General features: G+C 59.8%; 317 protein-coding genes, 3 tRNA genes and 2 riboswitches. Of the genes, 169 read left to right on the plus strand and 151 right to left on the minus strand.

Annotated features, from left to right (window positions below):
- Nucleotides 1–26: 26 nt before the first annotated feature.
- From D1224_RS01260 to D1224_RS01285, 7 genes are all read right to left on the minus strand, one after another.
- Nucleotides 27–1,207 (minus strand): IS3 family transposase gene (locus D1224_RS01260; RefSeq protein ID WP_119377970.1). Its coding sequence is split into 2 segments (ribosomal slippage): nt 27–958 and nt 958–1,207, totalling 1,182 coding nucleotides; the frame shifts between segments, so codons are not numbered across the junction.
- Nucleotides 1,208–1,267: 60 nt separating this feature from the next.
- Nucleotides 1,268–1,855 carry a hypothetical protein gene (locus tag D1224_RS16305; protein WP_147372299.1) on the minus strand — a complete coding sequence of 196 codons (588 nt, stop codon included), beginning with the start codon at nt 1,853–1,855 and terminating at the stop codon, nt 1,268–1,270.
- Between the two features lie 859 nt (nt 1,856–2,714).
- On the minus strand, nt 2,715–4,754 hold the full coding sequence (locus D1224_RS01265) for a DUF7408 domain-containing protein (RefSeq protein ID WP_119378132.1): 2,040 nt from the start codon (nt 4,752–4,754) through the stop codon (nt 2,715–2,717).
- The gene (locus tag D1224_RS01270) at nt 4,751–7,675 is read right to left on the minus strand and encodes a DUF4159 domain-containing protein (RefSeq protein WP_119378133.1); all 2,925 of its coding nucleotides are present in this window, start codon (nt 7,673–7,675) and stop codon (nt 4,751–4,753) included. Before D1224_RS01270 ends, D1224_RS01265 begins: the two co-directional genes overlap by 4 nt.
- Nucleotides 7,672–8,535 carry a DUF58 domain-containing protein gene (locus D1224_RS01275; RefSeq protein WP_119378134.1) on the minus strand — a complete coding sequence of 288 codons (864 nt, stop codon included), beginning with the start codon at nt 8,533–8,535 and terminating at the stop codon, nt 7,672–7,674. The genes D1224_RS01270 and D1224_RS01275 overlap by 4 nt, the downstream gene beginning before the upstream one ends.
- On the minus strand, nt 8,525–8,989 hold the full coding sequence (locus D1224_RS01280; protein ID WP_119378135.1) for a hypothetical protein: 465 nt from the start codon (nt 8,987–8,989) through the stop codon (nt 8,525–8,527). Before D1224_RS01280 ends, D1224_RS01275 begins: the two co-directional genes overlap by 11 nt.
- Before the next feature lies 1 nt (nt 8,990).
- Nucleotides 8,991–9,980 (minus strand): AAA family ATPase, encoded by a 990-nt coding sequence (locus tag D1224_RS01285; RefSeq protein ID WP_119378136.1) that lies wholly within the window; start codon nt 9,978–9,980, stop codon nt 8,991–8,993.
- 67 nt (nt 9,981–10,047) lie between these two features.
- Between D1224_RS01285 and D1224_RS01290 the strand changes: the two genes are divergently transcribed.
- From D1224_RS01290 to D1224_RS01305, 4 genes are read left to right on the plus strand one after another with little or no spacing between them, the layout of a single operon-like run.
- Complete coding sequence (locus D1224_RS01290) at nt 10,048–10,635, plus strand: DUF1285 domain-containing protein (protein WP_233350342.1); 588 nt, start codon at nt 10,048–10,050, stop codon at nt 10,633–10,635.
- Nucleotides 10,636–10,642: 7 nt separating this feature from the next.
- Entirely contained in the window at nt 10,643–11,278 is a 636-nt protein-coding gene (locus D1224_RS01295; protein ID WP_119378138.1) for a CoA pyrophosphatase, read from the plus strand.
- An 11-nt stretch (nt 11,279–11,289) separates the two neighbouring features.
- On the plus strand, nt 11,290–11,703 hold the full coding sequence (locus D1224_RS01300; protein ID WP_119378139.1) for a hypothetical protein: 414 nt from the start codon (nt 11,290–11,292) through the stop codon (nt 11,701–11,703).
- Nucleotides 11,700–12,890 carry a CCA tRNA nucleotidyltransferase gene (locus D1224_RS01305; RefSeq protein ID WP_119378140.1) on the plus strand — a complete coding sequence of 397 codons (1,191 nt, stop codon included), beginning with the start codon at nt 11,700–11,702 and terminating at the stop codon, nt 12,888–12,890. The genes D1224_RS01300 and D1224_RS01305 overlap by 4 nt, the downstream gene beginning before the upstream one ends.
- Here D1224_RS01305 and D1224_RS01310 read toward each other — a convergent pair.
- Nucleotides 12,887–13,375, minus strand: a complete 489-nt coding sequence (locus tag D1224_RS01310; RefSeq protein WP_119378141.1) for a TspO/MBR family protein — start codon at nt 13,373–13,375, stop codon at nt 12,887–12,889. The two genes, D1224_RS01305 and D1224_RS01310, sit on opposite strands and share 4 nt — an antisense overlap.
- 31 nt (nt 13,376–13,406) lie before the next feature.
- Complete coding sequence (gene hemF / locus D1224_RS01315) at nt 13,407–14,291, minus strand: oxygen-dependent coproporphyrinogen oxidase (protein WP_119378415.1); 885 nt, start codon at nt 14,289–14,291, stop codon at nt 13,407–13,409.
- A 276-nt stretch (nt 14,292–14,567) separates the two neighbouring features.
- On the opposite strand from hemF, the gene petA reads away from it, so the two are divergent.
- Genes petA through D1224_RS01330 form a run of 3 tightly spaced genes read left to right on the plus strand, consistent with a single transcriptional unit; the run spans nt 14,568 to nt 17,682 of the window.
- A complete protein-coding gene (petA, locus tag D1224_RS01320; RefSeq protein WP_119378142.1) occupies nt 14,568–15,137 on the plus strand; it encodes a ubiquinol-cytochrome c reductase iron-sulfur subunit in 570 nt (189 codons plus the stop codon).
- A gap of 21 nt (nt 15,138–15,158) precedes the next feature.
- Nucleotides 15,159–16,613 (plus strand): cytochrome b, encoded by a 1,455-nt coding sequence (locus D1224_RS01325; protein WP_119378143.1) that lies wholly within the window; start codon nt 15,159–15,161, stop codon nt 16,611–16,613.
- Between the two features lie 13 nt (nt 16,614–16,626).
- Nucleotides 16,627–17,682: a cytochrome c1 gene (locus D1224_RS01330; RefSeq protein WP_233350343.1), complete on the plus strand. Its 1,056-nt coding sequence runs from the start codon at nt 16,627–16,629 to the stop codon at nt 17,680–17,682.
- Between the two features lie 96 nt (nt 17,683–17,778).
- Here D1224_RS01330 and D1224_RS01335 read toward each other — a convergent pair whose 3' ends face one another.
- Nucleotides 17,779–18,579: a DUF1206 domain-containing protein gene (locus tag D1224_RS01335; RefSeq protein ID WP_119378145.1), complete on the minus strand. Its 801-nt coding sequence runs from the start codon at nt 18,577–18,579 to the stop codon at nt 17,779–17,781.
- 111 nt (nt 18,580–18,690) lie between these two features.
- Here D1224_RS01335 and D1224_RS01340 point away from each other — a divergent pair, with 111 nt between their 5' ends.
- From D1224_RS01340 to D1224_RS01365, 6 genes are all read left to right on the plus strand, one after another.
- Complete coding sequence (locus D1224_RS01340; RefSeq protein ID WP_119378146.1) at nt 18,691–19,569, plus strand: S-methyl-5'-thioadenosine phosphorylase; 879 nt, start codon at nt 18,691–18,693, stop codon at nt 19,567–19,569.
- 7 nt (nt 19,570–19,576) lie between these two features.
- Nucleotides 19,577–20,335, plus strand: coding sequence for a dienelactone hydrolase family protein (locus tag D1224_RS01345; protein WP_119378147.1), 759 nt, complete (start codon nt 19,577–19,579; stop codon nt 20,333–20,335).
- 147 nt (nt 20,336–20,482) lie between these two features.
- On the plus strand, nt 20,483–21,394 hold the full coding sequence (locus tag D1224_RS01350; protein WP_119378148.1) for a hypothetical protein: 912 nt from the start codon (nt 20,483–20,485) through the stop codon (nt 21,392–21,394).
- 44 nt (nt 21,395–21,438) lie between these two features.
- On the plus strand, nt 21,439–21,966 hold the full coding sequence (locus D1224_RS01355; RefSeq protein ID WP_119378149.1) for an adenine phosphoribosyltransferase: 528 nt from the start codon (nt 21,439–21,441) through the stop codon (nt 21,964–21,966).
- A 28-nt stretch (nt 21,967–21,994) separates the two neighbouring features.
- Nucleotides 21,995–23,965: a hypothetical protein gene (locus D1224_RS01360; RefSeq protein WP_119378150.1), complete on the plus strand. Its 1,971-nt coding sequence runs from the start codon at nt 21,995–21,997 to the stop codon at nt 23,963–23,965.
- Nucleotides 23,966–24,037: 72 nt separating this feature from the next.
- On the plus strand, nt 24,038–24,628 hold the full coding sequence (locus D1224_RS01365) for an ATP-dependent Clp protease proteolytic subunit (protein ID WP_119378151.1): 591 nt from the start codon (nt 24,038–24,040) through the stop codon (nt 24,626–24,628).
- Here D1224_RS01365 and D1224_RS01370 read toward each other — a convergent pair whose 3' ends face one another.
- A complete protein-coding gene (locus tag D1224_RS01370; RefSeq protein WP_182482120.1) occupies nt 24,629–25,465 on the minus strand; it encodes an alpha/beta fold hydrolase in 837 nt (278 codons plus the stop codon).
- A gap of 345 nt (nt 25,466–25,810) precedes the next feature.
- Here D1224_RS01370 and D1224_RS01375 point away from each other — a divergent pair, with 345 nt between their 5' ends.
- From D1224_RS01375 to D1224_RS01400, 6 genes are all read left to right on the plus strand, one after another.
- Nucleotides 25,811–27,934 (plus strand): TonB-dependent siderophore receptor, encoded by a 2,124-nt coding sequence (locus D1224_RS01375; RefSeq protein WP_233350344.1) that lies wholly within the window; start codon nt 25,811–25,813, stop codon nt 27,932–27,934.
- Between the two features lie 26 nt (nt 27,935–27,960).
- The gene (locus tag D1224_RS01380) at nt 27,961–28,548 is read left to right on the plus strand and encodes a hypothetical protein (protein ID WP_119378153.1); all 588 of its coding nucleotides are present in this window, start codon (nt 27,961–27,963) and stop codon (nt 28,546–28,548) included.
- A 14-nt stretch (nt 28,549–28,562) separates the two neighbouring features.
- Nucleotides 28,563–30,047: a PepSY-associated TM helix domain-containing protein gene (locus D1224_RS01385; protein ID WP_119378154.1), complete on the plus strand. Its 1,485-nt coding sequence runs from the start codon at nt 28,563–28,565 to the stop codon at nt 30,045–30,047.
- Between the two features lie 162 nt (nt 30,048–30,209).
- On the plus strand, nt 30,210–30,884 hold the full coding sequence (gene gntA / locus D1224_RS01390; protein ID WP_119378155.1) for a guanitoxin biosynthesis heme-dependent pre-guanitoxin N-hydroxylase GntA: 675 nt from the start codon (nt 30,210–30,212) through the stop codon (nt 30,882–30,884).
- On the plus strand, nt 30,881–31,483 hold the full coding sequence (locus D1224_RS01395; RefSeq protein ID WP_119378156.1) for a DUF1989 domain-containing protein: 603 nt from the start codon (nt 30,881–30,883) through the stop codon (nt 31,481–31,483). Before gntA ends, D1224_RS01395 begins: the two co-directional genes overlap by 4 nt.
- The gene (locus D1224_RS01400) at nt 31,476–31,751 is read left to right on the plus strand and encodes a hypothetical protein (RefSeq protein WP_119378157.1); all 276 of its coding nucleotides are present in this window, start codon (nt 31,476–31,478) and stop codon (nt 31,749–31,751) included. Before D1224_RS01395 ends, D1224_RS01400 begins: the two co-directional genes overlap by 8 nt.
- Nucleotides 31,752–31,840: 89 nt before the next feature.
- Here the strand turns inward: D1224_RS01400 and D1224_RS01405 are convergent.
- The 11 genes from D1224_RS01405 to D1224_RS01455 form a co-directional block, all read right to left on the minus strand.
- Nucleotides 31,841–31,917, minus strand: a tRNA-Met gene (locus D1224_RS01405).
- Between the two features lie 88 nt (nt 31,918–32,005).
- Nucleotides 32,006–33,112, minus strand: a complete 1,107-nt coding sequence (locus D1224_RS01410; RefSeq protein ID WP_119378158.1) for an NAD(P)/FAD-dependent oxidoreductase — start codon at nt 33,110–33,112, stop codon at nt 32,006–32,008.
- A 7-nt stretch (nt 33,113–33,119) separates the two neighbouring features.
- On the minus strand, nt 33,120–34,259 hold the full coding sequence (locus D1224_RS01415; protein WP_119378159.1) for a serine hydrolase domain-containing protein: 1,140 nt from the start codon (nt 34,257–34,259) through the stop codon (nt 33,120–33,122).
- Nucleotides 34,260–34,407: 148 nt separating this feature from the next.
- Entirely contained in the window at nt 34,408–35,376 is a 969-nt protein-coding gene (gene trxB / locus D1224_RS01420) for a thioredoxin-disulfide reductase (protein WP_119378160.1), read from the minus strand.
- A 93-nt stretch (nt 35,377–35,469) separates the two neighbouring features.
- Nucleotides 35,470–36,387 carry a cation diffusion facilitator family transporter gene (locus tag D1224_RS01425; protein WP_119378161.1) on the minus strand — a complete coding sequence of 306 codons (918 nt, stop codon included), beginning with the start codon at nt 36,385–36,387 and terminating at the stop codon, nt 35,470–35,472.
- 77 nt (nt 36,388–36,464) lie between these two features.
- A complete protein-coding gene (locus tag D1224_RS01430; protein ID WP_119378162.1) occupies nt 36,465–37,559 on the minus strand; it encodes a mitochondrial fission ELM1 family protein in 1,095 nt (364 codons plus the stop codon).
- Between the two features lie 145 nt (nt 37,560–37,704).
- Nucleotides 37,705–38,178 (minus strand): transcription elongation factor GreA, encoded by a 474-nt coding sequence (gene greA / locus D1224_RS01435; RefSeq protein WP_119378163.1) that lies wholly within the window; start codon nt 38,176–38,178, stop codon nt 37,705–37,707.
- A gap of 69 nt (nt 38,179–38,247) precedes the next feature.
- A complete protein-coding gene (gene carB, locus D1224_RS01440) occupies nt 38,248–41,526 on the minus strand; it encodes a carbamoyl-phosphate synthase large subunit (RefSeq protein WP_119378164.1) in 3,279 nt (1,092 codons plus the stop codon).
- Nucleotides 41,527–41,762: 236 nt separating this feature from the next.
- Nucleotides 41,763–42,101 (minus strand): glycine zipper domain-containing protein, encoded by a 339-nt coding sequence (locus D1224_RS01445; protein WP_119378165.1) that lies wholly within the window; start codon nt 42,099–42,101, stop codon nt 41,763–41,765.
- 139 nt (nt 42,102–42,240) lie between these two features.
- Complete coding sequence (locus tag D1224_RS01450; protein ID WP_119378166.1) at nt 42,241–43,743, minus strand: hypothetical protein; 1,503 nt, start codon at nt 43,741–43,743, stop codon at nt 42,241–42,243.
- A gap of 148 nt (nt 43,744–43,891) precedes the next feature.
- A complete protein-coding gene (locus D1224_RS01455; protein ID WP_233350345.1) occupies nt 43,892–45,130 on the minus strand; it encodes an acyl-CoA dehydrogenase family protein in 1,239 nt (412 codons plus the stop codon).
- 39 nt (nt 45,131–45,169) lie between these two features.
- On the opposite strand from D1224_RS01455, the gene D1224_RS01460 reads away from it, so the two are divergent.
- Nucleotides 45,170–45,658, plus strand: a complete 489-nt coding sequence (locus D1224_RS01460; protein ID WP_119378167.1) for a Gmad2 immunoglobulin-like domain-containing protein — start codon at nt 45,170–45,172, stop codon at nt 45,656–45,658.
- On the opposite strand, the gene D1224_RS01465 is transcribed toward D1224_RS01460, so the two are convergent.
- A complete protein-coding gene (locus D1224_RS01465) occupies nt 45,659–46,396 on the minus strand; it encodes an MBL fold metallo-hydrolase (RefSeq protein WP_119378168.1) in 738 nt (245 codons plus the stop codon).
- Between the two features lie 105 nt (nt 46,397–46,501).
- Between D1224_RS01465 and D1224_RS01470 the strand changes: the two genes are divergently transcribed.
- Nucleotides 46,502–47,080: a hypothetical protein gene (locus D1224_RS01470; RefSeq protein ID WP_119378169.1), complete on the plus strand. Its 579-nt coding sequence runs from the start codon at nt 46,502–46,504 to the stop codon at nt 47,078–47,080.
- Here D1224_RS01470 and D1224_RS01475 read toward each other — a convergent pair.
- Entirely contained in the window at nt 47,077–47,589 is a 513-nt protein-coding gene (locus D1224_RS01475; RefSeq protein ID WP_119378170.1) for a paraquat-inducible protein A, read from the minus strand. The genes D1224_RS01470 and D1224_RS01475 overlap by 4 nt on opposite strands.
- Nucleotides 47,590–47,717: 128 nt before the next feature.
- On the opposite strand from D1224_RS01475, the gene D1224_RS01480 reads away from it, so the two are divergent.
- On the plus strand, nt 47,718–48,623 hold the full coding sequence (locus tag D1224_RS01480) for a M48 family metallopeptidase (protein ID WP_119378171.1): 906 nt from the start codon (nt 47,718–47,720) through the stop codon (nt 48,621–48,623).
- On the opposite strand, the gene D1224_RS01485 is transcribed toward D1224_RS01480, so the two are convergent.
- Nucleotides 48,620–49,087: a GFA family protein gene (locus tag D1224_RS01485; protein ID WP_119378172.1), complete on the minus strand. Its 468-nt coding sequence runs from the start codon at nt 49,085–49,087 to the stop codon at nt 48,620–48,622. The genes D1224_RS01480 and D1224_RS01485 overlap by 4 nt on opposite strands.
- A 191-nt stretch (nt 49,088–49,278) precedes the next feature.
- On the opposite strand from D1224_RS01485, the gene D1224_RS01490 reads away from it, so the two are divergent.
- Together D1224_RS01490 and D1224_RS16380 are read left to right on the plus strand one after the other, a co-directional pair.
- Nucleotides 49,279–51,225 carry a S9 family peptidase gene (locus D1224_RS01490; protein WP_119378173.1) on the plus strand — a complete coding sequence of 649 codons (1,947 nt, stop codon included), beginning with the start codon at nt 49,279–49,281 and terminating at the stop codon, nt 51,223–51,225.
- A gap of 175 nt (nt 51,226–51,400) precedes the next feature.
- Entirely contained in the window at nt 51,401–51,823 is a 423-nt protein-coding gene (locus tag D1224_RS16380) for a DUF2141 domain-containing protein (protein WP_182482121.1), read from the plus strand.
- Nucleotides 51,824–51,877: 54 nt separating this feature from the next.
- Here D1224_RS16380 and D1224_RS01500 read toward each other — a convergent pair whose 3' ends face one another.
- Together D1224_RS01500 and carA are read right to left on the minus strand one after the other, a co-directional pair.
- The gene (locus D1224_RS01500) at nt 51,878–52,231 is read right to left on the minus strand and encodes a 2OG-Fe(II) oxygenase (protein ID WP_119378175.1); all 354 of its coding nucleotides are present in this window, start codon (nt 52,229–52,231) and stop codon (nt 51,878–51,880) included.
- 320 nt (nt 52,232–52,551) lie between these two features.
- A complete protein-coding gene (gene carA / locus D1224_RS01505) occupies nt 52,552–53,727 on the minus strand; it encodes a glutamine-hydrolyzing carbamoyl-phosphate synthase small subunit (RefSeq protein ID WP_119378176.1) in 1,176 nt (391 codons plus the stop codon).
- Between the two features lie 134 nt (nt 53,728–53,861).
- On the opposite strand from carA, the gene D1224_RS01510 reads away from it, so the two are divergent.
- Nucleotides 53,862–54,350 (plus strand): GatB/YqeY domain-containing protein, encoded by a 489-nt coding sequence (locus tag D1224_RS01510; protein WP_119378177.1) that lies wholly within the window; start codon nt 53,862–53,864, stop codon nt 54,348–54,350.
- 20 nt (nt 54,351–54,370) lie between these two features.
- Here D1224_RS01510 and D1224_RS01515 read toward each other — a convergent pair whose 3' ends face one another.
- Nucleotides 54,371–55,018, minus strand: a complete 648-nt coding sequence (locus D1224_RS01515) for a TetR/AcrR family transcriptional regulator (RefSeq protein ID WP_119378178.1) — start codon at nt 55,016–55,018, stop codon at nt 54,371–54,373.
- Between the two features lie 134 nt (nt 55,019–55,152).
- On the opposite strand from D1224_RS01515, the gene D1224_RS01520 reads away from it, so the two are divergent.
- The 7 genes from D1224_RS01520 to D1224_RS01550 all read left to right on the plus strand — a co-directional run bounded on the left by D1224_RS01520 (nt 55,153) and on the right by D1224_RS01550 (nt 62,614).
- On the plus strand, nt 55,153–55,917 hold the full coding sequence (locus D1224_RS01520; RefSeq protein WP_119378179.1) for a CPBP family intramembrane glutamic endopeptidase: 765 nt from the start codon (nt 55,153–55,155) through the stop codon (nt 55,915–55,917).
- An 83-nt stretch (nt 55,918–56,000) separates the two neighbouring features.
- Nucleotides 56,001–57,818, plus strand: a complete 1,818-nt coding sequence (dnaG, locus tag D1224_RS01525) for a DNA primase (protein ID WP_119378180.1) — start codon at nt 56,001–56,003, stop codon at nt 57,816–57,818.
- A gap of 59 nt (nt 57,819–57,877) precedes the next feature.
- Nucleotides 57,878–59,845 (plus strand): RNA polymerase sigma factor RpoD, encoded by a 1,968-nt coding sequence (gene rpoD, locus D1224_RS01530; protein ID WP_119378181.1) that lies wholly within the window; start codon nt 57,878–57,880, stop codon nt 59,843–59,845.
- A 39-nt stretch (nt 59,846–59,884) separates the two neighbouring features.
- On the plus strand, nt 59,885–61,210 hold the full coding sequence (locus tag D1224_RS01535; protein WP_119378182.1) for a hypothetical protein: 1,326 nt from the start codon (nt 59,885–59,887) through the stop codon (nt 61,208–61,210).
- Nucleotides 61,211–61,262: 52 nt separating this feature from the next.
- The gene (locus D1224_RS01540; protein ID WP_119378183.1) at nt 61,263–61,505 is read left to right on the plus strand and encodes a type II toxin-antitoxin system ParD family antitoxin; all 243 of its coding nucleotides are present in this window, start codon (nt 61,263–61,265) and stop codon (nt 61,503–61,505) included.
- Nucleotides 61,502–61,786, plus strand: a complete 285-nt coding sequence (locus tag D1224_RS01545) for a type II toxin-antitoxin system RelE/ParE family toxin (protein WP_119378184.1) — start codon at nt 61,502–61,504, stop codon at nt 61,784–61,786. Before D1224_RS01540 ends, D1224_RS01545 begins: the two co-directional genes overlap by 4 nt.
- A 78-nt stretch (nt 61,787–61,864) precedes the next feature.
- Nucleotides 61,865–62,614 carry a DUF72 domain-containing protein gene (locus D1224_RS01550; RefSeq protein ID WP_119378185.1) on the plus strand — a complete coding sequence of 250 codons (750 nt, stop codon included), beginning with the start codon at nt 61,865–61,867 and terminating at the stop codon, nt 62,612–62,614.
- Nucleotides 62,615–62,695: 81 nt separating this feature from the next.
- Here the strand turns inward: D1224_RS01550 and D1224_RS01555 are convergent, their stop codons facing one another.
- Nucleotides 62,696–63,982, minus strand: a complete 1,287-nt coding sequence (locus D1224_RS01555) for an O-acetylhomoserine aminocarboxypropyltransferase/cysteine synthase family protein (RefSeq protein WP_119378186.1) — start codon at nt 63,980–63,982, stop codon at nt 62,696–62,698.
- A gap of 306 nt (nt 63,983–64,288) precedes the next feature.
- Between D1224_RS01555 and D1224_RS01560 the strand changes: the two genes are divergently transcribed.
- The 4 genes from D1224_RS01560 (at nt 64,289) to D1224_RS01575 (ending at nt 67,048) form a co-directional block, all read left to right on the plus strand.
- Nucleotides 64,289–65,086, plus strand: coding sequence for a transglutaminase-like domain-containing protein (locus tag D1224_RS01560; protein ID WP_119378187.1), 798 nt, complete (start codon nt 64,289–64,291; stop codon nt 65,084–65,086).
- A 61-nt stretch (nt 65,087–65,147) separates the two neighbouring features.
- Entirely contained in the window at nt 65,148–65,567 is a 420-nt protein-coding gene (locus D1224_RS01565) for a secondary thiamine-phosphate synthase enzyme YjbQ (RefSeq protein ID WP_119378188.1), read from the plus strand.
- A 5-nt stretch (nt 65,568–65,572) separates the two neighbouring features.
- On the plus strand, nt 65,573–65,959 hold the full coding sequence (locus D1224_RS01570) for a VOC family protein (RefSeq protein WP_119378189.1): 387 nt from the start codon (nt 65,573–65,575) through the stop codon (nt 65,957–65,959).
- Nucleotides 65,960–66,040: 81 nt separating this feature from the next.
- Nucleotides 66,041–67,048 (plus strand): zinc-dependent alcohol dehydrogenase family protein, encoded by a 1,008-nt coding sequence (locus D1224_RS01575; RefSeq protein ID WP_119378190.1) that lies wholly within the window; start codon nt 66,041–66,043, stop codon nt 67,046–67,048.
- A gap of 18 nt (nt 67,049–67,066) precedes the next feature.
- Here D1224_RS01575 and D1224_RS01580 read toward each other — a convergent pair whose 3' ends face one another.
- Nucleotides 67,067–68,833, minus strand: a complete 1,767-nt coding sequence (locus D1224_RS01580; protein WP_182482122.1) for an SLC13 family permease — start codon at nt 68,831–68,833, stop codon at nt 67,067–67,069.
- A gap of 258 nt (nt 68,834–69,091) precedes the next feature.
- Between D1224_RS01580 and panD the strand changes: the two genes are divergently transcribed.
- Entirely contained in the window at nt 69,092–69,457 is a 366-nt protein-coding gene (gene panD, locus D1224_RS01585) for an aspartate 1-decarboxylase (RefSeq protein ID WP_119378192.1), read from the plus strand.
- A gap of 90 nt (nt 69,458–69,547) precedes the next feature.
- Here panD and D1224_RS01590 read toward each other — a convergent pair whose 3' ends face one another.
- Nucleotides 69,548–70,330: an SIMPL domain-containing protein gene (locus D1224_RS01590; RefSeq protein ID WP_233350346.1), complete on the minus strand. Its 783-nt coding sequence runs from the start codon at nt 70,328–70,330 to the stop codon at nt 69,548–69,550.
- 117 nt (nt 70,331–70,447) lie between these two features.
- Between D1224_RS01590 and D1224_RS01595 the strand changes: the two genes are divergently transcribed.
- Nucleotides 70,448–70,524: transfer RNA gene (locus D1224_RS01595), tRNA-Ile, on the plus strand.
- Between the two features lie 43 nt (nt 70,525–70,567).
- Here D1224_RS01595 and D1224_RS01600 read toward each other — a convergent pair.
- Entirely contained in the window at nt 70,568–71,149 is a 582-nt protein-coding gene (locus D1224_RS01600; protein WP_325051430.1) for a Crp/Fnr family transcriptional regulator, read from the minus strand.
- Here D1224_RS01600 and D1224_RS16385 point away from each other — a divergent pair.
- Entirely contained in the window at nt 71,093–71,254 is a 162-nt protein-coding gene (locus tag D1224_RS16385; protein ID WP_182482123.1) for a hypothetical protein, read from the plus strand. The genes D1224_RS01600 and D1224_RS16385 overlap by 57 nt on opposite strands.
- 193 nt (nt 71,255–71,447) lie before the next feature.
- On the opposite strand, the gene D1224_RS01605 is transcribed toward D1224_RS16385, so the two are convergent.
- From D1224_RS01605 to D1224_RS01630, 6 genes are all read right to left on the minus strand, one after another.
- Nucleotides 71,448–72,395, minus strand: coding sequence for an RDD family protein (locus D1224_RS01605; RefSeq protein ID WP_119378194.1), 948 nt, complete (start codon nt 72,393–72,395; stop codon nt 71,448–71,450).
- On the minus strand, nt 72,395–73,378 hold the full coding sequence (locus D1224_RS01610; protein ID WP_233350347.1) for a stage II sporulation protein M: 984 nt from the start codon (nt 73,376–73,378) through the stop codon (nt 72,395–72,397). The genes D1224_RS01605 and D1224_RS01610 overlap by 1 nt, the downstream gene beginning before the upstream one ends.
- Before the next feature lie 11 nt (nt 73,379–73,389).
- The gene (locus tag D1224_RS01615) at nt 73,390–74,703 is read right to left on the minus strand and encodes a DUF58 domain-containing protein (protein WP_119378196.1); all 1,314 of its coding nucleotides are present in this window, start codon (nt 74,701–74,703) and stop codon (nt 73,390–73,392) included.
- A 151-nt stretch (nt 74,704–74,854) separates the two neighbouring features.
- Nucleotides 74,855–75,811, minus strand: coding sequence for an AAA family ATPase (locus D1224_RS01620; RefSeq protein ID WP_119378197.1), 957 nt, complete (start codon nt 75,809–75,811; stop codon nt 74,855–74,857).
- A complete protein-coding gene (locus D1224_RS01625) occupies nt 75,801–77,009 on the minus strand; it encodes a hypothetical protein (RefSeq protein ID WP_119378198.1) in 1,209 nt (402 codons plus the stop codon). Before D1224_RS01625 ends, D1224_RS01620 begins: the two co-directional genes overlap by 11 nt.
- Nucleotides 77,006–77,737: a DUF4129 domain-containing protein gene (locus D1224_RS01630; RefSeq protein ID WP_119378199.1), complete on the minus strand. Its 732-nt coding sequence runs from the start codon at nt 77,735–77,737 to the stop codon at nt 77,006–77,008. The genes D1224_RS01625 and D1224_RS01630 overlap by 4 nt, the downstream gene beginning before the upstream one ends.
- A 147-nt stretch (nt 77,738–77,884) precedes the next feature.
- Between D1224_RS01630 and D1224_RS01635 the strand changes: the two genes are divergently transcribed.
- Nucleotides 77,885–78,352 (plus strand): GAF domain-containing protein, encoded by a 468-nt coding sequence (locus D1224_RS01635; RefSeq protein ID WP_119378419.1) that lies wholly within the window; start codon nt 77,885–77,887, stop codon nt 78,350–78,352.
- Nucleotides 78,353–78,511: 159 nt separating this feature from the next.
- Here the strand turns inward: D1224_RS01635 and D1224_RS01640 are convergent, their stop codons facing one another.
- From D1224_RS01640 to D1224_RS01670, 7 genes are all read right to left on the minus strand, one after another.
- Nucleotides 78,512–79,501, minus strand: a complete 990-nt coding sequence (locus tag D1224_RS01640) for a glutathione S-transferase family protein (RefSeq protein ID WP_119378200.1) — start codon at nt 79,499–79,501, stop codon at nt 78,512–78,514.
- Complete coding sequence (locus D1224_RS01645; RefSeq protein WP_119378201.1) at nt 79,501–80,232, minus strand: HAD family acid phosphatase; 732 nt, start codon at nt 80,230–80,232, stop codon at nt 79,501–79,503. The genes D1224_RS01640 and D1224_RS01645 overlap by 1 nt, the downstream gene beginning before the upstream one ends.
- Before the next feature lie 31 nt (nt 80,233–80,263).
- A complete protein-coding gene (locus D1224_RS01650; RefSeq protein ID WP_119378202.1) occupies nt 80,264–80,677 on the minus strand; it encodes a DUF1330 domain-containing protein in 414 nt (137 codons plus the stop codon).
- Between the two features lie 42 nt (nt 80,678–80,719).
- The gene (locus D1224_RS01655; RefSeq protein ID WP_119378203.1) at nt 80,720–82,489 is read right to left on the minus strand and encodes a glycoside hydrolase family 15 protein; all 1,770 of its coding nucleotides are present in this window, start codon (nt 82,487–82,489) and stop codon (nt 80,720–80,722) included.
- On the minus strand, nt 82,486–83,214 hold the full coding sequence (gene otsB, locus D1224_RS01660; protein WP_119378204.1) for a trehalose-phosphatase: 729 nt from the start codon (nt 83,212–83,214) through the stop codon (nt 82,486–82,488). The genes D1224_RS01655 and otsB overlap by 4 nt, the downstream gene beginning before the upstream one ends.
- On the minus strand, nt 83,214–84,584 hold the full coding sequence (locus D1224_RS01665; protein ID WP_119378205.1) for an alpha,alpha-trehalose-phosphate synthase (UDP-forming): 1,371 nt from the start codon (nt 84,582–84,584) through the stop codon (nt 83,214–83,216). Before D1224_RS01665 ends, otsB begins: the two co-directional genes overlap by 1 nt.
- Nucleotides 84,585–84,696: 112 nt before the next feature.
- A complete protein-coding gene (locus D1224_RS01670) occupies nt 84,697–86,943 on the minus strand; it encodes a S9 family peptidase (RefSeq protein WP_233350349.1) in 2,247 nt (748 codons plus the stop codon).
- A gap of 177 nt (nt 86,944–87,120) precedes the next feature.
- Between D1224_RS01670 and ettA the strand changes: the two genes are divergently transcribed.
- The 3 genes from ettA to D1224_RS01685 all read left to right on the plus strand — a co-directional run bounded on the left by ettA (nt 87,121) and on the right by D1224_RS01685 (nt 91,015).
- Nucleotides 87,121–88,788 carry an energy-dependent translational throttle protein EttA gene (gene ettA / locus D1224_RS01675; protein ID WP_119378206.1) on the plus strand — a complete coding sequence of 556 codons (1,668 nt, stop codon included), beginning with the start codon at nt 87,121–87,123 and terminating at the stop codon, nt 88,786–88,788.
- A gap of 92 nt (nt 88,789–88,880) precedes the next feature.
- Nucleotides 88,881–89,651 (plus strand): phosphatase PAP2 family protein, encoded by a 771-nt coding sequence (locus D1224_RS01680; protein WP_119378207.1) that lies wholly within the window; start codon nt 88,881–88,883, stop codon nt 89,649–89,651.
- A 110-nt stretch (nt 89,652–89,761) separates the two neighbouring features.
- On the plus strand, nt 89,762–91,015 hold the full coding sequence (locus D1224_RS01685; protein ID WP_182482124.1) for a sensor domain-containing diguanylate cyclase: 1,254 nt from the start codon (nt 89,762–89,764) through the stop codon (nt 91,013–91,015).
- Here D1224_RS01685 and D1224_RS01690 read toward each other — a convergent pair.
- The 4 genes from D1224_RS01690 to D1224_RS01705 all read right to left on the minus strand — a co-directional run bounded on the left by D1224_RS01690 (nt 91,012) and on the right by D1224_RS01705 (nt 93,566).
- Nucleotides 91,012–91,383 (minus strand): hypothetical protein, encoded by a 372-nt coding sequence (locus D1224_RS01690; protein WP_119378209.1) that lies wholly within the window; start codon nt 91,381–91,383, stop codon nt 91,012–91,014. The genes D1224_RS01685 and D1224_RS01690 overlap by 4 nt on opposite strands.
- Before the next feature lie 38 nt (nt 91,384–91,421).
- On the minus strand, nt 91,422–92,177 hold the full coding sequence (locus tag D1224_RS01695) for a VOC family protein (RefSeq protein ID WP_119378210.1): 756 nt from the start codon (nt 92,175–92,177) through the stop codon (nt 91,422–91,424).
- A gap of 42 nt (nt 92,178–92,219) precedes the next feature.
- A complete protein-coding gene (locus D1224_RS01700; RefSeq protein ID WP_182482125.1) occupies nt 92,220–92,882 on the minus strand; it encodes a hypothetical protein in 663 nt (220 codons plus the stop codon).
- 66 nt (nt 92,883–92,948) lie between these two features.
- A complete protein-coding gene (locus D1224_RS01705; protein WP_119378212.1) occupies nt 92,949–93,566 on the minus strand; it encodes a hypothetical protein in 618 nt (205 codons plus the stop codon).
- 79 nt (nt 93,567–93,645) lie between these two features.
- Here D1224_RS01705 and D1224_RS01710 point away from each other — a divergent pair, with 79 nt between their 5' ends.
- Nucleotides 93,646–94,140, plus strand: a complete 495-nt coding sequence (locus D1224_RS01710) for a c-type cytochrome (RefSeq protein WP_119378213.1) — start codon at nt 93,646–93,648, stop codon at nt 94,138–94,140.
- Nucleotides 94,141–94,191: 51 nt separating this feature from the next.
- Here D1224_RS01710 and D1224_RS16715 read toward each other — a convergent pair whose 3' ends face one another.
- From D1224_RS16715 to polA, 3 genes are all read right to left on the minus strand, one after another.
- Nucleotides 94,192–94,317 (minus strand): hypothetical protein, encoded by a 126-nt coding sequence (locus D1224_RS16715; protein WP_267897069.1) that lies wholly within the window; start codon nt 94,315–94,317, stop codon nt 94,192–94,194.
- 204 nt (nt 94,318–94,521) lie between these two features.
- Nucleotides 94,522–95,292, minus strand: a complete 771-nt coding sequence (locus D1224_RS01715) for a GDSL-type esterase/lipase family protein (protein ID WP_182482126.1) — start codon at nt 95,290–95,292, stop codon at nt 94,522–94,524.
- A 684-nt stretch (nt 95,293–95,976) separates the two neighbouring features.
- Nucleotides 95,977–98,769, minus strand: coding sequence for a DNA polymerase I (gene polA / locus D1224_RS01720; protein ID WP_119378215.1), 2,793 nt, complete (start codon nt 98,767–98,769; stop codon nt 95,977–95,979).
- Nucleotides 98,770–98,940: 171 nt separating this feature from the next.
- On the opposite strand from polA, the gene D1224_RS01725 reads away from it, so the two are divergent.
- Nucleotides 98,941–100,083, plus strand: coding sequence for a histidine kinase dimerization/phosphoacceptor domain -containing protein (locus tag D1224_RS01725; RefSeq protein WP_119378421.1), 1,143 nt, complete (start codon nt 98,941–98,943; stop codon nt 100,081–100,083).
- Here the strand turns inward: D1224_RS01725 and D1224_RS01730 are convergent.
- Nucleotides 100,073–100,675 (minus strand): EF-hand domain-containing protein, encoded by a 603-nt coding sequence (locus tag D1224_RS01730; RefSeq protein ID WP_119378216.1) that lies wholly within the window; start codon nt 100,673–100,675, stop codon nt 100,073–100,075. The genes D1224_RS01725 and D1224_RS01730 overlap by 11 nt on opposite strands.
- A 151-nt stretch (nt 100,676–100,826) precedes the next feature.
- Here D1224_RS01730 and ahcY point away from each other — a divergent pair, with 151 nt between their 5' ends.
- The 10 genes from ahcY to D1224_RS01780 all read left to right on the plus strand — a co-directional run bounded on the left by ahcY (nt 100,827) and on the right by D1224_RS01780 (nt 112,265).
- Nucleotides 100,827–102,221, plus strand: coding sequence for an adenosylhomocysteinase (gene ahcY, locus D1224_RS01735; protein ID WP_233350350.1), 1,395 nt, complete (start codon nt 100,827–100,829; stop codon nt 102,219–102,221).
- Between the two features lie 127 nt (nt 102,222–102,348).
- Nucleotides 102,349–103,620, plus strand: a complete 1,272-nt coding sequence (locus D1224_RS01740; protein WP_119378218.1) for a parallel beta-helix domain-containing protein — start codon at nt 102,349–102,351, stop codon at nt 103,618–103,620.
- Nucleotides 103,617–104,669, plus strand: a complete 1,053-nt coding sequence (locus tag D1224_RS01745; RefSeq protein WP_119378219.1) for an SO2930 family diheme c-type cytochrome — start codon at nt 103,617–103,619, stop codon at nt 104,667–104,669. The genes D1224_RS01740 and D1224_RS01745 overlap by 4 nt, the downstream gene beginning before the upstream one ends.
- Nucleotides 104,670–104,750: 81 nt before the next feature.
- Nucleotides 104,751–105,017, plus strand: coding sequence for a DksA/TraR family C4-type zinc finger protein (locus D1224_RS01750; RefSeq protein WP_119378220.1), 267 nt, complete (start codon nt 104,751–104,753; stop codon nt 105,015–105,017).
- A 92-nt stretch (nt 105,018–105,109) separates the two neighbouring features.
- Nucleotides 105,110–106,957: a DUF2785 domain-containing protein gene (locus D1224_RS01755; RefSeq protein ID WP_182482127.1), complete on the plus strand. Its 1,848-nt coding sequence runs from the start codon at nt 105,110–105,112 to the stop codon at nt 106,955–106,957.
- Nucleotides 106,958–107,055: 98 nt separating this feature from the next.
- Nucleotides 107,056–109,500, plus strand: a complete 2,445-nt coding sequence (locus D1224_RS01760) for a sensor histidine kinase (RefSeq protein WP_119378222.1) — start codon at nt 107,056–107,058, stop codon at nt 109,498–109,500.
- 135 nt (nt 109,501–109,635) lie between these two features.
- Nucleotides 109,636–110,649, plus strand: coding sequence for a biotin synthase BioB (gene bioB / locus D1224_RS01765; RefSeq protein WP_119378223.1), 1,014 nt, complete (start codon nt 109,636–109,638; stop codon nt 110,647–110,649).
- 70 nt (nt 110,650–110,719) lie between these two features.
- Complete coding sequence (locus D1224_RS01770; protein WP_119378224.1) at nt 110,720–111,373, plus strand: HAD-IA family hydrolase; 654 nt, start codon at nt 110,720–110,722, stop codon at nt 111,371–111,373.
- The gene (locus D1224_RS01775; RefSeq protein ID WP_119378225.1) at nt 111,355–111,969 is read left to right on the plus strand and encodes a hypothetical protein; all 615 of its coding nucleotides are present in this window, start codon (nt 111,355–111,357) and stop codon (nt 111,967–111,969) included. The genes D1224_RS01770 and D1224_RS01775 overlap by 19 nt, the downstream gene beginning before the upstream one ends.
- Nucleotides 111,970–111,971: 2 nt before the next feature.
- Nucleotides 111,972–112,265 carry a 4a-hydroxytetrahydrobiopterin dehydratase gene (locus D1224_RS01780; RefSeq protein ID WP_119378226.1) on the plus strand — a complete coding sequence of 98 codons (294 nt, stop codon included), beginning with the start codon at nt 111,972–111,974 and terminating at the stop codon, nt 112,263–112,265.
- Here D1224_RS01780 and D1224_RS01785 read toward each other — a convergent pair.
- The gene (locus D1224_RS01785; protein ID WP_119378227.1) at nt 112,262–113,932 is read right to left on the minus strand and encodes a response regulator; all 1,671 of its coding nucleotides are present in this window, start codon (nt 113,930–113,932) and stop codon (nt 112,262–112,264) included. The genes D1224_RS01780 and D1224_RS01785 overlap by 4 nt on opposite strands.
- A gap of 172 nt (nt 113,933–114,104) precedes the next feature.
- On the opposite strand from D1224_RS01785, the gene D1224_RS01790 reads away from it, so the two are divergent.
- Both D1224_RS01790 and D1224_RS01795 read left to right on the plus strand, forming a co-directional pair.
- Nucleotides 114,105–114,878 (plus strand): SDR family oxidoreductase, encoded by a 774-nt coding sequence (locus D1224_RS01790; RefSeq protein WP_119378228.1) that lies wholly within the window; start codon nt 114,105–114,107, stop codon nt 114,876–114,878.
- An 89-nt stretch (nt 114,879–114,967) separates the two neighbouring features.
- Complete coding sequence (locus D1224_RS01795) at nt 114,968–115,342, plus strand: VOC family protein (protein WP_119378229.1); 375 nt, start codon at nt 114,968–114,970, stop codon at nt 115,340–115,342.
- Between the two features lie 57 nt (nt 115,343–115,399).
- Here D1224_RS01795 and D1224_RS01800 read toward each other — a convergent pair whose 3' ends face one another.
- Together D1224_RS01800 and D1224_RS01805 are read right to left on the minus strand one after the other, a co-directional pair.
- Entirely contained in the window at nt 115,400–115,939 is a 540-nt protein-coding gene (locus D1224_RS01800) for a hypothetical protein (protein WP_119378230.1), read from the minus strand.
- A 72-nt stretch (nt 115,940–116,011) separates the two neighbouring features.
- A complete protein-coding gene (locus tag D1224_RS01805; protein ID WP_233350351.1) occupies nt 116,012–117,232 on the minus strand; it encodes an MFS transporter in 1,221 nt (406 codons plus the stop codon).
- Between D1224_RS01805 and D1224_RS01810 the strand changes: the two genes are divergently transcribed.
- The 5 genes from D1224_RS01810 (at nt 117,224) to D1224_RS01830 (ending at nt 119,415) form a co-directional block, all read left to right on the plus strand.
- On the plus strand, nt 117,224–117,709 hold the full coding sequence (locus D1224_RS01810) for a YggT family protein (protein WP_119378422.1): 486 nt from the start codon (nt 117,224–117,226) through the stop codon (nt 117,707–117,709). The two genes, D1224_RS01805 and D1224_RS01810, sit on opposite strands and share 9 nt — an antisense overlap.
- Complete coding sequence (locus tag D1224_RS01815) at nt 117,709–118,053, plus strand: DUF167 family protein (protein WP_119378232.1); 345 nt, start codon at nt 117,709–117,711, stop codon at nt 118,051–118,053. Before D1224_RS01810 ends, D1224_RS01815 begins: the two co-directional genes overlap by 1 nt.
- Nucleotides 117,987–118,871 carry a bifunctional methylenetetrahydrofolate dehydrogenase/methenyltetrahydrofolate cyclohydrolase FolD gene (gene folD, locus D1224_RS01820; protein WP_119378233.1) on the plus strand — a complete coding sequence of 295 codons (885 nt, stop codon included), beginning with the start codon at nt 117,987–117,989 and terminating at the stop codon, nt 118,869–118,871. The genes D1224_RS01815 and folD overlap by 67 nt, the downstream gene beginning before the upstream one ends.
- Before the next feature lie 90 nt (nt 118,872–118,961).
- The gene (locus tag D1224_RS01825; protein ID WP_119378234.1) at nt 118,962–119,144 is read left to right on the plus strand and encodes a hypothetical protein; all 183 of its coding nucleotides are present in this window, start codon (nt 118,962–118,964) and stop codon (nt 119,142–119,144) included.
- Nucleotides 119,137–119,415, plus strand: a complete 279-nt coding sequence (locus D1224_RS01830; protein WP_119378235.1) for an HNH endonuclease — start codon at nt 119,137–119,139, stop codon at nt 119,413–119,415. Before D1224_RS01825 ends, D1224_RS01830 begins: the two co-directional genes overlap by 8 nt.
- Here D1224_RS01830 and D1224_RS01835 read toward each other — a convergent pair.
- On the minus strand, nt 119,379–119,741 hold the full coding sequence (locus D1224_RS01835; protein ID WP_119378236.1) for a YbaN family protein: 363 nt from the start codon (nt 119,739–119,741) through the stop codon (nt 119,379–119,381). The genes D1224_RS01830 and D1224_RS01835 overlap by 37 nt on opposite strands.
- Before the next feature lie 65 nt (nt 119,742–119,806).
- Between D1224_RS01835 and D1224_RS16390 the strand changes: the two genes are divergently transcribed.
- Together D1224_RS16390 and D1224_RS01840 are read left to right on the plus strand one after the other, a co-directional pair.
- Nucleotides 119,807–119,947 carry a hypothetical protein gene (locus D1224_RS16390; protein WP_182482128.1) on the plus strand — a complete coding sequence of 47 codons (141 nt, stop codon included), beginning with the start codon at nt 119,807–119,809 and terminating at the stop codon, nt 119,945–119,947.
- Nucleotides 119,948–120,000: 53 nt separating this feature from the next.
- Nucleotides 120,001–120,837 carry an SGNH/GDSL hydrolase family protein gene (locus D1224_RS01840; RefSeq protein WP_119378237.1) on the plus strand — a complete coding sequence of 279 codons (837 nt, stop codon included), beginning with the start codon at nt 120,001–120,003 and terminating at the stop codon, nt 120,835–120,837.
- A gap of 1 nt (nt 120,838) precedes the next feature.
- Here D1224_RS01840 and D1224_RS01845 read toward each other — a convergent pair whose 3' ends face one another.
- A complete protein-coding gene (locus D1224_RS01845) occupies nt 120,839–122,005 on the minus strand; it encodes a BaiN/RdsA family NAD(P)/FAD-dependent oxidoreductase (RefSeq protein ID WP_233350352.1) in 1,167 nt (388 codons plus the stop codon).
- Nucleotides 122,006–122,125: 120 nt separating this feature from the next.
- On the opposite strand from D1224_RS01845, the gene D1224_RS01850 reads away from it, so the two are divergent.
- Both D1224_RS01850 and pbpC read left to right on the plus strand, forming a co-directional pair.
- Nucleotides 122,126–127,084 carry an alpha-2-macroglobulin family protein gene (locus D1224_RS01850; protein ID WP_119378423.1) on the plus strand — a complete coding sequence of 1,653 codons (4,959 nt, stop codon included), beginning with the start codon at nt 122,126–122,128 and terminating at the stop codon, nt 127,082–127,084.
- The gene (pbpC, locus tag D1224_RS01855) at nt 127,081–129,144 is read left to right on the plus strand and encodes a penicillin-binding protein 1C (RefSeq protein ID WP_119378239.1); all 2,064 of its coding nucleotides are present in this window, start codon (nt 127,081–127,083) and stop codon (nt 129,142–129,144) included. Before D1224_RS01850 ends, pbpC begins: the two co-directional genes overlap by 4 nt.
- 6 nt (nt 129,145–129,150) lie before the next feature.
- Here the strand turns inward: pbpC and D1224_RS01860 are convergent, their stop codons facing one another.
- Nucleotides 129,151–130,305, minus strand: a complete 1,155-nt coding sequence (locus D1224_RS01860) for a hypothetical protein (protein WP_182482129.1) — start codon at nt 130,303–130,305, stop codon at nt 129,151–129,153.
- 201 nt (nt 130,306–130,506) lie between these two features.
- Between D1224_RS01860 and D1224_RS01865 the strand changes: the two genes are divergently transcribed.
- Complete coding sequence (locus tag D1224_RS01865) at nt 130,507–131,301, plus strand: sterol desaturase family protein (protein WP_233350353.1); 795 nt, start codon at nt 130,507–130,509, stop codon at nt 131,299–131,301.
- A 129-nt stretch (nt 131,302–131,430) separates the two neighbouring features.
- Here the strand turns inward: D1224_RS01865 and D1224_RS01870 are convergent, their stop codons facing one another.
- Together D1224_RS01870 and D1224_RS01875 are read right to left on the minus strand one after the other, a co-directional pair.
- Nucleotides 131,431–131,751, minus strand: coding sequence for a hypothetical protein (locus tag D1224_RS01870; RefSeq protein WP_119378242.1), 321 nt, complete (start codon nt 131,749–131,751; stop codon nt 131,431–131,433).
- 48 nt (nt 131,752–131,799) lie between these two features.
- Complete coding sequence (locus tag D1224_RS01875) at nt 131,800–133,008, minus strand: acetyl-CoA C-acyltransferase (protein WP_119378243.1); 1,209 nt, start codon at nt 133,006–133,008, stop codon at nt 131,800–131,802.
- Between the two features lie 172 nt (nt 133,009–133,180).
- On the opposite strand from D1224_RS01875, the gene D1224_RS01880 reads away from it, so the two are divergent.
- The 3 genes from D1224_RS01880 (at nt 133,181) to D1224_RS01890 (ending at nt 134,564) form a co-directional block, all read left to right on the plus strand.
- Nucleotides 133,181–133,555, plus strand: coding sequence for a DUF4112 domain-containing protein (locus tag D1224_RS01880; protein WP_119378424.1), 375 nt, complete (start codon nt 133,181–133,183; stop codon nt 133,553–133,555).
- Nucleotides 133,556–133,597: 42 nt separating this feature from the next.
- Nucleotides 133,598–134,104 (plus strand): DinB family protein, encoded by a 507-nt coding sequence (locus D1224_RS01885; RefSeq protein WP_119378244.1) that lies wholly within the window; start codon nt 133,598–133,600, stop codon nt 134,102–134,104.
- A gap of 64 nt (nt 134,105–134,168) precedes the next feature.
- A complete protein-coding gene (locus D1224_RS01890) occupies nt 134,169–134,564 on the plus strand; it encodes a VOC family protein (RefSeq protein WP_119378425.1) in 396 nt (131 codons plus the stop codon).
- 84 nt (nt 134,565–134,648) lie between these two features.
- Here D1224_RS01890 and D1224_RS01895 read toward each other — a convergent pair whose 3' ends face one another.
- Nucleotides 134,649–134,951 carry a CC_3452 family protein gene (locus tag D1224_RS01895; RefSeq protein ID WP_119378245.1) on the minus strand — a complete coding sequence of 101 codons (303 nt, stop codon included), beginning with the start codon at nt 134,949–134,951 and terminating at the stop codon, nt 134,649–134,651.
- 261 nt (nt 134,952–135,212) lie between these two features.
- On the opposite strand from D1224_RS01895, the gene D1224_RS01900 reads away from it, so the two are divergent.
- The 6 genes from D1224_RS01900 to gcvPB all read left to right on the plus strand — a co-directional run bounded on the left by D1224_RS01900 (nt 135,213) and on the right by gcvPB (nt 141,721).
- Complete coding sequence (locus D1224_RS01900) at nt 135,213–136,523, plus strand: acyl-CoA dehydrogenase family protein (protein ID WP_119378426.1); 1,311 nt, start codon at nt 135,213–135,215, stop codon at nt 136,521–136,523.
- Between the two features lie 117 nt (nt 136,524–136,640).
- A riboswitch (glycine riboswitch) is annotated at nt 136,641–136,732 on the plus strand.
- 3 nt (nt 136,733–136,735) lie between these two features.
- A riboswitch (glycine riboswitch) is annotated at nt 136,736–136,883 on the plus strand.
- Between the two features lie 61 nt (nt 136,884–136,944).
- On the plus strand, nt 136,945–138,099 hold the full coding sequence (gene gcvT, locus D1224_RS01905; protein WP_233350354.1) for a glycine cleavage system aminomethyltransferase GcvT: 1,155 nt from the start codon (nt 136,945–136,947) through the stop codon (nt 138,097–138,099).
- Nucleotides 138,100–138,112: 13 nt separating this feature from the next.
- Complete coding sequence (gcvH, locus tag D1224_RS01910; protein WP_119378247.1) at nt 138,113–138,502, plus strand: glycine cleavage system protein GcvH; 390 nt, start codon at nt 138,113–138,115, stop codon at nt 138,500–138,502.
- Between the two features lie 2 nt (nt 138,503–138,504).
- Nucleotides 138,505–139,851, plus strand: a complete 1,347-nt coding sequence (gcvPA, locus tag D1224_RS01915; RefSeq protein ID WP_119378248.1) for an aminomethyl-transferring glycine dehydrogenase subunit GcvPA — start codon at nt 138,505–138,507, stop codon at nt 139,849–139,851.
- Nucleotides 139,848–140,159 carry a hypothetical protein gene (locus D1224_RS01920; RefSeq protein WP_119378249.1) on the plus strand — a complete coding sequence of 104 codons (312 nt, stop codon included), beginning with the start codon at nt 139,848–139,850 and terminating at the stop codon, nt 140,157–140,159. Before gcvPA ends, D1224_RS01920 begins: the two co-directional genes overlap by 4 nt.
- Nucleotides 140,156–141,721, plus strand: coding sequence for an aminomethyl-transferring glycine dehydrogenase subunit GcvPB (gcvPB, locus tag D1224_RS01925; RefSeq protein ID WP_119378250.1), 1,566 nt, complete (start codon nt 140,156–140,158; stop codon nt 141,719–141,721). The genes D1224_RS01920 and gcvPB overlap by 4 nt, the downstream gene beginning before the upstream one ends.
- 36 nt (nt 141,722–141,757) lie before the next feature.
- Here the strand turns inward: gcvPB and D1224_RS01930 are convergent, their stop codons facing one another.
- On the minus strand, nt 141,758–142,951 hold the full coding sequence (locus D1224_RS01930; RefSeq protein ID WP_119378251.1) for an acyltransferase family protein: 1,194 nt from the start codon (nt 142,949–142,951) through the stop codon (nt 141,758–141,760).
- 182 nt (nt 142,952–143,133) lie between these two features.
- Here D1224_RS01930 and D1224_RS01935 point away from each other — a divergent pair, with 182 nt between their 5' ends.
- Nucleotides 143,134–143,484 (plus strand): hypothetical protein, encoded by a 351-nt coding sequence (locus D1224_RS01935; RefSeq protein WP_233350355.1) that lies wholly within the window; start codon nt 143,134–143,136, stop codon nt 143,482–143,484.
- A gap of 85 nt (nt 143,485–143,569) precedes the next feature.
- Here D1224_RS01935 and D1224_RS01940 read toward each other — a convergent pair whose 3' ends face one another.
- The 8 genes from D1224_RS01940 to D1224_RS01975 form a co-directional block, all read right to left on the minus strand.
- Nucleotides 143,570–144,166, minus strand: coding sequence for a F0F1 ATP synthase subunit B family protein (locus tag D1224_RS01940; protein WP_182482130.1), 597 nt, complete (start codon nt 144,164–144,166; stop codon nt 143,570–143,572).
- 12 nt (nt 144,167–144,178) lie between these two features.
- Nucleotides 144,179–144,727, minus strand: coding sequence for a F0F1 ATP synthase subunit B family protein (locus tag D1224_RS01945; protein ID WP_119378253.1), 549 nt, complete (start codon nt 144,725–144,727; stop codon nt 144,179–144,181).
- A gap of 91 nt (nt 144,728–144,818) precedes the next feature.
- The gene (locus D1224_RS01950) at nt 144,819–145,055 is read right to left on the minus strand and encodes a F0F1 ATP synthase subunit C (protein WP_018146608.1); all 237 of its coding nucleotides are present in this window, start codon (nt 145,053–145,055) and stop codon (nt 144,819–144,821) included.
- A 112-nt stretch (nt 145,056–145,167) separates the two neighbouring features.
- Nucleotides 145,168–145,947 carry a F0F1 ATP synthase subunit A gene (locus D1224_RS01955; protein ID WP_233350356.1) on the minus strand — a complete coding sequence of 260 codons (780 nt, stop codon included), beginning with the start codon at nt 145,945–145,947 and terminating at the stop codon, nt 145,168–145,170.
- Nucleotides 145,947–146,306, minus strand: a complete 360-nt coding sequence (locus D1224_RS01960; RefSeq protein ID WP_119378254.1) for an AtpZ/AtpI family protein — start codon at nt 146,304–146,306, stop codon at nt 145,947–145,949. The genes D1224_RS01955 and D1224_RS01960 overlap by 1 nt, the downstream gene beginning before the upstream one ends.
- A 161-nt stretch (nt 146,307–146,467) precedes the next feature.
- Nucleotides 146,468–149,929 carry an AAA family ATPase gene (locus D1224_RS01965; protein WP_119378255.1) on the minus strand — a complete coding sequence of 1,154 codons (3,462 nt, stop codon included), beginning with the start codon at nt 149,927–149,929 and terminating at the stop codon, nt 146,468–146,470.
- 27 nt (nt 149,930–149,956) lie between these two features.
- Nucleotides 149,957–150,754, minus strand: a complete 798-nt coding sequence (locus D1224_RS01970) for a DsbA family protein (RefSeq protein WP_119378256.1) — start codon at nt 150,752–150,754, stop codon at nt 149,957–149,959.
- A 37-nt stretch (nt 150,755–150,791) separates the two neighbouring features.
- Entirely contained in the window at nt 150,792–151,379 is a 588-nt protein-coding gene (locus tag D1224_RS01975) for a DciA family protein (RefSeq protein WP_119378257.1), read from the minus strand.
- On the opposite strand from D1224_RS01975, the gene D1224_RS01980 reads away from it, so the two are divergent.
- Nucleotides 151,378–152,439 carry an A/G-specific adenine glycosylase gene (locus D1224_RS01980; protein WP_119378258.1) on the plus strand — a complete coding sequence of 354 codons (1,062 nt, stop codon included), beginning with the start codon at nt 151,378–151,380 and terminating at the stop codon, nt 152,437–152,439. The genes D1224_RS01975 and D1224_RS01980 overlap by 2 nt on opposite strands.
- Here D1224_RS01980 and D1224_RS01985 read toward each other — a convergent pair.
- The 6 genes from D1224_RS01985 to D1224_RS02010 all read right to left on the minus strand — a co-directional run bounded on the left by D1224_RS01985 (nt 152,434) and on the right by D1224_RS02010 (nt 158,454).
- Nucleotides 152,434–154,176, minus strand: coding sequence for a cation:proton antiporter domain-containing protein (locus D1224_RS01985; RefSeq protein WP_119378259.1), 1,743 nt, complete (start codon nt 154,174–154,176; stop codon nt 152,434–152,436). The genes D1224_RS01980 and D1224_RS01985 overlap by 6 nt on opposite strands.
- Nucleotides 154,177–154,253: 77 nt before the next feature.
- Nucleotides 154,254–155,336 carry a site-specific DNA-methyltransferase gene (locus tag D1224_RS01990; RefSeq protein WP_119378260.1) on the minus strand — a complete coding sequence of 361 codons (1,083 nt, stop codon included), beginning with the start codon at nt 155,334–155,336 and terminating at the stop codon, nt 154,254–154,256.
- A gap of 98 nt (nt 155,337–155,434) precedes the next feature.
- Nucleotides 155,435–156,568, minus strand: a complete 1,134-nt coding sequence (locus D1224_RS01995) for a PA0069 family radical SAM protein (protein ID WP_119378428.1) — start codon at nt 156,566–156,568, stop codon at nt 155,435–155,437.
- 89 nt (nt 156,569–156,657) lie between these two features.
- Nucleotides 156,658–157,071 (minus strand): BLUF domain-containing protein, encoded by a 414-nt coding sequence (locus tag D1224_RS02000; protein ID WP_119378261.1) that lies wholly within the window; start codon nt 157,069–157,071, stop codon nt 156,658–156,660.
- 87 nt (nt 157,072–157,158) lie between these two features.
- Complete coding sequence (locus D1224_RS16820; RefSeq protein WP_119378262.1) at nt 157,159–157,758, minus strand: TIGR04282 family arsenosugar biosynthesis glycosyltransferase; 600 nt, start codon at nt 157,756–157,758, stop codon at nt 157,159–157,161.
- A gap of 12 nt (nt 157,759–157,770) precedes the next feature.
- Nucleotides 157,771–158,454, minus strand: coding sequence for a TIGR04283 family arsenosugar biosynthesis glycosyltransferase (locus D1224_RS02010; RefSeq protein WP_119378263.1), 684 nt, complete (start codon nt 158,452–158,454; stop codon nt 157,771–157,773).
- Between the two features lie 115 nt (nt 158,455–158,569).
- On the opposite strand from D1224_RS02010, the gene D1224_RS02015 reads away from it, so the two are divergent.
- Complete coding sequence (locus tag D1224_RS02015) at nt 158,570–159,046, plus strand: hemerythrin domain-containing protein (protein ID WP_119378264.1); 477 nt, start codon at nt 158,570–158,572, stop codon at nt 159,044–159,046.
- 187 nt (nt 159,047–159,233) lie between these two features.
- Here the strand turns inward: D1224_RS02015 and D1224_RS02020 are convergent, their stop codons facing one another.
- Together D1224_RS02020 and D1224_RS02025 are read right to left on the minus strand one after the other, a co-directional pair.
- Complete coding sequence (locus D1224_RS02020; protein ID WP_119378265.1) at nt 159,234–159,596, minus strand: VOC family protein; 363 nt, start codon at nt 159,594–159,596, stop codon at nt 159,234–159,236.
- Between the two features lie 3 nt (nt 159,597–159,599).
- Nucleotides 159,600–160,400, minus strand: a complete 801-nt coding sequence (locus D1224_RS02025; RefSeq protein ID WP_119378266.1) for a uracil-DNA glycosylase — start codon at nt 160,398–160,400, stop codon at nt 159,600–159,602.
- 98 nt (nt 160,401–160,498) lie between these two features.
- Here D1224_RS02025 and D1224_RS02030 point away from each other — a divergent pair, with 98 nt between their 5' ends.
- On the plus strand, nt 160,499–162,187 hold the full coding sequence (locus D1224_RS02030; protein ID WP_119378267.1) for an electron transfer flavoprotein-ubiquinone oxidoreductase: 1,689 nt from the start codon (nt 160,499–160,501) through the stop codon (nt 162,185–162,187).
- 527 nt (nt 162,188–162,714) lie between these two features.
- Here D1224_RS02030 and D1224_RS02035 read toward each other — a convergent pair.
- The 5 genes from D1224_RS02035 to D1224_RS02055 form a co-directional block, all read right to left on the minus strand.
- The gene (locus tag D1224_RS02035; protein WP_119378268.1) at nt 162,715–163,773 is read right to left on the minus strand and encodes a glycosyltransferase family 4 protein; all 1,059 of its coding nucleotides are present in this window, start codon (nt 163,771–163,773) and stop codon (nt 162,715–162,717) included.
- 9 nt (nt 163,774–163,782) lie between these two features.
- Nucleotides 163,783–164,643, minus strand: coding sequence for a 4-(cytidine 5'-diphospho)-2-C-methyl-D-erythritol kinase (locus tag D1224_RS02040; protein WP_119378269.1), 861 nt, complete (start codon nt 164,641–164,643; stop codon nt 163,783–163,785).
- A complete protein-coding gene (locus tag D1224_RS02045) occupies nt 164,643–166,412 on the minus strand; it encodes a tetratricopeptide repeat protein (protein ID WP_119378270.1) in 1,770 nt (589 codons plus the stop codon). The genes D1224_RS02040 and D1224_RS02045 overlap by 1 nt, the downstream gene beginning before the upstream one ends.
- A gap of 102 nt (nt 166,413–166,514) precedes the next feature.
- Nucleotides 166,515–168,476 (minus strand): tetratricopeptide repeat protein, encoded by a 1,962-nt coding sequence (locus D1224_RS02050; RefSeq protein WP_119378271.1) that lies wholly within the window; start codon nt 168,474–168,476, stop codon nt 166,515–166,517.
- A gap of 142 nt (nt 168,477–168,618) precedes the next feature.
- Nucleotides 168,619–169,566 carry a polyprenyl synthetase family protein gene (locus D1224_RS02055; protein ID WP_407647427.1) on the minus strand — a complete coding sequence of 316 codons (948 nt, stop codon included), beginning with the start codon at nt 169,564–169,566 and terminating at the stop codon, nt 168,619–168,621.
- 151 nt (nt 169,567–169,717) lie between these two features.
- Here D1224_RS02055 and D1224_RS02060 point away from each other — a divergent pair, with 151 nt between their 5' ends.
- The 10 genes from D1224_RS02060 to D1224_RS02105 all read left to right on the plus strand — a co-directional run bounded on the left by D1224_RS02060 (nt 169,718) and on the right by D1224_RS02105 (nt 180,277).
- A complete protein-coding gene (locus tag D1224_RS02060) occupies nt 169,718–169,942 on the plus strand; it encodes a putative signal transducing protein (RefSeq protein ID WP_233350357.1) in 225 nt (74 codons plus the stop codon).
- Nucleotides 169,935–170,678 (plus strand): tRNA1(Val) (adenine(37)-N6)-methyltransferase, encoded by a 744-nt coding sequence (locus D1224_RS02065; RefSeq protein WP_119378274.1) that lies wholly within the window; start codon nt 169,935–169,937, stop codon nt 170,676–170,678. Before D1224_RS02060 ends, D1224_RS02065 begins: the two co-directional genes overlap by 8 nt.
- A 151-nt stretch (nt 170,679–170,829) precedes the next feature.
- Entirely contained in the window at nt 170,830–171,729 is a 900-nt protein-coding gene (locus tag D1224_RS02070; RefSeq protein WP_119378275.1) for a glycine--tRNA ligase subunit alpha, read from the plus strand.
- Nucleotides 171,726–172,241 (plus strand): hypothetical protein, encoded by a 516-nt coding sequence (locus D1224_RS02075; RefSeq protein ID WP_119378276.1) that lies wholly within the window; start codon nt 171,726–171,728, stop codon nt 172,239–172,241. The genes D1224_RS02070 and D1224_RS02075 overlap by 4 nt, the downstream gene beginning before the upstream one ends.
- A 96-nt stretch (nt 172,242–172,337) precedes the next feature.
- A complete protein-coding gene (locus tag D1224_RS02080; RefSeq protein ID WP_119378277.1) occupies nt 172,338–172,880 on the plus strand; it encodes a hypothetical protein in 543 nt (180 codons plus the stop codon).
- A 47-nt stretch (nt 172,881–172,927) separates the two neighbouring features.
- On the plus strand, nt 172,928–175,132 hold the full coding sequence (gene glyS, locus D1224_RS02085) for a glycine--tRNA ligase subunit beta (RefSeq protein ID WP_119378278.1): 2,205 nt from the start codon (nt 172,928–172,930) through the stop codon (nt 175,130–175,132).
- Nucleotides 175,133–175,162: 30 nt separating this feature from the next.
- Nucleotides 175,163–175,555: a hypothetical protein gene (locus tag D1224_RS02090; RefSeq protein ID WP_119378279.1), complete on the plus strand. Its 393-nt coding sequence runs from the start codon at nt 175,163–175,165 to the stop codon at nt 175,553–175,555.
- 5 nt (nt 175,556–175,560) lie between these two features.
- Nucleotides 175,561–178,245: a pyruvate, phosphate dikinase gene (ppdK, locus tag D1224_RS02095; RefSeq protein WP_119378429.1), complete on the plus strand. Its 2,685-nt coding sequence runs from the start codon at nt 175,561–175,563 to the stop codon at nt 178,243–178,245.
- Nucleotides 178,246–178,612: 367 nt separating this feature from the next.
- Nucleotides 178,613–179,608, plus strand: a complete 996-nt coding sequence (locus D1224_RS02100) for a cell wall hydrolase (RefSeq protein WP_119378280.1) — start codon at nt 178,613–178,615, stop codon at nt 179,606–179,608.
- Nucleotides 179,609–179,617: 9 nt separating this feature from the next.
- Nucleotides 179,618–180,277: an O-methyltransferase gene (locus D1224_RS02105; RefSeq protein ID WP_119378281.1), complete on the plus strand. Its 660-nt coding sequence runs from the start codon at nt 179,618–179,620 to the stop codon at nt 180,275–180,277.
- 9 nt (nt 180,278–180,286) lie between these two features.
- On the opposite strand, the gene D1224_RS02110 is transcribed toward D1224_RS02105, so the two are convergent.
- From D1224_RS02110 to D1224_RS02140, 7 genes are all read right to left on the minus strand, one after another.
- Nucleotides 180,287–181,096 (minus strand): SDR family oxidoreductase, encoded by an 810-nt coding sequence (locus D1224_RS02110; RefSeq protein WP_119378282.1) that lies wholly within the window; start codon nt 181,094–181,096, stop codon nt 180,287–180,289.
- A gap of 61 nt (nt 181,097–181,157) precedes the next feature.
- The gene (gene nadC / locus D1224_RS02115) at nt 181,158–182,009 is read right to left on the minus strand and encodes a carboxylating nicotinate-nucleotide diphosphorylase (RefSeq protein ID WP_119378283.1); all 852 of its coding nucleotides are present in this window, start codon (nt 182,007–182,009) and stop codon (nt 181,158–181,160) included.
- Nucleotides 182,009–183,553 (minus strand): L-aspartate oxidase, encoded by a 1,545-nt coding sequence (locus D1224_RS02120; RefSeq protein WP_119378284.1) that lies wholly within the window; start codon nt 183,551–183,553, stop codon nt 182,009–182,011. The genes nadC and D1224_RS02120 overlap by 1 nt, the downstream gene beginning before the upstream one ends.
- A 20-nt stretch (nt 183,554–183,573) precedes the next feature.
- Entirely contained in the window at nt 183,574–184,032 is a 459-nt protein-coding gene (locus D1224_RS02125; protein ID WP_119378285.1) for a hypothetical protein, read from the minus strand.
- Nucleotides 184,029–184,493 carry a hypothetical protein gene (locus D1224_RS02130; protein ID WP_119378286.1) on the minus strand — a complete coding sequence of 155 codons (465 nt, stop codon included), beginning with the start codon at nt 184,491–184,493 and terminating at the stop codon, nt 184,029–184,031. Before D1224_RS02130 ends, D1224_RS02125 begins: the two co-directional genes overlap by 4 nt.
- Nucleotides 184,494–184,552: 59 nt before the next feature.
- Nucleotides 184,553–185,701 (minus strand): quinolinate synthase NadA, encoded by a 1,149-nt coding sequence (gene nadA, locus D1224_RS02135; RefSeq protein ID WP_119378287.1) that lies wholly within the window; start codon nt 185,699–185,701, stop codon nt 184,553–184,555.
- A gap of 231 nt (nt 185,702–185,932) precedes the next feature.
- On the minus strand, nt 185,933–187,771 hold the full coding sequence (locus D1224_RS02140) for a DUF885 domain-containing protein (RefSeq protein ID WP_182482131.1): 1,839 nt from the start codon (nt 187,769–187,771) through the stop codon (nt 185,933–185,935).
- Nucleotides 187,772–187,918: 147 nt separating this feature from the next.
- Between D1224_RS02140 and D1224_RS02145 the strand changes: the two genes are divergently transcribed.
- The 3 genes from D1224_RS02145 (at nt 187,919) to D1224_RS02155 (ending at nt 191,762) form a co-directional block, all read left to right on the plus strand.
- Complete coding sequence (locus D1224_RS02145; protein WP_233350358.1) at nt 187,919–188,743, plus strand: SapC family protein; 825 nt, start codon at nt 187,919–187,921, stop codon at nt 188,741–188,743.
- Nucleotides 188,744–188,925: 182 nt separating this feature from the next.
- Nucleotides 188,926–191,112, plus strand: a complete 2,187-nt coding sequence (locus D1224_RS02150; RefSeq protein ID WP_119378290.1) for a protein-disulfide reductase DsbD family protein — start codon at nt 188,926–188,928, stop codon at nt 191,110–191,112.
- Nucleotides 191,109–191,762 carry a redoxin domain-containing protein gene (locus D1224_RS02155; RefSeq protein ID WP_119378291.1) on the plus strand — a complete coding sequence of 218 codons (654 nt, stop codon included), beginning with the start codon at nt 191,109–191,111 and terminating at the stop codon, nt 191,760–191,762. The genes D1224_RS02150 and D1224_RS02155 overlap by 4 nt, the downstream gene beginning before the upstream one ends.
- A 74-nt stretch (nt 191,763–191,836) precedes the next feature.
- On the opposite strand, the gene D1224_RS02160 is transcribed toward D1224_RS02155, so the two are convergent.
- Nucleotides 191,837–192,358, minus strand: coding sequence for a hypothetical protein (locus D1224_RS02160; protein WP_119378292.1), 522 nt, complete (start codon nt 192,356–192,358; stop codon nt 191,837–191,839).
- A 92-nt stretch (nt 192,359–192,450) separates the two neighbouring features.
- On the opposite strand from D1224_RS02160, the gene D1224_RS02165 reads away from it, so the two are divergent.
- The 4 genes from D1224_RS02165 (at nt 192,451) to D1224_RS02180 (ending at nt 199,293) form a co-directional block, all read left to right on the plus strand.
- Nucleotides 192,451–194,130, plus strand: coding sequence for a peptide ABC transporter substrate-binding protein (locus D1224_RS02165; protein ID WP_119378293.1), 1,680 nt, complete (start codon nt 192,451–192,453; stop codon nt 194,128–194,130).
- A gap of 26 nt (nt 194,131–194,156) precedes the next feature.
- Nucleotides 194,157–195,212: a DUF3667 domain-containing protein gene (locus tag D1224_RS02170; protein WP_119378294.1), complete on the plus strand. Its 1,056-nt coding sequence runs from the start codon at nt 194,157–194,159 to the stop codon at nt 195,210–195,212.
- Nucleotides 195,213–195,412: 200 nt separating this feature from the next.
- Nucleotides 195,413–198,436 (plus strand): TonB-dependent receptor domain-containing protein, encoded by a 3,024-nt coding sequence (locus tag D1224_RS02175; RefSeq protein WP_119378295.1) that lies wholly within the window; start codon nt 195,413–195,415, stop codon nt 198,434–198,436.
- Nucleotides 198,437–198,555: 119 nt separating this feature from the next.
- Nucleotides 198,556–199,293, plus strand: coding sequence for an RluA family pseudouridine synthase (locus D1224_RS02180; RefSeq protein WP_119378296.1), 738 nt, complete (start codon nt 198,556–198,558; stop codon nt 199,291–199,293).
- Nucleotides 199,294–199,327: 34 nt separating this feature from the next.
- Here D1224_RS02180 and D1224_RS02185 read toward each other — a convergent pair whose 3' ends face one another.
- The 4 genes from D1224_RS02185 to D1224_RS02200 all read right to left on the minus strand — a co-directional run bounded on the left by D1224_RS02185 (nt 199,328) and on the right by D1224_RS02200 (nt 203,283).
- Nucleotides 199,328–200,536 (minus strand): PQQ-dependent sugar dehydrogenase, encoded by a 1,209-nt coding sequence (locus D1224_RS02185; protein ID WP_119378297.1) that lies wholly within the window; start codon nt 200,534–200,536, stop codon nt 199,328–199,330.
- Nucleotides 200,537–200,619: 83 nt separating this feature from the next.
- Complete coding sequence (locus D1224_RS02190) at nt 200,620–201,690, minus strand: phosphotransferase (protein ID WP_182482132.1); 1,071 nt, start codon at nt 201,688–201,690, stop codon at nt 200,620–200,622.
- The gene (locus D1224_RS02195) at nt 201,683–202,048 is read right to left on the minus strand and encodes a YybH family protein (protein ID WP_119378299.1); all 366 of its coding nucleotides are present in this window, start codon (nt 202,046–202,048) and stop codon (nt 201,683–201,685) included. The genes D1224_RS02190 and D1224_RS02195 overlap by 8 nt, the downstream gene beginning before the upstream one ends.
- Before the next feature lie 5 nt (nt 202,049–202,053).
- Entirely contained in the window at nt 202,054–203,283 is a 1,230-nt protein-coding gene (locus D1224_RS02200; RefSeq protein ID WP_119378300.1) for an FAD-dependent oxidoreductase, read from the minus strand.
- Between the two features lie 143 nt (nt 203,284–203,426).
- Between D1224_RS02200 and D1224_RS02205 the strand changes: the two genes are divergently transcribed.
- The 8 genes from D1224_RS02205 to D1224_RS02235 all read left to right on the plus strand — a co-directional run bounded on the left by D1224_RS02205 (nt 203,427) and on the right by D1224_RS02235 (nt 209,630).
- Complete coding sequence (locus D1224_RS02205) at nt 203,427–203,816, plus strand: fluoride efflux transporter FluC (protein WP_119378430.1); 390 nt, start codon at nt 203,427–203,429, stop codon at nt 203,814–203,816.
- Nucleotides 203,813–204,808: an RluA family pseudouridine synthase gene (locus D1224_RS02210; protein ID WP_119378301.1), complete on the plus strand. Its 996-nt coding sequence runs from the start codon at nt 203,813–203,815 to the stop codon at nt 204,806–204,808. The genes D1224_RS02205 and D1224_RS02210 overlap by 4 nt, the downstream gene beginning before the upstream one ends.
- Before the next feature lie 69 nt (nt 204,809–204,877).
- Complete coding sequence (locus D1224_RS02215; protein ID WP_119378302.1) at nt 204,878–205,555, plus strand: HAD-IA family hydrolase; 678 nt, start codon at nt 204,878–204,880, stop codon at nt 205,553–205,555.
- 62 nt (nt 205,556–205,617) lie between these two features.
- Nucleotides 205,618–205,782 (plus strand): hypothetical protein, encoded by a 165-nt coding sequence (locus D1224_RS16395; protein WP_182482133.1) that lies wholly within the window; start codon nt 205,618–205,620, stop codon nt 205,780–205,782.
- A gap of 169 nt (nt 205,783–205,951) precedes the next feature.
- The gene (locus D1224_RS02220) at nt 205,952–206,395 is read left to right on the plus strand and encodes a hypothetical protein (protein ID WP_147372303.1); all 444 of its coding nucleotides are present in this window, start codon (nt 205,952–205,954) and stop codon (nt 206,393–206,395) included.
- 49 nt (nt 206,396–206,444) lie between these two features.
- The gene (locus D1224_RS02225) at nt 206,445–207,173 is read left to right on the plus strand and encodes an ATP12 family chaperone protein (protein ID WP_119378304.1); all 729 of its coding nucleotides are present in this window, start codon (nt 206,445–206,447) and stop codon (nt 207,171–207,173) included.
- Between the two features lie 129 nt (nt 207,174–207,302).
- Nucleotides 207,303–207,941, plus strand: coding sequence for a hypothetical protein (locus D1224_RS02230; RefSeq protein ID WP_119378305.1), 639 nt, complete (start codon nt 207,303–207,305; stop codon nt 207,939–207,941).
- Nucleotides 207,942–208,097: 156 nt separating this feature from the next.
- Entirely contained in the window at nt 208,098–209,630 is a 1,533-nt protein-coding gene (locus tag D1224_RS02235; RefSeq protein WP_119378306.1) for an acyl-CoA carboxylase subunit beta, read from the plus strand.
- 5 nt (nt 209,631–209,635) lie between these two features.
- Here the strand turns inward: D1224_RS02235 and D1224_RS02240 are convergent, their stop codons facing one another.
- Complete coding sequence (locus D1224_RS02240; RefSeq protein WP_119378307.1) at nt 209,636–210,637, minus strand: hypothetical protein; 1,002 nt, start codon at nt 210,635–210,637, stop codon at nt 209,636–209,638.
- A 221-nt stretch (nt 210,638–210,858) separates the two neighbouring features.
- On the opposite strand from D1224_RS02240, the gene D1224_RS02245 reads away from it, so the two are divergent.
- Together D1224_RS02245 and D1224_RS02250 are read left to right on the plus strand one after the other, a co-directional pair.
- Nucleotides 210,859–211,551: a hypothetical protein gene (locus D1224_RS02245; RefSeq protein WP_119378308.1), complete on the plus strand. Its 693-nt coding sequence runs from the start codon at nt 210,859–210,861 to the stop codon at nt 211,549–211,551.
- Nucleotides 211,552–211,667: 116 nt separating this feature from the next.
- Complete coding sequence (locus D1224_RS02250) at nt 211,668–212,042, plus strand: hypothetical protein (RefSeq protein WP_119378309.1); 375 nt, start codon at nt 211,668–211,670, stop codon at nt 212,040–212,042.
- Nucleotides 212,043–212,117: 75 nt separating this feature from the next.
- Here D1224_RS02250 and D1224_RS02255 read toward each other — a convergent pair whose 3' ends face one another.
- The 4 genes from D1224_RS02255 to D1224_RS02270 form a co-directional block, all read right to left on the minus strand.
- Nucleotides 212,118–212,828: a hypothetical protein gene (locus tag D1224_RS02255; protein WP_119378310.1), complete on the minus strand. Its 711-nt coding sequence runs from the start codon at nt 212,826–212,828 to the stop codon at nt 212,118–212,120.
- A gap of 24 nt (nt 212,829–212,852) precedes the next feature.
- Nucleotides 212,853–214,259, minus strand: coding sequence for a peptidoglycan-binding protein (locus D1224_RS02260; protein WP_119378311.1), 1,407 nt, complete (start codon nt 214,257–214,259; stop codon nt 212,853–212,855).
- Complete coding sequence (locus D1224_RS02265; protein ID WP_119378312.1) at nt 214,256–214,729, minus strand: hypothetical protein; 474 nt, start codon at nt 214,727–214,729, stop codon at nt 214,256–214,258. The genes D1224_RS02260 and D1224_RS02265 overlap by 4 nt, the downstream gene beginning before the upstream one ends.
- A 353-nt stretch (nt 214,730–215,082) precedes the next feature.
- A complete protein-coding gene (locus D1224_RS02270) occupies nt 215,083–215,292 on the minus strand; it encodes a cold-shock protein (protein ID WP_119378313.1) in 210 nt (69 codons plus the stop codon).
- 249 nt (nt 215,293–215,541) lie between these two features.
- Here D1224_RS02270 and D1224_RS02275 point away from each other — a divergent pair, with 249 nt between their 5' ends.
- Nucleotides 215,542–216,024 carry a DUF411 domain-containing protein gene (locus tag D1224_RS02275; RefSeq protein WP_119378314.1) on the plus strand — a complete coding sequence of 161 codons (483 nt, stop codon included), beginning with the start codon at nt 215,542–215,544 and terminating at the stop codon, nt 216,022–216,024.
- Here D1224_RS02275 and D1224_RS02280 read toward each other — a convergent pair.
- On the minus strand, nt 216,021–216,386 hold the full coding sequence (locus D1224_RS02280; RefSeq protein WP_119378315.1) for a DoxX family protein: 366 nt from the start codon (nt 216,384–216,386) through the stop codon (nt 216,021–216,023). The two genes, D1224_RS02275 and D1224_RS02280, sit on opposite strands and share 4 nt — an antisense overlap.
- Before the next feature lie 164 nt (nt 216,387–216,550).
- On the opposite strand from D1224_RS02280, the gene D1224_RS02285 reads away from it, so the two are divergent.
- Nucleotides 216,551–218,782: a M3 family metallopeptidase gene (locus tag D1224_RS02285; RefSeq protein WP_407647428.1), complete on the plus strand. Its 2,232-nt coding sequence runs from the start codon at nt 216,551–216,553 to the stop codon at nt 218,780–218,782.
- Nucleotides 218,783–218,898: 116 nt separating this feature from the next.
- On the opposite strand, the gene D1224_RS02290 is transcribed toward D1224_RS02285, so the two are convergent.
- A complete protein-coding gene (locus tag D1224_RS02290) occupies nt 218,899–219,570 on the minus strand; it encodes an MlaC/ttg2D family ABC transporter substrate-binding protein (RefSeq protein ID WP_182482134.1) in 672 nt (223 codons plus the stop codon).
- A gap of 179 nt (nt 219,571–219,749) precedes the next feature.
- Here D1224_RS02290 and D1224_RS02295 point away from each other — a divergent pair, with 179 nt between their 5' ends.
- Nucleotides 219,750–220,745, plus strand: a complete 996-nt coding sequence (locus tag D1224_RS02295) for an SDR family NAD(P)-dependent oxidoreductase (RefSeq protein WP_233350361.1) — start codon at nt 219,750–219,752, stop codon at nt 220,743–220,745.
- A gap of 15 nt (nt 220,746–220,760) precedes the next feature.
- Here D1224_RS02295 and D1224_RS02300 read toward each other — a convergent pair whose 3' ends face one another.
- The gene (locus D1224_RS02300; RefSeq protein WP_119378318.1) at nt 220,761–221,291 is read right to left on the minus strand and encodes a VOC family protein; all 531 of its coding nucleotides are present in this window, start codon (nt 221,289–221,291) and stop codon (nt 220,761–220,763) included.
- Between the two features lie 2 nt (nt 221,292–221,293).
- Nucleotides 221,294–221,944 carry a carboxymuconolactone decarboxylase family protein gene (locus D1224_RS02305; RefSeq protein WP_119378319.1) on the minus strand — a complete coding sequence of 217 codons (651 nt, stop codon included), beginning with the start codon at nt 221,942–221,944 and terminating at the stop codon, nt 221,294–221,296.
- Between the two features lie 316 nt (nt 221,945–222,260).
- Between D1224_RS02305 and D1224_RS02310 the strand changes: the two genes are divergently transcribed.
- The 5 genes from D1224_RS02310 (at nt 222,261) to D1224_RS02330 (ending at nt 227,346) form a co-directional block, all read left to right on the plus strand.
- Nucleotides 222,261–222,671: a BLUF domain-containing protein gene (locus tag D1224_RS02310; protein WP_119378320.1), complete on the plus strand. Its 411-nt coding sequence runs from the start codon at nt 222,261–222,263 to the stop codon at nt 222,669–222,671.
- Between the two features lie 95 nt (nt 222,672–222,766).
- Nucleotides 222,767–223,741, plus strand: a complete 975-nt coding sequence (locus tag D1224_RS02315; RefSeq protein ID WP_119378321.1) for a hypothetical protein — start codon at nt 222,767–222,769, stop codon at nt 223,739–223,741.
- Between the two features lie 157 nt (nt 223,742–223,898).
- Nucleotides 223,899–225,896, plus strand: coding sequence for an acetyl-CoA carboxylase biotin carboxylase subunit (locus D1224_RS02320; RefSeq protein ID WP_119378322.1), 1,998 nt, complete (start codon nt 223,899–223,901; stop codon nt 225,894–225,896).
- Nucleotides 225,897–225,933: 37 nt separating this feature from the next.
- Entirely contained in the window at nt 225,934–226,473 is a 540-nt protein-coding gene (locus D1224_RS02325) for a DUF805 domain-containing protein (protein WP_182482135.1), read from the plus strand.
- A 78-nt stretch (nt 226,474–226,551) separates the two neighbouring features.
- The gene (locus D1224_RS02330) at nt 226,552–227,346 is read left to right on the plus strand and encodes a DUF805 domain-containing protein (RefSeq protein WP_119378324.1); all 795 of its coding nucleotides are present in this window, start codon (nt 226,552–226,554) and stop codon (nt 227,344–227,346) included.
- Here D1224_RS02330 and lipB read toward each other — a convergent pair.
- A complete protein-coding gene (gene lipB / locus D1224_RS02335; RefSeq protein ID WP_119378432.1) occupies nt 227,334–228,035 on the minus strand; it encodes a lipoyl(octanoyl) transferase LipB in 702 nt (233 codons plus the stop codon). The genes D1224_RS02330 and lipB overlap by 13 nt on opposite strands.
- 83 nt (nt 228,036–228,118) lie before the next feature.
- Here lipB and D1224_RS02340 point away from each other — a divergent pair.
- The 4 genes from D1224_RS02340 (at nt 228,119) to D1224_RS02355 (ending at nt 232,518) form a co-directional block, all read left to right on the plus strand.
- Nucleotides 228,119–228,203, plus strand: a tRNA-Leu gene (locus D1224_RS02340).
- 58 nt (nt 228,204–228,261) lie between these two features.
- Nucleotides 228,262–229,653 (plus strand): magnesium transporter, encoded by a 1,392-nt coding sequence (gene mgtE, locus D1224_RS02345; RefSeq protein WP_119378325.1) that lies wholly within the window; start codon nt 228,262–228,264, stop codon nt 229,651–229,653.
- A gap of 72 nt (nt 229,654–229,725) precedes the next feature.
- Nucleotides 229,726–231,285 (plus strand): lysozyme, encoded by a 1,560-nt coding sequence (locus D1224_RS02350; RefSeq protein WP_147372304.1) that lies wholly within the window; start codon nt 229,726–229,728, stop codon nt 231,283–231,285.
- Between the two features lie 60 nt (nt 231,286–231,345).
- Nucleotides 231,346–232,518, plus strand: a complete 1,173-nt coding sequence (locus tag D1224_RS02355) for an isovaleryl-CoA dehydrogenase (RefSeq protein WP_119378327.1) — start codon at nt 231,346–231,348, stop codon at nt 232,516–232,518.
- A gap of 16 nt (nt 232,519–232,534) precedes the next feature.
- On the opposite strand, the gene D1224_RS02360 is transcribed toward D1224_RS02355, so the two are convergent.
- Entirely contained in the window at nt 232,535–234,493 is a 1,959-nt protein-coding gene (locus tag D1224_RS02360; protein WP_119378328.1) for a PAS domain-containing hybrid sensor histidine kinase/response regulator, read from the minus strand.
- A 224-nt stretch (nt 234,494–234,717) separates the two neighbouring features.
- Between D1224_RS02360 and egtB the strand changes: the two genes are divergently transcribed.
- The 4 genes from egtB to D1224_RS02380 all read left to right on the plus strand — a co-directional run bounded on the left by egtB (nt 234,718) and on the right by D1224_RS02380 (nt 238,228).
- Nucleotides 234,718–235,986, plus strand: a complete 1,269-nt coding sequence (gene egtB, locus D1224_RS02365; RefSeq protein WP_119378329.1) for an ergothioneine biosynthesis protein EgtB — start codon at nt 234,718–234,720, stop codon at nt 235,984–235,986.
- Entirely contained in the window at nt 235,986–236,924 is a 939-nt protein-coding gene (egtD, locus tag D1224_RS02370) for an L-histidine N(alpha)-methyltransferase (protein WP_119378330.1), read from the plus strand. The genes egtB and egtD overlap by 1 nt, the downstream gene beginning before the upstream one ends.
- 28 nt (nt 236,925–236,952) lie before the next feature.
- On the plus strand, nt 236,953–237,318 hold the full coding sequence (locus D1224_RS02375; RefSeq protein ID WP_119378331.1) for an MmcQ/YjbR family DNA-binding protein: 366 nt from the start codon (nt 236,953–236,955) through the stop codon (nt 237,316–237,318).
- A 76-nt stretch (nt 237,319–237,394) separates the two neighbouring features.
- A complete protein-coding gene (locus tag D1224_RS02380; protein ID WP_119378332.1) occupies nt 237,395–238,228 on the plus strand; it encodes an aldo/keto reductase in 834 nt (277 codons plus the stop codon).
- A 13-nt stretch (nt 238,229–238,241) separates the two neighbouring features.
- Here the strand turns inward: D1224_RS02380 and D1224_RS02385 are convergent, their stop codons facing one another.
- Nucleotides 238,242–240,068, minus strand: coding sequence for a patatin-like phospholipase family protein (locus tag D1224_RS02385; protein WP_119378333.1), 1,827 nt, complete (start codon nt 240,066–240,068; stop codon nt 238,242–238,244).
- A 152-nt stretch (nt 240,069–240,220) separates the two neighbouring features.
- Between D1224_RS02385 and D1224_RS02390 the strand changes: the two genes are divergently transcribed.
- From D1224_RS02390 to D1224_RS02420, 7 genes are all read left to right on the plus strand, one after another.
- Entirely contained in the window at nt 240,221–241,828 is a 1,608-nt protein-coding gene (locus D1224_RS02390) for a carboxyl transferase domain-containing protein (RefSeq protein WP_119378334.1), read from the plus strand.
- A 171-nt stretch (nt 241,829–241,999) separates the two neighbouring features.
- Nucleotides 242,000–242,323, plus strand: coding sequence for an EF-hand domain-containing protein (locus D1224_RS02395; protein ID WP_119378335.1), 324 nt, complete (start codon nt 242,000–242,002; stop codon nt 242,321–242,323).
- 109 nt (nt 242,324–242,432) lie between these two features.
- Entirely contained in the window at nt 242,433–243,491 is a 1,059-nt protein-coding gene (locus D1224_RS02400; protein WP_233350362.1) for an acyltransferase family protein, read from the plus strand.
- 60 nt (nt 243,492–243,551) lie between these two features.
- A complete protein-coding gene (locus D1224_RS02405; RefSeq protein ID WP_119378336.1) occupies nt 243,552–244,343 on the plus strand; it encodes an enoyl-CoA hydratase-related protein in 792 nt (263 codons plus the stop codon).
- 99 nt (nt 244,344–244,442) lie between these two features.
- A complete protein-coding gene (locus tag D1224_RS02410; protein WP_119378337.1) occupies nt 244,443–245,324 on the plus strand; it encodes a DUF817 domain-containing protein in 882 nt (293 codons plus the stop codon).
- A complete protein-coding gene (locus D1224_RS02415) occupies nt 245,290–247,227 on the plus strand; it encodes an acetyl/propionyl/methylcrotonyl-CoA carboxylase subunit alpha (RefSeq protein ID WP_119378338.1) in 1,938 nt (645 codons plus the stop codon). Before D1224_RS02410 ends, D1224_RS02415 begins: the two co-directional genes overlap by 35 nt.
- A gap of 102 nt (nt 247,228–247,329) precedes the next feature.
- The gene (locus D1224_RS02420) at nt 247,330–247,734 is read left to right on the plus strand and encodes a DUF1489 family protein (protein WP_233350364.1); all 405 of its coding nucleotides are present in this window, start codon (nt 247,330–247,332) and stop codon (nt 247,732–247,734) included.
- 97 nt (nt 247,735–247,831) lie between these two features.
- Here the strand turns inward: D1224_RS02420 and clpA are convergent, their stop codons facing one another.
- The 4 genes from clpA to D1224_RS02440 all read right to left on the minus strand — a co-directional run bounded on the left by clpA (nt 247,832) and on the right by D1224_RS02440 (nt 251,547).
- Nucleotides 247,832–250,153: an ATP-dependent Clp protease ATP-binding subunit ClpA gene (gene clpA, locus D1224_RS02425; protein ID WP_119378340.1), complete on the minus strand. Its 2,322-nt coding sequence runs from the start codon at nt 250,151–250,153 to the stop codon at nt 247,832–247,834.
- A gap of 6 nt (nt 250,154–250,159) precedes the next feature.
- Nucleotides 250,160–250,531, minus strand: a complete 372-nt coding sequence (gene clpS / locus D1224_RS02430) for an ATP-dependent Clp protease adapter ClpS (protein ID WP_119378434.1) — start codon at nt 250,529–250,531, stop codon at nt 250,160–250,162.
- Nucleotides 250,532–250,589: 58 nt separating this feature from the next.
- Entirely contained in the window at nt 250,590–251,006 is a 417-nt protein-coding gene (locus D1224_RS02435; protein WP_119378341.1) for a DUF1499 domain-containing protein, read from the minus strand.
- A 127-nt stretch (nt 251,007–251,133) separates the two neighbouring features.
- Complete coding sequence (locus D1224_RS02440; RefSeq protein WP_119378342.1) at nt 251,134–251,547, minus strand: phasin family protein; 414 nt, start codon at nt 251,545–251,547, stop codon at nt 251,134–251,136.
- A gap of 206 nt (nt 251,548–251,753) precedes the next feature.
- Between D1224_RS02440 and D1224_RS02445 the strand changes: the two genes are divergently transcribed.
- Entirely contained in the window at nt 251,754–252,734 is a 981-nt protein-coding gene (locus D1224_RS02445; protein WP_119378343.1) for a D-alanyl-D-alanine carboxypeptidase family protein, read from the plus strand.
- Between the two features lie 89 nt (nt 252,735–252,823).
- Here the strand turns inward: D1224_RS02445 and D1224_RS02450 are convergent, their stop codons facing one another.
- Nucleotides 252,824–253,720 (minus strand): division plane positioning ATPase MipZ, encoded by an 897-nt coding sequence (locus D1224_RS02450; protein ID WP_119378344.1) that lies wholly within the window; start codon nt 253,718–253,720, stop codon nt 252,824–252,826.
- A 53-nt stretch (nt 253,721–253,773) separates the two neighbouring features.
- Nucleotides 253,774–254,187, minus strand: a complete 414-nt coding sequence (locus tag D1224_RS02455) for a hypothetical protein (protein ID WP_119378345.1) — start codon at nt 254,185–254,187, stop codon at nt 253,774–253,776.
- Between the two features lie 88 nt (nt 254,188–254,275).
- Between D1224_RS02455 and panC the strand changes: the two genes are divergently transcribed.
- Nucleotides 254,276–255,133, plus strand: a complete 858-nt coding sequence (gene panC, locus D1224_RS02460) for a pantoate--beta-alanine ligase (RefSeq protein WP_119378346.1) — start codon at nt 254,276–254,278, stop codon at nt 255,131–255,133.
- Here panC and D1224_RS02465 read toward each other — a convergent pair.
- The 8 genes from D1224_RS02465 to cysG form a co-directional block, all read right to left on the minus strand.
- Entirely contained in the window at nt 255,101–255,730 is a 630-nt protein-coding gene (locus D1224_RS02465; RefSeq protein WP_119378347.1) for a murein L,D-transpeptidase catalytic domain family protein, read from the minus strand. The two genes, panC and D1224_RS02465, sit on opposite strands and share 33 nt — an antisense overlap.
- Before the next feature lie 93 nt (nt 255,731–255,823).
- Nucleotides 255,824–256,495, minus strand: coding sequence for a GOLPH3/VPS74 family protein (locus tag D1224_RS02470; protein WP_119378348.1), 672 nt, complete (start codon nt 256,493–256,495; stop codon nt 255,824–255,826).
- 78 nt (nt 256,496–256,573) lie between these two features.
- Nucleotides 256,574–257,317 (minus strand): phosphoadenylyl-sulfate reductase, encoded by a 744-nt coding sequence (locus tag D1224_RS02475; RefSeq protein WP_119378349.1) that lies wholly within the window; start codon nt 257,315–257,317, stop codon nt 256,574–256,576.
- A gap of 10 nt (nt 257,318–257,327) precedes the next feature.
- Complete coding sequence (locus D1224_RS02480; protein ID WP_119378350.1) at nt 257,328–257,819, minus strand: DUF934 domain-containing protein; 492 nt, start codon at nt 257,817–257,819, stop codon at nt 257,328–257,330.
- A gap of 21 nt (nt 257,820–257,840) precedes the next feature.
- Nucleotides 257,841–259,499: a nitrite/sulfite reductase gene (locus D1224_RS02485; protein ID WP_119378351.1), complete on the minus strand. Its 1,659-nt coding sequence runs from the start codon at nt 259,497–259,499 to the stop codon at nt 257,841–257,843.
- Nucleotides 259,486–260,103, minus strand: a complete 618-nt coding sequence (locus D1224_RS02490) for a glutathione S-transferase family protein (RefSeq protein WP_119378352.1) — start codon at nt 260,101–260,103, stop codon at nt 259,486–259,488. Before D1224_RS02490 ends, D1224_RS02485 begins: the two co-directional genes overlap by 14 nt.
- Entirely contained in the window at nt 260,100–260,414 is a 315-nt protein-coding gene (locus D1224_RS02495) for a DUF2849 domain-containing protein (protein ID WP_119378353.1), read from the minus strand. Before D1224_RS02495 ends, D1224_RS02490 begins: the two co-directional genes overlap by 4 nt.
- Entirely contained in the window at nt 260,411–261,811 is a 1,401-nt protein-coding gene (cysG, locus tag D1224_RS02500) for a siroheme synthase CysG (protein ID WP_119378354.1), read from the minus strand. The genes D1224_RS02495 and cysG overlap by 4 nt, the downstream gene beginning before the upstream one ends.
- A gap of 117 nt (nt 261,812–261,928) precedes the next feature.
- On the opposite strand from cysG, the gene gcvA reads away from it, so the two are divergent.
- On the plus strand, nt 261,929–262,864 hold the full coding sequence (gene gcvA / locus D1224_RS02505; protein ID WP_119378355.1) for a transcriptional regulator GcvA: 936 nt from the start codon (nt 261,929–261,931) through the stop codon (nt 262,862–262,864).
- Nucleotides 262,865–262,943: 79 nt separating this feature from the next.
- Here gcvA and D1224_RS02510 read toward each other — a convergent pair whose 3' ends face one another.
- The gene (locus tag D1224_RS02510) at nt 262,944–264,545 is read right to left on the minus strand and encodes an AbgT family transporter (RefSeq protein ID WP_119378356.1); all 1,602 of its coding nucleotides are present in this window, start codon (nt 264,543–264,545) and stop codon (nt 262,944–262,946) included.
- A gap of 154 nt (nt 264,546–264,699) precedes the next feature.
- Between D1224_RS02510 and D1224_RS02515 the strand changes: the two genes are divergently transcribed.
- Nucleotides 264,700–266,301, plus strand: a complete 1,602-nt coding sequence (locus D1224_RS02515; RefSeq protein WP_119378435.1) for a peptide chain release factor 3 — start codon at nt 264,700–264,702, stop codon at nt 266,299–266,301.
- 14 nt (nt 266,302–266,315) lie between these two features.
- Here D1224_RS02515 and D1224_RS02520 read toward each other — a convergent pair whose 3' ends face one another.
- The 7 genes from D1224_RS02520 to D1224_RS02550 form a co-directional block, all read right to left on the minus strand.
- Complete coding sequence (locus tag D1224_RS02520; RefSeq protein WP_182482136.1) at nt 266,316–268,862, minus strand: DUF3772 domain-containing protein; 2,547 nt, start codon at nt 268,860–268,862, stop codon at nt 266,316–266,318.
- 58 nt (nt 268,863–268,920) lie between these two features.
- Complete coding sequence (locus D1224_RS02525) at nt 268,921–269,247, minus strand: DUF6665 family protein (RefSeq protein WP_119378358.1); 327 nt, start codon at nt 269,245–269,247, stop codon at nt 268,921–268,923.
- Between the two features lie 5 nt (nt 269,248–269,252).
- A complete protein-coding gene (locus D1224_RS02530) occupies nt 269,253–271,202 on the minus strand; it encodes a hypothetical protein (protein ID WP_119378359.1) in 1,950 nt (649 codons plus the stop codon).
- Nucleotides 271,203–271,322: 120 nt separating this feature from the next.
- Entirely contained in the window at nt 271,323–271,991 is a 669-nt protein-coding gene (locus tag D1224_RS02535; protein WP_119378360.1) for a GNAT family N-acetyltransferase, read from the minus strand.
- A 131-nt stretch (nt 271,992–272,122) separates the two neighbouring features.
- Nucleotides 272,123–272,284, minus strand: coding sequence for a hypothetical protein (locus D1224_RS16400; RefSeq protein ID WP_182482137.1), 162 nt, complete (start codon nt 272,282–272,284; stop codon nt 272,123–272,125).
- Nucleotides 272,285–272,367: 83 nt separating this feature from the next.
- A complete protein-coding gene (locus tag D1224_RS02545; protein WP_119378362.1) occupies nt 272,368–272,670 on the minus strand; it encodes a hypothetical protein in 303 nt (100 codons plus the stop codon).
- 219 nt (nt 272,671–272,889) lie between these two features.
- Nucleotides 272,890–273,414: a hypothetical protein gene (locus D1224_RS02550; RefSeq protein WP_147372305.1), complete on the minus strand. Its 525-nt coding sequence runs from the start codon at nt 273,412–273,414 to the stop codon at nt 272,890–272,892.
- 491 nt (nt 273,415–273,905) lie between these two features.
- Here D1224_RS02550 and D1224_RS02555 point away from each other — a divergent pair, with 491 nt between their 5' ends.
- Complete coding sequence (locus D1224_RS02555; RefSeq protein ID WP_147372306.1) at nt 273,906–274,373, plus strand: thermonuclease family protein; 468 nt, start codon at nt 273,906–273,908, stop codon at nt 274,371–274,373.
- A 68-nt stretch (nt 274,374–274,441) separates the two neighbouring features.
- On the opposite strand, the gene D1224_RS02560 is transcribed toward D1224_RS02555, so the two are convergent.
- From D1224_RS02560 to D1224_RS02575, 4 genes are all read right to left on the minus strand, one after another.
- Nucleotides 274,442–275,206, minus strand: a complete 765-nt coding sequence (locus tag D1224_RS02560; protein WP_147372307.1) for a hypothetical protein — start codon at nt 275,204–275,206, stop codon at nt 274,442–274,444.
- A gap of 11 nt (nt 275,207–275,217) precedes the next feature.
- Nucleotides 275,218–276,975: an AAA family ATPase gene (locus tag D1224_RS02565; protein ID WP_119378366.1), complete on the minus strand. Its 1,758-nt coding sequence runs from the start codon at nt 276,973–276,975 to the stop codon at nt 275,218–275,220.
- Between the two features lie 302 nt (nt 276,976–277,277).
- Nucleotides 277,278–279,482, minus strand: coding sequence for an excinuclease ABC subunit UvrB (gene uvrB, locus D1224_RS02570; RefSeq protein WP_119378367.1), 2,205 nt, complete (start codon nt 279,480–279,482; stop codon nt 277,278–277,280).
- A 153-nt stretch (nt 279,483–279,635) separates the two neighbouring features.
- Nucleotides 279,636–281,804, minus strand: coding sequence for a TonB-dependent hemoglobin/transferrin/lactoferrin family receptor (locus D1224_RS02575; protein ID WP_119378368.1), 2,169 nt, complete (start codon nt 281,802–281,804; stop codon nt 279,636–279,638).
- A 140-nt stretch (nt 281,805–281,944) separates the two neighbouring features.
- Between D1224_RS02575 and D1224_RS02580 the strand changes: the two genes are divergently transcribed.
- The 3 genes from D1224_RS02580 (at nt 281,945) to D1224_RS02590 (ending at nt 285,508) form a co-directional block, all read left to right on the plus strand.
- Complete coding sequence (locus D1224_RS02580) at nt 281,945–282,997, plus strand: DUF6607 family protein (RefSeq protein WP_119378369.1); 1,053 nt, start codon at nt 281,945–281,947, stop codon at nt 282,995–282,997.
- Nucleotides 282,994–283,794 carry a DUF4198 domain-containing protein gene (locus D1224_RS02585; protein WP_119378370.1) on the plus strand — a complete coding sequence of 267 codons (801 nt, stop codon included), beginning with the start codon at nt 282,994–282,996 and terminating at the stop codon, nt 283,792–283,794. The genes D1224_RS02580 and D1224_RS02585 overlap by 4 nt, the downstream gene beginning before the upstream one ends.
- Before the next feature lie 205 nt (nt 283,795–283,999).
- Nucleotides 284,000–285,508, plus strand: coding sequence for an MFS transporter (locus D1224_RS02590; RefSeq protein WP_119378371.1), 1,509 nt, complete (start codon nt 284,000–284,002; stop codon nt 285,506–285,508).
- Between the two features lie 14 nt (nt 285,509–285,522).
- On the opposite strand, the gene D1224_RS02595 is transcribed toward D1224_RS02590, so the two are convergent.
- Nucleotides 285,523–286,971 carry an AMP-binding protein gene (locus D1224_RS02595; protein WP_119378372.1) on the minus strand — a complete coding sequence of 483 codons (1,449 nt, stop codon included), beginning with the start codon at nt 286,969–286,971 and terminating at the stop codon, nt 285,523–285,525.
- A 107-nt stretch (nt 286,972–287,078) separates the two neighbouring features.
- Nucleotides 287,079–287,483, minus strand: coding sequence for a MerR family transcriptional regulator (locus D1224_RS02600; RefSeq protein WP_119378373.1), 405 nt, complete (start codon nt 287,481–287,483; stop codon nt 287,079–287,081).
- Nucleotides 287,484–287,572: 89 nt separating this feature from the next.
- On the opposite strand from D1224_RS02600, the gene D1224_RS02605 reads away from it, so the two are divergent.
- Nucleotides 287,573–288,202 (plus strand): cation transporter, encoded by a 630-nt coding sequence (locus D1224_RS02605; protein WP_119378374.1) that lies wholly within the window; start codon nt 287,573–287,575, stop codon nt 288,200–288,202.
- A gap of 147 nt (nt 288,203–288,349) precedes the next feature.
- Nucleotides 288,350–290,353, plus strand: a complete 2,004-nt coding sequence (locus D1224_RS02610; RefSeq protein WP_182482140.1) for a TonB-dependent receptor plug domain-containing protein — start codon at nt 288,350–288,352, stop codon at nt 290,351–290,353.
- Between the two features lie 55 nt (nt 290,354–290,408).
- On the opposite strand, the gene D1224_RS02615 is transcribed toward D1224_RS02610, so the two are convergent.
- Entirely contained in the window at nt 290,409–292,796 is a 2,388-nt protein-coding gene (locus D1224_RS02615; RefSeq protein WP_119378376.1) for a transketolase, read from the minus strand.
- A 218-nt stretch (nt 292,797–293,014) separates the two neighbouring features.
- Here D1224_RS02615 and D1224_RS02620 point away from each other — a divergent pair, with 218 nt between their 5' ends.
- From D1224_RS02620 to D1224_RS02630, 3 genes are all read left to right on the plus strand, one after another.
- Entirely contained in the window at nt 293,015–295,666 is a 2,652-nt protein-coding gene (locus tag D1224_RS02620) for a M14 family metallopeptidase (RefSeq protein WP_119378436.1), read from the plus strand.
- A gap of 63 nt (nt 295,667–295,729) precedes the next feature.
- Complete coding sequence (locus tag D1224_RS02625; protein ID WP_119378377.1) at nt 295,730–296,062, plus strand: hypothetical protein; 333 nt, start codon at nt 295,730–295,732, stop codon at nt 296,060–296,062.
- A 137-nt stretch (nt 296,063–296,199) separates the two neighbouring features.
- Nucleotides 296,200–298,008, plus strand: coding sequence for a DUF885 domain-containing protein (locus D1224_RS02630; RefSeq protein ID WP_119378378.1), 1,809 nt, complete (start codon nt 296,200–296,202; stop codon nt 298,006–298,008).
- 663 nt (nt 298,009–298,671) lie between these two features.
- Here D1224_RS02630 and D1224_RS02640 read toward each other — a convergent pair.
- The 3 genes from D1224_RS02640 to D1224_RS02650 are packed head-to-tail and all read right to left on the minus strand — an operon-like array spanning nt 298,672 to nt 301,586.
- Nucleotides 298,672–300,039, minus strand: coding sequence for an NAD(P)(+) transhydrogenase (Re/Si-specific) subunit beta (locus D1224_RS02640; protein WP_233350369.1), 1,368 nt, complete (start codon nt 300,037–300,039; stop codon nt 298,672–298,674).
- Nucleotides 300,040–300,093: 54 nt separating this feature from the next.
- Nucleotides 300,094–300,465, minus strand: a complete 372-nt coding sequence (locus D1224_RS02645; protein ID WP_407647430.1) for a proton-translocating transhydrogenase family protein — start codon at nt 300,463–300,465, stop codon at nt 300,094–300,096.
- Nucleotides 300,459–301,586: a Re/Si-specific NAD(P)(+) transhydrogenase subunit alpha gene (locus D1224_RS02650; protein WP_119378437.1), complete on the minus strand. Its 1,128-nt coding sequence runs from the start codon at nt 301,584–301,586 to the stop codon at nt 300,459–300,461. The genes D1224_RS02645 and D1224_RS02650 overlap by 7 nt, the downstream gene beginning before the upstream one ends.
- 57 nt (nt 301,587–301,643) lie before the next feature.
- Here D1224_RS02650 and D1224_RS02655 point away from each other — a divergent pair, with 57 nt between their 5' ends.
- The 5 genes from D1224_RS02655 (at nt 301,644) to D1224_RS02675 (ending at nt 305,898) form a co-directional block, all read left to right on the plus strand.
- Complete coding sequence (locus D1224_RS02655) at nt 301,644–302,411, plus strand: SDR family NAD(P)-dependent oxidoreductase (protein ID WP_119378381.1); 768 nt, start codon at nt 301,644–301,646, stop codon at nt 302,409–302,411.
- A 173-nt stretch (nt 302,412–302,584) separates the two neighbouring features.
- Nucleotides 302,585–302,881, plus strand: coding sequence for a hypothetical protein (locus tag D1224_RS02660; RefSeq protein WP_147372308.1), 297 nt, complete (start codon nt 302,585–302,587; stop codon nt 302,879–302,881).
- A gap of 68 nt (nt 302,882–302,949) precedes the next feature.
- The gene (gene galU, locus D1224_RS02665; RefSeq protein WP_119378383.1) at nt 302,950–303,822 is read left to right on the plus strand and encodes a UTP--glucose-1-phosphate uridylyltransferase GalU; all 873 of its coding nucleotides are present in this window, start codon (nt 302,950–302,952) and stop codon (nt 303,820–303,822) included.
- 80 nt (nt 303,823–303,902) lie between these two features.
- Complete coding sequence (locus D1224_RS02670; protein ID WP_119378384.1) at nt 303,903–304,907, plus strand: NAD-dependent epimerase/dehydratase family protein; 1,005 nt, start codon at nt 303,903–303,905, stop codon at nt 304,905–304,907.
- Nucleotides 304,908–304,911: 4 nt separating this feature from the next.
- Nucleotides 304,912–305,898: a threonine ammonia-lyase gene (locus D1224_RS02675; RefSeq protein ID WP_119378385.1), complete on the plus strand. Its 987-nt coding sequence runs from the start codon at nt 304,912–304,914 to the stop codon at nt 305,896–305,898.
- An 81-nt stretch (nt 305,899–305,979) separates the two neighbouring features.
- Here the strand turns inward: D1224_RS02675 and smpB are convergent, their stop codons facing one another.
- Nucleotides 305,980–306,459 (minus strand): SsrA-binding protein SmpB, encoded by a 480-nt coding sequence (gene smpB, locus D1224_RS02680; RefSeq protein ID WP_119378386.1) that lies wholly within the window; start codon nt 306,457–306,459, stop codon nt 305,980–305,982.
- A 6-nt stretch (nt 306,460–306,465) separates the two neighbouring features.
- Nucleotides 306,466–307,341, minus strand: a complete 876-nt coding sequence (gene dapA / locus D1224_RS02685; RefSeq protein WP_119378387.1) for a 4-hydroxy-tetrahydrodipicolinate synthase — start codon at nt 307,339–307,341, stop codon at nt 306,466–306,468.
- A gap of 218 nt (nt 307,342–307,559) precedes the next feature.
- On the opposite strand from dapA, the gene D1224_RS02690 reads away from it, so the two are divergent.
- On the plus strand, nt 307,560–309,470 hold the full coding sequence (locus D1224_RS02690) for a lytic transglycosylase domain-containing protein (RefSeq protein ID WP_182482138.1): 1,911 nt from the start codon (nt 307,560–307,562) through the stop codon (nt 309,468–309,470).
- A 334-nt stretch (nt 309,471–309,804) separates the two neighbouring features.
- On the opposite strand, the gene D1224_RS02695 is transcribed toward D1224_RS02690, so the two are convergent.
- Nucleotides 309,805–310,365 (minus strand): RcnB family protein, encoded by a 561-nt coding sequence (locus D1224_RS02695; protein ID WP_119378389.1) that lies wholly within the window; start codon nt 310,363–310,365, stop codon nt 309,805–309,807.
- Nucleotides 310,366–310,488: 123 nt separating this feature from the next.
- On the opposite strand from D1224_RS02695, the gene arfB reads away from it, so the two are divergent.
- Nucleotides 310,489–310,917: an alternative ribosome rescue aminoacyl-tRNA hydrolase ArfB gene (gene arfB / locus D1224_RS02700; RefSeq protein ID WP_119378390.1), complete on the plus strand. Its 429-nt coding sequence runs from the start codon at nt 310,489–310,491 to the stop codon at nt 310,915–310,917.
- A 79-nt stretch (nt 310,918–310,996) separates the two neighbouring features.
- Here arfB and D1224_RS02705 read toward each other — a convergent pair whose 3' ends face one another.
- Nucleotides 310,997–311,617: a superoxide dismutase family protein gene (locus D1224_RS02705; RefSeq protein WP_119378391.1), complete on the minus strand. Its 621-nt coding sequence runs from the start codon at nt 311,615–311,617 to the stop codon at nt 310,997–310,999.
- A 39-nt stretch (nt 311,618–311,656) separates the two neighbouring features.
- On the minus strand, nt 311,657–312,406 hold the full coding sequence (locus D1224_RS02710; protein WP_119378392.1) for an SDR family oxidoreductase: 750 nt from the start codon (nt 312,404–312,406) through the stop codon (nt 311,657–311,659).
- An 84-nt stretch (nt 312,407–312,490) separates the two neighbouring features.
- Here D1224_RS02710 and D1224_RS02715 point away from each other — a divergent pair, with 84 nt between their 5' ends.
- Entirely contained in the window at nt 312,491–313,222 is a 732-nt protein-coding gene (locus D1224_RS02715) for a TlyA family RNA methyltransferase (RefSeq protein WP_119378393.1), read from the plus strand.
- Here the strand turns inward: D1224_RS02715 and D1224_RS02720 are convergent.
- Nucleotides 313,219–314,085 carry an AAA family ATPase gene (locus D1224_RS02720; RefSeq protein WP_119378394.1) on the minus strand — a complete coding sequence of 289 codons (867 nt, stop codon included), beginning with the start codon at nt 314,083–314,085 and terminating at the stop codon, nt 313,219–313,221. The two genes, D1224_RS02715 and D1224_RS02720, sit on opposite strands and share 4 nt — an antisense overlap.
- 188 nt (nt 314,086–314,273) lie before the next feature.
- On the opposite strand from D1224_RS02720, the gene D1224_RS02725 reads away from it, so the two are divergent.
- The 3 genes from D1224_RS02725 to D1224_RS02735 are packed head-to-tail and all read left to right on the plus strand — an operon-like array spanning nt 314,274 to nt 315,628.
- The gene (locus tag D1224_RS02725; RefSeq protein WP_119378395.1) at nt 314,274–314,666 is read left to right on the plus strand and encodes a flagellar biosynthesis repressor FlbT; all 393 of its coding nucleotides are present in this window, start codon (nt 314,274–314,276) and stop codon (nt 314,664–314,666) included.
- Nucleotides 314,659–314,967: a hypothetical protein gene (locus D1224_RS02730; RefSeq protein WP_119378396.1), complete on the plus strand. Its 309-nt coding sequence runs from the start codon at nt 314,659–314,661 to the stop codon at nt 314,965–314,967. The genes D1224_RS02725 and D1224_RS02730 overlap by 8 nt, the downstream gene beginning before the upstream one ends.
- A 19-nt stretch (nt 314,968–314,986) precedes the next feature.
- Entirely contained in the window at nt 314,987–315,628 is a 642-nt protein-coding gene (locus D1224_RS02735; protein WP_119378397.1) for a MarC family protein, read from the plus strand.
- Between the two features lie 27 nt (nt 315,629–315,655).
- Here the strand turns inward: D1224_RS02735 and D1224_RS02740 are convergent, their stop codons facing one another.
- Complete coding sequence (locus D1224_RS02740) at nt 315,656–316,951, minus strand: hypothetical protein (RefSeq protein WP_119378398.1); 1,296 nt, start codon at nt 316,949–316,951, stop codon at nt 315,656–315,658.
- Between the two features lie 238 nt (nt 316,952–317,189).
- On the opposite strand from D1224_RS02740, the gene dksA reads away from it, so the two are divergent.
- Nucleotides 317,190–317,606 (plus strand): RNA polymerase-binding protein DksA, encoded by a 417-nt coding sequence (gene dksA, locus D1224_RS02745; protein WP_119378399.1) that lies wholly within the window; start codon nt 317,190–317,192, stop codon nt 317,604–317,606.
- Nucleotides 317,607–317,926: 320 nt separating this feature from the next.
- Entirely contained in the window at nt 317,927–318,946 is a 1,020-nt protein-coding gene (locus tag D1224_RS02750) for a flagellar motor switch protein FliM (protein WP_119378400.1), read from the plus strand.
- A gap of 31 nt (nt 318,947–318,977) precedes the next feature.
- Here the strand turns inward: D1224_RS02750 and D1224_RS02755 are convergent, their stop codons facing one another.
- Nucleotides 318,978–319,859: a D-Ala-D-Ala carboxypeptidase family metallohydrolase gene (locus D1224_RS02755; RefSeq protein WP_119378401.1), complete on the minus strand. Its 882-nt coding sequence runs from the start codon at nt 319,857–319,859 to the stop codon at nt 318,978–318,980.
- A gap of 5 nt (nt 319,860–319,864) precedes the next feature.
- Nucleotides 319,865–321,703 (minus strand): L,D-transpeptidase family protein, encoded by a 1,839-nt coding sequence (locus D1224_RS02760; protein WP_119378402.1) that lies wholly within the window; start codon nt 321,701–321,703, stop codon nt 319,865–319,867.
- A gap of 297 nt (nt 321,704–322,000) precedes the next feature.
- Here D1224_RS02760 and D1224_RS02765 point away from each other — a divergent pair, with 297 nt between their 5' ends.
- Nucleotides 322,001–324,592, plus strand: coding sequence for a response regulator (locus D1224_RS02765; protein WP_119378403.1), 2,592 nt, complete (start codon nt 322,001–322,003; stop codon nt 324,590–324,592).
- A 3-nt stretch (nt 324,593–324,595) separates the two neighbouring features.
- On the opposite strand, the gene D1224_RS02770 is transcribed toward D1224_RS02765, so the two are convergent.
- The gene (locus D1224_RS02770) at nt 324,596–325,483 is read right to left on the minus strand and encodes a class I SAM-dependent methyltransferase (RefSeq protein ID WP_119378404.1); all 888 of its coding nucleotides are present in this window, start codon (nt 325,481–325,483) and stop codon (nt 324,596–324,598) included.
- Entirely contained in the window at nt 325,480–326,412 is a 933-nt protein-coding gene (locus tag D1224_RS02775; RefSeq protein ID WP_233350365.1) for a TrmH family RNA methyltransferase, read from the minus strand. The genes D1224_RS02770 and D1224_RS02775 overlap by 4 nt, the downstream gene beginning before the upstream one ends.
- A 67-nt stretch (nt 326,413–326,479) precedes the next feature.
- Between D1224_RS02775 and D1224_RS02780 the strand changes: the two genes are divergently transcribed.
- The 12 genes from D1224_RS02780 to tuf all read left to right on the plus strand — a co-directional run bounded on the left by D1224_RS02780 (nt 326,480) and on the right by tuf (nt 344,579).
- Nucleotides 326,480–327,757 (plus strand): hypothetical protein, encoded by a 1,278-nt coding sequence (locus tag D1224_RS02780; protein ID WP_119378405.1) that lies wholly within the window; start codon nt 326,480–326,482, stop codon nt 327,755–327,757.
- Nucleotides 327,758–327,836: 79 nt separating this feature from the next.
- A complete protein-coding gene (locus tag D1224_RS02785; protein WP_119378406.1) occupies nt 327,837–328,652 on the plus strand; it encodes a M48 family metallopeptidase in 816 nt (271 codons plus the stop codon).
- A 207-nt stretch (nt 328,653–328,859) separates the two neighbouring features.
- Nucleotides 328,860–329,303: a 50S ribosomal protein L11 gene (rplK, locus tag D1224_RS02790; RefSeq protein ID WP_119378407.1), complete on the plus strand. Its 444-nt coding sequence runs from the start codon at nt 328,860–328,862 to the stop codon at nt 329,301–329,303.
- 4 nt (nt 329,304–329,307) lie between these two features.
- Nucleotides 329,308–330,009 carry a 50S ribosomal protein L1 gene (rplA, locus tag D1224_RS02795; protein WP_119378408.1) on the plus strand — a complete coding sequence of 234 codons (702 nt, stop codon included), beginning with the start codon at nt 329,308–329,310 and terminating at the stop codon, nt 330,007–330,009.
- 412 nt (nt 330,010–330,421) lie between these two features.
- Nucleotides 330,422–330,937, plus strand: coding sequence for a 50S ribosomal protein L10 (gene rplJ, locus D1224_RS02800; RefSeq protein ID WP_119378409.1), 516 nt, complete (start codon nt 330,422–330,424; stop codon nt 330,935–330,937).
- Between the two features lie 64 nt (nt 330,938–331,001).
- Nucleotides 331,002–331,379 (plus strand): 50S ribosomal protein L7/L12, encoded by a 378-nt coding sequence (gene rplL, locus D1224_RS02805; protein ID WP_119378410.1) that lies wholly within the window; start codon nt 331,002–331,004, stop codon nt 331,377–331,379.
- A gap of 175 nt (nt 331,380–331,554) precedes the next feature.
- Nucleotides 331,555–335,682, plus strand: a complete 4,128-nt coding sequence (gene rpoB, locus D1224_RS02810; RefSeq protein ID WP_119378411.1) for a DNA-directed RNA polymerase subunit beta — start codon at nt 331,555–331,557, stop codon at nt 335,680–335,682.
- Between the two features lie 92 nt (nt 335,683–335,774).
- Nucleotides 335,775–340,004, plus strand: a complete 4,230-nt coding sequence (rpoC, locus tag D1224_RS02815) for a DNA-directed RNA polymerase subunit beta' (protein ID WP_119378412.1) — start codon at nt 335,775–335,777, stop codon at nt 340,002–340,004.
- A 251-nt stretch (nt 340,005–340,255) separates the two neighbouring features.
- On the plus strand, nt 340,256–340,627 hold the full coding sequence (gene rpsL / locus D1224_RS02820) for a 30S ribosomal protein S12 (protein WP_018146782.1): 372 nt from the start codon (nt 340,256–340,258) through the stop codon (nt 340,625–340,627).
- A 12-nt stretch (nt 340,628–340,639) separates the two neighbouring features.
- On the plus strand, nt 340,640–341,110 hold the full coding sequence (gene rpsG / locus D1224_RS02825) for a 30S ribosomal protein S7 (RefSeq protein WP_119378413.1): 471 nt from the start codon (nt 340,640–340,642) through the stop codon (nt 341,108–341,110).
- Between the two features lie 45 nt (nt 341,111–341,155).
- On the plus strand, nt 341,156–343,300 hold the full coding sequence (gene fusA / locus D1224_RS02830; protein ID WP_119378414.1) for an elongation factor G: 2,145 nt from the start codon (nt 341,156–341,158) through the stop codon (nt 343,298–343,300).
- Between the two features lie 88 nt (nt 343,301–343,388).
- Nucleotides 343,389–344,579: an elongation factor Tu gene (gene tuf / locus D1224_RS02835; RefSeq protein ID WP_119377896.1), complete on the plus strand. Its 1,191-nt coding sequence runs from the start codon at nt 343,389–343,391 to the stop codon at nt 344,577–344,579.
- The last annotated feature ends 70 nt before the right edge of the window (nt 344,580–344,649 follow it).

Consider the following 344,649-nt stretch of genomic DNA (forward strand, 5'->3'; position numbering starts at 1 on the left):
TGACCCAGCCCCGTGATCCGGGCCGTTCATTCGGAGAGTCTGTTCGCCTTTCTTTCTGTTGGTTGGTTTGAGGTCAAGGCCCGGCGAGCGGAGCCACCGCGACGCTCAAGCGAGCCGGGCCGGTGTCTGCGGTGCTGAGCGGCATAGGTCAACGGAGCAAGTCCGCCGAGTGCGGTGTGCGGCCGTGTCGTGTTGTAATCGATCCGCCAGGCTTCGATGATGCGCCGGGCGTCACCGAGACTGTCGAAGAGATGCTCGTTCAGGCACTCGTCGCGCAGCCGGCCGTTGAAGCTTTCGACGAAGGCATTCTGTGTCGGCTTTCCCGGCGCGATGTAATGCCACTCGATGCCGACCTCGCGGACCCATTTCAGGATCGCATGACTGGTGAGCTCAGTGCCATTGTCGGAGACGATCATCTTCGGAGCGCCCCGCTGGGCGATGAGGCGGGACAGCTCCCTCGCGACCCGCACGCCGGACAAGGAGACATCGACGACCACAGCCAGGGCTTCCCGGGAGAAGTCGTCGACAACACAGAGCGTGCGGAACCGGCGGCCATCGCTGAGGGCATCCGACACGAAGTCCAGGCTCCATCGCTCATTCGCCTGTTCCGGCAGGAGCATGGGCGAACGCGTGCCTGTCGCCCGCTTTCGCCCGCGTCGTCGTTTCACGGCCAACCCCTCCTCGGCATAGATGCGGTAGATCTTCTTGTGATTGGCACTGAGGCCCTCGCGGTCCAGCAGGATGCCGAGCCTGCGATAGCCGAACCGGCGGCGTTCACCAGCCAGCTCCCGTAGCCTCTGGCGCAGCTTCTCGTCACCGCCATCGCGTTTCTCATACTGGAAGGTGGACCGATCGAGATCGGCCAGCAGGCAGGCCCGACGCTCCGACAGGCCATGCGTTTCCATCACGTGGTGCACGGCCTTCCGCTTCGCATCGGGCGTCAGAAGTTTTTTGTCGCCAGGTCCTTCAGGGCGGCATTGTCCAGCATGGCATCGGCCAGGAGGCGCTTCAGCTTCGAGTTCTCCTCCTCCAGCGTCTTCAACCGCCGGGCGTCCGACACCGTCATGCCGCCGAACTTCGCCTTGTACTTGTAGAAGGTCGCATCCGAGATGCCGTACTTGCGGCAGATATCGGCCGTCTTCACACCAGCTTCGTGCTCCCGGATCATCCCAATGATCTGTTCTTCGGAAAATCGTGATTTGCGCATCTGTCATCCTCTTCGTGTCGAGGACTCTGCAAATTCATGGCCGGAAATTACGGGGCTGGGTCAAAACCAAGCCGCTCTACTGGAAATCTTGTTCGTAATCTCGGCGTTGGAAGAGTAGTCGCTGTGCATGAAAATTATCTCCATGCATGTGCCGAGATCTATAAGTTTTTCCTCACTCGAGTGACGCCTTCTGCTCAATCTAATCTTTTCAATTGCCAGACTCATGTCTAATTTAGATTTACTAAGTCTTGAATATATATGTGAGACTTTATCAGGGTCTATTACGCATTCCCTAGGAAAATCTCTTTGGTATATGTCACCAGAACTGCTGCCAATATCCGATGAAACCCAGCCGGGGCTTAAAACTTTTGCGTAAGACACACGAATTCTTGCCCTATTTATAGAAGATAAGCTTATGGATTCGATTATGTTTTCCCGAGTTTTTGTAAATTTCTGAAGTGTCTCACCTTCGGAAATGGTCTTAGTTCCGGGACGTTTATAATCGGGAGGGGGTCCAATTTTTGGATCAACTACACCACTAAGAACAATTGCGACTTCTGGAGGGTCGTGGCTAACTAAATATGATGGTGTCGGTCCAAGTACAGTTTCCAGTACAATATCTCTCTCCAGATCGGTTGTACGTTTCAATTCCACATTTTCGGCAAGCGCGAAGCTGTCTTCAAGCTTAACACCATCTAATAGTGTAATCTGCTCGCACTTGACCAGGCCACCTCTACAAATGCGTATCAAGTCATCGATTATTAGGGAGGTAGGGAATTGTAAGCCGCGATCTATCAGAGAAGCAGCCACGTTCTCTAGTTTAATGGCGCTGCCTTCGCCCAACACAGTATAAAACTGGTTATCAAGTTTTGCGGTATCAGCGTTGCGCTGCAGAGATCGTTCAAAATCTTCAGAGATATTTCGAGAGACCTTGTACCAAGGCGTGCTGGGACGCCAACCTCTCGACAAAGAGTCTCGGTGAAGTCTAACGCAAGCGTCAAATTCCTATAAAAGCTCGTCTCTGGTCATGCTGTTAATCTCGCGCGATTGAATATTGCTTCGAAGGCATAGTCGGTTTGAGATCGTGCTGAAACTTGTCAATTAAAACGAAGCGATTCCCCTTCTACGCTGGGTCTCGGATAACGCCTGTCGGCTTTTGCGAGATGACGGGGTTGGGTTTTGTGGTGGTTCGTTGCGGGCGGTGATCTCCCCTCTCCTGGAGGCGGGCGTGGTTCGACTTCGTTCACCATGCGGGGCGGGGATGAGGGCTCTGAAGCTCAAGGCGGTTTAGGCGTTTCACCTAGCTTATACGTTGCTGCCCTCACCCCTCACCCCTGACCCCTCTCCCGAAAACCGGGAGAGGGGAAGGAATTGGGGCTTCGGCAGCGTGCTTGGCTCGCGTGGTGGCCGCTTACCCGGTGCATCGCTGAGACGCTGAACTTCGTTGCAAGCTTAGCTCCCCCTCACCCCTGCCCCCCTCTCCCAAGGGAGAGGGGAATTGGTTGGGTTATTGCCCCTCACGTCTCCAAGCCAAAATCAGAAACACCAGAATGAGCGCCACGGCCAGAAGCCCTGGCAGGAGCGGCAGGCTGGTGGAGCTGCGGACGGCGTAGGCGCCGCGTTCCTTGAGGCCCAGCCAGTTGCCGCCAGCGGCGTTGGCGTTCTGGCTAACGCGGCGGATGTCCGGCAGGCTGGCGCCGGGGCGGGTCAGTTCATAGACGCCGCCGCCTGTCGCCGCCGAGAGTGGGGCGAGCACGTCGCCAGTTGCCTCGAGGGAGGCGTATTCCTTTGGATTGGCGGGGCCGTTCAAGGCCACCGCTTCGAGGCCGCCAGCCTCTGCGCGGAAGAGGCCGAGCTGGTCTATGGCGAGCTCTGCGGTGAATTCGCCGGGGCCGGTTCGGGTCCAGCGGGGATTGAGGGTTTCGCCGTCCGGGGTTTCGACGCTCAGGGTTGGGGCGGTGTCTGACAGGGTGCGCAGGCGCGCGCGCATCGTGTCGCCCTGCGCTTCGAGGAGGAGCTGGCGCTCTTCAAGCTCTGGCTCTTTCATCAGCCAGTGGACGGTGCGGCGGATCAGCTCTGCGAAGGGGCCGCCGCCATCATAGCCGCGCGCCCAGAGGAAGATCTGGCCGGAGAGGATCTGCGCGACGCGGCCTTCGCCGACCCGGTCGACCACCAGAAGCGGGTCGCCATTGCGGGCCGTCATCAGGACATCGCCGACTTCGGGCACGGCCTCGATATAGCGCACCCAGTCGCCCCATGACTGGCCGGTGAGGGTCTCTGTGATGGTGTGGCGCGCGCCGGTTTCAGAGATTTGCGGGTTGAACTTTCCGACCTGGATGGTGCCGGTGGGCAGGGCCGGGAGGACGGCAGAGAGCGGCGTGTTGGCGAGGGAGGCGGGGCCTGCGAAATCCTCGCCCGCCGCGATCAGGAGGGCGCCACCATCGGCTACATAGCGGGACATGTTGGCGAGGTATGACATGGTGATGACGGTGCGCCGCTCATACTGATCGAAGATGATGAGGTCGAACTCATTCAGCTTGCCCTCGAACAGCTCTTCCGTCGGGAAGGCGATGAGGGCCATTTCCTCGAGCGGGGTCACGTCCTGCTTGTAGGGCGGGCGCAGGATGGTGAAGTGGACAAGGTCAACCGAGGGGTCTGATTTCAGGAGGTCGCGCCAGACGCGGCCTGCGGCGTTCGGCTTGCCGGTGATGAGAAGGACGCGGAGGCGATCACGCACGCCGGACAGGGTGGCGGCGGTACGGTTATTGGCGAGGGTCAGCTCCTGCTCGCCAGCCGGGGTTTCGACAACGAGAATATTGTCGCCGCGCCGCTCAATCTCCACCGGGAGGGGGGTATCGGTGCCGGTCTGGACGGTGATCTCTTCGGGCTCTCCGCCATTCATGGAATAGGTGACGGTGGCCTGCGCGCTGACAGGGTCATCGACGCGCACGACGAAGGCGGCGTCCTCGCCCACAATGCCGAAGTCGGGCGCGCGAACGAGCGAAATGCGCCGGTCGCCGCTGTCCGGGTCGCCCGTGATGAGGCTGTGAATGGGGCCGAGCGCTTCGAGGCGGGCGGCGTCTTCGGGCACGTCATGGACCTGCCCGTCGGTGACGAGGACGGTGCCGGCAATCCGGTCGCGCGGGACGTCTGCCATCAGGCCTTCGAGGGAGGCGATCAGGTTGGTGCCGTCGGCGTCAGAGCCTGTCTCAACGAAGCGGACCTCCAGCGAGGTGTCGGCGTCCATGTCGGCGCGCAGCTTTTCGAGGGCGGCGTCGGCAATGGCTTCGCGGTCACCGAAGCTCATACTCTCTGAGCGGTCGACGACGATGGCGGCGACGGAGGGGAGGGGGTCTCGTTCCTCGCGGACATAGGCGGGGTTGGCGAGGGCGGCGGCAAGCGCGGTGAGCACGGCTGCGCGCATCAGCCAGGCGCGGCCACGCCAGCGGATATAGGCGCCATAGGCAAGCAGGCAGAGCGCAAGCAGCGTCCAGAGCAGCGGCCAGCCGAGAAGCGGGTCTAGCGAGATGCGGCCAGCTTCGGTCATTCAGGCGTGCTTTCCTGCTGGCGGCGGATCAATTCCTCAATGTCGGGCATGTCCGGCTGGTCGGTGCTGCCGGGAAGGCGGGGCGGGGGTTCGCGCATCGGGCCTGCGGGGGCGGGCGTGCTGCCGTCTTCACCTTCGCCGAGGCGTTCAAGCAGGGCCGGGATGTGGACCTGATCTTCCTTATAATTGCCGGTCAGCACGTACATCATCAGGTTCACGCCAAAGCGGCGGGCCATTTCACGCTCCCGGTCGCCGCCATCGACGCTGAGCAGGGGACGGCCGCTCTCATCGATGGCCCAGGCGGCGAGATAGTCGGCGTCCCCGATGATGAGGCCGGAGACGCCGTCGCCGCGCCGGGCCGAAGGGTTTGCCGCGCCTGCCGAGGATTCGATCCAGAGCTGGCGGCCTTGATAGCGCCCGGCAAACCCGTCGATCAGGTAGAAGCTGCGCGTCATCACATGCTCCTGGCTGACGGGCTGGAGCGGGGGGGTGTCGAGGCCGGGCAGGACGCGGTCGAGGTCGCTGAAGCTGTTCGTGCTCGCGACATTGCCGCCCCGGCGGGTGTCGATGAAGAGCGCGCCGCCATTGCGCAGATAGGCGTTGAGACGCTCCACCGCGCGGGAGCTGAGCGGGGTGGCATTGTCCGGCAGGGCGAGCACGATCATCGGGTAGACGTCGAGCTCATCGGTTTCAGGATCGACAGTGTGCGGCTCTGCCGGCTCAACCGAGGTGCGGCGGAAGAGGGTAAGGGAGAGGCCGCGAAGGCCCGCGCGGGTGACGCGGTCAACTTCGCTGTCGCCGGTCTCGATATAGGCGAGGCGCATTTCGAGCAGCGCTTCCATCGCCTTGTCGATCTCGCCGGACTGCTCGATCTCCGTGCCGCGATAGCCGGGCGAGATGGCGTAGCTGTAGGGGTTGGGGCCGATATCGTCGAACTGCGCATGGGCTGGCGGCTGGGCGAGGGGGGCGAGCGTCGCCGCGCCTGCAATAAGGATGGCTGCGTGGGCGCCGCGCCGGAGGGACGGGAAGCGTCCGGCGAGCGCCAGCGCGACAAGAAGGTCGATCGCGATGAGTAGGCCTGCGAGACCCAGAAGGAGGCCACCAAGGCGGATTGTCTGGGCTTCGGCGTCGCCGAGCAGCGTGGCGCTGGTCGGCCAGTTGGTCACGAGGGCGGGGACGCCAGCGGCGGCAGTATTGATGGCGCGCGTGCCGCCGGGGCCGCGATAGAGGCCGGGCGGGTGAGCTTCGGACGGGATGGCGCCCGCGAGGTCAGCCGCCGCGATGGGCGAGGCATTCGGGCCTGGGCTGGTGAGGCGGCCATAGCCGTTCACCGTCACGTCCGGCGTATAGGTGCCTTCCTCATCCTGCATGGTTTCGCCGCGGCCAGCGGCAATGGCGCGTCTCAGCATCTCGACAAAAGTGCCTGAATAGGGAAGGTCGGACCAATCAGGGCCCGCAGTGACATGGAAGAGGACAAGCGTGCCCTGTCCGCGGCTGGCACCTGTGACGAGCGGTGAGCCGTCCTGCAGGCGCGCCCAGGTGCGGCTGGCAAGCTCCGGGTCAGGGCGGGCGAGGACCTGCTGGCGGATCTTGATGTCGGCAGGGGAGGCAAGCCCCGCAAAGGGCGAGGTTTCAGGGTAGCTACCGATGCTCTGCGGGTCTTCCCAGGTGAGCGCCCCGCCAATGGCGCGCGACGAGCGGCGCAGCGGCGTCGGCACCAGGCTGTCTGACTGCGCGGCAAGACGCGGGCCTGCAAAACGGATCAGCGCGCCGCCTCCTTCGACCCATTCGGCCATGCGCTGTTCAAGCTCAGGCGCAAGTTGGCCGATATCGGTCATGATGATGGCGTCAGGGTCAGCAGCGATCAGCTCTTCGATGGAGCCGTCCGTGATGTGAGCGAAGGGTTCGAGCGCCTGACGGACATAGTGCATGTCGGAGAGCAGCGGCTGGGCGGTCGAGTCGCCGGAGACTAGGCCGACCCGGCGGGAGCGGTCAGCCGAATCCCAGAGCCAGACGCTGCCTGCGCCCTGCACGCCGGTAATGGCGAAGCGTTCGACGCGGGCGAGGGCAGCAGCCGGCACATCGAAGCGGGCGACGGCTTCTGCCTCGCCTGCGGCGAAGTCAGCCTCCGCCGTGGCGAGCGCTGCGCCATCGAGGGTGAGGGCCGAAACATAGGTCTGCGCGCTGTTGGAGGTGTCCACTCGCTGGATTGTAACCGCTGCGCCATCGGCGGCGGAAGCGAGGCTGGTAATAGCGAAGGGGCCACGCGGGGCAGCGGCGTAGATGCTGAGCGGGGCGATTTCGCCGAGGGCATCTGCGAAGGCGCGGGCGTTGTCACCGCCTAGCCCGTCACTGGCCCAGAGAATGCGGGCTGGCTGGATGCCGGAGGCTTCGAGACGCTCCAGCGCATCTTCGCGGTCCGTGCCCCACGAGACCGGGTCGAGCGACCCAATGCGGGCCGATAGGTCGGTCCGCGTCAGGCGGTCGGCCGGGTCAGCATTGAGTGTGCGGGGGGCGGTCAGAAGGAGGTGGCCTGCCGTATCTCTGCTCGCGCCATCGAGGGCGCTGGAAGCAGCAGACTGAAGCTCACCCCAGCGCGGCGTGCTGGTCCAGCCATTGTCCATAACGATCAGAACAGGGCTGGCGTCCTCGCTACCGAGCTGCGCGCCCGGTGCATAGATAGGGTTCGAGAGACCAAGGATGGCAGCGGCAGCAGCCAGAAGGCGCAGGAGGAGAATCCACCATGGCGTGCGGGCCGGGGTTTCGTCTTCGGGCTCGACATCGTCCAGAAGACGAAGCGACGGAAGTGCCGCTTCCTGCGGGGCGGGTGGTGTGGCGCGCAGGATATACCAGATGACAGGCAAGGCAATGAGGCCGAGAAGTGCCAGCGGTGCGCCGAAGAGAAATGGACCGAGGTTCATAGGCGCGCCCCGAAGGTTTCAAACGCCTGCTTCAGGTCTGCGGCACCAAACGTAATGTCGTCGCCAGTCGAATGGCGGACATATTGCCAGCCAAAACTCGCCGCGAGGTTTTCGATAGCGGTGGCATGGGCCGCGAACCGCTCAAGATATTTCTCGCGGATTGTCTCGGCGCGGCCGAAGAGGCGAAAGAGCTGCGTGCCCGGGCGGCTGAACCGGACGCGGCCCTGCCATGGAAAGGTTTCCTCGATAGGGTCGCTAAGCGCGATCAGGATGCCCTCCTTCGAGGCACGGGCGAGCGGCGCGAGCCTTTCGCGCCAGACATCGATGGGGTCATAGAAATCGCTGGCGAGCGCAAAGATGGCGCGCGAGCGGGGCGGGGGTGGAAACTGATTGTTGCCAGAGGCGAGCAGGTCCTCGCCGAGCTTGTCGGCGGCGGCCTTGCCAAAGCTTGCCTTGCGCGCGCTGCCGAGAACGCCAATGCGCTCACCCGCCCTGGACAGCATGAGCCCATTAGCCAGCATCAGAATACGGGCCGTGTCTGCCTTTGTGCGGCGCTCCGGCGTGCCGCTCCAGTCGAAGCCTTCCTGGGGGTCACACCAGAAGAAAATGGTGCGGGCAGTCTCGAGCTCTGTTTCGCGGACATAGACGTCGTCACCGCGCGCCGACCGACGCCAGTCGATTCGCTGGGCGGTGTCTTCCTGGGTGTAGTGGCGGTATTGCCAGAACTGCTCACCTGTACCTGCGCGCTTTCGGCCCGCCGCGCCAAGATGGGCCGCATCAGCAGCGCGTGCCTTAAGATTGAGGCCCGGCAGGGCGCGCATGACCGCCTCCGCTTCTGCTCTGAGGGCCTCAGGCTTCATTCGCGGAAACCTCATCAGTGCAGTCGAGCGCCGCTTCGAACTTGCGGCGCCACTGCGCAGGTTGGCTGGCAGCGTCGGTCCGCTCGCTGAGGCGGTCCTGATCGCTGAGGCCAGCTTCGGCTTTGACGCCGACCAGAAAGCTTTCGGCTTCTGCCGTTTCGTCTTCGATGGCGCCAACCGACAGGCCGACCCCTTCGCGGGCTGACCAGGCATGCAGAACGCGCACACGGGCAGTATCCAGTTCAGCACGCACAAGCCGGCGGTCCGACGCGGACAGGCCGGTTCCGTTTATATTGAGAGCCAGTTCGGCCCGTTCGATCATGCGATAGCATTCAGCCAGCGCATCCCCCGAAGGTATGGGCATGCCGGGATCGCGCTCACACGCCGCGAGCGCGGCCGCGCCGAATGCAAGACCCGCGGCCAGTCGCACCAGCTGTCGTGTTGCAGCTTTCATGTCAGCCCGACGATCTGGCGAGGTCACCGATCAGGTCACGCATGCTTGGAGCCTGACCGGTTGGGTCGTAGCGCATCGCCATACGGTGGCCGAGGCATGGCTCTGCGAGCGCTTCGACGTCTTCGAGTGATGGTGCGAGGCGGCCGCGCAGCAGCGCGCGGGCACGGCAGGCCAGCATGAGCGCCTGACCCGCACGGGGAGACGGGCCCCAGTCGACAAAGCGGCGCACGCGGTCGTCCGAGCTTTGCTCAGGGCGCGCTTCACGAACGGTCGCGAGGATGGCGGTCAGAACTTTTTCGCCCACAGGCATCTGGCGGACGAGGCGCTGGAGTGCCATGAGCTGCTCGCCGTCGATGGCAGGCTGAACGGTCGCGTCCGAAAGGCCGGTTGTTTCAACGAGGATCTGACGCTCGGTATCAATGTCGGGATAGCTGACGTCGATCTTGAGCAGGAAACGGTCAAGCTGGGCTTCGGGCAGCGGGTAGGTGCCTTCCTGCTCGATCGGGTTCTGGGTGGCCAGAACATGGAATGGCGCTGGCAGGTCATGTCGCACACCCGCGATTGTCACATGGCGTTCCTGCATGGATTGCAGGAGGGCAGACTGAGTGCGCGGGGAGGCGCGGTTGATCTCGTCCGCCATCAGGAGCTGGGTGAAGATCGGTCCCTTGATGAAGCGGAAGCTGCGCTCACCGCCTGCCGTTTCGTCGAGCACTTCGGAGCCGAGAATGTCGGACGGCATGAGGTCTGGCGTGAACTGGATGCGCTGTGAATTGATGCCAAGCGCGGTGCCCATGGCTTCGACGAGGCGGGTCTTGGCAAGGCCGGGGGCACCAATGAGCAGGGCGTGGCCGCCTGCGAGGATTGCAGATAGCGCCAGCTCGATCACACGGTCCTGACCGAAGACGGCTTTGGCGATCTCGGCTTTGACCTTCTCCAGCGTTTCGCCAGCGGCTTCTGCCTCTTGTACAACCGCGTCATTATCGTCTGCCATGAGGTCTCCGTCTTTGCTCCGGCCCAGTTCAGACCTACGTCTAGGCAAAATGATGGCGGAGCGCGACGTGAAATCCAATGAAAACACTGCAATCAGCTTGAACGACCTGCTTAAAGTGATCGCCCCTGACCCGAGCGGGCGCAAACTGCCGCCCGTCGAGCAGTGGTCACCGGAGCGGTCGGCCGATATCGACATGGAAATCCGTGCCGATGGCAGCTGGTGGCACGAAGGCGGGCGAATCAATCGCCAAAAGCTGGTGAAGCTGTTTTCGACCATATTGCGCCGGGATGAGGATGGCTCATTCTGGTTGGTTACGCCCTATGAGAAAGTCGTCGTCCATGTCGAGGACGCTCCTTTCATCGCAACGCGGGTGGACCGGGCTGGTAAGGCAGGGGAAGACCAGACCCTGGCTTTCGTGACCAATGTCGGCGATGTGGTGATCGCCGGCGCAGACAACCCGCTGCGGATTGAGACCGACCCGGAAACGCTGGAGCCGTCGCCCTATTTATTGGTGCGTGGGCGGCTTGAAGCCAAGCTGGCGCGACCTGTCTTCTATGAGCTTGCCGGGATGGCCGTGACCTCCCCCGAGGATGAAGGACGACTTGGTGTCTGGTCTGACGGGATGTTCTTTGACATCGGACCGGCCGGAGACTGATCAGCAAATGGCCTTCGTCGACCTGGATGATTTTCTGGCGCGCGCGCGCCTGCGCCTTGACCCGGTTGAGGGCGAGGAGCGCTTATCTGAAGGCGGCGACATTGAATTCCTGGACGCCGACGGCATTGCGAACATTCGCCGGGCGGCTGTGCTGGTGCCCATCATTCCAAGGGAGAGCGGGCCAACCACGCTGCTGACGCATCGGCCAATGACGATGAAGGCCCATCCGGGGCAGGTCGCCTTTCCTGGCGGCAAGGTCGACCCGGTCGATGCCGACGAGATCGAGGCGGCGCTGCGCGAATCCGAAGAAGAAGTCGGCGTTAATCCGGATGAGGTGAAGCTGATTGCGCGGGGCGCGCCTTACATCACGGGAACAGGTTTTCGCATCGTGCCGGTGCTTGGCGTGCTGCCGGAAGGTTTCGTCGCGCGGCCAGACCCGATCGAAGTGGACAGTGTATTCGAGACGCCGCTCTCCTTTCTGATGAAGGCGGCGAACCATCAACGTCAGAAGACCAGCTGGAAGGGGCAAATGCGCCACTATTACGAGATGCCCTATGAGGGCCACCGCATCTGGGGCGTGACGGCAGGGATCATACGCGCTTTATATGAACGGCTGTACGAACCCGGGGAGGAAGTGGTTTGACTTACAGGATCATGTTTCAGCTTGTGCTGTTCCTGCTGCCATTCCTTGCCTATGGCATCTGGCGGCTGGCACGGCAGGAAGCCATTGAAGAAGGCCGCAAACCATGGCCGGTCACCATTCTGTTCGCGACCGGTGCTGGGCTGGCCGTTCTTGCCTGGATTGTCCTGATCTTCGTGGACCGGGGCGGCCGCGACATGTGCATCCAGCGTTCCTATACGGACCCGGAGACGGGGCGCATCGTGGCGGCAAGAGAAGTGCCTTGCGAAAAGCGACGGGATGAACTCGGTCTGCCAGCGAGTCGCGATCCTGGCGGCCGCGCGTCTGGCCTCGGCGGCACTGATCCTGCCGGACCGAATGAACCGCCCGGCCCGCTGGACCCCGAAGCGCGCGATGACGCGGAAGACAGGATGACTGCCCCGCAATGACTGAACTTGCCAAGACTGACTGGATCGACGCGCCCACAACGCGCGCCGTGATCGACGCCTTGCACGCTATGCGCGCCGACTGCGCGCGCTTTGTCGGCGGCTGCGTGCGCAATTCCATCATGGGCCGCGAGGTGGACGATATCGACATCGCCACCCAGCTGGAGCCGCAGGCCGTGGTCGAGGCTCTGGAAGCGGCTGGCATACGCGCCATTCCGACAGGGATCGAGCATGGCACGGTCACGGCCGTCATAGAGAGCAAGCCTTTCGAGATTACGAGCCTTCGCCGCGACGTTGAGACAGATGGTCGCCGCGCCGTCGTCGCCTTTACCGAGGACTGGGCAGAGGATGCCGGGCGGCGGGACTTCAGGCTGAATGCGCTCTATGCGGATGCAGATGGCCGTCTCTATGATCCGATTGGCGGCGGGATTGAAGACGCCAAGGCGGGCCGCGTCATCTTTATCGGGGAGGCCGATGAGCGCCTGCGCGAGGACTATTTGCGGATCCTGCGCTTTTATCGCTTCAATGCATGGTATGGCGCGGGGATTGACGCCGACGGCCAGGCCGCCTGCGAACGCCAGAAGGAAGGGCTTCGCCAGATCGCGGTGGAGCGTATCTGGAAGGAACTGCGCAAGCTGCTCGCGGCGCCGGACCCGACGCAGGCTGTGATGGCGATGGAAGAGAGCGGCGTGCTCGCGCTGCTGCTGCCGGAATGTCAGACGCTGGATGGGCTTCATGATCTTCGCGTGAGTGAGACGCTGGCCGGTGTGGCGGCAGACCCGATGCTGCGGCTGATGGCGCTGATAGATCGTAGCGCGCCGTCAGTCATGGCGGTGACCAAAAGGCTGCGTCTCTCAAATGCAGAGGCTGATCGGCTGACCATGTGGGCGGCGGACAATTTGCCAAAGATCCCCGGCATGAACGGGGTCGAACTGCGCCGTACGCTGTATTGGCATGGCAAGCAGGCCGTTGTGGACCGGGCGCTGACCTCTGGCGAGAATGTTCGCGACCACCTCTATGCGATCCGCGCCTGGAAGCGGCCGGAATTCCCGATCGGCGGCGACGATGCGCTGGCGGCGGGCCTCGAAGGCCCACAGATCGGCGAGGCACTGCGCGCGCTAGAGGAATGGTGGATGGGAGAGGACTTCCAGCCAGAGCGCGAAGTGCTGCTGGCGCGGCTGAAAGCCTAGTTCGCGTAGACGATGAAGCCGTTGAGATAGGCGGCAAAGCAGGCCCAGGCGAGATATGGGACCTGCAGGATACCTGCGATAATCGAGTGGCGATTGAAGGCCCGGATCATCAGGACGATCAGGACGAGCAGGATTGCGATGATAATAAACGCGATTAGCGGGGCCTGAAAGCCGAAGAAGATCCAGCTCCATGAGAGGTTTACGGCGAGCTGGGTGAAGAAGATGCCGAAAGCGGCGCTGGCGGCGGCGAATGATTTTGCTTTCAGCCGCACGATGATCGCGCCGAGCGCCATGAGCGTATAGAGGATTGGCCAGACGATGGCGAAGGCCCGGTCAGGCGGATTGTATGGCGCCTTGTCAAGGGCAGCATACCAAGGATTCTGGCTGCCGCTCGACACCAGACCGCCAAGCGCTGCGACGGCTGCCGTCAGCGCGATGATGGTGATGATGATCCGCCAGGGACTGTTCTTTCTCGTCTCGCTCATTCCGCAGTCATATCAGGGGACTGGCGGCGGGTCACGGCCATTTTACGACAGGGGGCATGGACGACAGGATCGAGTTGACATTGCCGCCAGTCTTGAGCCCGAACGTGGTGCCGCGGTCATAGAGCAGGTTGAACTCCACATAGCGCCCGCGCCGGATGAGCTGTTCCTCGCGCTCATCGCTGGTCCAGCTTTCGTTCATGCGGCGACGCACAAGGGTGGGGTAGATGTCGCGGAAGGCGCGGCCGACATCCTGTGTGAAGGCAAAGTCCGCGTCCCAGTCGCCGGTATTGTGGCGATCATAGAAGATGCCGCCTGTGCCGCGTGGCTCATTGCGGTGGGCGAGGTGGAAGTACTCGTCGCACTGTTGCTTCATACGCGGATAGAAGCTTTCGTCGTGACGGTCGCAGGCCTCTTTCATGGCGGCGTGGAAGTCGACCGTATCGGGATAGTCAGGCTCGCGCTGATAGGTGAGCAGAGGTGTGAGGTCTGCCCCGCCGCCAAACCAGCTCTCACTGGTCACGAGCATGCGGGTATTCATATGGACCGCCGGTACACGCGGATTGCGGAGATGGGCGATCAGCGAGATGCCGGATGCCCAGAAGCGGCCGCCTGACTTATCGGCGCCGGGGATCTGAGCGCGGAACGCTTCGGAGAAGTCTCCATAGACGCATGAGACGTGCACGCCGACCTTTTCGAAGACCTTGCCCTTCATGATGGCCATGGTGCCACCGCCGAGGTCTTGAGTGCCATCGCCGCGCGTCCACGGCGTGCGCACAAAAGTGCCGGCGGGGCCAGTATAATGCGGCGGTTCGGCTTCGGCTTCGATGGCCTCGAAGCTGTCGATGATTTCGCCCTGAAGGGTCTCAAACCAGGTTCGAGCGAGGGTCTTTTGTGATTCGAGGTCTTTTTCGGTCATGCTCACCTTCTTTGCCAGCAGGCCATAGTACACGTGCGCCAGTCAGCAAACCGCCATTTGCCCGGCTTCATTGACACACTACAGTTTTGACGGCCCACCCGCGCCGCTGCGTCGCACGCGATGACGCACATGCGCGCCTTGCAAACCCTGCGCGCTCGCGCTAACCGCAGCGCAGATATATGCGGGGAGGTGCATTTCGCGGCGTTGCGCCGCAATGATTTTCCCCACTTATGATGTATTTCTCTCGGAGAAATCCTTGGTCAGAGGACTGGAAGAGTGAGCGACGCGCAAACCAAACCACACGAGACGGTCGATGAAGATCGTCGCGATTTTATCCACATTGCTACGGCAGCGACAGCGGTCGCAGGCGCAGGTGCGCTGGCATATGTGTTCGTCGACCAGATGAATGCGGCCAGTGACACGAAAGCGGCATCGAGCCTCGATGTTGACGTTTCGAAAGTGCCGGTCGGCGGTGAAATCCGGGTCCTGATTGGCGGCCAGCCTTTCTTTATCCGTCACCGCACCTCAGCAGAGATCCGCTCAGCTCAGAATGTCGAGCTTTCGGCCCTGCCGGACCCGCAGAGCGATGAAGAGCGCCTCGTTCCGATGCAGAGCGGCGAATACAACCGGGCAATCCTGGTGACCTCGGGCAGCTGTACGCACCTTGGTTGCGTGCCGGTTGGTCCAGCCCAGGGCAATACGGGTGACTTCGGTGGCTGGTACTGCCCCTGCCACGGCTCGCACTATGACACCTCCGGCCGTATCCGCCGCGGGCCCGCTCCGTCGAACCTTCCGGTTCCGGACTATAACTGGGTCAGCCCGGCCGTGATTAACATTTCGCTTTAAGGAAGAGGACGTAACACAGCCATGAGCGGACATGCCTCTACATACGAGCCGAAGACCGGCTTCACGAAATGGCTCGATTCGCGCCTGCCGGTTGTCCGGCTGGCCTATGACAGCTTCGTCGACTTCCCGACGCCAAAGAACCTGAACTACTGGTACACATTCGGTGGCATCCTTGCCGTCTGCCTGATGACGCAGATTCTGACCGGTGTGGTTCTGGCCATGCACTATACCGCAACCGTCGACGGCGCCTTTGCGTCGGTTGAGCGGATCATGCGCGACGTGCCCTATGGCTGGCTGATCCGCTACATTCACTCGAATGGCGCCTCGATGTTCTTCCTCGCGGTTTACATTCACATGTTCCGCGGCCTCTATTACGGGTCCTACAAGGCCCCGCGCGAGGTCCTCTGGATCCTCGGCGTTGTGATCTTCCTGCTCATGATGGGCACGGCGTTCCTCGGTTATGTGCTGCCATGGGGCCAGATGTCCTATCACGGTGCAAACGTGATCACCGGTCTCATTGGTGCCGTCCCGGTCGTCGGCGACAGCATCAAGGCCTGGCTGATGGGCGGGCCGTCGATCGGTAACCAGACGCTGCAGCGCTTCTTCTCGCTGCACTACCTGCTGCCATTCATGATCGCCGGTGTTGTGATCCTTCACATCTGGGCCCTGCACGTGCCGGGCAACAACAACCCGACCGGTGTTGAAGCCCGCAAGGACAAGGAAGGCCTGAAGCAGGACACTGTCCCGTTCCACCCTTACTACACGGTGAAAGACGGTTTCGCGATCGTGGTCTTCCTGATCATCTTCGCCGCCTTCGTCTTCTACATGCCGAACGTTCTCGGCCACGCCGACAACTATATCGAAGCCGACCCCCTGGTGACGCCAGCACACATCGTGCCTGAATGGTATCTGCTGCCATTCTACGCCATCCTGCGCGCTATCACCTTCAATATCGGCCCGATCGATGCCAAGCTTCTCGGTGTCATCGCGATGTTCGGTGCGATTGCAGTGCTCTTCTTCCTGCCATGGCTCGACACGTCGAAAGTGAAGTCGATGCGCTACCGTCCGGTTGCCCGTCAGTTCTTCTTCGGCTTCGTTGTTGCAAGCCTTCTGCTTGGCTGGTGCGGTGCTGCGAACCCGGATGATCCGATCATTCCGATGGGCTCTGACAAGCTGGTGGTCAGCTACACCGACGCGAACGGCAATGAAGCGACGCAGACCTATGAAGAGTATGCCGCTGCTTCGACCTTCCGCGATCAGAAGATGAGCGAAGGCGTCGAGGCGAGTATCGCCGTCGAGAAAGCCGCAGCGTTCCGCTTCGTGCACCTCGCACAGCTGCTGACGCTGTACTATTTCGCCTACTTCCTGGTGATCCTCCCGCTTCTCGGCCTGCGCGAGAATCCAAAGGATGAGCCTGCTTCAATCCACAAGGCAGTTCTCGGTCATGACCGCGCTGCCCCGGCCCCTGCCGAATAAGAGGTCAAAGCACATGAAATTCCTGCGTTTTATCTCTGCTGGTCTCGGTGCGGCTGCGATCGCTGCGACGGCCCAAGCCGCTGGTGGTTCGCTGCACGCACACGAGCCTGAAGGTGGCTGGGCATTCGAAGGCCCGGTCGGTGAACTTGACATGGCCAGCGTTCAGCGCGGCTATCAGGTCTACCGCGAAGTCTGCGCGGCTTGCCATTCGATGCGCCTGCTCAGCTACCGTAACCTTGGTGAGCCAGGCGGCCCGTTCTACGATCCGGAATATCCGAACGCGAACAACAACCCGCTGGTGAAGTCGTTCGCAGCCCAGGACGAGATCCTGAGCACCGAGCCGAATGATGTCGGTGACTATGACTTCCGCCCGGCGCGTACCTCTGACCCGTTCAAGTCGCCCTATCCGAATGATGCGGCGGCGCGCGCGGCCAATGGCGGCGCACTTCCGCCTGACCTTTCGGTAATCACGAAAGCCCGTCATGGCGGCGCCAGCTATATCTACAGCCTGATTTCCGGTTATCCGTCTGAAGACGTCTTCTCGACGCGCGAAATTCCCGCGGAAGAAACGCCAGCTGCGGAGTCCGAGGCCGAAGCAGAAGGCGAAGGCGCTGAAGCTGTTGATGGCGGCGAAATGGAATCGGCAGAGGCTGCCGCACCTGCCGGCCCGACGAGCGAAACGGTTCTGAAAGTTTCCGAAATCGACTCCTCGCACTACGACTTCAGCAAGTACAAGGGTGAGCTCGTTCAGCCTGTTGGCCAGTACTATAATCCGTACATGGCAGGCGACGTGTCTGCACAATGGCGCGGTGACCCACGCAAGACGCCTCCGGGCGGTTTCCTTGCGATGCCACCCCAGCTTTCCGACGGCCGTGTGTCCTATCTGGACGGTACCGAGGCGACCGTTGAGCAGATGTCGATCGACATTGCGAATTTCCTTCAGTGGGCAGGCGAGCCCAAGCAGAGCCAGCGCAAGTCCACCGGTCTTGCTGTGATGATCTACCTCCTGATCTTCGCTGTGCTGCTTTGGTTCTCGTTCCACCGCATCTGGCGGAACGTGAAGCACTAGGTTTCAGCCAGTTTAAAAACTGAATAGATACAAGAATGCCGCCCAGAAATCTGGGCGGCATTTTTCTTTGTGACGGTTGGATAAGCCGTAAAGCGATCAGTCGCCCGGAAAGCGGTGCCGCATCGACTGTACGCCTGAATAGATACCGTAGGCGCCGATAGCGACGCTTGCTACGATGAAAAGGGTAAGGCCGAAGGGCTGTGTGCGGATCCAGCCAAGCGTCCCGGCGAGGCCCTTAACGTCCGATGAGTCTGCATTGTAGGCGCCGACGATCAGGAAAAGTCCGATCAGACCAAAAAGGACGCCACGTCCGGCTATACCGAACTCAATCACTGGCTTGGCGCGTTGAGGCCAGCCTGACAGGTCCAGGCTTTTTTTCCATTGATCTGACTGCGTGCGCCAGACCTGCGCGATGCCGATACCAATCAACGCGAGACCAGAAAGGCCGACGAACCACGGACCAAAGGGCTGTTCCATGAGCCATTTGGCGGTCTCCTCCGTCTTGCCGCCGCCGCCGCCATCATCCGCATCGAATGCCACAGCGCCAGCAGCAAAGCCGACGAGAGCGTAGCTCGTTCCCGAAGAAAACATGCCAAGCCGGGCCAGCAAGCCCTTTGCGTCATTGCCTTGATCGTCGGTGTCGAGGGCGGCCTGCTGGTAGCGCCAGAGGGCATATAGAAAAAGTCCCCCTGCGAGGGCGACCAGAAGAATGCGGCCGCCTGTCGTCGCCTCAATCATCCGAAAGGCCTCCCCCGGCGTGGCACCGTCATCCGCTTCACTTGTGAAGGCGGCCCTGAGAAGCAGGAAGCAGACGGCGAAATAGACGATGGCACGTGCGCCAAGGCCGATCCGGGCGAGGGTGCCCGAAACGGGGCGGGAGGTGTCCATGTCGCTCATGCTGCAATGACGCACGGGGGGGTGAGGCGTTCCCCGCCATCAGGGCGGCAAGGCTTGATTTAAGCTGGAGGGGCTGCTTTCAGCCATGGAGAAAGTCAGGAGTAAAAGACGATGAGTAAATGGGTAATCGGCGTTATCGGCGGTTCGGGTCTCTACGATGTGGACGGTTTCGAAGACGTCGACACCATGCGTATCGAAACGCCGTGGGGTGACCCATCCGATGAGCTGACTACCGGCCGCATCGGTGATGTTCACTTCGTCTTCCTGCCGCGCCATGGCCGTGGACACAGGCTGACGCCGACGCATGTACCTTACCGTGCCAATATCGACGCGCTGAAAAGAGCAGGCTGCACCGATGTGCTGTCGATCTCTGCATGCGGCTCACTGCGGGAGCGGTACGCGCCCGGTGATTTTGTTATGGTGGACCAGTTTATCGACCGCACAATTTCGCGCGAGAAAAGCTTCTTCGGCCCGGGTATGGTGGCGCATGTCTCCATGGCCGACCCTGTCTGCGAACGCCTCTCCCAGCTGGCCGGCGATGCTGCGGAGAAGGCTGGCGTGACGGTCCATCGCAGCGGGACATACCTCGCCATGGAGGGACCGCAATTCTCCTCGCGCGCCGAAAGTTTCCTCTATCGCCAGTGGGAGTGCGACGTGATCGGCATGACGAACATGCCTGAAGCGAAGCTCGCCCGCGAGGCAGAGCTGCCCTATGCGACCATGGCAATGGTCACCGACTATGACTGCTGGCGCGATGCGACCGAGGCAGTGTCGGTCGCCAATGTGCTTGAGATCATGCAATCGAATACGGCAGCGGCCAAGAAGGCGCTTACGGAGCTTGCAAAGCTTCTCTCCGGTGTACCGCGCACCAACTCGCCTCAGGCCATCGAGACCTGCCTCGACTATGCATTAATCACCGCGCCGGATGCACGCGACGCGAACCTGCTCGCCAGGCTCGATGCCGTGGCGGGCCGTGTATTGAAGACGTAAGCTGCAGATGCCGGCCAGGTTCAGCATCCTCGTCGCTCTAATGTTGTTGGCGTCATGTGGAACGGGACCGACCCCCGCACCCTCGCCGCAGGACTTTGTCTTTGAGCACTTTGAAGCCGCCGGCCTCGCTGAGAGTGTTGTCGTGCTCGCGCCGGGATGCGGGGGTGTCTCAGATCGTGCGCATACGCAGCCGATGCGGCCATTGGCGCGGCGGCTTGCTGAAAGTGGCCAGCACGTTGTGATCGCGGATTATGAGAGCGCCTTCGGTATGCGTAACACCTGCAATGGGGGCGCGCGTCTGGAAGATGTGGCCGAGGCCATCCGGCTGGCCGCTATCCAGGGTACGAACCGGGCAAGCCGCGGCGATCGTCTGCCTGTATCGCTTGTCGGCTGGTCACTTGGAGGCTCTGGTGTCTTCATTGCTGGCGACCGGACCGGTGCTGACCGTGTTGTTGCGCTTTACCCCGATTGCAGTCCATTCGCTTCGCTATCGCAAAATATTGCGTACCTGGTCCTCACTGGGGAGGAGGATCGGCTGACGCCCTTGTCGGAATGCGCCGACATCCGCAGGCGTAGCGAGGCATCTGGTGCGCAATGGGTAACCTATCCGGGCGTCTATCACGGCTTCGATTACAAGGCGTTCCGGGGTGGTCAGAGCGTTCAGGCGAGCGCGTTCTCAGACGGTTTCGTCGCTGTCCAGTACGATGAAGATGCTTCTGTCGATGCGCATGACAGGATTATCGGGTTTCTGGACCGCCAGCCCTGATCGCGGCGAGAGGGCTGTGCACAGAGCGCAGTCCCCAGCTTTAAAATGCCCGTGCAAGGCAAGCGGAATTCACTTGAGACGCGAACATGTTCGACCCCGTCTTTCAACTGGGTTAACCTTGCCCGACCGGGGCAGGGGTTGAGTAGAATGACGGAAGAAAATCTTGAAGTATTGATGGTCATTGGCGGTGGCATTGCAGCCATCATCTTGCTGATGATCGTGTGGTTTGTCTGGAAGAACAGCCGGGCCAACGGACAAGCGCTGAAGTTGGCGCTGGACGGGGTGGGGCATGAATTCCGCTTCAACCTGCAGCGGGTCCTGTCAGAACTTCGAGAACTGAATACGAATGGTGATGTCCGCGAAGACCTGGCGGTTCAGCTTGCCCGGCCACAACTCGCTAGCCTGCTTACCCAGCCTGCGATCAAGGACAGACGCTCATTGGAGCGCCTCGATGCAACGTATCAGACCCTTGAAGCAGGGCGCAGTGCCGTCCGACAGGGCCAGACCGACGATACGATCGGCGCGTACAGACGCCGTGCAGTCGAAGCGCTCGCCATCCTTTATCTCTGGGAACACAATAAGGGCGGCCTGCCGGAGAAGGCGCCATCGACGAGCCGCTCTGCCGTGCGTAACTGGGTGAAATCCCTCGGTTTCACGAAGGCGCTTATACCAGGCATGGCGCTGCGTGATGAGGTTTTCAAGGACGTGCGCCGCTTGCGCACGCCGCTGCGGCCCAGCGAGCCGGGTATGACGGCTGAGGCCTATTACGGCACGCCAGAAAGCGGCCAAGGGGAAGCTCAGGGCGAGCTTGCAGCAAGTGTCCCTGAAGAGGTCGAATCTGCCCCTTCAGCCGACGAACCGGTCCAGATGGCTGCTGAGCCAGAGATTGAAGAAGCGCCCGCGGAGAATGATTTTCCAGAGCCCGAAGGCGAACAGCGCGCTGCGGAAGCCTCGGTTGAGCATGAACCTTTAGTGGATAATGCAGTCGTGGAGCCAACTCCTGCGCCGATCACAGGCGATCTGGCACAACCTAGCCGTCGTCGGCGCCGTCGGCGCTAGTAAAAAGGCGTTCCGCCGATCATTAAAACGGGTAGAGTGGCGGGATGGACTTCAAATCAACCATCCGCACTGTGCCCGATTACCCCCGAACCGGGATCATGTTTCGGGACGTGTCGACATTGATGGCAGATGCGAAGGCATTTTCTGCGGCCGTCGAAAAGCTGTCGGCCCCCTTCGAGAAGTTCGAGATTTCCAAGGTCGCCGGCATTGATGCGCGCGGTTTTATTCTCGGCGGTGCCATCGCCGTGCGGCTGAATGCAGGCTTTCTGCCGCTCCGCAAGCCGGGAAAACTGCCATACCGCACGTTCAGCGAGTCCTATGAGCTCGAATATGGCTCCGATGCGCTTCACATGCACGTGGATGGGGTTAAGCCCGGTGAGCGGGTTTTGCTGGTTGATGACCTGATCGCGACCGGCGGAACGGCTGAGGCCGGCGTGAAACTGCTTCGTCGGGGGCGCGCCGATATTGTATCGGCTGTTTTCCTTGTTGACCTGCCTGACCTTGGCGGAGCGCGCCGGGTGCGTAATATGGGTGTTGAAGTCAAAGCGCTGGTCTCTTTCGACGGAGACTGACAGGACCGTTTCCAGGGGACACAACATCATGAAACGCATTTCACTCGGGACGACGCTCGTCCTGTCGACATATCTGACGGCTTGTGACAATCCTCCTCGCGTTCCTGAACTTCGACAAAGCGGTGGGCCGTCGGGTTCTGCAACGACTGAAAGCGCGCCAGCGACTGTCGAGGCCGTTAGCTGGAGCGAGAAGCTGGCTTCGTTCGAAGCGTTCGATGCCGAGGTCTATGCGGACCCGGAAAGCGGTGAGGCAGACCTCTCAGATATTCAGGGCCTGCTGCCTGAGTTCGTCAGTGTAAGTTGGGACGAACAGTCATTCGATGAAATGACGGGCGCCACGGCGTTCGAGAATTTGCGGGTCACGATCAATACAGAGCCAGCTTTTGGCGTCGCCATGGATGAGGCGCGCGTCTGGGGTTTTGAGGATGATCTGCTGATCGCGCGCCTGAATGGTGAGCGCCTTGATGAAACCGGTACGGTTTTCGATCGGCTGGAAGCCGATGGTTATTCACTGTTCGGCGCGGCAGGCGCCATGGAAGCGGTTTTCGATGTGATGGAAGCGCAGATCGGCGAAGAGGCGTCGAGCGAGGTCGATTTCGGTATCGATCAGTTCGACATGACGGTTGAGAGAACGGTGACCGGCGCGCTTACCCTGCGGCCTTTTCAATTCACGCCAATGAGCGAGGAGCAATTTGCACAGCTGACCGATATGCTTGAGATCGAGTCTGGCGAGCTGGAAGAAGAAGGTTTTGACGGGCTTCAGGCCCTGCGTCTTGCGCAGCAGGTGATCGCTGTTGGCCGCTCTGTCGAGATTGAGCGCGGATCCGCCCGCAATATGGACATGACGCTTCAGATCGACAGTGCAGAGGTCAGCCAGAGCGTGTCCTACACGCTCGACTTCTATGGCTATGAGGGGCTCTCCGGCTACGACATTGGCGGGATCTACTATTCCGGTATGCGCCAGCAGCAGGGCATGTCTTTCGATGGCGACGCGCTGGAGGCCGAAGAGGTCTATCCGGATGGACTGAATATCGACCAGCTGCAGACAACTGATTTCATGTCCTATGAGGATATTCGCCTCGACAGGCTGGCGGGCTTTCTTGCGCGCAGCGAGTTTCCAGGTTTCGACGAGCGTGACCTGATCAGCCTGGGCCGGAGTGCAGTCAGCAACTACTCCTACCAGATAGACGGCTCGGAAGTGTTTCGTGTCGACGAAATGAGGGTGACGGCGGACGAGTTCGAATGGCTGCTGCCGGAAGCCATCATGGTGGATATGGAAGGTCTGGCTGTCTATCCGGGCGAGATTGGGGGAACTGTTCTGTCGTTCCTGCCATCCGGAGATGATGAAGAGATGCAGGCCGTTCGCGACGACATCGAAGCGGGCATCGACCTTCTCGATGAGCATGGCTTCAGCGAAATCCCCGCAGACATCCAGGCAGCTATGACCTGGAGTAAGGACACAGGCGCTACGGAATGGTCATTCAAGGCGCAATCTGACGAATTTGGTGAGCGCATTGCCAGGCTTGGCATAAATCTGCCGCCTTATGATCCGATCGCTGCCGCCGCTGATGGAGGCGAACTGGACTCAGCGTTTGAAGACCTGTTCGAGACACATTTCACCTTCAATGGCGCGCGCCTCTATGAGTCCGATGATGGTGGTTATGACAAGCTGTTTGGTTACCTCCATGCCCTGGGCCAGCAACATGAGAGCGAAGGGTGGGGCGCGACGCTGGCGGGTATGCCGCCCGAAGACTTGCGCGAGTTCATTGCCGTTATGACCCGTTCGGCGAAGGGCAGTGTGCAGGACGAGTTCCCGCAGGCGGTCGACTGGATAGAGGCAGTGGCATCTTACTTCGAGACGTCTGGGGGCAGTCTCGACATCCGCGTAGAACCGCCTGAACCACTATCACCGGATCGCATCGAGGAGCTCGCTCGCGCGGATGATACTGCGGCATTGGTCGAACAGTTCGGGGTCAGCGTCACCCATACGCCAGAATAGGTGAGTGAGGTGCTTGACCATAGCGTTGGCGCGCCTCACCTATGGCATCTGACTGAATGCACGGGAGACGTCATGTATCGCCTCGACGATGAGACCGAACAGAAACCTCAATCTGAGCCAAACGCCTTTCTCGAAGAGGCGCTGTTCAAGGCCAGAACCATCATGCTTACGGGCGGTGTGGACGATAAACTTGCGCGACGGATTTGTGAGCGCCTTCTCGCGCTTGATTCCGAAAGCGACAAGCCGATCCTTCTCGTGGTCTCCTCGCCAGGCGGCCATGTTGAATCCGGCGACATGATCCATGACATGATCAAGTTCGTGAATGCGGACGTGAAAATCCTTGGTTCTGGCTGGGTCGCCTCTGCAGGTGCGCTGATCTATTCGGCCGCCAAGAAAGAGAACCGTTACGCTCTGCCGAATACCCGCTTCCTGCTTCATGAACCGCGTGGCGGCTTTGGCGGCCAGGCCTCTGACATCGATATCCAGGTGCGTGAGATCGTGCGTATGCGTGAGCGTCTGAACGAGATCTTTGCTGAAGCGACGGGTCAGCCGCTCGAGAAGATCAAGGCTGATACCGATCGCGACCACTGGATGAGCGCAGAAGAAGCGGTTTCCTATGGCCTCGTTGGCAGCATCATCACGAGCCGCAAGGACCTTGCCTAGTTAGTGCAAGGCGTTGCTTTTGACAGCAGCGGGCATCGTTTCAACGACAGAAGTCCGGCCCAGGAAGGGCCGGATTTTTTGTGCCGTCTGATCTGGTTTCAGGAACGGGAAGAGATGGCCGCCATCATCAATCCATTCCTGACGAGACCCTGGAATGAAGGTAGACAGCTGAACCGCATTGGACGGCGCGATGATGCTGTCTCGCGTGCCAGCGAGGATTAGCGTCGGGGATGCCAGGAATGGCAGGAAGGCAAGGCTGGACCAGCCTGTGAAGCCGAGAAGCTGGCGCGACATGACATCCGGCAACGCAAAGGTCGCGGCGTTGGTGGCCTGGTGCAGCTTGCCGAGATCGTGCTCAAGCTCGTTCCATAGCTTCAGGAACGGGAAGGCTGACGAAAACAGGCCAACTTCGCGCCAGTCATGCGTCAGCATGGTGAAGCCGCTGCATGTGCCGGCGAGAATGAGCTTTGCGACTTCCTTGCGGTACTGGAGCGCCACTTGCTGGGCGAGCACGCCGCCAAGCGAGAAGCCCATCAGGTCAAATCGCTCTGCACCCAGCGCGGCGCAGGCCTGTACGACAAGGCGGGCAAGGAAGATGGGCGAACAGACAATGTCGGTTTCCGGCGTCTGACCGCTGCCCGGCATTTCGATCGCGATGAGCCGAGTATCCCCGAATTGCGCGGCGAAGGGCGGAATAAGTTCCAGCGGAGAACCGATGCCATTCAGGAAAACAAGGGGCCGACCGGGCGCGTCATCGTTCCATATGTGAATGCGCAGCCGCGTCGTCCCCGCATGATGCCAGACTTCGAGGGGCGCAGTACGAGAAGGCTGAGGCAAATGGGATACCAGATGTTGATGCAGGGTGTTGCCAGTCGGCGAAGCAATAGTCGCAGACGGCTGGAGAGACGTCAAAGCATGGCTGTCGCCAGACAACGAAAAAGGGAGACCAAATAGGTCTCCCTGATCCACTCTACGCGGTATACTCTACCAAGCGCCTCTATAGACTACTTGCATTCAAGAATCCAGTGGCGAAACGCTTCGTACGCAGGTGCCGTTGCCGCTTCCGGGGCAGGCTGCGCAATTCCTCAAAAAAATGTCTGCAAATGCGATTGACTCGCAAAAGTGGGCTCGCTAGTGCGCGTGGAATTGAAAATCATTCGCATTCTCGAAAGTTGAGGGATCATGGGGTATCGAACACTCGCAGCAGTGCTGGTTATGTCAGTGAGCACGAGCGCACTCGCAGTCGCGCAGCAGGCCGCGACCGCTGAAGACGCTGACAGTCGTCAGGAAACCATCATCGTAACGGGAACGACCGCATTCGGTGCGACCAAATCCGACACCCCAATCGTCGAGACCGCGCGGACCCTGTCTGTCGAAACCGCCGAGATGTTCATCGACAAGGGCGCGCTGAACCTCGCCTCTGCCCTGACCTATGTCGCGGGCGTGACCGCAGAGCCTTATGGCCTTTCAACGCGTGGAGATTTCCCGCAGTCACGCGGACTGGTGCTGCCGCGCTATCGCGACTCCATCCAGGAGCTCTTCGGCAGCTATAACTCTACCCGGGCGGACCTCTACACCGTTGAGCAGATCGAAGTCCTGAAAGGGCCAGCTTCGGTGCTTTACGGGCAGGGCTCACCGGGCGGCATCGTCAACTATGTGTCGAAAACGCCGCGCGATACATTTGGCGGCGAGCTGCGCGCGGAGGTCGGCAATTTCGATCGCTATGAAGTGGCAGGCGACGTTACCGGCCCAATCGGCGGCGAGGACAACCCGTTTTCTTTCCGGCTCGTTGGTCTCTATCGTGACACCGGAACGCAGGTTGATCAGGTCGACGAGGAGACGAAAGTCTTCATGCCGTCGCTGGCCTGGCAGGCAACGCCTGACACGCGCTTCACACTCATCGGCCTTGTGCAGGACACTGACAGCGACACGGCGGCACAGTTCCTTCCGATCAAAGGCACACTCGAACCACTTGACGATGGAAGCTATCTCGACTGGCAGGTCTATGCTGGCGAGGAAGGTTTCAACCGCTACAATACCAGTTCTGAGCAGGTCACCCTTCTGGGTGAGCACCGCATCAACGACAATCTGATGATTGAAGGCACGGCGCTCTGGCGTTCGGGCGAGGCGGACTATCACCAGGCCTGGCCAGCCTTCATTGGCGGTACCCGCTACATCAATGACGTGCTCGGCGTGAATCTCTTCACCGACACGACTGTTGCCCGCACTTTCTATCAAGGCGACAACACGTTCGATCAGCTGGCCGGCGATATCCGCCTGCGGGCTGATTTCACGACCGGCGCGCTTGAGCATGAGCTGCTGGCGGGCGTCCAGCATCAGGATGTCGAGACTGACAGCAACACATCCTACTATTTTGCAGGCGGTGCGCTGGCCGGTGATTTCCGCTACGTGCTGGACCTGAAGAACCCCGTTTACACAGGCGCTCCCGATCAGTCGGTATTCGACGCGATCTATAATAATGCGCCAACACAGACGACTAAGGATACGGGCGTCTACCTGTCCGACCAAATGGCCTATGATAAATGGCGGTTCACAGCAGGCATCCGCTTTGACAGCGTTGAAAATGAGGGTGGCGCGGTCAGCCAGGAAGACGACGCCGTCTCTACGAGCTTTGGTGTCCTCTACCGCTTCGACAATGGCTTCTCGCCTTATGTCAGCTATGCCGAAAGCTTCGAGGCGGTCGTTGGAACCGACAGCAATGGCAAGCAGCTGGAGCCGGAAGAGGCGCGCCAGTACGAGGTCGGTTTCAAGTATGAGCCGCGCGGTATCCCGGGCATCATCACGGCATCGTACTACGATATCGAGATATCGAACCTGCCGAACCCGAACTCTCTGCCTGGGAACGCTGCGCAGCAACAGGGCACCTCGACGTTGAAAGGGTTCGAGGCCGAAGCCCGCCTGCAATTCGACGAGATCTATTTCCAGGCGGCTGCCTCCACCATTGATGCCGAAGACCCGAATGGCTTCCAGCTCTCGGCAATCCCGGAAACGCAAGCTTCGGTCTGGACGACCTGGCGGCCGGACGGGGCATGGAAAGGCTTCAAGGCGGGCGCTGGCATCCGTTATGTCGGCGAGACCGTGTCCGAGAATGCGGCCCTTTCCTACACGACGCCGGACTATACGCTGGGCGACCTAATGGTCGGCTATGAGTGGGACCAGTGGGACTTTGCCATCAATGCGCGCAACATCACCGATGAAGACTATCTCACCGGCTGTCTGACGCGCGGCGACTGCTTCCCGGGCCTGCGCCGCACCGTAGTCGCCAGCCTCAGCTACGACTTCTAGCCAACCAGTAGGGGAGACCGCCCGTCATGAGCACGTTTGAATGGAGCCTGTTCCTTCTGGCCGCTGCTGCGGGGCTCGGCGGTCTCTACATCCTTTATACTGCGTGGAAGCGGCCCGGTCGGCCCTTCCACGTAGCGGGCGGTTGGGCGCTGCTTCTTGCAGCGGTTGTGGCCGGGTTTGTCGCCAATGGAGATCGCGGACTGGCACAGATCAGCGTCATCGTGATGGTGGCTGCCTGCATCTACCTCGCCATTCCGATGATGAGAGGTGTGGCGCTTCCTGTCGCAGGCGTTCGCCAGCGGGCGGGGGTCGGTGACACGCCTGTCCTTTCTTCCAATCGCGTGCTGAGCGGGCTTGCAGGTGTCTGGACTTTCCTGCTCACCGGCCCAATCGCTGGCGGCATCGCCTTGTTCTGCGCTGCGGGCCTGTTCAAACTCATGCGCGCTGCATCTGTCAGCGTCGCGACAGCGGGTGCGACCACCATCATCGCGTCTGTTGTCATCTGGGCTGTCGTATCCGTGCTGCTTCTCATGGAGCCGCGGGCAGGGCGACGTTCTGCTTACGCTGGTGGTGCGCTTATCTTCAGTCTCATCGCCGCCTTCGCGCCGCTCTAGAAAGGAATTTTTCCATGGCGACTTCCATCTGGCCAAAGTCCAGCAAGGCGCGCGTCGACAGGTCCCTGTCGGCGCATTCGGTTATGGGGCTGGTGATCAGTGCGCTCATGTTCATCGTCTGCCTGTCGGGCACGGTGGCAATGTTCGAGGATGAGATCGGCTGGTGGGAGAACCCTGTCCAGGCGCCGGTGGAGACCGTCTCGCCAGATGTCGCGCAAGCGGCTGCCAACAATGTCTTCGAGACGCAACCCGACACAACCCATCTCTATCTCTACCTACCTCGCGACAACTGGCAGCGTTTCGTTGTCGGCGGCGATGACGGGCTGGAAACGGCGAATGCGCAGGGCGCCATGACAGGCGGTTATGACACGGCATGGAACGACTTCCTTGTTCATCTTCATTACTATCTTAGCCTGCCAACCAGTTTCGGTATGATCGTGGTCGCCATACTGGGTGTCATGCTGGTGGCGATGGCGGTGTCTGGCCTGCTGGCGCACCCACGCATATTCCGTGATGCGTTCCGTCTTCGCACAAAGGGCCAGGCACGTCTGGTGCAGGCAGACCTGCACAACCGGCTCAGCGTCTGGACCGCGCCTTTCACGATCGCGATCGCATTGACCGGTGCAATGATCGGTCTGTTCGTTGTGGTGGCGATGGTGCTCGCGCAGACGAGCTTTGACGGCAATCCTCGCGCTCTGACCGAGTCCATATTCGGCGCTGAGGGCGAAATTGATGAGAGCCCGGCGCCGCTTGCCGATGTCCGTGCAGCGATGATCATGCTGGAAGAGATGGCGCCTGAAGCCAATCCTTTCCTTGCGATCGTCCACGACCCCGGCACGGCAAGCCAGCACACCACGATCTATGGCGAGCACACGGACCGGCTGGTCTATGGCGAGATGTACGAGTTTGACGCAGACGGTACCTATACTGGCAAGGCTGACTACACGGACGGGGAAGCAGGCAAGCAGATCGCCATGTCGACCTATCGGCTCCACTTTGGCGACTTTGGCGGGCTTGCCATGAAAGCGGCCTATTTCCTCATGGGGGTTGGTCTCTGCATCGTCGTGGCGGCAGGGCTGAATATCTACTTCCTGAAACGGGCCGAGGCCGGGCGCGGCATGCCGCGTCTCGAGGCGGCATGGGCTGCGCTCGTCTGGGGCAGCCCGGCCCTGCTGGCGGCAACGCTGACGGTTAGCCTGCTCGGAATCAGCATGGTCACCCTGACTGGACTGTTCTGGCTGGGAGCGGTTGCGCTTTGCGGGCTCGGGCTGGTGCTGCGCGATCAGGTGAAGACGTCGCGCTGGATGCGATTTGGCCTGGGGGTTTCACTCTTTGCCGCTGTTGGTGTGCACGCGGTGCGCTTCACTGGAAGCTATCAGTGGGCACATGTGTGGTCCGTCAGCCTCTGCTTCATGATTGCAGGCATGCTGCTCATGGTATGGCCCATTCTGTCAGAACGGACTTCGACGCCTGCTTCTGTGGTCGCCGCCCGGCCCTAGAACGAAATGCGGAACTGTTTCCGGCTGATTTGCCCGACAAGCTACGCATTCGAATAACCTCGGATAAGTTGTGGTGCCATGAATCGCCTCAATGCGAGGTGGTATCGGAACCATGAAAGTTCGGCCGGAGTTTATGATGCGCTCGTCTAATGGAGACATCATATGACAAACGGCCAAGAACCGGTTGTAGAACGCTTCGAAGATTTCATTTCTTCGGACAATTTCCCTTGCGTTGGTGCCAAGTCGGCACTGGTTCGCCAAGGGCTCGAAACCCGTTGCTACCGGTCCATCTTGCGCACCTCTGACGATTTCGAGCTTCAGCGAGAGCTGACGAAATTTCTCGGCGCCATCGATGTAAACAGCCCGGTCGTTCAATCCTTCGCTGCTATCTTTCCCGATGAAATACCGCCGACGGAAACTGACTTCGAGCGCGCGCTGTGGGACCGGCTCCAGTCGCTCCACAATCTCGACGTCGCTGCCGGGCGGTCCTGGGCGGATAATGTGTCAGAAGACCCTCAGTCCAGCCATTTCTCAATGAGCCTCGGCGGCCATCCCTTCTTCGTGGTTGGGCTGCATCCTGCCGCATCCCGACCGGCGCGCCGGTTCGAATACCCGGTGCTGGTTTTCAATTCGCATGATCAGTTTGAACGGCTTCGGGAAGACCGGCGGTATGAGAAGCTGCAGAGCGTCATTCGCGAGCGGGACAAGGAGCTGTCCGGTTCGATCAATCCGATGCTGGCCGATCACGGTTTTGGCGCGGCCGCTGCGCAGTATAGCGGTCGAGAGGTCAATTCCGATTGGGTCTGTCCATTCGAGAAAAAGGAGTTGGCAAGTTGACGGTGAGAATCCCTCCAAGGTCCGGTAAGGGCTTCACTTTGAAAAAGGGCGAAATCCTCAAGGTCACTGACCCGCAGGGCGAACAGGTTTCGGACATGGTCGCCTTCAGCGCGGCCGATACGAAGGAGTATCTCTCGTCCGGCCGCTCCATCGACTATGCGAGCAGGATGTTTCTCACAACGGGTGACATTCTCTACTCCAATCGGAGCAACCCGATGTTCGAGATCATCGCCGACGACGTAAAGCGGCATGACTTCACCTTGACGCCCTGCTCGCGTGAGATGTTTCGCAAGCTCTATGATGAGACCGATCCACCGCCAGGCTGTCAGGGCAATCTGGAGATGGCGCTGGAGCCTTACGGAATTGAATCAGACCGGGTGCCGATCGCCTTCAACATCTTCATGCATGTGGCGGTGGATAGCGAGACCGGGGAAATTGAGGTCAGACCCCCACTGAGCAAGGCGGGAGATTCGATCCAGCTGCGCGCTGAAATGGATATGATCGTAGCGCTGACCGCCTGTTCTGCCGGCCAGTCCAATAATCATACCTACAAGCCGATCGACTTCGAACTCCTGTCGAAGGAGCGCGAAGATGGTTGATATCCTCACATGGTTTGCTTCGCTCTCGTGTATCGTCGCAGCGCTGCTGGTCTCGTTGAACGCCGGCGCGAAATGGTCAGGCCTCGGCTTCCTGATTTTTTCTCTCTCCTCAGCCGCATGGGTCTGGGCCTCCACGATGCAGGAAGAGGCGCCACTCGCGCTGCAGAATATCGTACTGCTCGGGATCAATCTGTTCGGGGTCTACCGATACCTCTGGCAGCCTGCCAGGAGCCAGAAGTCGAAGCGTATGCGTGAAGCGACCAGCTAGCAGGGCGCGCGACACATTCGCGAAAGCCTAAGCTGCAGCAGCGAGCCTACGTCGTCTGACTAGTGTTGCGAAACAAGCCGGAAATAGAGTGGTGGTTCGGGGGAGACTTGAACTCCCGACCTCACGATTATGAGTCGTGCGCTCTAACCAGCTGAGCTACCGAACCGATAGGGCCCATGGGGCGTTTCGCAGCCTGCCTCATAAGGGGCTGCGAAGCGGGCTGAATACACATTGCCGTTGGCTCGTGCAACCGCCTAATCCAGCAGGCCTGCGACATGGTCTGCGATGGCGAGTGAAGAGGTCAGGCCGGGGCTCTCTATGCCAATGAGATGAATGAGGTGTTCGCTTTCCTTGCGGATCATGAAGTCGCCAGAGGGCGCGCCTTTCTCAACGATCTTGGGCCGCACGCCCGCATAGTCCGGCGTCAGCGCACCTTCCGGGAGGCCGGGCCAGTAACGGCGGGCAGATTCGTAGAAGAGCGGCGCGCGTGCGGGATCGACCTGATAATCGAAGGGCGGTCTGGCATCGTCCGGTAACCATTCAGCGTCGGGGCCAAGCTTGCCGCGGCCTGCGAGATCCACAGTAAGGTGCAGGCCGAGACTGGCTCTGCCCGGCATCGGGTAGATAAGCCGCGAGAATGGCGTCTTGCCGAGTATGCTGAAGTAGCTGCCCTTCACATAGTGGGGTTCTGGCAGGTCGATGTCTGCGTCTATGAGGCGGGCAAGCTCTATCGAACGATGGCCGGCGCAATTGATGACGGTGCGGGCGGTGATCTTTGAAGGGGTTGCGCCGCCTGTGATGAGTTCCACGCCGCCTGGCGTGCGGCTGCCTTCGGTTACGGGTGTGCCAAAGGCGATCATGCCGCCTGCGTCCTCGAGCTCTCCCTGAAGTGCGAGAAAGTAGCCATGGCTGTCGAAGATGCCCGAGACCGGCGAATGAATAGCCGCAGCGATGTCTCCGCTAAGGGCTGGCTCCAGCCGCCGGGCTTTGACGCCGGATATGATCTTGAGGTCCTCAACATCGTTATCACGGGCGCGGGCGAGGATATCCGAGAGCTGGTTCTCTTCATCTGGATGAGCGACGACGAGCTTGCCGCAATTCTTGTGCTCGACACCATGATCATCGAGATAGGCGTACAGCTTGCGCCGGCCTTCGACGCAGAAGCGCGCCTTCAGCGACCCCTTGGGGTAATAGAGCCCGGCATGGATGACTTCCGAATTGCGCGAGGAGGTATGGCTCGCGATCAGGTCTTCGGCTTCAAGCACGATGACATCGCGCCGCTTTTGGGCGCAGGCGCGGGCCACCGCGAGCCCGATGACGCCGGCGCCGATGACGACAAGATCTGCCTCAAGCGTTTCCATGGTACTCCTAGGTCGCGGCGAGGGCCTGCCAGGTGGCTGCGGCAAGTTCGATAGCGCGCATGTCGCCGGTGGTCGTGCCTTCCATGCGGTTCATGGCGTAAGCGATTGTCGTGCGGGCGGCCATGTCGATGAGGACAATAGAGCCGCCATACCCCCCCCAGAACATCGCCTCTTCATGGAGAGCAGGCGACATCGCACCGGACAGGCCAAAGCCCATCCCGAAGCGCACAGGCATGTCTAGAACAAGGTCTGTTCCCTCAACCTGACACTCCAGCGCCTTGCGGCAACCGGCCTCTGACAGGAACCGCTTGCCGCCTGACGCACCGCCATTGGCGAGGACGGTATGGATTTGGGCGACCGAGCGCGCATTGCCGGTCCCGCCCGCTGCCGGGATCTCGGCGCCGCGCCAGTCACGCGTGCGCGTTTCCATCACGTCGATGGCCGGGTTGGAGAAAGCCGCCTTCTTGATGTCGGACGTAAAGCTCATCCCGCCAGCCGGCACAGGGGGCGGCTGTAGGTCAGCGACACGGGCATCTTCCGAGGCAGGCAGGCCGATATGGAAGTCTGCGTCCAGCGGGCCTGCGATATCTTCGCGGAAGACAGTGCCAACTGTGCGGCCAGAGGCGCGGCGTATGACTTCGCCGACGAGATAGCCTTGCGACAGTGCATGATAGCCGGGGGCTGTTCCCGGCTCCCACATAGGGGCCTGGGCGGCGAGCAAGCTGGTCGCAAGGTCCCAGTCGTAAAGCATGTCCTTGTCGGTGGGTTCGGTCCAGCCAGGAAGGCCCGCCGAGTGGCTCATCAGGTGCGAGACCTTGACGTTCTTTTTGCCGTTGGCGGCAAATTCCGGCCAGTACTCGGCGACCGGCGCATCGAAATCGATGAGGCCCTTGTCGGCGAGATAGAGGGCAGTGAGCGCCGTCATCGTCTTGGTCGTCGAATAAACGTTGACGATGGTGTCTTTTTCCCAAGGGCGTGTCTTTTCCGGGTCGGCATGCCCGCCCCAGAGATCGATGATCGTCTCGCCATCCTTGGTGACGCAGAACGACGCGCCGATATCGGCCCCGCTCGACAGGTTTTTCTCAAATTGTTCGCGCACAGCTGCGAATTTCTCGTCAGCCTTTCCGTGCACCGTGCCGTCTGCCATGGCGCTTTACCTCCCCATCTTTCTCATTTTGTCGAGAAAGACTAGGAGCATGGTGTCCGCCCGGCAATGGGCGTGTGATCAGAACATAGCTGAAGGGTGGCAGGCCATGACTCCGCCGCGGTAAAGAAGAATTTGTTCGCCGCCCTGACTACTCGGCGGCGACGGCCTCATTGATGGCGACCTGTTCTTCCAGCCAGTGCTCGGCCTCGAGCGCGGCCATGCAGCCCATACCAGCGGCTGTAACCGCCTGGCGATAGGTCTCATCGGTCACGTCGCCAGCGGCATAGACGCCTGGAATATTCGTTTTGGTCGTACCCGCCTCGGTAATGATGTAGCCATTGGCCTTCATATCGAGCTTGCCTTTAAAGAGCTCGGTCTGCGGCGCGTGGCCGATCGCGATGAAGACGCCGTGCACGTCACGCGTTTCCTCTTCGCCGGATTTCACGTTCTTCAGGCGTGCGCCCGTTACGCCGGGAGGGTTGTCCTCACCGATGACTTCTTCGAGCACAGTATCCCAGAGCACTTCGACCTTCGGATGCTTGAAGAGGCGGTCCTGCAAGATTTTCTCAGCGCGGAAGCTGTCGCGGCGGTGCACAACGGTGACCTTCGAGGCAAAATTGGTCAGGAAGAGCGCTTCTTCGACAGCCGTGTTGCCGCCGCCAACGACGATGACTTCCTTGCCGCGATAGAAGAAGCCGTCACAGGTCGCGCAGGCTGAGACGCCAAAGCCCTGATACTTTTCTTCAGATGGCAGGCCGAGCCATTTCGCCTGTGCGCCCGTACAGATGATGACAGCGTCGCCCGTGTAGATGGTGCCGCTTTCGCCCGTGGCGCGGAAGGGGCGGCTTTCGAAATCAACCTCGGCGATGTGATCTTCGGAGACCTTGGTACCCATCTTCTCAGCATGTTCGCGCATCTTCTCCATCAGCTCGGGGCCCTGGATTTCAGCGAAGCCTGGATAGTTTTCCACTTCGGTAGTGATGGTCAGCTGGCCGCCCGGCTGAAGGCCCGCGACAACGCGTGTGTCGCGCAGGGCGCGGGCACCGTAGATCGCGGCTGTCCAGCCTGCCGGACCGGATCCGATGATCAGGATTTCAGAATGGATTGTCTCGCTCATCGCCCGCTCCGGTCTTTGTGTTCTGGGCTACAGGTATGGGGATTCTTTGCCGGTGAATAAAGCCCCCGAGGTGCGTAGCAGCCGTGCAAACTGTCAGGGCAGGTTGGGCGCCTTGTGGACCTCGACCGTCGCATGATCGACGCCAAACTGCTGCTGCAACCGTGTTTTGACGGCGCGCCGCACTGTATCGAGACAGGCGCCATCGCGAGCAACCACTTCGAGCGTGACGAGAGGTTTCTGTTCTGTCAGGGCCCAGGCGTGGATGTGGGTAACACGGGCAGCGTTCTCGAGATTAGTCTCAAGGTCTTTCTTGATGTCGTCCGGACTGACGCCAGGTGGCACGCCTTCGATCAGGATATGCGCGCTTTCACGGGTCACACGCCAGCCGCCCACGGCGATGATCAGCGCAACAACGACCGAAAGGATCGGGTCGATAGGTGTCCAGCCTGTCGCAAGGATGAGGATGGCGGCCACAATTGCGGCGACGGAACCAAGGAGATCACCTGCGACATGCCAGATCGCGCCGCGCATATTGAGATCATCATGGTCGCCGCCATGCAGGATGAAGAAGGCGATGATATTCACGATGAGGCCCGCGATCGCTACGCCTAGCAGGATGCCGCCAAGAATGGGCTGTGGCTCAAGAAGGCGATTGATCGCTTCCCAGATAATCCAGACGGCGAGCGCCAGCAGCGCGAGGCCGTTCACAAAGGCGGCGAGCACCTTGAAGCGGGCAAAGCCGAAACTGCGAAGGCCATCTGCGGGCCTCGCTGCCAGCCGGAAACCGACCCATGCCAGCGCCAGCGAGCCAGCATCGGTCAGCATGTGAGCCGCATCTGCCAGAAGCGCTAGCGAGCCGGAAATGATACCGCCCACAACCTCTGCCCCCATGAAGGCGAAGGTCAGGAAAGCGGCGATTGCGACGCGCTTGCGAGCGTCAGCCGTCTCCGTCACCGCATGATGATGGCGGTGCTCATGTTGTCCAATGCCGTGCGAATGCGTGTGGGCCATGCCTGCAAGATCGTGGGGCTTGCGTGAAAGTCAAGAAAAATGCTGAAAAAACAGTTAGTTGAGAATGTGATTACGTCTCATTCCAACCAATCGGGCAGGACAACGGATTGATCTTTCACGTCTTTCAGGGCGGGCTGTGGATGGCGCGCGATGAGCTTTCCAATAATCGCGTCTGCAACCCGGTCTGCTTCGCGCAGCGGCGGGTACTGCCACTGGCCCAGAGTGCCATCAAACCAGCGCGCACAGCCCTGCGAGATGAGGCTTGCATGCAGGCGGTCGAATTTCGGGCTGGAGCCTTCAAGGCGGGCAATGTGGATAGGCAGGGCGTGCCAGGCGGCGTCCGAGAGCATGTTGGCGCTGTCCTCGGTCACGATGGCGGCGTCTGAATAGAGAAGCCAGGCGAGGTAAGGGTTCTGGCCATCCTGCGGCCCGGACCAGAAGCGCGCGCCCACCTTGTCAGCGAAGGCGCGGAAGCGGGCAACGATTTCGACCGGGGTGCGACGGGAGGCGGTGATGCGCAGGCGCCATTTCTGCTGAGCGAGGGCCGCGAGTTGGACTTCGAGGCGGTCAGCGGCGCCCTCAGTAAATCGGTGCGCCTTTGAGTTGCCGCCGAGGATCACGATGCAGGATTTACCCTGCTCGTCGGCGAGGTCGGCGAAAGTCTGCCCGGCGGTTTCGATGTCGTCGGCTGCAAAGTGAGACGGCGAACCGACCGTCTGGATTACGTTCGCGCCGGTAACGTCATCATGCTGCGGTACGACGAGGAGGTCGAATTTGTCGGCTGAGGTCTTCGGGTCGAGGATCTGGACCGTCAGTGTGCACCCACCAGACAGCTCCCTGATCCGCGCGGTATAGGGCGCGCTGCGGCGGCCTGCAGCTATCCAGACATCAGGAAAAGGGGGCTGGAACGGGCTGCGCTGGTCTTTCGGTAGGGCAGCGAGGGGCAGGGGCCAGTTCCCGCCCGGCAGTATCGTCCATGGCGCGCGGGGTGTAAGCACAATTGGCGTCTCGCGGTGGCCCTGTCCGGCGATATGGGCAACCTGCATCCAGCGGCCAGTACTGGACAAAGCGCGCATGACGGCGCGGACTTGCGCGGCATTGCCTGCGCGTCCGTCTGAGACACCCCAGACCGAAGGGCCTAGCTGTTCGTCGGCAAGAGAGGCCGGGTCCATGCTGGGTGCGCCTTTCCAGTGTGGTTATGGTCAGGCTCATCTTGTGCCAGTTTTCGCAGAGGCATGCACCCGCGCTTTCATGTGGAAAAGAAAAAGCCGGCAAGGAGGTCCCTGCCGGCTCTCGGATCTTTCAGCGGGATGCCGCCTAGGTGAACTCGACATTCTCGATTTCATAGACACGGGCGCCGCCGGGTGCTGCGACTTCTGCCTCATCACCCACCGTCTTGCCGATCAGCGCGCGGGCAATCGGCGACTGGATGGACACCTTGCCCTTGGCGATATCGGCTTCGTCTTCACCCACAATGCGATAGGTGACTTCTTTTTCGGTGTCGGCATCAATGAGAGTGACGGTAGCCCCGAAAACGACCTTGTCGCCTTTGAGCTTGGTCACATCGATGACTTCTGCGCGGGCGAGCTTGTCTTCAAGTTCAGCCACGCGGCCTTCGATGAAGCTCTGCTTTTCCTTGGCAGCGTGATACTCGGCGTTTTCCGACAGGTCGCCATGCTCACGCGCTTCGGCGATAGCCGCGATGACAGCCGGGCGTTCAACCGACTTCAAATGCTTTAGTTCTGCGTCGAGGGCAGCGTGCCCTTCGGCGGTCATAGGTGTTCTTTGCATATCGAGAATAACCGTCTGTTTAACGTGTCAGCGTCCGTCTAAACGCGAATTGCGTCAAGTGGGGTTGTGTCAGGCCTGCTGCAAGGGGCGAACCGTAAGCTCGCGTTCACGCAGTGCGCGGATGCCCTGAACCGATGCGATCGAGGCTGCGAGCGTCGTGAAATACGGGATCTTGCGGGTAAGGGCCGTGCGCCGGATCGAGGCGGAATCCTTGAGCGATTGTGCACCCTCGGTTGTGTTGAAGACGAGCTGCACGCCGCCATTGATCATCCGGTCAACGATGTGCGGCTGGCCTTCAATGACCTTGTTGATGCGATCAACCGCAATGCCGTTCTCTTCGAGGAAGCTGGCCGTGCCGCTGGTCGCGATAAGGCTGAAGCCCATCTCGACAAGCTCGCGGGCGGACGGCAGGACGGCGGCCTTGTCGCTGTCCTTCACCGAGATGAAGACGCAGCCTTCGCGTGGCAGGTAAACATCCACAGCGATCTGCGACTTCAGGAAGGCCGCACCGAAATCATCATCCCAGCCCATCACCTCGCCGGTTGAGCGCATTTCCGGGCCGAGCGCCGGATCGACGCCCGGGAAGCGCGCAAACGGGAAGACTGCTTCCTTGACCGCGATACGGCGTGGCTTGGCCTTGCTGAGGTCGAATTCGCTGAGTGAAGCGCCGGCCATGACCTTGGCGGCGATACTGGCGATGGGGGCGCCGACGGCTTTTGCCACGAAGGGTACGGTCCGGGAGGCACGGGGATTGGCCTCAAGCACATAAATCTCGTCGCCTTTGACGGCGAACTGGATGTTTATAAGCCCGCGAACCTTGAGCGCACGCGCGAGCGCCGCCGCAGAATCGGACAGGCGCTGAATGATCTCGGCCGAGAGTGTATAGGGCGGCAGGGCGCAGGCGCTGTCACCTGAATGGACGCCCGCTTCCTCGATATGCTCCATAATGCCGGCGACGTGGACATTGGTCTCGTCGCAGAGTGCGTCGACATCCACCTCAATGGCGTCAGAAAGATAGCGATCAAGGAAGAGAGACTGGTCGCCAGAGACTTTCATCGCTTCCTTGGCGAAAGCGCGCACATCATCATCGTCGCGGCAGATTTCCATGGCGCGGCCCCCGAGCACGAAGCTCGGGCGCAGCATGATCGGATAGCCAAGCTTGCGCGCCATTTCGAGCGCTTCTTCCTCGGAGCGCACCGTGGCGGATGGGGCCTGTTTGATCTCAAGCCGGTCGAGCAGGGCGGCAAAGCGCTCGCGGTCTTCGGCGAGATCGATAGAAACCGGGCTGGTTCCGAGGATAGGAACACCTGCATCGTGCAGCGGGGTGGCAAGCTTAAGCGGCGTCTGGCCGCCAAACTGGACGATAACGCCCTGCAACTCTCCCTTGCCCTGTTCCTTGGCGATGATTTCGGAGACGTGCTCATGGGTCAGCGGCTCGAAATAGAGCCGGTCCGAGGTGTCATAGTCGGTCGAGACGGTTTCGGGGTTGCAGTTGACCATGATCGACTCGATGCCGACCTCTTCCATCGCAAACGCAGCATGGCAGCAGCAATAGTCGAACTCGATACCCTGGCCGATCCGGTTTGGACCGCCGCCAAGGATGATCGCCTTCTTGCGATCCGAGACGTTCGCCTCATCATCGGCTTCTGTCTTACCGTAGGGCGGGTGTTCATAGGTCGAGTATAGATAAGGTGTCTTGGCCGCGAATTCGGCGGCGCACGTGTCGATACGCTTGTAGACCGGACGCACGCCAATATCATGGCGAGCCGCGCGGACAGCGGTTTCGGACTGGCCGGTCAGCTCAGCGAGGCGCGCATCTGAAAAGCCCTGTGCCTTCAGCTCTGTCAGGCTGTAGCGGTCGGTTGGAAGCCCGTCACGGCGCACATTGGCTTCGGTCTCGATGAGGCCAGCGATCTGGCGCAGGAACCAGCGGTCAATGCTGGTGATCCTGAAGACCTCCTCGACGCTGAACCCTTCGCGGAAAGCCTGGGCTACATGGAGCAAGCGGTCGGGTGTGGGGCGGGCAAGCGCCGAATGGAGCGCTTCGCTGCCGGTTACTTCAGATTCGTTGAAGCCGGTAAGACCGGTTTCGAGCGAGCAGAGCGCCTTCTGGACGCTTTCCTGAAAGTTGCGGCCGATTGCCATGGCTTCGCCAACGGACTTCATCGCAGTCGTCAGGGTCGGCTCGGATCCGCGATACTTCTCAAAGGCGAAACGCGGGATCTTGGTGACCACGTAATCGATCGTCGGCTCGAATGATGCCGGCGTCACACCAGTGATATCGTTATCGAGTTCGTCGAGCGTGTAACCAACGGCCAGCTTGGCAGCGATCTTTGCAATCGGGAAGCCTGTCGCTTTGGAAGCCAGCGCGGAGGAGCGAGAGACGCGCGGGTTCATCTCGATCACGACGAGGCGGCCATTGTCCGGATTAACTGCGAACTGGACGTTCGAGCCGCCGGTTTCCACACCGATCTCTCGCAGGACTGCCAGAGAGGCGTTGCGCATGATCTGGTATTCGCGGTCGGTCAGCGTCAGGGCGGGCGCAACAGTGATCGAATCGCCCGTGTGCACGCCCATCGGGTCGATGTTCTCGATCGCGCAGATGATGATGGCGTTGTCCGCCTTGTCGCGGACGACCTCCATCTCGAATTCTTTCCAGCCGAGGAGGCTCTCGTCGACGAGGACCTGAGCGACCGGGGAAGCAGCAAGGCCGGACCGCACGATCTCTTCATACTCTTCGACATTATAGGCAACGCCGCCGCCCGTGCCGCCAAGTGTATATGCCGGGCGGATGATGGCTGGCAGGCCGACAAAGTCGAGTGCTTCCATGGCGCGCTTCAGGCCTTCGATCCGGTCATAGCCGGTGATCTTGCCAGCTTCATTCTTGATCTCAGGCGCGGCGACGATGGTGGCGCGCGGGTTTTCGAGACCAATGCGGTCCATGGCTTCGCGGAAGAGGCCGCGGTCTTCGGCCATTTCAATCGCTTCGGCGCGCGCACCGATCAGCTCGACGCCATACTTGTCGAGGATGCCGTCCTTGTAGAGGTCAAGGGCGCAGTTAAGCGCGGTCTGGCCGCCCATGGTTGGCAGGATCGCGTCAGGCTTTTCGGCCGCGATGATCTTCTCGACGAAATAAGGGGTGATCGGTTCGACATAGGTTGCGTCAGCCATGTCCGGGTCGGTCATGATCGTCGCCGGGTTCGAGTTCACCAGGATGACGCGGTAGCCTTCATCCTTGAGGGCCTTGATCGCCTGGACGCCGGAATAGTCGAACTCGCAGGCCTGGCCGATGATAATGGGGCCGGCACCGATAACGAGGATGGATTTAAGGTCGGTGCGTTTTGGCATCTCATGTCCTCGTCATTTCATGACCAATGGTCAAACGGGTGCGCTATAGCGGCGCTTGAGGGCAGGGGGCAAGACCGCAAGCAGGGAAAACTGACGAATGTCTGCACGCCAGTCCTGCACGCAGGCCAGAAACTAGCACGGGGTAGGCCTGAGCAAAGGTGCCGCGGTCCGTTCGCCACAAGAAAAAAGGCCCCCTGAACTCAGGAGGCCTTCTTCAATCATAGTAGGGACCGATATTACCAGCGACGAGGGTCGGTCGGGTAACGGTCATATGCGTCTGCATAGCCGTCGCCATCATAGTCCTGCTCATCGGCCTGGTCGCGAACGCCTGGCATGTCGCAGTCTTCAGCCTCAGTACAACCTTTTGCTGCGCCAGCTGCGCCGCCAAGTGCTGCGCCGATTGCAGCGCCGCGCCCGGCATCGCCGTCGCCCGTATTATTGCCGATCACAGCGCCGGCTGCAGCACCGAGACCTGCGCCAACGGCGGCGTTGCGTTCGGTGTAACCGGACTGCGTACAGGCAGCCATCATCAGGCCAGTTGCGGCGATCGCGGTGGTTTTAAGAAGCGTATTCATGGGTAGACCCCTTCTCTTCGAATATGAACAGGTCAAACGAAGTCGAAACCTGCAGGTTCCAGTCGTGGCAGAGAAAAAGTCTAATGCGGAGTTACAAATGCTTTAGATGAACAGAGCACAACAGAATTGGGTGCTGTTACTACTCTATAAGCCGGGCAATACGCGCAGGTTGAATGGCTACTGGCACATCCGTCTTGCTTGGATTGAAATCGATGCGCAGCATGCCTGTATCCCGAAGGGCGATACGGTTTGCCACGATCTGCAGAAGCGGCGATGACTGATCGCCAGCGCCCGACCCGCTTATGAAGAAGTTCTGCGTCGGCAGGTAGATTAGCCCAATCATGCTGAGCGCGCCACGACCTGTGAGACGAGAGACGACGGGCGCGCCATTCACGGCGGTATTACGGCTCTCTGCAACGGCGATGCCAGCCAGCGGGCCCTCGCTTGGCGCGGTGAGGTCAAGCCGCGCCTGGTCACTGACACGCAAATAGGCACCCGGATCCGTAAAGATGATGGTGATGCCTTCCGCCGTGACGGTTGCCTTGCGCGTCACCGTCATAGGCGCGCCCTTGATGAAGTAGGTGCCCGGCTGCATGCGGACATGGCCGTAAGCGATGTCGAGACCGCAATAGGTGCCCGGTGTCAGCGTATCGGTTTCCATGTCGAACTGGCGGTCGAGAACATAGAGCGCATTCACAAGATTGTCGGTGAGAGCCAGCAGGTCGAAATCGCTGAGGCCCGCGCCAGTCGCGGGATTGCTCGGACAATTCTGGTTGCTGGTGCCGCCTTTGTTGCCGCAGGCATTCTCTAGACCTGTGATCTTTTCGTCTTCGTTCTCATCATCGTCATCGTCATCATCATCGTCGTCATCGCCGCGACGAATTCTGCTTTGGCGACGGACGAGCCTTGCGAGCTGGCGTTCGCTCTGGCGCACGACGCTGCGTGGTGGTTCGAAGTTTGGCGTCGGCGCGCATGTTCCGGCAGTTGGCGGGGTCCAGTCTTCAAGCGGGTCGGGGATAGGGTCACACTGCTGATCAGGGAGCGGCGAAACGCTGGCGCGGTGAGAGCGATCAACCAGGCCAGCCGCGCAGAAGCTCTTGGCCTCGGCCCGGCCTCCCTCCAGCGCCATGGACTGCCGGCCCATATCATTGGACCAGACGATACAGCCATCGGCGATCAGCCGCGCCAGGTGTTTCATCGAGATGCCGGACTGCTCATTCGGGCTGAGCGCCAGCATGCAGAGCGGGAAGCCCCAGGTGGAAGACGCTACGGCGCGGCGTCGGACCGGCGCGGTGGCATTACTGCCGGAGAAACGGGCGAAGAAATTGACGGGCTGAAATTCAAGCTCGACCTCAAGCTGGGTATGCTGGCCATAGGCGTCCTCCGTAACGGCGTCGACAACGAGGTCGGCGAGGGCGTATTCTGAATTTCGTTCGGCGAGGGCCTTTGCTTGCTGGCGCGCGGCCTCCAGTCTGTCGGCGGCACGCGGCGACGAGGAATTAAGGAATGCCGTGGCCCCGCCAAGTGCAGCCGAATCCGCAGCCTGCTGGACTTTCGCGCCGGACCGCGAATCCATGCCCAGCGCAAGCGTTGCCGCAACCAGCGCGAGGATCGCCATGATGCTGATCGCGAAGATCGGCATGGTGCTCGCACGTTCGCATGCGAGATACTGCCTGACTGGAGAGGGGGACGACCAGAGTTTCACCCTCAGGTCATCTCATAAGTGCTTGAAGATGACGCTAGCCGACTGATTCTAATTTCATCGAGTTTGGTATTCTGTCGGCTAGGATTTACAGGCCGAGCACGCGTTTCGCGATGATGTTGTGCTGGATTTCGTTTGTGCCGCCATAGATCGATTGCGCGCGCGTTCCGAAATAGGTCGACACGCCCGGTGCCGCATGGCTGGTTGCCATTCCGCCTTCAAGCCAGTCGGGGCTGACGGAGTCAGCAAAACCGCGCTGGGCATTGAAGCCTGCAGTATCGAGATAGAGCGTCGTGATCTGCTGGGCTGTCTCGGTCGCGAGGATCTTCACGATGGAGGCTTCCTTGCCGGGTGCGCCGCCATCCTTCACCGCTGACAGCACGCGTAGCACAGTCATTTCGAGGCCATCCACCGCAAGGTCAGCCTCCGCCAGCTTGCGGGCAAAGGACGGGTCATCGATCAGCCGGTGATTGCCGCCATCGGGGACGGACGAAGCGATCTTGCGGATATGGGCAAGCTGCTTTCGCTTGCCGCCAATGCGCGCATAGGAAGTGCGCTCATGGCCGAGCAGGTACTGGCTATAGGTCCAGCCCTTTCCTTCTTCGCCAATGAGATAGTCCGCAGGGACACGGACATTGTCGAAGTGGACCTGATTGAGGGCGTGCTTGCCATCGATCGTAATGATTGGCGTGACAGTGATGCCGGGCCGGTCCATCTCTGCGATGATGAAGCTGATGCCTTCCTGCTTCTTGCCGGAATTGTCGGTACGCGCGAGACAGAAGATCCAGTCGGCATGCTGGGCAGCAGAGGTCCAGATCTTGGTGCCGTTGAGGACGTACTCGTCTCCCTCTTTCACGGCAGAGAATTGCAGCGAGGCGAGGTCGGAGCCTGCCTCTGGCTCTGAATAGCCCTGCGCCCATCCTTCGCGGCCCTCGCGGATACCCGGCAGCCAGCGCTGTTTCTGCTCCTCCGTGCCGAAGGTGTAGATGATCGGGCCGACATAGACGACGCCCATCGGCGTGACCGTCGGCACGCCTGCGCGCTCGAGCTCCTCATCGAAGACGTATTGTTCCTCAAGCGACCAGCCGGGGCCGCCATGCTCTGCCGGCCAGCCAGCCGCGAGCCAGCCCTTGCTGCCAAGCGCCGTTTCAGACTTTCGCACTTCTTCGGTCGTCAGCGAGGCGCCTTTCGCCGTCTTGGCGAGAATGTCCTTGGGAAATTCGTTTTCGAAGAAAGCGCGCACATCGGCGCGGAAATCCTCGAGCTTCGGGTCTGTCTTGAGGTCCATGAGGGCACAATAGCTGACGCGCCCGCCAACGTCAGCCATGACCCAAGGTCAGAGAGGGTGGGAGAGCGCCGTCCTCATATGCTACTGCTAAGTGAAGACACGCTGGAAACCGAAAGGTCCCTCATGAAACGTCTATTGTTTGCACTCGTGCTTGCAGGCTGCGCCCCGAATATGCCGCAGGAGCCGGAACAGCAGAAGGACGAGGGCGAGCAGCCCGAAACTGGCGCGATTGATGTGTCCATGGAGCTGACGCTGAAGGACCTTGAGCCGGGCGACGAAGTGACGTCTCCGCTCCGCTTTTCGGGCAGCGCGTCCGGCCTCTGGTATTCCGAGGGGGACTTTCCGGTCCGCATCGTTGATGGCCAGGGCAATGTGATCGCCGAGTCCTACGCCTCGTCCCAGTCCAACTGGATGACGGAAGAACAGGTGCCGTTCGAAGGCGACATCACGTTCAATGTGGCTGAGCCGACCGAGGCGACGCTGATCTTTCAGGAAGACGATCCAAGCGGCATGAATGTGCCGGCAGAACACCCCGTCGCGGTGGTTCTGGTGCCGTCGGGCGAGTAGCTAGCTATACCGCTTCGACAGTTTCTGGTCGATTTCGCTCGCGGCCTGTTTCGCTGCGCCTGCGTAGCCTGTCAGGGAATCCGCGACGAACGGGTTGTCCTGACGCTCCTGACCGAACGTGCTCATCGGGCCGTGGCCCGGGATGAAGCGGATTTCAGGGCCCAGTGGCCAGAGCTTCGAGGTGATCGAGTCGATCAGCTGGGTATGGTTGCCGCGCGGAAAATCGGTGCGACCGATGGATCCGCGGAACAGGACGTCGCCCACAAAGGCCAGCGCGCCGCTTTCATTGTAGATCACGACATGGCCGGGCGTGTGACCCGGTGTGTGGGCCACGCCGAACTTTACGCCATCAAGCTCCAGCTCATCGCCGTCATCGAGATAGCGGTCCGGCGTCACGTTCTTGCCATCGGTGATGCCATAGCGCTGACCGGAAGATTCGATTTCGTCCAGCAGCCACTGGTCATCCTTGTGCGGGCCGATGATCTCACAGCCGGTACGCTCTTTCACGGCAGCGGCCGCGCCCGCATGGTCCATATGGCCATGGGTCAGCCAGACGCCGACAATCTTCACGCCAAACTCCTTGGCCGCGCCCATCAGCTTGTCGATATCCCCGCCCGGATCAACGAAGACGCCTTCCTTGCTCTCGATCGACCAGATGAGGGAGGTGTTCTGCTGTAGCGGCGTCGTCGGAATAACGCGAATTTCGAGCTTGGGCTTGTTCTGGGCTTGGTCTGTCATGCGGTAAATCTAGTCATGCAGGGCTGAAGCGCAATGCTATCGGCGCGGTAAGTGTTCAGGCTAAGGTCCACGACGAAACGAGACAAGCGAGACCGGGGTATTTTCATGGCAAGTGATGCGGGCACGCCGACAACGGCCGATCAGCTCTGGCGCGATACGATGCGCGTATTCTCGAACTTTCGCGGCATGCGCCCGCGCAAATCCTGGTTGAGTGGGCTGAGTGTCGGAACAGGTCCGAAGCGACTGGAGCGGCTGACGAACTCGAAGGGTGCCGCGCAGCTGATGCCGAAGCTGGAAGCGCTCTCTGACAGGGAGTTGTCCGTCTTCCGGACCTTTGGGCGGATCAATTTAGAGCAGGCCGAGGCAGCGATGCGACTTAGTCTGATCGCCAATATTACCATCCCGGTCGGCTTCCTCGTGATCCTGAACCAACTCTTTCCGGGGCCCGTGCAGAACGTGTTTGAGTATTCCGGCCCGGAAGCGATGCTTGGCGGCATCGGCCTTGTCGCTGTCATCCTGCTCATGCTGATCTGGTACAGCTATGCAGGCGTCTTCCAGGCGCGTGACATCTCCCATCTGGCTGCAATTGCGGCGGCCAAGCGCGGTGCTGGTCTTTCTGATGAGAAAGACGGCGGGGATGGCGATGAGGCAGGGCCTCTGGAGGCGGTTGAGCCGCTTCTCTAGCTTTCCGGTTTCCAGCGCGCGAAAGAGAGCCGCATGGTCGCGATATTGTTCAGGATCACGCCCGCGGCGAAATAGTAGAGACCGATACGGGGATGAAAGCCGATATAGGCCATTGTCTGCGACAGGCCGATCAGCAGGGCGGCGAGAAAGACGTCCAGCATCGACCATTTGCCGAGCACGTTGAGCCACCAGGCGAGCTTTGGGCTGGGCGGGGCGCCGCGCCGGAAAATTATGGCCGCAATAAAGGTCTTTGCCAGCGGGAAGACACCTGAGAAGAAGACCACCACCATGCCGAGGAAAAAGAGATCAAGCTCGATCAGCGTCTCAACCAGGCCCCAGAGATTGTACTCGATCATGATGCCCACATAGTTTGGCTTCATGATGGAAGGCTGGGAGATACCCATGATGATGAGCGCAACTGAGGCGTAGAGCGCCCATTCGGCGACAACGTCGATGATCTTGCTGGGCAGCGGATCACGGCTCTCTTGTTTTTGCGGGGTGTCGGTCATCGCGGGCGAGACTTGTCAGACATTGTGGCCTTGTCAACGCTTCCAAGCCTCAACTCTTCCAAGACGGGGGCTTTGGAACTAGTTACGCGTTAAGGCTTATTATGCTCAGCAAAAAGTGAGGGACGCACTTGGGACGTTTCATTGTCATTCTTCTCGGCCTCGCGGGCCTCGCCTTCTATTATTTCACCAATCAGGAAGTGAACCCCTTCTCTGGTGAGCGGGAGTTCAACGCGATCTCGATCTCGCAGGCGAGTGAGTTGGGCGCGCAATCCTATGCGCAGATCCTGCAGCAGGAACGGTCGAACGTGCTCTGCCTTGATCGCTGCCAGAGCGAGGTAGCCCGCGATGTCGTAAGCGATGTGCGGGTGATTGGTGAGCGCCTTCAGCGCGCCGCTGTAGAATATGAACGCGACCTCCTCGCTGAAGGGTGGGACTTCACCCCGGTGTCAGAGGATTTTGCCTGGACCTACAACGTGATCCAGTCTGACCAGCCTAACGCCTTCTGCCTGCCGGGAGGCTATGTCGCCGTCTATACAGGCATCCTTGATGTGACCGGCAATTTCGACGGGCAGGTGACGCTGGCCGATCTTGAGGACCCGGACAAGCTGGCTGTCGTCATGGGTCATGAGATTGGTCACGCAATGGCGCATCATGGTGCCAAGCGGATGAGCCAGAGCCAGCTCGCACAGCTCGGCATGGCGGCGGTCAGTGTCGGTGTTGGCGATATGGACCCCGGCCAGCGCCAGATGGTGCTAGGTGCGATGGGTGTCGCGGCGCAGGGCGGTATGATGGCCTTTTCGCGCCAGCATGAAACCGAAGCGGATCGTATCGGCCTCGAACTGCTCGTGCGGGCCTGCTACGATCCGCGTGAGGCACCAGAGCTGTGGGAGCGCATGGGCTCTCTCGGCGGCGGACAGCGCCCGCCTGAGTGGATGTCGACGCACCCGGCTTCAGAGACCCGCGCGCAGAACTTCCGCGACTGGATGCCGGAATATATCGAGATGTATGAGGCCAATTGCGGGCCGCTCCGCTAGGCGGCTGCTACGGTCGCTTTCGCATAAGTCTCGATCAGCGCGCTCATATCGTTAGGGCCGGGAAAGCGCTCAAAGCCGTGAGGTGTGCCCGTCTCGGCCCAGCTGAGCTTCTCGGCTGTCTGGGTTTCGACAAAGGGCGCATACCAGCCTGTCTCATCGAACAGGGTCGCGCGGACATTGACCATGAAGTCGAGCGCGGCGGGGCGCGTGAACATCCAGCTCATGCAGTCGGGGCAGAAATAATGGGGCAGGTCAGCCTGCTTCAGCCCGCCAACGACCGGCTCGCCCTTGATGACTTCGAAGCCATCGGCGGGAAAGGCGACGCTGGTTGAGAAGGCACTTCCCGACATCTTCTGGCAGCCGGTACAGTGGCAGGCCATTGTGATGAGCGGGGGCTGGGTAACCCTGAAGCGGACCGCGCCGCAGCGGCATCCGCCTTTAGCGGGCAGATCGGGATGTTTCATCGGGCGCTCCAGTCGCTAGCAGACCTACTGTCTGCCCCAAGCACGGCTCAAGAAGCAACATTGGCCGGCGTCATCAATCCGCTTTCCGAAAAGGGCTGCGGCCTTCACGATTGTGGCAAGGCGCCTATACTCATTCCTGACAGGTTGGCGGCGTCCGCTGCTGGCCGTTTCACGCGATCAGGAGACACTCAATGTTCTACAAGACGACCGCCCTTGCCGGTGTGGCTGCGGCAGCGCTCATCTCTGCCCCTTTCGCTGGCGCGCAGGAGGCCATGGCGCCGACATCTGCCGAGCGCGTAACCGAAGGCAATCTTGTCATGGATAACATTCCGGAGATACCGGAAGAGGTGAGCGAGAAGCTGCGCCAGTACCAGAATGTGCGCACGCATGGCTTTGCCGACTGGACCGATGAGGGCGTGCTGATCGCGACCCGCTTTGGTGAGGTCAGCCAGATCCACCAGGTAAAAACCCCGCTTGGCGCGCGCCGTCAGGTGACCTTCTATGATGAGCCGATTGGCGGCGCCTCCGTGAGCCCGGCAGGCGGCAGCTTTGTCTTCTCCAAGGATACGGGCGGCGATGAGTTCTATCAGGGCTACCTCTTCGACATGGCGAGCGGCGGTGTCACGCGGTTTACCGAAGCTGGCACGCGCAATGGCGGCTATACCTGGACCGATGACGGCTCGCAGGTTCTGTTCTACGAGGCGCGTGATGGCGAGGCCGACTACGACCTGAGAATGGGCAATCCAGCTGATCCGGCCAGTATTGAGACCGTGTTCGAAGGCGACGGCACAGGCGCGCTCTTCCCGGTCGACTTCTCCGCCGATGGCAGCATGGTGACCATTCAGCGCTACATTTCCATCCAGGATAGCGACATCTTCACCTTCAATGTGGAGACCGGCGAGATGACCGAAATCCGTCCCGGCGAAGAAGTTGCCTATAATGGCCTTTACTTCCTGCCGGATGGCAGCGTGCTGACCTCCACCGATGCAGGGTCCGAGTTCAAAAATCTTGTCCGCCTCGTGCCGGGATCCGACGAGATGACGAACTATACCAGCGATATCGATTGGGATGTCGAAGGCTATGACCTGTCGCCGGATGGCAGCACAGTTGTCTTCACGGTCAATGAGGGCGGCCTTGGCACGATCAAGCTGCTCGATATCGAAAGCGGCGAAGTCACCGACGGCCCTGACCTTCCGACGGGGATCGCCGCTGGCCCACAATTTGACAGCTCGGGTGCCCGTGTCGGCTTCACCTTTGTCGGCGCGACCAGCCCGGCCGATGCCTGGTCTTTCGATGTCGAGACACTGGAGCTGACCCGCTGGACCGAAGCCGAAGTTGGCGGGCTCGATACCGCCGCCTTTGTCGAGCCGGAGATGTTCGACTATCCGAACGCCGACGGCATGGACATTCCGGCCTTCATCTATCGCCCGGCAGGTGAGGGGCCTTATCCGGTCATCGTGTCGATCCATGGCGGGCCTGAAGGCCAGTCACGGCCATATTTCTCTTCGACCTACCAGTATTGGGCGAATGAACTTGGCGCGGCCGTCGTCGTGCCGAACGTCCGTGGCTCGGCTGGCTATGGCAAGACCTATGTGAGCCTCGACAATGGCCTCAATCGCAAGAAGTCGGTTGAGGATATTGGTGCGCTTCTCGACTGGATCGACGGCCAGGGCGACCTCGATAGCGACCGCGTGCTCGTCTATGGCGGCTATATGGTTCTGGCCTCGATGGTCGATTACAATGACCGCCTCGCAGGCGGCATCGACATTGTCGGCATCTCTGACTTCAAGACCTTCCTTGAGAACACTAAGGGCTATCGCCGCAACCTTCGCCGCGCCGAATATGGCGATGAGCGTGACCCGGAGATTGCCGCTTTCTTCGAGGAAATCTCACCGCTGAACAATGCGAGCGAGATCAACAAGCCGATCTTCATCATTCAGGGCGCCAATGACCCTCGTGTGCCAGCGTCTGAGGCTGAGCAGATCCTCGAGGCGGTCCGCCAGAATGGTGGCGATGCCTGGTTCCTGCTTGCCATGGATGAGGGACACGGCTTCCGCAAGAAATCCAACCGCGACTTCCAGCGCGAAGCTGAAACGCTCTTCCTTCAGGATGTGCTGGAGTTGGACGGCGCTGAGTAAAAGCCTGCATTCAGGCGAATTATCGGAAAGCGGCCCCATTGCGGGCCGCTTTTTTCATTGCACGTCGCTCAGCGTGCTCCGCCAAACGAATTCGTACTTTGTATTACAAAGCTCTCTTGACAGCCGGTTCTTGCTTTGCGATACAAAGTGCATTGCAGAGAGAAAGGAACCTGCCATGTTGAAGCAACTCATCACCACCGCCCTGATTGCTGGCGCGCTTGCGGCCCCCGCTTTTGCAGCACCGTTGACCGTTACGCTTGAGGGCGTCGAGGATCGTGGCGTGCCGCTCTATGTCGGTGTTCAGACCGAAGAGCAGTTCATGAAATGGGACGGCATTGCTGGCGAGAAGGTCGAGGACCCGGAAGCCGGCACGGTGACGGTCTCGTTCGACCTGCCTGAAGGTGAGTATTCAGTGTCGGTCTGGCATGATCTTAACGACAATGGCGAGTTCGATATGAACGAGAGCGGCTGGCCAGAGGAGGGCTATGCGATGAGCAATCAGGCGGCACTTCGCGGTATGCCGACATTCGATGTCGTGAAAGTTGCTGTCGATGCCGAAGGCGCCGCCATCATTGAAACGGTCAACTATCCGCAATAGTCTGCACAGACACACATTACCGTGGCCGGCCCTCGCAAGGGCCGGTCACTTGCGTTAGCTTAGCGGGTCGATACGGCCGTCGCCGGACTGGTTCACCCGCCACCAGCCGGCAAGCCCATAGCGGGTTTCCTGCGTGACTTCGACTTCGTGCGTAATGGCTTCTGACAGCATGAGAACGACGCCGCCCGGCTTCGGTATGATACGCGCGGCGGGCGGGTCTAAATCGCCTGCACCCTCATTCCACACCGCGAGTGCACCGCCGCGTGCTTCGTCCCAGTCCTCATTGAGGTAGGCGGCAAGCGAGACGACACGGTTTCGTGCGCCTGCAAAACTGTCGAGGTGGCGGCCATAGAAGCCGCCGGGTGGGTAGACCGCAAAACAGACTTCCATTTCGAACAGGCCGAGCATCAGCTCTCGGTTAAGCGCATTGCGCAGCGTTTCGGCCCAGTTGCGGAAGTCCTGCTGGGCTGGTGTCGAGCTATCGAACCAGGTGATGCGCGTGCGCCGGACAGAGCGGTCGACCTGGAAATCGTCCTCACGCCCGATGCCGGCGGGGTCGAGATCCGAAGCGGCGTCACGATCGATGAGTTCAGCGCGCAGTGCCGATGTCAGTGCTTCGGGAAGCAGGAGGGGCTGCCAGGTCCATCCTTTGGTTGCAAGATCGTCGGCGATTGCGCCAATGCGATTGTCCCCTACGCAAAGCGCTTCAGGGGGAGGGGAGATGGCGTTCAGCTCTGCTGGTCCTTCATGAAGCCTGCAAAACGCTGGAACAGGTAGAAGCTGTCCTGTGGGCCGGGGCTCGCCTCAGGGTGGTGCTGGACCGAGATGATCGGCTTTCCTTTGACCCGAAGGCCCGAATTGGTGCCATCGAAGAGCGAGCGGTGGCTCTCCTCGACACCGTCGGGCAGCGTCGCTGTATCGACAGTGAAGCCGTGGTTCATGGACACGATCTCGACCTTGCCGGTTTCGAAGTCTTTCACAGGATGGTTTGCGCCGTGATGGCCCTGCGGCATCTTCTTGGTCTCAGCACCCAGCGCGAGCGCCAGAAGCTGGTGCCCAAGGCAGATGCCGAGCAGCGGCTTGCCGCTATCGATCAGCTTGTTAATCGTGTCACCGCAGCGTTTGATGGTCGCTGCCGGGTCGCCGGGGCCGTTCGACAGAACGACGCCGTCCGGGTTCAGCTTCATGATCTCTTCGAACGGCGTGTCGCCGCGAACGATGGTCGCGCGCGCGCCGACATGCGCAAGGTTACGCAAGATGTTCTTCTTCACGCCATAGTCGAGCACGACGACATGGAAGTCGGTCTGTTCGTTGTTGGCAAAGCCCGTGACAAGATCCCAGAGGCGCTCTGAATTGTCGTACGCCGCGTCGCCAACGACATTGAGCGCAAGGTCGGCCGCTTCGAGGCCCTCCCAGGCGCGGGCAGCTTCGATCAGCGCCTCGACATCGATATTGCCATCGGGAGCATAGGCGACCGCGCATTTTGGCATGCCGCCCTCGCGGATGATGCGGGTCAGCGCGCGCGTATCGACATTGGAAACGGCGGTGATGTTCTTCTTGGCCAGCCAGGCATCGAAATGGTCGCGTGAGCGCCAGTTGGATGGCGGCGAAATCGGCTCACGGAAGACGGCCCCCGTCGCGGCCCGGCCTGCTTCAGTGGAGGATTCTTCATGGTCTTCCGGGTTCGCGCCGACATTGCCGACATGGGGGAAGGTGAAGAGGACAACCTGGCCTGCATAGGACGGATCGGTCAGGATTTCCTGATAGCCGGTGATCGACGTGTTGAAGCAAAGTTCCCCCACTGCGACACCGGCGGCGCCGGAACCGTGGCCGAGGAAAACCGTTCCATCTGCCAGCGCGATCGCGCCAGTAGCTGGTGTATCGGGTTGATTTCCTGTGGTCATGGGCGTATCTCCTCGCGTCCTGTCAGACGCCATTAGGGATTCGGTCACCAACAGACCTCATCCTCCGGCGGCGTGAGATAGGCGTGCAGTGACCCGGGCGTCAAGTTCGAGGTCCATGTATAAAAAGAGCAGGTATGGGACAGACAGACGTTTCTCCAGCTAACACGATCCGCGACCGTGTTTTAGTCGCACTCCAGAAAGCTGAAGCGGACGATGCTGAAGGCATCCGTGCGCGTACGCTGCGTCTGGTGAGCTGTGCTATGCGCGATCGTGATGTCACGGCCCGCGGACAGGGCCAGTGCGCCGGCTGCGAGGACACGGAAGTTCGCAAGCTGCTGGAGATCATGGTTGCCCAGCGCGAAGTGTCTGCCCGCGAGTTTGACGATTCTGGCCGCATCACGGACGCCGAGCGTGAGCGCGAAGAAATGGAGATCCTCCAGTCCTTTCTGCCGCAGCCGCTTGAAGGCCTAGCGCTTGAAAAGGCTGTCGATGCCGTCGTGAATGATCTGGAAGCGACCAAGCTGAAGGATATGGGGCGTTGTATGGCAGAGCTGCAAAGCCGCTATCCAGGCCGTATCGACACCGGTACCGCTGGCAAGGCTGTCCGCCGCGCTCTGGTCTAGGCCATCCTGGTGTTGGCTTTTCAGGCTGGGCTGAGCGAGAGATATCCGAACACTATGTCCGCAATCTCGTCGGCGAAGGCATCACCTTCTGCTGACACGACGTATCCTGGACCATCCTCGTTGAAGAGCGCTTTTTCAACGAGCGCGGTATTTGCGATATAGATCATCATCTCTGCCGCACGGTCGAGGTCAGGCTGGTGAACCTTGTCTCTTACCAGCTCAAGGAATGCGCGGTTGCCCGCAAGTGCGTCCTGCCAGAGCTGTTTCCAGTCTTCCCCGATTAGCTGCGGTCGAAGCCGCCCCTGCAAATGTACCGCGCGCAGGATGTGGGCCTGTTCACCTATGAAGCGGTAGGCCGCACGCATCTGCCTGCGGAGAAGCTGGCGCAGGTCGGCGGACGCGACCTCATCAGCCTCGACCGCGGCCGTTTCCATCTGGAGCTCATTGCGGGCCTTCCAGAGCTCGAAAAGAAGCGGGATCAGTGCTTCCTTGTTTTCAAACCGTCGGTACACCGTGCCCACCGCGACACCGGCCTCGGCCGCGAGGTCGGGCACTGAGATCGCATCGAAATCCTTTTTGCGAAGCAGCGCCTCCAGCGCGTCCATCAGCTTCTTCTGGGTCTTGATGGACCGCGCCTGGATCGCCGGCCGGGCGAAGCTGTTTGACATAAATGCTGTCTTCCAATATGTGAATGTGAATTCACGTTCATTTTAGGCGAGAATGAGCGAACTTTCAAGCAGCAGAGGACTGCGAGGGCATTGCTGCGCAAGCAGTTTTAGCGGCCGCGTAGGGCAGGTGGATCATGGACACTTTCATTCAGACGGAACCAGAACTGGTCATAGGCCTCGGGGCGATCCTGTTTCTCTGGGTCTGCGGCATGGCGTCGGACATCTATCGTCGCGTCCGCAAGCCCGCCCGGCCAACGCGGAGTCCTTTCATTCACTGGATCGTGACAGGGTCGCTTCTCTGGTTGCTGTGCGGCGTCAGTCTTTGGGCGTGGCTTTTTTCCGGACGATCTCTCGGCGCGCTCGGTTTCACCTGGGGGCAGGGAATGGGCGTCTTCGCTGCATGGGGGATTGCGCTCGGTTTCATGGCGCTGCAGCTCGCCCAGTTGCCTGCCATACGCAGAGATGCCGGTCTTCAGGACACGCTGCGCAAGTCGATGTTCGGCTCGGGCGACTACGACGCCCTGATGCCAAGGCGGCGGCGCGACTGCTGGGGTTTCTTCATGGTGGCGGTAACGGCAGGGATCACCGAAGAAGTTATCTTCCGCGCCTTCCTGATCAGCGTCCTTGCACTTCTGATGCCGCTCTGGGTCGCAGCGGTCGCGGCGGTCGCTGTCTTCATCCTCGCCCACATTTATCAGGGCGTGCAGGGGCTGATGCGCATCCTACCGGTCACGATCATCATGACGTTGACCTATGTCCTGTCTGGCTCACTCTGGCCGGGGATTGTCGTCCACGTGGTGGTCGACGTCATGGCTGGGGTGATCGCGTGGCTCCTCCTGCCGCAGGACGGATACGTCACGACGGACGAGACCGTGACGCCTGACGGTATGCGCGCCTAGTTATCCACAGATGAGGGCGGGCCTGTGTATAGCCGCATCCGAGTGTGGCCCTGAAGGCGCGATCTGCGCTACACTCTGCCCTTATGTCAGCTTCCATTCGCATACCAGATGGCTTCGTCGAGGAGTTGAAGGCCCGTATCCGGCCGTCAGACGTCATCGGGCGCAAGGTGAAGCTTAAGAAGCAGGGCAAGGAATGGGTCGGTCTTTCCCCCTTCACGAATGAGAAAAGCCCGAGCTTCTACGTCAATGACCAGAAGCGCATCTTCAAGGATTTCTCATCCGGCATCGGCGGCGATGTCATCTCGTTTGTGATGGAAACTGAAAGGCTCTCCTTCATGGAGGCGGTGGAAAAGCTCGCTGACGAAGCGGGTATGCAACTGCCGAAGGCGACGCCGCAGGACGAGGAAACGTATGACAGGCGCAAGCGGCTTTATGCCTGTTGCGAGGCGGCCTGCCGTTTCTTCGAGGACCGGTTGCGCGCGGCAGAAGGAACCGAAGCGCGAGAATATCTCGAAAATCGCGGTCTGGGCGCTGCTGCCTGGGCGCGTCACCGGCTGGGCTATGCGCCTGACGACTGGCGCAAGACCATCGACCATCTGAAAGCCGAAAGCTTCGGCATGCAGGAAATCGTCGATGCGGGTCTCGCTGTCGTGAAAGAGGGCGGGGGCGACCCATATGACAGGTTCAGGGGCCGCGTCATTTTCCCGATCACGGATGTACGCGGTCAGGTCATTGCCTTCGGGGGCAGGGGGCTGCAGCCCGACGCCAAGCCGAAATACCTCAACTCCAACGACACGGAGCTCTTTCACAAGGGCCGCGTCCTCTACCGCTACAAAGATGCGCGCGAAGCTTTCGGCAGCACCGATGCAGGCGGGCTGATCGTCACCGAGGGCTATATGGATGCCATCGCCATGGCAGAGGCCGGGATCGGCCATGCTGTCGCCCCGCTTGGTACGGCGCTCACGGAAGATCAGCTCGGGCTGCTATGGCGCGCCGGGCCGGAGCCTGTGCTCTGTTTTGATGGAGATGCAGCTGGTCTGCGCGCGGCCTATCGTTCCATTGAGCGGGCGCTGCCGCATATCCAGCCGGAACGCACGCTTTTCTTCTGTCTCCTCTCCGGCGGGATGGACCCGGATGACCTTATCCGCCAGTCGGGGCCCGAGGCGATGAAGCAGGCGCTTTCGAATTCTGTGCCGCTGATCGAAGTGCTCTGGAGGCGCGAGCGTGACGCTGAACCCCTCGACACCCCGGAAAGGCAGGCCGGTCTCGAAGCACGGCTGATGCAGGCGGCGGCCACGATCCAGCATGCGGGTGTGCGTGCCGCCTATGAGAGAGAGCTGAAATCCCGAAAGAATGACCATCTCTGGCAGATGCGCCGGCGGGCGCGCGGTCCGGCTGGGCGTTCTGACGCGCCGGTAAAAGGCGCACACCAGACGAGCGCGCCAGCAAAGACGCGGGGCCTTGGTTTGCTTGTCCGGGCGATCGATTCCCCTCACCTCATTGATGTTGGATTCGAGATGTTATCCATGGCGGTTTTCCTGGATGAGGATGTCGCAACTTTACGCGATGTGATCATTTCGTCGCCTGACGCAGGCGCAGGTGTTGACCGCAGAGCAATCGCGACCCATTTAGTGCAGTCTGGAAACATGCGCGCTGCTGACTTGCTCAATTCTTATCCCGCAACAACTGCTATAGCTCCGGATGGAGCTGACGAACGGGAATGGCTAATCGCCCTGGAGCAATACGTGGCCCGCGACGACGCCAGCGCGTCTGGCGACGTCGCCAAGGCTGAGGTGACAGCGTCACCTGAGAACTGGCGGCGGCGTAGGCATGAAGTGGCGGAACGTGAGGCTCGTGTGGCGCGTCTCAACGAGGCAGCAGAACAAACCGATCAGGACTGATCGGCCAGGTGATTGTTTGAATGTTGCAGGGGGCAAGCTGCAACAGGCGGGAGAGTTAGATGGCGAAAGCCCAGAAGCGTGACAATAACGGCGCCGAAGTCGAGACTGACGATCGTCCGGTGCTCGATCTCAACGACTCGAAGATCAAGAAATTTATCAAGCAGGCAAAGTCCAAGGGCTATGTCACGCATGAAGAACTGAACAACGTGCTTCCATCGGAGGAGCTGTCCTCCGATCAGATCGAAGACACTATGTCAGCTCTTTCCGAAATGGGTATCCAGGTCGTCGAGAATGAAGACGAAGTGGAAAACGCGTCCAAGAGCACGGCAGTAACCAAGACCGGCACCACCGGCGCGGTGGTCAAGAAGGGCAACGCCCGCGGCTCTGACCGGACCGATGATCCGGTGCGCATGTATCTGCGTGAGATGGGCGCGGTGGAACTCCTGTCGCGTGAAGGCGAAATTGCCATCGCCAAGCGTATCGAGGCTGGCCGCGATGCGATGATCCGCGGCCTCTGCGAGAGCCCGCTGACCTTCGAGGCCATGATGGTCTGGCGCGATGAGCTCATGAATGAGCGCATCCTTCTGCGCGACCTGATCGATCTCGAAACGACCTATGGCGCGGAAAATCCGACGCCAGAACCGCGCGAAAAGACTGAGGAAGAAAAAGAAGCCGAAGCCCGCGAGCGCGAGAACGAAACGACCGAGGAACGCCTCGCCCGCGAAGAACGCGAGGACGAGGAAGAAGGTCAGGCCATGTCCATGTCCGCCATGGAGGCCGAGCTTCGTGACGGTGTCCTTGGCAAGCTGGACGAGATCGCCCTTGCTTTCGGTCAGTACCGCAAGCTGCAGGAGCGCCTCGTTGAGCGCCGCATGGCAGGCAAGGCGCTGACCTCTGATGCGCGCGACGAATACGACGCGCTCGCCCAGTCCATCGTCGACAACCTCAAGACGATGCACATCAACAATGCGCGTATCGAAGCGCTTGTTGAGCAGCTCTACGCCATCAATAAGAAGCTGATGGGCCTCGAAGGCAAGCTGATGCGTCTAGCCGATGCCAAGGGCGTGCCGCGCAAGGAATTCCTCGACAGCTATTTCGGCAATGAGCTGAACCCGAACTGGCAGGAAGAAACGCTTGGGACCGCCAGGTCCAAGAAGAAGTGGGAAAACTTCTTTGAGTCGCAAGGCGAGCAGATCGGCGAAATCCGCGACGAAATCACGGCTGTTTCGCAGGAAATCGGTATCCCGATCGATGATTTCCGCCAGATCGTCCAGCGCGTCCAGAAAGGTGAACGCGAAGCCCGCGTCGCCAAAAAGGAAATGGTGGAGGCAAACCTCCGCCTCGTGATTTCGATCGCGAAGAAATACACCAATCGCGGCCTGCAATTCCTTGACCTGATTCAGGAGGGCAACATCGGCCTCATGAAGGCGGTCGATAAGTTCGAATATCGCCGCGGTTACAAGTTCTCGACCTATGCGACCTGGTGGATCCGTCAGGCCATCACAAGGTCCATCGCCGACCAGGCCCGCACGATCCGTATTCCGGTGCACATGATCGAGACGATCAACAAGATCGTGCGCAGCCAGCGCCAGATGCTGCATGAGATCGGCCGTGAGCCGACCCCGGAAGAGCTCGCTGAAAAGCTCGGCCTGCCGCTGGAAAAGATCCGCAAGGTTCTGAAAATCGCGAAAGAGCCGATCTCGCTCGAAACGCCGATTGGCGACGACGAAGACTCCAACCTTGGCGACTTCATCGAAGACAAGATGGCGCTTCTGCCGGTCGACAGCGCAATCCAGTCAAACCTGCGCGAAACCACGACCCGCGTGCTCGCCTCGCTCACCCCGCGTGAGGAACGCGTCCTGCGCATGCGCTTTGGCATCGGCATGAACACGGACCACACTCTGGAAGAAGTCGGCCAGCAGTTCAGCGTGACCCGCGAACGTATCCGCCAGATCGAAGCCAAGGCGCTACGCAAGCTCAAGCACCCAAGCCGGAGCCGCAAGCTGCGGAGCTTCCTGGATACGTAGGTCTATCCAACCCCTCTCTGGCCCGCCGGGGAGGGGCTGATGTCAGACGACAATAACATGCCTGCTGGCAAGATGGCCCGGATCGACAGCCCGCATACGCTATACAGGGCGTTAAAGACGGACGGTATAGCGTCCGATCATGCTAGGGTCATTGCTCTTCGCATTGCTCTGCGGGTTCTTCCCATGATCGCTTCGGTCCCTGATAAGCGATGGACGATGGCGGCATTGAGGTCCGCATTCGTTTCGCGGCATGCGCCCGGTTCAGCTGCCACTGCCGCAAAAGCCTTAACTGACGCCACCTCGGCCGCCAGAGTCGATCCTGAGTCCTTTGGCTACGCCCATCACGACGGCACGACCGATCCCGCCTTCGAAGCGGTCTCGGCCGCCGCCCTTGCCGCCACCTTCGCCGCACGTGCGGCCGCCGCCTCCGACTCCGCCGCCGCTTCCGACGCCGCCGCCGCTTCCGACGCCGCCGCCGCTTCCGACGCCGACGACGCCATTAAGAACAAACTTTGGGACGCGACTGATCTGGATTGGCGCGCCTTTGAAACGAATGATCCGGTTGAGCTTTTAGGCATGCCTCTATGGCCGGCCGGAATTTCGGGTGAGCTGGAAGAAGCGATAACGCGCTTCAAATCTATGCTCGTTGATTTCGGCTCGGCCTGGCCGCTCTGGGCGCGCTGGTACGATCAGATACTGAAAGACGCCTCGATCGATCCATTTCCAAACCAAAAACTTGATGAAATTGCCAACAAGCCGACAGAATTCTGGGGCGACGGCGACAATCCGCGAACCCCAGACGATATCATGGCTGAAATCGCGGAGATTTTGGGGTGGTCGATAAGTGTTGAGGCAAGTGATGCGGACGAGTCCTCGGGGACAGCTCCACGTCTTTACAGCGCGGCGGAGGAAGAGCTTGGATCTCTGATCCAAACGAAAACTGTCGTTGTCAAAAAAATTATCTCTGGTTTGAAAGTTGCTTGTGAGGCTGAGCGAGCGCAGGTCGCGGCCGATAAGCCGAACAGCGAAGAAAAAATAGACGAACAAGCACAGAAGATAATCTTCTTCGACAAGCTTAACTCTGGATTCCTTGAAGTCGAGGAAGCCATCGATTCCGACTCCCCGAAGCAGGTGGTAGAGCGGATAAACGGAGCGCTGAAAGACCTCGAGTCTTGGTATGATTCACAGCCTGATTACGTTCAGAAGTCTATCAGACTAACTGGCGTAGGCATGTCCTTGGCCGGGTTGGTAGCGGCGGGCGCCCCAAGCCTTCTCGCGTTTCCTTTCGTCGCGTGTTTCTTTGCGAAGACTGAAATCAAAGAACTCAGTAAATTGCGACCTAAGTTCGGGAGTGCGGGCGATTGACAAACTTTGCCATAGTGCTCATTTTTCTCTCCGTCAAAGGAGAACTCTTCAAATGGCCACGATGAACATCTCTCTGCCGCAGCAGATGAAGGACTGGGTCGAGGAACAGACGAAGGATGGCAAATACGCCAACTCCTCAGACGTCGTTCGAGACCTCATCCGGCGCGAGCTTACCAAGCGCGAGAAGATCGCCGCGATGCAGGAGAAGATCGACGAGGCCTATGCGAGCGGCTTTGTCGAGGTGGATGATATCGATAGCTTCATGGACGATATCATGACGCGCGCGGGGCTTTGACCTATTTTGTTTCCGATGCCGCGGCTGCTGACATTCAGTTCATGGCCGTTGAAGGGCGCGTTCTCTTTGGTCCCATCCAGACGAGATCTTATCTAAAAGGCCTGACGCGAGCGTTTCAGCGGATATCTTCTTTTCCGCAAGCCTATCGAGAACGCTTTGAAATCTTCCCGCCTCAGCGGGTGTGCCGCTATGGGGCTCACCTTATCTTCTATGTCTCCGAGGATGCCGGTGTACGAATTCTGCGGATCCGTCACGGTCGCGAAGATTGGCAGGACGAGTAGTTCCAGCCACAAGATTTGGGTCGTAACTCACGGCGTGGTTAGCTAGCTTCGCCTTGAACCAGACAAGGTAGCCCCCAAATGACCCATCCCATACGTATCGGCATTGGCGGCTGGAATTATGAGCCGTGGGAAGAGACCTTCTATCCCGGCGATCTCGCGAAGAAGCGGCAGCTTGAATATGCCTCGCGCCAGCTGACCGCGATCGAGATCAACTCCACCTTCTACCGAAACCAGAAGCCGCACGTCTTTGAGAACTGGGCGGAGCAGACGCCCGATGGGTTCAAGTTCACGGTCAAGGCGCAGCGGTTCACGACATCGCGCAAGACACCAGGCGAGATGAAGGAGGCCATCGACTGGTTTATTGGCGGCGGGGTGACGAAGCTTGGTGAACGGCTTGGCGCGATCAACTGGCAGTTTCCCGAGAGCCGCAAGTTCGATGCGGACTATTTCGGCGCCTTTCTGGACGCGCTGCCCGCCGAGCATGAGGGGCTGGCCATCCGTCACGCCATCAAGGTTCGCAATGACAGCTTCAAGACAGACGAATTCACCGACATGCTGCGCAAACATGGCTGCGCGCTGGTCTATTCAGACGCCGAAGACTGGCCGATGCCAGACGTCGAGACGGCCGATTTCGCCTATGCCCGGCTTCAGGAAAGCCGTGAGACCTACAAAGCCGGATATGCCCCTGCAGCACTGGATGACTGGGCTGGAACGTTGAAAGACTGGGCCAAAACCCGCGAGGTCTATGCTTTCTTCGTTTCCGGTGCCAAGGCGCGCGACCCGTTGGCCGCGCAGGAGCTGATCAAACGGGTGGGGCAGCCAGCTTAGTCCGGCGCGTTTCAGTCCTCGCGGTGGCAATCGAGTGCCGAGACCAGCGCCGGGGCGCCGTCTCGACACGACTGGTGCGTTTTAGGTCGCCGCCTTCAGCGCCTGATCCAGGTCCGCGATCAGGTCGTCGGCGCCTTCGATGCCGATGGAGAGGCGCACTGTGTTCGGTGCGGCGCCGGCGGCGGTCTGTTGTTCTTCGGTCAGCTGGCGGTGCGTGGTCGAGGCCGGGTGGATGACCAGTGAGCGCGTATCGCCGAGATTGGCGACATGGCTGAAGAGGTTCAGGGCGCTGACGAATTTCACGCAAGCGTCATAGCCGCCTTTCAGCTGAACCGTGAAAAGCCCGCTCGCCCCCTTCGGGCAAATTTTCGCGACGCGCGACTTGTAGGGCGAGCTGTCGAGACCTGCATAGGTGACGCCCTCGACGGCATCATGACCTTCCAGCCAGGCGGCGACCTTTTCGGCGTTGGCGACATGTTTCTCCATGCGCAGCGGCAGGGTCTCGATCCCCATCAGCGTATAATGCGCGCCTTGCGGGTTCATCGTCATGCCGAGGTCGCGAAGACCGATGGCGATGCCGTGGAAGGTGAAGGCCGCCGGGCCGAATGTCTCCTGGAAGACAAGGCCGTGATAGGCCGGTTCAGGTTGGGAGAGGGATGGAAATTTGTCACTGGCCGACCAGTCGAACTTGCCGGAATCGACGACAACGCCGCCGGTCACCGTGCCATTGCCGGTCATATACTTGGTGAGCGAGTGGACCACCAGCGTCGCGCCATGCTCGATAGGGCGGCAGAGATACGGGGTGGCCGTTGTATTGTCCACGATAAGCGGGACGCCGGCTGCATCGGCAATGGGCGCGATGGCATCAAGGTCGGTGATATAGCCGCCGGGATTGGCGATGGACTCGCAGAAGACAGCGCGCGTATCGTCGTCAATGGCGGCCTTGACCGCGTCTAGGTCGTCAAAGTCGACGAATTTCGCGGACCAGCCAAAGCGTTTGAAGGTCTGACTGAACTGGGTGATCGTGCCGCCATAGAGGCGCGTTGAAGCGACGATGTTGCGGCCTGGTGCCATCAACGGGAAGAGCGCCATGATCTGCGCGGCGTGGCCTGATGAGGTACAGACGGCGCCCGCGCCGCCTTCCAGTTCGGCAATCCGGTTCTGTAGGGCCGCGATCGTCGGGTTGGTCAGACGCGAATAGATATAGCCGACTTCCTGCAAGCCGAAGAGCGCCGCGGCGTGATCGGCATCGCGAAACTCATAGGCCGTTGTCTGATAGATCGGGACCTGGCGCGCGCCTGTCGCTGGATCGGCCTCTGTCCCGGCATGGATAGCGAGCGTTCCGAAATCCTGTGGTGCGTTTGACATGGTGTCCCTCCTGATTGGGTCGTCTTGCTTCTGTATGTGCCTCAAATTGCTTCGTATCGCCCCAAATTCAGTTTGTCTAAAGAGATCAGGCGGTGTCTGGAGACATGATGACGCGGGAGCCGGGGGAGGCCGGTATCGCGCACCTTCTGAATGTGAAACACGTGGTCGGCAGCGCTGGCGTTCCGGTGCGACCCCTCGCGCACACTGGCCGCAGGCTACAAGCAACCTAAGTTCGATGTTGACGTTGTGTTGATATCGGCGAGCCCTCTGACTAGGGCAGCCTAATCATCAAATCAGGTCACCGCGATGCGCATCCAGATTGACGCCAGGCTCGACTATAATTTCCCGCAACCAGCAGACGTTCTGCTGGCGCTAAAGGCGCGCCCTTTGGCCGACCAGACCATCGTTTCGGATTCGCTGGACATTCAAGGCGATGCCGACCTTGGCTTTCTCGTCGATGCCGATGAGGCCGATACGCGCTGCTGGATGGCGGCTGCCGGACCTGTCAGCATTCACTACAAGGCGACGGTCGATGTAAGCCGGGGACCCGTTCAAATTGCTGGCAAATACGTGCCGCCGCGCGTGCAGTTGCCTGCAGACGTCATCACCTATCTGATGCCCAGCCATTACTGTTGCGGCGCTGACGTCGAGGCGTTTGCGCGTAATGAGCTGTCTGACGTGCAGGGCGGCGACCAGGTGCTGAAAATGGCAGAGTGGATTTTCAATAATTTCCAGTATGTACCAGGCGCCAGCGATGCCGATACGACGGCGGCCGACACGTTTGCTGCCCGTCAGGGGGTCTGCCGCGACTATGCGCACGTCCTGATCAGTTTTTGCCGCGCCGTTGGTATTCCGGCGCGGATGGTGTCGGCCTATGCGCCGGGGCTTAATCCGCCTGACTTCCACGCCATCGTCGATGTCTGGCTCGACGGCCAATGGCATCTGGTCGACCCGACCCGCATGGCGCCAACCGAGAAGCTGGTCCGCATCATTTGCGGGCGTGACGCCGCCGATATCAGCTTCATGACCATCTTCGGTGAAGCCGAACTCATCTCACAATCTGTGTCGGCATTCGAGGCGCCAGAAGAAGTGAAAGCGGCCTGAAGCTTCAGGGCCGTTGCCTTGCAATGCGTGATCGCGGCAATCTCCTGAAATAGGAGCAATCATGATCACCACGTTGAGAGTGCAGACGTCCGGGCCGGGCCTTTATGATTTCACCGCGGCGGTCGAGGATGCGCTGAGCGATATGAACCTGGCTGAGGGGCTACTCACCCTTTTCGTGCGTCACACATCCTGCTCGCTGCTCATCCAGGAAAATGCTGACCCGGACGTGCTCGCTGATCTCAATGAGTTTTTCCGGAGGTTAGTGCCGCACACTGACGAGGCGTCGATGAGCTGGGTGCGCCACAACAGCGAGGGGCCTGATGACATGCCGGCCCATATCAAGGCGGCGCTTACCCAGACATCGCTGTCGATCCCGTTCAGGAATGGTGCCATGATGCTTGGCACCTGGCAGGGAATTTACCTGTTCGAGCACCGGGACCGTCCGCACCGGCGAGACGTTGTTGTGCACATTGGGGGATAGGCAATATGAGGCTTAATCAGGTGACCGTGCCGTGCTGCGATTACGCCGCCAGCGTGGCCTTCTACAAGACGCTGGGCCTGATCCAGATCGTCGACAGCCCGCCCCGCTATGCGCGCTTTGAGTGCCCACAGGCTGATGGCGGAGAGCCGGCAACTTTCTCACTGCACCATGTCGAAGATTGGGGCGGGTGTGACGACCCGCTCGTCTATTTCGAAGTGGATGACCTCAGCGCCGAATATACCCGCCTGTCCGGGGCGGGTCTCAAGTTTATGGGGCCGCCCGAAAACCAGAGCTGGGGCTGGCGCGAAGCCTATCTGAGAGACCCTGCCGGCAACCGCATCTGTCTCTATCAGGCCGGAGACGATCGCCGCTTTCCACCCTGGCGGATCTAGAAAATCACGCAGCGGGCCTTGCCGAGGCTGGTAGGCGGTCCAACCTCTGGAGCGCAGACAGAAATTCGCAGGAGCCTCTCCATGAAAGCCGTAAAGATCGCCGCCCCAGGTGGCTTTGACAAACTCAATCTTGTCGAGATCAACGATGCCGAAGAGCCGGGGCCGGGGGAAATTCGCGTCAGGCTGCACGCAACTTCACTTAATTTCCATGACCTCATTGTGTGTTCAGGCCAGAGCAAGCCAGCTGACGGACGTATCCCGATGTCAGATGGTGCAGGGGTCGTCGAGGCCGCCGGTGAAGGCGTTAGCGAGTTTTCCGAAGGCGACCATGTCGTGTCGACTTTCTTCCCGCAATGGCTGGCTGGCCCGCCGCGCGTATCAGACTTTTCCGGTACACCCGGTGACGGCATCGATGGGTATGCGCGCGAATCCGTTGTCGCGACGGCGACGAGCTTCACGAAGGCCCCGAAGGGCTGGAGCCACGCAGAGGCGGCAACCATCACGACGGCCGGTCTCACTGCCTGGCGGGCCCTCGTTGTCGATGGCGGCCTGAAAGCCGGCGATACCGTCCTCGCCCTCGGCACCGGCGGCGTGTCGGTCTTTGCTATCCAGATCGCCAAGATGATGGGCGCCGAAGTCATTGCGACCTCCTCATCGGATGAAAAGCTTGAGCGCGTGAAAGCGCTCGGTGCCGACCATGTGATCAACTACAAGAGCGACGAAAAGTGGGGCTCCACGGTTGGAAAACTTACCGGTGGACGCGGCGCAGATGTCGTTGTCGAGGTTGGCGGCGCCGGCACATTGTCTCAATCCATCAAGGCGGTTCGCGTCGGCGGTCATATCGCCCTGATCGGTGTTCTGACTGGGGTAAGCGGTGACGTGCCAACCGCGCTGCTCATGCAGAAACAGGCTCGTCTTGAAGGGCTGATCGTCGGCTCCCGCGCAGAGCAGCAGGACTTCGTCCGTGCTATTGAACATGGCGGCCTCAAGCCGGTCATCGACAAGAGCTTCGGTCTCGGTGAGCTTGGCGACGCTTTCGCGTACCAGCATGCAGGTAAGCATTTCGGCAAGATTGTTGCCGAGTGGTAGCCTGATTTGCCGTCGGCGCTACAGGAAGAACACCCAGATCGCCGTACATGAAGCGAGGCCTGCTATGGCATTCATTGGCAGGCCGACCTTCAGGAAGTCAGCAAATCTGTAGCCACCCGCCGTGTAGACGATCGTGTTGGTCTGATACCCAATGGGTGAGGCGAAACTCGCACTCGCCCCAAACATCACGGCAAGCACAAGCGCGCGCGGATCCATACCGAGGTTCGCCGCAAGCTCAATCACCAATGGCGTCATGATGACAGCGACGGCAGCATTGGTGACGAGCTCAGTCAGAACTGAAGTCAGCGCATAAATCAGAAGCAGCACGATAAAGGGCGAGGCTGCCAGCAAGAGCGGTGAGACGCCCGACACGATCACATCAACGGCGCCGGCCTGTTCCAGCCCTTGGCCGACGATCAGCATGGCGACAATCAGCGCGAGCACGTTCGCCTGAAGCGAGCGCCAGGCATCGGTCGCGGTAATACACCCTGTCGCCATGACGATGCCCACACCGATCAAGGCGGACAGGACAATCGGGAAGCTGAACAGGGCGCTCGCCAGGATCACGCCTGCCAGCGTGCCAATCGCGACCGGGGCGTGACCACGGCGGAAGGGAACAGCGTCGATTTCCTGCTCGATGACAAGCGGCGTTGAGCTCGCGAGCGAGCGCAGTGTGGCCTCGCTGCCCTCCAGCAGCAACCGATCCCCGGCGCGCAAGCGGCAACTTGCCAGCGTGGGGCCAGGCTGATTGCCTGGACGGGCAAGGCCTCGCACGGTGATCTGATAATCCGAGAGGTAGGACAGGAGAGATAGCGGGCGGCCGATATTGGAATCGGTCGGCGTGATGGTTGCCTGTACCTGTTTCGGCTCATCGGCATGATGGCGGCGCAGGCGAAGACCTGTCTTGAAGGCTTCACTGCCTGCAAACGTCAAAAGCTCTTCCAGCGTGGCGCGGATGGTCAGCCGGTCGCCAGCGGCAAGTTCGCGATCTTCGTCTTTCGCTGTCACGATGCGGTTGCCGCGGCGCTGGGAAACAAGCCTTACGCCCTTCACTTTCAGTGCTGGCAGATCATCCGGGCTGACGCCAATCGCCCTGGTGTCCTCATTGGGGAAGATGTCGGTCAGAAAAGTCTGAGGTCTGACATCGTCATCGTCCTCGACCTCGCCGGATGGAAGGAGCCAGCGCCCGAAAATGAGCAGGAAGCCCAGCGTTACGATCAGGGTCACCACGCCGATGCCTGTAATCTCGAAGATGCTGAACCTTTCCAGCCCGCGTGAGAGGGCGACGCCCGCGACGATAAGGTTGGTGGATGTACCGATCAGGGTCAGCGTGCCGCCGAGGATGGATATGTAGGAGAGCGGAATGAGCAGGCGCTTCTTCGACACAGAAAGCTTCTGCGCCAGCGCAATCACGACCGGCACCAGGATCACAACGACCGCGGTGTTGTTCACAAAACCTGAAGCCACGATGGTTACGACCGCTACAAGCAGGATAGCGCCGAGCCCGGACGTGTCAGCAAGTGCCAGTATGCGCGAGGCGAGGTGTTCAAGCACGCCCGTGCGTTGCAGAGCTGCGGCAAGGATGAACATCGCACCAATGGTGATCGGCGCGCTGTTGGAGAAAGCGCCAAGGGCAGGCTGTTCCCCGACATAGCCGAGCGCGATAAAAGCGGCCGCGCCAGCTATGGCGGTTGCGGCTGGCGGCAGGCGTTCGAGCAGAAAGCTTGCCAGCATGACGAGAATGATCGCGATCGCGACCCATTCGGAATAATCTGCGAGAAACATAAGTTCCGAGGTGTCCTTCTGCGCCCGGTTGTCCATGGCTGCCATGGGGCTCGGATGAAGAATATCTACGCCAAAGACGCGCGTCTAACAGGGGTGTTCATGCAGATTTTCATGGCATGACGCCGTGAAACCCTTCACCCGCCCCGGTCATTATGCTTTAAGCGCAGTTTGTTGCGGCGCGTCATATTACCTTTACGCAGGGGCACTCGCGCCCATATATAGTTTGGGGCAATTGCAGAGAGCCATTGGAGATCCGAAATGCTTCTCAACATGCTGAAAGCGAAACTGCACTCGGCCACTGTGACCCAGTGCGACCTTCACTACGAGGGCTCGGTTTCCATTGACCAGGAACTGCTGGACGCATCGGGTATTCTCCCGAACGAGCGCGTCGACATCTGGAATGTAACCAATGGCGCCCGAATTCAGACCTATGCGATCGAAGCACCACGCGGGTCACGCACGATTGGTGTGAACGGCGCTGCGGCCCGTCATTTTTCTGTAGGCGACAAGGTCATCATCGCCGCATTCGCGTCCATCGAGGCCGAAAAGGCCAGCCAGCACGCGCCGACGGTCGTTCTGCTGGACGATGCCAATGAGCAGAAGACGCCGAGTGCAGCTTACTAGGCCAGCGCTAACGCATTGAGATGAAAAGAAGGGCGGACCCGCGACCGGGCCCGCCCTTTTTTTCATGTCTCGCGAAAGGCTTGGCAGCGCCTACTGGCGAAGCTCGAACGTCACATCGACCGTAACCGAATAGCTGACTTCGCCGCGGGCGACCTGGGTCGAAGCATCAGCGGACTCGGCACGCATCCTCATCATGGGTTGGGGCTGGTAGCCGCCGCTCGACTGCTCGCTGATCGTCACGATGCGCGCGACGCGGTAGCCTGTTTCCTGCGCATAGAGATTGGCGCGCTTCACGGCCGTCTGGATCGCCTGGCGGCGTGCTTCATTATGGGCTTCGGTCGGGTCATCAAGGCTGAACTGGAGGCCGGAAATCGTATTGCCGCCTTCCTGCACAATCGCGTCCATCGTGCGGCCAAGGTTATCGAGATCACGTACTTTGACGCTCAGCTGGTTGCTGGCGGTGTAGCCGACAAGACGCGGCGGCGCGCCATCGCGGTTCGAATAGTCGTAGCGCGGTTGCAGCGAGAGGTTCGATGTCTGCATGTCGCGCGCTGCGATGCCTGCCGCCTCAAGCGCGGAATAGACGCCATCCATGGAAGCAGCATTCTGGCTCATCGCGGCAGAAGCAGTTTCCGCCTCTGTATGAACACCGGCAGTGATCGTCGCAATGTCAGGGGCACGCGACACTTCACCAGAGGCCGACACCGAAAGCGTGGTTTCCGGCTGGATGGAGTTTGCGTGGTTGGACGGGACGGCCTGCTGGTTCGGAATGCCCTGGGAGGGGGTGGACTGCTGGGCAATCGCAGCACCGCCAGCGAGGGCGGCGGCGACGATTGAGCTGGTCACCATGGTGCGGGCTGATGGCATCTTCATCTGTTACGTCTCCTTGTCGGTCTGCAGGGAATGCTGACTTGCAGTCCTCATTCAATTAGGCCATTGCGGCACCATCGTGACGGCGGCATGTTGCAAATCGCGCAGCCGATGCGACCAGGGCCTGTAGCTCAGTTGGTTAGAGCGGACCGCTCATAACGGTCTGGTCGGGGGTTCAAGTCCCTCCGGGCCCACCACTTCACATAATTTTTTGCCTGACGAACGTTTTGCTCGAAGGGCCTACCTGTCTTCGGGGACCCAGCTTAGGTCCAGGTGCTCATAGCGGTTCACATAACCGACCAGCTCATTCAGCCCGGCCTCGTCTTTCAGCCGGAAGAAACGCTTGTGGCGCTCGATTAGGCCGAGTTCCAGCAGCTTCTTGACCGACCGGCTCACGTGCACCGCAGACAGTCCTGTCGCTGCCCCGATCTGTTCTTGCGTGAGGGGGCAGTGAAACTGGTCATGCAGCACGGGTTCCATCAGACGCAATCGCGACATGGTCTGCAGGAGGAAGAGGACCAATCTCAGATGCCCGTCGGTACGGCGGCAGACAATGATGCGGTCATTCAGCATCGCCTGATCAATCATGCTAAGCGCGAGGATCAGTCCGCTGATGCGCGGCGACTGTCGCAGAACGTCGGTTAGCCGCTCGCGCGGAAACCGGCAGACCACGAGCCGCGTCGCGGCGATCGTGGTATTTAGCGTTTGAGCGAAGGCTGCATCGCTAAGGCCTATGATATCACCCGGGTGATACACCGTCGGAATGTGCGGACGACCTTCCGTTTCTTCGCGTGTCGCGATGGCCCATCCTTTTTTCAGGATGAAGAGTTCGTCGAGCGGTTCGCCCTCTTTCGTCAGGATTTCGTCTTTGTCGAGATCTTCCTTGTCTTTCTCCAGCGAGGCCAGAAGATCGGCCTGCGCCGGTGAAAGCGGCGCAAGTTTTTCAAGTTTCGAGGCAAGGCAGGAGTCTGCCTCAGCGCAAATATCTTCGTTTTGCGAATTGATCGTCCTTCTCCCTGGGCATTCCGGTCTTTGTACGGGGCTCGGCCTTCACGACGGGGGGCCCAGTCTTCGGAGCTTCGAACGCAGAAAAAGAAGGGGTGTTCCGGAAAAAACCGGTTCAGCGTGTGTCGAACTTGTCGGCTTTCCGGTCTCCGAACAGCATGCGTTGTTCGAGACGTGCACGTAGCGCTGCGTAATAGGCTTCGAGGAAAGCGAGGTCGTCAGATGTCGGGGACGCTTCGCGGCTTATCTTGTTGCGAATGCGGTCAGCGACCTTGGCTTTGATCTCCGGCGTGGACTGGCGAAGCACATCCTCCAGCACATGCAGTTCGTGGATGCCATAAGCATCAAGTTCCTCATGCGTGAATGTGTGATTGCCTGCGGTCGCCAGGGGTTCTGCGGACGTGATGTCCTTCTTGAGTTTCACGCGCGGCGCATGAATGACCATCGTGCCTGCGATGAGATCGCCGACGCGAAGCTTTTCGGAGTTGAACAGCGGGAAGAGAACGAAGGTAGCCGCCCAGACCAGCGCAAGCAGGCGGATCCACGCGCCGACTGCGTCTTCCGATCCCATGACCAACAAGGTGAGCGGCAGGAAAACTTCGAGTTCGCGCATGAAGTTGCGGGCAAGCACGGCATTTGCCGTCAACCTGCCGCCATTGCGCGCGGCGACCCGCAGACCGAGTGCGCGCTTGCCTGGCGTCGCCGCTTTCCGGCCGACTTCAAAGAAGGTGAAATAGAAGACCCGCAGTAGAAAGACGACGACCGCCGCGATGGAGCCTGCGATCTGCCAGCCGCGGAAACCCATTTCCGAGAAGACAATCGCGACAAGCCAGCTGAAAGCAATGAACGTGATCACCAGGATCGAGAAGTCGAGAAGGAATGCGCCCGCCCGTTCTGACGCTGTGGCCACACGCAAATTGAGCGCTGCACCTTCCGGCGTGACGAGCGGTCTGATGCGCCTTGCCTGTCGCTCCTGTTCTTTCACCCGCATATCACGGCGCCGCAGCGCCTCTCGGCGGGCCTCGATCGCTTGGCTGACCTTCTTGCCTTTGCGCTTTGCCATTATTCAGCTTCGTCCATGCGGCGGGGCCAGTAGAAATAGGCGAGCCAGAAGATCAGCGTTCCGATTGCGATGGCATAGCGCGTCATGTCGCTATTGATGAGCTGACGGCCGAACCCTTCGAGCAGCGCGGCGAGGAACAGCATGATCACCGCCCCCATGATAACCAGCGCTGCCTGGTTACCGGTATCACGCAGTGACTGCATGCGCGTCCTCTTGCCCGGGAACGCCACGGCCCCACCAATCATGAAGCCTGCCGTGCCTGCAAGGACGATAGCGAACAGCTCTGTGACGCCGTGGATGAAGAGCCAGCCGGTCAGCTCTGCGCCCAGGTTTTTGGAGAAGAAGACAGCCATGAAACTGCCAATGCTGAGGCCATTATAGACAAGCAGGACAGTCGTCGGGATGCCGAGGCAGAACCCAAGCGCAAAGGCTGTGATGGCAATCGTGCTGTTGTGCGAGAATAGCTGAGCGGCGAAAGCTCCCAACATGTCCGCGATATTGGTTTCTTCCGTATAGAGTGTAGAGCGCAGATAGTCGTATCCCGCGTCGGGGTTGCGGCTGTCCCAGCCGGAATTGAACGTCCAGAACCATTCAGGGTCCTGCCATGTCAGGATGAAGGCGAGAAGGCCGCCACCGAACAGGCAAAGCGCCGCCAGCAGCGTCGGCAGAACGGCACGCGATACGGCATCCGGCCAGTCGCGCCTGAAATACTGGGCGATCCGCGCGCCCATGCTGGCGCGAGTGCCATAGACAAAGAAATAGGCACGCGCACACAACGTCTCGAGATAGGCGAGCAGGTTCTGGTCGAGCGAGATGGAGCGTGCCATCGAGAGCGACGAGACCGCCTGACGATAAAGCCGGGGCAGGGCCAGCATGTCCTCGTCCGACAGGCGTTTGACGCCGCGCTTTTCGGCGCGCGTCACGATACGGTCCAGTGCCTGCCAGTCGGCCTCGCGCTCCTCACGGAAGCGGTAGGATTTCATTACCCGGTCGTTCAAATGAGCTCCCTCCGCTTGATGTCGAGATAGCGTGAGACAAGCTCGGAGCCGAATTTTTCCGGTGTGGTCTCGACGATCTGCACCCCCATCCGCTGTAGCTTGCGGAACACCACTTCGCGCTCCTGCAGCAGCGTATCAGCGATGACGGCGCGGCTGACATCCTCTGACGAGGTGGGCTCAGCATCGATCATTGAAGAGAGCGCCTCATCCTCGAACGTGGCGAAGACAACGATGTGCTTGTCGGTCAGGCGCCGGACGTGCTCGAGCATGAGTTCAGCTGAGATCGTGTCGACGAAATCAGTGAAGAGGATGACGAGCGAGCGTCGCTCCAGCCGTCCCGCGAGTGTGGTCAGGGCAAGCGTATAGTTCGCGTCCTCCGCCGAATAGTCGAGCTCTGAGGCAAGCTTCTGCACATGCGGAAAGGCGCCAGGACCCGTCAGAAGGCTGGAAGCGATGCCAGGACGCGCATCAAAGCCGAAAATGGCTGTCCGGTCACCAGAGCGCAGTGACACATAAGCCAGAAGCAGGGCTGAATTAATCGCGCGGTCAATCTTGGGGACGCCGCGCAGTGGCTCGCTCATCAGACGCCCTGTATCGAAGGCGAAGACGATATTGTGATTGCGCTCAGTACGAAATTCCTTGGCGAGCAGCGTGTTGTGGCGGGCTGAATGTTTCCAGTCGATGGCGCGCCGGTCCATGCCCGCGGTGAACTCTCTCAGAGCGTCAAACTCAGACCCGTCGCCGCGGTCGATCTGCATCTTGATGCCAAAGTCTGCATCGCGCTGGTAGAGCCGCACAGCTTCATCCTTTACCCAGCGCGTATTCGGCGTGATGGCGAGTTCGGTGCCGAGCGTCTCGGTCTTGCGGATGGCCACAAGGCTAAGCGGGCCTTTCCAGCGCGCCCAGATGCGCTCGATGCGTCCGGTCCCCCGGCGCAACGGCGTCAGCGTATATTCAGCCGTGTGCGCATTGTCGTTGAAGCCTTTCAGCCATTTGCGCACAGGCGGCTCGATCAGCTCATTGGTCTGCATCTCTGTCTCGACCAGACGGGGCAGGGGGCCACGGCGAAAGCGGTAGGTGACCTGAACCGGATCATCGCCTGAAATGTAAAGAAGCGGCGGCGCATCGACCTCGATGCTGAGGTCGGAGGCGCGTGCGACAAGCGCGGTGTCGGCCAGCATCAGCGCCAGCACACCTGCGACCCAGCCAGCCGAAAGCGTCCAGAGCCCCGGCGCGGCAATCGCAATCACCACGAGCACAGGCAGCCCGGCCAGCATCAGGAAGACGGCGCGCAGGGTCGGTGCGATCATGCGTTAGCCTCGCCCGATATTGCGGCTGCCGCCCCCTCCGCCCTGCCGGGCACCTCCCCCGTGAGCGGGCACACCATCGGCGTTAGTGCTTCTTCCCCCGCGCGCGGGGGAAGTGGCCCGCGAATGCGGGTCGAAGAGGGCATCCTTGATATCATCGCGGCGCAGGCGTCTGGTCGATCAGGGCCGCGAGGGTCTCGTCCGTGCTGCGCCCCTCAATCTCGGCCGCAGGCGAGAGGATGACACGGTGGCGCAAGGCCGGTCGCGCCAACGTCTTCACATCATCAGGGATAACGAAGTCGCGCCCATCGAGCGCGGCGCGCGACCGCGATGCCGCTGCGATTGCCGCAGCTGCGCGGGGGCTCGCCCCGGTTTCTAGCGCCGGCGTTTCGCGTGTCGCACGGACGATATCGACGATATAGCCTGCGATATCCTCCTTCACCTTTACACTGGCGACGCTCGCGACAGCCTCATTCAGCTCGGTGGCGGTGACGACGGATGAGACTCCGAAAGCCGCTGCGGTGCGCATGCCTGTGCGGTTGCCATGGCCCGTGACGATGGCGAGTTCTTCGTCCCGCGTTGGATAGTCGAGGACATGCTTGAACAGGAAGCGGTCGAGCTGGGCTTCCGGCAGCGGGTAGGTGCCCTGCTGCTCGATCGGGTTCTGCGTCGCGATGACCATGAAGCGGTCATTCAGCGTGTGCGCCTTGCCATCGATGGTCACCTTCCGCTCCTGCATGGCTTCGAGCAGGGCGGCCTGCGTCTTCGGCGGGGTCCGGTTGATCTCGTCCGCTAGCAGGATATCGGTGAAGATCGGCCCCTTGGTGAGCGAGAACTTATTGGTCTGGAAGTTGAAGAGGTTCGTACCCAAGACGTCACCCGGCATCAGGTCCGGTGTGAACTGGATGCGACCGAAGTCGAGATCGATGGCTGCGGCAAAGCACTGGGTCAACAACGTCTTCGCGGTGCCGGGCGGGCCTTCAAGCAGGATGTGGCCTGCAGAGAATAGCGCTGTCAGCATGAGGTCGACGGTGTCGGCCTGTCCGATCACCGCCTTAGAGACCTCAGACCTGATCCGGCCGGCGAGGCCCTGAACTGTCTCATTGCTCATGTGTCATCTCCTTGCGCCAGCGCCAGAGCGCGCGGGCCTTGTTCCTGAGGTCATCGCGGGAGCTTGCAGGTGAAGAGAGCCCCGCCTGAAGCTTCGAAAAACTCGTCCCCATGCCCTGCTGCTCGGCCATCCGGTCGAGCAGGGCCTGATACTCTTCCTCCGAGAGGGTGCGCGGCAGGCCAAGTTCCCGGCTCAAGGCGCGGCGGCTGAGAGCAAGGTAGCCCGGCGCCATACGTTTTTCGCGCCCTGCCATCGCGATGAGGCCTGCTGAATTGTCCGCCAATGCGCGCTTGCCGGCCTGGATCGCACGTGTCTCGCGCTCCGGTGCGCCAAAACGAACTGCCGACGCCCAGCCAACCAGCAGCATTGTCGCGAGGCCAATCAGCGTTGCGCCGAGGAAAGGGATATCGAGCAGGATCTTGAGAAGGTTTGTTGAATGCTCAAACCCGTGCAGCGTCGCATCGAACACTATGGGGCGGCTGCCATTGTCGGAGAGGTCAGCAATAATGCCGAGGCCAAGCCGCGTATTTTCCAGCCGTGACAGGCCGAAATTATTGAGAAGGTCGGGGTCAGACAGGACATAGAGTTCACGGTTCGGTACCTTGCCGAGCAGCACGCCGCCTGCCGCGGAAATCAGCGGCTCCAGCTGGTCGGCCTCGATAACCTGCATCTCGTTTTCGAAGTCCGGGCTGAACGTTCCGAATGACGTTTTCACTGTGCCCGGGTTCTGCCCGCGCGCAATTTCGCCATCTTCATCGAAGTCGCGCAGCAGGATCCGCACGCGCTCGGTCGAGGCGAGGTCTGAGGTCAGCTCCCAGCTGCGCCTGGCGGGATTGGCGCGGTAATTCCATTTCGGCAGGACGATCAGGGCCGGCCCGGAAATTTCGTCCGGCTCAAGGCTGCGTCCACTTATGCCGAGCGTTGCGACAACCATGCGCCGCCCACCGGTCTCCATTGTGCGGGGCAGGCGCGAGACGCTGACATCGCGGCCCTGCGCCTCCAGCATGTTGATCAGCCCTTCATACCCCGTTGCCGAGCGCGAATAGGGCGTCGGACCAGCCCGGTCACGGGACGCAAGGTCCGGCGACCACGCCATCAGGGTGAGCACAGCGCCAAGCGAAAGCAGCGAAACGACTATCAGGATGATGATGACGCGGCCGGTAAAGGGCGTGCGCGCCTGAGGGAGGCGTTCACTCATGCGCGTGCCTCCTTGAAGGCGAACGCCTCATAGGACGCCCGCGCTTCTGTCCAGCCACTCTGATCGACGGGTCGGTCACCGAAGAAGGACTTCTCGACGAGACGGATGATGGGAGAGAGCGCGGCCCGCGCGCGTTCCGGCAGGTCGCCGAGGCGTTCAATCTCTCGCGCGGTCAGCGATTGCGGCACGCCCCCTGCGCGCCGTGCATTGAGGTCGGCAATGGAGCGGAAGAGGAGGAGGTGGACGGCTTCAGCATAGCGCCCTTCTGCGGCAAGCGCGTCGGCCTGCTGCAGCAGGGCTTCTGCCTCTTTCCGAACGGGCCTGCCCTCGTCGATGATGGAAACATCTGCTTCGGCTTTCAGTTCGCGCTTGCGCCGGCCGGGCAGGGTCAGCCCACCAAGCATGTACCAGAGCGCATAGGCCACGACGGCCACCACTGCGCCGATCAGCAGGTAGCGGATGAGCCAGCCAAAATTCTGGAAAATCCAGGCGAAGAATTTGCCGATGGCTTCGATGATACCGTTATTGCGACGCGGAGTTGCTTCGTCCGGTTCCGGCTCGAAAGTCGGGCGTTCGGACTGTATGCGGCTGTTTGACGTGTGCGCTTCGACCAGTGCCTCGACATCGGCTTCGTCGCTGACGGCCTCCTGTGCGATGGCTGTCGTGCCGGAAAAGAAGCTTGCGAACATCAGAACAGAAAGAAGGGCGCCAAGTAGAATGGACTTCAAGCAATCGCCTCCTCTTGCGTCTTTTGCATGCGCCCATTCCCTCCAGACCCTTGTGACTATTTCAGAGCAACAGCGCGGCGTCCATGGGGCATTGAGATTAGCGCCACGATCACCGATATGCGGGACGCGACATTCAAGGAGACGCCCATGGACCGCGCCGAACGCTATGCAGAGCTGAAACTAGAAATCGAAAGCCTCGTTTCGGGCGAGACTTATGTGCCTGCCCGCTATGCGTCTGCGGCCTGTCTTCTGGCCGAAGCCTTCCGCCCGCGATTCTTCTGGACAGGCTTCTATGTTGTCGATCCGCAAAAGCCTGAAGAGCTTGTCGTTGGTCCGTACCAGGGCACGCTTGGCTGCCTGCGTATCCCGTTCGGCAAGGGCGTCTGCGGCGCCTGCGCGGCGAACGGTGAGACACAGCTTGTGCCGGACGTACATATCTTCCCGGGGCACATCGCATGCGACTCCCGTTCCAACTCAGAGATCGTCGTGCCGGTCTTCGACGCAGACGGAAAGCTCGCCGCCGTTCTCGATGTCGACTCCACGGAATTCGACGCTTTCGACGAGGTGGACCGCGAAGGTCTCGAGGCGATCTGCAAGATCCTGCTGACGGCGTAGGTCTCGTCGGGCGTTAACACCTTATCGTCATCCCGGCCGACCGAAGGGAGAGCCGGGACCCAGATTCAAAAGTGTTTGCAGATCGCCCGCCTGGGTCCCGGTGTTTCGCTACGCGAAAACCGGGATGACGAAGATAGGAATGTTTGAGTTCATGGACGGTCAGCCGTCCAGTATCGCCGCGTTCGGCCCGATCATGCCTGAGAGCGTAGACCTTGCCTCTTCCGGCAGATCCTTCCAGGCCTCTCGAAGCGCCATCAGGCAGCGTAGCTGATACTTGAAGACACCCTGCGTGTACGGCTTTCCTTCAAGCTCCAGGCTGAATGTTTCATGCCCAGCCTTCAGCGCTTCTTCATTGGCGCTGAGGAAAGGCAGATAGGTATCGCCTGCCACAGCGAGTAGCGATCTCACCGGGGCTGATGGCTCGTCCGTCCAGTCGCCATCGATGCCGGACGCATCATCAACCATGTCGAGCCAGCGATAGAAATAGGGTCGCTCCTTGCGCAGGAAGGCCATCGGCGTCGGGTCGACGCTCATCACCTTTACCTGTCCATAGAAAGCAAGGTCGGCCAGGGAGGGCCGGTTACCAAACAGGAATAGCGTTTCGCCAAGGGCGACCTCTTCCAGATGCTGGGTCACGCGGGCGAAAGAGCCTTCGATAACAGGCTTGGTCTCTGGCGTGCAGCCGACCAGCGCCATCCGAGAGATCTGCCGCTCGCGAATACCGGCTGCGGCCTGCTCGACCTGTTCTCGGCCTGCCAGCGGCAAGCTGTCATACATCAGCCAGTTCGCGCACCATTCGGCGTCTTCGTTATAGTGCCAACGATAGTGGAACATCGCCTTCATGGTCCATTCGTCTGCCATGTCCTCAAGCAGCAGGCAGGCAAAGCGCTGGACCGGGTCTGGCGGCAGGATGGCGCGGCCTTCATCCTCCAGCGCCAGAAGGAATGGTGTGGAATCGTTCGTCCATTGGCCGTCTGGCGTCCGGATTACGGGAATGACGGGGGCTCTTACCTGGCTCAGGACATCGCCGCGTATGTCTGCCGTCATCGGGACCCAGACATGAGGCAGGCGCTTGGCCCGCATCGCGGCGCGCACCTTCATGGAATAGGGCGAGCCGAGCGCGCCGTGGACCTTATAATTCTCAGTCATCAGTTCATCACCGGTTGGGGGCGCTGCGCGCAGGGAGTGCCATACATGCCGCCCTGATCGATGCAGAAGAATTTGTCGTCTGCGCTGATCGGCTGCGGCCGGTCGTGACGGTTGTCGCCGATGAAGGCGACGATCTCTACACCGGGATATCCCTGAGCGGCCAGCATGGCAGGCACCACATCGAAACGCGGCGTCTTGTCGGATGAGCCATCCGGTTGCGCGCGGGTCAGCAGGACGCGGAAGTCTTCATTGCGCTCCAGCCCGACGCTGGCGAGGTTCTCTTCAGTCCAGAGCTGTTCAGTGTCAGCCCGGTTTGTAACCAGCGCGACATGGCCGCCAAGTTCGTTGACGCGTTCGATGAATTCCTTGGCCCCAGGCACCAGCGTTGCGGACTTTTCGGACGTCCATTCATGCCAGCTTTCCGGCGTATAGCTTTCGCCAATCTGCTCACGCCTGATCTGGTAGTCGACATTATTGAGCACCGTCTCGTCGATATCGAGGGCGACCGCCCAGGTGCCCCGCTCATGGGTTTCGGCAACGTCTTCCACATAATCGGTCGCCAGCGCGAAAACTTGCTGCGCCTTCTCGGCCCATTCAGGATTGTTCGCGACCCAGTCGACGCCCTCGCTGAGAGCGATCTCGTTCTGAACCGGGGCGGTGTCAGGGGGCGTCGCGCAAGCCGTCAGCGCGATCGCGGCCAGGGAGGCCTTTATGAGTGTCCAGGCATTCATGCGTTGCTCCTTCAGATCGCGGCGACGCCGCTTAGCCCATTGGGTGTGTTTCGATCAGTTCCTGATACTTCAGGCCAGCCTCGCGGTGGCGATGGGCCTTCTGATAGCGCGGGTCCCGCATCATGCGCAGCATGTGCTGGCGGGACGGATAGTGGACGACCAGGACGCGGTCCCATTCCTCGCCGCCGCCGATGAGATAGCCCTGGCCGCTGCCGGTATAGAGGGGTTTCAGGCCGATCTGCGGGTCGTTGCCCAGTTCGACAAGCCCTTCGCCATAGCGGTTATAGGCTTCCTCGCCGGTCAGGCCTTCCTTGGCCTCCGGCGCGTCGGCCGGATACTCGGCCTTGTCCTTGAATTTCAGCAAATTGATCATGACGATCGGGCCGTCATGCGCATCTTTGGCAAAACGGGTCATCTGTTCTGTGTTCGGCTGGACGGCTGGCATGGGTCGCTCCCTTTTCAGCCAACCATCGCTGATCAGGAGTTATCAGACAACCTCATCCCAGTCGCGGCTCAGCCTGTTAGCCGCATTGATAATGCCGACCATCGAATAAGTCTGTGGGAAATTGCCCCAGAGCTCACCCGTCGATGTGTCGATGTCTTCCGAGAGCAATCCAAGACGCGTTCGATGGGCAAGCACATCCTCGAACATGGCGCGCGCTTCCTCAATCCGGCCAATGCGCGAGAGGGCATCAATGTGCCAGAAGGTACAAGCGGTGAAGGCGGTCTGTGGCAGGCCGAAATCGTCTTCCACCCGGTAGCGGTAGACATGATAGCCATCGCGCAGCTCCTCATCGATCCGCTCGACGGTCTTGATGAAACGCTCATCCATGGCGTCGATAAAGCCGATCTCCGCCATCAGCAGGACGGATGCGTCGAGGGCGTCCTCACCAAAGGCGCCGGTAAAGGCCTGGCGCTTCTCATTCCAGGCGAGATCAAGAATGCCGGTGCGCATCTCGTCGGCCTTGGCATTCCAGTAATTGGCGCGCTCAGGTTTGCCGAGGAAAGTGGCGATCCGGGCCAGCCGGTCGCACGCCGCCCAGCACATGATGGCAGAGGAGGTGTGGATGTGCGCCTTGCCGCGAAACTCCCAGATTCCTGCGTCCGGCGTATTCCAGACCGCATAGGCGCGCTCCCCCACGCCTTCGAAATGCTCGAACTCCAACTCGCCCGCCTTGGCGTGCAGGCGGTCATCGAAGAAGGCCTGGCTCGCGCCAAGGACGACATGGCCATAGACATCGTGCTGGATATGCTCGGCCGCCTGATTGCCAAAGCGCACCGGCCCCATACCGCGATAGCCGGGCAAAGCATTGGCAAAGCCTTCGGTCAGATCATGCTCCAGCGCGATGCCATAGACTGGCTGGATATGCCCGCCCCTGGTATGGGTGACCGTGTTGCGAAGATAGGCGAGATAGTATTCCAGCGTCCCGACTGCAGAGAGGCGGTTCAGCGCCGTGACTGTGAAATAGGCGTCCCGCAGCCAGCAGAAGCGATAGTCCCAATTGCGCTCAGAGCCTGCATGCTCCGGTATGGACGTCGTCAGCGCTGCAACGATACCGCCCGTCTCTTCATAGACGCAGAGCTTCAGCGTGATCGCGGCGCGGATCACTGCATCCTGCCAGTCCGGCGGGGTCGCGAGCCGGCGTGACCAGCTCATCCATTGATCGACGGTGCGCTCCAGCCATTCCAGCGCGATGACGCCCACCCGGTCTGACAGGCTCTCATCCGGGCCCATCAGGAAGCTGACTTCCCTGTCGAGCACGAAGTCGCGGCCATCCATAACATAGGAAACCGGCGCATCCGTCGTGATGCGGAAGCCTGCATTCTCATCCAGGAACTTGATGTGGTTCACGCCGCGACGTGTGACCATGTTGTAGTCGCCGCGCTGGCTTTGCGCGAACAGGTCCACCCGGATGCGCGGCATGCCCCGCAGCGGCGTGATCCGGCGCACCATGGAAGCAGGCCGGAACATCCGGCCCTTGTCCATGAAACGCGGACAATAATCTGTAATGCGGATGGCAGAACCGTCTTCGGCTTCCAGCTCGGTCTCTATGACGGCGGTATTGCGGCGATAGCGCTGCGTGCTCTTGCAATGGCCCTGCAGCGTGATTGCGAACTTGCCGCGTCCGCCAAGCAGGCTGTTGAAGACAGGTTCACCGTCGAGACGCGGCAGGCACATCCAGACGCATTCGCCATGCTCATCAATCAGGCCTGCGACCGTGCCATTGCCGATAATACCGAGTTCGAGATTACTCATTTGCGCCCCTGACGCTTGATCCAGTCTGCCACCGCTTCCGGGCCTTCCAGCCGGTAGGTGGCCCGTGTTTCGCCGTCGCCCACCTTTATCGACACTCCGCCGAGGCGGTTGACGACATCGAACGCGTCCTCGTCCGTTGTGTCATCACCCACCATGATCGGTATGCGGTCTTCGATAGCCGCCAGCACGAGCAGTTTTTCAACGGCCTTGCCCTTGTTCGCGCCTGCAGGTTTGGCCTCGAAAATCATCTTGCCGGCCTGAAGCTTGTAGCCATCGACACTTGAAAGACCCGCCACAAGCCGCTCGTGCAGGATGGTACCAGACGCCGGATTCAGACGGTAGTGAAAGGCAATGACTTCGCCCTTGGTCTCTGCATGAACACCTTCTAGACCAGCGACGGCATCCCTGGCTGCCACCGTCAGCGCCTCAGGTGCCACCGAGCGTGTCTCGTCTGGGCTTTCGCCCGGCGCGCAAATCTCGAGCCCGTGTGTGCCTGCGCGCCAGAGCGTGTCTGGCACACGGGAAGAAAGATCCCGCACGTCACGCCCGCTGATAATGATCAGCGCACCGCCGAGCGTCTCCTTCAGCCGCGTCAGCTCTTCGGCAATCCCGTCCGGCAATTTTACCGTCGACGCATCGTCCTGCAACGGCGCGAGCGTGCCATCGAAATCAAGGAAGAGCGCGTGCCGATGGTCGAGATCTGGCAGGTCAGAAGGGGTATTCATCAACAAGTATCGACGTCCAGATCATCGAGGAATTTCTGTCGCCACCAGGAGATATCCTGCTCGACAACCGTCCGGCGCAGCTTTTCCCAGCGTTCCTGCCGCTCTTCAAGGGGCATTTCGAGGGCTTTGTAGATCGTCTCGGCGACGTGGTAGCGGTCATGCGGATTGACGATCAGCGTATCGGAGAGCTGCTCGGCGGCGCCTGCAAACTGCGACAGGATCAGCACGCCCGGGTCGTCCGGGTCCTGCGCCATCACGAACTCCTTGGCGACGAGGTTCATCCCGTCCCGCAACGGCGTCACGAGGCAGACGGACGCAATCCGGTACAGCCCGGCGAGCTCTTTCCGGTCATAGGAGCGCGCAAGATAGCGAAGCGGGATCCAGTCGAGGTCGCCATAATCGCCATTGATGCGGCCCGCCAGCTCATCAAGCTGGACACGAAGATCCTGATACTCCTCCACCTTGGAGCGGGATGGTGGGGCAATCTGCGTGAACGAGACGCGCCCTCGCGTCGACGGAAAATTGTCGAACATCTTGCCGACGGCCTCAAAGCGCTGTGGCAGGCCCTTGGAATAATCCATCCGGTCCACCCCAAGGACGAGCTTGCGTCCGCCAAGGAATTTGCCGATCCGGGTGGCGGCGGTCTTGGCGCGCTGACCAACGGCAAGTTTCGCGAAGCTCTCTGCCTCTATCCCGATCGGATAGGCGTTCGCCCTGATCCGCCTGCCGAAGACGCTGATCCAGCCATCGCCCTCATCAACCCCGTCGCAGGAACGCACGAGGAACTGCACGAAGTTGGAGCGGTCATTTTCTGACTGGAAGCCGAGCACATCGAACTCGCACATGGCGCGTGCGATCTGCTCATGTTCGGGCAGGGCGCGGAAAACTTCAGGCGACGGGAAGGGAATATGGAGGAAAAAGCCGATCGGGCCGTCCCATCCACCTTTCCTCAAAAAGTCGCCCATCAGCAGGAAATGATAGTCGTGGACCCAGACGCTGTCGCCTTTCTCAAGGTGCGGCACCACCATGTCGGCGATCCGCTTGTTCACCTTCTCATAGGCCTCGAAATCGGTATCGCCGAAATGGGCAAGGTCCACGCGGTAGTGGAAGACCGGCCAGATGACCCGGTTGGCATATTGCAGATAGAAGCCGTCATGCTCGGCCTCGGTAAAATCGGTGACGACGAAGTCGACGCCTTCATCGGTGATGTGCTCGGGCGGGCCCGGCTCACCTTTGACGATATTACCTGACCAGCCGAACCACATGCCGCCTGTCGATGTAAGCGACTCCCAGACCGCGACGGCGAGGCCGCCTGCGCGGGCACTCGGATCAGCTGCGGTGCGGTTCGAGATGGCAATCAGTCGGCCCATGCGAAACCCTTCCTTCTGGAAATGAAGATGCCGAAGGAAGAAAGCGCATCAACCCCAAAGGTTCGATTTCACATGAGTTTTTGCGCACGCGCCAAACCCTTGCTCCAATTGCCTATTCCTTGAGCTGCCGGTTCAGGAACGCCATGCGGGTCTTCATCAGATGGGTCTGCAGGGCCTGGCCGCGGATGCCGTGGCGCTGGCCGGGATAGGTCATTAGCTCGAACAGAAGGCCTTTCTCCTGCATCTCTGCCATCAGCCTTGTCGTATTGTCGAAAGTGACATTGTCGTCGGCCATGCCGTGGACGAGGAGGAGCGGCGGCAGCGCGGCTTCCAGACGCTCAAGATGATAGAAGACCGATGATTTGTCATAGCCGTCCGCATTGTCCTGCGGCGTGTCCATATAGCGCTCTGTGTAGAAGGTATCATAGAGCGACCAGTCGGTGACGGGCGCGCCAGCAACGGCGGCGGCGAACGTGCCTTCCGGGGCCTGCAGGATCGTCATCAGCGTCATGTAACCTCCATAGGACCAGCCCTGGATGGCAACCCGCTCAGCATCGACGAAGGGCTGGGATTTCAGCCACTCGACGCCTTTCAGCTGGTCGCGCACTTCCGGCCCGCCGGTCTGGCGATAGATGACGTCCTCAAACGCCTTGCCCCGGTTCGCCATGCCGCGATTGTCGAGGCGGAAGACGACGAAACCCTGGCGCGCAAGATACTGGTCAGACAGGCTCTCCCAGTCGCGGTCTACCGTCTGTACATGCGGGCCGCCATAGACTTCAACAATGGCCGGATAGGCCTTCGAGGCGTCAAAGTCAGCGGGCTTCAGGATGGAATAATAAAGCGTCTGGCCATCTTCGGCCTCCAGCGTGCCAAACTCAGGCTCGGCATGGGCATCGAGATAGGGGGCGTAGGGGTGGTCTGCATTGAGTGCGTTTTCCTCGACCCATGCGATGAGTTCACCGCCAGCCGTATAGAGACCGGTCTGCGGTGACTGGTTCGGGGCCGATGAGGTGCCGACAAAGGACTGCGCATCTGGCGCCATGCTGACCGACCATGACTTGCCCGCTTCAGTGATGCGCTGAGGCTCACCGCCGCTCAGCGGAACTGAATAGAGGTGCTGCTCCAGCGGCGTGTCGGCATAGCCGGTGAAGTAGACGATGCGATTCTCCCGGTCGACGCTTTTGAGGCTATCGACAGCCCAGTCGCCGCTGGTCAGGAAGCGCAGCTCGCTCGCATTGCTGCCATCTGGCGAGATGGCGAGGTGACGGTAGCCGGTTTCCTCTGTGGTCAGCAGGATGCCTTCATCAAGGCCGACAAAGTCGTTCGAAAGGTTGACCCAGTTGCCTTGCGTCTCTTTCAGCGGAGACCAGACCCGCCAGGGCTTTCCATCGGTGCGGTTATAGCGGATTTCTGTCTGGTCGCGGTTGACCGTCTGGAACCAGAGGCTGCTGCCTGCCCAGTTCACCCGCGCAAGATAGGTGTCCGGCCCCACGCTGGTCAGGCGCGCATCCTCGCCGCTTTTCAGGTCATGGACGAAGAGTTCGACAAGCGCATTCGGCGTGCCAGCGCGCGGATAGCGCTGGTCGATGACCGTGGTTTCCTCGGCCTTGATGTCGAAACGTTCGATGATGTCGACCGTGCTTTCGTCGACCTTGGTGAATGCGATCTGGCGCTCATCCGGGCTCCACCAATAGCCCGTATACCGGCTCATCTCTTCCTGCGCGACGAACTCGGCCACGCCATAGGCGATGGCATTGTCAGGCTCGGCCTCCGGCGTGATCTGGCGTTCCTCGCCGCTCGCAAGCTCGATCACGAACACCGCGCCATCGCGAACGAAGCTCACATAATTGCCGCGCGGAGAGACGCGGGCATCATATTCGAAGGCCTCGGTCTCAGTCAGCTGGCGGGTCTGCGCGCCGTCAGCGCCAAGCGTGACGAGGTGAAGGTCCCCGCCTAGCGGCACGAGGATTGTATCGGACGTCCCCCAGTCATAATCCACGATGCCCTTGCGGCCGGCGATACGGCGGCGCTCACGCAGTGCTTTTTCCTCTTCCGACAGCTCCACCTCTTCGGGCTCCAGCAGGGTCGAGTCGACCAGCATCGATTGCGCGCCCGTCTGCACATCGAACTGCCAGAGGTCATAGCGGCTGGAATCATCCTCGCGCGCCTTGAGGAAGGTCACGCGGCCACCATCCGGAGAGTATTTCACGCCCGTTGGCGCAGGCCCGCTCAGTGAAGGCGAGGAATAGAGACGTTCGATCGTCAGCTCATTAGAGGCCATAGTGTCCTGTCCGGTCTGGGCGATTGCGGGGGAGGCGAAGAAGAAAGCGGCAGCAATGCCGGAAACGAGTGTACGCATGCCGGGCATACCTAGCGTGGTCCATTCACATGTCAGCCCCCGGAGCTGGTAGCCACCGCAGAAATTGAAGGTCTGGCGAAAACCTGCCCGCACACCTTCTACCTTGATCTTGAGGGCCCCCAGCGCCTACATCCCGGTTTCCAATTTCCATTCCAGATCAGCGAGCGTTCTCACCCCATGGCCGGTCAACAATACGTCTTCAACATGCAGGGCCTGACCAAGACCTATCCAGGTGGCAAGAAGGTGTTTGAAAACATCCACCTGTCCTTCCTGCCAGACGCCAAGATTGGTGTCGTCGGTGTGAACGGTGCGGGTAAGTCGACGCTGCTACGCATCATGGCGGGTCAAGACACCGAGTATAATGGTGAGGCCAACCCGGCACCCGGTACCAAGGTCGGCTACCTGCCGCAGGAGCCGAAGCTTGATGAGAGCAAGACGGTGTTCGAAAACATCGCTTCGCAATGTCCTGAGAAACAGATCTTCGACAAGTTCAACGAAATCTCGATGAAGCTCGGTGAGGAGTATACCGACGAGCTGATGGAAGAGATGACTGCCCTGCAGGAGCAGGTCGATCAGGCAGATGCTTGGGACATCGATTCCAAGATCGAGATGGCGATGGTCGCGCTTGGTTGCCCGGAAGGCGACGCGTCTGTCACTAATCTGTCGGGGGGTGAAATCCGCCGGGTCGCGATCTGTCAGCTGCTTCTGTCAAAGCCTGACATGATCCTGATGGACGAACCGACCAACCACCTCGACGCCGAGACGGTCGCCTGGCTGCAGAACTATCTCATCAACTTCCCTGGCTGCGTGATCCTCGTCACCCACGACCGCTACTTCCTCGACAAGATTACCGATTGGATCCTCGAGCTCGACCGTGGCCGCGGCAACCCTTACAAGGGCAATTATTCCGACTGGGTCGAGCAAAAGGCCAAGCGGATGGAGCAGGAAGCCCGCGAGGATGCTTCCAAGAAGCGCACTCTGGCAAAAGAGCTCGAATGGGTCCGTGCCGGCGCGAAAGCCCGCCAGACCAAATCCAAAGCGCGTATCCAGTCCTATGAAGAACGCGCCGCAGAGGCAGAGCGCGAGACCGTCTCGCACGCCCAGATCCGCATTCCGCCCGGCCCACGTCTCGGCAATATTGTCATCGAGGCCGAAGACCTCCGCAAGGCGTTCGGCAACAATCTTCTGATTGATGACCTTTCCTTCAAACTGCCCCCCGGCGGCATTGTCGGCGTCATCGGTCCGAACGGCGCGGGTAAGTCGACGCTGTTCAAGATGATCCTCGGTCTGGAAGAGCCGGACTCCGGCGCAATTCGTGTCGGCGATACGGTCAAGCTCGGCTATGTCGACCAGAGCCGTGACAAGCTGGATGACAAGAAGAATGTCTGGGAAGAGATTTCCGACGGGCTTGATGTGATCAATCTCGGCGGCATTGAAGTCAGCTCGCGCGCCTATACAGGTGCCTTCAACTTCAAGGGCTCCGACCAGCAGAAGAAAGTCGGCCTCCTCTCGGGTGGTGAGCGTAACCGTGTCCACCTCGCGAAGATGCTTCGCCAGGGCGCCAACTGTCTCCTCCTCGACGAACCGACCAACGACCTCGACGTGGAAACTCTGCAGGCGCTCGAAGAGGGCCTCGATGGTTTCCCGGGTTCTGTCGTGGTGATCTCGCACGATCGCTGGTTCCTCGACCGTATGGCGACGCACATCCTCGCCTTCGAAGGCGACAGTCATGTCGAATGGTTTGAGGGTGATTTCTCGTCCTATCTCGAAGACAAGAAACGCCGTCTCGGCCCTGATGCGGTGGAGCCGAAGAAGCTCAAATTCAAGAAGTTCCAGCGCGACTAGACATTCTCGGCGGGCTATCTGGCTGTCGTGTCCCGCTCGGGAGGCGCACAGCTAGTATTTGAAATATTCTTTCGGCCCGCCACTTCCTCCGTATGCGTCACACCAGATCACACCTTCTGCCAGCCGGCCTGGCCGCTATCGCTTTCATCGCCCTCGCGCTTGCCGTGATGAATGAGGCGATGCTGGTTTCTGTCGATCTGGCGATCAGTGATGCGGTGCAGGCCGCGCGCAGCCCGGCGACGGACTGGGTCGTCGTGCTGGTCACCCTGTTCGGTGATGCTGTCGCGCTGACGCTGATCGCCTCCACTATCGTGATCGCGCTCCTCCTGCGGCGGGCCTGGTGGCCAGCGGCGATGAGCGCCATTGCTTTCATTTCCACCCTGCTGATTGTGAAGCTGATCAAGCTCTTGATAGCGCGTGACCGGCCGACGGCTGATCTCTATGGCGGGGTCGAGAGCTTCAGTTTTCCGTCCGGCCACATGACCAACTCTGCCGTCATCTATGGCGCGCTCGCCATCTTTGCCGCCTATGCCTTGAAGGGCGTGGTGCAGAAGATGGCGGTGGCCGGCTTCATTCTGCTGATCGGTCTTATCGGGTTTTCGCGCGTCTATCTCGGTGCCCACTGGCCGACCGATGTGATTGGCGCTGTGATCCTCGCCAGTATCATGCTTTTTCTGATTGCATGGGGGTTTGACCAGGTGCCGAACACCGACCGGTTCGCCAGACCGTTCACGCTCGCCATCCTCGTCATGTTCGCGGTCTGGGCTGTCTATGGCTTTATCACGCTTGAAGTAGCCCTCGACATGTATGCGCTGGACGTCACACCTGAAGGCACGATCGAAGTCGAGCCGGTTGAAAAGTAAAGTATTTCAATTTTTCAGGTAACTTCGCCCTAACCTTACCGTGCGAGACAGAATGTAGCCGCACTTACCCTGCGGACGGTTTGAATCTTCGAAACTGCGAAGGGATGATCATGATCAATAACCTTACCAGAAAGGGTGAGGGGGGAAATCGAGAGGCCGGGGATGAAGCCAATCGGCTGGAAGCTCTCGAATCGCTGGGAATTCTCGATACGCCGCGCGAACCCGCGTATGATCGGATCGTCAGACTCGTGCGCGCATCCTTTGATTGCGACATGGCGCTTATCTCGGTGCTCGATGCCCATCGGCAATGGTACAAGGCGATCGAGGGTGCCGACATGGACGAGGTTCCGGTACAGGACACCTTCTGTCGGCGCACCATCAACATGGAGGGCCCGCTTGTCGTCGAGGATGCGGCCCAGCATCCCAACTTCAAGAACAATCCCTATGTCACGGCAGAGAACGGCGTCCGCTTCTATGCCGGTATCCCGCTGAAAACGAAGAACGGATTTTCTGTCGGTACGCTTTGCGCCGTGGATTCAGAACCTCGGGTCCTGCGTGAGGGTGATCTGCAATTACTGGAAGACCTCGCCACGATCGTTGTCGAGCAGATGGAGCTGCGCGAGCAGGCCATGACCGATGATTTGACCGGTGCGCTGTCGCGGCGCGCTTTTCGCTCAGAAGGGTCACGTCTTGCCGCGCTTGCGAGTCGCCACCGGCATCCGCTCCCCGTGATTTGCTTCGACCTCGACCATTTCAAGGCGATAAACGACACATTCGGACATTCCGCCGGCGATGAGGTGCTCAGAACGATTTCGCAGACCGTCCAGAAACGTATGCGTCGCAGCGACGTGTTTGCGCGATTGGGCGGTGAAGAATTTGCGGTACTCCTGCCAGAAACAGAGCGTCGCGGCGGTGTGGAAGTCGCGGAAGCCCTGCGTCGTGACATTTCTGCGCTGCGGTTCGATTTCGGTGGCAAATCCGTCAACGTCACAGCTAGTTTTGGCCTCGCAAGCTTTGATGGCCAGATCAATGATCTTGATACGCTGCTTCAGCGGGCCGATGCAGCCCTGTACCAGTCCAAAAAAGACGGCCGAAATCGTATCACGGCCTGGGGCGATGGGGACGTTTCTGTCAAAATCGCCCGCCGCCGCGTTCTGAAAGGCGGCAAGATCAGCTTCCGGAATGGCGGCTCAACGATAGACTGTACGGTCCGTACGCTTGGTCAGCAAGGTGCTGGCCTCGACATGATCGCAACAACCGATGTGCCCAACGAATTCAGGTTGCTTATCAAGGCCGATGGCTTGGATGCAAAATGTGAGGTGACCTCACGCACACGCACCCATCTGGAGGTGGAGTTCGTCTAGTCGCCGCGTCTGAAAGGCGAAGAGACAACGAGACGGCGGTCACGTTCTGCTTCCTGCGTTTCAGAGCTGGAGCTGGCAGCATCATCGCTGGCGCCAGGCAGATAGGTCTCGTTGCGCGCATAGACCGATGGCGACTGGTTTGGGGCCGCGGCGGCAACCTCGCTGCGCGGCACGATCTCGAAGCCGAGGAAACCAAGCAGGTAGTAGAAGCCGATACCCGTCAGGACAGCGGTCGCGAAAATGCGGACCAGGAATTTAAGGATCGCACCGGAAAAGGCCTTCACGACGATGGCGCTGATCACCCCGCCGCCAAGACCTGCTGTCGACGCGACCGCTGCCAGGTCGAAAAGCTCATTGAACCAGTCCATCAGATATCCCCCCTAAGACGCTGTGGCAGGGCGCGGTGCTAGCCAGCGCTCGCCGTTTCAAGATTGTTGAGTTCGAACCGCACCCCACCGATCACGACACCGTCCCCGTCACTGTGGAGGTCCAGCCTGTCGGCCCGCTCCAGCGCTTTCATGGCGTTGTGGAGGCTGATGCAGAAGGTCGACAGCGCCTCGCGCTTGCCGTCTTCGAAGATCAGCCGCTCATTCTCGTCCAGCTGGATACTGGTCTGGCCCTTATTGGTGGTGACCGGCTTGCCAATGGCAGCGGTCCAGCGCGAGGCGAGTGCGCGCGGGTCCGGGGCGCTGAAGATCGCGCCACCAATATGGCCTCTTACCGACTGTTTCTCCCAGTTCGGGCCGGCCCAGCGCCAGCTGTTCCAGGGCCGTGCCTCATCGAGGGAGAGGATCGCGGCGCCCACATCGGCCGGGTGGACATGGCTTGCGGAGATATCGTCGAGGTCGATATTCCAGACACGGCGGATACCGGCATTGTCGAGGCGGGCGCGCGCGTCTGCGAGGTCCTCTGTCTGCAAGATCGCCATATACCCGCCTTCGCCATGCTTATCGAGGAAGCGGCGAGCGGGCGCGTCGTCTGTGGTCGGGGCGACGACTTCGAGGAACTGATCGCCGATGGAGAAGACAGCGTTCTCGAGGCCGAACTCCTTCACGCCGGGGTCTGCAAATGGCTTGCCGAGGCCGAGGACGGTGCGGAGGTGATCGGCCGTCTCGAGGGTTTCGGCGGCGATAACGAGTTGGCGCATACGTATACGGGTCATGTATGCCCGGTAACATACATGGCAGGCGCGCGCCTAATGCTTTCAGAAAGAGGGCGGGGGACGACACCGGATCTGGACCGTCAGATCATCCAGCACGGCGGTCAGCCAGCCTGGTGTTTCACGGCCCCTGATGCCGGGTGGCCAGCCCGGACGCAGCGGTGTCAGGCGCGGACGGGGACCGTCACTCGACAGGGCCCGCGCGCGCCGCCGGGCGAGCCGCAGCGCGTGGCGCTCTGGTGCCTCAACGGCCTTCTGGAGCGCGGCGATCCGGCCTTCCAGTCGCGGCTTTGCAGGCGTGTCCCTCTGTGTGGGAGAGACAGCGATCAGACCGAGCACATCCACGATGCGCGGTCCGGCATGGAAGCGCCGTCCGCGCCCGGGCCTGCTGATTGAGGCAGCGCAGGTCGCCACCGGTTCAAACAGGACGAAGCCTGCAGAATGTCGGCGGCGGACAGGTTCAGGTCGCTTCTGACCGCCGCCGTCTCTCAACGGAGGCAGGTCCGCCTCCAGCCTGTCTGCGAGCAGAGTGATGATCCGCCGGGCAAGGGCCTCGGCAGGTCGCAACAGGCGCATGGCCCGCAGGCGCATGGCACGGTCACTGGCGCCAGCGCCTTCCAGCATCGCAGCAATGCCAGCGACCAGCGCGACGAGGCGCGGCCAGACCCGTGCAATCAACGGGGAGAGGTCAGTGACGGTGCATCCCATGGTGCAGTGACAGTACACGGGCAGCATTGGGGTAGGACGAACCTCACCTGATATCGGCGGCGCGGCCTATTCGGACCGGTAGTTCGGAACGATGTCGATAGCGAGTTCGCGCATTTTCTGGACGTCGCCTTGTGTCATACTTGGCTTGCCGTTGCGGTGCCAGGTCCAGAGGCCGTGCGCGTCGTTGAACGCGTTTGCCTGGCTGCTCTGCAGGACGCCATCCTTCTGCATCACCTCGATCAGGGCGGCGATCTCATTATTGGAAAAGCCAGCATAGCGGGTGCGGGTACGGCCATGGATGGTCGGGCTTGAGGCCCGGCGCTGAAGCTCGTCGCGGATGGCATACCAATGGTTCTTGAAAGTCTGCCGCATCCTTCCGGCTTCGTCGGTCACCTTCTCTTCCACGTCGCTACGTAGGTCGAACACGCTGGAGCGTAGCTGGCTGACAGCGCCGAGCGTGGCGCTCATCTGCTCTTCCATTGCCGAGAGGAGCGTACGGGTTTCTGCCTGATGATTCTCAATCGCTTCATTGGAGGCTTCCAACGCGGATTTCAGGTTCTTCACGCGTCCGCCAAACAGTGCAGCGCCAAGAAGGACGCCGAGCCCACCCGCCACGATCAACACCGCTGTCGAGATCAGCGATGCCTGCGCATCTGTCAGATTGATCCAGTACTCTTCCAGCATCTTGTCCCCCCGGCCGTCGATTTCTGGTCGAGATGTTCTTCTCGTTAAAAGCACGCGCGTCAAGTTGGGGGCATCCCGCATGGACAAGGCGGCCAGCGCGGATCAGGATGGGAACCTATCGCAAGTCTGGAGGGATGAGGGCATGAAGACGAGCTGGCGCGTGATGGGTGTTCTGGCGGCGGGGCTGTTGCCGCTTGCGGCCTGCGGAACGTCCGAGGAGATGGGGACGCCTGCGGCCGAACCTGTCGAAGAGGCGCCAAACCTGGCTGTCAGTGAACCGGTAAGCCAGGCTGAAGCGATGCAAGCGAATGAGCTGGTCGGGCAGGGCGAGGCGATTGCCGAAACGCTCTGCGCGGGCTGTCACGCCATCGGCCTTACCGGGGAAAGCCAACACGCGCAGGCCATGCCGTTCCGGGAGATCTCGTGGCACTATCCGGTCGAAGTGCTGGCCGAACCTTTTGGGGAAGGCATCATGGTGGGCCACCCCGAAATGCCGCAATGGCAGTTCGAGCCAGAACAGATCGACGCGCTGCTGGCCTATCTGGAAACCGTGCAGGTGCCGGAAGAGGGGTGAGGTCGGCTGATGCCCCATCCCCGCGCGACGGGGACAGGGCGAGCGGGGCGCCTATTTCTTGCGCTGGTCGAAGACGTTGCTGACGCCGGTTTTCACGGACGGGTTTGACGCGTTGGTCTTCGGCTTTTCCTGCTTGGGCTTGCGGATTTCGCGGTTTGATTTCTGCTGTTTCGCCATGGGAATTGGTCACTTCTCTTGCATCGCAGCCAGCGATGCGGATTGCCCCTGTTGGCCGGCGCGCGGAATGCGCGATCAGGCAGGGACAGCGCCGGTTGGCTTTGCGGATTTTAGTGTGAAGTGGGCCGCAAAAGGCGTGATTAAGATATCGGGCCGGGCGAGGGCGAATGCAATGGGAATGTGCGGGCGGCTAGTGTGGCAGGCCTAATCGCAGCCTGCCGCTGTTGGACGCTCCGGGTCGGCCAGCGCTTCTGAGATGACTTTCGTCCAGATGTCATAGCCTGCCGCGTTCATGTGCAAGCGGTCGCTGATGAAGAGGTCCTTCGGCGTGTCGCCGTCCATCATCGGTTCAGTGATGTCGATAAATATCAGGTCATCGCGGGTCTCGGCATAGTCCGCGATGAGACGGTTCGCGGCGGTCTGGGTCTCAAGCTGGCCCAGCCGCGCGATCGAGGGTTTGATCGAGACGAAATAGACGGGTGTGTCGCCGAGTGTCGCCGTCTTCTTGTCGAGAAAGGTCTGGAAGGATGCCAGGATTTCGTCCGGGGACGCGCCCGCGCTAACGTCATTTTCGCCAGAATAGAAGACGATCTCGTGCGGCTGATGCGGCGTTATCAGAATGTCGAAATACGCGGTCGCATGGGCGATGCCTGAGCCGCCAAAACCGCGATTGACGGCATCGAGTGCGGGAAAGTCCTCTTCCAGTGTGAACCAGAACCGGATGCTCGAGCTGCCCGTGAAGACGGTGCTGCAAGCGGCAGGCGGCATGACTTCGTCCTGCACGAGGAAATTGTACATTTCCGACACGAATGGCGAGCTGCGGGTGAGCGCGATTGGCGAGGCGATGGGGAGGGACGGGGCGGTTGTTGTGGTGGTCGTTTCCTCAACGGGCATTTCGCCGGTGGACTGACACCCGGCGACTAGAGCTGCGCTTCCAAGGCAGGCGGCGAGCCAGATCTGTGCGTTGCGTTTCATGGTTCGCGTTTCCTCGTCTTGTTTTACGCGAGTGTTCGCGGCCTCGGGCGGGAGGTCAAGTGGGACGCAGAGCGATGAGCCATCGTTCTCCCTTCTCCCTTGGGAGAAGGGCCGGGGATGAGGGGGCGCGGCATCTGCAGGTTTGGACAGGGACGGCAGTGATGCCTCATTCTCAGAGCAGGGGCCGGGGCATCGCTGCTGGCCAGGGCCCATATCGCAAGGGCAGTCCCCCTCACCCCTGACCCCTCTCCCGCGGGAGAGGGGAAGGTTCAGTGGGACATTAAAATCTCGCGTCACGCTCAGACCGCGCCCGCGGTCTGAGCGTCCATCTTCGGCTCTTGGTGTTTACGTGAAATTTAGTGGGCGGGAGAAGGACACTCAGATGGCTTCGCCATCGAGGGTGACGCAAAAAGGATGTGTGAATGCTTCATGCGAAACGTTTCCGAAGATACCTGCGCAGGCAGGTATCCGAGGTGCTCCATCCCGTTACTGCGTGATTTTGAAAGGGACCACCATGGACCCCTGTCTTCACAGGGGTCTTCGGGTGGGGGCGGTGTTGAGGGCGTTTGGTAGATGCCAGAAATTCTCCCGCTCGCCCCGGCGAAGGCCGGGGTCTCAAGCAATTGAAAATGCCAGACGGTGCCGCCCGAGATCCCGGCCTCAGCCGGGATGAGCGGTGTGTTTCTAATGCGCCTCCGCCCAAGTTTTCGCCGCGTTGGCATCCACGTCCAGTGGGACTGACAGGTCCAACGCCGGAAGCGGCGCTTTTTGCATGACGCGGCGGATGACGGCGATGGTGTCTTCGGCCTGGTCCTCGGGGCATTCGAAGACGAGTTCGTCGTGGACCTGTAGCAGCATCTTTGCGTCGAGCTTCTTGGCCGCCAGCGCGCCCGGCATTTCGATCATGGCGCGTTTGATGATGTCGGCAGCCGAGCCCTGGATGGGGGCATTGATGGCCTGACGCTCTGAGAAGGCGCGCATGGCGCCGTTCTTTGAGTTCATGTCTTTCAGGTGCAGCTTCCGGCCAAAGGCGGTCTGGACGTAGAGATTGTCCTTCGCGAACTCCTTGGTCTCATCCATGTATTTGCGGATGCCGGGGAATTTCTGGAAGTAGGCCTTGATATAGTCGGACGCCTCGCCGCGATCGATGCTGAGCTGGTTGGCGAGGCCGAAGGCGGAAATGCCGTAAATGATGCCGAAATTGATCGCCTTGGCGCGGCGGCGGACCATCGGGTCCATGCCTTCGATAGGCGTGTCGAACATCTCGGAGGCCGTCATGGCGTGAATGTCGAGACCTTCATTGAAGGCGGTCTTCAGCGCGTCGATATTGGCGATGTGGGCGAGCAGGCGCAGTTCAATCTGGCTGTAGTCCGCGCTGATGATGACATTGCCTTCGTCGGCGATGAAGGCTTCGCGGATCTTGCGGCCTTCCTCTGTGCGGATCGGGATGTTCTGCAGGTTCGGGTCGGTCGAGGAGAGACGGCCCGTCTGCGCGCCTGCCATGGAGTAGCTTGTGTGGACGCGTTTTGTGTTCGGGTTGATCGCGTCCTGCAGCGCCTCGGTATAGGTTGAGCGAAGCTTTGAGAGGGTGCGCCAGTCGAGGATGATCTGGGGCAGTTCGTGGCCTTCTGCGGCGAGGGTTTCCAGCTGGCTTGCGTCGGTCGACCATGCGCCGGATTTGGTCTTCTTGCCGCCGGGCAGGCCCATCTCTCCGAACAGGATTTCGCCGAGTTGTTTGGGCGAGCCCATATTGAACTCGGTACCCGCAGCCTTGTAGGCGGCGTCTTCATAGCCTGCCATGCGCTGCTGGAAGTCTGCCGAGAGGCGCGAGAGGAAGTCGCGGTCCACCTTGATGCCGTGACGCTCCATGTCGGCAAGGACGGGGATGAGCGGGCGGTCGAGCGTCTCATAGACGGTGGTGACCTTCTCCTTGTGGAGATAGGGCTTGAGGTAGGTCCAGAGGCGGAGCGTGACGTCGGCATCCTCAGCGGCGTATTCGGTGGCCTTGTCCAATGGGACGCGGTCAAAGGTGATCTGCTTCTGGCCGGAGCCGCACACTTCCTTGAAGGGGATGGGCGTGTGGCTGAAATAGCGTTCTGACAGCTCATCCATACCGTGGCCGTGCATGCCTGCATGCAGCGCGAACGAGATCAGCATCGTGTCGTCGACAGGCGCGACGTCGATGCCGTTGCGGCGGAAAACGGTGAGGTCGTATTTGAAGTTCTGGCCGACCTTCAGGACGGACGGGTCTTCGAGCAGGGGCTTGAGCGCGGCGAGCGCATCTTCCTTGCGGACCTGGCGCGGCGGGGCGGCGTCGAACATGTCATCACCGCCGGAATGGTCCGGGTCGATGTGGCCGAGCGGGATATAGGCGGCTTCATTGGGCGCGATGGCGATGGAGATGCCGACCAGGTCACAGGTCTGGCAGTCAAGGCTGTTGGTCTCGCAGTCGACACCGATTACGCCCGCCTCCTGGGCGCGGGCGATCCAGTCCTCTAGGGTCTTGAAGTCACGGATGCAGGTATAGGCTTCGCGGTCGAAGCCGATATCGGCGGCGGTGGTTTCCTCGATGACCCCGTCAGCCTCAAAGGTCTCGCGCACGCGGCGGGTGATGGTGCGGAACTCCATCCTTTCGAGGAAGTCGATGAGGGTTTTCGGGTCCGGGTCGCAGACAGCGAGGTCCTCGACAGGGACTTCGACGGGCACGTTTTCGTCAAGCTGGACGAGTTTCTTGGAGATGCGGACCTGATCGGCGAAATCGATCAGGGTCTGGCGGCGCTTGGGCTGCTTGATCTCTTCGGCGCGCTCCAGAAGCGTTTCCACGCTGCCATATTCGCCGAGCAGCTGGGCGGCGGTCTTCACGCCGATGCCGGGGGCGCCGGGGACGTTGTCTGTGCTGTCGCCGGCGAGCGACTGGACGTCGACGACAAGCTCTGGTCCGACGCCGAATTTCTCATGGACCTCATCAATGCCGAGGGTCTTGTTTTTCATCGTGTCGAGCATGGTGATCTTGTCGGTCACCAGCTGCATGAGGTCCTTGTCGGACGAGACGATTGTGACGCGCGCGCCTTTCGCGGCCGCCTGGCGGGCATAGGTGGCGATCAGGTCATCGGCCTCATAGCCTTCAAGCTCCAGCGCATGGCAGGCAAAGGCGATGGAGGCTTCGCGCACGAGCGGGAATTGCGGGCGAAGGTCCTCAGGCGGCTCGTCCCGGTTGGCCTTGTAGTCGGGATAGAGGTCATTGCGGAAGGTGTAGCTGCCCTTGTCGAAGATACAGGCGAAATGGGTCGGGCGCTCATCGCCCTTCAGCTCTTCCAGCAGTTTCCAGAGCATGTTGGAAAAGCCTGCGACCGCGCCGACCGGCAGGCCGTCAGAGGCGCGGCTGAGCGGGGGCAGGGCGTGGAAGGCGCGGAAGATATATGCGCTCGCATCGATCAGGTAGAGGTGGCTGTCTTCATTGATCGGCGCGGTCGGCATGGGCAGAATCCTTGTTGAACCCGACTGTTTAGCGATCCAGACGGTCTTGTGGTAGGGGCAACCGGGCACCTCAATGCAGCAGAGCTGACGCGCCCTGTATGGTGTTGCGGTATCAATGCGTGGTAGACGCGCCGAAACTTTTTGGAATTCAACGACCTCGGAACGGGAAATATGTCCGCGCAGCCCCATCCCCTGCAACGCCAGCGTATTGCGACGCTGCACCGCTACGAAATCCTCGACACGCCGCGTGAGCAGGACTTTGACGAGATCGTCGAGCTTGCCGCGAAGATCTGCGAAACGCCGATTTCAGTGGTCAACATGATTGATGAGCACCGCCAGTGGTTCAAGGCGGAAGTCGGCCTCGGGACGCGCGAGACGCCGTTGCCGACCTCGATCTGCTCCCATGTGATCCTGGAGTCCGACTTCGTGGAGATACCGGACACGCTGCAGGACCCGCGTACGGCCGACAATGAGCTTTGCCTCGCGCCGGAGGGCGGGCTGCGATTCTATGCCGGCTACCTGTTGAAGCCGCAGAATGGTTTGCCGCTCGGTACGCTGTGCGTGCTCGATAACAAACCGCGCAGGCTGACCGAATACCAGAAGGAAGCCCTGGGCATACTGGCCCGGCGGGTGATGCGGGAGCTTGATCTGAGACTGGCGCTGCGCGAGCACGAGATCCTGCGCAATGAGATGGACCACCGGGTGAAGAACTCGTTGCAGACGGTCGCCTCCTATGTCCGCGTTTACACGAAACAGTTCAAAAAGGGCGAGATTGACGCGGCCACGGTCCTGAATTCCGTTGCCAGCAAGATTGAGGCGGTTTCCGCCCTGCACGGTGCCCTTCACAAATCCGCTGATGGAAAGGTCGTGCCGCTGGATGACTATCTGGAGGATCTTGTGCGGTATATTCGCGATAGCCTGCCTGAGCGAATTTCAATTGATCTGCAGACGCTCGAAGCGGAGGTCACATCGCAAGTGGCAGGCGCTGTGGGCATTATTGTGAGCGAGTTTGTCGCCAATTCGGTCAAGCATGGTTTTCCCGATGACCGCGAAGGTCGCATCACGATCGAGGTGTGCGGGTTTGGAGATGACATGATGATCCGCTGTGCAGACAATGGCATCGGTGAGAGTGAAGACCGGTCGGCCCAGAAAGACGCCGCAGACCGACAGTCGAGAAACTCAGGGCTTGGCACAAAGATCGTGGAATCAGCCGCTTCGCGGATCGGGGCGGCTATCTCCCGGAGTTCCAGTTCCGAAGGTTACGTTCTTGAGCTGACCATCCCGGCGCATCGCAGGACGGCTATTAGCGCCTGAACTGCGGAATGGTTGATCCGGCCCGGGAGGTCAGTTCCCCGTCGAGAAGGTTGGGGAAGCGGTTCTTCTTTTCTTCAGGTGCCTTCAGTGCGGACACCTTTAGCACATCATCGCCGTCGTCCCTGTAGTCATTCCAGAGGTCGGAAATGACGGCGGAAAATTCCTCGAAGCTCACGCGGCGGTCGAGATTGGGATCGAAACGCACCGGGTTGGCCAGAGAGTTGTCACGGGTCGGCAGGCTACGTGCCCAGGCCTGCTGTTCGAGGGCTGTAAGCTCACCATCGCCATTCGCGTCAGCGTCCGCAAACGCCGATTCGATGCCAGCTGAGAGATCGGCGCGGCTGACGACGCCGTCTTCATTCGTATCGAAGGAAGCAAGAAGGCCGCCGCCAAGCTTCAGCTTGTCGGCCTGCAGACGTTCCCGGTCGCGCCGTGAGCGGACCTCACCATTGGCTGGCAGGCGCACAATTGCGTCTTCATCTTCGATTGTGACGTCATCCGTGCTGACTTCAGTGACCACCAGAAGATCCTGCGCGAGCGAGGGCAGGGCGCAGGCGAAAGCGATGAGGCCGAGGCTCAAAAAGCGGGGCATGAAGTCTCCAATCTACCAGCCCAGGACACAAACTAGCGTGGGCGTTGCAGAATTACCACAACCAGAATGCGTCATTAGTGCGGCTCGCCTGCTTGATCCCGACAGGACGCTGGGTTAAGTGGCGAAATAAATCATATAAAGGATCATTGATATGGCTAATGACTACGCCGTCGCGGACCTCTCCCTGGCGGGATTTGGCCGCAAGGAAATCGCAATTGCCGAAACCGAGATGCCAGGCCTTATGGCTGCGCGCGAAGAGTATGGCGCAGAGCAGCCGCTGAAGGGCGCACGCATCGCTGGTTCGCTGCACATGACCATCCAGACTGCCGTGCTTATCCAGACGCTGGAAGCGCTGGGCGCTGAAGTGCGCTGGGCAAGCTGCAACATCTACTCCACGCAGGACCACGCTGCCGCGGCAATCGCCGATGCCGGCACGCCGGTCTTTGCGCACAAGGGCGAGACGCTCGAAGAGTACTGGGATTTCTGCGACAAGATCTTCGAATGGCCGAATGGCGAGCTGATCAACCTCATCCTCGATGATGGTGGCGACGCGACCATGTACATCATTCTTGGCGAGAAGGCCGAGAACGACCCGTCCCTGCTCGACGATCCGAAGTCCGAGGAAGAGATCTACCTCTTCAAGCAGATCAAGAAGCGTATCGCTGCAACGCCGGGTTGGTTCGCCAAGGTGAAAAAGGAAATTCGCGGCGTGTCCGAAGAGACGACGACCGGTGTGAACCGCCTTTATCAACTCGCCAAGCGCGGCGAGCTGCCCTTCCCGGCCATCAACGTCAACGACTCGGTCACCAAGTCGAAATTCGACAACAAGTATGGCTGTAAGGAATCGCTGGTCGACGCGATCCGCCGCGGCACCGATGTCATGATGGCTGGCAAGAAGGCGTTCGTCGCTGGCTATGGTGATGTGGGCAAGGGTTCTGCAGCGTCGCTCGCAGGTTCTGGCGCACGCGTCACGGTTTCCGAAGTTGACCCGATCTGTGCGCTGCAGGCTGCCATGGACGGCTTCGACGTCCAGACGCTGGAAGACTATGTCAGCGAGGCTGATATCTTTGTCACCGCAACCGGTAACAAGGACATCATCACGGTCGATCACATGCGCGCCATGAAGGACATGGCGATCGTCTGTAACATCGGCCACTTCGATAATGAGATCCAGGTCGAAGGCCTGCGCAATTTCAAATGGGAAAACATCAAGCCGCAAGTCGACATGATCACCTTCCCGGATGGCAAGCGCATCATCCTTCTGTCTGAAGGACGTCTCGTGAACCTCGGCAATGCGACGGGCCATCCGTCCTTCGTGATGTCAGCGTCCTTCACCAACCAGACGCTGGCCCAGATCGCCCTTCACAAGAACCAGGGCGAATACAAGAACGACGTTTACACGCTGCCCAAGCACCTCGACGAGAAGGTGGCGCGCCTGCACCTCGGCAAGCTGGGTCTTGGTCTTACGGAACTGTCCACCGATCAGGCCGACTATATCGGCGTGACCCCGGAAGGCCCGTTCAAGCCAGACCACTACCGCTACTAGGCGGCAGCTGTTCAGACACGCGAAAGAGGGCGCTGGAGAAATCCGGCGTCCTTTTTTTACGCCGGGTTGCCGAAGCAGACAGAAATAGCGAAAGTGGAGACCGATCTATCAGTTGAAGGAATGAGTTATGCGCAAACTATTGTTCGCCGCAGCGAGTGTGAGTGTCCTGGCTGCGTGCGGCGGCGCTGGGGACGGCTCTGACAGCGACGCATCGGGGAACCAGTCGTCGGTAAACGGGACGTCCAGCAGCGCTTCCGATGGCACCATTGAGGCGGGCGATGACTTCGCACTGCGCCTCCAGACGGCGCTCATCGAAGCTGAGCCAGGTAGCACGATCACGCTTCCGGCTGGCACGTTCGCCATGACGGACGGTCTGACGCTGGACGTGGATGGGGTCACCCTGCGCGGGGCATCCCCGGCCGAAACCATTCTCGACTTCAAGAACCAGATGGGTTCGGGCGAGGGGCTTCTGGTCACGTCTGACGATGTCACGCTGACAAATTTCACCGTCCGCGACAGCAAGGGCGACGGCATCAAGTCCAAAGGCGCCGACCGCATCACCTATTCAAACGTGAAGGTCGAATGGCTGGGCGAGCCGAGCGAAGACAATGGCGCTTACGGTATCTACCCTGTTGAGAGCACAGACGTTCTTGTCGAGGGCAGCCATGTGCGCGGTGCGTCTGATGCAGGCATCTATGTGGGCCAGTCGGATAATATCATCGTTCGCGACAATATCGCTGAATTCAACGTGGCGGGTATCGAGATCGAGAATTCGTCAAATGCCGTCGTGAACGGCAATGTCGTGCGCAACAATGCGGGCGGCATTCTCGTCTTTGACCTTCCAGACCTGCCGGTCATGGGCGGAAACACGACGCTGATCAGAAACAATCTGATCGAAGACAACAATACGCGGAACTTCGCACCTCCGGGCAATATCGTGGCAAGCGTTCCGTCCGGCACCGGTGTCATCATCATGGCGAATGAAAAGGTCATGGTTCGCGACAATAACTTTGCCAACAACCAGACCGCCCACGTCCTGATTACTGCATACTCGCAGGACTTCAGCGATGTGGATTACAATCCGCTGCCACGCAATATTGAGGTGCGCAACAACACCTATGGCGAGAGCGGCTACAACCCGCAGGGCGATCTTGGTGACCTGGCATCACTGATTGGCGGTAATCTTCCACCCGTCATCTGGGATGGCGTCACGAGCTGGGGCGATAACCCCGATTCGGATTTGAACATCTTTATCAATGAGCCTGACAGCGTCGGTTTCGTGAACCTTGGCCTTGGGGCCTATCCGGTCGATGTGTCGGCCGCCTCGCCGAGCATGGACCGCCCGGCAGGGGAAAGCATTGGTGCCATCCCAACCGTGAAGCTCTCTCACGCCGAATGAGAGTAGCGCTCGCCGCTTGTCTTGTCCTGTTGCTGCCTGCCTGCGGGCAGCAACAGGTACCAGCAGGACCGGACATTGAAGCCATCCTTGCGGCGGGGCCAGCCGAGACGCTGGCCGATTATGGGCTTTTTACGGATCCATCAGCGCGAGAGCCGTCTGAGGGCGTTATTTCTTACGACCTTATCAATCCGCTCTTTTCCGATCATGCGAGCAAGCATCGGCTGATCTATGTGCCTGAGGGGCAGGCGGCAGGCTATCGCGGCGGCGAAGAGGTACTCGACTTTCCGGTTGGCACCGTCCTCATCAAGACATTTGCGTTCGCGCCAGACATGCGCAGCCCTGACGAGGGCGAGCGCTACCGTGAAACCCGGCTTCTGATTCGCAAGGAAGATGGCTGGGCCGCTTATCCCTATGTCTGGAACGAGGATGAGACCGAAGCGCGCTATGCGCCCGCCGGAGCATGGCTCGATCTCGCCTTTACCGACCCCTCCGGCGCGCCTGTCGAGATCGACTACCGTGTCCCCAACCAGAACCAGTGCAAGACCTGTCACCAGCTCGGCGACGCTATCGCCCCGATCGGCCCGAAAGCGCGAAACCTCGCGCATGAGGGGCCGTTGGGTGTGGGTCAGATCGAGGACTGGACAATGCGTGGAATGCTCACTGGGGCGCCGGATAGCGTCGAAGCCGTGGCCGACGTGCATGATGTGAGTTTGCCGCTCGATCCGCGGGCGCGTGCGTATCTCGATATCAATTGCGCCCATTGTCACCGGGCAGAGGGCTCTGCTTCCAATTCGGGCCTATGGCTGGGTTGGGAAGAGCAGGAGGCCGTTCGCATCGGGTTCGGCAAACATCCAACGGCTGCAGGTCGCGGATCAGGAAGCGGGACAGTGGTGATCGAGCCCGGGGCGCCGGACGCGTCGATCTTGGTTTACAGGATGGATTCGGCCGAGGCAGGGGTCGCCATGCCAGAACTTGGCCGCGCCCTGATCGATGATGCGGGCGTCGAACTTGTCCGGGCCTGGATCGAGGATATGCCGACGGAGAACTGAAGGCCGGGGCGGAAAGGTTGCCGGTTCGGAACCCGCGCTGCCGCCTGACTGTTGAGTCTCTGCACTCGACAGGAGGTTTTCATGGCAGGTGGATGGTCGCGCGACGGCGCGGTGCAGGATCAGATCGACGATTCGATCAAGGATGAGCTGGCGCGCATTCAGGCGGCCCGCCCGGCTGGTGAGAGCCTGACCCACTGCGCTGAATGCGGTGAACCCATCCCTGAGAAGCGGCGAGAGCTCGTCGCAGGCGTGCGCCATTGTATCGAGTGCCAGCGCGAACTGGATGCCGAACGCAGTGCGCGCGGCGGCATCAATCGACGCGGCTCGAAGGACAGCCAGCTTAAATAGCGGGCAGGCCTGCTCAATTCAGGAAGGTGCGCTTGCCCCGCAGATCGGCTGGCCGCATGATGCCAGCGGGTTCGCGCAGCTGGGGTCAGAGCATGGCGTCATCGCTTTTTCGGAAACTGGCGCTTGCGGCGGCTTGTATTGCGCTTCCTTTCTGGTCGCATGTGACAGCTGAAGAAGCGCCGGTTGTAGACGAGGTGGCTCAGTCCGAGCAGGCTGACGAGCCGAAAGAGCCCCCAGAACCGATAGCTGAACCTGCTTCGGCCGGCGGGGATGCAGCCCGTGAGCCCGTCGCAGCTTCCGTCAGTGCGTGGATGGACCGGCCGCAGCTGCGCCTGCCGGAAGATTATCCCGATCGCACGCGCATCCTGCGCGGGGATGTCGACCCTTATGAAGTGTTCTGGGAAGTCCCTGAAAGTTGGGCGGTGCGCGGCGGCATGTATGCCGAATACGATACGCTGGAAGCTTATGGACGTATGCGCGAAGCCGCTGCACGTGACGGCGTTCACCTCGTCATTCTGTCTGCTTTCCGGTCGTTCAGGCATCAGCGCTTTATCTGGGAAAATAAATGGCAGGACCGGCATGAGCGCCTGTCCGGGGTCAGCGCGCGGGACATTGCGCTCAACATCATGCGCTACAGCGCGATGCCGGGCACATCGCGCCATCACTGGGGGACTGAAGTCGACCTCAACGCTTTCAACAATGCCTATTTCGACACGCCCGAGGGCAGGCCTGTCTATGACTGGCTGCAGTCGCACGCGGCCGAGTATGGCTTCTGCGAGGTCTATTCGGCGCGCGCCAGCGGGCGTAGGGTAGGCTATGAGCCAGAGCGCTGGCACTGGTCATACATACCGACCGCGTCGCGATATCTTGCCGCCTATGTCGAAGCCGATGAAGCCGCGCCCCACGGCTTTGCAGGAGACGAGGCGGTGCCGGACATCGAGTGGCTGTCTGAGTTTGTGCTCGGCATCAATCCCGACTGTCTCTGGGATGCGTCCCAAGCAGGAGATGGGCGCTCCTTGCCCGCGCCTCTCATCCTCTCGAAGGTGGACGAGGCAGCGGAGCGTTCCGCTCCGGATGAACAGCCGCTGCTGGATGGCGGGCAGTGCATCCCGGAAGGCTGGACGCACGACATCCTGCTGCGCTGGAAAGAAAGCGGGTTTCCGCTGACAGAAGGCGAGGGCGCGGCTGGCTATCTCGCCATGCTGGAGCATTGTCTTGCCGACCCGAACCCGGACATCCGCGACGGCATCGCCTATGAGGGCATCAGCGGCATATTGAGGTCCGAACACGCAGAAGAGGCAGAGCTGCGCGAGCTGAGGCAGAGCCTGCTTGCCCGCTTGGCAGATACGGAAAGCGATCCGCTGGGCTTTTCGCGGCCCTTCGCGGCGCTTGCACTGGCGGAAGTCGCGCGCACAGACCGGACCAGTCCATGGATGAGCCAAGGGGAGCGGCGCACACTGTTGGCGGCTGGCGCTGACTATACGGCGAATGTGCGGGACTATCGCGGATTCGTAGAGGGCGAAGGCTGGCGGCACGGCGTGGCACACGGCGCGGACCTGCTCATGCAGCTGAGCCTCAACCCGGAAATCGGTGAAGGTGAAGCGTTCATGATCGCCAAGGCGGTGTTTGACGCCATCGGCGCCATAGAGGCGCCTGTCTTCAGCTTTGAGGAGCCGCAGCGCCTTGCCCGGCCGATCCTGTTTCTCGTGCAGCGCGGACTGCTCACAGAAGAACAGATTGCGATCTGGATGGAGGTGCTGGCAGACCCGGCGCCGCATGACAGCTGGCAGGACGCGTTGCAGGATGATGAGGCTGCGGCGCGGCGTGAGAATATCAGAGCGTTCGCCACCATCCTGCTGGAGACGGCGCAGAGCCGGGAGGCGCGCGACCTTGATGCGGTCGTCACGGGCGCCGAACATCTTCTGAACCGCGTGCCATAAGGGTTACCACCGCGTTAACCCGGGCTTAACGCGAACGGGTCAATCGGTTAACATTTGCGCATTGCGGCGCGACCTGTGGAAAGTGGCGAAGGTAACGGATGACTGCAGAATACGTCTCCCTGATCATCTCTGGCGGTGCGCTGGCGCTTGGCCTTGCCTTCATCCTGTGGGCCCTGCGGACATCCGACGGTGCGCGCGGCGCAGCCCGGAAGTATCGCGAGCGGTCTGCTGAAGCCGAGACGGACCTCGCTGCGCTCCAGTCTGTGCTTGGTGCGCATCCGGGTGTGATCCTTGTCTGGCAGGGGGATGAGCTTGAGGACGCGGATGATGATATTGCGCCGCCGCAGATACATGGCTCGCCGGTCGCGCTGGCGGGGCTTTTGAAGTTCACCGATGAGGCGGTGTCTGACGACCCGTCCATCCGGATCATTGAGGGGCTTGCTGACCTTGAGGCGCGCGATGGCGCTGGCAAGGATACCACGCTGCGCGAACGCCTGCGTGAACTGCGTGAGCATGGCCAGCCTTTCTCGCTGACGCTGATCGGCCCATCGGGCCGTTTCCTTGAGGCCGATGGGCGCACGGCCGGCGCGCGGGCCGTGGTCTGGATTACCGATTCGACCATCAAGGGGCTGGAAGAAAGCTCTGCACGTGGCAAGTTGGAAGAGACGCGCCAGATTATTGCGCGCGACCCGACGGCGTTTCTGGACATGTTGGGCAAACTGCCTTTCCCGGCCTGGCGTGTTTCGGGTGTCGGACGCCTGCAATGGGCGAACGACGTCTATCTGAAGGCTGTGGACGGCAAGTCGCTGGATCAGGCGCTGGACCGCCAGCTCAAACTTGACGACAAGACCGACGAGCAGCTGCGCCGCACGATCACCGAGCAGCGCGACATTGATGCGGTGCGTAACCTCGTCATTGAAGGCGAGCGGCGCTCCATGCGCATTTTGAGCTTCCCACTGTCTGGCGGCGCAGGTGCGATTGCCTTCGACGTGTCAGAGCAGGAAGCGGCCCGCGATGAGCTGAACCGCCATGTGCGCGCGCATGATGAAACGCTGAACCATGTCGCCGATGGCGTCGCCATCTTCGGCCCGGACCGGCGCCTTACCTTCTACAACCGCGCCTTTTCCACCATGTGGGATTTCGATGAGAGCTACCTGCTCGATTCGCCGACCCATGGTGAGCTGCTGGACCGGCTGCGCCAGGACAGGAAGCTGCCGGCGCAGGCTGAATATGCGACCTGGCGGGCCGATGAGCTGTCTCACTACCGTGAGATTACCGGTATCGAAGAGGATACGTGGTCGCTGCCTGATGGGCGTACACTTTCAGTCACACGCCAGCGCCACCCAATGGGCGGGCTGCTGCTGCTGTTCAAGGACATTACGGGCGAGCTCGACCTGCAGACGCGCTTCAATGCGCTGATCAAGACACAGACCTCGACCTTGGACAGCCTGCGTCAGGCTGTGGCGGTGTTTGGCTCTGATGGCCGGCTGAAGCTGTCCAACAAGGCATTCGAATCGCTCTGGCATCTTGATGCGAGCGACGTGAAGAATACGCCGGACTATGACGATGTCATCGAAGCATGCCTACCGCTTTTCAGCGACCGGAACCGCTGGAGCGAGATCAAGGGGCATATCACTGACCCTTCAGCGAATGCACGCCGGACCACCGAAGGCGAAATGCACCGCGCGGATGGTACCGTGCTGCACTACATCACCCAGCCCCTGCCGGATGGAAACACGCTGATCGCCTTTGCCGACGAGACGGCCCAGCGGGCCGTTGAGGGCGCGCTCCGTGGGCGCGCTGAGGCGTTCGAGGCGGCTGACAGGCTGAAGACGGAATTTGTACGGAATGTCAGCTATCAGCTGCGTTCTCCGCTGACGACCATCCTTGGCTATGCAGAATTTCTCCAGTCGGAAACTAATGGTGAACTAAATTCGCGTCAGATGGACAATGTGAATTCGATCCTGACCGCCTCCGACCATCTCAACAAGCTGATTGAGAACATTCTCGACCTCGCCCTGATCGAGGCCGGACGAATGGATCTTGACCTTGAAGACTTCGCCCTTGCCGAAATCGTGCAGGAGGGCATCGACCTTACTGTCGGCAAGGCATCGGATACCGAAATCAATGTCCATGCGGAGATCGGTGACAATCTCGGCACAATCCATGCCGACAAGCGCCGTATCCGCCAGATCCTGTTCAATTTGCTTTCGAACTCTATGCGGTTCACTGAGCCGGGCGGGGATATCACTGTGTCCGCCACCCGCGTCGAGAACATGGCGATCCTTTCAGTGCGCGACACGGGCAAAGGCATCGATGCAGAGCACCAGGCGTCGAGCTTTGACAGCTTTACCTCGTCAGACCAGCGAGGCGCGGGCCTTGGCCTTGCGCTCGTGAAAAATTTCGTCGACCTGCATGGCGGTAATGTCGGCATCAAGTCGACCCCCGGCGGCGGAACCGAAGTTGTCTGCTGGCTGCCAGTGACCGCGACGGTCAATCGTCAGACCGATTGGGATGTCGCGCCTGCACGCGCTTCTGCGTAACGCACCCCAAAAAACCGCGTCGTCGATGAATGTGGCGGGTTGAACCGCGCCTGCTTTGCCTTGAAAACGCAACCGAAGGCCGTTCGCGTATGCTTCTCTGCATAGCGGCGAGCCATTTGAGGGAGAGATATTTTCATGGCTTTTACTGGACTCACACCCCGGCATGACTGGTCACGAGAAGAGATTGCGGAGCTTTACTCCCAACCTCTGGATAGCTTGATGGGGCAGGCGCTGGCCGTGAAGTCAGCGAACTGGGCGGATGGCAAAGTCCAAAAGAGCCAGCTTCTCTCCATCAAGACTGGCGGGTGCGCGGAAGACTGTGGCTATTGCAGCCAGTCTGCACACTTTGATACCGGGCTGAAGGCTGAAAAGCTGATGCGGCTTGAGGACGTGGTCGCCGCCGCACGCGAAGCAAAAGAAGGCGGTGCGGACCGTTTCTGCATGGGCGCGGCCTGGCGCAACCTGAAAGAACGCGATGTGCCGAAGATCGCTGCCATGATTTCAGCGGTAAAGGCAGAAGGTCTGGAAACCTGTGTCACCGCCGGCATGCTGGAACCGCAACAGGCCGCCGCGCTCAAGGAAGCGGGCCTCGACTATTACAACCACAATCTAGATACCTCGCGAGAATATTATACCAGCGTTGTATCGACCCGGACCTATGAAGACCGGCTGGAGACGCTGGCGCATTGCCGGGAGGCGGGACTGAACCTCTGCGTTGGCGGTATTCTTGGCATGGGCGAAGGGCGCGATGACCGCATCGGCCTCATCCATGAGCTGTCGAAGCTTGAACCTCATCCAGAAAGCGTGCCGATCAACATGCTGGTGCCGATCAAGGGGACGCCACTGGGCGAAAGCCCGCCGGTCAGCGTGATCGAGATGGCGCGTGCTATCGCTGTCTGCCGGATAGTCTTCCCAAGAAGCTGGGTTCGCCTTTCAGCGGGCCGCGACGAAATGAGTGAGGAAGGTCAGGCGCTCTGCATGCTGGCGGGGGCCAATTCGATCTTTGTCGGCGACCGGTTGCTGACGACCGATAATCCGGGCGAGACGCGCGACGAGGCGTTGCTGGGCGCGATGGGCTTTGAGCATGCCAGCCGCGAAGAGACGGCGACACCTCAACCCAAGGCCAGAACCCGGCTGATCGGTGCCTGAGTAATTCGATCCCCATCTCGTCGGAGCGACATGGTCGACACGTGCCGGAGCGCAGGATAGACCTCGTGACATGACAACTAATATCCAAGCCGTGATCTGGGATTTTGGCGGTGTACTTACCTCCTCTCCCTTCGAAGCGTTCAACCGCTATGAGGCCGAAAAGGGCCTTCCAAAAGACTTCATTCGCGGTGTGAATGCCGTCAATGGCGACACCAATGCCTGGGCGAAGCTGGAGCAGTCAAAGGTGACCGCGGACGAGTTTGATACGCTGTTCCGCAATGAGGCCGAAGCGCTGGGTCACTCGGTGCCGGGTAAGGACATACTGGGCCTGCTATCGGGCGATCTTCGCCCGCGTGTCGTCGAGGCGCTGAAGCGCTGCAAGGCGAAAGTGAAAGTGGGCTGCATCACCAATAATGCGCCGGTGGGCAAGGGCGCAGGCATGCAGGCCGATGAGGGCAGGGCGGGCGAGATCGAGAAGGTGTTCGGCCTGTTCGACGAGATGATCGAAAGCTCGAAGCTTGGGATCCGCAAACCTGATCCACGGATTTATGCACTGATGTGTGAAGCGCTGGATGTCGATCCGAAGCATTGCGTCTATCTTGATGATCTCGGCATCAACCTGAAACCAGCCCGGGCGATGGGGATGACGACAATCAAGGTACTGAATGAGGATCAGCTTCTGTCTGACCTGGAAGCTGCGACTGGATGGATGCTTACAGACTGACTTCAATCCGCCTCCTCGCAGGCGCCGTCCTGATGGCCGGGCTGGTCGCCTGCGGTGAGGAAGACGTGCGTGAGACGGTCACGCTGCAGGTCGAGCAGGCCCCCGAATACATGTTGCCAAGCCGTGAGCCGGAGGGCGACCGCACGGCGCTTAGCGCGCTGGCGCAAGAGACGATCGGGCGGCTTCGCGGGATTATCGAAAGCAACTCGCTGCGTCGGCTGACGCGACTTGCAGGGTCACAGTCTGGCTTTGTCTCTAATTTTGCTGGCGCATCCCATGGCGACCATTGGGACTTGCTGCGCCGGACAGGGTTCGACCCCATCCTTCGCCTCGAAGAGCTGCTCGACGGACCATACGGGGTGAAGATGGTGGCAGGGGAAACCTGGTATGTCTGGCCCGATCTCGCGGCGCTCGAGCCTGAGGCGCTCCTGCCTGAGCGGCTGAACTTCAGCCAGAGGGCGCGGCTTGAGGAACTGGTCGGCGAGGCAGGGATTGCACAGGTCAGGGAAGGGCGCGGTTATCCCGGTATTCGCACGGCGATCGCCGAGGATGGCCGATGGCTCTACTATGTTCACGAGATATCAGGTGAGGAATAGCCATGACTGACAAGCTGAAAGTTGAAGACGTCCTGTCGAAGGTCAAAGGCTGGGAGGCCGCCGACGGCGATACGGATGCAATTACCAAGACATTCAAGTTCGAGGACTTTGCGACGGCCTTCGCCTTTATGAGCGCGAGTGCCACCCAGGCCGAGAAGGCCGATCACCACCCTGAATGGTTCAACGTCTACAATACGGTCGAGGTTACGCTGACCACGCATGATGCGGGCGGCGTCACGCAGAAAGACATTGACCTCGCCACAGTAATGGATGGCTTCGCCGCCAAGTTGGCCTAAGCGCTCATCCGCTGGATCAGATTGTCGATCGCGCCGAGCGCCTCGGCATCTTCCGCGCTGCGCTGTGCGGCGACTTCAGGGCCTGCCGCAGACATGCACCGGCTCATGGTCGCGATGAGCTGGCGCTCGTCGATTGGCTTTGAGACGTAATCTGACATCCCCATCTTCATGTAACGCTCGCGGTCGCCCGCCATGGCATCGGCCGTGAGTGCGATAACCGGCAGGCTCTCAAACGCGCCGCCCATTGCGCGCAACCGTTTGAGCGTTGCTGGCCCGTCCATCTTCGGCATGTGGATGTCGAGCAACACGATATCGATCTTTGAATTCTGGAGAACTTCGAGCGCTTCCTCTCCGCCAGACGCTTCGAGGACGTGCAGTCCCACCGGCTCAATGAAGAGACGCGCAACGCGGCGATTGATGCGGTTGTCGTCCACCACGAGGGCCGTCTTGCCACGGAAGTCGACGATACGCTCGTCACGAATTTTCACTTCGTGCGGCTTGAAGCTTTCCGGGATCTGCGGGGCGGACTGATATTCGGGAAGAGTTGCTTCAAAGCTGAGCGTAAAGATGGAGCCCTTACCCGGCTTGCTGACGACCGCCACATCGCCGCCCATCATGCGGGCAAGCTTTCTGGTAATGGCAAGGCCAAGCCCGGTGCCGCCATAGATGCGGGTGGTCGAGCGGTCTGCCTGCTGGAAGTTCTCGAACAGGCTCGCAACCTGGCCCTCATCCATACCGATGCCGGTATCCGATACATGCACCTTAAGGCGGACGCGTCCTTCCTTGTCCGTCGGCTCGCATGTCGCAGCGACGATGACACCGCCCTCGGACGTGAATTTGAGGGCGTTGGATACGAGATTGTCGACGCACTGGCGAAAGCGCACGGGGTCGAATTCGAGGACGGAGGGGACCGACTTGTCGACGATCACGCGGAGGAAGAGACCTTTCTCTTCGGCTTTCGGACGATAGAAGCGCTCGGTCCGTTTCAGCTTGTGCCGGAAGTCATCTGCGATAGGGGCGATGTCGAGCTTGCCAGCCTCGATCTTTGAGAGATCCAGAATGTCGTTGAGCAGCGTCATCAATGACTTCGAGCAATCTAGGATGGCGCCCACCATTTCCCGCTCGTCAGTATCGAGCTGGCGAGACGCAAGCGCCTGCGCCATACCGAGTATGCCGTTAAGCGGCGTGCGGATCTCATGGCTCATCGAGGCCAGGAATTCGGATTTCGCCTCGCTCGCGGCCTGTGCTTCGCGTTTGGCGTGCCGCAGCTTGCGCTGGTTTTCCTGAATGTCGGTGATGTCATGGCTGAGGCAGAGCACATTGCCGTCCGGCATGGGCGAGAAGCTCGCCTTGATCGTGTTGCCTTCGCTTGTCTGTACATCAATCGTGCCGAAAGACCGTATTTTTTCGACCAGCTGGCGCGAATAGTCGACTGTGCTGAACCGCTCGCTGTCCTCGATGATCGTGCGCGTACTGGCGAGCATCGCTTCGTCGAGGGTCTTGCCGGCCGATAGCTGGCGATAGAACTCCGGGAAATGGTACCTGGCGGTTTCGTTCACGAAGAGCAGTTCGAAATTTGGACCATGCAGCGCAAAGCCGTTTTCTATGCCTGCCACGGCATCAAGGACCTGGTTCAGCGAAAGATTGATTTCGTTGCGGTGCGACACGCGCCATCCCCCTTATATTTTGCCGGTGAGAGAACAGCAAAATCATTAAAAAAGCTTCACGGCGGGGAAGACACCGCCTGAGACCGGGCAAGGTTCTGCCTTGACGCAAGCGGATGAAGCTGGAACTGCAACCGCTACACCAGAGAAAAACAAAGCGAGAGGAGCGCGCATCATGGGCAGAGTTTCAGGCAAGAAGGCATTCATTACAGGCGGCGCGCAGGGACTTGGCGAGGCCACTGCATGGATGCTCGCGCGGGAAGGCGCGAAGGTCGCCGTCACAGACGTGAATGGCGATGGCGCGACCAAGGTCGCTGCCGCGATCAATGCAGAGCTTGGCGATGGCACCGCATTCGCCTGGCAGCATGACGTGACCGATGCGGAGCGCTGGCAGACCGTCCTGAAAGAAGCCCACGACGCGATGGGCGGGCTCAATGTGCTCGTCAATAATGCCGGTATCGGCTCGCTCGGTTCTGTCGAGGATGAGAATTACGAGATGTTCCGCAAGGTCCAGGAAGTCGATGTCGACTCGATATTCCATGGCTGCAAATACGCCATCCCATTGATGCGCGATCACGGTCTTGGCTCGATCGTGAACATCTCCTCGATTGCCGGGATCATCGCGAGCGGCAACTATATCGCCTACAACACGGCCAAGGCGGCTGTGCGCCACATGTCGAAGTCGATCGCGCTTCACTGCGCCAAGACCGGCGGACAGATACGCTGTAATTCGGTCCACCCTGTTTTCATCAACACGCCGATCCTCGATCGCACCAAGGAAATGTTTGGTGAGGAAGAGGGCCTCCGAAAGCTTGGCCGCCAGATCCCGCTCGGCAAGGTCGGCGAGCCGGATGATATTGCCTATGCGGTGCTCTATCTTGCCTCTGATGAGAGCAAGCTGGTCACAGGCATTGAGCTCAAGGTGGATGGCGGCATCTCTGCGATGTAGTCCACTTGACCCGAGGCCTTGGGTCAAATTCCGCTTGTCGCGCCTTGTTGTTCATGTTATGTTCCAAAACCTGAAAACGGAGGGGACTGATGATCGGGTACGTGACATTCGGAACGAATGACATTGAGCGGGCGGCAAAATTCTACGACGCCATAGCCGCCGAGATGGGTAATGGGCGGATGATGGACACAGAGACTTTCGTCGCCTGGGGCACTTGGGATGGGCCGGCTGGGATCGCGGCGACAAAGCCGTTCGATGGCAAGACCGCAAGCGTCGGGAACGGCACCATGGTGGCCCTGCAGGCGAAGGACCGGGCGCAAGTCGACAAGCTGTACGAAATCGCGCTGGCCCATGGCGGCAGTGATGAAGGGGCACCGGGCCCACGCGGCGAAGATGGCTTCTACGCAGCCTATTTCCGCGACCCGGACGGCAACAAGCTCAACGCTTTCACCATGGGCGGATAGAAAAAGGGCCGGAGGCATAATCGTCTCCGGCCCGGTTTCTGCGTCTTGGCTGCATGCCTATTCCATGTCGCTCTCGGTAACGGCTGGCATGCGGATATAGGTGAGCGTGTTCCCGCGCGGATATGAGGTGAGCTGCAGCTCTGCTTCGGTCAACGCGATGATGCCGTAGCAGAGGGTTTCATTGCTCTCTGCGCCAGTCATGGTGATGAGCTGCATGTCACTCGTGTCGCCGGGCGCATCAGGGCAGCTATCGACCGTCTGAAGCGTTTCGGTACTGAGCACTTCGCCGTCATACATCATGGTGACGGTCCCATCGAGAATTGACATCTTCGAGAGATTGTCGTCGCCGGAAACCCAGTCGCCTTCAAGCGCGGCCAGTGTTTCGTTGGCGGCGTCCATGTTGGTATCGGACATGGTCATATCCATGTCGCCGCCCGGTTCTTCATCAAGGCCGATCTCAGGGTCTTCGGTCAGCGAGCCTTCGCTTTCGATCGGGTCGTCGGCAGCTGGCGTTTCGTCCACGGTTTCAGGACCGCCGCAGGCAGCAAGCGCAATCGCCGCGGTGCAGCCCGCTAGAAGTTTCAGGTTCAGTTTCATTCGGTCAGCCTCCTTATCTTTGAGTCAAAAGCTAGCCGCATAATCGGAAGCGGCAAGTCTGGCCTGACCTGCTCAGGCGGTGCGGCGCATTTCGCGGATTACACGGTAAGCAAGGAGCGAGAGCATCATGGCCGCGCTGACGAAGAGGGGCAGGCGGCTGTCGAGGGTATATAGAGCGGCGCCCAGCAACGGTCCGAAGATGAAGCCTGAGGGCGGTGCGGCGGACAGAAGCGCGGCGGCCTTTCCCTGCTCATGCCGCTCGACGGACAGGCTTCCCAGGGCGTTCGCTGCGGGCACTGACATGGCCGAGCCGGCGCCGACCAGGCAAAAAGCGGCGCACATGGCTGTAAAGTCGTTGAGTAGCGCTGCGCCAATATAGCCAGTGCCAATAAGGGCAAGACCAATCGGCAAAATCTTGCGCGGGGAAGGGTTCAGGCGCTGAACATATCCAAATTGTACGATGATCATCATGACCGCCATACAGGAAAAGACGATCCCGACGGCCTGGACCGTTTCAGCTTGCGCAATCTCGAACCGGTCTTCCATCAACCAGGCGAGCGTCTGCTGGATCGCGCCAACGGCGATGAAGTAGCAAAGCAGGAAGGCAAGATGGGGGAAGACGCGCGGGTCTCGCATCCGCAGCGGCTCCGGGCGACTAGTGTCGCGATGTCCGCGCGACTTCGGCAGGGCGAAAGCGATGATCACGCCGGCTACCGCGCAAAAGATGATGGAGCCCCATATCGGCGCAAGCGCGCCTAGCTTTGCAAGAATGCTGGAGCCTGCAGGGCCGAGGATTGAGCCAAGTGCCATACCAGCGCTGAGCATGCCTAGCCCCCCGGCGCGCGTTGCAGGCGTCGTGGCATCCGTCATCGCCGCCATGGCGGCGGGTTGGAGGCCGGGTGAGAGAAGGCCGAACCAGAGGCGCATGAAGGCAAGCAGGAAGAAAGTTGATAGCCCTGTTACAAGCCCGGCAAGCGCGGCCTTGAGGGCAAGAACGAAGAGCGTGTTCGTGCCAGCCATTGCCATCAGGGAGAAAACCATGACGCGTTTGCGCCCGAACTGGTCAGCCCAGCGCCCCCATTGCGGGATCATCAGCGCGTAAATGGCTGCCGACAGGGTCAGAATGCCTGCGACCTCAATCTCGGTAAGGCCAGCTTCCCTTGCGAGCGGTGCGACCACCACGAAATTGATTGTCATGCCCGCGCCCATGGCGACGTTCGCAAAGGCGATGATGGCCTTCTGCCACGCACTTAAAGGGCGCAATGGCTGTTCGGTTTCGCCTTGATGCAGCATGTGCCCCCACTTCGTGCGCAGGTTGAAGATGGAAGGGTTTCTCGCCTGCGGCAAGCGGACTTCTCAGAAAAGCGCGGCTTCCCCAAAGTGAACCTGCGCAGCTTCCATATTGCAGAAAGCAGGGCATTCAGCTTAGTCAGGCCTCTTAAATGGAAGGAGATCAGACCCGTGCAGGACCTCGCTTTGGCGCTATACCAGTACTTCGTTTATCCGATCCTGACGCTGATCCTATTTGCGTTGTTTGCGTATGTGATCATGAGCTGGCTGTTTACGTTCAACGTGCTCTCACCCTATGGGCAGATCGCCCGCCAGATCTATTCCATGCTGGAATCCGTCCTTGAGCCGCTGCTGCGCCCGATCAGAAATACGATCCCGCCGCTGGGGCAGCTTGATCTGTCCGTCTTCATCCTGGCGCTGCTGATCCTGTTCTTCCGCGACTGGCTGTTCCCGCAACTCCTCTTTGCGATGCCTGGCTGATGCGTCTCTCGGTCCGGGTAACGCCGAATGCTTCGGCTGACCGTATCGAAGGGCTTACCCACGATGCCGACGGGCGACCAAGCCTGAAGCTGCGCGTGTGCGCTGTGCCTGAGAAGGGCAAGGCGAATACGGCGGTTGAGGCGCTGCTTGCCAAGGCGCTGAGCTTGCCGAAATCTGCCGTAAAGGTGGTGACCGGGCAGACGAGCCGCACTAAAGGCGTGCACATCGAAACCGAACCCGGCAGCGCAGCAGCGCGCCAGGTCGAGGAGGATGGGCGATGGCTGAACGTATCGATGGCAAACAGGTCGCAGCAGATGTGCGCGCAAAGATTGGCGAGGCGGTGAAATCGCTTCCCGGTCAGCCGACACTCGCCGTCGTGCTGGTTGGCGAAGACCCGGCCAGCCAGGTCTATGTGCGAAACAAGGTGCGCCAGACCGAAGAGGCCGGCATGCGGTCCCTGCATCATCATCTGTCGGTCGCTGCGAGCCAGGATGAGGTCGAGGCGCTTATTTCCCGTTTGAACGGCGATGATGAAGTGGATGGCATCCTCCTCCAGCTGCCGCTGCCCGAGGGCCTTGATGAGCAGCGCGCCATCGAATGCATCGCGCCGGCGAAAGATGTGGACGGTCTGACGGAGGCAAGCGCTGGGCGCCTGGTCCTCGGCAAGGACGGGCTTCGTCCGTGTACGCCAACGGGCTGTGTCATCCTCGCGAAGTCAGTCCTAGGCGATGATCTTTCCGGCAAGAATGTCGTTGTAATCGGTCGGTCCATCCTGGTGGGCAAGCCTGCCGCGCTTCTCTTCCTTGCTGAAAACTGCACGGTAACGATTGCGCATTCGCGTACGAAAGACCTCGCCGCGCTTTGCCGGACGGCCGACATACTGGTGCCTGCCGTTGGACGGCCGCAAATGGTCAAGGGCGACTGGGTAAAGCCGGGCGCTGTCGTGATCGACGTCGGCATCAACCGGATCGATGCACCCGAAAAAGGCCAAGGCAAGACGCGCCTTGTTGGGGACGCGGACTTCGGCGACTGTGAGAAAGTGGCCGGACATATCACGCCCGTACCGGGCGGGGTTGGTCCGATGACGATTGCCTGCCTGCTGCGCAATACGGTGATTGCGGCCTGCTACCGCCGTGGCTGGTCGCTTCCGTCGGGTCTGTAGCGATTGAGGGGCATGTCTGCTCAAGCGCGGTGAACCAGCTGGCGGCGAAGTCGTTATAGACGCTGGCAACTAGGCAGGAGAGACAGCGACATGCAAAAGCCGAAAACATTTCTGGGCTGGGCCGGCGTGGTCTTCATGCTCACAGTCCTTGCCGTCATCGTCATGGTCGCGGCGAGTATCGCTTTTGTCGTTGTTGCGGGGGTAGCGATAATCGGTGCGGTGATCTCGCTCCTGCTTCTACTGGCCAAGCGCAAGGCGAGCAGGGATGGTTGAACCGCGGCCGCTGAGCCGTGCGAATTTCGATAGCCTATGGGCGGCGCAGTCAGGGCAATGCGCCTTGTGCGGAAAGGCGATGCCGCGTGGCCGGTTCGATGTTGCGCATGCCAGCATCTGGAAGAAGCAGCGACCAACCTTTGATCATATCGTTCCAAAGGCGGCGGGCGGCCCGGACAGGCTGGAAAATCTCCAGCTGGCGCACGCTGTCTGCAACAAGCGCAAGGGCAAGCGTCAGGCTGGCGGCGTCGACGGGCGGGATGCCACATAGGCCATGCCGCAGGCGATGAGGGCGAGCGCGGCGGCGAGCCATGACCAGCGCCCCCAGAGAATTGCGGTCGAAATGCCACCTGCCAGCGTCATGCCGATCAGGGCACCTGATTTCGACTTTCGCGACAGTGTACCGTCTTCGACAAAGTCGCGGATCGGTGTGCCGAAGCCAGGGCGTCCATAGATCCAGTCTCGCATGGCAGGACTGGAGCGCGCAAAGCAGAGCGCCGCGCCAATCCAGAACACGGTAGTCGGCCAGACAGGCAGGAAGATGCCGATCGCGCCGAGACCAAGCAGCAAAAATCCGAGGAAGCGGGCGATCATCATGACGGTGTCTTCGCGCTCCTCGAAGCTGACCCTTCACCATTTGAAGTCAGGACGTCGTCTGGCAAGTGCCAGATACGCTGCTCGCCGACAAGCTGGATGCTGGTTTGATGGCGATCAGCTTGCGTATTGGCGGGCGTGGGATCAACAGCGGTCACAGCATGGACAAGCCGCAACGGTTGTCGCTATCAAATCCACTGAACTCTTAGTTTAGCGGGTGACACGCTCGCCCAGTGTCTCGTGTCTCGGGAGTATCGAGGGAATGATGTCAGGACTTCGTCTTTTGCTTGCGCTGGCAGTCAGTGCGCTGATCGCGGTTGCACCATCGGCTGGCCAGGCCGGGCCGCAGGACGAGAACTATGTGCAGATGGCGAACTATCGCACGCCGGATATGCCTGTCGTTCATCTGTTCGGTGACAGCATCATGCGCGGCTATGCGCTGCGGAAATTCCCCGACCAGTACACGCCTGAAGAAGCTGAGAACGAAATCCTGTGGCCGTTGCGCTCTCCGGCTTCGATGCTGAAGTTCATCTCCGATGGAGATTACTGGGCCGGCTATGCCGGGGGCACAGGCCTGCCCTATACGGAAGACCCTCGCGGTAATACGGTCTATGCACGCGTAGATAATGGCCAGGTCTTTGATAACGACTTCATCGTGATCAGCGACGCCGGTGAGCACAACAACAATCCGGCCGCCTACTATCTCATGCTCAAAAGCCTGCGGACCCTGCTCTGCGACTATGACGTGGATGTGCTCTACGTGAACACCTATGACGACATTGCGCCGGGTGCCTTGGCCATCGACGACGAAGATCAGTATCGCTGGTCTGTCCCGATCGACGGGGTCACAATGAACTCCACCTTTGCGAAAGCGGCTGCCGATGAGATGCCCGATTGCAAGGCGGATGCGCACCTGATCGATATCGTGCCTGACATGAAAGCGCTCGAAGGGCGCGGGCTTTCACCGATCCAGTCAGATGGCATCCATCCCAATATGACAGGGCAATGGCTGATCGCCTACAAGATCGATAGCAAGGTTCGCGAGATCATGCTGGCGCGCGAGATGGCTGAGCACGACGAGGCTTCAACCGAGCATTAGGTCAGGCGATGGCCTTTGCGCAGGCGTCAGCACTGGCCCAGGCCCACTGGAAATTATAGCCACCGAGCCAGCCTGTGACGTCAACACACTCGCCGATGAAGTAGAGACCCGGCTGGTTCTTGCTTTCCATTGTCTGGGAAGACAGCCCATCGGTATTGATGCCGCCTGATGTCACTTCGGCCGTGCGCCAGCCTTCCGTGCCGACAGGAACCACGCGCCACTTCTTCAGGATCAGCGCGATGTCATCCATCTCACCCTTGGAGAGCTGGGCGAGCTGCTTGTTAGCCGGCATGGTGGGCCAGCTCGCGATATAGCTTGCAAGCCGCGCCGGGTAGCGTTTGCCGAGCCAGCTTGAGAGGCTCGTGCGGGGCTGACTGTCACGCGCGGCGCGCAAATCCTCGAGAACTGGGTCGCCGGGGGCGAGATCAATTTCGACAGGCTGGCTTTCGTGCCAATAGGTGGAGGCCTGCAGCATAGCGGGGCCAGAGAGGCCGCGATGGGTGAAAAGCATCGCTTCGTGGAAGCCAGGCCCGTCGCCCGCTTTCGCATCAACCATGCATGAGACGCCTGAAAGCTCCGCGAAAGCATCCTTAAGCTCGCCGGAGAAGGTGAAGGGCACCAGCGCCGGGCGCGTCGGAATAATGTCATGACCGAACTGGCGCGCGATGTCATAGGCAAGGCCGCTTGCGCCCATTTTCGGGATTGAGAGCCCACCCGTCGCAACGATGAGGTTTCGGGCGCTGACGGGGCCTGCAGACGTCTCGACTTCATACCTGCCGCTTCGGTGAGTGACTTCACCAATGCTGGTCTCCAACCGCAGCTTGCCGCCGGGCGCGGTCAATTCGTCCACCAGCATATCGATGATGGCGCCGGACTTCTGATCGCAGAAGAGCTGGCCAAGCGTCTTTTCGTGCCAGGTGATCCCGCGCTGGGCCACCCGGTCGCAGAAGTCCCACGGGCTATAACGGGCCAGCGCCGACTTTGCGAAATGGCGGTTGGCCGAGATGAAATTGGCCGGGCTCGTATGAATGTTGGTGAAGTTGCAACGACCGCCGCCGGAGATGCGCACTTTCTCTGCAGGGCGCTTGGCGTGGTCGAGCACGAGGACGTCTGCGCCGCGCTCAGCGAGGCGCCCGCCGCAGAAGAGCCCCGCAGCGCCAGCGCCCAAGATCAGCGTATCAACGCGTTCAGACAGTTCGCAAATCCTTAAAAAGTCTCAATCTGGCCCTGTTCGCGGCATAGCAAACTCCTGTAAAGAGTGTGAATGCACCAGGAGGAGGACGCGGTGATGGCAGGGTGGACCAACAAGGCGCGGGGATTGGTACTGGGCGGATTGACGGCGATGGTCGTCGCTTGTGGCATCGGGGATGAGCCGCCAGCACCTGTCGATCCGGAAACTGCCGAAGGTGAAATCGTCGAGCGTTCGCGCGCCGCGCAAGCCGCAGCTGAACGCCGCGAACGTGAGCGCCAGGCGCTTGCGGACGCTGAAGAGAACCGCTTCGTCTATTTTCGCTATGCCCCTGACACGAGTGGCGTCAGCCCGCGAGCCTGTCTTGTCTTCTCCCAGCCGCTCGACCCTGAAGTCAATTACGCGACCTATATCCGGATGCAGTCTGATGTGCGTCCGGCCTATGCGGTAGAGGGACGCGAGCTTTGCCTCGAAGGTCTCGATTTCGCCAGTGGATACACGGCGACAATCCTCGAAGGGCTGCCGAGCGCCGATGGCCGCACAATCGAACGCGAGGAAGAGGTCCAGATCAGTTTTGAGGACCGTCCTGCCTATGTCGGTTTCGATGGGGCAGGGGTGATCCTGCCGCGAGACAATGCCGATGGCCTCGCGATCGAGACGGTCAATGTCGATGAGGTTGAGATCAGCGTCTACCGCGTGAATGACCGCGCGCTGGCGTTCAAGTCGATCAGCCAGGGCGATGAAGCGGCGCAGGGCCGTTATTCCTACCTTTATGGCGAAGAAGACCCGCGCGACGTGTCGACCGAAGTCTGGTCAGGCAGTATGGACATCGACAATGTCACGAACGCCGCCGTGACGACCGTCTTCCCGCTTCAGGATGTCATCGGTGAGCTTCGCCCCGGTTCCTATTTTGTGGAGCTACGCGACGCCAAGGAACTGAACGACTATGATGGCCCGGCGGCATCGGCCCGCCGCTGGATCATGCTGACTAATCTCGCGCTAACGGCGTATCGCGCCGAGAACGGGATGGATGTCACGCTGCGTTCTCTGCAGGATGGCGAAGTCCTTCCGAATACGCGCGTCCAGTTGATCGCCTACAATAATGAAGTGCTGGGCGAAGCGGAAACCGGCGAGGATGGCCGTGTCCGGTTCGAGGCGCCGCTGCTTGCGGGGGACGGCAACTCCGCACCGCGCATGGTCATGGCGTTGGGGGCGAAAGGTGACCTCGCCGTGCTGGACCTGTCACGCGCGCCGGTTGACCTGTCTGAAATGAAGACCGGCGGGCGCGTCACGCCCGGTCCGGTCGACGGCTATCTCTATGCGGATCGCGGTATCTTCCGGCCAGGAGAGACTGTGCATCTCACCACGATGATGCGTGATCGCGGCGGTTCGGCCATCTCGAACCGTGCAGGTCAGATCGTTATCTACCGTCCGAACGGCGTTGAAGCTGACAGGATGCGCTTCACTGAAGCTAAAGCAGGCGCGCTCGTCTGGGATTATGAGCTGTCGCGGACGGCATCGCGCGGCATGTGGCGCGCCGTCCTGTCGATTGATGGAGCCGGCGAGGCGGGCTCTCTACGCTTCTCTGTCGAGGATTTCGTGCCGCAGCGTATCGCGGTGGAGCTGGACGGTGAGGAAGAAAGTTTCATCGCAGCGGGTGGCACACGCGAGATCGAGGTTGAGGCGCGTTTCCTTTACGGCGCGCCGGGCGCTGGCCTGACGGTTGAGGGGCAGGCGAGGCTTGAGGCTGATCCGCGTCCGTTTGAGGCCCTGAATGGGTTCACCTTCGGGCGCGCTGACGAGCAGTTCCGCGAGCGCATCGTGGAGTTCGAACCGCAAACAACCGATGGTGCAGGGCGTGCTGTCGTGCGTCTCAACCCGGGCGACCGCGGCAGCGATTCCTCGCGCCCGCTGCGCCTGAATACGAATGTCAGCGTGCTTGAGCCGGGCGGCCGTGCGGTCACCGAGAGTGTGCGGATTCCTTATCGCCCGCGCGATAGCTATGTCGGCATCCGCAAGGATTTTGATGGCCGCGCAGACCGCGACGACCCGGCAGCGTTTGAACTGGCGGCTGTCAGCGCCAGCGGTGAGATTGTCGATACAGAGCTTAACTGGCGCGTGATCGAGATCGACTATCACTATGACTGGTACCGTGATGGCAGCCAGTGGCGCTGGCGCCGTTCACGCACGGTGAGCACTGTCAATGAAGGCGTGGTCCAGACCGACGGGACGACACAGACGGTCACCGTCGATGGTCTCGACTGGGGCCGGCATGAACTGATCGTGTCCGACGTGAACGGCGATGCCGAAGCTAGCACTGGTTTTTATGTCGGCTGGGGCGGGTCTGTCTCTGATGACGGCGTCGAGGCGCCGGACCGGGTGGAAGTGATTGTCGAAGAGCAGACCATCGTTCCTGGCCGTCCTGCCGCGATCACGGTAATCCCGCCCTATGATGGTGAAGCGCAGATCGTGGTGGCGACTGACAAGATCCTGCGGATCGAGACGCGCGACGTATCTGCCGAAGGCACGCAGTTTACGTTGCCCGTTACCGAAGAATGGGGCGAGGGCGCCTATGTCCTCGTCAACGTGTACACGCCGCGCGATCCGGTGCTGCAGGCAAAGCCGCGGCGCGCTGTCGGTGTCGGTTACGTACCGCTGGACATGGATGATCGGACCTTTGAGGTCGCAATCGATGCGCCGGACGTCGTTCGCCCCCGCCGTGAGCAGACGATTGACGTCAACATTGGAGAGGGGCCGCGAGAGAATGTCTATCTCACGCTTGCGGCCGTAGACGAGGGTATCCTGCAGCTCACCAAGTTCCAGAGCCCGGACCCGGTCTTCTATTACTTCGGCAAGAAGTCCCTCGGTGTTGATATTTTCGACGATTATGGCCGCTTGCTCGACCCGAATATGGGCCTTCCTGCAGAAGTGCGGACCGGCGGTGACCAGCTGGGCGGTGAGGGCCTTTCAGTCGTCCCCACTAAAACGGTAGCTCTGTTCTCCGGCATGGTCGATGTCGGCCGGTCTGGCCGCGCACGTGTGACCTTCGACGTGCCTGACTTCAATGGTGAGCTTCGCCTGATGGCGGTGGTCTGGTCGCAGAACGGTCTGGGCGCTGCCAGTCGCCCGCTCACAGTCCGTGATCTTGCGCCAGCTGAACTGATCCTGCCGCGCTTCCTCGCGCCGGGTGATGAAGCGGTGGCGACTGTCTCCATCGATAATATAGAGCTTGATGATGGCACGTTCACTGCGTCGCTGGATGCCAGTGAGCCTGTCAGCGTCGCGGCGACCGAACTGTCGCGGACCATTCCATCCGGTCAGCGTGTGGATGAAGGATTGCGGATATCCGCTGGTGAAACAGGTGTCGCAGACCTGCGCCTCAACATTTCCGGGCCGGATAACTATAGCGTGGTACGGAATTACCAGATCGAGTCCCGCTCGCCCTGGCTGCCTGCAACGCAGATTTCGACGGCGATGATGGAGCCGGGCGATAGCTGGGCCATCCCGGAAGGCCTGCTCACAGATTATGTACCGGGTACGGCGTATGTCTCCGTGACTTTCTCGACCCTGCCGCTGGACGCAAATGCGCTCTACGCGTCGCTCGCGCGTTATCCTTATGGCTGCACCGAACAGACGGTCAGCCGCGCGCTTCCGCTACTCTACTCAGAGCAATTGGTGGCAATGGGCGCGGATGAAACCTCGCGTGAACCTGCCCGTGCGCAGATACAGGAAGCTGTAACGGCCGTTCTGAACCGACAGTCAGCTGAAGGGGCCTTTGGCCTGTGGCGCGAAGGCGATCGCAATGCTTCGCCATGGCTGGGCGCTTACACCACCGACTTTGTCTACCGCGCCAGCGAGGCAGGCTATGAAGTACCTGAAGCGGCGCTGGAGCGGGCCTTTGAGTCCATGCGGGCCGTGGCACAGGGCGATGCCTGGAGGGCGTATGGCTACGACACCGATGTCTGGGAAAGCGAGTGGCACAACGACACTGAGGCAAAGCTCATGCGCCGCGCTTCGGCCTATGCGCTCTATGTGCTGGCCAAGGCGGGCCGCGCCGATATCAGCCGTCTTCGTTATCTGCATGACCGCGAGCTGGAGCGGATAGAGAGCCCGCTTGCGCGGGCACATCTTGCTGCTGCACTCGCCTTCATGGGCGATCGCTCGCGTGCCTTCAGCGCCTTCGAAGCCGCTGAAGATGCACTCGGCTATCAGAACACGGGCGACTATTACCAGACGCCTCTGCGCGATCTGACCGGCATTATCGCGCTGGCCGCAGAAGCGGACTTTGACGATATCGTTGCCCGCCTGGCCGAACGGCTTGGCGATGAGGCGCCTGACCCAAGCGAGCTGACGACGCAGGAGAAGGCGTTCGCCCTGCTTGCCGTCAATTCGATGAATGATGGTGGCGAAGGCTACCGGATGGAGGTCGAAGGACTTGGGAGCGGCAATGACAATGACCGCCGCTATCAACTGAGCGATGAGCAGGCCCGCGGCGAGGTGAGCTTCACACTCGGCGGGAACGGGCCGGCCATGTTCCGGACCGTGATGGTGCGCGGCGCGCCATCATCGCCGCCATCCGCCGTTTCGTCAGACCTTCGCGTTACAAAGCGGGTGCGTACGCTGACTGGCGGCACAGTTGACCTCAGCGATGTCGATCAGGGCGATCAGCTGGTCGTGACGGTACAGATCTCGCCGGAACAGCGCCGGACCAACCCGGTGATCGTAGCGGACTTGCTGCCTGCCGGGTTTGAGATTGAGACTGTTCTCAAGCCTGCCGATGGGGCGCGTGAGGGTGACACCAATGGCGCCTTTGCATGGGCCGGTGAGATCGACGCGGCGAAGACGGCCGAAGCGCGCGATGACCGCTTCGTGGCGGCGATCGATGTACGCAATGAGGCCGTGCGCCTTGCATATGTCGTGCGGGCAGTGACGCCGGGCGATTTTGTAATGCCGGGCGTCAATGCTGAGGACATGTACCGGCCTGACGTATTCGCGCGCTCAGCGCCGGGACGCGTCACGATCAGCACGGCGAATGCGGCCGCTGGCGGGCAGAGATGATCTGGCTGAAACGGTCAGCGATTGCCATTCTGGCGGCGCTGACCGTCCTGTTCGCCCTGGACAGGATATTCCCGCCACCGCTTGAGCGCGGCGAAACCGTGTCGCAGCTTGTCAGTGACCGGCGCGGCCGTCCGCTGCGAGCCATCCCGACGCCGGACAATTACTGGCGTTTCCAGGCGCACCTTGAGGATATCGACCCGGTTTTCATCGAGGCGCTGCTGGAGGTGGAGGATCAACGTTTCTGGCGTCATGGTGGTGTCGACTGGACCGGCATGATGCGCGCTGCGTGGACGTCTGCACTGGCGGGCCGGGTGGTATCAGGCGGATCGACCATCACCATGCAGACCGCTCGCCTGCTAGAGCCGCGCCCGCGGACAATCCCGTCCAAACTGATCGAAATGTTCAGGGCCCACCAGATCGAGGCGCGGCTAAGCAAAAAAGAAATCCTCGAGCTTTACCTCACGCTTGCCCCTTATGGCGGCAATATCGAAGGCATACGCGCAGCAAGCTGGCGGTATTTCGGCCGGTCGCCGGACAGGTTGTCGGATGACCAGATCGCGCTGCTGATTGCCCTGCCGCAAAGCCCCGAAGTCCGCCGCCCGGACCTTCGCCCGCAAGGTGCCGATGCGGGGCGCCGTGCCATCGTCGCCAAGCTGGAGCGGCTTGGCTATCTCAATGCGGGCCGGGCCGAAGAAGCGCGTACCAGCCAGATGCCAACGGGCGCTTATGCGTTCCCGTCAGATGCGTGGCATGCGACGGCGCGCGCTGCCCGCGGCGTTCGAGGTGATGTGCGCGCCAGCCTCGATGCGCGCCTGCAGGCAGAGATGGAAGCACTGGCACTCGCGCGTGCAAAGGAAGCGGGCCGCGAGGCACAGATTGCGATTCTTGTCGTCGATATTCCAACACGTGCAGTGCGGGCCTCGGTTGGGTCTGCCTCGCGCGATATCGCAGGCGGCTGGCTGGATCTAACAGCGCAGGCGCGCTCTCCGGGTTCGGCGCTCAAGCCCTTCATCTATGCGATGGCGTTCGATGATGGCGAGGCGAGCGCGTCGACCCGCATATCCGATTTGCCGAAGCGTTTTGCCTCCTACCAACCGGATAATTTCGACCGCACTTTCAGGGGCGATGTGCGCGTTTCCGAGGCGCTTCAGCATTCCTTGAATGTGCCTGCCGTGCTGGCGCTGGACCGGGTTGGGCCTGAGCGTTTTGCCGCGACACTCGCACTCGCCGGGGCACCGCCGCGCATCTATGGCGGCGCGGACACAGAGTTCGGCCTGGCGCTCGCGCTTGGCGGAGCTGGTCTCACCGCGCGTGAGCTTGCGATCTTGTACGCAGCGCTTGGCGATGGCGGGCGGGCAAAGCCGCTGGTCTGGACAGCTGAGGAGGAAGCTGAAAGCCGTTCCAGAAAGGGCTATCGGATGATGGAGGCGGAGAGTGCGGGCGAAATCCTGTCTATCCTGCGCCGCGCGCCGACCCCCGAAGGACGGATACCCGGCAGGCTGACAGCGGAGGCGCCACAAGTCGCGTTCAAGACCGGAACATCTTATGGCTTTCGCGATGCCTGGGCCGCCGGGGTGTCCGGCGACCATGCAATCATCGTCTGGGTGGGCCGCGCTGACGGCGCGCCAAGACCGGGCGAAACGGGTCGCACCGCTGCCCTGCCCATCCTGTTCGAAGTGGCAGATCGTGCAGCCTATCACCTTGGCGGTGACGGCGATGCGAGAGCGCGCCTGATGCCAGAGCGGCGGCACGAAGCCGACGGTGCCCTGCAATCCTTTGACCATTCCACGGCGGAAGCACCGCACATCCTCTTCCCGCCGAAAGACGCCGAGCTGTGGTCGGGTGAGATCAATGGCGCGCCAGCGCGCCCCTTCGTTCTTGCGGGACGAGGCGAAGGCAAATTGCGGTGGTTCATAGATGGACAGCCATCGAAGATCGACGATGCAGGTCTGCCGGTATGGCGGCCAGAGCGAGCCGGTTTCTATGCTGTGAGCGCGGTAGACGAAGAAGGCCGCACAAGCGAGGTGCGCGTGCGGGTCATCGGGATCGGCGGAAGCTAGGCACGCCTAACTCCAGGGGTTGAAGCGCGACTTGCGTCTCTTCGGGCGACCGGATTTCCTGTCCTCGCCCTTATCCTTTGATGGCTTTTGCTGAGGGGCAGGTTCGTCGCCTTCATCGAAAAGTTCGGTGTCGGTCTCGCCTCCGGCCCCGTCCTCGGCAGCGGGTGAGACGGCATCGATGTCTGCCGGAGAGACCGGATCCGGTCCATTGGCCTCGTCGTCTGCCGCGTCGTCCGGTGCCCGCGAAGGCGCTGGGTCAATGCGGGAACGGAAGCCCTTGAGATTCAACGGATAGCTCAAAGGCGCGCTGCCGGGGTCATTGTCCTCATCATAGCCGAAGGAGAGGGCGTCATCATTATTGCCCGGAATTGTCATACCGGTTGAGGCGGCGCCGAGTTCTGACTCGATCTCGTCGGCGCTTTCAGCGTCAGCTCCCGTTGCGATCGAGGCGTCTGCGCCTGCGACCTGGGTGCCGCCAAGGCCAAACGGGACATAACTCTTTGCTTCTGCGGCCAGGTCGCTTTCGCCTTCGTCCGGGCCTGTTTCGTCCCAGACGTCCGGGGAGGGAGTCTCTTCGGCTGGCTGCGCTTTTCCCCCTGCCTCAGCCTTGGCGAGGTCGGCTTTCCCGCGACCATTCACTTCGTCGGCCAGTCTTGCCACGGCACCGCTGACATCATCTTCGTCGAAACCGGCGTGAAGGCGTTCTTCCGGTTCATCTTCGAGCAGGGCGCGCGGCGGAATGCTTTCATCGACGGGCAGGTCGGCCTCATCCTCGTCCTCCTGTTCGGTATTCGAAGCCAATTCTTCGGCGGGCGCTGGGGTATCCGATTTGCGCTTGTTCGGTGACTGACCGCTTAGTCCGGCGAGGAGGGCGTCGATGGCCGCTTCGGTGCCCTTTGCGATGCGCGATGCCTCTTTCACGACAGCGACGATGAGCTCGCCATAGTTCCCGTGCTCTTCGTGGGGCGTATCCTTGAGAAGGTCTTCGGACGCTTCTTCCAGCGTCTTGCCCTTTTCCGTCGCCAGCATGACCTGTGGCGGGGTGTCTGTCAGGCGGACCGAATAGCCTTCGGTCGCATAGATCACACCGCCATCTTCCGTCTCCGCCCAGTCGATCTGCTTCAAGGCGGTCATTTCTGCCAGCCTGTCGATGAGTTTCATTGTCGATGGATGAAGCATGAAAATCTTTCCGCCAGCAGGATTATGAGGCCCCGCCTACACTAGACGGGATGGAACGCGCGTCAAAGATGTGGGGGTCGGCCAGCGGTGAAAAACTTTATGGACTGCGGCATTGAGGGCTCTGGCGCTTCAATTAAGGGCGCGAGCTCTCATATCTTTTCCAAGGACATGTGAAGGTAAGTCTTGGACCCACATACGATCATCCGAATGGGCGTATTTGCGGGCATTTTCGTCTCGCTCATCCTCCTGGAGACGCTGGCGCCCCGGCGTGAGGCGGCGCTTTCGCGTGCGCAGCGCTGGCCGGGCGCAGGGGCGATCTTCATCGCAGGGGCCGTTCTCGGGCGGCTCGTATTGCCCGCAGGGCTTGCCGGCATTGCACTTCTGGCGGACGAGGCAGGATTTGGTGTTTTCAACTGGATCGACGCGCCGGTCTGGTTCGTGGGCCTCGGTGCTTTCCTGATCATGGACCTCGCCGTCTGGGCCCAGCACGTTGCGATGCATCACGTGCCGTTCCTCTGGCGCATGCACCGCGTGCATCATTCAGACCCGCATATTGATGTGATGACGGCACTTCGCTTCCATCCGGCCGAGATCATTGTCTCACTTCTCTGGAAAGGGTCGATTGTCTTCCTGTTTGGTATTCCGGCCTGGGCGGCATTTGCCTTTGAAGTTGCGCTTAACGCCTTCGCCCAGTTCAATCACGCCAACTGGAATATCGGATCGCGTATTGACAGCGTGCTTCGATTGCTCGTCGTCACGCCGGACATGCACCGGGTGCACCATTCCATTCACCGCGCCGAAGCGAACCGGAATTTCGGCTTCTGCCTATCGATCTGGGACCGTATTTTCAGAGTTTACCAGTCCCAGCCAGCTGAAGGGCATGAGCAGATGAAAATCGGTCAGAACAGCTGGCGCGAGGCTGGCGATCAGTCCCCCCTTCCGCTTCTTGTGCAACCATTAAAGTCGCCGCCAACCTAGGACCCAATGGGACGCGGTCACGGGTAGGTGCCAAAGCCCAGCTCCTATTGATCCTCGGAAGCCCTGCAAAGAAAAAGCCCCGGCCAATCGACCGGGGCTTCAAATTTCCTGATGCTCACCTAGTGAACATCATCCGGCATTCGGGTCAGGCGTGCGAAGCGCATTATTTTGAATAGCGCGCGTGCCATCCCTGCTTGCCTGGGTTTTTGCGGCCCATTCTGCGCGCGTTGCGCAGATCCGGCGAGGAATCGTCGATCCCATTTGCTCTTCGCGTTTGCAGACCTCCTCGTCCGGGTCATGACCCTGACGACGGATTTCCGCTTTGATTGCAGGCGTAACAGAGACCATTTGTGAACCGCCGGTTGCGCTGCTGCCGGCGGCGCCGGTTGTGCAGGCTGCGGGAACAATGGCCATTGCAAGAAGGCCTGCACCAAGGGCGAGTGATTTCATCGAGAACTCCGATCTTAGGTATTTAGGAATAACTGACCCAAAGCTACCTTAGCTATAGATTTCGAAAAGACCAGCAGCGCCCATGCCGCCGCCCACACACATGGTGACAACGCCCCATTTTGCACCACGACGCTTGCCTTCAAGCAGCAGAGAGCCTGTGCAACGTGCGCCGGTCATGCCGAATGGGTGGCCGATGGAGATCGAGCCGCCGTTCACATTGTACTTCTCAGGGTCGATGCCGAGACGGTCGCGGCTGTAGAGACACTGCGAGGCGAATGCTTCGTTCAGTTCCCAAAGGTCGATATCGTCGACTTTCAGACCGTGACGCTCAAGCAGACGTGGAACTGCGAAGACCGGGCCAATGCCCATCTCGTCCGGATCGCAGCCAGCGACGTTGAATCCAACAAAACGGCCAAGTGGCTCGATGTTACGCTTTTTTGCTTCAGCCGCTTCCATGACAACGACAGCTGCTGCGCCGTCTGAGAGCTGCGAGGCGTTACCAGCGGTAACGTACTTGCCTTCCTTTACGACCTGGCCGCCGGAGAAAACCGGCTTCAGACCTTGAAGCGATTCAAACGTGGTGCCGGGACGGTTACAGTCATCACGGTCAGCAACGACGTCCTGATAGGTTTCTTCGCCGGTTTCGCGGTTAACCAGTTTCATGCGCGTATTGAGCGGCACGATCTCTTCGGCCATCCAGCCTTTTTCCTGGAAGACGGCGGTGCGGCGCTGACTTTCAGCGGAATATTTGTCCTGGGCTTCGCGGCTGACATTGTAACGGTCCGCAACGATTTCGGCGGTTTCGATCATGGTCATCCAGATCGCCGGCCACTTTTTCATCAGCTCAGGCTCGGTGTAGCGATGGGTGTTCATATGACCCGAGCGCGAGACGAGCGAAAGCGATTCGACACCGCCGCCGATGGCAACGGGTGCACCTTCGTTGGTGACGGTGTGGGCTGCGTTCGCAATGGCCTGCAGGCCCGACGAGCAAAAACGGTTGATGGTCGCGCCAGACGTCGAGGACGGGCAGCCAGCCCAGAGGGCTGCGTTGCGTGCAACATTGTGGCCCGTCGCGCCTTCCGGCTGAGCGGCGCCGAGGAATACATCCTCGACTTCAGCTGCGTCGATACCAGCGCGATCAATCGCGCCCTTGATGGCATGACCAGCCATGGTGATGCCATGTGTGTCGTTGAGTGCGCCGCGGCCTGCCTTGGTCAGGGCCGTGCGGGCGGTTGAAACGATGACTGCTTCTCTCATGATATGTCTCCTCCAGACAGGTTCTCGTTTGTTGCGGTGCAACCTAACGGGGCGAAGTACAGGAAGCTACCCCAAAATGGTCAGCGGGTGCGATGACGTCGCGGTGCCTCATCGGGCGCGGCGGAACAGCTTCTAGAGGATGCGCGTTCGGCTTTCAAAGGAGATCGATTATATGCCCACTGGAAACCGATCGGACATCGACCGGCTCGCGAAACTTCTGGATACCCAGTTCAAGCTGCCAGGCACGAACTTTCGTTTTGGCCTCGACGGTATCATTGGTCTCATCCCGGGTATTGGTGACACGGTTTCAGGCGGCCTTGGGCTCTATATTATTCACCGGGCACGCCAGGAAGGCGCGTCAGGCGGGCTGATCGCGAGGATGATCTGGAACCTGCTGGTCGATACGCTCCTCGGTGCGATACCACTGGTCGGCGACCTTTTCGACTTTGCTCATAAGGCCAATGCGAAGAATGCGCGTCTGCTACAGGAATATCTCGACCGCCATGCGAGCGAGCACGCAAAGCCTGTTGGCCGCGGGACGGCTTGAGGCGTAAACTCGCCTTCAGCGAAAACTGGAGGAGGGGACCTCATGATCATGCCGGATCAGGCGCATCTGATGGCGCGTTACAATCGCTGGCAGAATGAAAGCCTTTATAGCGCAGCCGACAGTCTTGATCACTCCGCGCGCCTTGAAGATCGCGGCGCATTCTTCCGGTCCATTCACGAGACGCTCGCGCACATACTCTGGGCAGACCGCATATGGCTGTCCCGGTTTGGTATGTGTGAGAAGCCGACCTGCGCTGGCCACGAAACCCTGAAGCTATGGGCGGATTGGGAGGTCTTACAGGCTGACCGCATGGAAATGGACGATGTCATCGATACATGGACTGATGGCTTCAGCGAGAGTGACCTTCGAGATCGCCTGGAATGGTATTCAGGCGCAGCAGAACGCACTCTGTCAAAGCCGGTCTGGCTTCTCGTCACCCATATCTTCAATCATCAGACCCATCATCGCGGTCAGGTTCACGCCATGCTGACCGCGGCGGGCTCAAGCCCTGATGATACCGATCTCTTCCTTATGGAAGGTGAGGTCTAGAGGTCTCGCCGTGTCGTCGTTTTTGATGCAGGATGTCCGAACAACAAAAAATGGTGGGACGGACATGGCCAAGGTCATCGGTGTAGGCGGTATCTTCTTTCTCTGCGAGGACGCAGAGGTCACGAAAGAGTGGTATACAAGCGTTCTGGGTATCCAGGCGTCAGAGTATGGCATTTCCTTCAGCCACGCCGAGTCAGCAAAAGTATTCCCAAAGGGCGCAATGACGATCTTTGCGCCGTTCAAGTCCGGCAGCGACTATTTCAAACCTTCAGACCATGATGTCATGTTCAACCTGATGGTCGATGATCTTGGAGGTATTCTTCAGCAGGCGGCAGCGGTCGGCGTATCGCCCGTCCAGCCGCGCGAGGATCATAACTACGGAAGCTTTGCCTGGCTGATGGATCCCGATGGGCGCAAGGTCGAACTTTGGGAACCGAAGGAGCCGCCCTCCGGAACCTGAACGCAATTTATCTCCACCCCAATGAAAAAATGCCGCCCCTCAGTGAAGGGCGGCAAGTTCATTCAGAGAGTGAGATATAGTGACTTAGTCTTCAGCGGCCGTGTTGCATTCAGCCAGTTCTTCTTCGGAGAGGCTGTCATTCGCTGTGCCGAATGACGCGAGTGCGCCAACTTCAGAAGCGACTTTCTTGCAGGTGCGGACGGTTGCCGTGCGACGGTTGAGATCGGCGATGCAGGTATCGCCGTTGCAGGTCCATACAGCTTTTGCCGCAACAACGCTGGACTGGCTATCAGCCGGGGTCGCGAGCTTTGCGGTGAACGCCGTTCCTGCAGCTGCGGGCAGGGCAATGGCTGCAAATGCGGCTGACAGTACGATGGAGCGGATCATGGGAGGAAACCTTTCAGGCGTTGGCGGGAGATCTGGTTCTGGTTTTACTCTACCCGATGTATTTATGAGCGCTGAATAAAATGTCAATCGTTCAGCGATGACTATTTTTCGACGGTGATCCCCGGAACTTTGGTAAACGCTGGAATATCCGCGAAGAAACTTCTCCGCCTTGACGCGACGGCCTGCATTGATGCGGCCTGCCGGCCCGGTATCCTTCAGCGCAAACAGAACAGATCGCGCGCAGGCGCAAGGGAGGTTTCAATGGACTTCAACATTCCGCAGGATATCGCCGACTATCTCGTCGTGCTGGACAATTTCATCGAGGAGAAGATCAAGCCGCTCGAGCAGAAAGACGACAATATCCGTTTTTTCGACCATCGCCGCGAATGGGCGCGTACCGATTTCGACAATGACGGCCTGCCGCGTCCGGAATGGGAAGACCTGCTGCGTCAGGCCAAAAAGCTGGCCGATGAAGCCGGGCACCTTCGCTACGCTCTACCAAAGGAGTTTGGCGGCCAGGACGGCACTAATCTCGGCATGGCAATCATCCGCGAACATTTCGCGCGCAAGGGTCTCGGCCTGCATAATGACTTGCAGAATGAGCACTCCATTGTCGGTAACATGCCGCAGATCCTGATGCTGCGTGACTTTGCGCGCCCAGATCAGAAGCACCTCGCCGATGCCGCGCTGAAAGGTGAATTCCGCGCCTGCTTCGGCTTGACGGAGCCTGACCACGGCTCGGACGCCACGCACATGGAAACGCGTGCCGTGCGCCACAAGAAGGACGGCAAGGATGGCTGGCTGATCAATGGCGCCAAGATGTGGATCACCGGCATGCATGCCGCCTCTCACATCATGATGTTCTGCCGCACCTCTGGGGAAGACGGCGACGCAAAAGGTATCACCTGCCTCATCACGCCCGCGCAGGACCCGGCGATCGAGATCGATGAGTTCATGTGGACGTTCAACATGCCGACCGACCATGCCCGGTTCTACATCAAGGACCTCTGGGTGCCGGAAGAGGCGGTTTTCGGTCCACCGGAGGGTGGCCTGGCGCTCGCCCAGCACTTCGTTCACGAGAACCGTATCCGTCAGGCCGCAAGCTCTGTCGGCGCGGCGATGTACTGCATCACCGAGGCAATCAACTATGCCAATGAGAGAAAGCCTTTCGGCAAGGCACTCTCGCACAATCAGGCGATCCAGTTCCCGCTCGTGGAGCTCGCCACCCAGGCAGAGATGCTGCGCCTTCTGATCTTCAAGACGGCCTGGGAGATTGACCAAATGTCCAAGCCAGACGTCGCGATCTATCTCTCCGACAAGGTTTCGATGTGTAACTATTACGCCAACCGGCTCTGCTGTGATGCGGCTGACCGCGCGATGCAGGTGCATGGCGGCATGGGCTATTCGCGTCACAAGCCGTTCGAGCACATCTATCGCCACCACCGTCGATACCGCATCACGGAAGGCTCCGAGGAGATCCAGATGCGTAAGGTCGCCGGTCACCTCTTCGGCTTCATGGGGCCGAACAAGGGCAAGAACCGGAACGAGCCATTCGACTTTGCGGTGCGTTAGGCCCTCAGCGCAGCCTGGCCTGCACAGGAACGGGGCAGGCTGCCAACTGGAGTCACCTGAGGGCGACGTTATGCTTGCCCGGACGCTGAATCCGAAATAGTTTGCGGCTCAAGTGATGACTCCCTCCCGGGAGAGAGCAGGCCTTTGTGCCTGCCGCCGAAGGCGCAACCGCCCCGGAAACGCTCAGGCAAAAGGACCGGGAGAGACCTAAACGCTGGAAAGAGGTAAGCGGGCCAGCAGAAGACCCGCAGCAGGCCTCGCCGAAGGAGCAAGTCTTTTCGGACCCTCTCATTCTGCTCGCCCGTCGCGGTGATCAGGATACGGTTCGAAAGACGGAATCTCTCAGGCACCGAGACAGCGGGGGCGGCCAACCATCCGGATGATCCGGAGCGGACGGCCGTCTCCAATGTCAAAGGGTGCCATGGCTGACCAAGCAAACGATACACTTCGCAGGACACCGCTCCATGACCTCCATCAGGAGCATGGCGGCAAGATGGTGCCTTTCGCCGGCTATGAAATGCCGGTCCAGTTCGAGGGTGTGAAGCCCGAACACCTCTGGACCCGTGAGCATGCCGGCCTTTTCGACGTCTCCCATATGGGGCCGTGCTTCCTCTACCTGAAAGAAGGCCTCGGCCAGCCGGGCGCGCATGAGAAGATCTCTGCCCTGATCGAGCGCCTTGTGCCAAGCGCGATCTCGACACTGAAACCGGGCCAGGGACGCCTGACGGTACTGCTCAATGAAGACGGCGGTATCCTCGATGATCTCATCATCACGCGCATGCCTGACGCCAGCCTGGATGGCATGCTCTATATCGTCGTGAATGGCGCAGTGAAGCATGATGACTGGGCCCTTATCCGCGAGAAGCTGGCGGGTGAGGCAGAGCTTCAGACCGCCGACGACCGCATCCTTGTCGCCCTACAGGGGCCTGAGGCTGAAGCGGTGCTGACCCCCCATTTCCCTGAAGCGGCAGAGCTCAGCTTCATGCGATGCGCACACGTCCAGAAGGATGGTCAGCGCTACATGGTTTCGCGTTGCGGCTATACGGGTGAGGACGGGTTCGAGCTCCTCCTGCCGAACAATGAGACAGGTCTTGCCTATGTGCGCAATCTGCTTGGCGATGAGCGCGTCAAGCCGATTGGTCTTGGCGCACGCGACAGCCTTCGTCTTGAAGCGGGGCTATGTCTCTACGGTCATGACATGGATGCGAGCCGCACGCCGGTCGAGGCTGACCTGCAATGGGTGATCCAGAAGTCACGACGCGAGCGCGCTGATTTCCCCGGCGCGGAGAAAATTCTGAAACAGATCGCTGAAGGTCCGGCCGAGAAGCGCGTCGGCATCCTGCCGCTTGAGCGCGCGCCAGCGCGTGAAGGCACAGAGATCCATGTCGACGGCCAGCTTGTCGGCATGGTCACATCAGGCGGCTTTGGCCCCAGCACGGACAGCCCTGTCGCCATGGGGTATGTGCGCGCGGATCTCGCCAATCCCGGAACGAAAATCGACCTCATGGTGCGCGGCAAGGCCCGCGCTGGTGAGGTTGCTGCCCTGCCATTCGTACAACCAAACTACAAACGTTGAGGACACTCGCCAGATGACGCAATTCACCCAGCAAACGACATTCTACACTGAAGATCATGAGTGGGTCACCGTTCACGGCGACCTCGCAACGGTCGGTATCACTCGCTACGCGGCCGAGCAGCTCGGCGATGTCGTGTTCGTCGAGACACCGGAAGTAGGCAAGACCTTCAAGAAAGGTGATGACATGGCCGTGGTAGAGAGCGTCAAAGCCGCATCCGATGTCTATGCGCCACTGTCTGGCGAGGTCGTCGATACCAATAGCGCGCTTGCCGATTCCCCGGAGACGGTGAACGAGCACCCTGAAGGCGAAGGCTGGTTCTGCGTGATCAAGTTTTCCGATGGCGCCGAGACCCGCAACCTGATGGACAAGGACGCCTATTTCGAGTTCTGCAAAGGCCAATAAACATGCGTTACCTCCCCCTGACACCTGAAGACCGTAAGGAGATGCTGGCCACGATCGGCGCAGCCTCCGTCGATGAGTTCTACACTGACGTGCCAGAGGCCGCGCGCCTTGGTGGCAAGATTACCGGCCTTCCTGACCATCAGGGGGAGCTTGCTGTCGAACGCCATATGGGTGCGCTGGCGGCCAAGAACCGGACCGCTTCCGAAGGGCCGTTCTTCGTTGGCTGCGGTGCCTACAAGCATCACGTGCCGGCAACCGTGGACCACATCATCCAGCGGTCCGAATTCCTGACGACATATACGCCTTACCAGCCTGAAATTGCGCAGGGGACGCTGCAGTCCCTGTTCGAATTCCAGAGCCAGGTCGCTGCTCTGACGGCGATGGAAGTGGCGAACGCGTCCATGTACGACGGTTCGACGGCTTGTGCTGAAGCTGCGGTGATGGCGTGCCGCGTCACACGGCGCCAGAAAGTAGTCCTGTCAGGCGGCCTGCACCCACACTATGCCGCCGCGACGCGTACGGTGTGTGAAGCGCAGGGGATCGAGATCGTCCAGCTTGCACCGGGTGTGGATGATGAGCTTGCGCTTGTTGATGCTGTCGATGACGAGACAGCCTGTGTTATCGGCCAGAGCCCGAACGTCTTCGGTACGGTGACTGACTTGACCCCTGTGGCCGATGCGGCCCATGAAAAGAAGGCGCTTCTGGTGTCCGTCTTCACCGAAGCCGTCGCGCTGGGCATGACCATGCCGCCCGGCGAGATGGGCGCTGACATTGCCGTGGGCGAAGGCCAGTCGATCGGCAATCCGCTGAATTTTGGCGGCCCTTATGTCGGCCTTTTCGCCTGTTCGAAGAAGCTGATGCGGCAGATGCCAGGCCGTCTGTGTGGTGAGACCGTTGATGCCGATGGTAATCGCGGTTTCGTCCTGACGCTTTCAACGCGTGAGCAACATATCCGCCGCGACAAGGCGACATCGAACATCTGCACCAATGCTGGGCTTTGCACGCTGGCGTTTACCGCGCACATGACACTGCTGGGTGAGAAAGGACTTGGCCACCTGGCACAGCTCAATCATGAAGCTGCCTGCATGTTGGCCGATGCGCTGGAAGGCGTTCCTGGCGTCGAACTCCTGACACCGCGCTTCTTCAATGAGTTTGCATTCCGTATTCCGGGCGATGCTGGCGACGTGCTCGAGAAGCTCGATGGGCTTGGCGTCGTTGGCGGTGTGCGTGCTTCGCGCCTCTATCCGGGCAAGGGCCTTGATGATGTCATCATTGCCGCTGCCACGGAGTGTACAAGCGAGGCCGATATCAAGGCGTATGCAGATGCGCTCGCGACGGTGCTGTCATGAGCGAGGCGCCCCAACATCAGGAAGCCTGGGAGCACAAGCGGGCAATCCGTGAGTATGAAAATTTCCTTGAAGAGATCTTCGTGCGCATGGGCGCCGATAAGGCGGCTATCCACCGCCGCAAGTCCCAGTTTCAGAAGATCTATGACGATCCTGAAACCTGGCGCGACCCACAGGACTTCAAGAAACTGTACGCTGACCTGCGCCGGGAAATCCTCGCCCTCGGCGCCATTCATGTCAGCGCAGCAAACAAGCGTCTGAAAGAGACTTTCGGACCCAACACCCAGCATTTCGTGGAGGCTCAGGCATGAGCATGAATTCACAAGGCCGCCCGACCACCCCGTCTGCGCCCAGCGCCCAGCCCGCGATCGAGACTGTATCCGGCTCGCGCGGCCTGCAGCAGCGTGAAGACCTGATCTTCGAGACCGGCTCCACCACCAAGACAGGTGTCGACCTGCCAGCGCCAAAGGGCGGCATGGACCGCCTTGGCGGCGTGACGCGCAAGAAGAGCGTCGGTTTGCCGGGGCTTTCAGAACCAGAAGCCGTGCGCCACTATGTGCGCCTCAGCCAGCAGAACTATGCCATTGACCTTGGCCTGTTCCCGCTCGGCTCCTGCACGATGAAGCACAATCCTCGCCTCAATGAGAAAGTCGCCCGGATGCCGGGCTTTGCAGACATTCACCCGCTCCAGCCCCAGTCGACCGTACAAGGCGCGCTGGAGCTGATCGACGAACTTGCCACCTGGCTGAAGACCCTCACCGGCATGCCCGCTGTCGCAATGAGCCCCAAAGCCGGTGCACATGGTGAGTTTTGCGGCATGATGGCGATCCGCGGTGCGCTGATCGCGCGCGGTGAGATCGAGACCCGCACGCGCGTTCTCGTGCCAGCCTCTGCGCACGGCACTAATCCGGCGACGGCGGTGCAGTGCGGCTTCAAGGTTGATGAGATCAAGGCCGACGCACGTGGCCGTGTTGACATGGACGACTTCAAATCCAAGCTTGAAGGCAGCGACGACATTGCCGGCATCATGCTGACCAACCCGAACACGTGCGGCCTGTTCGAGACGGACATTCGTGAGATTGCCGATCTCATCCATCAAGCTGGCGGCTATTTCTATTGTGATGGAGCGAACTTCAACGCCATCGTTGGCCGTGTGCGTCCGGGCGACCTTGGGGTCGATGCCATGCACATCAACCTGCACAAGACATTCTCCACGCCGCATGGCGGGGGTGGCCCCGGAGCAGGGCCAACGGTGCTGTCGGAAGCGTTGGCTGACTTTGCACCTGTGCCTTTCGTGGTTGAGGAAGATGGTGTCTTCCATCTGGTTGAACAGCGTAGCGGCGAAGGCTCTGACGCCTTCGGTCGCCTCTGCGCCTTCCATGGCCAGATGGGCATGTTCACCCGCGCGCTTGCCTATATGCTGAGCCATGGCGCAGACGGCCTGAAACAGGCTGCCGAAGATGCGGTGCTCAACGCCAATTACCTCCAGTCGCGCCTCAAGACGGTGATGACGCCTGCCTTCGACGGTTATTGCATGCACGAGGCGCTCTTCTCTGATGCATTCACGGCTGAAGGGATCGAGACGCTTGATATCGCCAAAGCGATGATCGACGAGGGCTATCACCCGATGACCATGTACTTCCCGCTGGTCGTACATGGCGCCATGTTGATCGAGCCAACTGAGACCGAGTCGAAGGCAGAACTCGACCGTTTCTGCGAGTCGCTTCTCTCCATCGCAGAGAAGGCCAAGGCCGGGGATCAAAGCCTGAAAAGTGCGCCATACCTCGCGCCGAAGCGGCGTCTCGATGAGACGCAGGCCGCCCGAAAACCGGAGCTTCGCTGGAGCGAGCCCGACAAGATCGCGGCAGAATAAGATGAGAGGTGGCCGGGCAATGTCCCGGCCATTTTTCTACCAGATAGCGGCCTTGATCGGGGCGGGCTTCAGCTGGGCGTTCGTGTCCTTGAACAGGTCTCGGCGCAGACGGCCGGTCAGCGTCATCGCAGGCTTCTCGAACAGCCTGAAGACCAGCCCCGCGAAGACGATGCTACCAATTGTGCCGACGATGTAGAACAGCAGATTGTCGAGAATGCCTGGCGCGCCGATTGTGAAAACATCTTCAAGGAAGGTACCTTGCAGGCGGACCGCCAGCGCATCGAAGATACGCCGCAGGCCGCTCAGCACGAGTGTGTGGCCGAGATAGAGCGCATAGGACCAGTCACCGAGAACGACAAATGAGCGAGGGACCCGCACGCGGTCTTCGGCTTCCAGAGCGGCAGCGCCATAGACGATGAGAATGCTGGGAATGCCAAAGAAAAGCACGCGTCCCCAACCGAGCGTGAAGTCAGTCGGGTAGGGTTGCAGATAGAGTGCAGCGATGAAGGCGATAAGGCCGACGACAAGCACGGTCATTGGCTTGAAGCGGCGGCCTGAGCAGATGAGCAGCGCTGCGGCGCAGCCTCCCAGGAACTCAAGTGATAGCGGATGCAGCAGCAGGGATATGTAATCTGTTGCGGTTGGCTGCTGCAGACCCGTCAGCGTGCCGAGCAGGATGATAGCTGCCCAGCCAGTCAGTCCGAGTGGCAGGAACCGGCGCGGCAGCAGGATCAGCAGCGCAAAGCCAATATAGAAGTGCATCTCATGCACCAGCGTCCAGCCGACACCATGGATAGGAACGGTCAGCTGGGGAAGCAGCGCGTAGGAGTAAATGAGATGGAGTGCCGAGTTCTCGCGCATCATCCTGCTTCCATCCTCAAGCGTTTCAGCCCCGAAGGGCACGCCGCCATAAGCAAGAAGGAAATAGGCTGTCATGATAGCGGCGAACAGCCACCAGAGCGGATAGATGCGAGCGGCGCGCGCAAACAGGAATGCGCCTGCCGTTGCCAGGCGCGGCTGCACCTTGCCTGTCACGTAGACCATGATGAAGCCGGAGATCACGAAGAAGAAATCGACGCCCGAAAAACCGTTTTGGACGAAGGTCGACAGCATCGGAGCTTCGTTGAGCCCCTTGCGCGCGATGGCGTCCATCTCGATTGCACGCGTATGATAGACAAGCACGAGAAGCGCGGCGACGGCGCGAAGAGCCTGTATCGTATGGAGCTTCAAGCCGCTGCATCCCTCTACTTATTATCCAGGTGCCTTCATCCCGGATCGGAGTGTCTGTTCCTGCGTTGTCATGGCATGGCCTGCTTCACAAGCAAAGGCTGTATCGCAATCGCTATCACCGCATCAATCCGCGGGAATTCAGCAAGCACCTAGGCAAGCTTAGACGGGAGACCATATAGGAAATGATGGCACGAAAACCCCTCGATTCCGATATGCCTCTGCCTCCCGAAATGAATGCCACCCGCAGGCGCTTTGGTACGGTAACGATGGGGCTTCATGTGGCTATGAGGCAGTGCCTCGCCGCGTTCGGTGCCTTCCTCATTGCCATTGCAATTCCAATCGGCGCGCTGACGCCGTTTCTTCCCATTGGCTTGCCACTCGCCATTATCGGCGTGGTGCTGCTTGGCCGGAATGCGGTGTGGGGGCGCCGCTGGATGGAAGGCATGCTGAACCGCTTTCCCCGTCTCGAACGGTTCGCGCCCAACTGGCTTATGCGGGCCGTCTTCGGACGTGACAAACAATCCCGTTCGTAAAAGCAACGCTCCAGACAAAAAAACGCCCCGCTGAAGAGCAGGGCGTTTTTGCATCTATAAACAGAACTATGGGTCGGGATCAGAGCTAGTTAAGCGCTTTCTCGATATCGCTCAGCGCCTTGGTGAAGAGGTCACTGCGCTGAGGTGAGTTAGCCACAATATCCTTCGAAGCGCGGGTGGCAGCGTTTGCAGCAGCACGGCGCACATCATTGGTCGCTTCGGCTTCGGCACGTGCAATGCGGGCTTCGGCCTGCGCTTCGCGGCGTGCAACCTTCTCAGCGAGATCCTTGCGGGCCTGCTCAACCATCATCTTGGCATCAGCCTTGGCCTGCTTGATCATTTCATCAGCGGCCTGGTCGGCTTCTTTCTGCTTGCGTTCTGCGTCTGCCAGTGCGGCAGCGGCCTCTTCACGAAGCTGGCGCGACTCATTCAGCTGGCGCTTGATCTCGTCAGCGCGGCCATCCAGTGCGGACGTAATCGCCTTGAGCGCGCCCATGGAGATCGCGATGAGGAGAAAGGCGACGAATGCAGCGAAGGCAAAGTTCGTGGCTGCGTCGGTGAAAGGGTAGGCGAGGTTGCCAAAGCCCGTGGTCGGGCCATAGCCGCCGTCTTCTGCGGGCGCTGCAAGAGCGACGGGTGCAACAAGGGCAGCTGCTGTCAGCATGAATGAAAAACGTTCCATCTTCATGATCGTCTAGCCTTCCTGCTGTGTATTGCGGGCGACGGCCTGGCGGGCGTCTGCTTCGGTCACCGTCACGCCGAGGCGGCCAAGCATGGCTTGCGTCGCGGAGGTTGCAATCTGTTCGACGTTCGACATGGCGTCGTTGCGAAGTGTCTGGATGCGGGCTTCGGCCTCCGCGAGGCGTTCGCCGAGTTCAGCGTCAACCTTGGCGGTTTCAGCGGCAATCTCGGCCTCAACCTTTTCGCGGGCCTTGTCAGCGGTGTCGCGGGCTTTGCCGCGAGCTTCTGCAAGCGCAAGGTCCTGCTGCTGCTTCGCTTCCTTGGACTGCTCGTTGAGGCGCGCGGCTTCGTCGAGTGAGTCAGCAATTGTGTCTTCGCGGCTCTCGATCACGCCACCAAGCTTGGGCAGGATGAAACGCGAGAGCGCGAGGTAAAGAATACCAAACAGGATGGCCAGCCAGAAGAGCTGTGACGGGAAATGCCACGGATCGAACGGCGGGAATGAGGCCCCACCGGCGGCTTCGCCGTTAGCGGCCGGAGCAGCAAGCGACAGGAAATTCATGGCGCGACCTTATCAGGCTGAATGGTGGAGACTGGCCCGCGCGCATTGGTAGCGACGGGCCAGCCCAAATCAATAATCCGGAAAGTCTTCGTTAAACGACGAAGAGGATCAGGACGGACACCAGGAAGGCCAGGATGCCGAGAGCTTCAGCAAGAGCCATACCGATGAAGAGGTTACCGGTCTGCTGAGGAGCAGCCGATGGGTTGCGCATGGCAGCATCAAGGAAGCTGGCAAAGATGTTGCCCACACCCAGCGCGGCACCGATCATGCCGAGAGTTGCGAGGCCTGCGCCAACATATTTGAGGCCAAGAGCGATATCGCCTTCCATTTCGTGTCTCCTTTGAGGGATTGGCGTTGGTTCGATTTGATGCCCGTGAAGCCTGTTCGGCGGGGCGCGTCAAGTGTTGAGGCGCGGCTCTTTTGGCCGCACCGGCGAGAAACTAGTGCGATGGATGAAGCGCGTCGTTGAGATAGACGCAGGTCAGGATCGCGAAGATGTAAGCCTGAAGGCCTGCAACGAGAAGTTCTAGCGCGTTGATGGCAATACCCATTGCGAAGGCGAGCACACCGACAACACCGAGGAGCGCCGTACCTGCCAGCGCTGCAGCAAACAGTTGCGCAGCGAAGGTGGCGAACAGCTTCAGCATGATGTGACCGGCGAGCATGTTCGCAAAGAGACGAAGCGCCAGCGTCACAGGACGTGCGATGAAGGAGATGACCTCGATCGGCACGAGAATGAGATAGATGAAGAACGGAGCGCCGGACGGGGCGAAAAGTTTGAAGAATTTCAGGCCGTTCTTGTAGAGACCATAGATAATCACGATCGAAATCACGAGCAGGGCCAGAGCACCGGTAACGACGATGTGGCTGGTTGTCGTGAAGGCGTATGGCACCATGCCGATCATGTTCGCGAAGAACACGAAGAAGAAGAGCGTGAAGACAAATGGGAAGAATTTGAGGCCTTCTTCGCCCGCAGTGCTGCGAACCATGTTGGCCACAAAGCCATAGCCGATCTCTGCAATGGACTGCGAACGCGACGGGATAAGCTTGCCGCGCGAAGCCGCGAGGCCAAAGAAGATGATGATCAGCGAAACGCCAAGCAGCATGTAGAAAGCTGCGTTGGTGAAAGAAAGATCGATGCCGCCAATCTGTAGCTCGAAGAGTTTCTTCACTTCGAACTGGCTCATCGGGTCAGCCATCTGGTGGAAGGAGAGGTTCATCAGCCCTGTTTCCCGTTTTCCGGACCCTTTGTCTGGTCCGTTCCCTGAAGTTCCGCATATGCCGTTAGCTGGCGATAGGCGCGTATAACACTAAGGATTCCGGCTGCAAGGCCGAATCCCAGCCAGACAAGCAGTCCCCAGGGCTCCGTCTCGAAAACCTTATCGAACCAGTATCCGATAAGAAGTCCGATCACGATGCAGCCGGCCATTTCCGCGCCGTAGCGCAGGGCCATGCCAGCCCCTGAGTTCACATTCTCCTGGTCTGCTTCACGTTTGCGTTTCCTGGCTTCCCGCGCGTTATTGTCGGCCTGCGCTTTGGCAATCCGCTCTGAAAGATCATTACGCTCAGGACCGGCCATGGGGAATCGCCTAGATGCCGTTCGAAACAGACCCGGGGAACACCCCTCGTCTTTCGAGCCGGAAGCTATTGGAGGGGGTGGGGCAAGTCAAGCCAGCCCGGTTTCTGGCAACATGCTGATTATAAAAGAAAAATTAGCGAACGCGCATTTGACGCATGCGCCTATTCGGCCGCGACGAGTTCCTCGGCAGCATCGAGGTCGACAGAGACCAGTTTCGACACGCCCTTCTCGCGCATGGTCACGCCAAAAAGGCGGTCCATGCGGCTCATCGTGACGGGATTATGCGTGATCACGATGAAGCGGGTATTGGTGCGACGGCGCATTTCATCGAGAAGGCGGCAATAGCGGTCCACATTGGCGTCATCGAGGGGCGCGTCCACCTCATCCAGCACGCAGATCGGGGCAGGGCGGGACAGGAAGACTGCAAAGATCAGCGCGGTCGCGGTCAGGGCCTGTTCACCACCGGACATGAGGGACAGGGTACCCAGACGTTTGCCGGGCGGTTGCGCCATGATCTCAAGGCCAGCGTTCAGCGGGTCCTCATCATCGACCAGGCGAAGCTCTGCCTCACCACCGCGAAAGAGTGTCGTAAAGAGCGCCTTGAAGTGTTCATTGACCCTCTCGAACGCCTCTAAAAGGCGCGCGCGCCCTTCATCATTGAGCGCTGCGACGCCTTCGCGCAGGCGGGCAATCGCCTTGATCAGATCGTCTTTCTCAGTTGCCTGGGTGCCGAGCCGCTCTGCGAGCTCTTCGGCCTCGGCTTCAGCTTCCATGTTCACGCCGCCGAGCTGGTCGCGGTCACGTCGCAGAAAGTCGAGCTGGCGTTCGGCCTCCGACGGGTCAAGGCTTTCGATCTCTTCTTCTTCCAGGCCTGCACGGGCCAGGGTGAGAAGGCCGTTCGGGGCGCGCTGGAACTGATTGCGGGCGGCTTCAACGGCATCGGACAGGCGCGCCTCGGCATTCTCGACCCGCACTTTTGCGCCAGCCAGCGCCTCGCGTGCTTCGGCGGCGGCATTCGATGCGTCGCGCGCCTCTGTCTCGCTCTCGCGCAGGAAAGCTTCCTTGTCCGCAAGCGCATCGGCGGCAACGCGCCGTTCCTCCTCCAGGGTTTCCACGCGCTTTGAAAGCGCATCGATTTCGCCCTGCATGCCTTCCGGCTTGGCACGCGTCGCTTCGGCTTCGGCAGCAGCTTCACGTCGCCGGGTCAGAAGATCTTCGAGGCGCTGCTCACTTGCCGCGAATCGGCGTTCCCAGCGTTCCACGTCGCGCGCCAGTCCTTCGCGGCGCGCAATGGCCTGCTCGCGGTTCCGGGTGATGTCAGCGAGCTGGCCGCGATATTCGATTTCATCTGCGCGGGCGCGGGCCAAAGCTGCGCGGGCATTTTCAAGCTCAGCTTCGAGCGCTGCAAGGTCTTCCGGTGCGCCGCCAATAGACGCTGACGACAGGGCGTCTTCGACGCCGCGAAGGTCTGATTCGATGCGGGTTAGGGCTTCACTTGCCGATTCGCGCTTCACGTCGGCGCGTTCCGCAGCCTGTCGGGCCTCGGCCGTGGCCGATCGGGCGCGGTTGAGTTCTGACGCTTTGGGCGAAACCTGCTGGCGCGCTTCCTTGAGATCGCGCTCAGCGGTCTCGCGATTCTCTTTCGCTTCGGAAAGTTCGCTCGCCGCTGATTCGAACCGCTTGCGAGCTGGACAGATTTCGGCTTCGGCGGCGTCGAGCCGAGCTTGCTGTGCCAGTCGCTCTGCAGCCGATACCGGCGCATCAGGCGTGCGGGTGAAGCCATCCCAACGCCAGAGGTGGCCTTCTACGGATACCAGTCGCTGGCCGGGCTTCAGATGCGCAGCAAGGCGCCGGCCCATTTCAGCTGATACGACGCCGCACTGCGACAAGCGTACCGCAAGCTCGACTGGCGCTTCAACATGGGGTGAGAGAGGCTCAGCGCCTTCAGGCAGCTGGGGCGTCTCGATCGAGCTGCCGCCCCAGTAGAGCGGCGAATCAGACAGGGTCGAGGCTTGAAGGTCATCGCCAAGCGCAGCGGCCACGGCTTTCTCGTAGCCGTCATCAGAACGGATCCTGTCAATAACAGGCGGCGCCTTTGGGCCGCTGGACGGCTGAAGTAGGCGTTTGAGGCCGGCGATCTCTGATTCCAGCGTGCGCACAGCTGTGTCGGCCTGGTTCTTCGGCCCTTGCGCTGCCGTTTCCGCCGCGCGAGCTTCAACCAGCGCTTCATCGGCGGCGTCCACGGCTCTTTCGGCATCGTGCAGTGCAATTTCGGCAGCCTCTTCGGCTTTTTCCGCTGCCGCGAGGCGTTCATTAAGCGCCGCTGTGTTCGGCATCTGGTCAAGTTGCTGACGTAGACGCGCGGCATCGCTTTCAAGTGATTGCTTGCGGCGGCGCTGCTGGTTCGCATTGGCTTCGGCTGCCTGACGGGCAGCTTTAAGTTCGGCAAGCTTGCCGCCGAGCGTGTCGGCTCGTGCCTGCGCTGTCTCAAGATCGGCGCGAGCCTGTTCAAGCTTCTGCTTCGCTTCGGCTTCCAGCGCTTCGTTCGCTTGCGGGTCCTCGGTTGGTAGCGCCGCCAGCGTCTCGCGCGCTTCAGCGAGGGCGCTTTCGGCCTCTTGCTTCTGGGATTGTTCGCGCTCGATATCCGACATGATCCGGCGCGCTTCACTTTCATGGCGGGCCAGTAGCTCTGTAGCGGTCTTGCGCTCTGTCTCGAGGCGCGCAAGGTCGATCTTCGCCTGTCCAAGGCGGCCGGAGATTTCCGCTTCAGCATTTCGCAGCGGCTGGATGCCGTCGCCAGCCTCAATTCGGCGCGTCTCCGCGATGGCTGACGCGCGTGTCAGGGCTTCGACGGCGTCCCGGCAGCGTACAAGTTCTTCGTCCGCGAGCGTTTTTGCTTCCGTGGCCGTCTGCCAGCGCAGGTGCGCAAGGAAGGCTTCGAGCGCAGCAATCTTGTCGGACAGCTCTTTGTATTTCCGCGCCTTGCGGGCCTGACGCTTGAGGCTTTCGAGTTGGCGCTCAACCTCGGCCGAGACTTCCGACAGGCGCTCGAGATTGGTTTCTGCGGCACGTAGCTTGAGTTCGGCTTCGTGACGGCGGGTGTTGAGGCCCGCGATACCGGCAGCCTCTTCCAGGATGCGGCGCCGGTTCTGAGGTTTGGAGCCGATCAGCTCTGAAATCTGGCCCTGACGGACGAGGGAGGGGGAGTTAGCGCCGGTTGAGGCATCCGCAAAGATGAGCTGGATGTCCTTGCCGCGCACTGTTCGGCCATTGAGCTTGTAGGTGGAGCCTGCGCCGCGCTTAAGTCGGCGCATGATTTCCAGCGTGTCGGACGCATTGAATTCGGGCGGCGCGGTGCGGTCTGAATTGTCGAGAACGAGCGTGACCTCGGCCAGCTCACGGGCCGGGCGGCTTTGCGAGCCAGAGAAGATCAGGTCGTCCATCTCACCGCCGCGCATGGCACGGGCAGAGTTGGCGCCCATCGCCCAGCGCAAGGCTTCGAGAAGGTTGGATTTGCCGCAACCATTCGGGCCGACAATGCCTGTCAGGCCCGGATGGATTGGAACTTCCTGCGGTTCAACAAAGGATTTGAAGCCTGCAATGCGCAGTTCTGAAATGTGCAATGCAGGCTCCCTATCTGTATGGAAGGCTTATTGCTGCGGCGCAGCCTCACCTTCGGTTTCGTCCATGGACTCAGTTTCAATGTTCATGGATTCGTCTGACATGTCGCCCTCGTCAGTCATGGCGGGGGTTTCAGCCTCTTCCATGCCCGCTTCGGTGGCAATTTCTGGCGCATCTTCACCAAGGGCTTCATCCAGCATGGTCTGCATCGCAGGCCACTGGCGCCACTCATAGCCTTCCAGCTGTTCGCCATTGAGGAAGACAGTCGGCGTTGCGTTCACACCCGCTTCGTCGCCTGCAGCAACAGAGGCAGAAATGGCGCGGCGAATGTCTGAATTGTTCAGGCAGGCATCGAACTCGGTTTCATCGGTGATGCCATGGTTGGCGCCAATCTGCTGAAGTGCCTGCTTCACCTGCCCACCCTGACGCGCAAGGCTGAGGATCGCGGTCTGACGCGAGAAGAGCTCATCGAGAACGTCATAATAACGGTCTTCACCTGCGCAGCGCGCGAGTGCGAAGCCTGCGACCGACACGTTCGCTGGCGCAGTCGGGAACTCGCGGAAGACGTAACGAACCTTGCCGGTGTCGACATAGTCTTCTTTCAGATTGCCAACGACTTCATTGTGGAACTGGAGACAGGCCGGGCAGGTCCAGGAGGCATACTCGACAATCGTCACAGGTGCGTCTGCTTCACCGAGGGAGATTTCCTGAAGCGCGGCGCTGTTCGGGCCTTCGCCGCTTTCATCGCCCGACGCCCCGCAGGCGGCCATTGTCAGAAAGGATACGGCCAGAATAGCGGTCCGGCGGGTCAAGGCATTCAGTTTCATGACGTCTTCTCTTCAGGATTGTTAGGTCAACTTCCGGTCAGGCTCGATCCGGTAAATTCGGTGTCTCGTCGCTGGCTAGCACAGCTTCGCCCAGCGCCAAAACCGCATCGCGCAAGGCGCGGTCTTCAATTTTTGCTACCGACGCTTCGAGCGCGGCGCGTTCGTCGGCTGTCAGCGGGCGGCGGGTGCGCACGGGCTTTGGAGCAGGTTGACGCGTAAGAGGACCCTGCTTGATACGTATCTCGGCGATATCGCCGCCCAGCGCGACGGAGACACGCTGGCGGATCAGCTCGCTCTGGTGCTGGATCATGGTCGAGGCAGCGGGAATGCACTGCACCGTGAGTACACGGCCCTTTCCCTTGCCGCCCGAGCCGATTTTCTCTGGCTCGCAAACCCTTGCGATCTGAGCGCCGACGGTTTCCGCCCAGATCAGCTTCAACCGACCAATGGCCGGCCCCTTGTCCGGTACCCGGTCGCGAGCGATACGCTGGCTGAGGGTGCCGATCGTTTTCGGCGTTGGCGCAACCGGCTTGGCGCGCGCATGGCGCAGCCTTATCCGGGCACGGGCTTCTTCCAGCGGGTCGAGGCTTGATCTCATCACCATGAACGTGATTGTGCCCTGCATGGCGAAACGAGAAAAGGCCGCTTTTGCGGTTGGCACGCGCTTTGACGGCCTGCCTGATGCACTTCTGGACTGGTATGGACGTCATGCGCGCACGCTGCCCTGGCGTATCGGTCCGGGAGAGCGGGGTCGCGGCATCGTGCCTGATCCTTACCGGGTCTGGCTGGCGGAGATCATGCTGCAGCAGACCACAGTGCCCCATGCCGCTGGCTATTTCGAGACGTTCACCCGCACATGGCCGACGGTTGAGGCGCTGGCCTCTGCCGCAGATGAGGACGTCATGGCCGCGTGGGCGGGGCTTGGTTATTATGCACGGGCGCGCAACTTGTTGAAATGCGCGCGAGAAGTTGCGGCGCGGGGGGACTGGCCACGAACAGAGGCTGGCCTGCGGGAACTGCCCGGTATCGGTCCTTATACTGCGGGCGCAGTCGCGGCGCTCGCCTTCAATCGGCGATCGGCTGCAGTGGATGGTAATGTCGACCGCGTTTTCGCGCGGCTTCTTGCCACCCAGGGTGAATGGAAAGATGAAAAGCGCCGCATTGCGCATATCGTCCGCGACCTCGTTCCTGAAGACAGGCCCGGCGAGTTCGCAGAAGCGCTGATGGACCTTGGCGCGACAGTGTGCACGCCGAAGCGTCCAAACTGTCTCATCTGCCCGATACGAACGTGGTGCACAGCATATGCGGAAGGTGAGCCAGAGCGCTATCCGGTCAAACCTGCGAAGAAAGCCAAACCCGTCAGATACGGAGAAGTCTACATTGTACGCGGTGCCTCAGGTGTCGCCGTCGAGACGCGGCCCCCGCAAGGACTGCTTGGCGGGATGCTGGGCCTCCCGACGACGGACTGGCGGGAAGATGGTGCCGCCGCCCGTCTGGACTGGATCGGAGATGCGCAGGAAATCGGTGAGGTAAAGCATGTCTTCACGCATTTTGAACTTCGCCTGAAAGTCGTCGCCGTCAATGCCGAAGGCGTGGTGCCATCTCATTATGAGCTTCGGGAGGAGGAGGGTGTCGCCGGCGCGCTGCCCAGCGTTTTCAAAAAGGCTCTGAAACTTGCCTCATGACGTCTCTTGCGTGCCCGCCCTGTAGGCTTCGTCCCGCTCAGCCGCGAGGAGATCGCGCACAGTCTCGCCTGCATAACCGAACTCTTCGAGCACCCGGCCCGACAGCTGCAGGGCAGCCTCGATGGCGTCCGGGATGACATAGGTCGCACCGGCCGCTTCAAGCTCCCGCCCATGTTCTGCATCGCGGGCCCGTACCATAATAGGAAGAGCAGGACGCTTCTTGCGGACCGCTTCGACCATCTGGCGTGCGCTGGCCGCATTATCGACCGTGACCACGACCATCGACGCGCCCGCCAATCCGGCAGCTTCCAGCATTTCCGGCCTGCCGGCATCCCCGATGGAGACCTGCCAGCCTTTCCGTCGGCCTTGCCGGACAAGGGAAGGGTCATTCTCGACAATTACAATGTCGGTGTTTGCTTCTGACAGGACGCGCGCAATCGTGCGTCCGACGCGGCCAAATCCGGCGATGATGACGTGACCGTCCATTTCTTCGAAGCTCTGCGGCTCTGGCTCATGGGTGGGCTGTGGCGGCTTGAAGCGCTTGGCGAGAACCTGTCCCAGCCGTGAGGTCGCCGGGATAAGGAGCATGGAGAGGCCTGCAATTGCAGTTACAGGTGTCGCCTGCTGAGAGGTCAGAAGTCCAGCCGCTGTCGCCGATGCCATAACGACGAAAGCGAACTCACCCGCAGGGGCCAGCAGGAAAGCCGCTTCTGTGGCGACCGGGCGGGACGCACCAAAAAGGCGCGTGCTGGTCCACGCGATGACGAGCTTCAGCGCCAGCAAGGCGGCGAGACCGCCAAGTACGACAGGTGCAAGTTCCACGATCACAGCGAGATCGATGCTCATGCCGACGGTCATGAAGAAGATGCCGAGCAGCAGCCCCTTGAACGGGTCGAGGTCCACTTCTGCCTGGTGGCGGAATTCCGTCTCGCCAAGCAGCAGGCCAGCGAGGAAAGCACCAAGCGCAACAGACAGGCCGGCGGACGCTGTGATCACCGCTGCGCCAATGACGGTGAACAGGGTGACGGCCATCAGGAAGTCGCGCCCGCCTGCCTGCGCGGCCAGCCTGAATACGGGTCGCACGGCGAAGCGGCCAATAGCGACGATGACGATTAGCGCGATAAGGCCCTCACCAAGCGCCCGCAGGACATCACCAGCGAGACTGCCACCGCTCTCGGCTGAGAGGAAACTGATCAGGATCAGGATCGGCGCAACGAGAATATCCTGGAACAGGAGCACGCCGAGCGCCGCCTTGCCTGTCGGCCCCGTCGCTCTGTGCTCATTGGTCAGCATCTGCATCACGATTGCGGTCGACGATAGCGCAAGCGCCAGGCCAATGATCGCGGCGGCCGCCGGCTCAAGTCCGATTAGCCAGAGGGCAACGCCGATGGCGATCGCGCTTGCGACTGATTGCAGGGCGCCTGCGCCAAACACCGCATCTTTCATCCGCCAGAGCTTCTCGAAGGAAAGTTCTAACCCGATAAGAAAGAGGAGGAAGAGGATGCCAAGTTCAGCAAAAGGCTCGGCGGCTTCTGGTTCACCAACCGTGATGAACTGAACGGGCGCCCAGAGATCCTCCAGAGTGCCAAGGCCGTAGGGACCGAGCACCACCCCTGCGATCAGAAAGCCCGCCACCGCAGGCACGCGCACCAGCCGAAGCGCTGGCACGATGATGCCGGCGGCAAACAGAAAGACGAGCATGTCCTTCAGAAAGATTTCCTGACCTTCGTGTCCCATACCTGTCTATCGACACGATCCGGGCGGCGGCGGCAAGGCAGGGTCTTCCCTTAGGCTATGACCATTGAGGAAATTGGTTAGTTCAGGCCCATTTCCTGGCGATAGCGTCGGCGGAGCAGGTCGATTGGCGCAAGGTCGCCTTTTGGCGATTCGTAGTGCCAGAACGTCCAGCCATTGCAGGCCGGCTGTTTCATGACATGCGCGCCAAGCCTGTGGATCGAGCCGGATGCATCACCCGATGACAGGCTACCATCGACGCGGATGCGGGCATGGTGACGCTTCTTCGGCGACCAGAGACGGTCACCGGGTTTGAGCCAGCCATTCTCCACCAAAGCACCAAACGGAACGCGGGGCAGGGCGCGTGCGCCCTTCTGAGTCTCCAGCGCTGCGCCGTCGAGCGGCGTGATCGCCGACAGGCGGGCGCGCGAGAGGCGGATATAGGATGGGTCCTGTTCGATGCCGACAAAATCGCGGCCAAGCATCTTCGCGGCGGCGGCCGTTGTGCCCGTACCGGAGAACGGGTCGAGAATGACATCGCCCGGATTGGTCGTCGCCAGTATGACGCGCTTCAGCAGGGCTTCGGGTTTCTGCGTCGGGTGCGCCTTCTTGCCCTGAATATCCTTCAGGCGTTCAGACCCGGTGCAGAGCGGGATCGTCCAGTCAGACCGCATCTGCTTGTCTTCATTGAAGGCTTTCAGCGCGTCGTAATTGAAGGTGACGCGCGACTTCTCGGTCTTGCCTGCCCAGATCAGTGTCTCATGCGCGTTCTGAAAACGGGTGCCCTTGAAGTTCGGCATCGGGTTGGACTTCAGCCAGATCACGTCATTCTGGATCCAGAAACCACTATCCTGAAGGATCGCCCCAACGCGGAAGATGTTGTGATACGAACCAATCACCCAGATTGCGCCATCATCCTTGAGGACCCGGCGGCATTCGGTCAGCCATTGATGGGTGAAAAGGTCATAGGCGTCGAAGCTGTCGAACTGGTCCCACGCATCGTCGACCCCGTCGACATGCGACTGGTCCGGCCGCGTAAGTCCGCCGCCAAGCTGGAGGTTGTAGGGCGGATCGGCGAAGACAAGGTCGACGGACTTGTCCGGAAGGCGTGACAGCACGTCGACACATTCGCCTTCGATGATCGTATTGCGGACCAGATCCATACTTGAATGCCCTTTTGTGCGATTCGGTGACTGGCGCGCATCCCGCAGGAATTTGGTTATTCAATCGTTACTCCAGCGCGCCCGTGCGCAGCCCCGTGTCAGAAAGCGAGGCGCATCTGCCCGCTTGGGGGCTCTGGCGGACGGAAAAGATCGGTTCGCAAACGAGGCCGGGCTTCATCGAGACCAAGCCGTCGCGCCGCTTTCTTGAAGCGCTGGGAGATGATCTGGGCATGAACCCCGCGCCCGCGTCCGCGCTCAAACCAGTTTGCATCATAGTCCTGTCCGCCGCGCATGTCGCGCAGCGTGTTGATCACTTTCGCGGCGCGGTCCGGATAATGTTCGGCAAGCCATTCGTGGAAGATGTCTTTCAGTTCAAACGGCAGGCGAAGCACGACGTAGCCCACGCTGGACGCGCCGTTCTCGGCGGCCGCTTCCAGAAGGTCTTCCAACTCTGGCTCATTCAGGGCGGGAATGATGGGGGCGGTCATCGCGATGATGGGGATGCCAGCTTTGGTCAGCGCGGAGATGGTCTGCAGTCGTCGATAGGGCGCGGCGGCGCGCGGCTCCAGCAGGCGAGAAAGCCTCGGATCCAGCGTTGTCAGCGACACGCCGACCCGGGCAAGCCCCTTCTCGGCCATGGGCGCGATCAGATCGATATCCCGCTGGATGAGCGCAGACTTGGTCAGCAGCGTGACCGGGTGATTGTGCTCTGACAGGATTTCGAGAAAGGTTCGCGTCAGCTTCAGCTGCCGTTCCACAGGCTGGTAGGCGTCCGTATTCATTCCCAGCGCTATGGGCCGTGGTACATAGGACGGACGAGACAATTCCTTGCGCAGCAGGGCAGGGCCCTCTGGCTTGAAGAAGAGACGGCTTTCGAAGTCGAGACCAGCCGAGAGGCCGTGATAGGCATGGGTCGGGCGGGCGAAGCAATAGACGCAGCCGTGTTCGCAGCCGCGATAGGGATTGATCGTCCGATCGAAGGAGATATCGGGCGAGCGATTATACGTAATGATCGTGCGCGCGCTCTCCCGCGTTAGCGTTGTATCAAGACGCCCCGCGCTGTCTTCTATCGTGCCCCAGCCGTCATCGAACGCATCGCGGGTTTCGTGCTCGAACCGGCCTGCCTGGTTGGAGATGGCGCCGCGCCCACGATGCTCATGCCGCTCGGCGCTATGCGACACGTCCAGATTGGTGACGCGCCCTTTCGACGGAAGTTTCTGGTTTAGTCTCATGGGGACAGGAAACCATGAGGAACGGAACAAAACAAGAACGATCTTGCCGCGAAGAGGTGCCCTTCCACAGACGAATCCGTATCAGCGACCTATGGACGGTGGGTGTCGAAGCTTTCAAGAATGGTGCGGAAATGGCGCGCCAGCGAAGTTGGCAGGAACAGCGCAATATCCTTAGTGATAGTCATGCCGTCAGGGGCGACACCATGCGATGCAGGGACGATCTGCAGCAGCATTGGTGCTTCCTCGAACTCGCGGACACTGGTTTTCTCGCGGTAAATGACAACCACGTTGCGGTGGCGGTCGTCTGAGCAGATGTCCTCGAAAACCTTTTCAACCTCTTCCTGTGGTCCTTCGAGGACCTGCATGAAGTTCGTGCCGTTGAAGAGTAGAATGCCGGTTATGTTGCTCGCGCGGTTTCTGGTGATCGCTGCTTCAAGAATACTCTGAAGATCAACAGACGTCAGCGTGCGTGTTGCCACGCTGACATAAGCTAGTTTTTGCATAACGGACCCTCTTCAACAGGCCGGGACATGAAACAATTCGGCAGGTGCCGTCGATAACCTGAATCAATATAGCTGTTCATTGCACGCTTATTGACTCTGTTTGTACAGTTGCCAATCGCGCCATGTATCTATGTCGGTCAATTGTCGCAATAAAGTTATACGCGTTTCTTGCGGCAGATTACTCCAGACATCCTCCATTGCGTGAGGGCTGGACCAACGTACATCTTCGAAAAGACTTGGGGCGCGTAACTCGCGCGAGACGCCGAATAGCCAGAAGCCACCGTCAGAGGCTGGCCCGAACACAGCCGCGTTCCGGCCGAGATTGCAGACTGCCTGCCTTATCATGCTCCTGTGCAGTCCAGGCGCATCGGTCCCGATAAAGATGACAGGACCGGGAGGTGCGTCCGCCATCGCATTCGCAAGACGTTCTCCTAAGGATCGGCCGCGCTGGGGGCGCCGTTCAACCTGCGCGGGCCATAGTCCACCAAGCGTCGCCGAGACGAGCGAAGGCGGATCAACCATCAGGCGGGTGTGCCATGCTGGGTGCTCACTTTGGCTGATTGTGTGCGCAGTCAGACGACGGGACATGCGGCGGGCCTCCGTCCGGCCGATGTCCGATGCGAGCCGGGTCTTGGACGCACCAATCCGCGGCGCCTTGGTGAAGATGAGAAGGGTCGGTCTGGTCATGATATCCGGCCTTTAGCGATAGGCGGCGGCCAGCTTTTCCGGGCTGGCACCGAGCAGATAACGTGTAATCAACCAGACATTCTTCCAGCTTCGCTTGCGCCAGCCATCGCGTTCATACTTGGCGGCAGACGTCCGTGCCTCTGCCGAAAGCATGCTGAGGCGACGTTTGCCGATCGCGCGGACCAGCGCCACGTCTTCCATCAGGGGCATGTCCTTATAGCCGCCTGTCTCCTCGTAGAGGCTGCGAGGCACTAGGAGGCCCTGGTCGCCATATGGCAGGCCGAGCAGTTTTGCACGCAGGTTCGCTCGTGACGCAACGTGCTTTGCCATTGGATGATCTGACCGGAAGGCGAGGGTGAAGTACGCCCCCTTGCCGGGCGCGTTCGTCATATGATCGCGCACGCGCTCCACCCAGTCTCGTGTCAGCGCCGTATCGGCGTGAAGAAATAGAAGCCACTCACCCCGCGCTGCTTTCGCGCCGGTCGCCAGCTGTCTGCCGCGTCCTCGCTCGCACTGGATGATAGAGGCACCCGCTGCATCGGCGATGTCTGCCGTCGCATCGCTTGAGCCTCCGTCGCTCAGCAAAACTTCCCGGATCAGTCCGGCTTCGACGCCAGGCATCAGGCTCGCCAGACATTGGGGCAAATCCCCGGCGGCATTGAGGGTCGGGATGATGACGGAAAGTGGCGCGGGCATGAGTAGGTCTCGACAAGGTTCAATATGTCGCGCGCGCGGGCGCCACGCTTAGCGGAACGGCTTTTGTGACCCGGCGTTTAAGCAGTGTTCTAAACACGAAGGAAGAGGACCATCCATGTCCACGATCTACGAAACGCTGAAACAAGACCACGACAAGCACCGCGAGATGCTCGACCTCATCGCCAGCACGAGCGGCGATAACGAAATGCGCCGCGACGTCTGGGATAAGTTCTATCATGATGTCAGCGCGCATGCCGCCGCTGAGGAAGAAACATTCTATTCCAAACTGATCGCCACGGAAGATGGCCAGCCTGAAGGCCGCCACTCGGTCGCCGAGCACAAGGAACTCGACGATCTCATGGAAGAACTGAACGACACGGACATGTCCTCACCGGGCTGGTTGGCGAAGTTCAAGCAGCTCAAAGAGCGCTATGAGCACCACATGGACGAGGAAGAAAACGACGTTTTTCCGGTGGCCAAAGAAACTGTCGGTAAGGACGGGAACGAAAAACTCGGGTCGGCGTTTGAGAAACGTAAGGAAGCTGAATTTGAGCTTGTCGAGGAGAAAGCCGAAGACAAACTCGAAGAGTAGATTGAACAGATTGGACACCTAAGGAAGCTGGACCGCACATCCGGTGGACGTCCATCAAAAAGGGGCTGAAGCGTCTCCTCCCCCTCGCGCTTCACCCTCTCAAAAAGCCCCGGAGCGCATCCCCTCCCCCTCCCTCGCGCTCCGGGGTTTTTAATGCGCGGTGGAAATGTGAAGCTGGGCAAATAGTCTAAAGCGGCTGCATGAATTCAAGGCGGTTGCCGAATGGGTCATAGATATATGCCCGGTCATAGCCTTCGAGTGGTTCATCATCGATTACTTTAAATCCCGCGCCCTTGCAGCGAATGATGAGGGACTGCAGGTCGTCCACCTCAAATGCAGCATGCGCCTTGGTGGCCGGTCGGAAATCCTTGTCGACGCCCAGATGAACTTTCAGGTCGCCGCGTTCGAACCAGGCTCCGCCGCGAACGGCAAGGTGCTGTGGTTTCGGTATTTCTGAAATCCCGAGGACTTCATCATAAAAGGTACGTGCCTTGTCTTCTTCTCCGGCAGGCATCGCGAGCTGGACGTGGTCGATACGTTTAATTGTCATGATTCAGGTCTCCTCAAGGTCGTTCAATCTTTTCTGTATCTGCAACAGATCCCGCCATGCGCGGCTTTTCTCTTCCGGTCGCCTTAGAAGGAATGCCGGATGAAAGATCGGGAAGAGGGGGGCTGAATAGCCGCCCGGTGTTTCCAGCTTCTGTTCGGTCCCGCGTAGCTTCATGATGCCGATAGAGGCATTGAGAAGCGACTTTGCAGAAACGCCGCCAGCCGAAATGATGAGTTTGGGCTGACCAAGCTCTACCATACGGTCGACGAAGGGGCGGCAGAGCGCCAGTTCATCCTCAGTCGGGTTGCGATTGCCGGGCGGGCGCCAGTAATTGACGTTGGTGATGAATGTGTTGGTTGCCCGCGACAGGCCGATTGCCGCCAACATGCGGTCCAGCAGCTGGCCGGCGCGGCCGACGAATGGCAGGCCCTGCTTGTCCTCTTCAGCGCCCGGACCCTCTCCAATCACCATCACCGGTGCGCCTTCGACGCCATCGAAACAGGCTGCATTGCGCGCCGCTTCCTTCAGGAGGCAGCCTTCAAATCCCTCAATGGCGTTTTTCAATTCGGCAAAGCTGGACGCGGCCTTGGCAAGGTTTCGGGCCTCCTCGACCCAGTCCTCATGGCCTTTCTCTTTCGGTATACGGCGCAAGGCGCGTGCCTGTGCAGGGGGCTGCCCGGCATCAGGTCTCGCGCGCGCAGCCTTGGTGAGGGCGCGGATCTCTGCCTCATCGGCCTCCACACCCATCTCCGCCCACCAGGCGCGCAGCGCCTCAAGCGCCTGAATTTGTTCCGTATGAGACATTGAGACCCTTTGGAATTCTGGCAAATCGACTGTAGACCGGACTGTGAACATGTACAAAGCGGGCTATCACACGTGGCCTCAGCCGGGAGAGACAAGATATGACCGAAGCGGTGGAACGCGAATCGATGGAATTCGACCTGGTAATCGTTGGTGGCGGGCCTGCTGGCCTGTCCGCTGCGATCCGGGCGAAACAGCTCGCCAATGAAGCGGGCGAAGAGCTTGAAGTCGTCGTCTTGGAAAAAGGCGGCGAGATTGGCGCGCACATCTTGTCTGGTGTCGTGCTCGACCCGAAAGCGCTCGACGAACTGATCCCTGACTGGCGCGACCGCGACAACAAGCCGATCTATACCGAAGTCACAGCCGACAAGTACAAGCTGCTCGGCCCGAATGGCTCCATGGGCATGCCGACCTTCGGCTTCCCGCCTTTCATGCACAATCATGGCTGCTTCACCGGCTCGCTCGCCAATGTGACCCGCTGGCTCGGTGAGGAAGCTGAGAATCTCGGCGTTCAGGTCTTCCCCGGCTTTGCGGCATCCGACGTGGTCTATGGCGAAAACGGCGAAGTCAAAGGCGTCGTTGCCGGTGTCATGGGCATCGCGGCCGATGGCAGCCACAAGGGCGACTATGAGCCGGGCATGGAACTGCTGGGCAAATATGTTTTCTTTGCCGAAGGTGCTCGTGGTTCGCTCACCAAACAGGTCAAAGCCAAGTATGACCTTGAAGCCGATTGCGACCCGCAGAAATACGGCATCGGCCTGAAAGAAGTCTGGTCGGTCCCGGCAGATCACCCTGAATTCAGCGCGGGCTATGTCCAGCATACTTTTGGCTGGCCGGTCCAGGACAAGGATGGCAATGGCGGCGGCTTTCTCTACCACTTCTCCGAAGGCGGCGAGAACTATGTCTCCGTCGGCTATGTGGTCCACCTGAACTACAAGAATCCGTGGCTTTCTCCGTATCAGGAGTTCCAGCGCTACAAGCACCACCAGGACATCAGCAAGTTCCTCGAAGGCGGCAAGCGTGTTGCCTATGGCGCACGGGCGATTACCTCGGGCGGCGTGCAGTCGGTACCAAAGCTTGCCTTCCCTGGCGGCGCGCTGATCGGCTGTTCGGCCGGTTTCGTGAACCTGCCGCGCATCAAGGGTTCTCACAACGCAATGAAGACTGGCATGCTCGCGGCTGAAGCCGCTGTCGAAGCGGTCCGCGAAGGCCGCCAGAGCGATACGCTGGAAGCCTATGAGACCGCTTACAAGGATAGCTGGGTCTACAAGGACCTCTCGCAGGTCCGCAATTCCAAGCCGCTGATCAGCCGTTATGGCACGCTGGCAGGCGCCGCGCTCTCCATGCCCGACATGTGGCTGCGTTACCTGTTCGGCTTTGGTTATCTGCCCACGCTCAGCCACAAGAAGGCTGACCACGAATATCTGAAGCCTGCCGACAAGTGCCGGAAGATCGAATACCCCAAACCGGATGGCAAGCTCAGCTTCGACAAGCTCACCAATGTGTCCTTCACCAACACCAACCATGCTGAAGACCAGCCGGTGCACCTCATCGTGAAGGATATGGAGCTTCAGAAGCGCTCAGAGCATGACGTGTTCGCAGGCCCATCCGAGCGCTACTGCCCGGCCGGCGTCTACGAATGGGTTGAGGAGGACGGCAAGGAGCCACGCTTCCAGATCAACGCGCAGAACTGCATCCACTGCAAGACGTGCGATATCAAGGACCCGAACCAGAACATCAACTGGGTGACGCCTGAGGGCGGCGGCGGACCAGCCTATCCGAATATGTAGGTTCGCTTCCTGAACAGGAGGCCGATGTGCAGAGCTTTGAATTCAAACCCGCCCTCCTGAGAGGGCGGGACAACTGGACCGTCGATAGCGGCATGCTGACCTGCAATGGTGAGCTCTATCTGAGCTTCGCCAATGTCACGGGCCTACAGTTTGGTGAGCTCAGCGTGCGGCAGACGCACAGCGTGTGGCTGGATGTTGAGACCAGCAATAGTCACCACCGTATAAGCTGCAACGCGCCGCGCGGTGACAGCCATAGCGAGGCGTTTCTTGCGCTTTGCTCTGCGATTGTGGGTGAAGTTGCCGAGGTGAAGCCGGACGTCGCGATGAAGGTTGGCGTCGGGGGCGGTTCCCGATGGAGCCTTTTCCTCCTGGGCATCGCCATGATTGCCGCAGGCATAGCTGGCATGGTGCTCTCTCAGGAAGCGCGGCGTGGCATGGAGCTGTTTGCGCTCACGGCCGGTGGCGGCTTTGCCGTGTTCGGCATGGCGATGGCCTTTATCTGGCGGCCCGGCGCCGGTATCCGCCGGTTAAATCTGGACGAGGCGCGCGCCCATCTGGCCGCAAGATCGCTGAACAATGACCCAGCCGACGCTGAGCGGAATGGCGAGGCAGATGAAGAGGGCAAAGGGCAGGGCGCCGCCGCCACCAGCCCCGATTGATGCGCAAGCCGCGCAAGCCGCAGCCAGCCCCCACCAGAGAATGGCCACTTCCCAGGCGCTCCACCCTGTCTTGATGAGGGCCTGATAGGCGTGGTCGCGGTGCGCCGTGAACAGGCTCTCGCCGCGCTTTGCGCGCAGGACGAGTGTCATCAGCGTATCGATCAGGATGGGAAGGGCCAGTGTTGCGATCGTCCAGACCGACAGACCTGATATCATGGCGAGCGTTGCAAAAAGTGCGCTGACCCCGAAAGCGCCGATGTCTCCAGCATAAATCTGCCCACGCATATTGATGATGAGGAAGCCTGCACTGGCCGCGATAATCGCGATCAGGCCGGGCGGAAAGCGGCCAGCTTCTCCCAGCAGCAGTGATGCACCAAGTCCGGCAAACATGAAGGCGAGGACACCAATGGCGAGGCCGTTGCTTCCATCCATGAAGTTGGCGGCATTAGTGAAGACTAGCAGCCAGAGAGCTGAGCCCGCGATCATCAGGGCAGGTGCCGTCAGATCACCGAATGGGCTGTCGAGCGTCGGCACGGCGACGCCGAGCAGTGGCGCACCGATACAGATGGCAAGCAGCAGGACGAGTTTGAGCAACGCATTGAGGTCGCTGATATCGTCGGCTGCGCCGATCGCCGCAAAGCCGAGACTCGCCGCCAGCGCTACGGCCACGGCGCCAACCCCACCTGGCAGGAAGTCGTTGCCGAGCCAGACCGGGTTCACAGTGTGGAGGATACCTGCAAGGAAAATTACTGCGAAGAAGCCGGCCAGAATGCCCGCGCCGCCAAGACGCGGCACAGGCGCTGCCTGAAACTTGCGCTGACCATCCGGCATGTCGAGCACGCGCCATCTCCGGCTGAGCTGGCACACGAAATACGAGACAGATCCCGCCAGAAGGCAGATGACGGGATAGAGAATCAGCTCAGGCATCTGCCGATCCTAGCCGCCTTTGAGAAGTGTGGGAGCCACCCACCAGTGCGGATACAGCGATTTCAGCGTGTCTGCCGCGGCGACAAGGTCTGCGCGGGTCTCAAACAGGCCAAAACAACTCGCCCCCGACCCCGACATGCGGCTCAGCGCGCATCCCGGCAGGCCCCTGACGGCGTCCAGGACACCTTCGATTTCAGGCACCAGCCGGATAGCGGGCATCTCCAGGTCATTTCGGCTGTGCGTGCGCAGCCAGGCGATCATTTCGGGCGGACGCTCAAAGGCTGGCAGGTCCAGCGGTGAGAGACCGGGATTTCCGGTCTGTTCGTCGAAGGTCTGGAAAACCGGGCCAGTGGGGCAGGGGATGTTCGGATTGACGAGCAGGGTCGGCAGATCAGGCAGACCGTTTACCCGTCTAACTGTTTCGCCTTCGCCCTGCATCCGGCAGGCCTGCGAGATATAGGCGGCGGGCACATCGCCGCCGAGGCTCGCTGCAAGCGTCCAGGCGATCTGGTCTGTTATGGTCCCGAGTTTCACCAGCTGGCGCAGCATTGCGCCTGCATCAGCCGACCCGCCGCCAAGGCCGCCCGCGACAGGGATGTTCTTGTAAAGCGTGATGGCAAGCGGTGGCACGCGGAGCCCACGGATTGCGCAGGCCGACAGAGCTTTGAGAATAAGATTATCGCTGTTGGCGAGGTCCGGCACGGCAAAAGGACCGTCAATCTGGAGGCTGATGCTGGTTGCCCTTCGCGCCTCGACCCTGTCGGAGGCTTCCGGCCCGGCAAACATGACGAGGCTATCCAGCGGATGCCGGCCATTTTCCTTTACGGCTCCGACATGGAGCAGGAGGTTTATCTTGGCCGGAGCCAGCATCAGTTATCCCGGCTGGCCGCCTGCGTTTCAGGGCCGGTCAGCATCTTGCGTTCGATCTTCCGGATTTCCTGTTCGTCTTCCTTGAGGAGCGTGAGCACTTTCTCCCATTGGAAGCGGGCTTCGGTGCGCCGGCCCGTCATCCAGTAGGCGTCGCCGAGATGGTCGACGATTTCGGCGAGGTCGGGTTCGATCTCGGCGGCGAGTTCAAGGTAATAGACGGCCTGATCGAAGTCGCCGAGCTTGTAGTATCCCCAGCCCAGACTGTCCGTGATCGCACCGCTATTGGGACGCAGCGACAGGGCCTGACGGATGAGGTCCATACCACGTTCCAGATGGAGTCCGCGATCGACCCAGCTATAGCCGAGATGGTTAAGCACTTCCGGCGAGGACGGGTTCAGCGCCTTGGCTGTGAGAAAATCTGTTTCAGCATCCGGCCAGTTGCCGAGGCGCTCATTCAGCGTGCCGCGCGCATAGTAGAGCCGCCAGTCCCCGACACCCTGTGCCTCGTCACCCGAAATGACTTCGGTGAATGCGGAGAGCGCTGCCTCGTCTGCCTCGAGCGAAGTGAGGAGGTCGGCAATCTGGATCTTGAGGTCGCGTTCGGGATCTTCAGCCAGCGTTTCCATCGCCAGCGTCAGCGCTTCCTCATCCATACCGGTGCGATGCAGCGCCCATGCAAGCTGACCGATTGCTGTCACATGATAGGGCGAGGCGTCCGGGATCGCGCGCAGCATGTCGATGGCGTCGCCGCTACGACCGGACCGGTCCAGCGCGTCAGCGAAAAGGGCGCGCGCTGCGTGTAGCTGCGGATCGAGTTCCAGTGCGATGGAATAGTAGACGCCCGGCAGGTCATCCGTGGACTGCGCGGCCAATGCCGCAGCAGGCACATAGATTGAGAGCGCCGCGCCTTCGGCTGCGGTCAGCCGCCTGACGGGGAGTTGCTCGCCGGCGGCAATCCGGTTCAGCGTGTCCTCGATCGCAGGGCTGTAGCCGACCTGTTCGAGGTAGACTGAAAGGACGTTGATCGCGTGGGCCTCTTCCCCGCGGCTCGCCAGCAGGCGCGCATAGCTTTCTGCGGCGGCTGCGGTCAGGGCGAGATTGCCTTCAAGAAATCCGAGTGTTTCGAGCGCTTGCTCATCCTGGCTGGCCGCGATTTCCATCAGGGCCAGTGAATTCAGCATGATGTCGCGCAGGTAAGGGTCTTCACCAGCGGCATCGAGAAGGGTGAGTTCAGCCGGGCCAACATTGCCTTTGCCGAACAGCGACCAGGCTTCGAGCGAGCCAAGGACGAGCGCGTAGAATGGTCCGGACCGCTCCCGGCCAGTCAAGGCGGGGACAGCGTCGTAGTCGCCAGACGCGATGGCATGCGCTGCAAGCGTCAGGCGTGGAAGGCTCGACTGGCTCAGCACCGACTCATCTGCGCTTTTGGCAACCGACAGGGCAAGATCGAAATCATTGGCGAGGAGAGCGGAAAACACCGCGCGCTCTGAAATGGAGGTGTCACCCGGAATGGAAAGCGCGACACCTGCATATCTTTGCGCCGCCTGCTGCGGATCGTTCGTGAGCGAGGCATAACGGGCAATCAGGAAATCGCTGAACTCATTCGTCGAAGCGGGCGCCTTCGGCTTGGCCAGTTTCGCCTTGGCTTCCGTCTCGGAGCTCTGGAACCGTTCAGAAAGGGCTAGACCATAATCGGGCATGGATGAGCAGCCCGCCAGCAACAGAGAGGTGGCGGTCAGCACAGCTGAAAGGTGGCGCTTCTTGATCATGATCCTACGCAATAACCGAACCCGGTTTTTACCATACCCGGCATGGCCAGACTTTCCTAGGAAAACCGGGTCACATTACCGTCATGCAATGTGGACAAGTGATCAGATGTCCTGGCGGTTCACTTCCTGGTCGTCGCCAAGCGAGATATCAGGCAGGGGCTGTTTCTCAGGTGGCGTGCCTTCAAGGCCGTTTTCGAGCTTCTCGACAAGTTTCTGCCGGGTTTCTTCGCGCGGATAGTCCGTAAGTGCTTTCTCCCATGCCGCTCGCGCCTCGTCCTCACGGCCCAGATGCCAATAGATGTCGCCGAGATGGTCTTCGATTTCCCAATGGATATTGGGCTCCAGGAGGCGGCGGGCTTGTTCGATATAGCGGGCCGCGCCCTCAAGGTCGCCCAGCCGGTAACGTGCCCAACCATAGCTGTCGGCGATATATGGGTCATTTGGCGCGAGGGCGTTAGCGCGGGCGAGCACCCGGAAAGCCTCTGAGTACTGTTCGGTATTCTCGATCAGGAAATAGCCGAGCGTATTGAGCATATAAGGGTCGTTCGGACGCCGGAGCGCTTCGGCCCGGATGAGCTGCAGCGCTTCGTCCACCTCGCCAGCATCCGCCATTGCATTGGCAAGTGCCATGCGCCGCTCATGCGTGTCGTCCAGCTCACGCGCAGCGCGGGCGTGGAAGAGGGCGCGTTCAAAGTTGCCAAACTGAGAGTAGATCGTGGCGCTGGTCGAGTGAGCGCGCGCCTTCTCGGCGTCTGTCTGGGCGAGGTCCGGCGTCGTTTCGGCCAGTTCGCTCGCGCTTTCTTGCTCGCCAAGCAGCGCGTAGATCAGCATTGCGCTTGATGTCGTGCTGAGCTCTTCGTCTTCATCAGCGAGCTCAAGTGCGCGGCCCAAGGCGGCGCGTGCTTCGCCCGCTTGCTCCATGCGTACGTGAGATTGTGCCTTGGCGAGTTGCAGCGAGGCGGTCTCTTCCGGCGCGACCTCAGCGACGTGGAGTGCGGCTTCGAACAATGTCTCATCGTAGAGGTCAGCGATCACGGCGAGGCGCAGGTCTTCATTAGCGGGATCAATGAGAAGCGCGAGCTGGTCAAACGCCGCCTTGGTGTCGTCGAAGCCAGAAGCCTGCTGGCCTGCAAAGGCGGACCGGATCATCCGCTGATAGGCAAGTGCCAGCGAATAGTCCGCCATGGTGCGCGCGAAGGCGGTATTCGCATCAAGGGGGTCATTGTCGAGGCCGCGGCCCGTCTCGATCTGCTCGATGGCGGCTGCATAGGTTGTGGCCCGTTCCGGTTCGGCTTCGGCAAGGCGCTGGTAAAGCGCGACCGCTTCGTCGACGCGGCCAAGACGCCGCAGGAGCAGGGCCTGTCGTGAAATCACGAGGCGCACATGGCTGAAAAGGATGGATTGCGGGTCGAACTGATGTTCTGGCGCTTCGATTTCCGACGGGGTGATGGCGGAATAGACGGCGAGAGCTTCCTCCTCACGACCTGCCGCTTCGAGCATGGCGGCGAGAGACAGGTCACCGGTCAGGCCGGGCAGCCTTGGTCCGACCTCAAGTTCAGCATCAATCGCGGCGTCAAAATCGCCCTCGAGCCCGAAATACCAGGCTTTCAGGAAGCCACCGAGCAGGGTGAGGTCTGCACTTTCCGCCGCTATATCCGCCAGTTCCTTGGCGCGGTCATACTCGCCCGCTGCGGCGGCATCGATGGAGCTTATGGCAGAGGCGAAGGGGACGTTGTCGTCGTTTCGCTCGATGCTGAGCTTCATGGCTGCAACGAAGGCGGCCATATCGCCTGCCTTGACCGCTTCGCCTGGAGAGGCATAGGCGAGCGGGCCAATCGGGGCGTTGTCGGGGCCGCGGACCGCGGTAGCGAGAGCGGCGTCAGAAAGCTCGAACTCATTCGCCATTTCCGGGCTAATGCCCAGAATTTCATATTTTTTCGCGTTGACGGCTGCCTGGTCAGTGTCAGAGATCTCGAAGGTCTGCGCCGGCTCTGTTTCGACTGCGGCGCAGGCTGCAAGCGCCAGTACGGAGAGGGCGGCGGCTGAGGTCTGAGTGAACTTCATGCGGCAATCCTTTCGGGATTATCGGCCTTCGAGCTAGAGCGGGTTTGCCAGCTGACCAATGGTGTACTGACGGTGCAGTGGCGGTGTATGGACGGTGTTTCTGCCGGTGTCGCAGAATGCCGGTATGCGCCGTGCGCGGATATCAGCTGACACGTCGGATGCAGAAGTCTGCAAGCTCACTGAGAAGAGCGCGCCATGGCGTGTCCGGCAGGCTCGACAGCGCCGACTTTGCAAGACCGACATAGGCCTCAGCCTCGGCAATCGTCGCTTCGGCTGCACCGGTCGTGCGGATGAGATGGATTGCGCGGGCGAGGTCGCCTTCTTCCTGCTTGTCGAGGTCGAGGGCGCGGGCCCAGAAGGCCTGGTCTTCGGCGCGGCCGCGGCGGCGGGCGATAATGACGGGCAGGGTAATCTTGCCTTCGCGAAAATCGTCACCGACGACTTTGCCGATGACAGAGGTCGTTCCGCCATAGTCGAGGACGTCGTCGACAATCTGGAAGGCGAGGCCGAGATTCTTGCCATAGCTTGCGAGCGCTGCGGCATGGTCCGAGCCGCCACCAGAAATCGCGCCAGCGCGAGCAGCGGCCTCAAAAAGCGCAGCGGTCTTGGCTTCGATGATGGCGAGGTAGTCTTCGGTTGGAAGGTCCGGTTTGCCTTGCGCGGCAAGCTGGCGAACTTCGCCTTCTGCGATCACCGAAGAGGCGTTCGAAAGGATATCGAGAATTTCGAGCGAGCCGGTTTCGACCATCAGCGTAAAGGCTCGGGCGAACAGGAAGTCACCAACGAGGATGGACGCTGAATTGCCCCAGATTGACTTGGCGGCAGGCTTGCCGCGGCGAAGGTCGCTCTCATCGATCACATCATCATGGAGCAGGGTGGCGGTGTGAATGAACTCGACCGCTGCGGCCAGTGAGTGAGTTGATGGATTGGCCGTGCCCACAGCCTGCGCGGCAGCGAGCGTAATCATCGGGCGAAGGCGTTTGCCACCCGCCGACACGATATGTTCTGACATCGCAGGAATGATATCGACGGGGCTCGCAGCCTTGGCATTAAGCAGGGTCTCGACTGCGGCGAGGTCTTGTTCGAGCATGGCGCTCAGACGTTCGACGACGGATGACCGGCTGGAAGTTTCGCGCGCTGTCGCTGGTGTAGACACAAAGATTTCCTGCTAAGCTCAATTGACTAGGTCATATGCATACGAATACGTCCGCGGTCCAGCGATGCGGTACAGGACCGCAGCAGTGAAGGGACATGTCATGGAAGAAGTGTTCCGCACCAATGATCCCGTCAAGCTGAGCTATATAAGACACCTGCTTTCAGAGGCCGGGATTGAGGTTTTCGTGCTCGATGAGCATACCGCCTATATCGATGGACGCGGACCTCTGGTGCCAGTTCGTGTGGTGGTTCATGAGGATGATGCAGATGCCGCGCGCCGCGCTCTGAACGAACTGGACCAGGATGGCTGAAGGCGACGTCACGGAAGACGCCTTCCTTGGCGGACTGGTAAAGGTCTACCAGCCACGGCGCGGTTTTCGCGCCGGGACGGACAGTGTGCTTCTTTCGGCGGCGCTTGATCCTGAAATGACTGGCGATGCGGCCGAGTTTGGCTGCGGGGCTGGCGGGGCGCTGCTGCCCGCTGCCTATCGTCTGAAAAAGATGCGCTTCACCGGGTATGAGCGCGACGCGCGTCTTGCCGGCCTCGCGCGGCTCGGCGTCGAGGCGAACAGGTTCGGTGACCGCATGTCGATCGAGCTTCAGGATGTAGCCGAGCTATCCGAAACCATCGAGAACCGTTTCGACCTCTGCTTTTCCAACCCGCCCTTTTTTCGCGGCGGGTCGATCACCTCTCCCGGTGAGGGGAAGGCGGACGCCTATCTGGAGACGGTGCCGTTGAAAGACTGGATCGGCCGGATGCTACACGTGCTGAAGCCGAAGGGGCGTTTCGTGATGATCCACCGCGCCTCAGAGCTGGCGCGTATCCTGTCGCTGATCGAGCGGCGCACCGGCCAGATCGAGGTTTTGCCCGTCAGGTCCTTTCCCGGCGAAGATGCCAAGCGGGTGATCGTGCGCGCCCGTAAGGGTTTGCGGTCCGGCCCGATGCGGCTTCTGCCGGGGATCAATATCTATACCGGGAAGGGCGGCGAGCGTACCGATCTTCTGGAAACCATCGCGCGATCAGAGGCCGGGCTGGACTGGAGCTGACGCCGGGCGCCTGCGAACCACTGGCTCTCGCAAGCCTGCAAACAGCTGCAGGCAACTTGCTTGGCGAGCTGTGCCGCAGTTGCGAAAATTGGCAGGTGGCGCTAGGCGGAAGCCTGACCCAACAAGCCAACCTGACAGGCTGAGCCTAAGCATGACCGCACCCGTTGCCCGCGAGAAACCCGCTTCCTTCCAGGACCTGATCCTGCGCCTGCAAGCCTATTGGGCTGCGCAGGGCTGCGCGATCCTCCAGCCTTATGACATGGAAGTTGGCGCTGGCACGCTGCATCCAGCGACCGTGCTTCGCGCGCTCGGCCCCAAGGACTGGCGCGCGGCCTATGTCCAGCCATCACGCCGCCCGGCCGATGCGCGCTATGGCGAGAACCCCAACCGGCTTGGCCATTACTACCAGTTTCAGGTCATCCTGAAGCCGAACCCGGCTGACCTGCAGGACCTCTATCTCAACTCGCTCTATGAGATCGGCATCGACCCGATGGTGCACGATATCCGCTTTGTCGAGGATGACTGGGAAAACCCGACCGTTGGCGCCTGGGGGCTTGGCTGGGAGGTCTGGTGCGACGGGATGGAAGTCAGCCAGTACACCTATTTCCAGCAGGTTGGCGGGCTCGATGTCTTTCCCGTTTCAGGCGAGCTGACCTACGGGCTTGAACGCCTCGCCATGTACGTGTTCGGCGTCGACAATGTCTATAACCTGCCGTTCAACGATCCGGCCTCGCAGACGCCGCTCTCTTACGGCGATGTCTTCCTGCAGAATGAGATCGAGCAGTCCGCGCTCAACTTCGAGCTTGCCGACGTCGAGATGCTGCAGACCTGGTTTTCAGGCTGCGAGAAACAGTCAAAGACGCTGCGCGATGCTGGAAAGCCGCTGCCGGCTTATGACTATGCGCTGAAAGCCAGCCACGTCTTCAACCTGATCGATGCGCGTGGCGCGATTTCGCCGACCGAGCGGCAGGCCTTCATTGCACGCGTGCGCGATCTGGCGCGCGGGGCCGCAGAGCTCTGGGCGAAGCAGGAAGAGGAACGTGCGGCATGAGGCTCGCGCCCCTTTTCTTTCTTGTGCTGGTGACCGCCGCCTCTCTCTTCGCGACCGATGCGGCTGCAGAGGTGATAGATATGAAAGCGCCTGAGATTAGTGCCGGGTTCGACAGCCCAGTCGAGTTTCCTGAATGTTCTCTGTTCATGAACGATACCGACTCGGTCGAACCATTTGGTGGGTCCGATCTCGTTTTCGTGTGTGATGACGAGAGAGGCTGGATAAAGCTTAATGATCAGGTCGTGGAGCTTGTAGAGATCACTCGCAAAGTCGAGGGCCATGATCAAACAAGACGCTTTTCGGATTTTGAAGGTCGATTCGAATTCGAGCTGGTCATGTCGACCGCCGGGCAAACCGATGCATTCATGGTGATTGACGAAACGCAGGCCATGCCGCCGGAAAACAGACGCAATGCAAGGATTTGTTATGCGAGTTTGCGTACGATTGAACCGGTCAAAAGTGCCCGCATGAATCTCGAAGGCATCCTTCTTTCGGGGGAGAGCGATGAATAATCTGCGCCCAACAATTTTTGCCTTCATCGCTCGCGTGCGCGATCTGGCGAGCGGGGCCGCAGAGCTCTGGGCGAAGCAGGAAGAGGAACGTGCGGCATGAGCAAGTCCATGATCTTCGCCGCCGTCTGCCTGCTGGCCTCTGGGCCCGTCCTAGCTGCCTGTTCCGGCGATACGGCGAGCGATGAGACCGCGCCGAACGACTATCGCCAGAGCGTCGATGAACCGGCCCCGGATGCAGAAAGCGTTGCCGACAAGAACCCGCGCGCGCTTCAGATCGGCGCCATGCACGCCCCTGAAACCGACGCCTATTGCACGTTCACGCAGGCCGCCCACACCTTCACCTATGACGATCCGGCAACCTGGCGCTTTGTCTTCCTGCGCGACCTAGACGGCACCCCGCCGCAGGCGAAGATCAAGATTAATGATGATGTGCTGACATTTGATCAGGCCGACCTCACCACCAATGATGAGGGAATTGAGACCTGGCATTATCGCTCCAGCAATCGCGGCATCCTCGTTGAGCTGCGCCTGCGCGAGACAGGCGGTGGGCCAGAACACACCAATTACGAAGGCACGATGGCGATCATCGAGCCAACGAAAACCGAAAAAATGGGTATCAAGGGCGATTGCGGCGTCTGAGACATCGCACCCCGCCACGCCTGACCCTCTGGATATGAAGACCGCTTATGGCTGAACTCCTCCTTGAACTCTTTTCCGAAGAAATCCCGGCTCGCATGCAGGCGAAGGCTGAGGCCGACCTGCGCGACGCGCTGACCAAGGGTCTTGCCGAGGCTGGCGTCGAGTATGGCGATGTCGTCGCCCTGTCGGGGCCGCGGCGCCTGGCCGTGGCGATTTCCGGTCTGCCGGAAAAGTCGGCCGACGTGAGCGAAGAGAAAAAGGGCCCGAAGGTCGATGCGCCGGAAAAAGCGATCGAGGGGTTCCTGCGCGGGGCAGGTCTCACCTCGATCGATCAGGCGCAAGTGCGGAGCGACCCGAAGAAAGGCGATTTTTATGTCGCCATACGCGAAATCCCGGGCCGTCCGCTGGAAGACATCATTGCAGGCCTCGTGCCAGATATCGTGCGCGGCTTTCACTGGCCAAAATCCATGCGCTGGGGACGCGGTGAGCTGCGCTGGGTGCGCCCGCTGCAGCGCATCCTGTGCGTCTTCGATGGCAAGACGGTCGAGTTCGAGATCGACGGCCTGAAATCCAGCAATGAAACCGAGGGTCACCGCGTCCATGGGCGCGGGCCGTTCAAGGTCTCTTCCTATGCCGAGTACAAAGAGACGCTGCAGGAGAATGGCTTTGTCGCCATCGCTCGCGAAGACCGCCGCCTCCTGATCGAGGATCAGGCGCACATGGTCTGCGCGCAGGCCGGGCTGGAGCTGGTTGAGGATAAGGGTCTTCTTGAAGAGGTGACGGGGCTCGCCGAATGGCCGGTCGTCATTCTGGGTGAAATGGACCCGGCCTTCCTGTCTTTGCCGCCGGAAGTCGTGCAGCTGTCGATGCGAACACACCAGAAGTATTTTGCCGTGCGCAACCCTGAGACAGGTGAGCTTGCGTCGAATTTCGTCGTCGTCGCGAACATCGAAGCCAGCGATGGCGGCAAGTCCATCGCAGAGGGCAATGCCCGCGTCCTCTCGGCGCGCCTAGATGATGCGCGCTTCTTCTGGGAGCAGGACAAGGCAACGCCGCTGGAGAAGATGGCCGAGAAGCTCGCGACCATCGACTTCAAGAAAGAGCTTGGCACGATTGCTGACAAGGTGGAGCGCGTCGCCGCACTGGCGCGTGAGCTGGCGCCGAAGGTTGGGGCGAATTCTGATCTCGCTGAACGTGCCGCACGCCTTGCCAAGGCTGATCTCGTCTCCGGCATGGTTGGTGAGTTCCCTGAACTGCAGGGCGTGATGGGCGCCTATTATGCGCTCGAACAAGGCCTGGGTAACGACGTCATCCCGGACGCGCAGCGATCCGGGACCCAGAGCAGCGAAGACACTGGGTCCCGGATAAGCTCTGGCGAGCTTTCCGGGATGACGAATTTGCAGGCAGGGCTCTCTGAGGCGGGGGTGCGCAAGATCGCAGATGCGATCGGGGACCACTACAAGCCGCAAGGTCCTTCTGATGCCGTGCCGACCGAGCCGGTCGCGATTGCTGTCGCGCTGGCCGACAAGCTCGACACGCTGGTCGGGTTTTGGGCGATCGATGAGAAACCGACAGGGTCGAAGGATCCGTTCGCGCTGCGCCGGGCGGCGCTGGGTGTGGTGCGGATCATTCTGGAGAATGAGGTTCGGCTTAAGATGCTCGATGAATTGGCCGTGCCAAGGACCATTTTCGTAACACGTCAGCATTTGCGTTTTGAAACGAACCCGATTGATGACCTCCTCTCTTTCTTCGCTGACCGCCTTAAACAATACCTGCGCGACCAGGGCGCGCGACATGACCTTATCGATGCTGTCTTTGCCCTCGGCGAGGATGACCTCGTCCTGATCGTCAAACGCGTCGAGGCGCTGGCCGCTTTCCTTGAGACAGAGGACGGCGCGAATTTGCTCGCGGGCTACAAGCGCGCGGCGAACATCCTGAAGGCCGAAGAGAAGAAGGATGGCGCCGCCGTAGAGGGCAATGTCGATGCCTCCCTGTTCGCGCAGGATGAGGAGCGCGCGCTGCACACCGCGATCGAGACGGCCGTCTCGCGCGCAGATGCCGCGCTGGCGGCAGAAGACTTCGAGGCGGCGATGGCAGCGCTTGCGGAACTTCGCGGGCCGGTCGACGCGTTCTTCGACAGCGTGACGGTGAATGCCGACGACGAAAAGCTTCGCGCAAACCGTCTGCGCCTGCTCACATCGATTCGCGCTGCGCTGTTCCGTGTGGCTGATTTCTCGAAGATTGCGGGCTGATCCACAGAGGCAGAAGGTCGCAAGGGTGCCATGATCGTCATCGTCTTCATTGTCGGCGTGATCGTCTTTGTCGGCTATTGCCTAATCAATATGCCTTCCCGGCAGGCACGCGCGATATTCGATGCACAGGGGTGCGGCCCCGACGTCATTTCTGACAGTGACCGCGCCTATGTGGCTGATCTTTACGACCGTTTCGGCACAAGAGACTTCAAGTTGAAAGAAATCCGGGAAAAAAGGCTTAATCCGGACATTGCGGAACGCTTCGGCGTGACTCCTGCAAGGCTTGACGATACGCAGGCGCTTGGCGTGAGACTACCGCAGTTAAATTTACTGGTTTCCTTTGAACCGGGGCGATATCGCCTTACAGAGGATGCCGCACGACTGGCCACTGGCCAGACAGGCAGGACAGAGACTGGAGAATGAAAGTCATGGGTGACACCGCTCAGCAAATGTCGAAGGAACAATGGGTCTATTCCTTCGGCGGGGGATCGGCAGACGGCAATACCTCGATGAAGAACCTGCTGGGTGGCAAGGGTGCGAACCTTGCCGAAATGGCCCGGCTCGGACTGCCGGTACCGCCGGGCTTTACGATCACCACCGCTGTCTGCACCGCCTATTACGACAATGGCGAAACCTATCCGGGTGGCCTCGACGCGGAAGTCGACGCGGCGCTGAAGGCGATTGAAGCCGAAACCGGCAAGACGTTCGGCGACGCTGACAATCCGCTTCTGGTGTCCGTGCGCTCTGGCGCGCGCGCATCCATGCCCGGCATGATGGACACGGTCCTCAACCTTGGCCTCTCTGAAGTCACCGTTGAGGGTCTCGCCAAGAAGGCAGGCGAGCGGTTTGCCTATGACAGCTATCGCCGCTTCATCCAGATGTATTCCAACGTCGTCCTCGGCGTGAAGCATGACGTCTTCGAGCACCTCCTCGACGACTATAAGGAGCGTCAGGACTATCAGCTCGACACAGAGATGACGGCTGACGACTGGAAGGAAATCATCGTCCAGTACAAGGCGGCGGTGAAGAAGCAGCTCGGCAAGCCATTCCCGGACGATCCGCGCGAACAGCTCTGGGGCGCGATCACGGCTGTATTCGGCTCCTGGATGAATGACCGCGCGATCCTGTATCGCAAGCTCAACGACATCCCGGCCGAATGGGGCACGGCGGTGAACGTGCAGTCCATGGTGTTCGGCAATATGGGCGACACCTCGGCCACCGGCGTTGCGTTCACCCGCGACCCGTCCACGGGCGAGAAGACCTTTTATGGCGAATTCCTGATCAATGCGCAGGGCGAGGACGTCGTTGCCGGCATCCGGACGCCTGCGCCGATCTCCCGCTCGCGCGCCGATGCGCTCGGCTCTGACGAGGCCCCGCTCGAAGAGGCGATGCCGAAAGTCTATGAAGAGCTAGTGGAGGTCGCCGATACGCTGGAAAGCCACTACCGCGACATGCAGGACATTGAGTTCACGGTCGAAGACAACAAGCTTTACATGCTGCAGACCCGTAGCGGGAAACGCACGGCGGCTGCAGCGCTCAAGATCGCTGTCGACATGGCTGAAGAAGGCCTCATCAATGAGGAAGAGGCGGTCCTGCGCCTGATGCCGGGCCAGCTCGACCAGCTGCTTCACCCGACGATTGCACCGGACGCCAAGCGCGATGTCATCGTGAAAGGCCTGCCTGCCAGCCCTGGCGCGGCTGTCGGCAAGGTCGTCTTCGATTCCGATGAGGCTGCAGAGCTCGCCGAGAAGGGCGAAGACGTCATCCTGATGCGCGTCGAAACCAGCCCTGAAGATATTCACGGCATGCACGCCGCGCGCGCCATCGTAACCTCTCGCGGTGGCATGACCTCGCACGCGGCCGTCGTGGCCCGCGGCATGGGCCGCCCATGTGTCTGCGGCGCAGGCACGCTGCAGATCGACCCGGCCAAGGGTCTGTTCCGCGCTGGCGGGCGTGAGTTCAAGAAGGGCGACGTCGTCACCATCGACGGCGCTGAGGGCGAAGTGCTCGTCGGCGCGATCGACATGGTCCAGCCTGACCTTTCCGGTGATTTCGGCAAGCTGATGGAATGGGCAGACCGTGCGCGCCGCCTGAAAGTGCGCACCAATGCCGAGACGCCAGCCGACGTTGAGACGGCCAAGAATTTTGGGGCCGAAGGCATCGGCCTCTGCCGTACGGAGCATATGTTCTTTGATGCAGAGCGTATCCCTGTCGTGCGCTCCATGATCCTGGCGGAAGGCAAGAAGGGCCGTGAAGCCGCCCTTTCCAAGCTGCTGCCTATGCAGCGCGGCGACTTCGCAGAAATCTTTCGCATCATGGAAGACCGCCCGTGTACGATTCGCTTGCTTGACCCGCCGCTGCACGAATTCCTGCCGCACTCGGAAGACGAGATGGCGGAAGTCGCCAAGTCCGCCGGTGTCAGCGTCGATACTTTGAAGAGTCAGGCGAACGAACTGCACGAAAGCAATCCGATGCTCGGCCACCGTGGCTGCCGTCTGGGTATCACCTATCCTGAAATCTATGAGATGCAGGCCCGCGCGATTTTCGAAGCGGCTGTCCAGGTCGCCAAGGAAACGGGCTACAAGCCGGTGCCTGAAGTCATGATCCCGCTGGTCGCGACACAGAAGGAGCTCGATATCCTGAAGGCCAAGGTCGATGCTACGGCAAAGGCTGTCTTCAGCGAGACGGGGACCGAGCTAGAGTATCTGGTCGGCACAATGATTGAACTGCCGCGCGCCTGTCTGCAGGCGGGCAAGATCGCAGAATCAGCGGCCTTCTTCTCATTCGGGACAAATGACCTGACGCAGACGACGCTGGGCATTTCCCGCGATGACGCGGCCCGCTTCCTCAAGGCTTATGAAGAGCAGGGCATTTACGAAAAAGACCCGTTCGTGACGCTGGACCAGACCGGCGTAGGCGAGCTTGTCCAGATGGCCGCTGAGCGCGGTCGCAAAACACGGCCTGATATCAAGCTTGGTATCTGCGGTGAGCATGGCGGCGACCCGGCGTCTGTCATGTTCTGTGACAGCCTTGGTCTCGACTATGTATCATGCTCGCCGTACCGCGTGCCAATTGCCCGGCTGGCCGCTGCGCATGCGGCACTGAACAAATAGGACCTGCCTGAATCGAATCAAAAATCCGGTAGGTGAGCGCTAAACGCTGAGCCGGGGGAACTGTGTTTTCCCGGCAACATGCCTTTTTTCGCAGTTTGCACACGATCCGGGCAGTTCGCTTTCGAAGGCGCTGAAAACCCTGAAGATTTAGGCAGGGGTTTGACGGCGTCGTTACGCCGCCAGGCTACTCAGGTTCCGTTCATAACAGAAATGTAAGTCTTTACCGCGACGATATCGTTGATATAGCCGCCCGTCGTCCAATATCGGATCTGGAAGAGATACCGGCCTCAGGCAGCAGGTATGGGCCAAATTCGGCCTGAATTCTGCGTTCATAGAAGACTGAGCCGCGTTTAAGAGGGGGACAGAAATGTCACTCAGGACCAGACAGCAGAGTTCGCAATTCATTGCGAACACTTCGTTTCGCGCGCGTGCACGCCGCTGGTGGCTTGCAAAAAGCGATGCCGAGCAACGCTCCGTAGTATCTCGCGCGGCGATGGTGTGTGCCTGTGCATTCGGCCTGACCTTTGCGCTGCCTACGATATCCTCTGCCAATACGCAGAAAGAAGCCGAAGCTGATTTTCGTGAGCAGACGCTGCGCTTTGCTCAGGCAAAGGATGCAGGCGATGCGGTTCGCGCCGACCCTGCCGCGCCGGCTGTCATGCAGCATGAATGGCTGCGCAATGTCGAATACTCACTTGAGCGCGACCCTGACTCCGCGACGAACCGCTATGGCGCGCTGGAGAGAGACGCCGCCGTACTGGCCGGAATGAAGAGCTTTGAGCCGGCACACCTCAAGCGCGCAGAAGAAATGAGCGCGCAGATGAAGTGTCTCGCAGAGGCCGTCTATTATGAAGCCCGCTCGGAATCGACCCAGGGCCAGATCGCTGTCGCTGAAGTCATCATGAACCGCGTTCGCGATCACCGTTATCCTAACTCGGCTTGCGGTGTCGTCTATCAGGGCGCGACGCGGACAACGGGCTGCCAGTTCACCTTTACCTGTGACGGCGCCATGGCGCGCACCCCGCGTGGCTCGCGTTGGGAAGCCGCAAGGTCCATTGCGGCTCACGTCTACCTCGACCTTGATGAGCCACGCACGGGCGGCGCGACGCACTATCACGCGACCTATGTGAACCCGGTCTGGAATTCCGGCCTGATCCGCACTTCGCGTATCGGCACGCACATCTTCTACCGCTTTCCGCGCGGTTCAGAATGGGCGAGCGCAAAAGCGGCAGAGCGTGCACGCCTTGCCATGGCTCGTTCCGAAGAGGGCGGCGCTGACGCGACCATCATGACGATCGACACGTCGACAACGACGCAGGACCTAAACGCGCAGTCGCTGAACGTCCTCAGCCCGGCTCCATAAAGGACCCATATGTCCGCGACCCAGCTTTTCGAAGCCGTAGACACCTATATCAACAGCCTGTTTGCCGCGGATGATGAAATTCTGTCGCGCGCTGTCGAGCGTGCGCAGAAAGCTGGTCTGCCGGAGATTCAGGTTTCATCAGGGCAGGGCAAGCTGATCTATCTGCTCGCCAAGATGATTGGGGCGAAGCGAATTCTGGAGATCGGTACGCTGGGCGGCTATTCGACCGTCTGGCTTGGCCGCGCCTTGCCAAAGGATGGCGAACTGATCTCGGTCGAGCTTGATGCCACCCATGTCGCCGTCGCGCGAGAGACGGTGAAGGATGCAGGTATTGCAGACAAGGTTGAGATCGTCGAAGGACGCGGCCTTGATGAGATGCGCGCGCTGGAGCCGAGCTTCGATCTTGTCTTTCTCGATGCCAACAAGGACGGCTATCCCGCCTATCTCAAGCAGGCCAAGCGCCTGCTGCGGAAAGGCGGCCTGATCGTCGCCGATAATGTCGTGCGCGAAGGCGCTGTCCTTGAGCCGTCACAGGTCGACCCCAATGCGATCGGCGCAGCGGCTTTCAACCAGGCGCTCGCCAGTGACAATGACCTTGAGGCGATTGTCCTTCAGCAGGTCGGCATCAAGGGCCATGACGGCCTGGCCATTGCCCGCGTCAAGGACTAGGCCGCGGACCTAGTCGCGCGAAGGCAGATTTTTCATCAATTGACGACGCAGACGCCCCGGGATGAACCGCTGGGCAAACCTCACCTGTTGGGCGCGCTTGCCAGCCATATAATGAACCTCCTCGCCATGGGCCGCGTCCCAGGCGCGTTCAGCGGCAAGCTCGACCGGATAGACGTCCTGGCCCTGCTCGCGCAGCTCATCGCTTACTTTGGTGTTTGTCCGGTCGCCAGAGAACATGTCGAGGATCGGCGTATCGATCAGCCATGGCATGAGGCTCGTGACCCGTATGCCGATATTCGAGAATTCGACATCCAGCGCTTCAGTCAGCCCGCGAACGGCAAACTTGGTCGCTGAATAGACAGCCATTTGCGGCCCGCCGACGACGCCTGCCGCAGAGGCTGTATTGACGATGCGAGCGCCCGGTGTGTTGCGGAGCAGGGGCAGAGCAGCGCCAACGCCGTTCAGCACGCCTTTGACGTTGATGTCGACCATCAGGTCATTGTCGTCGCCGGGAACGGTTTCGAACCAGCCATGACGCGCAATGCCGGCATTGTTGAACAGCACGTCCAGTTTGCCACCTGTGGCCTCAGAAAAGTGCTCCATACCAGCGGCCCAGTCTTCACGGGATCGCACATCCAGTTTTTGCCAGACACAATTTTCCTCGCCAATTTCATGGGCAAGGGCTTTCAGGCCAGCCTCGTCGATGTCGTACAGGCCAAGAAACCAGCTACGGTCCGCAAACAGTTTGGCGGTGGCCTTGCCGATGCCGGATGCGGCGCCCGTGATAAAGATACTCTTGCGGCCTGCTGCTTTAGGCATCGGTGAACTTCCTCCGGTTCCGGCCCACTTCAGTGATGGGCCGTTTTAGCAGGGCGCACCTTCAAGCGACGTCGAGGCCCACGTCAAGGTTTGACGCAGAGTGAGTGAGCGCGCCGACGGAAATATAGTCGACGCCGGTCTCTGCGATTCCGGCAACCGTATCGAGGTTCACCCCGCCGGAGGCTTCAGCCTTGCAGGCGCCGTTGATCATGGCGACGGCCTTACGGAGAGTTTCATTGTTCATATTGTCCAGCAGGACCGCATGCGGCTTGTGGGGCAGGGCCTCTTCAAGCTGATCCAGCGTATCGACTTCGATCTCGATCATGCGCAGATGCCCGGCATAGGCGTGCGCGCGCTTCAGCGCTTCAGGGATCGAGCCGCAAGCGGCGATGTGGTTGTCCTTGATCAGGATCGCATCGTCGAGACCATAGCGATGAGACGTGCCACCGCCGCAGCGCACGGCGCGCTTTTCCACGGCGCGGTGGCCGGGCGTCGTTTTGCGCGTGCAGACGATTGTGGCGTTGGTGCCAGCCACCTTCTCGACAAAGGCACCGGTCAGCGTCGCAATCCCCGACAGGCGACCGATAAAGTTCAGCATGGTACGCTCTGCCGTGAGGATTGAGCGAGCGGAGCCGGATAGCGTTGCGATCACGGCGCCGGGCTGAAGTTGCCCGCCATCATCTATCGAAACATCGAGCGCAACGGATGGGTCGACGAGTTTCAACGCATAGGCGGCGGCGTCCATGCCCGCCAGGATGCCCGACTTGCGCGCGCGGATCTGCGCCGACATTTCCGTGCCGGGCGCGATGGTGGCGTCCGTGGTAAGGTCGCCAGCGCGGCCGAGGTCTTCGGTCAGCGCGAGCCGGACGATCGGGTCAAGCACGAGGTCGGGCAGTGGGGGAGGGACAGGCATCAAATAGCCTCCTTTGCAGTCGTGCGCGAAGGCGTTTCAAGGAAAGAGCGGGTTGCGACCGGTGCGATGTCGGGAAAATCCTGGCGGAAATGTCCGCCGCGGCTTTCTTCGCGAGCAAGAGCGGCGATTGCGATAAGCCGGGAGGCCTGAAGGGCATGCACGGGACCATGTGCTGCGATCTGTTCATCGATCATGGACACAAGGCCCTTAAGATCCTGCCCATTGCGGACGACACCACACTTCGACGCCATAGCGCGGCGCAGCGAGAGGAGGTCGTCGGGGGAAAGCTCGTTCGGGACTTCTGCGCGCGATAAGCCGGGGTTGCCAAGTTCGCTCTCCGTAAGGCGTTCGGCAATCCGGGCCGCGAAGACGACAGCCTCCAGAAGGGAGTTGGAGGCCAGTCGGTTTGCGCCGTGCGCGCCGGTCGAGGCACATTCACCGCACACTGAGAGGCCCTCAAGCGAAGAGCGCCCCCAGGTTGAGGATACAACGCCGCCCATATGATAGTGCGCAGCAGGCGCGACCGGAATGGGCGCCTCACGCGGATCGATACCGGCAGCCATACAGGCGGCGAACACGGTCGGGAAATGAGCCGGGAAGTCTTCGCCGACGGCTTCTGTCGCATCGAGAAACGCGCCGCGGCCAGCCTTGATTTCGCTGTCGATGGCGCGCGCGACCTCATCGCGGGGCGCGAGTTCCGCTTTCTCATGATAGCGGGCCATGAACAGCTCACCCCTGCCATCGCGCAGCACCGCACCTTCGCCGCGCAGCGCTTCAGTGGCGAGCGGCGCGGGGTCAAGCCCCACATCCATGGCGGTTGGGTGGAACTGGACGAATTCAGTATCGGCCACCAGCGCGCCTGCATTCCAGGCCATGGCGAGCGCGTCGCCGCGCGACTCCGGCGGATTGGTTGTCACGCGGAACAGACCACCCGAGCCCCCGGTGCAGAAGACTGTTTCGCGCGCCGTCATGGGGGTTAGCCCGCCCTTTGCATCGCGGGCGATAACCCCGGCGATGCGGCCATTGTCATCCTGAAGCAGGCCCACCGCGCGGTAAGGCTCAACCAGGTTGATGTGACTGCTCGCCTGCACGGCCGTGGTCAGCGCACCCATGATCGCCTTGCCGGCAAGGTCGCCAGCAACGCGGGCAACGCGCGGGACAGAGTGTGCCGCTTCGAGTGAAAGCGACAGCGCGCCTTCGGGCGTGCGGTCAAACGGAACGCCTAGCTCAATGAGGTCGAGAACCCGGGCAGGGCCTTCTTCTGCGATAAGTTGCGCTATGACCGGATCGACAAGCCCGGATCCTGCTGCGACCGTATCGCGGGCATGGGCGTCGGCGGTGTCCAGAGGGTCGAGGGCAGCGGCGAGCCCGCCTTGTGCCCAGGCTGACGAGGCCGCTTCACCAAGCGGGGCGGGTGCAATGACGGTGCATTTGCGCGGGGCAAGGCGAAGCGCAAGGAAAAGCCCGGCGAGGCCTGCGCCAACAATCAGAATATCGCGGTCACTCGCTGGCGAGCCAGCTTTTAGTATTCGGGTATGCGTCATGGTCTAGCGTCCCCGGCAGCTCAGGAAATGGCCCCGTCGGCGCGCTGCCAGACGGCGGGGTATATATCGGCGCCAACAAGCACACCGTCCATGCGGGACTCCGACTCAATACGCAGCTGGAAATTATCAGGCGTATAGAAGGCGGATGGCTCGCCCTGCAGGAAGTTACGGATCTCGGAACGCACAGTCAGTACATCCTCCTCAACGCTGGCGCGGCAGCTTTGCTCGACGACATAGGTAACATCGATGGCAGGGCAATCTTGCCTGGCGGTCAGCTCACAGCCGTATTCGCCTTCGGTTTCCGTCGGCATGAGGCGGGCCGGGCCATCAAAGGTGCAGGCTTTGTTGAGATCGGCTTCGAATACCCATGTTCCGGCGAGCACCGGTTCAGTTGCAGGGGTGTCTTCCTGCCCGAGGGCAGATGGTCCAGCACCCAGCGCAACTGCGCCAGTGAGAAGCGCAGCGCGGACGCGGATCATGAGATGCCATCCTCGGCACGGACAAACTCCACCGGTGCGGTGGCCGCCGAAACAAGCGATCCGTACATGCGGCGACTATCCTGAACAGTCAGCGCAAAATTGTCGGGGACATAGACCAGCCCCTCGGCCTTGGACTCCACGAATTGCTCGATCTCGGATCGGATAGAGACCTGCTCATTGAACCGGCGCGCCTTGCAGCTCTGCACGACGACGGACCGGCCCCACATGGAGCAGATCTCAACGGCCGTCAGCTCACAATTATAGACACCTGCGTCCGGGTGGGGGGTGAGACGGGCCGTGCCTGACATGATGCACTGGCCCTCGCGATAAGGTTTGGTCTGGAAGGTCCAGTTGCCGAGCACGTCGCCGGGGTCGCTTTCGGTTGCAGCTTGCGCAGTGGCGGTAGGCCCCAGCGCAAGCAAGGCAACAGTCAGGCAGGCAAGGCGCAGGCGGCTCAGCATGGCGGCTCTCTTCGTCTCATTCGTCCAGAGAATACCGCCGAAGCGGCCTTTTCAAGGCGTCAGGCTGGCGAAATAACTTCAATCTCGCGCGGGGCAAGGCCCGTTTCGAAGGCGAGCGGCTTGTCGGTTTTCGGCAAGGCCAGCATCGCATCGATCGCGGCTTTCGCTTTCACACGCATCTTCTCGTCGATCACCACTTCATGCTTCATCTCGATCAGGCAGTCGAGAATGTTCTCGAGCGTGATCCGCTTCATGTGCGGGCAGAGATTGCAAGGGCGCACAAAGTTCACGCCTGGATTCTCTGCGGCGACATTGTCGCTCATCGAGCATTCGGTAAGGAGCACGACCTTGTTCGGGCTGTTATCCTGCACATAGCTGGCGAGCGCCGAGGTGGAGCCTGCGAAGTCTGCGGCCTGAAGAACGTCAGGCGGGCATTCCGGGTGAGCCAGAATGACGACGCCTGGATGGGCTTCGCGCAGCTGGCTGACATCGTCGGCGCTGAAAAGCTCATGCACCTCGCAGGCACCCGGCCATGTAATGATACGGATATCGGTCTGCGCCGCGACGTTCTTTGCAAGATACTGGTCCGGCACGAGGATGACGGTGTCGGTGTCCCATTCCCTGGCGATGGCTTCGACCACCTGCGCGGCGTTCGAGCTGGTGCAGGTGATATGGCATTCGGCCTTCACGTCGGCGGTCGTGTTCACATAGGTGACGACCGGATAGTTCGGATAGCGTTCCTTGATCAGGCGCACATCCGGCCCTGTGATAGAGGCGGCCAGCGAACAGCCAGCTTCCAGGCTCGGGATCAGCACAGTCTTTTCAGGCGCGAGGATCTTCGAGGTTTCGGCCATGAAGTGGACGCCAGCCTGCACGATGATGTCGGCTTCGACGGCAGCCGCCTCGCGGGCGAGCTGCAGGGAGTCGCCGCGGAAGTCGCCGACAAGGCGAAAGATATCCGGCGTCATGTAATTATGCGCGAGAATGACCGCGTTCTTTTCTTCCTTGAGACGGTTAATCTCAGCCACAAGCGGCGCGATTGCGGGCCACTCCATTGGGGTGATGAAATCAGACACGAGCGGATAGAGATCGTCAGTCTTCGCCTTGATCTCGTCCGTATATGCAAGTCCACGCTCTTCAGCTGCGTTCTTTGCGCGAAGCGGCGTCGGGGTTGGGCATCCCGGTCCTGAATCGATCAATCTAGCCATATCGTGTCCTCCACGCTTTTGCTCAATATGAGCATTACTTGGTTATGCCTTAGCAGGATTTCAAGTCTTCCCTTTACGAAGAGGAGAAATCTGACGCTGCCCAGCCCCTTTTAGGCATAGTGAGCAAAAGGCAAGTAATTCACGCGCTTCGCCATGGCAAGGCCTATGTCAATTTCGCGACAATTTGGAGCGGAACGCGTTACTTTTTTTGGGGACTAAAGGCTTGCCGTGTCAGTTCTGGAGCTGTTGCTGATACCAGCTCTCCACGTCAGCCTCCACCAGATCAAGCGGCCGCGGCCCGCCTGCCAGGATGACGGAATTGAAAGAGGCCTCGTCGAAGCGCGCGCCAACAACCGCCTCTGCGCGGGTGCGCATGTCGAGGATGCGGTTGCGGCCTGCGAAGTAGGAAACGGCCTGGCCTGGCCAGACGAGATAGCGCAGAACTTCTCGCTCCATCTGGGTGCGCGGCAGTCCCGTCGTGTTGACGAGATAATCGACAGTTTGCTGATAGGACCATCCGCGCGAATGGAGCCCCGTATCGGCGACCACGCGTGCGGCCCGGAACAGGATGGACTGGAGATAGCCGAGCCGCCCAAATGGGTCATCGCCGTACTGGCCTGCACCATCAGCAAGGTCTTCGGCATAGGTGCCCCAGCCTTCGCCGAATGACACGTCCCAGATCATCTGGCGCAGTAGCGGGTTGCGCGTTTGCGTCGTCATCGTGCTTTCGGTGTGGTGGCCGGGAACGCCTTCATGAGCAGCGAGCGTTGGCAGGGTGAAGGGCGGCCATTCCTCACCTTCGCCCAGATTGATGAGAAGGAGGCCGGGACTGGTGCCATCTGCGGTCGCCGGCGAATAGAGTGCCCCGGAATAGGTTGCTTCTTTCAGCACGGGCATCCGCGCGACGACGAGGCTTTCATTTGGTGCTTTCGCAACCATGCGAGGCAGTATTTCAGTTGCCGCCGACACTGCATGGCGAAGCGTGCCCAGAACCTGCATGCGCGTGTCGACATTCAGCGGACGGGACTGACCGGGGGTCTCCGCGAGATAGGCAAGGCGTTCACCGACAGTGCCGCCGGACAGGCCCAACGATACAAACTGCGCATCAATCTCTGCGTTAATCGCTTCGATGGCGCTCAGGGCTTCCTGGTGAAGGAACTCCGGATCGGCGTTTGGTGCAGCATAGAAGGCGAGAAGATCGCGGTAATAAGCGTCACCATCCTGCAGCGAGGACATACCCGCCTCTTTCGGTGCCCGCAGCTTGAGACGCGCGACCTCATCAGCAAATTCCCTGTAGGCCGGTATGACCTCGTTCAGCATCGTGCGAGCAGCGGCTTCGCGGTATGTGTTCGCAGACGGTCCGGACGTTGCATCAAGGCCGCTGACCACATTCCCGAATGTCTGGATCAGCGGATGCGTCTGGACGGGCTGCCGCGCAAATTCCCGCAGGCGCGCCTCAAGCTGGTCGAGTACGATTTGCGGCGGGATCACTCCGCTTTTGGCGTCAGACAGCAAACGCCGACGTTCATCAGCGATGGTATCGGGCAGCGCTGCCAGACGCGCGAGATAGTCTTCGGCGTCAGCATGCGACCGAAGCGGTTGCGCGCTGACCAGCAAATCGGGCACGTCGACCCAGGCGCCGCTTATCTGGTCAACAGCATAGGGCCGCGCCATGCCGAGCGAATAGCGACCGTACCCGTAAGCTTCCAGTTGGGTCAGCGCCTCATAATGGCTCGAAATCACGTCGAGATGCCGGGCAAGCTCGCTCTCCGAAGGGATGTAGGGCGTCTGAAGCAATCGGTTGAGAAGCTCTATCCGCAAAAGGCGCGTGCGTTCGAACCGGGCTTGCGAACGGTCATCCAGCACATCGTTGATGGAAACGCGTGCGCTGCTTTCCTCGAGGCCCAGCCGCGTGGCGGTTTCCGGTGACAGCGCCAGTTCAGCCTGCGCCGTATCTTCCATTACGCGGTTGATGTCCCGCACCGTGCGCCGCGCGATGCCGTCCTCATTTACCGCCGGGCCACAGGAAGCTGCGAGGCTGACCGCTGCGAGCGCGAAAACTGGACGCATTCTTGCAAGGTTCAGGACTGGTCTCATCAGGCGTGAAAATCCGCTTTCGATAGGCTGGCGTGAAACGGGCGGGGCAATAGCTGCTCGGCGGTTGTGAGCGTCTGGCTTATCCGGTAAACCGCGCCGGTCAATCAATGGAGTGTTCCCGTGGCAAATTCCCAGTCGGCCCAAGCGTCTCCGCTTAGCGGGCAAGTGCTGTTTTATTCCAATCCTCAGCCTCTCAATGCTGAAAAGCATGGCGGTCTCGGCATCAAGCCGATCGAAAAGCCATTCTCATTTCTTGGCAAGGCACATGCTGTTCCTCTCACGGTGAATGAGTTCGGCCTCGCTTCCACATCATACCCGATCATCTTCGTCGGCAAGGACAAGATGCCGATCGGGGCGATGGGCGTACGCGATAATGAGAACCTTTACGTGAAGGACGGGGCCGTCGATCCGGACTTCTATATCCCTGCTTTTGCCCGCCGGTATCCATTCGTTTTCGCGAATGACAGCTCTCAGGAGCGCCTGGTCCTCTGTGTCGACCGCGACGCAGCCATGGTCTCCAACCAGCCAGAAATTCCGTTCTTCAATGACGGCCAGCCATCGGAATTCACCACGAATGCGATGAACTTCTGCCGCGACTTTGAAAGCCAGCGTCGCCGCACCGAAGAATTCGTGAAGGAAATCGACAAGCTCGGCCTGTTCGCAGAGCGCGAGGCGACCTTCCAGCCGCGCGACAATAGCGGCAACAATATCGGGGATCCGCAAGTCGTCGCGAAATACTATGCAATCGACGAGCAGAAGGTGAATGCTCTTCCAGAGGAAAAGATTGCCGAGCTCCAGCGGAATGGCATGCTTGGTGCCGTCCTCGCGCACAATATTTCGCTGCTTAACTGGTCTCGCGTGATCAATCGCGCGCTGCGTGCCCAGGAAGCAGACGCCGTCCAGCAGCCACAGGGCGGCTCCGACGGCCCAAGCCTTCAGATCTAGGCAGGTCTGCGAGAGGCAAGCAGCCTTTCGATGACGATTTCAGAAGGCCGGACCTCGCACAGGTCCGGCCTTTTTCGTTGATGCCGGCGCATCACGATTGCGCGAGAGCGCTGGCGCACAATGATAATTTGCGACATCCAGCCCTCTGGAATTCTGTTCAGTAAAAGTCGACCTTCCGCCTCATGAAAAAACTTCTTCTCCCACTGATCACCGCGCTCATCGCCGCGCCGACGCTTGCGCCTCTGAATGCGCAGCCGGTGGATGGCGGCCATGCGCGTGTCGAACTGATTTCAGAGCGTGAGACGGCCATACCGGGCGAAACCGTCTGGTTCGGGCTTAGCTTCGAGATGGTTGATGAGTGGCACATTTACTGGAAGAATGCCGGTGATGCAGGCATTCCGCCGCGTGCCTATTGGGACGACCAGACCACTGTAGACGCCGAAGCGATTGGTGCGATCGACTGGCCTCTGCCAGAGCTTCTGCCCGTCGTCGAAGGCGAGATCATGGATTACGGCTATAGCGGCGAGATCGTCCTGCCGTTCCCAGTCCAGATCCCGGAAAATGCGACCGGGCCGGTCCGTCTCGGCGGTGAAATCGATTACCTGATCTGCAAGGATATCTGCATCCCGGAATCGGTTGATCTTGCGGTGACGTTGAATGTCGGCCCTCAGCAGGTGCCAGACCGCGAGAATGGTGCACGTATCGCTGAAGCGCTTGCCGACGTGCCGGTGTACTTTACCGGGGAAGTCTCCCTGACAGCCAAAGGCGAAAGCTGGACCCTCTCAGCATCTGGCGGTGAACTGGTTGGCGCATCGGGAGACACGCGCTTCTTTCCGGACGGACATGAGATTGTACACGCTGCCCCGCAGCCAGTAGAGTTCGGCGAGCAAGGCCTCGCAATCGAACTGACGCCCGCTCGGCCCGGCATGCCGGAAGCCCTGACAGGCGTTATCCGCGTTGCCGTAGATGGCGAAGAACCGGTTGCGGTCCGTATATCGGCCAGCGAAGGCGATGTCCTTGCTGGAACGAGTGGCCTCGGAAGCTCTGGTGGCGAGGCGACCACCGCTGGCGGTGGGACGGGCGGTCTCACGTCGGGCGCGGGCGGTGCAGGGGGCGGGCTCAACTTCTTTGTCCTCATCGGCTCCGCGCTGCTTGGCGGGCTTATCCTCAACCTCATGCCCTGCGTCCTGCCTGTGCTGTCCATCAAGGCGATCGGCATGGTTCAGGTCGCTGCAAGAGGCGAGCGCGGCGAGCTGCGCAAGCATGGCCTCTGGTATACGGCGGGTGTCCTGATCAGCTTCGCCGCGACGGGGCTTGCTTTCATTGCGCTTCGGGCGGCGGGTCAGTTCGTCAGCCTTGGCTTCCAGCTCCAGTACCCCGCAGTCGTCGCGGCGCTCGCCCTCATCATGGTGCTGATCGGTCTTTGGCTGCTCGGCGTCGTGAACTTCGGCTCGTCGGTCCAGAATGTCGGCTCCGGTCTTGCCGGGCGGCAGGGCAGTGCAGGGGCGTTCTTCACTGGCGTACTGGCCGCAGTCGTCGGTGCGCCCTGCGTCGGCCCTTTCGTTGTCGGCGCGCTGGGGGCTGTTCTGAATCAGCCATGGCCTGTCGTTATGGCTGTCTTCCTGATGCTCGGCTTCGGTCTGGCGCTGCCTTTCCTCGTGCTGAGCTATGTGCCCGGTCTGCACAAATCGCTTCCGAAGCCGGGCCTCTGGATGGAGCGGCTGAAGCAGGCATTTGCCTTCCCGATGTTCCTGACGGCCGCCTGGCTGATCACCGTACTTGGAAATCACCCGGCTGCGGGCGCGACGGCGTTCGGTGCGGTCATTCTCGCATTCGGGATCTGGCTAATCAGCGTAGCAGGCGGGCGCCTGCGCACGGGTCTTGTCGCAGCCGGCGCGGTGCTTGCGCTTGTCGGTATTGCCTGGCCGGTCGCGTCAGGGCTGCAGGAAGCGCCGGCGACAAGTGGAGTGGCGGCATCCTACGCCGCGGCCTATGAACCAGAGCCATGGTCGCCAACGCGCGTCGATGAACTTATCGGCGAGGGTCGCGGGGTATTTGTCGACTTTACCGCCTCATGGTGCGCGACCTGCCAGGTCAACAAGCGCACGACGCTGAAACGCGAAGACGTTCTTGAGGCTATGGACGCCGCAAACGTCACATTCCTGGTCGCAGATTTCACGCGGCCGAATGACGAAATTTCCGACGAACTCAAGCGGCGTGGAAGTCCAGGCGTACCTATGTACCTTCTCTATGCGCCTGGTGAGCCGGAGCCAGAGATTCTGCCGACCCTGCTCAATCCGGGCATGTTGAAGCGTAAGCTTGAAGCCTTTTTGACCACTACCGCCCCTGCAGAAAGGATGACACCATGACTGCTCTTACCCGTCGAAACCTTGGACTTGCCTCCGGCATGGCCGCCGCCGTTGCCCTCAGCGCCGGCGCGATGATCGCGTTTTCCGCCTCTGCCGCCCCTGCAGCGGAGCCGGGTCAGCCGGCACCGGACTTTACCGGTCTAACTGCGACAGGTGAGCAGGTCTCGCTCTCGGACTTTGCAGGTAAGACGGTCATTCTCGAGTGGACCAATGATGGCTGTCCGTTCGTGCAGAAACACTATGCTGACCCGCCTCAAAACATGCAGGGTCTTCAGGATCGCGCAGGCGAGGACGAGATTGTCTGGCTGCAGGTGATCTCATCGGCGCCCGGCACGCAAGGCCATGTCGATGGTGACCGCGCAATCGAGATCAATGAGGGGCGCGACGCCTCGCCGACACATGTCATCCTTGATCCGTCCGGCGATATCGGACGCCTCTATGAGGCAAAGACCACCCCGCACATGTTCGTTATCGAGCCAGACAGTGCCATCGCTTATGCAGGGGCAATCGATTCGATCCCGTCATCACGGGTTTCCGACATTGAGACCGCGAAGAATTATGTCACCGCAGCCCTAGACGCGCTTGAGGCGGGTGAAACTGTCCAGACGAGCTGGGCTGCCCCTTATGGCTGTTCGGTGAAGTACGAATAGGCGAAACTTCTTCGCACAAACAATAAAGACCCCTGCGGGCATTGCTTGCAGGGGTCTTTGATTTTGTTGGTCAGCTATTTCAGGCGTTCGACGCGAAACTGCAGGCCGTCATCAAGCTTCATCATATAGCTGCCAAGGGCGGCAGACTTGATGGTTGCGCTATCGACGCCGCGCTTGGCGGAATAATAGATGCGCTTATTGTCGATCTGCTGCCAGGCCTGCCCGTTCTGCAAGGTTATGTAGAGCTTTCCACGAGCTGTTTTCTGAACAGAAGCGACGGGGTAGGACACTTCGTCGATCTTTTCGCTATCGCTGAACACGGAGGAGGCGAAGTTTGGAAGGCTCGGAATGGAGAAGCCGAAGGAATCGCGGCGAACGTTCTCGACCTCGCTGCGGGTCACGACAACTGCTTCGCCGGTTTCCTCGGCAGATTTGAGGCGCCCGACAGCGTCATCGTAACAGGCGAGGCGCTCAGCATCGTCTGCAAGGTCGGCGCAGGCATAGACCTCGCGCGTACTGAATGACGTGGCTTCTTGCGCTGCTGCAGGAAGAATTGTGCTCAGAATAAGTATCGAAAGGGGTAAACTGTGTCGCATGCCTGTTCATCTGCTGCTCAACTGTGGTGCGCTATCTTTCCAAGCGCCTGATCACATGAAACACTAAGTCGTAACGAAAATCACGGGAAGTCATGATGAAATCTCTTAAATCCGTTCTTCTGTCGGCCGGCGCTGCTGGTCTGGTTCTCACGCTTGCTGCCTGTGGGGGCAGCGGAGGAAACGGATCTGGCGACGGCGAGGAGGCCGCTGTCCTGCGCCGCGGTATCTCTGCCAAGGTCGATACGCTTGACCCGCACCGCTCGTCGGCAAAATGGGAAAACATCGTGATCTCCGACATGATCGTCGGCCTGATGACCATCACGCCAGAGCGCGAAGTCATTCCGGGCGTGGCGACAAGCTGGGAAACAAGCGAGGACGGTCTCACCTGGACGTTCAACCTGCGCGAATCGCAATGGTCGGATGGTGAACCTGTCACGGCCGATGATTTCGTCTACGCGTTCCGCCGCATCCAGAACCCGGAAATCGCGTCGCAATACTCTTCGCTGCTCTACATCGTGAAGAATGCCGCTCAGGTGAACTCCGGCGAACTGCCACCGGAAGAGCTCGGCGTGCGCGCCATCGACGACCTGACTTTTGAGATCACGCTGGAAGAGCCTGCGCCTTACCTGCTCGGCCTTCTGACCCATTACACCACCTACCCAGTGCCTGAGCACATCGTCGAACAGTATGGCGAAGCGTGGATACAGCCTGACAACATTGAGGTGAATGGCCCCTACAAACTCGCATACTGGCGCACGGGCGATCAGCTTGTCTCAGAGAAGAACCCGCTCTTCTATGAGGCCGACGAAGTCTGCTTTGACCGCGTTGCCTATTTCGAGATCGAGGACGCCGCAGCCGTGGAACGCCGCATTGAGGCGGGTGAGCTCGACATCAATAATGGCTTTGACGGGGGTCGGACTGAAGAGCTGGAAGCAAAGTTCCCGGGCTGGGTGCGCACCGCGCCAAGCCTGATTACGACCTATTGGAGCTTCAACTCCAGCCAGGAGCCGTTTGACGATGTGCGTGTGCGCAAGGCGCTGTCGCTGGCGCTGGACCGCGAGTTCATTGTCGATCGCGTGCTGACGCCAGGCTACATCCCGGCCTATTCCTTCGTGCCGCCAACGATGAGCAACTATGATGTCGATCGTCCTGAGCTGGGCTTTGCCGACATGACGCGCGAAGAGCGACTGGCCGAGGCTCGCGCGCTTCTGGAAGAAGCTGGCTACGGCCCGAATAACAAGCTGTCCTTCGAGTTCATCCACCGCTCGACAGATGACAATCCGAAAGCAGCGCCCGTGGCACAGGCAAACTGGAACGAGATTGCCCCATGGGTGAACGCTGAAATCCTGCGTCAGGACACAAAGGTCCTTTACGCACGCCTTCGTCAGTCGGACTTTGAGGTTGCGGACGGCGCGTGGGTGGCGGACTTCGACGACCCGATCAACTTCCTCTACCTGCTCGATTCGGAGACGGGCCAGCAGAATTATGGCCGTTATTCCAACCCGGAATATGACGCGCTTCTGGCAGAGGCGAGCCGCACCCGTGACCTGCAGGCGCGCGCCGAAATCTTCGCCGAAGCCGAGGCAATGATGTTGGAGGACTATCCGATCACGCCGATGTGGATACAGGTGACCAAGAACCTTGTCGATCCAGAGCTGACCGGCTGGGCAGAGAACGCCCAGGACGACCATCTCTCGCGTTGGCTTTGCCGCGCCGACATAGAGACGGACGCCGGCGCTGAGACCGCATCCACTGATAGCGCCGAGGAGTAGGCGGGAAACAAGGGGGCCGGGGGGCTATGAGCGACGAACTGGAAGCAGCAGGCCTTGCATCGGTCGGCGCTCTTTCTGCGGGCGGCACTGCCGATCTGCAGGGCCAACCCTGCCGCAATTGCGGTGTGATGGTGAAACACCGTTACTGCCCCAATTGCGGTCAGCTCGCCGCCAGTTTTCACCGGCCCGTTTTTTCTCTCGTAGCGGAGACAGTGTCGGACAGTCTTGCGCTCGATGGGCGCATTGCGCGTACGCTTCCGAGACTGTTCTTCAAGCCGGGGCAGCTCAGCCGCGACTATAGTGACGGCAAGCGGGCACGATATGTGCCGCCTTTCAGGCTCTTCCTGCTCTCCAGCCTCATCTTCTATTTCGTCGCCTTCGCCTTCATCAACACCAATGGCGTCAATGCGCTGAGCCAGATCGAGGCTGGCGAGGGGGCTGAGCTGAATGAAGAGGAGCGAGAAGCGCTCTTCGACTATCTCGCCCAGGCTGAAAACTTCGATGAGGACGAGCTTGACCGCATCCTCGAAAGCGCGCGGGCGAATGCGGCGGCCGAGGCTGAGGCCGACGAGGCGCAAGCCGAATCGGAGCCGGATGCGCCTGTTTCGGAGCCGCAGGAAAATAGTATCGACGTAGGGTCGGATGAGTTCGGCGAACGCCTGGAAGGCGCGATACAGCGCACAATCGACAATCCCCGGCTGTTCACGACCGCTGCCGAGAACTGGGCACCGCGTCTAAGCCTCATTCTTGTGCCACTGACGATTCTGGCGCTTGCGCTAATGTATGCCTGGCGCCGGAGCATTTATGTCTATGACCACGCGATCCACGCGCTTCACCTGCACAGCTGGATCTATCTCAGTTCCACGTTGGCATTCGGATTATCAGCCTTGTTGGGCGGCTGGGTCGCCGGACTTTATTATTCCCTGGCTCTCCCAGTCTATACGATGTTCAGCATGCGCGGGGCGTATGGGACGGGCTATGTGCAGGCTTTTTTGCGGATGGTTGTCCTGTCGTTCTTCTGGCTAATCAGCCTTGTTGTGCTGATGTTTGCCTTGATCGTCCTGTCCCTGCTCGCAGTGTAACGCGTTGCTGAAAGTCCATAACGCTTTGAAAATCCAGCGCGTCGACATCTTAGCAACACTTATTCGAGAATCCGTCACGAGATTGTCACTTTCGATTGACGCCACGAAATCTTCTTGGATAGCACTGTCACCTATACCGATTTCTGAGGGGTCGGTTGCCAAAATGCATGGCACACGAGAGTTAATCTGGAGGTTCAACAGTGAACGGCAATACACTCAAAAAACATTTGCTGACGTCGGCGGTTTTCGCCGGTGCGGCAATGACGGTGTTCGCAGCACCTGCCTTTGCGCAGGATGATGTCGAAACCGTACCAGCGCAGGAAGAGGCTGAGGCGCGTCAACAGACGGTCGTTGTCACCGGCTCGCTCATTCCGCAATCCGGCAACCTGACGGCAACCAGCCCGGTCACCGAGCTTGATGCTGAGCAGTTCGACATCCGTGGTACGATCCGCGCTGAAGACCTCGTCAACACCCTGCCACAGGCATTCGGTGCTCAAGGTTCTTCGCTCGCGAACGGTGGTACCGGTACTGCTTCCGTCAACCTTCGTGGTCTCGGTTCCGAGCGTACGCTCGTTCTGATGAACGGCCGCCGCCTTCCATACGGCTCGCTGAACATCTCCGCACCAGACATCAACTCGATCCCGACCCAGCTGGTTGAGCGCGTTGACGTTCTGACCGGCGGTGCCTCGGCGACCTACGGTTCTGACGCTATTGCTGGCGTTGTGAACTTCGTCATGAACGACGATTTCGAAGGCTTCCAGATCGACGCCAATTACAGCTTCTATCAGCACAACAATGATGGTGAGCTTCAGGGTCTTCTGAAAGAATTCTCAGCCCTCAACTCAAGCCAGTATCGCGTGCCAAGCGGCTCTGTCGAAGATGGCGATGCCGTCGATGTCACCCTGATGGCTGGTGGCAACTTCGATAATGACCGCGGCCACATGATGGCTTTCGCGTCGTACCAGAACGTCAACGAAGTCCTTCAGGGCGACCGCGACTACGCACAGTGTGCGCTTGGTACCCGCAACAATGGCAATGAGTTCACCTGTGCAGGTTCGGGTACGAACCAGTTCACCAACCTGCTTGATCTGGGCGGCGGTCTGCCAACCGGTACCTGGGGCCGCGTGGACCCATCGGGTTCTGGCCAGTTCATCGCGCGTGACTTCGTCACCGACACGTTCAACTTCAACCCGTTCAACCACTTCCAGCGTCCGAACGAGAAGTACACGTTCGGCACGTTCCTGAACTATGACATCACGGACAATATCGAAGCCTATGGCGAGTTCATGTTCGTTCAGAACGAAACCAACTCGCAGATCGCACCTTCCGGTGTGTTCGGCTACGGTGTCGCTGGTGCAGCTGGTGGTCTGAACTGTGACAACCCGTTCCTTTCGGCTCAGCAGACGTCCTTCATCGGCTGTGATGGCCTGGCGCCAGACGCTGTCGTCGGCGTTGGTTCGCTTCTGGCGCTTCGCCGGAACGTCGAAGGTGGTCCGCGTAACCAGGACATCCGTCACCAGACCTTCCGCAATGTCATCGGCATCCGCGGCGATCTGGAAGGCACCTCGATCGGCTACGATGTCTATGCATCGTTCGCGAAAGTGGTCCGTACGGAAGTCTACAATAACGACCTCTCGATCCGTAAGCTGACGAACGCGCTCTACGCGGTTCCAGACGGCAATGGCGGCGTGGCGTGTAACGTCAACGTCGACACTGACCCAACCAATGATGACGCGGCCTGTGTGCCTTACGACATCTGGTCGGGTGCGGCTCCGGATCCAGCAGCGATCGACTATGTTGTGAGCCCGCTGAACCGTAATGGCGACGTGACCCAGACGGTTATTTCCGGCAAGATGTTCGGTTCGCTTGGTGACTACGGCATTGCATCGCCAATGGCTGTCGACGCACCAGGCTGGGCCTTCGGTGCTGAATACCGCCGTGACACGCTCGACTCTAACCCGGATGCCGCATACCAGTCCGGTGACGGTGCTGGTCAGGGTGGTCCAACCCAGGCGATCTCTGGTTCGCAGAATGTCATCGACATCTTTGCAGAACTCGACATCCCGCTGGTTCAGGAACGTCCAGGCATCTACGACCTGAACATGGACCTCGCCTATCGTAAGTCCTACTACGACAACGTCGATTCCGACGCGTACAAGGTTGGCCTTCAGTACTCGCCAACTTCGGACTTCATGGTCCGCGGTTCGTTCCAGCGCGCTGTCCGTGCTGCGAACATCTTCGAACTGTTCTCGCCAGCAGGCCTGACGCTGTTCGACCCAGCAGATGGTGACCCATGTGCCGGCCCGAACCCACTGTTCACCCAGGCCCAGTGTGCAAACACCGGTCTTGACCCGGCGAACTATGGCGCGCAGGCGCTGACCAGCCCAGCTGGCCAGTACAACATCCTGACGGGTGGTAACGAAGACCTGGAACCAGAAGAGTCGGATACGTTCACGGTTGGTGCAGTGTTCACGCCGAGCTTCATCGACGGCCTCACCGTGTCGCTCGACTACTTCAGCATCGAAGTGGAAGGCTACATCTCGACGGTGCCTGCCGAGACCTCGATCAACCAGTGTGCCCTGACCGGCGATGCATTCTTCTGCTCGCTCATCAACCGCGGTACTGGTGGCACGCTCTGGGCAAACCCGACTGGCTTCTTCATCGCGACGAACGTCAACACGGGTAGCCTCGAAACCACTGGCTTCGACCTTCAGGCGAACTACAGCTATGACGCAGGTGCGACCGGTGTCTTCAGCTTCGACTATGTCGGTACTTTCCTCGAAAGCCTCGAAGTTCAGTCGCTGCCGGACGCATCCGTCACGCCTCCGTTTGACTGTGTTGGCCTCTATGGCGGCCGCTGTCAGTCAAACTTCGGCAACGGTGCAAACCCTGAGTATCGCCACAAGGCGAGCGCGACCTGGATGCCAATGGACGGCAAGCTGTCCGTCACGGGTACCTGGCGTCACTTCAGCGAAGTTGACCTCGACGCGTCCAACCCAGCGCCGATCAACGCTTCGTTCGACGCTCAGAACTACTTCGACCTGTCGTCGAGCTACCAGCTCCTGGACAACACCCGCATCCGCCTCGGTGTGAACAACGTCACGGATGAAGATCCGCCGCTGTCCTCCGTCGTTGGTACGGCCCCAGGTAACGGTAACACCTACCCGCAGGTGTACGACGCACTCGGCCGTTACATCTTCATGGGCGCCACGGTGGACTTCTAAGTCCTTCGAGGTTCCGGAAGAACGGAATATCAGGAAGGGGCGGCCTCACGGGGCCGCCCTTTTTCTTTGGCTGGAACGGCCCGTTGCGGCAGTCTGTCCGCCCGCGTTATGAGCAGGTCATGGCCCGAAACACGCCCATCCCACACATCCCGGACGAAGACCGTGCCTTTGTGCACGGCCTGCTCATCCACGAGGATGATCAGGTGCTTGCTTTCAACAAGCCGCCGGGACTCGCCGTGCAGATTGCTGGCGGTCGCGGCAAATCGCTCGATTTTCTGCTCTGGGCGTTTGCGAAATCGAATGGCAAGCGCCCGCGCCTTGTTCACCGGATAGATTCCGGGACGTCCGGTGTCCTCGTGGTGGCACGTACCAAGCCTGCCGCTGCTGCGCTCTCGCACGAATTCTCAGAACGTAACGCCTCCAAGACTTATCTCGCCATCGTGGCGGGCCAGCTGCCGACCGAGAGCGAGAGCGTCTGTTCAGAAGCGCTCCTGAAAGTGCCATCTGACAGGGGCGGGCGCGAGAAGATGATACCGGCCCCGGCAAAACAGAAAGGCGCGATGAGCGCTGAAACGCACTGGAAAATTCTGTCCCGGTCCGACAGCGTCGCACTGATTGAGGCGAAACCCGTCACAGGCCGCATGCATCAGATCCGGGCGCATTTGGCCGCGCTAGGCTGCCCCATACTCGGTGACCGTATTTATGGCTCCGGCAAGCTTTCAGCAAACCGGCTGATGCTTCATGCCGCGCGTCTCGATATCGCCCATCCTGATCCCGGCGCGGGCAGACTTCAGCTCGAAGCACCGCTTCCCGAAGATTTCCTCGCAAGAATGGAAGAGGCCGCCCTTTCGATCTGAAACGACGGCCTCAATCTATCGGGTTTGAAGGTCGCTATTCAGCCGCTGGCGTCAGGCGGATCAGGCGGCCACCGGCATCATCTTCCAGCACATAGATCGCGCCATCCGGCCCCTGTTCCACTTCGCGGATACGCTTGCCCCATTCATAGCGCTCGGCCTCATCTGCTGTGGTCTCCATCGTGGAGGAGGTGCCACCAGAGCCCTGGTTGTCGAGCGGGGCCTGTTCGAACTCGACACGTATCAGTGCCTTGGAAGACAGCCCGCCTATAAAGGCGTCGCCCCGCCAGTCGATAAACGTCTCACCACCGTAAATGATAAGGCCAGCCGGACTTATGACCGGCGTCCAGGACAGGGCAGGGTTCTCATAGATCGGGAAATCCTCGTGAGTTCCGAAGAACTGCTTGCCGTTATAGTGCTCCCCATTCGAAACGATGGGATAGCCATAATTCTCGCCCTTGAGGATGAGGTTCAGCTCATCGCCGCCTGCCGGTCCCATCTCGTGCACCCAGAGCTGGCCGTCCGCGTCGAAGGCAACGCCCAGCATGTTGCGATGGCCTAGCGACCAGATGGTGTCGGCGACGCCGCCATTGCCATAGAACGGGTTATCCTCCAGCGGCGCGCCATCAATGGTCACGCGGATGACCTTGCCGAGGTTCATATCCATATTCTGTGCGGGGCTGAATTTCTGGCGCTCACTGGACGTGATGATGAGGTTGCCATCCGGCGCGACGGCAAGGCGATGACCATAATGCCCATTGCCCGGCACTTTCTGTGACTGCTCCCAGATGCGGTTAACGCTGGTCAGGCTGCCGCCGTTTTCGGAAAGCTCCAGCGTTGCCTTGTCGACAACCGCGCCTGACAGCGTGTCATCCTGCGGATCGCGTTCAGCATAGGACAGGAAAACCGTTCCGTTCTCTGCGAAGTCCGGATGGATGATGATGTCGCCAAGGCCGCCCTGACCACGCATCGTGACTTGCGGCACATTCGCGATCTGGCCGAGCTTCGCGCCGTCGGTTCCGAGCAGCCAGAGGTCGCCGTCCTGCTCGGTCACCAGGGCGCGACCATCCGGCAGGAAGGTCATCGCCCAGGCCCCGTCAAAGGTTTCAAGCGCTTCAGCCGTCAGCACCGTACCTTCGGTGCCGCTTACTCTCATCATTTCGCCGGACGCTTGCGCAAGAGCGGTGAGGGCGAGAGCAGGGACGGCACAGGCGGCGAGGAGTGTTCTGGAAAAAGACGGGACCATGGCTGGACCTTTCTGGCTGGCTGGCTGGTAAACTGCCACGCCAGATAGAACGCTTTTCGGGCTCGCCCAGCCTGTGGATTTAATCAGCCATACCAGTCGAGCGCGTCATGGTCGGAGATAAGATCCACCGCACCGTTCAACATCCGGAAGAACATATTGTCGCCGCGCTCGGTCTGAGTGACCAGCATTGCCGCAAAATAGGCGGTGAAGAAATGCTGGTACGCCCCGGCCACATAATGGCGCAGGAAGTCGCTGCGATCATAGTCGGAGACGCCGAGACGGCTGAGTTCCTCAAGATAGAGGTCTACCAGCGCGCTCTCATTTGCCTGCCGCGTCGCAGGGTCGATGGCACCCGCAATGAAATAGCCAACATCCGCGCCGCCTGGACCATAGCCAAAGCTCTGCCAGTCGACCACGGTGACCGGTTTGTCCTTGTTGGACAGGTCGAACAACATGTTATCGGGCCGGAAGTCGGAATGGATCAGGCATTTCTGCCCTTCGCGGCTCTCGCCATAACTGTCCATATTGCGCGAAAGCGCATCGCCGACCTTCATCGCTTCGGGCGTCACGCGGTCGGCGTACCGGGCCTTGAAACCGTCCCAGAGGCCCGCAATCATGTCAGGGTCCAGGACGTCCGGCGCATTCGTCGTGCCCATGACCCAGTCATACTCATCCAGATTTTCGTCCTGCCAGTAGGCCGAATGCAGCTTTGCGGCCTCTTTCAGGACCAGTTTTGCTTCTTCCAGTGTGACGCCTGCAAGCTGGTCGCCCTGTTCGGCAGGGGCCATGTCGCTCATCATGAGGACGAAATCATGCGTCTCTTCATTTACATCGGTGAAATAGCAATGCGGCGTCGAGATACGCGCATTTGGCTGCAGCAGCTGGTAGAACTTCACCTCGCGCAGATAATTGCCGAGCTGTATGCCCGTCGCGCGGCTCTCTGCGCCTTCTGACGGGAACTTCCCCACAATCGTGGCGGGCGCATCGGGCGAAGCTTCTGCGTAGTTCAGCTTGAAGCGAACGCAGTCGCCGATCTGCCCGGTGCCGACCTTGCCAGCTTCGAATGAGGCAATGCGAGCCTCTATCCCGTCACTCTTGAGCGCCGCTGTCAGCCAGTCAGCGTCAATGTCTTTCCAGTCGCGAATATCAGGCATTGGCGGTCTCGCTAAGTGGATGGACGTAGACTTCATTGTGCTTGATCAGGCTGTTCTCGATCAGGACAAGGTCGAAGCCCCGTATCTTGCCCTCCTTGCCGCCTTCGCCGATGTCGCAATACCAGCGCCCGCAGAAGCCACCCTGAATTGCCCAGACCAGTTCTGGTAAATAGGTCATGGGCGGTGTGGAGCTGAACAGTGTCTGAAGATAGGCCTTCAGCGCCTCACGGCCCTCAACGCCGTGTGGCACCTGCGGGTCCTTGTAGACCGTGTCGGCTGAGTAAAAGCTGACCAGCCGATCCACATCCTTGTCTGTCCAGGCCTGTAGCCAGTCGGCATTGAAACGTTCGATATCCATGGGGCTCATCCGTTCAGAACCCTTTCCTTGTGTGCATCCGTGAAGACTTCAGGCGGGACCATTTCCGGCCCGCCCATGATGGCAACCCCATGCAGGCCAAGGCTGGGGTCAGCCGCGGCGCGTTCGAGATAGCGCTTGCGCCGCTCCTTAGCGTCATCGCCGAACTCCATATCGAGCGAGGCCTGAAGGTGGCCTGCAAAGCGCAGCCGCCGCATCCGCTCGGAACGCTCGGCCGCGTATTCTGAAAAATCAGGCGCTTGTCCGGCAGGGGTCGCTTTCAGGATGTCAGACACCATGCGGACGTCGCGATAGGTAATTGAGAGCCCGAGACCATTGATCGGGTCATTCCAACCCGCTGCATCGCCAATCAGGACGCACCCTTTTGCGAAGGGCTCATCAGTCCAGCTATCATTGTTGAAATAGGAGAGGAGCGGGCCTGCTGGTTTCCCGTCGGCGATCGCTTCATTTCCTGGCGCGCAATTCATCCGGAAGCTTTCCAGGAATTTGCGCGGACCATCTTCACCCGCGAACCGCCCCTTGTCTTCCAGGGCATAGCCGCCATAGACGCGGACCTTGTCGCCGCCCTGCGGGAAGGCGAGAAAGCCGAAACTGCCCTCTGTGCCGATGGCCTGGCGTGTTTCGTCCCAACCTTCAACGCCTTCAACCAGAAGGCCCGCAAACCAGTGATGGGGTTTGTCCTGATGCAGCTTGATATCAGCTGCCTTGCGGGTCGGTGACATGCGTCCTTCCGCGCCAATAATCAGCGGAGCTGCGGCCGTACAGGTTTCGCCATCATGCTCGTAGGTGACTGCCGGTGCCGCGCCGAGCGTGATATCGGTGACGTTTACGTCGCGCACAGCCTTTGCGCCGCAACGGACCGCTTCGTCATACAATGTCTGGCAATGATGCGGATGACCAATGGTGAGCGGCCCCGGCACATTCTCCGCGAACACGCCAAGCGGAAGCGCTGTTTCTTCAGCTGCTGTAGGGGCGCGGCTTTCATCATAGTGAACGTGAGACGTAATGTGATGGCCGCCTGCCTCTCGGAGCAGATCGTAGAGACCGAGGCGATGAACTTCGACCACCCCCCATGGCGCGATCCATTCTCCCCTGACATGATCGGTAAAAGTGGCTGACTTTTCGAGGAGCAGCACGGACTTGCCGGCGCGCGCCATTGTCGCTGCCATTGCGGATCCGCCGATGCCGCCACCGACGATGATCAGATCGTAATTCATCTCTTCCTCCCGGATGCCTCTTCGCGGACATTCACGTTGGCGCAAAGCGTATCGGCCGGTGCGCTGATGGCAAGACGCGACGCCGCGTCAGCGCTGGGGTGCAGGCTGTCAATTTCCGCCCAATCGCCGTAAAAGCCCTGTCGATGAGCGGATTTCTCTATGTAGCTCTCGGTGGCGCGCTTGGCGCCAGCCTCCGCCATGGGGCGGGGCTTGCGGCTGTGCGCTTCGGGTTCAGCGGCTGGCCGTGGGCGACTTTCTTCGTCAATCTGCTGGGCAGCCTACTCATGGGACTGTTCATTGGCTGGCTGGCTTTCAAGGGTGAAAGCCTTGGCGGCGGGCAGGGCGCGCGTCTGTTCCTTGCAACCGGTCTCCTCGGCGGCTTCACGACATTCTCGGCTTTCTCGCTCGAGATCGCGCAATACATTCAGAAAGACGACTGGACCCGCGCCATTGCCTATGCGGGCCTATCCGTTGTAGCGGGCCTCGCTCTTGTTCTCATAGGCATGATGATCATGCGGAAGGTACTGGCATGAATAGCCAAGTCATCAATGAAACTGTCAGCCCTAAGGAAGAAGGTACACGCCTCGACCGCTGGGTTAAGCGCCGCCTTAACGTCACGCAGGGACAGATCGAAAAGCTGCTGCGCTCGGGCCAGATCCGCGTCGATGGCGCCCGCGCCAAGGCGAATACGCGTCTTGATGCCGGCATGGTCGTGCGCCTACCCCCTCTGCACCAGCCGACGGCCGCAGAGAAAAAGGCCCGCTCGGCAAGCACCGCGTCGGCCAAGGATGAGCAGTTCATGCGCGAAATGGTCATCTATGAGGATGAAGACCTGTTTGCGCTGAACAAGCCGGCTGGCATTGCCGTGCAGGGCGGCACAAAGCAGGGCGACCGTCATATTGATGGTATGCTCGACATATTGTCGGACGGGGAATACCGCCCGAAACTCGTACACCGCCTCGACAAGGAAACCTCCGGCCTCCTTCTGATCGCGCGTCACCCGGCGTCTGCGGCATGGCTAGGCGACCTCTTCCGCTCACGCGACATGGAAAAGGTCTACTGGGCCGTCACTGTCGGCGCGCCGAAGCCGCCTGCCGGACAGGTGCGTTGCTGGATGACGAAGGGCGAAGGCTCTGAAGGCCGCGAGCGTATGGTCCAGTGCGCGCAGAATGATGAAGGCGCGCGCCACGCGATTACGGATTATATCACGGTCTCTCAGGCCGGTCAGAAAGCCGCCTGGGTCGCGCTTCGCCCCCAAACGGGCCGGATGCACCAGCTGCGCTTCCATATGCATGAGCTGGGCACCTCGATCCTGGGTGATGACAAGTACATGACCCGCCGCGAAGTGCCTCAGGGCGTCGCCAATGGTCTGCATCTTCATGCACGCGCGTTGCAGATACCGCGCAAGAACAAGAAGCCGCTTCTGCTGCAGGCGCCACTGTCCGGCCATATGAAACGGACCTTCGATACGCTTGGATTCCTCGAACAGGAAGCCGGCAAGGACCCGCTTGAGCTGTTTATCTAAAGGTCCGAGCCCTGGCGTGCTCGTCTCCGGAACTGCCCACGCACGTGTACGCACATTGGATTAGCTGAAATGACCCAACTTAAACTCGCCATCTGGGATATGGACGGCACCATTGTCGACAGCCGGGAAGTCATTCAGGCCGCGATGTGCCGGGCCTTTGGTGTCTGCGGCCTGCCAGAGCCAGCCTATGAAGAGACCCGGAAGATCGTCGGCCTCGGCCTTGAAGAAGCCTGCCGCATCCTCGCGCCGGACTATCACGATCCAGTTGGCCTGAGCACCGCCTACAAGGAAGCCTTTGTCGCGCGCCGCACCGAAGAGAACTTCGTTGAGCCGCTTTACGAGGGCGCCGAAGACTCGCTGAAACGCCTCGCAGAAGATGGCTGGCTGATTGCCATGGCGACGGGCAAGTCGCATCGCGGTATCCGTGCCATCTTCAAGATGCATCCGCTCGAGCAGTATTTCGACACCATCTGGTGCGCCGATGATGGCCCCGGTAAGCCGCACCCTTTCATGGTCGAGCAGTGCATGAACGCGCTGGGCTGTGAGCCTCACCAGTCGCTCATCATAGGCGACGCGATCCACGACATCGCCATGGGTCGTAATGCCGGTATCCATACGATGGGCGTCAGCTGGGGCTTTGGTCGCGCAGACGAACTTCACGCAGCGGGTGCGCACGAAGTGCATGATACTTTTTCCAGCCTGAATGCCGGTCTGGCCTCATTCGAAGAAAAAATTTCCAATAATTAGGGAACGGCCTTCGATCAGCGGCGTTTCGACCCCTGAGTATCCAGAAACACAAGGGGAATCTCATGAAAAAGTCTTTGGTCGCACTTCTTATCGGTATGGGCGCAATTGGTGGTCTCGCAGCATGTGACGACAATGATGGCCCAGCAGAAGAAATGGGCGAAGAAATCGACGAAGCCGGCGACGAAATGGAAGAAGCTGGCGACGAGCTCGAAGACGAAGTCGAGTAAGGCTTTTCGCAGTCACCCGATTGAAAGGCCGGCCTGGAAACAGGTCGGCCTTTTTCGTTTAGTGGCCTGATAACGCAGAAAAAAGTGCAGCCGGGATGGATCGATATACGGATGGCTGCGTTCCTTTCCTAACCAAGTTGCAATGATGCTTATCGAAAGGACCCAAGCCGTGAAGTACAACATCGATTATATTCTGACGGGACTTGCAGTTGCCGCAATCGGTGGTGGCGCACTGGCTCTGTCGGCCCATTCGAGCACAGCCAGCGGTTCTGTCGCGACACAGTTTACCGCGAACGATACTGCTGTCTTTGATCGCAATTTCGACGTCGCCGATCGCAATTGCGATGTCGGCCTCGCCGCCCAGGAGCTCTGCTTTGAGCGCACCGTCCTAGAAGACCGTATCGAAGTCGGTGAGGCGTTCCCCGAAACGATGTATCCTCTTGCCCTCGAATGGCGCGCAAACCTCGCGCTTGAGCGTAAGGCAGAGAACCTCAAGACGGTCCGCATCGGCCAGAGCATTATTCTGATGGAGCGCAATACGCGCCTCGTGGTCGACAAGATGGACCTCTCCGGCCAACGTCACGCCGACGCTGACACCACTGCCGCAGGCTAGCTGAACGCAGCATTTGACCTTTCGCCAGCGCATGGCATGAGGTCGCTGCATGACGACGCACAAGCCAACCCCACCAAACCTGCCCCGCCGCTTCTACAAGGAGGCGGCGGTTTCGCGTGACGGCGACAAGTGGGCGATCCTGCTGGACGACAAGCCTGTGCGTACGCCAGAGAAAAACCATCTCGCGACCGAGCATGAGACGCTCGCGACCCTGATCGCAGAAGAGTGGGCCGCGCAGGGCGAGCTGATTGACCCGATGACCATGCCGCTGACGCGTCTGCTCAACGTCTCCATTGATGGCGCACCCGGTGCGCGCGACGCGCTCGCCGATGAGGTCGCCAAGTATGCCGAGACCGACCTTGTCTGCCACCTTGCAGAAGGTCCGAGCGAACTGCGGGCGCGCCAGGAAGCAGGCTGGGGACACTGGCGCGAGTGGGCGGGTAAAACGCTGGACATTGTCCTTGTCCCTGTAGAGGGCATTATCGCCTCCCCGCAGCCTGACGCATCGCTGAAGGCAGCGCGCGACCATGCGGCCAGCCTTGACGATCTCCGCCTCACTGCGCTCACCTGGGCCATGGCGCTCTATGGCTCTGCGGTCCTTGCGCTCGCGGTAGAGCAGGGGGAGCTTGACGCCCTCGACGCCTTTGACCTCTCGCGCATTGATGAGACCTGGCAGATCGAGCAGTGGGGCGAGGACGCCGAAGCGATGGATGTCGTCGCCCGCCGCCGCGCAGACGCGGATGCCATCGGCCAGTTCTTCGCAGCTATCAAGGCCTAGGCGCGGGGCCCACAAGGCACTCGCTGGCCCAAGTCTCTGAATAATTAAAAATGTGAACTGAAACCGAACAGAGCGGTCAGGCTTGGTTCTGCGCCGGTGTGTTTACCTGTTTTCATGATGAAGCACGTCATGAATAACCGTGTGGCAGCGCTGGCTTTAGCGGCTCTCCCACTCACCGCCGCCCCGGCTTTCGCGGATGAGGCCCCTCACCGCAATGCAACCGCCTTTTCGGGCGCACTCCTTAGCGTCGCTGACGCGTCTTTCTATATCTCCGTCGGCAATGACCGCTGGCGTGGCCGCGATGGCCGCTATTACAGCAATGACCGCTACGGCCAGCGTCCATGGCAGACCCGCCAGCTTCGCCGCGCCGCGGTGCGCCAGTGTGCTGGCGCCATCCAGCGCAAGGGCTATCGCGCCGGTTTCCGCGATGTGGACATCGACAATGATCTGCGCGTTCGCCAGATCGGCCCGCGTGGCTTTGTCGTTCGCTTCAATGATGTCGAGTTTGAAGGCCGCCGCCGCGAATTCTACCGCGATGTGCGCTGCACGGTCCGCCGCGGCAACGTAACCGAACTCGCAGGCCTCCCAGAACCGGGCCGCCGTGGCAATCGCGGCTACAACAGAGGCCACGATAACGGCCATCACGGCTATCGCAGCCACTCCTCCACCACCTACGGCCCGCGCGGCGCACATACGGTGACGACGACCACTGCGACGCAGACCCCGCTCTATGGCGGCCGGAGCGACCGTGGTCATCGCGGAAATTAGGGCCTGAGCAGGCCTGCTGGAGGCGGGCCCCCGCCCAACTGAAGAAAGGCTGGCAGGTTGCCCATGGGGCAGCCTGCCCTTTTTCTTGCGTCGCCCGCCCCATTCAGTAACAAGGACAGCCACATTCAAGGACTCACCGATCGAGAGGGCTGCCCCATGAAAGACGTCATCGAAGCGCTTGAGGCAAAACGCGAAGAGGCCCGCATGGGCGGCGGCGAAGCCCGCATCGCCAAGCAGCACGAAAAGGGCAAGCTCACCGCGCGTGAGCGGATCACCCTCCTGCTGGACGAAGGCAGCTTCGAGGAAACCGACATGTTCGTGGAGCACCGCTCCCACGATTTCGGCATGGAAGAGCAGCGCATTCCGGGCGACGGCGTCGTCACCGGCTTCGGCACGGTCAATGGCCGCCTCACCTACGTCTTCTCCAAGGACTTCACCGTGTTCGGCGGCTCGCTCTCACTGGCCCAGTCGGAAAAGATCGTGAAGATCCAGAAGGCCGCGGCCCGCAATGGCGCGCCGGTCATCGGCATCTTTGACGCTGGCGGCGCGCGTATTCAGGAAGGCGTCGATAGCCTTGCCGGCTATGCCGACATCTTCATGGAAAATGTCCTCTCCTCCGGCGTCATCCCGCAGATCTCCGTCATCATGGGGCCGTGTGCGGGCGGCGACGTCTATTCGCCCGCCATGACCGACTTCATCTTCATGGTGAAGGACACCTCCTACATGTATGTGACCGGCCCGGACGTGGTCAAAACCGTCACGAATGAGGAAGTCACCCACGAAACGCTGGGCGGCGCGTCCGTCCATGCCAAGAAGTCCGGCGTAGCCGATGGCGCGTTCGACAATGACATCGAGGCGCTTATCCAGATGCGCCGCCTCATCGATTTCCTGCCGCTGTCGAACCGCGAAGAAGCGCCAAAGCGCCCAAGCTTTGATGATCCGGACCGGGTGGAGGAAAGCCTCGACACCCTCATCCCGGACAATCCGAACACGCCTTACGACATGCGCGAGCTGATCGAGAAGACGGCAGACGAAGGCGACTTCTTCGAAATCAGCCCTGATTTCGGCGCCAACATCCTCTGCGGCTTTGGCCGTATGGAAGGCTCCACCGTCGGCTTCGTCGCCAACCAGCCAATGACGCTCGCCGGCGTCCTCGACATTGACAGCTCACGCAAGGCGGCTCGCTTCGTGCGCTTCTGCGACTGTTTCAACATCCCGATCGTCACTTTTGTCGACGTGCCGGGCTTCATGCCGGGCACCAAGCAGGAATATGGCGGGCTCATCAAACACGGCGCCAAGCTTCTCTTTGCGTACGCCGAAGCCACGGTCCCAAAAGTCACCGTCATCACCCGGAAAGCCTATGGCGGCGCCTATGACGTGATGAGCTCCAAACACCTGCGCGGTGACATGAACTATGCCTGGCCAACGGCTGAAATCGCCGTGATGGGCGCCAAGGGCGCGGTGGAAATCATCTTCCGCAAGGATATTGGCGACGAGAAGAAAATCGCCGAGCACACCAAGATGTACGAAGACAACTTCGCCAACCCGTACGTGGCCGCGAAGAAGGGTTATATCGACGACATCATCATGCCGCACTCCACCCGCCGCCGCGTCTGCAAGGCGCTACGCACCCTGCGCGGCAAGGAACTCGAGAACCCTTGGAAGAAGCACGATAATATTCCGCTTTAGGGGGGCTAGTCTCTATGAGCGATCATAGGACGGCCGCCGCTCGTGAAATCGCGAATGACTGATGCATATTGCAGTTTTGTAGCATCGATTTCACGCGAGCTCAGAGTAACTATTTCAATATAGTGCGGGTTGCGATGTAACATAAGCGGCCGAATGGGCAGCCAGCCTTCTCTAGAGAGGTTCGCCATCATTGCGCGCCGCACTGCATTTGTAAGGATATCGACAACCTCCAAACCGAAAATGGGGTCTGGAGAGAAGTTCATGTTCTCTCGCAAGACCAAGTCCATATCTACAAATTCGGCCTCTGGGCTCACTCCGTATGCCAGAGCTTTGTAGTCGCTCATCCGCGCTTTAAAGCGATCCTGAGCTGAGTAGTTAAACTCTTTCACCCGTTGAAAAGGCCTCCTGATTGTCTTGGCTTCAAGTATCGGAAGAAGCGTATCCAACCACCACTGCTCCCAGTTGGTAATTCCGGTGTCGCTTTTCGCATCAATGGTCCAAACATATCTGCCCAGTTCTGACGGCCAACGCTGGACGAGAAACAAGTCAGCGCGATTCAGCGTTTGATGAATTAGCTCTGAGGTAGCTACAGACTGGAGGTAAAGCTGTCGCGGAAGCGCCTCCAATGTGCGCCGTAGATGCCAAATGCGTTCACGGGAATCTTCCGGGAATTCATCTGTGAGATTTTCTGTAAGTTTCTCCGCCTGAATGGACTGATGTAGATCGATTTCGCCGTCGGTTTGAACTGAGAGATCGGTTGATACAACTTCAAAAATTCCGCCTATCGTTCGTATGAGCTGGCAGACTTTCTCGATTTGTTTTTCGTCCAATAACCGGCCTTTTACCTCTCCTTTTTCTTTGGGCAGCTCCCGACGTAGGCGCGCGTATAATTTTTCGAAGCCTGCAACTTGCGTGTCTCTGATTACCAATGCACCAACGGCCGAGACACTTTCCTCTCCAGAGGACCGTCTCGTAAAAGAACCAGACTCGTCGATATAAATATGCATTGTAGCTGCCTCAAATCAGAACGGGCACTTTTCCTGTCGGTACATGAGCGCAAAGTTGCTTCTATATTCGACCACGTGGCGGCGCTCGGTTTCCGGCTGTAACCAAGACCTTTCAATATAAATTGGGCGTTGAGGTTGAAAGCTCGTGGACATGTATTTCCCTCAACTGCTTAAAATAAATCGGACTTGGAGTAGGGTTCAAGCAGGAGGTGGGAAACGAATTGACCAACAGCAGTAAAACGACGGCGGATATGTTGACGCGTATCAGGCGGTATCGTGACGCAAAGGAGAATTCGGGGTTGGAAAAGGCTCATCATTTCCTCTTCGATCGCCGCTTAGGTCCAAGAAATTTAGAATATTATCCCGTAATGGCGATTGGCACTAATCCTGGTATCGGCAAGCGCGACTATCGCGGAAATGGACCTCAAACGGAAGAAACCAGTGAGTTCGATCTGCATCGTGAAATCGGCAACGACCCGAACGAGCTGTCGTATTCAAAAAAGCTATTTGAGGTCGCTGGAACTCAAAGCATTGTGCAAACCGAATTCTTCTTTTGGTCATCGCGAGGGACAGGCAAAAGTTTCAGCGAAGATTTTGGCTTCGACTACAGCAGCATCGAAAATTTGAGGCATCTCGAATTTTGTCGAGACCTAAACATTGAACTGATAAAGCATCACAACCCGTCGCATATTATCGCGGTGGGGCTCACCCATATCGTGCTTCTGTGTGCGCTCTACGGGGTCAGTAAACATAACCGGACCATTCGTTCGAAATGCGGCAAGAATCACCGGATTGCCGAATTATTCAGTGGCGAGGACGGTAGGAAGTGGGTTTGGGTACGGCATATTACGGGAGGCAAGCCTGCTCTGACGGTGGCGGAGGCGCGGCAAATAAAAAGTGAGTTGTCGCTTTAATTCTTCACGCACTCTACGGCATTCGTTCAGCGTGAAGTTCATGTTCGCGGAACAACTCGAACGAGCAAAATTTCAATTTTTCCCCACCCCTACAAACCACTCCCATACTCCCGGCCATGCTCAGCCGTGACTGGATCCTCGAAACCCTTGCAAAACTGCCGGTCTGGACCTGGCCGTTTTTCCTGATTCAGGTCTGGGCGACGGAGCGCTATTACCGTGCCTATCGCGCGGCCAACCCCGTCGGCATGCTCGGCGTCGGGGTCCTGCCCAATGGGCGGATCATCATCACATTACAGGTCGCGGGCGGGAAGAGGGCGGAGCCTTCGGGGCGCGGCCTGGCGCTCGCGGCGCCGTGGAAACGTCTCGCGCCGGGTGCCGCATTCTCCCGTTTTACGCGTGCACCGCGTGTGCACCGTATTTGTACCTTCGCTACACCGCTGCTGCACCTTGCGCGCACGCTCCAGCCGGCGAGACCGCTCGCCCCGCCATAGCTCCGTGCGCCGAAAACCAGACCTCCAACGCCGCAAGTCTGAACGACCCTGCGGCCGGACGTGCTGGCCGATTATCTAATGCTTGCTGTCGCAGGCATTCGTGGTGAACAGGTCAGCGATGACGCCTTCGCAATCGCGGTCCTTGCGGTGGTGCCTGTCCCGGTGCGGGCGGTGGCGGCGGTCGTGCCGGTCGTACCGGTCGCTGCGCGGATAGCTATGGCCATAGACCCTGCGCTGAACGACGGGCGCAGCAATCGAGGCGCGGAGTTCGGCGAGCGACAGCGACACTTCCGTGAACCGGTCTTGCGACCGCTCCCAGGACGCGAGCGAGCCGACGCAGGCGCCTTCCTGATAATCGCGCTGATGCATGCAGGCAGCATAGGCGCGGCAGGAGCCTTCGGCGAAGCGATAGGCCGCGTCGAGATCGATCTCGAAAGCGCGAAGTATCTCGGTGCGTTCGGTCTGCGGCCCCGCAGGCGGTTGATCCACGCGCAGGGTGCCCTGGGTCGATTGCGCGCGCTCGTTCACATCGCCGCCTGAGGCATAGCCCGTGATCAGGAGTGTGCGGGCCGCCTCCATTCGTTCGTCACGCTGGGCGCGCAGGGAGTCCACGTTACACACCTGCAGGGCGGTATCGATGGCAATCGCGTCCGCGGTGGCGACAACAGGCGTCGTACTCGGCGGGTAGAATGGGGTCGGCGGGAGGGGTTCATAATGCCGAGTGGGCCCGCAGCCGACGAGCGCGGTCGCGCCGATCAGCACGCTAAGAAGGGTCATATTGCGCATCGGTCCTGTCCTCTCGATTTGCCGTCACCGGCTTGCATTGGCGTCCAGACACCCGGCGGCAGCCGGGGGGACGCGGGCGCGCATGGCATTGCGCAGAATTTCCATGGCCCGCGCACCGCGCCCGGGCGTTTCGCTGGCCTCTTCCTCGATTTCCTGGCGTATCCGCGCCCAGCGCACCTGGGAGTTCGGGGCATGGACCAGTTCAGGGGTGGAGCGGAGGCGACGCGCAATGTCATGGCCGAGATCAGCCGCATCGCGCAGATAAGCGTCAGCGCGCTCAGGGTTTTCGACGATGGCGCAAAGCCGGTAGGAACCGAACACCGCGCCCGTGCCATAGATCACCGCCAGATTGAAATTGGCGTCGGGATCACCGCGAACGGCGGCCATTTCCAGCCATTCCAGCGCCAGATCGGTGTTTTGCACCACGCCGAGGCCCACCGAGTGCATGATCCCCAGGACGTTCTGGACGCCGGGATCGCGGGCGGTCTGGGCGGCATGACACATGAGCTGGGAAGTCTGGCGCGGGGTCAGAGAGGCGGTCTCATCATAGCCAAGTTCCCGCTGGAAGGCCCGGACGGCCCGGCGCGTCTCCGCGCCATACGAACCGTCAATCGTGCCGTTATAATATCCCAGCGCTGTAAGCGCGGCCTGACGCAGATTGAGCCCGATCACATCGGCCATCACACTGCCTGGGTCGCGTGCAATCCGGGCGAGGCTTTCCTGCGAGACAGGACAGTCTACCAGATGGGCCTGCAGGCGGCGTTGGGCGAGGATCGAGGATTGCGCGCCGAATGGACGGCCCCAGGCAACCGACCGGCTCCAGTAACGCATTGCGGCATCGCGTGATGCCGGCATCAGCGGGCGTCCGCCCGCGCGCTCACAGCCAAAATCGATGATCGAGGAATAGGCCTCGCCGCAATCAAGCTCCAGCGTGGTCAGCTCGGCATCCCCGCGTAGCAGCCAGTACCGCGCCGCTTCGCTGTAGACACGTGCAGCAATGGGGCGGGGCACGCATTCCGCTGCCCCGGCGACGCAGACCAGCGCAGCATTCGTGCCGCCCGTGCCAGGGGCCACGGTTTCCAGATGAAACGCCCAGGGTTCGGCCGGGAAGGAATCGCGATGACGCCTCGACCAGCCCCGGTCTGGGTTGCCAAAGGATTTGGGGGTCTCATAGCCATAGCTGTGAAGTTGATCGCTCACACTGGTGCCTGGCGGCACCAAGCGACCTTGCTGTTGCGACACTTCCGACGGGGTACGCGGCTGCCACTCGTCTGTCGATCCGAAACTGAGGCTTTCATCCGCCGGGATGGGGGCAGCTTCAAAGTCGAGTGCCGATTGTTGGGCCTTGCTGTCTGCTGCGAGGAATGCGGCAGCACCGCCCACAATCAGTACGCCCAAGGCCAGCGTTATGAGAATATAGACCCGGTTCATGATCCTTGGTCCCATGTTTCGGAAGCGCCTTCATAGATCCGCTCCTGGCTTTGCGGCAGAAGGGTGCCATCGATCCCAAGGTTTCCCTGCGGGAGGGTAAAGCGCGGTTCACAGACCGGGACCTTGCAAATATCAGATGCGTCCACGCACACCCCGGCATCGCGCCCGATGAAGCTATTCTCGGCCAGTCGGCCGTCGAAATAGCGAAGTCGATATTCGTCCTGTTTAAGATCTCTGACATAGGTTTGATAGGCGCGCTCAGAGAGCTGGACTCTCAGAATGCCAGCAAAGCACTGGCAGTTGTTGCGTCCGTAAGTGTCGGTACAGGCCTCGTAGATCGGGTCGTCGTTCTGCTCGCCGGCGAATACGCCGCTCCGCCATGTGCCAAACAGCAGCAGGATAAGCACGATCAGGCCGATAAGGGCCCAAATCCAGCCTGATCCAGAAGAATATCTCGCCTGTTCGTGCATGTGCCTGTCCCCGCCCCACCACAGGCGTCCCCCTTTTGTTAAGGTTAACGTATGATTAAGTCCACCCGTTAACCATAAATGCGGGTCGAGATTTTTGGGGAGAGACTGGGCAGGGTGGGCGGTTGGTCCCGGACTTATTGTGCCGCAAGCGAGGGTCGTTTCGGGCCACCCTCCAGGAACACCGTGGACGTACCGTCAGTGCACCGTCCAAACACGTTCGCGCGCCGCCTTGGTGTCTGGCGTCAATCTTAAATGGACATAAAAAAAACGCCAACGGGCCGGACCCGCTGGCGTTCTTCGTATTAGGATTTCAGAGGTCGTTCTGGCGCGGTGCGCCCAACCTCGGAAACAGCCTAGACCGTTTCGATCTGGTCGACAGCGGTCTTGCCCTTGCGTGGGTCGACAGCGGTCGTGAACTGCACCTTCTGGCCTTCGTTGAGGGCGGACATGCCGCAACGCTCAAGAGCGGTGGCGTGAACGAAAACGTCGTCGCCGCCATTGTCAGGTGCGATGAAACCAAAACCTTTTTGGTCGTTGTAGAATTTAACTGTGCCTTGGGTCATAAAAGATCTCCTGCAAAGCGTTACCACACGCGACATTGCGTGCGGGGGTGTCGAAACTTTTTGGGAGTCGTCTAAGTCGAGAGCGCAGCGTGCCACAAGGGCTACCGCAAACAAGGCCTGATAGTCCGGCGAAAAGTCGAGAACTGGACCATCCATGTTTTTGGTTGCCTTTGCAAGCGAAAATGTGCGCGCTGTTGGCATCGGGCTGCATTCTGTGCTTCCTGATGGGTTCAGAAAAGGAAGGCCTTCATGTCAAAAGTCTTTGCGTCCGCATTTGCCAGTTTCGCGCTCGCTGGCGCCGTCTTCACAGGCTGGACCCTGTTTTCCGCTCCGGCACCTGCGCATGCGCAGACAATGAATGTCCACAAGACGCCATGGTGCGGCTGCTGCGCGAAATGGGCCGAGCATCTTGAAGAAAACGGCTTCGACGTCGTCATCCACGAGCATGAAGACCTTTCGCCCGTCCGCAGCGAGCTCGGCGTGCCGGGTGAGTTGCAGAGCTGCCATACCGGCGAAGTGAACGGCTATGCGGTCGAAGGCCATGTTCCGGCCGCCGATATCCGCCGCCTGCTTGCGGAAATGCCGTCAGCGCGCGGCCTGTCCGTGCCGGGTATGCCGGCCGGCTCACCGGGTATGGAAATGGGCGACCGGGTCGATGCCTATAATGTCATCCTGTTTGGGGAGGGCGGGCAGGAGGTCTGGGCGAGCCATGGCGGCGGCCACGGCCACTAGACGCTGATCTTTCTGCGCTGCCAGAGCCAGAGACCTAGCGCGATCAGGGCAAGCTGCACTGCGATTCGCGTGGACGCCGCCCACGGGACTGAGAAGATCGGGTCGGTCCGGAAGAAGTCCCAGACATGGATCGGCAGGTAGACAAGACACATCGCTGCGAAGGCCAGCCCAGCAATCGCCCGCGTGCGGGGCATCAGAACGCCGACGCCAATCGCGATCTCTGCAATGCCTGACAGGTAAACGATCGCAAGCTTCGGCCAACCATCCGGGACGGCGTGAAAAAACGGCTCTGGCATGATCATATGAAGAACGCCGCCGACCAGCATCCAGACGGCGATAATAATGATGGCGATCCAGTGCATGGGTTGTTTCCTTACCGCATTGTCATCCTAAATCCTTGCGACGGATTGGACGTCCAGCGCAAGCAGGTGGTAGGACTCCAGTTAATTGCATTTGAAATTATCATGATCCCCAAGGCCGAAAGGCTGATGGGATCAGCCCAACTGGAGTGAGGAAACAAGTGAAACTGAAGACCCTTCTTTTTGCTGGCGCGTCTGCGCTGACCATGAGCGCCATGAGTCCAGCAGCCCTTGCGCAGGACACGAGCATGGAAACCGCGGCCGACGACGCGGACATGGCTGAAGCGGATGACGCCGCACCGACAGTGGACCCACAAGTCCTGCTGGCAGAGTGGACCGGCCCTTATGGCGGCGTGCCACCGTTTGATCAGGTCGATGTGGCCATGTTCACGCCGGCGCTCGAGGCAGCCATGGACAGCGCCCGTGCCGAGCTCGACGCGCTTACGGCCCAAACCGAGCCCGCAACGTTCGAAAACACCATCCTGCCGATGGAACAGGGCGCAGGCGAACTCAGCCGCGCGCTGACGGTTTATGGCATCTGGGCTTCGAACCTGAACAGCCCGGAAGTGCAGGCCGTGCAGCGGGAAGTCGCGCCAAAGTTAGCAGCCTTCCAGGATGCGTTCTATCAGAACGCTGCCCTGTTTGAGCGTATCGACGCGATCTATAATGGTGACGACTATGACCAGCTGACGGCCGAACAGCAGCGTCTTGTCTGGGATTATTACACCGACTTCGTTCGTGCCGGCGCTGCGCTGAATGACGATGAAAAAGCCCGCGTTGCCGAGATAAACCAGGAACTCGCAACACTCTACACGAGCTTCTCGAACAACCTTCTCAATGATGAGCAGGCCTATGTGACGTGGCTGACCGAAGACCAGCTCGGCGGCCTGCCGGACTCGGTCCTCAGCGCAGCCAAGTCTGCAGCCGAGAGCCGCGACAATGAGGGCGGTGAGTATGCCATTCTCAACACGCGGTCTTCTATGGACCCGTTCCTGACCTACTCGGATGACCGTGCCCTGCGCGAAGAAGTCTGGAACACTTATTACGCGCGTGGCGACAATGGCGACGAGTATGACAATAACGGCGTAATCGCGCAGATCATGCCGCTGCGTGCCGAGCGCTCGCAAATCCTCGGCTATGAGAGCTTTGCGCACCGCTCGATCGAGAAAGCCGTTGCCGGCAATCCGCAAGCCGCCATGGACTTGATGCTGAAGGTCTGGCCGGCCGCAACGGCAAAAGTCGACGAGGAAGTCGCCGCAATGCAGGCGATCGCCGATGCGGAAGGCGCGGAGATCACTATCGCGCCGTGGGACTATCGCTATTATGCCGAGAAAGTCCGACAGGCCGAGTACGATTTCGATTCCGAGGAAGTGAAGCAGTACCTCCAGCTTGAGAACCTTCGCGAAGGCATGTTCTGGATGGCTGGTGAGCTTTACGGCATGGAATTCGAACAGGTCTCTGATGTGCCCGTCTTCCATGAAGATGTCCGCGTCTGGGAAGTGACCCGCGACGGCGAGCATCTCGGCCTCTGGTATTTCGATCCATACGCCCGCACCGGCAAGCGTTCGGGCGCCTGGATGAATGCCTACCGTACGCAGGACAATCTGGACGGCTTCACGACGCCGATCGTGTCGAACAATTCCAACTTCGTGAAAGGCAGCGAAGACGAGCCTGTGCTCATCTCATGGGATGATGCCACGACGCTGTTCCACGAGTTCGGTCACGCACTGCATGGTCTCAACTCCAATGTGACGTATCCCTCGCTCGCGGGCACAGCGGTGCCACGCGACTATGTGGAATTCCCGAGCCAGGTCCACGAGAATTGGTTGCCGACGCGCGAAGTGCTGGAGAATTATGCGCTTCACGTCGAAACCGGTGAGCCGATCCCGCAAGAGCTGGTCGACAAGATCGAGCGTGCCGCAAATGCGCGTCAGGGCTTCGACACGACCGAGTATCTCGCCAGTGCGCTTGTTGATATGAAGCTGCACATGATGACGGATTTCGAGGGCTTCGATCCGGACGCCTTCGAGCGCGAGACGCTGGAAGATCTGGGCATGCCGGAAGAGCTGCCCATGCGCCACCGTATGCCGCAATTTGCGCACGTCTTCTCGGGCGAGGGCTATGCGGCGGGCTACTACGCTTATCTCTGGGCCGACACGTTCAGCGCAGATGCGTGGGAAGCTTTTGAAGAAGCAGGCGGCCCTTATGACCGCGAGACGGCCGACGCTTTCGGTAAGTGGATCCTGTCGGTTGGCAATACGCTGCCGCCGTCGGAAGCCTATGAAAACTTCCGTGGTCGCCAGCCGGACACCGACGCGCTTATGCGTGACCGCGGCTTCGGTGTCGCGGGTGAAGCAGCAGGCAGTGTCGGCGACGACACGAACGCGCCGCTCGAATAAAAACGTGGTCATCTGACACTGGAAAGGCCCCGATCCGTTCGGGGCCTTTTTTGTCGCCTGCAAAAGAAAAGCCGGCGCAGAGGCCGGCTTTTCGAAATGCGAGAGAAGTGTGGAGGCTAGCTCGAGATCTCGCTGATCAGCGCATCAATATCGCCATTGTTGCGGTCAAGGATAGCGCCAAACTGGGCGCGCTGTTCAATCGCGAACCAGATGTCCTGAGCCTGGATATCGACGATGTGCCAGCTGCCATTGGCCATGACGCGCCAGCTCATCTCTTGCGGAAGGTCGTTATCTGCGGTGCGAACCTGCGTCACCACAATGGCATCCTTGTCACCGCGGGCGATAACGTCCGTCACCTTGACGTCCGCGCCAGATAGGCCGGACAAATGCTCTTTCATCTGATTGCGCGCAAAGAGCCGGAAGGCATCAACATAGCGCGACTGCTCATCGGCAGAGATGTCTGCCCACTTGTTGCCGAGTGTGAATTTGGCAACGGCGTCGATGTCCACATTAGACAGAACGCGGTCCGCCTCATCGTCTGAAATGACCTGGTCGTCGAGTGCGGTCACTGCCTGCGCCGCGGTATCGGTGACCAGCAGGGCTGCATCATGATCTTCGTTAGCGGCTTGCGCAATCGGCGCCAAAGCTACTGCGCCAGCTGCGAGGAAAGCGCCGGCGGCCATATGGGCGCGAAGCTTGCTCGTGAATCCTTTGGCGTGCGTCATCATCGTCTCCTTGTGCGGTTGCACGTTTGTAATTCTGTTCAACGCGTCGTTGCGTTTGCTCATGACGCCCATTGGAAACGCGCTTTGTCTCAACCGGTTTCAATGCGGCCTGTGATGACACTTATCTGGCGCGCGCATAGCTCATCGCCGAATTGTGAACGCGAAGCTGTTCGACATGCTCGCCGCCTTAGCTACAATGCGCGCAAATGTGAAAATGAAGAGGTGCCCGAATGTCCAGTTCCATGTCCCCCAGCCGTCGCCAACTCCTTCTCGGCGCAGGTGCGGCGGCACTCGCTGCATCTTCAGTTGCAGGCGCGGCGGCTCAGTCCTCCAGCGGCGCGGCGATGGGGCTTGCGGGTAAATCCATCCTGATTACGGGGTCGTCTTCCGGGTTTGGACGCCTTGGGGCTGAACATTATGCCCGGCTCGGCGCGAAAGTCTTCGCGACCATGCGTAACCTGCCACGTCCGGAAGCCGATGAGCTTCGCACGTTGGCAGAGGAAGAGAACCTGGACATTACCGTCATCGAAATCGACATCACCTCTGATGAGCAGGTCGAAGCTGGTGTCGCCGAAGCAGAAGCCGCGGCGGGCGGCGCACTGGATGTCCTGATCAATAATGCGGGTATGGCGATGTCCGGGCCGATCGAGGTGCAGGACCTTGAGGCTACGAAACTGATGTTCGACACGAACGTCTTCGGCGCCCAGCGCATGATCCGCGCCGCGCTGCCGGCCATGCGGGACGCAGGCCGGGGGCAGATCTTCAACGTGACCTCTCAACTCGGACGGCTGATCATTCCGGGTCTTGGCCAGTATTCGCCGACAAAATTCGCGCTTGAGGCTCTCAGCGAACAGCTGGCCTATGAGACGGTCGACAAGGGTATTGAAGTCACGATCATCCAGCCGGGCGGTTATCCGACCGAAATCTGGCAGAACGCGGCCGTGAACTCCGCCGACCTCAAAGAGCGTTCACGCGATCCACTGATTGCTGCCTATCCGCAGCTGACGGCTGGCATGGGCGATAGTGGCAATGGCGGCGGCAATACCGACCCGATGGACATTCCGCGCACGATTGCAGAGATCATCATGATGCCAACCGGCCAGCGCCCGCTTCGCAAAGCGGTACACCCTGTGGCGACGCCGCAAGTGCCAATCAACGAGGTCTCGGCCGAGCAGCAACTCGCCATGCTTGGTGCGTCTGGTTACGGGCCGTGGCTGCGAGCTGTCCTGAAGAACTAGAACCTGGATTAGGCCTCAGGCGGGCTCCGGTTCCCAGAACTTGACCATGGCTGGCGGCGGGGACGGATTGAACTCTGTCTCGTCCAGCGCTGCGAGCGCACGTTCCCGGTCCGCCTTGTCGAAGCTGCCTGTTGTCAGGCAGAATTCGACGCCGTTGCCATTCGGGTCTGTCGTGTAGATTGAATGGCACCAATTGTGATCGATTTCGAAGACATGAAGGCCGGCCTTGCGCCACTTCGATTTCCATTCATCGAGCTCTTCCTTCGAAGAAACTGAGAATGAGTAGTGGTTCGTCAGCGGGGGAAGATTTGCAGCCTTGTTGAGGTCGTGGATGTGTTCGTCTTGGGTTTCTGTGTCGTGCAGCTCCCAGAAGGCGATGAATTTGGAGTCGTCGCCGTTCATGCGATAAAAGAAGTGCTTGCCCCAGCCGCCTGATTGGATGGGAGCGACTTCCACTTTTACCAGTTCGAACCCCATGATCCCTTCATAGAAGTCGTGGGTCGCCTTCATGTCCTTCGCGGCAAGCGCAAGGTGATGATACGCCATGTCTATTCTTCCCCCTGTTTGTTGTTATCGACCACGGCCATGACGTCGGCGCTATCGCCGCCGGGGGCCGGAACCTCGACGATCCGGTCGTCGACATCATCATATTCAAGCCTTAGCGCCCGGCTCATCACGGCATGCATCATATAGGTGCACGTTGTGTAGGTCAGCTCGAGGATCTCCTCGTCCGAAAGGCCGTCTTTCAAAGCCTTGAATGTGCCGTCGCTGACGCGGCCGCGCTGCAGGACGAGCGCGTCAGTATAAGCAAGGACTGCGCGCTCCAGCGAGCCGTAGCAGTCGGCGACCTGCCAGTGCGGAATCGCTTCGATCTGCGCCTCCGTCAGCCCCACATCGCGGCTTGCCTTGCAATGTTGCGAGAAGACGAATTGCGAGCCAACCGTGAAGCCGGCGCGCGTCTGGCCGAGCTCCCTCAGTTTAGGGTCCAGCTTGCGCTCTTTGGAGCGATAGAACTGGAAGCCTTCTGTCGTGTGCTTGAACGCGTCCGGCACGATATTGAAAACGGTCCACCAGTTGCCGGGTGTGCCGGTCGCGGTACCCGGGCTTTCAACAGGGTCGCGGTCTTCGAACAAAAGGTCGAATATGCGGTTCGCGAAGGGGTTGCCGGCCTCACGGCCCGCCTGTTTCAACCTCGGCACATTTTCCTCCCAGACATCCTGCCCAAGGCGGTGTCTTTCTTTTCTATTCGTCGAGAGTGCCGGGCTTCCGCAAAGGCAGTCAAGCAAAGGCTGAGCGAGGGCGAAGGAAGGGGCTGCCGCCGAGGCCAGAAGTGCTCTCCGCCTCAAGACCTTGAAAACGGAGAAGGCTTTAACAGTTGATAGTATCCCTATTGATCGAAAAATGATAAACTGGAGTCTTGTGAAGCCCGCTGGCGCTCAACGACATTCAGTAGATTGCAAATGCCAACTCGCAGGCAATAAACGCCTGCGCGAAAGAGGATAGAGAGACAGACGAATGTACCGGCTGGTTTATGTCAGCACGGCCGTGGAAGGCCTTGCGGACGATGATATCGACAGCATCCTCAACGTGTCGCAGTCGAATAATGACGAACGCTACCTGACTGGATTTCTCGCCCATAATGGTCGTTCGTTCATGCAGGCTATTGAGGGCGAGCGTGACGAAGTTCTCAATACCTATCAGCGCATCATGAGCGATGATCGCCACCAGGGTGTGACCCAGATCATAGGGGAGCCTGTCGAAAAACGCGCCTTCCCCGAGTGGAGCATGAATTATCATCGTGTCGACGATGATGAAGGGTCGTCAACGATGGTCGTTCGCCAGGACGAGTCGATCGATGCGCTGCTCAACCCGGATATGCCTCGGGATCTTCTATACCTGTTCTCCAAATTCCTGCGGATGCGATGAGCCGGGGCCGGGACTGCGCTCGCGCTTGCTAACGCCTTTTAAAGGGGTTTCTGCGACCTCTAGGGCTGTTGGAACCGGCACCGGGTGGAAACAGGATGTCCGAGGACTTGAAAGCGCGTATGGCGCAGATCGCTCAGCTGGGGCAGCTGAGCCAGTCAGAAGCGCGCCTGCTTCTCAATGAAATCTACAGCGACGGCATCGTCTCGCGCGAGGAAGCCGAGGCTTTATTCCGGCTGAATTCAACCCTGGCCGCACCTGGTCCAGACTGGACCGACCGGTTTGTCGAGATCGTGAAGGACTTTCTCCTGCTGCAGGAAGCGCCGGCCGGCTGGGTCACTGAAGAAGAGACAGACTGGTTGATCTCACAGATCGGGCGGGACGGGCATCTGCCGAACGATGCTGAGATTGATCTCATGCTGTCGACATTGCGCTATGCCGATGGTGCGCCGGTACGTCTCTCTCACTTCTGTCTGGATGCAATTGCGAACAGGATCATCGAGGCAGGTTTTGCCGACGATGAGATGACAGAGCGTATGCGCCGTATCCTGCACGCGCCGGCCGGCGACGGATCGATCTCCATCTCGAGGCATGAAGCGAATGTGCTGTTTCGCACGAACGACGCGATCGGCCATGCCTTGAACTCCAAGAGCTGGGAAAATGTGTTTGCCAAGGCTGTGCTGAACCATCTCGTCTCTGCTGCGCATCCCGATCCCCAGACAGAAGAGGGTGCCCTGACGCGTGAGGCTTGGCTTCGTGACACCGACGTCAGCGTCGGCGGTTTCCTGGGGCGTATGAGCAATGCCTTCATCAGCGGAAAATGGTTCGACCGGGTCAGCTATAGCGAGGAGTCCGCAGCCCGGGCTCGCTATTATGCCGCTAATGAAGCGCGGCGAACGGGGGCTAAGATCACCGGAGAAGAGAGCCAGTGGTTCCTGAAACGACTTGGATGGGACAAATCGATCACCCCGGCTGAGCGACGCCTCGTGAACCTGATGAAAGAAGACGTTCCGGCCTTTGCACGCGGGCTCTCAGAGGCCCTACGAGAGGACGGATTACGCGACAGCGCCTGAGCGGTGCTCGCGCTCAATCTGAGCCCGTAATCACGACAGATTACAGTCAGATCGCCTAAACCGGAGGCATGACGCAAGGGCACGTCATGGACAGGTTGGCCGCCGGGCTATAAGTCAGGGCTTCTTTTATAAATCACTGCTGATTCAGGGGTCAGTCATGTTCGAGAAAATCCTGATCGCCAACCGCGGCGAGATCGCTGTTCGTGTGATCAAGACCTGCCGACGCCTCGGTATCAAAACGGTCGTTGTCTATTCAGACGCTGACGCTGGCTCCATGGCAGTCGAGATGGCCGATGAGACGGTCCATATCGGTCCTTCGCCTGCTGCAGAATCGTACCTTGTCATGGACAAGATCGTCGATGCGGTGAAGCAGACCGGTGCAGAGGCTGTACATCCAGGCTTCGGCTTCCTGTCGGAAAACCCTGAATTTGCAAAACGGCTCGAAAAGGAAGGCATCGCCTTTATTGGTCCGAACCCGCACGCCATTGAGGCGATGGGCGACAAGATCAGCTCCAAGAATCTTGCCGCGGAAGCTGGCGTCAGCACCGTGCCGGGCCATATGGGGCTGATCGAGGACACCAAAGAAGCCGTGAAGGTTTCCAATGATGTCGGTTATCCTGTGATGATCAAGGCATCGGCTGGTGGCGGCGGCAAGGGCATTCGCGTCGCCTACAATGACAAGGAAGTCGAGGAAGGCTTCCCGGCCGTGAAGGCAGAGGCGAAGGCATCCTTCGGCGACGACCGGATCTTCATCGAAAAATTCATCGAACAGCCGCGGCATGTCGAAATCCAGATCATGGGCGACAAGCATGGCAACTGTGTCTACCTGTTCGAGCGCGAATGTTCGATCCAACGGCGCAACCAGAAGGTCATCGAGGAAGCACCAAGCCCACTGCTCGATGAGGCGACCCGCAAGAAGATGGGGGAGCAGGCTGTCGCGCTGGCCAGGGCCGTAGACTATGACAGCGCGGGCACGGTTGAGTTCGTCGCGTCGGGCGTCGACAAAAGCTTCTACTTTCTTGAGATGAATACCCGCCTGCAGGTGGAGCATCCGGTCACCGAGATGATCACCGGGGTCGATCTGGTCGAGCAGATGCTACGCTCTGCATATGGCGAAAAGCTTGCCCTCACGCAGGATGAGTTGAAGATCAACGGCTGGGCGATCGAAAGCCGCGTCTACGCTGAAGACCCTTATCGCAAGTTCCTGCCATCGATTGGCCGCTTGCGTCGCTTTCATCCGCCGGCTGAAGGCGAGCTTGGCGAGGGCACGGTGCGCATGGATTCCGGTGTCCGCGAGGGCGACGAAATCTCGATGTTCTACGACCCCATGATCGCCAAGCTGGTGACCCACGGCAAGGACCGTGACACCGCGCTTGATACGCAAGCCTCCGCGCTGGACCGCTTCCACATTGAAGGCATTCAGGACAATATCCCGTTCGTTGCGGCAGTCATGGATGAGAAACGCTTCCGGTCTGGCGACATCACCACGGCCTACATCAAGGACGAGTTCCCTGACGGTTTTGACGGCGTCGAGCCAACCGACAAGCAGCGCCTCTACCTCACGGTCACGGCCGCCTATGTACACGGCGTTTTTGCACGCCGCGCCGAGCAGATCTCGGGCCGTATGAGCGAGCCGGAAGCGGCCCGCAAGGACTGGGTCGTCATTCTCGACAAGCATCATCAGGACATCGAGCTGGAGCTTGGCGATAACAGCGCGAAGATCACGATTGAGGGCAAAACGCATAGCCTGGAAACCGAATGGAAGCCCGGCACGCATCTGCTTGAAGGTACGATTGACGGTGAACCATTTGCTGTAAAGTTTGCGGACAAAACCGAAGGCTATCTGCTGCGCCATCGCGGGGTTGCTGTGCGCGCCCTCGTCTGTACGCCGTTGACAGCCAAGATGCTCGAGCGTCTGCCTGAAAAGCCGAAACCGGATACATCCAAACTGATCATCTCGCCGATGCCAGGCCTGGTCGTTTCGGTTGACGTCGAAGTCGGCCAGCAGGTCGAGGAAGGTGAGGCTGTCTGTATCGTTGAAGCAATGAAGATGCAGAACATCATCCGCGCAGAGGCGACGGGCACAGTGAAAACCATCAATGTCGGTGCTGGCGACAGCGTCGCAGCCGACGAAATCATGGTCGAGTTCGAATAGGCATCACGCTAGCAGACCGGAGCTTTGCCGTCAGGCGATGAAAGATCTTCTCTTCAATCCGAACGGGCGGATCGCGAAGCGGCGCTTCTGGCAGGGCGTCGTGCTCGTGACGGTCGTGGCTGTCATCAAGCGCGGCATGGAAATCAAGCTTGCAGGCTCGATGGGCGGACTGCTCGGCATCGTTGCCATGCTGGTCACGCTGGGCCTCGTCTACGCAAACATCTGCATTTTCGCCAAACGCTTTCATGATGCCGGCACCAGTGGCTGGTGGATCATCGCAGTCTGGTTCGGAAAGTTTTTCACCTTTGTCCTGATGTTCGCCCTGCTGGGCGGGCTGTTCCTCGGTTCTGAGGGCACTGCCTTGCTCGAAGCTGTCATGGAAGGCTGGGCATCGGCGGATGAAGCGCAACTTACGCAGGCGTCTCGTCAGCTGGTGGACTTGCTCTTCCCGCTGATCATACTTTCCTATGTCGTGAATGGCGTCCTCGCGGCCCTGATTGTTGGCAGTCTGCCAAGCGATCCGAAAGCGAATGCGTATGGGCCGCCGCCGGGAAATGGACCGGAGACATTCAGCTGATATTTTTCTTATCGTTTATTGATAAATTCGAATATAGAGATATAAACGTTTATCGATAAAACGCGAAAGCCATCCTGAATGTCAGACACGACCGATACTGCAATCGACCCGAAGCGCCCCTGGCTGACAGATGAGCGAGAGCTTCCAGAGCGCATGAACTGGTTGCAAACGCTGTTTGATCCGACGGGGGAATCGCCGCGCCTGCACTTTACCCGCGCCTGGACGCTTCTCTTCGCGCTGCAGGCAATGATCATAGTTGTCCCGTTCACAGTTGCGCTGGTCCTGAGCCTCGCGGGCGGCGATGGCGCTGGTGTTTCGACCTTCGGTACCTATGCGACACCAGTCGTCTTTATCGCGACAACACTCATCTCCTATGTGATTCATTCGCGGCGCCTGAACGATGCTGGCAAGACGCCGCTTCTGGCGATCCTGCCACTCATTCCGTTGCTGATCGGTTTTGCTCTTTTCACGACGAACGCGATGTCGACGGCCGAGAGCTATGACAAGCAGTTCGAGATGCGGCAGGACTATCTTGCTGATCCGGACGCCTTCAGGGAACGCCAGCGCGAAGAACGCGAAGCAGCTCGCGAGAAAGCTGAAGCCAGTGGTGAAGAGGGCCAACAGCAGCAACGTGGACGCGGCGGCCCTCCGGGTGGACGCGGCGGCATGAATCTCGACCAGCCAATGGCGCCGAAGACAGAGTTCGTTCTGAAAGCCGCTGCGCCGATGATCCAGAATGTGATGATCCCGCTAAGCGGCCTGATTGCAGTCTGGAGCCTGATGTGGGTCGCGCGCGTGCCTTTCTTCGGCAACTATCCGCCGAATGGCGGCGCCTCACGTTCAACAGTGGATCGTCGACCTTACGCGTCCTGATCGCGGAGCGGGGCAGGGGTGTCTTCCAGATTTGACAGGAAGACGTCACGAAAGGACTTCTTCAACGCGATGTCCGCATCATCCATCGACACCGGCAGGCCGAGGTCGACAAGGCTGGTGACGCCGAGGCCGTCATCTGAAATCCCGCACGGCGTGATGCCTTCGAAGTGGGAGAGATCAGGCTCTACGTTCAGGCTGATGCCATGGAAGCTGACCCAGCGCTTCAGGCGCAGGCCAATGGCGGCGATCTTGTCTTCGCGTGTCGGGGCACCCGGCGATGACCGGTCGACCCAGACGCCAACGCGGCCGCGGCGGACCTCGCCTTTCACATTGAACTCTTCCAGTGCGCCGATCACCCAGGCTTCGAGCTTGGCAACGAAGTCGCGTACATCGCGGCCGCGCGCGGCAACGTCCAGCATGACATAAGCGACCCGCTGGCCGGGTCCGTGATAGGTGTACTGCCCGCCGCGGCTGGTCTCATGGACGGGGAAGCGATTCGCGTCCTTGAGGTCGTGTGGCTTGGCACTGGTGCCGGCGGTGTAGAGCGGTGGATGCTCAAGCAGCCAGACAAGTTCTGGCGCGCCCTCGTCGCGGATTGCCCTGACACGGCGCTCCATGAAGGCGATTGCGGCATCATAACTGACCGGCTTTTCGCTGACGGCCCATTCAACTGCGGGAAAATCTGTCATTTCGCGCATATAGAGGTGCAAGCAGGGCTTCACAAAGCTTCTTTGCGCACTTATACCGCGCGGACTTCCCGTAGGGATCCAGTGCGGTCGTGGCGGAACTGGTAGACGCGCAGCGTTGAGGTCGCTGTGGAGCAATCCGTGGAGGTTCGAGTCCTCTCGACCGCACCATCCCTGGGGAAGTCAGGCAGCTCGGGCGCCTCGCCGTCCGGAACGATGGAGGGGTCCCTTGTCCGATCTGCCGCAAACCAACCAGACAGATACATCAGATGAGCCCGGACGCGAAGCACATCTCGACTATGTCCAGGATGTGCGCGACGCCGTCTGGGACCGCGACACGCGGTGGCTGGCAAGGCTTCTGGCGAGGCTTCATCCCGCCGATGCAGCTGACCTTCTCGAGCAGCTTTCCGGCGATGATTTTGCGGCCTGTGTAGACCTTCTCGGCGGCCAGCTACCGACAAGCATCATTATCGAGCTGCGCGATGAGTATCGCGAAGAGGCTGTCGAAGTCCTGCCAGATGACGCCGTGGCAGCGGTGCTTGGTGAGCTGGATTCAGACGATGTTACCACCATCCTCGAAGACCTTGAGGAAACCCGGCGCGAACGCATCCTCGATGAGCTTGCGCCGGAAGACCGTGCTTCGCTGGAGCAGGGCTTTGCCTATGAGGAAGAGACGGCCGGCCGGCTCATGCAGCGCGAATATTTCGCCGCGCCTGAGTTCTGGACGGTGGGACACACCATCGACCATGCGCGCGAGCATGCTGATGACCTTCCAGCAGAATTCTTTGAAGTCTACGTCATCGACCCGGCGCACAAGCTGAAAGGCCAGGTTCCGCTGGCGACGCTGCTGCGCACGCCGCGGGACATCAATCTTTCCGACATCATGGAAGAGGTCGAGTCCGACATCCGGGTCGAGATGGACCAGGAAGAGGCGGCCTACCAGTTCCAGAAATACTCGCTCGCCTCGGCGCCCGTCACCGATGACAATGGCCGCCTGATCGGCATGCTGACTGTCGACGATGTTGTTGACGTCATTCAGGAAGAAAATACCGAAGACCTTCTCGCGCTTTCCGGTGTGAACGCGGCCGATGGCTCTGACACCGTCCTCGACTCGGTCAAATCGCGTGCGCCCTGGCTAGCGGTGAACCTTGTGACCGCCTTCATCGCCTCAGCCATTATTGCGATCTTTGAGGGTGTGCTTGATCAAGTGGTGCAGCTGGCCATCCTGATGCCGGTCGTCGCAGCCCTTGGCGGCAATGCCGGCAGCCAGGGCCTCGCCGTTGCCGTGCGCGCCATCGCCGAGCGCGAGATGGAAGGAGATGCAGGGCGCCGGGCGATCTTGCGTGAGACACTCACCGGACTTGCAAATGGCGTGATCTTTGCGATCGGCGTGGGCATCATCGCTTTCGCCTGGTTCAGGAGCCCCGAACTCAGCCTGACGATCTCCGTTGCCATGTTTGCCACATTCATCTGGGCAGGCTTTTCAGGCATCGTCGTACCTCTTACCCTGAAGCGCGCAGGCGCAGATCCTGCTGTTGCTTCATCGGTCTTCGTGCTGACACTTACAGACATTATGGCGTTCTTCAGCTTCCTCGGCCTTGCGACCTTGATCCTGGTTTAGGCAGCATCGCTTGGCCGCCCGGCCTGCGACTTGCAGTGTCAAAATGCATTGTATCGGTTTGGAGCAATTACTGTGTCAGAACTTCGTACATCAGACGCGGGTCTCAAGCTCATCATGGCGTATGAGGGGTTTCGATCAGAGTCCCGCAAACTGCCGGACGGGCGCTGGGTGATTGGCTATGGCCACACCAAGGCAGCGCGTGAAGGACTGAAAATTACGGAAACCGAAGCCAAGGCTATCCTGTCTGAGTTTGACCTGCCACCAATCGAGGAAGCGCTTAACCAGCTGCTGCTCGTGCCGGTGTCGCAAAATGAATTCGACGCCCTTGTTTCGTTCGCTTTCAACATTGGCCTCGTGCAGTTCGAAAGCTCAGACGTTCTGGCCAGCATCAATGCGGGCAACAAGCTCAAGGCCGCATGGGCCATGGAAAGCTGGCGCAAGGCCCGTGTCGGGCAGCGTGATATGGTCGTAGATCCACTCGTTCGTCGCCGCGCCGACGAGAAGGCGCTGTTCCTCAAGATCGATGGCCCGGTTCCACACGCCTCCAGCAGCCATTTTCGTCCGCTTGTCGATATCGAGGAGACCGACCGCTATCGCAAACAGGTGCAGATGGCGTTCCAGGTTCCTGGCAACCCGGCCAACGACCAGATCGACGAAGAGATTTCCACTGAGGCGGCCGCGCGGCACGTCAAAGACCGCCTGACCCGGATCCTTGGTGAAGAGGAAGACCAGGGCGATGGTGAAACCGCAGAACTCAAGACTGATCTCGACGGTGCGCGTGAAGATGATGAGAAAAGCGTCGATGATATTCGCGCCGCCGTTTCTGCGCTCGCCGGTACAGCGGTGGCAGAAGGCGAGGCTGAAGGTGACCTGAAAGTCGAAGACGCCTCAACCGACGAGCAGGACGCTGAGACTGAGGTCGCTGCCGACGACACCGAAGACGACAACAAGTCAGTCTATACGATCAGCGCTGCGAACGATGTCGAAGAAGAGCCAACGGAAGAAGCTCCAGCAAAGAAAACCTCTCCGTTCGACCTGATCGTACCGCCTTCGGCGCAGGTTAAGCCTGAAGAGACCGAAGAAGCTGCACCAGCAGCGAATGAAGATGCAGACGAGCGCGACTCTATCGACGACGCAGACATCGTCGAGGGTGAAGCACTATCCGGCGACGAGAAAGAAACGGACGAAAGCGAAGGTGACGAGCAGCCGGAAACCGAGCGCCGTACTGAAACGCTTGAAACCGAAGACTTCGACATCGTTTCAGAGCCGCTTACGGTTGAAGACGCTGATGATGTTGAAGAAGGCGAATACAAGGACGAGCTCGGCCGCATCCTGATCGACGATCTTCGTCCGTCCGATGTCTGGCTCTCCGAAGGTCACGAAGACGATGACGAGACCAAGGAAGGTCCGCTGGAAACGCTGCTGTTTGGCGTGCTCGCCCTCGTTGGGGCAGGCCTGTTCACCTATGGCGGCGCCGGCGAGTTTGGTTGGTTCGGCATGGAACGCCAGGACGAAACGGAGCTGATGGCTTATCTGCCGGCATTCCTTATGCTTCTCGGTGGTCTGGTGTTTGTCGTGATGGCTTACTACTGCTTCAAGGCAATCTTCCCGGGCAAGAAGAAGAAAGACTAGGCCCGACAAAGGGGCATTCGCCGCATTGGCAATCTGGGCAATTTTGGCTACATCAACGCCATGATCCCGAACACATATCCCACGCTGAACTTCGACCTTGGCGAAACCGCCGACATGATCCGCGATACGGTGAAAAGTTTTGCCGCTGATCACGTCGCTCCGCTGGCTGCAGAAATCGACCGCACTGACGTCTTTCCGCGCCACCTCCTCCCGAAAATGGGTGAGCTTGGCCTTCTCGGCATTACCGTGGAGGAAGAGTGGGGGGGGAGCGGCCTTGGCTATCTCGAGCACGTCGTCGCCATGGAAGAAATCTCGCGCGCGTCTGCGTCTGTCGGCCTCTCTTATGGGGCGCATTCGAACCTTTGCGTGAACCAGCTTCGCCGCTGGGGGACGGACGAGCAGAAGAAGCGCTATCTCGAAAAACTGGTGACCGGTGAGCATCTTGGCGGCCTTGCCATGTCCGAGAGCGGCGCTGGCTCTGATGTCGTCTCGATGAAGCTGAAAGCCGAGAAGAAGGGCGATCGCTACATTCTCAATGGCTCGAAGATGTGGATCACCAATTCGCCGGATGCCGATACGCTGATCGTCTATGCGAAGACAGAGCCTGACAAGAAGTCCCGTGGCATTACGGCCTTCATCATCGAACGCGGCATGAAGGGCTTCTCGGTCGCCCAGAAGCTCGACAAGCTGGGTATGCGAGGTTCCGAGACCGGAGAGCTGGTTTTCGAGGACTGCGAAGTGCCCGAAGAGAACATCATGGGTCCGCTTAATGGCGGTGTCGAAGTCCTGATGAGTGGTCTCGACTATGAGCGCGCTGTACTGGCGGCAGGGCCGACCGGCATCATGCAGGCCTGTATGGACATCGTAATCCCGTATGTTCATGACCGTAAGCAGTTTGGCCAGTCCATCGGCGAGTTCCAGCTGGTCCAAGGCAAACTCGCCGACATGTATGTCCAGATGAACGCCGCCAAGGCCTATGTCTACACAGTCGCCAAGGCGTGTGATCGTGGGGAGACGGCACGCAAGGATGCCGCCGGCGCGATCCTCTATGCTGCCGAAATGGCAACGAAGCTCGCACTCGACGCGATCCAGTTGCTTGGTGGCAACGGCTATATCAATGAGTATCCGACCGGACGCCTGCTGCGCGACGCGAAGCTATACGAAATCGGGGCAGGGACGTCGGAAATTCGCCGCTGGCTGATCGGACGTGAACTGTTCGGCGAAACAGCCTGATAGCGAGTGGCGGCGACTAGATCGCCGCCTGCAGCCTCTCGTTTGAGGACTGGACGCTGAGCACCTGGCCCATTGCTGAAATCAGCGAACGCTCATCGATTGGTTTCGAGACATAGCCGTCGAAACCCATCCCAAGATAACGTTCGCGGTCGCCAGCCATGGAATCTGCTGTCAGTGCGAGAACGGGAATAAGCCGGTTCGGGCTCGCCGACATGCGGAGGCGGCGGAAAGCTTCAGCGCCATCCAGGCTCGGCATGTGGATGTCCATGAGAACAATGTCGAAAGGCTGATGGCTTAGTTTGTCGAGCGCCTCATTGCCATCATTCGCTAGTGTAACCTCGACGTCGTAATGCTCCAGGAAAGTCTTCGCGACACGGAGATTGATCGCATTGTCGTCCACGACGAGCGCCCGGCAGCCTGAAAGACTGGTGCGTGGTCTTGGCTCGCGGATCTGGACCGTCTTGGTGGGTTGAGGGCTGTACGGTGCGGAGACATCCTGTGCCGCAAAGGTGAGAGTGAACACTGAGCCACGCCCTTGCTGGCTGACCACCGACACGTCACCCCCCATCATTTGTGCAAGCTTGCGCGTAATAGACAGGCCAAGGCCGGTGCCGCCGAACTTGCGTGTGGTCGAGCCGTCTTCCTGCGAGAAACTATCGAAAATCTTGTCCAGCTTGTTCTCGGCAATGCCGCAGCCGGTGTCAGATACATGGATCGTGACACGTTGCGTCTCTTCGTCTTCGCCTGGCGCACTCGACACGACAATCATCACCTCGCCTTGCTCGGTGAATTTGATCGCATTGGAGATGAGATTCCCGACGCATTGGCGCAGGCGAACCGGATCGAAAATCAGGCTGGACGGCACGTCGGGATGCACGAACAGCTTCAGCTTTATGCCTTTTTCTTCGGCAAGCGCTTCATGCAATTTGAAAAGGCTGCTCAGCTTGTGCCGGAGGTCGCTGGCGACGGGCGTGATTTCAAGCTTGCCTGCCTCAATCTTTGAAAGATCGAGAATGTCATTGAGCAGCACCATCAGGGCACGTCCGGAATCCAGAATGATGGACACCTGTTCGCGCTGGACCCCTGTGAGGTCGCCGTGGACGAGGGTCTGCGCCATACCAAGCACGCCATTGAGGGGAGTACGGATCTCGTGGCTCATATTTGCCAGGAATTCCGATTTCATGCGTGTGGCCTGTTCGGCGCGGTGCAGGGCGTCACGAAGCTCATGCGCTTTCCGGCGTTCTTCGCGGACATCCAGAATGTGCAGGATGTAGACCGGATCGGTTTCACCGGGAAGAAAGGCGGTATTCAGCGCGATGGAAAGGCGGATGCGATTGCCTGACGGGGTCAGCATTTCTCCATCTGAAACATGCTGCATGACCGCGCCGCTGGAAAGCTTCTGCTGGAGTTCCTTGCTGCGGCGCGCCTGTCCTGTCCCCATCAGCGTGTCGATGTGCTGGCCCGCGACTTCGTCGAATGTCCGCTCCGAAAGCCCTTCCAGAACCGGGTTCATATAGAGGAGGGCGCCATCGTGTGCGGCAATTGCGATGCCATGAAGCGCGCGGTCACAAGCGAGACGAAGCAATTCGGCCTGCTCCTTGGCCTCATCACGCTGTTGCGCGATATCTGTAATCTCGTGGGAGCAGCATAGGACGCCCCGTTCCGTAGAAATAAGGCTCGTTTTCATGATCTTGTTGAGCATCTTCGCCGCCCGGCCCTGCTGGGTGACGAGGGTGCCCTGCTGTCCTGTTTCCAGGCATTCCAGAAGGGCTCTGACCATTTCGGAGTCGCGGTAGGATGGGTCGAATTCGAATATCCGCATGCCCACAATGCTGCCACCGTCGGGCAAAATGGATGCGTTCATCAGATCGTTGGCATCGATCCATTCCAGGTCGATGATTTCACCGTGCTCGTCACGTACGGGTGCCACTTCACAGACCAGTATCGGGAGTTTGTCGAAAATGTTCGAGCGCATAGCCACCCCGGCGTGTAATTGGTTCGGATATTACCTTCGTGTAACCATGGCGGATCGAGATTTAACAACGGGTTGATGAATCTGCAGCTACTATTGCTGTTGCGGCGATCTAACCACGTACGGCGACGCCGAAGCATCGCCGATTTGCAACTGACACATTGTCGTCGGGAACACGCGCTATAGTTGTTTGTTAGACAAAAGTTGCCAGCCAGAAGGAGCGCGCGATGCTCTCAGCAAGCCCTCAAGGCGTCTCGAAGGCCAAAACCGGGCTGCTGCCAGCCTTTGAACGTGTGCGAGCCTATTCCCGAGATCTCGCCAGGCCGCTGTCTGATGCTGATGCGACGGTTCAGTCGATGGAAGACGCCAGCCCGGCCAAATGGCATCTGGCGCATGTGACCTGGTTTTTCGAATGTTTCGTCCTCAAACCGCATCTTTCAGGTTACGAAGTGTTCGACGAGACCTTCGAGTACCTCTTCAATTCCTACTACGATGCTGTTGGTGAACGTCACCCGCGTCCGAGCCGGGGCATGCTGACACGCCCGACACTTGATGACGTGATGGCCTTCCGGACACATGTCGACCGAAACATGGCGAATCTTCTATCTGGCGATGTGTCGTCTGAAGTGACTGAGCTGGTTACGCTCGGCCTTCATCACGAGCAGCAGCATCAGGAGCTGTTTCTCACCGACATCCTACACCTGCTGAGCCAGAACCCTCTGCAACCAGCTTACCGCGCCTCCGAGCCACGACTTATGGCGGGGCGCGCGAAACCGCTCGACTGGCACCGTTTCGAAGGCGGTCTCGTTGAAATCGGGCATGAGGGCGATGGCTTTCACTATGATTGCGAGGGGCCGCGCCACAAGCAGTATCTGGAACCGTTTAAACTCGCTGGCCGCGCCGTCACCAACGGTGAGTGGATGGCCTTCATTGAGGATGGCGGATATGAGGCACCAGGCAACTGGCTTTCCGATGGCTGGGCCTGCATCCAGTCGAAGGGTTGGACGGCGCCGCTCTACTGGCACCGCAAGGACGGCGCTTGGTGGACGATGACGCTGCGAGGTTCCCAGCCGGTCGACCCCGAAGCGCCTGTCACACACGTGAGTTTCTATGAGGCCGACGCGTATGCAAGCTGGGCTGGCGTGCGTCTGCCAACCGAAGCTGAATGGGAAACAGCGGCCAGAGACCATGATCTTGCCGGCAACGACGCCGGGACAGGCCGCCTGAGCCCTGCACGTCAGTCCAGCCGAGGGCTTAGCGGCCTTTTTGGTGATGTTTGGGAATGGACGGCGAGTTCTTTCCTTCCCTATCCGGGCTTCAAGGCGCCGGAAGGCGCGGTTGGCGAATATAATGGCAAGTTCATGAGCGGTCAGATGGTATTGCGCGGTGGATCCTGCGTGACCCCGCCTGACCATATCCGCCCGACGTATCGAAACTTCTTTCATCCCGACAAACGCTGGCAGTTCTGCGGCGTAAGACTTGCGAGGAACGCCTGATGGACGGCGCCGGAATTGACCCTTTTCTTCAGGATGTGCTGACCGGTCTGGCGCGAGATCAGAAGTCGATCCCGAGCCGCTGGCTCTACGATGCGCGCGGTTCTCGTCTCTTTGATGACATTACCGAGCTGGATGAGTATTACCCCACGCGCACAGAGCTTACCATTCTCAACGAGCAAGCAGCAGCGATGGCTGACGCGATTGGGCCTGAAGCTGTAATCGTCGAGTATGGCGCGGGTAGCCTGCTGAAAGTGCGCATTCTGCTCGACGCACTGGAGCGCCCGAAAGCTTTCGTGCCAGTCGATATTTCTTCTGAGCACCTCAAAGAGGCGGCTCATGAGCTGAAGTCCGCTTACGGCGAGCTCGAAGTTTATCCCGTTGCCGCTGACTTCATGGACACGAACCTTGGAAGCAATCTGCCAGGCGGGGGCGGCCGGCGGGCTGGCTTTTTTCCCGGTTCGACCATGGGCAACCTGCTCGACAGGGACATAGACAGCTTCTTGCGCACGACGCGCGAGGATCTGGGCGAGGGTGCCTGCTTCATCATCGGTCTGGACCAGCCGAAGTCGCCGGACATCCTCGTCCCGGCCTATGATGACGCAAAGGGCGTGACGGCAGAATTCAATCTGAATCTGTTGCGACGGATCAACCGCGAACTTGATGGTAATTTCGACTTGGAAAGCTTCAAGCATGAGGCTCGCTGGAATGACGCCGTCAGTCGTATTGAAATGCATTTGCGTAGCTTGAAAGCGCAGACCGTCGAGGTGGCTGGCCAAACCTTCAAGTTCGAAAAAGGCGAGACAATTCACACGGAAAACTCCCGCAAGATTGCACTCGACCGATTTGCCGAAATGGCGGAAAGTGCGGGTTGGGAGCTGACCCGCAAATGGACGGATGAAAATGGCCTGTTCGCCGTCGTCCTGCTTGAAGCGCGCTGACTAGGTTTCTCCCAAATGGGAGGACCGGTTGGATATCAAAAACTACAATGCATTCTGCGGTGAGCTCGCTCACACGGCTCATGTGGTGCAGTGGGGTGGCAGTCATGTCTGGAAGGTCGCGGGCAAGGTCTTTGCTATTGCGGGTGAGGACAAGGACGGCAGTTTTCGCTGTAGCTTCAAGGTCTCAGAGCTTGCCTTTGACATATTGAAAGAACAGCCCGGATGCCGGGGTGCCCCTCACCTTGCCTCGCGTGGTATGAAGTGGATCCAGCGTTTCTCAGACGAGGCGGTCGATAATGCGGCTCTCGAAGACTATTTGCGGGAAAGCTATCGGCTGGTTTCGCTAGGTCTTACGAAAAAGCTGCAGCGGGAGCTGGGTCTCAACCAGTCGTGAAGCCTCAGCCGGCGGAACCTGCCCGCTGACGTCCCGTTGCTTTTCAAGCGATTGAAACAGGCACGAAAGGACAGTCATGACTCTGACCACCAAGCATTTTGGCGTTGATATTCCCGCAATCGGGTTCGGAACCTGGAAGCTTAAAGGCGAGACCGCGCAGGAGTGTGTCTCCAAGGCGATCGAGGCAGGCTACCGCATGATCGACACCGCGCAGGCCTACGAGAACGAAAAGGATGTCGGTCGCGGCATCGCAGACGCCCAATTGCCGCGTGAAGACCTCTGGGTGACGACGAAGGTCTGGATGTCCGAATATAAGCACGGCGATCTTCAGAAGTCAGTCGAGAAGAGCGTGAGCAAGCTCGGCACGGACTATGTCGACCTGATCCTGCTTCACTGGCCCAATGACGACGTGCCGCTGGAAGAAAGCCTCGGCGCGCTGAACGAGGTCCGCGACAAGGGGCTGACGAAAAATATCGGCGTGTCGAACTTCACGGTTGATCAGCTTGGGCAGGCGGTAAAGCTATCCAAGGCACCTATCCTGACCAATCAGGTCGAATATCACCCCTTTATCAACCAGACCCCGGTGCTCGAAGCAGCCCATGCCATCGGTACCTCGGTCACTGCCTACTCGCCGCTGGCACAGGGGCAGGTCTTTGACAGCGAAATCCTGAAAGAAATTGGCGAGGCCCACGGCAAGACGCCAGCCCAGGTAGTGATCCGCTGGTTTACCCAACAGCCGGGGGTTATCACCATCCCGCGCTCATCTTCGCCTGAGCATCTTCGCCAGAATAATGATGTTCACGACTTCGAACTGTCAGCCGAAGAGATGGGACAGATCACGGCGCTCAAGGCGAACAATCAGCGGCTGATCAATCCAAGCTGGGCACCCGAATGGGACAAGGCGGCCTAGGTGCCGTTAGCCATCAGACCTGTTTGAGATCGACGCTACGGTGGCTATGGTTCGCGCTGGGCGTTGAGCCGAAACAGAAGTCATGAAGTGAGCCGCTCGCAAATGCCTTGCGGGCGGCTTCGTATCCGGCTTCGACAGCTTCGTCATAAGCTGTCCAGTCACGCAACTCGATATCGCGAAGCTCCGGTACGATCAGCATGTCCGCAAGCTCGCGCCCAGCATTTGGATTGATGTTCAGCGTGGCCGAGCGCATCAGGAGACCTGCAATAGGCGGCGCCGAGGAGAAGCCGTGCCGCCAGACCCATTGAAAGAAGTTCGGCGGATTTACAAAGTCCTCCGCTTTTAACCCTTCTGGCGCACGCGACACATCCGCGCCGATCACCATGCCGCGGTGAAGCTCTCGCATGACATCGGTCGGGAAATTGTTGAGGACAGCGCCATCGACGAGGACTTCGCCATTATGGACCACAGGGGGCAGTATTCCCGGCAGTGAAATCGTGGCGCGGAGGGCCGTGCGAAGCTGGCCTCTTCGGTGAACCCGGTAAGTGCCATCCGTCAGATTTGTCGATACAGCAAAGAACGGGATTTGCAGTTCGTTGATATCGACGTCACCGAAATGTTCTTTGAGGCGCCGATTGACCCGTTTGCCTCTCACCATGGAGATCACAGGCAGATTGTAATCGCCCAGCGGATTGGTTTCGACAAAGGCCTTCCGGATACGCCTGTCGATTTCGTCGTCATCCCAGCCCATCGCGACGCAGGCTCCAACAACGGCACCCATGGAGGCACCACCCGCAAAATCGATCGGAATGCCCGCTTCCCGAATGGCGCGAATGACGCCGATATGGGCATAAGCGCGCGCGCCGCCGCCCGATAGTATGATGCCAGTTGAGCGACCTGCCATGACCCGGGCCAGACGGTCGCAGCTGTCTTTGTCGAGCCCCTTCCAGTGAAACAGTCTCGCCGCGCCAGAAGCTTCCAGCCACTCGGCTGGGTGGGAGGCCTGCCGCTCCGAATTGTGATGTAGGAGAATGATATCAACCAGCTGGAGTGCGCGTGCTGGCGAGTCGTGAGAGGGCATAAGCGGTTTTGATGGTCTGGCATCGGCACGGCCAAAGACCCATACGCGGTCCGCCTGGCGGGTCGAAAGCCGGAACCATGACGAGTCGCCGACCGAAGTCACCAGCATTACGATATCATTGTTGGCTTCCAGCTCATCGAAAAAACCGGTGGGTTTGTCGCGGCCCTCAGTCTCGTCAATGATGCGACACTTCATGTCGAAGCGGGCGAGGGATGCTTCCAGCGCTTCTGCGCGAAGCTTCAGGTCAATCGTCGGGGATGTGGCAACGAGGGCGAAGACTTTTGGGGCGTTACGCTTGTTCGGCTTGCGGCCTTCCCGTAGCCGGGTCAGCATGACCTGGATCAATGAGGTCAGAATATCCGGATCAGCCTTTGTGATCCGCTCGAAACCCTTACGGGAGATTTCAAGGATTTCGGAATCGCGCAAAGCGTAGACGGAGCTGGTGTGCGGGGCGTTATCAGCCAAGCCGTCGCCATCCATATCGGCAGCGCCTTCAAATAGCGCCATCTCACCCACTGGCTCACCGGCGCGGATGTGACCGAGAAAGTCCGAGCGCCCGTCTGGCATCGTCCGGAACGCGCCGAGCGATCCGGACAGGACGAAATAGATCGACTCCGAGATATCGCCGGACTTGAACAGCTCCCACCCTGCAGGCAGGGCGAACCATTTTGCTTCGCGCCCAGCCGCCCTCAGGGCACGTTTTGGGACGTCCCCAAGGAACGGGATCGACTTCAGCGTTGGCGCAATATCGAGACTCATCTGCCGCACAGTGTGTTTCCTGCGAGTGGCTATGAAAAGGCCTCTCTGCGGCACATTATAGGCTTGGATTTATGTCAGTCTGGTTACCGCTGCGGGATGACATTACCCTCAACCGGCGATAGGTCTGCAAGAAACAGTCCCCGGGAGGGCCAATGCCCGTACTGAAATCTACGCTTGACACGTCTGGCGAAAAATTCTCGTCGAACCGGCAGGCCATGGAAGCGCTGCTCGAAGAGCTGAGGCAGAAGAGCGCAAATGCAGCGCTGGGCGGCCCCGAGCGCGCGCGTCTACGCCACACGGAGCGTGGCAAGCTGTTGCCTCGTGAGCGGGTGGAACGCCTTATCGATCCCGGCGCACCCTTCCTTGAGATTGGGGCGCTTGCGGCCAACGGCATGTATGATGACGAGGCGCCCGGCGCTGGCATCATCACAGGTATCGGCCGTGTTGAGGGCCGCGAATGCATGATCGTGTGCAACGATGCGACGGTCAAAGGCGGCGCCTATTTCCCGATGACAGTGAAGAAGCATCTGCGCGCGCAGGAAATTGCGATGCAGAACCATCTTCCCTGCATCTATCTGGTCGATAGCGGCGGCGCGAACCTGCCGCATCAGGCAGAGGTCTTCCCGGACCGCGAGCACTTTGGGCGCATCTTCTTCAATCAGGCGCAGATGAGCGCGAAGGGCATCCCGCAGATCGCGTCGGTCATGGGTTCCTGTACGGCTGGCGGCGCTTATGTGCCTGCCATGTCGGACGAGACCATCATTGTCCGCAAGCAGGGCACGATCTTCCTTGGCGGGCCACCACTTGTAAAAGCCGCAACGGGTGAAGAGATCTCAGCCGAGGATCTTGGCGGCGCGGACGTGCATGCCCGCAAGTCCGGTGTAGCGGATCACTATGCGGCAAGCGATGAGCATGCACTGGCCATCGTCCGCTCAATCGTGCGCACCTTGCACCAGCCTAAGCCAGATACGGTCGGCTTTGCGGACGTTCGGGAGCCACTTTACAATCCGCAAGAGCTTCATGGCCTTGTGCCCCGCGACGTGCGCGAACCCTATGATGCCCGTGAAGTCATTGCCCGCACCGTCGACGGGTCTGAATTTCATGAGTTCAAACAGCTCTACGGCGAGACGCTCGTCTGTGGCTTCGCGCACATCTATGGCATGCCGGTCGCGATCCTCGCCAATAACGGCATCCTGTTTTCTGAAAGCGCGCAGAAGGCGGCGCACTTCATCGAACTGGCGGACCAGCGGCGTACCCCGCTTGTCTTCCTGCAGAATATCACCGGCTTCATGGTGGGCTCCAAGTATGAAGCAGGCGGCATTGCCAAAGATGGCGCCAAAATGGTGACGGCGGTGGCGACAGCCTCGGTTCCGAAATTCACGGTCGTAACGGGCGGCAGCTTCGGCGCGGGTAATTACGGTATGTGTGGCCGAGCCTATAGCCCGCGCTTCATGTTCATGTGGCCCAATGCTCGTATCTCCGTCATGGGCGGCGAACAAGCGGCTTCTGTTCTGGCAACGGTCCGACGCGACGGTATGGAGCGGCGCGGTGAGGAATGGAGCGCGGCAGATGAGGAAGCCTTCAAGACGCCGATCCGCGAGGCGTATGAAGCAGAGGGCAGCCCGTATTACTCGACCGCGCGCCTGTGGGACGACGGCATTATCGACCCTGCCGACACGCGCCGCGTACTAGGCCTGTCACTGGCCGCCGCCTTGAATGCGCCTATGGGTGAACGTGGGTTTGGCGTGTTCCGCATGTAGTCTGCTACCTGTCAGAAGCTTAATAAGCGGGCCTGAGCGCTGATTTATAAGCCATTTATTTGTGGCGCGGTTTTCGCATAGATATCTAACCGCCTTGTAACGCATCCACCCTTACCCTTTGGGCGTCTTCTTTTCGCATCTCAGAATGAGATCGCAAAAAAGGAGAAAGTTATGAAACGCTTTGCAATTGTTTTCGCCGGTGCCGCAGCCGCAGGTGCCCTCGCAGCCTCTGCAGGTGAGATTAGCGCCTTCGGCGACGTCGACACCGACGCCAGCGGAACCATCTCCAAGGAGGAGTTCGTCAGCTGGAAGACCGCTGATGGCGACGTAACCGAGGCAGCGGCCACCGAGAATTTCGTAATGATCGATGCCGACTATGACGGCGAAGTCAGTGAGGCAGAATACGAAGAGGCCAAGGAAGCCTGGGGCGAGAAAGAAGACGCCGCTGACGACATGACGGATGATTCCGCTATGGGCGTGGACACCGACTACTAGGTAGCGACCTGACAATCAGACCAGCGAAGGGGCCTGCATATGCAGGCCCCTTTTGCTTGCGCGCTGCTCCAGACCATGCCACCCGGACATCCTGTTCCTTCAGGCGGAGTTGAGTGCCCTGACTACGAACCGTTTCGACCTTCTACGCCTTGTCTTCGCTGCCGGTGTGACCGTCTTTCACGCTGTGGCGCTGACTGCGATTGCGCCTGATGCACTCCTGGAAACGTCACTTGGTGCGCTCGCTGAATTCTCCATCCAGGGATTTTTTATCGTTTCAGGAGCACTTGTGTTCGGGTCGTTGATGCGCTCGGACTCGCTCGGCGATTACGCAGAGAAACGCGTGCGGCGGCTTTATCCCGCCTATGCCGTCATCATTCTGGTCCCCGCGCTCGTCAGCCTGATAGTCGCAGGTCCCGGCGCCGCGAGTGGAATTCTTCGCTATCTCGGCGCCAATCTTGTCTTCCTGAATTTCCTTGCGCCCGATCTTCCCGGGCTGTTCGACGGCCAGCGCTTCGAAGCGGTGAATGGCGCGCTGTGGACGTTGAAGGTAGAGGTGATGTTCTACCTCGCCCTCCCGTTCATCGCCTGGCTGATGCGCCGGGCCGGTAAAGTGCAATGGGTGGTGCTGGTATGTCTCTATGTTGCGGGTGAAGCGTGGCGTTTCCTGCTTGAGCCCACGCTCGCCGCAGCGGATGCCTCGCCGACACTGCTCGCGCTGGCGCCGGAGCTTGCCCGCCAACTGCCCGGCCAGATGGCATTCTTCGCGAGCGGGATGGGCCTCTGGCTCGTCTGGGAACAGGCGAAGCAAAAGACCGGAAGCCTTGGCCTCATGGGGTTGGCGCTCTTTGGAGTTTCCACGCTGCATCCGGTTCTGGAGCCTCTGCGCCCGGCCGGTCTCGCGGGCCTCATCGCATGGGCAGCCTTCGCGCCGGGCCCGCTTCTCAATGCCGCGCGCTATGGCGATATCAGCTATGGCCTCTACATCACCCACTTCCCGATCCTTCAGGGGCTAATTATGGCCGGTGTCTTCGCGACCGCAGGCCTGTCTGCGGGTTTTGCTATCGCAGCGCTTCTCACGCTGGCCTCGAGCTTCCTGCTCTGGTGGTTCGTCGAGAAACCGGCCCTGCGCCGCGACAGTCATTACAGGCAGGCTGCAAAGGACGGCTAACGCCCATTCCAAAACGGCTCTGTCAGGCCTAACCTCATTTTTAGATCACAGGAGAAATTCATGGCCTACGAGACCATTTCCCTCGATGCGACCCCGGGCGGTATCGCCGTCATCACGCTGAACCGGCCCGAAAAGCACAATGCCTTCAACGCCATCGTCATCGAAGAGCTGACTGACGCGATTGAGACGCTAACCGAGCAGACGACCATCCGCATGGTCATTCTGCGCGGCAACGGGCCGAGCTTTTCGGCTGGGGCAGACCTTGAATGGATGAAGGCGGCCGCCAGCTATTCACGCCATGAGAACGAGGAAGACGCCTTCAAGCTCGCGGAGATGCTCCGCAAGCTTGCAGCCCTGCCGCAGATGACGGTGGCACTGGTCCACGGCGCGGTCATGGGCGGCGGCGCAGGCCTTGTGGCCGCTTGCGATATCGCTGTCGCCATGAAGGACACCAAGTTCCGCTTTTCAGAGGTACGTCTCGGCCTGACCCCGGCGACGATCAGCCCGTTCGTCATTTCGGCTATCGGCCCGCGCTGGGCCAAAGCCCTCTTCGTGTCGGCTGAAAGCTTTGATGCCGCCTTCGCCGAGCGTATTGGCCTCGTCCAGTATGTGGTCGAAACGAATGAAGGTCTCCTGGAGATGGAAGAATACCTTGCCGATCTCGCGAGCAAGGCCGCGCCCGGCGCGATCCATGACAGCAAGCGGCTGGTGCACGACTTTGCCGGGGTTGCCATCGATCAGTCACTCAGCCACGAAACGGCCAAGCGTATCGCGGCGCGCCGCGTCAGCGATGAGGGCAAGGAAGGGCTCAGCGCCTTCCTTGAAAAGCGCAAACCCGGCTGGGCGGAGTAGGCAGGCCCGACGGCAGGTCTCGAATTTGCCGTTCAGTTTGCGGCAAATCGCCTTTGACCTGCCTTCCAGTTGCCCGGTTCAACAGTGAAAGCACCTGTCATGTGGACATGGACGCAATGGCAGGACTGGCTTTCGAACCAGCGTGAAGCCATCAGACAGCGGCTCGTGCGCGGGCCAGTCGGGGCGGCGTTCTTCGAGTTCCTGAGCTTCGGCATCAAGCAGGGCTGGGCCTGTGTCTTTGGCGGCCTGCTGCTCGCGCTGATCCTGCTGACCCACCTGTTCTATCCTGAAGGCGCTCCGCTTAGCCGCTATGATTTTCTGGTCGTCGCCGCCGTACTCATTCAGGTTGCGCTGATCGCGACAGGGCTTGAGAGCTTGGAAGAAGCGAAGGTGATCCTCGCTTTCCATATCGTTGGCACGGCAATGGAAGTGTTCAAGACAGGTGCCGGCAGCTGGATCTATCCCGAAGAAAGCTTCCTGCGGATTGGTGGCGTGCCACTTTTCTCTGGTTTCATGTATGCGGCGGTCGGCAGCTACCTTGCGCGCGTCTGGCGTATCTTCGACTTCCGCTTCGACCGGTTTCCGCCGTTGTGGCTACAGGGTCTGTTGGCAATGGCTATCTATGTGAACTTCTTTGCCCATCACTACACGATCGATATTCGCAACGTGCTGTTCGTTGCGACCGTTCTGATCTACGGTCCATGCGTAGTCTGGTTCAGGGCTGACCGGGACCATCGGCCGATGCCGCTCGCCATAGGTTTTGGCCTGGTTGCACTTTTTATCTGGTTTGCCGAAAATATTGGAACACTCGCGCGGGCCTGGACCTATCCGGGGCAAGAGTCAGCCTGGAAACTTGTTTCCCCGGCAAAATTCGGCTCTTGGTATCTGCTGATGATCATAAGTTTCGTGCTGGTGGCCCTGATCCACCGGCACCGGGAAGGACAAGATGCTGAAAAGCCTGCTGATCGCGAACCGGGGTGAAATTGCCTGCCGGATAATCGAGACCTGTAAACGTCTCGGTGTACGCACGATTGCTGTCTATTCCGATGCTGATGTCTATGCTCGCCATGTCGCGCTGGCTGACGAGGCGGTGCACATTGGTGCGGCTCAGGCGAGTGAAAGCTATCTTCAGGGTGCACGCATCATAGAGGCTGCGAAAGCGGCTGGCGCAGAGGCGATCCACCCTGGTTATGGCTTTCTGTCTGAGAATGCAGACTTTGCCGACGCGGTCGCGAAGGCGGGCCTGATCTGGGTCGGACCGACAGCCACCACGATCCGGTCCATGGGGCTCAAGGATGAGGCCAAGCGTATCGCAGAAGAGGCTGGCGTTCCCGTGCTGCCGGGCTACCGCGGCGAAGCGCAGGATGCTGCCACGCTGGAAGGCGAAGCCGAGCGCATCGGTTATCCACTCCTGATCAAGGCTGTCGCTGGCGGCGGCGGGCGCGGCATCCGGCTGGTCGCGAAAAGGCAAGACCTCGCTGGCGAGCTTGAAAGCGCCGTGCGTGAGGCGAAATCCTCATTCGGCGATGGCCGCGTCATGCTAGAAAAGCTGGTCGAGCAACCGCGCCATATCGAGGTGCAGGTCTTCGGCGATAGTCACGGCGACGCTGTCCATCTTTATGAGCGCGATTGCTCCCTGCAGCGCCGCCGTCAGAAAGTTGTCGAAGAAGCGCCTGCTCCCGGCATGCCAGAGGATGTTCGTGCCGCCATGACGGGCGCGGCAGTCGATCTCGCCAGGGCGGTCGGCTATCAGGGTGCAGGGACGGTGGAGTTCATCGTCGATGGCACACGTCCGCTTGCAAAAGATACGTTCTTCTTCCTTGAGATGAACACGCGCCTTCAGGTCGAGCACCCTGTGACCGAGCTGATCACCGGCACTGACCTCGTCGAGTGGCAGCTGCGTGTTGCGTCCGGGGAGAAACTGCCGCTGAAACAGGGCGATATCCCGCTAAACGGACATGCGATCGAGGCACGTATTTGCGCCGAAGACCCCAGCGATGACTTCAGGCCGGGGGCAGGGCGGCTCTACGCTTTCAATCTCGGAAATGTTGAGCGCCTGTCCGAGAGCAGCGCTGGGGCATCAGCAGATGCGCTGGATGGTGACCTCACGCTCTACAGGCTCGATAGCGGCTTTGGCGCAGGCGACACCGTGCCTGCGGTCTACGATTCCATGATTGCGAAGGCGATCGTGAAAAGCTGGGACCGCGAGAGTGCAATCGATGCCCTGTCTGAAAGCCTGGGCGAAAGCATAATCGCGGGCATTCCGAGCAATGTCGGTTTCCTGAAGCGCTGCCTTGATCACCCGGTCTTTCGAGATGGCGAGCATCACGTGAACTGGATCGCAGAAGAGATCGATGCGCTCACACAGGCCAAGACTGACATCCGTGAGGCGGCAGGCCGCCTGGTCGCTCATGCGCTACTGACAGACACCGGAGACAGTCCGTACGACCACAAGGATGGCTGGCGTTTGAACGCTCCAGCTCGCTGCTCCATCCGTCTCAAGCTGGATGGAGAGATCGCGGACATCTCGCTCGATGGCAGTGAGGGCATGGATATCATGCCAGCCATCTCCATCACCGATCACAGCTTCGCGGTCGCCGTTGATGGCGACACGGTCCTCGTCGACATTCCGGACTATGAAGCCGAAGCCGAAGCGATTGCTGGCGGCGACAAGGTTTCTGCGCCGATGCCCGGCAAGGTCATCGATCTTCGGGTCCAGCCAGGCGACGAGGTCACCAAGGACCAGACGCTGGCCGTGATGGAAGCCATGAAGATGGAGCACAGCCTGAAAGCACCGCGCGACGGTGTGGTGAAGGCCGTCGGCGCCAGCATCGGTGAGCAGGTTGCGGAAGGCGTCATGCTGGTCGAGCTGGAAGAGGTCTAGGCGCCGCGATCTTCGAACAGGTTCACTTTTCGCACAGGAAACGACAGGCGGGGCCTGGCCTCTGGTGCGCGCGGCATTAAATTTGGCCTTGTGAGCCTGAACATGGTTAAACTCTGCGTAGGTGCCGAAGAAATTGGCGACCTTGAGGTGTGGCAGAAGCGCCTGATGCGGTCTTACCCCCAGCCAGTCCATCATACGCGCATGGTGCCCAAGCAGGTCGACCAGCTACTTGATGGCGGCTCGATCTACTGGGTGATCAAGGGCCTGATACAGGTTCGCCAGAAGATTACGGATATTCGCGTCATGGCAGACCGGAATGGCCGAAAGGCCTGTGAACTGGTGCTGGACCCCGAGATCGTTCTTGTGGAGCCGACCCCGAAACGCCCCTTCCAGGGCTGGCGCTATCTGAAGCCCAACGAGGCGCCTGCCGATATCAAGCGCGATGGCAAGGCACAAGAGATCCCCCCATCGCTACACGCCAAGCTGAAGGAAGCCATGGTCTGGTAACCTGAGCGCGTTCGAACAGCCGGGCTCCACCAGCGCCAAAGAAAAAGCCCCCGCCACATGGGCGAGGGCTTCATCTCTGCGAGATGTCTGTCAGGCCTTAATCGACCTGTTCGGGTTTGCCCGATTTCTTGTTTTTCGACTTCTTTGCCTTGTCCTCAATATATTCGAAGGCAAGCTTATCGTCGTCATCCTCATCAACAGTGATCTTCACCGCGCCGCCCTTGGCAAGCTTGCCGAAGAGGAGCTCCTCGGCCATCGGTTTCTTCACATGCTCCTGGATCGTGCGGGCGAGAGGACGAGCACCAAACTCCTCGTCGAAGCCGCGTACCGCAAGCCAGTCACGGGCGTCTTCAGAAAGCTCAATCGTCACATTGCGGTCGGCAAGCTGCACTTCAAGCTGAAGCACGAACTTCTCGACTACCCGCTCAATGATTTCCTGCGTGAGGCCACCGAAGACGATGGTTGCGTCGAGGCGGTTGCGGAATTCCGGCGTGAAGAGACGTTTCAGTGCTTCTTCCTGCTCGTCTTCCTTCTTGCCCCGGCCAAAGCCGATGGAATTCTTCGCCGCGTCAGACGCACCGGCATTGGTGGTCATGATCAAAATGACATTGCGGAAATCGACCTTGCGGCCATTCGCGTCGGTAAGGGAGCCATTGTCCATTACTTGAAGCAGGATGTTGAACAGGTCCTGATGGGCCTTCTCGATCTCGTCGAGCAACAACACACAATGCGGATGTTGCATGACACCGTCGGTCAGCAGACCGCCCTGATCAAAGCCAACATAGCCCGGAGGCGCGCCGATGAGACGGGACACGGTGTGGCGTTCCATATACTCCGACATGTCGAAGCGCAGCAGTTCCACGCCCATGATGGACGATAGTTGGCGGGCAACTTCAGTTTTGCCGACACCGGTCGGGCCGGTGAACAGATAGGAACCGATTGGCTTGTTCGGCTCACGCAGACCGGCGCGCGACAGCTTGATCGCCGATGAGAGCGCTTCGATCGCCTGATCCTGACCATAGACGACACGCTTGAGGTCCGGCTGCAGGTTCTTGAGGGCGACTGCATCGTCCTTTGTGACCTGCTTGGGGGGAATGCGGGCGATCTTCGCGATCACCGCTTCGATCTCCTTGGTTCCGATCTGCTTGCGGCGACGGTTCTCTGGCACCAGCCACTGTGTCGCGCCGGCTTCATCGATCACGTCAATCGCCTTGTCCGGCAACATGCGGTCGGTGATGTAGCGATCAGATAGCTCGACAGCCGTCTTGATTGCGTCATTCGTGTAGCGAATACCGTGGAAATCCTCAAAGGTTGGCTTCAGGCCGGTAAGGATCTTGATTGCATCCGGAACGGACGGCTCGACCACATCAATCTTGCGGAAACGGCGGGCGAGGGCGCGGTCCTTCTCGAAGTGCTGCTTGTACTCCTTGAAAGTGGTCGACCCCATGCAGCGGACTTCGCCGCTCTGAAGCGCAGGCTTCAGCAGGTTGGAGGCATCCATTGCGCCGCCCGATGTGGCACCAGCGCCGATAACGGTATGGATTTCGTCGATGAACAGGATGCCTTTTTCCTGTTCGCTGATTTCCTTCATCACCGCTTTCAGGCGCTCCTCGAAGTCACCGCGATAGCGGGTGCCAGCCAGAAGGGCGCCCATGTCGAGCGACCAGATCACCGCATCGTCGAGAATCTCCGGCACCTCGCCGTCAACGATCTTCTTGGCGAGGCCTTCGGCGATGGCGGTCTTGCCGACGCCGGGGTCACCAACCAACACAGGATTGTTCTTCGAGCGGCGGCAAAGCACCTCAATACAACGTTCGATCTCGAAGTCGCGGCCGATAAGCGGATCGACCTTGCCCTGCTTGGCCTTCTCATTGAGGTTCACGCAGTAAGCTTCCAGCGCTTCCTTGGCCGGGCCGGGCTTTTGCTGATGTTCGGTTTCCTCAGAGCCGCGCGGGGTCGTCGAACGCGACATCCCCGGCGACTTCGCAAGACCGTGCGAAACAAAATTCACCGCGTCGTAGCGCGTCATGTCCTGCTCCTGCAGGAAGTAGGCAGCATGACTTTCGCGCTCGGAAAAGATGGAGATGAGGACGTTCGCGCCAGACACCTCGTCACGCCCCGAGCTTTCGACGTGCAGGATCGCACGTTGTACAACGCGCTGGAAAGCAGCTGTCGGCTGCACCGATGTCGTCGGGCTGTCGGTGATCAGGCTTGAGAGCTCATCATCGATATATTGTGCGAGCGACTGGCGCAGATGTGGGATGTCGACCTTGCAGGCCGTCATCACTTCCACTGCGTCGGTATCTTCAGTCAGCGCCAGAAGCAGATGTTCAAGTGTCGAATATTCGTGCGAACGCTCGCCTGCGAGGTTCAGCGCTTTTTCCAGGGCGGTTTCTAGACTGTCGGTCAGTGAGGGCATCTGGCTTTAATCCTCTTTTTCCATCGTGCATTGCAGAGGATGTTCGTTGCGCCGCGCCAAGTCCATGACCTGGGCAACCTTGGTTTCGGCGACCTCAAAAGTGTAGACGCCGCAAACCCCCACACCTTTCTGGTGTACATGCAGCATAATCCGAGTCGCCTGTTCCGGGCTCTTGTTGAAGAACTGCTCCAGGATGAAGACGACAAACTCCATGGGCGTGTAGTCGTCATTCAGAAGCAGTACCCGGTACATGCTTGGTTTCTTCGTTTTTACCCGCGTCTCGGTGACAACGCCGGTTCCATCGCTGTCATCGGTCCGGTCGGGCCCTGTCGGGTCTTCCGGATCGGCGAGCTTGGGTCTGTAGTCTGTTACGGCCATGATCATGACATAGGTTGGCTTTCTGACAATTTCAGCCTGATACGTTCTGCTCTACTGATCAAGCTGTAGCTGCCGCATTTCCTTTCAACTCAGAAAGCAGCGTTTGGACGCGCTTCTGGTTGGCCTTGAAATCGTACTTTCCAAGGCGAGATCGAGAGTACACAGCGATTTCAGCGGTTTGTGCGCCGTCTTTCGCGGATACGACCCGGATCGAGACATCATCCTTGAACTTCAGCAGCTTTGTCGCGGCCACAATTTCCAACTGCATTTCGCTGTCGTCATGTGCTGCAATCGTCCAGCGATCCTTACCTGCCGCCAGCATCTTGAGGCGCTGGTAGAGTGCTTCGGCTGGTTCGCCATATACAGGAGAAGTCTCGTCCGGGTGCGCCGTAGACATCATTCCGGCTGGCAGGACTAGATACGTGTTCGGCGTGTCCGGCCGCTTCAGCGTTTCGAATGCAACAAGTTTGGTCATAATCTGGATATAAGTTCCGCACTGCGCCGGTGCACGGGACAAGTTGCAGCGGCCCAAACGAAAAAGGCCAGCTGCGGGGGCAGCTGGCCTTCGAATTCATTGATTGCCCGTTTGACAGGCAGACGCTTTAGGAAGCTTTCGCTTTGGAAGCTGCCTGCTTGGTCTCGGTCGTGGCGGTCTGCATGTATCCAGCGAAAGGCTGGAAGCAGTCTTTCATCGCGGAGCTGTAGATGTCTGCCAGTTCGCTGAGGCCATCGAGATGGGCTTTGACTGCGGTGCGCATGTAGGTGGACTGGATTTCCAGTGCCTCTTCCATCGAAGACACGCCGGCCAGCGTTTTGCTGGTTTCAACGGTCATGCTGACGCGATCCTGAGCCTGACGCATTACAGCGGCGCTGGCGTCTTGAAAGCTTTTCACGGAAGCTTTCGCGCTCTCCGTGCCTGCGGACATCGCGTCCTTGCCCATGTCGCCAAACGGGAAGGCCTTGACGAAAGTCTGCGGATCGAACGTGCCAAATGAGTAGGTGTCGGTTTTAGCCATGAAGAAATCTCCTTCTATGCCATCCTATATATGACACCCGCTTCGCACTTGCAACATGTTTTTGTGCGGTGCACAAAATTACGCCTGGTACGGGAATTGCAAGTTAACAGATCGCGTCATGCGGTTAACTGCTGGATAACTGATTTCTATCATTCTAGGATTTCCTCGAATTGAACGGGGACTGCATCAATTCACGGAGGGAACATATGAAGCTCGGTTTCATTGGACGACTTGCGCGTGTCACACTCGGGGTGCTCGCATTGAGTTTGATGCCTGCCCAGTTCGCGCAGGCAGAAAAGTACGCGTCCATCGTTGTCGATGCTGATACCCACGAAGTGCTGCATGCACGCAATGCCGATGCGTTGCGCTACCCCGCTTCGCTGACCAAGGCGATGACGCTTTATATGGTGTTTGATGCGTTGAAGTCCGGTGAGATTACGCTGTCCGAACAATTGCCAGTATCTCGTGCAGCGGCGTCGCAGCCACCGTCAAATTTGCGCCTGCGTGCAGGCTCTACCATTACGGTGCGTGATGCCATCCGCGCGCTTGTGACGAAGTCGGCCAATGACGTGGCGGTCGTGATCGCCGAACGCCTCGGCTCATCTGAATCGCGTTTTGCCACCTTAATGACCGCCAAGGCGCGGTCGTTCGGCATGACCCGTACGACCTTCCGCAACGCTTCAGGCCTGCCGGATGCTACTCAGATGTCGACGGCGCGCGACATGGCCATCCTCGCCGAACGCCTGCTTGAGGATCATTCCGGCTACTATCACTATTTTTCCACGGACAGTTTCCAGTGGGGCTCCCAGAAGTTTCCGAACCACAATGCGCTGCTTCGCTCGGTCGAGGGTGTTGATGGTATCAAGACGGGTTATACGCGCGCGTCAGGCTTCAACCTCATGTCATCCGCGCGCCGCGATGGACGCCGTGTCATCGCGATCATGTTCGGCGGATCCTCCTCGCTGTCGCGCAATCAGCACGTCTCTGATCTGATCGAGGCTGCCTTCAGCACCTTTGAGACACCGCGCCTGCCCGATACGGCTCTCGCAAGCTACACCATCAATAACATTCAGCGCCCGGGCAACATCAATGCCGCTGCCATGCCGATGCTGAACGGTGAGATTTTCACGCCAGGCCGTATCGGTGAAGGCGATGAGAGCACTCCACTTCGGGTCGCGCCGCGCTAGACGGGGCGTAATCTTAGCTTTGTAGAGTTCAGTAAAAAGCCCCGGCCGATTGCTTCGGTCGGGGCTTTGTTTTACCAGGTGCTGTCGGCTCAGATCACAAGGTCCGCGTCCGCGAGCTCAGGCAGCTTCAGCATGAGGACAAGTTCGCGAAGCTCCTGACGAGCGGCGACATGGCTCATCGTGAAAGCGAAGTTCGATCCTTTTTCGGTGAGATCGAGCAGGGTGAGGCCGGCGGGAAAGAGCTCGCGGTAGATGACCCGCTCGGACAGGCCCGGCGCAATCCGGAAACCGACACGCTTGGACAGGTTGTCCATGGCCTCGCCAACCTTCTGCTTGTTGCGCGCCTCCAGCGGAGATGTGCGGTTGCGCATCACGATCCAGTCGAGCGGCCGCTTTCTTTGCTGGGCGCGGGTCTTGCGGCAGGACCAGACCATCTCTGAATAGAAGCTCGGGCGCAGCACCTGAAGAGTCTGCGGGTTCACATCGCCCAGGAGGTCGAAGTCCACGAAACTGTCATTCAGCGGTGTGATCAGCGTCTCCGCTTTTTCATGGGCAAGGCGGGACAGGAAAGTGTCGCTGCCGGGCGCATCAATGATGATGACGTCGCAAACTGTGGAAAGACGCTTGATGGCGGCTTCCAGACGGTTTGCCTCCTCGGCCTCCGCCTCGTCCAGGCTTCGCAGCGCACTTGCGTCCACGCGGATCATGTCAGGCATGGGAAGCCTGGAACTGGTAGTCTCTATCCAGCGGTAGCGGTTTTCGAGATAGCGCGTGAAGGAACGCTGGCGCACATCGAGATCGATAGCGCCAACTCTTTTGCCCTGGCGCAACAGCGCAATACAAAGGTGCATCGCAACCGTGGACTTGCCTGCGCCGCCCTTCTCATTGCCGATCGTGATGATCCGGCAGGGCCGGGCAGCCGCGTCATTCTCGCGCGTGCCATCTTCATGCGCGGATCCAAATGATCCGAAACCATCAGCAGCCATTACAGCCCCTTCCAGATTGCCCCAAATTTTTCGGTCGCCAGTTTCGCAGCCGGTCAGGCCGGCGCGAGTCCGGCAGATCGGTCAAATAGCAGATTGTCCAGCCAGCTCGGCTCACTGCGTTCCGGACGGTAGGCGGCCGGACGATCAAACAATTCATCATCGAACATCACATCGTCCTCAAGACCACAATGATCGGAGAATTCGACCCGGTAGTGCGATGGGCGCACTTCGATGATGGGCGCGGCGTTTGCGATGTCGACGAGACAGTTACGCAGCCTGCAGAGCGATGCGGTCAAGCGGGAGAACACATCGGTGTTTCCAACAACCGGGCGTTCGTCCTCGAACAGCCAGTCATCGTGACCGTGACTTGTGTTCGTGGATGGCCTGCGCTCGCCAAGATCGACCAGCGGTTTTTTTGATTTGAACGGCAGGGCCGCGCGGGCCAGAAACGTTTGCAAGAGAGACATGTCGGACTTTCTCATAAATGAACAAATCGGCCTAATTGGTTAATACCTCGTTGAGGAAACCAGAATTCGGGAACTTCTCCAAGTGAGCATGCAGCAGGCAAAGATTGTCAGGACTCGCGCGGATTTGCAGCGCGAAATTTCAGCGGTCCACAGGTCAGGACAGCGTGTGGGTTTCGTCCCGACGATGGGCGCCCTGCACGACGGTCACATCTCGCTGGTGACGAAAGCCAGGGAGAAAGCCGACTTCGTCGTGGCGAGCATTTTCGTCAATCCTACCCAGTTCGCGCCCGGTGAAGACCTCGACCGATATCCCCGCAATGAAGAGGGCGATGTCGCGCGTCTGAGCGCGGCCGGCTGCAATCTGGTCTATTGCCCAAGCGTTCAGGAGATGTACCCCGAAGGCTCTCTCACCAATGTCCGCGTCGAGGAGATGTCAGACCTTCTCGATGGGATCTACCGCCCGCACTTCTTCTATGGTGTCGCGACGGTGGTGGCGCGGCTCTTCATCCATGTGACCCCTGATGTCGCCGTTTTTGGCGAGAAAGATTATCAGCAGCTTCAGATCATCAAGCGAATGGTTCGCGATCTTGGCTTCCCGATCAAGATTATTGGCGGAACGACCTGGCGCGACGAGGATGGTCTCGCTCAGTCCTCGCGTAACGCCTATCTCAGCGAAGAAGAACGCCGGCGTGCCAATGCGATCTTTTCGGCGCTGCACCGGGCCGCCTGCCGCATCCGTATCGGGTGTCCTGTTGAAGACGCCATGAAAGAAGCCCGCGGCACCATTCTGGCGGCGGGCTTCTCAAAGCTCGATTATGTCAGTGCTGTCGATCCGGTTGCGCTTCAGGATCTTCCCGACGGGCCTATCGAGGCCGGGCAGGACTGCCGCCTCCTCGCGGCCGCGTGGATGGGCTCAACCCGCCTGATTGACAATCTGGGCGTATAGCTTGGCGTCTAGCTCTGGGCCGCGGGTATAGATCAGCGTGCCCTCTGCGATGCGTGGGATCATCTCTTCTGCCACAGCGCGCTCAAGCGCAGGGCAGCCCCAGCTGCGGCCAATTTTCTTGCCGCCACCATAAACATAGTCGGCACCGTGGATCACGATCGCGCGGTCACGGGCGAGGGAATTGACTTCGTCCAGACCATCGAGACGCAGCGAAAGACCGTGCTTGCCGTAATAGGTCTCTGCCGTGACGAAGGTGCCGAGCGACGTCATTCTCGATCCGGAAATGTTCGAGAACGTGTCGGCGATGCCGTCATGATCACCGTCAGAGCCCTGTCCGTGAGACACGAGATACTCATCCGTAGTCATCGATTCCATATCGATAAGGAAGAAGCGCGGCTCGCTGGAATGACGGCGATAGTCGATGACGACCATATACCGGTCATTCTTCACCGCATTGGCATGCACGGCACGCGCAGCCATGGCTTCTGACCAGAGCTCAGGGCCCATGGCATCGGTAGGCGCTTTGGCGAACGCAGCGGTCCCTACAAGAGTAGCGGCTGCGAGCGATAACGAGAAGAAACGGATAAGTGCTTTCATGGTTCCCAAAGTGCCAGAAGAATTTGGCAGAAGTTTGAAGGGCGCCACAAAAGGTTCCACGCGAACTGCAATAATTGCAGCAGGCGCCGGGTCTCAGTTCACAGATGCGCTGCTGGCTGAAGCTGCCGCTATCGAAGCCATCAACGCGACCTGAACCGCCTCAATAGCCTGGATGGTCGCTTTGGTAGAGGCCATGCCGCCTTTACTAATTTCGCGGATGCGACCTTTGTGGGCTTTCAGCATCTCTTTCGGGAAATTCTTTTTCAGCAGGCCGGTTTTGTCGCCAAGTGCGATGATCACACAGTCTTCGGCTTCAGGAGACTGATCTTCAAACATTACAGCTCCGAGATGACGAACCAGGCTCGCTTCAGCCTCTGGCGCTGCCTCAGGATACCGCGTCCAGTTGAAGAACAGGAAGGATTGTGGGTCGGCGCGCAACATACCCTTGTCGACAAGCGCCTGCGCCTGCTTGCTGAACAGCTTCGACTTGTTGGCGAGTTTGCTAACGGCCGACTTAACGGACCGGCCATCTCCGCGCTTTGCCAGCGTCTCAAGGCAAAAATCGAGGAAGACATCCCCTGTGGGCGAGACATCGGTGACCGAGAGCTTCTTCTTCTTCGCCGTGTCGAGGGCCACCCGCTCACGCAGAATGAGTTCTGCTATAGCGCTGCCAGCCAGGCCATATTCGACAAACTGCCCGCTTTTCTCGCCCGTCTCATTCTTGAGCGAGAGCAGGACCAGTCCCTCAGCAATCGTCAACGTCATTCTTCTTCTTTTCCTATGATCTTTCAATCATACACATAAGAAGGTAATTATCGATTTTCAATAATAATTCAGCGCGAACTAGAAGACGCGTGGACGCTCTGACTTGTCGACGTGAAGGCCGCATTCGGTTTTCGCCATACCAGCCCAGCGTCCAGACCGGATATCAGACGGGTCTTCTGCAGGACGCGTGCAAGGCCAGCAGCCGATGGACGGATAGCCTTGATCGACCAGTGGGTGCTTTGGCAGGTTGCGGTGAACGAAGAAGCGATCAACGTCCTCCTGCGTCCAGCTTGCAAGCGGGTTTACCTTGTAGCGGCCATTCGCGTGCTCAAACACAGGCAGGCTCATGCGGGCGCCGCCATGAAAGCGTTTGCGGCCGGTTATCCAGGCATCAAAACCTTCCAGCGCAGGCTCAAGCGGGCGCACCTTGCGAAGGGCGCAGCAAGCATCCGGGTCCGACTGCCAGAGACGATCCTTCGGATCGATAATCTTGCGTTCGGTCTCGTTCGGCTTGATCTCTTGAACATTGGTCAGGCCAAGCTGGTCAATCAGCGAGTCCTTGTAATCCAGCGTCTGCGGGAAGTGCAGGCCGGTCTCGAGGAAGACGACCGGAAAATCCGGATCGACATCCGCGATCAGCGCCAGCATCACAGCGCTCTCTGCACCGAAACTCGACACATAGGTCAGCTTGCCCGACCACTCGCGCACCAGCGAGGCGCGCAGGATGGTCGTTGCGGACGCGTGACGCAGCTCACCATTGAGGCGGGCGAGCCGCTCCTCAACGGGCTGTCTCAGACGTGTCTGATAATCGGCATATGGCATATAAGCGCCTTTAATCCTTTCCGTGCCGGCGGCGGAAAACGGGGACACGTTCATCCGCTGCTGGCTGATAGACCGCTGAATACTCTTCCAGCGCGTCTAGAACGGAAGGTAGTTCGGCCCTCTCGGTCTCAAAAGCATCGAAGCCTGAACGGTTCATATAGAGAATCTGATCTCGCAGAACGTGTCCGACGGCACGAAGCTCTCCCTCATAGCCGAGGCGGCGGCGCAAAAGCTGTGCCTGCGAATAGCCGCGTCCGTCTGTATATTTGGGAAAATCGATCTCGATAAGCGCGAGGCGATCCAGGAACTCTTCAAGCTCATGTGGATCGTCGGCGGGCTCAAGTCGCACGCCGATCTCAGTATTTCTGGCTAGAAGCATCTCCGTCTCGCTGCGCAGGCGAGCGAGGGAAACCGTGATACATCCGCCGGGCGAAAGGGCCGCTTCGTCAGGCACATAGGCCCAGATATCGTCGACTTCGCGGCGGTCCTTGATAAGTGGCATGTAAGTCTCGTCCTCGTCTCTCTACGCGTCAGCGTAGATGGCGTCCTTGAAAGGCTGCATGCCTTCGCGCTCGAAAGTTTCGATGAAGGTCTCTTCCTTGCTGGTGCGAAGTTCGCGGTAGCGATCGACCAGCCGCTTCAATGCCACGGGAACATCATCTGCCTTGAGGCCCGGCCCGGCCATCTGGCCTATGGCTGCCTTCTCGTCGGCGCGCCCGCCCAGCGTGATCTGGTAGTATTCCTCACCTTTCCGGTCGACGCCCAGAATGCCGACATGGCCGACATGGTGGTGACCGCAGGCATTGATGCAGCCGGAAATATTGATGTGGAACTTGCCGATATCGGCCTGGTCGTCCGGGTCGCTGAACGCTTCCTGGATCGCCATACCGACCGGGATGGAGCGCGCATTGGCGAGGTTGCAGTAATCAAGCCCCGGGCAGACGATCATGTCCGAGATGAGGCCTTCGTTCGGGGTGGCAAGGCCTGCTGCGTCCAGCTTGCGATAGAGCTCATAGACGTCATCCAGTGCGACATGGGGCAGGACGACATTCTGCGCATGGCTGACGCGGATGTCGTCATGGCCATAGGCTTCGGCCAGATCGGCCATCACATCCATCTGGTCATCGGTCGCGTCACCAGCGGCAACGCCCATCGGCTTCAGGCTGACCGTTACAGTCGTGTAGCCCTCCACCTTGTGAGGGTGCAGGTTTACCCGCGTCCAGCGCGCAAAGGCGGCGTCGGCAGTCTTCGCCTTCTCGAAGCTGTCGGAGCTTGCCGGCTTGGCCGCCAGCTCCGGCGGTTCGAAATAGGCGTGGATACGCTCGATCTCTTCCGGGGGCAGGGCGATTTTCTCGGCATCCCGCTGCGCGGCGAACTCATCCTCGACCAGCTTGCGGAATTCCTCTTCGCCGGTTTCGGAGACGAGGATCTTGATCCGCGCCTTGTACTTGTTATCGCGGCGGCCAAAGCGGTTATAGACCCGCATGATCGCTTCCAGATAATCGAGCAGCTCGCCTTCGGGCACAAAGTCAGAGACCTTCGCGGCGATGTGCGGCGTGCGTCCCTGGCCGCCGCCAACATGCACCTCGAAGCCGACCTCACCGTCCTTTCGGCGCATGTTCAGCCCGATATCGTGCACCTTGATCGCTGCGCGGTCATGTTCGGCTGCCGTCACGGCGATCTTGAACTTGCGGGGCAGGAAGGCGAATTCCGGATGGAAGGTCGACCATTGGCGAATGATCTCGCACCACGGCCGCGGGTCCATCACTTCATCCTTGGTCGCGCCAGCATAATGGTCGCTTGTCACGTTGCGGATACAGTTACCTGAGGTCTGGATGGCATGCATCTCGACCTCGGCGAGGTCAGCCAGCACATCGGGAATATCCTTCAGCGCCACCCAGTTGAACTGGATGTTCTGGCGCGTCGTGAAATGGCCATAGCCGCGGTCATACTTGCGCGCGATCTCGGCCAGCGCCCGCATCTGGCGCGGGCTGAGCTGGCCATAGGGAATGGCGATCCGCAGCATATAGGCGTGCAGCTGAAGATAGACGCCATTCTGCAAACGCAGCGGCTTGAACTCATCTTCCTTCAATTCGCCAGAAAGGCGGCGGGCCACTTGTCCGCGAAACTGCTCGACCCGTTCCTTCACGATCCGGGTGTCGAATTCATCATACCTGTACATCGGTAACCTCATGTAGATGGGGAAGGCCGAGCTCGCGCTCGCAGCGCGCAATCCAGCCGTGGACGGCTGGAAACTCGGACACGTCAAACCCGCCCTCATGGGCGAGGCGGGTGTAGGCAAGAAGAGAAATGTCGGCCAGCGTCATGGCCTCGCCGCCAGCGATCCAGTCATTGCCAAGCAGGGCGAGTTCCATCCGGCCAAGTGCGCGGCGGCCCTTTGCCATCAGGTGCGGGTCGATCTCGTCGTCATTTTTCTTCAGATAAAGCTTCTGGAAGCGGCGCACCGCGATCGCTGTCTCGTGGGAATACTGTTCCCAGAACATCCATTCCAGAACCTTTGCGCGCTCAAAAGCCTCTTCAGGTATAAGGTCGCTTCCCTCCGCCAGATAGGTGATGATCGCGTTCGACTGGGCGAGCGTGCGTCCATCATCAAACGCAACGACCGGGACCTGTCCGAACGGATTGATCGTCAGGAAGCTGTCGGTGTTCGTTTCACCCTTCAGAATGTCGATTTCGACCCAGTCATGGTCGATGCTGAGACGCTCTGCGACCCACTTCACTTTCAGGCAGTTGCCCGAAATGCTGTCGCCATAGATGCGAATCATTTCGGGGCTTTCTGGAACTCAGGATGCACCGTCGGTCCGTTCGCTCGAATTTGCTCGCGCAGCGTTTCTCGGCCGTCGACGGCGCCGTCTTCCGTGACCTGCATGAAATACGGGTCAGTGACCGTGCCTTCCTGTGCTTCTGCATCTTTCAGGCGGGCCTCGGCCTCATCGCCAGTGAAGACGCCGATGCGCTGCGGGTTGTCAGACCAGCTGCCATCGCCTGCCATCCAGACGACTTTACCGGTCAGGGTGTCCCAGGCAGTCACCGCCTTGGGCTGGTCAGGTTTCAGTTTCGGGCGGACCGAAGTCATGCCAGCGCCTCCGTTATGAGTTTGTTCTGGGCTTCAGTGGGAAGACCGGCAACCTCGCCGATGATCAAGAGCGCCGGGCCCTTGATGCCGTGTGTTTCGATGATCCGGGGCAGAGCCTCAAGAGAGCCAAAGCCACGCGTCTCGTTTTCGCGCGTACCATTCTCGATGACGGCCACCGGGGTGTCACCCGAAAGGCCGGCTTCCTGCAGCTTTTCCGAGATGATCGCTGATGTGCCAACACCCATGAAGACGACGACGGTCTGGTTTGGCTTGGCAAGGCCCTGCCAGTCGAGATCGGGGACGCCACCCTTGCGCGCATGACCTGTGACGAAAGTCAGTGTCTGGGCATGATCGCGATGTGTCAGCGGTAGATTGGCGTTCGCGGCGCACCCTAGCGCCGACGATATGCCCGGCACCACGGTCGCTTCGATGCCCGCTTCGCGCAGCGCTTCCACTTCTTCGCCGCCGCGTCCGAAAATGAACGGATCGCCGCCCTTCAGGCGCACCACGCGTTTGCCCTCGCGGGCTGCCGCAATCATCAGTTCGTGGATGCCGTCCTGAGGGACCAGGTGCTCGCCCTTGGATTTGCCGACCGGGACGCGCTCTGCGTCGCGGCGAACCATGTCCATGATCTCGTCGGAAACCAGCTTGTCGTGAAACACGATGTCGGCCTGCTGGATCAGGCGGAAGGCTTTCAGGGTCAGAAGCTCCGGGTCACCCGGGCCTGCGCCAACAATGTGGACCGGGCCCGGTTCATTAGAGGCCTCTTCATGCGAGAAACGGCGGAGGGCGATGTCCATCAGCTTCTCGGCGCGTTCATCATCGCCGCCATAGACCGCTTCAGCCACAGGCCCGCGCAGCACGTGTTCCCAGAAGTGACGGCGCGAGGTCTCCGAACTGATTGCGTCTTTCACCGCCGGGCGCCAGCGCTCGGCCAGCTCGGCAAGCGTGCCGATCCGCTCTGGCAGAAGTGTTTCCAGTTTGGCGCGCACGTCCTTTGCGATGACCGGGGCCGCGCCGCCGGTCGCGAAGGCCGCGACGACCTGACCGCGATCGAGAATACTTGGAACGGTGAAGTCGCAAAGCTCCTTGCGGTCCACCACGTTCACCGGCACGCCGAAAGCACGGACGAGTTCGTAGGCCCATTGCAGCTCTGTCTCGTCCTCAGAGGCGATAATGGCAAAGCGCGATGTGTCCAGCGCCTGTCCAGCCTGTTCCGGTTCGACGTGAGCAATCTGCTCAACCCCTTCGGCCCAGTCGGGCATGTGACGGTTGACCAGCGCGATCCGCGCCGGGGTTTTGGCGACGAGGCGCGCCTTGCGCTGTGCATTCACGCCGTCGCCGAAAATGACGACATGAGCGCCATCCATCTGGAAGAAGGCTGGGAAGAGTTGCATCGTGACTCGCATTGTCGGGGCGTTACTGGGACTTACCGGAAAATGAGGCTTGTGACCCGCCTCCGGCAAGCGTAGACCCCTGATCCCATCGTTTAGATAAACTATGCGAGCATTTCCATGGCCGACTCGAATGATCGTCTGCCCCCGCTGAATGCGCTACGCGCCTTTGAAGCGGCTGCACGCCGTCTGTCATTCAGCAAGGCGGCCGAAGAGCTTAATGTGACGCCGGGTGCCATTTCCCAGCATATCCGCCAGCTGGAGGAATATGCCGGCACACCGCTTTTCAAGCGGACCGGACGTAGTGTGCTTCTGACCGACGCCGCGCAGGCAAGCCTGCCACTGGTGCGCGAAGCCTTCTCACGTATCACAGAAGCGGGCCGCATCATGCAGCAGCCTGCACGCAAGGGCCGGGTCATGGTCTCTTGCGCGCCGAGCTTCGCCGCCAAATGGCTGGCGCCGCGCCTGGACCGGTTTCACATTTCCAATCCGGGCATCGAGGCCTGGATTTCGGCGGATATGTCTATCACCGACTTCACCACCGCAGACGCTGACTTCTCGGTCCGCTATGGGCAGGGAAGCTATGATGGCCTCAAGTCAGAGAAGCTGATGGACGAGACCGTGCTACCTGTCTGCTCGCCGCGCCTTCTGGAAGGCTCCGACGCGATCAGGAAGCCCGAGGACCTCGCCAAGCATACGCTGATCCATGATGAAAGCACGGAGCAGGACCCGTCCTGCCCGGACTGGACAAGCTGGCTAGCGGCGCGCGGCATCGCGGACAAGGTGAACGGCCAGCGCGGCCCGCGTTTCAACCAGTCTTCAATGGCCATTGAGGCAGCAGCGTCCGGGCGCGGCGTCGTCCTCGCCAAGCGCGCCATCGCCTCATCGGACATGGCAGCAGGCCGTCTTGTCGCGCCGTTTGCGGATGGGTCGACCAGTATCGATTTCGGCTACTGGATTGTCTGGCCCAAGGGGCGCCATCAGTCAGACGATGTCCGCGCCTTTATCAAGTGGATCAAGGCCGAAGCCGCTGCAGGCGAAATCCACGGCGTCTGACGCCAAACCTTCCGCCACAAAGAAATGCGCCGCCGGTTGATGAGACCGGCGGCGCTACTGATTTGAGCTGTCAGATCGTCTAGCCAGCCGTCCCCGGAATCGGGATCTGCGCAGGCGCGCCCGGCCCAAGTGGGAAGCCAACGAAGAGCCAGAACATCATGAGGATAACGCCCGTGATGAGCATCCAGATCGAGTAAGGGATCATCATCGCGGTCAGGCTGCCGAGGCCGAAATTCTTCTGCCAGCGTTGGGCGAAGACAAGGATCAGCGGGAAATAGACCATGAGCGGTGTAATGATGTTCGTTGCACCATCGCCCACACGGTAGGCCGCCGTCGCGCCGTCCGGGCTAATGCCGACCAGCATCAGCATTGGCACGAGCACAGGCGCGAGCAGCGCCCATTTTGCGCTCGCAGAGCCGACGAACAGGTTCAGCGCAGCCGAGAAGAGCACGATGAGGCCCAGCACTGCCGGGAGTGGCAGGCCGCTATTGTTGATCGCGTCTGCACCATGCACCGCCGAGATCAGGCCAAGGTTCGACCAGCCGAACATCGCCACGAAGTGCGCGGCTGCGAAGGCGAGGACGAGATAGTAGCCCATATCCTTCATGCCGCCCGCCATCATGTTGACGAGGTCGCGGTGGTTCTTGATCGTCCCGGCCGATGAGCCATAAGCCCAGCCTGCAGCGAGGAAGAGGATCAGGAAGGCTGCGACGAGAGAGCGGAAGAGAGGGCCTGCCTGCACATACCAGGCAGCGTCTTCATTGCCGGGGCCGTCTGCCAACAGCGGCGTGCCCGGTCCAATCGTCATGAAGACCCAGAGAAGCGCAACACCTAGAATGGCGAGGCCGGCGCGGCCAAGACCTTTCTTTTCGCCTTCGGTCAGCGGCCGGTCCTCGTCGCTATAGGCCTGCATGTCGCTCTCGGCGTCGGGCTTCCACTTGCCGAGACGTGGTTCGATAATCTTGTCGGTGACCAACCAGATGACGGGCAGGTAGATGAAGAGAAGCACACCGATGAAGTACCAGTTACCGGCGAAATTTACGCTCCATCCGCCATCGATATTGCTCGCCTCATAGGCGCTTTCAGTAATGCCGAAGAGAAGCGCATCGAGCTGGCCTGGCGTAATGTTCGCGGAGAAACCGCCTGACACGCCTGCAAATGCGGCCGCAATACCGGCCAGTGGATGACGGCCTGCAGAGGCGAAGATGATCGCCGCCAGCGGGATCATAACGACGTAACCTGCATCAGCGGCGTGGTTCGACAGCATCGCGATGAGAGCGACCAGCGGTGTCAGCATGGCTTTTGGGGCATTGCGAACCGCGCCCCGAATCGCGCTGCCAAACAGGCCGGAGCGTTCTGCGACACCTGCGCCCAGCATGACGACAAGCACATAGCCAAGCGGATGGAAGTGCGTGAACGTGGTCGGCATTTCCACCCAGAGGCGCTGGATGTTTTCCGGCGAGAACAGGCTGGCAGCCTGTTCAAGCTGAGGCGTGCCGTCGGGATTGGTCAGGCTTGGATGAAGCGCAGACACGCCAGCCCAGGCGCAGATCTGCGAGACGATCATCAGCGCGATGATCAGATAGAAGAAGATGAAGACCGGATCGGGCAATTTGTTGCCCGTTTTCTCGACCCAGCCGAGAAAGCCTTTCTGATCGCTGGTAGCGGTCTGGTCTGACATGCCCTCAATTCCCTCATATGTTTGAATGAGCCGACCCTAGCCGTGTCCGCCGCGATTAGGCAATGCGCGCGCAGTCAAATTGCCTTGAGCGAGGCGGCAAATGGCTGGCTGCGCCATCTCGACAAGCTGGTCATTCCCTTTTATCCGGCGGGCCATGAGCTTGACCCCCGCAGAAGAAGCCGCCCGCAGGCGGACATTCGCCATCATTTCGCACCCGGACGCCGGTAAGACGACGCTGACCGAGAACCTGCTTCTCGCTGGCGGCGCCATCCGCCTTGCCGGACAGGTCGCTGCGCGCGGTGAACGCCGGCGCACTAGTTCTGACTGGATGAAGATCGAGCGCGACCGCGGCATCTCCGTCTCCGCCTCCGTGATGACGTTCGAGCATGATAATCTCATGTTCAACCTGCTCGACACGCCGGGCCACGAAGACTTCTCTGAAGACACTTACCGCACGCTGACCGCAGCGGACTCCGCTGTCATGGTGCTGGACGCTGCCAAGGGTATCGAGCCACAGACGCTGAAATTGTTCGAAGTCTGCCGCATGCGCGACATTCCGATCATCACCTTCATCAACAAGATGGACCGTGAAGCGCTCGACCCGCTGGAACTCCTCGACGAGATCCAGGACAAGCTGCAGCTCGACACCTCGCCGCTTTATTGGCCAGCTGCGTCGGGCCAGCGCTTTGCGGGCATGAAAGATCTTCGCAAGGGTGATTTCGTCTCCTTCCGCAAGAAGACGGCCGACCAGAGTGATGATGTCGGCCCGTCCACCCGCATCGGCATGCAGGAAGCGCGTGGCACGATCGATACCATGGTTATGGATGAGCTCGATGAGGGCGCAGAACTCGCCTCCGAAGCGCTGCCGGACTTTGACGTCAATGCCTATGAAGAAGGCCATATGACACCGGTCGTCTTCGGCTCGGCCCTTCGCCATTTCGGCGTGAATGAGCTTCTGTCCACGCTTGCCGAGTTTGCCCCAGGTCCGCGCGCCCAAAAAGCCGAAAAGAAAGACCAGCCGATCACGGTGGAGCGCTCCGACAAGAACGTGTCCGGTTTCGTCTTCAAGATTCAGGCGAACATGGACCCGAACCACCGTGACCGCGTCGCCTTCCTTCGCCTCTGCTCGGGTGAGTTCAAGCGCGGCATGCGTCTCAAGACGACCTCGAACAAGCAGATCAATATCCACGCCCCTCTCATGTTCCTTGCGCAGGACCGCGAGATCGCAGAGACCGCCTATGCAGGCGACGTTATCGGCGTGCCGAACCACGGTCAGCTGCGCGTCGGTGACAGCCTGTCGGAAAGCGGCGACGTCAAATTCCAGGGCATTCCGAACTTTGCCCCGGAAATCCTGCGCCGCGCCCGGCCAAAGGATCCGATGAAATCCAAGCACTTGCGCAAGGCTCTTGAGAGCCTGGCTGAAGAAGGTGTGACCCAGCTTTTCACGCCCGCTCTTGGGTCCGACATGATCGTTGGCGCGGTTGGCTCTCTCCAGATTGACGTCATGGCAGAGCGCATGTCGGCCGAGTACAATCTCGAAGTCGTCTTCGAACAGGCCCAGTACAATGTCGCCCGCTGGGTTTCAGCAGAAGATCCGGCCAAGCTCGAATCTTTCATGGAAAAGAACCGCGGCAGCGTCGGCACGGATCTTGACGGGGCACCGGTTTTCCTCGGCAAGAATAGCTGGGATGTCGGCTATGTTCAGGAAAAGAACCCTGATCTTCAGTTCACATCGACCAAGGAACGGATGGTCTAGCGCCTGGCGCTGACTTATTCGGTCTCATCCTTTTCGTCGGCGGCGCGCGTCCTGTTGCGGCGTGAAGGCCGCTCCTTCGACGCCTCGTCATCATTATCATCATCGGCGTTTTCGCCCTGCATCGCCCTTGGCGCATCCGGCCAGTCAAAATGGATGTCGCGCTGGGGGAATGGAATGGTGATGTCTTCACGTTCAAAGACGCCTGTCAGCTCATGACGAATTTCCGAGGGAGCGATAACGACATTGTCGGCGATGATATAGGCGCGGAGTTCGAAATCGAGTGAGCTGTCGCCAAAGCCCTTCATAACCACGTATGGCGGCGGATCCTTGAGGACGTATTGAATGTTCTCCGCAACCTCCAGCATTGCCTTTTCGACCTTGCGCGTATCGGTGCCATACTTGACGCCGACACTCACTGCGACCCGCATGACGGCACTCTTATGGGTCCAGTTGCCGAATGAATTGCTGACCAGCTCGGCGTTCGGAACGATGATCGACCGGCGATCAAAGGTGAGCACCTCGGTGGCGCGGACATTGATCTTCTGAACCGTGCCTTCTCCGGAAGGCGTGACAATCCAGTCCCCAATCTTGAAGGGCCGCTCAAACAGCAGAATGAGGCCTGCCACGAAATTGCTCACAATGCTCTGCAGGCCGAAACCGATACCCACCGACAGGGCACCGGCGATAATAGCCAGGCTGGACAGGTCGAAGCCGATGACGCCGATGGCCGAAACGAAGGCGATAATGACGCCTGCATAGCCAAGCAGCGTCACCAGAGAATTCGCGGCACCACTACTGATCTGCGACTTCGGCAGGATCTGTCGTTCCAGTGTGCGCTGGATGAGCCGTGTCGCCACCATGATTGCGATCACGGTCATGATTGCAGACAGGATGCTGCCGAGAGAGATGCGCTGACCGCCAACTTCGAAGCCAGCGAGCAGCCACCGGATTTCATTCCAGAGTTCAGTTGCTGGAAGCCCGAGCGCCAGCAGGAGGAATGGAGGCAGCAACAGCACGACAATCGTGTCGACGCTCAGCCTGATCCAGAACTCGGAAGTCATCTCCGTCGGTTCGTCATCATCATCTTCGCGCGCCGACTGATAGCGGCGTTCCTCGACCACACCAGACAGGAATTTGAGAGCCGCCGCGCGGAAATATTCGCGCACCAGGATGGCAATGAGCAGAACGATGGAGACAAGGATCAGCCGCTCGACGATATAGCGTGCGAAAGCATGATAGCTGAGCAGTGAACTGAGCATGATGGTCACGGCGACTGTGACCACGATCCAGCGGATCACGATGCGAAGGGTCGACTTGCCCTTTTCAGTTTGGGCCCGCATCCGCACCGCCAGCCATATCAGCAAGCTACCCGTCAGGACCGACAGCAGGAAAGTTCGTACCCCGATGAGGGCCTGGCCCGGCGACGCCAGTGCACCAGTGGCCGTAAGGATCGACTCAATCGCAAAGGCGATGACGAGCACAACGAAAGACAGGCTGATCGCCTTTGCAGCCTGGTCGCCGACCCCGATCAGTCGGAACGCCGTTGTTCGCGGGGCCATCACGGATGAGACCAGTGCCCGCATGCAGAGGACCGCAACTGTCACGAAGGCGACCCGGCGTCCCGCACTGCTTTCGAGGAGGTTCATGCCTAGAAGGTAGGCGCCGCCGGCAATTATAAGGACGACGGCGCCGGCAGTGGCGAAACGAGCCAGAAAACTGCCCATCGCGACATAGGCGACCGTCTGACGGCTGGGGCGCACTTCTGTGTTTTTGCGAAGCTCCCATTTGTAGAACAGGCGATAAAGCCAGAACAAACCGCTGAAGAGTACAAGGCTGAGACCGACCAGTATGGCGAGAGGATAGGGTGTCCCTCGTTCAATCTGTCGCTCTCGCCAGCCGGTGATTTCGGTGCCGAGCTCCCTCCACACATCGTCTGTACGCTCAATTGCCTCCATCCAGACGTCGGGCGAAACAGGCGAGGCGCCTCGCTCCAGAATGGAGGAAACAAAAACGCTCTCCCGGCTCTGAGAGATATTCTCCATCAGGCGCCGTGCATCAATGTCAGCCAATCTTGCATTGGCTGCAGCGATGCTGGCCCGCGAATTGATCTCGCGGAAAGGAGCAGTCACGCCCGAGAGATCACTTTCTGCCAGTCTGGCTGCGGCTGTCTGAGAACTGTCGCCAGAACTGCCACTGGCAGCACTTCCCGCAGCATCCGCCACACCCTCTTCAGTCTCGCTCGGTATGAGGTCGGCAACCGAATCTAGCGCTTCCTGAGACCCCAGCCGAATGTCGATCGCCTGCGCTTCCAACGTGGACAGACTATCCCTGAGGTCAGAAATTTCGGTGAAGTGTTCGCCAAGCTCATCTGGCTCTTCACTGCTCTCAAAATCGTTCGCCAGTTCGGCAAGTCTGGAATTGATTGCCTCGAGACGTGTTTCGATCTCGCTGATATCTTCAAGCGCGCGCTCGCTCGATGTCTGTTGCGCCTCCGCAACCGGAACAAAGAACAACAGAGCGAGAAAGACCACGCCCAGAAGTGTGCGCACGAAGGAATACATTCTATCGTCTCTCAATTCGTTCCACGCTGATAGCGTTTCGCGATCCGCTTGCCGCCAGTCAATAGCGCTTGCCGGACGTGCCGAGGCGAGCGAGAATCTCACGCGGTATATCATAGTCGCGGATAATCGCACTGCGATCTCGAAGACCTAGAAGTTCCCGCTGTATCAGGAAACTATAGACTGCTTCGACAGCCTGATGGAGGTCTTCTTGGTGGTCTTCGCCAGATGCCAACGCTTCGCGGTAGGCTCTCAGCCTCATAGCCACCTGCCTGCCTGATCGGCCAAGGGCGTTGGCCTGCTCAGATGCGATCTCGTGTTTCAGGGAGGACTTTGACTGGGCGTCCTGAAAACGGCCAGCATGATTTTTAGGAGCGCGGACAGCCATGACGGCTAACCTAGGGCAGCATCGATCAGAAGGAAGGCCGACAGTCTGGCGCTTGCATTGCGTGATGAGTGGCTCGTCTTGTCCAAGGCGCTCAGCGCATCGGCTTCCTCTACCGCCAGGAACTCACGTGCCATCATCATAAGGTCGCTGTCACTATCGAGACGCTTCTGAACACGCTGAACCTGGCGCGAAGCCGCATCGACAACAGACTTTCGGCGAACCCCTTCGCCTTTCCGCGCAGCTGCCGCGATTTTTTTCTTGTCACGTGGACGGAAGGTATCGGTCAGGCGAATGCCTGACTCCATCAGCCGGTGAATCATTTCCTCGGCATTTTCCTCACGGGGCAGATGCGGCCGCTCATCGCGGGCCACATCAGCAAGGATGCTGCTCCATCGCTCACGGCGCCCGGTGTCGGACGGTTCGTTGCGGTCTTCGCGGCGTTCAATTGCTGAAGTCGGGGCGAATGGCTCAGCTTTTTCGTCGAGGCCGGCTTCGTCAAGTTTTTGCGCCTCGCCACCGGCGACGGGCTTCAGATACGGCGGCATCCGGTCTTTCCAGCGCCTGCGGGCGACCGACTTGTCTTCGGCGGACGCTTCATCCGCATCCTCTGCCTCAGTATCGCTGTGGTCTGCTTCAGAAGGGGATGACGAATTGCCGTTCCCGCCAAAAAGATCGCTGTCGTTTTCGTTGCGCGAACTTGCAGGCGCCACATTTGTTGAAGACCCCTCATTCTCGAACACATCATCGTCATCGGAATACGGATCTGGCGTGCTTACCGGCGCTTTTGCTTCTGCTTCTGCTGCGGCAGTGTCGTGAGATGTCCTCTCGACCGACACCTGAAGGCGTGCGAGCTCATCGGCATCCTTGCGGGCTTCTCGAACGGCTGCGGCCGCTTCTTCTCCAGCGCGCTTCAGTGTGGCGAGGGACTCTGCAGCTCTCTCGGCCGCTTCGCGCGCCTCCATCTGGATATCACGAGACGCCGTCTTTGCATTTTCCATTGCCGCGGAAACAGCTTCGGTGATGCGGTCACCCGTGGTGGAAGCGCTGGCCGCGACCATCTCGCTCGCGCGCAGCGCCTGATCGACCATGCGGCGGGACTGTTCGAGCTTCTCTTCCATTCGGGAGACTGCGAATATGAGAGACTCGCTACGCTTCGTGGCTGCAACAGCCATTTCATCAAGCGCAGCAACACGGTCAGACAGCGTGGCACCTGCCTCCCGCAACTCATTCAGCCGCGTCTCCAGGCCCGCGTCCGCCTCAGCAATATCCTCGGCCGCCTGCTTGGCCGATGCCTGCATGTGCTCGGCTTGGCGAGGAATAGCCTCGCTCATTAGCTTGCTCTGACTTTCAATCTGCTCGGCCAGCAGCTGAAGCGCCGAACGTTCCGCGTTGAGACGTTCTGAGAGGTCCTTGGCCTGTTTTGCTGTCTCATGAGAGACCGTTTCGAGACGTGTCCTTTCCTCGGAAATCTCGCCCGACATCGCCTTCATGGACGAAAGCGCGTGCGCCATGGCCCGGTCGACTTCTCCAGCGGATGTCTTCATGAGGCCGGCGAAACTCTGAGCCTCGCGCCCGCTTGTTTCTATCGGCGCGATGAGGCGGGCAGCGGCTTCCAGGACTACGGAATTGGCGGCTGATGCCCGCGCATTCGAGCGCGCTAGAAACCCTGCCAATAATACGAGAAGTCCCGGGAGAAAGAGAGCCACTGCGCCTGCAATGACCGACACAATCGGCAGCTGGGAAATACCGGCCGAGCCAAGATAGGCATAGACCCCCGAAAAGGCAGCGACCCACCAGAGAACGGCCGTACCGATCGCAATCCAGACAAACACCTTGCCTTCCTCACGCGCGGCGTTCAGCGCCTCGACTTCACTCGCAGGCGAGCGCTCAAATGCCATCGGCACCGGATTGGATAGGCGCAGTTCGTCTCGTTCTGGGTTGTCTTGTTCAGCCATGTCTCTCGGTCTGCGAACTTTGTCGGCCCGAATTTCCATTGGGAGACCGGGCGGGCCACCAACCGTGCAATATGCAGCGTTAAGATGGCGTGTGCAATTTTCCGCATGAAATCAGCCAGTTCAGCTTGATTCCTTGGTTTCCCCCTGCGGCGCGTCCTCAGGTGTCGTGTCTGTGATAATTTCAGCATCGACCGGCTCGCTATCAGCCTGCGGCGCGACCGGTTTTTCCGCTTCCTTCTCAGGAGCTTTCGTTTCCGTCGGTGCGGCGGCCGGTTTGCGGGCAACAAGTTCGAACAGGAGATGATCACGCCACTCGCCGTCGAGCTTCAGATAACGTTCCGCAAGGCCGATCTCGCGGAAACCCAGGCGTTTAACGAGACCGCTGGAGCGCGTATTCTGGGGCATGATTGCTGCCTGAACGCGGTTCAGCTTGAAATCGGTGAAGACCATGGAGAGGACTTCTTCCATGGCTCTGCGCATGATCGACTGGCCTTCATGGCGCCGGTCGAGAAGATAACCGAAGTCCCCAGTCGAGAAAGGCCCCCGTCGGATGTGATCGAGGTCGATCTTGCCGATCACCTCTTCATTCTTGTGCATGACCACGAAGCGATAGGCGCGGCCTTCTTTCCACTCGATCTTCGAGCGTTTGCAGGCAGCCCGCCAGTGGGAATTGGTGTAGTAATGCTCGCTGCGCGCCGGTGCGTAAGGGCGAAACCGTTCGCGATTGAGCGTCATGAAACGCGCGACGCGTTTTGGATCGCACTCATGAAGGGCAACAAGCTCGAACATTTCTACCTTTGCCCTCCAGATCACGGCAGCTTGCTGCCATGCAAGTATCTAGCCGGGATCAGGGGGGTAACGAAAGGCCGAGCTGTGCTAAATCGGGAAGGTTGGCCGCAAATGCGCGGCCAGCACCATTTTTACCCGTCGACAATCTCGTCCAGTGGGTCGAAATCACCGTCATTCTCATTGAGCTCCTCGCCCACGACATAGGCAGCGCCCACAGCCGCCGCAACGCAGCCGGAGAGGGAGATGGAGCCCAGGAGAAGGCCAAGTGCGATCAGGGATTTGTTCAGTCTCATCGTTTCAGTGCCCTTAGACGGTAAAAGATGAGAGCCAAACGCGCGGGCGCCGAAACGGTTCTCGGCCCCCGCGCAAAACATCGCTAAAACAGGCGCTCATCATCATCGACGACTTCATCGACAAGGCGCAGGAGTGCCAGCCCGCCGCCGACAGTGATCAGCGACGTCCCCAGTGAATGCAGCACGTTAGAGGGCAGGGCGAACTTGGCGAAGCCATCGCGCGCCTTGCGGACCTTGCGGCTTACACCCCGGTCTAGATGGGGGCGCTTTTTCTTCGGGCTTGGCAGGTCGAGCGGCGTCGGCTTCCAGGTCTTGAGGAGGATGCCCGTGCCGAGCAGGGCAGCGGCAGCGATGAGAGGCTGGTTCTTCTGTGGCAGGTCGGCCATACGTGCGTATCCTTTGCGTTCTTCAATAACTGCAATGCGCGCGCGATGGCGGAGGTTCCGGAAAGTCCAGTGCTTGCGGCCCGCCTTTGGGGGCAGGCGGGGTGAGAGGGCAGTCTTCCGGGCGCGTCATTCGACTGCGCTCAGGATGAGCCCAGAAGGTCTCTGGAGTCAGGGGAACCCTATTGCTCTTCCTGAGCGACGTCGAAGGATAGAGCGCCGCTAGCCGGTATCGTACCAGCCCGACAGCGCCGCCCCGATCATGGCGGGCAGGCACGCCGCGAGGGCGCCGAGTTCGGCCGACAGCCGGTGCAGGCCAGGTTGCGGCAGGCAGGTGGGGCGGATCTCTCCGGCGGCGCGCAGCCTTGCAAGGTGACGCGCCATGCGCCGGGTGAGCCGTTCGGGGTGCTGAAGGTGTTTCAGGAGGGTGCAGTAGCGGTGTACCAGCAGTGTTTCATCGACGGGCCGGGGTGCGCGGCGCGGCAGGGCGCCGAGGCGGGCTGCGTCCTCGGCGGTGTAGGGGCGCAGGATGCGGAGGAGGGGGAAGCTCGTGTGCGTGCTTCGGGCTCGCTCAGGATGAGTGCGGGTAGTTTCGGAGGGCGCGGTCTGGGTGGACGAGGTCCCGGATAGCGGCTTTGCCGCTTCCGGGATGACGGGTGCCTTAATCTCGAAATCAGCACTCAGCTCCGTCGCCATCAGGACGAGGAGACGGCGCAGGAGCGTTTCCAGCTGGCGCAGCCTCGTCATGAAGCGGCGGGCCGCCGCGCGGGTCACGGGGGCGTGGCGCGTGATGAGCCCCGCCCGCTCGGCCGCGCACTCAAGCGCGCCGATCATGGCGTTGAAGCTGTCCCTGATGAACCCGCCGGCAATCATGGGCGCAAGTATGGGGCGGGTTTGTGGGGGTGAGGAAAGTCAGGGAGTTTCCTCGTTGTTCGCTTCTTTTTGTGACCTCATGCTGAGCCCGTCGAGGCATGCTGGCGCTGCGTTTGGGGCTTCATCCTTCGACAGGCTAAGGATGAGGTTTCAACGGGGATGGGTATCCCCTCTCCCGATCGCGGGAGAGGGGGGTAGGGGTGAGGGCGCCGAGGTTGCTGCTTGTGCCGAGGTATCGCCACTCACAACCGTTGCAGCCCTCATCCCCGCCCTTCTCCCGCATCCGGGAGAAGGGGGCGATTGCCTTGACCGTCGGCTGCTTATTCTACCACAGTCCCGCCAGGCGGCAGGAAGGGGTGCTGGGCGTGAGACGATTGATCCTTGGCATGGGCGTCCTCGCGCTCGGGGCGTGCGGCGGCGCGGCGGACTTTGAGAAACCGGCCAATCTCTGTGAGACCGAGGGCGCGCGGTGTGTCAGTGCGTCGGTGCGTGACCTGCTCGCCGTGGATGGCGACACGTTCGAGCTGCGGCGGCTTTCAGGCTCGGGCCGTGAAGAGCGGGTGCGGCTCCGCCTGATCGGGTGGGACAGTCCTGAGACGGGCGATGCGGCGGCTTGCGCGGCAGAAGACGCGCTCGGCCAGAAGACAGAGGCGCGGGCGCGCGAGCTGTTCGAGGCAGGCTCCAAGGTGACGTTCCTGCCCGAAGGCCCGGACCGCTATGGGCGCCTGCGCGCCCATGTCTATCTCGACGGCGACCATGTGGGCTGGCTGCTCTCCCGCGACGGGCTTGCCCGGCCGCTGGAAGAGGGTGGGCAGGTAGATTGGTGTGGGTAGAGCGAGACCTCTTAGTCGCCCTTAACTTTTAGACACGATGGGGCAGATTTCCAGTCGTTGAAAGGCTATTAACTTCCCATGCCAATTATCGCTCCTACGATCTGAAGTGCCGGCAGAATAAATGTTTGGGTAGAAGCAGTTACTTTTTTTAACGAAGCGAAAAAAGATTTTTCGTCATGCTTTTCTAATTCATCAAGTAATGACTTAATCTGGTCTGCTGCTTCTGAATGTCCTGCCCCTTTCGCTTCTTTCAGCGACCTTTCAAGGGCGTCAGATAGCGCAACGTAGCCCCAATCAGGCATGGAAGTAGTTGAAGCGTCGACTTCTTCAAGTAGCTGTTTAACGCGGTTTTGGTCGCCTACTACTAAGACGCTATTCTTAGCGTTAGACATATCTATGTGATTATTCACTACGTAGCCTTTCCCACACTCACTATCCATAAACGGAATAACGTCATGACGTTCGAGGATGGTATCACAAATTTTGGGTGAATAGTCGGTTTTGGATAGGCACACTAATCGACCGTGCTTGCCGGCGCGTTTCAGCAATTGTGGAACAACATCCGCTACCTGGGTAACTGAACTGTCGATTTCAAACTTCTCAAGAGCTTGATCATCATAAGTTCTGTTTGAAAACAAAGCTAAGGCTAACTGAATTACATCGCTATTCGAAGCTAAATCAGCCAAAAAGCCGAGCATAATTTTATTGTTGTCAATTGCTAAGCGACATTTTCCAGCAGAGAGGAAATGTCCGTGAAGCATCCTGTGCAAATCATTGATTTCCAGCTGAGATCTAGATTCAATAAATTTTGGACAAACTACGTAAATACTCAAAGCAACAATACCTAGTCCTTCGGTTCGGAAACTTCGAACTGGGAATTAATAATATCAGCCTGGTTTCGATAATGGCGATCAATAAAGTTAGAAGGCCAAGAGATCATACCAGTTTCAGATATGTCCGCACGTGCGACTATATTTTTACCTGTCTCATCGCTCGTAAAATGAAGAATGCTGACCTGATCGCTACTAATCTTACCTTTGGCGATTTGAGCACGGACCTCAGTCAAGAGGTACTCGCTATGCGTTTCGACGATAAATCTGATTGGCTCATCCCCGTCGATAACTTTGTCCACCAGCCGAGTGAACAGATTCCCAATCGAGGCCTGCATGTCAGGGTGCAGGTGGACTTCTGGCTGTTCTACGAGCACCAAAGAGCCGGGCCGTGCGGAAATTATCGCCACGATAACAGGTAGTACCTGAGAAAATCCGAACCCAACATCAGATATCTCTAACTCAAGATCAGAATTGATATTCGGAGATACAATTATCTTTCGTATAACCTGTTCTAGACTTGCTATATCAATTTTAATTCCGAACTCAGATAGCCACTCATTTATTGACTTTTTGATTGAGGAATTTTCCAATCGCGTAAACAATGCTTCATCGTCAACGGAGCTACTTAAGTCCTCGTAGTAATACCGTCTGGGATGCGCACGCAGCGGTGGGACATGACTTACCTGATGACGCATGCAGCCATCAAATGCGAGATCCTGAGCCCTCTCAATTATGTAAGCTGCGAGGGCGGCCGTCCTTGGTATGTCTTCGGATTCAAAAATAAGGTCGGGCCCTTGAGAAAATATATCGAGGAACCCGTTTAAGTACCCCTTTATATAGTTGGAGTTTAGACCCGACGCGAAAGATCCGATGTTCCGAGAAACGAAATCAGATCGAATATTTGTGAATATAGAATTTCCCTCTTTTGAGGGATTGTCGATATTTATACCAAGTAAAAGTCTATTGTTTGAGGTTAAAACATCTATTGATTTTGCATAGACATCGTATTGCTCGTTTGCTTCGAGCTCGTAATTTAGGAATATGCCCTTCCTCACTTGTATGTTGGTGAGGTTATCGATCAGTTCGATGCAACATGCGATGTCAGATTCAGCTAGTTTAGATATCTGTGGTCGTCTCAAGGACCCAAAACCTATCGGACCGCGGTGTTTGAATTTTTCCGATTTCCGATTTGGTACGAAAAAATCATCGGGCGCAAACTCTTGAAGTTGAAAAATGCTTTGTGCGCAGCGGTGCATGCTTGAAAGAAAATTTATCTCATAGTCTTCGAATTCGTCGATAACATCGATGGCTTCACGAATTTTGGCTTCAATTTCAGTATTCTTCAGCGCTTCATCGGCAGTACGCGCATCAGCAGATTCACTATCAGCGTTGTTTCGATAATTCAGTATCTGATCGGCGAGCTCTAAACCGTGGTCGCGTAACCAAGCTGCAAACGCCGCTCTTGCTTGAAACATCGAGTGTTTGAAGGCTGAATCATCAAACTTCACCGAAAATTCGAGAGGGAGACTTGTATCTTTTGACCGCCATAGATTTTGTGCCGGGCCGAATTTTACGAGGGGCCCATTATGTTCGAAGATGCTGGGATTTCGGCGGCGAGTATGTCGGTGAGATTGGTGGAGAGCCAAAAGAAACTGCAGGAAAGAGGTTTTTCCAGAGCTATTCTTTCCCACTAAAAACGTGAGCGGGCGGATTGATATTTCAGCGCTCTCAAAGCCCTTATAATTTCGGAGTCTGAGTTCTGTTATCACTTAGTGGGCTCGCGGACTGCTTTGAATGGTTTGGACGAGAAGCTTCCAGTAAACTTGTGGTTCTAGAAAAATTACAATCTAGTCAAGTTCAGTCTATTGCGCGCCCATGCGTTCGCGCATCCTCTTTACTCAATTCTTTGCGCTGAATTAAGGACATAACAAACGCTGTTGATTTTAGCATGCCATAAGTCGTCGCCCCGGCCGACCTGATCGTGGAAGCGGCTGGATCGTTTAAAAAGCCTGCATTGAGCGCTGCCCAAATTAAGCCAGGGGTTCATGAACGACGAAGCGGCTAGTCCTGGCTACAAGCCCAACTCTTCTTCCCGCAGCGCCTTCAGCTCGTCCCGCAGCCGTGCCGCCTCTTCAAACTCAAGATTCGCCGCCGCTTCGCGCATCTGTTTCTCGATGCTGGCGATGACGGATTTGAGGTTGTGGCCTGAGCCGGGTTCGAGTTTGGCGACGGCCTCTTCGGCCATGCCGCGGGCGGGGAGTTTGCGGGATTTGCCGCCCTTGAGCTGCTGGGTCTTGCCGCGGCTTTCGCCGAGGTCGGCGAGGATGTCGGCGACGGCGCGCACGATCGTGGTCGGCGTGATGCCGTGCTCTTCATTGTGGGCGATCTGTTTCTCGCGGCGCCGCTGGGTCTCTTCCATTGCGCGTTCCATCGAGCCGGTGATCTTGTCGGCATAGAGGACGACGCGCGCTTCGGAGTTACGGGCGGCGCGGCCAATGGTCTGGACTAGCGAGGTTTCCGAGCGCAGGAACCCTTCCTTGTCGGCGTCGAGAATACCGACAAAGGCACATTCGGGAATATCAAGGCCCTCGCGGAGCAGGTTGATGCCGACGAGGACGTCGAACTCACCGAGGCGGAGATCGCGCAGGATCTCGATCCGCTCGACCGTGTCGATGTCCGAGTGCATGTAGCGCACCTTCACGCCCTGTTCGTGCAGGTATTCGGTGAGGTCCTCCGCCATCTTCTTGGTCAGCGTGGTGACGAGGGAGCGGAAGCCCTTCGCGGCGGTGTCCTTGACCTCTGAGAGGAGGTCGTCGACCTGGTTGATATTGCCATTGTCCTTCGTGCCCGTGACGGGGCGGACCTCGACTGGCGGATCGACAAGGCCGGTGGGGCGGATGATCTGTTCGGTGAAGACGCCGCCTGTCTGCTCCATCTCCCACGAGCCGGGGGTGGCCGACACGTGGACGGTCTGGGGGCGCATCGCCTCCCATTCGGGAAATTTGAGCGGGCGGTTGTCGATGCACGACGGCAGGCGGAAGCCGTATTCGGCGAGGGTGGACTTGCGGTTGAAGTCGCCCTTGAACATCGCGCCGATCTGCGGAACGGTCTGGTGGCTCTCATCGACGAAGACGAGCGCGTTTTCCGGCAGGTATTCGAACATGGTAGGCGGCGGCTCGCCCGGCAGGCGGCCGGTGAGGTAGCGGGAATAGTTCTCGATGCCGTTGCAGGAGCCGGTCGCGGCCATCATTTCCATGTCATAGGTGACGCGCTGTTCGATGCGCTGGGCCTCGAGCAGCTTGTTGTGCTTCTCGAAATGCGCGATCGTCTCTTTCAGCTCTTTCTTGATCGAGCTGACGGCGTTGTTGAGCGTCGGGCGCGGCGTGACATAGTGGCTGTTGGCGTACATCTTGATCGCAGGCAGGTCCTGGATCTTCTTGCCGGTGAGGGGATCGAACTCGACGATGGATTCCAGCTCATCGCCGAAGAAGGACAGCTTCCACGCGCAGTCATCAAGGTGGGCCGGGAAGATGTCGAGCACGTCGCCCTTGAGGCGGAAGCTGCCGCGCTGGAAGGCGGTGTCGTTGCGGGTGTATTGCAGGGCGACGAGCTTCTGCGTCACCTCGCGCGGGTCGATGCGCTGGCCCTCTTCGAGCTTGAAGGTCATCGAGGAATAGGTCTCGACCGAACCGATGCCGTAGATGCAGGAGACGGACGCGACGATGATGACGTCATCGCGCTCCAGGATCGCGCGAGTGGCCGAGTGGCGCATCCGGTCGATGGCCTCGTTGATGGAGGATTCCTTCTCGATATAGAGGTCCGAGCGCGGGACGTAGGCTTCGGGCTGGTAGTAGTCGTAATAGGAGACGAAATACTCCACGGCATTGTCCGGGAAGAAGGATTTCATCTCGCCATAGAGCTGGGCCGCGAGCGTCTTGTTGGGTGCGAGGATGAGGGCAGGGCGCTGCACCGCTTCGATGACCTTGGCCATGGTGAAGGTCTTGCCTGTGCCGGTCGCGCCGAGGAGGACCTGGTCGCGCTCACCGTTCTGGATGCCCTCAACGAGTTCGGGGATGGCGGTCTTCTGGTCGCCTGCCGGCTCATAGTCGGAGGCGACGCGGAAACGCTTGCCGCCCTCGATCTTCTCCCACTGGCGGTCGGGCCGGTGCGGGGTCCAGTTGTCGGATGGCAGCTGCCCGGACGCATCGCGCGCGGCGCCGGACCAGTTGAATGTGGCGCCAGCATCCTGGACGCCTGAAGAGGGGGAACGAGCCATGAACGGCAAGATGGGGCGAGGGCAGGGGCGCGTAAAGGGCTGGGGGTGCACTGTGTGGGGTGCGGGGGCGGACGGCCCCTGCCGCTATTGGGCAAGGGCCGGTCCGGGTGGTCGCTAGAGGGCAGGGGCGCGGACGTGCGGGCGCCTGCGATCTCAGGTGCCGAACTGCCAGGAGAGGGCGGCCTTGAAGTTGCGGCCGGGCTCCGACACGCCCTCGAAGACGCGGTCATAGTCGTGCTCGAAGATGTTATCGATACCGACGTCGAGGCGGACATTCTCGGCGAAGGAGGGCGACCAGCTGGCATAGAGGTCGACAACGACATAGCCGTCTCTCTGTTCAGCAATGGTGAAGCCGCTCGCGCCGTCGGCTTCGCGGCGTTCGAAATCGTCGGCGATCTGGATGCGCGAACCGATGCGGCTGTTCCACTCCGGCATTTTGACACCGAAGTTCAGCGCCAGCCTGTCTGCCGTCAGCGAACCAAGGTCAGAACCGTCGGAATTGTCCGTCCCTTCGATTATGGAAAGGGTGGCCTGGCTGAAGAAACGCTCTGAGTCGTAGCGAAGTTCGCCTTCCCAGCCTTCAAGCTGAGCAGAGTCGACATTGGCCGAATTGGTCGTGCCAGCTGTGCAGGGCTGGAAGCCCGGCGGCGCGAAGCAGGTCGGGTCGTAGGCGAAATCGACCGAGAGGTTGATGAGGTCCTGCGCGTCCGTCCCGAAATAGCTGAGCTTGCCTTGAAGGCGGTCGCGGCTGGTCCAGACATCGCGGAAATCAATGCCTGCGCCGAATTCTACCGTTTCAGTCTTTTCCGGAACGAGGTCCGGGTTCGGGATGAAATTGTTGTTCACGAAGACGAATGAACCGCGGGCAGGGTTGAACAGGATGGGGTGCGGCACCGAGAAGTGCACGCCGTCGAGATAAAGCTCGTTCACGGAGGGCGCGCGGAAGCCTTCCGAATATGAACCGAACGCACGGAACCATGCCGCGCCTGCCGGCTCGAAACTGGCTGCGAAGCGCGGCGAAACGGCGTCGTCGGAGTTCTTCTGGCCGACCGATACAGAGGAAGAGCTTTCGAACTCATCGAACCGCACGCCGGGCACAATGAGGAGTTCACCGAACTGGGTGGCGATGACGGATTCAAGCTGTGCGAAAACGCCGGTAAACTCGCTCATACCATCCGGGACGCCGTTCCGCGTGCCTGTTACGGTTTGATCGTCGGTCCCGACCTGCTCGTCTTCATACCGGTCTGCGCCGATGGTGATGGTGTTCTCGCTCTGGCCAAGCGTGAAGCGGGACGCGTTGCGGACGCTGAAACCCGTCGTTTCAATATCTCGAGAGATCGTGCGCGGGACAGTTTGGTCGAACTCATCAACCTTGCTGTCAGTCTGATAGGCCGTCAGGGTCGTGTCGATCCAGTCATTGCTGGCGGGATTGAAGGTAATGGCGGCGCGGTAGGTGTCGGTAACGATGTCCTTTTCGACATCGCGGTCGAGGGCGGTGCTGCCGATACCGGCAAGCCCCTGGCCATTGTTCGGCTCGATCGCTGTATTGTCGAAACGTTGCCAGGAGGCTTCGAGGCTTATTGCGTCCGTTAGCGCGTAGCTGCCCTTGAGGAGGGCGGACTGGATATCGTCATCGGAGGGCAGGGACGCGCCCGAGCCAAGCTCGATATCGCCAGACTGGCGCAGGCCAATGCTGGCGACGCCGTCGAACTTGCCCTGGCGCGTAAAGCCGGAGAGGGTGGCGAGGGTCTCTTCGTTCACACTCTGATAGCCGAGCCGGATACGGGCGCCCATGGTTTGATCGTCTTCGAGGAAGTCTGCTGCGTCTACGCTTTCAAAGGCGAGGACACCGCCGACGGCGCCAGACCCGTAGAGCGCGGAGGCGGGGCCCTTTACGACTTCTGCCGTGCCGATGAGTTCGGGATCCAGGAAGAAGCGGCCGTCATGCGCTGAGGTAAAGCTCTGACGCGCGCCATCGATGAGCACAAGGACGTTCTGGCCGGACAGGCCGCGAATGCTGGGCAGCTCGCCTGTTCTGCGCGGGCCACCGGCAAAATCGAGCCCCGGCACATCACGCAACGCATCGGAAACGGCCGATGGCGCGAGTGTGTCGAGATCATCGCGCGTGATCACGCTGACTTGGCCGGGATAGTCGAAGACAGGGATCGGGTTGGATGTGCCGTATACGGTTACTGTCTCCTCGCGGCGCTCTTCTTGTTCGATTTCCGGCGCAGCCGCCTGCGAATAGGCAGGGGCGGTGAGAACTAGCGCCGTTCCCAGCAATAGCCCGGTCCTGAGTCTACTGTGCATCTGTGTCGTCATGATTTCCCCTCATGATTAGTTTGAGAATGATTTGCAGTCGCTCTCTTTGCACAAGCAATCAGCTATTGCAAACGATTCTCACTATCATTATCAAAAGGCGAAATGCGGCTCGTTCCTGGAGCCTGGAAAGAGGGATAAACATGAAACTTTCTGCTTCACTCAGTGCGCTGGCCTGCGCCGGTGTTTTGCTAGCTTCTGGCGTGACAACGGGCACGGTCATCGGACAAAGCGCGCAGGCTCAAACTGCGGCGGCCGATACGCCAGCTGCGGCGTTCGAGCGTGATCGACAATCCATCCTGGCTATGACGGGCGACTATAAGGTGACGTTCGACTTCATCGAGACGGTGCCGTTCCTGAAGGACTATGAGCTGAAAGAGCGCAAGCTGTCGGGCGGCAATGAGATCGTCCGGGTGATCGAAGACACGGGCGACTTCATCAGCCTGCAGCACATACTTGTCGTCGGACCTGAGGATGCCCCCATCGTGGTCAAGCACTGGCGTCAGGACTGGCAGTATGAGCCGCAGCGAGTTCTGGTTTTCATTGGCGGCAATGCGTGGGAATGGCGCGACGTGCCGGCCAGTGAGCGCGCAGGCGCCTGGTCGCAGACCGTGTATCAGGTTGATGACGCGCCTCGTTACGGTGCGGTGGGTGACTGGATCTATGAGGACGGGATCGCCGAGTGGACCCCGCCAGCCGAATGGCGCCCGCTTCCGCGCCGCGATATGACGACGCGTGACGACTATCATGCAGTCGATGCGGTCAACCGGCATACGATCACTCCCAATGGCTGGGTGCATGAACAGGACAATTCCAAGCTGATCCTGACCGAAGAGCCGCAGGCGCTGGTCCGCGAGATTGGTGTGAACACCTACCGGCGTAATTCCGACTTCGACGTAGCGGTGGGAGATTCCTACTGGGCAGCGACCGAAGACTATTGGGCTGGCGTGCGCGATGAGTGGGCAGAGATCGAGGCCGAATACCCGCGCTTTGCCATCACCATAAAAGGCGAAACCGAAGCCCTGTATAATCCGCTACTTGGCCTTGCGAATGAGGTTCAGGCGGGTGAGCGCGATACCGCGTCGGCCGTGACCGAAGCGAGATCTGTCATCCGCAGTTTCGTGACCCCCGATATCAGTGCGCTTGCTGACCGGCTTCGCCCGGCAGACCAGTCAGCTGTCGGGGAAGAAGGATGATAAGATCGCTTCTCATCGGGGCTGCGACGCTGTTCGTTGCGGCCCCTGCCTTGGCGCATGCGGGGTTTATCGTACCGATTACCGAAAGTCCGGATGAGGAAGGCAGAATTTTCTTCCATGCGACGTTCAGCGACGACTTCCCGCAGATGGAAATTGGTCTGACCTCAGACGCGTGGACGATCGTGACGCCTGCGGGAGAAGTGGGAGAATTCGGCCGTCTGGCAGAACGCCCCGACCGAACAATTCTTGAAGCGACGCTGGAGGAAAGCGGGCTTTACCGTTTCTCGTCGGGCGAACGGCTCGGCCGCACGGGCGAGGTCGCGCGGATTGCCGGCACATATTTCCTGCTCGGAGGCGACGGTCTGGACAAGGAAACGCTGCCAGAGGAGGCGGATGTTCTCACCTCCCAGACCGCGACCGTGTCAGATCTTTATCTGGCGTTTGGGAAGGGGCCGCACGCATCTCTGGAGAGTGAAATCGGCCGACTGGCGATCCGGCCGGGCGCGAACCCTGCGGATATTCGGGTCGGTGAGCGATTTGGAGCGGACGTCCTGTTCGATGGCGCGCCTCTCGCGGGCTATGACGTTACACTCTTTTCGCCTGGCTCCAGCCGGGAAGAGGGCGAGCCGGACACGGCTTTGAAGACCGATGAGAGTGGCCGCCTTGCATTTACCGCGTCAGCGCCCGGCGAGCACCTGCTCATGGTCCGGCACATCGCGCCGTCACCTGACCGGGCTGAAACCGATGTGCGTAGCTATACAACGACGCTGACACTGCTCGTTGAGGCGGCTGAGTAGCGAATGCTCTCGACCTGATGTCGGATCAAACATCCCGAAGGCCCGCTATGAGCCCGTCCTTCAGGGACAGGCATTGACCGCATCACGTTCGTGTTAGGTTGTCCGGATCGGGATTGACAGCGCCGGTGCAAGACCGTCGAGTGGGCACCGAGCGATGTGCCTGGGTAGACAAAATAAATGGCACACGTCTGGAGGAAACGGTGCCATGGTGATTGTGGACCCTGAGGCTGCGCCGATCGCGCCAGCGACATCTCCGTCAGCACATGACGGACTGAGCCGCCGCGCGATCTATTTACACGGCTCGCTCGCCATTCCGCTGGCGATCTATGGCTATCCGTTGGCGATCTGGCTGCCGCCATATTATGGCGCGAGCCTTGGCAGTCTGGCCCTTGTTGGCACGCTCCTGATGCTGGCGCGCTTTACTGACGTCTTCACCGACCCCCTCATGGGCGAGATCTCCGACCGGGGACGCACGCGGTTCGGGCGACGCAAACCCTACATGGTGCTCGGCGCGCCCTGTCTCATGGTGTCGTCCTGGTTCCTGTTCGTGCCGCCTGACGGGGCGGGGGTGCTCTATCTGCTTTGCTGGCTGACCGCCTTCTTTGCCTCGGCTACGATGATCCAGATCCCCTTCCGGGCCTGGGGGGCAGAGCTGTCGGCCGATTATCACGTCCGCAGCCGGGTAACGGCCGTGCGAGAGTTCTTCGTCCTCGGCGGGCTGTTGCTTGCCGCGGCCGTGCCGATGGTGGTGGAGATCCTCGCCGATGGCGGCGCCGTAGCAGAAGTTTTCTCGGCCATGTGGCGCGACATGATCGGCGCGTTTTCCGGTGAGATCATGAACCGGGTGCCGAGCGACCGCTCTGCGCTTGTGAGGCCGGTTCTTTTCTGGCTCGCCATCACGATCATCGTCGCGGTGCCGCTGTTGACGCTGCTTGTGGTCACGACCGTAAAGGAGCCCCCGCCCGCCGCCCGCGAGCGCGTGCCAGTCATTGAAGGCTTCCGGCACATGTGGCGCAACGGTCCGATGCGCCGGGTCCTGATGATCGCCTTCCTGGTGGTCGCCGGCGAGAGCCTGCGCAACGCCGTTTCCCTGTTCTTCATTCGCGATATCGTCGGTATTCCGACAATCGGGGCAGCCTATTTTCTTTATTTCGTGGCAGGGATCTCTGCGATCCCGTTCTGGCTGTGGATGGGACGTAAGGTGGGCAAGCACCGCGCCTTTCTTGGCACGCTTGGCTTTGTAAGCTTTGTGAGCGCGGCAAACCTCTTCCTCGGCTATGGCGACTATTTCGCGTTCTTCTGCCTCTTCCTGATGAAGGGCTTTGCTTTCGGTGGGCTCCAATTCCTGCCGCTGGCGATGCTCGCCGATGTGGTCGACGTCGACAGCGCGCGTTCTGGCGGGCGAAGAGCCGGGGCCTATTTCGCGGTCATCGGCCTGTCGGAGAAACTGGCGGCGGCCATATTCACCGGCATCGCACTCAATATCGCAGGACTGCTCGGCTATCAGGCGATGGGGGCGGCGGCTTCGGCAGATCAAGGCGTGCTTGCGCTACGCCTGGTCTACTGTCTCGGGCCGATTGCCCTTTACAGCCTCGCGGTGCCGCTCATCTGGAGCTATCCGCTGACGCCTGAACGCCATGCACGCCTGCGCGCAGGACTGGAGCGGCGCGCCAAACGGCTGGCCGCGGCGAAGAAGGCAGAGAGCCAGGCGTAGGGACGCGTGGTTCCCTAAAGCCGCGCCGCGCGCAAATCCTTCCGGCGGGTCTTTCCGGCGTCATCGCGTAAAGGTTCGCGGACGAGTTCAATGGATTTGGGGAGCTTGTAGGTGACGAGCCGCTCGCGCAGATGCGCGGTGAGGGCGGCTTCGTCGAGGTCACCTTTCGGCATGTCGATAATGACGTGGAGGCGCGATCCCATATCCTCATCCGGCAGGCCGATGACAGCAGATGAGCGCACGCCTTCGAAGGCGTCGAGCGCGGCTTCGATCTCGGCGGGGTAGATATTCGCGCCGCCGACGATGATCATGTCTGACTTGCGGTCGGTGAGGTAGAGATAGCCGTCGGCGTCCATCCAGCCCATGTCGCCAAGGCTTTCCCAGCCGCCCTCAATCGCCTTGGCCTCGGCGCCGAGATAATAGTAGGAGCTGCCTTGTCCCGCGAGCGGGCGGAGGAACACCTCACCCACTTCGCCAGGCGGCAGGGCCTCGCCGTCCTCCCCGACAATCTTCATCTCGCAAGTCTCTACGGGTCTGCCGACGCTGCCCTTATGCGTCAGCCATTCAGTGCCCTGTATCGTGGTCGAGCCCTGACCCTCTGTGCCGCCATAAAGCTCCCAGATCACTTCGGGCCCCAGCCACTCGATGAAGGCCTCTTTCAGCCAGGGCGGGCAGGGCGCAGCAAGGTGCCAGAGCGCATTGAGGCTCGAGACGTCATAGCGGGTGCGCACCTCATCCGGCAGGGCCCAGATCCGGCGCATCATGGTCGGCACCATATAGGCGGTTTCGAGCTTCATCCGGTCGATCAGCTCCAGCGTTTTCTCGGCATCGAAACGGGTGGTGACGGCAACGCTCGCGCCTTTGAAGAGGGCGATGGTGGCCCACATGAAGGGGCCATTATGGTAGAGCGGACCGGGGATCAGCATCGAGCCCTGCGTGCGGATTTCGAGGAAATCCATGTCGGTGTCCCACTCGGCGGGCAGCTTCGACACGATGAGCTTTGGCCGACCCGTGGAGCCGCCTGACGTCATCGCTTTAAGGGATGCGGCGGTTTTCTCGGGCAGCGGGTCTTCGGACAGGGCTTCGTCAGGCGTGTAGCCAGCCGGGATGGACGGGGTCGGCGCGTATTCGCCGTCCGCAGCGCCAACGACGAGGGCGGGCTTGCCGAGCTCGACGATCTGGTCGCGTTCATACTTCGGCAGGCGGGCGGAAACAGGCTGCGGCGTCGCGCCAAGCTTCCAGGCGGCAAAAGTGGCCTCGAAGAATTCCAGGCTGTTGGGCAGGGCGATGGTGACGAAGTCATTTTCCTTGACGCCAAGGTCCGCGTAGGCCCGTGCCAGCCGGTTGGTGCGCGCATCAAGCTCTGCCCATCTGATCTGATGCCCCTCATGGTCGACAGCGACCCGCTCCGGCTGGATAGCCGCCCAATGGGCAAGAATACGCGAAAGGGACAAGACAGGCATGGGCGGTTCCCTCCGAGCAGGCCATCTCATGCGGCCAGTGCTTTCTTCTGGCGCTAAGCCTAGCGATTTGGACGCGAAGGGGAAGGTGGGAGTTTGTGGAATGCAGATTACTGATCGACCTGCCCTAGCGCCGCCAGAACGCGGCAGTCGCCGACCTGACCGCCGGCGCAGGAATGGAGCATGCGTTCCAGTTCTGTTTCCAGCGCCTTCAGCTGGCGCAGGCGATTGCGGATGTCGGCGAGCTGATTGCGGGCGATCTCATCGACAGAGGCGCAGTCCTGATCCGGGCTGGTCTGAAGTTCGATGAGTTCGCGGATGGCCTCTATGGGAAAGCCGAGCTCACGCGCCTGGCGGATAAAGGCCAGCCGCTGGACCGCACTCTCGTTATACTGGCGTTGACCGCCCGCGGAGCGGTCAGGCTGGCCCATCAGGCCAATGGTCTCATAGTAGCGGATCGTTGTGACCTTGACGCCAGCGAGGCTGGAGAGGCGGCCAATTGTGAGCGCTTTCATGGAAACTGCCTTTTCTGGCTTGAGGCTATAGTGACTGTAGACTGTAGGGTCTGGCTAATGCGAATCTGCCAAGATCGAAAGGCGTTTGAATGTCCAATTGCTGTGAACCCAAAAATTTCGACGGAACCAGCCGCGCCTATCGCCGCGCCCTCATCGCCGTAATTTTTATCAATGCGGTCATGTTCTTTGTAGAAATGAGCGCAGGGCTAGCGTCGGGCTCGCAGTCGCTGAAGGCCGATGCACTCGACTTTGGCAGCGACAGTGCCACCTATGCGCTGAGCCTGATGGTCATCGGCATGTCGGTCCGTACGCGGGCGATTGCCTCTCTGGTCAAGAGCGGGTCACTGGCAATTATTGCAGGGGTAATCCTGTTTACCACGCTCATGCGCGTGTTCGCGGAAGGCGCGCCTGAGGCAGCCACAATGGGCGTCATCGGCGTGGTCGCGCTGCTTGCGAATCTTGCAAGCGTGCTGATCCTGCTACGCTGGCGCGATGGGGACAGCAATGTCAGGTCAGTCTGGTTGTGCTCACGTAATGATGCCATCGGAAATGTCGGGGTGATCGCGGCGGGCGGCGCGGTGGCCTGGACGGGTATGGCGTGGCCCGACCTTGCTGTGGCGGCGCTTCTGGCGGGGCTGTTCCTGCGCTCGGCGGTCAGTATTACCCAGCAGGCAATGTCGGAGATCCGCGACGAGAAGGCGCAGCAGGCCGGCGCTTGACCCTCCACTGGCTGTAGGGATTACGCCGCGTGCATTGATGGCGGTGTGCAGGCCGCGGATGAAACGGAAACCCGACTGATGAAAAACTTCTTCCTGAACGGGGCGGCTGTGACAGCCTTCCTGACGCTTTGTGCGGGTCATCCCGCGATGGCATTTGCTGATGCGCCGGACGCGCATCCGGCCAGCGATCATGAAGATGGATCGCATGACGAGGCCGACCACGATAATGGCCAACATGGCGGCGAGGCAGGCGATCCGCACGCTCATGACCATGATCATGAGCGCGCGCTGGCGCCGGTGATCGTGCAGGCGACACGCTCCGGGCGCCGTGTGCAGGACGAGCCGATCCGGGTCGAGGTGATCAATCGTGAGGAGATCGGCGAGAAGGCGGCGATGCGGCCAGGCAACATATCCATGCTGGTTGCGGAAACCGGCGGCATCCGGGTCCAGACAACATCGCCCGCGCTGGGCGCGGCCAATATCCGCATTCAGGGTCTTTATGGACGTTATACGCAGCTGCTGGCCGATGGTCTGCCGCTTTATGGCGGGCAGGCCGCTTCGCTCGGCTTGCTGCAGATTCCGCCGACCGATCTGGCACAGGTAGAGATCATCAAGGGCTCTGCGTCCTCTCTTTATGGCGGCTCAGCGCTGGGCGGTGTGATCAACCTTGTTTCGCGGCGTCCGGGCGACGAGGCGGAGGGCGAGGTGCTTTTGAACCTGACGACCGAAGATGGTCAGGACATTACAGCCTATGGCGCGACGCCCCTGTCAGACACGGTCGGCGTTTCACTGACGGCGGGTGCGCACCGCCAGAGCGTTCGCGATTTTGACGATGATGGCTGGATCGACATGGCCGGCTATGAGCGCTGGACCGCGCGTCCGCGCGTCTTCTGGGATGGGACGGACGGCTCGTCTGTCTATGCGACGCTTGGGTACATGACAGAGCAGCGAGAGGGTGGGACCTTGCCGGGGCGAACAGTGCCGAACGGCCGGCCCTTCGCGCAGGATCAGGATACTGAGCGGCTGGATGCCGGGCTGATCGCGGAGCGGCCGCTGTCGGATGCGATGTCGCTGCATTTTCGCGGATCGGCCATGGTCCAGGACCACGAACACCGGTTTGGTACGGTGCTGGAGGATGATCAGCATGAAAGCTATCTAGCCGAAACCTCTCTGACCTGGCAGGGCGACCGGACCAACTGGGTTCTGGGAGCCGCGTTGCAGACCGATAGCTTCAGCTCAGACACCTTTCCGGCCTTCGACTATGACTATGATGTGCCGGGCGTGTTCGCGCAGGTCGACCATGATTTCAGTGAGCTGCTGGCGGTTTCGCTGAGCGGGCGGCTGGACGATCATAGCGCCTTCGGGACGCAGTTCAGCCCGCGGCTTTCGGTTCTGTATCGTCCGGGAAACTGGACGATCCGCGGCTCGGTCGGCGAAGGCTATTATGCGCCGACGCCCTTCGTCGAAGAGATCGAAGCGGCGGGTCTTTCACGGCTGGAGCCGCTGTCGGGTCTTGAAGAAGAGACCGCGCAGACGGCATCGTTGGATGTCGGCTATAGGCAAGGTCCGGTCGAGACGAGCCTGACGCTGTTCGCCTCTGATGTGGATGGCGTGACCGAGCTGGAAGCTTTTTCATCTATCCCGGGCGGCACGCCGGACAGGGTCCGTCTGGTCAATCAGGATGGGACGACGGAGATACGCGGCTCCGAATTGCTGCTGCGTTACTATCTCGGCGACTGGAAGCTGACGGGCAGCTATCTTTATCTTGATGCGAGCGAACCGGCGGGGCCGGGCGCAGGGCGACAGGAGATTCCGCTCACGCCGCGCCATTCAGCTGGCTTTGTGGCAATGTGGGAGCAGCATGGCCGCGGGCGTCTCGGCTTTGAGGCCTATTATACAGGAGAGCAGAGACTGGAAGGCAATCCGTATCGCACGGAAAGCGACCCCTATCTGCATCTTGGTATTCTGGCGGAGATCACCACCGGCCCGGCGAGCTGGTTCGTGAATGCGGAGAACTTGCTTGATGTGCGTCAGACCAAGGAAGACCCCCTCCTGCGGCGTGCCCGTGCGCCGAGCGGTCAGTGGACGACGGATATCTGGTCGCGCAATGACGGGTTCATCCTGAATGGTGGCGTACGTCTGAGTTTCTAGCCAACTGGGTCCCGGTCTTCCGCTTTGCGGAAACCGGGATGACGGGCTTTGGGTGTCAGGGCTTTGATAGCCTGATCCTGCGCCCCGCACTCAAATGGTTTGCGGCGTTCACAATCGCGTCGGTGTCGATCTGGTAGTGTTTGTGGAGGTCGGGGATGGTGCCGGTCTGGCCGAAGTGTTCGACCCCGAGCGGGGCGGTCATGTGGCCGGCGACGGAGCCGATCCAGGCAAGGGTTGCCGGATGCCCATCGGTGACGGTGATGAGGGTTGCGTCTCGCGGGACTTTTGCCATCAGACGCTCGATCTGGCTGACGGCGCTGGTGTGGCCGCGGGCGCGGGCGCGGCGGGCAGCGGTCCAACCTGAGTTGAGCCGGTCTGCGGAGGTCACGGCGAGGACGCCGATGTCGCGGCGGTCATTGCCGATGCGGCCCGCCGCTTCGATGGCTTCGGGCGCGATGACGCCCTGATAGGCGATGACGACTTCGCAGTTTGGGCCGGGTTCACGCAACCAGTAGGCGCCGTCGACAACGCCGCGCCGGAACTCTGCATCGTCGCGGTTGCGGGGGCCAAGCTGTTCGATTGGGCGGGTGGAGAGGCGAAGGTAGACCGAGCCGCCGGTCTCATCGCGCAACCAGGTGCGCTCGTCCGGGTCGTTCTCGCCGGAGCGCTGCAGGTAGTCGAAGCTCCAGTCCATGATGATGGAAAGCTCATCGAGGAAGGCGGGTTCGAAGCTGACGAGGCCGTCCTGGCTCATGCCGATAAGCTGTGTGCCGACCGACTGGTGGGCGCCGCCTTCGGGGGCGAGCGTGATGCCGGATGGAGTGCCGGCCACGATGAACCGGGCGTCTTGGTAGCAGGCATAATTCAGGGCATCGAGGCCGCGCGCGATGAACGGATCGTACAGGGTGCCGATCGGGATGAGGCGCTCGCCGAAATGGCTATGGGCAAGGCCTGCCTGACCGAGCAGGAGGAAGAGGTTCATCTCTGCAATGCCGAGCTCGAAATGCTGGCCATCTGGTGAGAACTCCCACTTCTGGGCGGACGGGATGGACTGTTCCTTGAAGGTGTCCGAGACCTCGCGCCGGGCAAAGAGCGAGCGGCGATTGACCCAGCCGGTGAGGTTGGTCGAGCTGGTCACGTCCGGCGACATGGTGACGATATGGTCGGCGAGGTCCGAGGTGCCGCGGGCGAGGCCGTCGAGGATCTTGCCGAAGCCGGCCTGCGTCGCAAGTTCGCGGTCATCGAGCCAGACGGGACCGGGGGATTTGATCTCAGGCGCGGAATAGCGGCGTGTGCCCTCTGCGAAGAAGGGAACCTGGTCGAGGAATTTCTGGAGGCTGGCTTGGTCGTCCACGGTGGCGAACTTGTCCCATTCCTCGCCTTCCGGCACGCCCATGCGTTTCTGGAAGTCGGCGAATTGGGGGTTGTTCATGAAGCCGCCATGATTGTCCTTGTGACCGGCGAGCGGGGTTTGCCAGCCCTTGATCGTATAGGCGAGGAAGACGGTCGGCTTGTCGTCGGTGACGTTGTCGAAGGCTTCGGTAAGGGTGGCGAGGCACTGGCCGCCGAGATTGTTCATCAGGGCGTCCAGCTCTTCATCCGAGCGCTTGTCGAGGAGCTGCGAGACCTCACCCTGGTCGCCAATGTCGTTCATCAGCCGCTTGCGCCAGGCTTTGCCGCCTTTGTAGGTCAGCGCCGAGTAATCCATGTTCGGGCAGTTCTGGATCCATTCCTTCAGGGCTTCGCCGCCCGGCTCCTCGAATGCCTCGCGCTGAAGGACGCCGTGGCGGAGGACAACGGTGCGCCAGCCAAATGCCTTGAAGATGGCGTCGATCTTTTCCCAGAGGCCTTCATGGACGACGCCGTCGAGGCTCTGGCGATTATAGTCGATGATCCACCAGGTATTGCGAAGATCGTGCTTCCAGCCTTCCTGCAGGCATTCATAGACATTGCCTTCGTCAAGCTCGGCGTCTCCGACGAGGGCAACCTGACGGCCGAGGGGCTTGTCGCCCAGCCAGTTCTTGGCGGCGATATAGTCCTGTACCAGAGAGTTGAAGGCGGTCGCCGCGACGCCGAGGCCGACCGAGCCGGTCGAGAAGTCGACATCGTCGGTGTCCTTGGTGCGGCTCGGATAGGATTGCGCGCCGCCCCAGCCGCGGAAGGTTTCCAGCTTCTCGCGCGTCTGGTTGCCCATCAGGTATTGCATGGCATGGAAGACAGGCGAGGCGTGCGGTTTGACCGCGACGCGGTCTTCGGGCTTCAGCGTGTTGAAATAGAGCGCCGTCATGATCGGCACCATCGACGCGCAGGAGGCCTGGTGGCCGCCAACCTTGATGCCGCCCTCTTCCTTCTTCCGGATATTATTGGCGTTGTGGACCGTCCAGGCAGAGAGCCAGAGCAGGCGCTGTTCGATGGTTTTGAGATGATCGAGATCGGCGGTCATGACGGGCCTTTGCAATTGCAACAGTCTGGAGGCGGGTTTCGCACAAGTTGGCGCGGCAAGTCCATCCGGCGAGCCGGTTGAGGCGCAGGACGCTTAATGGCGAGATTCGTGCAATCGCAGCGCGCGCCGGTAATTGAAGCCGATGTGACTTGAAGGCGGCGCGGCGCTTCGCTTTAGCTGCAAACGTAAACACAGGCATGAGTGCCGGGGAGGCAGATATGAAGACTTGGGTCGTAGCCGCAGCGGGAATGTGTACCGCCATTATAGGGGCGCACGCCGACGCGCAGTCTTTCCTCAACGTAGAGACGGATCCTGCCATTCCGACACTGGAAGAGGTGGCCGGGCATGCGCCGGGTGACGAGATCTCCACGGTGACTGAAGCGCTGGACTATATGGAAGCGCTGGCCGAGTCGGCGCCGGACCGGATGACGGTGACCCGCTATGCCGAAAGCTGGGAAGGCCGTGAGCTTGTCTATGGCGTGATTTCGTCGGCCCAAAATATGGCGCGCCTTGATGAGATCAAATCGAACATGGCGCGGCTGGCTTCGGGTGAGCTGTCGGCAGGCGAGCGCAGCTCGCTGATCAATGAGACGCCAGCGGTTGTGTGGCTGTCCTATGGGGTGCACGGCAACGAGATTTCGAGCACGGATGCGGGACTTGCGCTCGCCTATCACCTGCTGGCTGCAGAGGGCGACCAGACGGTCGATGCGATCCTGTCGAACACAGTTGTTGTGATTGATCCGATGCAGAACCCGGACGGGCGCGCGCGTTTTACCAATGCGTTTGAAGCGGCGCGCGGGATCGAGCCATTTGCCGACCGCTATACCGCCGAACATGATGAGCCCTGGCCCGGCGGGCGGTTCAATCACTATCTGTTCGACATGAACCGCGACTGGTTCACGCTGTCCCAGCCCGAAACGCGGGGCCGCGTGGCGAGCATGCTGGAATGGCATCCGGTGGTCGTTGTTGATGCGCATGAGATGGGCGGGGATGAGACGTACTTCTTTGCGCCGGCGGCTGACCCGTTCAATCCGAACATCACCGAGACCCAGAAGGAAAAGCAGGTCCTGATCGGGCGTAACCATGCCCGCTGGTTCGATCAGCGCGGCTATGACTATTTCACCCGTGAGGTCTTTGACGCTTTCTATCCGGGCTATGGCGACATGTGGCCAACGCTCGGCGGCGCGATTGCGATGACCTATGAGCAGGGCTCGGCGCGCGGGCTCTCCTATGAGCGGTCCACCGGCGATGTGCTGACCTACAAGCAGGGGGTGGAGCAACACTTCGTTGCGACGCTGTCGACGGCTGAAGTGGTCGCGAACAACCAGTCGCTGTTTCTGAATGATTTCGCCTCGTACCGGCGTGAAGCGGTCACCGAAGCGCGGGGCGCAAGTGACCGATACTTCGTGTTCGATCTTTCCGACCGCCGCTGGCAGGCCGAGCAGCTTGGCCGCAAGCTGGCGGCGCAGGACATTGTGGTTCAGCGCCTAGGTGAGGGCGCCCAGGTCTGCGGCGTGCGCTATTCCGATGGGGCGCTGGTCGTCGACCGTGCCCAGCCATCCGGCAAGCGAATCACGACGCTGCTGAGCCAGGAAACCAATCTGCCGGAGGACTTTGTCGATGAGCAGGAGTCGCGCCGCGACCGGGGGCTCAATCATGAACTTTATGATGTGACGGCCTGGTCGATGCCGCTGATGGAAGATGTGACGAGCCGCGCCTGCGGGCAGGTCAATCTCTCCGATGCAAGCCGGGTCAGCGCCGACGATCCCGTTACGGCACTAACGGCGTCTGGTGCCGCTTATGGCTATGTCGTGCCGTGGAGTGATGCGGCACAGGCAAAGCTGGTGCTCGGCGCGCTGGATGCAGGCCTGACGGGGCGGGCGACAACTGAGGCGTTCACGGTCAATGGCCGCGAATATCCACGCGGCTCGGTGGTTTTTCCGCTGGCGGCAAATGACAGCGATTTCGCAACCACGCTGAATGGTTTGGCGACGGAGATTGGCGCTGAATATGTGGCGCTGCAGTCCAGCTGGGTCGAGGACGGCCCGAACTATGGCAGCGACAAGTTCGTGGCCCTTACCATGCCGAAAGTCGCCATGGCCTGGGGAGAAGGGACGAGTCCGACCGACGCTGGCGCGGCGCGCTATGTGCTTGAGCGTGAGCTTGGCATTCCGGTCGCGCCGATCCGGGTCGGCACGCTCTCACGCGCCGATCTTGGACGATATGACGTGCTGATCCTGCCGGATGCCGGTTGGGGCTTTGAAAGTGAGCTTGGTGCGGGTGGGAAGTCCGCTATCGCGACCTTCACCCGCAATGGCGGTGTCTTGATCGGGTTCGAGGGTGCGCTTGGGGCGTTGACCAGTGGCGATGATAAGCTGCTCTCTGCGCGCGCTGAGACGGCCTATCTCGCCGAAGAGGAAAAGCGCAGTGATGACGAGGAAACACCTGCCTCCGGGACGTTGATCGAGAGCGACGCCGACTATGAAACGGTCACTGCCGATCAAAAGGCACGTCCTGACAGTGTGCCGGGTGTGCTCGCCAATGTAATTGCGGATACCGATCACTGGCTGTCGTCCGGCTATGAGAATGCGGTGGCGCTCTATCAGGGATCGACGATCTACCGGCCGTTGAACGAGGCTGATGGTGCCAACGTATTCCGCTACGCGGCGGCCGATGAGCTCGTCGCGAGCGGCTATCTCTGGGAAGAGAACCGGGCGCAGCTCGCTTATAAACCGTACTTGATGGCAGAGCAGCACGGCTCCGGCATGGTGATCGCTTTCACGCAGAGCCCGGTTACTCGGGCCTATCTCGACGGACTGAACCTGCTTCTGGTGAATGCTGTTCTCTTTGGGCCTGCGCATACGCGCTAGATAGTGGAACCGCGCTCACTGCTTGCCCGTTCCTTTAGTGAACAATCACGAAGGAGACCCGCGATGAGTGAGCGCGACCACCAGAGAGTTGAAGAAGTCGAACGCCAACGCGGCTATGGCGAGGGCTTTCGCAAGGGCGAAGATGTGGAGGATCAATCGACAGAGGCTGCCGGCTACAAGGACGGCTCGCCTATCGCCGACCAGCAGGACCACGAAACTGATCTCGTCGTCGACATGGAGGATGAACGCCTTCCGAATGTGCCGAATGACGATCACGACGACGCATCAAGCGAGACGATAGAAGGCCATTCGGCTATGAAGAAAAAGCCGGATGGGCATTTGCTTGAAGATGCCTATTCGGTGGTCGACCCGGATGTGGAAGACCCCAAACGCTAGAAACCAATTGAGAGAGCCCGGCCAGAGTGCCGGGCTTTTTCGTGTTTGCGGTGCGGGCGCAGACGTGGTGATGTCCGACCAATCCAGACTGATGAACCGCCGCCGCGCAGGCGGCGCCGCCTATTGAGGAGATCTCCATGACATTGAAGCCCCTGATGTTCGCCGCCTCGGCGCTGACGCTGGTTGTTGCTGGCTGTGCGACGCCCGAAACCGGCGCGGCTGGTGAGACCGCTAGCGCCCCTGTTTCTGGCGAGGCAGATATCCTCACGAGCGTGAGTGATTTTGCGGAGCTGGACGCAGAGGGGTTGAGCTGGAACGGCTATATGGAGAGCTTCCTCGAAGGGTATTTCGAGCTCAACCCGACCTTCGCTGTCAGCCAGGGGCGGCACGAGTTTGACGGAGAGCTACCGGACTGGAGCGATGCGGGGCTCGAAGCGCAGATCCTGTTTCGCCAGTTTGCCATTGAGTTGGCGCAAGAGATGGATGCAGCCAGCCTTAGTGAAGCGGATGCGTTCGAGCGCCAGTACGTGATCAACACAATGAAGGGCGAGCTGTTCTGGCTAACCGAAGCCGATCAGCCGCACCTGAACCCGAGCTTCTATCTCGGCCCACTTGGTCCGAGCGTCTATGTGGCACGGCCCTATGCCGACCCGGAAACGCGCATGAAAGCGTTTATTGAATACGCAAAGAACGTTCCTGAAGCGGCCGCACAGGCGAAAGCCAATCTGAAGCTGCCGATGCCGGCGACCTATGTGAAGCTCGGCACGGCTGGCTTTATCGGGCTTGCCGACCATTATGAGACCGGCGCGCGGGACGCTTTCGCAGAGGTTCAGCATGAAGCGCTGACCGCTGAATATGACGCTGTGGTCGCTGAAGCCGCAGCCGCCATGCGTTCTGTCGCCGACTATATCGAGAGCGAGCCGGGCACAGAAGACGGCTATGCCCTCGGGCCGGAGAAATTCGCTAACATGATCGCGCTGACCGAAGGCGTCGGTATCTCGCTCGAGGAGCTGGAGGCTATCGGCCGGGCTGACCTGAAGGCCAATCAGGATGCGCTGGCCGAAGCCTGCGCGGTGTTCGCCCCGGGCGCGAACATGGCTGACTGCATGGCCAAGATGGCGGCAAACAAGCCAGAGAATGGCCCCGTTCAGGAAGCGCGCGACTCGCTGCCTGCGCTGAAGCAGTTCCTGATCGATGAGGACATCGTCTCCATTCCGGGCACTGAGGAAGCGCTGGTGGCGGAATCGCCACCCTATCGCCGCCAGAATTCAGCCTACATCTCCATTCCGGGGCCTTACGAAGAAGGCATGCCGTCGGTCTATTACATCTCGCCGCCGGACCCGAGCTGGGACGAGGCGACGCGCGCCGAATACATTCCGGGCAAGATGGACCTGCTCGGCACGACGATCCACGAAGTCTGGCCGGGCCACTTCCTGAATTTCCTGCATGCCAACCGCTCTGACTCGGTCTTTGGGCAGATGTTTGTCGGCTACGCCTTCGCTGAGGGCTGGGCGCACTATACCGAAGAAATGATGCTGGATGCAGGCCTGCATGATGGCGACCCGGAGACAAAGATCGGCCAGCTGTCGAACGCGCTGCTGCGCAATTGCCGCTATCTCTCGACGATTGGCCTGCATACGCAGGGCTGGAGCATCGATGATAGCTACGAGCTGTTCCGCAAGGAGTGCTATATCGACCGCGGTAACGCGCTGCAGCAGGCCGCGCGCGGCACGTATGACCCGGCCTATCTCAATTACACGATGGGCAAGCTGATGATCCGCAAGCTGCGTAATGACTGGGTGGCGGTGAACTATCCGGACGCGACGGGCACCGAAGGCTGGAAGGAATTCCATGACGAATTCCTCTCCTATGGCGGCCCGAACATTCCACAGGTCCGTCAGGCCATGATGGGCGAGGAGGAAGCGCGGGCAGTGTTTGGGGAGTAGGTCTGTTGAAAAGATTGAGATCAGAAAAGAGCCGCTTTGAAAGCGGCTCTTTTTTTTGTGGGATCGATGTCCCTACCAGGATGGGAAGTGGACGCCTCCAAATAGATATGTGATATCATACAAATGGTCATCTTCCGTTGCCTATATGGAGCCGAGGCGCTGGCGGTCTTGGCAGTCATGACGGTTTCCGCGTGTTCCGGTGAGGACGGGCGCTCTCAGCCGGAAATTGGTCGTGATGAGACGATTGAGGATCCGGTTTCATCGGAGGACTGGGAATATGAACCATATCTCCCTCCGGTCCCGGACGCAGATCGCCTGTGTATTTATAGCACTCACGACTGTGGCATCGAAAATCCGACTGCGCCTGAGTACCCGAAACTGCCAGAATTTAGCGAGGCTACATGCGATACATCGTTCGTGGTCGGGGAGGATGGTTTCGCTCAAGATATTAGCGTCGAGTGTGATGACCCGCGGTTCAGTGAAACTACGCGGGAGATACTATCTCATCTTAGATACAAAGTGACCGATTTGTGCGGTCGAACTTGTCCAGATATTGGGAGGCGAGTGGATTATCCCATTGAGTATCGCCTCGCGGATTAGACACTAAGAAGAAAAAGCCCGGCCAGTTTGGCCGGGCTTTTGTTTTGGTGATTTTGGAAGGCCCTAGAGACTCTTCACGATGTTCTCCACCATCTTCTTGGCGTCGGACAGCAGCATCATGGTGTTGTCCTTGAAGAAGAGCTCGTTCTGGATGCCGGCATAGCCGGAGCCCATTGAGCGCTTGATGAAGAGGACCGTACCAGCATCCTCGACGTTGAGAACCGGCATGCCGTAGATTGGCGAGGCCTGGTCGGTCTTTGCAGCCGGGTTGGTGACGTCATTTGCACCGATCACGAAGGCGACGTCGGAGGTGTTGAACTCGGAATTGATGTCTTCCAGTTCGAACACTTCGTCATACGGCACCTGCGCCTCAGCGAGGAGGACGTTCATGTGGCCAGGCATCCGGCCGGCGACAGGGTGGATCGCGTATTTCACCTCGACGCCTTCTTCTTTGAGAAGCTCCACCATCTCTTTCAGCGCGTGCTGCGCCTGGGCGACCGCCATGCCATAGCCCGGCACGATGATGACCTTGGAGGCGTTCTTCATGATAAAGGCGGCATCGTCGGCCGAGCCTTGCTTGAACGGGCGGTCGACATCTGCGCCTGCTGCGGCGCCGCCGCTATCGTCAGCGCCGAAGCCGCCGAGGATGACCGAGATGAAGCTGCGGTTCATGCCCTTGCACATGATGTAAGAAAGGATCGCACCGGACGAACCAACAAGCGCGCCGGTGATGATCAGCGCGAAGTTGCCAAGCGTGAAGCCGAGCGCCGCTGCAGCCCAACCCGAATAGGAGTTGAGCATCGAGACGACGACCGGCATGTCAGCGCCGCCAATCGGGATGATCAGCGTGATGCCGAGCACAAAGGCGAGCACGGTCAGGGTCCAGAAGGCCCATGTGGCGGCACCGCTCGACAGGATCAGCACAACAACAAGCGCGACTATGGCAGCCGCAAGCCCAATATTGAGCAGGTGGCGGGCCGGCAGAAGGATGGGCGAGCCGGACATGTTGCCGTTAAGCTTGGCGAAAGCGATCACCGAGCCTGTGAAGGTCAGCGCGCCGATGGCCGAGCCGATAGCCAGTTCGATCAGCGAGACGGTGGCAATACTGCCAACCGTACCAATGCCGAACTCTGCCGGGGCATAGAGCGCGGCAGCAGCGACGAGCACGGCGGCCATGCCGACCAGTGAGTGGAAGGCAGCAACGAGCTGGGGCATCGCCGTCATCGGGATGCGGCGGGCGATGATCGCACCGATGACGCCGCCGACGGCTGCACCTGCGATCAGGATGCCCCAGGTGGTGACATCAAGCTGCGGCCAGAGGAGAGCGATGGTCGTGGCAACGGCGATCGCCATGCCGATAATGCCATTGCGATTACCCTTGCGCGCCGTGGCAGGGCTGGAGAGCCCGCGAAGCGCCAGGATGAAGAGCATGCCCGCGACAAGATAGAGAAGCGGGGCCCATGTGGTGGTGAACTGTTGCAAGGTTTACTCCCCCTTCTTCTTGTACATGGCCAGCATCCGCTGGGTGACCATGAAGCCACCAAAGATGTTGACGCTGGCGAGCGCGACAGCAAAGCCGCCGAGGATCTTGGCGGTCCAGCCGCCATTGATCAGGCCAGAGGAGGCCGCTGCCACGATCGCACCGACCACGATCACTGAAGAGATCGCATTGGTGACAGCCATGAGCGGGGTGTGGAGAGCCGGGGTCACCGACCAGACAACGTAATAGCCGACGAAACAGGCCAGCGCGAAGATCGCGGCAAGGAAGACCGTCGGGTTGAGATTTGTGATTTCGGCCGCATGGGCTGGCAGGGCCAGCGCGAGTGCCGAGAGAACTACTGGGATGGCTTTCATGATTTCAGCCTTTCATTCACGGTTTCGCCGCCCTTGGTGAGGATCATTGCCGTGACGATCTCGTCATCGGTCTCAAGGTTGAGGGATCCATCTTCGGCCGTGATTAGCGGCAAGAAGGCGACGAGGTTCTTGGCATAAAGCGAGGATGTGTCGGCCGGCAGGCGCGCGGGCAGGTTGGAATAACCGGCCACTTTCACGCCATTAATGTCGACGACCTCATCAGGTTTCGACAGCTTGCAATTGCCGCCCGTGGCGACCGCCATGTCGATGACGACAGCACCGGGCTTCATCGACTTCACCATGTCTTCGGTGACCAGCTCTGGCGCTGGACGGCCCGGGATGAGGGCCGTTGTGATGACGATGTCCTGCTTGGCGATGTGGGTCGCGGTCAGCTCCGACTGCTGGCGCTTGTAGTCGTCGGACATTTCCTTGGCGTAGCCGCCAGCGGTCTCGGCTTCCTTGAACTCGTCATTTTCGACGGCGATGAACTTGGCGCCAAGCGAGGCGACCTGTTCCTTAGCCGCCGGTCGCACATCGGTCGCTGTCACCACCCCGCCGAGACGACGTGCTGTTGCGATGGCCTGGAGGCCTGCAACGCCTGCGCCCATGACGAAGACCTTGGCTGGCGCGACCGTGCCAGCTGCTGTCATCATCATCGGTAGCGCGCGGCCATAAAGGGTCGCTCCTTCGATCATGGCGCGGTAGCCGGCGAGGTTGGATTGTGAGGAGAGCGCGTCCATGGACTGGGCGCGGGTGATTCGCGGTGTGAACTCCATGGCGAGCGTGTTGAGCTTCTTGCCATTGAACGCTGTCAGAAGGTCGCCCATGCCGAACGGGTTCATCAGCGCGATGACGGTCAGCCCTTCAGGATAGCTGGTTGCTTCCTGTGCACTTGGCGCGCGAACCTTCAGGAGGACATCAGCCCCCTTAAGCGCGTCACCAGCTGAGCTGGCGATAGTTGCTCCTTCATCTGAAAAAGCCTTGTCCGGAAAGCCTGCAGCCACACCCGCACCAGTTTCAATGGTGACGGTGTGATCGAGGCCGACAAGCTTCTTCACCGATTCCGGGGTTGCCGCGACACGCGTCTCTCCCGGACTTGTTTCTTTCAGAATTGTCAGCTTCATGGCGCGAGTGATCGGAAAATTTTTGCGTGAAAGCAATAGCAGGACGAAAGACGAGGCATGGAATTGTTCAAACTCAACGGAAAAACGGCTCTTGTTACCGGTGCGTCCGGTGGCCTTGGTGAAAGTTTCGCAAGAGCCCTGTCGCAAGCAGGGGCGCGGGTTGTACTCGCTGCGCGGCGCATAGAGAAACTTGAGGCGCTGGCGGCTGAAATCAAATCGCAGGGGGGTGAGGCCCTGGCTGTTTCGATGGACGTCACCGATCCGGCAAGCGTCGAATCGGCTTTCGCCACCGTTCAGGACAAGTTTGGTGGCCCGGCCGATATAATCGTCAACAATTCGGGCATTTCGCGCGACAACTGGTATACCAAGATCACCGAGGAAGAGTGGCGCGCTGTCATGGAGACCAATGTCGACGGCGTATGGCGTGTCGCGAAGGCAGCTTCGAATGCGCTGATCGAGGCAGGCAAGCCCGGATCGATCATCAACATCGCCTCCATTACCGCGCTGCGGCCGCAATACTTCATCTCAGCCTATGCAGCGTCGAAGGCGGCGGTCGATCACATGACCCGCGTCATGGCGCTGGAAGGGGCGCGGTATGGCATTCGCGTGAATGCGATCGCGCCGGGCTATTACAAGACCAATATCAATGACGAGTTCCTCGACAGCGAGGCAGGCGACAAGATGCGAAAGCGGATTCCGATGCGCCGCTTCGGTGAGCATGCCGAGCTTTCAGGCGCGCTGCTGCTGCTCGCCTCCGACGCCGGTAGCTATATGACGGGTTCGACGATCGTGGTCGATGGTGGGCATACGGTAAATACGCTTTAGGGCTATCCGGACTTCTGCTGTCTGCATCGAATACTGTTGATGACGTCCGCCCAACCTTCGGTGGGGAGGCGCTTCGAACGGGCACAGCTTACGTCGTTGTCCTGCAAGTTTTCCGGCCAATCAGGCAAAGCGCTCAATTTGAAGGTGGGTTTTAGGGGTTCATTAGGCGCCTCATGAGACATGAGAGTCCGTTGAAAGGCGTCGAAATGAGTCCAGAGCGCAAGACAGTCCAAGAGCACGCGGGCACGGCCAGCGCGCCTACTGAGGCCACCAGTTCGCGGCCCGAGACAGCGTGTCCGGAGCGCCATGATGGATCGCAATCACCTGCGCGCCAGCTTCAGGATGATCTGGAGAGCCGTCTGGTCCCGGAAGCGCGTTCTTCGACGCTCCGTCAGATCGCTCAAGCGCTCGTTACTGCCTCCGGCCTGACCATGGTTATGGGCTTTTTCGTCTTCAACGCGATTTCCTAGTCCTGCCTCTGGCAATCAGCTGACCGAGCCATATGATGGCAAGTGAAGTCGAATGCGAAAGAGTACGAATGAGAGTCAGAAAAGCCGTGCTGCCTGTCGCTGGCCATGGAACCCGTGTCCTGCCAGCATCAAAATCTATTCCAAAGGAATTGCTGACAGTCGTCGACCAGCCCGTACTGCAATACGTGGTTGATGAAGCGCGTGCAGCCGGGATCGAGCACTTCGTTTTCGTAACCGGGCGCGGCAAGCACGCTATCGAAGACTATTTCGATGAGGCCTATGAGCTGGAGCAGACGCTCGCTTCGAAATCATCAAAAGCCGATATCCTGAAGGATCTGCAGCGCACGAAGCTGCCACCAGGGGCTGCGAGCTTTACGCGACAGCAGGCGCCGCTGGGGCTGGGGCATGCCGTGTGGTGCGCAAAGGACATCATTGGCGAGGAGCCGTTTGCCGTATTGTTGCCCGATGTGATCCTTCGCGCAGAGCCCTCGGCGCTGGCGCAGATGGTAACCGCTTATGACGAGGTCGGGGGCAATATCATTGCCGTCAATCCGGTGCCTGAGGAGCAGGTCTCGTCCTATGGGGTCATCACACCGAAGTCGCGGGACGGCCGGCTTATCGAGATGGAAGGCATGGTCGAGAAGCCCGCGCGTGAAGACGCACCTTCCAATCTCAAGATCACTGGCCGCTACATCCTGCAACCTGAAATCTTTGGCCTGCTGGAAGACCAGGGCAAAGGGGCAGGTGGTGAGATCCAGCTGACCGATTCCATGGTAAGGTTGATGCAGACCCAGTCATTTCACGCCTATGAGTTTGAGGGTGAGGAGTTCGATTGCGGCTCCAAGGCCGGCTATTTCGAGGCATTTGTCGCGCACGCGCTGAAGCATCCGGAGACGGCGGACTTCGCGGAGGCGGTTCTCAAGAAGTATGGCAGTGGCTGATGAGGCCGGGCGACTGACCGCAGCCTGCGACTTTCCCTCGTTTCGGTGAATAGCTATAGCGGTTCACGCGAGGTGAGTGGATGAGATTTCTTGTAACTGGCGTTGCCGGTTTTATCGGTTCAAGGATTGCCGGAGCGCTTTTGAGCGACGGCCATGAGGTCATCGGGCTCGACAATCTCAACGCCTATTATGACCCGGCGCTGAAGCAGGCGCGGCTCCATGAGTTGCAGACTTATGAGAATTTCTCGTTTCGCAAGCTCGATATCTCCGACCATGAGAAGCTGCTTGGACTGCCCGAACGCGATTCGATCGACCGGGTCATCCATCTGGCCGCTCAGGCGGGCGTTCGCTATTCGCTTGAAAATCCCTTTGCCTATGCCCAGTCGAATTTGACCGGTCACCTTGCCATGCTGGAATTCTGTCGCCGGGCCGCCAAGGTGCCGATGCTGGTCTATGCGTCATCAAGCTCTGTCTATGGCGATGATGCGATTGCGCCATTCCGTGAGGACGCGAATGTCGACCGACCTGTCTCGCTCTACGCCGCGACCAAGCGGGCCGACGAGTTGATGAGCCAGGCCTATGCCAAGCTTTATGATATTCCGCAGATCGGCGTGCGCTTCTTTACTGTGTATGGCCCCTGGGGGCGCCCCGATATGGCGTATTGGTCGTTTACCGACCGCATCCTGCGCGGTGAGACGATACGCGTCTTTAATGGCGGCAAGATGAAGCGTGACTTCACCTTCATTGCAGACGCTGTGGCGGGACTGAAGGCGATTGCGACCCGGCCCGCGGTCTTCGTCGAGGGCCAGCGGGCGCACAAGCTCTACAATATCGGACACAACCAGCCCGTCGAGTTGCTGAAATTCATTGAGACGATCGAAGAGGTCACCGGCAAGAAGGCGCGCATGGCACTGGAACCCATGCAGCCGGGCGATGTCACCGAGACATGCGCTGACATTTCCCGCATGCAAGCCAATTACGGGTACGAGCCGAAAGTGAGCCTGAAGGAAGGCCTACAGCAGTTTGCAGATTGGTTCAGGACCCAACGGGTCGCTGCAGGACCGGCGATCAGGCAAGGGCTTTAGGTCCATGGCAACCGAGGCGCTTCCGACAGGTCAGGACGTGCTGAATGCTGCGCGGCGGCTCCACGGGCATGTGCTTCGCACGCCGGTCCTGCGCAATGATGCGCTGGATGAGATCGCAGGGGCAAAGCTCTGGTTTAAATGCGAAAACCTGCAAACGACCGGAAGCTTCAAGATCCGTGGCGCGACCAACCGGCTTTTGCAGCTCAGCCCCGCGCAACGTGAGAAAGGCGTTGTTGCCTTCTCCTCTGGCAATCACGCGCAGGGCATCGCACGGGCCGCAAAGAATTTTCGTATGCCAGCGCTCATCGTCATGCCGTCGGATGCGCCAGCCATCAAGGTCGAAGGCGTACGGCGCGACGGAGCGGAAATCAGGCTTTATGACCGTGAGCATGAAAGTCGCGAGGAGATTGCCGCCGAAGAAACGGAGAAGCGGGGCGCTACGCTGGTGCCGAGTTTCGATGATCCGTACATCATCGCCGGGCAGGGGAGCGCAGGCGTCGAATTCGGACAGCAGATGCGCGATGCCAACACGCAACTCGATCACATCATTTGTTGCGCGGGTGGCGGCGGTCTCATTACGGGGCTGGCGCTCGGTTACCGCCAATTCGACCCTGATATATCGATATGGACCGCAGAACCTGAGGCGCATGACGACTGGCGCCGCTCGCTTGCGGCGGACAGGATTGAAGTCAATGCGCCCGGCACGCGCTCTATTTGCGATGCGATACTGACGCCGTCTCCGGGGAAACTTACCTGGGCACTAGGGCGGGAGCTTCTTGCAGGTGGATGTGCCGTTTGCGACGACCGCATTGAAGAAGCGATGCGGCTAGCCTTCCGCCATCTGAAGCTGGTCGTTGAGCCGGGAGGTGCAGCCGCGCTGGCCTGCGCTTTGTTTGATCTGCCCGAAGCAGCTAAGGGCAAATCAGTCGGTGTTGTGCTGTCAGGCGGGAATGTCGATCCGGCGCAGTATGCGCGGATATTGGCGGACTAGCTGTCCTCTGTTTCTACTGGCACTGCCCAACCGCCGTGGGCCCCAACTTTCGTTGGGGGGCGGTAAGCAGTCAGGGGCTACCTAGTTTTCTTTTAGAATGCGGGACTTCTCGCGTTGCCAGTCACGTTTCTTGGCGGTTTCGCGCTTGTCTGGCGCCTTCTTGCCTGTCGCGAGTCCAATCAGCAGTTTCGCCATGCCACGGTCGTTGAAGTAGAGCTTCAGTGGGACAATCGTACGACCTGCGCGCTCGACCTTCTGGGAGAGCTCGGCGATCTCACGCTTCGAAGCGAGGAGTTTACGACGGCGCTTCGGCTCGTGGTTGAACTGGTTCGCGCCCTCATAGGGCGGGAAATCTGCGTTCACGAGCCAAAGCTCGCCTTCTTCAACGGCTGCATAGGATTCAGCGATGTTTGCGCGACCATTGCGCAGCGACTTCACTTCACTGCCCTGTAGCTGCAAGCCGGCCTCCAGCGTGTCTTCGACTTGATAGTCGAAGCGTGCGCGGCGGTTTTCCGCTACGAGGCCGTCTGAGCGACCCTTGATTTGGCTCTTCTTTGACATGGGAGGCTATATAAGGCCTGCGATCTCCATTGCAGCCTCAATCCTGCGGCGGGCTGCATCGTCTGGTGCGACGAGCGGCAGGCGGATTTCGTCGCTGCAAAGCCCGAGGCGCGACAGCGCGAACTTGGCCGGCCCCGGAGAAGGGGCACAAAACAGCGCCTTGTGAAGCGCGATGAAGCGGGCTTCGATCTCGCGCGCGGTGTCAAGATCGGCTTCATCCATGGCCCTGTGCATCTTCGCCATTTCAGCGGGGGCGACGTTGGACGTGACCGAGATACAACCGGTGCCGCCCATGGCGCGGTAGCCGAGGGTCACGGGGTCTTCACCGCAAATCTGGACGAACTGCTCGTCCCGCAGGCCCGCAGTATGAAGACTGATACGGGCAAGATCGCCCGTCGCATCCTTGATACCGACAATGTTCGGATGCTTTCCAAGGCGGATCACGGTCTCAGGCTGAAGGTCTGAAACAGTACGGCCTGGCACGTTGTACAAAATGATCGGCAGTGCGACAGCGTCAGCGATGGCGCGGAAATGTGCCTCAAGGCCTGCCTGATCCGGCCGGTTGTAGTAAGGGCAGACACAAAGCGCTGCATCGGCGCCAGCTTCCTTTGCATGCTCGACCAGCCCGATGGCTTCGCGGGTAGAGTTCGAGCCAGCACCGGCGATAACCGGAACGCGTCCCGCAGTCACCTCTATGCAGAGACTGACGACCTCGCGGTGCTCAGCGTGGCTAAGCGTGGCGGATTCGCCAGTGGTGCCACAGGGGACGAGTCCGCCTGCGCCATTCTCGATCTGGCGCTCTACAAGATCGGCAAACGCTTTCCGGTCGACCTCCCCATTTCGGAACGGAGTGACTAGTGCCGGAATTGAACCATTGAACATCGTGATTTTGCCGCGAAGTTTATGTTACACATATGCTGAGTTGGACGATAAAGTGTCTGACATCTCAACAGCCAAAAGAAAACAGGCAGGGCCTAATGGGCGTTACCACATACCGAGCGATTACAGCAGCATTAATGCTGGCGACTGCATCACCGATTGCAGTGGCGATTCCCTCATCTTCTCCGAGTGTTAAGCCAGACCTGGTGCCCGCGTCGAGTGTGGTAACGACTGCGGAGGCGAGACTGTTCCGTGATGCGGTTGCAGCGATGGACCGGGGAGACTGGTCTACAGTCCGTAGTCTGCAGGCGAGATCGGGCGACGCGGTGGTGCGCGACCTTATTGCTTGGTTCCGGGGCCGTAGCGACCAGAACATGTCTTTCGACGAAATGAGCGTTCTGCTGCGCCAGCGCAGCGACTGGCCGTTCATGACGACCCTGCAGGTGCGCGCTGAAGGCATAATCAATGATTCGGCCCTCGATGATTTGCAGAAGATTGCCTGGTTTGAGGAGATGGGCGGACCAGCTTCCGGAGAAGGCCGGGTGGCCCTCGCAGAAGCTTACCGGCGCGGCGGCCAGATGGACAAGGCGATCGAGCTTGCTCGTGAAGCCTGGCACGGCAACACGCTGGACAGCGCCCTGACGCAACGCGTGCTCAATCAGTATGGCAGTCAGCTTTCTCAGGACGACCACCGCAAGCGTGCGGACTTCTTGCTCTGGACCAATCAGCGCACGGCGACGTCCCAGCTGAAATCCCGCGTCGGAAGTGACTGGGCGTTGCTTATTGAAGCACGCATCAGGCTTCAGGCGAGAGCGGCAGGCGTCGACGCCGCTGTGAATGCGGTGCCGGCTTCGCTGCAGAACCATCCGGGGCTGATGTTCGACCGTGCCCACTGGCGCAAACGCGCCGGGCAACGTGACGAGAACTGGGTGCCGCTCCTCGCAGAGATTGACGGCACCGGAGTTCCGGCAGCAGGACAGAACGCGCTCTGGAATCTACGTCACTGGCCGATTCGCGAGGCGCTGCAGGAGCGGAAATTCCAGCTCGCCTATGATCTTGGATCGCGTCACGGCATGGATTCGGGCGGCAATTTTGCTGAAGCCGCCTGGGTGTCAGGCTGGACGGCGCTTCGCCATCTCAACCAGCCATCCATGGCCCTTCCACACTTCAAGGCGCTTGAAGCCGGGACGTCCACACCGATCAGCCAGGCGAGGGCGCTTTACTGGCAGGGGCGAACCTATGAAGCACTCGGCAATCAGACGGAGGCTGCCGCCGCCTATCAGCGTGCGGCCCAGTACCCTTATGTCTATTACGGCCAGCTGGCAGCCGAGAAGGCGGGCCTGCAGCGCATCTATCTGAAGACCGAAGCCGATGTGACCGATGCCGAGCGTAATGCTTTCATGAGCAGGCCGCAGGTGAAGGCCGCTATCCTGCTCGCCGAAAACGGGCAGGAAATGGATTTCCGCCGGTTCTCCTACAATATCGATGACACGTTGGAGACAGAGGCAGACTATGTGCTGCTCTCCGAGGTCGCGAATAACTACCTCTATCCGGAAGTCGGTGTGCGCGGCGCCAAGGCCGGGCTCGCCAAGAATGTGATCGCGCCGCAGGCGGTCTTCCCGATCCCCAACTTTCCGCTGCAGCGCGAGCCGAACGTGGAGCGTGCGGTGATCTATGCGCTCGCCCGCCAGGAAAGCGAGATGAACCCCTCGGCTGTCTCGCATGCCAATGCGCGCGGCCTGATGCAATTTCTTCCGGCCACCGCGCGAGAGGAAGCTCGGCGCATCGGCCTTCCGTTCCGCACATCATGGCTGACTGATGATCCTGGTTACAACATGACGCTCGGTGGATCGCACCTCGATACGCTACTTGGCCAATTCAATGGCAGCTACATCATGACAGTGGCAGCGTATAATGCTGGAGCGTCACGCCCACGTCGCTGGATGCGAGAGTATGGCGATCCGCGCCGGGGTGAGATCGACCCGATTGACTGGGTGGAGTTCATACCCTTTTCCGAAACGCGCAATTACGTCCAGCGCGTCCTGGAGAACACCCAAGTGTACCGCCAGCGGATTGCTGGTGAGGCCGTCGATATCCGACTGACCGAAGATCTCAATCGAGGCAGGCACTAGCGCTCGTCCAGAAAACGAAAAGGCCACCCCCGAGGGGGTGGCCTTCGTGAGCCGGATTGGCTCATGAATCCTGGTAGGGCGATACCTACCCGAGGTCAGTGCTAGCGCACAGAGAGAGGCTGCTCTCCAAGGCCACCAGCACAGACGGACCCATTTGCCGTTCCTGGTTTCTCACTCGACATTGGATCACCTCCTTTCAGCTGTTGATACAGAACACCGACCGCAAGTTACGCCCGGTCATTCAAATAGAACATGATTTGCGGCGATTTAAAGGGCAGAGACGAAAAAAGCCGGCTACGAGGCGCAGCCGGCTTTTCCGAGGGTTATTACTCGCCTACTGGCTGAGAATACCAATCGCGAGACCTACGATAGCGCCTGTAGCGACCGAGGTCAGAACAGCATCGTTGCTGCCGCGATGGTGAACCCACTGGTGACCGCGCGGCGGGCTGTAAAGACCATAGCGCCCATAATCGCGAATGATCACCGAGCTCGAGCCGTAGTGGTAGCGGTTACCGATGGTGTAGCGTGGATGATGGTAGCCGCGGTTGTAGTGATACACGACACGCGGGCGCGTGCGGTGATAGGTCGGCGCACTATAATAGTTGCGCGTCACGACGCGGCCTCGATTGTGGTATCTGTGATTGTTGCGGTGATAGTCGCGGCCACGACGATAGTCGCGCCGATTATCCCGGCGATGTTTATAGTCTCCGCGCCGATCAGCGCGATGGTAGTCACGATTGCCGCGATGACGGTCACCATGATAGCGATCACCGCGATCACCACGATCATAGTGGCCGCGGTCACTGCGCTGGTCGGCAGCAGCCACTGGTGTGAACGCCGCGAGCGCGAGAGCTCCTGCGGCACCGATGTGGAGTAGTAGTTTTCTGAACGCCATGAGGAGCCTCCCTATGCAAGTTCTCTCACCGAGCCCTTGCCCGGAATTGTTTCTGGTCTGAATACAAGTGTTAACCAATTATGAGGTTCCGAGCTTGAACCTTAGCTGAACAAGTCCTTCATCATGGCCCGCCAAGAAAACCTGCAGATCGACGATGACTTGACCGTTCCTTACTGGGAGCTGGTGGAAACGTTTACGCGATCATCCGGGCCGGGCGGTCAAAGTGTGAACAAGGTATCGAGCGCGGTGCAGCTGCGGTGGAATGTCGATGCCTCTTCAGTGCCCGCACGCATCAAGGCGCGCTTCCGTCAGATATGGAAGAACAGAATTACCAAGGAGGGTGACGTCATCGTCGATGCGAGCGAACACCGCTCCCAGGCGCTAAACAGGGATGCGGCGCGCGACCGGCTCACTTCCATGATCCGGAAGGCAGCGAAGAAGCGGAAACGCCGCATCGCGACAAGGCCAACGCGCGGATCGGTCGAGCGGCGGATCAAGGCCAAGAAGGAAACGGGCGAAAAAAAAGCCCTGCGTGGAAAGGTCGACCCTTAGACGGCGCGCCTTCCGGTGCAAAAGAAAACGCCGCCCCGAAACGAGGCGGCGTTGGTCTAATTTGGTTGGGGTTCGCTGCTTACTGAACGACAGCGCAGGCGACGCGCCCGCCAGCACCGCCAATCGGCTGGCTCATATGATCATCGCGACCTTCGTGAATGATAATGGCGCCGCCATCTTCATCCATCACGTCTGAAAGCGTGACCAGATCGGTAAACGTCTCGAAATTCACAGAGCCATCTTCAAAGGCGTACAGGTTTGGCAAGTCGCCAGGCTCTGGACCGTCGGGGTTCAGAAGGCCATGACCACCTTCGACCTTGCCGACATGACCACCCGAGGCGGTGTATTCACCGGTGTCGCTGCAGTCGCCAGTCTGGTGAATGTGCACAGCGTGCCAGCCTGGGGTCAGGCCGCCCTCACTAACCGAGACCTCCATGACGATGCCATTCGGGCCTTCGATCATGTTCACGCTGCCGATCGTATCGCCTTCATTGCCCAGAAGATCGCCCGTCGCGCGCATCATGGATGGAAGGGACTCGCTGCCGCCGGCGTCCATCTCGGACGGTGGCATATCGGCCTGCATTTCGGCTGCGTCGTCAGCGGCGCTCGTGTCCTGCTGGGCATCGGAGGTTTGCTGGGTGCAGGCAAAAACGATCGCAATCGAAGCGGCTGCGGCGGATAGAGGTAGGAAGCGGCTCATGAATTTTCTCCTGTTTGGACACACAGTAACATAGTTCGATCAACGTTTTGTCATGCCGCCATCGACGACATATTCGGAGCCGGTGACGTAAGAGGCGTCGTCAGACAGTAGGAAACATGCGACGGCGGCAACTTCTTCCGCCTTGCCAAACCGGCCGAGTGGCACCTGCGATCTGATCTGCTCCGTCATCTCCTTCTTCTGCTCTTCATCGTCGACTGCGGTGTCAAAGAAATTTGTTTCGATCGGCCCCGGGGCAATCGAGTTTACGCGGATCTGACGCGGTGCCAGCGCGGAAGAGAACGACCGAGCGAAGACGGCCATTGATGCTTTTGACGCGCCATAGACAGCGCCCGGCGCCTGACCAAGATAGGCGGCGACTGATGATGTCAGGAGCACTGCGCCACCATCACTTATATTGTCCTTGAGCAGGTCCATATGCAGGAGCGGCCCCCGAACATTCGTGTTCATCATCTGATCGAAGAAGTCGGTGTCGTGCTGCCCGATTTCCTTGAAAGCGCCGTATCCGGCATTGAGATAGAGGCCGTCGAGCTTGCCCATCTTCTCGCCCACCGCTTCGGCAAGCTGTTTTGCTTCTTCTGCGCTGGAGGCATCATTGCGTAGGACGAGTGACCCGGATGGAAGTTTCTTTCCTGCCTCGTCAAGGTGGTCCTGGCTGCGGCCTGTTACGGCGACCTCGCCGCCTTCTTCGACGATGCGAAGCGCAGTGGCGAGGCCGATGCCGCTCGTGCCGCCTGTGACAAGAATACGCTTACCTTCAAATCTAGACATTCTAGTCTCACTTTCCATTCTGGTTTACGCTAGGCGAACGAGCCGCAGGTGCGAGCGTTCCGAGACATTTTTGCAGGCTGAAGAGTGACGACAGAAAGACTGGACAAAGCGCTTGTGACCCAGGGCTATTTTGATAGCCGGTCAGCGGCGCAGGCTGCTGTCGCAGCAGGTACTGTGTTGGTGAACGGCCGGCCCGCCAGCAAAACGTCGCAATTGATCGGGCCGTCTGACCGGCTGGAGGCTGAACCTGCGCATCCATATGTGTCTCGCGGCGGGTTGAAGCTTGACCATGCGCTGGACGTTTTCGGCGTTGATCCCGCAGGCCGTCATTGTCTCGATGTTGGCGCATCGACAGGTGGCTTCACCGACGTGCTAATCCAACGCGGCGCCGCGCATGTGGTAGCCGTCGACGTGGGGCGCGGGCAGCTGCATGAGAGGATCGCGTGCGATCCGCGTGTCACATCCTATGAGGCGACCGATGCACGGTCATTGACGTCGGCGATGGTTGGCGAGGCGCCGTCTCTCATCGTCTGCGATGCAAGTTTCATCTCACTGGCCAAGCTGCTTGAGGCACCGCTTTCGCTAGCAGGGCAGGGCGCTGAACTGGTGACGCTGTTCAAGCCGCAATTCGAGGTGGGGCGTGAGTTCGTCGGCAAGGGCGGGATGGTCACTGACGCGGGTGCCGTCGCGCGCGCCGAAGCGGAATTCTGCGACTGGCTGGCAGATATGAAATGGGCTGTCAGTGCGAAGACTGACAGCCCGATCCGCGGCGGCGACGGCAATGCCGAACGCCTGTTACATGCGGTGCAAGCCTAGCCTGCAGGGCCTCGGCGGCCACCGCTTTCGCGGCGCGACAGGAAGGCGAGGCGTTCGAACAGGGCGACGTCCTGCTCATTCTTGAGAAGGGCGCCGTGAAGCGGCGGCGTCAGCTTGTCCGGATCCTGTTCCTTGAGGGTTTCGAGATCGATGTCCTCATTCATCAGAAGCTTCAGCCAGTCGAGAAGTTCGCTGGTCGAAGGCTTCTTCTTCATGCCCGGGACTTCGCGCATGGAGTAGAAGGTGGTGAGCGCTTCGGCGACCAGCTTCTGCTTGATGCCTGGATAGTGGACGTCGATGATCTCTTTCATCGTCTGCTCGTCCGGGAACTTGATGAAGTGGAAGAAGCAGCGGCGCAGGAAGGCGTCCGGAAGCTCTTTTTCGTTGTTCGACGTGATGATGACAAGCGGGCGCTGCTTGGCCTTAACCGTCTCATCGGTTTCGTAGACATAGAATTCCATGCGATCGAGCTCCTGCAGGAGGTCGTTCGGGAACTCGATATCTGCCTTGTCGATCTCGTCGATCAGCAGGATTGGCCGCTCATCGGAAGTGAAAGCCTCCCAGAGCTTACCCTTCTTGATGTAGTTTGAGATGTCCTTTGCGCGCTCTTCGCCCATCTGGCCGTCGCGCAGGCGTGAAACCGCGTCGTATTCATACAGGCCTTGCTGGGCCTTGGTGGACGATTTGATATGCCACTCAATGAGTGGCACGCCGAGCGCCTTGGCAACTTCGATCGCAAGAACGGTCTTGCCCGTACCGGGCTCACCCTTGACCAAAAGCGGACGCTGAAGCGCAATGGCTGCATTCACAGCGACGCGTAGGTCTTCGGTTGCGACGTAATTCTCAGTGCCTTCAAAACGCATGCTGTTCTCCCAAAACTTGTCCCGGCCGATGATAAGGACGCAGCTCTGAAGGGCAACCTGTTGAGCGCGCCTATCTTGGCGTCAATCGCGGCATTTTCGCCCGGGGATCTCGTTTTAGTCGGTGTTAACCTTACAACTTGTATAGAAATTGCAACATCCCAGTAAGGATTCGGGGGAGCGCGCGCACAATGCCGCTAAAACTATCATTGAAACCGGGCGAGGCGGTCGTCGTCAACGAGGCTGTTATCCGAAATGGAGAGCGCCGCGGTACCATGTTGCTCGAAACGAAAGCACGGATACTGCGCGAGCGGGACGTGATGTTTCCTGACGACATCTCCACGCCTCAGGACGCGACCTATTTCTGCCTGATGCAGATGTACATCGTCGGCGAAACGAGCGGAAAACTCTATGATAGTGCCGTTTCAACGCTGGCTGACTGGATGGACCAGAGCCGGTCGCAGGTTGAGCGGGACGAAATTTTGCGCATTGCTCAACTCGTTGCCGCCGGCAATCTCTACAAGGCGCTTGGCAATTGCCGCAAACTGCTGAAATCGGACCTCGATGAGGCCGAGTATGCCTGAGAACCGAGCGATCATGACCGAGACCCGCAACGAACCCACCGTCCTGACGGAGCTCGCCGAAGCTATCGAAGCGCTTGAGCGCGGTGCCGTTTCCGCGCCTGTGTCGATCCAGCTTACGGACAGTGTCGTCCTTGAGGCGGCGGAAGACGACGACATTGACGGGCTGTTGCAGCGGGCGCGCGGGCTACGGCTCATCATGATGATAGCGGCCGGTGATCCGGTTGAGCGGCCTTCAAGCATGCGTCATGACAGGCCTGCCCTGCACGCACGGGTCAAGGACATACTGGACGCACTGAAATAGGAGGATTAAGGCGCGCCTCATGACTGGCGATCTTGTCTCCGTATTCACCGCGTCCTTCGTGACGTTCTTCGTTCTGATCGATGCACTGGGCGTTGCGCCCGTTTTTGCGTCTCTGACAGCGAAGGGCGATGCACGCTATCGGCGCAGTATGGCGTGGCGTTCCATCCTGGTGGCGACGCTGATCATATTCGGTTTTGCTTTCTTCGGTGCCTGGCTGCTGCGGCAGCTTCACATTACCATCGATGCGTTCCGGGCCGCTGGCGGCGCGCTTCTGTTCCTGATCGCGCTGGATATGGTGTTCGAGAAGCGGACCGAGCGGCGCGAGTCGCGCGCTGATGAGTACCTCGAAGAGCATGAAAAACTGGACGATGTCTCTGTGTTTCCGATCGGCATTCCGATGCTGGCCGGGCCCGGTTCGATCGCGACTGCGATGCTGTTCATGTCCGAAGCGGCGAACTGGATGACGCAAGCTGTCGTGCTCGCCGCAATCGGCCTCAACATGTTGCTCTGCCTGATCGTGTTCCTGATTGCGAGCCCTCTGGTGCGCGCCATGGGGGACAGCGTGGCTGGTGCGATCACACGGATCTTCGGCGTTATACTCGCGGCCCTTTCGGTTCAGCTGCTAATCGACGGTCTGCAAGGCGCGTTCGCTACTGTCTGACATTCGTTCGTCGACGGCCAGAGACTGTCACTGCCAGCGAGAACTTTGCATCCTGTGAAACGCCGCCGCGATCGACCAGATCAGCGCAGCAAAAATGGCGACCAGTCCCAAGATCTGAAGCACGAGGGATGTGGACCAGCGGATCCCGATTTGTGCAAGTTCGGTCACACGTGGGCCGATAGCCTTGGCGAGGGCCACTGCGCGATCGCTGCCCGACTGGGCAACGACTTCCAGCTTGCGGACATCCTCGGGCGATTTGGCGAGTTCGATGAGCGTAACTGCGCCAGCAGGCGTCGTTTCTGCAGCGATATGGGCGATCGAAGCGAGGTCGCGCCGGAGGCGTAACAGGCCGTCGGCGTTGAGCGCGTCCTCATAGGCGCCGAGCACCTGGCTCTGCCGGACGCTGGGCGGCACGACGGCACTCACAACACCCGCAAGTCGATCGAGTAGTTCTTCTTCAGGCAGGGCAAGATCCACCCGCTCATCCAGATAGGCTGTGTAGGCATCGTCCAGGCGGCCGGCACGACCTGCCGCGCGAAGTACGGAGATCGCCGTCAGGAGCGCGGGCTCCGCCTCGCCATCGGCGACTTCGATGAGGCCGATGGCGCTGAGCCGCAACTGCAAGGTGTCGGTCGTCTCGCCGTTCACCCATTGTTGTGAGCGTCGGACGAGGTCTGCGCGGCTGCCAATCATCGAAAAGCCAGCGGAGGGGGCGTCTAGCGAAGGCTCGGGCTCGACCTGTTCAACGCTCTCCTCGCTAGGACCTTCGGTGGTTAGGTCGGTCGATGACTGATCGGTTGCCCGATTGGGGAACCCGGTATTTCGTGAAGGAACCTCACCCGGTTGCGAATAGAGCATTCCGGGGCGTTCCACGGCGCGCTGATAGTCCGCGCGCACCTCATTTGGGAGGAAGAGAAGGCCCGCGCGTGTCAGGCGCTCATCTTCAGTGCCCGATTCCTCTGCGTTTACCGCAGCGAGAAGGGCGCGCCGGTCATTGCGGCTGAGCATGGCAGGCGCCGCCAGCAGGTAGCCACGTGCGGCCGAGAAATCGCGCAGCGCCAGTTCGTTTGCGATTTGCTCTGCCCAGTAGGCGCGCGAAGGAACGCCGTCAGGAACGATTGTCTCGAAGGCCTGATCAATCTCACGCCGGGTTTCCTCGCGTGCCTCTGCGTCCAAGCTGCCATCAAGGCTTTGAGTCGAATAGGCATTCACCAGAACGCGAACTGATAGCACCGCGAGGATGAGAAGCAGGCTGTTGAATACCAGCGCATGACGCCAGCTGCCCTTTTCTTCCAATTCCCTGCGCCGGTGATAGCGGGCCATATACAAGACCTGATGTTCAATCTGGTTCGGTTGCGGTCGTTAGATGACCGCGTCGAAGCTATAGGGCACAGCACTCGCGGTGTCCGCAAGTGCCTGCAGCTACACAGACGACTGGCCCAAGGCTTGCAGAATTCAGGGCGTGTTCATGTGAGGGCGTGTAATTTAAACCTCATGTAATGGCTAATTGCGCAGAGGGGCAACACGCTATATAGGCCGCGCCAGTGGGAGGTATGAGACCATGGCTGATACGAAGCTGAATGACTATATCCCGTCCGACGACGAGGAGTTCATGAACCCCCGTCAGCAGGCATTCTTCCGTATGCGTCTGGAGCATTGGAAGACCGACATTCTGAATGGCACTAAGTCTACGATCAACAATCTGCAGGAAGACTCAAGCAATCTTCCGGACGTCGTCGACCGCGCATCCTCAGAAAGCGACAAGGCACTGGAGCTTCGCACCCGTGACCGTCAACGTAAGTTGATTTCGAAGATTGACGCAGCCCTGCGCCGTATTGACGAAGGCACATATGGTTATTGCGACGAGACAGGCGAGCCGATCAGTCTGCGCCGCCTCGAAGCGCGTCCAACCGCGACGCTGAGCCTTGAGGCGCAGGAGCGTCACGAGCGCAAGGAGCGGACGGTCCGCGACGACTGAGAGCTTTACCAGGCTTCAGAAACGAAAACGGCAGGGCCAGTCGAGGCCCTGCCGTTTTTTATCACCCAACGCCCGGCGGTTTGTTTTCGGTGCCGGTCCGCTGAGAGTGAAAATGACACGGGAATCCGAATCAAAAATTACCGCAACATTTCAAGCAGATTAATATCGGGTGGAGTTCGTTAATGATCGAGTCCCCGGAAATTAACCTTTGGCACTGAAAAACCGCTTCTGGAACCGATTCCAATGCAGGCGGACTCGAAAATACTAACGCTTCATTAACCGGCACGGCCCAGTCTTAGAGACGGAGAGTTGGGGTTCCCATGCGCGATACAGAACGTACCGAAGAGGACTGGTCCATGTCAGAAAGACGTGAGCGCGCCATCATGCGCGATGTGCCAAATGTGAGCCCACCGCCCATCTTGCCGGCCGCAGATGATTTCAAGCTTCCAACAGCGCGCGGTATCCTTTCCAAGGAAGAAATTCAGGCGCTGCTTCGCCCGGATCTGCCGAAAATCAATGATGCTGGCGATAGTTCGCAGCCTTTCGCCCGTGACCTCGACACCCGCGACGACGCGGATGAGGCAGCCCGCAAAGGCCGAAAGGTAGCTGCGCGTCTGTCGCGCGCTTTTGGAGAGCATGCAGGCCTTAAAGCTGCCGTCACGCTCGCTCACACGGCATCATTTGAAGATGCTGGCGAACTAGGCACGCAGGCAGAGCGGACGAGTACGAACGCTTTCGCTGTGTTCGCCAATGAAGACGGCGATGCGACGCACATTATCTGTCTTAGTGGGCAGCTGAACGACCAGCTCATCGCCAATGCTTGCGGGGCGCTCTCCCTTGCAGGATCGGTGGCCGCGGCACGCCAGCTAAGCGTCATTGATTGCGCTCTTATCCGGCAATTCATGTCGCCGTTTGCGAGATCGCTCGGATCGGACCTGTCGCTCGTCGGTATCGAGACCAACCCTGCCTACGTCTCGTCGCTCATGGCGGGAGATGCAGGCGTTCGCTTCACTTTCAATGTCGATGCAGCGGGGCAGCGTAGCGCGCTGTCGCTCTGGACAGTGGAGGCTGCTGACGACGAGCGCGCAGCAACCGTTCCAGCCGAACCATCCCGTGATGTTGAAAGTGTGACCGCACTACTGACCGCGCGGATGGCAAGCTTAAGCGTACCGGTCAGCCGTCTTGCTTCCCTGAAAGAAGGCGACACGCTGCTGCTGGGCGTGCCTGCAGATCAGCCTGTCGAACTGCTTTCCGGCGGGCGCAACGGCCGTGTCGCGTATGAAGGCGACCTTGGTCGCAAAGGTAACAGTATTGCGGTCCGTGTCCGGCAGTGTGCCTGACGCAGCCAGGTTGCCGCAAAACTGATCAGCGTTATCGTCCCCACCGGGCCGAACGGCCGCGACCATCAACATGCACGAACGGGCCGTGCACGGCATTGGCTTTATAGCTGCCAAGGCCGCCGCGCGGGACCTCCTTTGTGTTGGCGAATAGATCCTGCGCGTAATCATAAAGAAAGTCGGCGTCGGCCTTATTAATTGCGCCATCGCGGTTGATGTCATCCATCAAGCCGTCCTTCGGCGCGACATCGATATAGATGTCGGTCGCGTCTCCATACATATGTCGTGACAGGCGCGCCGAACCGATTGCGGTGTTGTAGAATGGCGACCTGAAGGCGCTCATCACAAAGAACGTGTCCGCATCGGTAATACCATCGCGGTTGAGCGCGTCGAGGAGTACTTCAAGTCGTTTCAGATTGTCACTCGAGATCAGAAGGTATTTCGGCCAATGATCTGGTTGCTGGTGGCAGAGGAACTGACCGATCTGAAAACTGGGCGAGACGTTGATGTCGCCGTAGCCCTCATCCAGCCGGATGAAGCCCCGAGGCGTTTTCTCAGGGTAGGCGCCCATGCGAAAACCATTGAGGCGCCCCTCCGCATCAACTCTGTCTGACGGCTCAAGCACGAATAGCGCGACCTTGTATTCCCGTTCGTCATCAAGGTTCCGGAATTCCAGTGAATAGGTGCCAGACACTTCAGGCGCGATAAAGGCGTCAGCCGCTTCGATCCGATCGCCATTGAGGTATGCTGTCATGCCGGCGGGTACCGTCATCGGCACTGTTTCGGATGGCATCGCCATGTGATGCCAGACCGGGTGAGGAATATCCTTTCCATCTAGCGACACCGGCACGGTCGAAACCGCACCGGTGAAAGCTATCGCTTGGAGAATTGTCGTACCGAGCAAGCTGTTCATCATGCGAACTAGCCCCTCTCAGTCGCTTCGCTTGTTTGCGCGTTCGCAGTCTGGCCAATCGAGGACATGCGTTCAACCTGGCGGATTCCTTCAGTGCGATCATAGATATCGCGCCAGAAGTTTACGGTGCCGTCGTCATTCACAGTAACTGTCATATAGGTGATATGGATGGGCATCCGGCTCTGGAAGTCGATGCGTGTGTTCCGGGTGGTCGACAGGGCATCGCGAACGTCATCAAGGCTTTCATTGCTATCATAGCTAGCAACCCATTCTGCCATCCTTTCGGGCTGCTCAAGGCGTATGCAACCTGAGCTGAAAGCCCGTTCTGCCCGGTCGAACAAATGGGTGCTCGGCGTGCCGTGCAGATAGATTGAGTACTGGTTCGGAAAGATGATCTTCAATTCGCCAAGAGCATTCCCGCTGCCCGGTTGTTGCACCAAGCGATATTTACGGGCCGAGGATGGGTCATTCCAGTCGACTGAATAAGCGCTGACCTCCGCGCCGCTTGAGCGGTCATAGATCTTGAAGTTCGCACGCTGCGCATAGGACGGGTCGCGGCGCAGCTTCGGAAGCTTGTCCTTCGCGACAATGCTGACGGGTGCGTACCAGCGCGGATTCGCGACGGTATACTCAATCTCGTCGTTGAAAGTTGGTGTAGCGCGGCTCGCCATACCTACGACAGACTTCATGGAAATTTCGCGAGTGTCCCCATTCCAGCCTTCTACGGTATAGGAAGGAATATTGGCCCAAATATAGCGCTGATCTTCCGCTCCCTGAGCGCGCCAGCGCTCCATGGAGCCGGCGATACGGGCCATCTTCGACTCGACGCTTTCATTCATCGCAGCCAGCGTTTTTGGGCCGATAACACCGTCCACTTCAATGCCGTGGCGCTGCTGGAAGGTTTTGACGGCTTCCACGAGGTCATCGCTATACAGCTTTGAATTGGTTTCCGTCTTGGTCACTGCAGCATTCCGGAAGAGATTAGCGCGACGATTGCCGCTGGCGGTGGAATTGCGGCCCTGCAGAAAAACACTCTCTGAGCGATCCGCGTCAGCAAACAGCATACTTTCTGTATGGTCTTTTGGTCTGTCTGTGTAACCTTCGACGCTGAGGCGCTCCCGGATCGCCGGGACGCGTGGGTCACTGTCGCCTGCTTCCAGGCTCTCGCCCTCTGAAATTGCGAGCCATCCACCTGAATCGCGAATCTCACGATACTGGGCGAGCGCACCTTTCAGTGCAGCATATTGGGGATAGCCCGACTCAAAATCCTGAAAGCTCAGCGTATGTCCTTGCCCGGCCTCCAGTAGCTTCTTGGAAACGAGGGCCATGCGAGCTGAGTTTGAACCCGATTCGACAGCTTCGCCCTCATCACCAAGACCGCCACTGATGGCGGAGGCAATCCTGAGCCAGGCAGCCGTCAGGGCGAGGTCTGCTTTTGCCTGTTCAGATGCGTTACTTGTTGAAAATCGTTGGTCGATGAGTTGCTGCAGGTCTGATGCGAGAACGTCATCGCTGGCCAGACCGTGCTTGAAAAGATCGCCGGCGACGTCCTGAAGCCCTTGTGCACCTTGCTCGGTCCACACTGGCTGAAACATACGCTGAATATAAGCGCGGCGGGCGACTTCACTGACGCTCTTGTGCAGATCCTGGTCAAGTTCAGCCTCGAGCCAGTCATTCATCACAGCGGTTTCAATCGCGTTTGGCAGCGGCGCCGAAACGGCGGCACCGGGCATGGCTGCCTGTTCTGTGGCGCTCGCAGCGCGGATTGCCGCTCCGTCTCCGCCGACCTGTGCAAGCGCGACTGGCGATGCCGAAGCAAGGATAACTGAGAGGAAAAGCGGTTTCATTTTCGGGTCCTATGTCGCTGTGACTATTGCCAATCCAACGGAAGCAGTAGAGAGAGCGTTCCCGAGAAAGTTTGGTGCAGATCACTGGAACCAAAGCGCTGTTTCTGCGTGTCGGTGCGCTCATTGAGGCGCCAGACTGACCTTCGATTAATGTAACTTTTTGAAACATTAACCATTCGCGTGGCAGCGTGCGCGGATGATGTAACCGCCCCACATTGCGTGCACTGTGGGCGTTTGCCGCTATCATGCGATGATTCGAATCAGCGTGCGTCTTCCGCGCGCCCGGAGTTTGGCCCAATGTCCGATCAGCTGTCCGAAAACAAAGACCGCGATGAACAGCAGCTTCCAGATGCAGCGCATGTTGCAAATGGCGCGCGAGTAGACCTGCTTCAGCTTCTCTTCTGGGGCTGTCTCCTGGCGGCGGTTGCAGCCGCGAGCGTCGCCATCGCATGGCCAGAAGCAGTCGGTGGGATCGGGCCCATGCTTCTTATCTCCATGGCGGCGGGCTTTATCGTTTTTCTGCTCTGGATACTCAAAGGGGCAGGGCGCAAGCTGGGCCTTTTTCCGCAGCGGGGTGCCGCAGCTGAAGCCGTGGAGGCCGCGGGACCGCGCTTTGGCTGGATCGAGGCTTTGGATGAAGCCGTGCTGATCGCAGATGCAGGTGGCGCGCCGATTGCCGCTAACGAACACTACCGTGAGCTATCGAGGAAAATTCTGTCCAACCTGAAGGATACGGCAGCGCCAGTTTCGTTTGATCGACTGTTTTCCTCAATGCCTGGACTGGCTGCGCCCGTCTTTCGTCTGTCGCGGGCTGCACGGGGCAGTCAACCGCTCGCCGAGACGTTGCCAGCCATGTCGGTCGGGTCAGAGGCTGAGACGGTGCAGTATGACGCCATGGTTGCGCCGCTACCTCGCGGGCGTGTGATGTGGCGCCTGCGCGAAGTGAGCGCAGCGCCGTTAAACGTTGCAGCGACGGATGGGCAGTCGCTCTATGTGGAAGACGCGCCCGTGGGTTTCTTCGCGGCGCGTCCTGATGGCCGCATCAACTATGCAAACAAGTGGTTGCGTGACCTGATCGGCCTGCCGGAGACCGCGCGCAATGTCCGTCTCGATGATATCATGCGCCCGGAATTCGTTCGCATGCTGGGCCGGGACCGCAAGAGCAAGATGCCGGCACAGACCCGCATCATGATACGTGGCAGGGACGGGGTCGAGCTGCCCATGCAGGCCCTGACTTCCTGGTCGGGCAAGGGCGTGAACGCGCAGGGGCGCACCATCCTGACGTCGGCGCAGCTTGCGCCTGCAGAGCGGGAAGGTCGCTTTAGCGCACCTGTCGCTGTGCGCCCACCATCTGCTGAGCCTGATCCGCTTTTCAATGAAGCACCATTCGGCGTTGCCCGGCTGGCCGGCGCCAGTGTCGAGAGCGCTCAGATTGTAGATGCCAACCGCGCTCTTCGAGAGCTGAGTGAAGCGTCGATTGCGGGTGCTTCGTTTGCAGATATCTTCCTGAAAGAGGCTGATGACGGCGCCGAAGAAATTGCCTCCAAGCTTGCTGAAGCCGTCGACAAGCCGGTTGGATTGAAGCTTCCGGGGGAGCCGCCGCGAAACGTGAACGTGTTCGTTTCGCTTGATGCGTCAGGCCGCCCCTCTGTTGCCTACATTATCGACATCACCGAACAGAAAGACCTCGAAATCCGTCTGGCACAGGGTGAGAAAATGCAGGCTATCGGCCAGCTTGCTGGCGGTGTCGCGCATGATTTCAACAATGTTCTGACCGGCATCATGCTCAACAATGATGAGCTGATGACCCGCCACCCTGTCGGCGATCCGTCGTATGAAAACATCAAGAGCATCTACGAATTCTCGGTCCGGGCGAAGGACCTCGTCCGCATGCTGCTCGCCTATGCGCGCCAGCAAACATTCAAGCGTGAGATCGTCAACGCAACCGACTTCCTGACGGAGTTTTCGCGGCTGCTTCAGCAAATCCTCGACGAACGGATCGACTTCAAGACCGTCCATGGACGCAACCTGCCTTACATCAAGGCCGACATAAACCAGCTCGAAACTGCCATCATCAACTTGGTTACCAATGCGCGTGACGCCATGCTGCTATCTGGTCGCTCGGGCGGCTCGCTGACGATCCGGACGTCTGCAGCAACCGGCGCAGATGCCCACGAAAAGGGCTTCACCTATGTCGATGACGGTGACTACCTTTTGATCGAAGTCGCAGACACAGGGTGCGGCATCCCGACCGATATCCTGAACAAAATCTTCCAGCCTTTCTTCACGACAAAGGATGTTGGCGTCGGCACCGGTCTTGGCCTTGCGACAGTGTATGGCATCATCAAGCAGTCGGAAGGTTATATCTGCCCGATCTCCAAAGTTGGGGAGGGCACAACCTTCCAGATCTACCTGCCAGCGCTGAAGGAAGAGGATATTCCGCAGCCCGAAGAGGAAGCGCCTTTCGATGCAGCTGAAGAGCCGCGTCCGATGGACATTTCGGGCCGTGGCCGCATCCTTCTGGTTGAGGATGAGAAGGGCCTGCGCGATATTGCCGTCATGCACCTAATCTCGCGCGGTTATGAGGTTGAGTCGGCTGGCGACGGCGAAGAAGCGCTGGAAATCCTTGAGGACGAACCGGGCGCGTTCGACCTCGTCATTTCAGACGTTGTCATGCCGGGTATGGACGGGCCGACACTGATCCGCGAAGCACGGCAATATCTTGGCGAAGCGCGTGTAATCTTCGTATCAGGTTACGCCGATCCGAACATTGCGAAACAGCTCGACGACCGGGAAATCACCTTCCTCGCCAAGCCGTTCAATGTCCGCCAGCTTGCCGAAAAGGTGAAGCAGCAGCTGGGCGTGCGTAAGGAGCGCGAAGCCGCCTAGAGACTAGTCAGCGCGCCACCGGGCACAGATCGAAGTTGGCAGCATGCGTCCGGTCTTTTCTTCCGGCAGGGCCATCTCGCCCATCTCGATCCGCCCGCCAAAACCCTCCATCCGGTCGCCCAACGCCTGCGCAAGAGCGATGTGAGACAGGCGGACAGCGTAGGCTGTGAGGATGACGAAGAGCGGCTTTTCCACCAGAAGGCTTGCTACCCCGTCGAGCAGCTCGGGAAGATCTTCCTCGAAACGCCAGGTTTCATTCTTCGTGCCACGACCGAATTTTGGTGGGTCGAGAATGATCGCGTCATATTGGTTGCCGCGGCGCTGTTCGCGGGCGACAAACTTCATGGCGTCGTCGGCGATCCAGCGGATCGTGCGGTCATCCAGAGCGGAAAGTGACTGGGCGTCCTTGCCAAAGCCGTTCGACTTCGGGCTGGCGTCAAGATGGACGACCTCAGCGCCTGCCTGCGCGCAGGCAAGGGACATCAGACCGGTATATCCAAAGAGGTTGAGAACCTTTGCGGGACGGCTGGTCTTCTTGAGTTGTTCCTGCGCGAAGGCCCAGTGGACGGCGTGTTCCTGAAACACGCCCATATGACGGAAGGGGGTGCGGCGCGCCTCGAAGCGGATACCGTTCCATTCCATCGGCCAAGTGTCGGGTGCCTTTGGGCTCAGCCGGCGCCATTCGCCGCGCTCATCGTCACCAGCCTTGGCGTCGAACCAGGCGTCGGCTTTCCAGGTGTCGACGGGTTTGTTTGGTCGCCAGAAGGCTTGCGGGTCCGGGCGGATCACCGTCTGGCTGGCGAACCGCTCAAGCTTCATGCCGTCGCCGCTGTCGAGAAGGGCGTAGTCCTTCCAGTTATCTGCGAGGAAGAGTGTCTGTTCGTATTTCATGCAAACCCTCGCTGGCGCCAGGCTTCATAGGTCATGATGGCGGTGGCTTGGGCGAGATTGAGACTATCGGCGCCGCCGCGCATCGGTATCAGGCAAAGCGTATCGCATTTTGCTTCAACTTCATCAGGAAGTCCGGCCTGTTCATTTCCCATCAGGATGATGCTCGGAGCAGTCATGTCCGCTTCGATATGGCGAACCGTACCGTTCACACTCGCGGCAAACATGGAAAGGCCTTCGCCGGTACGCCAAGTGTTGAACTCTTCAAAGCTGCTGCGCGCAAAAGGGATGTCGAAGATCGACCCCATGGAGGCCCTGACCGCCTCGACGCTGTAAGGGTCGCAGCACTGGCCGATAAGCAGAACGCCTGAAATGCCAGCACAATCTGCCGTTCTGAGGATGGTGCCGAGATTGCCGGGGTCACGAACTTCATACAGGGCAACCCAAAGCGAGGACTTCGGAACATCGAGGTCGCTTAGCTCCGGAGCCGTCTGTCTGAATGCGCCAATGACGGCCTGCGGATTGTCCTTGCGAGCGATCTGGCCAGCAAGCCGGTCAGTGACCTGTACGGTGCGGGTGCCGGATTTTGAAGCGCGGGCGACAAGGTCGCGGACGAAGGAACGCTCCGCGCTGGAGGCCGAGACAACGAGGCTGTCGAGTGCCCACCCAGCAGACAGCCCCTGTTCAACGAGGCGCGCGCCCTCAGCGAGGAAAAGGCCAGTCTCAGCCCGGCCCTTCTTGCGCTCAAGGCTTCGCAGGCTCTTGATAAGCGGGTTCGAGGTACTGGAAATGATCTCAGGAGGCGATGACATGCGCGGCGTGTAGCCCGAGAGGCGGTCGAAGACAATTGACGCAAGCGTCAGGGTTCGGTCTGGTGGCAGAATCAAGACAGGAATGCCGATCCGCCTGTGAAGCCAGTCTCTTCTGGCCATCAGGATGACGCGTCATAAGCAAGCTGGCGATGTGGTAAAACCACTGCGAGCATGGGGAGCCCACGAGATGGCTTTGGTTCACGAGTATGTCTGGTTCATCCTGGCAGGCGCCCTCGTCTTTGGTTTTGTGCTCGCGTGGATTCTACGCGGACTGAAGAAATCTCCGGCTGAACAGCGGGCGATTGTCGATCGCGATATCGCACTGCTTGAGCTGCAGCAGACGAAGGATGAGCTCGACAGTCTTTTTGCGGCTCAGCGCAAGTTCAAGGCGGAAACCAAGGCAGCCGCCGATGCGGGTGCTGACCCGGCATTGAGGGCGCAGGTTGAAAAGCTTCGGGCAGAGCTTGCTGCAGCGAAGGCTGGACCGGAAGCCGCGCCTAAGGCGCAGGCTGCGATGGTCCCGCCGACGGAGGCGCTGAGTGTTCCGGCGCCCGATGTAGCGCCAACGCCTGCCAACCAAGCGGTTGCATCGCGGTCTGCCGAAGAGACCTCGATGCGTAACGCGCTGATTGCCCGCAATGAGTACCTCGAAGAACGCGTCCACGAGGTAGAACTGCGCCTGCACCACATGGCGAAGGAGCTCGCGGCCGCTAAAGCTGATGACGCCAGCGCCGACAGTACTTCGAAAGAGGTCTGGCTTGCGAATTATCTCAGCATTCGCGCGGACGCGCTTCAGACCAAGCTGCAAGACGCGCTCTCAGTGACTGACAAGGAAGGGGCAGCGGACGCGGCGGAGGCGGCTTCTGCGCAGGTCTTGTCCAGCGAGGAGCGCGACGAGGAAATGGCGCGGCTTCGTTGGCGAAACCGGTATCTGGAAAGCCGGCTTGCATATCTCGGCCAGCCTTCATCACGGCCAGCATCGCCCTCGTCACCCGCCGCGACTGCTGGAGAGCGCGGGGCGGCACCTGCGAAGCCGACAACTGCGCCAACTTCAGCGCTTGGGCGGCCGGTTCAGCCCACCGCCGCGCCTCGCCTTGCTGAAAGCTCTCCTGATCGGCTTGCCTCTCGTGGTCCGCGGTTCACCAGTCCGTTCTCGGCGCTCGCAAGTTCCGCGCAGCCACGAAAGCAGGCGCCTGCTGTCGCTGTCCCGCCGAGCCGCCCTACGCCGATCAAGCCTCCCGCCAAACAAACGGCCGACGGGCAAGCTGATGATCTCACTCGAATTTCAGGTCTGAGTTCCTCCATAGAACTCAAACTCAATGAAATCGGGATCTGGCATTATGCCCAGATCGCCAACTGGACTGACCAGCATCTTGAATGGGTAGACCGCAGCTTTGGTCTGGACGGGCAGGCCAGGCGCGAAGGATGGGTTAGCCAGGCAAGGCAGTTGACCGCTTCTGTCTGATTTTTCTGGCACATGAACGAACCGGTGATTTGCGAGTTTAGCCATTCAGGTTAATGTCCACGCAAATGGGAGACACCGGATGGCAAAAAATACCAAGGCTGAGGCCGTATCACGCGGGACGAGCGACCAGGGCAAGCTTCACAGAGGGCTATTTGCAGCGCTCGCCGGGTCGCTGACCCTCGCTGCGACTGCCTGTAGCGTCAATCCGTATACCGGCGAGCAGCAATTCGCCGCTTATGACGACGCGCAGCTTTCACAAGCGTCCGCGCAGGCCTGGCAGCAGCTGCAATCGCAAACGCCAACGTTGAGCTCCGGCTCTCAGTATAACCGTGTCCAGAGTGTCTGGCGCCGTATCGCGGCCGCCTCGCCCAAGGCGGGCGAACAGTGGGATGTGCAAGTATTCAACTCTGAAGAAGTGAACGCCTTCGTCATGCCGGGCAATCGCGTCGGCGTATATACAGGGCTTCTGAACCTGGTTGAAAATGACGACCAGCTCGCGGCGGTTCTTGGTCACGAAGTCGCGCACGCGATCTACCGGCACGCCAACCAGCGCGCGACCCGCGCCGCGGCCGCTTCAACAGCCGTACAGATTGGGGCGGCAGCTGTCGGGAGCAGCGGACTAGGCGTGGACCCGAACCAGGTGAACGCGCTTGGCAGTGTTGCGGCAAACCTTGGTGTCGTCCTGCCATATAGCCGTAATGCAGAGCTGGAGGCTGATCTTGCTGGCGTCGATTACATGGTGCGCGCAGGTTATGACCCACGCGCGGCGATCCGTTTGTGGGAGGTGATGCAGCAAGCCAACAACCAGCGCACGGCGGACTTTCTGTCGACCCACCCCAACCCGGATGTCCGCCAACAACGCATTCGTGACTATATCCAGCAGAAAGGCTATTAGGCCCTACTAGCGGGACGCAGAGCTGACCCGGCGGGCTTGACCTGCCGGGTCTTTTCGTGTGTACCGCGCGCTTCGCTCGCCAAAGGGCGAAACACCTGTGGGAAGTGCCGGTGGGAAAGACCATCATCGGGCTTGTTACCACGGGGCCTCAAACCAGGCGGCCGGATCGAAAGACCACCGGTCACTTTACAAGCCAGAGAGGATGACATGGCTAAGAAATTGCTGGGGCAGCTCAAGCTCCAGATCCCGGCCGGTTCGGCCAACCCATCTCCACCTGTTGGTCCAGCGCTCGGTCAGCGCGGCATCAACATCATGGAGTTCTGCAAGGCCTTCAACGCGAAGACCGAAAGCATGGAAAAGGGCCTGCCGATCCCGGTCGTGATCGACTATTATCAGGACAAGTCCTTTACCTTCACCACGAAGACGCCGCCTGCGAGCGTTCTTCTGAAGAAGGCTGCGGGCCTGAAGATCGGCAAGCCGAACTCAGGTGCTAAACAGCCGGGCAAGGACGTCGCCGGTAAGGTGACGGTCGCCCAGTGCCGCGAGATCGCTGAAGCCAAGATGGTCGATCTCAATGCAACGGACCTCGATGCCGCTACAGAGATCATCAAAGGCTCTGCGCGCTCGATGGGCCTGAACGTGGTGGAATAGGAACATGTCTAAGCACGGAAAAAGATATCGCGCCGCTCACGGCACTGTCGACATCGAGAAAGTGTATGGCGTTTCTGAAGCCATCTCGCTCGTGAAGTCGAATGCGACCTCCAAGTTCGACGAGACAATTGAAGTCGCCGTCAATCTGGGCGTTGATCCGAAATACGCCGATCAGATGGTCCGCGGCATGGTTTCCATGCCTGCCGGTACCGGTAAAGACGTTCGCGTGGCTGTGTTTGCCCGCGACGCCAAGGCTGAAGAAGCCAAGGAAGCCGGTGCGGATTTCGTCGGCGCTGAAGACCTCATGGAGCAGGTCCAGGGCGGGATGATGGATTTTGATCGCGTCATCGCAACGCCAGACATGATGGCTGTTGTTGGTCGTCTCGGTAAGGTGCTTGGCCCGCGCGGCCTGATGCCGAACCCGAAAGTCGGTACGGTCACCCCGAACGTTGCGAAAGCTGTTGCTGATGCAAAGGGCGGCTCTGTTGAGTTCCGCGTCGAGAAGCAGGGCATCATTCATGCGGGCATCGGCAAGGCAAGCTTCTCCGAAGCTGACCTTGAGACGAACTTCAAGGCATTCGTGGATGCACTGGTCAAGGCACGCCCGTCGGGTGCCAAAGGCACCTATGTCCGGAGGATCGCTCTTTCCTCAACGATGGGCCCGGGTGTCACTGTTGATACCGCAGAGGCTATCGCTGCCGGCTGAGGCCTGACAGAACAGTAATTCAGATAGGCGCCCGGGAAGTGAATCCCGGGCGTTTTTCGTTGTCTGGAGCGACGCAGATTCATCTCATACCGGTTACTTGACCGTTGTGAGTTTTTGTGCGGGCGGGGGGTTGCGGCTGAAATGTTTACACGTTAACAGACCCCTCTTGACGGGAGACCACCGAGCTTAATCGGGGGCCTCCCGTTTTCCTGTCCAAGACCATGGGTCGTGCCCTCTGGGCTCAGAAATCCCATGATAGACGGGGTGAGGCGACTATTAGAGGCTGTCGGAATTCACGTTTCGGCCAGTCTGGTATCGCCAGGCCCTGGGCAGGCGCTGGATGCGGAGTGATCCGTTAAAGGCGAATTCCCGGGCGCCCGGATGGGCCGGACGCCTTAACTGGAGAACCGTAATGGATAAAGCTGGAAAGCAGGCGGCGCTCGCGGAACTCGAAGAGGTTTTCGAGAATTCCGGTGCAGTTGTTGTCACGCATTATACCGGTTTGAGCGTTGCGGAACTGACGAAGCTGCGTACCTCGCTCAGAGAGCAGGGTGGGCGGCTTAAAGTGGTCAAGAACCGGATTGCCAAGATTGCCCTCAAGGGCAAGGGCGGCGATGTGGCTCAGGGCCTCTTCACTGGCCAGGTGGCGATTGCCTACGCAGAAGACCCAACGGTCCCTGCCAAAGCAGCCGCTGAGTTTGCCAAAAACAATGAAAAGCTGAAACTCGTCGGAGGCGTCATGGGCGCCGAAGTGATGGACGGTGCGGGTGTCGAAGCCCTCGCCAAAATGCCATCGCGCGAAGAGATGATTGCAACCATTGTTGCCCGCCTGACAGGTCAGGCCAGCCAGATCGTCCAGCGCGTCAATGCGCCGGGCCAAGGTCTTGCTGGAGCGATCAAGGTCATCGGCGAGCAGGCAGCGGCATAGCGTCAGCTAAGACAACGCAAAACCAGAACACCTCTAAATTTGAACAAGAAAGTCGATCAGACAAATGGCAGATATTGCAAAACTTGGTGACGAACTTCTCGGCCTCACCATCCTCGAAGCAAAAGAGCTCAACGACTATCTCGAAGAGCGCGGCATCAAAGCAGCAGCAGCTGTTGCTATGGCCGGTCCAGCAGCTGGCGGCGGCGACGCGGCAGCAGCTGAAGAGAAAACCGAATTTGACGTCATCCTGACCGATGGCGGCGACAAGAAAATCAACGTCATTAAGGTCGTGCGCGAAGTCGTGTCCGGTCTTGGCCTGAAAGAAGCCAAGGAGCTCGTCGAAGGCGCTCCGAAGCCAATCAAGGAAGGCGTTTCCAAGGACGAAGCAGAAGAGCTCAAGAAGAAGTTCGAAGAAGCTGGTGCCAAGGTCGAAATCAAGTAAGCCGGCTACGGCTTACAATTAAGGGGTGGTGTCTGCGCGAGGCACTATCTCTGTAGAGTAAATAGCGCGGCGGAGCCTCTTGTGGGTTCCGCCGCGTGCTCGCGTTTCAGGTGGCAAGCCGCCGCCGGACCTGCATGCTGCAGGACGGAGTGGCCGGCAAGAAACGGAACTAAAGATGGCTCTTTCTTTCACGGAAAAAAAACGTATCCGCAAATCCTTCGGTCGTATTCCCGAAGCCATCGACATGCCCAATCTCATCGAAGTGCAGCGCTCCTCATATGAGCAGTTCCTGCAAATGCATACCGCGCTCGCTGAGCGCACCGATGATGGTCTTGGTGGTGTCTTTAAAAGCGTTTTCCCAATCATTGACTTCAATGAGCGCGCGACGCTCGAATACGTTTCATACGAATTCGAGCCGCCGAAGTTTGACATGCAGGAGTGCATGCAGCGCGACATGACCTACGCAGCGCCGCTCAAAGTGCGGCTGCAGCTGGTCGTTTTCGATATTGACGAGGACACGGGCGCAAAGTCGATCAAAGAGGTCAAGGAACAGGAAGTCTATCTCGGCGACATTCCCCTGATGACGGACAAGGGTACGTTCATTGTGAACGGGACCGAGCGCGTCATCGTCTCTCAGATGCACCGTTCGCCTGGCGTGTTCTTCGACCATGACCGCGGCAAGACCCACTCGTCGGGCAAGCTGCTCTTCGCGGCTCGTATCATCCCGTATCGGGGTTCCTGGCTCGACTTCGAGTTTGACGCCAAGGACATTCTGAACATCCGTATCGACCGCAAGCGCAAGCTGCCTGCGACCACGATGCTCTATGCGCTGGGCTACGACACGGACGAAATTATCGACCTCTTCTATACGCGTTCGGTCTACCGGCTGGACAAGAGCGGCTGGATCATGGGCTTCCGCCCAGAGGCCTGGAAGGGGCAGAAGCCAAGCTACGATCTTGTTGACGCCAAGACTGGTAAGGTCGTTGCGCCTGCGGATCGCAAGATTACGGCGCTGGCTGCCAAGCGGATCGTTGAGGGCGGTACGGATGAGCTTCTCGTCCCGTCGACAGCTCTCGAGGGCAAGTTCCTTGGCCGCGATATTGTCAACCGTGAGACCGGTGAAATCTTTGGTGAGGCCGGCGACGTCCTGACCGAAGAGCTTGTCGCAGAGCTTCGCGACCTCGGCCAGAAGTCGGTTGAGATCCTCAACATCGACGGCGCCGACCGTGGCCCATGGCTGCGCAACACGCTGAAGGCTGACAAGAACGAGACGCGCTTTGAGGCGCTGTCCGACATCTACCGCGTGATGCGCCCTGGTGAGCCACCAACCCAGGAAGCGGCAGACGCCCTGTTCAACCAGCTCTTCTTCGATGGTGAGCGCTACGACCTTTCCGCGGTTGGCCGCGTGAAGATGAATATGCGCCTCAACATGGCCCTCGACGACTATGAGCTGGCTGAAGACAGCATGCGCACGCTTCGCAGGGAAGACATCGTAGGCGTCATGAAGGTCATTCTCGACCTGAAAGACGGCAAGGGCGAAGTTGACGACATCGACAACCTCGGTAACCGCCGTGTCCGTTCGGTCGGCGAGCTGATGGAAAACAACTACCGCATCGGTCTTGTCCGCATGGAGCGCGCCATCAAGGAGCGCATGTCCTCTGTCGATATCGACACGGTGATGCCGCATGACCTGATCAATGCGAAGCCGGTTGTCGCGTCTGTGCGCGAATTCTTTGGCTCCTCGCAGCTGTCGCAGTTCATGGACCAGACCAACCCGCTCTCCGAGATTACCCACAAGCGCCGTCTCTCGGCGCTTGGGCCGGGTGGTCTAACGCGTGAGCGCGCAGGCTTCGAAGTCCGCGACGTTCACCCGACCCACTATGGCCGCATCTGCCCGATTGAGACGCCGGAAGGCCCGAACATCGGTCTGATCAACTCGCTGGCGACCCATGCGCGCGTCAACAAGTACGGCTTTATCGAAAGCCCGTACCGCAAGGTCGAGAATGGCAAGCTGACGAGCGAAGTCGTGTATCTGTCCGCTATGGAAGAGCATCGCTTCGCCATTGCTCAGGCCAACGCGACCGTGAACGACAAGGGTGAACTCGATAATGAGTTCGTCAACGCCCGCGTCAACGGCGAAGCCACGCTCGTTCCGCGCGAGGAAGTGGAGTATATGGACGTGTCGCCGAAACAGGTCGTTTCGGTTGCCGCCGCTCTCATCCCGTTCCTTGAAAATGACGATGCCAACCGCGCTCTGATGGGCTCGAACATGCAGCGTCAGGCTGTGCCGCTCGTCAAATCGGAAGCGCCATTTGTCGGTACCGGTATGGAATCGGTGGTCGCCCGTGACAGCCGCGCAGCCGTGGTTGCGCGCCGTGCCGGTGTGATCGAGCAGGTAGACGGCACGCGTATCGTTGTGCGTGCGACCGAAGACATCGACTCGGCCAAGTCCGGTGTCGACATCTACCGCCTCGCCAAGTTCCGCCGTTCGAACCAGAACTCCTGTATCAACCAGCGCCCGATCGTGCGCGTGGGCGATGAGGTCCGTTCTGGCGACATCATCGCAGATGGCCCGTCCACCGATCTTGGTGAGCTGGCGCTCGGCCGTAACGTGCTCGTCGCGTTCATGCCGTGGAATGGCTACAACTTTGAAGACTCCATCCTGATCTCCGAGCGGATTGTAAAAGACGACGTCTTCACCTCAATCCACCTCGAAGAGTATGAGATCGCTGCTCGCGATACCAAGCTTGGCCCTGAAGAGATTACGCGCGACATTCCGAACGTCGGTGAGGAAGCTCTGCGTAACCTGGACGAAGCCGGTATCGTTGCTGTCGGTGCTGAAGTGAAAGCTGGCGACATTCTCGTCGGTAAGGTCACGCCGAAGGGTGAAAGCCCGATGACGCCGGAAGAAAAACTTCTCCGCGCCATCTTCGGTGAAAAAGCTTCTGACGTTCGTGACACCTCCCTGCGCGTGCCACCAGGCGGCTCGGGTACGGTTGTTGAGGTCCGTGTCTTCAATCGCCACGGCATCGACAAGGATCAGCGCGCGCTCCAAATTGAGCGTGAGCAGATCGAGCAACTGCAGGAAGACAAGGAAGACGAACAGAACATCCTGGAGCGCAACACCTATGCGCGCCTGCGTGAACTGCTCGTTGGAAGTGAAGCTGCTGCGGGTCCAAAAGGCTTCAAGACAGGCAAGATCACCGACGAGGCGCTCGACGAGCTTCGCGAGAGCCAGTGGTGGGAAATCGCGCTCAAGTCTGAAAAGGCACAAGGTGAGCTCGATTTCCTGCAGGGCCGTTTCAACGACTCCCTGCGTGAGCTCGAAGCCCGGTTCAACGACAAGGTCGACAAGGTCCAGTCAGGCGACGATCTGCCTCCGGGCGTGATGAAGGTGGTCAAGGTCTTCCTGGCCGTGAAGCGCAAGCTGCAGCCAGGCGACAAGATGGCCGGCCGTCACGGCAACAAGGGTGTGATCTCCAAGATCAACCCAGCTGAAGACATGCCGTTCACCGAAGACGGTACGCCTGTCGACATCGTTCTCAACCCGCTCGGCGTGCCGTCGCGGATGAACGTCGGGCAGATTCTGGAAACGCATATGGGCTGGGCCTCGAATGGTCTTGGCCGCCTTGTCCAGAATGCACTTGATGAGTGGAACGAGAACAAGGACAACAAGGCGTTGCGCGAGACGATCCAGCACGTTTACGGCGAAGAGCAGGAGCTGCCCGAGTCGGACAACGAGATCGTCGAACTTGCTTCGAACCTCGGCAACGGTGTTCCGATCGCAACACCAGTCTTCGACGGTGCGCGGGAAGCGGATATCGTCAAGATGCTGGAGCGGGCAGGGCTGGACGCATCTGGTCAGGTCACTCTGTTTGACGGCCGTACCGGCGAAGCGTTCAAGCGCAAGGTCACGGTTGGTTACAAGTACCTTCTGAAGCTTCACCACCTGGTCGACGAGAAGATCCACGCCCGTTCGACCGGCCCTTACTCGCTCGTTACTCAGCAGCCGCTGGGCGGCAAGGCGCAGTTCGGTGGCCAGCGTTTCGGCGAGATGGAGGTCTGGGCCCTGGAAGCGTATGGCGCAGCCTACACGTTGCAAGAAATGCTCACCGTCAAGTCCGATGACACGGCGGGTCGTGCCAAGGTGTATGAAGCGATCGTCCGCGGTGATGACACGTTCGAGGCCGGTATTCCGGAATCGTTCAACGTTCTCATCAAGGAAATGCGCTCGCTTGGCCTCAACGTCGAACTGATCGAAGCCAATGAGGACGATGATGACTCACCAGTGGCGGCCGAATAGGCCGCCACATGGTAATCGTGTCGATTAGAGACTAGGTTTTTCTAAAGGCCAGGCATCAAGTCTGGCCGCCCCCTCCCGAGGAGCGGAATTAAATGCGCCAAGACGTCACAAACCCCTTCAATAACGCTAACGCCCCAGCCCCGAGCTTTGAGGCGATCAAGATCTCTATCGCCAGCCCGGAAAAGATCCGGTCCTGGTCGTCCGGTGAGATCAAGAAGCCGGAAACCATCAACTACCGGACCTTCAAGCCAGAGCGCGAAGGCCTGTTCTGTGCCCGTATCTTCGGTCCGATCAAGGACTATGAATGCCTCTGCGGTAAGTATAAGCGCATCAAGTATCGCGGCATCGTCTGCGAGAAGTGCGGCGTCGAAGTTACCCTCGCCAAGGTACGCCGTGAGCGCATGGGTCACATCGAGCTTGCCGCGCCGGTTGCCCACATCTGGTTCCTGAAGTCGCTCCCTTCACGCATCTCCACACTGCTGGACATGGCGCTGAAAGATGTTGAGCGCGTTCTCTACTTCGAGAGCTATGTCGTCATTGAGCCGGGTCTGACCCCGCTCGAGCCGAACCAGCTGCTCACCGAAGAAGAGTATATGGACGCTCAGGACGAGCATGGCGAAGATGCTTTCACTGCCATGATCGGCGCCGAAGCTGTTCGTGAGCTTCTTCGCGCGCTTGATCTTGATTCTCTGGCCGACCAGCTTCGCGACGATCTCGCCGAGTCGACCAGCGAGCTGAAAACCAAGAAATACTCGAAGCGTCTGAAGGTCGTTGAATCCTTCCTGGCTTCTGGTGCGAAGCCGGAATGGATGATCATGACGATCGTGCCGGTCATTCCGCCGGATCTGCGCCCGCTCGTCCCGCTGGACGGCGGCCGTTTTGCGACGTCCGATCTGAACGATCTGTATCGCCGCGTAATTAACCGTAACAACCGCTTGAAGCGTCTCATGGAGCTTCGTGCACCGGACATCATCATCCGGAACGAGAAGCGTATGCTTCAGGAATCGGTTGATGCGCTGTTCGACAATGGCCGTCGTGGCCGCGTCATCACGGGCACCAACAAGCGTCCGCTGAAATCGCTTTCTGACATGCTGAAAGGCAAGCACGGTCGTTTCCGTCAGAACCTTCTCGGTAAGCGCGTCGACTATTCCGGCCGTTCGGTCATCGTGGTTGGCCCGAACATGAAGCTTCATGAGTGCGGCCTGCCGAAGAAGATGGCGCTTGAGCTGTTCAAGCCGTTCATCTATGCGCGCCTCGACGCGAAGGGTCTTGCTGGTACCGTCAAGGCTGCCAAGAAGCTCGTTGAGAAAGAAAAGCCGGAAGTCTGGGATATCCTCGAAGAGGTCATCCGTGAGCACCCGGTTATGCTCAACCGCGCCCCGACGCTTCACCGCCTCGGTATCCAGGCGTTCGAGCCTAAACTGATTGAAGGTAAAGCGATCCAGCTTCACCCGCTGGTCTGCGCTGCGTTCAACGCTGACTTCGACGGCGACCAGATGGCTGTTCACGTTCCACTTTCGCTGGAAGCCCAGCTTGAGTGCCGCGTGCTGATGATGTCGACGAACAACATTCTGTCACCCGCAAACGGCAAGCCGATTATCGTGCCGTCGCAGGACATCATTCTGGGGCTCTACTATCTGTCGCTCGATAAGGATGACGAGCCGGGTTCGTTCAAGACCGACAAGGAAGGGCGTCCGGTTCAGGGCATCTATTCCGACATGGCGGAGATTGAACACGCCCTGCACGCTGGCAAGCTGTCACTTCACGCGAAGATCAAGGCACGCTTTGAAGGCGTTGATGAGGAAGGCGACGAAGAAGTCCGCATCATCGACACCACGCCAGGCCGCTATATGATCGCGTCGCTGCTGCCGAAGATGAAAGGCATGCGCGCCGAGTTGGTCAACGATTTGATGACCAAGAAGGCGATCTCCAAACTGATCGACGAGGTCTATCGTAACTGCGGTCAGAAGGCGACGGTCATCTTCTGTGACAAGCTCATGGAGCTTGGCTTCCGCGAAGCTTGCAAAGCTGGCATCTCGTTCGGCAAGGACGATATGAAGATCCCGGCTGCCAAGGCCAAACTGGTCGAAGATACCCGCGCGCAAGTGTCGGAGTATGAGCGTCAGTATGCGGAAGGCCTCATTACCCGCGGCGAAAAGTACAACAAAGTGGTGGACGCCTGGTCGACCTGTACGGACAAAGTCGCTGACGCGATGATGGACGCAGCCGGCGAAGCCGAAATCAATGCCGAAACCGGCCGTCAGGAAGAGACCAATTCGGTCTTCATGATGGCTCACTCCGGTGCACGTGGTTCCAAGAACCAGATGAAGCAGCTGGCTGGTATGCGCGGCCTGATGGCGAAGCCGTCCGGTGAGATCATCGAGACGCCGATTGTGTCGAACTTCAAGGAAGGCCTGACCGTTCTTGAATACTTCAACTCGACCCACGGTGCCCGTAAGGGTCTGGCGGATACGGCTCTCAAGACAGCGAACTCGGGTTACCTGACTCGCCGTCTCGTTGACGTTGCGCAAGACTGTATCGTCAATGAAGACGATTGCGGCACCGACAAGGGCATCATGCTCGCACCAGTCATGGAAGGCGCAGACGTCACGGTCTCGATCTCTGAGCGTATTCTCGGCCGGACAACCGGTTGGGATGTAAACAATCCGAAGACGGGCGAGCTTATCTGTCCAGCAAACACCTATGTGGACGAAGCGCTTGCTGCGACCATCGAGGCGGCTGGCGTCGACGAGATCAAGGTTCGTTCGCCGCTGACCTGTGAAACCAAGACCGGTGTCTGTGTGGCCTGTTATGGCCGTGACCTTGCGCGCGGTACCATCGTGAACCGCGGCGAGGCCATCGGTGTCATTGCTGCCCAGTCGATTGGTGAGCCGGGCACTCAGCTTACCATGCGGACCTTCCACATCGGTGGCGCCGCCTCCGTCGCAGAAGAGAGCTCGGTCGAAGCGTCGTTTGAAGGTACCATCAGCTTCGAGGAAGCGGAGACGGTCACTCGTTCCGACAAGGCCCTTGTCGTGGTCGGTCGTCAGATGTCAGTCTCCATCATCGATGGCGACGGTCGTACCCGCCAGACCTTCAAGCCTGGTTACGGTACGCGCGTCTACACGAAGGATGGCGCCAAGGTGAAACCAGGCGACAAGCTCGCCGACTGGGATCCATTCGCGCAGCCGCTGATTTCGGAAATCTCAGGTGTCGCCAAGCTTATCGACGTTGTCGACGGCATGTCGGCCCGCGAAGAGACTGACGAAGCAACCGGCATCTCGTCGCGCGTGATCGTCGACTATCGCGGCAGCAAGGGCAACGAGCTTCGCCCATCTGTCCTCATCACTGACGCGAACGGCGAAGCCAAGACGCTGCCGAATGGCACTGAGGCTCGCTACCTGCTTTCGCCAGGCGCGATCCTTTCGGTCAATGACGGTGACGAGGTTGGCTCCGGCGACAGCCTTGCACGTACGTCGACCGGCGGCGCGAAGACCAAGGACATCACCGGTGGTCTGCCGCGTGTTGCCGAGCTCTTCGAGGCACGTCGTCCGAAGGACAATGCAGTGATCGCCGATATCGACGGTCGTGTGTCGTACCTGCGTGACTACAAGAACAAGCGCAAGATCGGCATCATTCCGGAAGAAGAGGGCGTCGAGCCTGTTGAGTACCTGGTTCCGAAGAACAAGCGTATCTCCTTCCAGGACGGTGACTTCATCCGCCGCGGTGAATACCTCGTCGATGGTAACCCTGCACCGCAGGACATCCTCGGTTCGCTCGGTATCGCTGCGCTGGCTGACTACCTCGTCGACGAAGTCCAGAAGGTCTATCGTCTGCAGGGCGTGCCGATCAACGACAAGCACATCGAGGTGATCGTTCGCCAGATGCTACAGAAGATCGAGATCACTGATCCGGGTACGACGACGCTCCTCAAGGGCGAGCATGTCGACCTGCTAGAACTGGAAGAGGCAAACGCGTCGGTCCGCCGGTCGCGCAAGCAGGACCAGCGTGAGGCATCGGGTGTTCCGGTCCTTCTCGGTATCACCAAGGCGTCGCTGCAGACACGCAGCTTCATCTCGGCGGCTTCCTTCCAGGAAACCACACGCGTGCTGACCGAAGCAGCCCTGCAGGGCAAGGTCGATACGCTCGAGGGCCTGAAAGAGAACGTCATCGTTGGTCGCCTGATCCCTGCTGGTACGGGCGGCGGCATGCGCAACTTCCGCCGCATTGCCGGTCAGCGTGACCAGAAGCTCAAAGCGAAGCGCCGTCAGGCTGCCGAACAGGCCGCAGCGGCTCTGCCGGCACCAGACGCTGCAGAGTAGTTGCAGCCGCAACAGACCCTATCGCAGCGTGTCCCGTCCCAAACACTTGACGGGACGCCTGCAGGGTCTTAACACGCGCCGAACGCTGGCTGAGGCAATAGGTTTTATTGCCTCCAGCGGCCCGTAAGGGCGCTGTCAGGTCGGCATAGTACGGAATTGATTGTCCGGTGGGCCAGTTTTGGCCCAGCCGGGCTATCTTGGTTTGGACTGGTCCGATGGGGCCAAGTTAGAAAGTAATCAAAAAGGCCCTCATGCCCACGATTCAGCAACTGATCCGCAATCCGCGCAAGCCAAAGCCTGCGCGTTCAAAGACACCAGCCCTTAAGGGCAACCCGCAGCGTCGCGGCGTTTGTACACGCGTTTACACGACGACGCCGAAGAAGCCGAACTCGGCGCTTCGTAAGGTCGCCAAGGTCCGTCTCACCACGGGTTTCGAATCGCTTTGCTATATCCCGGGTGAGGGCCATAACCTTCAGGAACACTCCGTGGTCCTTATCCGCGGCGGCCGCGTGAAAGACCTTCCGGGTGTGCGTTATCACATTCTCCGCGGTGTCCTCGATACGCAGGGCGTCAAAAACCGTAAGCAACGCCGCTCGCATTACGGCGTCAAGAAACCGAAATAAGGGTCATAGAGCATGTCACGTCGTCACCGCGCCGAAAAACGCCAGGTTCTTCCTGATCCGAAGTTCAAGGACATCGTTATCTCGAAGTTCATGAACCAGATCATGCAGGACGGTAAGAAATCCACCGCCGAGCGCATCGTTTACGGTGCTTTCGATCTGGTCGAGACGAAAGCAAGCAAGGACCCTGTTGAGGTGTTCCACGCTGCGCTTGAAGCTATTTCGCCAGCCGTCGAAGTTCGCTCGCGCCGTGTTGGTGGTGCGACCTATCAGGTGCCGGTCGAAGTTCGTCCTGAGCGCCGTCAGGCTCTCGCTATTCGCTGGCTCGCTTCTGCGGCCAGCTCACGTAACGAAAGCACCATGCGTGAGCGCCTTGCAGGTGAGCTGCTTGATGCATCGCAAGGTCGCGGCACGGCTGTAAAGAAGCGGGAAGATACCCACCGCATGGCCGAAGCGAACCGCGCCTTCTCTCACTACCGCTGGTAACACGTTCTACACGTTCCTCCCGGAACTAGATAAAAAGGTAACCCCATGGCCCGCGAATACTCGTTGGATCGCTATCGCAACTTCGGCATCATGGCCCACATTGATGCCGGCAAGACGACGACGACCGAGCGTATCCTTTTCTATACCGGCCGCTCGCACAAGATCGGCGAAGTCCACGATGGCGCGGCCACGATGGACTGGATGGAGCAGGAGCAGGAGCGCGGCATCACGATTACGTCCGCTGCGACGACCACGTTCTGGTTCCGTACAGAAGACGGCAAGAACCCGACCGGCATCTACGGTGACACGCCTGATGAGGCGAAATTCCGCTTCAACATCATCGATACTCCGGGACACGTTGACTTCACCATCGAAGTTGAGCGTTCTCTGGCAGTTCTCGACGGCGCAGTCTGTGTTCTCGACGCTAACGCTGGTGTTGAACCGCAGACCGAAACCGTCTGGCGTCAGGCCGACCGTTACAAGGTCCCGCGCATCGTGTTCGTCAACAAGATGGACAAGACCGGCGCCGACTTCTTCAACTGCGTTCACATGATCAAGGACCGCACCGGTGCCCAACCGGCTCCGGTTCAGTTCCCGATTGGTGCAGAGAACGAGCTCGAGGGTATCGTCGACCTGATCACCATGCAGGAATGGGTCTGGGAAGGTGAAGATCTCGGTGCGTCCTGGGTTATCCGCGATATCCGTGACGACCTGAAGGCAAAAGCTGAAGAGATGCGCGCAGAGCTCGTCGAGCTTGCTGTCGAGCAGGACGAAGCTGCGATGGAAGCCTACCTCGAAGGCACAGAGCCGACCGAATCCGAGCTTCGCGTTCTCATCCGGAAGGGCACGCTCTCCATGTCGTTCGTGCCAGTTCTTGCTGGTTCTGCGTTCAAGAACAAGGGCGTCCAGCCAATGCTGAACGCAGTGATCGACTATCTTCCAGGTCCGCTCGACGTTCCGGCGTATATGGGCTTCAAACCGGGCGACGAAGAAGAAGTTCGTGACATCGCGCGTCATGCCGATGACAATGAGCCGTTCTCCGGTCTTGCTTTCAAGATCATGAACGACCCCTTCGTCGGGTCGCTGACCTTCGTGCGCATCTATTCCGGCCAGCTGAACAAGGGTGGTTCAGTGATGAACTCCACCAAGGGGAAGCAAGAGCGCGTCGGTCGTATGATGATGATGCACTCGAACAACCGTGAAGAGATTGAAGAGGCATATGCCGGCGACATCATTGCGCTCGCAGGCCTCAAGGAAACCACGACGGGCGACACGCTTTGCGACAAGTCTGACCCGGTTGTCCTTGAAACCATGACCTTCCCGGATCCCGTTATCGAGATTGCGGTCGAGCCTAAATCGAAGGCTGACCAGGAGAAGATGTCCATCGGCCTTCAGCGTCTCGCCGCTGAGGACCCATCGTTCCGCGTCGAAACCGACATCGAGTCGGGTCAGACGATCATGAAAGGCATGGGTGAGCTTCACCTCGACATTCTTGTTGACCGTCTGAAGCGTGAGTTCAAAGTTGAAGCGAACATCGGCCAGCCGCAGGTGGCTTACCGTGAAGCAATCGGTCGCCCGACCGAGATCAACTACACGCACAAGAAGCAGTCTGGTGGTTCCGGTCAGTTTGCCGAGGTCAAGATCCAGTTCGAACCCCTCGAAGCGGGTTCCGGCTTTATCTTCGAGAGCGCGATCGTTGGTGGTTCGGTGCCTAAGGAATACATTCCGGGCGTCGAGAAGGGCCTCAACCAGGCCAAGGAAAACGGTCTTCTGGCCGGTTATCCTGTCACTGACTTCAAGGCTGTTCTCGTCGACGGCAAGTATCACGACGTTGACTCCTCCGTTCTCGCTTTCGAAATCGCCTCCCGCGCTGCTTTTCGTGAGCTACGTACCAAGGCCGATCCGAAGCTGATGGAGCCAATGATGAAGGTCGAGGTTGTGACGCCTGAGGAATACATGGGCGACATCATCGGTGACCTGAACTCCCGCCGCGGTCAGATCCAGGGTTCTAACCCACGCGGCAACGCAGTTGCTATCGGTGCGTTCGTGCCGCTGGTGAACATGTTCGGTTATGTCGGCAACCTTCGCGGTATGTCACAGGGCCGTGCCCAGTTCACCATGGTGTTCGACCACTATGCAGAAGTGCCGAAGGCCGAGGCTCAGAAGATCGTTCAGGATCTCGCGGGCTAACAAGCTACCGCTCCGCGCAGTTCCCTTAACGGTGGCTGCGCGGGGTTTTCACATAACTGACTGACGTTGGAAATGAAGGAGAGGCCCGATGGCCAAAGAGAAGTTTGCGCGGAACAAGCCGCACGTAAACATCGGCACGATCGGCCATGTTGACCATGGCAAGACAACGCTGACGGCAGCGATCACGATGACGCTTGCAGAAGTTTATGGCGGTGCAGCGAAGTCCTATGCGGACATCGACAACGCGCCGGAAGAAAAAGCACGCGGCATCACCATCAACACCGCGCACGTCGAGTATGAGACGGACGACCGTCACTATGCGCACGTCGATTGCCCGGGCCACGCTGACTATGTGAAGAACATGATCACCGGTGCTGCCCAGATGGACGGCGCGATCCTGGTTGTGAACGCAGCTGACGGCCCGATGCCGCAGACCCGCGAGCACATCCTGCTGGCCCGCCAGGTTGGCGTGCCTGCCCTTGTCGTGTTCCTCAACAAGGTTGACCAGGTCGACGACGAAGAGCTCCTCGAGCTCGTCGAGATGGAAGTCCGTGAGCTTCTGTCCTCCTACGACTTCCCGGGCGACGACATTCCGATCGTTTCCGGTTCTGCGCTCGCAGCTGTCGAAGGCCGCGACGAGAACATCGGCAAGGAGAAGATCCTCGAGCTGATGAAGGCTGTCGACGAGTACATCCCGACCCCTGACCGTCCACTGGACAAGCCGTTCCTGATGCCGGTCGAGGACGTGTTCTCGATCTCCGGCCGTGGTACGGTTGTGACCGGCCGCGTCGAGACGGGCATCGTCAAGGTTGGCGAGGAAGTCGAGATTGTCGGTATCCGCGACACGCAGAAGACGACCGTTACGGGCGTTGAGATGTTCCGCAAGCTGCTCGACCAGGGCCAGGCAGGCGACAACATTGGCGCACTGATCCGCGGCATCGACCGTGAAGGCGTTGAGCGTGGCCAGGTTCTCTGTAAGCCAGGTTCGATCACCCCGCACACCACGTTCGAGGCAGAAGCCTACATCCTGACCAAGGAAGAGGGTGGCCGTCACACGCCATTCTTCACCAACTACCGTCCACAGTTTTACTTCCGTACGACTGATGTCACCGGTGTTGTGAAGCTTCCAGCGGACAAGGAAATGGTCCTGCCGGGCGACAACGTCAAAATGGAAGTCGAGCTCATCGCACCGATCGCCATGGACCAGGGTCTTCGCTTCGCGATCCGCGAAGGCGGCCGCACCGTCGGTGCAGGCGTCGTCTCCAGCGTCTCCAACTAAGACCTCTAGCCTCTCAGAAGAGGCTGGAAAACAGACAAGAAGGGCCGTCTCGGAAGAGGCGGCCCTTTTT

Source organism: Henriciella barbarensis (assembly GCF_003576345.1).
GTDB lineage: Bacteria > Pseudomonadota > Alphaproteobacteria > Caulobacterales > Hyphomonadaceae > Henriciella > Henriciella barbarensis.

Bases quoted from the DNA above. Each gene is read 5' to 3' on its own strand.
- D1224_RS01265 (WP_119378132.1), bottom strand. From the start codon at position 4,754: ATGACCGAAGCTGGCCGCATCTCGCTAGACCCGCTTCTCGGCTGGCCG.
- D1224_RS01270 (WP_119378133.1), bottom strand. From the start codon at position 7,675: ATGAACCTCGGTCCATTTCTCTTCGGCGCACCGCTGGCACTTCTCGGC.
- D1224_RS01275 (WP_119378134.1), bottom strand. From the start codon at position 8,535: ATGAAGCCTGAGGCCCTCAGAGCAGAAGCGGAGGCGGTCATGCGCGCC.
- D1224_RS01280 (WP_119378135.1), bottom strand. From the start codon at position 8,989: ATGAAAGCTGCAACACGACAGCTGGTGCGACTGGCCGCGGGTCTTGCA.
- D1224_RS01285 (WP_119378136.1), bottom strand. From the start codon at position 9,980: ATGGCAGACGATAATGACGCGGTTGTACAAGAGGCAGAAGCCGCTGGC.
- D1224_RS01295 (WP_119378138.1), top strand. From the start codon at position 10,643: ATGGCCTTCGTCGACCTGGATGATTTTCTGGCGCGCGCGCGCCTGCGC.
- D1224_RS01300 (WP_119378139.1), top strand. From the start codon at position 11,290: ATGTTTCAGCTTGTGCTGTTCCTGCTGCCATTCCTTGCCTATGGCATC.
- D1224_RS01305 (WP_119378140.1), top strand. From the start codon at position 11,700: ATGACTGAACTTGCCAAGACTGACTGGATCGACGCGCCCACAACGCGC.
- D1224_RS01310 (WP_119378141.1), bottom strand. From the start codon at position 13,375: ATGAGCGAGACGAGAAAGAACAGTCCCTGGCGGATCATCATCACCATC.
- hemF (WP_119378415.1), bottom strand. From the start codon at position 14,291: ATGACCGAAAAAGACCTCGAATCACAAAAGACCCTCGCTCGAACCTGG.
- D1224_RS01325 (WP_119378143.1), top strand. From the start codon at position 15,159: ATGAGCGGACATGCCTCTACATACGAGCCGAAGACCGGCTTCACGAAA.
- D1224_RS01330 (WP_233350343.1), top strand. From the start codon at position 16,627: ATGAAATTCCTGCGTTTTATCTCTGCTGGTCTCGGTGCGGCTGCGATC.
- D1224_RS01335 (WP_119378145.1), bottom strand. From the start codon at position 18,579: ATGAGCGACATGGACACCTCCCGCCCCGTTTCGGGCACCCTCGCCCGG.
- D1224_RS01340 (WP_119378146.1), top strand. From the start codon at position 18,691: ATGAGTAAATGGGTAATCGGCGTTATCGGCGGTTCGGGTCTCTACGAT.
- D1224_RS01345 (WP_119378147.1), top strand. From the start codon at position 19,577: ATGCCGGCCAGGTTCAGCATCCTCGTCGCTCTAATGTTGTTGGCGTCA.
- D1224_RS01350 (WP_119378148.1), top strand. From the start codon at position 20,483: ATGACGGAAGAAAATCTTGAAGTATTGATGGTCATTGGCGGTGGCATT.
- D1224_RS01355 (WP_119378149.1), top strand. From the start codon at position 21,439: ATGGACTTCAAATCAACCATCCGCACTGTGCCCGATTACCCCCGAACC.
- D1224_RS01360 (WP_119378150.1), top strand. From the start codon at position 21,995: ATGAAACGCATTTCACTCGGGACGACGCTCGTCCTGTCGACATATCTG.
- D1224_RS01365 (WP_119378151.1), top strand. From the start codon at position 24,038: ATGTATCGCCTCGACGATGAGACCGAACAGAAACCTCAATCTGAGCCA.
- D1224_RS01375 (WP_233350344.1), top strand. From the start codon at position 25,811: ATGGGGTATCGAACACTCGCAGCAGTGCTGGTTATGTCAGTGAGCACG.
- D1224_RS01380 (WP_119378153.1), top strand. From the start codon at position 27,961: ATGAGCACGTTTGAATGGAGCCTGTTCCTTCTGGCCGCTGCTGCGGGG.
- D1224_RS01385 (WP_119378154.1), top strand. From the start codon at position 28,563: ATGGCGACTTCCATCTGGCCAAAGTCCAGCAAGGCGCGCGTCGACAGG.
- gntA (WP_119378155.1), top strand. From the start codon at position 30,210: ATGACAAACGGCCAAGAACCGGTTGTAGAACGCTTCGAAGATTTCATT.
- D1224_RS01400 (WP_119378157.1), top strand. From the start codon at position 31,476: ATGGTTGATATCCTCACATGGTTTGCTTCGCTCTCGTGTATCGTCGCA.
- D1224_RS01410 (WP_119378158.1), bottom strand. From the start codon at position 33,112: ATGGAAACGCTTGAGGCAGATCTTGTCGTCATCGGCGCCGGCGTCATC.
- D1224_RS01415 (WP_119378159.1), bottom strand. From the start codon at position 34,259: ATGGCAGACGGCACGGTGCACGGAAAGGCTGACGAGAAATTCGCAGCT.
- trxB (WP_119378160.1), bottom strand. From the start codon at position 35,376: ATGAGCGAGACAATCCATTCTGAAATCCTGATCATCGGATCCGGTCCG.
- D1224_RS01425 (WP_119378161.1), bottom strand. From the start codon at position 36,387: ATGGCCCACACGCATTCGCACGGCATTGGACAACATGAGCACCGCCAT.
- D1224_RS01430 (WP_119378162.1), bottom strand. From the start codon at position 37,559: ATGGACCCGGCCTCTCTTGCCGACGAACAGCTAGGCCCTTCGGTCTGG.
- greA (WP_119378163.1), bottom strand. From the start codon at position 38,178: ATGCAAAGAACACCTATGACCGCCGAAGGGCACGCTGCCCTCGACGCA.
- carB (WP_119378164.1), bottom strand. From the start codon at position 41,526: ATGCCAAAACGCACCGACCTTAAATCCATCCTCGTTATCGGTGCCGGC.
- D1224_RS01445 (WP_119378165.1), bottom strand. From the start codon at position 42,101: ATGAATACGCTTCTTAAAACCACCGCGATCGCCGCAACTGGCCTGATG.
- D1224_RS01450 (WP_119378166.1), bottom strand. From the start codon at position 43,743: ATGCCGATCTTCGCGATCAGCATCATGGCGATCCTCGCGCTGGTTGCG.
- D1224_RS01455 (WP_233350345.1), bottom strand. From the start codon at position 45,130: ATGGCTGACGTTGGCGGGCGCGTCAGCTATTGTGCCCTCATGGACCTC.
- D1224_RS01460 (WP_119378167.1), top strand. From the start codon at position 45,170: ATGCTACTGCTAAGTGAAGACACGCTGGAAACCGAAAGGTCCCTCATG.
- D1224_RS01465 (WP_119378168.1), bottom strand. From the start codon at position 46,396: ATGACAGACCAAGCCCAGAACAAGCCCAAGCTCGAAATTCGCGTTATT.
- D1224_RS01470 (WP_119378169.1), top strand. From the start codon at position 46,502: ATGGCAAGTGATGCGGGCACGCCGACAACGGCCGATCAGCTCTGGCGC.
- D1224_RS01475 (WP_119378170.1), bottom strand. From the start codon at position 47,589: ATGACCGACACCCCGCAAAAACAAGAGAGCCGTGATCCGCTGCCCAGC.
- D1224_RS01485 (WP_119378172.1), bottom strand. From the start codon at position 49,087: ATGAAACATCCCGATCTGCCCGCTAAAGGCGGATGCCGCTGCGGCGCG.
- D1224_RS01490 (WP_119378173.1), top strand. From the start codon at position 49,279: ATGTTCTACAAGACGACCGCCCTTGCCGGTGTGGCTGCGGCAGCGCTC.
- D1224_RS16380 (WP_182482121.1), top strand. From the start codon at position 51,401: ATGTTGAAGCAACTCATCACCACCGCCCTGATTGCTGGCGCGCTTGCG.
- D1224_RS01500 (WP_119378175.1), bottom strand. From the start codon at position 52,231: ATGCTCGGCCTGTTCGAAATGGAAGTCTGTTTTGCGGTCTACCCACCC.
- carA (WP_119378176.1), bottom strand. From the start codon at position 53,727: ATGACCACAGGAAATCAACCCGATACACCAGCTACTGGCGCGATCGCG.
- D1224_RS01510 (WP_119378177.1), top strand. From the start codon at position 53,862: ATGGGACAGACAGACGTTTCTCCAGCTAACACGATCCGCGACCGTGTT.
- D1224_RS01515 (WP_119378178.1), bottom strand. From the start codon at position 55,018: ATGTCAAACAGCTTCGCCCGGCCGGCGATCCAGGCGCGGTCCATCAAG.
- D1224_RS01520 (WP_119378179.1), top strand. From the start codon at position 55,153: ATGGACACTTTCATTCAGACGGAACCAGAACTGGTCATAGGCCTCGGG.
- dnaG (WP_119378180.1), top strand. From the start codon at position 56,001: ATGTCAGCTTCCATTCGCATACCAGATGGCTTCGTCGAGGAGTTGAAG.
- rpoD (WP_119378181.1), top strand. From the start codon at position 57,878: ATGGCGAAAGCCCAGAAGCGTGACAATAACGGCGCCGAAGTCGAGACT.
- D1224_RS01535 (WP_119378182.1), top strand. From the start codon at position 59,885: ATGTCAGACGACAATAACATGCCTGCTGGCAAGATGGCCCGGATCGAC.
- D1224_RS01540 (WP_119378183.1), top strand. From the start codon at position 61,263: ATGGCCACGATGAACATCTCTCTGCCGCAGCAGATGAAGGACTGGGTC.
- D1224_RS01550 (WP_119378185.1), top strand. From the start codon at position 61,865: ATGACCCATCCCATACGTATCGGCATTGGCGGCTGGAATTATGAGCCG.
- D1224_RS01555 (WP_119378186.1), bottom strand. From the start codon at position 63,982: ATGTCAAACGCACCACAGGATTTCGGAACGCTCGCTATCCATGCCGGG.
- D1224_RS01560 (WP_119378187.1), top strand. From the start codon at position 64,289: ATGCGCATCCAGATTGACGCCAGGCTCGACTATAATTTCCCGCAACCA.
- D1224_RS01565 (WP_119378188.1), top strand. From the start codon at position 65,148: ATGATCACCACGTTGAGAGTGCAGACGTCCGGGCCGGGCCTTTATGAT.
- D1224_RS01570 (WP_119378189.1), top strand. From the start codon at position 65,573: ATGAGGCTTAATCAGGTGACCGTGCCGTGCTGCGATTACGCCGCCAGC.
- D1224_RS01575 (WP_119378190.1), top strand. From the start codon at position 66,041: ATGAAAGCCGTAAAGATCGCCGCCCCAGGTGGCTTTGACAAACTCAAT.
- D1224_RS01580 (WP_182482122.1), bottom strand. From the start codon at position 68,833: ATGTTTCTCGCAGATTATTCCGAATGGGTCGCGATCGCGATCATTCTC.
- panD (WP_119378192.1), top strand. From the start codon at position 69,092: ATGCTTCTCAACATGCTGAAAGCGAAACTGCACTCGGCCACTGTGACC.
- D1224_RS01590 (WP_233350346.1), bottom strand. From the start codon at position 70,330: ATGAAGATGCCATCAGCCCGCACCATGGTGACCAGCTCAATCGTCGCC.
- D1224_RS01605 (WP_119378194.1), bottom strand. From the start codon at position 72,395: ATGGCAAAGCGCAAAGGCAAGAAGGTCAGCCAAGCGATCGAGGCCCGC.
- D1224_RS01610 (WP_233350347.1), bottom strand. From the start codon at position 73,378: ATGAAATCCTACCGCTTCCGTGAGGAGCGCGAGGCCGACTGGCAGGCA.
- D1224_RS01615 (WP_119378196.1), bottom strand. From the start codon at position 74,703: ATGATCGCACCGACCCTGCGCGCCGTCTTCCTGATGCTGGCCGGGCTG.
- D1224_RS01620 (WP_119378197.1), bottom strand. From the start codon at position 75,811: ATGAGCAATGAGACAGTTCAGGGCCTCGCCGGCCGGATCAGGTCTGAG.
- D1224_RS01625 (WP_119378198.1), bottom strand. From the start codon at position 77,009: ATGAGTGAACGCCTCCCTCAGGCGCGCACGCCCTTTACCGGCCGCGTC.
- D1224_RS01635 (WP_119378419.1), top strand. From the start codon at position 77,885: ATGGACCGCGCCGAACGCTATGCAGAGCTGAAACTAGAAATCGAAAGC.
- D1224_RS01640 (WP_119378200.1), bottom strand. From the start codon at position 79,501: ATGACTGAGAATTATAAGGTCCACGGCGCGCTCGGCTCGCCCTATTCC.
- D1224_RS01645 (WP_119378201.1), bottom strand. From the start codon at position 80,232: ATGAATGCCTGGACACTCATAAAGGCCTCCCTGGCCGCGATCGCGCTG.
- D1224_RS01650 (WP_119378202.1), bottom strand. From the start codon at position 80,677: ATGCCAGCCGTCCAGCCGAACACAGAACAGATGACCCGTTTTGCCAAA.
- D1224_RS01655 (WP_119378203.1), bottom strand. From the start codon at position 82,489: ATGAGTAATCTCGAACTCGGTATTATCGGCAATGGCACGGTCGCAGGC.
- otsB (WP_119378204.1), bottom strand. From the start codon at position 83,214: ATGAATACCCCTTCTGACCTGCCAGATCTCGACCATCGGCACGCGCTC.
- D1224_RS01665 (WP_119378205.1), bottom strand. From the start codon at position 84,584: ATGGGCCGACTGATTGCCATCTCGAACCGCACCGCAGCTGATCCGAGT.
- D1224_RS01670 (WP_233350349.1), bottom strand. From the start codon at position 86,943: ATGCGTACACTCGTTTCCGGCATTGCTGCCGCTTTCTTCTTCGCCTCC.
- ettA (WP_119378206.1), top strand. From the start codon at position 87,121: ATGGCCGGTCAACAATACGTCTTCAACATGCAGGGCCTGACCAAGACC.
- D1224_RS01680 (WP_119378207.1), top strand. From the start codon at position 88,881: ATGCGTCACACCAGATCACACCTTCTGCCAGCCGGCCTGGCCGCTATC.
- D1224_RS01685 (WP_182482124.1), top strand. From the start codon at position 89,762: ATGATCAATAACCTTACCAGAAAGGGTGAGGGGGGAAATCGAGAGGCC.
- D1224_RS01690 (WP_119378209.1), bottom strand. From the start codon at position 91,383: ATGGACTGGTTCAATGAGCTTTTCGACCTGGCAGCGGTCGCGTCGACA.
- D1224_RS01695 (WP_119378210.1), bottom strand. From the start codon at position 92,177: ATGACCCGTATACGTATGCGCCAACTCGTTATCGCCGCCGAAACCCTC.
- D1224_RS01700 (WP_182482125.1), bottom strand. From the start codon at position 92,882: ATGGGATGCACCGTCACTGACCTCTCCCCGTTGATTGCACGGGTCTGG.
- D1224_RS01705 (WP_119378212.1), bottom strand. From the start codon at position 93,566: ATGCTGGAAGAGTACTGGATCAATCTGACAGATGCGCAGGCATCGCTG.
- D1224_RS01710 (WP_119378213.1), top strand. From the start codon at position 93,646: ATGGACAAGGCGGCCAGCGCGGATCAGGATGGGAACCTATCGCAAGTC.
- D1224_RS16715 (WP_267897069.1), bottom strand. From the start codon at position 94,317: ATGGCGAAACAGCAGAAATCAAACCGCGAAATCCGCAAGCCCAAGCAG.
- D1224_RS01715 (WP_182482126.1), bottom strand. From the start codon at position 95,292: ATGAAACGCAACGCACAGATCTGGCTCGCCGCCTGCCTTGGAAGCGCA.
- polA (WP_119378215.1), bottom strand. From the start codon at position 98,769: ATGCCGACCGCGCCGATCAATGAAGACAGCCACCTCTACCTGATCGAT.
- D1224_RS01725 (WP_119378421.1), top strand. From the start codon at position 98,941: ATGTCCGCGCAGCCCCATCCCCTGCAACGCCAGCGTATTGCGACGCTG.
- D1224_RS01730 (WP_119378216.1), bottom strand. From the start codon at position 100,675: ATGCCCCGCTTTTTGAGCCTCGGCCTCATCGCTTTCGCCTGCGCCCTG.
- ahcY (WP_233350350.1), top strand. From the start codon at position 100,827: ATGGCTAATGACTACGCCGTCGCGGACCTCTCCCTGGCGGGATTTGGC.
- D1224_RS01740 (WP_119378218.1), top strand. From the start codon at position 102,349: ATGCGCAAACTATTGTTCGCCGCAGCGAGTGTGAGTGTCCTGGCTGCG.
- D1224_RS01745 (WP_119378219.1), top strand. From the start codon at position 103,617: ATGAGAGTAGCGCTCGCCGCTTGTCTTGTCCTGTTGCTGCCTGCCTGC.
- D1224_RS01750 (WP_119378220.1), top strand. From the start codon at position 104,751: ATGGCAGGTGGATGGTCGCGCGACGGCGCGGTGCAGGATCAGATCGAC.
- D1224_RS01755 (WP_182482127.1), top strand. From the start codon at position 105,110: ATGGCGTCATCGCTTTTTCGGAAACTGGCGCTTGCGGCGGCTTGTATT.
- D1224_RS01760 (WP_119378222.1), top strand. From the start codon at position 107,056: ATGACTGCAGAATACGTCTCCCTGATCATCTCTGGCGGTGCGCTGGCG.
- bioB (WP_119378223.1), top strand. From the start codon at position 109,636: ATGGCTTTTACTGGACTCACACCCCGGCATGACTGGTCACGAGAAGAG.
- D1224_RS01770 (WP_119378224.1), top strand. From the start codon at position 110,720: ATGACAACTAATATCCAAGCCGTGATCTGGGATTTTGGCGGTGTACTT.
- D1224_RS01775 (WP_119378225.1), top strand. From the start codon at position 111,355: ATGGATGCTTACAGACTGACTTCAATCCGCCTCCTCGCAGGCGCCGTC.
- D1224_RS01780 (WP_119378226.1), top strand. From the start codon at position 111,972: ATGACTGACAAGCTGAAAGTTGAAGACGTCCTGTCGAAGGTCAAAGGC.
- D1224_RS01790 (WP_119378228.1), top strand. From the start codon at position 114,105: ATGGGCAGAGTTTCAGGCAAGAAGGCATTCATTACAGGCGGCGCGCAG.
- D1224_RS01795 (WP_119378229.1), top strand. From the start codon at position 114,968: ATGATCGGGTACGTGACATTCGGAACGAATGACATTGAGCGGGCGGCA.
- D1224_RS01800 (WP_119378230.1), bottom strand. From the start codon at position 115,939: ATGAAACTGAACCTGAAACTTCTAGCGGGCTGCACCGCGGCGATTGCG.
- D1224_RS01810 (WP_119378422.1), top strand. From the start codon at position 117,224: ATGCAGCATGTGCCCCCACTTCGTGCGCAGGTTGAAGATGGAAGGGTT.
- D1224_RS01805 (WP_233350351.1), bottom strand. From the start codon at position 117,232: ATGCTGCATCAAGGCGAAACCGAACAGCCATTGCGCCCTTTAAGTGCG.
- D1224_RS01815 (WP_119378232.1), top strand. From the start codon at position 117,709: ATGCGTCTCTCGGTCCGGGTAACGCCGAATGCTTCGGCTGACCGTATC.
- folD (WP_119378233.1), top strand. From the start codon at position 117,987: ATGGCTGAACGTATCGATGGCAAACAGGTCGCAGCAGATGTGCGCGCA.
- D1224_RS01825 (WP_119378234.1), top strand. From the start codon at position 118,962: ATGCAAAAGCCGAAAACATTTCTGGGCTGGGCCGGCGTGGTCTTCATG.
- D1224_RS01830 (WP_119378235.1), top strand. From the start codon at position 119,137: ATGGTTGAACCGCGGCCGCTGAGCCGTGCGAATTTCGATAGCCTATGG.
- D1224_RS01835 (WP_119378236.1), bottom strand. From the start codon at position 119,741: ATGATGATCGCCCGCTTCCTCGGATTTTTGCTGCTTGGTCTCGGCGCG.
- D1224_RS01840 (WP_119378237.1), top strand. From the start codon at position 120,001: ATGATGTCAGGACTTCGTCTTTTGCTTGCGCTGGCAGTCAGTGCGCTG.
- D1224_RS01850 (WP_119378423.1), top strand. From the start codon at position 122,126: ATGGCAGGGTGGACCAACAAGGCGCGGGGATTGGTACTGGGCGGATTG.
- pbpC (WP_119378239.1), top strand. From the start codon at position 127,081: ATGATCTGGCTGAAACGGTCAGCGATTGCCATTCTGGCGGCGCTGACC.
- D1224_RS01860 (WP_182482129.1), bottom strand. From the start codon at position 130,305: ATGAAACTCATCGACAGGCTGGCAGAAATGACCGCCTTGAAGCAGATC.
- D1224_RS01870 (WP_119378242.1), bottom strand. From the start codon at position 131,751: ATGAAATCACTCGCCCTTGGTGCAGGCCTTCTTGCAATGGCCATTGTT.
- D1224_RS01875 (WP_119378243.1), bottom strand. From the start codon at position 133,008: ATGAGAGAAGCAGTCATCGTTTCAACCGCCCGCACGGCCCTGACCAAG.
- D1224_RS01880 (WP_119378424.1), top strand. From the start codon at position 133,181: ATGCCCACTGGAAACCGATCGGACATCGACCGGCTCGCGAAACTTCTG.
- D1224_RS01885 (WP_119378244.1), top strand. From the start codon at position 133,598: ATGATCATGCCGGATCAGGCGCATCTGATGGCGCGTTACAATCGCTGG.
- D1224_RS01890 (WP_119378425.1), top strand. From the start codon at position 134,169: ATGGCCAAGGTCATCGGTGTAGGCGGTATCTTCTTTCTCTGCGAGGAC.
- D1224_RS01895 (WP_119378245.1), bottom strand. From the start codon at position 134,951: ATGATCCGCTCCATCGTACTGTCAGCCGCATTTGCAGCCATTGCCCTG.
- D1224_RS01900 (WP_119378426.1), top strand. From the start codon at position 135,213: ATGGACTTCAACATTCCGCAGGATATCGCCGACTATCTCGTCGTGCTG.
- gcvT (WP_233350354.1), top strand. From the start codon at position 136,945: ATGGCTGACCAAGCAAACGATACACTTCGCAGGACACCGCTCCATGAC.
- gcvH (WP_119378247.1), top strand. From the start codon at position 138,113: ATGACGCAATTCACCCAGCAAACGACATTCTACACTGAAGATCATGAG.
- gcvPA (WP_119378248.1), top strand. From the start codon at position 138,505: ATGCGTTACCTCCCCCTGACACCTGAAGACCGTAAGGAGATGCTGGCC.
- D1224_RS01920 (WP_119378249.1), top strand. From the start codon at position 139,848: ATGAGCGAGGCGCCCCAACATCAGGAAGCCTGGGAGCACAAGCGGGCA.
- gcvPB (WP_119378250.1), top strand. From the start codon at position 140,156: ATGAGCATGAATTCACAAGGCCGCCCGACCACCCCGTCTGCGCCCAGC.
- D1224_RS01935 (WP_233350355.1), top strand. From the start codon at position 143,134: ATGATGGCACGAAAACCCCTCGATTCCGATATGCCTCTGCCTCCCGAA.
- D1224_RS01940 (WP_182482130.1), bottom strand. From the start codon at position 144,166: ATGGAACGTTTTTCATTCATGCTGACAGCAGCTGCCCTTGTTGCACCC.
- D1224_RS01945 (WP_119378253.1), bottom strand. From the start codon at position 144,727: ATGAATTTCCTGTCGCTTGCTGCTCCGGCCGCTAACGGCGAAGCCGCC.
- D1224_RS01950 (WP_018146608.1), bottom strand. From the start codon at position 145,055: ATGGAAGGCGATATCGCTCTTGGCCTCAAATATGTTGGCGCAGGCCTC.
- D1224_RS01955 (WP_233350356.1), bottom strand. From the start codon at position 145,947: ATGAACCTCTCCTTCCACCAGATGGCTGACCCGATGAGCCAGTTCGAA.
- D1224_RS01960 (WP_119378254.1), bottom strand. From the start codon at position 146,306: ATGGCCGGTCCTGAGCGTAATGATCTTTCAGAGCGGATTGCCAAAGCG.
- D1224_RS01970 (WP_119378256.1), bottom strand. From the start codon at position 150,754: ATGAAACTGAATGCCTTGACCCGCCGGACCGCTATTCTGGCCGTATCC.
- D1224_RS01980 (WP_119378258.1), top strand. From the start codon at position 151,378: ATGGCGAAACGAGAAAAGGCCGCTTTTGCGGTTGGCACGCGCTTTGAC.
- D1224_RS01975 (WP_119378257.1), bottom strand. From the start codon at position 151,379: ATGCAGGGCACAATCACGTTCATGGTGATGAGATCAAGCCTCGACCCG.
- D1224_RS01985 (WP_119378259.1), bottom strand. From the start codon at position 154,176: ATGGGACACGAAGGTCAGGAAATCTTTCTGAAGGACATGCTCGTCTTT.
- D1224_RS01990 (WP_119378260.1), bottom strand. From the start codon at position 155,336: ATGGATCTGGTCCGCAATACGATCATCGAAGGCGAATGTGTCGACGTG.
- D1224_RS01995 (WP_119378428.1), bottom strand. From the start codon at position 156,568: ATGAGACTAAACCAGAAACTTCCGTCGAAAGGGCGCGTCACCAATCTG.
- D1224_RS02000 (WP_119378261.1), bottom strand. From the start codon at position 157,071: ATGCAAAAACTAGCTTATGTCAGCGTGGCAACACGCACGCTGACGTCT.
- D1224_RS16820 (WP_119378262.1), bottom strand. From the start codon at position 157,758: ATGACCAGACCGACCCTTCTCATCTTCACCAAGGCGCCGCGGATTGGT.
- D1224_RS02010 (WP_119378263.1), bottom strand. From the start codon at position 158,454: ATGCCCGCGCCACTTTCCGTCATCATCCCGACCCTCAATGCCGCCGGG.
- D1224_RS02015 (WP_119378264.1), top strand. From the start codon at position 158,570: ATGTCCACGATCTACGAAACGCTGAAACAAGACCACGACAAGCACCGC.
- D1224_RS02020 (WP_119378265.1), bottom strand. From the start codon at position 159,596: ATGACAATTAAACGTATCGACCACGTCCAGCTCGCGATGCCTGCCGGA.
- D1224_RS02025 (WP_119378266.1), bottom strand. From the start codon at position 160,400: ATGTCTCATACGGAACAAATTCAGGCGCTTGAGGCGCTGCGCGCCTGG.
- D1224_RS02030 (WP_119378267.1), top strand. From the start codon at position 160,499: ATGACCGAAGCGGTGGAACGCGAATCGATGGAATTCGACCTGGTAATC.
- D1224_RS02035 (WP_119378268.1), bottom strand. From the start codon at position 163,773: ATGCCTGAGCTGATTCTCTATCCCGTCATCTGCCTTCTGGCGGGATCT.
- D1224_RS02040 (WP_119378269.1), bottom strand. From the start codon at position 164,643: ATGCTGGCTCCGGCCAAGATAAACCTCCTGCTCCATGTCGGAGCCGTA.
- D1224_RS02045 (WP_119378270.1), bottom strand. From the start codon at position 166,412: ATGATCAAGAAGCGCCACCTTTCAGCTGTGCTGACCGCCACCTCTCTG.
- D1224_RS02050 (WP_119378271.1), bottom strand. From the start codon at position 168,476: ATGAAGTTCACTCAGACCTCAGCCGCCGCCCTCTCCGTACTGGCGCTT.
- D1224_RS02055 (WP_407647427.1), bottom strand. From the start codon at position 169,566: ATGCTCGAACAAGACCTCGCCGCAGTCGAGACCCTGCTTAATGCCAAG.
- D1224_RS02065 (WP_119378274.1), top strand. From the start codon at position 169,935: ATGGCTGAAGGCGACGTCACGGAAGACGCCTTCCTTGGCGGACTGGTA.
- D1224_RS02070 (WP_119378275.1), top strand. From the start codon at position 170,830: ATGACCGCACCCGTTGCCCGCGAGAAACCCGCTTCCTTCCAGGACCTG.
- D1224_RS02075 (WP_119378276.1), top strand. From the start codon at position 171,726: ATGAGGCTCGCGCCCCTTTTCTTTCTTGTGCTGGTGACCGCCGCCTCT.
- D1224_RS02080 (WP_119378277.1), top strand. From the start codon at position 172,338: ATGAGCAAGTCCATGATCTTCGCCGCCGTCTGCCTGCTGGCCTCTGGG.
- glyS (WP_119378278.1), top strand. From the start codon at position 172,928: ATGGCTGAACTCCTCCTTGAACTCTTTTCCGAAGAAATCCCGGCTCGC.
- D1224_RS02090 (WP_119378279.1), top strand. From the start codon at position 175,163: ATGATCGTCATCGTCTTCATTGTCGGCGTGATCGTCTTTGTCGGCTAT.
- ppdK (WP_119378429.1), top strand. From the start codon at position 175,561: ATGGGTGACACCGCTCAGCAAATGTCGAAGGAACAATGGGTCTATTCC.
- D1224_RS02100 (WP_119378280.1), top strand. From the start codon at position 178,613: ATGTCACTCAGGACCAGACAGCAGAGTTCGCAATTCATTGCGAACACT.
- D1224_RS02105 (WP_119378281.1), top strand. From the start codon at position 179,618: ATGTCCGCGACCCAGCTTTTCGAAGCCGTAGACACCTATATCAACAGC.
- D1224_RS02110 (WP_119378282.1), bottom strand. From the start codon at position 181,096: ATGCCTAAAGCAGCAGGCCGCAAGAGTATCTTTATCACGGGCGCCGCA.
- nadC (WP_119378283.1), bottom strand. From the start codon at position 182,009: ATGCCTGTCCCTCCCCCACTGCCCGACCTCGTGCTTGACCCGATCGTC.
- D1224_RS02120 (WP_119378284.1), bottom strand. From the start codon at position 183,553: ATGACGCATACCCGAATACTAAAAGCTGGCTCGCCAGCGAGTGACCGC.
- D1224_RS02125 (WP_119378285.1), bottom strand. From the start codon at position 184,032: ATGATCCGCGTCCGCGCTGCGCTTCTCACTGGCGCAGTTGCGCTGGGT.
- D1224_RS02130 (WP_119378286.1), bottom strand. From the start codon at position 184,493: ATGCTGAGCCGCCTGCGCCTTGCCTGCCTGACTGTTGCCTTGCTTGCG.
- nadA (WP_119378287.1), bottom strand. From the start codon at position 185,701: ATGGCTAGATTGATCGATTCAGGACCGGGATGCCCAACCCCGACGCCG.
- D1224_RS02140 (WP_182482131.1), bottom strand. From the start codon at position 187,771: ATGCGTCCAGTTTTCGCGCTCGCAGCGGTCAGCCTCGCAGCTTCCTGT.
- D1224_RS02150 (WP_119378290.1), top strand. From the start codon at position 188,926: ATGAAAAAACTTCTTCTCCCACTGATCACCGCGCTCATCGCCGCGCCG.
- D1224_RS02155 (WP_119378291.1), top strand. From the start codon at position 191,109: ATGACTGCTCTTACCCGTCGAAACCTTGGACTTGCCTCCGGCATGGCC.
- D1224_RS02160 (WP_119378292.1), bottom strand. From the start codon at position 192,358: ATGCGACACAGTTTACCCCTTTCGATACTTATTCTGAGCACAATTCTT.
- D1224_RS02165 (WP_119378293.1), top strand. From the start codon at position 192,451: ATGATGAAATCTCTTAAATCCGTTCTTCTGTCGGCCGGCGCTGCTGGT.
- D1224_RS02170 (WP_119378294.1), top strand. From the start codon at position 194,157: ATGAGCGACGAACTGGAAGCAGCAGGCCTTGCATCGGTCGGCGCTCTT.
- D1224_RS02180 (WP_119378296.1), top strand. From the start codon at position 198,556: ATGGCCCGAAACACGCCCATCCCACACATCCCGGACGAAGACCGTGCC.
- D1224_RS02185 (WP_119378297.1), bottom strand. From the start codon at position 200,536: ATGGTCCCGTCTTTTTCCAGAACACTCCTCGCCGCCTGTGCCGTCCCT.
- D1224_RS02190 (WP_182482132.1), bottom strand. From the start codon at position 201,690: ATGCCTGATATTCGCGACTGGAAAGACATTGACGCTGACTGGCTGACA.
- D1224_RS02195 (WP_119378299.1), bottom strand. From the start codon at position 202,048: ATGGATATCGAACGTTTCAATGCCGACTGGCTACAGGCCTGGACAGAC.
- D1224_RS02200 (WP_119378300.1), bottom strand. From the start codon at position 203,283: ATGAATTACGATCTGATCATCGTCGGTGGCGGCATCGGCGGATCCGCA.
- D1224_RS02205 (WP_119378430.1), top strand. From the start codon at position 203,427: ATGAGCGGATTTCTCTATGTAGCTCTCGGTGGCGCGCTTGGCGCCAGC.
- D1224_RS02210 (WP_119378301.1), top strand. From the start codon at position 203,813: ATGAATAGCCAAGTCATCAATGAAACTGTCAGCCCTAAGGAAGAAGGT.
- D1224_RS02215 (WP_119378302.1), top strand. From the start codon at position 204,878: ATGACCCAACTTAAACTCGCCATCTGGGATATGGACGGCACCATTGTC.
- D1224_RS16395 (WP_182482133.1), top strand. From the start codon at position 205,618: ATGAAAAAGTCTTTGGTCGCACTTCTTATCGGTATGGGCGCAATTGGT.
- D1224_RS02225 (WP_119378304.1), top strand. From the start codon at position 206,445: ATGACGACGCACAAGCCAACCCCACCAAACCTGCCCCGCCGCTTCTAC.
- D1224_RS02230 (WP_119378305.1), top strand. From the start codon at position 207,303: ATGAATAACCGTGTGGCAGCGCTGGCTTTAGCGGCTCTCCCACTCACC.
- D1224_RS02235 (WP_119378306.1), top strand. From the start codon at position 208,098: ATGAAAGACGTCATCGAAGCGCTTGAGGCAAAACGCGAAGAGGCCCGC.
- D1224_RS02240 (WP_119378307.1), bottom strand. From the start codon at position 210,637: ATGCATATTTATATCGACGAGTCTGGTTCTTTTACGAGACGGTCCTCT.
- D1224_RS02250 (WP_119378309.1), top strand. From the start codon at position 211,668: ATGCTCAGCCGTGACTGGATCCTCGAAACCCTTGCAAAACTGCCGGTC.
- D1224_RS02255 (WP_119378310.1), bottom strand. From the start codon at position 212,828: ATGCGCAATATGACCCTTCTTAGCGTGCTGATCGGCGCGACCGCGCTC.
- D1224_RS02260 (WP_119378311.1), bottom strand. From the start codon at position 214,259: ATGAACCGGGTCTATATTCTCATAACGCTGGCCTTGGGCGTACTGATT.
- D1224_RS02265 (WP_119378312.1), bottom strand. From the start codon at position 214,729: ATGCACGAACAGGCGAGATATTCTTCTGGATCAGGCTGGATTTGGGCC.
- D1224_RS02270 (WP_119378313.1), bottom strand. From the start codon at position 215,292: ATGACCCAAGGCACAGTTAAATTCTACAACGACCAAAAAGGTTTTGGT.
- D1224_RS02275 (WP_119378314.1), top strand. From the start codon at position 215,542: ATGTCAAAAGTCTTTGCGTCCGCATTTGCCAGTTTCGCGCTCGCTGGC.
- D1224_RS02280 (WP_119378315.1), bottom strand. From the start codon at position 216,386: ATGCACTGGATCGCCATCATTATTATCGCCGTCTGGATGCTGGTCGGC.
- D1224_RS02290 (WP_182482134.1), bottom strand. From the start codon at position 219,570: ATGAGCAAACGCAACGACGCGTTGAACAGAATTACAAACGTGCAACCG.
- D1224_RS02295 (WP_233350361.1), top strand. From the start codon at position 219,750: ATGTCCCCCAGCCGTCGCCAACTCCTTCTCGGCGCAGGTGCGGCGGCA.
- D1224_RS02300 (WP_119378318.1), bottom strand. From the start codon at position 221,291: ATGGCGTATCATCACCTTGCGCTTGCCGCGAAGGACATGAAGGCGACC.
- D1224_RS02310 (WP_119378320.1), top strand. From the start codon at position 222,261: ATGTACCGGCTGGTTTATGTCAGCACGGCCGTGGAAGGCCTTGCGGAC.
- D1224_RS02315 (WP_119378321.1), top strand. From the start codon at position 222,767: ATGTCCGAGGACTTGAAAGCGCGTATGGCGCAGATCGCTCAGCTGGGG.
- D1224_RS02320 (WP_119378322.1), top strand. From the start codon at position 223,899: ATGTTCGAGAAAATCCTGATCGCCAACCGCGGCGAGATCGCTGTTCGT.
- D1224_RS02325 (WP_182482135.1), top strand. From the start codon at position 225,934: ATGAAAGATCTTCTCTTCAATCCGAACGGGCGGATCGCGAAGCGGCGC.
- D1224_RS02330 (WP_119378324.1), top strand. From the start codon at position 226,552: ATGTCAGACACGACCGATACTGCAATCGACCCGAAGCGCCCCTGGCTG.
- lipB (WP_119378432.1), bottom strand. From the start codon at position 228,035: ATGACAGATTTTCCCGCAGTTGAATGGGCCGTCAGCGAAAAGCCGGTC.
- D1224_RS02355 (WP_119378327.1), top strand. From the start codon at position 231,346: ATGATCCCGAACACATATCCCACGCTGAACTTCGACCTTGGCGAAACC.
- D1224_RS02360 (WP_119378328.1), bottom strand. From the start codon at position 234,493: ATGCGCTCGAACATTTTCGACAAACTCCCGATACTGGTCTGTGAAGTG.
- egtB (WP_119378329.1), top strand. From the start codon at position 234,718: ATGCTCTCAGCAAGCCCTCAAGGCGTCTCGAAGGCCAAAACCGGGCTG.
- egtD (WP_119378330.1), top strand. From the start codon at position 235,986: ATGGACGGCGCCGGAATTGACCCTTTTCTTCAGGATGTGCTGACCGGT.
- D1224_RS02380 (WP_119378332.1), top strand. From the start codon at position 237,395: ATGACTCTGACCACCAAGCATTTTGGCGTTGATATTCCCGCAATCGGG.
- D1224_RS02385 (WP_119378333.1), bottom strand. From the start codon at position 240,068: ATGAGTCTCGATATTGCGCCAACGCTGAAGTCGATCCCGTTCCTTGGG.
- D1224_RS02390 (WP_119378334.1), top strand. From the start codon at position 240,221: ATGCCCGTACTGAAATCTACGCTTGACACGTCTGGCGAAAAATTCTCG.
- D1224_RS02395 (WP_119378335.1), top strand. From the start codon at position 242,000: ATGAAACGCTTTGCAATTGTTTTCGCCGGTGCCGCAGCCGCAGGTGCC.
- D1224_RS02405 (WP_119378336.1), top strand. From the start codon at position 243,552: ATGGCCTACGAGACCATTTCCCTCGATGCGACCCCGGGCGGTATCGCC.
- D1224_RS02410 (WP_119378337.1), top strand. From the start codon at position 244,443: ATGTGGACATGGACGCAATGGCAGGACTGGCTTTCGAACCAGCGTGAA.
- D1224_RS02415 (WP_119378338.1), top strand. From the start codon at position 245,290: ATGCTGAAAAGCCTGCTGATCGCGAACCGGGGTGAAATTGCCTGCCGG.
- D1224_RS02420 (WP_233350364.1), top strand. From the start codon at position 247,330: ATGGTTAAACTCTGCGTAGGTGCCGAAGAAATTGGCGACCTTGAGGTG.
- clpA (WP_119378340.1), bottom strand. From the start codon at position 250,153: ATGCCCTCACTGACCGACAGTCTAGAAACCGCCCTGGAAAAAGCGCTG.
- clpS (WP_119378434.1), bottom strand. From the start codon at position 250,531: ATGGCCGTAACAGACTACAGACCCAAGCTCGCCGATCCGGAAGACCCG.
- D1224_RS02435 (WP_119378341.1), bottom strand. From the start codon at position 251,006: ATGACCAAACTTGTTGCATTCGAAACGCTGAAGCGGCCGGACACGCCG.
- D1224_RS02440 (WP_119378342.1), bottom strand. From the start codon at position 251,547: ATGGCTAAAACCGACACCTACTCATTTGGCACGTTCGATCCGCAGACT.
- D1224_RS02445 (WP_119378343.1), top strand. From the start codon at position 251,754: ATGAAGCTCGGTTTCATTGGACGACTTGCGCGTGTCACACTCGGGGTG.
- D1224_RS02450 (WP_119378344.1), bottom strand. From the start codon at position 253,720: ATGGCTGCTGATGGTTTCGGATCATTTGGATCCGCGCATGAAGATGGC.
- D1224_RS02455 (WP_119378345.1), bottom strand. From the start codon at position 254,187: ATGTCTCTCTTGCAAACGTTTCTGGCCCGCGCGGCCCTGCCGTTCAAA.
- panC (WP_119378346.1), top strand. From the start codon at position 254,276: ATGCAGCAGGCAAAGATTGTCAGGACTCGCGCGGATTTGCAGCGCGAA.
- D1224_RS02465 (WP_119378347.1), bottom strand. From the start codon at position 255,730: ATGAAAGCACTTATCCGTTTCTTCTCGTTATCGCTCGCAGCCGCTACT.
- D1224_RS02470 (WP_119378348.1), bottom strand. From the start codon at position 256,495: ATGACGTTGACGATTGCTGAGGGACTGGTCCTGCTCTCGCTCAAGAAT.
- D1224_RS02475 (WP_119378349.1), bottom strand. From the start codon at position 257,317: ATGCCATATGCCGATTATCAGACACGTCTGAGACAGCCCGTTGAGGAG.
- D1224_RS02480 (WP_119378350.1), bottom strand. From the start codon at position 257,819: ATGCCACTTATCAAGGACCGCCGCGAAGTCGACGATATCTGGGCCTAT.
- D1224_RS02485 (WP_119378351.1), bottom strand. From the start codon at position 259,499: ATGTACAGGTATGATGAATTCGACACCCGGATCGTGAAGGAACGGGTC.
- D1224_RS02490 (WP_119378352.1), bottom strand. From the start codon at position 260,103: ATGATTCGCATCTATGGCGACAGCATTTCGGGCAACTGCCTGAAAGTG.
- D1224_RS02495 (WP_119378353.1), bottom strand. From the start codon at position 260,414: ATGACTTCGGTCCGCCCGAAACTGAAACCTGACCAGCCCAAGGCGGTG.
- cysG (WP_119378354.1), bottom strand. From the start codon at position 261,811: ATGCAACTCTTCCCAGCCTTCTTCCAGATGGATGGCGCTCATGTCGTC.
- gcvA (WP_119378355.1), top strand. From the start codon at position 261,929: ATGGCCGACTCGAATGATCGTCTGCCCCCGCTGAATGCGCTACGCGCC.
- D1224_RS02510 (WP_119378356.1), bottom strand. From the start codon at position 264,545: ATGTCAGACCAGACCGCTACCAGCGATCAGAAAGGCTTTCTCGGCTGG.
- D1224_RS02515 (WP_119378435.1), top strand. From the start codon at position 264,700: ATGAGCTTGACCCCCGCAGAAGAAGCCGCCCGCAGGCGGACATTCGCC.
- D1224_RS02520 (WP_182482136.1), bottom strand. From the start codon at position 268,862: ATGTATTCCTTCGTGCGCACACTTCTGGGCGTGGTCTTTCTCGCTCTG.
- D1224_RS02525 (WP_119378358.1), bottom strand. From the start codon at position 269,247: ATGGCTGTCCGCGCTCCTAAAAATCATGCTGGCCGTTTTCAGGACGCC.
- D1224_RS02530 (WP_119378359.1), bottom strand. From the start codon at position 271,202: ATGGCTGAACAAGACAACCCAGAACGAGACGAACTGCGCCTATCCAAT.
- D1224_RS02535 (WP_119378360.1), bottom strand. From the start codon at position 271,991: ATGTTCGAGCTTGTTGCCCTTCATGAGTGCGATCCAAAACGCGTCGCG.
- D1224_RS16400 (WP_182482137.1), bottom strand. From the start codon at position 272,284: ATGAGACTGAACAAATCCCTGATCGCACTTGGCCTTCTCCTGGGCTCC.
- D1224_RS02545 (WP_119378362.1), bottom strand. From the start codon at position 272,670: ATGGCCGACCTGCCACAGAAGAACCAGCCTCTCATCGCTGCCGCTGCC.
- D1224_RS02550 (WP_147372305.1), bottom strand. From the start codon at position 273,414: ATGACGAGGCTGCGCCAGCTGGAAACGCTCCTGCGCCGTCTCCTCGTC.
- uvrB (WP_119378367.1), bottom strand. From the start codon at position 279,482: ATGGCTCGTTCCCCCTCTTCAGGCGTCCAGGATGCTGGCGCCACATTC.
- D1224_RS02575 (WP_119378368.1), bottom strand. From the start codon at position 281,804: ATGACGACACAGATGCACAGTAGACTCAGGACCGGGCTATTGCTGGGA.
- D1224_RS02580 (WP_119378369.1), top strand. From the start codon at position 281,945: ATGAAACTTTCTGCTTCACTCAGTGCGCTGGCCTGCGCCGGTGTTTTG.
- D1224_RS02585 (WP_119378370.1), top strand. From the start codon at position 282,994: ATGATAAGATCGCTTCTCATCGGGGCTGCGACGCTGTTCGTTGCGGCC.
- D1224_RS02590 (WP_119378371.1), top strand. From the start codon at position 284,000: ATGGTGATTGTGGACCCTGAGGCTGCGCCGATCGCGCCAGCGACATCT.
- D1224_RS02595 (WP_119378372.1), bottom strand. From the start codon at position 286,971: ATGCCTGTCTTGTCCCTTTCGCGTATTCTTGCCCATTGGGCGGCTATC.
- D1224_RS02600 (WP_119378373.1), bottom strand. From the start codon at position 287,483: ATGAAAGCGCTCACAATTGGCCGCCTCTCCAGCCTCGCTGGCGTCAAG.
- D1224_RS02605 (WP_119378374.1), top strand. From the start codon at position 287,573: ATGTCCAATTGCTGTGAACCCAAAAATTTCGACGGAACCAGCCGCGCC.
- D1224_RS02610 (WP_182482140.1), top strand. From the start codon at position 288,350: ATGGCATTTGCTGATGCGCCGGACGCGCATCCGGCCAGCGATCATGAA.
- D1224_RS02615 (WP_119378376.1), bottom strand. From the start codon at position 292,796: ATGACCGCCGATCTCGATCATCTCAAAACCATCGAACAGCGCCTGCTC.
- D1224_RS02620 (WP_119378436.1), top strand. From the start codon at position 293,015: ATGAAGACTTGGGTCGTAGCCGCAGCGGGAATGTGTACCGCCATTATA.
- D1224_RS02625 (WP_119378377.1), top strand. From the start codon at position 295,730: ATGAGTGAGCGCGACCACCAGAGAGTTGAAGAAGTCGAACGCCAACGC.
- D1224_RS02630 (WP_119378378.1), top strand. From the start codon at position 296,200: ATGACATTGAAGCCCCTGATGTTCGCCGCCTCGGCGCTGACGCTGGTT.
- D1224_RS02640 (WP_233350369.1), bottom strand. From the start codon at position 300,039: ATGCTCTTCATCCTGGCGCTTCGCGGGCTCTCCAGCCCTGCCACGGCG.
- D1224_RS02650 (WP_119378437.1), bottom strand. From the start codon at position 301,586: ATGAAGCTGACAATTCTGAAAGAAACAAGTCCGGGAGAGACGCGTGTC.
- D1224_RS02655 (WP_119378381.1), top strand. From the start codon at position 301,644: ATGGAATTGTTCAAACTCAACGGAAAAACGGCTCTTGTTACCGGTGCG.
- D1224_RS02660 (WP_147372308.1), top strand. From the start codon at position 302,585: ATGAGACATGAGAGTCCGTTGAAAGGCGTCGAAATGAGTCCAGAGCGC.
- galU (WP_119378383.1), top strand. From the start codon at position 302,950: ATGAGAGTCAGAAAAGCCGTGCTGCCTGTCGCTGGCCATGGAACCCGT.
- D1224_RS02670 (WP_119378384.1), top strand. From the start codon at position 303,903: ATGAGATTTCTTGTAACTGGCGTTGCCGGTTTTATCGGTTCAAGGATT.
- D1224_RS02675 (WP_119378385.1), top strand. From the start codon at position 304,912: ATGGCAACCGAGGCGCTTCCGACAGGTCAGGACGTGCTGAATGCTGCG.
- smpB (WP_119378386.1), bottom strand. From the start codon at position 306,459: ATGTCAAAGAAGAGCCAAATCAAGGGTCGCTCAGACGGCCTCGTAGCG.
- dapA (WP_119378387.1), bottom strand. From the start codon at position 307,341: ATGTTCAATGGTTCAATTCCGGCACTAGTCACTCCGTTCCGAAATGGG.
- D1224_RS02695 (WP_119378389.1), bottom strand. From the start codon at position 310,365: ATGGCGTTCAGAAAACTACTACTCCACATCGGTGCCGCAGGAGCTCTC.
- arfB (WP_119378390.1), top strand. From the start codon at position 310,489: ATGGCCCGCCAAGAAAACCTGCAGATCGACGATGACTTGACCGTTCCT.
- D1224_RS02705 (WP_119378391.1), bottom strand. From the start codon at position 311,617: ATGAGCCGCTTCCTACCTCTATCCGCCGCAGCCGCTTCGATTGCGATC.
- D1224_RS02710 (WP_119378392.1), bottom strand. From the start codon at position 312,406: ATGTCTAGATTTGAAGGTAAGCGTATTCTTGTCACAGGCGGCACGAGC.
- D1224_RS02720 (WP_119378394.1), bottom strand. From the start codon at position 314,085: ATGCGTTTTGAAGGCACTGAGAATTACGTCGCAACCGAAGACCTACGC.
- D1224_RS02725 (WP_119378395.1), top strand. From the start codon at position 314,274: ATGCCGCTAAAACTATCATTGAAACCGGGCGAGGCGGTCGTCGTCAAC.
- D1224_RS02730 (WP_119378396.1), top strand. From the start codon at position 314,659: ATGCCTGAGAACCGAGCGATCATGACCGAGACCCGCAACGAACCCACC.
- D1224_RS02735 (WP_119378397.1), top strand. From the start codon at position 314,987: ATGACTGGCGATCTTGTCTCCGTATTCACCGCGTCCTTCGTGACGTTC.
- D1224_RS02740 (WP_119378398.1), bottom strand. From the start codon at position 316,951: ATGGCCCGCTATCACCGGCGCAGGGAATTGGAAGAAAAGGGCAGCTGG.
- dksA (WP_119378399.1), top strand. From the start codon at position 317,190: ATGGCTGATACGAAGCTGAATGACTATATCCCGTCCGACGACGAGGAG.
- D1224_RS02750 (WP_119378400.1), top strand. From the start codon at position 317,927: ATGCGCGATACAGAACGTACCGAAGAGGACTGGTCCATGTCAGAAAGA.
- D1224_RS02755 (WP_119378401.1), bottom strand. From the start codon at position 319,859: ATGATGAACAGCTTGCTCGGTACGACAATTCTCCAAGCGATAGCTTTC.
- D1224_RS02760 (WP_119378402.1), bottom strand. From the start codon at position 321,703: ATGAAACCGCTTTTCCTCTCAGTTATCCTTGCTTCGGCATCGCCAGTC.
- D1224_RS02765 (WP_119378403.1), top strand. From the start codon at position 322,001: ATGTCCGATCAGCTGTCCGAAAACAAAGACCGCGATGAACAGCAGCTT.
- D1224_RS02770 (WP_119378404.1), bottom strand. From the start codon at position 325,483: ATGAAATACGAACAGACACTCTTCCTCGCAGATAACTGGAAGGACTAC.
- D1224_RS02775 (WP_233350365.1), bottom strand. From the start codon at position 326,412: ATGGCCAGAAGAGACTGGCTTCACAGGCGGATCGGCATTCCTGTCTTG.
- D1224_RS02780 (WP_119378405.1), top strand. From the start codon at position 326,480: ATGGCTTTGGTTCACGAGTATGTCTGGTTCATCCTGGCAGGCGCCCTC.
- D1224_RS02785 (WP_119378406.1), top strand. From the start codon at position 327,837: ATGGCAAAAAATACCAAGGCTGAGGCCGTATCACGCGGGACGAGCGAC.
- rplK (WP_119378407.1), top strand. From the start codon at position 328,860: ATGGCTAAGAAATTGCTGGGGCAGCTCAAGCTCCAGATCCCGGCCGGT.
- rplA (WP_119378408.1), top strand. From the start codon at position 329,308: ATGTCTAAGCACGGAAAAAGATATCGCGCCGCTCACGGCACTGTCGAC.
- rplJ (WP_119378409.1), top strand. From the start codon at position 330,422: ATGGATAAAGCTGGAAAGCAGGCGGCGCTCGCGGAACTCGAAGAGGTT.
- rplL (WP_119378410.1), top strand. From the start codon at position 331,002: ATGGCAGATATTGCAAAACTTGGTGACGAACTTCTCGGCCTCACCATC.
- rpoB (WP_119378411.1), top strand. From the start codon at position 331,555: ATGGCTCTTTCTTTCACGGAAAAAAAACGTATCCGCAAATCCTTCGGT.
- rpoC (WP_119378412.1), top strand. From the start codon at position 335,775: ATGCGCCAAGACGTCACAAACCCCTTCAATAACGCTAACGCCCCAGCC.
- rpsL (WP_018146782.1), top strand. From the start codon at position 340,256: ATGCCCACGATTCAGCAACTGATCCGCAATCCGCGCAAGCCAAAGCCT.
- rpsG (WP_119378413.1), top strand. From the start codon at position 340,640: ATGTCACGTCGTCACCGCGCCGAAAAACGCCAGGTTCTTCCTGATCCG.
- fusA (WP_119378414.1), top strand. From the start codon at position 341,156: ATGGCCCGCGAATACTCGTTGGATCGCTATCGCAACTTCGGCATCATG.
- tuf (WP_119377896.1), top strand. From the start codon at position 343,389: ATGGCCAAAGAGAAGTTTGCGCGGAACAAGCCGCACGTAAACATCGGC.